The sequence below is a fragment of the Paenibacillus sp. J22R232 genome, from assembly GCF_056269165.1.
In genome coordinates this window covers 1-461,373 of sequence record NZ_JBWDNK010000005.1, presented here as the reverse complement: position 1 = coordinate 461,373, position 461,373 = coordinate 1, and the positions used below count along the sequence as shown (strand labels likewise).

Here is a 461,373-nt window from a genome sequence, read left to right as displayed (position 1 = left end):
GGAGGCTTGAACGCGTTGCGCGGCTTTCATGCGGTCAAAGGGTTCTTTGACCACGAATAAAGCGAGCAGCGAAGCAGCGAACAGCAAAGCGCCCGTCAAATAAAAAATAGGACGAAAGCCGATGCTGTCAGCAAGCAATCCGCCTATAAACGGACCGAGTATCGTGCCGGCAATGCCGCCGGATTGAATGGTTCCCATCGCAAAGCCCATTTTGGCTTTGGGTGTCGTTGCTGAGATGAGAGCGATGGAGGCCGGGTTGAAACCCGAAATCGTACCGTTCAACATGCGGAGCAGCAGCAAATGCCAAGGGTTCGTCGCAAAGCCCATCAGCACCATAACGATGGACATGCCGAAACCTGAGCGGAGCAGCATCATTTTGCGGCCGTACCGGTCAGCCATTTTGCCCCATATCGGTTGAAATATAAAGGAGGTAACGAAGTTGCCGGCAAAAATAATGCCAGCCCATATCCCGATCTCATGCGTATCGGACAAGCCTAGATCAAATTGCAGATAGAGGGACAGGAACGGAATGATCATCGTCATTCCAGCCATAACGAGAAACTGTCCGAACCACAACACGACCAGATTTTTTTTCCATTGTTCCATTTCCAAAGTATAGCACAGGTTGCGGAGTCATTTCTTCAAGCCGAAATCACCGCCGATATCAGGATTATTACATTTAGATTTCAAGGATGAAGCACCAATTAATTGGGAACTTGGACTCTTCAATTTTTGTCGAATTGTAGTAAAATTAGGACAAGATTCGACAATAAACGCAAATGGTCTTTTAGTCGCTAAAAAGCGTGTAGTTCTAAGCTATCAAGTGGAAATGCTTACAAAAGCTTATGGTAAAATATGCTTATTTAAATTTAGTGAAAATAGGTCTAAAGTCTTTGACAGGAAATCTATTCCTTGCTTTAATTAAGTCAAGTTTCAACAAGTTTGCGGCGCATTCTACTTTATTTGCAAATCTATGATTAGTTAGTTGGTGATGAATGATGTCAGGAGCCCGTAAGCGAATAGGAGATTTGCTAGTCGAGTCTGGCGTAATTACCCCAGAGCAGCTGCAGCAGGCATTGGTTCAGCAGCGGGAATTAAAGACAAGACTCGGGGATGTGCTCATTTCCAAAGGTTACATAACGCAGCAGCAGTTCATTGAAGCTCTTGAGTTTCAATTGGGCATTCCGCATGTGCAAATTTATCGTCAGAAGATTGATCCGAAAATTATTCAATTAATTTCCCAGAAGCTTGCAGACCAGCACTGCGTCATGCCGCTTCGCATGGAAGGCAATAGACTGATTCTTGCAATGGCCGATCCGCTGGATTATTTTGCGATTGACGAGATCAGAATTGCAACGGGACTTCGAATTGAACCGGTGATTGCTTCCAAGGATGAGCTTGTTCGTGCTATTAATCGTTTTTACGGATTGCAGGATACGATTGAGCAAATTAGCCAAAACCTGCAGCTAAAGGATATAGACGAAGACCATGCGATACAGGATGAAGATTCTCCAGTCGTAAAAACCGTTAACCAAATTATCGTGCAAGCTGTCCAATTTGGCGCAAGCGATATTCATATGGACCCGCAGGATGGCAGCTTTCGGATCAGATACCGGGTGGACGGCGTTATGCGGACGGAGCGGACATTGCCTCCGAATATGCATGGCATTATCGTAGCCCGCATCAAAATCATGGCTAACTTGAACGTTGCCGAGCGCCGCTTGCCGCAGGATGGTCGGGTAGAGCTGGATATCGATTTCCGCAAGGTTGACGTTCGGGTGTCCACGCTTCCGACCATTCATGGCGAGAAAGTCGTTATTCGGGTACTGGATCTAGGCAACTCACTCGCTGACATATCGAAGCTGGCCTTATCCGAGCGCAATGAGGCGGTCTTCCGCAAAAGCATTGAAATGGCCTACGGCGTCGTCCTCATTACCGGTCCTACCGGCAGCGGCAAATCTACGACATTGTATTCCGCGCTCGCGCATTTGAATAAGGAAGACGTCAATATCATAACCGTAGAGGATCCCGTTGAATATCAGCTGGAAGGCGTTAATCAGGTGCAGGTCAATCCGTTGACGGGCCTCACGTTCGCAAGAGGATTAAGGGCGATACTTCGGCAGGATCCGAATATCGTTATGCTTGGAGAAATCCGTGACTCGGAAACGGCAGAAATCTCAGTCAGAGCCGCTATGACGGGACATCTCGTACTGAGCACGCTGCATACGAATAATGCCGTCAATTCGATTACGAGATTAATCGATATGGGCGTAGAGCCGTTTCTCATTTCCTCAGCGGTCAACTGTATCGTTGCGCAGCGGTTAGTCAGACGTATTTGCGTGCATTGCAAACAGAAGTACACGCCGATTGATAAAGAGCTGGAGCTGATTGCCGAGCAAGGCATTCATGTCGAGCAGCTTTACCGAGGTGCCGGCTGCGGAGAATGCGGTCGTACGGGATATAAGGGTCGGTTAGCGATTCACGAGGTTTTGCTTATCGACAATGAGATGCGTGCATTAATTATCTCGAAGCGCTCCGACAATGAGTATTACGAGCATGCCTTAAAACAAGGCATGATTCCGATTATGGCTGACGGATTAAGCAAAGCCGTAGAAGGCCAGACGACAGTAACCGAGGTGTTCCGCGTTCTTGGACACGGGGAATAGACAAGCATTGTTCGGGAAGGAGGTTGCTGTTCATATGCAAGCGGAAGAATTACTTTATCTTGCGCATTCCAAGCAGGCGTCCGATATACACATTACAGTCAACTCACCTGTTATTTTCCGAATACACGGTGAGCTGGTGCCCTTAAACGATACGTTTCTTAAGCCAAAGGACACGCTGGAGCTCGCAAAGCAATTTATGACAGACGAGAGCTACGAGTCGCTGCAACTAAACGGTGATGTTGACTTTTCATACGGCGTTGCTGGCTTAGCAAGATTTCGGATTAATGCCTATAAGCAGCGCGGTAGCGTAGGCCTAGCCATTCGGATTGTACCGGGAAGAATCCCCTCGATGGAGGAGCTTAGACTTCCGCGTATAGCAGCGGAGTTCGCCAAAAAACCTCAGGGCTTGCTGCTCGTAACGGGGCCGACGGGGAGCGGGAAGTCAACGACGCTAGCATCGATTATCGATCATTTGAACCAAACGGAGAACGCTCATATTATTACGCTTGAGGACCCGATTGAATTTATTTATGACCACAAGAAATCGATGGTTAACCAAAGAGAAATTGGACTCGATACGCCATCCTTCTCCCAAGGCTTGCGTGCTGCACTGCGGCAGGACCCCGACATCGTACTGGTTGGCGAAATGAGAGATTTAGAGACGATTAGCACGGCGATCAGCGCGGCCGAGACGGGGCATCTCGTATTTGGCACTTTACATACAGCGGACGCGCCGCAAACGATCGACCGGATCATAGACGTCTTTCCGCCCGCCATGCAATCGCAAATTCGGATTCAGCTTGCGGCCGTTCTACTGGGTGTCATCTCTCAGAGGCTGCTGCCGAAGCCGAACGGCAACGGGCGGATTGGAGCATTCGAGGTGCTTGTCAATACGCCGGCCGTAGCCAACTTGATTCGAACGGAGAAAATTTATCAAATTCGCTCCGTTATGCAGACGGGAAAGGCGCAGGGCATGCAGACCATGGAGTTTGCGCTGCGCGAGCTGGTCCAGCAGGGATATATCCGAATGGAAGACGCCCGAGAGGCATTATTCGGATTCGGTGAGCTATAGGAATGACAATCGAGTTTTAATGGGGTTGGTATGATGCCGAAATATCGGTATAAAGCGGTAACTTCCAGCGGCAAGAAGTCTTTCGGCACCCAAGAAGCCAATACGATGCAGCGGGCGCGAGAAGCGCTGGTTGAAAAAGGCTTGTGGGTTACAGAGATTATGGATGCGAACGACACGACGCTGTACAAGGAAATCTCGCTTGGCGGTCCCCGGGTCAAAATGGATCATTTTACGGTGTTCTGCCGGCAATTGGCAACGATGTACCGTGCGGGAGTCAGCTTGGTCGAATCCGTGCAAATCCTTAGCGAGCAGACGCCAAGCAAAACATTGTCGAAGCTGCTGGTCATTATTGCCGAGGAAATGAGAGGAGGCAAGCAGTTCTCTGAATCGGCTGCGGAATATCCGACGGTATTCACATCGGTGTTCGTCAGCATGGTTCAAGCAGGCGAGGTTGCCGGGAACTTGGACACGATGCTGGACAGGCTGGCCGTTTTCTTCGAGAAAGAGCGCAACACGAGAGAAAAGGTTAAGTCTGCCATGGTTTATCCGGCAGTCATGCTTGTGATGATGGTGCTTGTCGTTATTTTTATGATGCTGTTCGTCATACCGCAGTACGTCATTAGCTTCGAAGGAATGGGCATTGAGCTTCCGCTGCCGACTCGAATTGTCATGGCAGTCAGTGAATTTATGCAAGGCTACTGGTACGTGGTCATTGCTACAATGTTCGTGCCCACTATCGTATGGAAGCTGATCAGACGTACGGCAGCAGGCAGGCAAAAGCTCGATTATTTGCTGTTGAAAATCCCGGTATTCGGCACGTTGTGGCATAAGCAGGCTATCGCTCGCTTCGCCCGTACGTTTAGCTCCTTGATTGCAGCGGCGATCCCGCTTATGCAAGGCCTATCCATCGTATCGAACGTAGTCGGCAACGAAGCGATTGGCAAGGTCATCTCGGATATCCGTGAGAAGGTACTGAGCGGGGAGTCGATGTCCGAGCCGCTGAAGCAGTCAAAGCTGTTCCCGCCGATGGTCGTGCAGATGATCGCGATTGGCGAACGTTCAGGGGCGACGGAGGACATGCTCGATAAAGTAGCGGATTTCTATGAAGCGGATGTCGATCAGATGGCCGACCGTTTGAAAGCGCTGCTGGAGCCGTTAATGATTGTGCTGCTAACCGGCGTAGTCGGCGTGATCGTCATGGCGGTAATGATGCCGACGTTCAAAATGATGCAAAGCTACTTGTAGCCTTGGATAGGTGCAAGATGGCAAATTGGTCTGAGCATAGGTGTACCCCATGCTCAGAGCAGCTCTACCTTTAATTGCTAGTCTTGTTATTCAAGAAACTAGTCATTATATGCGCGAAATGTTAGTAGGCAAGTGCGTAATTTCTTGTCCTATTAATATAGTTTTATTCGTGTTACCCGCACCAACAATAGTTTGTCAAATTGAGAGGAGAATGTTTATGTTGATGGCATTGAAACGGAATCAAAAGGGTCTAACGCTTATCGAGTTGCTTGCAGTACTAGTTATCGTGGGGATTATTGCGGCTATTGCTATTCCGGCTATTAGTGGAACGATTGAGAAATCAAAAACGAAAGCAGACACAGCAAGCGAACAAATGATTGAAGAAGCAGCATTGCGGTATTTTTTAGAAACTGATCCAGCTACAACAGCTACTGGGACCGCTGTTACTCAAGAGGCACTAGTTACAGCAGGATATTTGAATAAGGCTGTGACGTTTAATGATAAATTAACAAGAACAATTACAGGAACAAAAGGAGTCAGCGGTTGGACTGTTGTAGTGGCAAAAGCAGCAGCAGGGGCTTAATTTAGTTTGAAAAGGCAACCCGCCAGGGTTGCCTTTCTATAAATTCAAGCAAGGACGGGATCAATTGTCACCAATAACTATTATCATATTTGCGCTTCTAGGATTGCTCGTTAGCGGTTTTCTTAGTGCAATAGCCATTCAGTGGGACTCGCGCTTTCAATCTGTGGACCCGCCTATTTATGCACTGAATAAGCAAACCAAACAGCGTTTCTTCGGCTTATTGCCGCTAATTAGAAAAATCATGTCAGGCATTCATCAAAGGAGAATCAAACCATCGTTGGCATGGCGCTATGCCTTAGGGGAATTTATGACTACGGTTTTGTTTGCGCATGCAGCTTACACAATGGGATGGGAGCCTGAGCTGCTCGCCGTATTGTTTTTTATTTCCATTCTCGTCATCATCGTGCAAACCGATCTTACCGATATGATTATTCCAAATAAAGTGGTGGCGGTCGGCGTAATCGGAGCTATTGTGATTCGATTATACATTCACCCGCTTCCGTTGTTGAATTATGGTATCGCTGCGCTTGCCGGCAGCGGGGCTTTGCTGCTCATTGGCATCATTAGCAGTTGGATTTTGAAGAAGGAGACGATGGGTGGAGGGGATATTAAGCTTTATGTGTTTATCGGCTTAATACTCGGCGTGAAGCTTACCTTGCTCAGTCTGTTTCTCGCCAGTTTATTTGGATTAATCGGGGGAATCGCTTTACTTGCAACCGGGGCTCATTCAAAGGGCAAAACAATACCGTTCGGCCCATATATCGCCGCAGGAGCGTTAGCGGCCTATTATTGGGGGAACGGCTTAATCGATTGGTATTTATCATTTTTGTCGTATTAGCTAGGTCTCTGCGTGGTATAAACGACGGTAGTCGTCTTTTTGGTCGTATGGTTGGGAAGCAGCATGGTGAGCGTAATTTCGATACGGCCATCCTTCACGTTAAAGAGAATATCCTCAATCTTATCCGAAAAAGTATATGTTGAGGAGGGTGAGGCGGCATCGTTTCCGTTCGCATCTCTTGGGGTGTAGGTGACGGTGAGCGACTTCTCGGAGCCGTTATACCTGTAATCGACAGCTTCGTCATTCTCGGCGCTTAACAAGCGAAGACTGCTGGAGCTGCTGACCAGCGTCGCGGGAGCGTAGCCATTGCGAACCGTCTTGACTACTTGGGTTACAATATCGCGGGATTGCTGCAGCGTTTTTTCTCTGCTGGATACTTGTTGAAGACTCGTATTCGAATAGCTGAGCAGGTAGATTAGGAATCCCAAAATAATGGCTGTAAGAACCAGCACGCCGGTTACTTCGACCAGCGTCAGCCCTTTTTCGTTTTTTAGCCATTTACGCATCATTTTCACCCGCGATCCTCTTATTTAAATTCTACATAGGCTTCCAGTTCGAATTCTTTTTGTGTGGATAAATCGATGCATGTAACGGTTACGCGCCTGAAAATGGAGTCTAGATCAGACACGACGCTATTGGTCAGCGGAACGGCACCTAGCGTAGTTGCATGCGATTGAATCCGTAATTCATAGCGTCGATTGCTGGCATCCGGATAATAAATGATAGCCAACGAGCGGTCGCGAAGCTGTTGGAGCGGTATTGCTTGTCCATATACAGTCGTACTTGTCGTAGTGGATTTCAGTTTGCTCTTGATTTCTTCCATCACGTTCCTGGCAGCAACAACGGCATCATCGGTTTTCTCGTTCGATTTGGTATCGATAGAAGACTGCTGCAAAATGTATGTAATGCCCAGTACGGCAATGCCGAGCAGAACGATCGAGCCCATCACTTCGATCAAGGTTAATCCTTTCTGATTGCGCATCGGGCAGCTCCTTCATAGTTAAGTAGTCGGATTGATTTACTCATAGAATAATATGTTTAAGGAGGAAAAGGCAATGACAAAATCTCTGAAGTCCGAAAAGGGCGGAACGCTCATGCTTGTTTTTGGATTTATCGTCATGCTTTCGATCGTAGTTGCTCCGCTCGCTATGAGTACGAATATCGGTTTGCTTCAAGCCAAAACGAATGCGAACTCGGAGCAGTCGTTTACCGAGGCCCACTCAGGCATGACCGTATTCGCGAGAATGTATGAGGATATGAAAAAAGTAGATAGCGCTGCGAATATAGCCCCTAATATCGAGAGGCTCGTCCAAACCGTCAATGATATGGATGAACTGAACGTACAAGCAGTAATTGTTAAAAACAGCTCGGATAAACCGATTGCCGTAACATTTGAAGCCAAGCATGGCGTAGGAAATCAAGTAAGGTCGAGCAAGCTGAACTATAAGCTAGAGCCGGTTTATGTTCCGACAACACCGCCGACTGTCGTCATTCCGACGCCATCGCCGACACCGGGCCCAACACCTACGCCGACGGTTCCGGCACCGGGAACAGGCAATAAGGTCCTTCTTAAAAATAGCACGACCGTCCAAAACAATAAGCTGTTTGCGGCTTGCTACATTTTGCCGGCAACGGGTCAGGCCCTGCCATTGACGCATATTCTGAATACTTTTACGGATACGCAATTTCAAGGCTGGTTCGGCGATACGGCAAATTACTATTTAAACCAATCTGCTGCCGCGATTACGAACGCCTTCCAGAATGTATTCTCCGACAGTCGGTACAGCGATGTTGCGGCACTGAATAGTACGGTGACTTCTACGGAAATCTCCAAGTACCAGACGGGACCTGCGATCATTAACGCCGGAAACGTGAATATAAGCGGATCAACAAGCACGGTGATTACGAGCCCGGTAGTCATTAATAAAGACAGCAACGGCAACGCGGTCGTCGCGAACGGCAATTTATACTTTAAGGATATCGTTGATGCTCCCGTATTGTTTGACGGTGATGTGCGAGTAGGCGGAAATCTCGTTTTTCGAGAGCTTAAGAAGGACAAAACCATTACGTTCAATAAAAATGTGCAAGTTAAAGGCAACGTCGTTATCGGTGACGGGGGTACGGTAGGCACCATCGTTATCGAAGGCGATCTCATCGTAGGCGGAAATCTAACGGTCAAAAACTCGTTTGAAACGCTCATCGTGAAAGGCGATATCATTGTTGCGGGAGACGTGAATATCGACAGCACGGTTCTGAGATGGCATGTCAACGGAGGTACGGTAGTCAAAGGCAACATGACAGCTACCAACGGCATTACAAGCTTTGACGTGAAAAAGAGCGTGACGGTTAAGGGAAGCTTGAGATTGACCAATCCCGTATCTGAGAGCAGGGACGGCGTTACGGGTAAATTCGCGATCGGAGGATCGCTGCGGGTCAATGGCGCGTTGGAAATCAGAAATACGGTTTACGGCTTCACGATTGAAGGAAACGTCATCGTAAATCAGGATTTCACGTTTTTTAACGTGATCGAGAAAAACATGAAGGTAAAAGGCTCGATTTACGTGAAGGGGAATTTCTCGTTGAATAACACGGTTTACGATTTCAACGTAGATGGGAACGTCGTCGTAGACGGCAACTTTACGGTAGCCAGTACTTTGGAGAGAAATTTCGTTGTGGGGGGTTCCTTGGTTACTAAAGGGAGCATCGCCTTCCAGAATACGGTTAAGTCCAATGTGACAATGAAAATCGGTGAGAACCTTATAAGCAAGACCAACCTCACATTCAATCCATGGACGCTATACGGAAGTCTTGATATCGGCAACATGCTGCTCGTGTTCAAGGATGCCACATTTCACAATATGGACAGCGATTGGAAGAAAAACACGATGAAGGGTTTTTATGTCGGCGGGACAACCTCATTCAACGAACAATATGCGCAAAACTGGTACGCGAATGACCTGGACTCAGGAGGTCGGCAAGAAAGCATATGCATCAAATAAAAGTACAAGCTTAATTGCCGCGAAGGGGATGTACGATGAATCAATCCATATTAAGAAAGCTAGCAAACGGACATCAGACCTTAGGCATAGAAATTACGGACAGCCAAGTAAAAGTGTGCGAGGTACAGCAAAAGGGGAAAAAGGAGCTTCGGCTGTTGAACTACGCCTCGGCGCCCTTGCAGGCGGGCATCGTCGATGACGGCAAGGTCATCGATAAGGAGAAGCTGCAGGAAGCATTGAAATCCGTTTTGGAATCCAAAAGATTTAATACCAAATACGCTCATTTTGCGATTCCGAGCCAGATGGTCATGGTCAGAAGCTTGAAGCTTCCCGACATCATCCATGTGGAGCTGAAGAAGCTCGTGCAATTCGAAATGAAAAATAATCTAAGCATGGCGTTCGATGATCCCTCCTATGATTTCATCAAGCTGCCAAAAGCAGCGCCGGAGACGAATGAGATACCGCCTGAAGAAGACAACTTGCGCGATGTGCTTGTCGTCGCCGCATCAACAAGCATTTTGCAGGATTACGTCGATGTTTTCGAACAGTTGAAGTTAATAACCTGCAGCATTGAAATCAAATCATTTTCGCTGCTAAGGCTTGCAGAGTGGGGGCGTATTCAGTCCGAAGGCATCCATCTTCTGGTCCACGTAAATGAGCTAAGCGCTGACATTACGATTATAGAGGACGGTCAATTCAAGCTCATGCGCAATGTGGAGGTTTCATTCAAAACGGTCATAAGCGAGACTTCCGAGGAGAACAATGCATGGCTGAACAGCTTCTCGAGTCCAGAGCAAACCTATTTGAACGCCGTACAGGATCTAATAGGCGAGCTAGAGCGGCTAATGAATTTCTATTACTACAATTTAAATAAAGGCGAGCGAACTTTCAGCCAAATTTGGCTAACGGGTGACGTGCCTAATATCGAAAAGCTTACGGCCTTAATGGATGATGGCTTGACGCCTCCCGTATCCCAGCTGAAGTGGGACAGCTTGCCCGTCGCAGGCAATGCGGGAGCCTGGAGCGTTCCTTCATATGCCGTGCCGCTTGGCCTGGCATTAAGGGGGAAGGAAGCATGAAGTCGATTAACTTATTGCCCGCAAAGCAAAAAAACAGCTCGCGCAATCCGCAATTGCTTCCGCTCCTCTTATTGCTTGTTATTCTGTTGCTAGGCGCTCAGGTGTATTATGTTGCTTCATGGCACTCGGAAGCGGGCGGCGTAGAACAGGAAAGGCTTCGTCTGGAGCAGGAAATTAACCAGATCCGGACGAGCGGGGACTTGAAGGTTAAGGTGGACGCGTACGAACAGGCGGAGCAAGCATTGGCAGGCTTGGAACAATCCCGGACCGAATGGAAGCCATACCTAAAGGCGATTATCGGAAGCCTGCCATTGACCACCAAAATCGTAACGGTAAGCGTAGCGGACGAGCCCAAAATAAACATGGAGCTTGATTTCAAAACGGGTGAAGAAATCGTCGCTTACATGCAGAAGCTCGAAGAGCAAGAGGTACTGAAGGACGTGGTCTTGACCTCTTATTACAAAAAGGTAGACCTCGACACTTCATCGGTTGCTGTTCCGCCCGGCGCGAATGGCGGCACGACGATCAAAACGGTAAGAAAAGAAGTGTACAAGCTTACGCTGGACATTGCCATTACGAACGAGAAGGGAGCTGAATGAGGATGGAACTGAAATGGAAGTCTTCCAAGCAGCCCCTTACGCAAAGCCAGTTGCTCTATATAATCGGAATAGCTTTGTTTGCGGTTATAAACCTAGCAGGTTTGTTCCTATATGTACTTCCCGAGCTGGATACGCTCAAGCTGGCCAAAAAAGACGTCGTACAATTCGGCGCAACGCTTGAGACGGTACAAAATGAGTATTCAACCGAAAAAATACCGGATGATCAAATCGCTAAGCTAGCGACTCGCGTACCGCTTAAGAGAGTCGACTCCGCAAACCTTGTTTTTTTTCATCAAATCGCCGCGGCATCAGAAACGCCGCTTGCTTACGTCAAACAAGCAACAGGGAATGAAGGGGAGCAGGGTCAAGAGGGCGGCACCGTAAGCGGCAACGGAACGGTAACGACGAGCTTTGAGGTTGTGGTCGTCGGCCACTTGCCGAATCTACTGACGTATATTGACCAGCTGCACAATTTCCCGCGCCTGTTCGACTTGAAGAAGTGGAGCATAACCGATTTGACGAAGGAAGCGATTACGACAGAGTACCCGGATCTGTACACCAATCCCTTCATTAAAAAAGACCAACCGATTCTTTCGTTGCGAATGAACATCCAGTCCTATATTTTCTCGCAATTCGCAGACGCTTTTCATCAAGATAACGAGCAAGAGGAGGCGCCGGATAAAGCGGTATAGAACAAAGTATATAATATGCTGTAAGATGGCTTTGTTAGCGGCGCAAGCTTGCTGATAGATAAAGCCATCTTTTTTTCATCCGTCCTTCATGCAGGATGTGATTGATTGTCATACTATTGTCATAGTAACCTTGGTGACGGCGGTTGTTAGGTTTGATGAAAAAGGGCATAATGGTTAAATAGGAAAATACTTAGAAATGGGGAACGGGAATGTCTTATAACGACCGTTTCATACGGGCTTGCCAGAGAGAACATGTCGATCAAATACCTGTATGGTACATGCGTCAGGCAGGAAGATACGATCCGGATTATCGCAAAATCAAAGAAAAATATTCATTGCTCGAAATATGCAAGCAGCCGGAGCTGGCGGCCGAGGTTACGTTGATGCCGGTGCGCAAGCTAGGCGTGGACGCGGCCATTTTGTATTCCGATATTATGAACCCGGTAGCTTCGATCGGCATAGATTTCGATATTGTCGCGAACATTGGTCCGGTCATCGCGAATCCGATCCGTTCGGCGGCCGATATCGAGAGGCTTAAGCCAATCGACGTTGAAGGCGACTTGGGCCATGTCATTGAAACGATTCGCATATTGGATAAGGAGCTTGAGGTTCCGCTCATTACGTTCGCGGGAGCTCCGTTCACGATTGCTAGCTATTTAATAGAAGGAAGACCCTCCAAAAACTATTTGCGCACCAAAGAAATGATGTACAGCGAGCCAGAGCTATGGCATGCGCTTATGCGCAAGCTTGGCGATATGGTCATTACTTATTTGCGTGCGCATATGGCAGCTGGCGGCAAAGCGTTCCAAATATTCGACAGCTGGGTCGGCGCATTGACGCCAGCCGATTTCCGGAAGTTCGTATTGCCAACGATCGAGCGGATTTTCTCGGAGCTGTCGGATTTGCCGCAGCCGAAAATTTATTTCCCAGGCGTAAGCTCGGGCGAGCTGCTGCCTGAATTGCATAACGTTAAAGCTAACGTCATTGGGCTGGATTGGCGCGTTTCCATTGAAGAGGGCAGACGCAGGCTGGATAACGGCTTTGCCGTGCAAGGGAATCTGGATCCTACGATTCTGACGGCGCCTATCGGGGTAATTGAATCCTATGCGAAGGAAATTATAGACAGCGGAATAAACGAGCCTGGATTTATTTTTAATCTAGGACATGGCCTGTTCCCGGAAGCATCCATCGAGAAGCTTACGGAGCTGACCGCATTTGTGCATGCTTATTCTAGGAAGGCGATTGCGGCGCGCAGTCAAAAGGAGGCAAGTCATGTCTAAGCATGATGGCAAACGGATTGGCGTATTGGTCATGTCCTACGGCACACCGGAGTCGATGGATGACGTTGAAGCATATTACACGCATATCCGCAGAGGAAATGCGCCAACGCCTGAGCTGCTGGCTGAGCTCAAAGGACGATACGAAGCGATTGTAGGTGGCGTATTCCCGCTGCGCGAGAATACGAACGGACAGGTGGCCGGTCTGCAGGACAAGCTTGAGCAGCTGGCACCGGGGCAATTCAGCTGTTATCAAGGCTTGAAGCATGCGAAGCCTTACATTGAGGATGGCGTACAGCAGATGGCTAACGACGGCATCGCTGAAGCGGTCGGAATCGTATTGGCGCCGCATTTCTCTACCATGAGCGTAGGAAGCTACATCAAGCGCGCAGAAGAGAAGGCGAATGAGCTTGGCATCGCAATGACCTTCGTTAAGCAATATCATATGCATCCGAAGCTGCTCCTGGCGCTGACCGAACGCGTAGCAGACGGCGTAGCAAGACTAGCGCCTGCGGCAGGGGGAGCCGATAAGGTGAAGGTGCTGTTCAGCGCGCACAGCTTGCCGGTCAAGATTCGCGAGCTCGGCGATCCTTACGAGCAGCAGCTTCTTGAAACATCAGCAGCGGTTGCTAAAGCGGCAAACGTGAAGGACTGGCAGTTTACGTGGCAAAGCGCAGGGCGGACGCGCGAGCCGTGGCTTGGTCCCGATATTTTGGAAACCTTGCCCGTGCTGGCGGAAGAAGGCGTGAAAGCGGTGCTTGTAGCACCGGTTGGCTTTGTCTCGGATCATTTGGAGGTTTTGTACGATCTGGATATTGAAGCGCAGGCAGCCGCAAAGAAACTGGATGTTGCATTAGATCGAATCGCGATGCTCAATCGCGATCCACTATATATGGAAACGTTGGCGGAGTCGGTCGTCGAGGCACGAGCTAGCCTTGGGAAGGAATGAACGAGATGCGGAGAATCGGAAAGCCTGATCGAATTGTCATTATTGGCGGGGGGATCAGCGGACTGAGCTCCGCTTTTTATTTGCAGCGGGAAGCGGAGCGGCAGGGCAGGGAGCTTGAACTTACGATCGTAGACAGTGCTCCCGTTTTTGGCGGTAAAATAAATACGCTGCAGCGTGACGGTTTCGTCATCGAGAAAGGGCCGGATTCTTTTTTGGCCCGCAAGCTAGCCATTATTGATTTGGCAACGGAGCTAGGTCTGGAGAAAGAACTGACAACGACCAATCCCGGCGCGAAAAAAACATATATCCTGCATGAGCGGAAGCTGTTTCCGATGCCTGCGGGTCTTGTGCTTGGCATACCTACCGAAATTGCGCCATTCGTAAAAACCGGTTTGCTGTCTTGGGGAGGCAAGCTGCGCGCGCTTATGGACCTGGTGCTTCCGGTACGCAAGGAGGAGACGGATGAATCGCTGGGCGGGTTTCTGGAGAGGCGCGTCGGCAATCAGGTTATGCGCCGGATTGCGGAGCCGCTTCTAGCGGGCATTTATGCCGGAGATCTAAAGAAGCTTAGCCTTCAGGCAACCTTTCCGCAATTTGCGGCATCCGAGCGAAAGCATGGCAGCTTGATCCGCGGCATGCAGCATAACCGCAAGGCAACCGCGGCTGCTGGAGCTCTGCCGGCCGTTGCGAAGGGCGGAACCTTTTTGACCTTTAAGGGAGGCTTGTCCACGCTCGTCCAAGCGCTGGATCGGGCGCTGAGCAAAGCAGAGAGACGTCTCGGGACAAAAGTAACAGCCATCCATCGAAATGACGCTCGTCCTGCTGGCACAGAAGATAGCGGCAACGAGACGGATGAAGAAGCCAAATATGAAATCGTGCTCGACAGCGGCGAGAAGCTGCAAGCCGATCGCATTGTCATGACGGCACCGGCGTATAACGCTGCGGATTTGCTTGAACCGTTAGCGGATTGCAGCGAGCTGCGGGCTGTCAACTACGTATCCGTAGCCAACGTCGTCATGGCATTCGAGAAATCGACGTTCGGCCTTGATTTTGACGGCTCGGGCTTTGTCGTGCCTCGTTCCGAGGGCTTGCGGATTACCGCTTGCACGTGGACATCGAATAAGTGGCTGCATACGAGCCCGAATGATAAAGTACTGCTGCGCTGCTATGTGGGACGCTCCGGCGATGAGGACTGCGTCAAGCTGCCCGATGCCGAGTTGACCAAGGCGGTGCGCCGCGATATCGAGGAAACGATGGGTATCAAAGCGGAGCCGGATTTCGTGGAGATTACAAGACTGCCGAAATCGATGCCGCAATATCCGGTAGGACACGTAACCAATATGAAGCGGCTTCGGGAACGCTTCGGACAGGAGCTGCCAGGCGTATGGATAACCGGCGCAGCTTTTGACGGCGTAGGGCTTCCGGATTGCATCAGACAAGGCAAAGAAGCGGCACAAGCCATATTGAATCCTTAGAGCAATATTTGTTTCCCTCTAGCAGGCGGTTCGTTGCTATAATGGAAGAGTCTAACTATTCATAACTACATTCTATGATAGAGGAGCCATCTTCCATGCAAATATCACGTTCCGAATCGCATCAGCAGGACAAGCTTAAACGCAAGAAACGGCTTCGAAGAATCATGATACTTAACTTCACGCTGCTAGGCATCATAATAGTCGTGCTTGGCGCTTGGCTGGCAGCAGCGAATTCCGATAAAGTGAAAGACATATTCGGCAGCGGGAACAGCGAATCCGCTAACGGAGCGGAAACGAAGCCTGCGGATCAGAATGAGACAGTCGAAGGCGAAGGAGAGCCTGGCTCCATTGCTGATCCGCCTGACCCAAACATCGGCAATGGGCAGGAGAATGGACTGCCCGCTGAGGATGACGATGAGGCAATGGTCACGCCTGAAGATGGAGAGGCGATCGTTGCACCTGAAGACGATCCTGCTGCGGGAGAGCGAATCAGCCTTTCGTTCGTAGGGGATTTGCTCGTTGCGGATTATGTGAGCGCCATTACGGATAAGGAGGGTTATCCGTTCCTTTATCAGCCCTCCATGCTATATTTGAGCGAGCCCGACATCACGGCAGGCAACCTGGAATTCCCGGTTACGACAAGGGGAGTACCGGTAGAGGGCACTCCTTATGTTTTTAAGGGATCACCGGAGGTGCTGCCAGCGATGCGCGATGCCGGCTTTGACATTATGAGCTTGGCCAACAATCACGCACTCGACCAAGGCGTGGAAGGCATGCTCGACACGATCAAGCATTTGGATGAAGCAGGCATTTCGCATATGGGAGCCGGCAACAATGATACGGAGGCCTTTGCTCCTGTGATCAAAGAGGTTCGCGGCATCAAGGTTGCTTATATCGGATTAAGCCGCGTCGTACCGTTCAACTCGTGGAAGGCGGACCGAAACGTGCCGGGCGTAGCGGAGAGCTATGATACGCGCCGTGCGCTTGAGGCCATTGCCAAAGCGAAAAAGGAAGCGGATCTCGTCGTTGTCATGGTCCACTGGGGTAAGGAGCGCGTGACCGAGCTGGAGAAGCATCAGACCGACTTCGGCAAGCAATATATCGATGCCGGAGCGGATCTCGTCATCGGCAGCCACCCGCATGTGCTGCAGGGGTTTGAAAGGTATAAAGGAAAATGGATCGCATACAGTTTAGGAAACTTTATTTTCAGCTCTTATCCGAAGGAGAACGCGGGCGAGACAGGAGTTCTGGATGCCTTGTGCACGAAGGAAGGCGATTGCGAGATGACCTTCCATCCGATGTTTACGGTGAATGCCCAGCCGACTCCGCTGGAGGGCGAGCAAGCCAAAGCGGTGCTTGACCGCCTGACTTCGATTTCATTTGGGGTAAAACTGGCCGAAAACGGGAAGCTTCTATCTGAATAACGCTTTGGTTAGAGAGGATGATCGCAACATGCACAATCCGTGCGTAGCGCACAGAGGCTGGTCTAGCCGCGCGCCGGAAAATACGATGGCAGCCATCCGTCTTGCGCTTGCCGACCCAGACGTGGCATGGATCGAAATTGACGTTCATTTGTCAAAGGATCATGTTCCGGTTGTCATCCATGATTACACGCTGCGCAGAACAACGAACGGCAAGGGCGACGTGAAAAGCCTGACCGCCGAGCAGATAACGTCGCTGGACGCGGGAAATTGGTTCTCGCAGAAGTATCAAGGGGAGCCTGTCCCGACGCTGGCCCAAGTGCTGGAGGAAGCGGTTGGGCGCTGCAAGCTCAACATCGAGCTGAAAACCGATGGCATCCGTTACCCGCATATCGAACAAAAGGTGCTGGAATGTATCGAGGCTTACGGCGCGTTGAAGGAGGTCGTGATCACCTCCTTTCATGAAGGTACGCTGTACCGGATGAAACGGCTGTCGAGCCAAATCCGCACGGGCCTCATTATTGACGGCTGGCGCAATACGCTGCCGAAGGAACTGAAGGAGCTCGGAGCGGATTTCCTTTCGATCAGCTACACGAAGCTGAACAAGGAGCGCGTAGCGCTGATGAAGGAAGCAGGCATTCAGATTATGGCATGGACAATCAACGAGAAGCGCGCGATGCGCAAAATTGCCGCTCTCGATCCCGAGCTTATGATTTGTACGAATTATCCGGAACGCTGGCATGAGGTTCGCGTATAGAAGGTTGCCATACTTATCCGGCGGATAGAGCGGGGCAGCACAGCCCCAAAATGGCGAATCAGAGGCGAAAAGCAGGAGGTTGCCGGTTACATGGTTGGATGGATAGATGAATGGTGGCTTAGGCTGCTTGCCGGTTTGCTTACGAGCGGTTTTGCGGCTGCAGCGGCTTACCACGTACGGTCGCTGTCCTTGTCGGGGGCATGGTCGGCCGTCGTAATGGGGACGGGCTTCGTCACGCTTGGGGAGCCTGTATGGTTCGGCTTGTTAATCGCGTTTTTTATTTCTTCGAGTGCTTTGTCCCGTTACAAAAGGAAGCACCGCACCAAGGCGCTTGCTGAAGCCAAATACGAGAAGACCGGCCGCCGCGATGCCGGCCAGGTATGGGCGAACGGCGGAGCAGGCTTGCTGCTATGCGCCGCTCACGCGATTTGGCCGGATCAAGGGTGGCTGTTCGCGTATATCGGCGTGATGGCCGCTGTGAACGCCGATACGTGGGCCACCGAGATCGGCGCGCTGAGCAAGACGGTGCCGCGATCGGTGACGAGCGGCAAGCCGGTAACGGCCGGCACGAGCGGCGGCGTCACGCCGCTCGGCAGCGCAGCAGCGCTCGCAGGCGCCGTCTTCATCGGCGCCGTTGCCGCGCTGCTGCTGGCGGCCCCGCAGCCTGCAGAGGCTGCTGCGGGTACGCCAGGCGGCGCAGCGGCGGCATACATCGCCGCAGCGGCCGCCGCTGGCCTGGCCGGTGCCTTCGCCGACTCGCTGCTCGGCGCAACTGGCCAGGCCATGTTCCGCTGCCGGGTATGCGGCAGCGAGACCGAGCGCGCCGCGCATTGCGGCAGCGCGGCGGTGAAAGTGCGCGGCTTCGCCTGGCTGAACAACGACAGAGTGAACCTTCTGTCGTCGTTATTCGCAGGCGCGCTAGCATGGCTGATCGGTCATGCGCTGCTATGACCGGACCGTGAACAGCTCAGGGAGTACTCCCTGAGCTGTTTTTTTATTGCCAAGCCAGCTATCCCGCTCAAGATAATGGTACAAATATGAATATCCGTATGCTATAACCATTATAGAAGCTAGCGGAATCACGCATAAACGAACGAAGGAGGCAGCCAATGCCGCAACGGCCATACGTTTACGAGCTGGGTCAAGTCGCCTTTCAACTCGAGGAAAAACATGATTTTGGTTGGATAAAGAAACTAGGCAGCGTTTTCCAAGTATTTGATCAGCAGGACTCGGGCAATATCAGCTTCGGCATCGAGAAAGCAGGCAGGAAATATTTCGTGAAATACGCAGGCGCGAGACTCGCTTCCTACTGCGGAGATACGAAAGATGCGATCGCACGCCTGCGATCCGCCATCCCGTTATATGAGCAATTGAAGCATCCCTCCCTGATTGAGCTGGTAGATCGAATCGAGCTTGATGCGGGTTATGCGGCTGTTTTTCAATGGTTTGAAGGAGAATCGCTTCATCCGCATTGGTCGTTTCCTCCTCCTGCGAAGTATGTGGACCCAGCTTCCCCGTACTTTCGATTCAAGAAGCTGCCGACTGCAACAAGGCTGCTTGCACTGGATCGTATATTTGCCTTCCATGCTTATATGGAGCAGCAAGGCTTTGTGGCCGTTGATTTCTATGACGGCAGTCTGCTTTACGACTTCAGCAGAAATGAAATAAAAATTTGCGATATTGATCTTTATCAGAAAAAGCCATTCATCAATACGATGGGCAGATTATGGGGCTCCTCGCGCTTTATGTCGCCGGAGGAGTTTGTGAGGGGCTCTGCGATTGATGAAATATCCAACGTATTTACGATGGGGGCAGCTGCTTTCGCACTGCTAGGCGCCGAGCAGGATCGATCCTTCGCGAAGTGGGAGGCTGGCGAACGGCTCTATAACGTTGCCATGCAAGCGGTTAATCCCGTTAGGGAATGCAGATTCGCTTCAGTTCGCGCATTCAAGTCGGCTTGGGATGCGGCGCTTTAAAAAGCGGCTGAAGCGATCATCATAAGGGGGACTCATGCAGGATTATATTGGGAATTGCCAAAAGTGCGGCACGGATGTAAGGTGTTTGGACGGTTTTGTGAACGGAGTCGTTACAGCTGGTGGAGAGCTCTGCTGCTTTGGCTGCGCGGATCATTCATTCACGATAGATTGCACCGACATTCTGCTGCGTGAATATGAACTGCGTGATTTAGACGCGATTCACGCGCTCACCTGGCAGCCGGAGATTCATGAATGGCTGCCAGGCTGGAACGTTGACAAAGAGCAGCGGATGGATTGGTTATCCAATTATGAAATCAAGGAGAATAAAGCGTTTCTGCATGCGGTTGCCGCAGGCGGACAGATCGGGGAACTTCGTCTGCGTATGGTCATCGTTTTGAAAGAAACGGATGAAGTCATCGGCTGGTGCTGTACGGGCATGAAGGAGGAGCTTCCCGCGAAAGGGAGGGAAATCATGTTTGCGATTTCCAAGGATTATCGCGGGAAGGGCTACACGACGCAGGCTGCGCAAGGCTTAAGCGATTATTTATTTGCGAATACCGATACGTACGAGCTTCACGCGGCAGCTCTTCTAACCAATGAGCCATCGAACAGGGTCATTCAGAAAAGCGGCTTTGTTTTTTCAGGCACAATCACAATGGATGGCGAACTATACCATCATTATGTGTATGGCAAGTCCGACTGGCTGCGCCGAAGGCAAACAAACCTAGCGTAAAATGTATCCGCCGTCAGGAAATAGCGTGCTCCCTGTCGTATAGCGGGTAGTCGTGATTTTTATTTTGATTAACGAGCTGCTCCTCGAAATCTAAAATCAAAGTCCGCTTGATTGCCGCTATACACGTAAATGTCGACGTAAGCGCCAATTCCGTCAACTCTCCCGGGATTGCAATATTGCCAAAGCAGCCACTCCCGTTTGTTCTTCAAAGCGGGGGAGTTCACAATATCCCGAATCCAGATTTCATAGATTTCGAATCCGGTGGCCGTATATTGGTTGTAGGTATCATACGTCACATAGAGAATAGGTTGTTGATGATAGACTGCTTCAAGCTTGCCGATCATCGACTTAAGCTCTCGTTCAATAACCGCTGGATCATGGTTCAACGCAATTTCGAGATCGATGACCGGAGGCTTGAGAGATAGAATCGCACGCTAGCGGAGCAAGAAAATACCATTATGTATGAATTTACTAATAACGAGGACGGCTACGCTAGCCGAAAGGTTGCACGACATGAAAAAGACCGCCAATGTGCTTGGCGGTCTTTCTTGTGCAATGGTGTTCCTTATTTCGTTAATTGCTCCATCTGCCCGATGAGCTCTTCGAAAACGCTCATTGCCTGCTCGATCGGCTCCGGGGATGACATATCAACGCCAGCCTTCTTCAGGATATTGATCGAGAAGTCACTGCCGCCGCTTTTCAAGAAACCTAGGTAACGATCGACTGCAGGCTGTCCTTCTTCCAGTATTTGTTTGGAGAAACTTGTTGCCGCAGAGAAGCCCGTTGCGTATTTGTAGACGTAGAAGCTGTTGTAGAAATGGGGAATGCGCGCCCATTCCATCTCGATATCTTTATCGATAACCATGCCAGGACCGTAATATTGCACGTTAAGGTCGTAATAAATCTGGCTAAGATCCTGAGGTGTCAGCGATTCGCCCTGCTCAGAGCGCTCATGGATGATTTTCTCGAATTCGGCAAACATCGTTTGGCGGAATACGGTCGTGCGGAATTGATCGGCATAATACGTGAGCAGATACATTTTTTCCTTCGCATCTGTTGATTTGGCTAATAGATAGTCCATTAATAGCGCTTCATTTAGCGTTGAAGCAACCTCGGCCAAGAAAATAGTATATTGCGCGTCTCGGTAATTTTGATTCGTATCCGAGTAATGGGAGTGCAGGGCATGACCCATTTCATGCGTCAGCGTAAACATGCTGTTCAAGTTGTCCTTGTGATTGAGCAAGACATACGGATGCGTGCCGAAAGCTCCCCAGCTGTAAGCGCCGCTGCGTTTGCCTTCGTTCTCATATACGTCGATCCAACCGTTGTCGAAACCATCTTGCAGTACTTTTAGATAGTCCTCGCCAAGCGGCTTCAAGCTTTCGCTAACCGTCTTTTTCGCTTCCTCGAAAGTGATGTCCATCTTGAACTCGTCTACAAGCGGAGCGAACAGATCGTACATATGAAGCTCATCTAGCCCGAGCAGCTTCTTCCGAAGCTCCATATAGCGGTGCATAAGCGGAAGATGTTTATGGATCGTATCAATGAGATTCGTATAGACGGATTGCGGAATGTTGTCGCCGTATAGGGACATATCCAGTACGGAATCATACTTGCGCGCCTTCGCGTAAAATATATTTTTGGTGACATTTGAAGTCAAGGTAGTCGCTAGCGTGTTTTTTAGCTTGCCGTACGTATCATAAACCGCTTTGAACGCTTCGCGGCGAACGTCTTGGTTTTTGCTTTCGAGAAATTGTATGTAACTGCCATGGGTCAGCTCGACTTCGTTGCCTTCTTCATTCTTTACCTTGGGGAATTTCAAATCGGCATTGTTCAGCATGCTGAAGACCGTACCCGGAGCAGAGCTGATATTGCCAACCTGCGCAAGCAGCGCTTCTTCGTTTTTGGATAAAATATGAGCCTTCTGGCGACGCATCTCTTCAAGCGTATGGCGGAATTTGGCTACCGATTCATCCGAAATGATCGCTTCGAGCTTCTCGTCGGATAGGCTGAGCACCTCAGGCGTAATGAACGAAAGCGCTTCGCCTGATTCTACGCTGATTTTTTTGGACTTATCCGACAAGGATTGGAAGGCTGCTTCAGCCGTGTCCTCATGATGCTTCATATTTGCGTATACATAAAGCCTTTCTACGAGCATGGACAGCTCATCCTCCAGCTCAAAACACGCTTTGAGCTGAGCAACGTCGGCCAGCTTGCCTTGGAATTCCGGTATTTTTTTGATTAATGCTTTCGCTTCCGCATATTCCTTATCCCATGCCGCTTGGCTTTCGTAGATGTCCTCAAGCTTCCAGCGTGTCTCAGGTGCGGATTCAGATCGTTTAAGTACGTGATTCATCGAATTCCTCCTAGGTATGGTTAAGGTTGGTGTGGCATTCTCGGTAAGGGCAGCGGCATGCTTGGAGGCAGCGGCGCCCGGCACGAGGCTTAAAGCAAGCAGCAGGGGAAGCCATTTCATCCATTATTCACCTCTGGACACAGTTTGTTTCTACTATGTCCGTACGTGATGCTGAATATTCAGCTGCCTGCGTTCTAAGCTGAGTCCATCGTAAAAAATGCATAAACGATTAAAAAAAACGCAAACGCAATAAATGCGATGGAAACGAGTGCAAGTCCCCGGCGCAGGCCGGGGGGCAAGGAGTCGCGCTTCATAATCACGATTGCTCCGAGCGAGAAGGCTGCGATAATAAAAATGACTGAAGCTGTAGCATCCATTTGCGGACAGAACCTCCTGACACTAGACTGGCTGTAAAAGGCAGCGCAAAAATGGTACCTATGCGCAAATACGTTACGTTATGTTCGAATATAGGAAAGTATATCCTGAGGCTATACATCCTCTATATTTCTCGGAATGAAACGCGCCGCGCCATCAAAATAAGGCGACAGCCGTTTACGCTAACCATAGGGGATTATAAATCCTGCTGATTGTCGATGAAGCGCTGTTGTTAAACTTCCTTTAGCGCAACCATAATGGCTTCGAGCTCTTCTTCGCGTCCAACAAAGTCAGTGGCGCGGAAGCGGTTTTGTGCCCAATGCATCATTTCCGGACGACTGATGAACGTATGCGTATCTTCGCCCCACTGATCGGAAATTTCTCGAACGATCAGCGTTTTACCTTGTACCTCAACCGTCAGCATATTGTATTTGTCGGTTTTGTAAATTTCGTGTTTCTTGAACATGTGAGTTTCCACCCTTTTAGTAGTTAATTATGGTATTGTTATCATCATAGCCATTATGGCGGCGGTAATCAATATGGTACCGTTAGAAGAAGGCTGGCTGAGATGAGTTTTAGATGAGATGAGACGAGCAGAGGAGCGTGCAAGAATGGGCAAACAAGGCTATGAACAGGTCGGCGTCGCCATGACATGCCGAGGCTATGACGAGTATGTGCGGATGTTTGATCTGCAGCCTGCTGATTTGGAGCGGGGAGAGGTGCTTGACGTCGCGGCGGGAGGTTCTTCCTATACTGCGGATGCGAATGATAGAGGGTATCGCGCATTTGCGGTAGATCCGCGTTACGACAAGGGAATTGAAGAGTGGATCTCGGAGGCTGAGCAGGAGATCGAAACCTCGACGGCAAAGCTGGGTAAGCTGCAGGATCGGTTCGACTGGAGCTATTATGGCTCTATCCAGCAGCATAGGGCGGGCAGAATATCGTCAATCGATCGGTTTAAAGAAAGTGTTCTTGATAGCAAGAATAAGCTTCGGTATACGGCAGGCAAGCTTCCCGAACTTCCGTATTCAGATAATCGGTTTTCGTTGATTTTGTGCAGCCATTTCATGTTTTTGTATGCAGACCAATTCGGAACGGAATTTCACATAGAAGCAATGAAGGAGCTCATGCGCATTTGCAAGCCAGGCGGCCAAATACGGATATATCCGCTGCTGTCATTGAACTGGGAGCCTTATCCCGCGCTGGAGCAGCTTATGGATACGATAAAGGAAGACGGGGGAAGTGCTGGATTATACCCATCCCGCCTCCCTTTTATTCCCGGATCCAGTCAATATTTGAAGGTTTCTCTTTAATTGCTTTTTGATTTTTGTATCGCTATAATAATTTTACTCGCTGCTTCGAAGCGGCGGTCATATCTAGGAGGTTGTTTAATTGAAAGGAACAGTTAAATGGTTTAATGCGGAGAAAGGCTACGGCTTTATCCAAACAGAGGGCGGAGAAGACGTGTTCGTGCATTTCTCAGCCATTCAAAGCGACGGTTTCAAATCTTTGGATGAGGGGCAAGCGGTCGAGTTCGACATTACTGAGGGTAACCGCGGTGCGCAAGCGGCCAACGTCACGAAACTATAGGATCAATGTGCGAATAAAAGATGAACGGGAGCTCTCTGGCAAGCAGAGGGCTCTTTCTTATTTGCAGAGCCGTTCCAAACGGTTGCATTCCGTTGCTTTCATTGACCAAGGGCTGCTTGCGGTGATAAACTGTAGCTTGGAAACTTTGTCAGGGGAGCGAGCATAATGAAATTTAAATTGTTCAAGGACCGTAAAGGTAAGGCCGACCAGGCTAAAAATAACAAGTTCGTCAAGCTGGGGCGTGAAATATACGTGCAGGCGCGGAGAGGCGGACCGAACCCGGACGCAAACTTCGGACTGAAAACCGCAATCACGAATGCGCGCGCAGAGCAAATGCCGAATGACAATATCGAGCGCGCGATTAAAAAAGCTGCCGGCGCAGGCGAAGGCGTCGAATATGACGACATTATGTATGAGGGCTACGGACCAGGCGGCGTTGCCATTATGGTGAAATGCTTGACTGACAACCGGAATCGCACGGCTGCCGACGTTCGTTCGGCGTTCAACAAACGCGGAGGCAACATGGGCGAGAGCGGCTGCGTAGCTTATATGTTCGATCATAAGGGCTTGCTTGTCGTCGACCGTGAAGCGCATGATACGGACGAGGATTCGATGATGATGATCGCTTTGGACGCAGGCGCGGAGGATGTTGTCGTGAACGAAGACAGCTTTGAGATTCTAACGCATCCGCATGAGTTCGAGCAAGTGAAGAATGCGCTCGAGAAAGACGGTTTTACTTTCGTGAACGCAGGTGTAAGGTGGCTGCCGCAGAACATGATCAAGGTAGAAGGCGAGAATGCGGACAAGCTGCAGAAGATGATGGACGCTTTCGAGGATAACGATGATGTGCAGGACGTATATACGAATTTTGAATTCGCGGAATAAATGATTGCCCCAATCATCAGAAAGGGCTGCCAAGCACGTTGGTCATTCAACGTGCTTGGCAGCCCTTTTTGCATTGCTCATTAGGCTACCGTTCGGAGCGGCTGAAGTAATAACGGGCAAGGAAAGCGGCGGCCGCGACAATGGCGAAGCCGGCACCCATCTTGAAAAACGTTTCCCGGCCAAAATGCTCAAAGACATAACCGCCGAACATGCCGCTAATGACGCCGGCAAGGCCCGTCCATACAACGGCATAGACCGCTTGGCCGGATGCGCGGTACTCATCGGGAATAAGCCTCGAAAGATAGCGGAGAGCGGTCGAGAAATAGATGCCGAACGAAATGCTGTGCATGGCCTGCGTAGCGATGACCCAGCGCGGATCCTGAATATCGCTGAGCAGCCATAAACGTACCGCATACATGATGGACGCGATCATGAGAAGCGGAAGCTCCTTGAACTTATGGCCGTATTTGCCGAGAAAGAACAGGATAGGGATTTCGCTCAATGCAGATACGAGCCAAGCTAACCCGACAAGTGAATCGCTTGCCCCCATATGGCGCATCGTGACGGCGAGAAAGCCTTCATACATCCGATGGGGAATCGAGATGGTCAGAATAATGAGAAAGAACAGCAGAACGTCTCGCTGGCGAAGCAGCTTGAAAAATCCGGAAAAATCAATTTTCCGCGCGCTGCCCTGGTAATCTCTAATTCTGGTTGTTAGGGCCAGCGTGATTGCAATCGTGCAAAGGGCGAGCGGAAGCGTCCATGCCGAGCCGATTTCTTTCAGTATAAGTCCGAATGTATATGCGGTTACGGCAAAGCCGAGCGAGCCGAAGATCCGTACCAAAGCATAAGGGGTTCCCGTATATGTGGTGGATAGCAGCAATAAGCTGTCGCTTAATGGATTAATCGGCGTCTGGAAAAAGTAAAAGCCCATCATAACCAGACAAACAAGCGCGAAATTTTCAATGGGGAACAAAAGCGAAATCATGACAAGCTGTCCGAACAACAACAGCATAAGCAGTTTCTTTATGGTCCTGAACTTATCGCTCGCCATACCGAGAATGATATTGGCGAATATGGAAATGAACGGGCCCGTCGAGTATATAATGCCGATTTGCTGCTCTGAGAATCCTCTATCCAAGAAGTATAATGGGATAAAGGATACGACCATAGCTGCCGTGGAATATGCGGAAAAGCTGTAAATCCGTAATGAGAAAGTTTCTTTGCGTGCCGTAGAGGAGCGCTCTGTGCCGGCTATCTCAGTTGTGTCCATCTAATAAAGCTCACTCCGTCCCTGTCATAAACATATGGTTATCAGTATAGCACGGATTAGTATTCCGACCAATGTGATTTGAAGCTGGATTATTATGTGCTGAGATGATACATTTAGAGGTGGAGGTTCACAATGAGCGCTTTTCGTTTTGAATGGAATGAACGGCTTCGGATCCGTATTCCCGTGCTGGAGATGGAATGGGAGCAGTATGAAGTGAGTGAGCAGCGAGTAATTATTTCGCAATGGGAGCTAATCCGGGGAACGATTCCCGACAGGGTGATGGAGTTCGAGCATCACATCAACCGCAAGCAGCTAGAGCTCTTCGATGAAGAGAGCTTTGAGCGGTCCTGTATACTAAACTATGAAATTGCCGATTATGCAAGTAGGATTAACGATCTTCACATTTGGTATCGTATCGACCAGCAAGTGGAGTCGCGCCGGCATTCATGAACGTGATTTAGAGGAGAGGTGCATCATGAGATTGAGAACTTTATCTGGAAATCGGGTGCCCCAGAGTCCTCTGAAGCTCATGCACCGCGTGTATAAGTATGTGCTTCCCGAGGTAGGGCTTGAGCTTGCGAAGCTTCGCGAGCTTGCTGAGCGGATACCGGACCAAGAGCTGCGCACACAAGCGATAAGCAGCATGGACAGCAAGAAATTCCATTGCCAGGGCGGGGGCGTTTATGCAGCAGCGAACTTGGAGCATAGGCATGTGCTTATTCCATTGATCGTCGCACTCCAAACCATTAGCGACTACTTAGACAATCTATGCGATCGCAGCACTTCGCTGGATCCAGACGATTTTCGACTGCTGCATCAATCCATGCTCGATGCTGTCAATCCGGAAGCTACGCTTCAGGATTATTACGCGTTGCGCAGCGAAAACGACGATGCAGGCTACTTGCATCATCTGGTTCGGCTATGCCAAGCCCAGATCAATAGGCTGCCCTCTTACAGGAGCGTCCAAATGCATATAACCGAGCTGGTATCCCTGTACGTTGATTTGCAGGTGTACAAGCATATTCACAAGGATTTGCGGGAAGAACATTTGCTTGCCTGGTGGGAGCTGCACCGTGAGCAGTATCCCGACTTGCAATGGAATGAATTTGCTGCGGCAACAGGCTCTACGTTAGGCATGTTCATGCTGTTTCTAGCGGCGAGCGAGGAGCGATTATCCGAACATGAGGCTTCAGCTATCCGCAATATTTACTTCCCGCATGTTTGCGGGCTTCATATATTGCTTGATTACTTAATCGACCAAGAAGAGGACCTTGCAGGCGGAGATCTTAATTTTTGCAATTACTACGCGAATGAAAGTCTGCTTGTTGAGCGCATCGGCACTATCGTGAACCGCGCGCGTGAGGATGTGAAGCAGCTACCTGCTTCCCGTTTTCATCGTTTGATTATAGAAGGGCTTCTCGCCTTATATTTGTCAGACCCGAAGGTTCGCCATCAGGCGGATGTCAAAGATGTATCGAAGAAGCTAATGAAGAATAGTCCGCTAACGCGATTGTTTTTCCTAATAAACAGCATCTGGATTCGGAAGCAACAGGCTTAACTATAAATAAACAATGTGGAGGTATGAACCATGTCTGCAGTCAAATCAATCGCAGTACTGACAAGCGGAGGAGATTCGCAAGGAATGAACGCAGCCCTACGGGCTGTCGTAAGGAGCGCTTTGTTCCATGGGTTAGATGTATACGGTGTGCAACGCGGTTACCAAGGTCTTATTAACGATGATTTGCGCCAAATGGATTTGCGCAGTGTCGGAGACATCATCCAGCGCGGAGGAACCATTCTGCAAACGGCAAGATGCAAGGAGTTCATGACGGCTGAAGGCCAGCAGCGCGGGGCGGAGGTTCTTCGCGCCAGAGGAATCGACGGCTTGGTCGTTATCGGTGGAGACGGATCCTATCAAGGAGCGAACAAGCTAAGCAAGTTAGGTATCAAAACGATGGGTATTCCGGGCACGATCGACAACGATATTCCGTTTACCGATATTACGATCGGCTTCGATACGGCTGTAAGCATTGTCGTAGACGCGATTAACAAAATCCGTGACACGATGTCCTCGCACGAGCGTTCGTCAATCGTTGAGGTTATGGGCCGGCACTGCGGCGATATTGCGCTGCATGCCGGACTTGCCAGCGGTGCAGAGACCATTCTAGTGCCAGAGGTACCGTTTGAGCTTACCGAAGTAGCGGAACGCATGAAGAACAATTTCGCTAAAGGCAAACGCCACAGTATCATCGTAGTAGCGGAAGGCGCAGGAAAAGGCGAGGAAGTCGCGCACCAGATTACGGCTAACAGCGGTATCGAGCCGCGCGTAACCGTGCTTGGGCACATCCAGCGCGGGGGAACGCCAACCGCCATTGATCGCATATTGGCGAGCAAACTAGGCGACTTTGCGGTAAGGCAGCTAATGGCTGGCGATTCCGGCAAAGCCTGCGGCATTATTCGCGGCGAGCTGGTAACGACAGATATCGATACTGTCGTAAATACGAAGAAGCCGTTCGACATGAACATGTATGAGCTTGCTCTGCGTTTGTCCCAATAACGTTCTAAAGTTGCAAAAAAGTCCACCGTGCCGTTAAGGCTGCGGTGGACTTTTTCGTTTCTGCATGAGCGTCGATTACTTATAATCGACTTGGGGCGTGTATTTGTTTCCTGCATTCCAAAGCAGGTATTCGTTAATGTTAGTATCCTTGAGCGCTTTAATCTGGGCTTCAACCTCAGCCTTGCCGTATTTCATGTAATGGCCGTTGCCTAGCCAGATTGCCGTGAAATCCTGAATCCAAGGGCGGATAATCGGTTTCAGATCTTTAGTCGGATCCAGTTTCTTGTGGGTATCCGTCATTGCGCCTTTAATCGTCTCATAAGGACTGCGGTCAGGATCCTTTTGCTTGAACCAGCCGGTACTGTAATGGCTTGGATAGACCATAGGAGAGATGACGTGTACGTCGTTGGATATTTTCACAAAGTCTTGACCGATTCCTTCAGCGGCCGGTACCGATGCGGCATAGCCGAAAATATCGACCGATACGCGAACGCCAAGGGGTTCAAGCTGCTCGCGCGCGTATTTAACGAATCCAGCTACCGCGTCGACACGGCTTAGCTCAGATTTGGTATAGGTCAGCGACGAAGCTTTATTCTCAAAGCCTTCGGGGAAACGCACGTAGTCGAATTGAATTTCTTTGAATCCGAGCTTGGCTGCTTCCTTTGCCACTGCGATGTTGTAATCCCATACTTCCTTGCGGTATGGATTGACGAAGCTTTCGCCACGGCCGTTTTTCCATATCGTTCCGTCCTGGTGAAGGAAGGAGAGCTCGGGCTGTTTGCGGGCTAGCACCGTGTCTTTAAAAACGACGATTCTCGCAATCGGATAAATATTATGCTTCTTCAGCGTCTGCATTAACTCATTGATGTCTCGAATATATTTCTTCGAGGCGCCAACCTCCTGAAGCTCAGGCGTGGCAGTAGGATATGTAATGTACCCGTTGTCATCTTTAATATCGATAACCATGCTGTTTAGCTCCGTATCGTCAAGCAGCTTAAGCAGCGTCTCCATACGTGCTCCGCCGGCGCTATGCGCCGTCACATAAATGCCCTTGATAGGCGGCGTTTCCGGCTGAGGATCTTTTTTGACCGCGTTCACATTTGCGGAGCCGGCCGGGTTATCTCCCGTACCTGTTGGATTTGGTTGTATGATCGTGTGACCAGCCGCGGAATTTAAGTAGGCGATCGCAAGCTGCTTGGCTGCGGCGCTATGCTCTCCACTTCCAGTGAGCAAGCTGTACAGCAGCAGCAAGGTCGAAATGATGATGTCCATTTTGCTCTCTCCCCGTTAGCTATTCTGTATAAATTATAAAGCAGATAATGGGCCCCGGTCATTAACTTTTTGAAGTCTTATGAAATATTATGCCGTTTCATTGGTCTTAAGCTCTAATTTTACGCGTTATTTTTACTCTGAAAATAAACAAAAAGCCAGCCGAGGTAATCTCGACTGGCGCATACATAATCCGTGTGTCCCGCATTGTCATTGTAACAAAGCTTCTCTCTGCTGATTGCAAATACTGTGCTGCACAATTTCCATTGCGTCTGCGGGCTCAAGCAATGCGAGTCCGTCACGCAGCACAATGCTAATGTCCAATTCGCGTTTCGTAAGAAAAGGACTAAGCTCTGGGGCAAGCTTCTCTACAATTTGAGACAATTTGACCGTTTCCATATCCACCTGAGCCTCACCCTTTCATATCGAATGTTTAGGGGAAATCATATGGCAAGAAACCAAAGCTACGGGATACAAACATTATATCAGGATCATTTTCAAAAACATAGGGATACAGTGGAAAATCCATACTTGCGTATATGATTCAGTCTTTTGGCTTGGAAAAGTCGCCGATGACTCCAACTGTCTCCACGATGTTAATGAAAGCACGCGGGTCGATCGTCGTAATGGTTTTGCTAAGCTCGGCTAATTCATACTTCGTTCTGACAGTCATCAGCATATCTCGATCAACCGAGGAGTATGCCCCGCGCGTCTTTATTACCGTTATGCCGCGAGGGTGCGAGAGCAGCTTCGCAAGCAGCTCTTCGGTCTTTGTTGTTACGATGAAGGCTGTTAATTTAATATGCCTAACATGGATCAGATCTACTACCTTGCCGGCAGAAAAAATCGAAACGAGCGAATATAACGCCAAATCCCAATTTTTCGTAAAGACGACCAGAATGGCTATAACCGCTCCGTTTAAAATAAAAATGATCATGCCGACCGGCAAATCGCGTTTGCGGGTCACGATGGATGCGATGATGTCGAAGCCTCCGGAGGATCCGCCATATCGCAGGGCAAGACCGCTGCCGAAGCCGATAATAATGCCGCCAAATACAGATCCGAGCACGATATCATCGACAATTTGCATGACGGGAACGATTTGCAGGAAAAGGGTAGAGGCACCAACAGTGAAGACGCTCCACATAATAAAGTGTCTGCCAACGGCGAACCAGCCCCATAGGAGCACAGGCAAATTGAGGATAAAATAAAGCCAACCGATGTTCCCGCCGGTTAAATAACCGATCATCATGGAAATACCGGAAATGCCGCCGCTTAGCAGCTGGTGAGGGATAAGGAAAAGATTGAAGCCTAGCGCGATAAAGAAGGCCCCGAGTGTCATGACCGGTATCGTGATGAGGTAACGCAGGGAATGCGGATTCAATACAATCGCTCCAATGCAACCGACATATTATTTTGAACATATTGCCATCATTAGTATGCCTTTCTTTGGTTTACTGGTATTCACGATTGAATGTGTGCTATAATGATTTGGATATTCTTAAGTAGGCTGCAGATAAAAGGAGTTTGAGAAAAGTTTGAAAACATTTGCTGAATTTGGCTTGGAACCGAAAGTGTTGCAAGCAATTACCGAACTTGGATTCGAGGAATCTACCCCGATTCAAGACAAAGCGATCCCTATTGCTATGGCAGGGCAAGATCTTATTGGCCAAGCACAAACGGGTACAGGAAAGACAGCGGCATTCGGAATTCCGCTCATTAACAAAATTCCGACAAGCGAGGAACGCATTGTCGCATTAATAATGACGCCAACCCGTGAACTCGCTATTCAAGTGGCAGACGAGATCGGGAAGTTGACTCGATACAAAGGCCTTCGCTCGTTGCCGATTTATGGTGGTCAAGAAATTGGTCGTCAAATCCGTGCATTGAAGAAAAAGCCACAAATCATTATCGGTACACCTGGACGTTTGCTTGACCATATCAACCGCAAGACGATTCGTCTTGAAGACGTTCAAACGGTTATTTTGGATGAAGCGGATGAAATGCTTGACATGGGATTCATGGAAGATATCCAATCGATCCTGAAACAAGTGCCAGACGAGCGTCACACGATGTTGTTCTCAGCAACTATGCCGGCTAACATTCAGAAGCTTGCACAGCAATTTCTGAAAAACCCGGAGCATGTTTCGGTTATTCCGAAACAAATCACTGCTCCACTTATCGAGCAATCGTATATCGAAGTGCATGAACGTCAAAAGTTCGAAGCACTTAGCCGTTTGCTTGATATGGAATCCCCTGAGCTTGCAATCATCTTCGGACGTACAAAACGCCGGGTTGACGAGCTAAGCGAAGCGCTTCAAAAACGCGGCTACACAGCTGACGGTTTGCACGGCGACTTGTCGCAGAACCAACGCGATAGCGTAATGCGTAAATTCCGTGACGGCAGCATCGACGTCCTGGTAGCAACTGACGTTGCTGCGCGCGGCCTTGATGTATCAGGCGTTACTCACGTTATCAACTTTGACCTTCCGCAAGATCCGGAGAGCTACGTTCACCGTATCGGCCGTACAGGACGCGCAGGCAAAGAGGGTACAGCATGGTCATTCGTTACACCTCGTGAAACGGATCACCTTCACTTCATCGAGAAAGTTACGCGCCAGAAGATGAACCGCAAGCCGCTTCCAAGCATCGCAGAAGCGATTGAAGGCAAACAACGCGTAACAGCTGAGCGTCTTCTAGAAGTCGTTCAGAACGAAGAGTTCTCCGAATACAAAGCGATTTCGATTCAATTGCTTGAGCAATATGATTCCGTTCATTTGCTTTCGGCAGCAATCAAATTGCTGACAGGCGAGAAGAAAAACGTAGAAATCGAATTGACGCCGGAAGATCCGCTTCGCGCCAAAAAACGCAAGCCGGATATTCGTTCCAATGGACGTCCGTTCAACCGCAGCGGTTCGTCGTCATACGGCGGCAATCGCAGCAGCAGCACTGGCGGAAGCGGCGGCGGTGGATACCGCGGTCGCGATGACAGACGCAGCAGCGGAAGCAGCACTGGCGGAAGCTCGCGTGGCGGTTATGAATCACGTGGCGGAAGCAGCGGCGGTTATGCTGGCAAAAGACCAAGTGAAGGTCGCCCAGAGAACCGTCGTCCGAAAAGCTCTTCTGACGGTTACGTGAACAACTAATGTAGCTTCACCTTCATTTTTGAAAAAACCGAGGTTGTCCGTGATCCCTAACGGGCATCCGTTCGACCTCGGTTTTTTATTATTTTTGGACAAGCCGTGGCCTTCGCTGCTCATCAGGCGACCTCCGTATCGGCTTCATAACAGGATATTTAAGCAACGATCCTGCGCGGTCAGGTTTCTGCCGTTTTGACGTTAGCCTAGGGTGCCCGGAAGCGGGCGGTTTTGTTCATATATAAGCATTTATATGTTTTCACATATAAATGTGCTTATATATCTCCGCGAAACGACTGCTTTTGCCACAGAGGACGGCGACAGCCGTTTACGCTTGCCAGTGTATGGTAGTCTGTAGGAGTAATTTTACTTTTCTGGAGGCAGATCCGATGGAACCAAGAGGGCTAATGGGTGGATTTTACCGAATATCCGAATGGATTATGAGGTTATCGGTTATTAATGTGTTGTGGCTTGCCTGTTCCATTCCATTCGTGTTCTTTGCATGGGGATTGGTTTTGTCGCAGGATGTCAATCAAGTGTATTCTGCTCTTATTGCCATGGCGGTAGTTGCTCCATTTACTTTGTTTCCGGCTACGGCAGCTATGTTTGCCGTTGCGCGCAAATGGGTTATGGGTGAAACTGACGTGGGGCTGTTCAAAATGTTTTTCCGCGGATACAAAGAGAACTATAAACAAAGTATGCTTGGCGGCATCATTTACACGATATTGCTCGCAATAATGATTGTTGACTTTATCGTATATCGTGAACAGTTAAATTTGCTGTCATACATCTTTATCGCGTTTCTAGTCCTTTTAGTCGTATCCCTGTTTAACTTTTTCTCGATGCTTGTCCACTATCACATGAAAACGTTTCAATTGCTGAAGAACGCTGTGCTAATCACGATCGGCAAACCTTTTCGTTCGTTGTCGACCGCGATTATGAGCGGTGCGGTCATGTACTTCAGTACGAGATTCACGTTTCTCATTCCGTTTTTTATGGGCAGCATTATCGCTTACTTAGCATTCTGGAATTTCCATTTGATTTATCAGAAGCTGCAGGATCAAGCCGAGAAAGCAAGGCTTGCAGAGGAAGAAGAAGCGGAGAAAGCTGCTGAGCTTGACCGGATTGACCTGGTAAAGGACGATTCGAACGGCGCCAATAAATAACAGTGGCAAGAAGTTTACTTTTTCGTTTGATAAGTCTATAATAGCAATACCTCCTGCGATGCTCGTTACGGCTTTACGCTGTTTTGAACCAATGGCTGTTTCACGGGAGACCAATATCGAAACGTAGCTGACATGCCCCCGAAAGGGGATCTCAAAAGCGGTTCTGCGGTCACCCACCTGCGTAAGCGGGTTCAGAAACATGTGAGTCGGACGGCATAGGCGGGTTCCATCTTCAAAATAAGAGCATTCGCTGGTTAAATCCAGTGATAGCTCTTTTTTCATTGGACAAATCATGGTATCATATAGAGTAATGTACATAGATGCCGGAGGGGGAGATCGTTGTTGTTGAAGCGGACCTTGATCGGGCTGCTGCGCAGTCATGAACAGACTGGGGACAGAGCCAAGGATCCAATGCTCAAATCTCATTTCTACAAGCTTTCGAAGGACAAGGCTTGGGATGAAGTGATTTCGACTCTTAAGAAGATGCAAGGCTATAAGGTGCTGCACGAAGTGCAATCCGTTGGGGAAATTGTGCTTGAGAAGCGCACGGCGTTCGGAAGGACGATGGACATTACGGTTTCCGTCATTAGCGTGAATCCGCTGCAATCCGCTGTCGATATTTATTCAGCATCCCGTGGCTCGTTAGGGGATCTTGGTTCTAATTACAGAGTTATTCTGGATTTGTACCGTACACTTGATAAGAAGCTAGCCGCGTTCAAAGTGAATAGTTAATTAATAAACAAAGCGAGGAAGGGTAGCCTTCACTCGCTTTGTTTGCAATCATGTGTATGAAGCCTTTGTATGGTTCCTACAGAAGCGCTTTAACTGCATCAATTGCTTGCTCGTAATTCGGATGCTCCGTCATTTCAGGCAAGTATTCAACATATTGTATCGTATCGTTAGCATCGATAACGAAGATGGAGCGCTGGTCAAGTCCAAGCTCTTTAATGTATACGCCATAAGCTTCGCCGAAGCTATGCGCTTTGTAGTCAGATAGCAATACGACCTTATCGATTCCAGCAGCGCCGCACCAGCGTGCTTGCGCGAAAGGAAGATCTACGCTTACGGTCAAAACGACTACATTATCGCCGAGTGAACCGGCAGCTTCATTGAAACGACGGGTTTGCGCATCGCAAACGCCAGTGTCAATGGAAGGCACGACACTAATCAGCTTAACCTTGCCTGAATAGTCGTTAAGGGATACGTTCTCGACAAGCGATTTGTTTAGATTGAAATCAGGAGCTTTATCGCCCGCTTTAAGTTCTGGTCCTACTAATGTGATCGGATTGCCCTTGAAAGTAGCAGCTCCATTGCGTTCTTGTGTCATTGAAGTATTTCCTCCTCTATAATTATGGTCAATACTTGATTCATTATAATCGTTTTGAAACGACCTTGTCCAATTGTTGGATAGAAAAGGGATGATGCGATGATCTTCTTACGGTATGAGAGCTTTCGCTCGTATTAGAAGCTATATCCCGTTACTTCAACGCTTATAGCGTTAAATATTGCCTATTTTATCGTTGTGGTTTTGAATGGCAATCCTAATGCTGCTTAACATGCTTATCGTTTCGGAGCGTTCGCGACGGATGTCTCCTTTGATCCGTTCGGTCTGCAGGAGCCTTGGCGATACGTAACATCGATGTTTATGCATTCAGGCATAGAGCATCTGCTTTTCAACATGTTTGCCTTGCTCGTGTTTGCGCCGCCGCTTGAGCATCTGTTGAAGCATGTCAAATATCTCATTTTTTATTTGCTTTGCGGCATTGGAGGCAATGCGATGAGCGCGCTAGTCAATGTGTTGGAGAATGATCCCGAAGGGCATATTGGCGTAGGTGCCTCGGGAGCTATTTACGGCGTTTATGGAGCGTTTCTGTATATATCGTTGTTCCGTAAATCACAGCTCGACCAGAGCTCGCGCAAAACGGTTTACACCATTCTCATATTCGGCGTGATTTACTCGTTCCTTGTCCCAAGCATTGATTTGTGGGCACATGTCGGAGGTGCGCTTGCGGGCTTCCTGCTTTATAATGTGTTTGACCGCGTAAAGACACGAAGAAATCAGAGATATTCATGAAAACTACGTATGTACGGGAGAGAAACTAACCGGTATGGAACTTCGTCAGCTTCATTATTTCGTAAAGGTAGCAAAAAAAGAGCATGTAACGCAGGCGGCAGAAGAGCTGCATGTTGCTCAGTCGGCTGTTAGCCGGCAAATTCATCAGCTGGAAGAAGAGCTTGGCGTCAAACTATTCGTTCAAAAAGGAAGAAATCTGCAGCTCACGCCAGTCGGACAGCTTTTTCTTAAGCGAGCCGAGGTTATCCTGGCGGATTTGGAGCGTGCGGTTATTGAAATACATGAATTTCTAGACCCGGAAAAAGGCGAAATCAGACTCGGATTTCCGCATAGCTTAGGCATTTCGTTAATTCCGCAGGTTGTGGCATCGTTCCGCAAGCTGCATCCTAACGTAAAGTTCAGATTCAAGCAGGGGATGTATCCGTCGCTCATTCGCGACATGATCAAAGGCGAGATCGATTTGGCATTTATCTCTCCGTTTCCGAATGAGCATGAGTTCGTTTGCGGTGAGGTGTTGCTGACGGAAGAGCTGTATGCGATTCTGCCGCCAGGGCACCGGCTATCGGGCGAGCAGTCCATTGCGTTGAAGGAGCTTGAGCATGAGACGTTCGTGTTGTTCAGCGAGGGGTACTCGCTTAGGCCGATCGTGTGGGATGCTTGCCAGGAGGCGGGATTCACGCCCAAAATTGGATTCGAAGGCGAAGAGACGGACACGATTCGGGGATTGGTAGCAGCGGGAATGGGAGTAAGTCTATTGCCGGAGATGGCTCTGCACTATACTGGCCCTCTGCAGGCAACCAAGGTTCGCGTGACTGAACCCCAGGTTACGCGCACAATTGGCCTTATCCGCCGTTCTAATGAGAAGCTGCCGCTTGTCGCCAAGGTTTTTCATGGCTTCCTGCTTCGCTATTTCAATAACGCGAAAGAATAAATCACGGCGTAGGAAAAAAGAGCTTCTCCAACCGGTCATTGCTGACTGGGGAGAAGCTCTTATTTGTATAACGAAACGTTATTCCTGACGGCTGCCGCCTACAAAAATCAAAATGTACCTCACGAGCTCTAAAAGGGAAAGCAAGGCAGCTGCTACATAGGTTAAAGCTGCAGCGTTCAGCACTTTGGCGACGCCGCGCTCCTCGTCGTTCGTGATGAAGCCTTCGGCAACCATAATATCCCGGGCTCGGTTGCTTGCGTTAAACTCAACCGGAAGGGTAATCACTTGGAACGCAACGGCTACGGAGAAGAAAATGATGCCAAGTCCGATTAAGTTCAAGGCCGAGAACAATATTCCTGCAATAAAGAGAAAAGGCGCTACGCCTGAAGCGAAATTCACGACAGGGAAGATGCGATGCCTTAGTACGAGCATGGGGTAATGCTCGGCATGCTGAATGGCATGACCTACCTCGTGGCAAGCGACGGAAATGGCAGATATTGAATTTTCGTAATATACAGGCTCCGAGAGGCGGACTACACGGTGAATGGGATCGTAATGATCGGTGAGCGTTCCGCGCACGGGTTCGATCGGAACATCGTGTAAACCGTTTGAATCGAGCATGCGCCTTGCTGCTTGATAGCCTGTTAATCCGCTGTTAGCTTGGACGGATGTCCATTTCTTGAACGTCCCTTTAACCCGAAATTGAGCCCAAATCGTTAACACAAAAGCGAGTATGATAAGAATGTAGATGAAAGTCATTGAGTCATTCCTCCGTTTCAAGGATGAGATCGACGTTACATGAGGGAGCTTTTGTTAATAATAAGCATAAGTGCTTCGATGCAAGCTGCTGTTTGTGGCATGAGACGCGTATAAAGGTGGTTTGCCTGCCTTGGTTTGAGTTTCTTTAGCACCGGCTCCAATTCCTTCACTTCACGTTCCAACTGGCTTATATGATGCTGTAGATCAGTAAGCTTCTGCGATACTTGCTCTTCCGGTGTGATTTTGCTCCAGCCCTCGATTGCAGCCTTGATCTCATCTAATGTATATTTGTCCTTTTTCATCTGTTCAATACGTGCCAAACGAACTAAGGTTTCGTCAGAATAGAGGCGATAGTTTTTGGCTGAACGCTCCGCAGGCTCGATAAGCCCAATTGAAGTGTAATAATCGATGGTACGCGGACTGATTTGAGCAAGCTTCGAGAGCTCTCCGATACGATACATGTTAATTCCCCCATTCGCTGAAAATATATAAAAATAATTATCTTCTATTATAGTAACTTTCGCTAACGCCAACTTCTGGCATAAAGGCTACCGATATATCTCTAATGATAATAGGAAAGTAACCATACAGTCAAACGTGTTACATCATTATCCCATTTCGCCAAGCATAAGCATGCGGGCAAGCTAATCATGTGGTGTTTCTACTATATAACGTTTTAGCATACGTTATGAATCAGCAGCAAAACATATTAATGAAAGAAGCGGGAAGTCGCGTATAGGAAACGATGCCTAGAAAATGTCAAAATGCGAAGAATAAGCAGGCCTGATGGGTGATTTTAAGAGCAATTTGTTCTAAAACTTAACGTTCGTGTTAGATTTTATCCCGAACGTTTGATTTTTTTTATAAATTTAGTGAAAATGTATTGTCAAATTGAGCACTACTGACTATAATGACATTAAGTCTTTCCTCTCATGTAAGGAAACATAACACTTAGGGAGTGGTCGTAATGATTAAGAAAACGATGTTAGCTTTAGGGATCTTCACTTTATTGTTTCCAGTAATGGCGTTTGCAGAGGATCCTTCCGCAGCAACGTTGAACATGGGTCTGAACTCGCTTTGGGTTATGCTCGCATTCATTCTCGTTCTACTTATGCAAGGCGGATTCATTCTTCTAGAGACAGGTTCTACCCGCATGAAAAATGCTGGCCACGTTGCCGGCAAAACAATCTTCACGACTGGTCTTGCAGCACTTATTTATTGGGCTTTTGGTTACGGTATGGCTTTTGGCGGAGACAGCTCGGTTAGCGCATTGTTCGGCTGGGGAGATTTCTTCTTTAACCCTTCGGTAGCAGCAGGAGAAGGCGACAGCCTTCCATCAACAGTGTTCTTCTTATTCCAATTAGCATTTGCTGCGGTGTCGCTGTCCATTGCATGGGGCGGTTTCGCCGAGAGAGCAAAGCTTTCCTCTTACATTGTTTTCACAGTATTCTTTGTTGCAATCATTTATCCGGTCGTAGCTCACTGGATCTGGGGCGGCGGCTGGCTTGCTGAAGACGGAGCACAAGATTTCGCGGGCTCCACGGTTGTTCACTTAACGGGTGCGCTTGCTGCCTTTGCGGCAACGGTATTGCTAAAACCGCGTATCGGCAAATTCAATAAAGACGGCTCAGCTAACGAAATTTTGGGACATAACCAAGTGTTTACTGCACTTTCCGTATTGCTTCTATGGGTAGGTTGGTTTGGATTCAATGCAGGCAGCACAGTAGCTATCGGCGACGGTTTCTTCGGATATGTAGCTTTCAACACGATGCTTGGAGCAGGCGCAGGCGGCGTGGCAGCACTTCTTATTTCATGGGCAGTAACAGGCAAAGCAGATATTACGACAATGCTGAACGGTACGCTTGCCGGTCTAGTAGCAATCACGGCATCTTGTGCTTTCGTTGATCCATGGGCAGCGGTTGTTATCGGTCTAGTAGCTGGCGTGCTTGTATTCTACAGCGTGAAGTTTTTCGAGAAAATCAAAGTTGACGATCCAATCTACGCTTTGTCCGTTCACGGTGCAGCAGGCGTGTGGGGTACGCTTGCTAACGGTATCTTCGCAACACAAGCGCTTGCTGACAAAGTTGGCGTTGGTACTGGCGGTTTGATCGACACAGGAAGCTGGAAACAGCTTTGGGTACAATTCGAATCCGTTGTCGTAGTTGGCGCGTTCGTGCTTGCGGCTTCGTTCCTGGTACTCGGCGTAATGAAACTTATCATGGGCTTCCGTGTTACGGAAGAGCAAGAAATTATCGGTCTTGACCTTAGTGAGCATGGCGCTTATGGTTATCCTGAGCAAATGAAAAAAGCAGGTCAAAACATTCAAGGATAATCTTAACCATGATGGACTGACCGAAGGGAGAGGGCGTCGCATGAATGATCCAGTGCGATTGCAGCTGCTCAAGCAGATCGGGTCTTCCGATCATGTTGAAGGGCTGCGAAACCTGCGGGATCAGATACACGAGCATATGGAAGCTCTTCTCCCTACGCGTCCGGTCGAACAATTTAATGAACAATTAAATGAGGTGCACGATGCGGTAATCGAACGCTCGGTCATCCTCGCAGAAGCGGAAATGGCACGGTTGGGGAAGGGTTCTCCCCCCGTGCCTTACGCATATCTACTGTTCGGCAGCGGCGGTCGGAAAGAGCAAACTTTGTCAAGCGATCAAGACAGCGGTGTTGTCTATGTTGATCCGGTAGCTGATTCGGCAAACGTTAAAATGTATTTTAAAGAGCTATGCGAGATCGTCGTTCAGAATCTTCAACGGACCGGATATCCTCCTTGCGAGGGGAACGTTCTGAGCAGCAATTCTGAATGGTGCTTGTCGCTGTCGGAGTGGGGAGCCAAGCTTGACCAGTGGTTTGATGAGCCTGCGTGGGAAGCGGTTCGGTATTTGCTTATTATCGCGGACGGCCGCTGCGTCTATGGCGACAATAGGCTGCTAGACGAGCTGAAGGATTTGTTTTTCAGCGATATGCTGAATCATCCAATCATCTTGCAGCGGATGCTGGATAACACGCTGCGCCATAAAGTGCTTCTTGGTTTCTTTGGGCAGCTGCTAAAGGAGCAGTACGGCGAAGATGCAGGGAGTTTGGATATTAAGTACGGCGCCTATATTCCGATGGTTAACTCTATTAGGCTATTATCTATTCAAGTAGGCATTCGCGAGACTTCCACGATTGAGAGAATCAAAATGCTGGTAAAAGCCGGAAGGATGTCAGAAGCCGATGCTGCCATATACGAGCAGGCCTTCCGTATTTTACTGCGACTTCGCTTAATGACAACGGAACAGAATTCGGATGGCTTATATGCCAACAATGGCAAGCTGTCCAGTCGGAAGCTGACGAAGGAAATGACGGATGAGTTAAAGAGCAGTCTGCGGCTAGGCAAGAAACTGCAAAGAGCGGTTTTTAAGCAAACAATGGGCAGGCTTACGTAAGGCGGTGGAGAAATGAAAGAACAAAAAGGCGTCGGTCGTATGTGGAACCTATACAAAATGGGAGGATTTACGCCTGCCATCGCTTCTATGTTAGGCTCGCAAAATGCGCAGCAAATGGCGTTTATTCGAAACGTTAACAAAGAGCAGCGCAAGCAGTCCATGTTCGACATGCCGCTGAAGGAGCTCGAGGTCGTCGTATTTGATTTGGAGACAACGGGCTTTTACCCGAACAATGGGGATGAGATTATTTCATTCGGGGCCGTATTGCTGCGAGGAGGCGAGGTTGAGGAGAGCGAAACGTTCTATAGTCTTGTCAATCCAAAGCGTAAAATTCCGAAAGCTATCATTGAATTGACCGGCATTACGAATGAAATGGTAGAAGATGCTCCGGACTTAATGCAAGTGCTGCATGACTTCATGGAATTTGTCGGCAGAAGATTGCTTATTGCCCATGCTTCCGGACACGATAAGCAGTTTTTAAACGCAGCGCTTTGGAGAACCTCCAAGGTGAACTTGAACCATAGGGTGCTGGATACGATGATGGTTGCCAAGTGGCTGGAGCCGAACCTTGACGGGTACAGCCTGGATGACTTGTTAGACAGCTGCTGTATTCCGATCACGGAACGGCATCATGCGCTTCAGGACTCGATAATGACAGCAAAGCTTTGGCAAAATTATTTGGCACGAATCCTTGAGCGGAATATTACGACGCTTGGAGATCTGTATGCCTATTTAAGCAAGCACTAGCTCGAGCGGAATGAACTGTCCGTCTATGCGGCGGTATGGCTTAATCTCAGGCTTTTCGCTGCTTCGCAATGAAACAATCCAATAAGAAAGCTCAGACGCAGGCAGGAAGCCCTCAGAGTCGCTAGAAGACGGGATGGCATCTGTACGCGGATGGGAGTGGAACAAGCCGACAAGCGATTGTCGGTTTTTTTGCATGCTGTAATAAGCTGCCGTCCATTCGGACGGATCGAACGTGAAGGAGTGCGTTGGATCAATATGCGTATTGGTTATTGGAATGACGGTGTCGACAATGATGTTGCCGCCTGCTGCTTCTCTTGCGATATTGCTGCTGGCTAGAATGCCGCAAGCTTCAAGAGGCTTAGCATCCAAACAGATGCCCACGAGCTTCTCGTAAGCTAATTGCGTAATGAATTCTTTTGCATTGGGTGAATTCATGTCGATGCCTCCTTCTTCTTCATGAGTATGTGATTAGTATAGCGAAATCGGAGGAATTGCGCGAATCAGGCGGGAGGCTGCGTATGAATGATTGCGGAATAACCGATAATAGTGCGAGAAACCATGCAATAACATGCGCAAAATTGACGTTTTGATGGCTAATAGGCTTCGTGCCTTGAGCTTCCATAACGTGCATGTTACGATGAAGCCATAGGTTAGTATGAAAATGCGAGAGAAGGAAGGTACGACATGAAACGCGTCATTACGCTGTTTACCATTGCGCTGCTGTTTGCTGGATTAGCTGTGTTTCAATATAGAACGGGTGATAAGGAATCGGTTACGCTTGCGGCTCCTTCTTCGGATTTCAAGCCGAAAGCGGGATTCGAGGCAACATCGTTTAAGCTGCCGGGTTTGGACGAGCAATCCTATGAGGTTGGCGGAAAGCAAGGCAAGCTGATGTTCGTTAACTTCTGGGCTTCGTGGTGCGGCCCTTGCGAGCTGGAGGCCCCGGATCTGCAGCGGTTGCATGAGGAATACGGAGATGCCATGCAGCTGTATGGCGTCAATGCGACGAAATATGATAAAGAGCGGGCGGCAAGGGATTTCGTGAACGAGCATGAGTTTACGTTTCCGATTCTGATGGACCGTGTAGGGGATGTAACGAAGGAGTATAAGGTCGATACGTTCCCGACGACGTTTCTGATTGACGGAGACGGAGTCATAAGGGAGCGGATTAACGGCGTTATCCCTTATGAAGAATGGCAGCGACTGATCGAGAAGTGGATGTAAGCAAATCACCGCAACAAAAAAAGGCAGTTCCGAATTCGAATTCGGGACTGCCTTTTGCATTAATGATTAACGAGCCCGATCCTGAACAGCGGATCGACATTCGCGTTGTCGATTTTGACCATATTGAGAAGGGCATACCGGATGCTGTCGACGAGCGCTTCCCAGCTGGCTTCGATAACGTTGTTGGAAACGCCGACAGTGCTCCACGTATTGTCAAGCCCAGTAGACTCGATAAGCACACGTACTTTAGCTGCTGTGGCGTCCTTCTCGTCGATTACGCGTACTTTGTAATCAGAGAGGTGGATACTCTCAATCTTCGGATAAAACTGCACCAATGCCTTCCGGAGGGCGTTATCGAGCGCATTTACAGGTCCGTTGCCTTCGGCTGCGGTATAAACCTGCTGGCCGCCGACATTGATTTTGACGATCGCCTCGGAAATCATCTGGCCATTCGTTTTCTCTACAAGCATCTTGAACGATTCTACCTTGAATACCTCTTTGACCTCGCCGCCGAACGCCTCGCGAAGCAGCAATTCAAGCGAGGCGTCCGCGCCCTCGAATTGATAGCCCTGATGCTCAAGCTCCTTGATCTGGTCCATAATCTGCTTCGTCTTTTCGTTATTGGCGTTCACGTCAAGGCCTAGCTCCTGGGCTTTGGAAATAATGTTACTTTGTCCGGCAAGCTCGGATACAAGAATGCGCTGCTTGTTGCCAACGAGCTCAGGCTGGATATGCTCGTACGTTTTGGAATCCTTCATGATCGCGGATACGTGTATGCCGCCTTTGTGCGCGAATGCTGCATTGCCAACGTAAGCTTGGCCTACTGGCATATGGACATTCGCAATTTCGCTGACATAACGAGCCGTGCTCGTAAGCGTCCGGAGCTGATCATCCGACAGCACATCGTATTTCATCTTGATCTGCAAATTCGGGATAATCGAGCAAAGATTCGCGTTGCCGCAGCGTTCGCCGTAACCGTTTATCGTTCCCTGTACTTGGCGTGCGCCTGCTTGAACAGCGGCCAGGGAATTAGCGACTGCGAGCTCGCAGTCGTTATGCGTATGGATACCGATTGGCGTAACGAGTTCTTGTTTTACGCGGGAAACGATCTCGTGGATTTCACTTGGAAGCGTGCCGCCGTTCGTATCGCAAAGTACGAGCCAATTCGCGCCAGCTTCCTGTGCTTTCTTCAGTACCGCAATCGCATACTCGGAATTGTTCTTATAGCCGTCGAAGAAATGCTCGGAGTCGAACAATGCTTCCATGCCGTTCTGCTTCAGAAAAGCTACCGAATCGTAGATCATCGATAGGTTTTCCTCCAATGTGGTTTGCAGTGCGGTATGTACGTGGAAATCCCAGGATTTACCTACCAAAGTTGCGGCAGGAACGCCGGATTCGGCGATGCGAACCAGACTCGCGTCATGCTCAGCCAAGCTGTTCTTGCGGCGGGTGCTGCCGAATGCGGTAATTTTGGCATTCAGGTTGAATGCTTTGATCCGTTGGAAAAACTCAATGTCCTTGCTGTTGCTTCCTGGGTTGCCGCCTTCAATATAGTGAACGCCGAGCGCGTCGAGCTTCTGGGCGATTTTTAATTTGTCATCCGCTGACAGGCTAATCCCTTCACCTTGTGTACCGTCACGCAGCGTCGTATCAAATATGGAAATGTTTGTTGTCATTAACGGGACGCCTCCTTCATTAATAGCCTTTTCAAATCATAATTTACTATTATAACACTTGTCCGAACGAAAGTAGAGGGGGAAACGTAATTTTTGTACGCGAACTTCCCTGTCGTTGACTTGACCCTATTGGAATTGTATGCTTGTGGTGGGCAAGCTTATGTAGGTTTTTTGCAAGGAATAGGCGGTGAATATTAGACCCATGACGAATGTAAACGAGCATTATCCGGCCAAAGGCCGCGTTATAATACATTTAGATATGAATGCATTTTATTGCTCGGTGCATGAGGCCGAGGAGCCGGAGAAATACGCAGGCAGGCCGACAGCGGTGTCGGGGAGCGTTGAGCAGCGAAAGGGAATTCTAGTCACATGCTCGTATACGGCGCGAAGCAAAGGGATTAAGACGGGAATGACGGTAAGACAGGCACTACAACTTTGTCCTGAGCTTATATTAATAAAACCGGACTTTACCCTATACCGGAAATATTCGCAGGGCTTCATGGCTATCGCCAGGCAATTCACCCCGCTCGTGGAAGCCGTGTCCATCGATGAATGCTATATGGATATTACCGGCTCCAAAATGTTCGGCTCGCCGCTTGAAATTGCGGAAACGCTACAAAAGAGAATCATGTCAGAATGGTCGTTGCCATGCTCGATTGGACTTGCGCCCAATAAATTGCTTGCGAAGATGGCATCCGATATGAAAAAGCCGAATGGACTTACCGTGCTGCGGATCCGCGACGTGAAAAACGTGCTTTGGGACAAATCCTGCGATACGCTGTTTGGCATCGGCAAGAAAACGGCCGACAAGCTTACGAAGCTGAACATTCGGACGATCGGCCAGCTTGCCGCAAGCGACGAATTGATGCTGAACAAGCATTTTGGCGTCGTCGGATCATGGATGAAATCCGCTGCGCATGGGATAGACCACTCCGAGGTAAATCCTAACCGGGAACGGAACAAATCGATCGGACACACGACAACGCTGCCGAGCGACCTTACTGCCCGGGAGGACGTGTACCGCGTGCTGCTCAACCTGGCAGACCAAACGGGGCGCAGGCTGCGGCGGCAGAAGATGGTGGCGACAACCGTTCAGCTCACGATTCGCAAGCCGGATATGACGACGATAGCCCGCTCCCATACGATGGCTGCACCAACGCAAACGTCCGAGGATTTCTACAAGGAAGTCTGCCGGCTGTTTGATAAACACTGGAGGCTTGGAGATCCGATTCGGCTGCTTGGCGTTACGCTCCAAAACCTGTCGCTGCTTGACGATTCAGCGCTGCAGCTTGATCTGTTCAGCTACGAGCAGCAGCCCCGAAAAGAGGCGCTCACGAAGGCGATGGATACGCTTCGCGATAAATATGGAGAGGACGCCGTATTAACCGCGGGGATGCTTGGAGATGATCCTTCAACCTTAATTAGGAATAAACGAATTCGCGGTACATCCTTGCAAAAGGATGATAGTTTGTTATATATTGATGAATGAAGCTTGACTGATCAGAGACGAGATTATTCCGTATATATTTATTTTGGGAGGGAATTTCCATGGGTAAGTTTACTTGGGTAGAGAAAGATACGTGCATCGCTTGTGGAGCTTGCGGAGCTACTGCACCTGACATTTATGACTATGATGACGAAGGTCTTGCAGAGGTTATTTATAAAGCGGATGGTAACACAGGAAACACCGAGATTCCAGAGGATATGTTTGACGATTTGCAGGATGCGGCTGACGGCTGTCCAACGGATTCAATCAAAATCGCAGACGTACCTTTCAATTACTAGGCATTATCCAATAAAGAAGCTCTTTTTCGCTTTTATTTAAGCGAAGGAGAGCTTTTTTCATTTTTGCGGCATACATCATCCCGCGGGGATACAATCAAGCAGTCATTCTGCCGATATAGTGGATATGCCACATGTTGGGAGGATGGGGGATGGACTCTCCAGAAGACATATTTTATTTGAAGCAATTTGTAAAGCAGCACCCCGATAACCAGATGGGGTGGTATTTGCTCGGCAAGCAGTATTTGGCAGCAGGCAAAGAAGGAAAGGCGAATTATTGTTTCCTGCAGGCTGGGGAAGTATATGACGCTTTCGAGCATGAAAGTCATCCGTTGTCGGAAAGCCAGCTGCTGCTCGTCAAGGAATGGGGCCAACGCCAGCGAAAGAAAAGACTCCTTCGAAAAACGGGCACACTAGCAGCACTGCTTCTGCTGTTGGCGGTGCTGGCTCCGGCAAACGGCGCACAATATATTCCGAAGCCTCCCGAGCCTGTCGTAGCTGTTGACAGCACCAGGCCGCAAATGGGCGTAGTATTCATTCCACGGAAAGAACGAAACCCGATAGGCAGCGCTTGGAACAGCCTGGTTGCCGCTGGCAAGGATGCGCCACAGCTTACGTATGCCGCGAGATTGGAGGAAGATACGGGCTGGAGGCATTGGAAAGGCAATACAAGGCTGCTGATGGCCGTGGAGAAAGAAGATATAAATGGCAAGCTGGACGTGGATATGCTGGACAGTCTTACCTGCTCCTGCGAACCGACAGATGCCTCGGCCGCCGAAGCGAAGTATTCGGAATGGCAGGAGCAGCAGGAGACGCACTGGACGCTTGCAAGCGCGGTCTTCCATTATGAGCGAAAGTATAAGAAATGGCCGCAGCGGCTCGATGATCTTATTCAGCCATATCCAAACAACGTGATCGCCGGAGAGCGCGAAGGCATGAGAGCGATGTTCCCGGAAGTTCTAAGGAAGCTCAAGGCTGCTAAACCAGTCACCGGAGGCGGTAATTTGCCTGCGACCGCAGAAACAGGCAGCGAGCCGGCCCAAGATTCGAAGCCTAACGCGCAATCGATCGTCGGGAGCAATGGAATTCTCGATAAGCAATGGAGTGCGCCGCTTTCAATCGTTGTGGATAAATCTACGCACCGGCTTGCGATCGTTCAGGGGGATATCATCGTTCGCAGCTATAAGGTAGGACTTGGCGGCGAGGAAACACCGGAAGGCAGCTTCTATATTAGCGAGAAGGTACGGAATCCGAACGGGCGCGATGATGGGGATTTCGGGAGTCGAGGCATGACATTATCAGGTACGCTGTATGCGATCCATGGTACGGATGAGCCTGACAGCATCGGAAAAGACGAATCGCTTGGCTGTGTCCGAATGGGCAAGGAGGACGTTGAGGAGCTGTTCGATATGGTGCCGCTCGGAACGATCGTACAAATAAAAAACGGGACGCTTCCAAACAAGCTGCAGCAGCCGAAGGAACGCTTCGAGCTGGAGCCGAGTCAGAATGAAACCAATCCCGCGAAAGTTTATAAATGGTTGACGTAAGAGGCTTACGAAGTGAAAACTAGAAGCAGGGCAACCGCAACGATAACAACGCCAACGATAGAGCCGATCCAAACAAGCGCTTTTTTGTTTACCTCATCCTTGGGCTTTGCTTTCATCGTTGCGGGTTTTCTTTTGGGTGAACTCATCGACAATCAACCTCTCTATTTCGGAATGATAATGAATATGTTCTCATTGTAATCGTTTTCTAGACAAGCCGCAATATAACAGACGCTTGCACCTTGTGTGCAGGCTCTTTTCTTTTTGCTGCAAAAAAGATAAACTGTCATGTAGAACATACAACTGAGATCGGAGTGGGTAAGTTGCTTTATTCTTCAATTTTAAAGCCGATTTTTTTTCGGATGGACCCCGAGAAGGCCCATCATCTCGTAATTGACGGCTTGGCAGCCGGCGGAACAGTGCCAGGCTTGAACGGAATTATGCATGCAATGTATGGCGTAGCAGAGTCGCCTGAGCTTGCGACAGAGCTATTCGGACTTCGTTTCCCCCATCCTGTGGGGCTAGCTGCCGGGTTGGATAAAAACGGCAAAGCCGTTGACGGCTTCTCGAGCGTAGGCTTCGGCTTTGCGGAGGTAGGAACGGTAACGCCGAAGGGACAAGCCGGTAACGAGCAGCCCCGTTTATTTCGCCTTCCTTCGGATGAGGCGCTTATTAACCGAATGGGATTCAATAACGAAGGTACGGCCGCAATGGCGGAAAAGCTGTCCAAACGCAAAATAAACCGTATTCCGATCGCGGTCAACATCGGTAAAAACAAAATGACGCCGAATGAATTAGCCCATGAGGATTACCAGACCTGCATAAGGGATTTGTATACATATGGAGACTTCTTCGTCGTGAATATCAGCTCGCCTAATACGCCTGATTTGCGGGATTTGCAGCATGGCGAAGAGCTGAGAAATTTACTCAGCGCCGTAAAAAAGGAAATAAACACGCAAGCGGCGAAAATAGGTGCAAAAGCCAAACCGGTGCTTGTCAAAATTGCGCCCGATATGACGAACGAGCAGCTGGAGCTTACCGTTGCTACCATTATGGAGAGCGGCGTATCTGGAATTATTGCGACGAATACGACCTTGTCCCGGACAGGGCTACAGCATTCAGCCGCGAAGGAAGCAGGCGGCCTTAGCGGGAAGCCCCTTCGGGAGCGCTCTACAGAGGTAATTCGCGCCGTGTACCGTCAAACCGGCGGCCAGTTGCCGATCATCGGCTCAGGCGGCATTTTTACGGCGCAAGACGCATACGATAAAATCCGCGCTGGAGCTTCGCTGGTTGAGATCTATACGGCTTTGATCTACAAAGGGCCTGGCGTTCTCCGTGAATTGACGAACGGGTTGAAGGAATGTTTACGCAAGGATGGCTACCGCAATATTGCCGATGCAGTTGGAGCAGATCACGTTTAAGAACAGGAGGCGGCCGGATGGACGGTAGAGACTGGAATCTTTTTTTACAGCCTTATGAACAAGCGGTTGAAGAACTTAAAGTAAAGTTTAAGACGATGCGGGTTGAATTGAAGATAAGGGAAGCATATGCGCCTATAGAATTTGTCACCGGCCGGGTAAAGCGAATTTCGAGCATATTGGAGAAAGCGAAGCGGTTGAATGTTCCCTCTGACCAGCTGGACACAGGCATTGAGGATATTGCCGGCATTCGCATCATGTGCCAATTCGTGGACGACATCCATCGGGTTGCAGGATTGATCCGCACGCGAAAGGATCTTACGCTTGTATACGAGAAGGACTATATTACTAACTTCAAAGACAGCGGCTACCGGAGCTATCATATCATCGTAGAATATCCGGTACAGACCGCGCTTGGCTATAAGATCGTCCTGGCCGAGATTCAAATTCGCACGCTTGCGATGAACTTCTGGGCAACCATAGAGCACTCGTTGAATTATAAGTTTAAAGAGAGCCTGCCGGAGGATGTTAGGGATCGGCTTAAAAAAGCAGCTGAGGCTGCATCGCAGCTGGATACCGAAATGACCAGCATTCGCAAAGAAATACTGGATGCGCAGACGGAGTTCGAGGAGCAATCCAATGTCGTCTCCAAAGTGCTAAACGGCATTCAGGACTTATATTTCTATCACCGCGTCCGTGAAGCTGCGCAGTTCCAGATGAAATTCAACGAGAAGTTCGAGAAAGAGGATTACCATGAGCTGAACCAGCTGTCACTTGATATTCAAGCAGCGATTGGCAAAGCAAAGAAGGGCAATCAGGGCTAGTTGAAAAGCGAAGGGGCTGTCCGGCAGGGTTTATGTAACCTGCTGGACAGCCCCTTCGTGCATCGAATGCCGTAACTGGCAAAACTACTCGACAGATTTCTTAGGCTTGTACAAGCCGTCTATCGTCTCGCGAATCTCTTCGGCAGTTTTGCCTTGCTTGCTTAAAGCGATAACTTCTTCCATCTCTTTCTTGCAAATGCCGCAGCTCGTACTATGGTTGGTCCACGTGACGCTGCCTTCGTCGGCGGGATGCTCTGCCACATAGCAGCGCAGAAGCGAGTCATGCGGATTCTCTACCTCAACGCCTTCCGCGCATCCGCAGTAGCAGGAAATACCGCTCATAATATGAGCATGGTCATGAACGGCCTTGTACAGCTCGCTCGTATGCGGCGTATAATCGGAGAGGAATGCCGGCAGCTCGTCATAGGATGACGTCGTTTGCCAGGTTTCCGAGCCATGCTGGTGCTCAGCGCCCGCCTTATCGTCATCCGCGAGGCCGCATGCAGTGAGCAGGGTTATAAATGCGAAAGCGAGCAATAAAGCATACAGAATGCCTCGAACGCGGGAGTGTTGGTGCTCCTGCGCGATCTGTTCATCCGTCAAGCGCTGACGCTTCATCAATTGGCTTCAGCTCCTGAATATTTATTGAAGAAGGCTCTGAAATCATCTAAGCTGTAGCCGGTTGTGCCTTCCTCGGCCAGTCCGCCCTCGATCTTGTCAACTTGAACGCCGTCTTTAAAATAGGCCAGCGTTGGGGTGTATTCAACCTGGTATTTGTTAAAGTATGAAGGAAACTCTCTTAGATTGAACTGAGGTAAATCAATGCCAAGCTCGGTGACAAGCGGCATAAGCTGCGGCGTTGTTTTTTGGCAATGCGGGCAATCGGAAGCGAATAGGTACACAAAGAAATCTTCCTTGTCGGCAACCTTCTTGTCCAACACAGCCGGCAATATGATATTCTGGTAGTTAGGATCGTCAAGCTGCTTGCGTGTTGCAGGGTTGAGCTCCGAGACCGGTTTGTCGTATAATGCGTTAACCTTGCCGCTGTTGTTGAGGATGAAGATAAAGCCGAATAATAGGACGACGATTCCGATATACACATAGATCATTTTGACTTTTTGCTTCTTTTTCATGGGTGCGACTACCTCCGAAACGGATTTATAATGGACGAGCCTACGAATAGGGCATGTCCTTACTTAAATATATTATATAACAAAGCCATAACAGTATGTAAGAGGATGGGCAACGAAGAAAATTGGCAGGGGGAATACAGCATGATCGGCAATCTGCCGCGCAATTTCACGGAAAAGATGGAAAAAATGCTTGGAGTAGAATATGACAAATTTATGTCTTCCTACGACGCTCCAAGGGTATATGGGCTGAGAATCAATCGCTTAAAGCTCGATGTGAAGCGATGGAAAGAGCTTTCTCCGATGAGCGAGGGTACCCGCCAGATACCTTGGGCTGAGGATGGCCTCTATTATGCAGAAGGCGAACGGCCAGGCAAGCATCCTCATTATCATGCAGGCCTCTATTATATCCAGGAACCAAGCGCGATGGCGCCGGTTGAGCTGCTTGAGGTGCGGCCGGGACATCGCGTGCTCGATTTATGCGCGGCGCCTGGAGGCAAGTCGACTCAAATCGCAGGCAAGCTGCAAGGTTCCGGGGTACTAGTTACGAATGACAACGCACGAGAAAGAACGAAGGCTTTGGCGAAAAATATCGAGCTTGCAGGAGTTCGGAATGCCGTTGTGCTGAACGAGGAGCCTGAAGCGATTGCTGCTGTTTTTACGGAATGGTTTGACCGAATTCTCGTAGATGCCCCCTGCTCAGGCGAAGGCATGTTTCGAAAGGACGAGTCTATGATCGTGGAATGGGAGAAGCATTCGATTCAGCGTTGTTCGATCATGCAGCATGACATTCTGAAGCATGCCGCAGCAATGCTCGCGCCTGGAGGCAGAATGGTCTATTCGACCTGTACCTTCTCCCCGGAAGAAAATGAGCAGCAGATAGCCCGTTTTCTGCTGGAGCATCCCGACTTTTCTATTATTGCAGTCCCGCATAACGATGGCTGGGCGGCAGGTAGGGCCGATTTAACGGGAGGTGTCGGATCACTTGGCGAAGAGCGCGTGCAAAGCATTAATGGAACGGTTAGGCTATGGCCGCATCTGCTTGAAGGAGAAGGACATTACGTTGCCGTGCTTGGCCGAAGCGGACAAAGGGAAGAAGCGGCAGGCGGGGTTTACGCAGCAGCAGCAAGACCGCGCATAAATAGCGCGGCAATGGCTGCAAGCGCTAAAAGGGATGCATTAAGCGCTGGAGGCAGGCACCGCGAGAAGAAGCCGGATGCCAGAGAAGAGCGGCGTGCAGCAAAGCGTCAGACGAGGAATGACTGGTTAAACGTAGGGACCGAGCGGAACAAGCCGAAACGAGCAGACGCACAAGGGCGTGAAGGTGAAGCGGCACAAACACAAGCAGCAAGCCCGGTTGAGCTATGGTACCAATTTGCCGAGCAATTCGCCGTTGACGCCTTAAGCTGGTCCGGAGTGCCTGTAGCATTCGGATCTCGCGTTTATCTTCAGCCTGCGGAGCTGCCAGCCTTGGACGGCTTGCGGGTCGTTAGGGCAGGCTGGTATGTCGGAGAAGCAGCCAGAGGCCGGTTCGAGCCTTCGCATCCGCTTGCCATGGGGTTAACTCGGGATGAAGCTATACGTTCGGTTAGCTGGAGCGCTGGCGACGAACAGACGCTTCGTTTTCTTAAAGGAGAAACCTTGTTTGCTGGTGAGGTGGACATAAAGGTGCAAGCAGGTGCCGGGACCAAAGGCTATGTATTGGTTTGTGCAGACGGATTTCCGATCGGATGGGGCAAATATGCTGGGGGCATGATCAAAAACGAGCTGCCGGCAGGATGGAGATGGATGTAGAATGGGCAAACGAATACGGGTAGACAAGCTGCTTGCGCATATGGGCCTTGGAACGCGCAGCGAAATTAAACGTGCAGTAAAGATGGGCATGGTGGCAGTGGATGGCCGAATAATCAAGGACAGCGGCCTTATTGTAGATCCTGATGCTGCAGAGGTAGCGTACGATGGCACGCCAGTGGTATATCGGGATGTCGTTTATTTCATGCTCAATAAACCGCAAGGCGTCATATCCGCTACGGAGGATGGGCGTGAACGAACGGTAATTGACTTGCTGGAGCCGCAGGACCGTCTGCGTGATCCGTTTCCTGTCGGCAGGCTGGATAAGGATACGGTTGGACTGCTGCTGCTGACGAATGACGGGCAGCTGGCGCATGAGCTGCTGTCACCGCGCAAGCATGTCGAGAAAACGTACGAAGCGCTCGTGTTAGGCGAGGTTGGCGAGGATGACAAGCAAGCTTTCCTGGCAGGTGTTACACTAGATGACGGCTATGTGACAATGCCTGCTGAGCTGCGGATTGATCGCTATGAGCAGCGGGAGAACGGCATGCATTCCGGCATTTCGCTTACGATAATGGAAGGCAAGTTCCATCAAGTAAAAAGAATGTTTGAAGCCGTTGGCAAGCAGGTCGTTTATTTGAAAAGGGTATCCATGGGACCGCTGCTATTGGATGAATCTCTCCCGGAAGGCTCTTACCGAGAGCTGACCGAAGAGGAAGTGGATTTGCTGCGGACTCATAGGCGGCCGGGGCAGTAATTATTTCTGATTAAGCAAATGTTGGTTTTAAATAGAGAGCATGACCAAGGATAGATTGGAATGGGAATGGGAGTGGGAGAATGAGCTTGCAATATGATTTAATCGCTTTGGATGTAGATGGGACGCTGCTGAGAGATGACCATGTATTAACGGAGGTTATAAGGGAATCGGTTCAGGAGGCTGCCGGGAAGGGAGCTCAGATCGTCCTGTGTACGGGCAGGGGACCATCCGGCGCGCTTCCGATACTTAAGGAGCTTGGCTTAAACGGGACGGTTATTACCCATAATGGAGCTGCGACGATCAATGCGGACGACCATAGCATCGTACATCAGTTTGACATGGTACCGGAGCACTTGCTGAGCTATGTCGCTTATTGCAGAGATAACGGCATCCATTTCGATTTGAATACAGCGTTTGAAATGATGGTTGAAAGCATGACCCCCGATGCTGAGATCATGTACGGACATTATCAAGCAAAGCCTACCGTACAAGATTTCCGGCTTGGCTTGCCGAGCGGGCTCGTGAAATTCACGATGTTCGGTTCGAAGGAGAAGATGGATGCCGTACAGGCGGAATGGGCCGATTGGCCGAAGGTGCTGCATTTTATCCGAAGCGGGGACTTCTTTATTGACGTCCATCATCCGGAAGCGAATAAAGGACGGGCTTTGCAGCGGCTAGCTGAAATGAGGGGGATCGATCGCAGCCGCATTCTGGCCATAGGCAATTATTATAATGATATTACGATGCTTGAATTTGCAGGGATGGGCATTGCGATGGGAAACTCCCCCGATGAGGTTAAACGCGCAGCGAACGCGGTTACGCAATCCAATAGCGAAGACGGAGTAGCCAAGGCGCTTCGTGAATATGCATGGCGTTGAGGGGGAAAAACACTGGAAAAAACCGTCCGTGGCTGCAGCCTCGGACGGTTTTCTATTAATATATAAGAATTTATATGTTTTCACATATAAATGTGCTTATATATCTCCGCGAAACGACTGCTTTGCCACAGAGGACGGAGACAGCCGTTTACGCTTGTAGTCGGATGATAGCGCTTAGTAGAGGACAGATTTAGATATGATTACCAGAAGAATGAACAATACCAAAATTACGCCTAAAGACGTAAACCCTCCATGTACACCGGACATGCCAATTCCTCCTATTAATGAATTTCCGACTCCGAGCAGCCGCTTCTTCGTTCATTTTCTCGTCGTTCGGTATACAGTATCATATGTAAATTACCCCAGAAAGATTGGACATTTGTCTCGGGTGCCCGACATTTGGGCATATGCCCCGATGGTTCGCCAAGCCATTCAGTACGGGTATCCAGGGGATAATTGCAGGGGAAAGCAGCTGCCTATCCGATATCGAACAAATTGTCGCTCAAAGAAAAAGACCGATTCCAAAAGCGGAATCGATCTTCTATGTTTATTCGACTAGCGATTGCGACCGCCGCGGGGCTTATTCGCGGAGCTTCCGCCACGCGAGCTGCTGCGTCCTCCGGTAGGAGCACTACTGCGTCCTCCGGCAGGAGCACTGCTGCGTCCGCCAGCCGAAGCGTTGCCGCGGCTTCCGCCGCGCCCGCCCGATTGCGCTTTGCCGCGAGGCGCATTGCGCTCATTGGTAGCTTTCATATCCTTGCGTGTTGCTTCCCACGGACTATCTACTGAGGCCGCTGGGCGGCCTGCCGCATGCTCAGCGCCGCGTGGTGCGCCAAAACCGCCGCTGCGCGCGCCTCCGCGAGCGGAGCTTCCACGGTTCTCTGAACGCTGGCTGCTGCCGCGGTTAGACGAACGTTCACCGGTTTGTGCAGAAGCGCTGCGTCCGCCTGCGCGCTCGGAGCCGGCGTTATCGAAACGTTCTCCGCGGCGTGCTGCCCAGCCGGTCGTTTCGCCGGTTTGCTCAGCAGCTTCGGCACGAACCTCTGACGTTCTGCCCGTACGTTTGCCAGAAGCCGCTGCAGGACGGAAGGTCTCGCGCTGGCCTCTGCGCCCGCCAGGCTTAGCGCCCCGATCCGATGGGCCGGAACGGTCACGTCCGCGACGTCCGCCTTCGGCTTTATTGGCGCCGCCTCCGCGGGTGCCGCTTTTGCCAGCAGCGCTGCTGCGGCCTCTTTCCGGACGATCGCCGCTTTGCGCGCGGACGGAGGTCTCGTTGCCTTCGCCGTCAATGGAGCGGCGAGTAAGCTTGGCGTTGATGCTCTGCTCGATTAGCAGCAGATGATTCTTGTCATATGGCGTTGCTAAAGTAATAGCTGCTCCGTCTTGTCCTGCGCGGCCGGTTCTGCCGATACGGTGAATGTAGAGCTCGCCATCCTGAGGGACGTCATAGTTGTAAACGTGAGTTACGCCTTCAACGTCTAGGCCTCGTGCTGCGACATCGGTTGCAACGAGTACCTGCAAGCGGGCATCTCTGAACCGTTTCATGACTTGCTCGCGCTTCGCCTGCGTGAGATCGCCGTGCAGCTCATCGGATTCAATTCCAAGCTCCTGCAGTTCTTTGTTCAGCTTCTTGGCGCGAACCTTCGTCCGGCAGAAAATAACGGCAAGATACGGCTGATGGCGCTCAAGCAAATGAACCAGTGCCTGCTGCTTGCTTCTGTCTGTCGTCTCGTAGACGATTTGAGTAATGCTGTCCAACGTCACATTCGTGCTGCGTACGCGAATGTCAACCGGAGTTTTCATGTAGTCTGCTGCCAGCTTGCGGATCGCATCCGGCATCGTTGCGGAAAAGAGCATCGTTTGACGCGCTTTCGGCGTTTGGGTAATAATGCTTTCTACGTCTGGCAGGAAGCCCATGTGGAGCATTTGGTCTGCTTCATCTAATACGAGCATTTGCAGCTTGCCGAGGCTCACGGTTTCGCGTTTCATATGGTCGATAAGACGACCGGGCGTTGCGACCACGATATGCGGCGAACGTTGAAGCTTGCGAATTTGCGCGTCAACGTCCTGTCCGCCATAGGCTGCGAGTACGCTTACGCCAACGGCAGGCACGAGTTTTTTGAGCTCGCTCGTTATTTGAATGGCAAGCTCCCTTGTCGGTGTTAGAATAAGGGCTTGCACTTGTTCTTTTTCTATATTAATCCGTTGCAAAATAGGCAACGCAAACGCAATCGTTTTGCCAGTGCCCGTTTGTGCTTGCGCGATGACGTCCTGCCCGTTGAGCAGAAGCGGAATCGCTTGCTTTTGAACCGGTGTCGGCTCGGTAATTCCATCTTGTTGAAGCAGATCGCTCAGCTTGGGAATGATACCCAAAGCGTTAAATGCGTTAGACATTAATACATTTCCTCTTTTCGTAAACATCGTTTGATGTTAAGTATAACAGTTGTCTATATAATGTGCATCTTTACTTTGCATATGCTATGCTATAAGCCAACATTAAGAGCAGCAGAGGAATGGTAACGATGAATGGTACAGAACGCGCAGCGATAAAATCGGGCTTGCAGGTCGATATTGTTTTGAAGCAGGATCAGCGAACAGGAAAGCTTACTCGCGGCATCGTGAAGGATATTCTAACGAATGCTCCAAAGCATCCGCATGGCATTAAAGTGAGGCTGGCTGACGGCCAAGTAGGCCGGGTAAAAAACATCTTGCTTTAAAGGCATCTATCCATCAGCTAAGAAAGTGAATAGCGGCAAGGAGCGAATGGATATGGCATTCGGCATTAAACGGAGCGAGATGGAGGCATGGAAAGAAGCCGTCTCGCATGGAGAAATCGCATTTCTAACTCATTACTGGCTAGATCCCAGATTTCCGGGGATGAAGACGGTGACAAAGGTAGGCTGCTCCGATCTGGAGAAGCTTGCAAGCTGGTGCCGTTCCAATGGATTGAACCCAAAGTATATTCATGCTCGCGCGCAGTATCCGCATTTTGATTTGATGGGTGCGAAGCAGCAGGAAATATTGCGAAGCGCCAATCAACGAGAGCAGTTAGAGCGATTCGGGATGGTTGACGGCTAGGTGTGAATAGATTGGCAGCCAGCTGCTCAGCGAGCAGCTCTTTTTTTTGTCCGGACCTTATTTGCTTTCTAGCGTACCTATTTGTCTTATATGATGATGAATGAAAATGTCATGCTTATTCGGAATTTTGGAGGGGGAGTAGAAATGTCCGGAGAAAAAGAACGGCTGCTGTCTGCGTTTGGCAGGTGGAACGCCTTTATTGCCGATCTGGGAAAATATGACGAGCGCTATTGGAACCAGAGCATGGCAAGCGGCAAATGGTCTGTCCGTGAGGTCGTAGCCCATATTTTGAAATGGGACGATTACTTTTACGAAGGTGCAATCTCCAAGATAGGAGAGGGGGCTCCGCTTACCATTCGGCATCTGGATTACGATCAGTTCAATGCTGCCGCGAAGGAGTACGGATTAAAAACGCCGATAACCAAGCTCGTGTCCGAATCCATCGCTAACCGCCAAGGGATAATAAACACGATTGCTGCTTTCTCGGACGAGCAATACGGAGGCGTCTACATGGATGTCGACGGACAGCCGTTTGAGACGGTGCAGTACTTGAACGATTTCATAGGGCATGACAGCCATCACGTTGAACCGATCAAAAGGCTTTTGCAGACTCGAATCGAAGAAATGAGCCTGAACGGCTGGCCCGCGCTTCAAACGGTCGTGTATGACGGCTGGCTCCTGCGTTTCGCTGCTGGATATACGAAGAGATCCAACTCGGTTCATGCCTTGTACGGGCAAGCGCACATGCTGGACACGAAGATTGACGAATGCGAGCGGCGATACACGAAAGAAAAACTAAATACGGTATTCAAAATTACTCCGTTCGTTCAGCCTGCCAATCTCGACGAGGAGCTTGCAGCCCGGGGGTATGAGCGATTGGATCAGACGGTTGTCAAAACGGTGCATTTGTCTGAAGTAAGAAAGCCATCGCATGCGGATGTTTGGCTTGAGCATGAACCGTCCGGGAGCTGGATGGACGCCATAACGATTTTTAGCGGACTATCAGAGAATCAAAGAGCGATCACGCTTAAAATGCTTGAGCAGTCTCCGCTTGTAAAATGCTTTGCTTCGCTTCAGGTGAACGGCATACCGGTAGCGGCGGGCTATGCGGCCATTGAGGATGGCTGGATCGGATTGTACGATATTGTCACAGATGCCAACGAACGAAGCAAAGGCTACGGCGAGCAACTTGTGCTTCACCTGCTTCACTGGGGCATGGAGCAGGGCGCGACGGAGAGCTATCTCATGGTCGTCAAAAATAACGAAGCGGCTAACCGGCTCTATGACAAGATTGGATACATACCGCAGTACGAATACTGGTATAGGGTGAAGCGCCCTGATCCGCTTTAAAATCCGTCATCCGCTGAATGCCGCGAGGTGAGGATAGGGAAGCTTAACAACATAGAATGAACAGCATGAGAAAGAAGGATCATGGAGTGAAATTCAATCAAATGAAAACAACGCAGGCCCCAACGGCAGCCGTTATAACTAGCTCGGGGCTGCTTCTATTTGGCGTACTGCTGATTGCCGCGAATTTGCGTGCATCGATTACGGCAGTAGGGCCTATCGTGTCTGAAATTCAAGCCGCCTTCAGCCTGTCGAGCGCACTGACCGGGCTGCTCACGACGCTGCCACTGCTCGCATTCGCACTGATCTCCCCGCTTGCGCCGCGGTTCGCGAAACAGATTAAGATGGAGAATGCCTTGTTTCTTGCAATGGTCGTGCTGACTGGCGCGATCGTCATTCGCTCGCTTCCGTCGGTCATTGCTTTATTCGCAGGCACGCTGCTGCTGGGGATGGCGATCGCAGTCGCCAACGTGCTGCTGCCCAGTTTAATCAAACGAGATTTCGGATCCTCGGTCGGTATCATGACCGGTTTGTACTCCGTCATTATGAACTTGGGGGCGGCCTTGGCTTCCGGCTTCAGCATCCCTGTATCCGATCAGCTAGGCTTAGGCTGGCAAGGCATGCTGGCTTGCTGGGCGTTAGTAGCGCTTATTGCTACAGCGTCTTGGATCCCGCAGCTCCGCAAAGTACCGCGCAGGAGCGAGCTGAATGACGGCGGCAAGGCGAAAGGCAAAAGCATGCTAGGCTTGGGTTTAGCCTGGCAGGTTACGTTATTCATGGGACTGCAGTCCTTTTGCTTTTATGTCAACATTTCCTGGCTTCCGGAAATTTTGTTCGATCGAGGCATGAGCCATGCGGATGCGGGCTGGATGCTGTCGTTGCTGCAATTCGTAAGCTTGCCGGCGACATTCATCATTCCTGTCATTGCCGGACGACAATCGAGCCAGCGAGGCTTGGCCATCCTAACCGCTTGTTTGATGTTGTTCGGATACTTGGGCTTGCTTGTGGGCAGCACTGCACTTATTCCGATCTGTATGATTTTGCTTGGGATAGCAGGCGGATCGGGCTTCAGCTTGGCCGTTATGTTTTTCGTGCTCCGCACGAGCAATACGGCACAGTCAGCACAGCTCTCGGGGATGGCGCAGTCGATTGGTTATTTGCTTGCAGCCGCAGGTCCGCTTTTATTTGGTTTCATACATGATCTTACGCATAGCTGGACGGTATTGCTGGCAATGCTTGCAGCTGTCACTGTTATTTTCGGTATGATCGGTTTTGGAGCGGGAGCAAACAGGCTGCTGCCTGAACAGAGCTAAGCGTGACAGCGATGTCTTGACACCGAACCTCACGATCTTTATAATCGAAACTAACCATTTTTATGCATATGGAGCGTTGAAGAGGAACAGTAATTTCGTTGGCTAGGCTTAGAGAGCCGGTGTTGTAGGGTGAAAGCCGGACCTGCTGCGGAATGAAGCTCGCCTTGGAGCTGTGCGTATAATCCACCGGCGAATTGATCGATAGTCGGTAGGGAATAGCACCGTTTGGCCCGCGATAAGGGCGACAAGTGAGCGATAGGCAAAGCATGCCTGCCGCTAACTAGGGTGGTACCACGGGAGAACAACCTCTCGTCCCTAGCGATTATCGCTAGGGGCGGGAGGTTTTATGTTTTTATTCAGGTATCCGCAAACAGCATATACTTTTAGGAGGAAATCAACAAATGAGTCAAGAACAGCAATTTCACGGCTATAACCCGCTTGCCGTAGAGCCGAAATGGCAGCAATTCTGGGATAAGAACAAAACGTTTCAAACGACCGAGGATGCGGGCAAACCGAAATTTTACGCATTAGATATGTTTCCGTACCCATCGGGAGCAGGTCTGCACGTAGGTCATCCCGAGGGCTATACCGCCACAGATATCGTATCAAGGTACAAGCGGATGAAGGGTTATAACGTGCTTCACCCGATGGGCTGGGACGCTTTCGGACTACCGGCAGAGCAGCATGCTTTGGACACGGGACAGCATCCGCGCGACATTACGTTCAAAAATATTGATAACTTCCGCAGACAAATCAAATCGCTCGGCTTCTCGTACGACTGGGATCGCGAGATTAGCACGACGGATCCTGAATATTACAAATGGACGCAATGGATTTTTATTCAATTGTATAACCGGGGCCTTGCTTATGTAGCGGAGGTTTCCGTTAACTGGTGCGAGGCGCTTGGTACGGTTCTAGCGAATGAGGAGGTCATTAACGGCCTGAGCGAGCGGGGGAATCACCCGGTTGTCCGCAAGCCGATGCGTCAATGGATTCTCAGAATTACGGAATATGCCGACCGTCTATTGGATGACTTGGAAGAGCTGGACTGGTCGGAGAGCATAAAGGATATGCAGCGGAACTGGATTGGCAAATCGAAGGGCGCTGAGGTTACCTTCGAGATCGATGGACATGATGCAGCGCTTGTTGTATTCACTACGCGTCCTGACACGTTATTCGGCGCAACCTACTGCGTATTGGCTCCCGAGCATGAGCTTGTGGCAGTAATCGTAACCGAGGACCAACGGGCTGCCATTCAAGCCTATCAAGAGGCTGCGGCTCGCAAGAGCGATCTTGAGCGTACAGATTTGGCAAAAGATAAATCTGGCGTGTTCACTGGGGCATACGCGATTAATCCCGTTAATGGCGTGAAAACGCCTATCTGGATCGCTGATTACGTTCTGGCAGGTTATGGAACCGGAGCGATTATGGCTGTTCCCGGCCATGATGCCCGCGACTGGGAATTCGCGAAGCAGTTCGACCTTCCGATCGTAGAAGTCGTTCAAGGCGGCGATATTGCGAAAGAAGCTTATGCCGGCGACGGGGAGCATGTCAACTCGGAATTCCTTAATGGACTGAAGAACGAGGAAGCGATTGCGAAGATGATCGAGCATTTGGACGCATCGGGCAAAGGCAAGGGCAAAATTACGTACCGGCTTCGCGATTGGCTGTTCAGCCGTCAGCGTTATTGGGGCGAGCCGATTCCGATTATCCATTTGGAGGACGGTACCATGAAAACCGTTCCCGAGGACCAGCTGCCGCTCTTGCTTCCAGACGTGGATGCGATTACCCCTTCAGGCACGGGTGAATCCCCACTAGCCGTCGTAACGGATTGGGTCAATACGATTGATCCTGAAACGGGTATGAAGGCACGCCGCGAGACGAATACGATGCCGCAATGGGCGGGAAGCTGCTGGTACTACCTGCGCTTTATCGATCCGAAAAACAACGAGCAGCTTTGCTCGCCAGAGAAGCAGAAGGAATGGCTTCCTGTAGATCTATACATCGGCGGTGCCGAGCATGCCGTACTGCATCTCCTGTATGCCCGCTTCTGGCATAAGGTGCTCTACGATATTGGCGTCGTTGATACGAAAGAGCCTTTCCACAAGCTGGTCAACCAGGGGATGATCCTTGGCAACAATAATGAGAAAATGTCCAAGTCACGCGGCAATGTCATTAACCCGGATGATATCGTCAATGAATTCGGCGCAGACACTTTGCGGATGTATGAAATGTTCATGGGCCCGCTGGAGGCGACAAAGCCTTGGAATACGAACGGCGTTGAAGGAACCTATCGCTTCCTCAGCCGCGTATGGCGTCTGTTTGTGAATGAGGATGGCAGCTTGAATGCCAAAATCAGTGACGGCGATACGAGCGATGCGTTCAAACGCACATGGCACCGCTCCATCAAGAAAATCACAGAGGATTATGAGGCGCTTCGTTTCAATACCGTAATCAGCCAGCTGATGATTTTTGTCAATGAAGCGTACAAGACAGAATCTCTTCCGAAAGCGGCAATGGAGCAATTCGTTCAATTGCTATCCCCAATTGCTCCGCATATTGCCGAGGAGCTATGGGAAAAGCTGGGACGTACAGATTCGCTTACTTATGCAGCGTTTCCGGCCTTTGATGAAAGTTGGACCGTTGATCAAGAGGTTGAAATCGTCGTTCAGGTAAACGGTAAAATAGCCGACCGCGTGTCCATTGCTGCCGATATGGATGTTGCAGAAATGGAAAGCATGGCGAAGGAGCTCGAGAAGGTACAGGAGCTGATTGCCGGCAAAACGATACGCAAAGTGATCGCGGTAAAAGGGAAGCTTGTCAATATCGTAGCTAATTAATACAAATTGAAGAGGTGAACGGGTTATAGCTGAAGAACAGCTATTGTCCGTTCACCTCTTCGCCTATAAAGGCGGATGAAACCTTGGCAAGATCCTCTTGGTACTTTGCATGCGTCGTGCGGATCAGCTGGTTGAATACGCCGTCCGTCTCTCTCCGGAGCATGCTTAATGCCTTGGCGGTGATGCCTCCGGGTACGGCTACGCGTTCCTGCACTTCTGCGGGAGTCATGCCGCCATCGGTCAGCAGTAGCCCGGTGCCGAGCAGCATAGCGCTTGCGACCCGAAGCGCTTCATCGCGGCCGATGCCGGTTTCCTCGACAGCGGCTTCGACGAATTGCTCCAGCAGGAAGGAGATAAATGCTGGCCCGCAGCTCGAGAGATCGGAGACAACTCTCGTATAGCTCTCATCTATGCGAAGCGGCTGGCTGATATGGGAAAGCAGATCCTCAAGCCGCTCTTTGTCCGTTTCGTCCATCGTCTGGCCGTATATGCAGAGCGAAGCGCCGCTCCAGACGTGGTTCGTTATGCTTGGAATGATTTTTGCGATTTTGCAGTCGAGCTCTCCCTCCAAATGCGAGATGAGCACGGGGCTTGTGATCGAAACGACAATTTGATTCGGCCGCAGAACGGATTTGATATCATCCACAGCTTTTTTGAATTCCAGCGGTTTAATGCACAGAAATATAATATCGCTGCCCCAGGCCGCGCCAGCATTCGTATATTCGGCTCTCATGCCGGAATAACGGTCGGCTAATGCTTTCGCTTTCGCAAAGGTACGGTTGCTGACTGCGATTTGTGCTGGCGATAGCGCACCTGATGCTATCAGTGCTTCGATAAGCAGGCTGCCCATCGTGCCCGTTCCGATAAATCCGACATTCATGCTAAACCCTCCTATAGGTTGGCGCGCGTTTGATCAGCCGAGAGTAAGACGGTCGACGGCCAAGCGCGTGCAAATCCCGAGTTGCCAAAATCATGCAGGTCAATCTTTTCGGCTGCTCTCTTACCTTATTCCAAAGGACTTGTTTAATATGTCACTCATTTCCAAGTAAAAATAATGAGAAGAAAGGTGCTGTTATTAATGAAAACAGGTACATCACTGCTGAGCAATAAACGGCTGCTGCTCGCTTCCGTTCTAATCGTGACGGCAGTCATCCTCCTTTGTGCTTCCTTGATGGAACCGAAGCGGACGGCTGCCGGGGAATGGCTGCCGCTGAACGAGGAGGTCGCGAATGCGTTGACGGAACTGGATAACAAGGATGAACGGCAAATCGAGGCTGCGGCTGCTGCGGTATCTGGTCCAAACATAAAGGAGCCGGCTCCCGGTGGAAATGCTGCCGGCAAGGCTGAATCGACGGGGACAGCGGAAGCCTTAGCGGGATCAACGGATGAGGCAGAGCCTAAAGCGAAAAGCGATAATCTCACCCTTGGAGATCCGGCTCTTGATGGGGATGCGGATAAACTCGATATTAATCGTGCCAGTGCATCGGAGCTGGATGCGCTCAAAGGGATTGGACCAGCCAAAGCGGAGGCGATCGTGGCGGATCGCGAAACAAACGGTAAATTTACTTCTATTGAGGATCTGCTGCGGGTTAAAGGAATAGGCGAAAAACTATTACATGCAATGGAAGATAGCATTGTAGCTCGTCCATAATTGTGAGAGAATGGAAAGGTGCAGGTGTTTTCAACCAATGCTTGCCATTATTTCATCATTTATTAATTGATTAAAAGGAGTCGAGAAAATGTCAGAACAACGCAAGCTTTCTCTTGATACGCTATCCGTCCACGGGGGCCAGCAAATCGATCCGACTACGATGTCGCGTGCAGTGCCGATCTACCAAACGACATCCTACGGATTCAAAGATACGGACCATGCGGCGAATCTGTTCGCCTTACAGGAATTTGGAAATATTTATTCGAGAATCATGAACCCAACTTCGGATGTATTCGAGAAACGGGTAGCGGAGCTTGAGGGTGCACCCGCAGCACTCGCCGTTGCGTCTGGTCAATCGGCTATTACATATGCGATTCTTAATATCGCTGGGGCAGGAGATGAAATCGTTTCCGCGACGAGCCTGTATGGCGGCACGTACAACTTGTTCTCCATAACGCTCGCAAAGCTAGGCATCACGGTTCGCTTCGTTGATCCTTCCGATCCGGAAAACTTCCGCGGCGCGATCAATGAACGTACGAAAGCCGTTTACGCAGAAACCATCGGCAATCCAAAAGGTGATATCATTGATATTGAGGCAGTTGCGGCAATCGCCCATGAGAATGGCATTCCGTTTATCGTGGACAATACGTTCCCAAGCCCGTATTTGTGCAGGCCGATTGAGCATGGCGCAGATATCGTTGTCCACTCTGCCACGAAATTTATTGGCGGTCACGGTACTTCGATTGGCGGCATTATCGTGGACGGTGGCAAGTTCGATTGGAAAGCCAGCGGCAAGTTCCCAGGCTTGACCGAGCCTGATCCAAGCTACAACGGCGTGGTGTATACGGATGCGGTTGGTCCGGTTGCCTACATTATCAAGGCACGCGTACAACTATTGCGCGACATGGGTGCGGCGATCTCGCCTTTCAACTCCTTCCTTCTGCTTCAGGGACTTGAAACGCTTCATCTCCGGATGGAACGCCACAGCTCCAATGCGCAAAAAGTAGCTGAGTATTTGGAGAGCCATGAAGCTGTTGAATGGGTGAATTATCCTGGCCTTGAAAGCCACCCGAGCTATGCGCTCGCACAAAAGTATTTGCCTAAGGGCAAAGGCGCGATTATGACTTTCGGCATTAAAGGCGGCGTTGAAGCCGGCAAGAAGGTTATCAATTCGGTTGAGCTTTTCTCCCACTTGGCGAACGTAGGCGACTCGAAGTCGCTTATTATCCACCCGGCAAGCACGACTCATCTGCAATTGTCCGAGGAGCAGCAATCGAATGCAGGCGTTTCTCCGGGCATGATCCGTTTATCTATCGGTACGGAAGGCATTGAGGATATCTTAGCCGATCTTGGTCAAGCCATAGCGGCAAGCCAGAACATTTAATTACGACTGAGCGATGCATCTAGAGCATCAAATGCACCATGAGAAAGGAAGTAAGAAGAATGAATACCGAAACGCAGGATGCCGTCCGCAAAGATTGGGATACTTATTTTATGGATATCGCCTATATGGTTTCGACCCGCTCGCGTTGTCCGCGCAGACATGTTGGAGCTGTTCTTGTGCAAGGGAAGAAATTGCTCGGCACAGCGTATAACGGTGCGCCGATGGGCGTTCAGGATTGTCTGGAAGCAGGCTGCATGATTGCGGAAGAGGTGGAGATGAGGCTGGTGGATGGCAAGGAGCAGCTGTTCAAGAAGCAGCGCTGCATCCGCACGATTCACGCGGAGCAGAACCTGCTTCTGTTCACCGACAGGGCCGACCGTGAAGGCTCAACCGTTTACGTGACGGATCAGCCTTGCTGGACTTGTGCCAACATGCTGGCAAACAGCGGCGTGATCGAGGTCGTTTATCATCGCAGCTACCCGAAGGACAGCGAAAAGGTGATTAGTCTGATGAAGCAGAAGGGCATCCAATTTCGGTGTTTGGACCAATTCGAGCCTCCTGCCCAGGCGCATATGGATGTAACCTCATAAGGCAGCTCGATATATGCAAGTAACCATATGAGACAAAACATTTATGGATGCTACCTTATAAGACAGAAGCGTCTATATGGATGTAACCTCATAAGGCAGCTATATATGTGAATGTGAACACTTGAAGCAAAAAGCATATGTATGTGGATATTATCTGATAAGGCAAGAGGCAGAAGCGAATATATGAATTTGAACAATGAATCAAAGCATATATATATGCGGATATTACCTTATAAGGCAATAGCATATTGAAATGGGGAGGAACCTCTGATTGCATCATTAGATGCGTCGGAGGTTTCTTTTTTTTTGCAAATATAGGAAAGCAAATCCCTAGCGCGATTCACTGTCTGAATTTTTCGGAATGAAACGCGCCGTAATAGGACGCAATAGCCGTTTCACCTTGCCTGCGATTGATGCGGAAGGAGAAGGAGGGAGAATGCCGCGATGAACCGTCGGCCTTTGTTATGGTTTGCCATTTGCTATGTAGGAGGAAGCGCCGCGGCTGCAGGTCTGAGCAGCAGCGGCGTCGTGCTCGCGACCGGCGCGGCTGCGCTGCTCGCGCTCGCAGCCGTACTGTGCAGGCTGGCGAGCTGGCAGCTCGCGGCAGCATGCGCGCTTGCAGTGGGCGTTGCCGCGGGGCACCGGTTGTGGGCGGATGCCCGCAATGTGACCGAGCTGCCGGCCCTGCTCGCCGCCGCTGAGGCGGAAGGCCCGCGAGCCGCTTTTGCGGCGGAAGCGGCGGGCACGATCATGTCGGCGCCGGAGATAGACGGCGACCGCGTTATGTTCCGCGTGGCGGTGGACAGCGTCCGCCTCGCGAGCGATGGCGCCGCGCGTGCCGTGCGCGAGCGAGTGATTGTGCATATCCGGCTCGCAGAGCAGCCGGAGCAATTGATCGCCGCGGCATGGCAGCGCGGCGACCGCGTGCGCTTGGCCGGCGAGCTGACCCGCCCGGCCCGCGCCACCAACAGCGGCGGCTTCGATTACCGCCGCTACCTTAGCAGCCAGAGAATCCACTGGCTGCTTACCGTGCAGGGCACCGCTGCCGTCGAAGCGGCAGCGGGCCCAAGCTGGACCGCGGCCGCCTTGCTCGGCCGCGTTGACAGCGCCCGCGCCTACCTTGGCGGGCGAATGGAGGCGCTGTATCCGTCCGCGCAGTCCGGATACATGAAGGGTCTTGTCCTCGGCATCCGCGAGGACCTCGACCCCGAGCAGTTCCAGCAATTCTCGCGTCTTGGCTTGACGCATATATTGGCCATATCAGGCCTGCATGTCGCCGTATTTATATACGCGCTAAGCGGGCTGCTGCGCTTCGCGCGCGTAAACCGCGAGCGTGCGCTGCTGCTGCTTATGTTCGCGGTGCCCTTGTATGTGCTTCTTGCAGGAGCATCGCCATCTGTTATTCGCGCAGGCTTAATGTCTGTGCTTGGTCTGCTCGCGGCTCGCATGGGCAAGCTCAAGGATGGGTTGCATCTTCTGGCTGCTGCGGCATTGCTGATGCTCGCATATGATCCGTTCTTCCTTGAAAACGTAAGCTTTCAGCTTTCTTTTATCGTTACGATAGGTTTGATAATCGGTGTGCAGCCTGTACGCAGAGCGATGCCGCAGTGGCGCAGGGGCAAGCCGCTGCTTGACCTGTTTGCTGTCACGCTTGTCGCGCAGCTCGTTTCCTTTCCCGTTTCGATTTATTATTTCAATCAATTTCATCTTCTATCGATGCTGGCAAACTTTGTGCTGGTACCCTTCATCAGCTTTGTCGTCATGCCGCTCGGTGCTGCCGCGCTGCTGCTTGCGATTCCATGGGAGCAGGGCGGGAAGCTGCTCGCTTATGCTTCGCATTACGCAAACGACTGGACCTTTGCTTTTGTTGACAGGCTGGCAAGCGTTGATTCCCTTCGCACCATTTGGGCAACGCCGCCGCTGTGGTGGGTTGCAGCCTGGCTTCTCTTGCTCGGCATCCTTTTTCGGTTGATCGGGCAAGGTGTACAGACGTATAATGACCGGGCTATCGAAGGGGCGGAACGCTCAGAGACGACAATTCCGCTCGGACCAGAATTTGATTATTCGTTTGGCGCTGAAGCGGACCGAAGGTCGCGCAAAGGCTTATACAGCCTGCTGCTGTTTTTGTCCGCTTTGCTTTTTTATGCCTATCAGCCTCAAATCCTTAACCGGCAAGCAGCGGTAAGCTTTATCGACGTTGGCCAAGGCGACGCGATTCATATTCGTACGCCGACCGGCAAGCACATTCTAATCGATGGCGGAGGAACGCTTTCATTCGCGAAGCCTGGAGAGGAATGGCGCAAACGGGGCGATCCTTTCGAGGTAGGCCGCAAGGTGCTTGTCCCGCTGCTTATGAAGCGAGGCGTGCAGGAGATAGAGCTGCTTGTCGTCTCGCACTTGGACAGTGACCATATACGGGGACTGAAGGCTGTCTTGGAAGCCATACCGGTTCGGCGGATCTGGTGGAACGGTACCGTCAAAGAAGCCGATGACGCCAAGGAGCTTCTAAGATTAGCCGTTTCTTTGCAAATTCCCTTGTATCGGGCAGATGCAGGGATACGGCAGCAGCTTGATTTCGCGACAGAGCTGAACGTGTTATGGCCGCCTGCTATCGAAAGTCCGCAGCAACGCGTGCCGAATCAAAAGGAACAGAATGAAAGCAGCGTCGTCCTGGCCGTTAAACTCTATCATTCGACCTTTTTGTTCTCGGGAGACATTAACGCAGTGACGGAGCGAGCCGTCATTCGGAATGATCAACGCCGCCTTGCGGGGGAAAGCAAGCATTCGCCTGTTTCGATTATGAAGGTTGCGCACCATGGCAGCCGCTTCTCAACGAGCGAGGAGTGGATGGCCTACTGGAGGCCGACGGGAGCCGTAGCTTCTGTAGGAGCAACGAACACCTATGGGCATCCGAATCCGGAAGTGCTTGCGAAGCTTGCCAAATGGAAAACGCAAATTTGGCGTACGGACAAGGACGGCGAGGTTCGATTTCGCATTCAGGCTACAGGTCTGTTCTCGTATAAGAAGGAATAATCAGCATTGGTATTATTCGTGAGGTTGCGCTGACGATACGTTCAGGTATACATTATTGAATATTGGTTGTGCTATAGTTATGAGATTTGAATGCGCCGATAGATTTGCCGAATGGCTGCGTACCAGAGCAATCCATGGCAATCTATATACGGAGTACTAGAAATTTGGTATCCTTTAATGTGGAGTTTATACGGATGCTTCAGAATGGGAAGCATGTGGGGAATTGCAATCATAATCCGTTAAATACGCAGGTTAAAAAATCCCATTCGATAATATAAATGATACTGGCAATTGTTACTAAAAAAAATATAGTCAAATTTCTTACTAATCTGCAACTTTTACCGCAACCAGTTCGTCAGAATGGTTGCAAGAGAGGGGGATCCTTCGTGGTGGAGCCAGAGCTCATAAGAGCCGCTCAGTCGGGAGATCGCGACGCATTAATTACTCTTTTGCGAGAGATTGAAACGCATGTTTATCGGACAGCCTATTATATATTAAATAATGAACAGGATGCGCTCGATGCTGCGCAGGAAGCGCTCATCCGCATTTATACCAAAATAGGCTCGTACGAGGAAAAAGCGCAATTCAAGACATGGATTCAACGTATTGTAACAAACATTTGCATTGATAAGTTCCGGAGAAATAAACCGACCGTCTCCATAGATGAGCACGACATGGTGTTCCACGAAAAACAGAACGTGGAGGACGAGGTAATGTCTGCTTATGCTGTCAAAGACATTCAAGCCGCCATTGATAAGCTTCCTGAGCATCATCGCGCGGTCGTCGTCCTTCGATATTTGCAGGATTTCTCTTACAATGAAATTGCAGATTCGCTTGATTTGCCGCTCAATACGGTGAAATCTTATTTATTCAGAGCTAGGCAACAGCTGCAGACGTTACTCCATGATTATCAGAAAGGTGGTGTCCGGGGATGAATTGTCAAGAGGTGATGGAACTAATGCAAAGACAGCTAGACGACGATCTCAGTCATTCTGAGCTCGACGTCTTGATGAGCCATACGAGACAGTGTCCGGACTGTGCAGCCATGTTCGAGCGGTTACAGCTACTATCCGCCGAGCTTACCAGTTTGCCCAAAGTAATGCCGAGCTATAGCCTAGTTGACGCCATCATGCCGCAGCTGGAACAAATGGAGCGGATTGGCCAATCAGAGGAATCCGTTCCTGCTGTTTCCGAGGTGGCGGAATTGACGCCGCGCCGCGCCAAACGTGTACGGAAGTGGCCGTCCATTCGCGTAATGAGCGGCGTAATCGCGGCAGGGATCGTGGCCGGGTTGTTTCTAGTGACGTACAATACGGATATGGCGCCGGATTTCAAAGCTAATATGTTTACGGCAAGCTCCTCGGAGGATTCGGCAGCCAATACGGCGCAAACTGTGCCCGAGAGCATGGCCTTCAAAGCCCCTAAGGCGGATGATGATGCCGGAGAGGTCAGTACAGAAGCATTGGGTGCTCGAAAACACTCCGATGAAATGGAAACCGATTCGCTAAATAGCGAAGAGGGTGCCAGCGATGTTCTGCCTACTACTGTCGATGGAGGTAGCCCTAGCGGTGAAGGTTCATCGGGAAGTGTCGGTTCAGTAGATAAAGGCATTGCTGCAGGAGGCGACGCGGATACGTCCAATGGTTCTGCGGGTGACAAGGTGAAAGGCGATTTCGGCAGCATGGCTATGCCTGCCAGTATTTCGCCCGACGGGAAATATGGCGTGCAAGCAGTCAATTTCAAAATCGACGTCATTGCACAAGCTGATCAGAGCATTGTTTTTACAACGCCTCGAAAAAACGGAGAGCTGCTGAATTTGGCATGGTCCGCTGACAGCGCGCTGCTCACGTATGAGGTTCACGTCGAAAACGGGGCAATCGAGAAATATGAGATTGATCTTGCCACGCTTACCGAGAAGAAAGCCGCGCATTAGGCTTCAGGCAATCGTAAGTTTTATGAGGAATATGCACACATTCTTCCGCTAATGCGTATAGTATCAGCATAGAGAGTGTCTGCGACGAAGCCATAACGTCGTATGACCATCCGCAGGGCGGCACCATGGGCCTGCCTGCGAATGTTTATATAGATGTTCGGCAAAGGGATGAAGCCTATAAACGGCTCATCCCTTTGTTGCCGTTTAAATGTGTAGACTGGTGACGAGGTGAAGGCATGGATGCGAAGGAAGCTTTGAAAGAAATAAAGGGCGGTCGTTTTCGTCCGATTTACGTGCTGTATGGGAAGGACCGTTACCGGTTGCAGCAATTTATTAATGCGCTGACCGAAGCAATGTTTTCTGCGGACGAGCGCGAGCTTGGCATGGTCAAATTCGATACGGCAGAAACATCGATCGAGGAAGCCGTGCTTGAAGCCGAAACCTCCCCGTTTTTCGTTCAGCGCAAGCTGATCTTGATTCGTGATGCTACGCTGCTATGTGCCGGAGGAAAAGAAGGCGGCAAGCTTGAGCACCGTCCCGAAAAACTGATTCAATACATGGAGTATCCGTCTGAGACTTCGATTATCGTTTTTTCGGTGAACGCAGAGAAGCTGGATGAGCGCCGCAAGCTTGTCAAGACGTTAAAGGATCGCAACGCTTTGGTGCCATTCCCAGAGCTCGATGCCGCACAGCTTAAGCAATGGATGATCAAGCGTGCAGCAGACCAAAAAAGAACGCTCTCCCCTGACGCAGCCGAGCTGCTGCTCTCGCGAGCCGGCGCCAATATGCAGCAGTTATCGCAAGAGGTGGACAAGCTCTGCTTGCACGCAGGCTCAGGCGGTACAATCGATGTGGAAACGGCAGCGCTAATGACTGCCGCAACCGTCGAGGAGGATGTATTTGCTCTTATCGATGCGATAGCGGAGCTTCGAATCGATAAAGCGATCCGGCTATATAGAGAACTGCTTGTGCGGCGCGAGGAGCCGATCAAAATTGCGGCATTGATTGCCAGGCAGCTGCGAATTATGCTTCAAATCAAGGAGCTGGAACAGCATCAATATTCTCCGCAGCAAATGGCGGGCCAATTAGGGCTGCATCCTTACGCGGTTAAGCTTGCAGCGGAGAAAAGCCGGAAGTTTCAGGTTCCGAGGTTAGGCAGGCTGCTAGCATCGCTTGCCGACCTTGATTATCAGATGAAAACAGGAGCAATTGACAAAACGCTCGGACTAGAGCTGTATTTGCTTTCGCTCAGTATGGAGAAAGGCGCATAGCGCCTTTTTTTGTGTGTTTGTTTAACGGAACAAAAAAAGCCTCACCGCCTATTGTAGGCAGTGAAGCTTTTTGGCGCCGAGCGAGGTAGGTTCATCCAGAGGATAAATTAGCCTCGCAGGCAGTTATCCTGCTTAGGCTTGAGCCGAAAGGGCATTAAGTCTTTTAGCAAGACGAGATTTTTTGCGGGAAGCCGCATTTTTATGAATCAGGCCTTTAGTTGCTGCTTTGTCCAATTTTTTCGTTGCAGCGATAAGAGCTGCTTTAGCAGCGTCTACATCAGTGCCAGCGATAGCTTGGTCAGCAGATTTAACGGCCGAACGAAGTGCGGATTTTTGGGATGCATTCAAAGCACGACGCTTTTCACTTGTTTTAACGCGTTTAATCGCGGATTTAATATTTGGCATGGAATTCACCTCCTAAACTGTTTACAACGGCTTACAGACATAATAAACCTAGACAACACAACTTAAAATATATTATCATGCCAATGCCCAAAAAGCAATAGCATCGGAAGCTTCAACGAATACAAGCACGCTAAGCTCCTTGGCAGGTCGTGAAGTATGAAATTAAGGCATCTGCAAACAATAGCTTTAGAACTTGCGCTTGAAGGGAGAATGAGCAGTGGAGAAAGAGCTTGATTTGCAGAAATACAATGTCAGAACGGATTTGGCGTTAGAGGCGAAAGAGATGGCGGAAGCGCCGAGAGGTGGCCCAATTCCGGGCATTCAGTCCGAAACGACAGAGGATGACGGCATTACGATTACGCAGCTGCATGTTCAGAACGAGCAAGGCTCGGCAGCGATCGGAAAGATGCAAGGCCATTACGTGACGCTTGAGGTGCCGGGCTTGCGCAACGGAGATACAGGATTACAGGATCGGGTTGCCACCCAGTTCGCTAAGCATTTTGAAGCTTTCCTTGAGAGGCTTTCCATTAGCAAAACCGCGCGCGTGCTTATTGTCGGTCTCGGCAACTGGAATGTGACGCCTGACGCGCTCGGACCGATCGTCGTAGAGAACGTGATGGTAACTCGTCATTATTTCGAGCTTATGCCCGATCAGGTTGCCCCAGGGTATCGTCCCGTCAGCGCAGTCGCGCCGGGGGTGCTGGGCATTACCGGAATCGAATCCAGCGAAATCGTGCACGGAATCGTGGAGAAAACGAAGCCGGATCTCATTATTGCGATTGATGCATTAGCCTCCAAAGCCGTTGAACGCGTCAATACAACCATCCAAATTGCGGACACGGGCATTCATCCGGGATCGGGCATCGGCAATAAGCGAAAAGGGCTGACGAAGGAAATTCTAGGGGTGCCGGTCATTGCGATAGGCGTGCCAACGGTCGTGTACGCGTCGACGATCGTCAATAACACGCTCGAGATGATGAGCAGCCACTTCAACAAGCAAAATGCGAACTCGGATCATATTATGGGTCTCGTCAACCAGATGGAGGAAAATGAGCGTCTCCAGCTAGTGAGGGAAGTTCTGAGTCCGCTTGGCCATGACCTTCTTGTTACGCCAAAAGAAATCGATGAATTTATCGAGGATATAGCCAATATTATCGCCAGCGGCCTCAATGCTTCGCTGCATGAAGCCGTTGATTCGAGCAATGTGGCTGCTTATACGCATTAATCTGCAAAGCATAAAGCTGTTCCAGCAGGCATTGGCCTCGGGGCAGCTTTTTTACGTGCGTGCATCGCAATATCCGATTCTATCAATTCCGGAACGTTCATATGAAATGCGGTTCTATGAAGACAATGACTCTCATAGATTAGTAGTAACCTAAGAAGCGGAGGTTATACAGCCTATGAAACGGAAGATCATGCTGCTTGATATTGGGAGAGAGAGCAGGCGAATGAGGCAATTGCTGGTGACGGGACGCACGTTTGCATTGCTCTCTTTTTGCTCGATGGTATTTTTTGTTCTGCTTGGCGTAGCGGGAATGGCGCACCAGCAAACAACGGCTTCACCGGTTAATTCAATGAAAGGATTCGCTGCGGCAGTATCCAGCGGGTTTTTTGGGGATATGCTAGAGATGGAAATGCCTGCTTTCCAAAGCGGGTTGGAAACGGAATCGTTCTCGACGAAACAGATCAGCGTGCTGCTCATGCGCGCTTTGACGGACATCAACCCATCCGATCCGATGAGCTTGCTTGCCGGCGAACTGCCGGGACTTAGCGCGAACGACGCGATTCTTATCCGTAAGGGAATCGGAACGGATACGGCGGTTGGGCCGGAGGACAATACACCGATTGACTATGATCCATTAAATGGCCTTCATGCGGATAACGGCACGGATGTTTCAGGTACAGATACGGATGGAGACGCGGACAATGAACCGGATAAGCTGCCCATACCTACGGACAAGCCGGCGGAACCTACCGATAACGGGGTAGATCAACCGACGACTGGGGGTGCCAAGGTAGCGTTCATCTATCATTCTCATAACCGTGAATCATGGTACCCCGAGCTGACCGATAAATCGAAGGATCCGAATTCCAGCACCAAAAATATTACGCTGGTCGGCAAGCGCCTAGCGGAAAAGCTGGAGGCGAAAGGGGTAGGCGCGCAGCATTCCGATACGGATTACCCAACTGCCATTAAAGATTACAGATGGGAGTTATCCTACAAATATTCGATGAAAACGGTAAAGGAAGCGATCGCGAGCAGCAAGGATCTGAAGTTTTTCTTTGACCTTCACCGCGATTCGCAAAAAAGAAAGTATACGACGATTGATATTGGCGGCAAAAGCTATGCGCAGGTGTATTTCATTATCGGGCATAAAAATCCGAATTGGCAGAAGAATGAAGCTTTTGCAACCAAAATCCATGACGCTCTAGATAAAAAATATCCGGGCATCTCCCGCGGGATTTGGGGCAAAACGGCTGCATCCGGCAATGCGGAATACAATCAATCGCTTGCGGAGGATAATGTTCTGATTGAAGTGGGAGGCGTTGACAACACGCTTCAGGAATCTTACCGTACCGCGGATGCGCTTGCGGAGATTATTGCGGATATTTACTGGAAGGACGAGAAGGCAAGTGCGGCAGCCAAAGGCAAAGCCAGCTAGTCCGAGCTTGCTTCGAAAGAGGCGTGAAAGAAGGGAGTAAAAAGCGCATGAGAAGAAATGGAATGAAATGGACGCTGCTCGGCGGCGCCTTGGCGATTATTATCCTGTACGGAATCGACGTATCCTCTCGCGGCATTGAACGGATATATGGACCAATTGAAGGCGCAGGGGAATACGCCGAGCTGCAAGAACCTCAGCAGGCGGAGACGCCGGATGATGGTTTTGAAACGGAGCAGCAGCGGAAAATCGCCAAGCTCGAGAAGGAACTGGAAGAGCTGAAGAAAATGGCGGAAGGCGGGAGTGCGGATGACGCTTCTGCTAATGAAGATGAAGGCATGCTTGACGTTAACGAGAGATTGCCCGGACTGCCTGCCGAGAACGATCAGCCTGCGGTGAACCGCATCGCCGACTCAACCTCAGGATTGCTGCAAAATATGTCAAGCGAAGGCATCCGTATGGTCGTTTCGATTTTTGACGGATTGACGAAATGATAATGAACATTGCTGGTATTCCCCTTAACTGATATAATAGGAGGAATGATTAGCATTATTGGAAATTGTGGGGGTTAGGCATGACTGACGTACGTGACCGACAAAAGAGGATTAGGAATTTTTCCATTATCGCGCATATAGACCACGGAAAATCTACGCTTGCAGACCGTATTTTAGAATTTACAGGCGCATTGTCATCACGCGAGATGCAAGAGCAAGTGCTTGACCAAATGGATCTGGAGCGGGAACGCGGAATTACGATCAAGCTGCAAGCCGTGCGACTAGCCTATACGGCTGATGACGGCATCGAGTATATACTCAATTTGATAGATACGCCTGGACACGTCGATTTTACATACGAGGTTTCTCGGAGCCTAGCCGCTTGCGAAGGCGCGCTGCTCGTTGTCGATGCCGCTCAGGGCATAGAAGCCCAGACGTTAGCGAACGTATATTTGGCGTTAGACAACAACCTGGAGATCGTTCCGGTAATCAACAAAATCGATTTGCCGAGCGCGGAGCCTGAACGGGTTAAGCAGGAAATCGAGGATGTCATCGGTCTTGATGCAAGCGATGCAGTACTTGCATCCGCGAAAGCCGGAATCGGCATTAAGGAAATATTGGAGCAGGTGGTTTCGAAGATGCCATCGCCGACCGGAGATCCCGATAAGCCGCTCCAAGCGCTTATTTTCGACTCCCATTACGATCCCTATAAAGGCGTAATCGTCTACGTTAGAGTAATGGACGGAAGCATCCGTGCGGGCTCAAAGATTCGCTTCATGGCAACCGGAGCTGAATTCGAGGTTATCGAAGTAGGTGCCTTTATGCCTCGCATGTCAATCGTGAAAGAGCTTGCCGTTGGCGACGTAGGCTTTATCGTAGCAGGGATCAAGAACGTGAAGGATACGCGGGTAGGTGATACCGTCACTGAAGCGAAGCGCCCTGCTCCTGAGCGTCTGCCTGGCTATCGCCAGATCAACCCGATGGTATTCTGCGGATTGTACCCCATTGAAACGCAGGACTACAATGACTTGCGCGATGCGCTGGAGAAGCTGGAGCTTAACGACGCTTCGCTTAGGTATGAGCCGGAATCCTCGACAGCGCTTGGCTTTGGCTACCGCTGCGGTTTTCTAGGGCTGCTTCACATGGAAATCATTCAAGAGCGGATTGAACGGGAATTCAACATCCCGCTTATTACGACCGCGCCAAGCGTAATTTACAAGATTACGCTGACTAGCGGCGAAACGATGGAGATCGATAACCCTTCGAATTATCCGGAAGCAGGCAAGCTTGATTACGTGGAAGAGCCGTTTGTCAAAGCAGCCATTATCGTGCCGAACGATTATGTCGGAGCGATTATGGACCTATGCCAGAACAAACGCGGCGAATTCGTCAACATGGAATATTTGGACACGAATCGCGTAACGCTTACCTACAACGTTCCATTGTCAGAGATCGTGTACGATTTCTTCGATCAGCTGAAATCAAGCACGAAAGGGTATGCTTCGTTCGACTATGAGATCAGTGGTTACCGCAGATCCAACTTGGTCAAAATGGATATCATGCTAAACAATGAACAGGTTGATGCACTCTCAGTCATCGTTCACCGTGACCGAGCTTACCAGCGCGGAAAGGTTATCTGCGAGAAGCTGAAAGAGCTCATTCCGCGCCAAATGTTCGAGGTTCCTATTCAGGCCTCTATCGGCAATAAAGTTATTTCGCGTGAAACGGTTAAAGCTATGCGCAAAAACGTTCTAGCCAAATGTTACGGCGGTGACATCAGCCGTAAACGGAAGCTGCTTGAAAAGCAGAAGGAAGGCAAGAAGCGGATGAAGCAGGTAGGCAGTGTAGAGGTACCGCAGGAAGCGTTCATGGCGGTGCTCAAAATCGGCGAGGATTAAGACGTACGAGGATGAGGGAGGGCGCAGCTCTCCCTCTTTTCTATTTCAATAAATAGCGATTGATTATTTCAATGCGAAACGCGAGCTATGCCGGGGGTAAGCAGATGGACGGCAGACGTTGGCGTTTGAAGGAGAAAATGACCATGACAATGATGCAGGCACCGCGCGCTTTATATATACACATTCCTTTCTGTACGAACAAGTGCCATTACTGTGACTTTACGTCCTATGTGTTGAAGGGACAGCCGGTGGATCAATACCTTGACGCGCTGGAGATGGAAATGGAACGCACAGTTGCAGAATGGCCGCCAATTCAAATCGATACCGTGTTTGTAGGAGGCGGAACGCCTACCGTGCTTACACCGCCTCAAATGGAACGTTTCTTAAAGTCAGTGCACAAGTATTTCCCGCTGGCACCAGATGCGGAATTTACGATGGAAGCTAATCCGGGGACAACGGATATCGATAAACTGACCGCTATGAAGGAAGGGGGAGTGAACCGAATCAGCTTCGGCGTGCAGTCTTTCGATAATGGTTTGCTTGAGCGAATTGGACGTATTCACAATGTAGATGATGTTTACCGCAGCATAGAGAATGCGCGCAAAGTAGGTTTCAGCAACCTGTCGATTGATTTGATGTTCGGTTTGCCTGGCCAAACGGTCGAGCTGCTGAGAGACAGCGTGAACAGGGCAATGGAGCTCGGGCTGCCTCACTATTCGATCTATAGCTTAAAGGTGGAGGAGAACACGTTGTTCCACAAGCTATATGAGCGCAATGAACTGCCTTTGCCGCCTGAAGAGGAAGAGTTCAATATGTTCATTCTGCTTATGGAGATGTTGAAAACGAACGGTTATGCGCATTATGAGATCAGCAATTTCGCGAAACCTGGCTATGAAAGCCGCCATAACTCAACCTACTGGCGCAATGAGCCGTATTACGGCTTGGGAGCCGGGGCACACGGTTACGTCAACCGGATGCGCCATGTGAATCTTAAAGGCATTACGCCGTATATCGAGGCCGCAGCAGCGAAGCTGCCGCGTCTTGAGCAGTTCGAGGTGCCGGAAGCGGAAGCGATGGAGGATCTGATGATGGTTGGGCTGCGTCTGCTGGAGGGCGTTCCCGCAACCCGTTTCTCGAAGCAATTCGCTGGCCATACGCTTGAAGAGAAGTTTGGCTCTGTCATTCATAAGCTGCTGGAGGATGGATTGCTGGAAGCGGTGAAAACGGAGGATGACATGATCTATCGTTTGACCGACAAAGGCGTCCTGCTGGGCAACGAAGTTTTTGGAGCTTTTATCGGATATTCCGTATAAAATACGCTTGAGATAAAATACGTTTTGTTGTATATTTATTCATATTGATTTTGAACATGCACCGGGTGGAGGCGAAGGCACAATGCAGGCAGTACAGGTTGTATGCAGAAAAGCGACTACGGACGATATTGAAACCTTGTTTCAGCTTATTAAAGGTTATGCCGAGAAAGGCATTATGCTGCCTCGCACTCGGGAAGCGCTCGAATATATGATCGATACATTCGTTGTAGCGGAGATCGGGGAAGAAGTCGTCGGCTGCGGCTCTTTAACAAGACTAGGAAAAGATTTGGTAGAGATACGTTCACTAGGAATGTCGGAGGGCTATAAAGGCGTGGGCATCGGCAGCAAGCTGGTAGATGCGTTAATCGAGCAAGCTAGGGAACAGCAAATTCCAAAAATAATGGCTTTGACATACGCTGTAGCCTTCTTTGAGAAAAATGGCTTTACGGTCGTTGAGAAGGAGATCTTCCCGGAGAAGGTATGGAAGGATTGCGTCAATTGCCCGAAACAGCTTGCGTGCGATGAAATTGCGGTACTAAAAATGCTAACCTAATAGCGCAAGGCGCTGCGACGGTTTGCACATAAACGAAACCACTAAGCCGTTGCTCACTGGCTAGAGCGATGGCTTAGTGTTTTTTTGGGCCATGCCGGCATGATGATCCACGAAGCTAAAGTTGGCGGGTCTACCGAGTTTAATAGTAAAATGACGCGATTTGGTATATAGTCTTTATAGGTGTTTATTGTAATATAGAGGAGAAATAACGATGAGTGAAAAGAAGGATCAAGTGACAACGGTGGAAGACAAGCTTCAGCATGTGACAACGGTATTGCTTAAGAAGTGGGCGGGCTTCAGCGGGTTTTACGGCTTTAAGGCGATGTCGTTGGACGAATTATTCGCACTGCTTAACACAAACGGCTGGAAAGTGATTATAGATGACACGGCTGCTCCGAATCGGACCGTAGAGCTGTACCAAGGCGAGACTCGGGTCAGGAAAGAGAAGTTTGCCGTAGACGAAGCAGGCAGAGTTCATAAAGTATAACGAATTTGGGCACACAAAAATGCCGAACCGACTTGACAATCGACAAGCTGGTTTGGTATTTTTGTAGTATTGATTAGCACTCGATTGTATTGAGTGCTAACGATGGGAAACCGTAATAACGGAATTGACATTTATATAGGGGGTATTCGAATGCTGACGGAACGACAACGGATGATTTTGCATGCGATCGTGGATGATTATATTCGCTCGGCTGAACCAGTCGGCTCACGCAGCATTTCGAAGCGCGGAGACGTTGGATTCAGTCCAGCTACCATACGCAATGAAATGGCGGATCTTGAGGAGCTGGGCTTTCTGGAGCAGCCGCACACGTCAGCCGGACGTGTCCCATCAACTAAAGGCTACCGTTATTATGTGGACCATTTAGTAAAGCTAAGCGAAGTGGATGAAAACGACATTGGCATGGTTCGTTCGTTCGTAACGGATAAAATGAACCAGATGGAACAGGTCATACAGCAAACGGCGATGATTTTGTCGAATTTAACCAACTACACATCCATTTTGCTAGGACCGGAAATGTTCAGTACGTCGCTTAAGCATTTCGGATTGGTACCGCTGGATCAAACCTCGGCAGTGGCAATCATCGTGACGAATACGGGGCATGTTGAGAATCGTACGATCTCTATCCCAGAAGGCCTTAAGATGGACGACATGGAGAAGGTCGTGAACATTTTGAACACAAGGCTGGTTGGCGTTCCGCTGATCCGTCTTAGGTCGAAGCTTTACACAGAAGTTGGGCAAGAGCTTGAGAGGCATGTTGAGCATTATGAGCAGCTGCTTCAGGTGCTGGACCATGCGCTCCAAAACGAAGATGAGCACCGGATCTTCCTTGGCGGAACGACAAACATGCTAACCCAGCCGGAATTCAAGGATGTAGACAAAGTTAAAACGATTTTGGATTTGCTTGATGAGACGCCAGCCATAATGAAAATGTTTACCGGCCTTCCATCAGGTATACAAGTACGTATCGGGACAGAAAATGACCATAAGGCAATTAGCGATTGCAGTCTAATTACGGCAACCTATGCCATTGATGGCCAGTCGCTGGGAACGATCGGCATTCTAGGACCCACACGAATGGAATACGGCAAAGTCATCAGTCTGCTGGATATCATCTCCAAGGATATGGCGGTTCTGCTTGGCCGTTGGTATAAATAGATTTTATGCCGAAGCTTTTGATGCCGCGTTTACTTCGTAACTTTTAAGGAGGTGATTGCATGAGTACGAAAGAGCAACATAATGAAGCGGCCGAGGCTGCGGAAGAAACCGTATCTGCTGAGCAATCGGAGCAGGTTACCGAGGAATCTGAGGTTGAGGTTCTCGAAGGAGACTTGCGTTATGCTGAGCTGGTGAAGCAAGCAGAAGAAAATCAGCAGCGTTTCTTGCGCGCACAAGCGGACTTTGATAATTTCCGCCGCCGCACATTGAAGGAAAAAGAAGAACTCGGTCAGTATGCGTCGATGAAGCTAATCGGCCAGCTGCTTCCGGTTGTAGATAATTTTGAACGCGCGGTTGCCGCCGCTTCCGTCAATGGCGATTTTGAATCGCTTGCGAAGGGCGTGGATATGATATTCCGCCAGCTGGAGCAGACGCTCGAGCAAGAAGGCCTTAAGGCGATGAACGTTGTCGGCGAGCCGTTCAACCCTGAATTCCATCAGGCTATTATGCAGGTTGAATCTGATGAGCATGAGGAAGGCATCGTGGTTGAAGAAGTACAGAAGGGATACATTTTGAAAGACAAGGTGCTACGCCCTGCGATGGTTAAAGTAAGCAGCTAAACAGCTATAATGATTAACAAACATATTGAGATCCACCAAAATACAATTCGATGTAGGAGGAACTATAGCTATGAGTAAAGTAATTGGTATTGACCTTGGTACAACAAACTCTTGCGTAGCAGTAATGGAAGGCGGCGAAGCCGTTGTTATTCCTAACCCGGAGGGCAACCGCACGACGCCTTCCGTAGTAGGCTTCAAAAAGGATGGCGAGCGCGTTGTCGGTGAAACGGCAAAACGTCAAGCAATCACAAACCCTGACCGCACAATCAGCTCCATCAAACGCCATATCGGTACGAATCACAAAGAAAAAATCGACGATAAAGACTATACGCCCCAAGAAATTTCTGCAATTATTTTGCAAAAATTGAAAGCGGACGCGGAAGCATACTTAGGCCAAACGGTTACACAAGCGGTTATTACCGTGCCGGCTTACTTCAATGACAGCCAGCGCCAAGCAACAAAAGACGCGGGTAAAATTGCGGGCCTTGAAGTATTGCGTATCGTCAATGAGCCAACGGCTGCTGCGCTTGCATACGGACTTGAGAAAACAGAAGACCAAACGATTCTTGTCTATGACCTTGGGGGCGGTACGTTCGACGTATCTATCCTTGAGCTGGGCGACGGATTCTTCGAAGTTAAAGCGACAAGCGGCGACAACAAACTCGGCGGCGACGATTTCGACCAAGTGATCATCGATCACCTCGTTGCTGAATTCAAGAAAGACCAAGGCATTGACCTCTCCAAAGATAAAGCGGCAGTTCAACGTTTGAAAGATGCAGCGGAAAAAGCGAAAAAAGAGCTTTCCGGCGTACTGACTTCAGCTATCTCGCTTCCGTTTATTACAATGGTAGACGGCGTTCCACAGCATTTGGAGCTCAGCCTTACCCGTGCGAAGTTTGAAGAGCTTGCGGCTTCACTCGTTGAGCGCACGCTTGGACCAACTCGCCAAGCGCTTAGCGATGCCGGCATGTCTTCAAGCGACATCGATAAAGTCGTTCTTGTCGGCGGATCGACTCGTATTCCTGCCGTGCAAGAAGCAGTTAAAAAATTGATCGGCAAAGAGCCGCATAAAGGCGTTAACCCGGATGAGGTTGTCGCGCTTGGCGCAGCTGTTCAAGCCGGCGTGCTGACAGGCGATGTGAAGGACGTTGTTCTTCTTGACGTAACGCCATTGTCGCTAGGTATCGAAACTGCAGGCGGCGTGTTCACGAAGATGATCGACCGCAACACGACGATTCCGACAAGCAAATCCCAAGTGTATTCCACTTATGCGGATAATCAGCCTGGCGTAGAAATCCACGTTTTGCAAGGCGAGCGCTCCATGGCTGCCGGCAACAAAACGCTTGGCCGATTTACGCTGAACGATATTCCTCTAGCACCGCGCGGCGTGCCGCAAATCGAAGTTACGTTCGATATCGATGCCAACGGTATCGTTAACGTATCGGCGCTTGATAAAGGTACAGGCAAGAGCCAAAAAATTACGATTACTTCTTCAAGCGGCCTAAGCGAAGACGAAATCAACCAAATGATGAAAGACGCTGAGCTGAATGCGGAAGAAGACCGCAAGCGCCGTGATCTTGTAGAAGCTAAAAACAACGCTGACCAATTGATCTATTCCGTTGACAAAACGATTAAAGACCTTGGCGATAAAGTTGATGCTGGTGAAATCGACAAAGCGAACGCTGCTAAAGAAAAATTGACAGCTGCGCTTGCAACGGATGATCTGGAGCAAATCAACAAAGCGGCTGAAGAGCTTACGGAAATCGTTCAACAGCTTTCTGTTAAGCTGTATGAGCAAGCTGCGCAAGCAGGCGAAGGCGCAGAGCCTGATGCTGGTCCTGCAAAAGGTAAAGATAATGTCGTGGATGCCGATTACGAAGTGGTTGACGACAATAAATAACGAGTAGCGAGCGAGAGGTCAAAGACAGGCGCTACCTGGCTTTGACCTCCTTTCGCGCGTTTTTGCGCAAGGAATCATAGGATATATAGCGGAGGTGAGAACAGGTGGCAAGCAAGCGCGATTATTATGAAGTACTCGGCCTCGGCAAGGATGCTTCGGCTGACGAAATCAAAAAGTCATACCGCAAGCTCGCGCGGGAGTTTCATCCCGACGTGAACAAAGCGGCCGATGCGGAGACGAAGTTCAAGGAAGTGAAGGAAGCGTATGACGTCTTAAGCGACGATGGCAAACGCTCAACGTATGACCGGTTCGGCCATGTAGATCCGAACCAAGGCATGGGGGGCGGAGGCGGCGGTGATTTCGGCGGCGGCTTTGGCGATATTTTCGACATGTTTTTTGGCGGGGGCGGCGGACGTCGTGATCCGAATGCACCGCAGCGCGGCAACGATTTGCAGTATACGATGACTGTTGAGTTCAAGGAGGCCGTGTTCGGCAAGGAAACGGAAATTACGATTCCCCGAACCGAAACCTGTGATACTTGTCACGGTGACGGCGCGAAGCCTGGCACGAAGCCTGAAACCTGTTCAGTATGCAAAGGCAGCGGCCAGCAAGAAGTGGTACAAAACACGCCGTTTGGCCGTATGGTCAACCGCCGTGCATGTACGAATTGCAGCGGCACCGGCCGCGTGATTAAGGACAAATGTTCGACTTGCCACGGTGCGGGTAAAGTGAAACGCCAGCGCAAAATCAATATCCGCATTCCTGCGGGCGTAGACGACGGAGCTCAAATCCGGATGACGGGAGAAGGCGAAGGCGGTTTGCGCGGCGGACCTGCCGGGGATTTATATATTGTCATTCGCGTGAAATCGCATGAATTCTTCGAACGGGAAGGCGACGATATTTATTGCGAGGTGCCGCTGACTTTCGTTCAGGCTGCGCTTGGCGACGAAATCGAAATTCCGACGTTGACGGAGAAGGTTAAGCTTAAGGTGCCGGCTGGTACGCAGACCGGAACGTATTTCAGGCTCAAAGGCAAAGGCGTACCGAAATTGCGCGGGTATGGTCAAGGCGATCAGCATGTGAAGGTTACCATTGTAACCCCAACAAGCTTGACTGACGATCAGAAGGATTTGCTGCGTCAATTCGGCGGTTTGAGCGGCGATTCGGCAGCGACCGACCAAGAACATCATGAATCCATATTCGATAAGATGAAAAAGGCGTTCCGGGGTGAATAACCCGGTCCGTCTTTTTTTTCTTTGCCGCCTTGTATAGTTCAGGGTGGACAAACATATTCTATTCGGGTAGGAAAACCATACATCTACAAGACCGGAGGGAATCAACGATGACGGAACATAACAGCCTGGAGAAAGAAAATTTCGGAAATTTGCCGGTTGGTAAAAACGAAGATGTAGAGTTTTCTGAGGAGCTCGCGGACGAAGCAGATCGTAAAGCTGCCGAGCGCGCTGCTGAAGCTGACGCACGCAATGAGCAGGCATAATGAGCGAAATTGAAATTCAAGCGACCTTCGATGGCGAAGGAGCGGCTCAAGAGGCATGGAGAAAGCTGCAGGCGCTGCGCGTAGTCGAGGTTAGCGGTTTGCCTGCAAGCGGACTGCTGACGGCAACGGTAGATGAATCAGTCGCTGAGCGAGCGCTTCATCTCATAAGTCAAATAGGCGGCAATACCCATACAAGAACGAACTAATGGCAAAAAGACTGCAGGCAGCCAGCCCGCAGTCTTTTTGCCGTTGCTGCCGTATTTACAAATCGGCAGCTTCTTGCAGATCTTGTTTCTTATTCCGCAGAGACCTTACCAATGTATCTCGCAGCTCTGCAAATCTGGCATGGTTCCGGACAAACGTAAAAGGTTCGGATCGCTTGTTAAGCGGATTGGGCATATCAAGCTCTATGCGTCCCGGCGATCCTTGCATCGTAATTATCCTTGTTCCAAGCAGCAAGGCTTCATCCACATCATGAGTGATAAAAATAATTGTTTTTCCGCTGTTGATCCAGATTTTCTGGATGAGATATTGAAGCGATTCGCGAGTAATGGCATCGAGCGATGCAAACGGCTCATCCATCAAGATGATACGCGGGTCTGTTGCCAACGCCCTTGCTATCGCAGTGCGCTGTTTCATGCCACCTGAGAGCTGGAATGGAAGCAGGGATGAATAGGCGGATAAACCTACCTTTTCGACGATGGAGGCGGCAGTCGCTTTCCGTTGAAGGCGTGATTGATTCAGCATTTTCAATCCGAATTCAACATTGCCTTGAACCGAGAGCCATGGGAATAGGTTGGCATGCTGGAAGACGACGCCGACCTCATGATGAGGCTTTTCATGTCGTCTGCTGAAAATGCTGATCTCGCCTCGAGTAGGCTTCTCATAACCGGCCGCTACTTTGAGCAAAGAAGTTTTGCCGCAGCCTGATGGACCAAGAATGCAAACGAATTCACCTTCTTGAATAGAGAGGTTGATGCTGCCAAGCACCTCGGTTATAGAGGCGCGCTTAGCATAGGCGAGATGAATGCCGCTCATGGAGATAGCGGTCTTTGCGAAAGGCAGGGGCTCAGTCATTTTGAAATGCCTCCTATTCGTGGATTAGAGATACCTATTTCTTTAGCGACTCATTCCAAATGCCCAGTTGGTAGGCATGCGCGTCAGGAGCGCTAGGAATTGTTTTTTGATCGACTAGAAATTGCCCCGTTTGCTGCAGAACGTCAGCGAATCCGCTATCGCTGCTATCCTCTCCCAAATATTTGGCATCCTGCTGCTCGGTTGAGTTTAACCACACGAGTTCATGCAGCTGAGCAAGCGTGTCAGATTCGGGCTGACTGAGCAGCGGAGCGACGGCTTTGGCGGCATCCTCGGGATTGGCACGGTAAAGCGCGACCGCTTCGTCGAGTACGGAGACGTATTCCTTAACGAATTGCGGATATTGTTCAGCGAATTTGCGTCCAACTATGCCAACGTCCGCTGTAATGATGCCTTGCTCCGACAATGTTTTGGCCGAAACTAAGATCTTGCCGTCTTCTGCAACTAGCTTTGCGAGCGAGGGCTGCCATACGAATGCGCCATCGATATCCTTCCGCTGCCAAGCGGCTACAATGTCTGGAGGCTGTAAGTCTAATATGCTGACGGAAGCTGGATCAACGCCTTCTTGTTTAAGAGCGGACAATAAGCTGAAGTGCGTAGTCGATCCGAAAGGAACCGCGATTTTTTTCCCTGCTAAGTCCTTTACGCTATTAATGTTGGCACTATTTTGAACAGCGAGCGCTTCGTTGTCGCCGATAATGTCATGAAGGAAATAAACCGAATAAGGCAAATTATTTGCTAGGCCGATTGCTACAGGAACCGAACCGGCAAGGCCTAGATCGATGCCTCCTGCAGCAAAAGCAGTATTAACATCGCGCCCCGAATCGAAAGGCACCCAGGTGATCTTTACGCCCGGGAACTTTTTCTCGGCAAGGCCAAGCGCTTTGACAAGCAGCTCGGCATTCGGGATAATCTGAAAGCCAATTCGAACCTCTTTGGGCTGAGTGCTCGCTGCTGGCTTATCGGTTGCGGCAGCTTCAGTTGGTGCTGTAGCTATCTCGTTTGCTGGTTTGTTCGAACTACAAGCTGCCAAAATGCAGAATAGGGAAAGCGTTAATAAAACCGATAAATAATGGGTTACTGATGCTGATTTTTTCATTTGTCTACACTCCTGTTCTAATTTCATTCTTTACCGCTCCAGGGAACTAGCTTTCGCTCCAGCCAGCGGATTGACGAATCGATCAATAAAGCGATAAGCCCCATCATAATAATGCCTGCGAATATAATATCGCTTCTCAAAAACTTGCTTGCGTCGAGCACCATCCAGCCAATCCCCGACATGGCGGCGACCATTTCGGCAGCTACCAGCGTCGTGTAGCTCACACCGACGGCCGTTCGAATCCCTGTGAATATTTCAGGCAGCGCGGAGGGGAGAAGCACATATAGAAACAGCTTGCGCCGATTCGAGCCTAATGACTTCGCAGCATGTATGCGGTCGATCGAAATTCTTCTTACTCCTGCTACAACGGCGATGTAGAGCGGGGCGAACGCAGCCAGATAAAGCAGTGCGATCTTAGACGTGTCGCCTATGCCAAGCCATAGAACAAGCATCGTATAATAAGCGAGCGGAGGAAGCGGGCGGTAAAACTCGATAAACGGATCGATCAGTGAACGAATCGTTAAGGATGAGCCGCTAATAAGTCCAAGCGGTATGGCCGTTACCAACGCTAATGCAAAGGCGCTGCCCAGTCGGAGAAGGCTATCGCCAATATGGCTTGCCAGCGTACTTCCCTTATAGCCTTCTTGCCAAATCTGGATGAAAGCAAGCCAAACCTTACCCGGTGATGGGACAAATAAAGGGTTAACCCATTGCAATCTCGTAATGAGCCACCAGGCGAATAACACAGTAATGACGGCGAGGACAGATATGGATAACGGGTATGTTTTGTTTTTGGACCAAGCGACTAGCACCGGTCGTTTAACGGCTTTTACCTGGTTGGTAATGATAAGCGATCATCTCCCCGCTAGGCCCTTCGCCCTTTGATGTATGCCTAGCTTGGCGAAGCTTTGGGAATAGAAGCTCTGCAACGCGGTATGCCTCTTCCAGATGCGGATAACCGGATAAGATAAACGTTTCGATGCCAAGCGATTGATACTCCTTGATTCGCTCTGCAATCGCAGCAGGGTCTCCGACAAGCGCAGTGCCTGCGCCACCTCTTGCAAGACCGATGCCAGCCCATAGATTAGGCGAGATTTCCAGCTGTGATCGATCTCCCTGATGAAGATCCGCCATACGCTTCTGTCCATGCGAGTCCATACGTGCGTATACTTGCTGGGCTTTCGCGATCGTAGCATCGTCCAAGTGGCTAATTAACCGATTAGCTGCTACCCAGGCTTCTTCATTCGTTTCCCTTACAATGATGTGAAGACGAATACCGAACTTAACGATTCTCCCTTGCTGCTTCGCCCGCTCGCGAACGAGATCAAGCTTCTGCTTTACCTGCTCGGGAGGCTCTCCCCAGGATAGGTAGCAGTCGGCATGCCTCGCTGCGACCTCTATCGCAGCAGGAGAGGAGCCGCCGAAATAAACAGGCGGGTAAGGTTTTTGCACAGGCGGGAAAAAATTGATTGCTTCAGTCACCTTGATTTGCGTCCCTTCAAAGCTAAATGGCTCAGTCTGTGCCAAAACACTACGCCACACGGACATGAATTCATCCGTCAGCTCATACCGTTCGCCATGATTGAGATACAGTCCGTCAGCCTCGAGCTCTGCAGGATCACCGCCAGCGACGACATTAATGAGCAGCCTGCCCTCCGAGCTGCGATCGAAGGTAGCAGCCATTCTCGCAGCAAGGGTAGGAGACATGAGGCCGGGCCTCACGGCGACCAGAAATTTAATGTTTCTGGTTACGGGTATGAGCGATGATGCGGTGACCCAGGGGTCTTCACAGCCTCTCCCCGTCGGGAGCAACACGCCATCGAAACCAAGGTCATCCGCAGCCATTGCAACTTGCCGGTAATACACTGGCGTCATATTTCTAGCGCCAAGGCCGGATCCGATGTATCGTCCATCCCCGTATGTTGGGATAAACCAAAACAATTCCAATGCGCTCATCCTCTTTCTTTAGCTTAATTATTAATAACATCGGATAAGTCGGAATAAATGTAATAAAAAAAGCATAATGACTCTTTTGGAAGAGTAGCCATTATGCGTCGCCAGAGGTCTGGTAGACATCGGATGAATAATTATTCACTATGTGCACATGATAGCAGGATTTACCATTAATAGTCAATCGTTTTATTTCATGCTAGTCCAAAATTATTTGAGAAGCAGGGCTAGCATTTTGTCAGGCGTTAACGTCGTAATTTCGTGGATACCAGGAATGTTATGAAGAATAAGCCCTTCCATCATGGAAACATAGATAAGGGCCAGCTCCATGCTGTCGCCTGCTTTTATTACGCCAGCGGCCTGCCCTTCTGCAATCATTGCAGCCATCGGGCGCAGATTATCAACAAATCTGGCGCTGACTGCTGCAGTCACTTCGGCTGGCACAGCCTCTGATGTTCTCGCATATTGAAGAATGACGGTAATTGCCCAGCCGTTTCGGTAGGTTAGCCAGTTCTCCGTATACCAGAACAGCTTGTCATAAGGAACAGCTTCCATGCGGAGAGCCTCCTCTACGAAAATGCGGTATTCGCGTTGCCCGCTTTCCACCAATGCTTGGAAGATGTCCTCCTTCGAGCTGAAGTATTTGTAGACATTCCCTACGCTTATAGCAGCTGCAGCCGCGATGTCGGAAATTTTAGTAGCCGGCAGTCCGCGTCTTGCAATGACATGCATGGCTGCCTCTAATATTTGGCGATGCCTCTCTTCTCGCAGCTTACGGTCCTTTTCCGCATTTCTAGGTGACATTTGCGCAGTAGCCCTCCCGATATTGATATGCTTTAATCCTCTATTCATAAAAACCCATAATTGCCCAACAGATCTTTATCATTGTAGCACAATTCATTTATGAGGTTGCATACGCCAAATTTTGTGTAAAACCACACTCTGGTGTACAATAGATGTTAGGTTTTTATAGCGAAACGATTGTCTGGCCAATTGCGGCTGCAGGCGGCCGTTTACGATTGTTACTGGAGGATATTACATATGAAATGGCATGAAATTACAATCTCAACGACAGAAGAAGCGCAAGAGATGATATCTAACTTTTTGCATGAGCTCGGTGCTGGCGGCGTATCTATTGAAGAGTCGGGAACGCTCAGCAAGCAGCGTGATACTTCGCTTGGACAATGGTACGAGCTTCCGCTTAACGATATTCCAGAGGGTCAAGCGATTATAAAGGGTTATTTTAATCAAGACACGGATATGGAAGAGCTTATCGCATCCATTCGCCCGCGGGTAGAGGAGCTTCGCGAATTCGATATCGATCCAGGTACGGTAGAATATTCGGCGCTCGTTATTGATGAAGAAGATTGGGCTACCGCATGGAAGCAATACTTCAAGCCGCTCCGCATTTCGGAGACGCTTACGATTAAGCCGACATGGGAAGTGTACGAAGCAGGCCCGAACGAGCGGATTATCGAGCTGGATCCGGGAATGGCTTTCGGTACGGGAACGCATCCGACGACGGCACTATGCTTGCAGACGCTTGAGACGGTTATCCGCGGCGGCGAAGAAATGATCGATGTCGGAACAGGCTCAGGCATTCTTGCGATCGGAGCGTGCCGCTTAGGCGTGAAAAGCGTTCTCGCGCTGGATCTTGATCCTGTTGCCGTGACAAGCGCAACCGAGAATGTAAGGCTTAATGAGCTGTCGGAGCAAGTCGAAGTCAGATTAAGCGATTTGCTAGGCGTCATCAAAGATGGCCAATCAGGCGAAGCTAACGGATCTTCGCCGCTGGCTACTGCAGTTAAGGTGCCCGTGGATTTGGTCGTTGCCAATATACTGGCAGAGATTATATTGCTCTTTGTAGACGACGTATATGAAGCACTTAAACCAAACGGTATATATATCGCTTCTGGCGTATACAAAAACAAAGAAACCGATGTGGAAGAAGGCCTGATCCGTTCTGGATTTGAAATCGTCGAGAAACGCCGCGATGAAGATTGGATTGCATTCATAGCGAGAAAGCCGCAGGTGACTTAATGGACTTGCAGAGCTTTTTACGTTTCCCGCTTGAAGATTTGCCATTTATCGTCTTGGCTTTAATTATTGCCTTTACCGTGCATGAGTTCGCTCATGCTTACAGTGCGTATAAATTTGGCGATGATACAGCTTACAATGCCGGTCGGGTCACGCTAAACCCGCGGGTCCACTTGGATGTGCTTGGCACTTTGCTGATACTTATAGCCGGTTTTGGCTGGGCGAAGCCTGTTCCCGTCAATCCAAGCAAATTCAGCAGTCCGCGGTTGATGAGCATTATAGTTACGGCAGTTGGTCCGCTGAGCAACTTGTTGATGGGTACGATAGGCATATTCATCTACGTTGCAATATTGACTTCGGGAATTTTGGATGGGGCATCCGTTGGGGTTGATGCTGCTGTTCATCGCTTTTTTGATTATTTCATTTGGTATAATTTCCTATTGTTCATTTTCAATTTAATACCGCTTCCTCCGCTTGATGGATACCGGATTATTGCTGATCTGCTGCCGTTGAAGATCCGTTACAAGATGGATCAAAACGTGCAGTGGGGAATGTTTATATTTCTTCTAATCGTCTTTATACCACCTCTGCGAAAAGTCACGCTTGATCCTATTTTGGGCTTGGGCGCAGATATGATGAATAATACGTTTGCATGGGTCTATCAAATCTTTATATAAGTTGTTTTGGGCAGAAGTAGATGAAAAAAGGCGTAGTTGGCAACGGTTTCTGATAGATTTCAAATGGGCATGCATGGTATTATGAAGGATGGAATTTGTTTAAGGGTGGTTGGAAAAGGACGATGCAACGATATTTTATAGCGGCGGACCAGTTTGGCGAGTCCGAAATTCGGTTGGTAGGCGAGGATGCGCATCATGCGGTTCGTGTCATGCGGTCGAAGCCTGGCGATCAGTTTATCGTTAGTGACGGACAGTCGCGCACGGCTTTAGTGGCTGTACTTGAAGCTGCTCCAACGCTGATTACGGCTGAAATCGTGGAGCTGCTGAGCGCGGATAGTGAGCCGAGTTGGGCGATAACGATCGCGCAAAGCTTGCCTAAAGGCGACAAGATGGAGCTGGTCATTCAAAAAGGTACGGAGATTGGCGCTTATGCCTTTGTTCCCTTTCAATCAGAGCGCATGATTGTACAGTATGACGCCAAGAAAGAAGCAAAGCGGATTGATCGTTGGAGCAAAATCGCAAAGGAAGCGGCTGAGCAAGCGCATCGCAGCCGTATACCTGCAATTGAAGCGCTCCATAGCTGGCGTGAGCTGGTCAAGTCGATAGCCGATTATGATCTGGCGTTGTTTTGCTACGAGCGAGAGGGTCATTTGGCTCATGGACGAGGCGTACGCTCTGCCGTAAGTGAATGGCGTGCCAGCGAAGCTGCTGTGCGCAGTCCAAGGGTACTGCTTATTGTCGGCTCGGAAGGCGGCTTTACCGATCGCGAAGCGGCAGAGGCCGAAGCAGCAGGAGCCGTCTTGGTTGGGCTTGGCAGAAGAATACTGAGAACGGAAACAGCGGGCATCGTAGGATTAACCTGCTTATTATATGAATCAGGAGAAATGGGAGGAGCGTAACAACTATGCCAACAGTCGCATTCTATACGCTAGGCTGCAAAGTGAACTTCTATGACACAGAAGCGATCTGGCAGTTATTTAAAAACGAAGGTTACGAGCAGGTCGATTTCGAAGCGACCGCAGATGTGTATTTAATTAATACGTGTACGGTAACGAATACGGGAGACAAGAAAAGCCGTCAAATTATTAGACGGGCTGTACGCCGCAATCCGGATGCTGTCATCGCGGTAACGGGCTGTTACGCTCAGACTTCTCCTGCGGAAATTATGGCAATCGAAGGCGTGGATCTCGTCATTGGCACGCAGGACCGCGAGAAAATCATGAGCTTCGTCGATCAAATACAAGGCGACCGCAAACCGGTTAATGCCGTGCGCAACATTATGAAAACCCGTGACTTTGAAGAGCTGGACGTGCCGGATTTCTCGGAGCGTACTCGGGCATTCCTGAAAATCCAAGAAGGCTGCAACAATTTCTGCACGTTCTGCATCATTCCTTGGTCACGCGGACTATCCCGCAGCCGCGCGCCGCAAAGCGTGCTGGAGCAAGCGAAGCAGCTTGTGGCTTCTGGCTATAAAGAAATCGTATTAACCGGTATTCATACCGGAGGCTACGGCGATGATATGGAAAACTACAATTTGACCAGCTTGCTCTGGGATTTGGACAAGGTGGAGGGGCTTGAGCGCATTCGCATCAGCTCGATTGAAGCAAGCCAAATCGATGATGCCATGATCGACGTGTTGAACCGCTCCAGCAAAATGTGCCGCCATTTGCATATTCCACTCCAAGCAGGCGAAGACTCCGTATTGAAGCGCATGCGCCGCAAGTACACGACGGCAGAATTTGCCGCTAAGATCAAACGGCTGCATGAAGCGATGCCTGGCGTTGCGATTACGACCGATGTGATCGTAGGCTTCCCTGGCGAGACGGAAGAAATGTTCGAGGACGGCTTGCGGTTCATGGAAGAGATGAAATTTGCCGAAATGCACGTCTTTCCTTACTCGAAGCGCACGGGAACACCGGCAGCGAGAATGGATGAGCAGGTCGATGACGAAATAAAAAACGAGCGCGTGCACAAGCTGATCGATTTATCCGAAAAGATGCAGCTTGCATATGCAAAGCAATACGTAGGCCAAGTGCTTGACGTCATTCCGGAGCGTGATTACAAAGGCGCGCCTGGAACGGGCTTGGTTATGGGCTATACCGACAATTATATCCAAGTCGTGTTCGACGGTACGGAACAATTGATCGGTAAGCTATGCCGTGTCAAAATTACCGAAGCTGGTGTCAATGAATGCCGCGCGAAGCTGGTCAGAGTGATGGACGATAAACCGCAAGAAGCCATCGAAACAGAGCTGCACAGCTTTGTGTTGGAACGTCCAGAAGCGATAAGAGCGTAAACGCAGCTCGAATAATAGCGGGGATTCCTTTGTTCAACGCTTCCTTCCGAGGAAACGATGGAGGAATCCTTTGCTGCATCTATTACTTCATTTAGGCTGCAAGGGGGAAACGGAGATGAAAGAAATTTCAGCAGGCGGTGTCGTATATCGCCGCAACGAGGAAGGCAAGCTGCAAATTCAGCTCATTCAGGACCGATATGGAAAGGTTTCGCTGCCCAAGGGGAAGATGGAAGCGGGGGAAACCATAGAAGAAACCGCTTTGCGAGAAATCGTGGAAGAAACGGGCCTCGAAGGGGTGATTATCGCTCCGATTGACCAAATTAAATACCAGTATGAGCATGATAAGCATGGGAAAGTGGATAAAGAGGTCCATTATTATTTGGTCGAAGCTGTGGGAGGCTCTCTGCAAGCACAGGTTGAGGAAATACGTGGCGTTGATTGGTTTGAACCTAAAGAAGCCTGGAAGCGGCAAAAGCAGTCCGGCTACGACAACAATCACCGCATCGTGGCCGGGGCTTTTCATTTGCTAGGTTTGCAAACGGATTAGGGATGCTTGGACAGTGGCTCAAGCTTCCTGAATATACCAAGATAACAAAACGGGAGTGCAATTAAGGAGCTCAAAACGTTGAATATCGTCTGCGTGTGCGCAATCTGAGAGGCATTGGATGAAGAAATCCACGCCGAGAAGGTTTCGAGCTCGCCGATAAAAGGCATAAACAGCAATGCGCCACCTGCATTGAGCACGACATGCGACCATGCGACGTATTGCCCGGCCTTGGTGCCTCCAACGGAAGCAAGCAAAGCCGTTGCGCAGGTTCCGATATTTGCGCCAAGCACAACCGCGATGCCCAGCTCGATTGGCATGGCGCCAAGTGTCACGAAGCCCATAATAATGCCGATTACGGCTGCGCTGCTATGTACCGCAGCCGTTAGAATAGCGCCAGCAGCAAGGCCCCACCAAAGGCTGTCATCCGCCTTGTCGAGAAACCATGTGAAAAAGGTGCTTTCTTGTACAGCAGGTCCAACACCTTGCATCATGGCCATTCCGGTCAACAACAGTGCAAAGCCGCATAGGACAACGGATGAGAAGCGAAGCGAGGTAAGCCAGCTTGCGCTGCGTATAGCGGGAAACCATTTTAATTCACCCAATATGGCAGTTGTCAGCCACATCACAATAGACGCGATTAGCAAGGGAAGGGCGAGCTTATTCAAGTTAAGGCCGATGAGCTCGGTCGTAATGCATGTACCGATGTTCGTACCGAGAATGATGCCAAGCGTACGCGGGAAGGTTAACAGGCCGGCATTGACCATGCCTATCGCGATAACCGTCACGGCGGTGCTGCTTTGCAGGAATGCTGTCGTTACGGTACCGATTGCAAGCCCGTGTATAGGCGTTGCTGTGGACCGTTCGAGAATTCGTGTCAAATAAGGACCGGCCATTCTGTGAAGCGCAAGCTCCATCAGCTTCATGCCGCTCATAAATACGGAGAAGCCAAGCAGCATGGGAATAAGAATCGTCTGAACCATTAGCGAGCTCCTTCAAGTTGATTTCGATTTCGTATTAGAACCGTATGTATACATATGCTGCAAAAAAGACAAGCATGACAAGCAAGTCCACTTGAGGGGAAGCGAGAGAAACGTGAGCAATCCAAAAATATATTTGCAAAAAGCTAGAAAAAAAAGAGTGGAGCAAGGCCATCCTTGGGTATACGCAACGGAGATAGACCGCCTGGAGGGCGAGGCGAAGCCCGGTGATCTGGTTGATGTGGTCAACCATCAGGGACGCTACCTTGCAACCGGGTACTGGAATCCCAAGTCGCAAATAACGGTTAGAGTGGTTGCCTATGAGCCAATCGCGGAAATGGATGCCGAATTTTTCCGCAACCGCCTCCGTCAATGCCAGGAGCATCGTCGCCGCTTTGTTGCGGATGCCGATTGCCGTCTCGTTTACGGCGAGGCCGATTTCTTGCCTGGCCTTGTGGTCGATCGCTTTAATAACGTGTTGGTGCTCCAACTATTGACACTCGGAATGGATGCCAGGAAAGAAGCGCTAATCGAGGCGCTCGTTGACGTATTCCAGCCGATTGGCATCTATGAGCGCAGCGATGTCGGGGTCCGCTTGCTTGAGGGACTGGAGGAGCGTACGGGAACGCTATATGGGAGCTGTCCATCCATCCTCGAAATTGAGGAGAACGGCTTAAAGTTGGAGGTTGATATCGTCGAAGGCCAGAAAACAGGCTATTTTTTCGATCAGCGCGAGAACAGAGCGGCAATCGCTCCGTTGATGAAAGGCTGGGGCGGCCGCAGCGGCATTCGCCTCGTTGACGAACAGGATGGAGAATCGGTGAAATCGGTGCCGGTTAACGCGAATGGCAAACTCGTTACCTTTCCTTATTGGGATGGAGCTTCCGTGCTGGAGTGCTTCGCACATACGGGAAGCTTCACGCTTCATGCCTGCAAATATGGAGCCAAGAAGGTGACCTGTCTGGATGTCTCCGAGCATGCAATCGAAACGGCTAAGAGGAATGTCGAGCGCAATGGGTTCACGGAGCGCGTTGAATTCGTAGTTGCCGATGCCTTTGAGTATTTACGGGCTCAAGTAAAAGGGCTCGATGACCGGAAGCAGCGGGGCCTTGGCGGTGTCGATACTTCCAAGAAGCTTGAAGGGGCGGCAGGACGGACATGGGATGTCGTCATTCTCGATCCGCCAGCGTTCGCCAAAACCAAAAGCGCGGTGCCTGGCGCATGCCGTGGCTACAAAGATATTAATCTGCAAGGGCTGAAGCTTGTGAATGAAGGCGGATATCTCGTTACGGCAAGCTGCTCGTACCACATGCGCCCTGAGCTGTTTCTGGAGACGATTCAGGAAGCGGCGATAGACGCCGGCAAGCTATTGAGGCTCGTTGAATGGCGTGCGGCAGGAAAAGACCATCCGCAGCTGCTCGGCGTTAACGAAGGCCATTACTTGAAATTCGCGATATTTGAGGTTAGAAGCAAATAATTGCATGTTATCGAATAGACGGGAGAGCTGCGCATGACACTTCGCTTTGTCATAGGGCGTTCGGGAACCGGCAAAACTTCTTATTGCTTGAACGAAATAAGAGAGCAGCTTCGCGCTGAGCCAGACGGACCGCCGCTGATTATGCTCGTACCGGAGCAAGCTACATTCCAGACCGAATATGCATTGCTGCAAAACAGAGATTTAAACGGCACGATACGGGCGCAGGCGCTGAGCTTCAGGCGCTTGGCGTTCCGTGTCATGCAGGAAACGGGGGGGACAGCACTCGTTCCGATTGGCGATACAGGCAAGCATATGCTGCTTTATAAAATCGTGCATCGGCTGGGCCAGCAGCTGGAGCTGTTTCAAAGCGGCGCCGAGCAGCCTGGGTTTATCGACCGGCTTGCCGAGCTGCTTACCGAGTGGAAAAGGTATGGGATTGATTCCGAACGGCTGCAGGACAAGCAGCAAGCTGCGGAAGCAGGAATGGAGCATTCCATCTTATTAAAGCGGAAGCTGCATGATTTGCAGTTGATTTACAGCCATATGGAACAGGAACTCGCGGGCATGTATATCGACGCCGAGGATTATTTGCGTTATCTGCAAAATGGCTTCGCCAATGCGTCAGCCATGAAAGGCGCACATTTTTGGATCGATGGCTTTTACGGCTTTACTCCCACCGAGTTCGAAGCACTAGGAGCTTTAATAGCTTCCTCTGCACAGGTGACCGTTACGCTTACGTTGAATCGGACATATGAGCCTGGCGAGGAACCGCATGAATTGGAACTGTTTCACCCTACTGCCGATACGTATCAAAAACTGATCGCTCTGGCCGCAAACTGCGAGGTGGAGGTAGAGGAGCCAATTAAGCTGGGCGAGAGTCCTCCCGTTCGGTTCCAAGACAGCCCGATGCTGGCTCATTTAGAGAAACATTACAGCGAGCGAATTCCGATGCTGATTCAAAGCCCTTCGATGCTGGATTGCGAGGATGCCCGCTGCGGGATCTCATTGCATGCAGCCGCGAGCCGCAGAGCTGAAGTAGAAGCAGTCGCGCGCGACATTGTCCGCAGGGCCAGGCAGGAAAATATCCGTTGGCGCGATATTGCCGTCATGGTGCGTAATGCCGAGGATTACACCGACTATATCGGATTAGTGTTTGCCGATTACGGGATTCCTTATTTTGTCGATCAAAAGGAGAAAGCGCTGCATCACCCGCTTGTCGAATTTATCCGATCGGCGCTTGAGACGGTCTTGTTCGGCTGGCGCTATGATGCCGTATTTCGCTGCGTAAAAACCGAAATGCTGTTTCCGCTTGATGACAGCTTGCCTAGGGAATGGTTTGACATGCTGGAAAACTATGCGCTGGCAGCAGGCATTGATGGCTGGAAATGGCTTGACGATAAGCGCTGGCATCCGTTAGTACCGGTTTCGCTCGATGACGACGCGGAAATCGAAACCAAAATCAGCGAAAAAGCACAGCGGGAATATGACATCGTGCTGGCTGCGAAAGAAGCAGTCGTACCGCCACTGCGGCGTTTTGGAGAATTGCTGCAAAAAGCAGCCAACGTTCGGGAGATGTGCGAAGCCTTATATCGGCTGCTGGATCAATCTGATGCGGCTGACCGCCTGGAGCGCTGGGCGCTGCAAGATACTCAGTCCGGGAAAGTGCAGCGTTCCAGAAGTCATAGACTGCTGTGGGATGGCGTGATGCAGCTGCTCGATCAATTGGTTGAGCTTGCGGGAGACCAATCCATGTCGCCTGAGCTGTTTGCGGGAATGGTCGAAGCGGGCTTGGACAGCCTGAAGCTAGCTGCAGTGCCTCCAGCGCTCGATCAAGTGCTTATCGGCAGCATGGACCGGACAAGGTCTGGGCACATACAGGTTTGTTATGTGCTCGGAGCAAATGACGGAATCATGCCGATGAGAGTAAAAGAAGACGGCATACTTACGGAGGCGGAACGGGAGCGGCTTGCTGAAGACGGGCTGGCTATGGCGCCTGGTGTGAGGCGCCGGCTGCTGGATGAGCGCTTCATGATCTACAATGCTTTGACAACGCCAAGCCGTCATTTGTGGCTGAGCTGGGCACAGGCAGATGAGGAGGGGAAGAGCCTGCTGCCTTCAGAGATTATCCGTCATGTGAAGCAGCTGTTTCCCGGCATGCCCATAGAAGGCATTGCCGCGGAACCCTCGCCGGGCTTGCCGGAAACGGAACAACGGAAATTCGTTTCTCAGCCCCAGCGCACTTTGTCTTATTTGATAGGAGCCATTCGCAGATGGCAGCAGGGAGCGGATATCGCTCCATTCTGGTGGGATTTATACAACTGGTATGCCATCAGGCCCGAATGGCAGCATAAGCTGCAGCTGCTTACCGGCTCGCTTACCTATGTGAATGAAGCCAGAATCCTTTCCAAGGACACGGCAAGGGATCTTTACGGCATGCGATTGCAGGTCAGCGTGTCGCGGATGGAGCGATTCGTTTCTTGCCCCTTCCAGCATTTTGCGATCCATGGCTTGAAGCTAAGAGAAAGAAAGCTTTACCGGCTGGATGCGCCAGATGTCGGGCAGCTGTTCCATGCGGCGCTCAGCAAGCTTGCCACTAATCTAGGCGGGGGCTGGGGCAGGGCGTCTGAGGCAGAGTTGAAGTCTGTCGTGTCGGACACCGTGGACGAGCTGGCTCCGAGGCTGCAATCGCAAATTCTGCTTAGCAGCAGCCGCTTTAAATATATCGCCAGAAAGCTGAAGGAAATCGTTGGCCAGGCTGCTTTGATGCTTGGCGAACATGCGCGAAGGGCACAGTTTCATCCGGTTGGAACGGAAGTGGATTTTGGTCCTGAAGGGACGCTGCCGGCTCTCCGTATTCCGCTTGATACGGGCGGGGAGATGGAGATAATCGGAAGGATTGACCGAGTCGATGCAGCGGAGACCGCAGAAGGGCTGCTCCTTCGGGTACTTGATTACAAGTCCAGCTCGACAAGCTTGAGGCTCGAGGATGTGGCATTCGGGCTTTCGCTGCAGATGCTGACCTATCTCGATGTACTCGTCACGCATGCAGCTTCATGGCTAGGACAGCCTGCTACGCCAGCGGGTGTATTGTATTTTCACGTTCATAATCCGTTGCTGGCGCTCACGAATCATGTAACTCCAAGCGAAGCGAACGACCGGTTGCTGAAGCGATACAAAATGAGGGGGCTCGTGACTGCTGATCCTGATACGGTAAGGCTTATGGATGATGAGCTTGACACTGGTTATTCAGAGCTGCTCCCTGTTGCCTTGAAGCGCGATGGAAGTTTCTATAGCAGTTCATCCGTGGTGACGAATGAGCAATGGGATGTGCTTAGGCATTCTGTTCGGAACACGATTAGCCGGATCGGAAGCGCGATTCAATCGGGTGAAGTGTCTATCGAGCCCTATCGAATGGGGACAAAAACGCCATGTCAATATTGCGACTACAAAGCAGTATGCCAATTCGACACCCAGTTTGAGGGCAACGAATACAAGAAGCTGGGCAAGCCCTCGAAGGAAGAGATTTGGCAGCAGCTTGAGGGGGAGAAATAATGATGCATACAGCCATGGATTCTCCTAAGCCGGCAGGCAGTACGTGGACCGATGACCAATGGGATGCAGTCGTGACCAGCGGTTCGAATATCCTTGTGGCTGCTGCGGCAGGCTCGGGGAAAACAGCCGTGCTCGTCGAAAGGATCATTCGCAAAATTTCAGCGTTTACCGATGTAGATCGACTGCTTGTCGCTACCTTCACGAAAGCCGCAGCGGCAGAGATGAAGGACCGGATAAGACTAGCTTTAGAGCAAGAGCTGGAGAGGCAGCCGGATTCGGAGCATTTGCGCCGCCAGCTCGCATTGATGAACAGGGCGTCCATTACGACGCTGCACTCCTTTTGCATGGATGTGATTCGCCGCTATTATCCCTTAATTGGTCTGGACCCTGGCTTTCGCATCGCGAACGAGACGGAAAGCGAGCTGATGCGCCTAGACGTACTCGATCAACTATTCGAAGAAAAGTACGAGGGTGCCGGCGATGACGGAGCTTTCCTCAAGCTGGCGGACCGCTACGGCGGTGAGCGAGGGGACGAGCCGTTGTATCGGCTGGTCCAGCAATTATTCGATTTTGCGCAAAGCCATCCGTGGCCGGAGCACTGGCTCCGCAAGACAGCCGAGGCGTTCGCCGTTTCTGATATTGAGGATCTTCAGCGGAGCGTATGGGTAGCCAGCTTGAAAAGCGATATTCAGCTGGCGCTTGAAGGCGCAGCCTCTCTCTTGCACCAGGCACTTGAGCTGACGCGACAGCCAGCGGGCCCTGCGCCGTATGCCGTGACGTTTGACGAGGATTTGCAGCTTGTTGCAAGCCTAACGGCCGCTGTGCATCAGACGAGCTGGGAATCATGGATAGAGCCCTTCCAGCTTGTGCAATTCGGCAAGCTGAAAGCGATGCGCGGCGATGAGTATGACAAATCGCTGCAGGAACAAGCGAAGGAGCTTCGGGATCAAGCCAAAAAGCTGATCAGCTCCCTTGCGGACGAGCTTTTTGGCCGAACGCCCGAGCAGTTCGTGGAAGAGCTGCGGGAGCTGGCACCGCTGATGGACGCGCTGTCCGAGCTTGTCATTGCTTTTGGTCAGCGCTATGAAACAGCCAAACGGGCGAAAGGCATGCTGGATTTTGGAGATCTTGAGCACTATTGCCTTCGGATTCTAAGAGATCCAGCTTCAACGCCGGATCATATGCTGCCGTCAATCGCGGCGGTTGAATTCCAGCAGCAGTTCGATGAGATATTGCTGGATGAATATCAGGATACGAACATGGTGCAGGAAGCGATCGTATCGTTGATTGAGCGGCCAGGAGCCGGCAACCGGTTCATGGTCGGCGACGTCAAGCAAAGTATTTACGGATTCCGGCTGGCAGAGCCAAAGCTCTTTCTGCAAAAGTATAAGTCATACGTTTCCCTTCAAGCCTCGCGAGCTGAATTAGAACCAGATCATTCGATTGGGCTGCGCATTGATCTGGCTAGAAATTTCCGAAGCCGTTCCGAAGTTGTCGATGGCGTAAATGCCGTATTCCGGGCCATCATGCGGGAGAACGTTGCCGAGATGGATTATGATGCGCGGGCCGAGCTGGTTTGCGGAGCGTCATATCCCGTTCCCGTTCCAATGGAGCGGTTCAAGGTTGAATTTGCCGTGTTGAACAAAGCGGAATCAGCCGAAGAGGAGCCGTCGTACAGCGACAAAGCTGATGCATCGGATCTTGCTGATGAAGGGGATCAGGAGGAAAACGCATTATCCAGCGAGTCGGTGCTGGAGCTCAAGACTGCTCAAATAGAGGCCCGTTGGATGGGACAGAAGCTCAAATCGTTGATTGACGGCGGTTTTCAAATCTATGACGGAAAACGTCGCGAGAACAGGCCGATGCAGTGGAGAGATGTCGTCATTCTGCTGCGCGCAACGCAAGCATGGGCGCCGATTATCATCGAGGAACTGCAGGAGATGGGAATTCCGGCCTATGCCGAGCTGAGCAGCGGATATTTCGAAGCGACAGAGGTAGTGACGATGCTGTCTATGCTGCGAGTCATCGATAATCCGTACCAGGATATTCCGCTTGCGGCAGCGCTCCGTTCACCTTTATTCGATTTGGATGCGGAGGAGCTAGCGCGCATTCGCATCTTGTCTCCAAAGTCGACCTATTACGATGCCGTTCTACACGCTGCTGGTGACCTGAAGCTTTTCGAGGAGACCCGCAGAAAGCTATCCCTGTTTCTAGACGGCCTCGACCGTTGGCGCGCTGAAGCGCGGCAGGGATCGCTTGCGGATTTGTTGTGGGAAATCTATCGCGAGACGGGCTATTATGACTTCGTAGGCGGATTGCCGGGAGGAACGCAGCGGCAAGCCAATTTGCGTGCCCTTCATGACCGTGCCAGACAGTATGAAGCAACTTCTTTCCGCGGATTGTTCCGGTTTCTGCGCTTTATTGAACGGATGCGCGATAGCGGCGGGGATCTAGGCACGGCCAGATCGCTTGGCGAGCAAGAGGACGTCGTGCGCATTATGTCCATTCACAAAAGCAAAGGACTGGAATTTCCGATCGTATTCGTTGCTGGATTAGGCAAGCAATTCAATCAGCAAGACGTTCGCAGTGCGTTCCTGAAGCATAAGGAGCTAGGTTTCGGACCCCGCTTTGTCGATCCTTCGCTTCGAATCAGCTATCCGACGCTGCCATATTTGGCGATACGCCGGGCGATGCGCAAAGAGATGCTGGCGGAGGAAATGCGCATCCTGTACGTTGCCTTGACTCGTCCAAAAGAGAAGCTTTACCTTGTTGCAACGGTGGCAGATGCAGAAGCAAAGCTTAAAAGATGGCTAGCTTCCGTTGACGACAACGGTTTTATGCCTGACTTTAAGGTAGCCTCCGCGCGCTCGTTTATCGATTGGCTCGGTCCGTTGGCTGCGAGGCAGCTGGAGGACAGGCAGCCTGAAGCTGCAAACGCCCCTCAGTGGCGTGCCGGCATAGTTTCTGCGTCCGGGTTAGGCTTGGAGGCTGCGGCCGCGGCAGAAGGCTTAGACCTACTGGATCAAGCAAAGGACGAACGGCTTCAAGCGATCACATCGCTATCCTTGCTTGAGGAAGCTCAAGCTGACGATGAGCTTCGGGCTAGATTGGAGTGGCAGTATCCTCATCAAGAAGCTGCAGGACTTGCTGCCAAAACATCAGTTACCGAAATGAAAAGGCTTTATGCGGAGCTACTGGAAGACGCGGTTCCGCTCGAAGACCTGTACCAATCGTCGCAAGAGCCATCCAACAGCTTGACTCCCGGCGATGGACAGGCCACTTCTACATTCCGATTGAGACGTCCGTCGTTTATGGAGGAAAAGTCGTTAACCGCTGCGGAAAAGGGCTCGGTTAACCATTTGATCATGCAGCATGTTTCCTTGGCTCAACCTCCTGATGAGCAGATGCTGAGGCACACGCTTGAGGAAATGATTGAACGCCGGATTATGACGCCGAAGCAATCCGAGGCGATCGATATATCCGCGGTAGCTGCCTTTTTCCAAAGCGAGCTGGGCCAGCGTCTCCTCCGTGCTGGCTGGGTAAGGAGAGAGGTACCGTTTAGCTGCATGTTCCCTGCAAGCCGCGTTTATCCAAAGACGGAGGAATGGCTTGCGGAGGAGTCGATTTTGATTCAAGGTGTCATTGACTGCTTGTTCGAAGACGAGCTAGGCGTCGTATTGCTTGACTATAAGACGGATCGTATCGTGAATCGGCAGTGGACCGAAACGGCAGAACGTCATCGCTTTCAGCTTGAGCTGTATGCAGAGGCGATCGAAGCCGTACTTGGAAGACCCGTGGATGAGTGCCATGTTTTTTTCTTCGACGGGGGCCAATCGGTTCAGCTTGGAAATAGGAAAGAAGCTTAAAGGAGGAAGGGAAGTTGGAACCACAGAAATCCGGCAAGCGTTCGCTCGCCTTGCCTATCACGCTTATTATTCTCGTATTTAGTTTAATTGGCAACGTGTTTTTGTACTCGCAATTTTTACAGCATAAGCAACAAATAAAACATGATACAGGCCAAAGAATTTATAATGCGGCGGTATCGTCGCAGCAATATGCATCGGAAATGGTACCGCTTCTTGATGCGCTGCTTCAAAGCAAAACCTTGGATGACCGTCTGGGCTTGCTATACAACATAGGCAAGCTGTCGGCCAAAGGCGGCGGCTTGACCGAATTAGCGGCAGAGGCAGCAGCTATTTCCGATGATTCGGCTGTATGGGATACCGGGATACCCGCCACGTATGTTTCCGATGCGGAAGCAGGTCTGCTCGCTGCAGGCCGGTATGAAGGCGCTCTGAACGATAGCGATGCTTCCTATGTGACTGAGCTCAAAAGCTCATACGTTGCATTGAACGGCGTGCTAGGCAAGTTTAACGCGAATATAGGCGAAACCCGAATCGCCGTTATCCGTTTGGCAAGCGGGCTTGATTGGATGGAGCTTGCGAAGCAGTCCATGGAAACGATGGCTGGGCAAGCAGCTCGTCAAGTGAAGTAGAAACAATCTGTTTACGATCCGTAAACGTAGTAGCCAAATGCCTACCTGTGAATATGATGTATGAACAGGAGGCTGACACAATGGAACATACATTAGTAGATTTTGAGCAAATGAAGCAATGGTGCTTGGAGCACAAGCATCGTTACGTTCTCGCTCAGACGCATGACGGATGGTGCGCAGACGGATTTCTGGAACATATGGATGACGAGGTTTTGTGCATTGCCGTTCCATGCGGCTCGAATGAGTGGGATAACCGCGCGTTTCTCCCTTATCCGCCGCTTGGATATCCGATTTATCCTTATCCGTATTACCCGCGGAGACGCTTTATCAGGCAAATATTCCCTCTAGGCGCTCTTCTTGGCTTGTCATTATTACCGTATTATTAATCATTACGTCCAACAAGGCGGGAGGTATGCTTTCTTCCTCCTCCTTGTTTCATTTGGATTGGACGAGCACTCAAAATTTCGGTATGATAGAAGAAGGCTAGCGAACAGGGGGTGAACCACATGGACTGTATTTTTTGCAAAATAATTGAAGGCGCCATTCCGTCGAAGAAGGTTTTCGAAAATGACAGAGTTGTCGCTTTTCACGACATACAGCCAGCTGCTCCCGTACATATTCTTATCATTCCGAAGAAACACATTGCTACGATGAATGATGTGACCGATGAAGACGCGGAGGTCGTTGCCGAGCTGTTTGCCGTAGCCCGCCAGATCGCCAAAGAGCAAGGCATCGCGGAGTCTGGCTATCGCCTAGTCAACAATGTAAATGCCGATGGAGGGCAGCTTGTTTACCATTTGCACATCCATCTATTAGGAGGAACGAAGCTTTCTCCGGTATTGGCAGATATCTAAAGTTGACACTGCCTTTTGGTATGACATATAATGAAATTTGATAAACCGTGTTATAGCTCTGGACGGTCTGTTTCGGAGGGAGGGAAAACTGGTGTCTGAAACTAAAGTTCGCAAAAACGAAACTATTGATGCTGCGCTTCGCCGCTTTAAACGTTCCATCGCTAAAGATGGAGTTCTAGCTGAGGTGAAAAAACGCAAGCATTATGAAAAGCCAAGTGTGAAGCGCAAGAAGAAGTCTGAGGCTGCGCGCAAGAGAAAGTTTTAGGAGGATCCTTCCATAATGAACCTGAGCGAAAGATTGACCGACGATATGAAGCAAGCCATGAAGAATCAGGACAAGTTTAAACTTTCCGTCATTCGTATGATGCGCGCGTCAGTGAAAAACTTGGAAATCGATCTCAAGCGTCCTTTGGACGATAACGAAGTGCTTGATATATTGAGTCGCGAAATCAAACAACGTAAAGATTCCCTCCAAGAATTTAAAAAAGCCAGCCGTGATGATTTAGTAGCGGGTCTTGTGGTCGAAATTGAAATTATTAGTCAATACCTTCCCGAACAGCTGACTGAAGAAGAGATTCAAGAGATAGTAACGCAGACCATCCATGAACTCGGTGCTTCTTCCAAAGCCGATATGGGAAAAGTTATGAGTGCCCTTTTGCCCAAAACAAAAGGACGCGCTGACGGTAAACTAGTAAATCAGCTCGTACAGCAACATCTCAACTAACTGAACATACGGACTCACAAAACACTCCCGCAAGGGGGTGTTTTTTTGTGCAAAGAAAGCGATAATGGAAGTACCCCCAGGCTTCGATATGAAACCTTTTGGTTGTCTACGCGTAGTAGGGAGCACAATACTTGAAAAGGGAGGAACCTTCTTGCATACTCATCGAAGGCGAAGAGGCTTACCCGCCACTCCTGTTGCGATTTTGGCAGCGATCCTTTTGGCTACGCTTGCAGCGTTGTTTTTCACGCCGGCAATGAAAGCGTCAGCCGCTGACGAAATTGGCCCGGCAATCTACGTCATTCCCGTCAAGCAATCCGTCGAATCTGGACTTCAGTCGTTTCTGGAACGGGCATACAAAGAAGCGGAAGAGGCTAAAGCCGAGCATGTCATTCTCGTTATTAATACACTGGGCGGCAAAGTCGTAAATGCAGAAGAAATCGGACATTTTATTCGTGGGAACAAGATCCCTACCACCGCATTCGTTGAAGGAAAAGCGGTATCGGCCGGTACGTATATTGCGCTGAATGCGGATAATATCGTCATGCAGCCCGGAAGCACCATAGGTGCTGCTGCCGTAGTAGACGGCTCGGGTGACTTGGTCGATAATCCCAAAACCGTATCCTTCTGGACCTCCGAAATGAGCGAGTCTGCCGGACTGCAGGGACGTGATAAGAGCATAGCAGCTGCTATGGTTGATCCGAATGTCGTTCTTAAGCTGCAGGACAAGATCGGTAGAAATAAGGAGCAGGGCGAAATTCTTACCCTGTCTGCAACGGAAGCCGAGAAGCTAGGATATTCAGAGCACACGGCGGCTAACGTTGATGAAGTAGCGCAATGGCTTGGCTTGGACGGACGTACACAGATCGAAGTCGCTCCCACGCTGGCAGAGAATGCTGCTAGATGGCTCATAAATCCCGTTGTCATGACGGTATTGCTCATACTGGGGATAGCGGGAATCGTTATCGAGATGCTCGTTCCAGGCTTCGGCGCGCCGGGCATCGTAGGATTATTGTCATTTGGATTGTATTTCTTCGGGCATTACGTTGCGGGCTTTGCAGGCATGGAATCCGTTGTTCTGTTTGTCATCGGAATCGCCTTGCTGGTCATCGAGGTATTCGTGCCAAGCTTCGGAATACTGGGCATTCTAGGCAGCGCCGCGCTCATTGCCGGTGTCGTAACAGCGGCATCAGACCCCATGACGGCATTTATCTCCATCGTCATCGCGCTAGTCGCAGCCGTGATTCTCATTGTGATCTTTGTTCGTATGAATAAATCCAGGGGCATTTGGAACAAATTTATTTTGCGCGACAAACTTACAACAGAGGATGGTTTCATTTCAGCTGACCGAAAGGAATCGCTGCTAGGTCTTCAAGGCTTGACCATTACGCCGTTAAGGCCAGCTGGTACCGTGCTGATCGGCGAAGCGCGGATCGATGTTGTCACTTCTGGGGAGTTTATTGATTCGAATCGATCCGTGACGGTTATCAAAGCAGAGGGTACTTGGGTTGTAGTCAAAGAAATAACCAAATAACGAAATCAACTGGAGGTTAGAGACAATGGATCCTATCGTATCATTTTTGATTTTGGCTGTCGTTGTTATTATCGTGTTGTCCGTATTCTTAAGCTTCTTCCCGATCATGCTGTGGATTTCGGCTTTGGCATCGGGCGTTCGAGTCGGTATCATTACACTTGTGGCGATGCGTTTGCGCCGGGTCGTACCAAGCAGAATCGTCAACCCATTGATCAAGGCGACAAAAGCGGGTCTAGGACTTAATATTAATCAGCTGGAGAGCCATTTCCTCGCTGGTGGTAACGTAGACCGCGTCGTAAATGCATTGATCGCGGCGCAGCGCGCGAACATTCCGCTCATATTCGAACGTGCTGCAGCTATTGATTTGGCTGGCCGGGATGTGCTGCAGGCTGTACAGATGAGCGTTAATCCCCGTGTAATCGAAACGCCAATCGTCGCTGCCGTTGCGAAGGACGGTATTGAAGTGAAGGTTAAGGCTCGCGTTACCGTCCGCGCTAACATTGACCGACTAGTCGGCGGGGCAGGAGAAGAGACCATCATCGCCCGCGTAGGGGAAGGGATTGTTACAACCGTAGGTTCAGCCAATTCCCATAAAGACGTGCTCGAGAATCCGGATATGATCTCAAGGACGGTGCTTGGCAAAGGGCTAGATGCGGGAACGGCTTTCGAAATATTATCGATCGATATCGCGGATGTCGACGTAGGCAAAAACATCGGCGCGCATCTTCAAACCGAGCAAGCGGAAGCGGATAAGAAAATCGCGCAAGCTAAAGCGGAAGAACGCCGTGCGATGGCAGTTGCCCAAGAGCAAGAAATGAAAGCGAAGGTTGTCGAGATGGAAGCGCGCGTCGTAGAATCCGAATCTCAGGTTCCGCTTGCCATGGCTGAAGCGCTTAGAAGCGGTAAGATCGGCGTGATGGACTATTTGAACCTGAAAAACGTTGAGGCAGATACTCAAATGCGCAGCTCGATCGGTAAACAGGAAGGCCCAGCCGACCCGAAAGACGGCCGTTAAAGCGAAGCCTTAACAGCTAGCATCATAAGGCGCGAATGTGTCGCGGAGGTGAAGGCGTATGAAGATTATCGAGTTTTTGATGAACAATATATTTATCGTTGTCATTATTTTCGGAGCTTTGGCTTCACTATTCGGCAAAGCAGGCTCAAAGAAAAAGCCCGGCCGAATGCCTGACTTTGGGGGCGGCGGATTACCGCGTACTCCGAATTCAGGCGTACCCGGCAATGAGCAGGAAGAAAGGCCCTTGCCAGTCCCGGCAGCAGGACAGAGCGTTTATCGTACCCAGCCGCAGAATGCGCGCGAGGAATACGAAGCGCCTGCTTACATGGCTCGGGAGACAGAGGTGCTTAATCAGAAGCCTCAGATCGCGCTTTCGCAGAGAACGCTGCAGCAGGCGGCAAATGCCAGGGATAAAGCGGCAAGAGCGGCAGGGCGCGACTCAGACCGCCAGAATGCTTTGACAGCACGTACTCGCGCGGATGATTTGCGCAGGGCGGTTGTTTGGGCGGAGATATTAGGCCCGCCCCGCTCAAAGCGGCCATTCCGAAAATAACAATCAAACCGTCGAGGCTAATAGCTTCGACGGTTTTTTTTATTTTGCAGCCATAATTGCCGAGTCGTTCGCATATTTTGGTACAGTACACGAAAAACGCCATTCCTTTGTTCAATTCAATTCGGATAAAAGCTGCGAAGCAGGTTTGCATCACAACCCTTAGGCATCGCTTACGAAGCAAGTTTGTTCCACAAACTTTTGAGGAGGCAACGATTCATACATGCGCCGTATAAAAAAGAAATTTCGCAAAGTAACCGCAGAGCTGCTCGATATGCCGCATGATGTTGTTTTTGACTTGCCTCGCCTTACCATGATCGGAGATTGCCAATTGTATATCGAGAACCATCGAGGCGTCGTTCACTTTTCCAGCGAACGCCTTCGTCTAGCCTTAAGCAAGGGCGAGCTTGAAGTGACAGGCAGCTCACTAGTTATTCGGACGATATGGACCGAAGAAGTGTTCGTAGAGGGTCAAATTACGAATATTCAGCTAATACCTTAATATAAATTTCCGGCTAGCCGTGTATAGGCAGCCATATGCAATGGAGGGGAATGCGTTGAGCGGACAAGGGGCGGATTGGTTAAAGGGCATGGTCACCGTTCATATCAGGGGAGGACAAGCAGAGGAGCTCGTCAACCGCGCGCTTGCTGGAGGGCTTCAGCTGTCTACCATACGCTGGACAAGCAGCGGCCTGCTTGAATTTGAGCTTTCGGTCAGCGATTTCTTCAGGCTTCGTCCCTATTTGAAAGAAACAGGCTGCAGAGCCCATGTGACGAAGCGCAAGGGGCTACCGTTTCTACTGGTAAAGGCGGAGCGGAGGAAGCTTTTTGCAGGGGGCATCGTGTTGTTTTTTGCGATTATATTTATGCTCTCCTCCTTGGTGTGGAGCATCGAGGTGCAGGGGAACGTCAAGCTGACGGAAGATCAGATTAGACTCGCGGCGAAGGAAGAAGGCCTGTACCCGCTGCAATGGTCATTCCGCCTTACCGATGCCGACGTGCTCTCCAAACAGCTCGTACGCAAGCTGCCCGGCTCTACATGGGTAGGGGTTGAAAAAAAGGGAACAAAGGTCATCATCCAGGTAGTCGAATCGACGATCCCGAAGCAATCGGCATTAAATACGCCAAGGCACTTGGTTGCATCTGCCGATGCGGTCGTTACCGAGATAATTGCGGAGGCTGGACGTCCGGTCGTACGTAAAAATATGCGCGTGAAAAAGGATCAAATTCTGATTTCTGGAACCATTGGCGGTGAAGAGTACTCGCGCACGGTCGTTGCCAAAGGAAATGTTCGCGGTCTTGTTTGGTACGAGTTCGAGATTGCCTCGCCGCTCGTGCAGCAGGTAAAGGTGTATACTGGCGAGAAAAAGACGAAGTGGTTCGCCGTAATCGGTTCAAGGGCGCTTCAAGTGAGCGGGTACGGCAAGGATGCTTATGAGGCCTCAGAAGCCATTCTAAGCGAGCAAAAGGTATCTTGGCGCAATTGGACGCTGCCGCTCGGTAGAATGAAGGAGACGATCATGGAGACGCGGCTGGAGGAAAGAACGCTTACAGAGGAGGAAGCGAAGAGCGCGGGCATATTGCAGGCGAAAGCTGATGTTCTGATCAAAGCGGGCAGCGATGCGGTCATTCGAGATGAAATTGTTTTGCATGAAAAGGCGGACAATGGTAAAGTTTATATGAAAGTTCTTTTTGAGGTCGAGCAATCTATCGTTAAAGAAATGCCATTAGTCCAGATGCAGGGAGAATGAGGATTGTTGCAAATTGAAACGAAAGTAGTCAAAATACCGCTCGGTAACGCGGCGGAAGGACTTGCCGTATTCGGACCGCAGGACAATTATTTGCGCCTAGTACAAGCGCAGGTCGAATCTTCGATTTCATCGCGCGAGGCGGAAATTGTTATTTCGGGTCCATTGGAAGAAGTAGATTCGCTAGAACAGCTGTTCAACGTGCTGTTGCAGCTCGTTCGCGGCGGTTATATGCCTTCGGAGAGAGACGTTGCATACGCTTTGGAGCTTGCACGAACGATGCAGGCGGAAGAATTGCTCGATTTGTTCAAGAAAGAAATTACGACGACTTTTCGCGGGAAACCGATTCGTGTGAAAACGATTGGCCAGCGCCATTATGTGAAGACGATCCGCAAGAAAGATATCGTATTTGGAATAGGCCCGGCAGGGACAGGCAAAACCTACTTAGCTGTCGTGCTTGCAGTCGCGGCGCTCAAGGAAGGCTCGGTTAAACGAATCGTTTTGACGAGACCTGCGGTTGAAGCAGGGGAAAATCTTGGCTTCCTGCCTGGGGACCTGCAAGAAAAGGTCGATCCTTATTTGCGGCCGCTATACGATGCGCTGCACGATGTGCTTGGGCCAGACCAGACGGTCAAAGCATTGGAGAGGGGCATGATCGAAATCGCTCCGCTAGCCTATATGCGCGGCAGAACGCTTGACGACGCGTTCATCATATTGGACGAGGCTCAGAATACGACGCCTGAGCAAATGAAGATGTTCCTGACTAGGCTTGGTTTCGGCTCCAAAATGGTTATTACAGGCGACGTTACGCAAATCGATTTGCCGCGAGGCAAAAATTCGGGTCTGATCGAAGCGCAGCGTATTCTAAAAAATATTGAGGAAATCGGAATAATCCTTTTCTCTGAGCAGGATGTTGTCCGCCACTCACTGGTCCAAAAAATCATTGTTGCCTATAACTGGGATGCTGAAAACAAAGCCTAGAAAGGGATGTCCGCTGCATGAACCAGAACCAGACCGGAAAACAGGAAAACTTGCGGCCGTCCAAAACGGCGGGTTGGAAGCAGAGTGCAGCCGTTCGCTGGGTGCTGATGTTAATGTTTGTGCTGCTTTTCTATTTCAGCTTAGCTTCGCACCTCGTACCTGAAACGTATGACATCGAAGAGGGCGCCGTTAGTGAGAAGGATATTAAGGCGCCCTTCCAAATAAAAGACGAAAAGGCGACGCGGCAAGCGGAAGAGGATGCAGCTGAGAAAGTCGATGTCATCTATTCTATCGTACCGCTCCGTAACGAATTGCTGGTCGATCAAATTTTCGTGCGTATCGAGCAATTGAATTTGGACGATCAAGTAACGCTCCAAAACAAGATCGATATTTATAGGAACGAGATCCCAGGCCGCTATTCCGATTATATTGATACCTTCATTAAGCTCAATAAAGGCAGAGGCACGTATAACGACACGCTTCTTGAGGAGATGTCTCTGGTCGCGAAGGAGCAGCAATACACGATACCGGAAGAAACCTTCTACAAAATGCCCAACCTTACAGCAGAAACCTTAACCGAGATGCGCGACGTAGCTCGGGATATTGTGCGTAAGCTGATGGGTGAACAGTTAAGGGAGGCCGAAACGGCCCGGACACAAGTTGCGGAGCTTGTGAATGCAAGCTCGTTATCCAGCCGGTCGAGCAGGGAAATCGTCCAGGAGCTGGCTAGGTTCTCGATAATGCCGAATAAGTTTCTTGATAAGGCTGCAACGGATGAAGCCAAGGTACTGGCCAAGCAGAACACGCCTCCTGTCGTTATCAAAGAGGGCGAGCTTATCGTCAAGCGCGGTCAGACTATCACGCCTGAGTTGTATAAGCTGCTAGTAGATTCTTCCTTGCTTCAGGATAAGAAAAATTACTGGCCGCAGCTTGGCCTGTTAATTATGTCGCTTATGTTTATCGTCGTACTGTATGCATTTTTGCATCAATCCGGAAGCATTAACGGAATAAAGCCAAAATACAACAATGCTTCGCTGCTGATGTTGTGGCTTATATTCCTCATTAATATTATCACGATACAGATTATATCGTTGACTCAAACGGACGCTGCGCCATACGCAGGTTATCTGGCACCCGCAGCGCTTGGCACGATGCTAATCACGCTTCTGCTGGATATGCACCTTGCGATGATCAGCTCTATATTATTTGCGATAATGGGAAGCATTATATTAAACACGGGACAGCATCAAATATTCGACTTTCAATACGGCTTTGTCATTATCGTCGTCTCGTTTGCCGCAATATTCTCCATTCACCGGGCGAGTCAGCGATCTACGATTCTAAAGGCGGGCATCATGGTTAGCTTGTTTGGCTCACTCTCTGTGCTCACGATTCTGCTGCTGTCTGAGCAGCTTGAGCGAGGTCCGTTTATTTACTCCGTTGCTTTCGCTTTTGCCAGCGGATTGATAACGGCGGTGCTTGTCATCGGCTTAATGCCTTTCTTTGAGATTACATTCGGGATATTGTCCGCTCTCAAGCTTGTCGAGCTGTCCAATCCGAATCACCCGCTGCTGCGAAAGCTGCTTACGGAGACGCCTGGCACTTATCACCACAGCGTGATGGTCGGCAACTTGTCAGAGGCCGCGGCAGAAGCGATTGGCGCAGACGGCCTGCTATGCCGAGTCGGTTCGTTCTACCATGATATTGGCAAGACCAAACGGCCGAATTATTTTATCGAGAATCAGTCCAATATTGAAAACCCGCATGATACGATTGATCCGAAGCTCAGCAAATCCATCATCGTTGCTCATGCAAGGGATGGAGTCGACATGCTTAAGGGCCATAACATTCCTAAGCCGATTAGGGATATTGCGGAGCAGCACCATGGGACAACCTCGCTTAAGTTTTTCTATTACAAAGCAATTAAGCAAGCAGAGGAGCAAGGCGTCGAACCGGCTTTCAGCGAGGACGAGTTCCGTTATCCCGGTCCTAAAGCGCAGTCAAAAGAAGCGGCTGTCGTCGGGATTGCGGATTGCGTAGAAGCAGCGGTACGGAGCCTGCGCAACCCTACGGTTGAGCAGGTAGAAGCGATGATCCACAAAATCATCAAAAGCCGGCTCGATGACAATCAATATAACGAATGTGATTTGACGCTGAAGGAATTGGATAAAATCGCACAATCCTTGAAAGAGAGCGTAATTGGCATATTCCATTCACGGATCGAGTATCCGGAAGATGTAAAAACAAAGGAGCGTTTGACATGAGCTTACAACTCGAATGGAGCAATGATCAGGACAAGCAGGAAATACCTGATGCTTGGATTTCCAAATTAGAGCAACTTCTTCAGCTGGCCGGGGAGTCGGAAGGCATTGCAGGCGGTGAGGTTTCTTTAACCTTTACGAGTGACGAGGAAATCCACGAGCTTAACCGTGAATATCGCGGTATCGACCGGCCAACGGACGTTTTGTCGTTTGCTATGCAAGAAGACGGCGTGGATGAGCTGGACATCATATTTGAGGTTGAGCACGAAGAGGATGCCGACCCGATCTCGGGCATGCTGGGAGATATCATTATCAGCGTCGATACCGCTCTTGCTCAAAGCGAGGAATACGGGCATTCCCTGGAGCGTGAGATTGGATTTCTTTTCGTCCATGGGTTCCTCCACCTAATCGGATACGATCATCAGGATGATGAGACTGAAGCGGAGATGACTGCAAAACAGGAAGCCATCCTGCAAAAGGCCGGCTTGACGCGTTAATGAGTAAGTTCATGGCAAGCTTAGCAGTTGCATTCTCGGGTATCGGCTTCGCGCTGCGTACGCAAAGCCATATGCGGTTTCATGCGTTCGCAGCTCTGGTGGCTTGCACGTTAGGGTTGATCGTTTCACTGAAACCGTTGGAATGGGCTATTATTCTGCTCGTTATCGCAATCGTGATCAGCGCGGAAATGATCAATACGGCTGTCGAGCAAGCGGTTAATTTGGCTAGTCCGAGCATTCATCCGGTAGCGAAGGCAGCGAAGGATGTGGCGGCTGGAGCCGTTTTGTTCGCCGCAGCAATTTCAGTAATTATCGGGCTGCTCATCCTTGGGCCGCCCTTATGGCGTTTACTGGCCGGATAACATAAGGAGACAAGAACGGAGAGGATCAAATTGGTTTATGAAGGATTATCGGAGTCCTATACCGCTTTGCTGGAGGCGGCGAAAGAAGCGATGGAACGCGCATACGTGCCATACTCCAATTTCCGCGTAGGCGCAGCGCTTCTAGATGATGAAGGGAAAATTCATCATGGCTGCAATATCGAGAATGCCGCATACAGCCCAACCAATTGCGCTGAGCGTACCGCCATGTTCCGGGCCGTTTCGGACGGAAAGCGGCCTGGCCAGTTCCAAGCCATTGCCGTAATTGGCAACACGGAAGGCCCGATTGCACCGTGCGGCGTCTGCCGTCAAGTTTTAGTCGAGTTTTGTGCGCCGGATATGCCAGTTATAATGGGCAATTTAAAAGGCGATTGGACGATTTCGACAGTAGCAGGCATATTGCCGGGTGCCTTTACGCCGGCTTCATTAGATAACGGGGAGCGTTAAACAAACTTATGAATCGTACAACATCAAATGACCGTGACAGCAAGAAATTCCGATCGGGCTTCGTAGCCATTATCGGTCGTCCGAATGTAGGCAAATCTACGCTTATGAACCATCTCATCGGACAGAAAATCGCGATTATGTCAGATAAGCCGCAAACGACGCGCAATAAAATACACGGTGTGTATACAACGAACGACACCCAAATCGTATTTTTGGATACGCCTGGCATTCATAAACCGCAATCCAAGCTGGGCAATTACATGATGCAGACTGCAGAAAGCGCGCTTAGAGAAGTGGAAGCTGCCTTATTTCTAATTGACGCATCCGAGGGGCTCGGCGGCGGTGACCGATTTATTATCGAGCAGCTTAAAAAAGTGAAGACTCCTGTTTTTCTTGTCATGAACAAAATTGACAAGGTAGAGCCGGAGCAGCTTTTGCCGATGATTACGCAATATAACGACCTGCATGAATTTGCCGAAATCATACCGATTTCCGCTCTGAAGGGCAATAACGTAGACACGCTGCTCGAGCAGCTATCCCGTTATTTGCCGGAAGGACCACAGTACTATCCTGCGGATCAAATAACGGATCACCCGGAGCAGTTCGTATGCTCGGAGCTTATCCGCGAGAAGATTTTGCATATGACCAGGGAAGAAATTCCCCACTCTATTGCCGTTACCATCGAAGACATGCGTGTCAAAGAGAATGGCGTCGTGTATATCGGAGCTGTTATTTTTGTCGAGCGTGATTCGCAAAAAGGCATTATTATCGGCAAAAAAGGTGAGCTCCTGAAAGAGGTTGGAAAGCAGGCGCGTAAAGATATAGAAGCACTGCTAGGATCACGCATCTATCTGGAGCTTTGGGTCAAGGTGAAAAAAGATTGGCGCAATCAGGAACGCGTGCTGAAGGATTTAGGTTATCGACACGATTAAACAAATATGACGTAATTTGTTAAGGATAGATAGGCACGGTTTATCGCATCCTATTACCGTCTGAAGCAGCATTTCAGGGGACGGAAAGGGATGAATACGTATGCGGAATTTTTCGTGGAAGTATTTTACGTTAACCGGGGATGTCGAATCTTTCATGCTCTACAAGGAAGTGAATCAATTTGGAGCCGACGGCGGCTCCGATGCGTTGGCAAGCGAGGATGACGAGCTTACTGCCTTGGATGCAGAGGAAATATAGAGCGAGTCACCACTTGGAATTATTGTATGAACTGTTTATGAATAGAGGCACCAAGAGGATCGCCTAGCAGTGGCTCATACAGCCTGAGAGGCTGATCTTTAAACGCTAAACACAAGCTCGCAGCCATGGGACTGCGAGCTTGCGTTTCTGCTTTCAGGGGAGAGTCTGCATTATGCTGCATCGTGTTGAGGGAATTGTTATTCGAAGCATGGATTACGGTGAAGGCAACAAAATCGTGACGCTGCTCACGAAAACCAATGGAAAAGCTGGAGTTTTGATTCGTGGCGCCAAAAAGATAAAAAGCAAGCATTCCTCGCTCGCGCAACCTTTTACATATGGAGAGTTCGTTTATTTTAAAGGCAGCGGCCTAGGCACGCTGAATCATGGTGAGATTATTGAATCTCACCATGTTTTGCGTGAGAAGCTTGATTTGGCTGCGTATTCATCTTACGCAGCGGAGCTTACAGACCGGTCGCTGCAGGATGATGAAGCGACCGGATTCCATTTCGAGCAGTTAAAAGCGTGCTTCACGGCGCTTCAAGACGGGAAAGACGCACAAATCGTAACGCATCTATACGAGATGCGCATATTGGATTTGTCCGGTTATGCGCCAGAGATGGACGAATGCGTAGGCTGCGGAAACGTCGTAGGTCCTTTCTCATTATCTCCGTATGCCGGGGGGATATTATGCACCAGGTGCAAAGGAAAGGATCCTCATGCCGTACCGCTAGGAGAGGGCGCTTACAAGCTTTTGCGATTATTTCGAAGAATGGACATGAGACGGCTAGGATCCATTCAGGTTAAACCGGAAACCAAAGCCGAGCTTAAGCTATGCATGCGTAAGCTCATGGATACACATCTTGGCCTCCAATTGAAATCCAGAAATTTCCTAGACCAGCTTGATAAGCTGCTATAAGCCAAGTAATGCCCGACTGGATGCAACTGGTGTTTTCTACGCCTAGAGGCGTAGAAAGCACTCCTTCTTTTGCATGTTTACAGGAATATGGGGCTTGCATTATGATGGGTTAGGTTGTTTTTGAATCGTAATGTAATGGAGGGATTTACCTGATGTCTACAGGACAAAATAGACTGGGATTTGTTGTAGCCGGGCTTCTGCTGGGCATACTCGTCGCATCGATTGACAATACGATCGTATCGACGGCAATGGCGACCATCGTATCCGACCTTGGCGGTTTGGACAAATACGTATGGGTCACCTCTGCGTATCTGGTTACCGAAATGGCGGGAATGCCTATTTTCGGCAAGCTGTCGGATATGTACGGAAGGAAACGTTTTTTCGTATTGGGCATTTCATTGTTTCTTCTAGGTTCGGTGCTGTGCGGAACGGCGGAATCGATTACGCAGCTAACGATTTACCGCGCTATACAGGGCATCGGCGGCGGAGCGATGATGCCTATCGCTTTTGCGATCGTGTTTGACATTTTCCCCGCAGAAAAACGCGGAAAGATGGGCGGCTTGTTCGGTGCCGTATTCGGTACCTCCAGTTTGTTCGGACCGCTGGCAGGCGCTTATTTGACCGAATATATCAACTGGCGTTGGATTTTTTACATCAATGTTCCAATCGGTTTGGTTGCTCTGGCTTTTATCGTTATTTATTACAAAGAATCACTAACGCATTCGAAGCAAAAAATCGATTGGTGGGGAGCTGCAACGCTCGTAGGCTCCATCGTTTGTCTCATGTTCGCGCTTGAGCTCGGAGGCGCAGAGTTTGCGTGGGATTCCGTGCAAATCATAGGCTTGTTTGCTGGCTTTGCTGTGCTGCTTGGCATATTCTTGTTTGTGGAAACGAAGGCATCTGAGCCGATTATTTCATTCCAAATGTTCAAGCAGCGTTTGTTCGCATCCAGCACGGGCGCCGGCTTGTTCTATGGAGCAGCATTCATTACGGCTGCGCTTTACATTCCGATGTTCGTGCAGGGCGTATTCGGAGGTACGGCAGTGAGTGCGGGACTTACCCTGCTTCCCATGACGCTGGGGTCCGTATTTGCCGCGCAGCTAGGCGGGTTTCTTGCTAATAAAATGCCGTATCGAAACGTAATGATGATATCTGCTGTAATCTTTATTGCGGGCATTTTCTTGTTATCGACGATCACGCCGGACACGACCCGTTTTATGCTATCCCTTTATATGTTCTTAACCGGCTTCGGGATCGGCTTCTCCTTCTCCGTTCTTGGCATGTCGTCCATTCATGGCTTCGATATGCGTCAACGTGGAAGTGCTACCTCGACGATGTCTTTTGTCCGTTCGCTAGGCATGACGGTAGGCATCACGATTTTTGGGATTATTCAGCGCAATCATTTCACGAGCGGGATGACTGAAGCATTTGCTGGCGGAGAAGGCCCAGGCCAAATGACAGAGAATGCGCGCGAGCTGCTGTCACCGGAGAAGAGAGCTGAAATTCCATCGCCCGTAATGGACAAAATCGTAGCAGCATTGTCTGATTCGGTATCGGCTACTTTCCTTTGGTCGCTTGTTCCAGCCGTTCTGGCGCTCGTATGTGTCCTCTTTATGGGCCGTGCGGGCATGAAGGACATTATTGGCAAGCAAGCTGGCAGCAATCCGTTGAAGGAAGGCGCTCCTACGCATTAGGCTTTAGCTACAGAAGCCTGAGTACGTTTGACATTTGCCAGAAAGAAGCATAAAATAATGCAATATGAATATTGGGCAGTGATGGAGAGAGTAATCGTTAGATGTCGACAAGCTTAGCGAGCCGGGAAAAGTGAAAGCCCGGATGGACATTGCGATGAAAAGGCACTCTGGAGCCGTATCGAACAAAGAGGGTTTGCCCATAAGGGGCTAACCAAGTAGGGTGGAACCGCGGGATTACAACTCTCGTCCCTACGTCTGGCAGCAGACGTAGGGACGGGAGTTTTTTGCGTGTCTGCGCTGCTGTCCTCAAGCAAGGTTAGCTTTTTTAATTAAAAACAGACGAAGAAGGAGAGGGTCAGTCATGAATTTTCAGAAAATGATTTTGACATTGCAGCAATTCTGGGCCGAACAAAACTGTATATTAGTGCAGCCTTATGATGTAGAGAAGGGTGCGGGAACGATGAATCCCATGACATTCCTGCGTTCCATCGGTCCCGAGCCTTGGAATGTTGCTTACGTGGAGCCGTCCCGCCGTCCGGCAGACGGTCGTTACGGGGAGAATCCGAATCGCTTGTACCAGCATCATCAATTTCAAGTTATTTTGAAGCCTTCTCCAGACAATATCCAGGAGCTTTATCTGGAGAGTCTGAAGCAGCTTGGCATTGACGCGAATGATCATGATATTCGCTTTGTCGAGGATAACTGGGAATCTCCGACGCTTGGTGCTTGGGGCTTAGGCTGGGAAGTCTGGCTTGATGGCATGGAAATTACGCAGTTCACGTATTTCCAACAGGTTGGCGGCATTGACGCGAATCCGGTTGCCGTCGAGATTACTTACGGCATGGAGCGGCTTGCTTCCTATATCCAAGAAAAAGAAAATGTGTTCGATCTGGAATGGGTGGAAGGCGTTACGTACGGAGACGTCTTTAAGCAGCCGGAATACGAACACTCCAAATATACGTTCGAGACTTCGGATACGGCCATGTTATTTTCCTTGTTCAATATGTACGAGGAAGAAGCGAAAAAAACGATGGAGCATAATCTCGTATTCCCGGCTTACGATTACGTGTTGAAATGCTCGCATACCTTCAATCTGCTCGATGCTCGCGGAGCGATCAGCGTAACGGAAAGAACGGGCTACATCACAAGGGTCAGAAATCTGGCGCGTGCCTGCGCATCGACCTATTACGAGGAAAGAGAACGTCTAGGATTCCCGTTGCTGAAGAAAGGAGTGGAGCAGCATGGCTAAAGATTTGTTGCTTGAGATCGGACTAGAGGAAGTACCAGCCCGCTTTGTGCGCGGAGCGATGAATCAGCTTAAGGACAAGACTGTGAAATGGCTTGCGGATTCCCGTATTGAGCATGGTGCAGTTCAGGTATATGCTACGCCTCGCCGCATTGCTGTGCACATTCAGGAAGTAGCCGAGAAGCAGACCGACATGAACGAGGAAGCGAAGGGGCCGTCCCGCAAAATTGCCCAGGATGAACAAGGCAATTGGAGTAAAGCGGCGCTTGGTTTCGCGCGCAGCCAAGGCGTTCCGCCTGAGCAGCTGTATTTCCAGGAGCTTGCGGGAGTCGAATACGTTTATGCGACGAAAAGCAGCATCGGCACACAAACGGCAGCCGTACTGCCTGAAGGTTTGCTGTCATTGATCACGTCGATGTCCTTTCCGAAGAACATGCGCTGGGGAAGCCACGAGCTTAAGTTTGTAAGACCGATTCGCTGGCTCGTCGCGCTGTTCGGTCAAGATGTCATTCCATTCGAGATTACAGGCGTGCAAACCGGCAACGTTACGCGCGGCCATCGTTTTCTTGGCGAGGAAACAACCGTGGAAGAGCCCACGCTATATGTGGAACGCTTGCGTGCCCAGCATGTTATCGTTGACGTGAGCGAGCGGGAAACGCTGATCGTAGATCAAATCAACCAGCTTGCCAAGGATAAGAGCTGGGAGATTGCAATCAAGGAAGACCTTCTAGAGGAAGTGCTGTTCTTGGTTGAGTATCCGAACGTGCTATTCGGCGGCTTCGATCCAGCGTTCCTGAACATCCCGCAAGAGGTGTTGATTACATCAATGCGCGAGCATCAGCGGTACTTCCCTGTATTCAACGGAGAAGGCGAGCTGCAGCCGTTTTTTGTAACGGTTCGCAATGGTGACCTGAAATCGATTGAGCTCGTAGCCAAGGGGAACGAGAAGGTGCTTCGGGCAAGGCTGTCCGATGCGAAGTTTTTCTACGAGGAGGATCATAAGCTGACGATTGAGCATGCTCTGTCCAAGCTTGAGAATATCGTCTATCATGAGGAGCTGGGCTCGGTTGCCGATAAAGTGAGGCGCATCCGCGCTACGGCCGATCTTTTAAGCAAGCATTTGGAGATGGCTGATCAGGAAGCGCAAGACATTAGCCGTGCGGCAGATATTTGCAAATTCGATCTCGTTTCGCAAATGGTCTATGAATTCCCTGAGCTGCAGGGCATTATGGGCGAAGATTACGCACGGAAAGCAGGAGAGCGACAAGCCGTGGCGAAAGCCATTAATGAGCATTACCAACCGCGTTTTGCCGGCGATCTGGCTCCGTCGGAATTGACGGGCGCTATCGTCAGCCTAGCTGACAAGATAGATACGATTGTCGGCTGCTTCTCCATCGGAATTATTCCGACCGGCTCGCAGGATCCATATGCGCTTCGCAGGCAAGCAGCAGGTATCGTTCAGATTATATTGTCACATGGCTTGAAGCTGCATCTAAACGATCTATATGCTGCTGCTTTATCCGTTCACGAGAGCCGCGGCTTGAAACGCCCAGCGGAAGATATAAGCAAAGACTTGTCGGATTTCTTCGCGCTGCGCGTCAAAAACGTGCTCTCCGAGCAAGGGGTTCGTTATGATGTTATTGACGCGGTCATGGCCGCGGGCTTTGTAGATTTGAAGTCAACGATTGAGCGTGCAAGCGTCGTTCAAGCATTGGCTGCGAGCGAGGACCGCAATGATTTCAAGCTGACTGTCGAGCAATTCAACCGTGTGAGCAACCTAGGATCCAAAGCGGCGTCGAAAACCGTGGACTCCGCGTTGTTCAGCGAACAGGTGGAAAAGGACTTGCACGAGAAATGGCTGCAGCTGCGCCCGGCGTTTACGGAAGCCGTCGCATTAGGCGATATTTCCAAAGCCGTTCATACCCTGTCAGCACTGAAGCCTTATATTCATTCGTATTTCGAGAATGTAATGGTAATGGCACCTGATGAGGCCGTTCGCGCTAACCGTTTGTCTACCCTTGCAGGCATTGCCGAAGATATTGCCGTCGTCGCGGATTTCTCTAAGCTGGTTTGGTAATTGATGTAGTTAGGAGGATGAAGGATCATGTCACGTTTAAATCCCGAAGTAATCGTCTATGTCGTATCCGATGCGGCTGGTGATACGGGCGAGCTTGTCGTGCGTGCGGCAATCGCTCAATTTCACCCGCTTCATACGGAAATTCGCCGAGCTCCGTTTATTACAGAGGAACAAGGCTTGCAGCGCATTATTATGCAGGCTAAGGAAGTCGATGCAATCGTGATCTACACGCTAGTCATTCCGGATCTCCGCGACTGCATGAAAAAACTTGCCGATGAGCATGGCGTAAAGGCTATTGATTTATTGGGATCATTCATAGAAACACTTGAACTGCGCACCGGCCGCAAATCTCGTCAAGAACCGGGACTCAACCATGTGCTTGATGCGGACTATTTCCGTAAGGTAGAGGCGGTCGAGTTCGCAGTTAAATATGATGACGCGAGGGATACTTCAGGCGTACTTAAGGCAGATATCGTATTGGTAGGCGTATCCCGAACGTCCAAAACGCCTTTGTCGATGTATCTTGCCCATCAAAAATACAAGGTTGCCAACGTGCCGCTCGTGCCGGAGCTCAAGCCGCCGGATGAGCTGTTCAAAATTCCGAAGCGGAAAGTAATCGGGCTAACGATCGGCGTTCCCTATCTGAATACGATTAGGAAGGAACGGCTTAAAGCATTGGGTCTGCCAAATAATGCATCCTATGCGACGCCGGACCGTATTGAAAAAGAGCTTCTTTATGCCGATAATATTATGAAGCAGCTCGGATGCGTCATCATTGACGTCTCGCACCGGGCTGTCGAAGAAACCGCCAGCTTGATTATGGAATATGTACGGATGCCGTAACAGCAGGCGGCAGGATTTTTTGCAGTCATGCCGTATATAATAGTATAGGACAAGAATACGAAACTGAGCGGTGATCACCTATTCGGATAGAGAAGCCTACTATTGTGGTTGACGCAGATGCATGCCCGGTAAAAACAGAAATAGGCGAAACGGCCAGAGCTTTCTCCGTTCCGGTGCTGATGGTTGCTTCCCATGACCACAGGCTTGAGCCGCAGCAAGGCGTAGATATCGTACAGGTCGACCGGAGCAATCAATCCGTCGATCTGTATATCGTTAACCATATTGCGCGTGGGGATATCGTGGTTACGCAGGATTTCGGCTTGGCATGCATCGCTATCGGCAAAGGAGCAATCGTATTGTCTCCGCGAGGGGAAGAGTATACGAACGACAACATCGATTATTTGATGGAGCGAAGGCATGAGCTTGCTAAACGCCGCCGAACCGGCGGCAAAACAAGAGGGCCTAAAGCAATGAATAACGATGATCGTGATCGATTTCAACAAAAGTTGACAAAAGTTTTGCGAAATGAGCAGGAGAACCATGACGTATAGCGAATATTATTTACGTGTTACTAGGATGAAGGTGATGAACGATGACATACGGTAATAAAATACCGGAGGAGATCATTGATGCGGTTCGCAAGCATTATGACATCGTAGAGACGGTCGGGAAATACGTTCATCTCACGAAGCACGGCAAATATATGAAGGGGTTATGTCCGTTCCATTCGGAGAAGACTCCCTCGTTTACAGTTACGCCGGAGCTCCAAATTTACCATTGCTATGGCTGCGGGAAAGGCGGAAACGTCATCCGCTTTTATGAGGAAATGGAAGGCTATTCATTTCCCGAGGCCGTTCGCATGCTAGCGCTCGATGCGGGAATGCCCATAACATGGGGCTCACCCGAAGGAAGCAAAGCCTCTCCGCATGATGCGGACCGAGCCAAAATTATTGAGGCGCATGAGCTTACCATTAAGCTTTATCACCATGTGCTCAATAATACGAAGCAGGGTCAAGCCGCCAAACAGTATTTGCGGGAGCGGAACCTTAGCGATAAGCTGATCGATCAGTTTATGCTCGGTTACGCGCCTGAGGAATGGGACTTGCTTGCTCGGTTTTTGACGAATCGGGGTTTCGACTTAGCACTGATGGAAAAAGGCGGGTTGCTCTCGGCTAAAGCTGACGGGAGTGGATATGTGGACCGGTTTCGCAATCGCATTATGTTTCCGATTTGGGATCGAGACGGCAAAGCTACCGCGTTTGCGGGTCGCATTATAGGCGAAGGACAGCCGAAATACTTGAATACCTCGGAAACGATGCTGTTTACGAAAAGCAGAACACTCTATAACCTGCACAATGCGCGGCCGGCAATTCGCAAGAGCAAGCAGGTCGTATTGTTTGAAGGTTACATGGATGTCATCAAGTCATGGAGTGCCGGTGTCAAAAACGGCATTGCGACAATGGGAACGGCTTTGACCGATGAACATTGCGCCATTCTGAAGCGTCAAGCCGAGGAGGTTATCGTCTGCTACGACGGTGACGATGCCGGACAAGCAGCGGCGCACAAATCAATTCCGATGCTGGAAGGCGCGGGATTGAAAGTGTCGGTGGCGATGCTTCCGAAAGGCAAGGATCCCGACGATTATATAAGTGAATACGGCCCTGAAGCATTCCTGCGGGATACGATGGACCAGCCGGTATCGGTAACAAAATTTAAGCTTATATATTCAAGGAAAAACCATATACTGCTAAAAGAAGAAGGTAGAAAGAACTATCTGCTTGAAGCGGTACAAATTGTTGCGGAGCTTGATTCATCAACGGAACGCGAGGTCTACTTAAAGGAAATATCCCGCGAGTTCGATATCTCTCTTGACGCCTTGAAGCAGGACTGTCACCAAATCAGACTAGAGCTGCAAAAAAAGAAACCGCAAGGGGATAATAACGACAATTCGTGGAATAATGGTAGGAATGAAAAGCCCCGAAAGTCTGGACCGCCTACTCTAATGCCCGCTTATACGCATGCAGAACGAAGGTTGCTGCATGTCATGATGCGGGATCGGGAGGTTGCACAAGCGGTTCATGAACGATTAGGCGATGCGTTTAATGTAGAGGATCACGCAGCTCTTGCTGCTTATTTATACGCTTATTTTGCTCAAGGCTACGATCCGGATGCGAGTCGTTTTATCGCAACACTGCTTGACGATCGGTTGGAGCGCACGGCAGCATCGATTCTGATGATGGACAGTGACTTTCCATTCGACGATACGACGATGAACGCTTATATTCAAGACATCCTAAAGGTTCCGCAGTACCTGGATATTGATCGTAAGAAAGAAGAAATGGTGCGTGCTGAGCGTACCGGAGATTTTTTGGCAGCAGCACAAATAGCAAGTGAGATTATAACCCTAGAGAGACAGCTTAAAGGGCGACAGGAAGATCGTTTCTAGGGGGGAGGGAGTCGGAATATGGCGAATGATCAACATACTGAACTAGATACCGAACAAAAACTGGATCATGTAAAGGATCAGTTGATTGAACAAGGCAAGAAGAGGTCATCTTTGACGTATAAAGAAATTATGGATAAGTTGGCTCCGTTCGATCAGGATCCTGAACAAATTGATGAATTTTTCGAACAGCTCGATGATTTTGGGATTGAGGTACTGAACGAAAACGATGAAGAAAATCCACTCGCTGCCCAAGGGGAAGAGCAAGAGCGCGAGCAGGATGACTTTAATTTCGATGATGATCTTGCATTGCCGCCAGGCATTAAAATTAATGATCCTGTACGGATGTACCTAAAAGAAATCGGTCGGGTTCCGCTTCTTTCTGCGGATGACGAGGTCGAGCTGGCGCAGCGTATCGAGAATGGCGACGAAGAGGCTAAACGTAGACTGGCTGAAGCAAACCTTCGGTTGGTCGTCAGTATCGCGAAGCGGTACGTAGGGCGTGGAATGTTGTTCCTCGATTTGATCCAAGAGGGCAATATGGGCTTAATCAAAGCTGTTGAGAAGTTTGACCACCAAAAGGGCTTCAAATTTAGTACGTATGCTACATGGTGGATTCGTCAGGCCATTACTCGCGCGATAGCTGACCAAGCACGTACAATTCGGATTCCGGTTCATATGGTGGAAACCATCAATAAATTGATTCGGGTATCCCGTCAATTGCTGCAGGAGCTTGGGCGTGAACCGACGCCAGAGGAAATTGCTGCCGAGATGGAGCTAAGTACGGAAAAAGTTCGGGAAATCATGAAAATAGCGCAAGAGCCAGTATCGCTTGAAACGCCGATCGGGGAAGAAGACGATTCCCATCTGGGAGACTTCATTGAGGATCAAGAAGCGCTTGCTCCTGCTGATGCAGCGGCTTATGAGCTTCTGAAGGAACAGCTTGAGGATGTGCTGGACACCTTGACCGAGCGTGAGGAGAACGTGCTGCGTCTCCGTTTTGGACTTGATGACGGCCGTACGAGAACACTTGAAGAAGTAGGCAAGGTTTTTGGTGTAACTCGCGAGCGTATCCGCCAAATTGAAGCCAAAGCACTGCGCAAGCTTCGCCATCCAAGCCGCAGCAAGCGGTTGAAGGATTTTCTTGAATAAATACGATATGTTTGGGATATTGACCTTTCTGCTCTTGCAGCGAGGTCTTTTTTCTAAAGAGCGGGCCTCATACAGCATCTAACTAGATTTAGGCCAATTAATCAATCAATCGGGACCGAAAGGACAGCGAAATACGATGAATGAGGATCGTCGGCAAATTATCGTGAAAGAAATTGATCATTGGAGACGCAGCAAGCTGCTTCCGGATCAATACTGTGACTTTCTGCTGAATTTATATGCTGATCAAGAAACGATCCATACGAACAAAGAACAGCAAAATACAGTAGGAAAAGCAATTGCTGCTGTGCAAAAAGCGACGGGAATGCAATGGATCCTTACATTTGGAACTTTTACCTTAATTTCCTTTGTTGTGCTTTATTTTAACGAATTTCATCCGCTATTGCAAATGGCTGTCGTAGCGCTTGGAACGGTTGTTTTTTTACGCATCGGACAACGTCTGAGAGGGCGTAACGAAGCAGCCGGATTGTCAATCACCAGCACGGGCATGCTGCTCCTTCTAGGCGGAGGGTTATACATGCTGAACGTTCATGGACTAGACCATTGGGGCTGGAGAACAGGCCTACTGGCATTCAGCGCGATCTTTTGGATTACATACGGAATTGCGGCACGTATACCGGCATTGCATTTTAGCGGCTGGCTTGCGGTTATCCTTGTATACGCTTGGCTCCTATCGGAGTTTACGGCGGATTCCAAGTGGTATGAAATTCAGCTGTACTGGCTGCCGATCGCTTCTTTGTTTGGTTGGGGCAGTTGGTTTGTGCACCGCTGGTCAAAAGCCGTATCGGCTGTGCTCTTTGCGACATGCTCGCTAGTTTGGTTCATGCCGGAGCTATATGCCGTGATGTTCGCTGACGAGTTGGCTTGGCTGCAGCTGCAGCTAATTATTAAAATCGCGATTGGCGGCGGCTTATTATTTTTAATGCGAAAACGATGGATGGTGTGGGTTGTATAATGTTGAAATTATCAAAACGTCTGCAGAAGATTGCGGATTATGTATCAATTGGAAATCGAGTAGCTGATATCGGCTCGGATCATGCCATGCTTCCCGTTTACCTGCTTCAGGCGAATGTGTCGCCGACAGCCATTGCCGGAGAGCTTAACCGCGGTCCCTACGAGGCAGCTAGAAAGCAAGGAGCTGATGCAGGCCTAACGGCACGTCTGACAGTTCGCCAAGGAGATGGGCTCAGCGTGCTGCTTCCAAACGAAGCGGATACGGTTACGATTGCCGGCATGGGCGGAAGCTTGATGAGTGATATTCTTGAAGCGGGTCATGCCGAAGGAAAGCTTGAAGGAGTAACGGAGCTTGTGCTGCAGCCGAATGTAGGCGAGGAGCTCGTGCGCAAATGGCTGTTGAAGCATAACTGGTTTCTTAAATCGGAAAGCATTATCGAAGAGGATGGGAAGATATATGAAGTTCTGCATGCCGCTCGCATGGATGATGCAGAGACAAGAAACCATGAACTGTATCATTCGGGCAACAAACGGATGAAGCTTGGAGCGGAACAATGGTTTCTAGTACAGCTTCAAATGGGGCCATACTTGCTGCGTCAGCCTCAGCAGGTTTTGTACAAGAAGTGGCAGCACGAATTCAACAAGCTGGAGCGGATTTGTGGTCAGCTGGCGACCTCTGAGCTGCCCGAATCGGCCATCAAGCGGGAGCATTTTCTGGCTGAAATGAATGTGATTAAGGAGGTTTTGCAATGTTTGCGAACGGACAATCCGTCATCCAGCTAATGGAGCAGCTAGCACCGAAGCATTATGCGGTTGAGAATGACAAAATCGGCCTGCAGCTGGGCACATTGAATAAACCGATTACAAAAGTTTTGGTTGCATTGGACGTAACGGATGCAGTCGTCGAGGAAGCCATAGAGACAGGAGCAGAGCTAATCATCGCACATCATGCGATCATTTATCGTCCACTAGCCAAGCTGGATACTTCAACGGCAGCGGGCAAAATGTACGAGAAGCTTATCAAAAATGATATTGCAGTCTATATTTCACATACCAATCTGGATGTTGCGGACGGCGGGATCAATGATTGGATAGCTGACCTTGTCGGCATCATGCCGGAAGGAAGACAATCCTTGGAAGAAGTCCATACGGATAAACTATACAAGCTAGTTGTGTTTGTTCCCGAAAGCCATCATGAGCAGGTATTAGAAGCGATTTGGCGCTCAGGAGCAGGCAAGATTGGCAGCTACAGCAATTGCAGCTTTAACATGAAGGGCACGGGTACCTTTGTCCCAGGGCCGGGTACAGAGCCTTACATCGGGTCACAGGGCAAGCTTGAACGAACGGAAGAAATTAGAATCGAGACGATTGTTCCATACAGCGTACACCGCAAGACGGTACAGGCGATGCTGAAAGCTCATCCCTATGAAGAGGTTGCCTATGATTTATATCCGGTTGATTTGAAGGGAAGATCCTTTGGACTCGGACGCGCAGGCAAGCTTGCGGAACCCTTGACGCTTGGAGAACTTGCTGAGCGAGCAAAAGTGGTATTCGATGTTCCAGCCGTACGCGTAGTCGGAGAGCTTGACCGCGTGATCCGGAAGGCGGCGGTGCTTGGAGGCTCTGGCTCGAGATATGTAAGGCATGCTATTTTCGCCGGGGCTGACGTATTGATGACGGGAGATATCGATTATCATACGGCGCATGATGCGCTTGCAGCGGGCATATCGATCATTGATCCCGGCCACAATATCGAAAAGATCATGAAGCACAAGGTAGCGGAGTGGCTGAATGAACAGCTTGCAGACAGCAAATCTAAAACCAAGGCTATTGCTTCAACCTTGCATACAGAGCCCTTCACTTTCATATAAAATTGCCGTGTATCCATGAGAAGCGGGTGACGATTTGAATTAGGTAATCGTTTGAGGGTTGAGCTTTTGCCCGATTGCTTGTATACTTAACGATGCCACGGAAAGTTTGACAGACAATCGCTGGCGGCCTTGTTGCCGCGAGAGGAAAGTCCGGGCTCCGCAGGGCAGGATGCTGGATAACGTCCAGTCAGCGCGAGCTGAAGGATAGTGCCACAGAAATGGACCGCCGATGGCCGGCTTTATGCCGGTACAGGTAAGGGTGGAACCGTGGTGTAAGAGACCACGAGGAGCATAGGTGACTATGTTCCTGGTAAACCCCATCTGGAGCAAGACCGAGAGGACGCCGCAGCCCCTAAGCTGCAGCCTTAGCCTGAGGCGCGTCCGGGTTGGTTGCTGGAGCCGTATAGCAATGTGCGGCCTAGATAGATGATTGTCGCTTCATCGTGGGAGGGTCGTTCCCGTTTGGACCACTAGAAGTACAGAACCCGGCTTACGGCAAACTTTCCGCACGACTTTATAACACTAACAAAGAGCACCCATCGCATGCGACGGGTGCTTTATTGTGCCTATTTTTTATTTTCCAGGTTGCGATGCAATTCGTTCAAGCCGCCTTTTTACTTGGTCGGGATAAGTTTGCAAGGCTCCGCCGAACTTTGAAGCTGCTTGGAGCGCCCTAACGATATCGATCTCACCGTACCCGAAATAATCGTCCTTGCCTTTAGCTCCTAAGTCACTTGCCGAAGTCCTCATGAGCTCCATCACTTCCACGTTAGACAATTCCGGATTCACAGAGCGAATGAGACCAGCCAATGCAGCCACGTGCGGACTTGCCATGGATGTTCCAGACAACGCGGCATATTGGCTGCCAGGATAGGTGCTTGCGATGCTGTCGCCTGGAGCAGCCACGTCGATGTAGTCGCCATAATTGGAGAAAGAAGCTTTTTCCTTATTGCTATCCGTTGCCGCGACAGCGAATACTTCCGGATAAGCCGCAGGGTAGCCTGGACGATCCGTGTTGTCATTGCCGCTTGCCGCTATCATGACGACATCATGCTCATAGGCATATTTGATGGCATCGTGCAGGAAATCGGCTTGCGCGTAGTTGCCGAGGCTCATATTAATCACTTTTGCGCCGTGGTCAACTGCCCAAATAATACCCTGCGCAACCGAATAGGTTGAGCCCGCTCCGCTGCTGTCGAGCACTTTAACCGGCATGATTTTGTTGTGCCAGGATATTCCCGCCACGCCTTCGCTATTATTAACGGTAGCGCCAATAATTCCCGATACATGCGTGCCGTGACCGACGTCATCATCCGGTTCTGCAGTTTCATCAACGATGTTGATGCCTTTTGTGATTTTTCCTTTCAAATCAGGGTGGTTGCTCTGCACGCCAGTGTCGAGAACCGCAATAACGACCTCATCTTTGCCCTTGGATATATTCCAGCCTTTCTCTGTTTCAATGGAAGGCAAGTTCCATTGATACTCGGAGTATAAGGCATCGTTGGGTACGATGGAGGTGCTCTCATTGGTCATATACAAATAATGCGGCTCCGTATATTCGGTATTCCATGTCTGCTTGAAATATTGAACGAGCTGGTCAGTTTCAATATTTCTCGATCGGAAGATGAAGGTATCGCCAACCTGCTTCATGGATTCCGCGTTTATGTCTCTTTTGACACGTTCGAGCTCGTCCGGCGTCAATGGCTTCGTGAAATGGACAACAACATCGCGGATATGATAATGACTGGCATTCCCGTTATCCTCGCCGCTGCGCACGGTCGTATCCGTGGTTGAATTCGGTTTAACGGATTCAATCTTGTAATTTCCTTCAGCCGGGTAGGGGATTAACCGCAAGTTGCGCATCTGGTGCTGCTCGACGGATTTCAGAATATCCTGCTTGATGACGCCTACTACGCCAATTCCGACATGCTTCGCGTCAGGAACACCAAGCACCATATAACGGCTGCCGTCCTTTGCGGTTAAGGCATCCGATTCATATTTGGCCCCTTTGCTAACCTGGGCTTTTGCATCCTTCACGTAGGTTTCTATTTGACGATTATCCGTTTTGGGCATGGTACCGCGATCAACGCTTCGTTTTCCCGAGATCCAGCTGATGTAATTCATATGCATATGCTCATGCATCATATGCTGTATTTGCTCGCTGGCAGCTGCTTTGGAGCCCATAGACGCTTGCATTAGCTTCTGAAAATCTTTTGAGCACTCCGATGCGCAGAGCATTGCCGTAGCTTTCACGTCGGATTGTACCGAGGCCATCTTAAGCGTATGCTCCCGTTTGGCCGAGAAGCTTGAGGTTTGTGGTTCTTTTTTGATTTCTTTAGGCGCGAATAAAGGGGTCGTAGGTATAAGCAGAGCTGCCAAGGCTAGAATGGTTAAAGCGCCAATCCATTTTCTACGCATTTCGGAAACCTCCATTGTTCGTTCTGAATTAGAGCAGATTCTAATCCTTAGGTTCGGGTTCCGAGGCGGAAAATATGCGAATGAAACCGTTAATCGCCAGTACCATCTCAATGTAATTTGTGGTACGATAATAATGATTGTAGTTTTTACGCGTGTTTGGATTATGAAAGGGGAACTACCTATATGCCAACTGCTAACGTCAAAGCGCTAACGGAATCAACTCGAACGAAGCTTAAGGATGCGGTTAATCAATTAGAGCCGTTTCTGAATAACAACGCTTTGCTCCAATTAACCGGTGAAGATAATGGGGAAGAAGCTCAAAATTTCTACAAAGGCCTTTTATCCGATTTGAGACATTTATTGGTATTTTCTGAAGTCTCGGTTGAAAAGCTGGGAGTATTGCTCAGACGTCCCAATTTCGATACTGATTATGCGGAACGCGTGCTGTATGAAGTTTACCATCAATGCGTAAGCGCGTTTTTCTATCCGAAGAACGAGTGCTACTCCGAGGATGGCCGTTACGCCTATACGGGCCAGGATGCCATCCGGTTCCGCTTCAAGCCTACTCGCGAATCACGCGGCATCGTACTTAGCGTATCCAAAGTATTCGAGGAGCTGCGTGACGAATTGTCATATTACGAAAACGATTATATGACGCAGCGCCGCATGCAAGGACAAAAATAAGGCAGAATGAATCACCTCCACTCAGGGAAACTTGATAGTGGAGGTGATTTTTTATGCCGAAAGGCGTGTCATGTAGTGTAGCGAATTGCAGCTTCTGGAAGGAAGGCAACAACTGCGGAGCGAGTGCAATCAATATTGAAATCGATCAGCATGCAGGCGCCCATTTCAACGAAGAATTTGCTGGAGACGAGCTTGGCTTATTCCATCAAGATGAAGCCGAGCAATCCAAGTCCACGTGCTGCTTGACTTTCAAACCTAAGGAGTGATGATCGATGGGCAATTATGAAGACGATTATAAAAAATTGTTGGATGATCGAGATCGGTCGGCACGAACAAGCCTTCCTGTTATGGGGACGGATCGCTTGCTTGATGTAAATGAAGAAATGGCTGCGGATTTTGCAGTGGGGAATCCAGTCATGAACACGGAGCGGAGAGAAGATCGGCATGTGGAGAGAGCGGAACGGGCAGATACGAGATCGGGCGGATATGCGCTTGGATGGGTATCGCTGGTTTTTGCGATTGCGTCATGGTTTATTTGGCCGGTATTGATGGGAGCTACGGCGACGGTGCTGGGCTTCATGGCTTACCGGCAAGGCGCTCGCGGTCTCGGAGGTTGGTCTATGGCAATCGGACTAATAGCATTGGCATTGAATTTAATCATCGTTCCGCTTTATTACGCGATAACCTAACGGATCATAACAAAAGAAGCTCCGCCCTTTTCCATGGGCCGGAGCTTCTTTTTATTTGAGCGCTTGCTCGCGGTGCTTCTGCACCTCCACGTTAAGCGCTAGCATTTGCCTGTCAAGGAGATGAATCATATCGGCTGAGCCTTTTAATTGCTCTTGAATATGTGGCGGAATTTGTTCATTGAATTTATAATAGATCTTGTGCTCAAGGCTTGCCCAGAAATCCATCGCTATTGTGCGGATTTGAATTTCTACGAGTACGTTTTCTGTACGGTCCGTCAAAAAAACAGGAATTTCAATGAGTAAATGGATGCTTTGATAGCCGTTAGGCTTCGGGTTGATGACATAGTCCTTCAACTCGACAACGCGAACGTCGCTTTGCTTGCTTATCATATCAACGATCTGATAAATATCGGTCGAGAAGGAGCATATCACGCGTACGCCGGCGATATCCCGAATATGCTCTTTCGCGTCTTCCAGCGTGATCGGCAGGCCTTTGCGCTGCAGCTTCTGCATGACGCTCTCCGGAGCTTTAATTCGGGTTTTCATATGTTCGATCGGGTTGTAGTCGTGAATAAATTGAAATTCTTCATTCAGAATATTAAGCTTCGTTTCTACGGCATCAAGCGCAAATTTATAAGTAAGAAAAAAATGAGCCCATTGCTTCAGTTGGTTGGTTTTCATTTGCAAGTTCACTCCTGATATTACTAATATGTATAGGTTTAGGTAGAGTTATGGACGGCACGTTCCGTGCATGATTGGAAACGTTGTATTATAATAATGGGCGATATGATAATCGAAGTCAAATTTTTAGAGACAGCCATGGTCAATGAACAGGAGTGCTAACGATGATTATAGATATACAAAGCGTTTCATGGGATCGCAGCAGCGAACGGATATTGAAGGAGATTCATTGGCAAGTGAAAACTGGCGAGCATTGGTGCCTGCTCGGACTTAACGGCTCGGGCAAGACGACACTTCTAAATATGATCAACGGATATATTTGGCCAACGGAGGGAAGGATGTCGGTTCTTGGCAAGACATTCGGCGAATTTGATTTGCGCGAGCTTAGAAAAAGCATTGGCTGGGTGAGCACTTCTCTGCAGCAGAAATTATATGGCAGCGAAACCGCGTTAAAAATCGTGCTTAGCGGGAAATTCGCTACGATTGGCCTGTACGATCATACGGATGCCGAGGATCAGGAAAAAGCAGAAGAATTGATGGGCTCGTTGGGCTGCACGGCTTTGATGAACCGTACTTACGATACGCTCTCTCAAGGGGAGAGGCAGCGCGTATTAATCGCAAGGGCGCTGATGGCTTCGCCAAAGCTGCTCATTCTAGACGAGCCGTGTACCGGTCTAGATGTATTTGCGAGGGAACAATTGCTGCATATGATTGCTAGCGTAGCCAAAGAGGAACATTCGCCAACGATCATTTATGTGACTCACCATGTAGAAGAGATATTGCCTTGTTTCACAAAAACGCTGCTGATCAAGGAAGGACAAGTGTTTGCGGCTAACGATACATCCGAGGTGCTGACGTCAGGCTTAATGAGCGAGTTTTTCTCCGTGCCAGTCGAGATTGAACGCCGGGAAGGCCGTAGCTGGCTAACCGTGAAGGGTGCTCTATGGAATTAGAGCCGCATGTTCCTGAACAGCCCGGGCTGCATCAATATGCCGAAACGCCGATAAGCAGGCGGAGAAGAACGTATGCCTGGATAAAGTCGAGATTTGCTGCGCGGAACGAACGCAACGGGTACAGCTCGCGTGTCGCTGCGGGAAGCGTTGTTTTTTTTGCCTCGCTGGCTATGCTCGCAGCAGTGCTTGGCATGCCGACAGGTTTTGGTACAGCTATCGATATTCTTGCTTTCCTATCGGTTAATATTATCGTAATGAGCCTGGCTGTCGAGTTGGTTTCATTTCTTTTAGCCATCATGTACGTACCATTGCCTCGCAAGCTGACGGCGGCATTCCTTTACGCAGCCGTGGAAACTTATTTGATTTTATATTTCGCGGAGCTCGGCATCATCATGTCTATTCTATTTTCCGTTATTTTTACTTTGATCGGCTTAGGGATGGGGTATTTGCTGGCGCTGCTCATGCATCTGAACATACGACCAAGCAGCAAAGCAGCGATTGGCCTGTTATTCGCCGCCTCCGTCGTTATTGCCTATGAAGCCGTAGATTGGACGGGGGCAGCAGCAACCCCTCAGCGCGAGTTTGCCGAGGCAAGCGGCATTGTCCTGCCGGATGCGGCAAACCCTGCTGAGACAGGCGCATATGCGGTTCAAGCCTTCACATATGGCAGCGGCTACGATAAGCATAGGAAAATATTCGGCGAGAATGTAGATATCCAATCGAATCAAGTCGATGCAACTGCTTACATTACCAAATGGTCAAAGCTGAAAACATGGTTTTGGGGATTCGATGAGCAGGAGCTTCCGCTTAACGGGCGTGTCTGGATGCCAAAAGGCGATGGCCCATTCCCGCTAACGCTTATCGTTCATGGGAATCACCTCATGGAGGATTTCTCGGATGGCGGTTACGGCTATCTAGGCGAGCTCCTTGCAAGCAAAGGCATCATAGCGGTATCCGTAGATGAGAATTTTTTGAATTATTCCGTTTGGTCAGGAATCCCGAACAATGACATGAAGGTACGGGCATGGGTACTGCTCAAGCATTTGCAGCAAATCAAGTCGTTTCATGAATCGGAGGGAAATCCGCTTTCAGATCAAGTTGATTTTGATCAGGTTGCAATGATTGGCCATTCGAGAGGCGGCCAAGCTGTGGCCATGGCTGCTGATGCCGATAAGTGGTTCAGCAAGGATCAAACCCTTGGTAGCTTAAGCGATATTACGATTCAGTCCGTTGTTGCCATCGCCCCGACAGATAAGCAGGTAGACGATAAATCGGCGAGATTGTCGGGCGTCAACTATTTGACGCTGCAAGGCGCTAGAGACGCTGACGTAAACAACTTTTATGGTGACCGCCAGTATGGGCGTACAACCTTTTCGTACGATTCGGATCGGTTTAAGGCGGCATTATATATAGCTGATGCGAATCATAGCCAGTTTAATTCAGCATGGGGAAGAATGGATGAACGACCGCCGGGTGGGTTGTTTTTGAATCGCAAAGAGCTGCTGCAAGCGGATGAGCAGCGTCTTATTTCCAAGGTGTACGTATCAGCGTTTCTTCAGGCGACGCTGCTGGGAGAGTCCAGCTACAAGCCTCTTTTTGCCGATTATCGCTACGGGCTGGAATGGCTGCCAGAAACATCGTACATTAACCGGTATGAAGCGTCGGGCTTTGAGGCTATAACGCGTTATGACGACGGCAAAGGGAAAACGGTGCTGAAAAACGGCGGGAAGGCTGCCGTTTCGGGCATGACAGATTGGAGCATAGCAGCTGCTGAGGATCGAGACGGCAATAACAAAGGTACGAAAGGCATGGAGCTGGAATGGGATGAGGCTGGCGCACAATATGAGCTTGAGCTCCCCATGGAAACAAGCTTGCAAGACGAGGATACGACCGGTACAAAGCTTGTTTTCTCGATGGCAAACTTGGAGCGTGATTTCTTGGCTGATGAGAAAGCGGAAGCTGCAGACGCGGAGCGCTCTAACGAAATCGGGCTTCCGCCGCTTCCAGCTGTTGAAATTGAAGTAACGACGACCGAGGGTGAGCGTGCAGAGGTAGAGATAGCGGACCTTATGCCCGTTGTACCGCCAGTGTACACCTCGTTCATGACGTACTCTTGGCTTGAAGATCGAATGAAAAACAAGAAATACAAGGAGTCAACGGAGCCTGTATTTCAAACGTTCACCTTGCCGCTGGAACAGTTCAGCTATGATAATACGTCTATAGACGTGAATGAAATTAAATCGATTACGTTCCGCTTCTTGGACGGTCCCGGCAAGATCATGCTGGATGATATCGGATTTATGCCTTAAGCTGTTTGGAGACAAAGCGGGATGCCTGGTAGTAGGCATCCCGCTTTTCCAACCCCTATAGGGTGTTGTCTTCTTTGAAAACAAAACCTCTTGCCGCATACAGAAACGGCGTTGAGCAGATCGATACGATAAATTTGATGACATAGGTCGACAGGAAAATCGAAAGCCATAGCTTGCTGTCATAGCCAGGAGCTCCCGCGAAGGCAATCGTGCAAAAAATAAACGTATCCACCAACTGGCTTACCGCCGTGCTGCCGTTGTTGCGAATCCATAGTTGGTTTGGGGCAGGACAAACTCGCTTAAGAAACGAATAAATCCTTACATCCAGAAACTGGCTTACGAAATAGGCGCAAAGGCTGGCGAGTGCGATACGCGGCATTAGACCGAATAAGGTTTCAAGCGCGCCTTGCACTTCGAGTGGGAATGGTTCGTTTAACGGATGAAAGAGGAGAGCCATCTGCATAATAACGGTCGTGGCAACCAGCGTGAAGAAACCGAACCAAACCGCTTTTTTGGCAGCTTTCTCACCGTACTTCTCGTTCAACAAGTCTGAAGCCAAATAAATGGTGCCATACATCGTATTGCCAAGCGTGATGGCAATGACGATGCCAAAGGCATGGATATCAACGGTTTTGACGACCTGGATATTGGCAAGCACGGTTGCCATGCCGATCCAAGCATAGATGCCTATTCGTCCGAAGAACCGATAGGAAAGAAGAAATAGCGAAAAATGCACGAGCATAAAAATCGCGCCAAACCACAAGTTAAACATACTGCTTGTTACCTCCTAGTTTTGATAACGCGGGAGTTTGCGAACCGCGGATTGCATCAAGGCGAGTCTGGTTGCTTCCATTTCTGCCTTTGTCATTATAAACGGTACTATCAGCCTCGGCAATAGTTTTCGCCGCATTTCATTGATCGGCAGAAGATGGTAAAATGGATGATACCGTTTTGAAGGCGAACTAATTATCCAAATGCATAACTAATCCGTAAGGAGTGATTTCGTGACGAATGTTAATAAGGAACGAACGATAGAGCAGCAGCGCGTCGATCAAGTAACGGAAGTGATTCGAACTCGAATTGAGGATTTTCAAGCACAGGTAGGCGGCATGCGTGACGATATCGTGGACATACGGCGTAATTTTTGGGATGACGTAACGTTGAATTTCGAGGATGCGGCGGAATCTGCTGAATCGCACGCAAGCATGAAGCAGCAAGCGGAGGTGCTCTCGGAGCGGGAGCGCAGCCATCGCCATATTGAAGAACAGCTGAAAACTTTGTTGAAGCTCGAGCACTCCCCCTATTTCGGAAGGATTGACCTAGCGGAGGAGGGGCAGGAAAAGGCCGATCCCATCTATTTAGGAGTGGGCTCTCTTCTTGATGACAGCGGCTATGAGTATCTCATCTATGACTGGCGCGCACCCGTCTCCAGCCTTTATTACGACTCGGGTCCAGGACCGGTTGCGTACGAAACGCCAAGCGGGAAGATCAAGGGCGAGATGACACTCAAGCGCCAATTCATCATTCGTGACGGGCAAATACGCAGCATGTTCGATACAGGAGTCACGATTGGCGATGAGCTGCTGCAGGAGGTGCTCGGCAAGCAGTCTGATGCTCAAATGAAAAGCATCGTGGCTACGATCCAACGCGAGCAAAACCAAATTATCCGCAATGAGCGGGCTAGGCTGCTGATTGTTCAAGGTGCGGCTGGTAGCGGCAAAACGTCTGCCGCGCTGCAGCGTGTCGCCTATTTGCTCTATCGCTACCGAGGCATTCTGCAAGCCGATCAAATCGTTTTGTTCTCGCCAAACCCCATGTTCAACAGCTACGTCGCAACCGTTCTGCCCGAACTAGGCGAGCAAAATATGCAGCAAACGACGTACCAGCAATATTTGGAGCATAGGCTGGGCAAAACGTTTGCACTCGAAGATCCGTTTTCCCAAATGGAGTATACCCTAGCAGAAACAAGCGATCCGGGCTATGAGGCAAGAATCGACGGCATTACGTATAAATCGGGCGTTTCCTTCATGCATTTGATTGACAGCTATGCTGCTGGTCTTAGTGAAGCTGGTCTCTCTTTCAAATCGATCAACTTTAAGGGACGTTCCCTAATCAGCGAAGCGGCGATTGAAGAGCAATTTTATAAGCTGGACCGGACGGTATCTATCGGCAATCGAATGCGGTTAACCGCGGAGTGGATGCTGAAGGAGCTGACGAGGCTCAGCCGCGAGGAACGCGAGCAGGATTGGGTGCATGAGGAGATCGAGCTGCTCGATCAGGAAGCGTACGCGAAGGCGTTCGATGAATTGCAGCGGAAAAACCGGTTTGCCGGCAATTCTTTTGATGATTTTGATGCGGAGCGGGACTTTTTGGCAGCGATGGTCGTGCAGGAGAAATTCAAAAAGCTGAGAAAACGCGTGAAGCGATTGCTCTTCTTGGATGTTCCAATGATCTATAAGCGGTTGTTCGAATCCGATACCGCAGCATTTAAGCAAGCGTTTGAAGGTTCGCACGAGCTGCCGGAAAACTGGGCGGATATTAGCGAGCAAACGCTGGCTAAGCTTAACGGCGGCGAAATTTTGTATGAGGATGCGACGCCTTACTTATATTTAAAAGAAAAGCTGGAGGGTTTTCATACGAATACGCTTGTGAAGCACTTGTTCATTGACGAGGCTCAGGATTATTCGCCTTTCCAATATCATTATCTCAAGCGCATTTTCCCGAATTGCAAAATGACCGTTTTAGGGGATCTCAATCAGTCGATATTCGCCCATGCAGTATCAGGCAACGGCTTTGATCCGTTAGCCGATCTGTTCAGCGAGGAAGAAACCGAAAAAATCATTTTGGCACGGAGCTATCGTTCTACCCGGCCGATCGTTGCATTCACAAGTAAGATGATCGAAGGCGGAGACCTTATCGAGCCGTTCAATCGTGATGGAGAAGAACCGACGATTACTAAGGTGGAAGCCGAGGCGCAAATCGCGAGCGAGGTTTACAGCCGTGTCAACAAGCTGGTGGAGACGGGCTATTCATCAATAGCCGTTATTTGCAAAACAGCGGAAGAGGGCAAACGCATGCACACCGCATTGCTCCCTTATTTGCCTAGCGCAAGGTTAATCGAGAAGGAAACCGTCACGTTCGAAAAAGGTATAATCGTCATACCTTCTTATCTGGCAAAAGGCGTTGAATTTGATGCTGTAATCATCGGGAACGCCAATCAAGAGCATTATGGGCGCGAAAGCGAACGGAAATTGTTCTACACCGCTTGTACAAGGGCGATGCATGAGCTGCATCTCTTGTACACAGATGAGCTTACAAGCTTTATCCGGTAGTTTTATTTTCTAACCTCTAACCAAATTTCTTGCACGTCCACTTGAAGCTCCGAAGCGATCAGCTCTGCTGTGAGTCTTTGGGGCTTTAATATTTTGCCATTGCGCAGCTTGGATATCGTTTGAATGGAAATGCCCGTTACCGTCGACAAATGGCCGGCTGTCATATCCCGTTTTGCCATCCATATGCGAAGCTTCAATGAAGCGTCAATCTTATCGTCGACTGGCTTCAAATCCCATATTACAAACGCGAACTCATGCGCTTCGCCGAATCCGTCAACAATCGGGGCGAAAGTGACCGAGAGCTCCAATTCGATTCCGCTAAGCTTGCTAGTCTTGAGCGTTAAGCTTCTTTCTTTCTTAAGCAGATAGGTTTCCTGAATGATTTTCATGATTTTCACATGCTCGGAATCAGCTATGAATTGCATAAGCGTTTCATTTTGCATTTTTTGATCGGGTTCAAATAATAGCGGCGCTAAGCTATCTCTCAAAAATCGGATATGCTGCTGGCGGTCTACGATACCGCTGATCAATATTTTATTTTTCTCCGCTTGCTGCTCGATCCATTTGTAGGGGGTCAAATCTTCGAAAATGACAAAGGAACGGGTACAGTGGTCCTCTGAGCAAGCCGGCAAAGGCTGCTGGTCAATGCGCACGGAAATTTGCTGTTTAAGCTTCGTTTGCAACAGTACTTCGCTTTTTAAAACCTGAACGGTTGTATCGATATTGTATTTTTGTAAGAGATATTGTCCCTTTTTGGACTGAAGCTCCGTCAGCGTATAGCCTGAAAGTCTTAGAAATGCCTGATTGGCATCCACGACCCGGACCCCATGCTCATTTTGACCCAAAATAAGCATGGGCTGATGCAGCAATTGAAAAACTTGACTGTAAATCGACAAAAACAAACACTCCTCATATTTCCATTCTTTTACCTAATTATCAATTAAAAGTATAAAATAGACGATAGCAACAAACAAGTACGTGAATTTGACATTTCCGTGCATGTTTCAGATTCGGTATTTTGGTTTAATTAATTAAACTCGGTAGCTTAATGTATACCTACACGGTGCATATGGCGTTTAGATTGGTCTAAACCGCCTGTAATAAACGTACAGCAGGCTTTATTCTAATTCAGTTTCCCGATAATATGATAGCAGATAATACATGCATTCAGAAATTATCATAGAGGCAGCACTCAGGGGGACTGAACATGAACCATTGCAGCATAGAAAACTGTTTGAAGCCAATTAAAGCGAAAGATTTGTGTGCGATGCATCACCAGCGGTTACTTAGGCACGGAGATCCGAATACAGTCAGGCCTCGCAGAGTAAAGCAGGTCTCCAACTGCAAATGGGTAAATTGCACCAAAGCGTCAATAACGAAGGGATTCTGCGCGAAGCACTATTATATCCAGCGTGTTATGGGGTCGAGTCAGAGTAATGTTACTTAAACTGACATGACTTAAATTAAACTGTCGAATTCTATGAAAACGACTGTGTTTTTTTCACCAAACCATGTATAATGTGGATAAAGTATAGCAAGCTCTGCTGATTCTGACTCGTCATTGATCATCCAACAGGGGGTGAAACCAAAGAATGGTTCAAACGGCACCTAACGGGCTTTCGCACAAGGACTTATATTTGTTTAATCAAGGCACTTCCTACCACAGCTACCGTTTTATGGGTGCTCACCCCGTTCGAGTGGACGGTACAGACGGCGTTCGTTTTACAGTCTGGGCTCCACAAGCTGCAAATGTCCGAGTGATCGGCGGTTTCAACGAATGGTCAGGTATCAAACACGCGATGGAAAGAATCGATGATACAGGCATTTTTTCTTTGTTCATCGCTGACATCGGAGAAGGCGAATTGTACAAATACGAAATCGTTACGCCGGATGGCAGCATGATCAGGAAAGCAGATCCATTCGCTTTCTTCGCGGAGCGCCGTCCTGGAACAGCCTCTATTGTGACAAGCTTAAGCGGCTACAAGTGGAAGGACTCCAAGTGGAGCAAGAAGAAACAGAAGCTTCCCGCCTACACCAACCCGCTGCTAATCTATGAAGTTCACGCCGGATCATGGAAAATCAAAGGAAAAGAAGATTTTTTTACGTATGAAGAATTGGCAGATGATCTTATTCCGTATGTCGCTGAAATGGGCTATACGCATATCGAATTGATGCCGATCGCCGAGCATCCTTTGGATCAATCATGGGGCTACCAGATTACGGGCTTTTACGCCGTGACGAGCCGCTATGGCACCCCAAAGCAGCTGATGCGCTTCGTCGACAAATGCCATCAAGCCGGAATTGGCGTCATACTGGATTGGGTTCCCGGCCACTTCTGCAAAGACGACCACGGTTTGCGCCTGTTTGACGGTACGCCCATCTTTGAAGGGGCGGATGCCAAACGAGCCGAGAAACCGCTCTGGGGGACGCTTGCTTTCGATTTCGGCAAGGAAGAGGTCGTCAGCTTCCTCATTTCGAATGCGATGTACTGGATGGAAATGTACCATATTGACGGTTTGCGTGTAGACGCTGTTGCCAGCATGATTAATCTGCACATGGACAAACCGCCCGAAATGCATACTTACAACTACTTAGGCGGTCCAGACAATCTGGATGCTCTCCGCTTCATCAAGAAGCTCAATGAAACCGTGTTTCATTATTACCCCGATACGCTTATGCTTGCTGAGGATTCTTCCGCATGGCCTGCCGTTACGTCACCGACCTACAAAGGCGGCCTCGGATTCAATTTTAAATGGAATATGGGCTGGATGAACGACATGCTGCGCTATATGGAGCTTGATCCGTCCGAACGCTCAAGCCACCACCATCTCATCACATTTTCGCTCCTTTATGCTTTTTCTGAAAATTACGTTCTACCCCTCTCGCACGACGAGGTTGTGCATGGAAAACGTTCACTATTGAACAAAATGCCTGGAAGCTACGAAGAGAAATTCGCCCAATTGAGGCTTTTTTACGGTTTTTGGATGACCCATCCAGGCAAGAAGCTTTTATTTATGGGCAGCGAATGGGGCCAGTATGACGAATGGAAGGACGGCGACATGCTGGACTGGATGCTGCTGGAATACGATATGCATAAAAGCATGCACCATTACGTCAAAACGCTAAACCGCCTGTACGTCGACCAAGCCTCGCTTTGGGAGCGGGACAGCGAACATGACAGCTTCGAATGGATTGACGTTCATAATGCGGAGCAATCCGTCATATCCTTTATCCGCCGCGGCAATTCGAACTTTACAGTCGTACTTGCCAATTTCTCTAGGAATGACTACGGGGAATTTCGTATCGGTGTTCCAGAGCCAGGCACTTATCGCTCTTTAATGAATAGCAACGACAAGCAATTTGGCGGAACGGAATCACTTGTACAGAAGAGCTACAATAGCGAACGGGTCTCTTGGCACGGTCACGAACAAAGCATTACGCTTCATTTACCCCCCTTGGCATTCCTGTTCATCACCTTAGATTCGGGGAACACACATTGAGAGGGAGTTGGTGTCCATGGGCCGTAAAGAAATGATCGCTATGCTGCTCGCAGGCGGAGAAGGTAAAAGATTAGGTGTGCTTACGAAGGATTTGGCGAAGCCAGCTGTCTATTTTGGCGGGAAATACAGAATTATCGATTTCACCCTGAGCAACTGCGCTCATTCAGGAATTGATACCGTAGGCGTGCTTACCCAATATCAACCGCTTGAGCTTAACCGTTACTTGGGGATCGGAAGCCCTTGGGGACTGGATAGAAGGGATGGTGGCATGACGATATTGCCGCCGTTCATGAAGCAAAAAGGCGGCGTATGGTACAAAGGAACCGCTAATGCCATTTATCAAAATATGTCCTTCATTGAACCTTATAATCCGGAGTATGTCCTTATTATTTCTGGCGATCACATTTACAAAATGGACTATGAATTAATGCTTCAGCATCATAAGCGCTCCGGCGCCGATGTGACCATTGCTGGTATCGAGGTCGACTGGAAGGAAGCTAGCCGCTTTGGCGTCATGCATATCGATGACGAGGACCGCATCACGGCGTTTGAAGAAAAACCGAAAAATCCAACGAGCAATATCGCCTCCATGGGCGTTTATATTTTTACTTGGTCCGAACTGCAAAAGTATTTGATCTATGATGAAGCAAGCCGTACTTCTAGCCATGATTTCGGCAAGGATCTCATCCCTGCGATGATGCGTGACGGCAAACGGCTGCATTCCTATCCGTTCAAAGGATATTGGAAGGATGTCGGCACAATCGAGAGCCTATGGGAAGCGAATATGGATCTCCTGGCTGATGAGCCTCCTTTGGAGCTCGCGGATGATGAATGGAGAATATACTCCGTAAACCCGAATCAGCCTGCACAGCATATCGGAGCGCACGCCGAGGTTTCCGCTTCTTTAATTACGGAAGGGTGCTTGATTGAAGGCAGCGTGGATCGATCCGTATTGTTCTACGGGGTTAAGGCTGGCAAAGATACGGTTATTTCGGAATCCGTCGTCATGCCGAACGTGCGAATCGGTGAAGGGGCACGCATATATCGGGCTATTATAGGCGAAGGTGCGGTCATACAAGCTGGCGTAACTATCGGAAGCCCTGATGACGATGCCATTACGGTTATCGCTGTGGATCAATTTGTAACCAACGACCATTTGCTGCAGGAGGTGGAGCACTCATGAAACATAAAGTCATGGGCGTCATTAATTTAATCCATGAGACGGATGAGCTGGAGCGCTTGACGCAAGGCCGCTGCCTCGCAACCGTTCCATTTGGCGCTAGGTACCGCCTCATCGATTTCGTACTGTCAAGCATGGTCAATTCCGGCATTTCGAAAGTAGCCGTCTTCGCGCATACCAAATACCGTTCGCTTATGGACCACCTCGGATCGGGCAAGCATTGGGATTTGCAGCATCGTCAAAGCGGCTTATTCGTTCTGCCGCCTGCTACGGACGATATTCAAGAAATTAGCCGCGGCGATTTGTATCATTTCTATCAGCAGCGTGATTATTTCAACCGCGCATCGCTAGACTATGTCGTTATTACTCGCAGTCATATGGTTTGCAATATCGACTTCGAGAAGGTTATTCAGTTCCATCTGGAGCGCGAAGCTGACATCACGGTTGTCTGCAAGCAGCAGCAAGATCTGCTCACCGGCAAAGCCAGAAAGGTGAAAATGGACGACGAAGGCCGCATAACGGCAATCCAGGATCACTATGGCCGCATGTCAAGCGACATCAACTCCATGGAGATGTATGTCATGAGGAAGGATCTGCTTATGGAGCTGGTTGAAACCTCGCTGGCACAAGGGCAGGATCATCTCGTTCGGCATGCCATTTTCTCGAGATTGGATCAATTGAAGGTATACGGATATATGTACGAGGGTTACTTAGGCGTTGTCAATACGATTGGCAGCTATTATCGCAACAATATGAATTTGCTAGATCCGGACGTCTGGAAGGAGCTTTTCTATCAACCGGGGCCTATTTTTACGAAGGTCAAAGATGAGCCTCCTGCACGTTACTTAGGAAGCTCCAAAGTAACGAATTCATTGATCGCAAACGGCTGCCGGATTGAAGGCACTGTCGTCAACAGCATTCTGTTCCGAGGCGTACATGTTCAGAAGGGTGCTGTCGTAAGCAACAGCATCGTCATGCAAAACGGCATTATTGGCGAGGACAGCTTTTTGCAGCACAGCATTTTGGACAAGGACGTTCGAGTTGAGGCCGAGAGGGATATACGAGGAGCGGCAAGCTCGCCGTTTTTGGCTGGGAAACGAAAAATCATATAAATGCATTCATGGCCGCGATTGATGCTATACACCGCGATAGGAACCAGATCGCTGTTTCTGATTGGGTTGATGCATTGCTGATGCGGCGTCCATAAGAAAGGAGAATCCTATGAACATTTTGTTCGCAACCTCTGAAGCGGTACCGCTTGCGAAGACAGGCGGACTTGCCGATGTTGCAGGGGCGCTCCCTAAGGCGCTGAACAAGCGGGGCGTTGATACCAGAGTCGTATTACCGAAATATGATGAGATTCCGGCTGCGCTTATTGGGCAGTTTGAGCAGGTCGCTCATTTTACGGTTTCGTTCAGCTGGCGCAATCAATATTGCGGCTTGCTAAGGGCAGAGTTTGACGACGTGACCTATTATTTAATCGATAACGAGCATTATTTCAAACGCAAAGGTTTGTATGGCTATGGCGACGACGCGGAAAGATTCGTGTTTTTCTGCTTCGCGGTGATGGAGGCTGTGCGGTATATGGATTTCCATCCGGATATCGTGCATTGCCATGATTGGCAGACGGGTCTAATCCCTTTTTTGCTCAAAACGAGATATTATTACGATCCGGCTTGGGCATATACGAAGTCGGTATTCACCATTCATAACTTGAAGTATCAAGGTTTGTTCGGCATTGACCTGCTCATGGATTTGCTTGGCGTCGGATATGACATGTTTCAAGCCGATAGTTTGGAATTCCATGGCGCAGGAAGCTGCATGAAGGGCGGACTCGTATATGCCGACAAGCTGACAACGGTCAGCAGCACGTATGCGGAAGAAATTCAAACCGAATATTTCGGCGAGAAGATGGACTCGCTGCTGAGATACCGTTCTCAGGATTTGATTGGCATCGTGAACGGCATCGATGATGAGCTGTTCGATCCAATGAACGACAGCGCGTTGGAGGTGCCTTACCGCAATTCGCTAAGCCGGAAACGAAAGAACAAAGTCGAGCTCCAGCAGGAGCTGGGACTGCCGCTTTCGGAGGATATTCCGCTTGTCGGCATCGTATCCCGCTTAGTCGAGCAGAAGGGATTCGATCTAATTGCAGCAACGTTTGAAGAGCTGCTGCAAGAGGACGTGCAGTTTGTGCTGCTTGGAGCAGGCGACGCAAACTACGAGCAGTTTTTTAATCACATGGCCTACCGCTATCCAGACAAATTCAAAGTATGGATTGGCTACGACGATCGACTTGCCCGCAGGATTTACGCAGGCTCGGATATATTCGCTATGCCATCACAATTCGAGCCTTGCGGTTTAAGTCAGCTTCTAGCGCTGCGCTACCGTTCCGTGCCGGTTGTTCGCGAGACAGGCGGACTAAAGGACACGGTACAAGCCTACAACGAATATACTGGCGAAGGAAACGGCTTCAGCTTTGCGAATTACAACGCGCATGATTATATGCACACCATGCGCAGAGCGCTTGCTCTGTATCGCAATGAGGAAGTCTGGAAGCAAATCGTGAGTAACGGCAGTAATGAAGATTACAGCTGGAATCGCTCCGCCAAAGCCTATATATCCGTTTACTCACAACTCTTAGCGCATCGAAAGGAGAAAGAATCATGGCCCGTCATCTTGTAATCGGCAACGGAAAGATGCTCCTTAATTTGGATCAGCACTGTTACATTCGAGATATATATTATCCATTTGTTGGACAGTTAAATCACGTAGGCGGTCAATATTGCCGTTTAGGCATTTGGGTTGAGGGTGCTTTTAGCTGGCTGGATGAGCCGGAGTGGAAGTTTGATTTGGATTATATCGATGATTCGCTCGTAACGAATATTACTGCTAAGCATGAGGGATTAGGCATTGAGCTTCATATGAATGACGGGATTCATCAGCGGGAATGCATCTATATCAAGCGTGTCGTGATCCGCAACCAAACCGACGTCACGAAAGAGGTTCGCTTGTTTTTCCATCAGGACTTGATGATTGACGGCTCGGAGGTCGGGGATACGGCCGTGTATTATCCGGAAAACCATACGCTGTATCATTACAAGCGGAACAATTACTTTATGTTCAATGGTTTCTCGGACGAAGGCGGCATGACACAGTATTCTACCGGCATCAAAAGATTTCACTCTGCGGAAGGTACGTGGCGCGACGCCGAAGATGGCGTATTGATGGGCAATTCAATCGCGCAAGGCTCGGTTGACAGCACGATCAGCTTCCGCACCGTCGTCCCGCCGCATAACGAAAAATCGATTTATTATTGGATGTCTATCGGCCAAAACCTCGTAGAGGTGAAGGAGCTGAACCAATATGTGCAGGATAACCATCCTGAGAAGCTGCTTAGCCGCATGGTGGTTTACTGGAAGCATTGGCTGCGCAGAGCCGAATCGGATCTTGGGGATTTGCCGCATGACGTCGTGAAAATGTTCAAGCAAAGCTTGCTTCTCGTCCGTACGCAAGTGGATGAGCGCGGAGCTATATTAGCTGCGAACGATACGGACATCCTGCAGTATAACCGTGACCATTATAGCTATATGTGGCCTCGTGACGGCGCGCTAATCGCGGATGCGATGTCGATGGCAGGTTATCAGAGTGTGATTGCGCCGTTTTTCCATTTCTGTGCGCAAGCCTTATCGCCCGATGGCTATTTGTACCATAAGTACAATCCAGACGGAACCGTAGGATCCAGCTGGCATCCTTATATCGTGCAGGGAAGCAGGCGTTTGCCGATTCAAGAGGATGAAACGGCGCTTGTCCTGTTCGCTTTGTGGAAGGATTATTCAAGGAACCAAGTCATCGAGCTCCCGCAATCCTTATACAGCAACCTGATACGAAAAGCTGCCGCTTTCTTAAGCTCTTATATCGAGCCTTCGCTGTCGCTGCCGAAGCCGAGCTACGATTTGTGGGAAGAGCGGTACGGGATATGGACATACACCGTGGCATCCGTTTATGGCGGACTGATGGCGGCTTCATATTTCACGGACCTGTTCGGTGATTATGAACGGAGCGATCATTACAAGGGCACGGCTGAAATGATCAAGCAAGGAATGATCACCCATTTGTGGGATGAGGAAACGGGTAGATTCGCTCGCGGTTTGATCCAGAAGGATAATCGCTGGGTGAAGGATATGACGCTGGAGAGCAGCTTATTCGGCGTGCTAGAGTTCGGCGTGCTGCCGGTTGATGATTATCGCGTCGTGCAGACGATGCTCGCAATCAAGGAAGGACTGCAGGTCAAAACGCATATCGGCGGTATTGCCAGATATACGAATGATTATTATTTCCAGCAATCCGGGGAAATCGATAAGGTGCCCGGGAATCCATGGATTATATGTACGCTTTGGGTTGCTAACTTTGAGATTGATTCCGCGAAGTCACTTGAAGAGCTTGAAGGACCGCGCCAAACGTTGCAATGGGTGTCTGATCACGCTCTGCAAAGCGGCATGCTGCCTGAACAGTTAAATCCGTACGACGGATCGCCGCTATCCGTAGCACCGCTTACCTGGTCTCATGCAACGGTTGTTCACAGCGTAAGCAAATATGCGGAGAAGTACAAACAGCTCAGGCTGGAAAAGGAATTGAGCAAAGACAGTTAACATGGTCGAACGAATCAACAACATAAGAGCCCGCATGCTGTTTTATGGAGCATGCGGGCTCTTTTTGCTATGCCAAGCGGGAAAGGAAGTTGCCGCGTGAATGAAAAAAACGATATTACTTATAATACATAACGAAATAAACGGTCGTTAAAATAAAATATTTTTCATAAATAGTTATTGATTTGAGAAATTTTTTTTCATATAATTGAAAAGCTTGCTCAGCATATTTTTCAAGACACCTAGGAGGGCACACAAATGTTATTACTAATCGTATTGGCTGCCATCATTGTGCTTCTGCTGCTCATCACGGTAGCCAAGCTGAATCCGTTCGTTTCACTCATCGTAACCGCGATTGGCGTGGGAATTGCAACCGGAATGCCGCTATTTACGACAGAAGCAGGCGGGACAGGCATTATTGATTCAATCAAGACAGGTATGGGCAACACGCTTGGTTTCCTAGCCATCGTACTCGCTCTTGGCACGATGCTTGGAAAAATGATGGCTGAATCCGGCGGCGCTGAGAAAATCGCTCAAACGCTAATTAAACGGTTTGGTGAAAAAAACGTCCATTGGGCGATGATGTTCGTTGCGTTTATCGTGGGCATACCGGTTTTTTTCCAAGTCGGCTTCGTTCTGCTAATTCCGCTTGTGTTCACAATCGCGCGGCAGACTGGCGTGTCTCTGGTCAAGATCGGCGTTCCGCTTGTAGCCGGGCTGTCGGTCGTGCATGGACTAGTGCCTCCCCATCCGGCCGCGATGGCGGCAGTGGGCATATTTAATGCAGATGTAGGCATTACGATTCTATATGCGATTATCGTAGGTTTGCCTACGGCCATCATTGCTGGCCCGCTGTATGGGCAATGGATCGGCAATCGGATCCACAAAACGGTGCCTAAGGAAATCGGTGACCAACTTGCCGAAACCGATTCAACGAAAACGTTGCCGGGTTTTTTCAATACGGTTTTGACCGTTCTCGTGCCTGTAATCCTCATGCTCACAGCCTCCATTGCCGAGCTGTTTCTAGAGAAAGAAAGCACTTTATACCAAGCTTTGCGATTTATTGGAGATCCGGTGACGGCGCTCTTAATTGCAACGGTATATTCTTTTTTCAGTTTAGGGTTTTTCAGAGGCCTGAGCAGGGAGACTGTACTAAAATTCTCAAACGACTGTCTGGCACCAACGGCAACCATATTGCTTGTCATTGGCGCGGGCGGGGCTTTCAACCGAGTGCTGCTTGATTCCGGTATCGGAGAATATATTGCGGATTTGGCAACTTCATCCCATGTGTCGCCGATTTTATTAGGCTGGGGAATCGCTGCCTTAATCAGGGTCGCTACAGGATCAGCAACGGTATCCATGATGACAGCTGCGGGTATAGTTGCTCCTATTGCTGCGGTAGTGCCTGGAGCGAATTTGGAGCTGCTTGTGCTTGCTACAGGAGCAGGCTCGCTTATTCTGTCTCACGTCAATGATTCGGGCTTCTGGATGATCAAGGAATATTTCGGTATGACGGTCAAAGAAACGCTTTTAACCTGGACCGCGCTTGAAACGATCATATCCGTCACCGCGCTTATTCTCATTCTTGCGGTGGACATGGTTGTCTAAACAAATGAAAAAAAAGGTGAACTGCCGGTTGTGAAACCAGCAGCTCACCTTTCTTCCGTACAAATCGGCTAGGCTTAAATACGGGTATCGGAGATCGCTTCCCTTACTTTTTCTAACGAAACGTTAGCTCGATCCTTGTTGGCGATCATGACATTGACATAGAGCGCATCGATTAAGCTTAACTGACCAATTCTGGATGCTAAAGCCTCAGAGCGGTATTCCGTTTCATCCGAGCTCGTATGAAGCGAAACGTTTGCGTGCTGGCTAATCGGTGATTTCGGAAAGCCCGTTATCGCAATCGTCTTGGCACCATTCTCGCCAGCAGTCTTCAATATGCGAATCGTGTCTTTGTTGGTGCCGGAATGGGAGATGACGACTGCGACATCATCCTTGGTCAGCTGCGCGGCGGACATTAACTGGAAGTGGGCATCGGTAAAGGCAAAGGCTTGTTTGCCTGACCGGATGAATTTGTGGAAAGCATCCATCGCAATAACGCCTGAGCCGCCTATGCCGTAGAAGTGAACCCGGTTAGCGCGGGCGATCCAAGCAACGGCTTTGGCAAAGTGATCGCCATCCAGGATTTGAAACGTATTTTCCAACGTTCTTATATTTGATTTGAATACTTTTTCCGCGATCGTTTTTTCATTGTCATTTTCATTGATTTCTTCATAGATTTGCTGCATAGGCGTCATAATTTCGGAAGCTAGCGCTATCTTCATCGCTTGATAGCCTTTATAGCCGATATGTTTGCAGAAGCGAAAGACGGTTGCTTCCGCGACATTCAAATCGTCTGCGATCTCGTTAATCGTGCTATGGATAATTTTTTCTGGATTTTCTAAAATATAATTTGCTATTTTTTTTTCCTTTTCGCTGAATCTCGCATAATATGAACGGATTTTTCCAAGCATGTTCTGAACCATGATAGTTGATTCCCCTCGTGTATCAGCATATTTCATGAGAAGTATAACATAAACGGAAGATCGATCCTATCTGAAGGACGAATACGCTAGACGGATTTTATCATGATAAAAACATTTCAGGAGATGAGTAAAGATGGAGCTAGGGATTATCGGGCTAGGTAAAATGGGGTTCAATTTGATGTTGAACGTATTGGAGCATAAGCATCAAGCTATCGTATTTGACGTCAATGCAGAAGCGGTAAGCAAAGCTGCTGCCGAAGGGGCGAAAGGCGCGCAATCGATCGGAGAGCTGATTCAAGAGCTAAAAGCACCGCGTGCGGTTTGGATGATGGTACCGGCAGGCGAGCTAACGGAGGCGGTTATTGAGCAAGCAAGCGAGTCGCTAGAAGCAGGGGATATCCTGATTGACGGAGGCAATTCCAACTATAAGGACACAGTTCGAAGAGCCGAGAAGCTCTTGGAGAAAGGGATTCACTATCTGGACGTAGGGACAAGCGGAGGGACTTCTGGCGCCAGGGACGGCGCATGTACGATGATCGGAGGAAACAAGGAGGCATTCGATTCCATCGAACAGCTTTTCATGGATATTTGCGTGGAGAACGGATACTTGCATGCGGGTGAAAGCGGAAGCGGGCATTATTTGAAAATGGTGCACAACGGCGTTGAATACGGAATGATGCAAGCAATCGCGGAAGGGTTTGAGCTGCTGGAGAAAAGCGCCTACGATTTCGATTTCGAGAAGGTCGCAAGAGTGTGGAACAACGGTTCCGTCATCCGCTCTTGGCTGATGGAGCTGACGGAGAATGCATTCGCCAAGGATGCGCGCTTGGATGGACTGAAAGGGATTATGCACTCTTCCGGCGAAGGCAAGTGGACATTGGAAACGGCCTTGGATTTGCAAACCGCGACACCCGTCATTGCCTTATCCCTTCTAATGAGATACCGTTCGCTTGAAGAGAATACGTTCTCCGGGAAGGTCGTGGCAGCGCTCCGCAACGAGTTCGGCGGACATAGCGTGGTAAGCTCGTAAGGCAGCGCATTGAATAAACGAGGCAAGAGCGTTATTGTTATATTTATACAAGGGTAATCCTATTTCGAGCTAATGCATAAGGGGGTATGGAAATGGCTACTAAATATGTGATTGGCGTAGATATTGGCACGACGAGCACGAAGTCGGTCCTGTTTACAGCAGCAGGTTCAATCGTTGCTAGCCACGGGATTGAATATCCGCTGCATTCACCGTCGCCTGCGATCGCAGAGCAGGATCCGGAGGAGATTTTTAACGCTGTGTTGGGAACGATCGGACAAGCCGTTGCCAAAAGCAATGTGCAGCCTGAAGATATTTTATGCGTGTCCTTCAGCTCTGCCATGCATAGCGTCATCGCGGTCGATCATGATGGGCTGCCTATTACAAGCTGCATCACATGGGCGGATAATCGCAGCATGGAGTGGACCAATAAAATTAAAAACGAATGGAACGGCCATGAAATTTATTTGCGTACAGGAACCCCTATTCATCCGATGTCGCCGTTATCAAAGCTTACATGGCTGCGCCATGATCATAAAGAGCTGTTTGACCGCGCATATAAATTTATTTCAATAAAAGAATATGTATTCTTTAAGCTGTTTGGCAGGTATGTGATCGATTACTCGATCGCGTCCGCAACGGGTCTGTTTAATCTGGTCAACCTACAGTGGGATGAGGAAGCGTTAAGCGTGGCAGGGGTAACACCTGATCGCTTGTCTGAGCTTGTCCCGACCACCTACAAGCTGGAAGGCTTGTCTGAAGTCTACGCGAAGCAAATGAACCTGCCGGCTTCCATGCCGTTCGTAGTCGGAGCTAGCGACGGCGTGCTCTCGAACCTTGGCGTCAACGCGATTGAACCGGGCGTTGTCGCGGTTACGATTGGGACAAGCGGAGCAATCCGCGCGGTAACGGACAAGCCGGTAACGGACCCGAAAGGGAGAATTTTTTGCTACGCGTTGACGGAGAAGCTCTGGGTAATTGGCGGGCCTGTCAATAACGGCGGAATGATCTTTCGATGGGTGCGGGATCAAATTGGCACCGAGGAAGTCAATATTGCCAAGCAGCAGGGCATCGACCCTTATGAGCTGCTGACGGAGCTCGCGGCAAAGGTCAAACCAGGCTCGGACGGACTTATTTTCCACCCCTATTTGTCGGGAGAGAGAGCGCCTCTATGGGATGCGAATGCGCGCGGGTCTTATTTCGGATTGGGCTTGCATCATAAGAAGGAGCATCTCATTCGTGCGGCTCTGGAAGGCGTCATTTTTAATTTATACAGCGTGCTGATGGCACTCGAAGAGCTGACTGGAAAGCCTACGAAAATACAGGCGACAGGCGGATTTGCCAGATCGGAGCTATGGCGTCAGATGATGGCGGATATATTCGACCAAGAGCTTCACGTACCCGAGAGCATCGAGAGCTCATGCCTAGGCGCAGTCATCCTCGGGTTATACAGCTTAGGGGAAATCGACTCCTTATCGGCCGTGGAAGATATGGTCGGAGGATCGCATTTTCATTTGCCGAATAAGAAAAACGCCGAAATCTACGCGGAGCTCATGCGCATTTATATACGGGTTTCAAGGCTTCTGACAGAGGAATACGCGAGCATTGCCGCTTTCCAACAAAAATACGTATAGCCCAAACAGCCGAGCAGCTCGGCTGTTTTTTTTGTGCGGAAATACGTATGGCTATATCCCGTATTTTTTGGCATAGGCACTGAGAGTGAGCATGGGCCAAATATAATTGTTGCTCGGATAATGGACATATACGCTGCCGGGAAGAGCGGCGCCAGTTGGATAGCTATAAGCACCGTCACGCTTTGCCAGCAAATGCAGGAGAGCTTCCATCCCTTTTTCCATGGCAGGCGTAGGTTTATCGTACACGGCGATTAAAGAGTCAAGCGCCCATGCGGTTTGCGAAGGCGTGCTGGCATGAAGAGGCACATAATGCTTTACTTTATCGCTTGAGCAGGATTCACCCCAACCGCCATCCGAATTCTGTATGCTTAGGAGCCATTTCAACGCTTTTCGGATAGCGGGGTGGTCAGGCGATACGCCAACGGCCATCATGCCCTGAATGGCTGCTCCGGTGCCATGGATATAGGCGATTCCCCATCTGCCGTACCAGCTGCCGTCTCGTCTTTGCTGCGAAAGCACCCACCTCACGCTGTCGCCCAGCCACTGCTGGCTGATCGTCATTTCAAGCTCATTACCTAGAAAACTTAGCATGCGGCACGTTAAGTCAACGGTTGAAGGATCGGTCGAAATATCGGAGGAGCCTTCAAAGGTGAAAAAGCTCGCAGGAAGCTGTTTTCCTTTCCGTTCAAACGCAGGCCAGCCGCCGTCCTCATTCCGCATAGCGAGTGTCCAATTCAACCCTCTTTGCCAATTGGCAATTAATCCGTTCTCTTCCGTCGCGTACGGACGTACCGCCCGAAGCGAAGCAACGCTATCGTCGACGTCGGGGTATAGGGTATTCACATCGGAAAAACCCCAGCCTCCGGCAGGCGTATGAGGCATGCGCTTAGCCCAGTCACCGGTACGGAATTGCTGTTTCTCCAGCAGGTAAGCTCCGGCTCGTTCCATGGCTGGATGGTGGGGAGGCAGTCCCGCTTCTCTTAACGCGTAGCTGAGCATGGCAGTATCCCATATTTCAGAAGACGCAACCTGCAGATGAGGCCTGCCCCTGCATATTAACGAAAGGATCCCTCCCAGCAGCCGGTTGACGGCTGGGGATTGGGGGGAATAGCCGAGTGCAACCAAAGCTAAAATCATGAGAATCGTCGCGGTGGAAAAGGTGAGCAGCGTGCCGTTCGGCTCGATCCGATCGAACATGAATTTTTCTGCATCCCCGAGCGCTTTCTCGGAATGGTGCTCTAGCAAGCTGGATAAAGGCAAGCTGGAGATAAAGCCGCTGAGTGCAGATATCCAGGTTGAATCATTCTTGAAGGCGCGCGAGCTCCCGACATACAAGGCGGAGAGGTTAGGCATCGTCATGGAACGGAGCACGAATTGTTTATTGGCCATGATTAATATGGGAACGAGATGTACACGCGCGTGTCCGGACAAGGAGAATAAGTCAAGGCCTATCCCGGAATCCGAGAAAAAGGCTTCCAGCGGAATCCGCAACAGGCGCGGCCACTCTGCCTGCCCAGTAGCAGACAGCATCACCTGCGTCAGCAGGCTGCGGGCTTCAGCCAAGCCGCCGCGTTGGAGAATGAATTGCTTAGCATGCACCATCCGCGGATCGTCTTCGTAATAATACCCTGCGTAGAGCAAGGCGAAATAGGCTTCGGCCGTCGCGTCCAAATTGCCTCCGGATTCATCGGGATACACTTTCCAAGACCCGTTAGCCTCTTGCTTGGAAGCAATTCGAGCTGCCAGCATTCGGATAAGATGCTCATCTGCCCTGCCGAGCAACCGCAATGCGATAATCAAGTAGCTGTCTGTCATGGTTCCTGAATCGAAGCACATCCGCCAGGCTCCGTCTTGCGACTGCTGGCCTAGCAGATCTGCCGCCATTCGATCTATCTGTTCCCGAATTCGGTTCGAATCCATATGGCACGCTCACCCTTTGCAACCTTAGTTGCCCTATGTATATGCGGGAGAAGGCGGCGAAAGTCGAAGACGGAAGCGTTGTTTAGGGCACTTATGGAAGCAAAATTCAGTCAGAGCCTGATAGCAGCTTCTGAAGCAGCATCGTAACGGCCAAAGAAAGAGGAGCCTCTTTATGCCGGATAATAGAGAATTGCCGTTCAAATCTTGCGTTCTGAATGGGAAGCTCCATTAACTCTCCTGTTTCCAACTCTTTGCGCACTACCCAGCGGGAGAGCAGCGCGATGCCTAAGCCAGCCAGTACAGCCTCCTTGACGCTTTGGCTGCTATTAAAGATGTAGGATCGTTTCTGTGCGAGCTTGTTCTCTGCGAAAAATCGATCGCTAAAGTCGCGGGTCCCAGATCCGCTTTCCCTGAGCACCCATATTTGGTCGTGAAGCTGCCCGGCATCCGCGATTCGAAGAGCAGCAAGCGGGTGTGACGATGGGGCAACGATAATCATTTCATCTCTCATAAATGGCGTAATCACGAGATCCGAGGCAGATGCCTGACCCTCGATAAGCCCAATATCCAGCTCATTTGACCTAACGGCTTGCACGATTTCCTCCGTATTCCCAATCGTTGCCTGCATAATGACGAGCGGATATTTGGCTGCAAATTCAGCTATGCATTTGGGAAGCACGTATTCACCAATCGTAAAGCTGGCTCCAATCTGAAGCAGGCCGGTAACTTCGTTTTGCAATAAATGAATATCCTGTTTGGCTTCTTCATACAAGAGTAGGATTTTCTTGGCTTTTTGATACAATATATCGCCAGCTTCCGTCAGCCGTACATACTTCGGAGACCGGTGCAGGAGCCTCGCGCCCAGCTCGTTCTCCAGATTGCGGATATGCTGGCTTACGCCAGGCTGCGATAGGTTCAACAGCTCGGCTGCCCTTGAGAAATGGCGCTGTTCCGTAACAGCCACGAAGACGCGCAGCGACTCTGCTATCATAATAATCCCTCATTTTTGGATATGGATTTTGTGAATATATAGTAAGAATAACGGATTGTTTATTATATTTCCATTTCTATCATAACAATTTGTAATGATTAAGATCGATTATATGTATTTCACTTCCTGATCTGCGAGCTTTATAGTGAAAACAAATAGATCGTAAAAATGAATTTTCATCCAGAGGTGCGTGTAATGAACATGAGAAGCATGACGGCTTTCCGGTCAAACAAACGAATGGATTTCTTAGCAGGAATAGCGTTGACAGCTCTCATTGCTATTGTCGCCAAGTATATGGTCCAGCTGCCGTTATTGAATGTAATGGGGCAGCTGGTTGTAGCTATCGTGATTGGAATGGCACTGCGAGCATGGGGGCATATACCTTACGCAGCGAGCAGCGGCATTGCTTTTTCGAGCAAAAGGCTGCTTCGCTTAGGTATTGTTCTGCTGGGCATGCGTTTGAATATGCTTGATATCGTGCAAGCCGGTCCGAAGGTATTCGCCATGGCGGCTATTCATATTGTTTTTACGATCATTGTCGTATACGGATTGAGCAAATGGATGGGAATCAGCAGAAACCTCGGGCTTCTGACGGCCTGCGGAACAGCTATCTGCGGAGCGGCAGCCGTTGTCGCTATATCGCCACAGCTGAAAGCCAGCCATAATGAGACTGCCATCAGCGCAGCGACAGTAGCCATATTAGGCACGATGTTTTCGATCGCCTATACGGCTCTCTATCCCGTATTGCACTTAAGTGCAGCCGGATACGGCATCTTCGCGGGAGCAACGCTCCATGAAATCGCCCATGCAGTCGCTGCTGCAGCGCCAGGAGGGCAAATAGCCGTCGATATGTCAGTAATGGTGAAGATGACAAGAGTCGCGATGCTCGTCCCAGTGGCGATTGCGATCGGCATATGGAACGCCCGGAGAGCGGGCAACAACGAGAAGACGGATTTAAAAAGTTTTCCGATTCCTTGGTTCATAATCGGTTTTCTTGCAATGAGCGGAATAAATACGTTAGGCATCATTCCTTCAGCTATAACGGAACATTTGATTACAACCGCTTATATGCTATTGGCGATGGCCATGGCAGGCTTAGGCTTGGGGGTTGATTTCGTCTTGTTCAGAACATTAGGCAAAAAGCCTTTTTTCGCGGGGCTGATCGGCTCGATCCTGTTAACCGGACTTGGCTTGCTGCTCGTCCATCTGTTCCATTTGGCTTAGAAAAAAGAAAGATAGGGGCTGATCGGCCCCTATCCGCAAGATTAATTATGATCGTATCCGCGATTGCGTTCCTGCAAGCTAGTATGGGCAGCCTACGGGAGGAACCGGTCTCGGCCGCGGATATTGACGAATATGCTTGATCCGGGATTCGCCGGTCATCTCCATGCCGTTGCCGATTTGAATGCTTGCGGAGGAGCCAGCGGCTATGACCTGGATGTTCCCAACCGTAATGTTCGGAGAACAATTAACACGTACGACGGACACGACTTCTCCATTATCGTAATCAGGATCAACGAGAACGGGCAGCGGAAGGTAGAATAGCGTATAGGATTCAAAAAAGATGTCTCCTGCCGTCGTATGGTCTTCTTGCCTTTGGAGTGCCAGCGCTCGAAGCATTGCATGCGTCTCTGCACGGTCGCCGAATTGAATCGTACCCGCTTGCGCTACGCTTATGATACAGATTGAGCCAACGTTTGCCGTTCGGATCGGATAGGTATGTTCATCCTGGACATTCATAGGCGACTCATCTCCTTCAGGATTCGCCCATCGTCCCGCCTGCGTCCTCGGGGAGCGGGAAGGGGGCGAGCGGACCGACGACTACGGATTCTGGCGGGGTATCAAACATGGAGTATAATGTAACGCTGTCGGTATCCCCTACCTGCAGCATGGATGCGCTGGATACGCCAAGAATTTCAATTTGACCGACGCATAAATGATGATTGACCACTGTGAAGTGAAGCATTATGCCATTCCTCCAGATGATGGAGATCCAGTCTGCAGCTGTCTCATATAAGCGTATAGAGCTGCATCGGCATCCCTTCTCGTTTTGGTAAGGACGTCTGCGGCAGCAGCGGGATGATCTTCGGCCGCTTGCTTCGCATCCGAGCCTTTTTCCTTTTGCTGCATGTAGAAATGAATACGCGTAGGTACCTGTTTTCGAACATCTTCTATGATGATTTTTCGGTGGTAGGGGTCCAGAGGTATGCCGAATTGATTCTCATAGGCAAGCAGCGTTTGCGGAGCTCCTGCATCCAAATAACGGGTCATTTCATTGAAAACCTCGTTATATACCGGGCCTGGATCAGGAATTGTTGGTCCGGCAGACGGAAAAACCTCCGGCTTGGATACGGCAAGCTGCTCGATGCTGCCTGGAAAGGTCTCATCGCCCATCCCAGGAGCAGTCATGCCGATGTTCAATGTGCCATCCAGCTTATCGACCTTCAGTTGGTCGAAGTGGTATTCAATGCTCTCGATGTTGTACGTAGGCCGAGCTTCGAGCTGCTTGATCTGTTCACACAAATCAAGCACCTTGGCGCTGAGCGCCTCGAGCTGCTCTTGCTGCTCTTTAAGCTTATTTTGCACCTCAAGTGACCACATTTGCCAAGGAGACAATGGGTTTGGCTGCTGCATGCGACTGCTCCTCCTTTACGTGATAGGCTGGATGCTGCTTGCTAGGATGGATTGGGCAGCGGAACAAAAGAGAGCGGGTTATCCGCGCCTAGCTCCGGTGCAGGTCCTGTGAATCCTCCTGTATTATAGAGCTGCGATAGCGAACGGATCGATCCTGCGCTGCCGACCTGCAGCACGGAGCTGTTCGAAACACTGTCAACGCGAAGCTGATGAATCGTAATTTGCTGATGAATAGTGAGACTCATAGTGCATTCACTTCATTGCTCGTATTGTCTTGAACATCAGGATCGATCGAATTCGTTGCGCTCACAGCGTTGTTGGAGTTTGTTAGGCTGCCGGTAAGGAACGACCCTGATCCGGCATAGGTCTTGGAGCTGCTTGTAGGAGACACTTCCAAGGAATCGCCGAATTGAACGATGGAGCCGGACCCTATGCTTACAATTTTGACAAAACCGACTACTGCTGGCATGAGCATCCTCCTTTTTCGTGGGATAGTTGATTTTGTATGATTCGTGTTACATCTTATGCGGCATTCGCCCAGAGGTTCCCTTCTTGCATGTATCCAAGGCAACAAAGGAAGCATATACTGGCAGAAGTGCTGGAAGGCGGGTGTTTGCTTGTGGCATCCAAATGGGATGATATGGAACGGTGGATGGAGAGGCAGCAGCTGCCGAAAGGGTTCGAGCTGCTTCGAGAGCCGGATTGGGTGGAGCAATATGTGCGCAAAATGATGACTAAAGCGCTGCCTGAAGCGGCAGGGGCCATGATCGGCGGAGGATCAGCAACCTTTTCCGAGACGCGGCATTTTGTTCATGTCAAAATAAATTTGCCTGACGGCTTTGATAAAGAGCAGCTGCGATTGTTCGTGCGTGAGGACCGATTGCGGCTAGAGGGATTGCCAGGGGGCAAAGTCGAGACGATTAAGCTGCCTAAGCTTGTGAAGCCTCGATTGTGCAAGACGCAGCTGCAGGACGCAGTGCTGAAGGTAAAGCTGCAGAAACGGCCGACAAACCGCAGCTATCATGAAGCGATTGTTCGCTGGTAACGGAGATGGTGCGCCAATCGGGGCATGCATCGTTAGATGTGTGCTCTATTTGTCACGAAATCGACAGGGTTTACGGTTGGCTAATGGCATCTCTATCCCTTATAATGTCTAATGAACATGTACATATTAGCAAAAAGGGAGTGTGCTCGGTGTCACTAGTCGATGTAAGCAGTGTTTCTGCTTCGTTATTCATACTCGGAATCGTTTTTTTAATGCTTATTTTCGGATTGCTAAGCTTCGGAATTCTTCGCATGTTCCAGCAAAAATTTCGGACAGGCTGGTTCAGCTTTGCTGGAGCTATCGTTAGCTTCGTCGTCTTTATGTTCATACTAAACAAATGGTATCTATAGTCGGCCTATAGGTTATCGCGACCGGAGGTAAAAGCTTGACCTGGACATTGATATGGTTTGTCGTTAATTTATTTTTCGTTGTTTCCGTTGTAACCTACATGTTTATGCATCGCTCCTACACGGAGGCGAAGCGGCAGTCGAATGACGCCCTGCGCATTAGAAAGCTCAACATGAGGCGAATGCTGGTAGGCATTCTAAGCATCGTATTGTTCGTGGCCATGTCTGCGAGCTTTATGATTAATATGAGATTGAATGGATAAGTAAAGGCTCTCATTGACGAGAGCTTTTTTTTTCGTCATTATGGAGGTATACCATTTTTAGTCCGGAGGTTCGACATATGCATACAATGGAAGACATTATACGACGCATGTCTAGTCAAGGATTGAGAATCACGGACCAACGAAAAACGTTGGCTAAGCTATTTTCGGAGACCCAAGGTTACTTGGCTCCTAAAGAAGTTTACGAGTATATGGGCAAATCGTATACAGGCCTCAGTTTTGATACCGTGTACCGCAATCTTCGCGTGATGGAAGAGCTGGGCGTGCTGGAACAGGTTATATTCGAGGATGGCGGCAAGTTTAAGCTTCATTGCAGAGAGAACGACCATCATCACCATATGATATGCCTGCAATGCGGCAAAACGTATCCGATTACGTTCTGCCCTATGGAACAAACGAACGTACCGGATGACTTTCAAGTCGTGAAGCATAAATTCGAAGTATTCGGCTACTGCAAAGCATGCGTGCAGGAAGAGTCCGCAGCAAGCGGAGTGTAATGCCGGATAAACGAGTAATGCGTAGAGTAACGCAGGCTCCGATCCACTTCTACCGCAAGGTAATCTCGCCGCTTACGCCACCGTCATGCCGCTTCTACCCTACATGCTCCATGTATGCGCTAGAGGCGATTGAGAAGCATGGTGCCGCGAGAGGATCGTGGCTTGCCGTGAAGAGAATCGCGCGCTGCCATCCCTTTCATGCCGGGGGTTATGATCCGGTACCGCCAGTGCCGGGCACCAAGATAGATGCACCTTGACAGAAGGGGATCTGTTTCGGTATATTTTGAGTTATAAAGGGTTACAATGTTAGCAATATTTCTCTATATATCCGAGGAACGGATAAGTATAATAGTACGACCTTAACAGAGAGCCGGGAACGATGCTGGAAGCCGGCAAGGAACGCTATTAGAAAATGGTCCGGGAGGATTCGTTCTCAAGCCGCAGCGCATGTGCTGGGTAAGGGGGCGACGCGAAGCTGGCGTTAACGGCGATAGCCGCCTGCGAGGCGGCACACGAAGCTTTCTGGAATGGTCGGAATAACGGCTAATTCTGGATTGAAATTTGGGTGGTACCGCGTGAGTTACAACTCTCGTCCCATATGGACGGGAGTTTTTTGCGTTTTTTTATCGTTATATTGAAATGAGGAGGCAGTCTGATGACGAAGAAAAATACGTTTTATATTACGACGCCGATCTATTATCCGAGCGACAAGCTTCATATCGGGCATGCCTACACTACGGTAGCCGGCGATGCCATGGCACGCTACAAGCGCTTGCGCGGCTTTGACGTGTGGTATTTGACGGGAACGGATGAGCACGGCCAGAAGATCGAGCGAAAAGCGAAGGAAAAGGACCAGACTCCGCAGCAGTTTGTTGACGATATTGTCGTGGGGATCAAGGAACTTTGGGCAAAGCTCGAAATTTCCAATGATGATTTCATCCGTACGACAGAGGACCGCCATAAGGTGATTGTCGAGAAAATCTTCGCGCAGCTGCTCGCGCAGGATGATATTTACAAGGGGACATACGAAGGCTGGTACTGTACGCCATGCGAATCCTTTTTCTTGGAGCGCCAGCTTGAGAACGGAAATTGTCCGGACTGCGGCCGTCCTGTCGAGCTCGTGAAAGAGGAGAGCTATTTCTTCCGCATGAGCAACTATGCCGACCGTCTCCTGCAATATTATGAAGATAATCCTGGCTTCATACAGCCGGAATCACGCAAGAACGAAATGATCAACAATTTCATTAAACCAGGTCTTGAGGATTTGGCCGTTTCGCGGACGACGTTTGATTGGGGCGTAAAGGTTCCGGGCGATGCGAAGCACGTCATCTACGTGTGGATTGATGCGTTGTCCAACTATATTACGGCTCTAGGCTATGGAGACGAAGGAAAGGATCAGAAATTCCGCGACTTCTGGCCAGCCGACGTTCATCTGGTTGGGAAGGAAATCGTACGTTTCCATACGATTTATTGGCCGATCATGCTGATGGCGCTGGATCTTCCGCTTCCGAAGAAGGTTTTTGCGCATGGCTGGCTGCTGATGAAGGATGGCAAAATGTCCAAGTCAAAGGGCAATGTCGTAGATCCGGTCATGCTGATCGACCGGTACGGGCTGGATGCGCTTCGTTACTATCTCCTACGTGAAGTGCCGTTTGGCGCTGATGGGACATTTACGCCGGAAAATTTCGTTGAGCGGATCAATTTCGACTTGGCTAACGATTTGGGCAACTTGTTGAACCGAACAATCGCGATGATTGACAAATACTTCGATGGCGAAATCCCTGCTTTCGCAGGCACGGTAACGGATTTTGATGAATCGCTGCAGAAATTGTCCACGGAAACAGTCGGCCTGGTAGAAGCTGCGCTTGAGAATATGGAATTCTCGGTAGCGTTAGCTTCGCTTTGGCAGCTTGTTAGCCGGACAAACAAATATATCGACGAAACGCAGCCTTGGGCGCTTGCAAAGGATGAAGCCAAAAAAGGCGAGCTGGCGTCCGTCATGCATCATCTCGCGGAATCGCTTCGCATTGTATCGATTCTGCTTCAGCCGTTCTTGACCCATTCCCCTAGGGAAATGTGGAAGCAGCTTGGGCTTGAGCCTGGTGAGCTTACGGCTTGGGAGAGCACGAAGCAGTTCGGAGCATTGCCTGGCGGTACGAAAGTGAGCAAAGGCTCGCCATTGTTCCCGCGGCTTGATACGCTGGAAGAAGCGGCCTTTATAGCAGCTGAAATGGGCGGCGGAGCAGAGCAGGCGCAAGCAGCCGGGCAGGAGAGCGAAGCAGCAGCTGCAGCAGACTCCTCGAATGAGGCGAAAGCAGTGCCAACGGGCAGCAAGGAAGAAATTGCAATCGATGACTTTGCTAAGGTAGAGCTCCGCGTAGCGCAGGTTATTGCGGCAGAGCCCGTCCATAAAGCAGATAAGCTTCTGAAGCTGCAGCTTGACCTTGGCTATGAGCAGAGACAGGTTGTTTCTGGCATTGCCAAATTTTATACGCCGGAGCAGATGGTGGGACGCAAGGTCATATGCGTGACGAACCTGAAGCCGGTTAAGCTGCGCGGGGAATGGTCACAGGGCATGATTCTTGCTGCTTCATATGGCGATCAGCTGACGCTGTCAACGGTGCCGGATGAGATGCCAAATGGTGCGGTAGTGAAATAAAAGCATGCGATTTGCCGTAAGCAAGAAGCGGTGTTCTGGCTGTCGAGAGACAGCCAGGGCGCCTTTTTTTATTTCTAATAGTGGGATGTTGTTCATAGACTTTTAGCTGCATGAATTGGCAAAAATAAATAACCATACCGAAACGCATCAATCTTCAGCCTATCTCGTTATTCCGTCAGACGGGGTTGACAGTCTCCTAAAAGGCGTCGTATAATACAAAACGTAATAATAACGATTACGAAGAAGAACGGAAATGGAGAGATACTAAAATGAATCATTCATCAAAAAAGGTTCGCAAGGCGGCGCTGGGCTTCCTTTTGACAGCCATGCTGCTGTTCGCGGCAGCCTGCGGTAATAATACGGAAGATACTTCGCCTGCTGCGGGTGCTACCAATGCTGCGAATACCTCGAATGGAAACTCGGGTACGGATGAAGCGGCAAAGCCGATAAGCGTAGTAACAAGCTTTTATCCCCTATATTTTCTTGCATCGGAAATAGGCGGAAGCCATGTTGCTGCCGTTAATCTAGTAGCAGCCGGTGTCGAGCCGCATGATTGGACGCCGAAAAGCCGCGATTTGGACACAGCGTCCGATGCTCAGCTTTTTCTATATCACGGAGCCGGCCTTGAAGGATGGGTTGACGGTTTTCTAAAGGGATTGTCTAAAGACAGCACAGTCGTGACCAAGGAAATCAGCACAGGCATCACTTTGCTGGACGGCTCGGAAGCGGAACATGAGGATGAGCACGAGCATGAACATGAGGAAGAGCATGCAGATGAGGAAGCGCATGATCACGGAGGATTGGATCCGCATACGTGGGTAAGCCCGAAATCGGCGCTAAAGCTAGCCGAGAATGTAAAGAACAGCCTAATAGAAGTCGATAGCGCCAACCAAGCCGACTATGAAGCAAATTATAAAGCGCTCATTGCTAAGCTTGAAGCGATTGATGGCGATTATACCGCCAAGCTTGCGCAAACGGCTAATAAAAATATCGTAACCTCGCATCAGGCATTCGGATATTTGGCACGGGATTATGGGCTCAAGCAGGTTTCCATTATGGGTTTAAGCCCCGATGCGGAGCCGCGCGCGCAGGATTTGCTGGAAATTGCGAAGTTCGTAAAAGCAAACGGCGTCAAATATATCTTTTTTGAAGAGCTCGTATCCGATCAGTTAGCACAGACGCTGGCTAGCGAGGCTGACGTGGAGACGATGGTGCTCAATCCGCTTGAAGGCTTGACGAACGACCAAGAAAAGAGCGGGGAAAACTACTTAACGCTTATGGAACGAAACTTGCAAAATCTTGTGCAAGCATTACAATAGAACAAAAGGCAATCCTACGGAGCTGATTCAGCTCCGTATTGCTGTGAGGAGAGAAATAATGGCGCAAGCAAATCGAATGACAAATACAGGCGCTAATTGCCACCAAGAGGTTATTTCATTGGAAGGCGTTTCCTTTTCGTTCCAGCAGCAGTCTGTTATTTCGGATCTCAGCTTCGCGGTGAAGGAACGCGACTTTATCGGATTGATTGGAACGAACGGCGCCGGCAAAACCACATTGCTGCGGATGATTGTCGGCTTGCTGAAGCCTACGAGCGGAACCATTCGTTTATTCGGAGAAAAGGTTGACCGCTTCAAGCAGTGGGAGCGCATTGGCTACGTGCCTCAGAAAAATTCATTAAATCCGTTGTTTCCGGCGACGGTTCGCGAGGTTGTGCTATCAGGCCTGTTCGGCCGGAGCAAGCTGTTCAAGCGAATGAACAAAGAGGATTACAAGAAATGCGAAGATGCCTTGCATGCGATGGGCATCGATGATTTGCAGGACAAGCGTATCGGTCAGCTGTCCGGCGGCCAGCAGCAGCGCGTATTTTTGGCGAGGGCGCTCATCAACAATCCTTCGCTGCTCATATTGGATGAGCCAACGGTAGGCATCGATACCGAGACGCAGGAAAGCTTCTTTCATATGATCAAGCATATGCACCAGCATCATAACATTACGTTTTTGATGGTATCGCATGATCTGGATATGATTCGTTCTTATCTCGGGCAGGAACCGGCCGCGTCGAACGGAAAGCTTAAATTTCATATTAAGCATTCGCATGAAACGCAGGATTGCGTCGAGAATGACCTGGCGCATAGCTTAAAAGGCCTTAGAGAGCAAATGGAGAGCAGGAAAGAGGTTGTTTTGATTGGAGATCGTAACTAGCGAGTTTTTTCAAAGGGCCCTTATTGGCGGGTTGCTCATTGGGGTAACTGCTCCGCTGATGGGCTTATTTCTTGTGCTTCGCAGGCTGTCCATGATTGGGGATACGTTGTCCCACGTCTCGATAGCTGGCGTAGCGCTAGGGTTTTTAATCGGGGTATACCCGATCGCGGTCGGATTAATATTCGCGATTGCCGCTTCCTTTGCCATAGAAAAGCTTCGCAAAGCATATAAATCTTATGCGGAGCTGTCCATCGCAATCATTATGAGCGGCGGAGTTGCGCTGGCCTCATTGCTGTTCACGATGGGGAAGGGCTTCAACAACAATGTGAACAGCTATCTATTCGGCAGCATCTATACCTTGAACAGCACAGACCTATATGTGATTGGCGGCGTTACGGTCGTCGTACTCATTGCGATTTGGTTTCAGGTGAAGGAGCTTTTTTTGATTACCTTCGATGAGGATGCGGCTGCGGTCAGCGGCTTGCCCGTGAAATTCTATAATGTTATGATTAGCGTGCTTACTGCGCTTGTTATTAGCGTTTCGATCAAAATCGTTGGCGCGCTTCTCGTATCGGCATTGCTTACGATTCCTGCTGCTTGCAGCCTGATTATTGCAAAAAGCTTTCGTCAAAGCGTTATTACCGTAGTCATCATTGGCGAGCTGGCGGTTGTAGCGGGCTTGCTGATCGCAGGAATATGGAACCTGGCGCCAGGCGGAACGATCGTTTTGCTGCTGATCGCAGTATTGCTTTTATTGCTCGTATTTCGGCGCGGAGTACGCGCAGGCAGTTAAATGTCGATAGGGGGAAAAGGGGTTGTCGGACATTAACATATGGCTGGCCTTCGGTGCCGGCTTTGCGTCGTTTATTTCACCTTGCTGCTTGCCGCTTTACCCCTCGTATCTTTCCTACATAACGGGTATTTCGGTCGCGGATTTAAAGGAGAATTCAAACGCGAAGCAAAAACGCATGCGAACGATGTCGCATACGTTGTTTTTTATTTTAGGTTTTTGTACCGTTTATTATGCGTTAGGCTACGGTACGAATGTCTTTGCTGAATTCTTCAGCGAATATAGACAGCTTATCCGGCAATTATCCGCAATTCTGATCATACTGATGGGTTTGTTCCTGATCGGCCTCTTCCAGCCTCAGCTGCTGTTAAAGGAAAGAAGGATGAATCTCATTCCTAAGAAAGCCAATTATGTCAGCTCATTTATTTTTGGAATCGGGTTTTCCGCGGGCTGGACGCCATGCATGGGACCGGCATTGACTGCGATCCTAGGGCTTGCTGCAACAGAGCCAGGTACATGGTTTCAACTAACGACTGCCTATGCGCTAGGCTTTGCTATCCCTTTTTTCGTTCTTGCTTTTTTCTTAGGCACGGCGAGATGGATATTGAAATACTCCGCTATAGTTATGAAAATCGGCGGGGCTGTCATGATTTTAATGGGACTGTTGCTGTTCACGGATCAAATGACCAAAATTACCATTTGGCTTAACATGATTACGCCGGAATGGCTGGCATTTTAATCGGCATTCGAATTCATCGCTTCATTAAGTGAAGTACTCAATTTTCGCCTCAGGGAAATGCTCGAAAATGCGCTCCGATAAGTACATGCGGAGCGCATTTGCTTGTTCATCAGGGTATACGTATTTTCCTTGTCCCCATCGGCCCCATTTGTATTTGCGTTTTTCGATATCCATTTCGAGCTTCGTTCGTGGGTAGCGCTTCTCGATCACCGCCTTAGCCGTTTTTGTGAATCGATGCTGAATCAGCTCAAAGGTCAAATCCTTGGTAACATCGGAGGGAAGCTGTGCAGCAAGAGCAGCTATTAGCTCGCCGTAGCCTTCTTCCCAGCCTTCATGCCAAATGATCGGAGCAATGATGAAGCCCATCGGATAGCCGGCTCTAGCTACCTTTGCGGCGGCCTCAATGCGCTGTTCGAAGCTTGAGGTAGCTGGTTCGAAGTTTTTAATGACATATTTGGCATTCACGCTGAAACGAATCCTTGTATGCCCGTTATGATTGGCGTCAAGAAGCGAGTCGACATGATGGAATTTAGTTACGAACCGAAGGCGTCCATGCTCTTGCGTGCCCATGAAGTCAACGAGCTCCCTAAGGCTGCCTGTGATCGGCTCAAGACCGATGGGATCGGAAGTACATGCGGCTTCAAAGCGGGTTATTTCCGGCTTTCGTTCATCGATATAACCTTGTGCGGCATTCAAAATATCGTCCATATTGACGTAGACCCTTATATATGGCTTGGCGCCTAAGGTTGTCTGCAAGTAGCAATAATGGCAGTGAGCCATGCAGCCGGTAGCAATCGGAATGGCATATTCAGCTGATGGCTTCGAGGTATCGAATTTTAACGTTTTGCGAATACCGACGACAAGCGTTCTTTTAGCTATTTTGTATTGTTCGAGCTCGGTATCACCAGGCAAATTCGTAATGCGATTATGGGAAGTAGTCATTCTATAAGGAATGCCTTCTTTCTTCACCCATTCAAATATGCGCTGCCCCTTCGGATAATCCAACGCGGATGGTTCAAAATATACAAGCTCGGGAACGAAGGAAAGGGTGGAGCGGTTCGTTCTGGGGCGTTCAATCACAGTTGTGCTCATCGTCATTCCTCCATAGGTTGATTCAATAATGAGTCATCTTATTGTGTGACGGAAGTTCGCTGCTGAATCTGGTAAGTTTCAGCGTGAATTATGATTTGCGGGAGTTTTGATCAGGAGTACGGGTTGCAGTGCAAGCAGCGGACAGTGTATGATACTAAGAGTAACGCCTACGAAGTAAGGTGAAGAAGTATGGTTAGGGGGTTCTTCAGTGCCGACACCGAGCATGGAAGACTACTTGGAAAGAATTTATAAGCTCATTGATGAAAAGGGGTACGCGCGTGTCTCGGATATTGCGGAAGGACTAGAGGTTCATCCGTCCTCTGTAACCAAAATGATCCAGAAGCTGGACAAGGATAACTATCTGATTTACGAGAAGTATCGCGGTCTTGTATTGACCAACAAGGGGAAGAAAATGGGCAAGCGGCTCGTTGATCGCCATCAGCTGCTGGAATCCTTCCTTACCACGATTGGCGTACAGGATGAGAATATTTATCAGGATGTTGAAGGCATTGAGCATCATCTGAGCTGGGATTCCATTACATGTATTGAAACTTTAGTTGAATATTTCCGAAGGGATTCACAAAGAATGGACGAGCTTCGTGCCGTTCGTGCGGAGATGGACAGCGAGTAATACATAATGATACAGAAAAGGTCTGGAGCTAAGATGCTCCAGACCTTTTTGTGTCATGTTATTTCAATGATACTTGGGTAAATTATCATCATCTTTGCCGCCTTCGATAACGCGGAACGGCATCGTTTTGGAACGCGGCTTCTTTGGTTTGGTTTTAGCTGCGGTTGCCCTGCTAGGCGTGACATGGGTTCGGCTTCGCTGGGATCCGCCAGTTCGCAAGAATGAAGGCGGATATTTATAAAGCAAGAAAATGCCGCCTAGTATCACGATCGGGATAATAAAACTCATTAGATTTGTAACCATGCTGTTAGCGAGTCCAATGACTAGCAGAGCGAGTAACGTGATCGACCATACATTCCATTTCCCGGATGATCTGCTCATGCTCAATACCGCCTTTCTAGTTCTTAGCTTCCTTTATTTCATTTGCTTGTCGAGCTCGAGCATCCGATTGAAAGATGCGATGGAAACGGCAACCTGCTCATCGCGAGGTTCTTTCGTTGTAAGCAGTTGAAGCCAAAGCCCAGGATATCCTAAGTAGCGAAGTACAGGGATTTCACGCAGTGCGTTCGTCCAGCGAAGTACCTCGTAGGATAAGCCGAGCACTAACGGCAGCAGCAGGATGCGGATATAAACGCGTTCCCAGATCGTATCCCAAGTGAAGATCGGAAGGGAATAGACGACGACGCCAACGATTACCGTAAATACGATAAAGCTTGAGCCGCAGCGATAGTGCAGCCTGCTGTACTTTTGCACGTTGCGAATGGATAGCTCTTCGCCGGCTTCGTATGCGCTGATTACTTTATGCTCAGCACCGTGATATTGAAACAGACGCTTGATTAACGGTGTCATCGATATGAAATACAAATAAGCGAGCAGTAAGATGATTTTGATAAGACCCTCTAACAGGTTATGACCAACTTTGTTCTCAAATACCCCTGAGAAAAGCAATTCTTCAAGCGCAGCCGGAGCGGCGGTAAAAATGAGCTTGCCGAAGATGAAGGAAAGCACGCCGGCGACGGCAACGCCTACGATCATGCTGAGGCTCCAGCCTTGTTTCTTCTCTTCTTTAACGATTGGCGCTTGCTCTTGAACTTGTTGCTGTTTTTCTTCGCCGGCTTCATCCTCTGCATAGGCCTCCATGGAGAAGTTCAAATGCTGAGAGCCTTTGGCGCTTGATTCCAGTATGCCGACCACGCCTCTAACGAGCGGAATTTTCTTCAGAGCTTGAATCCAGCTCTTAGTGGTACGGGGCACTTCATAAAATACGATTTCATCATTCTTGCGCCGAACAGCCGTTACGTTAACGTGTTTGCCTGCAAACATCACGCCTTCAATAACCGCTTGTCCGCCATAAATGCTTCGGGAGTCTTGCGGCAAGAGCTTGTCACCATCCTTGAGTAGAATATCGTCTGCGCTTTTGCGACGAATGTACCTTTAACTTTGTAAGTCTATTGTACTTGATCTAATAGCCAAATGCCAACGTCGGCAAAATGTAAGGTGAGCCATAAAAGGCCAACGGACCGTGGTTACGGATCTGCAATATTTCACATACTAATCCGAGTAAGGCAATAAATAGGATTGGGGGCTTTCATGATGGCGGGTAACAATAGGAGAAACGGTTACGACAAGCAGCAGCATCATACGAATCCATGGCTCTATCCGGTTCAGATTGGTTTTTTCGCAGGGCTGATATGGGGAATCATACGCTGGATGTTTTATGAGATGAAATTCACGAAAGTGCTTCCCGGCTTTGCGGCAGATCCGTTTTTTAAAGAATCGTTTTTAAAGACAGCGTGGGGCGAGGTTGTGGGGATCGGATTTTTCGTACTGTTCTCGATCGCAGCCGCATTGCTGTACAAAGCGGCATTGGGCAAGCTGCGCGGACCATGGCCCGGCGTTGTGTATGGCGCAGTATGGTGGGCGGTATTATTCGTTGCTGTAGGGCCGCTGCTCCAAATCACGGACGGCATCCGGAAAGAAGGCTGGAATACGCTTTATACGGAGCTATGCGTGTTTCTGCTTTGGGGCCTGTTTATCGGTTATTCCATTGCCTTCGAGTTCACTGACGAGGCATCGCGCGAGCCAATTAAAGCCCAGTAACGAGTTCTGCTTCTCAAGCAGCGGACATTTGTGGTAAAATGGCTAATGATCTTTGAACCTATGATGAATTCGGTTGCTTGGGAGGTGCATTCATGCACGAAATCGTTATTTTGAACGGGCCGAACTTGAACATGCTCGGCATACGCGAACCGGAAGTATACGGATCGGAAACGTTAGCAGACATTGAATCGCTCTTGAAGAATAAAGCCGAGATGCTTGGCGTCTCCGTCGCGTTCTTCCAAACGAATCATGAGGGCGAGATGATTGATCGCATACATAGTGCTTTCGGCAAGGCAGACGGCATTGTTATTAATCCCGGTGCTTGGACGCATTACAGCTATGCTTTGCGCGATGCTCTTAGCTCTATTGGAATTCCCATCATCGAGGTACATATGTCAAACATTCACAAACGGGAATCATTCCGCCACGTATCCGTGGTGGCTGCGATTGCGGTCGGCCAAATAGCGGGCTTCGGCTCACAGAGCTATGAGCTCGGGTTGACAGCGCTTGTCAGCCACTTGGACAAAAGGCAAGAAGCTAAGAAAGGGTGAAACGGTTATGCCAAACGAGCGAGTAAAACGACTTCGTAAACTGATGGAAGAGCATCGCTTCGAAGCGATTCTTATTGGAAGCGAATATAACCGTCGTTATATTAGCGGGTTCACAGGTTCGTCCGGTATGGTGCTCGTTACGCTTGATAAGAGCTACCTGCTAACGGATTTCCGCTATCGTACGCAAGCGCCGCAGCAAGCAGTCGGTTTTCAGATCGTTGAGCATGGAGCGAATCCGCTAGCTGAGGTAAGAGACATTCTGCTCGAGGAGAAACTTTCGAAGCTCGCTTTCGAGCAGGATCACGTCGTATACAGCGAATTCACGGCTTGGACGAAAACGCTTGGCGGCATCGTGCTGGAGCCTGCTTCCGGTTTAGTTGAACAGCTTCGCTACATTAAGGATGAAGCTGAGCTGCAGATAATGCAGGAGGCTGCTGACTTAGCGGATAGCACCTTCAGCCATATATTGAAGCTCATTAGACCTGGAGTCAGGGAGACGGATATCGCACTGGAGATGGAAGTGTACATGCGCAGCCATGGCGCCACTTCATCCTCATTCGATACCATCGTCGCTTCCGGCGAGCGTTCAGCATTGCCGCATGGGGTAGCCAGTGAGCGCATTATCGGCAATAATGAATTTGTGAAGCTTGATTTTGGCGCTTATTATAACGGTTATTGCTCCGATTTGACCCGTACGGTGGTAGTTGGCACGCCAACCGAGAAGCATCTGGAGATTTACAATATCGTTCTTGAGGCGCAATTGCATGCTCTTGAGCATATCAAGCCTGGCATGACAGGTCGTGAAGCAGACGCGCTAACACGCGATATCATAACCAAATACGGTTACGGCGATCTGTTCGGACATGGGACAGGGCATGGACTCGGCATGGAAATTCATGAAGCGCCGAGACTGTCCAAGCTTAGCGAAACGATTTTAACCCCCGGCATGACGGTTACGGTTGAACCCGGCATATACGTACCAGGCTTCGGCGGCGTACGCATTGAGGATGACATCGTTATTACGGAAACCGGTATTAAAATATTAACCTCATCCCCGAAGGATTTGATCACTCTGGGGTAAGGACCATTCATTCAGGAGGGAATCAGCAATGATTTCAGTAAACGATTTTAAAACAGGCTTGACCGTGCAAGTAGACACCGATATTTTTACCGTTCTGGACTTTCAGCACGTTAAGCCAGGCAAAGGCGCGGCATTCGTGCGTTCCAAGCTGAAAAACCTTCGCAACGGTAACGTTGTTGAGAAAACCTTCCGTGCAGGCGAGAGCATTGGCCGCGCGATCATCGAAAACCGCGAAGTTCAATACTTGTACAACTCGGGTTCGGAGTACACATTCATGGATAATGAAACGTTTGACCAGTTCAACCTGGACAAGAAGCAGCTCGAGTGGGAGCTTAACTTCCTGAAAGAGAACATGAACGTAAACATTTCCAGCTACCAAGGCGAAATTCTAGGCATTCAAATGCAAAACAGCGTTGATCTGAAAGTTATTGAAACAGAGCCGGGCGTAAAAGGAAATACGGCACAAGGCGCTACGAAGACTGCTAAGGTCGAAACTGGCCTTAATGTTCAAGTTCCGCTTTTCATTAACGAAGGTGACGTTCTGCTTATCGATACTCGCGAGGGCAAATACATCTCACGCGCTTAGTTCGTTGCACTTGAAACCGTCCGATTGCATTCGGACGGTTTTTTTGTAGGTGGATATACCCATTGCACGGATCATTGTGTTATAATATTGACTTGTATGTATATGTCAGGGTTGGGAGTGAATCAGCTTTGTCGTTGATCGTGATGAAGTTTGGCGGCAGCTCCGTAGGAACGCCGGAGCGGATGCAGCGTGTAGCAAAACGTATAATTGAAAGGCAGCAGGAGGGCAACGATATCGTTGTCGTCGTTTCTGCCATGGGAGATACGACTGACGATTTAATCGATCAGTCGAAGCAGCTTCATTCAAACCCGCCGGCGCGGGAGATGGATATGCTGTTGTCAGTCGGCGAACAAATATCAATCGCATTGCTTTCGATGACTGTCCATCAGCTGGGTGCTAAAGCGGTATCCTTTACAGGATGGCAAGCAGGCATTCGTACAGAAGCCGTGCATGGCAAGGCAAAGATGACGAGCATCCATCCGGATCGCGTGTTCAAGGCACTTGAGCAAGGGAATGTCGCGATTATTGCCGGTTTTCAAGGGATGACGGAAGATGGAGAAATTACTACGCTTGGACGGGGAGGATCTGACACAACCGCGGTTGCCATGGCAGCTGCGATGAAAGCGGATGTCTGCGAGATCTATACCGATGTTGACGGGATTTACTCGACCGATCCACGCGTTGTCAAAAATGCGCGCAAGCTTAATGAGATTTCATATGACGAGATGCTCGAACTGGCCAATTTGGGAGCAGCTGTGCTGCATCCCCGCGCAGTCGAATATGCGAAGCATAATAACGTGAAGCTTGTTGTGCGTTCCAGCTTTACCCAAAACGAAGGAACAAGTGTGAAGGAGGAAGCGGTCATGGAGCAAGGCGTGGTCGTTCGCGGCATTGCGTTTGACAAAAATGTAGCAAGAATTAGCATTATGGGTGTTGAAGACGTGCCTGGCGTGCTTGCCAATGTATTTGGCGCATTAGCGAGCAATGCTATCGATGTTGATATCATTGTTCAAAGCGGCGTTCAGGACGGCAAAGCCGATTTCTCGTTCACCGTCTCCGGGGATGACAAGGATAAAGCCATCTCGGTCATAGAAGGGATTCGCAGTACGGTTCCTTTCCGTGAAACGACTTCGGAATCTGATTTGGTTAAGGTTTCGATCGTAGGAGCGGGCATGGTCAGCAATCCAGGCGTTGCTGCCAAAATGTTCGCAACGATATCATCGTTAGGCGTAAGCATTAAGATGGTAAGCACATCCGAAATCAAGTGCTCATGCGTTATTTCCGCCGAGCCGCTAACCGAAGTCGTTCGCGCGCTTCATACGGCATACGGTCTTGATACGGCTGAGCAAGCATTCGTAGGCGGTCCGCAGGATCGACGCTAATATCTATTCAATCCAATAAAAAAGGCATGCTCCGTTAAGGGGGCATGCCTTTTTTCATTGTTCATCCGTTTCTCGTTAATTGATCGCCGTTCAGCCTTGGCACGTCCTGAAAGATATCGATGGCCGAGCATGCTTCGATATCTTTTTTCATGCCAAGCTTCAGCAGCTTTTTGCCTGTCATGCCATTTAGAATCGTTTCCTTTACGGAATCAGATTGATTTCGGTATACGGCTAGCATCGCAGCGCCGAAATCATCCATTTCTACGGATACCGGGCAATGAGCATGCAGTCTATCCAGCACAAGTCCTGCGCATAAACCATCCTCTATCGCGAATTCATCATGACTGCCGGCACATAATATGACCACGTCTCTTCGCAGCTCGACCGCCGCTCTTGCACAAGCGCCCGCATTCAACAATGAGGCGGTCAGCACATGGTCAGCTCTCATTGATTTATGAATGGCTCTCGTTCCATTCGTTGTCGTTAATATGATTCTTTTGCCGGCAACGTTTCTCTCCGTGTACTCCTCCGGCGAATTTCCTAAATCAAATCCGACGATTTTTCGGCAAAAGCGCTCGCCTCCGAGCAAGTCTCCAGGACGCTGCAGCGCCCTTGCTTCCATAACGGTTTCTGCCGGAATGATGCAAGAAGCTCCGGCAGCCAAAGCCGTTACGATGGTGCTTGTAGCACGCAAAACATCGATGATGACAGCCGTCTTATGGTGGAACCTTGCGGAGCTGGCTTCATTTACACTGGAAATGACCTGCACTTGCATGTTGGTATACCGCCCTTCATAAGCTCAATGCTCTATGATATGCGTTTGCTCTTAGGCAGGTGTCCGGTATGAAAGACAGACAAGCCCGCATATAGATAAGTATTCATTTGCCTAAAAAAGGAGGTCACTTCCAATGTTCAACAAAATCGTGTTGACGATGGCTTCGCTGCGGCTCACTTCAGGTACGATCGAAATCTGTGCCGCGCTTCTGATGCTGAGATTGAATCAAATTGACAAGGCGCTTGTCGTCAACTCTTCATTAGCGCTTGTAGGCCCGCTCATTCTGATTGCCACGACGACAGTAGGGCTCGTCGGAATGTCTGATAAGCTGTCTCCTTCCAAGTTTCTTTGGGTAGGTGCAGGCGTAATCTGCCTGATGATTGGTATTTTGAAAAAATAATAGATTCAACTCTAGCAAATCGGATTGGAACAGACATATTTTCGCAAGGAGCGCATACAAATAGGAACTACGAAGGACAAACACCCGGGAGTGATAATCACATGCTGGCACGCGTAGCACATTTATTGCCGCTGGAATTGAAGTCGCTGCTGGAGCGCCTTCCAGAACCGATGCAGGAACAGCTGGAGGAAATACGGATACGTGAGGGACGGCCGCTAGAAATCGGCTTTCGCGGCCAATCTCGATTCATGATGAACGACGGTTCGCTTCGTCAGGCTGCCGACGGGGCATACAAGCCCTCTGCAGATACTTGCCGCAAGCTGCTGGAGCGCATAACGAATTATTCCTTATATGCCATGGAAGAGGAGCTGAAGCGAGGCTTTATAACGGTTTCTGGCGGGCACCGGATTGGACTGGCTGGTAGAACGATTTTGGACGGAGGCAGCGTACGCGGCATTCGAGATATCGGCGCATTCAATATAAGGGTAGCCAGGGAAGTCATAGGGGCAAGCGCACACCTGATGCCTAAATTGATCGACCGTACGCGCAAAACACTTCACTCTACATTGATTCTCGCTCCTCCTCAGCAGGGGAAAACAACCTTGGTGAGAGACATTGCCAGATCAGTCAGCTACGGACTATGGCCAACCATAGAGGCGAGCGGTTGGCAGGGCAGGAAGGTAGGCATCGTAGACGAGCGCTCCGAGATTGCGGCCTGCATTCGCGGCATTCCGACCTTTGACGTCGGACCTCGAACGGATGTGATGGATGCTTGTCCCAAGGCGGAAGGCATGATGATGCTTGTTAGGTCGATGTCGCCGGAGGTACTGATCATTGACGAAATCGGCAGGCCGGAAGATGGCGAGGCGATACGGGAAGCAAGCCATGCTGGTATTAGCGTTGTTGCAACGGCGCATGCATACGACTTGCGGGATGCGAGAGGCAGGCCCGTGCTGCTGAAGCTGCTTGAAGAAGGTGCTTTTACTTACGTCGTAGAGCTAAAGCGTACGGAGCAGGGTGTCATGCACCGCGTGGTACCGGTAGAAGCGATATCGGACAGCCCTGCTCCTCGGGAAACGGCAGCCGTGCCGCGTTCTTTGCCAGGTGCCGTACACGCGTGGATGGGCAGACGGCGAGCTGATGATCCATGATCAAGCTGATCGGTGCGGCGCTCATCCTATTTGCAGGAACGATAATTGGCTTCCAGCAGGCTGCTAGGTTTGCAGACAGGCCGAGGCAGCTCAGACAGCTTGCGCATGCCCTGCAGCGCCTGGAAACGGAAATCGGTTATGGGCATACGCCGCTGCCAGAAGCGCTGGAGAGAACGGCTTCAGCAACCCCGGAGCCGCTTGCCGCGATCTTCCGGAGAGCTGCTGCAGGAGTGTGGGAGACAGAGAGCTTCAGCTTCCGAGATAGCTGGGAGCAAGCGATCAAACAGCATTGGGATATGACCGCGATGAAAAAGAACGAGCAGTCCGTTCTGATTCGTCTAGGCTCCACGCTCGGAATTAGCGATAAGGAAGATCAATTGAAGCATATACATCTTGCTTTATTGCAACTGAAGTCCGAAGAAGACGCAGCAAGGGAAGACCAAGGCCGTTACGAGAAAATGTGGAAGAGTCTCGGGCTTTTGATCGCTGTGCTGGTCGTCATTTTGATGGTGTAGTGGGGTGCCGCATAGATGGACATGGATGTGAGCGCCATTTTCCAAATTGCTGGAATCGGAATCATTATTGCCATGATTCATTCCGTTCTGAAGCAAATGGGGAAGGAAGACATGGCGCACTGGGTTACCGTTATAGGTTTTGTCGTCGTGTTGTTTATGGTCGTTCGGCTTCTGAATGAATTGTTCCAGGAAATCAAGTCGATATTTCTGTTCCAGTAGGCGTCTTGTTGGGAGACGTTCATGCAAGCAGGTGAGCAAAGTGGAAATGATTCAAATCGTCGGTCTCGGCCTGATGGCTACGGTGCTTATTCTTGTCGTGCGGGAGCAAAAGCCGATGTTCGCTTTTCTGCTCGCAGCGTTCACGGGATTATTCATTTTCCTGTATTTGATCGGTAAAATCGAAATCGTCATTTCCGTGCTCGAGGATCTGGCTAATCGTTCAGGCATTCCTTCCATTTACTTGAAGACGATATTGAAAATAATCGGTATCGCCTATATTGCCGAATTCGGCGCACAGATCGTAAGGGACGCTGGACAAGAAAGCATAGCATCCAAAATCGAATTTGCAGGCAAGGTGTTCATTCTCGTCATGGCAGTTCCTATTATAAGCGTAATCGTTGAGACCGTAATCGGACTGCTGCCGGATGGGAGTTGACGCCGATGATTAACCTTTCTCCAACGCGGGAGAGAGCCAAGCTGTTGTTATTCGTTTTGATTGCAGCTTTTCTGTATTCGTTTGTGCCCTCAATCGGCTATGCCATGAATGGCGAGCAAAACGCGCCTGCGCAGAGTGCTCAGGCCGAGGCAGACGAGCTCTCGAAAGAGCTGACGAGCGAACAGCTGGGCGGACTGGATACAGAGGCCGTTGAATCATACTGGAACAAGCTCTCAAGCGAGTATGGCGGTTATTTTCCCGACCAGCATATTCCAAGCTTCATGGAAATGATTCTGCCGGGCGGCGATGGCTTAAAGCTGACGGATATGCTTCAGGGACTTTTGAAATATTTATGGCATGAAGTGCTGTACAACGGGAAGCTTCTGGTGACGATCGTGATGCTGACGGTGTTCAGCATGGTGCTGGAGACGCTGCAAAATGCTTTCGAACGCAATGCTGTCAGCAAAGTCGCATATTCCATTACGTACATGGTGCTGATCATCATAGCAGTCAATAGCTTCCATGTTGCAATGGGCTACGCCAAAGGGGCAATCGAAAGCATGATTCAATTCATGCTGGCCATGGTACCGCTGCTGTTGACGCTGCTGGCTTCCATGGGAAACGTTGTGACGGTATCCGTCCTGCATCCTCTCATTATTTTTATGATCCATGCGGTCGGGACGCTTATTTATACGCTGGTGTTTCCGCTGCTCTTTTTCTCGGCGGTGCTCCATATCACAAGCGCGCTTTCTGAGAAATTCAAGGTAACGCAGCTGGCCAATCTACTAAGAAATATCGGGGTCGGCATTTTGGGTGTACTGCTTACCGCGTTTCTTGGAGTCATCTCGGTACAAGGCGTTACGGGTGCGGTAACCGATGGAGTCACGCTCAGAACCGCCAAATTCGTAACCGGCAACTTCGTACCCGTGGTGGGGCGCATGTTCTCGGACGCGGCTGATACGGTCATATCGGCATCCATGCTCGCCAAAAACGCGATAGGGTTGGCTGGCGTAATCATATTGCTTTTCATCAGCGCGTTCCCTGCAATCAAAATATTGACGCTGGCGCTTATTTACAATATTGCTGCTGCGGTTATGCAGCCGCTGGGAGACTCGCCAATCGTGACCTGCCTGGAAACGATCGGCAAGACGATGATTTATGTTTTCGCAGCGCTCGCCGCTGTCAGTCTCATGTTTTTTCTTGCCGTTACGATTATTTTGACTGCAGGCAATGCTTCGTTGATGGTGAGGTAAGGAAGGGGACGGGGAACTTGGTTGCTTGGTTAAGCGATTGGCTGAGGGATATTATCGCAGTCATCCTGCTCGCGGTATTCGTAGAACTGCTGCTTCCAAACAGAGCGATGCAGCGTTATGCCAGGCTGGTTGTCGGCTTATTCATCCTTCTAACCATCCTCTCTCCGATTCTCAAGCTTATTCAAAGCGATATAGGAGCAAAGCTGGATGAAGGCATGGAGAACTGGAGTCGATTGGCTGCTGCGGACAGCACGCGGATGACAGGGCTTAGCCAAATCAAACAAGATGCGGAGGCCATGAGCGCGAAGCGCAATCTGGAAGCCGCTAAATTGACCGAAAGAACGCTGGAAGCCTCCATTCGCAATGAATTGATCGAACGTTCGGATGCGGCTGTAGCCGACGTGGATGCGATATTAAAGTGGGTGAATGCATCTGGTCAGCAAACGCCTTATCTCAGTCAAGTAACGGTCACGCTCAAAGCGCCGGAAAAGAGCAGCGGCAACGTGAAGGAAGGTGCATCCGTTGAAAAAGTACAGCCTGTCATTGTTGACGTGGAGGTGGAGCCTATGGAGCCTGTGAGCCCATATTCAAGCGAGCCGCAGGCGAGGGATGGTCAAAGTCAGGCAGAGGTGGAAGGCAACTGGTCCAGAGCAGATCCCGCGGTAACCGCAGAGCTCAGCAGCCTGATTGCAAAAGGCTGGGGTCTTAATCAGGAGCAGATCGTGGTCAGACAGCCGGCCGAAAAGCCGCTGCAGAAATAAAGTCGCAGATTGGAGAGGAGGCAAGGCGCGGTGGCCAAATGGCTGGAAGGCATAGAATCGGCGGTTGGCGGCGGTCCAAGCGGCCCGAAGCGAATTCGGACGCTGCGAATTTTGCTAATCGTCGGAGGGATTGGCGCGGCGCTGATGATCGTGAATTCATTTCTGACCTATAAGGAAGTTGATCCATCTGCACAGGATCCGAATCCGCCGCCGCAAACCGAGACGGTTTGGAATAATGCGGATGCGTCAGCCGGATCGATGTTTACCGCTATCGAGCATCCGCTCGAGATTAGGCTAAAGGAAATTTTAGAGAAAATTGTCGGCGTAGGTACCGTTGACGTGCTGGTAACGGTTGATTCCACGGAAGAGATCGAAATCGTTCGTAATACGCAGGAATCACAGCAAGTAACGGACGAGAATGATCCAAACGGCGGAAAAAGGCATATCACTTCTATTACGAAAGACGGTCAGGTCGTCTTATACGAGGTATCGGGCGACCAGAAGCCTATCGTGACCAAAACGATTAACCCGCGCATACGCGGTATTCTCATAGTGGCAAAGGGTGCCGAAAACGCTACGGTAAGGCGACTTATCGTGAATGCGGTCGAGAAGGGCGTGAGCGTTCCGGTTAATCGAATATCAGTCGTGCCAAGCAAGCAATAAAAAATTCGAATCATTGGGGAGGGTGTTCACATGAACACAAAAAGACAAACGGTATGGCTCGTATCAATGCTCAGCTTAATGGTGGTATTATCCGCGTATTACTTATTTACGCAGGATGTCGACAAGCCGGATGTGCTGACGGATGGCTCGCAAACGGAGCAAGCAGCGGGCAATGCTACGGAAGCGACGGCAAATAGTGGCGGATTGGTAGTGAATGAAGTAGAACAGCCAGTGGATGAGAGCATTCTGAGCGAGGCTGACAAAGAAACGTTAAGCCAAATCGATGCGCAAGGTCTTGCAGCAGGGGGATTGTTCAGCGAGCTGCTTGCAAAGCGCGAGCTTAAAAACACGGAGATCGACAATCGGATCATGGCTGCCATAAGCGATTCGCAGAAGAAGCCTGAGGAAGCGTCAGCTGCACTAGCCGAGCTAGAGATGCTGGAGGAAAAAACCTCGAAGCTAACGGGCATTGAATCCGAGCTGCTTAAGCAATACGAGAATGTGGTCATAGACGAGCAAAGCGATAAACTCAACGTTGTGGTCTCCAGCGAAAAGCTTGAGAAAAAACAAGCGGCGGACATTATTAAATTGGTGATGAGCACGATGGAAGTCGGTGCAGATCAAGTATCCGTCAGATATATTCCTTAAGCAGCAGATCGCTGCAAAACGCGGAAAAGGCTTTGTCGTTCCAGCTTGCGGGCTGGTAACGCCAGAGCCTTTTTTTGCACAAGAAAGCGGATAAGAACAAAAAATGATTCGTGTTCAGGCTTGTTTATGATATAATGTTAAACGTTATGTGAAAGAATTAGTTATATTGGCATGGGATCGTTAACGGTTCCAGGCTATGAAAGCAATCTAGCTATCGCAAATTTAAGGAGTGAAAATATTCATGTTCAAATTGAGCGAGATCAAAGAGTTGATCAAATTGGTTGATCAAACTTCCGTTCATGAGCTGGAAATTGAAAACGAAGGGACTCGCCTGCTCATCCGCAAGCCAGGGAAAACGGAAGTGGTGAATGTGCAAGCGGCTCCAATTACGCATACATACGCGCCTGCGCCTTTACAACCCCAACAAGCGGCTCCTGCTGCACAGCCTCAAGCTGTACAGGAAGCAGCGCCCGTCCGCCCTTCAACGGACCATTTGCACCAAATCGTATCCCCAATGGTCGGCACATTCTACAGCTCTCCGACTCCGGAAGCATCGGCTTTCGTTAAAGTCGGCGACCGAGTAAACGACAAAAGCGTCGTATGCATTCTTGAAGCCATGAAGCTGATGAATGAGCTTGAGGCTGAGGTTCGCGGAGAAATCGTTGAGGTTCTCGTCTCTAATGGCCAGCTTGTCGAGTACGGCCAGCCGCTGTTCCTCGTAAAGCCTGAATAACGCCAAATGTTAACGAGCGAACAGGAAAACTGTTGTTGAAAGGGGTTCCTACGTGAAATTTCACAAAATATTAATTGCCAACCGCGGCGAGATCGCGGTTCGTATTATTCGCGCTTGCCGCGAGCTTGGTATTAGCACGGTAGCTGTATATTCGGAAGCGGATCGTGATTCCTTGCATGTGAAGCTGGCAGATGAGGCTTATTGCATCGGCCCCACCGCATCAAAGGACAGCTACCTGAATATGACGAATATTATGAGCGTAGCGACTATTACAGAATGCGACGCCATTCATCCCGGTTATGGCTTTTTAGCAGAAAATGCGAATTTCGCGGAAATCTGCGAGTCATGCAATATTACTTTTATCGGACCATCCGCTGATGCTATTAATAGAATGGGCGACAAAGCGGTAGCGAAGCTGACTATGAAATCAGCAGATGTACCGATTATTCCCGGTTCTGACGGTCTGGTCGAGGATATGGAAGAAGCAGTACGCGTTGCCCGCGAGATCGGGTACCCGGTTATTATCAAGGCGACAGCAGGCGGCGGCGGCAAAGGAATTCGAATTGCTGACGACGAGACCATGCTGGTCGCACAAATCTCGACTGCCCAACAAGAGGCGCAAAAGGCTTTCGGAAATGCCGGCGTATATCTGGAGAAGTACTTGACTGGCATGAAGCATGTCGAAATCCAAATCATGGCAGACAAGCATGGGAACGCCGTGCATTTGTTCGAGCGCGATTGTTCCGTTCAACGCAGACGCCAGAAGCTGCTTGAAGAAGCACCTTGCTCCGTATTGACGCCTGAGCTTCGCGAGCGCATGGGACAGGCAGCAGTTCGTGCTGCTCTGGCCGTCAACTATTCGGGCGCAGGCACTTTGGAGTTCCTGCTTGGACCGGATGAGAATTTTTATTTCATGGAAATGAATACGCGTATCCAGGTTGAGCATCCCGTTACTGAAATGATCACAAACGTTGATCTCATTAAAGAAATGATCTCCGTAGCTGAAGGGAATGAGCTTTCTTTCGCGCAAAGCGACTTGAAGATCAATGGCTGGTCCATTGAGTGCCGAGTTAACGCGGAGGATTCCGAGAAAAACTTTATGCCATCCGCTGGACTGATTCCGTTTTATCTGCCTCCGGGCGGAGCGGGCGTTCGCGTGGATAGCGCCGTTTATCCGGGCTACACCATCTCGCCGCATTACGATTCGATGATTGCGAAGCTGATCGTTTGGGGCGCTACACGCGAAGAAGCGATTGCGAGAATGAAACGGGCTTTGTCCGAGTTTGCCATCGAAGGCATTCGGACGACGATTCCTTTCCATTTGAAGCTCTTGAATCATTCGAAATTCGTGAGCGGAGACTTCGACATTAAGTTCTTGGAAGAGCATGATATCAACGCTCCGGAATGAGGTTGCGACAAAAATGTGAACAAGTAGTATAGTTTGTCATATTTCTTGCCGAATGTTATAGTATATTAACAAGATGCGGTTCATTACTTGGCCTCGCGCCGGGTACGCGCAACTTTAAGGAGGTGTACAGCTATCATGAGTACGATCGCTGCGGAGTACGAGAAAACGGACATTGGCACGATTCAAATTGCACCTGAAGTCATCGAGGTTATCGCTGGTTTAGCAACGGTTGAAGTGGATGGCGTCGCAGGAATGAGCGGCGGTTTTGCAGGAGGCATCGTTGAGCTTCTAGGCCGCAAAAACTTGTCCAAAGGTGTAAAGGTTGAAGTGGGTCAGCGTGAAGCTGCGGTAGATGTTTCGATTATCGTGGAGTATGGCAACCGCATACCAGAAATCGCTTCGGAAATTCAACGTAATGTCAAACGCTCAATCGAGATGATGACGGGACTGCACGTTGTTGAAGTGAACGTACATATTCACGATGTACATTTCAAGACACCTGACAAACCTGATGAAGAAGAAAGCCTACACAGAGTTAAATAGATAAAGCTTGATTAATTTAATCCCGTACAACCCCCTCGTGAATGGGCATGCCGCTCGGCGCAAGGGGGTTTTCATTCGGCTTGGCAGGAGGAGGCGCTACGCTTGATTAAGGTCGTGGACAAGCTGCTTTTGTTTTTGTACAGCATCGTAATAGGCTGTTTATCTGTCGTTTTGGTCTCAATCGGATTTAATTGGCTGTCCCGAGGATTATTGCATGATTGGATAGATGAGCTTTATCGTCTCGATTCGCTGAAGATCACGTTAATTGTTGCGGGCGTCATTTTGTTTATCCTAAGCTTGAGGTTTTTTATCGTATCGCTTCACCGTGGATCGGCAACTGCTCCGTCCATCGATCAAAGAACTGACTTTGGCGATATACGCATTTCTCTTGAAACGATCGAAAATCTGGCACTTAAGGCAGCATCGCGCCAGCGCGGCGTCAAAGATCTTCGCGCGCGCATTCGTGCTACAGATGCAGGACTTGACATTGTCATTCGTGCCGTTGTTGATGGGGAAAGCTCCATACCCGTGCTGACAGAGGAAATTCAACGCTCAGTGAAAGAGCATGTAGAGGATATTGCTGGCATTCCTGTGACTAACGTTGCTGTTTATGTGGCCAATATCATTCAGTCAGGCACATTCAAGAGTCGCGTGGAATAGAGGTGAGTTTGCTGATGTGGAGGGAATTTTGGGCCATCTACGGGAAACGCGCAGCTGGTGCTGCCATAGGGTTGTTTTTCGGGTTGCTTTATTTGTTTGTCGGTTTTTGGGACATGCTTTTTGTAGGGCTTCTTGTCTCAATTGGTTATTGGATCGGCGTTCAGAAGGAAACAAGCAACGGAGCTATCTTTCCATGGCAGCGGCTTTGGTATTCGTTGCTGGAAAGATTTAGGCCGTTTAAATGATCCTGTGGTCTCCTCCGTACTCCGGATTTCGGAAAGCCGCTTATTTCGGGGCAGGGAGGAGATCATAGGTTTTTTTTGGGATATAGGAATGTACATCCTTAGGTTATACATTCTCAATATTTCTCGGAGTGGAACGAGCCTCGCCGCCAATGGACGGAGATAGCCGTTTCACCTTGACGTATAGGAAAGAATATGAGTTTGCTCATCCTTTCTCTATGCGTTTCGCCGAAACGATGGCGTCTATAGAAAGGACGCCGTCAGAGGACGGCTTCAGCCGTTTACGTTTGGGATAGGACAATTCAAGAATAATAACATTTCGGCATAGAGCTGCCGTGGAGGTAACATGAAACGTAGATTAGCACGAGAAATAGCAGTTTCAAGCTTATATCAAATGGAAATGAATGAGGTTTCGGCTTCTGATGCAGTCGATATGCTGATGGAAGAGCTTCGCCATGACAATGAAATCGAAGCAGATCCGGCGGAAGCAAGCAGCACGGATGAATTTTCGCGCGAGCTTGTTTCAGGCGTAATGGAACATAGACAAGCTATCGACGGCATGCTCCAGCAGTATTTGACAGGCTGGCAGATCGATCGGTTGTCGAGGGTTGACCGCCAGGTTCTGCGATTGGCTTGTTATGAAATGGTTTTCCGCGATGATGTACCGCCGAAGGCTACAATCAATGAAGCCATTGAGCTTGCGAAGCATTTTGGCACAGAAGAATCAGGGAAGTTCGTAAACGGCGTTCTCGGTAAGCTGCTTATGGAGATTGAAGAGCTGAAGGCTTAGTTCAAAGGAAAGACAACTATTCATCGATGTTAAAGGAGACTGGAGCAATGAGCGCACAAATTATTGAAGGAAAGAAAATTTCTGATTTAATCCGTGAAGAAATGATTACGGAATCTGCAGCCTTGAAAGAAAAGGGAGTCATTCCGGGACTTGCAGTCGTACTTGTTGGCGAGGACCCAGCCTCTAAGGTGTATGTTGGTTCTAAGGAAAAAGCTTGCCAGCAGCTAGGTTTTTATTCAGAGGTGCACCGTTTAGCCGGAGATACGAGTGAAGAGGAATTGCTCTCTGTTATTGACCGTTTAAACAATCAAGCATCGATTAATGGCATACTCGTGCAATTGCCGCTACCTAAGCATATTAACGAGAAGGCTGTTATTGATGCTATTCGTGTTGAGAAGGACGTTGACGGCTTTCATCCCGAGAGCGTGGGCAATCTCGTTATCGGAGATGATAGCCTGCTGCCATGTACGCCTGCAGGCGTCATAGAGTTGATCAAACGCAGCGGCGTTGACATCTCAGGGAAGCATGCTGTCGTTATCGGCCGTAGCAACATTGTAGGGAAACCGGTAGCCATGCTGCTGCTCCGCGAGAACGCCACGGTGACTATTTGCCATTCTCGTACAGCTAACATGGAGGAAATCGCGAAGCAAGCGGATATTCTTGTCGTTGCCATTGGAAAAGCAAAAGCAATTGGCCGCAATTTTGTAAAACCTGGCGCAATCGTTATCGATGTAGGCATCAATAGACTGCCTGACGGTAAGCTTGCAGGGGATGTGGACTTCGAGGATTGCCTGGATACTGCCGGCTATATTACTCCGGTACCTGGCGGCGTTGGTCCCATGACGATAACTTTGCTTATGAAAAATACGATTACGGCAGCAAAAAGGGCAAACGGAATCAAGGAGTGATTGCAGAAATGGCAGATCAGCCTCGGATCTATTCCATTAAAGAGCTCAATCGTTACATTAAAATGAAAATGGAATCGGATCTTCTGCTCGGCGATGTATGGCTGCGGGGCGAAATTTCTAATTTCACGCATCATTCAAGCGGACATATGTATTTCACGCTTAAAGACAAAGACAGCCGAATCAAATCGATAATGTTTGCTTCACAGAATCAGCGACTGCCGTTCATTCCCAAAGAAGGCACGAAAGTCATTGCTCGAGGCAATATTTCGGTGTATGAGCGGGATGGCAATTATCAATTTTACGTGAATGCGATGCAGCCAGACGGAATTGGCAGTTTGTACCTCGCGTTTGAGCAGCTCAAAAGCAAGCTAAGCGAAGAAGGACTTTTTGCGCAATCCCGAAAAAGGCCCATTCCAAAGTTTCCACGCGCAATCGGAGTAATAACATCCCCGACTGGAGCTGCAGTCAGAGATATTATTATAACGCTGACGCGTCGGTATCCTTTAATTCCGATTTATATCTACCCGGTTCTCGTGCAAGGCGCTCAAGCAGCTCCTGCCATTGTAAAAGCGATAGATGCAATGAATCGTTTTGGCGAAGCGGACGTATTAATTGTAGGCCGCGGCGGCGGATCGCTGGAAGAGCTGTGGGCGTTCAATGAAGAATCCGTTGCACGGAGTATTGCAGGATCAGTGATTCCCGTTATTAGCGCTGTTGGCCATGAGACTGATTTTACGATTGCGGATTTCGCCGCGGATTTGCGGGCAGCAACACCAACGGCTGCCGCAGAGCTGGCAGTGCCTAGCATCGCAGAGCTGCAGCAGCAGCTCATGAGACAGCAGCAGAGGCTGGTACAAAGCATGCGCTACCGCGTACAAGTCGATAAGGAGAAGCTGCAGCGCTTACGGCGCTCTCCTTTTTTCTTGTATCCGCGTAAATATTTGCTCGATCAGGCAGAACGCTTGGATCGTTTGAAGGAGCAGCTGGAGCAGCGCACGAACCGCATAGTCGAACGCGGGCATAAGCGGTTGGCCAGGATTCAAACGACGATAGCAGCGCATCATCCCGGCGAACGTGCAGCGTTCGCTGCGAGTCGACTGCAATCCGCTCAGAAACAGCTTGAGCACGCGATGAGCACAGCCGTCAAACAGAACAAACAGAGGCTGTTGAGCAGCATAAAACAACTGGATGCGTTAAGCCCTTTAAAGGTGATGTCCAGAGGTTACGGCCTAGTGTACGACAAACATGAAGTGAAATTAATCAAATCGATCCGCGACGTTAAACTTGGCGATATCGTCAAGGTAAGGCTGGCGGATGGTCAGCTGGATTGTCACGTAGACGCATGGAGAGGAGATGGGATGGATGGCAGCAGCGAATCAAAGTGAGCTTACGTTTGAGCAAGCGATGGAGCGTTTGGATTCTATTGTCTCTAAGCTTGAGAACGGAGATGTTTCGCTTGAAACGGCAATAGAGCTGTTTCAGGAAGGCATGAAGCTCTCTCAGCTTTGCGGCGGCAAGCTGGAGCAGGTCGAGAAGAAGATCGAGCTGTTGATCGAGACAGATCAAGGGTTCCAGAAAAAACCGTTTACAGAAGTAAACGAGGACAAAGGGGAATAAGCTTGAACGAGAGGGTCGCAATAAAAGCGTATTTATCGCAATGCGCGGAGCTCATTGAAGCTTCGCTTAAACAATCGCTGCCTGCCGAATGGGATGTTCCTGCACGGTTACGGGAAGCGATGCTTTATTCTTTGGAAGCAGGCGGCAAACGCCTTAGACCTGCACTCGTTCTCTCTGCAGCCGAAGCGGTATTAGGCCAAGAAGGTTCTAAAAATGCAGCATTGCCTGTTGCGTGCGCGGTTGAATTCATTCATACGTATTCGCTCGTGCATGATGATTTGCCCGCAATGGACAATGACGACTACCGCAGAGGCAAGCTGACAAACCATAAGGTATTCGGTGAAGCAATGGCAATTTTAGCAGGAGACGCTCTGCTAACACATGCCTTTCATCTTATCCCGCAAGCTGCCCGTAATGGAGGCGTCAGCGCCGAAATAGCACTTGCGATCGTCGAGGATTTGGCTAAACTAGCCGGTGCTCCAGGCATGGTTGGCGGTCAGGTTGCGGATATGCAAGGCGAACAAGGGATTACTTCCATCAGCGAGCTGGAATATATTCATCTTCACAAAACGAGCGATTTGATTGCGTTTTCTGTTATGGCAGGAGGACGGATCGGTGGCGCAACGGAAAAGCAGCTTGCGCTTCTAGCCCGTTACGGACGCAATATCGGTCTGGCTTTCCAGATTCAGGATGATATCCTTGATTTGATCGGCGACGAAACGAAGCTCGGCAAGAAAACGAATAGCGACGTTGAGCAGAACAAGGTTACTTATCCGTTCCTTATCGGAATAGAAGAAAGCAAAGCTCAGGTTGAACGGCTAACCCAAGAAGCGAAGTCAGCCGTACTCGAAGCGGAGTTTGCCGCACCGGAGAGGCTGCTTGAAATCGCGGATTATCTCGTTGGACGCGATCATTGAGAATGCCATGCTTTTTCCATTTCGGTTGGGAAATAAATCGCAGTATGCTATAATAGGTAAAATGTAGATGTTCATGGGACGGCTAGAATACGCGTCCGCGAAAGCGAGGAAAGTAACGTGCTGCTTGACCAGATTAACGGACCTCAAGATTTGAAAGCTTTGACAACCGCTCAACTAGAGCAACTGGCCGCTGAAATCCGTCAGTTCCTTATTGAGAAGCTTTCCGTTACGGGTGGTCATCTCGCTCCGAATTTGGGAGTTGTAGAGCTGACCCTAGCCATGCATTATTTATTCAATAGTCCAGAAGATAAATTTATTTATGATGTCGGCCATCAATCATACGTTCACAAAATATTAACCGGCCGAATGGATCGGTTTGATACTTTACGGAAATATAAAGGTTTATGCGGCTTCGTGAAACGTGCCGAAAGCGAGCATGACGTATGGGAAGCCGGTCACAGCAGTACGTCGCTGTCCGCCGCGATGGGGATGGCGCTGGCTCGTGATCTGAAGGGCGAGACTAATCGCGTTGTAGCCGTTATTGGTGATGGCGCGCTTACTGGCGGCATGGCTTTGGAAGCACTCAATCATATCGGTCACGAGAAAAAAGATTTAATCGTTATTTTGAATGATAACGAAATGTCCATTGCGCCAAATGTGGGAGCATTGCATCATTATTTGGGAAAGATCCGGACGGATCGCCATTATCATAAAGCCAAGGACGAGCTACAGCAGCTGTTAAACAAAGTACCGGCAATCGGCGGGAAATTGGCTAAGACTGCTGAAAGGTTCAAAGACAGCTTGAAGTATTTGCTCGTAAGCGGAATTTTGTTTGAGCAATTCGGATTCACGTATCTTGGTCCGGTAGACGGGCATGATATTGAACAATTGATCGATATTATGAAGCAAGCCGATTCCATGCCTGGCCCAGTGCTTGTGCATGTATTGACGGTCAAAGGCAAGGGTTACTCGCCTGCCGAGGCTGATTCATTCAAATGGCATGGAATAACGCCATACAAAATTGAATCGGGTCAGGTCGTGAAGGCAGTTGGACCTCCCGTATATACGGATGTATTCGGGCAAATGCTCATTGAGCTTGCGGAGAAGGATGAACGAATCGTTGCGGTAACGCCAGCCATGCCTGGCGGATCGGGATTGCTTCCCTTTGCTGCGAGGTTCCCCAATCGAATGATCGATGTCGGGATTGCGGAGCAGCATGCGGCTACGATGTCGGCAGCGCTTGCCATTGAAGGCATGAAACCGGTATTTGCAGTATATTCTACGTTTTTGCAGCGCGCTTATGACCAAGTTGTGCATGATATTTGCCGGCAGAATCTTAATGTTATATTCGCAATCGATCGGGCTGGCTTCGTAGGTCCTGATGGAGAAACGCATCATGGCGTATATGATATTTCATTTTTGCGGCATATACCTAACTTGGTGATTATGATGCCTAAGGACGAGAATGAACTGCGACAAATGCTTAAGACAGCCGTTGATTATGATGATGGTCCGATCGCAGTGCGATATCCCCGGATCGCAGGTCTTGGCGTAGAGATGGATCCCAATCCGCAGGCATTGCCTATCGGGAAGTGGGAGACGGTACGCGAAGGCGATTCAAGCGTCATAATGGCGATTGGGCCTATGCTTCAGGTTGCTGAGGAAGCTGCTGAGCTTCTGAAGCGTGACGGCATAAACGTTCAAATCGTAAACGCAAGGTTTATCAAGCCGCTGGATGAGCAAATGCTTCTCCAGTTCGCAGCAGAAGGCAAGCAAATGATCGTACTGGAAGAGAATGCCGAGCTTGGCGGATTCGGAAGCTCGGTTCTTGAATTCTATTCATTAAGAGGCATTTACGGCCTGGCTATTCGTATCATTGGCGTGCCTGACCTGTTTGTCGAGCACGGCACGATCAAAGAACAAAGAATAGAAATCGGACTAACGGCTGAACGCGTCGCTTCCGATTTGAAAAACATGCAGCCACGGCGAATGAAGCGAGTTACTGGCCAACAGTAGCTTCGAGGGAGACAGATGACTACAACACCTAAAGAACGGATTGACGTACTCCTGGTTGAACGCGGATTCTACGAGAGCAGAGAAAAAGCGAAAGCAGCTTTGATGGCAGGACTCGTGCTCGTTAACGACGAGCCTGTTGACAAAAGCGGCATGAAAGTACCTCGAGCCGCCGATATCAAAGTGAAGGGCGCTTTGCATCCGTATGTGAGCCGCGGCGGCCTTAAACTTGAGAAAGCCATTCGGGCCTTCAATATAGACCTTCAAGGTCGCGTCATGCTTGATATTGGAGCGTCGACAGGGGGCTTTACGGATTGTGCCTTGCAAAACGGCGCATCCTATGTGTATGCGATTGACGTCGGATATAATCAATTGGATTATTCGCTGCGGCAGGACGAACGCGTCCATGTCATGGAACGGACCAATTTCAGATACACGCAGCCTGCCGATTTAACAGGGCCTTTGCCTACCTTTGCTACGATGGATGTTTCCTTTATATCTTTGAAGCATATTTTGCCGGCTTTATCGACGCTGCTATCGGTTGGGTCCGGAATCGTTGCACTCATCAAACCGCAATTCGAGGCAGGTCGCGAGAAGGTTGGGAAGTCGGGAGTCGTTCGCGATGCCGTTGTACATCGCGATGTGCTGCGTGCTGTTCTAACGATGGCTTCGGAGCTCGGTTATTCTCTGCAGGATATTACCTTTTCACCTATTACGGGAGGGGAAGGGAACATTGAATTTTTGGCTTATTGGCATTGGCTGGCAGAACCAAGCGCTGAGTTCCCGAACGATGAAGCACTAGCAGCTTTAGTCAAGCAAGCGAATGAAACGTTTACAACGAACAAATAAGGGCAACATTGTCATAATCAAGAGGTGTCGAGCAGCGTGGTAGCTGCCGGCATCTTTTTTACTTTACAGGCGGGGGCTGTATTTGATAAACTGTGTAAAAGCAAACAAATGTTCGGTGGACGACAAATACAGGAATAATCGCACCGCATAGCGAAGGATTAAAGGAGACTGTCCTTTAATGAACGGAGGATGCGAGTGGGAGCGTATGGCGATTGGATGATCATGCTGATAGCAGGCTGCTTGTTTATATTCTGGCTGTTTCGAATGTTTCACCGATGGCTGCATGAGCCTGCGAGCGTGAATCGGCTCAAGCTGGGGAAAGGCGGCGTGCTTGCAGCGGATGATGAGAATATCATTTTGCTGGAGCAGTCAGGGTACGAAGTAAGCTCAGGAAAGCATTTAATTCCGGTACCCATTAAAGTGAATGGCGTTCCACTTGGAAAGGGCAGCCGGATTTATATTGACTACATCGCAGTGAAGAATAATTGCAGCTATGTCGTGAAGACGGCACGTGACCGGATGCCCATAGATTGGTCACCGAGCGGCGTAAGGGATAAATTGCTCGTATATGCTCTACTTCTTCCTGAATGTGATGGCATATTATACGTTGACGCGAAGGAAAAGCTTATTCGGAAAATTACGTTTCACATCTCAGATTATTAATTCACGGAGGTTTTTTCATGAAAGGAATTCGACAATTCCGAATCAAGGAAATTATTACGAAACGCGCAATCGAGACGCAGGAAGAACTAGTGGAGGCGCTGCGTGACTCAGGCATGCAGGTTACACAGGCCACCGTGTCTCGCGATATGAAAGAATTAATGCTTATTAAGGTTCCTGCTAGTGAAGGAAAGTACAAGTACTCCATCCCACAGGAGCATCAGAAGCAGAACCCAATCCATAAGCTAAAGCGGGCATTGCTGGACCATTTCGTACATATTGACTTTACGGATAATCTGGTGGTTATGAAATGCTTGCCCGGCTCTGCGAACGCGATTGGCGCACTGGTCGACAACATGGAGTGGTCAGAAGTTATGGGCACTATCTGCGGAGATGATACTATTCTGATGATTTGCAGAACCAAGACGCAGAGCGGAGAAGTCGTTGAACGAATACTTGAGCTATTGAACTAAGGAGGAAGAACCATGCTGCGTGAGTTGTCTATTCGGAATTTAGCGGTAATTGAAGAAGTGAACGTTACTTTTCATCATGGCTTTCATGTGTTGACAGGAGAAACAGGAGCAGGCAAATCGATATTGATCGATGCCTTAAGCTTGTTGGTCGGCGGTAGAGGCTCCGCAGACATGGTGCGTTACGGTTGTGACAAAGCAGAGATGGAAGCCTTATTTGATCTTCCAAACATACATCCCGTGTGGCAGGTGCTGAACAGGCTTGGCGTACATGCTGTTCATGAAGAGATGCTTGTCATTAGGCGCGAGCTGTCCGCGCAAGGCAAGAGCAGCAGCCGTGTGAATGGGCAGCTCGTTACAATGACGATGCTGAGGGAAATCGGGGAATGTCTCGTAAATATTCATGGGCAGCATGAGCATCAATCCTTGCTGCGCTCGGAGCAGCATTTGGAATGGTTGGATTTGTTTGCAGGCGATCTGCTGATCGAGCGCAAACAAAATTACCGAACCGTATTTAGCGGATTGCAGCAGGTTAGGACCTCGCTCCGCGATCTGGAAAATTCAACAAGACACAATGTGCAAATGCTTGATTTATACCGGTTTCAGATTGAGGAAATTACGGCTGCACAGCTCAAGCTGGATGAGGATGAATCACTAACCGAGCTAAGGCGCAAGCTAATGTATGCGGGGAAAAGAATGGATGCGGTTTCTGACGCTTACGATTTGTTGTATGGAGGCAAAGGTCTTGACATGGTTAGCAAGGCAGTGGCAAAGCTAATTGATATTCAAACTTATGATCCCGCCAAATTGAATCCTTTGCTTGAACAGCTGCAATCTGCTTTCTATCAGGCTGAGGATGCCGCATTCCAATTACGGGATTATCGGGATGGCATTGAATCCGATCCGGATCAGCTATCTCAGGTCGAGGATCGCTTAGATTTGATCAACGGATTGAAGCGTAAATATGGAGAAACCATTTCTGACATTCTTGCGTATTTGGACCGGACAATTATAGACCGAGATAAAATTGAAAACCGCGATCAGCTGCTTGAAGAGCTGCGTGCAGAGGAAGCGAAGCTGTATGACCAAGCATTGGTGTTGGCGCAGGAGCTGTCTCAGCTGAGAGAGCATGCAGCCGCCAAGCTGTCTGAGGCTATCGAGAACGAGCTAGGACAGCTTCAGATGCCATCGGCAAGGTTTCGTGTCCAAATCGACGCAACCGTGTCTGGCAGTGGCGATACGAAGCAAATACGGCTGCATACGAACGGAATGGATGAGGCGATCTTTATGCTCTCCACTAACCCTGGTGAACCATTAAAGCAGCTAAGCAAGATAGCATCCGGTGGAGAAATGTCGCGTATCATGCTTGCGCTGAAAAGTATTTTTGCAGAGATCGACCAAGTTCCGGTCCTTATCTTCGATGAAGTGGATACCGGCGTAAGCGGACGGGCTGCACAAGCGATCGCGGAGAAGATGTCCCAGCTTGCCCTTAAGTGCCAAGTGTTCTCGATCACGCATCTCCCGCAGGTAGCATGTATGGCCGATCACCATTACGAAATACGAAAGCAGGTCATTGGGGCGCGAACTTCGACTTCGGTCATGGAGCTGCTTGAACAGGTTCGGATCGATGAATTGGCCCGTATGCTTGGCGGGGTGGAAGTGACGGAAAAAACAAGGCATCATGCACAGGAAATGCTTGATTTGGCGGTTAGACAGAAGGGGGCGTAATGGAAACCAATTAGGGAATGTTTTTGCGGACATAAAAGATGCGGGTGAGGGTAACTTAAAGGTACGCCATTGGCGACTTAACCTTTTTCGTCATGCGATGGAATTACAGGGAGCGTGAAATCATTGAACTCCAATCAAAGGAAGCGATGGTTTGGCCTAGTTCTCGTTTTCTTCATTTGCGTGATCGGAAGCTCCACTCCGTTTCAACATTTTGCCGCTATCCCGAATGAACTTCGTTTATTCTCCGGGCAACTGAAACGATTACAGTACGGAGTGCCCGTTCATGCAGAAGTAACGGTCGACCCACAGATGCTTCAGATTAACGGATCCACCAGTCATTCTTTATCCGTAAATTTGAACGAACCACTGTCCCTTCAATCGAGTCAAAGCGGTCAAACCAAAATGAAAGTGAAATTATTTGGTAAAATTCCATTCAAGACAGTAAAAGTTAACGTGGTGCCTGATTTAAGAGTAATACCAGGTGGCCAGACCATTGGCGTTAAAGTAAAGTCATCGGGCATTCTGGTTGTGGGTCATCATCAGGTTGCTGGGGCAGACGGCTTGAAGCAATCGCCTGGAGAAGCAGCTGGACTAAGACTAGGTGATTTAATTGTTAAGATTAATGGCGCCAATATCAATCAGGTACAGCGTGTCGCGGTTTTAAGCGAAAGAGCAGGCAACGAAAAGAAACCGCTGGAAGTAACCTTCAAGCGTGACGGACAAATCAATCACACGTTGTTAAGCCCTGTATTTGATGCGGAGGATAAAGCTTGGCGTCTTGGTCTTTACATCCGTGATTCCGCGGCGGGAGTCGGTACGTTAACTTTTTATGCGCCAGACCAAGGTGTATACGGTGCTCTTGGACATGTGATTACCGATATGGACACGCAAACTCCTATAGATGTAGGGGAAGGTCAGATTTTACAGTCCAGCGTTACGTCTATTAACAAAAGCCAAAATGGCGAGCCGGGAGAAAAAAGAGCGCATTTCGTAAAAGAAAGCAAAATATTGGGCAATGTTGAGCGCAATACGCCTTTCGGAATATTTGGCAAAATGAATGAGGTTCCTACGCATAGCTATAGCGAGAAATCTATTCCTGTTGCTTTTGCCGAAGATGTGAAGGAAGGGCCGGCACAAATTTTGACTGTTGTGAATGGACAGAAGGTTGAACGTTTCGATATTGAGATCGCGCATGTATCGAAGCAATCTGGCCCGGCTACAAAAGGGATGGTCATAAAAATTACGGATAAACGTTTGCTAAGCAAAACAGGAGGCATCGTTCAAGGAATGTCCGGAAGTCCAATCATTCAGGACGGCAAGCTTGTGGGTGCGGTAACACATGTGTTCGTGAATGATCCCTCATCCGGCTATGGCTGTTTTATTGAATGGATGCTTCAGGATGCTGGCGTACTGCTTAAATCAGCAAATGGTCATATTGCCAACGCGGCTTGAAAATTGCTCTGTGAAAAACGTTTGCTTTAGCTCACCTGCAGCTAAATCAGACGTTTTTCTTTTTTATGGAGCATAACTAAAAAACGCGCAGTATTAGAAAAGAGCAATGAATTTTGTCGAACGATAACGAAAGGTATCGGTACATGTAATAAATTTTTTATTATATCGAATTGACGTAAAAAAATAAAGAAAAATAATTTTCGACAGAAGGAATTCAACTTCACATGTCGAAAACTTTAAGCAGACAACTAGTGAGCGTAATCATCAATATCATTTAGAGGAGGACCACAACTTGCATAAGATCGAAGTATTATTGGCAGATGACAATCGGGAATTTACTAACCTGTTATCGGAATACATATCAGAACAAAGTGATATGAGTGTAAGCGGAGTCGCGTACAATGGAGAAGAGGTTCTAAGACATTTGGAGGAAACAAGAAAGATTCCTGATGTCCTTATCCTTGATATTATTATGCCTCATTTAGACGGACTGGGCGTGCTTGAGCGCTTGAAAGAAATTAATCTATCCCCGATGCCAAAAATCATCATGCTGACGGCTTTCGGCCAAGAAAATATTACGCAAAAAGCGGTACAGTTAGGTGCTTCTTATTATATTCTAAAACCGTTCGATATGGATATCTTGGCGAACCGGATTCGCCAGCTTGTCGGTAACCCTACCTATTCCTCAACGGGAAGCTTTACGACAAGCTCATCCTCGTTGAAATCCAATGTCGTTCCAATTGCGAAGGGTAAAAACCTGGATGCGAACATAACAAGCATTATTCATGAAATCGGAGTTCCTGCTCACATTAAAGGCTATCAATATTTGCGCGAAGCGATTACGATGGTGTACAACAACATTGAAATTCTGGGGGCGATTACGAAAACGCTGTATCCCGCCATTGCCGAGAAATTCAAAACAACGCCATCCCGCGTAGAGCGCGCCATTCGCCACGCAATCGAAGTTGCTTGGACGCGCGGCAACATTGACAGCATCAGCCACCTGTTTGGTTACACGATTAATATTAGCAAGTCGAAGCCAACGAATTCAGAATTCATTGCGATGGTAGCGGATAAGCTGCGGATTGAGCATAAGGTTAGCTGAGCGTAAGAGGAGGCTTTTGTTAGGGGTTTCTTGAAACGAAGCTTACGAATGCAATATGAACGATCACGACCGAGGCAGCCATTGTCTCGGTTTTTTCTATTGCCGAAGACAAAAAAACGTAACAATCCGCAAACAAAAAAAGGCTCTCGCGAGATGCCTCAATTGTAAACGACTCTTCGGTTAATGTAGACATTGCTTCCATATTTCTTGATTAATCCGTTTGATTCTGCTTTGATAAAACTATGAATTTCTTTCAAGCGCTGCGTTTGAGGCTGGATGGTTTCTTTTACTTTCCCGTCTACGGTAACGTCGAACACGATTTTCATATGTGCACCTCTTCTTCTTAAGATAGACTAAGCTTAAAGCACTTGTATTTGGCTATCATAAAAAGAAATGATTAGAATTGTAATTTTATTCGAAGATCATCATCGCAATGTTAAGGATAAGAATGGAGGCGAACCTATGAGGGCTGTGTATGCAGGGAGCTTCGATCCGATTACGTTAGGACATGTTTCTGTAATCGAACGGGCTTTTCATTTGTTTAGCGAGGTTCATGTTATTGTAGCGAACAACCGCTCCAAGAAGCATCATTTTACGATTGATCAGCGAACGGAGCTCGTTTCACTTTCCATACCCCAAGATGCGAAGCTCAAAATCATTCCTTTTGAGGGAATTGTAGCAGACTATATTAACAAGCATGACATTCATGTTGTCATCAGGGGCATTCGCAATGCGACGGATTTGGAATACGAGCTTCAGCTGGAACAATATATTCGAAATACGACGATGGCTGATACGATTTATTTATCTCCCTATACGCATTACATGCAAACGAGCAGCTCGCTCGTCAGGATGTTTCTGATGTCTGATAAGACGGAGCTCGCCGCTTCCTATATGGTGCCCAAAGCGTACATGCAGATGCTTGATTACGTGGAATAGAAGCTAGATGACGCTATACCAATAAAAAACCGCCGAATCAGAAGCTGCGAGAGCCCGATTTGGCGGTTGAGAAACGCAATAGGAGTTGTGGTTAAGTTAGTTTTGCGGTTTTGGCGGGCGCGGGCGTTTTTGCTTGAAGCGGGGTGCAACGTAATTGCGCTTGCGGTCACGGAAAAAAGTCCAGCCAGCAATAAAGCCTGCACCGGCAGCAAACATAACGAAGCCTAGCAAAAATTTCAGCCACTCGAAATCAGGCGTAATGGTTGAGTCTCCAAATTCAGAGAAGTAAAGGAACAATGAATCTTTCATTTTTAAAAATCCGAAGCAAGCAAGCAATCCAGGAATAACTAACATGAGGATGGCAATAAAACGGGCCGTTATTAATTTCATAAATAGAGTTTCTCCTTATCGGTCAAAATATACAGTTAGCATTATCATACCTTTTTAAGCGCAGTGTGTCTATTTCGTAAACCAACGATGCCTCTGGCGGCAAAAACAGGTACAATAGGGAAGAATGACATGTTACAATGCGAAGGGGTGTGCCGCAATGCATAAGCACTACCCGCTGAGTTGGTACGCAATGATGGAGGGATTGATTAGATGGCTATTCAGGTAGACGTGGCTGTGCTCGGAGGCGGACCTGGTGGATATACGGCAGCGATACGGGCTGCGCAATTAGGCAAGTCGGTAGCAATAATTGAAATGGACAAGCTTGGTGGAACCTGTTTGCATAAAGGCTGCATACCCAGTAAATCGTTGCTGAGAAGCGCAGAGGTATATTCAACCTTGCTAGATGCCAGTACATATGGAATAGACGTAGCCGAAGGAGCCGTATCTTTAGCGTTCGATAAGGTGCAGACTCGCAAGACGCAAACCGTTGACCAATTATTCCGCGGTTTGCAAAGCTTAATGAAAAAAAACGGGATACAAATCATACAAGGCAAAGGGAGGGTCATTGGCCCTTCGATCTTCTCACCGCGGAGCGGATCGCTGGCCGTTGAGCTGCCTGATGGCGAAATGGAGTCGGTTGTTTCCACGAATCTGATTATCGCTACCGGATCCCGTCCGCGTATATTGCCTGGCTTGGAGCCAGATGGCGAATATATTATGAGCAGTGATGAAGCGCTTGTCATGGACAAGCTTCCAAGCTCCATAATCATCGTTGGCGGTGGCGTGATCGGCGTTGAATGGGCATCCATGCTTCAGGATTTCGGCGTACAGGTGACGTTGGTAGAGGCGGGTTCGCGCTTGCTGCCGGGCGAGGATACAGAGGTGTCAGCCGAGCTGACAAAATTGTTTGCCAAACGAGGCATTCGAATCTTAACGGGCGTTCAGCTTCAAACGGATCAATATAAAGGGGAAAACGGCGAAGTGTCCATAGTAGCCGCAACGCCGGATGGCGATGTCGTACTGACAGCAGAGAAACTTCTCGTCTCTATTGGCCGTCAAGCGAACGTCGAAGGCATCGGGCTTGAAAATACGGATATTCGTACGGTCAACGGTGTTATTGAAGTGAATGGCTTCGGACAGACGAGCGAGCCGCATATTTATGCGATTGGCGATGTGATCGGCGGTGTTCAGCTTGCGCATGCAGCGGCTCACGAGGGTCTGCTTGCCGCTGAGCATATAAACGGGGAGAAGCCTACAGCATTGGAAGCCCATCTTATTCCAAGATGCATCTATTCTCGTCCCGAGATCGCGTCGTATGGTTTAACCGAGGACGGCGCACGATCAAAGGGCCATGATATTATAACCGGTAAAATTCCGTTCCAGGCGATTGGCAAAGCACTCGTTCTTGGCGAAAAGGATGGTTTCGTCAAAGTCATTGCCGATCGGAAAACAAACGACATCGTCGGTGTCCATATGATTGGCGCTCACGCGACGGATCTTATTTCCGAGGCTGCTCTCGCCAGCGTCCTTAATGCTACGCCATGGGAAGTCGGTCAAATGATCCATCCGCATCCTACGCTTTCAGAGGCACTTGGAGAGGCGATGCTTGCCGTAGACGGCAATGCGATTTCGTTCTAATCATGGTGGTTTTCTTTTTGAATCAATTGGAGTTATAATATATATGATCTAGTCTTAGTACCAGGTTATAATCGTACTAAAAAAAGGAGGAACACCTTGTGACCCAATCTGCTTCTACTGGGCAAAATGTTCGTCATTCGGAATTAGGGCTTAGCGATGAGCAAGCAATTGATATGTACGCTACAATGGTGACCGCTCGCAAGTTTGATGAGCGCATGCTGCTGCTGCAGCGCGCCGGTAAAATTAACTTTCACGTTTCGGGCGTTGGCCAAGAGGTGGCACAGGTTGCCGCTGCCTTCGCGCTTGACCGGGAAAATGATTATTATTTGCCCTACTACCGTGATTATGGCTTTGTGCTGTCTGTCGGCATGACGCTGCGTGATTTGCTGTTATCGGTATTTGCGAAAGCAGAGGATCCCAATAGCGGCGGACGCCAAATGCCAGGCCACTTCGGCTCCAAGAAGCTGCGTATTGTAACGGGCTCAAGTCCAGTTACGACGCAGGTCCCCCATGCAGTAGGCATAGCAATGGCTGCCAAGATGAAAAAGAAAGAGCTCGTCACGTTCGTCACGTTCGGGGAAGGTTCCAGCAATCAAGGCGATTTCCATGAAGGGTGCAACTTTGCTGGCGTGCACAAGCTGCCGGTCATTCTCATGTGCGAGAATAACCAATATGCCATTTCGGTGCCGCTACATAAGCAATTGGCCGGAAAAGTCGCTGATCGGGCGATTGGCTATGGCTTCCCTGGCTTCCAAGTGGATGGGAATGACGCGCTTGAAGTATTCCGCGTCGTAAAAGAAGCGCGTGAAAGAGCCATTGCAGGTGATGGCCCTACGCTGATCGAGGCTATGATGTACCGAATTTCGCCGCATTCCACTTCCGATAACGATCTGGCTTACCGATCCAAAGAAGAGGTTGATCTGCATCGCGAGAAAGACGGCATACCTAAATATAAGCAATATTTGATTGATTGCGGCATTTGGAATGAAGAGCTGGAAGCGGAGCTTCTGGCTAAAATTCGTAAGCTGCTTGACGAGGCAACGGAATACGGCGACAAAGCGCCGTTCCCTACGCCGGAATCTACATTGCTGCATGTATTTGCAGGCGATGCTGAGCAAGGAGGCCATTCATAATGCCGGTTATCGAATATATTGATGCGATTCGCCAAGCGATGAAAGAAGAGATGGAGCGAGACGAGGACGTGTTCGTGCTCGGCGAGGATGTTGGCCTTAAAGGCGGCGTGTTTACGACGACAAAGGGGCTGCAGGAGCAATTCGGCGAGCAGCGCGTAATGGATACGCCGCTAGCCGAGTCGGCGATTGCTGGAGTTGCCATTGGTGCTGCGATGTACGGAATGAAGCCGATAGCCGAGATGCAGTATTCGGATTTCATGTTCCCGGCAACGAACCAAATTATTAGCGAAGCGGCGAAAATTAGGTATCGTTCCAATAATGACTGGACCTGTCCGATCGTTATCCGCGCACCGATCGGCGGCGGCATCTTTGGCGGCTTGTACCATTCGCAATGCCCGGAATCGGTATTTATCGGAACGCCGGGCCTGAAGATCGTCGCTCCTTACCGTGCTTACGATGCAAAGGGCTTGCTGAAGGCTGCCGTTCGCGATCCGGATCCGGTTCTTTTCTTTGAGAATAAAAAATGCTATAAGCTGATTTTGGGCGAGGTTCCGGATGAGGATTATATCGTCCCAATCGGGAAAGCGAACGTACTGCGCGAAGGCGAAGACATTACTGTTATTAGCTACAGCATGCCTCTTCATTTCGTAGAGCAGGCAGCGGCAGAGCTTGCAGGCGAAGGCATAAGTGCTCACATTCTTGATCTGCGGACGCTGCAGCCGCTGGACAAAGAAGGCATTCTAGAAGCGGTTCGCAAAACGGGCAAGGTGCTCATTATCCATGAGGATAACAAAACGGGCGGAGTCGGCGCCGAGGTGTCCGCCATCATTGCGGAGGAGCTGCTTTATGAGCTGGATGCACCAATTATGCGGCTCTGCGGACCGGACGTCCCGGCAATGCCCATTAATCCTCCGGGCGAGAAGTTTTTTCTGCTTAACAAAGAAAAGGTCAAAGAAGCAATGCGGCAGCTAGCTCTTTATTAATAGAGAAGATAAATATGCTGTTTGGATACAGCGCTTGATTGTCACCGCGAAACGTATGCTGCGCCGCCGAAGGACGGCGGAAGCTGTTGACGCTTGGGCCAGTAGGGAGATGTGAAGGATGAAAACTATGACGGAAATCGTCGTGCCGCAGTTAGCGGAATCGCTCGTTTCGGCTACAATTGACAAATGGCTGAAGCAGCCAGGGGATTGGGTCGATGTATATGAGCCTGTCTGTGAGATCATAACGGACAAAGTAAATGCGGAATTGCCATCTACCGTAGCCGGGAAGCTTGTTCAAATTTTGGTTGGAAAAGGCGAGACCGTTCCGGTCGGAACGCCCATCTGTATCATTGAAACGGAAGGAACGGCGGATGTTGCCGCGCAAGCAGCGCCGGGAGGACATTCAGCGCCTGCGGAGCGCGCTTCGGCTATTGAGCCTCCTGCGATCGAATCGGAAGACGCGCCTATGCGCAATCGGTTCTCGCCAGCCGTGCAGCAGCTTGCTGCTGAGCATGCCATCCGTTTGGCTGACATACAAGGTACGGGTCTTGGCGGTCGTATTACTCGGAAGGACGTACTGGCATACGTAGCTTCCGGCGCGGGCAAGCCGAATCAGTCAGCCAATGGCTCTGCAGTGGCATCTGCCCCTCATACCGTTGACGCTGCTGCGCAAGTGCGATCCTCGGGTCTCCATTTGACAGAGACGCCGAAGTTTCCGAAAATCGAAGTCGAGGGCTCATCCAATGCGGGCCGCGGAGACAATTTCATCGACGTTACGCCGATTAGAAATACGATTGCACGGAATATGCGGCAAAGCGTAAGCGAAATTCCGCATGCGTGGACGATGATTGAGGTTGACGTTACCAACCTTGTATTGCTTCGAAACAAGCTGAAGGATGACTTCATGAAACGTGAAGGCATCAATCTCACATATTTGGCATTCCTATTAAAAGCTGTAGTGAATGCCATTAAAGATGTTCCGATCATGAACTCGATGTGGGCAGTCGATAAAATTATCGTGAAACGCGATATAAACATCGCGCTTGCCGTCGGTACGGAGGATTCCGTTCTAACGCCGGTCATCAAAAATGCCGATCATAAAAACGTTGCGGGATTGGCCAAAGAAATAGAAGAGTTGGCTCGCAAGACCAGAGAAGGCAAGCTGACGTTGTCTGACATGCAGGGCGGTACGTTTACGGTTAACAATACGGGCTCATTCGGTTCGATATTGTCTTATCCGATCATCAATTATCCGCAGGCTGCCATTCTAACGTTCGAATCCATCGTAAAGCGTCCTGTCGTCATCAATGATATGATCGCGGTACGCTCAATGGCTAATCTTTGTTTATCTTTGGATCACCGCATACTTGATGGCGTCATTTGCGGACGCTTCCTACAGCGCGTGAAGGACAACTTGGAGAGCTTCAATCTAGAAAGCAAATTGTATTAGAAAAGGGGATCACCATGATGGCTGAAGCGGATAACGCAATAAGCTTGAGACGGCTGGACGCCCACTATATCGGCATGCTCGATTACGCGCAGGCGTGGGAGCTGCAGAAAGCATACGTGAAGCAAATCGATCAGGGGGAGCGCGAGGAGTCGCTGCTCCTTCTTCAGCATCCGCCAACGTATACGATGGGCTCAGACAAACATCCGGAGCATTTGCTCCTTGACGAGGACCAGCTGGCGGAACGAGGGATTACGCTGTTTCAGATCGACCGCGGCGGCGACATAACCTATCATGGTCCTGGGCAAATTGTAGGTTACCCCTTATTGTATTTGGATGCTGAGGGTCTGAATCTACATGGATATCTGCGGAGCTTGGAGCAGGTCATTATTAATTGGCTAAGCGAGTATGGTATAGAAGCGGGAAGAAAACCGGAATATACAGGAGTATGGGTCGGGCATTCGAAAATCGCGGCAATCGGCGTGAAATTCAACAAGGCTCGGAATCGGCGGGGTTTTGTCACGAGCCATGGCTTTGCGCTGAACATTAAATCCGGAATTGCCGAGGAAGGCTTCAGCGGTATCGTTCCATGCGGCATTCAGCAATTCGGCGTGACCTCATTCAATGATTTGACGGGCTTAGAGCTGACGGTCGAGGAAGCGGCCATGCAACTGCTCCCTCATTTCGCCAAAGAGTTCAAATACGATTTAAGCTTAATAGAGGAATAGCGAGCCAAGGCCGGCCACCAATGTGGATAAAAGAAGTGCGGTTACGACTAAAATGGCAACGATTCGAATCAAACGTTGTCTGCGCATGTGAAAACCCCTTTCTTATTCATTGTTTCAATGGTTTGTGCAAGCTTGTCATATTCTCTATTGTATACGAAACTAATGAACGGAGGAAACGTTAATGATCGCAAAAGATCGTTTAGTGAAAGAATTTATGGAGTTAGTGCAAGTCGACAGCGAGACTAAACATGAGCAGGAAATAAGCCGCGTGCTCAAACAAAAGTTTGAAGCGCTCGGCTTGCAGGTCAGCGAGGATGACGCGGCAGCAAAAACCGGTCATGGTGCTGGCAACATGTTCGTGATCTGGGAAGCGGAAGGAATTGCCGCTGCTGCACCGACCATCTTTTTCACATGCCATATGGATACCGTTACGCCGGGTGTTGGCATTAAACCTCAGCTAGATGAAGATGGCTACATACGGAGCGACGGCACGACGATTCTAGGCGCGGATGACAAAGCAGGCATCGCGGCGATATTCGAAGCGGTTCGCGTCGTTCAGGAACAGTCGCTGCCGCATGGCAGAATCCAGTTTGTCATTACGGTTGGAGAGGAATCCGGTCTTTTGGGCGCGCGTTCACTCGATGCATCGAAGCTTGAGGCGAAATTCGGATACGCGCTGGATTCCAACGGTGCGATTGGAGATATTGCGGTAGGCGCGCCAACGCAAGCGAAAGTAACGATTAAAATGTATGGACGCTCGGCACACGCTGGCGTGAATCCGGAGGACGGAATCAGCGCAATACAGGTTGCGGCAAAAGCGATCGCAAGAATGCCGCTTGGCCGTATCGACAACGAAACAACAGCCAACATAGGCCGTTTCGAGGGCGGAGGCGCAACCAATATCGTTTGCGATTATGTGAAGCTGGATGCCGAAGCAAGAAGCATCGTTCAACATAAATTGGATAACCAGATTGAAGCCATGCGCAAAGCAGTAGAGAGCGCGGCGGTAGAGTTCGGAGCACGGGGAGAGCTGGAGAGTGAAATCATATATCCGGCTTATCAATACGATGATGAGGATCCCGTCGTGCAGCTCGCCAAAAAAGCGATCGTTGCAATTGGCCGTACGCCGCGCACATTCCACTCTGGCGGGGGCAGCGACGCGAATATATTTAACGGCTTAGGTATCCCGACGGTCAATTTGGCTGTTGGTTATGAGCATATACACACGACCAAGGAGCAAATCAAGGTTGAGGATCTGATGAAAACGACTGAGCTTGTCGTTGAAATCATAAAACAAGCTGCCGAAGCAGGATAAGCGCTGCAGCCCAATCTTGTGAATGCGGAGACTTTGCCTATCGGCATTCTGCTGGCCAACATGACAGAAAGCCCTTCAATCCTGCTAGCTCAGTCTACGCTGAACCGTGCGGATGGAGGGTTTTTGTCTGCCTATGAGCGGCTTTGATTAGTTTGTTTTCTCCAGGGGAGCACGCCGTACGCTAATTACGCCTGTATATTCAGACATAGGCGTACGGGATAATGCGGATGCTGAAAGCTTGCGCAGTTGATGTCTTATTTCCCAACCTTTACCCACTAAACGTAAATGATTCAACGCAATATATTGTTTCATGATATTCGCCCCTGTCGTTTTGATATAATGATAGTTATGCAGCGGCAGGACAAGTTATGCGCAGTCAACAAACACTATTAAGGGAGAGATTTCAATTGGAAGAGCAACAACCGGCAATGCTATGGCGTGAGGAAACGATTCGTACGGAACCTATCTTTGAAGGGAAAATGATAACGCTGCAGGTAGATACAGTCACGCTGGCTGACGGCAGGACAGCGACCAGAGAAATCGTTAAGCATCCGGGAGCCGCAGCTGTAATGGCTTTGCTGGATGGAAAGCTCTTAGTCGTTGAACAGTTCCGGAAACCGCTTGAGAAGTTTCAGATTGAAATACCGGCAGGCAAGCTGGATCCAGGAGAAGATCCATTAACTGCAGCAGCCCGGGAGCTTGAAGAAGAGACCGGATACCGTTCCGACGATCTTAAACTTTTAAGCGCATTTTATACTTCGCCAGGCTTTGCCGATGAGAAGCTATATATTTATTTCACAGACAAGGTAGAGCTAGGCGTGCAAAACCCAGACGATGACGAGGATCTCAGAGTTGAGGCAATCACTATTGAGCAAGCGGAAGCTTATATTCATGAAGGTCGGATTAGCGATGCCAAAACCATATTAGCCGTTTATGCTTGGAAGCTGTACATACTGACGGGTCGGCTGTAGCCGACCCTCTTTTCTATCTATATACCCGTCATACCTCGCTATTACGCTTCATACACTACATTAATAAGACAACCCCTTGAATTTCTACTCATTTTTTCATTTTTAGTTGATGAATGCTGCTAGCTTGTAATGAAAATGTTCCTTCCATAAAGGCAGGGCTGCAATCGTGAAGGGATTGGTGACCATAATCAAAAATCAACTTTCATTGTATGTATTCGTCTCTGTTTTGTTTGTCGTTGGCGTTATTTTTGGCGCGCTGATGGTCAATGCTTTGACCCTTGAGCAGCAGCAGGATCTTGCTCAGGACGTCAATCAATACGTAAAGCTGATGAACGGCGGAATCAGCGCGGGTGCTACCGATTCATTCTGGGAACGATTTTTTTTCCACGGCAAATGGCTGCTTTTATTGTGGCTCCTAGGCATTACGGTCGTAGGCATACCTGGTGTGCTAGCGCTTAATTTTCTGAAAGGCGCATTGGTCGGGTTTTCAGTCGGAACGCTAATTAACCAATATGCATGGAAAGGCGTATTGTTTTCACTTGTATCGATCGCTCCTCAAAATGTTATTGCCGTTCCGGCGATGGTCATCACAAGTGCGGCCGCTCTATCATTCTCTTTGTACGTCATTAAAAATAGATTGCTTGGCCAAAAAGGAGAACTAGCGCCTCAGTTGGCTGCTTTTACGTCTACGGCTGTGCTTATGCTGTTTCTGTTTGCGGGGGCAGCCCTATTCGAGGCATATGTTTCACCTGCATTAATCAGCTGGGTTTCCCCGCTTCTCTCGCCCGATAACGCCACAATCTGACACCAAAATGTTTGACTTTATTGCGTGCTAGCACCTATAATGAGAGGTAACGTTTCCTGAAATAGGCGCAGTCATGTGGTAGGGGGGAAATCATGGAAGCCCGGATTGATAAGATTAAACAACAGTTGCAGTCGCAGGGCTACAAGTTAACCCCGCAGCGGGAAGCAACGGTACGAGTATTGCTAGAGAACGAGGATGACCATCTGAGCGCTGAAGATGTATTTATGCTAGTAAAGGACAAAGCACCAGAAATTGGGCTTGCAACGGTTTATCGGACCTTGGAATTACTTAGCGAAATGCATGTTGTCGAAAAGTTGAATTTCGGCGATGGAGTAGCGCGTTACGATTTGCGTACGGACAGCAACAAGCATCATCACCATCACCTTATATGCGTGCAATGTGGATCAATGGATGAGATTAAGGAAGATTGGCTTTTGCCTCTCGAAGAACGGCTTGAGCTGGAATACGGATTTTTTGTTATCGACCATAGGTTGGATTTTCAAGGCGTATGCCGTCGGTGCAAAGAGAAAAACGATAATGCAACAAACCCAAATGAAAAACAAACGTAAACGGCTTGGCTGCCCAGCATAACTGGACGGCAAAGCCGTTTTGGCATTTATTTCGCCTCAAAGATCCTTTCAAGCTGCAGCAATCCGGAGCCTTGTGCTCTCGTGCTGAATCCGTTCAGCCTTGCTGCGCGGTTTTTAAGCTTTTTCTTCACCAATGACGGAGTCACTCCCGGTTTTCCGGCTAGAAGCAGCGCAGCTCCGCCAGCAACATGCGGAGAGGCCATGCTTGTGCCGGAAAGCTTCTTATACGAACCATCTATCCAAGTGGATAAAATATTGTCGCCAGGGGCGGTTATTCCGATTCCGGTGCCTCTGCTACTGAAGGCGGCGATCTTGTTGCCTTTGGTCGAAGCGGCGACTGCAATGGTCTCGGAGAAAGAAGCAGGCTCGTCGATTTTGCCCGATGACTTACCGCTGTTGCCTGCCGATGCCACAACTACAATACCACGCTTCGCCGCTTTTTTAATGGCTGTATGCAGAGTAGCGCTGCTGTCCGATCCCAAGACGCCGAAACTCATATTGATAACATCCATTTTGTTATCGATACACCAATAGATCCCCTCAATGATATCGGATACAAAGCCTTCTCCGTCTTTATTTAATGCTTTGACCGCATACAAATTCACTTCAGGCGCCGTGCCGATCACCTTACCGCCTTTACTGACGGCAGCGACGATTCCTGCAACATGCGTGCCATGGCCGTTGTCATCCGCATACGAGCCTCCATTAATCGTGTTCACGCCGCCTGCAACCTTCAAATCCGGATGATTGGCAATACCCGTGTCGAGTACGGCTACTTTTATTGATTTTCCGCGCGTCGTCTCCCATGCTTGAGGAGCTTGGATCCGGCGTATATTCCACTCAACGAGAGCTGGCGAGGTGGCTGGCGTAAGGAGAGGGATCGAGGAAAACCGGGCGCTTGCTTTCTGCTCGGGTACGCCATGTGCCCGGATTTTCATATCTTTTTCGACCAACGCAATCAAAGGGTTTCTGGTTAATGCTTGGACAGATGCGTCCTTTCGGAAGTGGCAGCCGATAATTCGGCTATGAGGAACGGTTTTGAATGGATCGATGCCGATTTCTTTGAGATGCTTCAGGCAGCGTCTATAGGACTTCGCTGATCGAAGCGTGATTAATTTGCGGAAGGAATCCTTTGAGGCATTGCATGGTGAGCAGCTTTTAAATAGGCTTTTTATTCTGGACAAAGGACCTAACCCTCCTCATGTGAGCATTCGCATTTTTCTAGTTTATGGAAGGAAAGGACTATCCGTATGGGTACTTGTCATTCGAACACATATTTTTTGAAATAAAACAAAACATAGAAGCGACACGAAGAGTTCTGTAAAGATTGGAACGAGCTCTTTCTCGAAATGGACGATCATTCGCACGCGATCTCTCATACAACATAGAAAGCAATGTTTTTTCGGCTTGATGCTCGATAGCAAAAGGAGGAAAATAGGATGATAGTAGGCGTACCGAAGGAAATCAAGCAAAGTGAGTACCGTGTTGCTCTGACTCCGGCAGGTGTGACGGTGCTTGCATCGGCGGGTCATAAAGTGATCATCGAGACAGGCGCGGGAAGCGGGAGCGGATTCGAGGACACCGATTATTTGCGCGAGGGAGCCGAAATAGTCCAAACCGCTGCTGAGGTATGGTCGCGTGCAGCAATGGTCATGAAGGTCAAGGAGCCGCTTGCCGAGGAGTTTGTATATTTTCGTGAAGGGCTGCTGCTGTTTACTTATTTGCATTTAGCGGCAGCGCCTGAGTTGACCAAAGCACTTGTCGAAAAAGGAGTTACAGGCATCGCTTACGAGACGATCCAGCTAGGAAACGGCAGCCTGCCGCTCTTAACGCCGATGAGCGAGGTTGCAGGAAGAATGTCGGTACAGGTCGGCGCTCAGTTTCTTGAAGCGTTTAACGGCGGAAGAGGCGTGTTATTGGGAGGTGTGCCAGGCGTGCCTCCAGCGGAGGTCGTTATTATAGGCGGCGGCATCGTCGGAACGAATGCGGCGAAAATTGCGCTTGGCATGGGCGCGCACGTTGTCATATTGGAGCGAAGCGCCGATCGCATGCGTTATTTGGATGATATCTTTGGAGGCCGTGTGCGTACCGTGATGTCTGATCCATACCACATCGCTGAAGCTGTGGCTAAAGCGGATCTTCTGATTGGCGCGGTTCTTATTCCAGGTGCGCGTGCTCCGCATCTTGTCACGGAGCAAATGGTGCAGGGGATGAAAAAAGGGGCTGTCATTGTTGACGTGGCTGTGGATCAGGGTGGCTCCATTGCAACGGTTGACCGACCGACAACCCATAAGGACCCGATTTATGTGAAGCATGGCGTTGTGCATTACGCCGTTGCCAATATTCCTGGCGCAGTACCCCGCACCTCTACGTTCGCGCTAACCAATGTGACGATTACGTATGCGCTGGAGTTGGCGAACAAAGGGATGGAGGCTGTACGCCATAGCATTCCTTTGCAAAAAGGAGTAAATACGCATGCAGGAAACGTGACGTATGAGCCTGTTGCAATTGCGGCAAATTTACCTTACGTACCGCTTGAGAAATGGATGGACAGCGTTCCATACGAGCGTTTGAGCGATTAATGGCATATTCGGGCCAGCTTCCTCATATGGTGATACGGACGAGCAAACGTATCGGTATATAAAGGAGGCTGGTTTGCATGGTCTTTTCGATTCGCAATTGGACGAGCCGCGTCTTTTTTATTGTCATATTTACGCTGCTGTTTTTAATCGTAACCGGAGGTTACCGCTGGCTTGCAGACGCCATATCTCCCGTCCATCCTTATCGGGAACCAAAAGGAGCGGCATTAAAGGTTTTTGTAACCGATCCCGATTCGCCTGACAGCAAGGCTGCGGCTGACCGGCTGCGCTGGTTTTATTGGTACGGGGAATGACGCAGTACGCTGGCTGCAAAGATTAGATTATCCTTTCAAGCAGGATTAATAGAGTCGAATGTTGAATGTTTTTGTAGAAAAGCATGCTATGCCAAGTGTCCGATGCGAAAGGAAGTCCGATGAAAGATCATTTAAATCGATATATTCACTATCTGCGTTCGGAGCGGAGATTGTCCGACAATACGCTGTCTTCTTACGAGCGCGATTTGAATCAATTCATTTACTTTATGCTTGAAAATAGTCTAGTCGAAATTTCTGAAGTGCAGCGGCATCATATTTCAAGGTATATGCTCCATCTGAAGGAACAAGGAAGAAAAGCCGCTACGCTGTCGAGACATATCGTGTCGGTGCGTGCCTTTTTTCATTTTTTGGCAACGCAAAGCCTTATTGTGAATAATCCTTCCATTTATTTAGAGTCTCCTAAGCAGGAAAAGAAGACGCCAATCATTTTGAGCGTTGATTTGACGAGTACGCTGCTTGAAACGCCGAATAGCGAAAGCGCCGCAGGCAAGAGAGATAAGGCGATGCTTGAGCTTATTTATGCAACGGGGATCCGAGTTTCCGAGCTGGTAGCTCTTAATGTGGAGCATGTCAATTTACAGCTGGCTTATATTCAATGCATGGGAACGGGGCATAAGGAGCGTATTGTTCCTTTCGGGCGATTAGCCGGCGAAGCCATATCTGCTTACCTTGAACAGGGCAGGGAAGAGCTCGCGACGGAACGGGAATCAGAATCCGCTTTGTTCCTAAACCATTTAGGCACGCGATTGACAAGACAAGGATTTTGGAAGACGATAAAGAAGCACGCCAAGGAAGCGGGCATTGCGCAGGACATTACTCCGCATACGCTGAGGCACTCTGTCGCGGCACATTTGCTGGACAACGGGGCAGACGTTCGGGCAGTTCAGGAGCTGCTCGGCCACGCCGACATCTCGACGACGCTCAAGTATACGCAAGCTTCCAAGCAGCGAATAAAGGATACGTATAACCAGTCTCATCCCCGTGCATAATCGAACGCTGCTTCATGAATCAACATAGAGGAGGATGCCATACATATGAAATTTGATCGTATAGCCGTAATTGTATTGGATAGCGTAGGGATTGGCGAGTTGCCGGATGCAGCAGATTTCGGAGATGTCGGCTCGCATACGCTCGGCCATATTGCAGAGTCGGTTCCAGCCCTAAAGCTGCCTCATCTCAGGGAATGGGGGCTAGACCGGATCGCACCCATTCACGACTGGAAACCGGGAGGCGACGCCGCTGCGGCGTATTTTGGCAAAATGGCGGAGGTTTCGGTAGGCAAGGATACGATGACGGGTCATTGGGAGCTTATGGGACTGGAAATGACCGTGCCTTTTCAAACGTTCCCTGAAGGTTTCCCTCCTGAATTGCTCGGACCGTTCGAGGAAAGGACAGGCAGGAAGGTAATCGGCAACAAGCCTGCCAGCGGAACGGACATATTGGACGAGCTTGGCGCTGAGCAAATGGAAACAGGAGCATGGATCGTGTATACGTCAGCGGATAGTGTTTTTCAGATTGCCGCGCATGAAGAGATTATTCCGCTAGATGAGCTTTATCGCGCATGCGAGATCGCCAGAGAGCTAACCATGGATGCCCGCTTTACGGTCGGTCGCGTAATCGCAAGGCCTTATATCGGCGAGCCTGGGTCATTCAAACGTACGCCGAACCGCCATGATTACGCGGTTAAGCCTCCTCAGCCAACCGTACTGGACGCATTGAAAAATGCGGGGTATGACGCTATAGCCATTGGCAAAATCAACGATATTTTTGATGGCGAAGGGATTACCTCCTCTACCCCTACCAAAAGCAATGCCGATGGGATAGCAAAGACGATTGACCAGCTAAAACAGCCGTTCAAAGGCTTGCTGTTCACCAATCTCGTCGATTTCGATTCGCTTTATGGACATCGCCGCGATCCAGGCGGGTATGCAGGAGCGTTGGAGGAATTCGATAAGGCGGTGCCCGAACTGACAGCACAGCTGGGAGAGCGGGATCTGCTGATCATAACAGCCGACCACGGCAATGACCCTACCCACCCAGGTACCGACCATACGCGTGAGTATGTGCCGATTCTATTGTACAGCCCAGCTTTTCAAAAACCAGGCGAGCTGCCCGTACGCTCAACCTTCTCGGATCTGGGCGCCACGATAGCGGCTAATTTCAATGTTCAAGCACCGCCTAATGGCACGAGCTTCCTTTCCTTGCTGGAAAGCGAATAAATGATTTGCGTTTTGATAAATAGGGTAATAAAGACGGGTATTCGTCAATTTGGGAGGAAAAAAGATGACAACGATTACTGCAGCAGGGCTTGCAGCCGCGCATATTAAAGAAGCAGCTGCCTATATTCAGGGGAAAACAGAGCAGCGTCCGGAAATCGGGCTTATCATGGGTTCGGGCCTAGGCGTTCTCGGCGACCATTTGGAAAATGCCGTAACGATTCAGTACCATGACATTCCGCACTTTCCGATCTCAACGGTTGAAGGCCATGCGGGGGAGCTGTTAATTGGAACGCTTTCCGGCAGATCCGTCATTCTAATGCGCGGACGATTCCACATGTACGAAGGCTACGGTCCGGAGCTTACCGCATTTCCGGTGCGTGTGATGAAGGCGCTCGGGGTGAAATCTCTGCTGGTGACGAATGCTGCCGGTGGAGTAAATACGGACTATGAAGCGGGCAACTTAATGCTTATCTCGGATCACATTAACTTCACAGGCAAAAACCCGCTCATCGGACCCAATGACAACGAGCTAGGCGTTCGATTCCCGGATATGTCGGAAGCGTACAGCAAGCGCTTGAGAGCCGAAGCCCGCGGAATTGCAGCTGCCCAGGGCTTCACGCTTCGTGAAGGCGTATATGCCGGTTTGCTTGGTCCTACGTATGAAACGCCGGCTGAAATAAGAATGCTGAGAGTTCTTGGCGCCGATGCTGTCGGAATGTCGACTGTTGCGGAAGTTATTGCTGCGCGTCATTCGGGAATCGAAGTCGTCGGAATATCCTGCATTAGCAATATGGCAGCAGGTATTTTGGATCAACCCTTGTCGCATGCGGAAGTTATGGAAACAACAGAACGGGTCAAGTCCCAATTTTTGGGTCTGGTTAACGCGTTAATTGCTGTCATGTAATGTTTTTTGTAACACAATTGTAACAATTTCGTCGACTCAATCTGACAGTGTTTTTTTTGCGATTCGTCGTATAATGTCCATGATCAAAGAAAGATGGAGTGGACTATGGATATGGACAAGCAATTACTCACACAGATGGAGCAGTTGCGCAAGAAAATGATCGAAGCGGCTCTATTGAATGAAAGCCTTCAGCATTTGGACGTTCTTGTGCTAAGCCAATCACTTGATGAGATCATCGTCCAGGTGCAGAGGGAACGACGCGCTTTATAGCTTTTTAATAATGGAATGGCGATTGGAGAGAAGGATATGCGGTCGGTAGATATCATACAGAAGAAACGAGACGGTGGCGAGCTGACCGCTTCAGAGCTTACATTTTTGATTGACGGATATTCCCGCGGCGATATTCCAGATTACCAGATGTCTGCATGGGCAATGGCTGTTTTTTTTCGTGGCATGACCGCGAAGGAAACGGCAGCTTTGACGCTGGCGATGGCTAATTCTGGGGATCAGGTCGATCTTGGCCCGATTAGCGGAATCAAAGTCGATAAGCATAGCACAGGCGGAGTTGGTGACAAAACAACGTTGATCCTGGGGCCGTTGGTTGCCTCGGTAGGCGTCCCTGTTGCCAAAATGTCTGGTCGCGGCTTGGGTCATACTGGCGGAACGATAGATAAGCTTGAATCGATCGAAGGCTTCCGCACGGAGCTCTCGCGCGAGAAGTTTATGTCGCAGGTCAATGATATTGGCTTATCGGTTATTGGTCAAAGCGGCAATCTCGCTCCTGCCGACAAAAAACTGTATGCGTTAAGGGATGTTACGGCGACCGTGGAGTCGATTCCGCTTATCGCTAGCTCAGTCATGAGCAAGAAAATCGCTGCTGGTGCAGACGCGATTGTGCTTGACGTCAAGACGGGCAGCGGAGCATTCATGAAAACCTTGGAGGATTCCGAGAAGCTCGCAAGCGCAATGGTAGATATCGGTACGGAGGTAGGCCGGAACACGGCTGCCGTCATAAGCGATATGGATCAGCCGCTCGGTTTTGCCATTGGTAATGCTTTGGAGGTGCAGGAATCGGTTGAGACACTCAAAGGCAATGGTCCGGAGGATCTTACGGAATTATGCCTGACACTCGGTGCCCATATGGTCGTGCTCGGCGGAAAGTCCGATTCGGTGCACGCTGCAAAGGAGCTTCTCCGCGAGCAAATCAGGAATGGAGCAGCATTGGAGAAATTCAAATCGTTCATCGCAGCCCAGGGCGGCGATGCTTCTATAGCAGATGATCCGGCGCAGCTGCCGCAAGCTCCCGTTATCGTAGAGGTTACATCTGAGCATTCTGGCTTCGTGAGCGCGATCGAAGCGGAGCAGCTGGGGCTCGCAGCGATGATTCTTGGAGCTGGACGGGCAACGAAGGATGCGGAGATTGATTACGCAGTCGGCGTAACGCTTCGCAAAAAGGTCGGCGATTCTGTAGATGCCGGGGATACGCTGGCGCTGCTGCATGTACGTGAAGCAAATGAAACGGCTAAGGAAGTCGCGGTCAAGGTGAGAGCAGCCTATACGATTTCAGAGACAAAGCCCGAGCCGCGCGCGTTGTTGTTATCCGTCATTACGTCACAAGGCGTACAGAGATACTAGCAATAAAACAATAAGCTCTGAATTAAAATCCGTTCTCCCTAGTGGAGAGCGGATTTTTTGCTATTTAAATCATTCTATCGATTTGGAATAATTTCCAGCCTACAAGTCAACACTGAGAAGAGAAAGCTAAGCGATTTGTGTCGCAATCGCCGCATGCTGCACGATTATTATGCGAATGCTCACGAAACAAGCTCACAGCATAACACTTTTCAGGAGGAGATCCAGTTGAAAAACCGTTCTATGAAGCTATGTATACTTATTCTTGCATTCGCCCTTGCGATGCCTGCTGCAGCCTTTGCTGCAGTCGAGCCTACGCCTGCGCCAGGTCCGGCGCCTTCCAATCAAGCCCCAAGCGCTAGCTTAGCGCAGTCCGCAAGGTCTGCCATTTTGATGGATGCGGATAGCGGTACAGTCATTTACGAGAAAAACAGCCATGACAAGCTGCCGCCAGCAAGCATTACAAAGGTCATGACCCTGCTTCTGATCATGGAAGCGCTGGATGACGGAAAGATCAAACTTTCGGACAAAGTGCAGACTAGCGAATACGCCGCTTCGATGGGAGGCTCGCAAATCTTCCTTGAACCGGGAGAAGAAATGACCGTTGACGATATGATTAAAGGGATAGCGCTAGCCTCAGGCAATGACGCGTCCGTCGCAATGGCAGAGAAGCTGGCAGGTACGGAGCAGCAGTTTGTCGCTATGATGAATGAGCGGGCACAGCAGCTTGGCATGAACGACACTCAATTTTCGAATCCGAACGGATTGCCCGTTGCTAACCATTTCTCATCGGCGCATGATATTGCGGTTATGTCACGGGAGCTCCTGAAGCATTCCGAGGTGACCAAATATACGGGGCTTTATCAGGACTATTTGCGGAAAACATCAGAGAAGCCTTTCTGGTTAGTTAATACGAATAAGCTTGTCCGTTTCTATAGCGGGGCAGACGGCTTGAAAACGGGTTTTACCAGCGAAGCGAAATATTGTTTATCGGCGACGGCCAAGCGGGACGGCATGCGCGTTATCGCTGTGGTCATGGGCGAGCCGGACACTAAAACCCGAAATGCCGAAGTATCCCAAATGTTCGATTATTCGTTTGCCCAATATATGAACCACTCAATAATAAAAGAAGGCGAGTCGATGGGGACGCTGCAGATTGAAAAGGGCACCGCACCGGAGCTTCCGCTCGTTGCGAAGCACACGTATAGCGTGCTTCTGAAAAAAGGCAGCCAAACGAAGGATATCCGTTACGAGCTGAAAATCGATGGGCCAATAAAAGCTCCCGTACAGATTGGACAACCGATCGGCAAGCTGGTCGTCTATCAAGGAAGCCAGGTTCTCAAAGAATTTGACGTGGATGCGCCATTGTCAGTGGAACGCGCCGGCTGGTGGAAATTGCTGAAGCGCTCTTTCTCCGGATTGTTTACGTAAACGGAATGAAGAAATAGGCATATGGGAATTCGCATGCAGAAAGGCGCTCGGATTTTGTCAGCTGTTAGCGGTATGCTTCTAGTTTTGTCGGCATGCAGGAAAAGCCTCTCCATTTAGAGAATTGCTAGTTCTATCTCGGCATGTGCAGCTCTTCTGATTCTGACTCACCGCAGGTCAGTCGGCGATGCACGGTGAAATGTAAGGAAGGGATACAAGGTTTGGTTTATTCTTTCTTATGTTTGAAAAAACCTAGAGGAGATGAACAGCATAATGAGTCTGCAAGCTGAATTGGAGCAATACCGCAATGTGCTGATCGTAAGGCTTCGAGGCGAGCTGGATCACCATACAGCCGATGTCGTGCGCTATAAGATGGAAGAGGCCATTCTGCGCGGCAGCAGCGAGCATGTCATTCTCAGCTTGAAGGAGCTGCAGTTTATGGACAGCTCCGGCCTTGGCGTTATTCTGGGAAGATACAAGCAGGTGAAGAGCAAGGGCGGGAAAATGGTCGTTTGCGACGTAAATCCGAATGTCCACCGCTTGTTCGAAATGTCAGGCTTATTCAAAATTTTAACGATTCATGATAATGAGCGAAATGCAATTTCCAGTTTGGAGGTGGTGTCATGAACGGATCCAATGAAATGACGCTTTCCTTCAGCGCCCGATCGGAGAACGAAGCTTTCGCGCGTATTGCGGTTGCTGCATTCGTCTCACAGCTCGATCCGACGCTCGAGGAGTTGAACGACTTGAAGACCGCGGTCTCCGAGGCTGTTACGAATGCGATTATTCACGGCTACGAGAATGATCCAACCTGCGAGGTCACGATCGAGGCAAGAATCGAAGGCGATTCTGTTTCGCTTACCGTCTCTGACAGCGGCCGCGGCATTGAGGATTTGGAGCTTGCGCGCCAGCCGCTATATACATCGAAGCCCGAGCTTGAGCGCTCTGGAATGGGCTTTACGATCATGGAAAATTTCATGGACCGATTTGAAGTATCGAGCCGCATCGATGGCGGAACGCGAGTAGCCATGTTGAAACGAATCGAATCGAAAAAAGCGCTTTACAATTAGCGTATAGGGGTTGAACCTCATGGATGTCAATCTAAAACAGACGGCCCAGCCATACCTGGATGACGCGGAAGTAAAGCGGCTTATTGCGTTAAGTCAAAGCGGGGATACGCTTGCAAGGGATACACTCGTACAGTGCAATATCCGGCTTGTTTGGTCAGTCGTGCAGCGGTTCATCAATCGTGGTTATGAGCCCGAGGATTTGTTCCAGATCGGCTGTATCGGATTGCTGAAGTCGGTAGATAAATTCGATTTGTCCTATGACGTGAAGTTTTCCACCTATGCAGTGCCCATGATCATTGGGGAGATCCAACGCTTTTTACGGGACGACGGTACGTTAAAGGTAAGCAGATCGCTTAAGGAAACGGCCAATAAGGTGCGTAAAATGAAGGATGAGCTCTCCAAAACGTTGGGCCGCTTGCCGACGATCAGCGAGGTGGCAGAACGCCTTGGCATAACGCCAGAGGAAGTCGTTTTCGCCCAAGAAGCGAACAAGCCGCCGACATCGATCCACGAAACGGTATTTGAGAATGATGGCGATCCCATCACCTTGATGGACCAGATCGCGGATGAGTCTCAGGACCGGTGGTTCGATAAGCTGGCGCTCGTGGAAGCCATAGAGGGCCTCAGCGAACGCGAGCGATTAATCGTATACCTGCGCTATTACCGTGACAAAACGCAATCCGAGGTTGCCAGCAGGCTGGGGATTTCACAAGTTCAGGTATCCCGGCTCGAGAAAAAAATATTGCAGTCAATCAGAGACCAGATCGCCTTATAGGCGATTTGGTCTTTTCTATTTTTTACCTCGTTTTGCATGAGTATCCGAATCGACCTTATCTCATACTAAAAGGGAAACATCCACCAAAGTTTATGCAGAAGGGAAGATGACAGATGGCAATACCTAACCATTCGGTCCTCTATCTGCGTCTAAAAAAACGAATTTACACGAAACCGAACCAACGGGTCACATTAGGCCAAGCGGCAAGGCTGCTGGCTAAGGATGACGCGCTTGAAGAGAAATTAAAGGCGCTCGTGCTGTACGAGCACAAAAAGGCAGACGGCAACCGAGTCGTCATCGATTTGCTTCAGATCGTCAAAGCCATTCGCGAGCGAGAGCCCGGTCTGACGGTAGAAGCTTACGGAGACCCTCAAGTGTTGGTGATGATTGCAGAGAAGCCTGTCAAACCGCGAATTCCTGTGCTTATATTTGCTTGGCTACTATTGTTTTTTGGAGCGGGCCTTGCCATTATGAATTTCCATACGGACGTCAGCATGAAGGAGGTTCATATTCGCATCGTTGAGCTCATAACCGGAAAGCGCACCGAGCATCCGCTTTGGTTCCAAATCCCATACTCGCTTGGTATAGGGCTAGGGATGGTTTTGTTCTTCAACCACCTTTTCCGCAAAAGATTCAATGAGGAGCCAAATCCGCTTGAGGTTGAGCTTTACATGTATCAAGAAAACGTGAATGCCTATGTCATTGCCGATGAGATGCGAAAAAAATCCGATTACGATCAGACGAATGGCAATCAGCATGATTAGCATCGGCTCCACGATCTTCGTCGTTCTGCTCGGCTTAGCGGGAGGTCTTGCGGTTGGAAGCGGGTTGGTTGCCCTTTTGATTGTACTGGATCTTATTCCAAGGCTTGCACAGGTTGCGAATGCTTACCGTATGTCCATCTGGTTCGAGACGGCAGTTATTTGCGGCTCCCTCTACTGGACGTTCGCTGATTTCATGAACTGGAAGCTTTCCATGCCTTCCGGCATTTTTTTGAGCGGGGCGGGATTAATTGACGGCATGTTCGTCGGCATGCTGGCCGCAGCTTTGACTGAGGTCATGAATGTGCTTCCGATTCTCGCCAAACGAATGAATTTATCTTCCTATATGGTCGCGCTCGTAATGGCTATGGTGCTTGGGAAAACGTTGGGCTCATTGTTCGATTGGCTTGTGTTTCAGTGGTAATTCATAATAAACGAGGTGAAGGTACATGAAGGATAACGAACATAACGAGCATAATGATTCTCATGAACATCAAGGCAAAGATCGGAACTGGGTTCCGGTCATGATGGACATTCCGGAGGAACAGCAGCGGGAAGAATCTCGAGGAAGGCAGGGTGGGTCCGGTAATGCTGCTTTCACAAACAAAAATAAAAAGACAGAAGGTTCAGTCGCGGACTCGAAAGGCAAGGAAGAAGTTGTTCCGATTCCAACTGATTTAGACGAGGTCTTGTCGCGTCTGGAAAACGAGATCGGTTATAAAACGAGCTTTGACGTGGTCGTCAGGGAGATGACCTTCGGGGATCGTCGCACAGCTATGCTGTGCATGAACGGCTTAGTCAAAGATACGCTGCTTACCGAGGTACTCAAACGTTTAACGTTTTTGCAGCCAGAGGATTTGTCTGTACATGCCTTTCATTCCTTTCTAGATCTATATGTACCAGCTGCTCAGGCCACAAAAGAGGATAATTGGAACAGTATGCTGACAGGCGTACTCTCCGGCGGTACTGCTTTGTTCATTGACGGCGAATCGAGCGTCGTTATGATTGACGCGAAAGCATTTCCTGCGCGCGGGCCGGAGGAGCCTTCGCTAGAGAAGGTTGTCCGGGGCAGCAGGGACGGATTCGTGGAAACGCTAATGGTCAATGTATCCCTTGTTAGAAGGCGGCTCCGTGATCCTCAGCTGCGTTATGAGATCGTTAGAGTAGGAGAGAGGACGCAAACGGATGTATGCATAGCTTACATTGACGACATTGTGGATAAAGAACTGCTGAAATCGATTAAAGACAAGATTTCGATGGTAAAGATTGACGGTCTACCGCTTGCAGATAAGCAGCTGGAGGAGTCAACCGTAAAGCGGGGTTGGAATCCCTTCCCGCTCGTACGGTATTCGGAGAGGCCGGATACGGTTGCCGCGCATTTATTGGAAGGCTACGTGGCCGTATTCGTGGATACCTCGCCAAGCGTCATGACTCTGCCGACAACCTATTCGGATTTAATGCAGCATGCTGAAGAGAATCGACAAACTCCGTTTATCGGCACGTATTTGCGCTGGGTCAGATTTATCGGGATATTCGCCTCTTTATTCATGCTGCCGCTTTGGCTGCTGTTCGTCATGCATCCGGAACTGAAGCCGCCGGCGCTTGAGTTTTTAGGACCCAATAAAACGGCGAAGCTGCCGCTTGTCGTACAGTTTCTGTTAGCTGAAATCGGAGTTGATTTGCTAAGGATGGCATCGGTACATACCCCAACGTCTCTGGCGACGGCCATGTCACTCGTAGCCGCCATTCTGATTGGCGATATCGCCGTGCAGACGGGTATCTTCGTAAATGAAGTAATCCTCTATATGGCGGTTGCGGCAATCGGTATGTTTGCAACGCCAAGCTATGAGCTTGGTCTAGCGAACCGTATCGTACGGCTGGTGCTCATCGTATCGGTGGCCGCCTTCAGCGTTCCTGGCTTCGTTATAGCTACGACAGCCATAATCATCCTGCTCACGATGGAGCGTTCCTTCAATCGTCCGTACATGTGGCCATTTATTCCGTTTGATCTAAGAGCGATGTGGAGTATTATCGTTCGGCAGCCTGTTTTGTACAACCGCACGCGTCCCAACAATCTGAGACCGCAGCAGCGAGACAAAATGCCGAAGACGGAGTGAATTCACAAAATGCAAATGAAATGTGGATTTATCCATTTCGCATGGCGGGTAGATTGCGTTATACTTGTGCTATTGATGCAAATTCTATCCGTTCTATCTGCAAGCAGATAGAAGAAAGCTGAGGGGAAATTATGTACCTGCATGGAACTAGTAAAATTAACACTCAAGGACATTTGGAAATTGGCGGCTGCGACGTAGCTGATTTGGCTGCACAGTTCGGTACGCCACTTTATATTGTGGACGAGGCTCTCGTTCGTCAGCGCGCAAGTGAATACGTCGAGGCGTTCAAAGCTTCCGGCCTGAGATTCCAAGTCGCTTACGCAAGCAAAGCGTTCAGCGTAATGGCAATGTGCGCAATCGCAGAGCAAGAAGGACTGTCGCTTGACGTTGTATCTGACGGAGAGCTTTATACGGCAATGCAAGCTGGTTTCCCGGCTGAGCGCATTCATTTCCACGGAAATAACAAAACGCCTGAGGAAATCAATATGGCGCTGGATGCGGGAATTGGCTGCTTTGTGGTTGACAATTTCATGGAGCTGCAGCTGTTGAACGCGCTCGCTGGCGACAAAGGCAAAAAAGTCAACATCTTGCTTCGCATTACGCCAGGCGTGGAAGCCCATACGCATGATTATATTTCTACAGGCCAACAGGATTCCAAATTCGGCTTCGATCTAGGCAATGGCGCAGCGAAACAAGCGATTCAAGAAGCGCTTGCATTGCCTAACCTTATCATTCTAGGCGTCCATTCCCATATCGGTTCGCAAATCTTCGAGGTTGAAGGTTTCCGTATGGCTGTGGACAAGGTAGCTGATTTCGCGGTTGCAATCCGCAATGAGCTTGACCTTACGTTTAAAGTAATCAATCTTGGCGGAGGTTTCGGCATTCGTTACGTAGAAGGCGATACTCCGCTTCCGATCAGCGAATACGTAGCTGCGATTACAGGCGCGATTATTACGAATTTCACGAATGCGGAATTCCCGTTGCCTGAAATTTGGGTAGAGCCGGGCCGCAGCATGGTTGGCGATGCTGGAACAACCCTATACACAGTCGGCACAAGCAAAAACATTCCGGGCGTTCGTAAATACATCGCAGTAGACGGCGGTATGACGGACAACCCCCGCCCAGCTCTATACCAATCCAAATACGAAGCTGTGCTTGCGAATCGCGCGAACGATGCGGTTGAAGAAACGGTTTCAATTGCGGGCAAATGCTGTGAGAGCGGCGATATGCTAATCTGGGATTTGGAATTGCCGAAAGCTGAAAACGGAGATCTGCTTGCTGTTTTCTGTACGGGTGCTTATAATTATGCAATGGCGAGCAACTATAACCGCATTCGTCGTCCGGCTGTTGTTTTCGTTAAAGACGGCCAGGCAGACCTTGCCGTTAAACGGGAATCGCTAGAAAATATCGTATGTAATGACGTCATTCCGGCAAGACTTCAAAAATCACCGCTTGCGAAATAAGGGCGAAATTGGTAACGTAGTCTTATCTGGATAAAAGAAAGGTAGATGCAGCAATGGCAAAACAAGCAAAAATCACACTAGCAAACGGCGGAGAGGTTCTTATCGATCTATTCGATCAAGACGCGCCGAACACTGTAGCAAACTTCGAGAAGCTTGCTAACGACGGTTTCTACAACGGACTAACGTTCCACCGTGTTATTCCGGGCTTCGTCGCTCAAGGCGGTTGCCCGAACGGAACAGGGACAGGCGGACCTGGCTACCAAATCGATTGCGAGATCAATCCGAATAAACACGAGCGCGGTTCGCTTGCTATGGCCCATGCAGGCCGTAACACAGGCGGCAGCCAATTTTATATCGGCTATGCGCCACAGCCGCATTTGGATGGTGGACATACTGTTTTCGGTAAGGTTTCTAAAGGCATGGAGTTTGTTGATGCGTTCAAAGGCGGAGACAAAATGGAAAAGGTTGAAGTTGAATCAATTTAGTGTTAATATACTAACTATAATTATGTAAGTGCAGCTTTCCTTCGGGGTCAGGTGAAATTCCTAACCGGCGGTGATCGGGCAAGCATAGCGGGATCGGACAACCGAACCTCTATGCTGTCCGTCAGTCCGTGACCCGGGCTAACGGTTTGTCAGTAGTCCTTATGGACGGTGGCAGCGAATTAGAACGGTGGACCTGGTGTAAATCCGGGACCGACAGTATAGTCTGGATGGGAGAAGGGGATGCTTCGACAGCTATAGCAATCCGTTTATTTGCATGTGTGCTTTATTTCACATGTGAACTAGGCTTGTTTCTTTAGCGTATTTTACAAACCGAAATTGCAGAATATGCAAATTGGATTAGTCGGGACATAAAGCCGACAACGCCGATCGGTTTTGTCGTAGTTACCTATTGTTATCTTTCATCACCCCTTCGGATTGATTGCCGATAGGGGTGTTTTTTGTTGTTGGACATTTTAAATGATGAGTATTATATGGGGCTTGCGCTCGATATGGCAGCCAAAGCTTCCGGTCAGACGGGCATTAATCCTGTCGTCGGCTGCGTAGTCGTAAAGGATGGGCGAATAATCGGAATCGGAACGCATCTTAAGCGGGGTACCGGGCATGCGGAGGTTCATGCTTTGCAAATGGCTGGTGCCGAGGCTGAAGGAGCGACGGTTTACGTTACGCTTGAACCATGCAGCCATTTTGGCAAAACGCCTCCATGCTGTGAACGTATTATCGCAGCGAAGGCAGCGCGAGTTGTCGTTGCCAGCGGCGATCCCAATCCTGAGGTGTCCGGTAAGGGCATCGCAAGGCTGCGGGAAGAAGGCATTGCGGTTACAGTAGGCGTGCTCGAACAACGCTCTCAGCAATTAAATGAAAAATTCAACAAATACATTACGTCTAGAATGCCGTTCGTCACGTTAAAAACGGCAAGCACGCTTGATGGCAAGATCGCCTCCAGCACAGGTGACAGCCGCTGGGTAACCGGCGCGACTGCCCGCGAGCAGGTTCACACGCTCCGTCATCAGCATGAGGCGATTATGGTAGGCATTGGAACGGTTCTTGCTGACGATCCGCTGCTGAATACGCGAGCTGCTGTTCCAGCGCTTGATCCGGTAAGAATCATCGTTGATTCAAAGCTTCGATTGCCGTTGACTGCCCGCGTGGTCGTTGACCGCACGGTGCGGACAATCGTACTGACCTCCAGCCAGGCTAACGAGGAACGGCGGCGAGATCTGGAAGCGGCAGGCATCGAGATCATAATCTGCGGAACTGGGGAAAAGGTCGATCTGGTTGACGGCATGGCGAAGCTTGGCGCACTTGAGATTGGTTCGATCCTGCTGGAAGGCGGCGGTCAGTTGAATGGAGCGATGCTCGAAGCGGGTCTTATCGATAAAATCATTCTTTATTATGCTACCAAAATTATCGGCGGGCTGCATGCTCCTGGCACGTTCACGTTCGCAGGGTATGAGAAAATGGCGGATGCCGTACAGCTCGAACGTGTCAGCGTTGAAATGGCTGGCGAGGACATCTGCGTGTCCGGTTACCCGGTCTATTAACCTGACGAACAAGTCATAATCATGCTTACGAAGTAGGTATGCTATCGTTGCAGCAAGCAAACCTAAGTGAATGCTTACGAAGTAGGTTTGCTTCCAGCAAACCTAAGTGAATGCTTACGGAGTAGGTTTGCTTTGAGCAAACCTAAGTGAATGCTTACGAAGTAGGTTTGCTTCCAGCAAACCTAAGTTAATGCTTACGGAGTAGGTTTGCTTCCAGCAAACCTTTAAGGAGGAAGCCCATGTTTACCGGATTAGTGGAAGAAGTGGGGAAAATGAAAGGAATCGCGAAGCAGGGCGAAGCGATGCGTATCGTCGTTGGCGCAGACCGCGTCACCGACGGCGTTATGCTCGGAGATAGCATTTCAGTCAATGGCGTATGCTTGACGGTTACGGCATTTGATCGATTTTCATTTTCGGCTGATGTGATGCCTGAGACGTACCGGAAGTCGAATCTTCAAGAGCTGCGGGCAGGAGAGCGAGTAAATTTAGAGCGTGCCATGCTGGCAGGCGGGCGTTTCGGAGGGCATATTGTTCAAGGGCATGTGGATAGCACGGGGAAAATCATGAAACGCCATTCGGATGCTAATGCAGTCGTATATCACATTCATCTGAATGACGCAGACATGCTGCGCTATGTTATTCCAAAAGGCTCCATAACCATCGATGGCATAAGCCTTACCGTGGTGGATACAACCGCGCACTCCTTTGCCGTTTCCATTATACCGCATACGCTTGGAGAAACAGCTTTGCAGCATAAGCATGCCGGAGACACGGTCAACATTGAATGCGACGTAATCGGGAAATACGTTGACCATCTGCTTAATTTTAAAAAGTCCGAGAACATAAGAGCAGAGTCCAAGCTGAGTACCTCTTTCCTGATGGAAAATGGTTTCTTATAGGACTAGGCCATAAGCCAACAGGCGAGCACAGCTTTGAACATGTATATACAAGCATAATAGTCACAAAGGAGGGAATTCCGAATGGAGCATATAGAGAACAATCCATTTGATAAAATCGAAGATGCGCTGGAGGATCTTAAGCAAGGCAAGCCGATTATTGTCGTTGATGACGAGGATCGCGAGAATGAAGGCGATCTAATCGCTTTGGCGGACCGTACGACACCAGAGGTTATTAATTTCATGATTACGGAGGCTAGAGGCCTTGTATGCGTTCCGATTACCCAAGAGCGTGCAGAGCAGCTGGATTTGCCGCCAATGGTTACGCATAACACGGATTACCATGGCACGGCTTTCACTGTATCCGTCGATTATGTAGGAACGACGACAGGAATCTCGGCCTATGAACGATCACAAACGGTGAAGGCGCTCATCGATCCGTCGACCAAAGCTTCTGATTTCCGCAGGCCTGGCCATATTTTTCCTTTGATTGCGAAATCGGGAGGCGTGCTTCGCCGTGCAGGGCATACTGAGGCAGCGATCGATCTTGCCATTATGTGCGGCTCTGAGCCGGCAGGCGCGATTTGCGAAATTATCAACGAAGACGGAACGATGGCTCGGCTGCCTGATTTGCTGGTTTTCAAAGAAAAACACAATCTAAAGCTCATTACGATTCAAGAGCTGATCCAATACCGCAACGCGAAGGAAAAGCTGGTCGAGCGTGCAGTCGACGTAAAGCTTCCTACCGATTTCGGAACGTTCCGCGCAATCGCCTATACGAATTTCGTTGACAACAAAGAGCATATCGCACTTGTCAAAGGTGAGATCGATGCGGAGGTTCCGCTGCTGGTGAGAGTACATTCCGAATGCTTGACCGGGGATGTATTCCATTCGCACCGTTGTGACTGCGGACCGCAGCTGGAGGCTGCGCTTCGGCAGATCGAGGAAGCGGGCAGCGGCGTTCTTTTATATATGCGCCAAGAGGGAAGAGGGATTGGCCTTATCAATAAGCTGAAGGCTTACGAGCTTCAGGAGCAGGGCCTTGATACGGTAGATGCAAATTTAAAGCTTGGCTTTCCGGCCGATTTGCGCGATTATGGAATAGGCGCGCAAATTCTGAAGGATCTTGGCGTCCGTCAGATGCGTTTGATGACCAACAACCCGCGCAAGATCAAAGGACTTGAGGGCTATGGCCTCGAGGTAATAGAACGCGTGCCGATTCAGATGGAAACGAAGGAAGACAACAAAAGCTACCTGAGAACGAAGAAATCCAAGTTGGGACATTTGCTCAGCTTTGAAGATATTGACTACATTATTTAATTTAATGACTACATCATTTAAAATAACGAGAGGAAGATGACAAATGACACGAATTTATGAGGGACATTTAGTATCGGAAGGTTTAAAATACGGAGTAGTAGTAGGACGTTTCAACGAGTTTATTTCGAGCAAGCTGCTTGGAGGCGCACTTGATGCATTCAAACGCCATGGCGCACAGGATTCCGATGTTGAAGTTGCTTGGGTTCCGGGCGCGTTCGAGATTCCGCTAATCGCTCAAAAAATGGCCGAAAGCGGCAAATACGATGCAGTCATTACGCTAGGTGCGGTTATTCGCGGTTCAACTCCGCATTTCGATTTTGTTTGCAACGAGGCGGCTAAAGGCGTTGCTGCGATTGCGCTAAAAACAGGAGTGCCTACCATTTTTGGCGTGCTTACGGTGGATTCGATTGAGCAAGCGATCGAGCGCGCTGGAACGAAAGCAGGCAACAAAGGGTATGAAGCAGCTGCCAGTGCAATTGAAATGGCGAATTTAACAAAGCAATTGCAAGGCTAAGCAGCGAAGATAAGGCTGGGCAGGAGGAAATGTAAGTGTCGGTGCTTTATAAGCTGGATTCTTTTGAGGGGCCGCTTGATCTATTGCTTCACTTGATCGACAAAGCCGAGATCGATATCCATGAAGTATCTATCAGCGAGATAACGATTCAATATATGGATTACTTGCATGCGATGAAGGAGCTGGAGCTAGAGGTTACGAGTGAGTTTCTAGTGATGGCGGCTACTCTCTTGGCGATAAAAAGCAAGCAGCTTCTTCCGAAGCCCCCCGTATTTGAGGATGATTACGAGGATTGGCCTGATGACGGGCTTGATCCGAGAGACGAGCTCATTCAGAAGCTCGTGGAATACCGAAAGTTCAAGCAAATAGCCGAGCAGCTGCGCGAGAAGGAAGTCGAGCGCAGCCTCGTCTATTCGCGCGAGCCGGAGGATATGTCGCCTTTTATGAAGGAAGAAAAGGTGAATCCGGTAGAAGGCGTCCACCTTTCCGATTTAATTTCGGCTTTTCAGAAGGCTCTGCGCCGGGCAGCGAGGCGTAATGTCGTATCAACGATCCAACGGGACGAGATATCGGTGAAGGATCGAATCCGCGATATTGTTGATGTGCTGAAGCAGTTCGAAACGGTTCGTTTTTCTCGGCTCATTCGAGAAAATATGGACAGGCATGAAATCGTAGTTACTTTTCTCGCGATTCTGGAGCTGATGAAGATGAAGCATATTCGTTGCTTTCAACACCAGCTCTTCGACGACATCGTTATTCATTGGAGAGGAGAGTCGTCACAAATTGGATTATCAGAAGTTGAAGACGATTATTGAGGGTCTGCTTTTTATGGCAGGGGATGAAGGCTTGACCAAACGGCAGCTCGCGGATATTTTGGAGCTGGATGCTGATCTTGCGTCGGATCTCGTCTATGATTTGCAGCGAGATCTGGAACGCGAGGGCCGCGGCATTCAGATTGCAGAGGTTGCGGCATCCTATCGGTTAACCACGCATTTGGAGCATGCGCCTTACTTTGAGCGAATGGCCTATACGCCGACTCGTTCACAGCTCTCGCAGGCTGCGCTCGAGACGCTCTCGATCGTAGCTTACCGTCAGCCCATTACGCGAATTTCAATTGAAGAAATTCGCGGTGTAAAGAGCGACCGTGCGATACAGTCGCTCGTCTCCAAGGATTTAATCGAAGAAGTCGGACGAGCGGAGCAAATCGGACGACCGATCTTATATGGAACAACGAAATCATTTCTGGATTATTTCGGACTACCCTCAATCAAGGAGCTGCCGGAGCCTGGCAACGTCGATATCGACGATGCGTTAGAGGAACAAACGCAGCTGTTATTCGAGCGTTTGGATGGCAAGCAAATGACAATCGAAGAAATTAAAGAATGAGATTTGGCCGCCGGGTCATACTATATTCAACCCATATTAGGGAAACGGAGGAAGCATCATGATGCTCAGTTACCCTTACGGTTGGATGACGGCGGCCAGTCTCTTTTTTTTGCTCATTTTAATAATGGTACTTAGCTCTCAAGTTGTCATTAAAGGGCATTTGCGGAGATTTGGGCATAATGATGACGCTGAAGTGAACATAAAAGCACTTTTTGGAATCATCCGTTATACCTTGAAAGTACCGATTATACAATTTACCGGAACATCGGTCCAACTAAAGGAAGAAGTCTCGAAAACGAGCGCAGGCATCAATACGTGGAAAGAGTTTAATGAGGATATCGACGCGGATAAGGTTGTATCCGCGATCGATAAGTTTAAGCATCTGCTGCAAATGACGCGCAATCTGACGGGCTGGGCCAGAAAAACATTGACGAAGGTTCGCCTTTTGGAGTGGAATTGGAATACCTCGGTCGGCACGGGCGATGCCATGTGGACAGCGATGTCAACGGGATTGGTTTGGTCCGTCAAAACTTCGATTATCGGGTTGATATCCCAGATGGTAAAGCTGAAAACAGAGCCTAAAATGAATGTGCAGCCGATTTATCAACGAACCGCTTTCACTACGGAATGGTCATGCATAGCCCAAATCCGCTTCGGTTATGCTATTCTTGCCGGACTTCAGCTTTTGGTTCGGATGAGGAAGATGAAAGGAGGCGTCAAAGCATGGCAGAACATCCTATTCAAGGCTTAATGCAAACCGCAATGGAAAATATTAAAGAAATGGTTGACGTCAATACGATTGTTGGCGACCCTGTTCAAACGCCGGACGGAAGCATTATTATGCCGATCTCAAAGGTAGGCTTCGGATTTGTAGCAGGAGGCAGCGACATCAGGCTTGATGACGTCGATCATAAGAACCAATCCGATGCGCAGCATGCATCAGTTGCAATGCCATTCGGCGGCGGAAGCGGGGGCGGCGTATCCATCACGCCTATCGCCTTTCTCGTAGTTGGCACGCATGGCGTGAAAATCGTACCGCTCGATAATCAAACGCATTTGCTGGAGCGCGTTATCGATTCAGCTCCGCATGTGTTTGATAAGCTGCAATCGATGATGAAACAGCCGTCCAGCACAGCTGCATATGTTGATCCGTCACCAACCGTTATTAGCGGACATGTGGACGCTAACGATCACCTCTTATGACATAACTGCCCGAGAGGGCAGTTTTTCATTTTTTGTTGGCTGTTTTTCGTCTAGAGCGTAATGTACAAGCATATACTGAAAGGGTCACAGGCTATATCTACTATCGCAAGGAGAGGGGCAAGAACGCAAATGTATGTCGGCAAAATGCGAAAAATCGTTGCGCTTGGGCTTATGCTGGCTTTACTGATTGGGACAAGCGGTCTCGAGAGGGCGATCGCAAGTCCGAGTCCGCTCTACACGAATGCCAAGGGCTCGGCATTGATTGACGTAGAAAGCGGCCGTTTGATCTACAGCAGCAACGGCGACACCTCGATGCGTATTGCAAGCTTAACTAAAATCATGACAGCTATCGTAGCTATCGATAACGGCAAGCTGACCGACATGGTGAAAACCAGCAAGCGTGCGGTTGGCAAGGAAGGCTCTTCAATCTATCTTCAGCTAGGCGAGGAGATGACTCTCCTTCATATGCTATACGGGCTCATGCTTAGATCCGGAAATGACGCAGCTACGGCTATTGCGGAGCATGTAGGGGGCTCGGAGGAAGGCTTCGTGCATCTGATGAATGAAAAAGCAACTTTTCTTGGCTTGACGCATACGCAATTCAAAAATCCGCATGGCTTGGACGAGGAGGGGCATTATTCGTCTGCGAACGATTTGGCCAAGCTAACCGCATATGCATTGAAAAATGACGTATTTGCCGAAATTGTAAGCACGCGCGTCAAAAAGGTGCCAAACCCTCATGAAAAATGGGAGTACAGCTATACGAATAAAAACAAAATGCTGACGATGTATGAAGGTGCGGACGGTGTGAAAACCGGCTACACTAAAAAATCGCTCCGATGCCTTGTAAGCTCGGCAACGAGAGAGGGCCAACAGCTAGCTGCGGTAACGATTAATGACGGGGATGATTGGTCTGATCATCGGAAGATGCTTGATTGGGGCTTCAAGCATTATCCGCTTCAAGAAATAGTGGTGAAAGGCCAGCAAATAGCCGGTTACCCGTACACGATCGGACAATCCTTCATGTATCCGGTTGCCGATGGCGAAACGGATGACATCCAATCCCGCTTAGTGCTTCACAACGTTGATTCCATACGGTCGACCTTTGGCGAGAGAGGATTGCTTGAATGGTATATGGGCAATCGGCTTATCGGCTCAGTTCCCGTGTATGATACGGCAAGCCCTAATCTCGATCAGCCTTCGAAATCACCAAAAGCGCTACAATCCTTAGCGGAGTTTCGAAAAGCAGAGCATCAAGGCAGAAATGACAAGATGATGGGTTCTTTATTAAAAGTGCTGGATGCATTATTCGTACGTTGAAATCAGCTTGGCGAGGGAGACGCCGGTTGATACTGACATGCAGTTGCGTAGCTTGGGGAGGCGACCACAATGGTAAACTGGATTTGGCTGTTTTTTATCGTAGCAAGCGTCATTGTTGCAGCGGTAACAGGGAAAATGGATGCGGTGACGCAGGCTGCCTTCGAAGGCGCCAAATCGGGCGTCACCGTAAGCTTTGGGTTAATCAGCATAATGGTGTTTTGGCTTGGCATGATGCGAATAGCGGAAGATGCCGGTCTGCTGCAGACGCTAGCCAGAATGCTAGGGCCGCTAGTAAGAAAGCTGTTTCCTGACGTACCGCGCAATCATCCGGCAATTGGATATATCATGAGCAATCTAAGCGCCAACTTATTCGGTTTGGGTAACGCAGCAACGCCAATGGGAATTAAAGCCATGCAGGAGCTGCAGAAGCTGAATCCTAACCCAGACACGGCAACGCCAGCGATGTGTACGCTTTTGGCTTTAAATACTTCCAGTATTACGATTATTCCGACCACTCTGATTGCTATCCGAATGAATTACGGATCCGCTAACCCGGCGGAAATCATCGGAACGACGTTAGCCGCTACTTTTGTGGCTACCTCGGCTGCCATACTCGCGGACCGTTGGTATAGACGGAAATCACCGCCTACGATGGCGCCGCCGGCACCGAAGCAAGCGGGTTTGAAATCAAGCCCGCAAGGAGTTGGGGGTGAGACCGTTGTATAGTGTACTTTCAAGCTTGTCTGCATGGATGATTCCGGCTATTATCGTATTTATTCCGCTGTATGCGGCTTTAAGGCGCAAAGTTCCCGTATATGAGACGTTTGTCGAAGGCGCAAAGGATGGCTTCGGGACAGCCATCAATATCATTCCCCATCTTGTCGGTATGATGGTTGCCATCAGCATGTTCCGCTCTTCCGGAGCGCTAGAGCTCATGTTGTCGGCGGTCAGACCCTTGTTTGATTGGGCGGGAATACCGAGTGAGGTGCTGCCTCTTGGCATATTGCGTCCATTGACAGGGGCTGGCTCTTTGGCATTTACGACCGATTTGATCCAAACCTTCGGTCCTGACTCCATGATTGGCAGAATCGCTTCTACGATTCAAGGAAGCACGGACACTACATTATATGTACTCACCGTTTATTTTGGGGCAGTGGGCATTCGGAAATCACGGTATGCTCTGAAAGTGGGTTTGTTTTCTGATTTAGTCGGTTTTTTTGCCGCTATTTTAATTTGCTTATACATATTCGGCTAGTGAAGCTTGTACTTTCTTCGTCATATCGTTATGATGGAGATTGAGGTGAAAGCATTGGAACGTTTACAGAAAATATTAGCCGCTGCGGGAATCGCTTCTCGTCGCAAATGCGAAGAAATGATTTTGGCAGGGATGGTCGAGCTCAATGGCGAGAAGGTTACTACGCTTGGCGTCAAAGCAGACCCAGCCGTCGACGTGATTACCGTTAACGGGAAGACGATACGGAGCGAGAAAAAGCTCTATCTCATGCTCAACAAGTCCAAAGGGGTTATCACGAGCGCCAAGGATCCGCAGGGCCGCAAAGTGGTTTCCGATTTTTTGCCAGGAATCAAAGAGAGAGTTTATCCGGTCGGGCGATTGGATTATGATACGGAGGGTCTCCTTCTTCTAACGAATGATGGAGAGTTTGCTAATTTGCTTACGCATCCAAGTCATCACGTACCCAAAACCTATCGTGCAACTGTCAAAGGCGTACCTCACGGAACTGCGCTAGAGCAGCTTCAGAAGGGCATCAAGCTGGAAGACGGCATGACGGCTCCGGCAGAAGTGGAATACCACGACGTTGATACGGATGGAAACGAGGCAACCATAACGATTACGATATTCGAAGGACGCAATCGCCAGGTTCGGCGCATGTTCGAAGCAATCGGGCACAAGGTAACCAGGCTGAAGCGGATCCGCTTTGGCGAGCTGGGGCTTGAAAATCTTGGCCGTGGAAAGTATCGTCATTTAACGCCAGTGGAAATCAAGGAACTGCTTGATATTGCCAATAGCAAGACACATAAAGTTCATAAAAAGTAATCGACGGCGGCAGTAATTGCCGTCGACTTTTCGTTATAATGGTAATATTCGTGACTGCATAGAGAGAAGCTGGTGGTGAATTCAATTATGGGAAAATCGCGCAAAACGGTGCAGATAGTTATCCTGATTGCCGTCTTGATCATAGGTGGGTATGCAATCGGATCTACTTTATTTGCTGCTGATGATAAAGGCCCTTTGAAGGAGGGAGACAAGCCGCCTGCGTTTGAGCTTGTCGATTTGGACGGCACCGCGAGAAAGTTGTCCGATTATGAGGGAAAAGCTGTCGTGGTCAACTTTTGGGGAACGTTCTGTCCGCCCTGCGTCAAGGAAATGCCTGAGTTTGAGAGACAGTATGCAAAGTGGAAGGAACAAGGATTGGTTATTCTTGCCATTAATTTAAGTGAGGATACGTTGACAGTCAATAACTTCGTGCGACGATTCGAGCTGAATTATCCGATCTTGCGTGACGTTAACCGGAAGACGGAGCGCAGCTACGGATTAAAGTCTTATCCGACTACCTTCTTCATTCATCCCGATGGGACTTTAATGGAAATAAAAGTAGGCGGGATGACTGAGGCGGAGATTGACGACCGAATTGAGAGATTGCTTAAGCTTTAGGAGGTTGTATCGTGTTAGTGGTTGAAAACACAAAGTGCGAGTGCGGGCATCAGAATGCAATCGGAACCGTGCTTTGCGAGAGCTGCGGCAAGCCGCTCGAGAACAATGTCGAATCTGACATGCCTTTGGAAATGCGTTATGACGGCGTGGCCCGACGTTCGCAGAAGAGCAATCCGAATTACATCGATAAGATATGGAATTTCTTCTCATCGGTCAAAATCGCGATTTATTTGATCGTCATTACGTTTTTGACCGCCATGCTGGGAACGATCTATCCGCAGGAAAATACCTTTATCAACAACTTCGATCCTTCTGTATATTACGAGGAGACCTACGGATTTCCAGGCAAGCTTTATTACTTGTCAGGATTGTCGCATACGTATGAAACCTGGTGGTTTATCGGTTTGTTGGTCATGATCGGAACATCTCTGGTTATTTGCAGCCTTGACCGCGTATTGCCGCTTTACAGGGCGCTGAGCAAGCAGCAAATCCGAAAGCATCTACAGTTTATACATCGGCAGAAAACGGTGTACAAGCAGACCATTGAAGGTGACGAAGAGAAATGGGTGCAGGATTTCGGTGCGCAGCTTAAACGAAAAGGATATCGGATACACCGTGACGGATCAGCGCTGCTTGCAGAAAAAAATCGCTTTAGCCGCTGGGGACCTTACATTAACCACATTGGGCTAATTTTGTTTTTATTGGCCATTCTGGCAAGAAGCATTCCAAGCTGGCAAATGGACAGCTACATAACGATTCCCGATGGCGATACCATTCAAATCGCGGATACGAATTATTTTGTGAAAAACGAAAAATTCACAGTGGAGTACTACACGGATGAGGAGCTTCCGGACAAGCTGAAAGGCACCGCGCGAGCAAAACTTTTTGAGACGAAGGCGGTTCTATATGAGTGCGTTAGCAATTGCACGGATCAGTCAAAGCAGCCTGAGCTTAAAGAAGTGGAGCGGCATAACATTATCGTGAATGAACCGCTCAAGTACAAGGGTTTAAAGCTGTATCAATTCGACTTTGATACGACTCCGCGCCTAAATGCCGTACATCCTATTCTGGTAGACAAACAAACAGGCGAGAAATACGGGCCGTTTGACCTTCCAATGAAGGATTCTGAGCTGCAGCATAAGCTTGGACCGTACACCCTTGATTTATTTGCTAATTACATGGAATTCGCCATTGGTGATAACGGGGAACCAACAACATTGTCCCGTGATCCGATTGCCCCGGCTTTCGTCTTTACGGTGAAGGGTCCCGGCCTGGATCCTGCAGGGGAGCCATACATGTATTTCCCCATGCAGAAGGATAAGGTGAAATTCTCGCAGGATGTCATCAACCACGCGATTGCCGACAAGATCGAGATTCGCGTCGACGGGATGGAAAACGTGGATTTCTCAGAAGCTTCGACTTATCTGAACGTGCGGATGGATCGTGCATTGCCTTATGTGTGGGTAGGAGCAGCCTTCTCCATGATCGGATTGCTGATGGGCTCTTATTGGCAGCACCGGAGGATTTGGCTCAGAATTGATGACGGGGAGCTTTCATTAGGGGCCCATACGAACAAAAACTGGTACGGTATGCGCTCAGATGTTGCGGGAGCGCTTCATAAAATAGGGATAACCGTAGATCCGAAGTCGCTTGATAACGGAGGGAACAACGCGTGAGTTTAGTTGATTTTAGCAGCGACGCATTCATTGTCGCATTTTTTCTTTATTGCTTTGCATTTATGTTTTATGTCATTGCGATTGCGGGCAAGAAATGGAGCAACCGTGATCCCATCCAGCACGAGAAGCGCTGGGGGCGCATCGCGTTTATTACTTCAAGTCTCGGTTTGGCGTCGCATTTGACTTTCTTCTTCACTAGATGGGCAGGTAGCGGACAAATTCCTACGAGCAATATGTATGAATTCATGACTTTCCTAGGCATGGCTATCATGATTGCTTTCACAATCGTTTTTGCTATATACAGAAAGCCGCTGCTGGGGATGTTTTCCTTGCCGCTTACCGTTATTATCGTTGCATATGCGTCTGTATTTCCGCAGGAGGTACAGCCTTTAATACCGGCGCTTAATAACTATTGGCTCAAGGTGCATGTTACGACAGCCGCCCTTGGCGAAGCCTTTTTTGCAGTAGGCTTTGCAGCGGGTATGATGTACTTGCTGCGTGTCGTTGATTTCAAAGGCAAAACGAAGGAAGCAAAGCGTTCGCAGTTTTGGGTTGAATTCTCGCTTTATTCCATTATTTTGATTGTTGGCTTCATTGTTGCTGTCTTTGCGTTCCGTGGCGCTGGCTACGAGGCGCAATTCATTCAGGAGAAGTCAAGCATAGACGGCAAAGGAACCGAATCAACGATTACGGAAACGGTCGACTATACGCTGCCGCCTATTGTTAAACCGTATAACAGCGATATCGTGAAGGCAGATTCCTTCTTAGGATTGGACAAGCCAATTTTTGAAGCACCGTACTGGATGAACGGCGTCAATTCCGGACGGAAGCTTAATACGGTTGTATGGTCCATTATTGCAGGCAGCTTGCTTTATGGATTGCTTCGCTTAGTATTCCGCAAACCGTTAGGCGCGGTTATTCATCCTATGATGGAGGGCGTTGATCCCGAAGATCTGGATGAAATCAGCTATCGCTCCATCGCGATCGGCTTTCCAATCTTTACGCTCGGTGCATTAATATTTGCGATGATCTGGGCGAATATCGCTTGGGGGCGTTTCTGGGGATGGGATCCGAAGGAAGTTTGGGCGCTCATTACCTGGCTTTACTACAGTGCTTACTTGCACTTCCGTCTATCGCGCGGGTGGCAAGGCAAGCCTTCGGCTTGGCTCGCAGTAATCGGCTTCGTAGTCGTATTGTTCACGCTGGTCGGGGTTAACCTCGTTATTGCAGGCTTGCATTCCTATTCCGGTGTTTAGTATTTAGTTTGAGAGGAGTTTTGCCCGATGTCCGATTATTCAAGCCGTATATTGGTCGTAGACGATGAAGAACGCATTCGTCGTCTGCTCAAGATGTATTTAGAGAAAGAAGGCTATACAATCGACGAGGCGGAAGACGGCGAGACAGCGCTTAGACTTGCGTCGAATACGGATTATGCGCTCATCCTGTTAGATGTAATGCTGCCGGGAATAGACGGCGTTGAGGTATGTTCGCGTCTTCGCCAAGTGAAAGCAACTCCAGTCATTATGCTTACAGCGAAAGGCGAGGAGATGAACCGCGTTCAAGGCTTCGAGGTTGGCGCTGACGATTATGTCGTCAAGCCCTTCAGCCCGCGCGAAGTCATCTATCGCGTGAAAGCAATATTAAGGCGTTCGTCAGCTACTGCTTTTCTGACGAAGGAAATCAATTCAAGCAACAATATCGTGTTTCCTCATCTCATTATTGAGCATGACGCGCACCGCGTCACGGCAGGCGGCCAGGAAGTAAGCCTAACGCCAAAAGAATATGAGCTGCTGCATTATTTGGCCGTATCGCCCGATAAAGTGTTTTCCCGAGAAGAATTGCTCAAGGATGTTTGGAATTACGAATTTTTTGGCGACCTGCGCACAGTGGACACGCATGTAAAGCGTCTGAGAGAGAAGCTGAACAAAGTTTCCCCGGATGCTGCAGCGATGATCACAACCGTGTGGGGCGTCGGCTATAAGCTAGAGGTACCGAAATAAATGAGCTTGTGGCAGCGTTCGGCGGGCAAGCTTTGGCGCAGCGTGGTTGGCAAGCTTTGGGCGACAATTATGCTGCTTGTTGCTGTCGTTTTATTAATTGTTGGTGTGTTTCTTCTGCAGTATGTGGACATTTGGGTTGAAGGCAAAACGCAGCATCAAGTAAAGGTGCTTTTTGTATTAACAGCGATCATCGGCTTTTTGTTATCTACTTTTTTCGCTTTCTTTCTATCCAAAAAAATTCAACAGCCGCTGCTGCAGCTAAAAGAAGCGGCTGTGTCCATCTCTCAAGGAAACTATTCTACTCGGGTGAATATTCGCTCCAGCGACGAGATCGGGGAGCTGGCTCAAACGTTTAACCATATGACGGAGCAGCTCGATAAGCTAATCCATGATTTAAACCATGAGAAAAATCATCTGGCCAGCATTTTGCGAAGCATGGGTGATTCCGTAATTACCTTCGATGCAGACGGGAAAGTCATTCTGACGAACCCAAGCGGGCATTTGCTTATCAATCAATGGTCTGGCGTTGAGAAAGCATGGCAGGAGGATTTGTTTGAAAGCTCCTCCTCCTTCTCGGAAGTGCCGCTGCCGCTGCGCGATCTATTTCAGAGCGTGATGGAAGAGGGCCGTGATGCGACGGACACTGTTCATGTCATGAGCAGCGTATGGTCGGCCGTGATGGCGCCGCTTCAATCCAAAGGCGTTATTAGGGGAGCGGTCGCGGTCATACGGAACGTGACGGAGGAGCATAAGCTTGAGAAGCTAAGAAGAGATTTCGTGGCGAATATCTCCCATGAGATCAGGACGCCGCTATCCATGCTGCAAGGCTACAGCGAAGCGCTTTTAGACGATATCGTGGTCTCAGATGAGGATCGCAAGGAGCTTGTCCAGGTTATATATGACGAATCGCTGCGTATGGGGAGATTGGTCAATGATTTTCTGGACATCGCACGCATGGAAGCTGGCCATGTGGATATGAACTTCCAAGAGCTTGATCTTAGGCATGTCCTTAAACGCGTTCATCGGAAATTCCAGGTTTATGCGAAGGAAAGAGAAGTGAAGCTTCATGCGGAGATGCCCCTAGAGCCATTAATGGTCAAAGAAGCGGATGAGGATCGGTTGGAGCAGGTTTTGACCAACCTGCTTGATAATGCCCTCAGGCATACGCCATCAGGCAAATCCATTACGATTGCTGGACAGCTTGAAAGAGTCAATGCCAGTGAGTACGTTCAGCTTAGCGTTAGAGATGAAGGGCAGGGTATCCCCTCTGAGGATTTGCCTTACATCTTTGAACGCTTCTATAAGGCAGACAAGGCGCGCAAACGGGGAACGGCTAGCGGAGGAACAGGTTTGGGCCTTGCCATCGTCAAAACCTTCATTGATCTGCATCATGGCCGCATCGTCGTCGACAGCAGTGCAGGAAAGGGTACCTCCTTTACGTTACTGCTTCCTGTCGAAGCGCATCAGTCGTTGTCATAGCGTCCCTCAGGGGGCGCTTTTTTTGTAGAATGCAGCAGATAATTCTTGTTGCTCGTGAAACAAAAACAGCCAATCAGTCCGTCTGATTGGCTGTTTCTTGTCATTTTATTTAGAAAAGAGTAATTTCTTTCGCGGTGTTAAGCTCAGGCATGCTCGTAAGCTGCTCAAGAACCTCTTTAGGCGTTGCTTTATCCACTCGAAGCACCATGATTGCAGAACCGCCAACCAGCTGACGACCAACCTGCATCGTCGCAATGTTAACGTCATTGTTGCCAAGCAAGGTACCGACACGGCCGATAATACCAGGCTTATCGTTGTGTGAGATAAGGATAAGATTACCTTCAGGCGTAACGTCGACCGGGAATTTGTCGATTTGCACGATACGCGGACCATAGCCGGTGAGCAGCGTGCCGGAAACGACGCGTTCTTCCTTCTTCGTGCGAAGGGATACCGTTAAAAGGTTCGTGAAATCCTTGGACGCATGTGATTTCTGGATCACGATATTAACATCGCGAACCTTCGCCAGATGCAGGGAGTTAACGACATTAACCTGCTCCGAGCCAAGGTGGTGGGCAAGCACGCCGCGTACGATGTGGCGTGTAAGCGGCTGAGTGTCAACCTCGGCAAGCTCACCGGCATAACCGACTACGATTTCGATTACAGCACCTTCCGTTGCCTGAGCGATAAAGTTGCCAAGCTTCTCGCCAAGGGTAAAGTATGGCTGAAGAATGCTTTGCAAATTAGCCGGGATCGGAGGCATGTTAACCGCATTGATAAACGGTTCGCTGCGTAAAATGTGAAGAACCTGCTCCGAAACGTCGATTGCTACGTTTTCTTGCGCTTCAACCGTAGACGCGCCAAGATGCGGCGTTACGATGATTTTGGGATGAGTCAGGAACGGATGGTCATCAGCTGGAGGCTCAACCTCGAACACGTCGAATGCTGCACCAGCAACGATGCCTGCATCGACAGCGTCGACCAATGCAATTTCATCAATGATGCCGCCGCGTGCGCAGTTGATGATGCGCATGCCAGGCTTCATAACCTCGAATTGCGCTTTTCCAATCATGTGGCGAGTTTCCGGCGTAAGCGGTGTATGTACGGTCATGAAATCAGCATTACGTACGATATCATCTACGCTTGCAAGCTTAACGCCGATTTTCTCAGCTCTTTCTTCCGTCATAAACGGATCGTAACCCATGATTTCCATGCCGAAGGCTTTAGCGCGCTTTGCTACTTCGCTGCCGATACGACCCATTCCAAGCACACCCAGCGTTTTGCCGCGAAGCTCTACGCCAAGGAAGGATTTGCGATCCCATGTACCGTTAACGGTTTTCATGTAAGCCTGAGGAATATGACGGGCAACCGCCATCATCATGGCAAAAGTATGCTCGCAAGTTGTAATCGTGTTGCCATCAGGCGCATTGATTACGATAATACCGCGTTGCGTGGCTGCATCAAGGTCGATATTATCGACACCTACGCCAGCACGGCCAACTACTTTAAGCTGTTTGCCAGCTTCCATGATTTTGGCAGTAACGCGTGTTTGGCTGCGAACGAGCAACGCATCGTATTCGCCGATAATGGCAACCAATTCGTCTTCGCTTAATCCAGGTTTTTTGTCGACTGCGACATCTGACGCATCAACAAGCTGCTGAATGCCCAAATCGCTAATTGGATCGGAAACTAACACTTTAAACATGTGAAGTATGCCTCCTAAATTGGTGCTAAGCTCCAAGGCTTCGCTTAATATGAACAGAAAAACCCTCAACCCGGCACCGTTGTGCAGCAGCGGGACGAGAGTTTGATCATCGATCTCAGACTTTTCTATTTTAATGCAACGGGGTGGACAAAAGCAATCCTCAAACTTGCTGAAATGTGAAAATTTCGTTATGATTCTAGCATCATAAGCTACAAAATACGACAGGGGAGGTCTTTATTCATGAGGAATTGGCAGGATGTGACAGCGCAATTCATGCTTGATTTGTTGGAAAACGGACAAGTAGCGGCGAATCAACTTATAGATGTCAGAGAAGAGTTTGAATGGGATTATTACCATTTGGAGACCTCTGTTTTAATACCGATGAATACGATCCCGAATCGTTTAGATGAACTGATTGATACAATGCCCATCTACATCGTTTGCGCACACGGAGTACGAAGCGCAGCGGTTTGTGAATACTTAGAAAAACAAGGCTACAGCAGCCTCCACAACGTTACCGGCGGGATGGCGGCTATAGCCTCGCTGCAAGGATTTCAATACGATTAATCGATACCTTTCATATTCCAGTTAATTGGTATCGGAAGTGAAGAACGGAAGCTGCGGCAGCAATTCCTGCTGATAAAAACGTAATTTGCTTTCGGTAAAGTCACCTGTGCGAACGGCTTCGGTATTGATGAGAAGATCAACGACCGCGGACACGGTATGCACCTTCATTTTGGCTGGTTGCCCAGAATCAATGAATTCATCTACTCGGCTCGTCAAGTCCTGAGGGTAGTAGATTGTCAGCTTTTTGCGAGTCATGAGCTGGTCGGCCATCAGCTTGTTTTTTACCGTGATCGTGAGATCCTTCCATTGCGTCAGTTGAAGCAGGGATGGTGATTTGTAATCAGCCGGAATATCTAGATCGACGGTAGCCGCCCATTTCAGCATGGCTGCGTAATAAGCTTGCTGAGCGCTAAGCGCGAATTGGGAAGCGGATACGTAATTTTTTTCCTGCTCGATATTTTTCTTAAGCTCGTTGAATGCTAAGGTTTTGGAACTCGTAGCCGCTTTGGTAGATGCATCCTTGAATAGCTTAAGGCTTCTGATATAGCTGACCTGAGCTTGCCCCAGCAACGGTGACCTTTGCATATCAACCGAGCTTGCGTCCTTCGCTTTCTCATCGGCTAGGCTAGATAAGTCTTTGAACATGGAAGTTGCATCACTGGTTTTTCCTTGCGACAGCTTATTCATTGCCGCGAACCATTCGTTTTGAAATTCACGGTAAGGCAAAAATACAGTATGATAGAAAGAGACCAGATCTTGCTGCTGGTAAGGGCTTACAGTTGATGCCGCGTTTTTTGCGCCTAGTTCTTCCTTTTCATATTTGGCTTCTGTTTTCTCGCTGCCAATCTGAATGCCGTAGAAAAAGGCGCCTACCGCGCAAACGAGCATGAATACAAATCCAACACTAAATAACATTGCCGTTGTGGTTAATCTTTTTTCCATCTCTCTCTATCTCCTTCTATGTAAAAAAATTAGGCTGTCGATTTGTCCTATCAGTATAGGTGAAAAGGTAATAAAAGAAAATAAGAACGTTCCAGACAGGCGGTTAGCTATGAAAAAATTTGATATTCGCAACATTCGCGTTCGAAAGGTGTCCGTTGACGATCTGGATGACCGTATGCTCCTCATTAATTTATATGCTACACAAGCATTTACTTTTATTATCGGTTTAGTGTGGGTTTTATTTCAGCACCAAAATTTGTTTCACATGTTCACGCCACCGAAGGAGCTTTCCTTTGTCTACTGGGGGGCAGGTCTCGCGGCGGCGGTTATCCTTGTCGACTTGCTAATTTCAAGGTTTGTGCCGGAGGAAGCAGCCGATGACGGCGGTGTAAACGACCGCATTTTTCGAACCAGACCCGTCTGGCATATTGCCGTTATTTCCCTTGTTGTTGCGATTTGCGAGGAACTACTTTTTCGGGGAGCGATACAACATGCCATAGGTCCCTATTGGACGAGCATAATTTTTGCTACTATTCATGTAAGGTATTTGAAGCATTGGATTCCTACCGGGCTCGTTTTCTCGATCAGCTATGGATTAGGATGGATTTATATGCAATCCGGTTCGATTCTTGCTCCGATTATCGCTCATTTCTTAATTGATTTCATAATGGGGTTGATCATACGTTTCAGGAGGGAGTCATGAGCAGGAAAGAAAAGTTTGGAAGTTCGAGGGGAAACAGGCAGCAGGACAAGGCGGCAAATTCGCCAAGCATCGGAACGGATTCCAATCAAGGAGAAGCTCTGCCGCCTAGGCGAAAAAAACATCCTTCGAGTAATTATAAAGTAACGAAATGGTATTATAATCTTCTTTTTGTATTATTCGTCAGCCTGGTTGCCGGCTTATTCTGGTACGGTACTAAGTTTACGGATTAAGCTTGATGCTTGAAGGATCAATAAATCCATACCCTTTGTTCTCGAGGCTTGTGAGCAGTTCATCGAGCCCTTCAGCTGTCCACTTCAGCTCGTGCATAAGAATGTTTGCTCCGGGATGAAGCTGGTCCATTACATTTTTAATGACAACCTCGGGCTTATCTTTAGCAGACTTATCCCAATCAAGGGAACCATTGGACCACGTCATGTATAGCATGCCGTGGTTTTTTGCTATTTCCTTGACGAGGTCGCTTCCTGAGCCGTATGGAGGACGGAAAAATAAAGGCTTGCTGCCGATCTGTGCTTGAACCGCTGTCTGAACATCATTTAGCTGTTTCTCGATGACATCTTGTTTTTCGTTCTTCAGGTTAATGTGATCCCAAGAATGATTGCCGACCGTTTGACCGCGGTCATGAATCAAGGTCAACAAATCAGGGTTTTGCTTTACGCGATAACCATTTACAAAAAATATGGCCTTGGCCTTGTGTTTGTCCAGAGTATCTAGAAGGCTTGTAAGGACATCTAGGTCCTTCGGACCATCATCGAATGTCAGCAGTACGACTTTGTCCGGCGTATCTGCCTCAATCGGAACAAAACGATAGGCTTCATTCATCGCATAAAGAATGTCAGGTTTCAAACCTTCCACGGATTCCGAAGACACAGGTGCCTGGTCCGGGATTGCTGTCGGAGAGCTCGCAGCAGGTGCAGGAGAACCAGCAGAAGGGGATGGTAAAGGGGAAGGGAAATCCGTCTCGGAGGCTTCGCTGGTTACGGCGAGTTTCTCGTTAGTCTGGCCTGCAGAACATGATGCAGAGAATATGCAGACAAGTATAAGACATATGATTAAATAGCTATGCTTCATATAAGTAAACCTCCAAGGCGTTGTTGTTTTCATGCGGAATCGACCTCATTGTATCATATTTGCCCAAATCGAGGATTAGGATGATTTCCTTATTTTAATCAGAATGACGGCTTAGTGATGCGGTCAAACTAATCCATGAAGACGAATGCCGAATAAGGAAGAGGTGTACACGATTATGAAATTAAGTGGATTTTTGGTTGGTGGATTAATTGGCGCGGCAGCAACCGTATATGTCTCCCGCAAGCAGCCGGGCGCAGTCGCTTGGGCGGCTCATGCGGTATCAGACGTTTGCTCCTCAGTTGCACGCAAGTCCGTTTCCAAGTTCATGAGCAAATCGATAAGGGAAGAGGCTTCAGCATTCTCCCCAAAGCATTCAGACGATACCGCCGTAAAATCAGAAGCCGCTTGGGAACAGATTGAAACGATCGTAAACAGTGATCCGTCATTAAAACGCGAAGCTGAAAAGATCAAAGCGGAATCGTCGGCAATAGCCCATTAATATTGCAGTGATAACAAGGAATCGTTTGAACGCCAAGCAGAAATGCAATGCGTCCAAACGATTCTTTTTTTCGTTCATTATTAGTGCATTCGACGAAAAGAAATGATAAAGTAGATACATAGCACGATTTGGTCAAAATTGATCACATCTAACTAAAAAAATCATACGTTATTACAACAGATGCTGCAGAGGAGGATCCTGTCATGAAAATCGAACGACTGAGCCAGGATAAGATACGGATTTTCCTGACGTTCGACGACCTGCTGGAACGGGGGATCCAGAAGGACGACATGTGGCGCGAAATTCCAAAAGTACACGAACTATTCAGTGAAATGATGGATCAAGCATATAGTGAACTTGGATTCGACGCCAGCGGCCCATTAGCGGTCGAAGTGTTTGCCCTCCCCGCGCAAGGTATGGTAGTGATTGTCACCCGTGGCAAAATGAATAGTCATGCAGGCGATCGGGCAACCGAAGATGACGACACGGACGACGAAATATACGAAATGGAAGTGACGCTTGAACAAAGCGATATCGTGATGTACGCTTTCCGCGAATTCGAGGATGTCATCTCCGTTTGCAAGCAGTTGCAAAGCTCTGCCCTTACAGATGACGGACGGCTTTATTCTTATAATGGCAAGTATATATTGGCATTAGAGCCTGCCTTGATCGATGTATCCAGGCATAACGCAGTGATCGCATTGCTTGCTGAATACGGAGAGGCAACCTCTGTCACCTACGCGATGCTGGAGGAATACGGAAAAGTGATTATGCCCGAGAAAGCAGTAGGGGAAATATGTAATCATTTTAAATTTTAGCAAGTTGTTTACTGAAAGAGCATCTGCAGGCTGATTCTTGTCTGCATGGTGCTCTTCTTCTTTGTAATTGTCCTATTAATGGAATACCGCGAGGGAAAGGCGTTCATATTAGATGTAGACAAAGGCGGTGAATGGAATGAGTAATAATAAAGCAAACGATGTGTTGCATTCTACTCAAATCGTAATTGAACAGGCGCTTCGCAGGCTTGGCTATGATCAGGATATGATTGACCTATTGAAGGAGCCGCTTAGGCTGCTTACCGTGCGGATCCCAGTGCGGATGGACGATGGAACAACAAAGGTGTTTACAGGTTACCGTTCGCAGCATAACGATGCGGTCGGACCGACCAAAGGTGGCGTTCGGTTTCATCCAGACGTTAGTGAAAACGAGGTTAAAGCATTGTCCATTTGGATGAGCTTGAAATGCGGGATCGCGGATTTGCCTTATGGCGGAGGCAAAGGAGGCGTCATTTGCGATCCTCGCAACATGTCATTCAGGGAAATTGAACGCTTGAGCCGGGGATATGTCCGTGCGGTGAGTCAAATCGTCGGCCCGAACAAAGATATTCCAGCGCCGGACGTCATGACCAATTCGCAGATTATGGCTTGGATGATGGACGAGTACAGCCGGATTCGGGAATTTGATTCTCCTGGCTTCATTACGGGAAAACCATTGGTGCTTGGCGGTTCCAAGGGGCGCGAGACAGCGACAGCGCGCGGGGTTGTTATCATGATTCAAGAGGCGCTGCGCATTAAGCAGATCGAAATGAAGGATGCGCGAATCGTTATCCAAGGGTTCGGGAATGCCGGAAGCTACCTTGCCAAATTCATGCATGAGGCGGGTGCGCGCGTGATAGGTATTTCCGATGTGAACGGGGCGTTGTATAATGAAGAAGGGCTGGATATTGAATATCTGCTCGATCGAAGGGATTCCTTCGGCAACGTGACCAATTTATTCAGCCAAACGATCACGAATGAACAATTACTAGAGCTTGATTGCGATGTGCTTGTGCCAGCAGCCATTGAAAATCAAATTACGGATCAAAACGCATCTCTTATTCGAGCTTCTATTGTCGTGGAGGCTGCGAATGGTCCAACAACACTTGAGGCAACAAAAATATTGTCCGACAGAGGCGTGCTTCTCATTCCGGATGTTCTTGCAAGCAGCGGTGGGGTTATCGTATCCTACTTCGAATGGGTTCAGAACAATCAAGGGTATTATTGGGATGAGCAAGAAGTGGATGACAAGCTGATGCTCATGATGATACGCGGGTTTAATCAAGTGTATGAAATACACCGCACCCGGAAGGTTGATATGCGGCTCGCAGCTTATATGGCGGGAGTCCGCAAATTGGCCGAAGCGGTTCGCTTTCGAGGCTGGGTGTAAGAAAGTAGGGACCAAATGCTGTTTCTCTCCGTATTGACCGCAGCGGTAGCGCCAGGCGTATCGCTGCTCACTTATTTATATTTGAGGGACCGTTACGAAGCCGAGCCCATACACATGGTTGCAAGGATGTTCGTGCTCGGCATTCTCGTCGTGGTCCCGATTATGGTTATCCAACGCGGCCTCCAGCTATGGTTAGGCGACCATCCACTCGTGTTCGCATTTGGAGAGTCGGCAGGAGTAGAGGAATTGGTAAAATGGTTCGTATTATACCATGTCATATACAATCATACGGAATTTGATGAACCGTACGATGGCATCGTGTATGCATCTTCGATATCACTGGGCTTCGCAACGCTCGAGAATGTGCTGTATGCGATATATTCGCCTGCGACCTTTGGCACGCTTCTCGTCAGGGCGCTGCTGCCTGTATCCGGCCACGCTTTGTTTGGGGTCATGATGGGCTACTACTTAGGCAAAGCAAAATTCGCCCCGACGAATAAAAGAAATTATTTCTTGGCGATTTCGTTGCTGCTGCCCATTCTTCTGCACGGGACGTATGATTGGATCATGATTACCGTCCGAACGAATTGGATGTGGTTCATTATTCCGTTTATGATTGGGTTATGGGTATGGGGGCTTCGTAAAATGAATCATGCCAACTCACGCTCTCCGTTTCGATTTTTGGTCCGGGAAGATGAGATTAAACTATAGCTGATCCGTCTATACTGACATTATATAGCAATGCCTATGCGAAAGGCATTCGAATAATGGCCGAGGAGGAGCTTATGGAGGCTGCCAGAATTAAGGTGACAATCCGGTGCAATATGTGCGGAGAAAAGTTTGTCCTGCGCGGACGGCGGGACAAGGGCATGATTGATACCGGCTTTAAGCAATGCATTTGCAACAACGCCAATGATCTTGAAATTGAAGAGCATAGCGTTTTTTAAAATATAGGAATGTATATCCTTAAGCTATACGTTCTCTATATTTCTCGGAATGAAACGCGCCTTGCCGCCACATGACGGCGATAGCCGTTTCACCATAGGAAACAAAAGGATGCTGTTACAATTATATAAATGGATGCATAAAGCTCCCTTGGGCAAACCAAACTAAAACCAGGTTTTGCACAAGAAAGGAGCTTTTGTATTATGTACCATCGACTTAGCTCAATCCTCTTTCCCTTTATGTCCTTGCTGTTCATCGGCGCAATTTATTGGGGCTACCAAGAGCATCAGGAGAAAAACTCGATATTGATCAAAGCGGAAAATCAATATCAACGCGCCTTTCATGATTTAACTTTCCATGTGGAGCAGCTTCACCAGCAGCTTGGCACGACACTGGCAGTGAATTCGACCTCGCAAAGCTATCACCGAAAAGGGCTGGTCAACGTATGGCGTTTAACGAGCCAGGCCCAGAATGAAATCAATCAGCTTCCGCTCACGCTGCTTCCCTTCAATGAAGCGGAGGATTTCTTATCGCGCATCGCCAATTTCGCATACAAAACGGCAGTTCGCGATTTAACGAAGCAGCCGCTCACGCAAGACGAGTTTAAAACAATGAAGACGCTATATGCGAACTCGGAGCAAATATCCAAGGATTTAATCGGCATGCAGAAGGAAGTGCTGGCTAATAATTTGCGTTGGATGGATGTAGAGATCGCCCTTGCTTCGGAGAAGGAAAACAACGATAACACAATCGTGGACGGCTTTAAGACGGTTGATAAAAAAGTAAGCGAATATCCTGAGATCAACTGGGGTCCATCCGTAAGCAGCATGTATCAAAAACGGACGATCAAAATGCTGGGCGGCAATTTGGTTACGGCTGAACAGGTGAAGAAGCTGGCAGCTAAATTTACGAACAAGCCAAACGCGGATATCCGTGTTGTCGAGAATGCGAAAGGGACCGAGTACGCATCTTATTCCGCAACAGTGAACGAGAGCAAGGACCAAAAGCTGCAAATGGATTTTACGCGAAAAGGCGGACAGCTCATCTGGTTTATGAATTCACGCGATATTGGCGAGAAAAAGATCGATCTAGAGAAGGCCAAAGCGTCTGCCGATTCATTTTTGGATAAGCACGGCTTTTCAGATATGAAAGCTGTAAGTTACGATGCGCATAGCAATATGGGAGCATTCACGTACGTTAGCGTGCAAAGCGGAGTTCTTATTTATCCGGATAAGCTGACGGTAAAGGTCGCATTGGATAATGGCCAAACGGTTGGGCTGCAAGCGAATGACTACGTTTATGAGCATCACAAACGCAAGCTGCCTAGTCCGATTATATCGAAGGCAGAGGCAAGGAAGGCGCTTAACCCGGAGATGAAGGTTCAATCAGAGCTGTTGGCCTTGATTGTCAATGATTTGGGCGAAGAGGTTTTGTGTTACGAATATAGCGGAAGAATCAACGGCTCGTTGTACCGTATCTATATCAATTCCGAGACAGGCCTAGAAGAATCGATCGAGGAAATGTCTCCTTATGATTCCAAGGCAGCTTCTGACAAATAACGATATGGCTCCCCTCAATTCGACGTGCTATAATGGCAAGTATAATGGGGGGGAGCCAATTTGTTGCCTAAAATGAACCAAATGCTGCATTTTCAGATTGCTTCTTCAGACGAAGAGGAAGCTTCTATTGAATACAAATCTCGTATTGCGGATGATCAGGAGGATGGATTCTTGATCGAGGTTCCGATTAGCGAAAAAACAGGCCGGTACAAGAGGCTTTTTCTTGGTGACGAGCTATCCGTTTATTTCGTAACCGAGGATGGAATCAAAAACTTTTTCGATTCCCATGTGCTCGGATTTGTAGAGGATGGCGTCAAGCTCATCAAAATCCGCAAGCCGGAGCTTGATCGGATCACGAAGGTGCAGCGCCGCAGTTTTTTACGCGTGCCTGCAGAGCTTGAAATAGCGGTCAAAACACAAGGCAATTTGAGGTTCGTATGCGAGACGGACGATGTTGGCGGCGGCGGAATCTCATTTATATGCGATGGGAAATGGCAGCTTGCTTCCGAACAGCTACTGGATTGCTGGCTTCTGGTTCCATTTAAGAACGGAAGCATTGATCATGCTTTTTTCAAAGGGGAAGTCGTACGCGTGGTCGATTTGGAATCCGGCAGAAAACAAGCGATGATCAAATATGCGAGCATTAATGATTCAGAACGGCAGAAGGTTATCCGCTTTTGTTTTGAGAAACAGCTGGAATTCCGAAACCGGTGAATAAATAGTGTAAGATATGGAAAACTAGCCGGAACAGGAGGCTGGTTTCCAAATGCTGAAAAAATGGTTTTCTCGCAAAAAGAATACCGATACGATGATTAAGTTAACGGATGAGGTTAGCGCAATATTACGTAAAATCATTATTACGCTTGTTATTTTATTGGTATGTTCGCAAGCAGCACTGCAAAATCATGCTGTTCGGCAATGGTTAACGGGCGTAGATCAGCGGGAAGGAGTCCGCTTGAACTAACGCTCCGCTTTTGCATCTCCGGATATAGTGTGGTATAATTTTCACGTTCGCAGGCAAAGCCTGCTTTTTTCTTGAGAGGTTTGCGTCGCATTCTTACATGCATTCGGCCAGCCGTCTCTACTAAAAGGGGGTTGACCTTAGGTGGTGCATCACGAAGGTGACAATGACCGTATGATCATAGCGATTGACGGGCCGGCAGGCGCGGGCAAGAGCTCGGTTGCACGGAAAGTCGCCGAACAGCTTGGATATGTGTATATTGACACGGGCTCTATGTACCGGGCTGTAACACTCATGGCACAGCGGGCAGGAGTAACGGTTGAGCAAACAGCCAAGCTAGCGGATTTAGTGAAATCTTTGGAGATTGCGCTAGAGCCAGGCGAGCAAGGTCAGTCCGTATTTGTGAATGGCGAAGACGTAACCGCATTGATTCGCACGCGCGAGGTAACGCTTCAGGTTTCTCACATCGCCGCGAATGAAACCGTACGTGACGTTCTTGGCATCATGCAGCGCAAGCTGGCTGAGCGCAAAGGCGTTGTAATGGACGGCAGAGATATCGGTTCTCACGTATTGCCGCAAGCGGAACTGAAGATTTTCTTAACCGCATCCGTTAAGGAACGGGCACTTCGCCGTTACCGTGAAATAGTGGACTCCCAAAGCATCACGCTTGCACAGCTGGAATCCGAGATCGCCGAGCGAGACCGCTTGGACGAGCAACGCGAGATTTCGCCGCTTATCTGTGCGTCGGACGCGATTGTACTCGACAGCACCGCCATGACAATTGATGAAGTCATTCACGCAATTGTGAAATTAAGCCGAACCAAATTGGCGGAGGCGAAGTAAACTATGTTATATCTTATTTTCCGGTTTCTATTGCGTGTCATTTACACGCTCCTTTTCCGATTGGAAGCCAGAGGAACGGAGAATATTCCGACTTCAGGACCGGTCGTGCTTGCCTCGAATCACTTGAGCAACTTTGATCCTCCTACAGTGGGAGTCAAGGTAAAGCGAAAAGTATATTTCATGGCGAAAGAGGAATTGTTCAAGGTTCCGGTGTTCGGACCTCTTATTCGTGCGTTTGGCGCATTCCCAGTGAAACGCGGGGGTGTGAGCAAGGATGCTATCAAATCTGCGATTTCTCTGCTAAAAGAAGGCAATGTAATGGGGATTTTCCCAGAAGGATCACGCAACAATCAATCCGGAGCGGCCAAGAAAGGCGCAGCCATGATTGCCGTGCGCAGCGGAGCTGCGGTTGTACCTGTGGCTATTGTCGGAAAGTATAAACCTTTTAGCAAAATTATCGTATGTTACGGCAAGCCTGTTGATCTTACCGCACTTATTGAAGAATCATCACCAGATATGCTTGAACAAGTAACAGATGCCATTATGGCTCGCATTCGCGAGTTAGCTGCAAACAATCGTTAATGTATGTTTTAAATGCTGCACTCGCTCTAGGCGCTTGCGGATTTAAATAAAGTTGGGGTATGAACTGAGGAGGTTATTTCAATGTCAGAAGAAACTAATGTGCAAGAATCCGTGGCGGAAGAAGTAAGCCAAGACGCTTTGGATAATTTCGTGTCTTTGAAAAAAGGCGATTCCGTTAAAGGTACAATCGTCAAAATCGAAGATAACCAAGCTTATGTAAGCCTTGGATATAAATATGACGGTGTTATTCCGATTCGTGAGCTTTCTGCTGTGCAGATTGAGAACGCTACGGACGCTGTTCAAATCGGTCAAGAGGTAGAGCTTAAAGTAGTTAGCATTGACGATGAGAAAGAAAAGCTTGTTCTTTCGAAACGCCAAGTTGACGGCGAGAAAGCTTGGGATGTTCTTGAGCAACGCTTTGAAAGCGGCGAAGTATTCGAAGTTGCCGTTGCAGACGTAGTGAAGGGCGGACTTGTAGCAGATGTCGGCGTTCGCGGATTTATTCCTGCTTCTATGGTTGAGCGTCACTTTGTTGAAGATTTCTCCGATTACAAAGGCCGCACGCTTCGCGTGAAGGTTAAAGAAATCGACCGCGAGAACAACAAGGTTATTCTTTCCCAGAAAGAAGTGCTTGACGGCGAATTCGAGCAAAGCAAAAAGCAAGTTATTGCCGCGCTTGAAGTTGGTCAAGAGCTTGACGGTACGGTTCAACGCCTTACACCGTTCGGCGCTTTCGTAGATATCGGCGGCATCGATGGACTTGTACACGTTTCCGAGCTTTCATGGCAGCATGTTGCACATCCGAAGGATGTTGTAGCTGAAGGCCAAGCGGTTCGCGTTAAAGTACTTAAAGTTGATCCGGCTGCAGGCAAAATCAGCCTCAGCTTGAAAGCTGCGCAACCAGGTCCTTGGGATACAGCAGGCGCTCAATTCGCGATCGGCGATATCGTTACAGGTACAGTCCGTCGCCTAGTACCATTCGGCGCTTTCGTTGAAATCGCTCCAGGCGTGGAAGGTCTTGTTCACATCTCGCAAATCGCACATCGTCATATCGCTACGCCTAACGAAGTTCTTCAAGAAGGCCAAGAAGTTCAAGCGAAAGTTCTTGACTTCAATCCTTCCGAAAAACGCGTTAGCCTTAGCATCAAAGAAACAGAAGAAGCACCAGAGCAAGCGGCTCCTAGCGCTAGACCTGATCGTGCTCCTCGTTCGCCAAAAATCGAGAAAATCGACAATCCAAACGTTAGCCTGAGCAACGAGAGCATGAGCTACTCACTTGCAGAACGTTTCGGCGACAAGCTAAAAAACCTTAAATAATTTTACATTTATGCTAAAGGAGCTATTCCTGCGAAACATCGCAGGAATAGCTCCTTTTTTTTGGTGCATAATAGGGTTTACGAGAGGTGATATAAGGTGAATCCTGGTTTTATGACGATATGGATCGTATTGATCATGATCATACTCATGGCAACGGGCTGGAAGGCCTATGTAGCTCCCGATATTAGCCGTCGAATGATGGTTGCAACTGTTATTGCTATGGTCATTGCGCTTGTATCGTCTTTATGGTTTTTACCTCTTCACATGTTCGGTATTGATATTCATGTGGGTGTCTGCGTACTGCTGGTTTTGGCCGCAATGTCACTATACAGCAGCACAGAGAGCTGGGGATACGTAACTTATTTACTCGTATGTATGCTGATGCTTGCAGTAATCTGGGGATTCGTTCGTAAAATGTACAACTATGATCCTGTTTTTTATTGGATAAACCCTAATTGGGATGCTCCCTTGCTTGCAGGTTTGTTTTGCGGGGCTTTTGCGTCTAAAGCGAAGCAACAATTTGCTATGATCGCAGGTGGAGCCGTTCTTGGTGAAATCTTTAATGCTTTACTGCAAGCTGGTAGGTATATGGGCTATATCGGAGAGCTCAGATGGTGGGATAGCTTCTGGATTGCGATTGCAGCGGCAAGGATTTTCAGCATATTGCTAAAAACACTTCGTGTTGCTAGCACGAAATTGCATGAAATGTTATGGCAAATTAGAGGAGGGCGCTCATCATAATGCAGCACTATCTCATTCAGAATAAGTTTTTAGTTGGTGTGCTGTTAGGGATCGCTTTTGGGATTATTTCGCGTTTGCTTATGCTTAGAACGGATTATCGACAGTATCCGACATACCCGCATGGTCGCATCATTCACATTTCTTTAGGCGTAATTGCTGCAGCTCTCGGTGCTGTGGCTGTACCCGCATTATTCAATAAAGACTATACGGCGATTACGTTTCTCTCGCTTGCCGCACAGCAATTCAGAGACGTTCGCAAAATGGAAAGAGAAACGCTGACCAAAATCGACAGCATGGAGCTGGTCAGCAGAGGCTCGACCTATATCGAAGGGATTGCGATGGTGTTCGAGGGCCGGAACTATTTAGTGATTATGACTGCTTTGCTAACGAGTTTATTCGCGATTATGTTAAATGTTTGGGTAGGCATCGTTGCAGGCTTGCTTTCCTTGCTATTGGTAGAGAAGCTGAAATCGGGAAAAGCAATGTCGCATATTGCTGCCGTACATACTGCCGTAGTGAAGGTCGACGGTCCTGATCTGTTCGTAGACGACATCTATATCATGAATGTTGGCTTGAAGGCCAATCAGGACATTATCGCGGAACGCGGCATGGGCTTTATCCTTACGCCGTACAATTCAAACGGAAAAGTGACGATAAGCAATCTCGGACAGCGCCAAGCTATCCTTTATGATATGGCAACGATATTAGGCGTATATCGTGACGATGGCGAGCCGGCGCTGATTCCGATGGCCAAGCTGGATATGAAGGATGGGCGATTGGCCGTGTTTATTTTGCCGCAGGAAATGGATGCGGAGAAAGGCAAGAAGGTCATAATGAGAGTGCCTATATTGGAGTCTGCCGTGCGCATGCCTACAGAAGCTTCTGTCAACAAAAAGGAGGCCGGTGAAAATGGCTAAAATCGTCGCAATAGTGGCCCTCCATTTCGGGGCAGTCGGGGGCGGGGCTCCCATTTTTATTGAAGAAACGGAAGACAAGCTGGAGGAAACAGCATTTCTGCTCGAGAAGATATTGGATGCCAGCGCACATGATTTGAAGAATGGCACAATTATATTGGTCAACCACAAGTAATATGAAAAGTTAGCCAAGAACGCACTTTTTTGCTATGATGGTTAACGTGAGTATTTTTGAAGGAGTGGAAAACAAACTATGGCAAGACCCGTTATCGCTATCGTCGGTCGTCCGAATGTGGGTAAATCCACCATTTTCAATCGGGTCATCGGCGACCGTCTAGCAATTGTTGAGGATAAACCGGGAGTCACTCGTGACAGGCTGTACGGCACCGGAGAGTGGAATGGCAAACCGTTTAGCATTATTGATACCGGCGGTATTGAAATTGACGGCGAAGATGAAATCATGAAATCTGTACGTATGCAGGCTGAGCTTGCCATTGAAGAAGCAGATGTGATTATCTTTATGGCCGATGCCAAATCCGGCTTAACGCATGCAGATGATGAAGTCGCACAAATGCTTTTCCGTTCAGGAAAACCTGTAGTGCTTGCAGTGAATAAAGTGGACAACCATGGCCGAATGGACGAGGTTTATGAGTTTTATGGTTTAGGTTTCGGTGAACCGATCGCGATCTCAGGCTCGCATGGACTCGGAATCGGCGATTTGCTGGACGCTGCGGTTGCGCTGCTGCCGGAGCAAACGGATGACGGCTACGATGAGGATGTTATTCGTGTTGCGTTAATCGGACGTCCTAACGTAGGTAAATCTTCGCTCGTGAATGCGCTGCTTGGCGAAGACCGGGTAATTGTCAGCGACGTTGCGGGTACTACGCGAGATGCAATCGATACGCCGTTCGAGCGCGATGGCCAACGCTATGTGCTTATAGACACGGCTGGTATGCGCAAGCGCGGCAAGGTGTATGAATCCACCGAGAAATATAGCGTCATGCGCGCGATGAAAGCCATTGAACGCGCTGACGTCGTTCTCGTGCTGATCAACGGAGAAGAAGGCATTATCGAGCAGGACAAGCATATCGCAGGTTATGCCCATGAAGCGGGGAAAGCATCGATATTCGTCGTTAACAAGTGGGATGTCGTTGACAAGGACGAGAAGACCATGCAGTTGTTCTCGCAAAGCATCCGGGATCATTTCTTGTTCATGTCATATGCTCCGATCGCTTATCTTTCTGCACTGACTAAACAGCGCTTACAAAAGCTTCTGCCGGTTGTTAAGCATGTTTCTGAACAGCATGCGATGCGCATTCAAACGCATCTGCTTAACGATGTCATTTCGGATGCAGTGGCGATCAATCCGCCTCCGTCCGACAAAGGAAAGCGCCTGCGCATTAACTATGTGACGCAAGTTGCGATTAAACCTCCTACGATTGTTGTTTTCGTCAATGATCCGGAGATCATGCATTTCTCGTACGAGCGCTATTTGGAAAACAAAATTCGTGCAGCATTTAATTTTGAGGGGACGCCAATACGAATATTCTCGCGTCGTAAGTCCGAAGAAGATTAGGGGAGAAGTAGCTTGTTATATGGAGTAATTGCGGTTGCTTTAAGCTATTTATTAGGTTCGGTTTCATTTAGCATCGTTATAGCAAAATGGGTTAAAGGCATTGATATCCGTCAGCACGGCAGCGGCAACGCCGGCGCTACCAACACATTGCGGGTGCTTGGCAAAGGGCCGGGCATACTCGTATTTGTGCTTGATATCGCGAAAGGCGTGGCGGCTGTTTGGATTGGCCATGCGCTCGGAGAGAATGACTGGATTCCCGTTCTGTGCGGATTAGCGGCCATTGTTGGTCATAACTGGCCGATTTGGTTCCGATTCAAAGGCGGCAAGGGCATCGCGACAACGGTTGGCGTTATTGCGACGCTTGCATTCGTGCCTGCGCTGTGTGCGGGAGCTGTTGCGATTGCTACCATTGCTTTAACCCGTTATGTTTCTTTAGGCTCTCTCCTGTTTGCCGCATTAACGCCATTATTCATATCCATTTTTTATTTTTCAGTGCCGTTGTTATGTGCAAGTCTTCTGATCTGTATCTTTGCTTTCGTCCGCCATCGGTCGAATATCGTAAAGCTGCTTCAAGGAACGGAGAACAAGCTAGGTGCTAAGAAAGGATAGTGAGCGTGGCATGAACAACCAGCAAGGGACAACATCAAGGTTCGCGGCGGTGCTTGTAGCCGGCAGTTGGGGTACCGCACTAGCATCCGTGCTTGCTTGCAACGGCTATCAAGTGAAGTTGTGGACAAGAAGCGCGGAACAAGCGGAAGATATCAATCAAAACCACATGAACAGCAAATTTTTGCCGGGAGTAAAGCTTCCTGCGCTTATTGAAGCTACTACGGACATGGGATTTGCACTTAAGCATGCAGAGCTGGCTTTGTTCGTTGCACCTTCCGGTGCGATGCGCGAGGTGGCGAAGCAGGCGGCCGTGCATTTGTCGGAAGATACGCTCGTCGTGCATGCAACGAAGGGGTTCGAGACGAATTCGTTGAAGAGAATGACGACCGTTCTCTCGGAAGAACTCGGACGCTCGCAGGAGCAGCTTGTCGTGCTCTCCGGTCCCAGCCATGCAGAAGAAGTGATTCTGAAGCAGCCAACGACTGTCGTTGTTGCGTCTGCCAGCATGGCGTCAGCAGAGAAAGCACAGGATGCGCTAATGAATACGGACTTCCGCGTGTACACGAATCCGGACGTTGTCGGCGTAGAGGTTGCCGGTGCGATCAAGAACATTATTGCACTGGGGGCAGGCCTGACAGACGGCCTGCAATTCGGCGATAATGCGAAAGCAGCTCTTCTGACGCGCGGATTAGCCGAAATTAGCAGGCTAGGCACGGCAATGGGTGCAAGCCCGCTCACATTTGCCGGTCTTGCGGGCGTAGGCGATCTGGTGGTTACCTGCACAAGCAAACACAGCCGAAACTGGCGCGCGGGCTTCATGCTTGCTGACGGCACGCCGCTAGAAGACGTGCTTAGCAAGATGGGCATGGTCGTAGAAGGCGTGAAAACGACGCGGGCCGCTTATGATTTGGCTAAGGAGTACGATGTAGAAATGCCAATCACTTTTCAGCTATATGAGGTATTATTCGCGAATAAATCGCCTCGGACAGCGGTTGAACATCTAATGGGCAGACTTCGCACGCATGAAATCGAGGATCTGGGCTAGGGACCAGCGCCTACACCAAACATAACGCCTTCTCATATGATGCATGGAGCAAGACACTTGCGCATCCTGGAGGTGTAAGGTATGGCGAAGGATTTCTCCAAAGATATTCTCAGTTCAATCAACAAAAAAACCGGCAAGACAATTTCCGAGAGCTCAGTCAAAAAGCTGGCCAGCGGTGTAACATCAGAAACGATGCAGGACGAAGCTGAGCTTCGCAAGCTGATTAAGCAGGTGTCGGAAATGGCAAAGGTCAAAGTTGCCGAATCGACAGTCAATGATATCGTAAAAGCCGTAAAGGCTAGCGGAATGAGCTCAAGCAACATGGAAACGCTCATGAAAATGATGATGAAGAAGTAAAGTGCTGCGGCAAAAGCGATAGGCGTTCCGAACCGCGCGTTCGGTGCAGCGTCCTGTCAGCTTTTGTCCTTTTTTTTGAAAATATAGGAAAGTATATGCTTAGGCTACATATTCTCTACATTTCTAGGAATGAAACGCGCTGCGCCGCAAAAGGACGGCGCTAGCTGTTTTGCCTTGACGTATAGGAAAGGATATGAGTTTGCTCATCCGTTCTCTATACGTTCCGCCGAAACGATGGCGTCAATTGAAAGGACGCCGTTAGGCGTTTCTACTTATGCAATGTTATAATGGATGGGAATTCATTACGATATAGATTAGGAGACTGGAAATACTATGGATGCTATGACAAAAATGTGGGTTTCGCTTTTCGGCATTGGAATGATGGCGATTGCGGCCCTTTTAATTACGTTTGCTCGACTGAAAACGAAGGGCGCTCTTAAATTTGTCCTATCGTTAGTTGCTTTTTTCATTTTGCTCATTGGATTTATATGCGGTTTAATATCGATCATTTAGTACTTATACATATGGATTAGGAGATTACTAACGAAAAGGGAGAATTTCACATACAATGATTGAATTAAAGGGTAGAACCAAAACAGCTGTCGTTGAAGCGGAAGCAGGGCTCTCACTGCTTGATCTTGCGATGAAGCATAATGTTGATTGGAGTTTCTCCTGCGCGCGCGGAACCTGTGCTCGCTGCCGATGCCTGGTTACAGAAGGCGCAGACCAGCTGGAAGGCATCACGGACGAAGAATGGGATCGCCTTGAGCCGGAGGAATTCGAAGAAGGCTACCGGTTAGGCTGCCAAGCCATCATTAAAACCGCAGATGCGAATATATCCGCTGCGAATAAACCATATTTTTGATGAGTACGACGTGGAAGGAAGTGCCAGCGATGACACAGGACGTTAACATTCACCATGCGCTGGCTGCCATTAGGCAAGCAACCGATTCAACCGCCGAAAGCTGGGTAATCGGTGGGAGTGCAAGTCTCATGCTTCGCGGTCTGCCTCTTGCGGCGCAGCCCCGCGATCTAGATCTGTATTGCGATGATCAAGATGTAGCGTCCATTCATAATGCGCTAAAGCCGTACGCAGTGGATAAGCCTGCCTTGAGCGTGACAGGCATGTACCGTTCGGTGTTAAGCCACTACCGAATCCAAGGCGTCCAGGTTGAGCTTGTTGGGGGCTTCCGAGTAGAAGCTTCCGGCAGCGTCTATGAGACAAAAGTGCGGGAGACGCTGCTTCCGCTATCGGATTGGATCGATATACGCGGGTTGGAGTTAGCCTTGCCGGTTGTGCCGTTAGCGCATGAGCTATGGTTTAATTTTTTGCGCGATCGGATGGACCGGGTTGAACTCATTGCAAAAGCTTGCTCAGCAGCTCCAGGGAAGCATGCACGCGCTCTCGAAGCTATTGAGCAGAGCAATTCGTTTACGGAAGAGGCTAAGCACAGTCTTCGACGTTTGCTAGCCAATCGAGAGGCCGGTGAGTAGCTGATGGATGGAGAGGTTACCTTTTGGCCGGCAGGAAAGACCGTGAAGGTGAGGCGTGGTACAACGCTCCTAGACGCCGCCAGACGCGCCAACGTGCCGATTCGAACGCGATGCGGGGGAAAGGCTGCTTGCTTCATGTGCAAGGTTTCCGTGCGCCCTGGGAGCGAGCTTGCTCCCATTGCAGACATTGAAAGACGGAAGCTTTCCGGCTTAGACGGCGATGACTACAGACTTTCCTGTCAAGCTCGCGTAGCGGGCAAAGTAGAGGTAGATGTGCCGCTTGACCCGCTGCGCGCGGCAGTGGCACGCCAGCTTGCGCGACAAGCGGAGGAAAACGACGATTTGTGGTAAAAGATTTGTTACACAAACCTTTGCTTACGCTTACGAAGTAGGTTTGTTACACAAACCTTTGCTTACGCTTACGAAGTAGGTTTGTTACACAAACCTTTGCTTATGCTTACGAAGTAGGTTTGTTACACAAACCTTTGCTTATGCTTACGAAGTAGGTTTGTTACACAAACCTTTGCTTATGCTTACGAAGTAGGTTTGTTACACAAACCTTTAGGAGGTAAAATAGTGAATTATAAAAAATGCTTGGCGATGCTGGCCGGCTCAATTGTCATGTTGGTTGCCCTATCTGGGTGCATGTACCCGAAGGACCAGCTGAAGCAAAACCAGGTCGCCCCTAAAGAAGCGGTGCGCAACGTACAAGCGGCAATTGACCAGTACAAGGATGAAACAGGTATGCTTCCGATCAAGAACAGTACGGCAGAAACGCCAAAGTACGAGAAGTTTTACGTTGATTTCGGCAAGCTTGGCCGGACAGGCTATCTGACCGATATTCCTTCGGCTGCATTCGAGAACGGAGGCAGCTTCAGCTTTCTTCTGATTGACGAGGAGACGAAGCCAAGGGTGAAGCTGCTCGATATTGTCGCTTTTCAGAATATCAATGATATCCAAGCCTGGGTAACGTCGTACATTCAAACGAACAGCGTGCTTCCAAAAGGCGAACAAACCTATCCTGGTTTTTACCAAATCAATTACAAGGAAATGAATAAGTCTGCACCGACGATCCGAAGCGTATTCTCAGGCCAGACGCTTCAAGCGCTCGTCGATGAGAATGGCGTCGTGTATACGGATTACGGCATTGACATCATGCAGTTTATCCAAAAAAACGATAAAAAAGAGTTCGGAGCGGATGTTGACCTGCGTACGCTGCTTGTTGACGGATCAGATTTCGTCCCAGTCAAAGCTCCGATCTACCATATGGTCAATAACGAGCCTCAGGCTGTAAAACCATAAAGATGTCCTAGACATGGACAGTACGCATAGAATCCTCTCCTTGGCGCAAGTCAAGGAGGGGATTTTTTTGCCATGCGGGGTCATAGATTTTTAGTTTTGCTCATATAACTCAGTCTTGGAAGGGAAGCCCGCAGATGAACAAAAAAAGTTTTCGTAGAAGGAATCGTCATAATCGGAAAGCCCGCACATATGATGATACTAGTCCAAAAGCATGTACGAGTTGCGTCGCTGGCCTGCCCTATTGACCGGTGGATGGCGGCGAACCGGAAAAATCAATTGGGAGGGGATATTCAGTGGAGAAAGTGGACATTTTCAAGGACATAGCCGAAAGAACCGGCGGGGATATTTACCTCGGGGTTGTAGGGGCGGTCCGGACGGGCAAATCAACGTTTATTAAACGGTTTATGGAAACGGTCGTGCTTCCGAACATTGCGAATGAATCAGACCGTGTTAGAGCCGTGGACGAACTTCCTCAGAGCGCCGCAGGCAAAACGATTATGACAACAGAGCCTAAATTTGTTCCGAATCAAGCGGTACAGCTCAGGGTTACCGATGGACTTGAGGTAAACGTGAGACTGGTCGATTGTGTTGGATATGCGGTTGAAGGCGCGAAGGGCTATGAGGATGAGAACGGTCCAAGAATGATTACGACTCCTTGGTTCGATGAGCCGATTCCTTTCCAAGAAGCAGCAGAGATTGGCACGCGCAAAGTTATTCAAGAGCATTCCACACTCGGTGTTGTTGTCACGACAGACGGCTCAATCGCAGAAATACCGCGCAGCTCCTATGTTGTTGCAGAAGAACGCGTCATCAACGAGCTGAAGGAGGTCGGCAAGCCGTTCGTGCTTGTCATTAACTCGACTCGGCCTAAGAGTGACGAAGCGCTGCAGCTCCGCAACGAGCTTCAAGCCAAATACGATATTCCGGTCATGACGCTCAGCGTAGCGACAATGGGCGAAGAAGAGGTTATCTCGGTTCTTAGAGAAGTACTCTACGAATTCCCTGTCCATGAGGTGAACGTGAACCTGCCGAGCTGGGTCATGGTGCTGAATGACAATCACTGGCTCCGCAGCAACTATGAAAGCTCTGTACGCGATACGGTGAAGGATATCCGCAGACTGCGTGACGTTGATCGAGTCGTTTCGCAGTTCATGGAGTATGATTTCATTGCCAGAGCTGGTCTTAGCGGCATGAACATGGGGCAGGGCGTCGCGGAAATCGACTTGTACGCACCGGATGAGCTCTATGATCGGATCCTGATGGAGGTCGTTGGCGTTGAAATTCGCGGCAAAGACCACTTGCTGCAGCTGATGCAGGAGTTCTCTCATGCCAAAAGAGAGTATGACCGCTTTGCGGAAGCGCTTGAAATGGTCAAGACAACCGGATACGGCATAGCGGCGCCGACACTTGCGGAAATGGCACTCGATGAGCCGGAGCTAATTCGCCAAGGCTCGCGCTTTGGGGTTAGGCTGAAGGCCACAGCACCGTCCATCCATATGATTCGTGTCGACGTGGAGTCGGAATTCGCTCCAATCATCGGTACGGAGAAACAAAGCGAAGAGCTGGTCAGATACTTAATGCAGGATTTCGAGAACGATCCGATCAAAATTTGGGAGTCTGATATTTTCGGACGCTCCCTGCATTCCATTGTGCGCGAAGGCATCCAAGGCAAAATTGCCATGATGCCGGATAATGCTCGATACAAGCTGCAGGAGACACTCGGACGAATTATCAACGAGGGTTCGGGCGGATTGATTGCAATCATCCTGTAGGAAGAAATAACGTTCATACAAATGAGCCGCTGCCGATTAGGGAGCGGCTCATTTGTTTTGCAGGAATTCGAGTTCGGCACTTGAAATTGGCAAACGGCTGTATTACTATAGGTTTGTTCGGTCAAAAGGTATATTTTTGAAGTTTTCCGTTAATAAGAGGGATAAGATGAGCGTTTACACGCATGCTTTCCATGTGATTCGATGAGTACTTTGGAGGAGGTGAAACAATGAACAAAACAGATTTGATTACAAAGGTAGCTGAATTGACTGATCTTTCGAAGAAGGATGCAACAAAAGCGGTTGATGCTGTTTTTGATGCAATTTCTGACGCGCTTCAAAGCGGAGATAAGGTACAATTGGTTGGATTTGGGAACTTTGAGGTTCGCGAGCGCCAAGCGCGCAAAGGCCGCAACCCGCAAACCGGAGACCCGATCGATATCGCAGCAAGCAAAACGCCTGCGTTCAAGCCAGGGAAATCACTTAAGGACCTTGTATCCAATTAAGCATACTTAGATTATGTTAGGCGCAGCCAACCGAAGCAATCCTTATGGTTGAGACGATAGCGCGCGTCGATTTCGAGCAGAAGATGCCTGAGCGGGTAACCGTTCAGGCGTTTTTTGTTAGCTGCCAAAGCCGAATGGATTGCGCAAACGTCCTCCATACACTATAATTCACATGGATAGCTTGGAAATTCGGATGCGGAGGGATAACGATGGAGCCTACACATGGCGAGTATATAGTCGTAAAAGCAAAGGATCAAGGCGTGCAAGTCATCGGTTTGACACGCGGATTGGACACAAAATTTCATCATACGGAAAAGCTGGACAAGAACGAAATTTTAATCTGCCAGTTCACTGATCATACGTCAGCCATTAAAATTCGCGGCAAAGCAGTCGTCATGACGAAATACGGTACGATGGAAACGGACCAGTAAGACAAACAAGCAGGGCAGGCGATGCCTGCTTTTTTTTTGCCTGCGCGCGCTCCGAATATTCAACCCGCACCGCTCGTACAATGTGATAAGGGACTTGTCACAGCAAAAAGCCTTGCAGACCGTTTAGGATGGATGCAAGCAATGGGAGGTGCACATTGAAGACCGGAAAACCATTACTGGCGGCAATTGCGGCTGCGCTGGCTGTTACTTTAATATTCACGTGGCTGCCTCACGCATCGTGGCAGCAAGGAGATGAACGCGGGGATATGGCCGTATTTCGCGTATCGACTGCGGCGAGGCTTACCAATAGCAATTTAGTTGATGTGCTCGTTGCCGTAAAGCTTAACGAACGGCTGGAGAAAGCGGAATGGAGCAATGGGATTTTGTCCTTGGATATGCGCGTAGATTCGATCGGCGGCAGGCCCTCGCTCTGGTTCGAGGACGTGGAGAAGCTTGTACGAGTCTCTTTCCTGCAGCTTGAAAACGTGAAGCGGGTACTTATTCGTATGGTGGAGAAACAGCAGGACGACGCGGTCTTGCTCGCGGCCGTAGATGTTAGGAAAACAGACGAATGGCTCATCGGCGAAATGCAGCATCTCTCGTCAGCTGATCCCATGCATGACGAGCAGTGGCGGAAGCGGCTTCGTGTGAGCTTCACATCGGCTTGGGAGAAACGATTCGGACCAGTAGCTGGGTATTCTGTTAAGCCTTCCTTCATTTTGCAATCGGAATAAGGCTGTCTGTTGCAATTTGTTGAACAAGAAAGCTATATCGTATGCTCTTTAGAAAAAGTTGTGCTATAATAGTTTAGATTATTGAGCGGCGATTTGCGCTTCTCTGTTCGGAGGCTTCCCCAATGAAAACATACCGTGTACCTGAATTAGCTAAAAAGTATGTAGAATATGACATGATCCAAGAGCATGCTGTTCTTCCTGATTTAGCGAATGCGAGGCTGCGTTTGCTGTATGCATTCCTACACCAGCAGAAGTCGTTACAGACACACAGTGAGCTCTACACGCTCGTCGTATCTCTCGTGCAGCTAGGAATGGATACGCATGATTTGATCGACACGCGGCAAGATCAGCGTTCTGAGAAGGAAATGCGAGCAAGGCAGCTTAAAGTGCTGGCTGGGGACTATTTTAGCGCCAGCTTCTACCAGCTGCTTGCCCAATCTGGCCAAATTGACATGATTGCCAAGATTAGCAGCGCTGTAAGTGAAGTAAACCGGCTGAAGGTTAACCTTTACGTGAGAATGAGGCAGCACAAGCTGACTGCCGATGAATATTTAAGCTTATCCGTTCCCATAAAAAGCACCCTCTTCCACATTTTCGCGGATTTGTTGGATGGGACTCTTTTGCGTGCCTGGCCAGAAATTCTGAACGGGCTAAGCTTATGCGAGGCACTGGTGGATGAATTGGCAAGAAGCGAGAGCGCAGATCGGTTCGACCGAAGCTGGTCTTATTGGCATGTCATGCAGGCCGCTACAGACGATGAGCGGCAACAATTATCCAAGCATGCAAATGATTACGCATGTATTCAAAGTTTGGCGGAAAAATATAAGGTACGCAGCCAGCTTAACGCAAAGCTGAAGGCTTCGGCAAACAAGGTTCTAGCAGATGCCGGAATGTTGGAATCAGACGAGTTGAAAGGCGAACTTACAGCCATCGTCAATCGTCTGCTGCTCGAGGAAACCGATTTTACGCCCGCACTCAACGAGACGAGGTGAACAGCTCGAATGGATACAAACTCCAAGAGCCATGTGCATGGCGTGTTCGAACGCATTGCACCCAAATATGATTTAATGAATGATTTGATCAGCTTTCGCAGGCATAAGGCTTGGCGCAAGCTGACGATGAAGAAGATGGATGTTCAAGCAGGACAGACCGCATTGGATTTGTGCTGCGGCACTTGTGATTGGACGATTGCACTAGCTGATGCGAGCCGCACAGGGAAGATTGTCGGATTGGATTTCAGCCAGAACATGCTTGATGTGGGAGCCCAGAAAATCGATAAGCTCGGACTGAACAAGCAGATTACGCTCGTTCAAGGAAACGCAATGAGCCTCCCTTTCGAGGATCATTCCTTCGATTTCGTAACCATTGGTTTCGGTCTTAGGAACGTGCCTGATTATTTGCAGGTACTCAAGGAAATGCAGCGAGTCGTTAAGCCTGGCGGTAAAGTCGTGTGCCTCGAAGTGTCCAAGCCGACATGGCAGCCATTCAAGGCAATGTATAACCTGTATTTCGAGAGGCTGCTTCCAATCATTGGTAAAGTGGTTGCCAAGAGCTTTCAGGAGTACAAATGGCTTCCGGAATCGCTGAAATTGTTTCCCGGTCGCCAGCAGCTTGCCGAGATGTTTGAAGATGCGGGATTATCACAGGTTAAGGCATATCCTCTGACCGGCGGGGTAGCCGCGCTGCATATGGGGACAAAGGAGAAGAAATAGCAATGATTCGCAAATTACGCATTATTCTAGAGATGATTAAGTTTGAGCATACCGTTTTTGCATTGCCTTTTGCGTTCATGGGCGCAATACTCGGTACCGTCATGATGGAGCAGCGTTTGCCGTCATGGTCCGAGATCGGTTGGATTACGCTAGCCATGTTCGGCGCTAGGAGCGCTGCCATGAGCTTAAACCGCTTGATCGACAAAGCAATCGATTTGAGAAATCCGCGAACTGAGAAACGAGCGCTTCCGGCAGGCTTGCTTAAGTCGGCGGAAGTTTTATTGTTTATCATCGTTTCCTTTGTTTTATTATTTGTCGCTACGGCGAATTTGGCTCCGATTGCACTTAAATTGATGCCGATCGCGGTAGCGCTGCTCGTCCTGTATTCGTACACTAAACGCTTTACCTGGCTTTGCCATCTTGTCCTAGGCTTTACGATCGGACTTTCACCGCTCGGCGGCTGGGTAGCCGTGACGGGCCAATTCGATCCAGCCGCATGGATTCTATATATTACGGTTGCATTATGGATAGCTGGGTTCGATATTATCTACGCTACTCAAGATTTCGAATACGACCGCGGCGAAGGCTTGCATTCCATTCCCGCCAGGTTCGGAATAGCCGGTGCTTTATGGATCGCACGCGGATTGCATGTCGTGACAGCGATTGGATTCATAACCTTGTTCTGGTTAACCGACCTCAGCTGGATGTATTTGCTCGGCACGCTTATCTCGATTTCGCTGCTTTTCTATCAGCACTATCTCGTACGTCCCAACGATTTGTCGCGGGTTCAAACGGCCTTTTTTGGCATGAACGGCACGCTAAGCGTCGTATTGTTTTTATTCGTTATCGCTGATCTTCTGGTTATTCACCAATGGTAGCAGAGACAGCGCATGCTGCCAAAGCAGACTGGAAGAAACGATGGGTTGTCGGCATTACCGGCGCTAGCGGATCGATCTACGGCATTAGGCTAATTGAAGTATTGCTTCAAAAAGGATTTGAAGTTCATCTTGTTGTAACCGAGGCCGGATGGAGAGTGCTCAAAGAGGAACTTGGCTTCGAGGCCACTCGCAGGATGGCAGCGCTCGAGCAGCGCTTTGGCGAAGCGATCGCTGCACGCAGGCTCGTGTTTCATCCGAACGCGGATATAGGCGCAAGTATTGCCAGCGGTTCTTTCCGCGTACAAGGAATGGTTATCGTGCCGTGCTCGATGGGGACTCTTTCGTCCATATCGCACGGCATTTCCGATGATTTGATGACCAGAGCCGCGGATGTCATGCTGAAGGAGAATCGCAGCCTGCTGATCGTACCGAGAGAGACTCCACTGCATGCTATCCATTTGGAAAATATGCTGACGCTCTCGCGTTTAGGCGTAAGAATCATTCCGGCGATGCCGGCGTTTTACTATAAGCCTCAAAGCATGGAAGAAATGATTGACTTTTTAGTTGGAAAAGTACTTGATAATATGACAATCGATCATGATTTGTACAGAAGATGGGGAGATGAACAGAATGGGCATGAATCGCCCGATCACCATCGGAAGAATTGATTACGCAAATGCCTGGCCGCTATTCCACCAGCTGGAGGATAGGGTGGAATGGAATCGTTACGAGGTCATAAAACGCGTGCCTTCTGAGTTAAATCGGCTGCTTCAAGCAGGCGAGTTGGATGTATCCGCAATTTCGTCCTTCTCATACGGACAAAACGCTGACGACTATATGCTGCTGCCTCACCTATCCGTCGGTTCCATTGGGAAAGTGAACTCAATCCTTCTTTTTCTGAAGGAGCCCCTTGAGCGCAAGAGACCCGAACGGATCGCGTTGACGGCAACTTCGGCGACCTCCGTCAATCTTTTGAAAATATTGATGACGCTGCGCTTCGAATGCGAGCCCGAGTACGTAACGGCAGAGCCCGTGCTTGATAAAATGCTTGAGACCTCTGACGCTGCGCTAATAATCGGCGACCAAGCTATTCAAGCCTCTTGGAAAAACCATGGCTTACATGTCATCGATCTGGGACAATTATGGAACGAGTGGACGGGTCTCGGCATGACGTACGCGGTAGTCGCAGCACGCAAAGAGGCAGTTGCCGCAGCACCGGATGCGGTACAAGCCGTATATCATGCGATAAAAACGAGTAAACAGCAAAATAAGATGCATCTCCGTCCGCTAATAGAGCAAGCTTGCAGCCAGCTTGGGGGAGACTCAGACTATTGGAATATGTATTTTCATTCACTCCAATATGATTTCGACAGCAAGCTGCAAGAAGGGCTTAAGTTATATTTCGATTATTCCAAGCAGCTCGGCCTACTTGCGAAAAAAGTGGAACTGACTTTTTTTGAAGACCAATCTGCCCAAAAGGTGAAAGAATGAAACTATTAGATTTGTATGCAAAGATGAAAGGCGATCTCAATCAAATCGAGCAAGAGCTGGAGCGCAGCGTGACGGATGACCATGTGCTGCTCAGCGAGGCTTCGCTGCATTTGCTTAAGGCGGGCGGGAAACGAATCAGGCCGATTTTTGTCCTGCTTTCCGGCAAATTCGGCGATTATCGCTTAGATGTGATGAAACGTGTCGCTGTCCCGCTTGAGCTCATACACATGGCTTCGCTTGTTCATGATGATGTCATTGATGATGCGCAAACGCGCCGCGGCCAATTAACGGTCAAATCCAAATGGGATAACCGGATAGCGATGTATACGGGCGATTTCATTCATGGCAAAGCCTTAACGATCGCGGCGCAGCTGCCCAACCCGCAAATCCATCTCATTCTCTCCAGCGCCTTGGTCCAAATGTGTGTCGGGGAAATGGAGCAAATTCGAGATTTTTTCAATACGGAGCAGACGATTCGGAATTATTTGCTGCGTATTAGACGGAAAACCGCATTGCTTATTGCCATTAGCTGCCAGCTTGGGGCGGTTGCATCGAATACGGACCGTTCCGTCTCGAACAGCCTTTACCGGTATGGCTACAACGTAGGAATGGCATTCCAAATTCGCGATGATCTGCTTGACCTTTACGGTACGGAGAAACAAATTGGCAAGCCGCCCGGTTCAGATATGCGCCAAGGAAACATTACGCTGCCCGTGCTGCTTGCCCTTAAGGACCCCGCAATCCGAGATTCGCTGCTTAGCGAAATTGCTTCAATCCGTGAGCTTGGCGGCAAAAGAGATACGAGCCGAGCCATCGAAATGATCCGGAAAAGCGACGGGGGAGAGCAAGCCGACCAGCTCGCCAACCGATATGTAAAAAAAGCTCTGCAGGCATTAGAGGGATTACCTAACCTGACAGCGAAGAAGAACTTGATCGATATTGCACATTTTGTCGGCAAACGAAATTATTAATTCTGTTCAGTCGAAAGGAATGGTTGTAGATGGAAAGAACTTTTCTGATGGTTAAACCAGATGGCGTACAACGCGGCTTGATCGGCGAGATCGTTTCAAGGTTTGAGAGAAAGGGACTGCAGCTGTCAGCAGCCAAATTTATGGTTTTGAGCGAGGAGCTTGCGGAGAAGCATTACGAGGAGCATAAGGGCAAGGTCTTTTATGAGCCGCTTCTTACATTTATTACCTCAGGCCCTGTATTTGCAATGGTCTGGCAAGGGGATAACGCCATTGCCCTTTCACGGGCCCTTATTGGCAAAACAGATGCGATTGACGCGTCTCCGGGAACGATTCGTTCCGACTTTGCCGTACATACGAACTTCAATTTGATCCATGGTTCCGATTCGGCAGCGAATGCGGAAAAAGAGATCGGCATTTATTTCTCCCCATCCGAGCTCATTGATTACGAACATACAATTCAACGTTGGATTTAATATCCCCGACTACTGCAATGGAGGAACCTATGCTTGAAGACCAAGATTTTGCACAATTTATCGTTCGAATAAAGCAAAAGACCGCCATTGATCTGTCCCAATACAAGGAAGCCCAAATGAAGCGCAGGCTAACGACGTTAAGGCAGAAGCACGGTTTTCAAACCTTTGAAGACTATTATAAAGCGATTGAGCAGAATAAAAGCATGCTGAACGAGTTTTTGGATCGGATGACGATTAACGTGTCTGAGTTTTGGAGAAACCCTTCCCGGTGGGAAGTGCTTCAAAAACGTTTCTTCCCTGAGATGCTTGGTTCTGCCAACCGGCTGAAAATTTGGAGCGCAGCTTGCTCAACAGGCGAAGAGCCTTATACAATCGCGATGATTTTATCGGAGCTCGGCGCTTTGCAGCGATCCTCGCTGCTCGCAACCGACCTTGATTCAGGCGTGCTGCAGAAAGCGATTGACGGCAGCTACCTGGAACGGTCGCTCCGCGACGTGCCTGCCGCATGCCGCCAGAAATATTTCAAGCAAGCCGACGGTGCCTTTCTGATTTCGGACTCATTGAAGCAATTTATCCAATTCAAACAGCAGAATCTGCTGCATGATACGTTTGATACTTCATTTGATTTAATTGTGTGCCGCAACGTCATGATCTATTTCACAGAGGATGCGAAGCATTTGCTGTATCAGAAATTTGCTAATGCGCTCAAGCCGGGCGGGCTGTTATTCGTTGGCAGCACGGAACAGATTTTTTCGCCTGCTCAGTATGGCTTTGAGACTGCGGACACGTTCTTTTACCGCAAGATGTAACCTTCATGTATACCGTTTTCCAACTTCTCCTATACTAAGCATAGGTAGATGACTTGGAGGATGAAGCAACCGATGGACAAACGCAAGGTTATAGCCGCTTATAGGCGAGGTTTTATCTCCATTCAAGAATGCGCGCAAATTATCGGGGTAGACAGCGGTCAGATGACCAGGCTCGTAAATGATCCGCTGCTTATGAAGGATGGAATGCCGCTGCTTGATAAAAAAACGGTCAACAGCTAATAAGCAAGCTTCAATCGAAGCTGGCGGAATGTCTTCTTACAAAGACATGTTCGCCAGCTTCTTTTTATCTAGAGACACCAGTGTTTCCGGCGTTCGAATTCTTGTCAAACCGGAAGCGCTGTACTATAATGAGCAAAGATGTTTAGTGCAGTAAAGCATAGCAGGCGCTTATAGGCTTGCTTTGAAGGAGGAGCTTTGGTTGAGTTTAAGGTATTTGACAGCGGGGGAGACACACGGTCCCCAACTAACGGCGATTATCGAAGGATTGCCCAGCAACCTAACGATTGATTTCGAGGAGCTTAATTTTCAATTGCACCGTCGTCAGAAGGGCCATGGCCGCGGACGCAGGATGCAGATCGAGAAAGATACAGCTAACATTGTCGGCGGCGTGCGCCACGGCAGAACGACAGGAGCGCCAGTAGCTCTGATCGTAGCGAACAACGACTGGAAGCATTGGACTTCCGTGATGAATATTGAGCCAATTGAAGGCGGCGACGAAGAGAAGCGCCGCGTTAACCGTCCGCGTCCTGGACATGCGGATCTGAACGGCGGCTTGAAATATGACCTGAAGGATCTTCGCAACGTATTGGAACGCTCCAGCGCAAGAGAAACGGCTGCACGAGTGGCAGTCGGCGCGGTTGCACGCCAATTCCTAGCGGAATTCGGCATTAAAGTGGCCGGACAAGTTATCCGTATCGGTGAAATCGAAGCTCCTGCGAACCAGCTTCCTGTCGACGAGCTGATTCGGTTGACGGAGGAATCAGCTGTCCGCGTAGTAGACAAGGAAACCGAAAAAAGGATGACCGACTACATTGATCAGATCAAAGCAGAAGGCGATTCCATCGGCGGAATCGTGGAATGCATCATCGAAGGCGTGCCTATCGGCCTCGGAAGCCATGTGCAGTGGGACCGCAAGCTGGATGGACGAATTGCGCAGGCAGTCGTATCCATTAACGCGTTCAAAGGCTGCGAAATCGGCATTGGCTTTGAAGCAGCGAAGCTTCGCGGCTCACAGGTCCATGACGAAATCATGTATGAAGCAGAGCGGGGCTACCACCGTGCAACGAACCGCCTTGGCGGGTTCGAGGGCGGAATGACTAATGGCGAGCAAATCGTTGTGCGAGGCGTGATGAAGCCTATCCCTACGCTGTACAAGCCGCTACGAAGCGTGGATATCGATACAAAAGAACCGTTTACAGCTCAGGTTGAGCGCTCAGACAGCTGCGCGGTGCCTGCGGCAAGCGTAGTGATGGAGCATGTCGTCGCTTGGGAAGTGGCAAAAGCGTTCCTTGAGAAGTTCGGAGGCGATTCCATCGAGGAAATCCGCACCAACCTGAACAACTATTTGGAACAGCTGGGTCGGTACTAATATGCGTGAGCTAACGGTCGACCTTGGAGAACGCTCTTATCCGATTTATATTGGTGAAGGACTCCTGAAAGAGGCTTCCACCTACTTCATAAAGCATGGCATCAGCAAGAAATCCCCGCTGCTCATTATAACGGATAGCCGCGTAGCCGAATATCATCTGCAATCATTTGAATCAGAGCTGGCGGAAGCAGGGTTTCAGACGGCAAGCGTTATCGTGCCGTCAGGCGAAAGCTCCAAATCGCTATCGATGCTGGAGTCTCTCGTCACGAAGGCGCTGGAATGCGGACTTGATCGCAAATCTGCAATCGTTGCGCTGGGCGGCGGCGTTGTCGGTGACTTGGCGGGTTTTGTAGCCGCATCCTATATGCGCGGCATTAAATTCGTACAGGTTCCTACGACAATTCTTGCGCATGACAGCAGCGTAGGCGGCAAAGTTGCGGTTAATCATCCGCTTGCCAAAAATATTATTGGCGCATTCCATCAGCCGGAGCTGGTGCTGTACGATCTTAATACGCTTCAAACGCTTCCTCCGAGAGAGGTGAGCGCGGGGTTGTCCGAAGTTGTGAAGCATGGCCTGATCTGGGATGCTGAGTTCGCGGTTTGGTGCGAGGAGAACGCAGAGAAGCTGCTAGCACTTGATGCGGAAGCGCTTGGATATGCCTTATACAAAGGCTGCAGCGTGAAAGCGGCAGTGGTATCAAAGGATGAACGCGAGAACGATTTGCGTGCAATATTGAACCTAGGCCATACGATTGGGCATGCGTTAGAAGCGGTTGCCGGTTATGGCGAGCTGCTTCACGGCGAAGCGATTTCCATTGGCATGGTAGGTTCTGCAAGGCTAGGATTGCGTTACGGGGCTCCTGAGGACGTATATACCGTAACCAAACGTGTGCTTGCTAAATCAGGGTTGCCCGTACGCCTGCCCGAGCATTTCGACGTCGACAAAATCATGGATGCCATGATGCATGACAAAAAGTTTTCCGAGGGAACGATGGTGTTCGTCGTGCCAACCGAAATCGGCAAGGTCGAGATCAAATCGGATGTGCCTGTGCAATGGGTACGTGAAATTGTAGAGCAATTAAAGCTGGAGGTGCAGCCGTAATGAGCGTAAGAGGAATCCGTGGTGCAATTACCGTTGATGCGAACGAGGAGCAGCCCATTCTCAATGCGACAATCGAGATGTTGAACGGGATTGTTGCCGATAATGAAATCGTGCCGGATGATATTTGCAGCGTGTTCGTGACGGTTACGAATGATTTGGACGAGACTTTTCCCGCAAGAGCGATCCGTCAGATGAAAGGCTGGGAGCTAGTGCCGCTTATGTGCGCGCTGGAGGTTCCGGTTAAAGGAAGCTTGGAGCGCTGCATTCGCCTGATGGTTCTGATCAATACGGATAAAACGCAGGCCGAAATCCGCCATGTTTATTTAAACGGAGCGCAGGCATTGCGTCCTGATCTTTCCAAGGCCTAATATCATTCATGCTTATAAACGCAAGAAATCCCTTTGTTGACGCACAGCTGTTCGTTGTTGTATATTTAGTAACGTAAGTGAGAGTAGCAGAGCCGTTTTATGAACTGAGTTGAGATGAGTCGAGACTAGTTGAGAGTAGCAGAGTGAAGCACGCAGTGAAATGGGAACAAACGAAAGAGCTGAACGATCGATTGCGCATTGGCGTATTCGGTTGTAAAAGTGCTGTTTCATCCTATCCACAGCTGTGTCTTTTCCGCTTACACACTTCCGTCATCATCTAAACCAACGCTCCTGCTCTGGCAGGAGCTTTTTTTGTACGCATTGATAGATTTTTTGATCGCAAAGGGAGGATGTTTCGAAAATGACAAATGAGCTGCAGCACGTTACCCGCCTTGCCAGTCAATACAACTTAATTCCAATCGTTCGCTACATGATGGCAGATACGGAAACGCCAATTCGGTTGTTTCAGCATTTTGCGAAGGAGGATCATGCCTTTCTCCTAGAGAGCATAGAGGGCGGCGCGAAATGGGCGAGACATTCGTTCATCGGAACGGATCCGTTCATGATGCTGTATGGCAAGAACGGTGAGATGGTACTCGAGCGCGGCGGCGAGAAGCATGTGCTGAGCGATAAGCCAATCGAGCTGCTGAAGGCTCATTTGCGCTCCTTCCGCAGTCCCTCGCTTCCGGAGCTGCCGCCTTTCACCGGTGGGGCAATAGGATTCTTCGGATATGACTTGCTGCAATACTACGAGAAGCTTCCGGCGCATCGAATCGATGATCTTAATATGAATGACATGCAGTTTATGTTCTGTGACCAGGTTATCGTATTCGATCATTTCAAGCAGCAGCTGCAAATCGTCGGCAACGTACATATTGCAGACGGAGCAACGGATACTGAAATTGCATTAAGCTACGAAGCAGCGATTGCGAAGATTGATGCAACGATCGAACGGCTGCAGCAGCCGGTAACGATTCCCGTCACGACCGGCAGCTCCATCACCGCTGATTATGAGCTGGGGGACATCCAGTCGAATGTGACGAAAGAGCAGTTCATCTCGAATATTGAGCAGGCGAAGCAGTATATTCGCGCGGGAGATATTTTCCAAGTCGTATTATCGCAGCGTTTTAATATCGATACGGACATCGACCCTTTGCATGTGTACCGAGTTCTTCGCACGATGAACCCTTCCCCCTATATGTATTATTTGAAAATGGGCGAAGAAGTCATTGTCGGGACGTCGCCGGAGGCGCTTGTCAAGGTTAACGGAGACCGAGTTGAAACGAGGCCAATCGCGGGTACGAGACCTCGCGGGAAGACGCCGGAGGAGGATAAGGCATTCGAGCTGGAGCTGCTGGCTGACGAGAAGGAACGTGCGGAGCATCTGATGCTCGTAGACCTAGGCCGCAACGATATCGGACGCGTATCCGAATTCGGAACAGTGAAATGCGACTCTTTCATGGAAATCGAGCGGTATTCCCACGTGATGCACATCGTTTCCAACGTTTCCGGCAAGCTGCACAAGGACAAGGACTTCTTCGATGCATTCGTTTCCTGCTTGCCCGCCGGTACCGTTTCGGGCGCGCCTAAGCTGAGAGCGATGGAAATTATAGCGGAGCTGGAGAACGAGGCACGCGGTGCTTATGCAGGCGCCATTGGCTATTTGGGCTTTGGCGGCTCAATGGACACTTGTATCACCATCCGTACCATTATTTTCAAACACGGCAAAGCTTACGTGCAGGCCGGAGCCGGCATCGTTTGGGATTCTGTTCCGGAGAGCGAGTATATGGAAACCGTGAACAAGGCAAAAGGCATGCTAAAAGCCATTCGAACGGCAGAAGCGATTTTTGCCCAGCCGAAAAGCCAGCAAGACAGCTACAACTCCATTAATTCGGACTATTACGTTAAGGCTGGAGAGGGGCTTGGCCAATGATGCAGGCAACGGAAGCCATTACGATGCAGTCAGCCCTTAGTCAATTGATTATCGGAAACAGCCTAACGCGTGGGCAAGCAAACGCGGTTATGAATATTATCATGAATGGCGATGCTACGGATGCGCAAATCGCTGGCGTAGTAACGGCGATGCGGATGAAGGGTGAAACGAAGGACGAAATAACGGGATTCGCAGAAGCGATGCGCGCGCATTCGAGCCACCTCCTAACCGAACAGGAGGGCTTGCTCGATACTTGCGGCACAGGCGGATCAGGCATCCATAAGTTTAACATATCGACGGCATCGTCCATCATAGCTGCTGCTGCCGGAATCCGCGTTGCCAAGCATGGCAACCGTGCTATGTCCGGCAAGACCGGAAGCGCGGACGTATTGGAAGCGCTCGGTGTCCAGATTACGATTACGCCGGAGCAAGCAGCACAATGCTTGAATGATATCGGTATTTGCTTTATGTTCGCTCAGCTATACCATCCGTCGCTGCGCCACGCATCAGCTCCACGCAAAGAGCTGGGCATTCGGACGATTTTCAACATGCTCGGGCCCCTTACGAATCCGGCAGGCGCAGACAGGCAGCTTCTAGGCCTCTACGACCGAGCTCGCACGTCTACGGTAGCCGAGGTGCTCGGCGAACTAGGCTTGAAGCGGGCAATGGTTGTGAGCAGCCACGATGGTCTGGACGAGATCAGCATCTCCGCGCCAACGCAAATATCGGAGCTGCTGGATGGCAAGGTGAGAACGTTCGATATTACGCCGGAAGAGCTGGGGCTGACGCGGTGGCCGATTGCCGAGGTGCTCGGGGGTGAGCCGGAAGTGAACGCAGCACTTATCCGTGCGATATTCGCAGGCGAGCAGCAGGGCGCATACAGGGATATCGTCCTGGCGAACGCCGGTGCCTGCATCTATGTGGGCGGTTTGGCAGATTCGCTTCAAAGCGGCGTTACGATAGCGGCAAAAGTGATTGATTCAGGAGAGGCAAAGCGCAAGCTTGAAAGCCTTATTCAAACGACAGGAGAGTTGGCGCATGTTTCTCGATAAAATTGTAGCAACGAAACGGAGAGAAGTGGAAGAACTCGCTTCACGGTTTGATCTGTCTGAGATCGAACGGCAGATTTCCGCTCTTGAGCCATGCCGAGGCTTCGAACACGCGGTATCAGCTGCGGGACGCAAACGGAGCATGGGCCTGATTGCAGAGGTAAAGAAGGCTTCGCCTTCCAAAGGGCTAATCCGGGCCGATTTCGAGCCGGCTACGCTTGCGTCAGCCTATGAATCTGCAGGCGCGGACTGTATTTCAGTATTGACTGACCGTGATTACTTCCAAGGGTCGAATGCTTTTCTACAAGCGGTCAAACAAACGGTGAAGGTGCCGCTACTACGGAAAGATTTCACGATTGATTACCGACAAATATACGAAGCTCGCCTAATCGGGGCAGATGCGATACTGCTTATTGCAGCGATCATGACACCTGCTCAGCTCGGCGAGTTCCATGACTTGGCGAAATCGATTGGTCTTGACGTACTGGTCGAGGTTCACAATCAAGAGGAGCTCGAAGGCGTGCTGGAGCTGGATAAAGCTACGTTAATTGGGATCAACAACCGTGATTTGAAATCGTTCGTGACAGATCTCAAAACGACGGAGTCGCTCATCGGATTCATGCCCCAGAACGTGACGGTGATTAGCGAAAGCGGAATTGCGGGTAAGCCGGATATGGATTATTTGCACGGGATCGGCGCGCATGGCGTACTGATCGGCGAATATTTCATGCGGCACGAGGATGTCAAACAATCCGTGCAAGACTTAATGGGCGCGGTGGAAGCGGGATGAAGCCGGCACCTCGCATTAAAATATGCGGATTAATGGACACAAAGACGATTATGGAAATGGACGGCTTGCCTATCCATGAGATTGGCTTCATATTTGCACCAAGCAAAAGACAGGTTTCGGGAGCAGCGGCAGCTGAGCTGATCGCTGCTGCCAAACAGCTGAAAGCTGCTGGCGGTGAGCGTCCATTGACGGTTGGGGTGTTTGTAAATGAAGCTTTTGCAAACCTTGCTGCTATTCAAGCGGAAGTAAAGCTTGATATTATACAGCTGCATGGCAGTGAATCGGCAGAATACTGCAGAGCTGTGCGCGAGGAGCTAGATGCAAAAGTGTGGAAAGTATTTTCCATGAAGAAGGATTCGGAAGGGCGACTGCCTCAATCCGCCAGCGAGAGAATCTCGCCATATCATGGGTCAGTTGACGCTGTGTTGATTGATGCTCCTGGCGGCGGTACCGGACAAACCTTTGATTGGGACGCGATCAATGATTATAAGCAGGCAGCTAGCGAGCTAGGTATTACGCTCTATGTAGCAGGCGGCCTACATGAAGGCAACATAGAGGAACTGCTTGGCGCGTATGCTCCCGGCGGAATTGATGTATCAAGCGGGGTAGAGACGAGCGGACGCAAGGATATCGAAAAAATCCGATTATTTGTAAGAAGGGTGATGGAAGCATGACACAGGTACCAGATGAGAACGGACGGTTCGGAAAGTTTGGCGGCAGATATGTACCAGAGACGTTAATGAACGCATTGCTTGAGCTTGAAGAGGCGTACCTTCACTATTCGAAAGATCAGGCATTCAAAGACGAGATTCATTATTTATTGCATAAATACTCGGGGCGTCCGACCTCGCTATACTATGCTGAGCGCCTGTCCGAGCATCTTGGAGGGGCGAAAATTTACTTAAAGCGCGAGGACCTGAACCATACAGGCGCGCATAAAATCAACAATACGATCGGTCAAGGCGTGCTCGCAAAACGTATGGGCAAAACGAAAATCATTGCCGAAACAGGCGCAGGTCAGCATGGCGTCGCATCTGCAACGATCGCTGCGCTGCTTGGGCTCGAGTGCAAAGTGTTCATGGGCGAAGAGGATATGAAGCGCCAGCAGCTGAACGTATTCCGTATGCAGCTGCTTGGTTCTGAAGTCGTTCCCGTTCTATCCGGTACGAGAACGCTGAAGGATGCCTGCAATGAAACGTTGCGCTACTGGGTCAGCCATGTTGATGATACGTATTATATTTTAGGGTCCGTTACAGGCCCGCATCCATATCCGATGATGGTAAGGGATTTCCAACGCATTATCGGGGACGAAGCGCGCAAGCAAATCCTAACCGAAGAGGGCAGATTGCCTGATTATGTCGTTGCAGCGGTAGGCGGAGGCAGCAATGCCATGGGTATTTTCTATCCGTTTGTCAATGATGACAGCGTCAAGCTGCTTGGCGTGGAAGCTGCCGGCAGAGGCGTGGATACAATCGAGCATGCGGCTACGATGACGAAAGGACGCCATGGTATCTTCCAGGGCTCCATGAGTTATGTGCTGCAGGATGAGCATGGCCAAGTACAGCCCGCGCATTCGATCTCCGCGGGTCTTGATTATCCCGGCATCGGACCTGAGCATGCTTACTTGAAGGATTCGGGACGTGCGGAATATGTGCCGGTAACGGATGCCGAAGCGCTTGAAGCATTGCAGCTGCTTTCCCGCACGGAAGGTATCATTCCGGCTCTGGAGTCGGCTCATGCGATTGCCCAGACGATCAAGCTTGCTCCGACACTGGATAAGGACAAAGTCATCGTAGTCAGCCTGTCTGGCCGCGGAGACAAGGACGTGGAAGCGATTATGGGTTATTTGGGGGTAGAAAAACATGAATCTCATTGATACGGCGTTCGCACGATTGAAATCAGAACGCAAAACGGCGCTAATCCCTTTTCTAACGATGGGTGATCCTGATCTAGCTACCTCGGTTGCTATTATCCAGACGCTTGAAAAATCCGGCGCAGACATGATCGAGCTCGGAGTTCCCTATTCCGATCCGCTCGCGGATGGCCCCGTTATCCAACGGGCGTCCGAGCGCGCGCTTCTCAACAATAACATTTCGCTTAGGGATTGCATCGAGATTGCTGAGCAGGCCCGGGAAGCAGGCGTACAGATTCCGTTCATTCTATTCACTTATTATAATCCTGTTTTCCAATTCGGACTGGAAGCGTTCTTCGAGCTCGTGAAAAGCAAAGGCATCAGCGGTCTAATTATTCCCGATTTGCCTATTGAAGAAGACGAAGAGGTTCGCCAGCTTGCCGAAGCAGCAAACGTACATCTTATTCCTTTGGTTGCTCCTACCTCAAAGGATCGCGTTACCCGCATTTCGCGCAAAGCGAAAGGGTTTGTCTATTGCGTTTCCTCGCTTGGCGTTACAGGCGTTCGTGCCGACTTCCACACCGGAATCGATGAGTTTCTTGGTCTGGTTCGCGAAGCGACGGATTTGCCGATCGCAGTCGGCTTCGGTATCTCGAGCCGCGAACAGGTAGCTCGCTTTGAGAAGCAATGCGACGGTGTCATTGTCGGCAGCGCGATCGTTCGGCAAATCGAAGAGGCTATTCCGCTTCTGAACGACGCAAGCAGACGCGAGGAAGGCTTGAAGCAGATTGGTGAATTCGTAGCCTCGCTAAAAGGGTAAAGAATACCTGCTGTTGGATCCTGCATGTGATCAATCCGTGAAATAGTTAGCATGAAAAGCTCTTTTGTCGAAAGACAAGAGGGCTTTTTGCTGCTTATTAGGAAATAAGAAGAGTTCGAGCAACCTTCAGCGAGATAAGCTCGTCTGATGGATAGGTTTCTTTGCTTGAAGAAAAATATTCGAAGGAGGATAATTTATTGGAAGAGTGCCTATTTGTTGCCGGAGATAATTAGTGAGCAATAATCGTTTGAATCGCTTTGGTAAGTAGTTCCTGACTTGGTTTTGCGGGCAGTCCTTTTTCCGAATTTCTACATAGATTACTATTATTTATATTTTAAATCGCAAATCCAACGCTCTAAATGCGAATCAAAGATATTCGTCGGGGATGGATCCGCAATTTTGTGTTAAAAAAACTTTAAAACGTTACACAGATATGAGACAATGGACAACGAGTATGTCTATTAGACAATGATAAAGAGGTGAACGGCTCATGCAGCCCAAAAGTAATATCGTCCACCTTCCCGTCTATCAGCCAGGAAAGCCGGTTGAAGATGTCAAGAGGGAGCTAGGGTTAACAGAAGTAATAAAGCTTGCGTCTAACGAGAATCCGTTTGGCTGCTCCGAGCAGGCGAAATCAGCAGTGATCGAGGAATTATCGAATTTCAATATATATCCGGACGGTGCAAGCGTGGAGCTAACGGCAGCACTGGCTAAAGAGCTGCAAGTAGAACCGAATCAAATTATTTTTGGAACAGGCTCCAGTGAAATTATACTTATGATTAACAGAGCGTTTATCTCCCCTGGAGATGAAACGATTATGGCGGATGAAACATTTCCGCAATACAAACATAACGCGGAGATTGAGAATGCCCGCATCGTAGAGGTTCCGCTTAAAGAGGGCAAGCATGACCTGCCTGCGATGGCAGCTCAAATCAATGACCGTACCAAAATCATCTGGATCTGTAATCCGAATAATCCTACCGGAACGATCGTTACTCTGCAGGAGCTAACTGCCTTCATGCAGCAAGTGCCTGCACATGTGTTAGTTGTGCTGGACGAAGCGTACGGAGAGTATATCGATGATCCGGAGTTCCCGGACGGCATTCAACTATTGAAAAAGCATCGTAATCTGATTGTACTGCGTACTTTCTCCAAAATTTACGGATTAGCTGCGCTTCGTATCGGATTTGGCGTGGGACATCCAGATGTGATTCGTTTCACGAACCAAGTACGCGAGCCGTTTAACACTTCGCGCGCAGCGCAGGCGGCGGCAAAAGCTGCTCTTGCGGACAAAGCATTTATTGCGTATTGCCGCGATCAGAACAAACAGGGACTTACCTATTTATCGGAGCAATTTGACCGACTTGGATTATCTTACTTCCCGGCATACGGGAATTTTATGATGGTAGATGTGAAACGTTCTTCTCCCGAGGTATTTGACGGCTTGCTTCGCAGAGGCATAATTTCGAGACCGCGATGGGCTTATTATCCGAATCATATTCGGATTACCGTAGGAACGCGCGAGCAGAACGAGAAATTCGTCGCAGCTCTAGAACAGGTTTTAGAAGAATCGGCGGTGCAGGGATAAAGTTATGACAACAGTTGCGATTTTTGGTGTAGGGCTGATCGGCGGTTCGATCGCCCTTTGTTTGAAAGGCAAGCCAGGCATTACCGTAATCGGCCATTCGAACCGGCCTTCTCAGGTTGAGAAATACTTGCAGCGAGGCGTCGTCGATTATGCGACGACCTCGATGCAGGAGGCTGCAGAGCAGGCTGACTTTATTTTTGTATGCGTACCGGTTGGGAATTTAGAGGAATATATCGAGAAGCTGGCTGCTTTCCAGCTTAAGCCGGGCTGCATCATTACGGATGCAGGCAGCACGAAAGCCTCAGTTGCGGCATGTGCGAAATCGCTAGATTTCGGACAAGCTTACTTTATAGGCGGTCACCCTATGGCTGGCTCTGAGCGAACGGGGGTTGAGGCGGCATCCTCGCATCTATATGAGAATGCTTTCTACGTGCTTACTCCTGACGAGGAGACGCCAGAGACAGTTGTGGAACGTCTGGTGGATCTGCTTTCTCACACGAAGGCAAATATCGTTCGCGTGAATGCCAAGGAGCATGATGAAATTGCCGGAGCAATCAGCCATTTGCCGCATATTATCGCTGTGTCGCTTGTCAATCAGATTCGCGGCTACAACGAGCAAAATGATCTATATGAATCGCTTGCTGCCGGTGGTTTCCGAGACATAACGAGAATTGCATCAGGAGATCCAACGCTATGGCGCGATATTCTTATTAATAATCGTCATGTCGTCCTTAAGCTCCTTCATGATTGGAGCAACGAGACGAATAAATTCGTGCAAATGCTCGAGAACGCCGATGGCGATGCCATTGCGGGTGCATTCGAAACAGCGGGCAACTTCCGCAGCAAGATGCCAGAACGCCGTAAAGGCATGATTCATTCCGCTTTTGACTGTTACGTGGACATTCCCGACCACCCAGGCATTATTGGTAAAATTACGAGCGAGTTAGGAAATAGCCTCATAAACCTTAGCAATATCCATATTATCGAAAGCAGGGAAGATGTGCCGGGCATACTGAGGCTATCCTTCCGAAGCCAAGAATATTTGGACCAGGCCGTGATCCTGCTCACAGCGAAAGGCTACGACGTTCACCTGTAAAGGGTGAGCGTTTTTTTATATTCAAACGCTTTCAAAATAATTGATATAAAAATGAAAGCGCTTATTGACAAAGTGGAAGCGTATACATATAATAAAGGTACAGTATGGTTTCTCTCCACTCCTATCCTAAACCTGTAGCTTTCATAATGAAAGCGGACCACTCCTTGGAGTGGTTTTTTTTTTAGAAGTATAATACCTCGTTTTTTCCATAACCTGATTTTACATAATTAATTTCTTGTATTTCTCCCCATCTAAAGTGAATTTCTGTTGTTTTATTTGGAATGACCTTCTCAATAATCAGTTCTGTCATAATTCGTTTGTCAGTAGAATCAAGACCCAACTCAAATGCAATTGCAAGCTCACTTAGAAGCTCATCAAAATTACCATACTTATTGTTCGTTTTTGGGATTGGTATATTTTCTAATTTTTTATTGATTTCAATTTGTTTTTTCTCATATCTTTTCATAAGATCGCTAAAATATTGTTCACTCAATTTTTGGTGTATGTAGAAATCATCAAATATATTTTGAATTGCAAGTTCTAAGTTTCTAGACTCAGTTTGTAGGTGTTGGATGACACTAAGTGAGTTGTCAGTTTCATCGATTATTTTACTTGATATTTGTTCTTTACTGTAACGACCGTTACTTATATCAACTATTCTTTTCAAAATCGCATCATTAAGAGATGGAAGATCTATGACAGGACTTTTGCAATTTCCATGAGTATTTTTAGAACTGCAAACATATCTTCTTGTTTTCTTACTGCTAGTTTGCCTAGAATGCATTTTACTTCCACAAATTGGACACCGAAGGATAGAAGATAAGAGTTGTCTATCTTTACCCCGCCATACGTTTTCTTTACCGAATAGCGTTCGTTGTATATACATAAAATCTTCTGTGTTAACTAGTATTGGGAAATTCGAAAGTGGATACAAAACGCCTTTCCATTTTTGCATGGCTGTATAAGAGATGTTATTTAACATATAACGAACTCTTCTAGGGCTCCATTTGACTCCAGTTTGGGTCAGAATAGATTCTGAATTTAACCAATTTGAAATTATATAAGTTCCTTTTCCTTCTTTAGCTAATCTGAAAGCTTGTTTGACAGCTTCTGCTTTAAAACCATCTTCATAAAAAACTCCGTCTGTCTTTTTAATTCCAAAAGGAGCAGGACCACCATTCCAGCGGCCTTTTTTTGCATTTGTTTCTTTACTATCATTGGTAATATCACTCAGATTATCGCTAAAGTATTCATTTAAATTTACAAGGATGTTTGCAACCATTCTTCCTGTTGGTGAACTAAAGTCTAATAATTCAGCAGTTGAACATATGTCTACATTTAATTTTGAAAGCGATTCGTGTATAAGAATAAAGTCCTTTTTTCTTCTAGTTATTCGAGATAGGTTGAAGGCAACAAATTTTCTTACACGCTTATGGCTATTAATATATTCAAATGCATTCATTAATCCTGGTCGTTTAAGGTAACTAATTCTAAAGCCTGAATAATCAATATCCTTAAAAATACCTACGAGTTTCCAATTATTCATGTCACAAAAGCTTTGAATTTTTGCCATTTGTGTTTGCTCTGAAATATCCTCTTTATCCTCACGCTCATCACTCTGTCTTATATATCCAATTGCCTCTATAATTTCATCATTATTATCGTTTTGATCCCATTTGTTTTTATCCGCTATCATTCATATACCACCTGTCCGTTTATCTAAATTTCTTTCGTAATTCTACTACTTTCCCTAAAATAGATACTTCGTTAATATTCACAACAATTGGCTTTGTTTTTTTATTTGATGGAATTAACACACAGATTCTGTCTTGGTAGTACACTCGAAATAGTTTTGCAGAAGCACCTTTAACGGATACTAAAGTAATATCATTGTAGTTAATCTCATTGCTAGAGGAACAGATGGCTATATCACCAATGTTTATTGAGTCTTCTAGCATTGATTCTGAATCTACTATCAATCCAAAGACATCTCCGTCAGTCATGTAGGCTTTATCCACAAATTGAATATCGATGATTCGATTTGTTCTTATATTATTTGAAATATTTTCATACACAGGTATCTCTATAAACTGATTTTTCTCAAGTTGTGAAGTTAAGGCCCTTTCTAGATTGTTTAATTGAATGAACTTCAGTCTTATTTCTGCAGGAGCTTTTTCCAAAAAGGAGGCTGTGAGCAGTTCCTCGATATCTCCATTTGTAACTTTTGCTAAAGCTCTTGTAAGATCATCAGTAGCTGGTCTGTCTGTTTTACCATTTTGTAATTGGCTTATGTAACCTTTACTGATGTTGAATCCGTATTTAGTTAATTCAGTAGAAATGTCATGAAGAGTAAGCCCTGATTTCGAAATGTAACTTTTAAGTAATTGATAATATGACATTTATTTCACTCCTATATCATCTAAATATTCTAGTAAAGGTTTCACTAAAAAGTCAATATTTAATATTTTAACTATTGACTGAAACGTTAACATAATTTACTATAAACAAATTGGCTGGGTAAATAAGGAAGAATTCCGTAGTCGTTCATAAAATGCACAAAAGAGCAGCCAGTTTGGATGCTCCTTAAATTAATTTATTAAATTTGCATCTAGAGGAGAAGGTGATGTGCGTGGAAATTAATGATTTAGTGAGGTTAATTGCAATAATGACAAATAGAGAGATGGACAGTCTAATTAAAATTCTGAAATTGGATCCACAAATGAACTTACTTGTAGAGTTCTTAGAAAGGATTCAAAGGAATTAGTCTTTAACAATAAACTCAACAGTTTTAAGAACATGTTCAATTTGCTCTTTATTCATTTTTTCTAATAGTTTATACAATTGAATCTTCTTCTCTTCTGTCATATTGATATTTTCTAATTTTTTCATATCCTGACCATTTCTAATATCTGAATGTCCTGTTAAATAATCAGTTGAAACATTAAAAATCTCTGCTAGTTGTTTAATATTATCAATACTAGGCTGACGTTTACCTGCTTCATAGTTTGCATACGTTGGTCGAGCAACGCCTATTTTTTTAGCAACTATTTCTTGAGTCCATTCTTTTCTAAGTCTTTCGTGTTCTATCCGCATACCTATTATTTCTTTAATCGTTATCACCTCAATACAATTATAACGTTTCTAATTGAAACATATACTGATTCATTTCAATAAGAAACAAAGTATTTGACAAGTTTCATTTCGAAACATATAATGAACACATTGTTAGTTTCGTTATGAAACATTTTAGGGGTGGTGCGCTAATGAGAGAAGTAAATCGTAACTGGTTAATTGAGCTCAGAGGTCTTGAATCGCAAGAAATCGTTGCTGATCGTGCAGGTGTAAGTAGGAGTAATTATACAAACATCGAGAATGGTCTGCGCTCTCCGAGTGTTGACACAGCTAAAAAAATTGCTGTTGCATTACATTTTGATTGGACCCGTTTTTTTGACTAAAAATGTTTCATTTTGAAACAATTGAAGTGCAAGGCAAAAAATAAATTAAATATTAATCAAAAATGATGATCGATTACCAGTCGACCATCATCACGAGGAGAAAGAAATAAAATTGTAACCTAGACAACTACAATTTTACACTTTTCCCCGTATGCATCGCAATGGGTTTTATATAATTCCCCAGATTTTATCTTTTTTTCTTTTTCGTTATTTCAATATCGAAACTGAGAGGTGAACTTAATTGAAAACTTTAGAAAACTATGAAGACGAATTTTTAAAGATTGTTGCAAAAGCACTGAAGAATTATGCCCTTATTAAACAAAATCAATTGATTGATACTAAGAAATTCTCAGAGAACAAAACTATGATCATTAATAATTAGTTTTTTTAGTAAATTGCAACGCGGAGGAATCATTATTTGAAGAAAATAAAAACATACTCAGCCTGGTCTATCTATGAAGCCACAAAGAAAAGTGAAAATGCTGGTTATCGTTTTGCAGCTTTTCTACCTGATAACGGCCCAGATGTATTAGGTGACCCAGAATGGCAAGCAAATAACATGCAAGAAATCATAGATTTCATTAATAGTTACTAATTTGGAGGAGATACAGTTGAATATTCAGCGCATGGTTACTGACTTTGGTAACTCGATTGGCCAACACATGATTGATGGCCATTATTTTGAGATGCCTTCATCTATTAAAGCTATATCAGAAAAAGATGTTCAAGGGATGTTTGCAAATTCCATTCCTACTGAATCGCTTGAGAACCATCTCATCATCAAGTTAGGTGAACGGTATTACATGGCTGGCAAACGAGCTCAAGCGGAACTTCTAGGTAATGCTCATATCTATACACTTCATGATAAAACAAATTCCGAGACCGTTTGGATTACCTGGCTTGCAGGGATAGCTCTATACCACGCATTGAAGCTACCTGAAATGGATCAAGATGAGATAGATATTGAGTACTTTGGCACGTTATTACCGGTTTGGTTGGTTAAAAAAGCAAATAGCTTTAAGGAAAAATTATCTGCCATGGCAACTCGTTTTCAAGTCGAAACTACTTTTGAACTCATTACACCAGGATTTGAGCGTCAATTGACTATAAACGTACAACACGCAGAATGCCGTATTGAAGGTGAAAATGCACGTCATGCGTTAAAACTCGATTTAGAAGGGAACAGCAGAGAGGAAGCAAAACGATTTAAGGAAGCCTATACCGTCATTGATGATATTGGGGGACAAAGTCAAGACTTATGTAAGCTGCAGCCAGATTTGAATGGAGCACAGAAAGCAGATGATTTTGTTTCATCGACGGATCAAAGCTACTTGGCCGTACTTGAAAAACTCAGAACGGACAAGCTGATGAATTATTTCAAAGATGTACGTGCATTAGAGCGGTTTATATTAACACATATTGAATCTCGTAATTTCATCTATACAGATACCATTTTGCATGAGGAACATTCCCTTACTGCGGATATTGAACCCGTTCTGCATGAATTTGCAGGAGTAGCCATGCAAAAAGCACTTCAGAGCTTTAGCTTTATGCAAGGTGACCTGGTTTATTATGTGCATATTGGTGGGGTTAATCAGGCATTACGTGAGTACATGATGACGTATCTGTGTAAGCAGCTCGGTGAGGCCGTTGCGAAGAAATATCATATCTTCCCTGAAGATTCAAGGAAGTTAAACATCTATGCATCAGAAATCGTAGCTAAAAACTACCTGAAGCGTAAAGTTGAAGCAGGCGTAAGGATCGCTCATTCGCAATGAAGCGCCGCCGTATACAATTCAATGTCAGCGCATTGAAATTCTCAGACGAAGTACATGATTTCCTGGACCGATTGTCCACGAATCGGGAACTATCAGAATGGATGGCTAATCAAGTTGAACAGGAGTTAAGACGTAATGGTACGTCGACGGGATTGTGCTCCTGCAGTCATGTTATGAATGAATTAAATGAAATAAAGCAGCTATTAGTAAGTGGACGATCGGGTTCTTTCGGTTTTGTACCGGTCTTGGATGAAAAGGATCCAGTAATGAAACAGATTAGCAGCCATTCCATTAATCAACGGTTATCTGAAAAGGACTTAGAGTATAGCTTTTAGGTATTTGATCTGATGAAGGGATGGATGATTGCATGGAAGGACTAAATCACATTATTGAGCAAAAGCGAGCTTTCATGTTAGTGATTGCATCCCAACATGCAAATAATTTGATACATCCTGACGTTGTAAAAGCAAGTCAAGAACTGGATGAGCTTATTAATTTAGCGATGCAAGATAAACGATGAAGGAGTGAGCAAATGAACAGTGCCGTATTTCCTTATCAAAATGAACTTGAGCAATTAAAAGAAGGTGAGCAAATCGTTCTTTATCTGGGTGACAAAGCCTTTATTGTGCAATTGGGTACGGAGGATGAGCTGGAGCAGATTCATAAAGGATTTGTTGTCATGACTTAGCCGAAACGCTCCACTTGGAGCGTCGTGAGGACAGTAGCCTTTCCTCACCTGATGATGGCTGGCTAGATTGGAGGCAGTAAGGGATGGGAGTTGCGAAGTTAAAGACATGTTCCGAAACAGATCAAATCGAGGGTATTACCTACGACAAATATCATCGCATGATTTATCACCCCGATTTTCATAGTAATCATGGTAAAAAGTTCTCTAGCGAGGAACTGGAGTACTTAAGTATGTTTTATGGAATTGATAAAAATCGTACCTTAGCTTTTGGTTTAGGCCGAACGGAGTCGGTGATCCGGTCCAAATATGAGTACTTGAAGAGAAAAGGCCTAATTAAATACTATCGAGATCGTTATCTAAGAAAATATGAAGCATTTAATGGTTAGCCGAAACGTCCATTCAGACGTCGTGAGAAGATAACCACTCTCACTTGATAATGGTAGGTTAAATTTTAAAACGAATGGAGGAGTCATTTATGAAGAAATATGCAGATTGGAATTGTGATTTGGGTGAGTTTTTAAAGATTGGCGATGAGGTTGATGAAGAGTTTACTGATTACTTTCTGAATGTGTTACCTCCAGCATACTTCTCTTCTTCTCTCATTCAAATAGGTGAGCCGCATAACCATGTTGGAGGACGTCCCACTTTTGCAACGATAGCTAAACAAGATCGCAAGTGGTTTTTTAAGGGTTATTGTCATCAAGGTCAAACCGATCATGTTGGTTAATCGAGCGGCAGAACGGTCTGTAACAGAACAAATTCATCATTTAAAAAAGGATCAACTGGAGCTGTTAGCCTCATTTGAAACAGAAAAAAAACTCATACGGCGGACAGAATTGCTGGCCAAGCAATTGGCCAGCAGTGTTTCGTATTCAATAGCCCACAAATCCATTCAAGATAGGAGAAGAGAAACTCATGAAAATCTGTTATAGAGAGATCAAATTTCGTCGTGAGAGCCTGGCACTCATAAACAAAGTGAATGAGATCATTAATGAGTATATCTCTAGAGGCTACTCCCTATCATTGAGACAAGTGTATTACCAGCTCGTTGCCCGTGATGTCATTCCCAACACGGAACGCAGCTATAAGAACTTAGGAGCTCTTGTGTCTGATGCACGAATTTCTGGACTAATCGATTGGGACGCAATCGAAGATCGGACACGAAACCTCAAAGGTAATAGTCATTGGAATTCACCTGGCGATATTATGTACTCCGCAGCGAGGAGCTTTGCTTATGATAAATGGGCAGATCAAGACTATCATGTGGAAGTTTGGGTGGAGAAGGACGCACTGGTAGGAGTGGTTGGCGCGATCTGTGACCAATTAGATATTTCATATTTTTCATGCCGTGGATATGTGAGTCAAACAGAAATGTGGGTGGCAGCTCAACGGCTCGTTCGAAAGTACGATGAAGGAAAAGAGACCGTGCTAATCCATTTAGGTGATCATGATCCAAGCGGCATTGATATGAGCCGTGATATCGAAGCGCGGTTAAATACATTTGAATCTTTTCCGCTTGTTAGACGAGTAGCCCTTAACATGGATCAAATTGAGCAGTATTTGCCGCCACCCAATCCAACAAAATTGACTGACACAAGGGCTACCCATTACATCAGTGAGTTTGGTTACGAGTGTTGGGAACTGGATGCGCTTGATCCACAGGTCATGGAGCAAATTATTGAAACCAATGTATCCGAGTTTTTGGATATAAAGCGTTTTGATGCAGCTGCTGCTCGTGAGAAGGAAGCGAAGGCGACACTTCGGAAGGTAGCCGATCATTGGGAAGATATCAAGAAACGGTATGCATGACCAAAAATATGAAGACTCAATGGCGAAAGAACGAGAGGTGAGAGTGTGGCTGCTATTTCAAAGGACCAGGCTAAGAAAATGGTTGAAGACTTTGCCAATGTGTATCGAACAAAGAGAGATGTTGAAGCGTACCTTCTAGGACTATTATCAGCTGCGACCAGTTATGGTAAAACACCGGCAGAGACGCTTAAAACGATTAGAAACGTACTGGAGGCTTATGACGGTCAGAAGGCTAGATAAGTCAAAAAACGTAAGGTGGGAAAACGAAATGGGGAAATTTTTGCTTGGCTGGAGAATGATCATCGAGCTCGGGCACGGTAGAGACGATATGTGGGTAGAATGCTCCCAGGAATGGGACAACGTTCTACATGATGCGCAGTCCGAATTTGACAAAACATATTTGATTGGCCCTCTAGCATATGCGCCTCCGAAAGCGATTCAGATTGACGCCCTTTATTCTGAAGGGGTACCGGAGACGATTCGTTATTGGGAAAGTAAAGAAGCGGTCAGAAAATAAGATGAAAGATTGGTTTAACGAATGAGCCGAAACGCCTGCATGTAACCAGGCGTCGTGAGGACATAGGTGACCTCGCCTGAAGATGGCAGCCTAACGAAAGGAGTGAAAGAACATGGTTTGTATGCAATGCGATCATTTGTGCCATCCGATTAACGAGGATCAGTATCATTGCAAGGCATGTAATCAGCTCTATGAGCAAACCTCTCTATTCTTGGACGATGTTCTGGAAGTTTCTGTTAAGCGAAAGGAGAGAATGACAATGCGTAGAAAAATATCGGTGACTGAACAAAACATCTCATCCATCCCTGTATCTTGGCTTACCGTTCGATATGGCCAGTTGAAAAAACAATTACGGACAACTATTACGCCAGAATTAGTGCAGGAAAGTACATTAATTGCAACGTATATGGCCGAATCTGGGAAGGGACTTGATGATTATTACGAGAACGTGGAACAAATGGAGCTCGGTATTCATCAAACGAAGAAACAGGAATATGTCCCCTTAGTTGAAGAGCTGCTGGTTCAATATTTTTTAAGTGTAAAGCGTAAACGCAGATTAGAGCTCGATCTAGAGACCATGAGTGCGCAGCATGCGCTACCAGCGGTTACTGCATCGTACAGCGGTATGAGTGGCGGCGGTGAATCTAATAGTCCTATTGAGGCGGAGTATATACGGAAAGAACAGCGCATGGCCAACAAGCAGTTTGAGATTTCACAACTTGATGTAGAAATTGAAAACATGGATCGTGCGCTGTCACGGCTCAGCCAGGAGCAGAACGATCTCATACAGAGGCGTTATTTAGTAAGAGACCAGCCTTATGACTATGAGTTAATCGACAACATGCATTATAACCGTCAAAAATATTATCAACTCAAACATAGTGCACTATCCAAAATCGCATCCGCTCTTAACATCATTTGAGAGATCTTTTGAAAGGAGCAAGGTTATGCTGAACGAGAAACCATATGCCATTCACTCTAAACCCACTCATACACCTATTAAGTTCAGCTATCGCTTTCTTCAATCGCTTTTTGGTATCGAGAAGTCCTATGATACAGGTGAAACCTTCCACATTCGTAGCGGACGCAGCAGGCTTATGAATCACCTTACGAGAGCGGACCTGCAGCTCGCAATGACGCTGCAAGTAGGGATTCAGACTGCAGGCATATCTACGTATATTAACCGGCACATTATATACGTTAAGCTGACAGAACTTTTTGAAACACCGGTTAATAAAGATCAGTTTTATGCCTCATACCAAAAATTTCTCCTTCATAAACTCATCCTGGAGACGAAAGAAAAGCATACCGGTACACTTTCTATCTCGTTGCCCTCTTATTTAGAGCCGAATGGCCAATTAGGGCGATTTGTTTTATTTCCTTCATTAGTTACAACGAAAGTCTTTGGTTCGCTTCCCATAGCCAATCAGAAGCTCTATTTGTATGCATGTGGCCAACAGGGGGAAGAAAGGCGTAAGGTTCTTCAGCTTAACTTTTCAAAACTTGGTGAGCTCATTCATCGAGAGGACAATAGTCATATTCGTAAAGTATTGGAACAACTTGGATCAACTAAAATTAAAGATGGACAATCCTTGTTTTCAATTGCGCGCGTAGAGCGAAACGTATTTGGGGAGCCTAAAGCGGTTTTTCAGGTGAATCCGGTGCTAATGCCGAGACACTTGAAGGGCATGCATTATCGCTCTATTTTCCCTGCCAAAAAAAGCTATCGTCGTTTAATGGCGCAGTTAAAGGGATATCTAAAAGCGATGGGGTGCGATTCCTTCTTCGAATGGAACAATGGGGATGGGTTGCTGCAGCTAGCATCGATGCTTAAAGACAAAAGCGAATCTGTTAAAAAGTATGTGATGGCACGAATCAAAGAATCGTTTGATACAGAGGGCGAAAACCCGGAAAAAGCTCTTAATCGTATCCAAGTGGAACTACAAGATAAAGGAGCAGCTGCCTTACTCGCTATAGCAAAAGATACAGGTATTCTGCGCTTTGTAAAGGACAGCAGCCGCCATGATTTTGTCCATAAGCTGCAGGGATTTATCAAGCCAGGCTTCCGAAAGCTATGCCGACGTGCTCTACTTACACTCAATGAAAATCACACCATACCAGGAGCATTTACTACGCTTGATTACAAAAGGTCGACCTTGGTTGTAGAAGAGCTTGAAAAGGTAATCGACATTGAAGTGTTCCGGAGAATTGCGTTAACCAAACGTCTAGATCCCATTGCTTTTAGAGACATGATTACCGATGCCAGCTACCGATTACGTCAGGGCCAATCCCTAGAGGTTATTATGAAATGGATCGCTTGGGAAATGGACAAGCTACCAACGTGGCAGCCTATTCCCGATCCGCCTCAAGATTTTTGTTTAGCCGGTTTCCTTAAAACCATTCAAGCTTAACCCTCTGCCTAAAAGACCAGGCAAAGGGCTCTTTCTCGTTACGTTTTCCCCTCGCTTTTAAACGATTACCACTAACCCATTCATCATTTTCTCTATTTTCTTACCACTCTCTTTGTTAAAAGATATTCTCATTTCTATTTTTCTAGATGTGCAAGCCATGCAAGGTGCTTACATGCCAAAGTTCGAATAAAAACAGACATAAAAATCATTTTAAGTACCGTGAAATCGGTCATGTATAAAAATGTTAATTGAAGACTGTAAAATAATCGACTTTTCGGCTTTTATTTGTTCATTTTTTCCTAGAGTCGGCTTGCATTCGGTAAATAACGAAGAAGTATGCTTTTTTTCGGTAGATAAGGGGGGGGATGGCTTATGGTTATTAAGATATGTGATACCGTAATCGATTGATCTTTTAGTCGTTAAAATACATAAACGTAATCGTCAAAGCGTCTTTACAACGGCTAATCTAATTAGAAAATAAGCACGATTCAAATTTGCTTCATATATCGACAATAGAGCCCGTAAACGTTCTTTATTATTTTCACTTTTTTAAATCATTGTAATTATATAGGAATAATGGTTCAATGTGCATATATGGTGCTAAGTGGTAAAATATTTGGAGGACAAAGGCGGCACAAACAGCTTTTCGAACGCGCAGGTTCTATCACGCAAAGAGAATAGAGACAAATGGAATAAATAGAGGAGATGAAATATATGAGTGGACAGGTTACTACAATTAATTGGAATAATGATCAAATTTGGAGAGGTTGCACATTAGCTGCTATTGCTCACGCTATTAAGGTTGCTCATTTTTCCGAACTAGCAAACGAACACTCTTGGGACGGAATAAGCTATAGTGTCCAAGATAGTGCTGGTGCAAGGGGCACTGTTACTTTTAGTTCTGAATACGTTGTTGCTGCTTTCCGAAACGAAAATAGTGAACGAGTAGTGAGAAATAGGTTTAATGAAGCAATTGATTATTTTAATGGAGCACCAATTGAAGTTATTGCGCTTGCAGAAAGTGAGACTCTTCAGTATTTAATAGATGAGATCGATGGTATCGATAAACCACATATTACTGCAGCTTTTTGGGAAATAGCCGGTAAATCGTATTCGTTGGATTCTTTAGAAGAACTTTATGATAATGGTGGATTTTTACTCGAAAATCAATTAATGAATTTTGAAGAATCACTTGAGTCATGGAAAGAATACTATGAAATGTCCAGTGAGCAATGTGAGTTGTTAATATCGATATACAATAGAAAAGTTGCTAATCCGAATCAACCGATTCTTTTAACAAAAGCTGAACTCAAAAAGATAGGTGATGCTGATGAAGAGGGGTTAGCAGAGAGCGAGATTTCATTTAAAGAAATTGGAGTAGATTGGGAATAAATTGTAATTAGTTTTTTATTCGGCTTCGAATCTCAGCCATCCTCCATCAAATAGACAAATGAAAAAGCTACGCAGCCAGCGCGCATCGGTATTCAATCGGTGCGCACTGTATTAAATTGTATTTTAAAAGACATTAAAGATGATTTACTATGCCTTATCTGAATTACACTTTTAAAGGAAAGATGATTCTGGATTGAGATGAGTATGGAATTTGGGTCACCCCATGAATAGACATATAACACCACGCCCGTGGGAGAAATAAGGAGAAAATTACGATGTACTTAAAATATTTTGAGTTAGACTTACCATATGTCATTAATAATGAAAAGATACAACAAATTGCGGATGACAAAAATATTGATTATTATGATGCAAGTAGTTCTGACTATGAAATAAATTGGTCTGAGAAGAGACGTTTATTTACTTTAGAGACTCGTTGTGTTAGTGCAATGTATGAACGCTTGTTTATTAAATTTAAAACAGATAATATTAGAAAGTTACTCGTTGAATGTGTTGAATATATTACCAATGATAGAATTTTAAATTATTCTGGAGTTGCAACAGTACAAGTGAAGTTTGATTTGAAAGATTTTACTTCAGCAAGTGATATTGAGAAAAAGGAAACTACACTAAAATTGCTTATGGAAGGGATAACAAGAATAGCAGAGAACAAAAACTGGGAGATTACAACATTCAGAGAGGTATCAAATATAATTGAGGAATCTGCTTTTTTAAATGAATGGATTTGGAATAAAACTGTGAAGAGCCCTAATAAGTTGTACAAAGCAAAAGTAATTTGCCATCACAATGTAGGAAACATGGATATTTTTATATCTATTATGCAACAGGATGGTAAAAGTATACTTTTGGAAAAAGTTATAACAGAGCTTCCACACGAATTTGCATACGCTAAGCATTTAGGTGAACTTAAGTGGATCTCTAATACTGAAGTTGCTTTATTAAATAAAAAAGGTGATGGGATGGTAGCAGTAACCTTAAATAATATTATTTCAACGTAAGACATAATTAACTTCTTACATCCAGCTTTTCGAAAAAATGTTGAATGCAACTTATCACATTTTTGAAAAATCATTTTTTTTTTGCATACGAATTGAAATGCAAACGAAAATGCATGAATAACGAGATATACTAAAAAAGCAGAAAGTGAAAAACTGAAGGCCGTCAGACTTGAGCTGGCGGCTTTTTCCTGTTAATGGAGGTGACAGTAGATTGCACGATTTGATTTATGTTTTAGAAGTGAAGGATACATCGCCTCCGGCTTACCGGCTGCATGTATGCAAGGATCAGTACGAAATGGATAGTAAGCTCTTGAAAATGAAAGTATCTCTCATTTGCTAAAACTATTTAATTGACTATTCATCAACTGTGCCGGCGTGCTGGTACGAAGCGGTCGCCAATGGGCTTAACAATGGTAGAGATCTTGTTGCAAGAGATGTAAAGGAACTTAGAAGAGTATATGATGACATTCCGAATTCTAAGTTACAGCAACTTATAGCGTTGAACAAAAAAATGTATCCAGAGATGAGGAATAAAAAATGAATGAGATATTTGTAAAGTCTTTATACGAGTCAATTGTAAAAGAGAATCTTGAACTCTACAGAAACTTGTATGAAACAACAATTGTTACTTCAAAGACTGATCCATATTGGAAAGAGTCACTTAGTCTGTATAATAGTCTCAATTTGCAAAATAAAGATATTCTTATGAAAGTTATTGAACAGACAATGATTGATACTATATCAACCCTATTAGGAGTAATTGATGGAAGTGTAACACTAACCGGCTTTTCTGCTGAACCAACATTACTTTTAGATTCTGAATCCACAGAAAAGGAGCTACAGGATACATTTTTGGCATTTATTGAAGAAAAAGATAGTGATTTATGATTTGAGATGATATTTTTAGCATAAGAAAATAAACGATCATGCATGAATAAAGAAAATGATAAAAGAGTGGAAAAATGAGTAATGGAAAGCCGCCAGACATTCTCTGGCGGCTTTTACCTGTTAATGGAGGTGACAGTAGATTGCACGACTTAATTTGTAAATTAAGAATAAAGAATATACCGTCATCAGCGACACAGAGGAAGTTTGCACAAGAAGTGGTTGAGCGGTTGAATGTCTAGCAATGGATGCAGAGCTAAATCATGAGTACACAAGGCGCTGGGCAACGCAAGGATTACTGGGGTTTGGTCAGAGAGCAAGGGGATAGTCATTTAAAGCGCACGTATAATTGACAAAATACGGACGATCAACCCAACTTTCAGTTTCTGTAAGTGATAGCAATAAATTATGTCGTCCATAAAAATCATATTTTTTGCATACGATTTGCTTACTATGACATAAGAAAATCAGGTTATATTAAAAGAGTAGAAAATTGAGAAAAATAAAAGCCGTCAGACATATGCTGGCGGCTTTTACCTGTTGATGGAGGTGACAGTAGATTGCACGTCTTGATTTATGGCTTAGAAGTGAAGGACATTCCACCACCGGCTTACCGGCTGCATGTATGCAATGACCAGAAAGAAATGGAAAGTATGCTCTTGAAAATGACGGTATCTCTCATTGTCATGCCAGAAGCACTTGCGCCAGGAATGATGGAGCGATTGCGTGTATTTGCATCCGAGATTACGATTGCGGTTGTGGTTGCAGAGAATAACCATGAGAACGCAAGGCGCTGGACGTCACAAGGCATAGCCTGGGTTTGGCCAGCGACCAATTGGGAAAGACATTTAAAACTCACATTTGATACACCAGAACCGGAGGGCGTTCATGCAATCGGAATGGAGCCTGCAGCTGGGCAAGCAAATGATCAACCCACCTTGCTTATTGCGGTGGCAGGAGCGTTTGATGGGGCAGGGAGCACGCATCTGTCCTTTGCCATTGCTACTTATTTAGCCAAGCAAGGTAATGGCAAAGTGGCACTCTGGGAAGCCGGACGAAATCCATGCTTCGAGTACCTGGCGTTCAATCATACCGGCGTGATGAATACGAAGCCGAGGTTTGAAATGGACAAGGTGACCTGTTTCAAAGGCACGGCAGATATGGATTGGGTTGAATCGTACGCTGAACAGTTTCGTTATTTGATCGTGGATCTGGGGAATATCAACACAAGTGAGCATGCCAATCACTTCTTTCGTGTGAATATACCGGTCTTGGTCGGATCCGGCAGCAGCTGGCGGCAACGGGAGCTCGCTCAGCTGTGTCGAAAACATATCCATAAACCACAAGAGAAGTGGAGAATTGTATTACCAATGGCATCAGAAGATGCAAGCGATGAAATGGCAGAGGCACTGGCAGGGCGTCAAGTCATGGCTTTGCCCGTTTGTGATCCGTATCATTTATCCGATGAAGCCGAGCAGGTAATCGAGCGTATCCTGAATATCGCTGTCCGGAAACAAAATCGTTTTTTTGGTCGTTTAATGAGGCGTTAGGAGGCGAAGGAGTGAGTTACTATTTACGGTATCAACCCATCGTAGATTTGACACAGGAACTTGCAGTGATTGGCTATGAGTCCTTTGTGAGTGGATCCAGAGGAGAGTCACCGGCAGTACTATTTCGTCGTTACGCCAGTCAAATTGTCCGTTTTGATAAGGAGCTCATGCAACGTGCCATGAGCGAAGCTTTGCCCCTGCTAGAGCGTCATCAACTGCTATTTTTGAACGTACACCCCAAAACGCTATTAGCTGGCTTGCAGTTGCCTGAAAGGCATACGGATCAATTGGTTTTTGAGATTATGGAGAGTACGATTTATAGTGCGCGGATCAAGAGACAGCTGCAGCAGCTGGCCATGCAAGGATTTGCCTTTGCTTATGATGATTTTGGTAAGCGCAATGCGAATCTGGACCGGTTCATTCATACCGCCTTTCAGCCTTCCTGGATCAAACTAGACAAGGCCTTTATTGCAGCCTATGCCGCGCCTCACGTACCGCTCATCATTCGTTACACGTTAGAGCTCTGCGAGCTGCTAGGGACGCAGCTGATTGTGGAGGGTGTCGAATCAAAGGAGCAGTTGGAAGTGCTACAGTCCTGTGGTGTCCGTTACGCACAAGGCTACTACCTAGGCTTACCGCAATGCGTCATCAACGGGAAACAAACGGGATCTAAGCTGCCACTACAGATTGTAAAATAAGCGATTTGCTCGTATAAGGGTGAATCGTTTTTTTTATGCAAAAAAATGGAGAGAGGAGGTGAATACAATGAACAAAGCAGGACATGTGGCATTAGGTGTGGCTGCCGGATCCGTGCTGCTTTCATTCTTGCCACAAACAGGCGGACATAGCGCTTCACCGGTCATCTACCTGATAGCCGTAGCGGTGGGGAGCCTGGCACCGGATCTGGATCACAAGACGAGCACGGCCAGCAATCTCATTCAGCTCTCCACTCAAAATCGAAGATTAGCACAATCACTTGGCTTATTATTTCTTCTCCTTGCAGCTGCGCTCTGGGGGTTACCTAGACTTGGATTAGAGCTAGATGCAGGTTGGGCGCGAAGTGCTCCGCTATGGGCTGCTGCTGGCGCTATGGGCTTTTTACTGGCTAAGCTGCGCAGCCTGGTCTTACTTGGCGTAGGGGCCTTATTACTTGCGGCATACGCGATGTATGATTGGCACTGGTTCACAGCTCTCGCAGGAGGGGCGCTGCTCATTTTGCCCATGGTTAAGCATCGAGGGATTATCCATACACCAGAGTTTGCGCTCGCGCTTAGTGTCGGCGCTTATGCCTACGCGCAGCAAAGTGAGCTCTGGATGGTACAAGCCATGAGTATGGGGCTGATCGTGGGCTGGTGGGCGCATTTAATAGGTGATCTCTTTGGCCGTGAAGGAATTCGTTCCTTATTCAGTAAACGACTCCATATTGCTTTGCGACTTTTTGATAACGGGGGAGCCGGTGAGCGTTTAGTATCGGGATTGTGCTGGGGAATTAGCGTCATATGCTGGATGCTCTTTCTCATGCAGGTCGAATGGCAAATGGAGGCCTTACTCTCTTCCATCCTATGAACTCCTATAAAACTCCTATAAAAACGAGGAGCTTTTTGACTGAAAACCAAGAACACGAACAAAATTCCTATAAAAATCCTACAAACGAAAGGTGTTTTTAACCGTGAAAATAAAAAAATGGCTGGTTTCGCTGCCACTAATGCTGATGATTTGGATGCTGCCGGTAATGGCCTATGCAGCGGATGATAACCCCATCACTAAAATTAAGCAGTATTTTAAATTTGACTGGAAGATTCTTGATGGGCTAGGTTTTGCGTTCTACATCATTATGGTGCCGGTCACCCTAATGATCATTTTCTTACTTGTGTACAGCCTTTTTGATATTATTCGATTTGGTATTCGCGTAAAACGAGGAAAAGCCAGTATGGGTGACAAGAAGTTTTGGATCGAGAGCGGTGTTGTTTTTCTCATTATCTTTTTCTTCTTCTCTGGCCTTTTCCTCGACTTCTTGGAGCAAGTGTACACATGGACGAGCAGTCAAGATATTAGCTCGACATCGTAATGAAGGTCATTGCAGCTGAAACGTCGGGATCCTACATCAAGAAAATGAAAAAAATGTATGCCATCGATGTAAGCCAGCTTGGGGTGCTGGAATGGGTGCTCGTTATTGCAGGGACGTTTGCGACACTGATTTCAACCATCGCCTTTGTGTATTGGCTCTATAAAATCATCCATTTTTTATGGATGGTTAAGCTGGCTAAGGCCAATCTGAATGATTCGAAGTTTTGGAAGAGAATGAGCGTAGCGCTCATTCTCATTATGCTATTTATGACCTCTGGGCTCTTTGCTATTTTAGAGGGCATATTTAATGTTTTACGGAAAACGGGGTGGACGATGTGAACCAAGGCTTATCCTATACCTATCTGGCTGCTGCAGTGGAAGAGCCGAAAGAGGAGGACAGCAAGTGGTTTATTCCGGATTGGGTGAACGATCTGGGTGGACAATTACGCGATATCACCCAGACGTTCGGGGATCTCATGAGCGGAAAACTCATTAAAGATGCAGTGGATGGTGTTGTCATCGGATGGACAGATGAATTTCTGGCACCGCTCTATGGCACCTTTGCGAAGAGTTACTTGTTTACGCCTCATATTGCGGAAATCAAAGCGGTATTTGTCGGTTGGTCCATTGTTTCTTTGATTAGCCTTGTTGCGCTGCTGGTCGGCATTGGGATGCTAGCCATTCAAATCATAAAGGGTAAAAAAGAGATGGGGCAATTGCTCAAAGTGTTCTTATGGAGCTTCATCGCTGCGGGCATTAGCTTAACCGTCATGAATTTTATTAATGTCGGTTTGAACTGGATGACGCAATTATCGCTCGCCGGAATTATTGGGACGTCCGACATTACCTATCAAAATCTAACCGGAGAAGAGATCTTAAAGTCTTTGGTCATCGGTATCGATAGCGTTTCTAATCCTGCTTATGCAGGCATGTCCCTTGGACAGCTCATGGCCGAGTCGGAAGGTGGCATTTTTGTCCTCATCTTTGATGTCATGGGCATTATCGTCCCTTCCTTTTTGCTATCCATGATGAAGAGCGCCATTGTCATTGTCATGGCCATTTTTGCAGGGCTATGGATTGCATATACGGCTTACTCAGGTAAATTGGAAACGCTCGTCGGATTCCTCAATATTTACACACGAACGTTGTTTGCAGGCTACATCATGGGTGTGTATTGGGCGGTATTTGTTAAAACGCAAACGGACTATGGGGCGGATATTGGATTTATGTCAGAGGTTGGCATACACCCCGCGATTGCTGCGCCAGTCACAGCCTTTGGATTGTTTGTGCTCTTATTCTTTATTTGGTTGCGTCCAGCCTGGAGAGCTGCAAAGATGCCTGTTCATCTAAATGGTGGCCAAGCTATCGAAGCGTTAGGCACGCTTGGAAATCGATCTTCGATGGCGCTCAATGCCATGGGGAAACGCTTTGGTAATGAAGCCTTGCAACGAAAGGGCCTAAGCTGGTCACAATCCAGTAATCGTGTAGCCGATGTGGGAAGGCGTATGCAAGAGCGAAACGTGCAGAAAGCGCTGATGAAATCGATGCTTACCGGTGGCGGATCAGAAGCACTGCAAGGCGTGAAATATGAAGCGCCTGCCGTGTGGGAGCATCGTACCGGCAGCGTCGTTATGCAAGAAGCTGGCCAAGTGGTTACGCACCAGAGGCTAAATCTACTTGATATCCCTGCACATGAGCTGGAACATAAGCTGAAGCCGGAAGGCTTTGAGACAGGGGCCGTCATCGTAATCGATCAAGAAAATCGCGAGGCCATGGCGACCATGGTCGACCGTTTGACGGAAACTTACGGCAAAGGTGTAATGTATCATGCAGGCACTGGTGAGATGCTCGTTGAGAAGAACGTTAGATCCGTGTTGCGTGACTTGCAGGAGTCGAACATAAAATCAATGGTTAATCACGGCTACACCAAGAATGGTGTCTTTGTAGATACTGAAAAGCAAGATATCCGGCGCTTTACAAAGACACCGGAGAGCAGGGAGACACTGGATGCCCTGCAGGAACAATTACCCATCTATACCAAAACCAATCTAAACGGAAGTGAGGCCATATCGGCTTACAATCAGCTGATGACGAAAGAGAAGCAATACCCGTGGGTGAAGCAATTGAAACTCGAGGATGGTCAGTTATGGATTCCGGAGTTAGACATGCCGGAAATTGTACCGTTGCTGCAGAACCTGCGCACGGAAAGCACTTCTTACGTGCGGTTTGATCTGCCAAAAGGATCTAACTACCTGACCGATCTAGACCGCCACATGAAGTCGCAGGGCGACGAGGAAATGCTTGCAGGCTTGGAGACAAACATAACGGACAATTATATTATGGTCCGCGAATCTCAAGCGAAGCGCCTGGAGGAAGCCCATAAACAATATCGGGAAACCAAAATTCCGTATTGGCGGACTATGTCAGGCAAGATCATGGTCATTATGGATGGAATGCCGGTGGATCACGGGCAACAGCCATTAAACGGGATGGACATGGGCAGTTTCGAACAGCTGCAGGCAGACATGCTGCGAAAACATGAGGGTAACCACAAAAAGAAAGGAGGGAAATAGGTGGGGGAAGAGCTTAGCCAGCAAGAGAAAGAGCATGAGCTATTAAGTGCTTATTTTATGGGAGATATACGTGAGGATATTCAGTATCTAGGCCTCACCTTTACCGATATCGCTTGGATCATTGGGAATACGCTCTTTGGAGGCGGATTCCTTTTTTTATTGCCTCTGCCGTTTTGGATTAAGATTCCTGGGCTCTTCCTGATCTTTGTCCTCTCCATATTCGGCCGTTTATTTTCATGGTCCTATCGCCGCCGCCGCCGTTTTCGGTATATGCGGCAGAAAGCGACAGGCCTCGGTGAAGAAACGGAGCAGCTGCTTGGTGCGGAGAGTGACGGTTGGTTTTATCGCAGTGGAAAGATGCTGCACATGGTGATATCCATCCATGCACATCCCTGGCATACAGCCGTATTTAATCAAAAGAAACAGCGAATCTACGGATACGAACAATTTTTACGGGCTTGTGCGAGTGAAGGGTTTGAAGCTTCTTTATCTGCGGAGCAAATCGCGGATTATCAACATGAACTATGGGCGGCAAAAGCGGGTAAGCCCGTAGCCTCCGAAGGCATGGCGGAGCTCAAATGTAACCGCATTACGATGTGGCGAAATATGGCTGAGAATGGGGAGGCCAAGCGCAGCGTATATGTGCTTCGATTGTCGGTGATGGAATACCAAATCGACTCCCGTGAGCGTGATGATGAGTCGGAGGAAATGACCAAAGAAGAACGCAATCGCTATCGCATGGTGACGGAGCTTCGTGAAAAGCTGCAACGTGTACTGGATCCGCTGACAGCATCCGGACACGAGGTAACGATCCTATCCGGTTTCAGCGTTCCTGAGCTTATTGGGCGCTGGTGGGATCCGGTTAGCTGGGATAACTGGATGGCAGCGCAAGGGGACTGGGAGCAAGAGGATAACGTGGTGGTTTCGTTAGCGAAAGGTGAGATCGATAAGGAAGACCATGCAGAAAAAGCAACAGATGAAGAAAGAGAAGAAGCAGAAGAAACAGAATCATCCGATATGGACCTACTCCCGCGTAAACGTGTTTTAGCGGCTATAGCTGCCTTTCTCATCGCTGCTGCTGGGAAAGTGGGTTCAGGGCTACGGTGGACAAGCCGTACGTGTTACCACCTCCTAAAGCGTTTGATTCAAAGGAAACCTAGCGTGGAAGTCACGGACGAAAGCCAGCAAATTACCGATGTGAGCGCTGCGGATGAAACACATGACGAGGAGCTGCCACAGCTATTTTCTCTTGAAGGGATCTTGTTCCTTACTTCACCTACACCTACGGGAAAATCATTTTTAGCTGCGAATATGGCCGTTGCTCATAGTGGGGAGCGCGTGACGATATCGGTTGTGGATTTGTCCCCTGATCGTGGCACCCATACCTATCTCAATCCGCTGCGAATCACGAGTGATGAGCCTTGTTGGGAGGCTTGGACGTCACGCAACGCTCCTGGTCTTACCTTGTGGCTGCCGAGTGTGGAAGAGCGTCCAGGTGTTGAAGAAACGATTCGTTTGCTGCGCAGGCTTGCAGAGCAGGGGCCAGTCTTGATCGATTTACCCTATTCACATCCTGGGCGTTCGGAGCTGCTGGCGATTGGACATGCCATTGCCATTGTGGATGCGGATTATCATCACTGGCTGCAGTGGGAACAAGCAGCTGCGAGCTGGGAGGGCAGTATTTGGCTCAATCAATGCGAGGATGCGATGACCAGTCATATGGCTTCGCTGATAAAAGAAAAATGGGGATTACGTGCCGCGCTAACCTTTCCTTATTTTTCTGAAGCAAGCCGTTGGCTTTTTCAGGGTCGGCCCTTTGTGTTAGATCCTAAAGTCGTTTCTCATTTTATCCAGGTAGAGGAGGAGGAGTCCACGCATGTTAACCGAAACAAAGCGGCTAGTTAAAAATTGGCGCAAGGACAAATCAGAAACCGTTGTGAATGTCATCGATGGTAAAGACGATAAAAGTGGTCACTTTGTGCGCATTCTGATGATTAAAGGCTATCCGCCTGTGCTGCTCACCGGATACCTGGATAAACTGGACGAATTGGTGCAAAAAGAAGGCGCAACACTGCGAAAAACCATTCGATATGCGACTAGTGATGTGACATGGAACATGTCCTTGAAGAACAAACTGAACCGGTTAACGGCTTCCATTGAAAAGCAGAAAGAAGATGATCCGGCACGTAAAGCGGAGGTGCAAGCCAAAGAAACCATTTTATCCTTGCGGGATGCGAAGCAGCAAGACAATCGGAAGTTACTTGATGTGCTTACCTATTTAACGATTACTGCGCCAAAGCGGCATCAACTTCACGCCGTGGAAGTCAAGCTGAAACTGTGGTTCGATGAACTGGATTGTGAGCTGGATAATCTGGAATACGAGCAGCTGGAGGCTTTGCGTCAGACCAGTCCGATCTTTGACCCCTATACACCTAATAGTGAGTTTTTTAATAAAAAGCATTATGGCCATGTCACCACAGACACGGCAGCTGCGCGAACGTATCCCATGACACGAGGCGGATCCAGTGACGGACAAGGTCCTTATTTTGGACGCCGAACGGAAGACGGATCCTTTACGTTTATTAACATTTGCGATCCCAATGATCCAAGAGCTCAAAATATTACGGTGTTCGGGAAGACCGGTCAGGGAAAGTCGTATTTTCTGAAAGCATTGGTCGTGTCCTTACTTGAGGAAGGGATTCACGTTTTTGTTTTTGATCTGGACGGTGAATGGCGCGACCTCTGTGAGTATGTAGGCGGCGTGTATATCGATCACACTGCTGACCAAGGCCGCTATTATGAACCGCTAACCATCATGCCTGCGCTGCCTGAAATCGATTCGGATTGTATAAACTTTAACCGCTCAAGAAGAGCCAAAGCCATTGATAATGGCGTTCGCGCCTTATCCTTGCTCGCAGATGGACTCACGAAATCGGAGCTCTTTGAGGCAGGTGAAGCGATCAAACGGGTACTGGAAAAAGCCGGCATACAAAAAGAAAAAACGGAGACCTGGGATCCGCCATATTCGGGTGAGCGTCCTACCATCCACCGTGTATTTGAGGAAATTCAGTTGGAATCGAAGAGTGGAAATCCAGCCGCAACAAGCTTGTATGATGGTGTAAAGATCTACTTTATCGGGATCTATGACGGTATTTTTCAAATTGAGGAGCCGATCACTTTTCAGAGTACGAGGTTTACGGTCTATAAGGTCGGCAACGGGCAAACAGACAGCGATGATAAAGATGAGCTGGCCAAGCAAGCACAGCTTAAAATGTCGATGGCCATCGATGTGGTGAATTCCAATATTCAATGGCTTAAATTCGAGGGGGTTCACTTTTCCGCTGTTCTCGTCGACGAAGGCCAACGGCAAACCAAAAATCCAGAAATGCGACGTGAGATCTTCTCCTGGTATACGGCTATCCGGAAATGGAACGGCATGATGATCCTAGGCTCCAATACACCAGCGATCATGCTCGATACAGCAGAGGGCGAGGGCATGTGGGAAAACACCAGTGTTCGCGTCTATTTTTACATGGAGCAGTCCGCCATTCGCAAGCTTGCTGAGCACTCGAATGTGCCGATGGAGATCCAGGAGCGCATATCCCAAAACGAAGACACGAATCAATACATCCTGGAGTATCACAAAAAATACGATGAGCTGGTTATGGTCGTACCGCCAGAAGAGAGCGCCTTGTATAAAACGCGCGGTCTCAAACAGGCAGGGTAGGTGGAGGGATGCAAGGAACGATCTCCAAAACCGTACAGACTATTAAACAAGCACAGACGGCGTACAAGCTCATTGTCTTTCTGGGCTCACCGGCTTATGTGGCCATCCTTATTTTTGTCGTACTGATCGCGCTCATTATCCTGCTCACCATGCTTCCCTTCCTCCTATTTGCAGAGGAGGGGAGCTTGAACTACGAAGGCGCAGTAGGAAGTTCATGGGGACCCATTCAGCTTGATGCGGATGGGAGTAACTATCAATGGCCCGTGCCGTCCATTACTAGAATTACTTCCTATTTTGGCATACGTAATATTGGGGATGGCGCAGAGGCACATGGCGGTATTGATATAGCAGACGGTGCAGCAAACACTGAGCTGCAGCCGATCTATGCAATCGCTGCTGGAACCGTGACGATAGCGGGGACGCTGAGCACCTATGGACAAGCCATCTATATTGATCACGGTGGGGGATTAACCAGCATTTATGGACACCTCGATACAAGGATGGATGTAAAGCCAGGGAGCGTAGTCAACAAAGGGCAGCGGATCGGACGAATTGGTGCAGGCAAGGTGGGGCGCTCAACAGGACCCCATTTGCACTTTGAAGTGCGCGTAAACAATAAGCGTGTGAATCCGCTAGATTATGTGCAGCCAGTCATCCAGGTCTCCAATGAAATCTCCTATCGAGCGCTAAATCTGGAACTCGCTAATCGCTACTTAGTGAGTAAAAAATCTGCGCTTGCTGATCGCTCGATATTAGGTGCGATTGATCAAGCAGGAAAGGCGCAAAACGTAGACCCCATGCTCTTACTTGCGATCACAGGCCAAGAACAATCCTTTGTACCGATCACCAAAAAGTATGCGGATTTGATCGTCAAAAATCCGTGGAATGTGTACGGCTGCTGGTGTAGTGGTAAAGGGTCCACCTTGAGCACGGAGCAATCCGCATTGATCGCTGCTAAGACCATTGTGAAGCTCTCGCAAGATCGACCAAGCAATCGGAATGCGATTGAATGGCTTAGCGCAAAAGATAATCCAAGAGGCTATTACGCAGCGCATGGTGGTTGGTGGATTGGCGTTTCTAAATTTTACAATGTGCTGCTCAATTTAAAGGAGTGATTGTTCATGTATACCATCGTGCTGCTCATCGGCTTAGCCCTGTGGTTTTTACACCGGCAAGGAAACAACTTCGTTATCCCCAAATGGCTATGGACCGTGTTGGGTTTATTTCTGATCTTTATGATCGTGAAAAATCTGAATGATGTCTTTGATTTTGCGAGTCACGAAGCCTCGGAGTGGTGGCCACTCGTAAAAGAGAATGCATACAAATCGAGTGAGCAGCTGCGCGGCTTTGTAAAAACCATGATGAAAGGAGATGGATGAAGAGATGGAGGGTGGTGGGAAAGGGAAATCAGGTGAAAAAGAAAGCTTTGCGCAGTATTTAACGCGGATATGCGGTATTACCCTGGTGGTTTGTATTGGACTTCAATTTCTAGATGTACCGGAGGTCATTTCGCTATTTGCCCTGCAGCTTATCCGTTATGTGGCTTTGTTGTTTGGTGTGTTTGTTGTACTTCCTGCAGCGCTGCAGTACCTATGGCGCAACCGCTTAAAGGGCTTGAGCAAATTCCGAGAATGGCGGCAACAAGAGCGACCGATCAGGATGGCAGTGAGCGCATCGAATGAGCAGTCAGAAGCGCCAGCTGTAGGGGGTTATCCGGTTTCGACGCACCCTGTTATGATCGCTCCGACTGGCGTCAAAACTACAGGACTACTAAGCGCTCCTTATGATCTGTTGCCGGTCAATCCGAAGCCGCATTCCACGTCCAATTTACAAGTGGAAGGGGCTGGCCAGCTGATCTCGGACGCGCTGCAGCTGGCCGGTATTCCACTAGAGGGCGAAATCGATATTTTAGCGGTGGAGAGCGGACCGACTCTGCAAACGATCTCCTTTCAATTACCGCCAAAAGTGCAGCTCTCTAAATTGATTAGCAAGAAAGAAGACATTGCCAATCATATTGGCCATCATATGGGGTTTGATGTGACCTCGGCACCTCAGTTTCGCAGCGCAGCTGCTTTTGTGGTGCCGCAAGCAGACCGCGCTTTTGTTTATATGCGGGATATGGCGGAAGAGCTACAGGCATTCGCAAGCAAAGCTGCTTTGCCCGTGATTTTTGGTTCGGATATTCTTGGCAAGCCCATGATTCGTGATTTGACTCGCATGCCGCATCTGCTTGTAGCCGGTGCAACCGGTTCGGGGAAGTCCGTTTTCATTAATACGATCATTAATTCTCTCGTAATGACGCGATCACCAAACGAATTGCAATTGCTGCTGATCGATCCGAAGCAGGTTGAGTTTACAGTTTACAGAGGGCTGCCGCATTTGCTGGGATCGCCGGTGTCGGATATGCGAAAAGCGATGCTTGCTTTGAATAAAGTCATTGTCGAAATGGAACAACGATATGAAAAATTTGCAGAAGCAGGCGTACGAAATTTAGGAGCCTACAACAGCAAGAACAAGCAGGAAAAGCTTCCCTACATTGTCGTTATTATTGATGAGTATGCGGATCTGATGTTGGTTGCCGGTGAAGAAGTGGAGGACGGTGTACAACGAATAACCCAAATGGCCCGTGCAGCCGGTATTCATTTAATTTTGGGGACACAGCGGCCGAGCGTGAATGTGGTAACAGGCGTCATTAAAGCGAACCTACCTTCGCGAGTAGCTTTCCAGCTGCAAAGCGCAGTTGATTATCGGACTGTCCTGGATCGAGGAGCTCCACCCTTATTAGGATTCGGGGATGGTGTATGTATGCTGCAGGGGGCTTCTCTTCAACGCTTTCAATCCGCAGCCACGAGCGCGAATGATAACGAAGCGACAGCGTTAATAGAAGCTTTGAAAGATTACTGGTCCACGAATAGTAGTAAACAGCATGACTGGTCCGCGCAAGCGGAGGAAGAGGAACCTAGTCCGCCTTCAGATGATGCGAATCCACCATGGGAGGATGATGACCAAGAAACGGGTGGAGAGGATTCGGAAACAGAGGAAGCAGCGCAGCAGAGTACCACCGGTAACAACCGGCTGAGTGAATATGAACAGGTGCTTGCTGTTGTTCAAGAACATGGGGGATTCTCCATGGAGGTCGTGCAGCGTAAGCTGAAAATTAGCTATGCAGCAGCCACAAGGCATATTGAACGGATGCTCAGTGATGGTGTCATTGGTCCTTTCGATACGGCTAAAAAGATGAGGCCGCTCATTCTTGATGCTGGCGCACAGCAAGAACATGAGCAAGCTATGGTCCTCCAGAAAATGAAACGTTATATCTGCGAACATCGATCCGCTAAAAGCTCTGAGCTCCGAGAAGTGTTTTCCATTCGAAAAGAAAAGGTGCTGGATTATATGCAGCAGCTTGTTGATGAAGGATTTTTAAATCCACCCGAAAACACGAGAGCTGGTTATACATTAGCCTGGTCAGAAGAGCAAATGCAGGCGTTCCACGATGATGAATAAATGGGTTATAAGAGTCGGATTTATTGGTTCCCGATCATTGGTTCCCACTAAAATGTAGGGTATGAGATTAGCTGAGAGTCCCCATTCTATATGGGTTTTAAGTCTTTCCGAATTGGGAACCAATGACGGGAACCAATGATGGGAACCAATGACCGGAACCAATAGAGAAATGTGATTAATGAAAGGTGGTTTTAAAATGAATGCTGCTAAATTACCAACGAGTAAAGACGTAGATATGGCAGTGATGCATTCGGCGGAGGCTTGTAAAGCTAAATCTCATAAACTTGTGCTTAGCGAAATCAATCGTAATATCATTGATGAAGTGCTTGAGATTTATGAGCTCAAGACTGTTTTTACAGAACAGGGAGTCTCGATGCCGAATAAAATTCTAATGTATGGTCCTCCAGGATCGGGAAAAACCATAACGGCGTATTATTTAGCGCACATGCTAGGGCTGCCGCTTATTCTCGTGCGCCTGGACACTATCATAGGGAGCTACCTGGGAGAGACGGCAGGGAATATACGTAAGATATTTGATTATGCGATCAAAACGCCTTGTGTCTTCTTTTTGGACGAGTTTGATGCCATTGCGCGAAATCGAACGGGTAACAGAGATGTGCAAGAAATGTCTCGTGTGGTCAATACGCTGCTGCAATGCCTGGACGAGTTTCAGGCCGATAGTATTTTACTGGCAGCAACAAATTTAGACGAGGAACTGGATACAGCAGTTTGGCGGCGATTTGATACAAAGATGAAGTATGAAGCGCCAACGGCTTCCGAACGACGGATTTATACACAAAAGCTATTCGACAATTATGAGAAAAGCCAGCTGATTGATGATATCGCACATGTGTTTGCGACATGTAGCTTTGCTGAGATGGAGCAGATCTATATGAAGGCAAAGCGTAAGTCGATTTTGAGAGCAACAGCTATTACGCTTCAGCACATCGAAGAGGCCAAAGAAGAGTACATGGGGGACCGGCTGTAAGGCTCAATTTCTTTGAGTGCTGCTTGGTTTTGTGGTATCGTTAAGACATGAATGATTTCATAAGGGAGGCGATCTCGTTTGGAGAAGAAGTCCAATGAATCGTTGAAAGACCGCTTAGCGGTTGCCAATCAGAAGGTTGACGCGCTGCTGCCGGATATCTGGTCGCAGGCTGAAGAAAACTTAAAGAAGCTTGAAGAAGATTATTATAACAATCCAATAAATAAGGGGATAAGAGACTAAGGTGCATCAACCTATAGTCTCTTTTTATTTGTCCATATGAATCATAATCGCGGGGATGTTTATTTAGTGTTATATCCATTTGATGATGGCGATAAGGAAAAGCTCAGACCAGGTATTATTTTAGATACAAAAGATAATCGCTCCATTGTTATAAAAGTGACCTCGCACGAAGAGCGCGGGAGCGATAATCGGGACCTTGCTTTAGTATACTGGCAATCAGCTGGACTGCAGAAGCCATCGGTAGCTCGTTGTGCGATGTATGTGCCGCTTGATCATCAAAAAATTGATAAGTATCTAGGTACATTGCATCCAGAGGATTTAATTAATGTGTTGGCACATTTTTATTAATAATTCAACTTTTGCAGCTTGAATTATCGAAAAAACCCTTGATATACAAGGGTGAATCGGCTATTCACCGCTGGATTGATCTTTCAAATCGTGTGATGGATTGTAATCATACTTAAAGAGTGTTGAGGTTTGTGGGATAACATCACCCTACTAAACACCCAATATTTTATAAATGGTTCATAGTCTATTAAATAACCGGTAATTCGTCCATGCCTTATATAAGTAGCTCACGTACACTGAACCATCTTTATAGGGAGGTGTCGTTATTGAGTTGTCCAGATAAAAAAAAATCGTGCAGGAAGAAAACCAAAATTATTTGCCATCCAAAAGGAAAAAAAAAGAAACGACGTCTTCTAGTTATTAATAAAACACTGCGTGTAAAGTGTCCCCCACTTCAAGGTCAGCAATTACTTCAAGGAATTGGGGAAGCAATTACAGTAGTTGGACCTCAAGGACTCGCGGGAGCTCTGGGTCCCCAAGGACTTATGGGACTTGTAGGAGCAATAGGCTTACTTGGCCCTCAAGGATTGGCAGGACTTGCAGGAGAACTTGGCGCAGCTGGATTGGCAGGACCAGCAGGACCAGCAGGAGCAACAGGAGCAACAGGAGGAGTGGGACCCGTAGGACCAGGAGGAGTATTGGGCTATGCAGATTTTTTTGCCTTGATGCCTCCTGATAATGCAGCTACTGTTGCTCCCGGCACGGACGTAAGTTTTCCGCAAGATGGTCCAATCAGTGGGGCTGGAATTGCCCGTATAAATGCGAGCTCTTTTAACTTGGCTACAATTGGCACTTATCAGGTTTTGTTTCAGGTAGGCGTAAACGAACCGGGTCAACTCATTTTAACACTCAACGGCGCTGACCTGGCTTATACGGTGGTCGGGCGTGCAACAGGAACTTCTCAAATAGTAGGAATGGCTCTTGTGCAAACAACGGTCATTAATTCAGTACTCACAGTACGAAATCCAGCTGGCAATGCCGCGGCACTCACGATCACTCCATTAGCTGGAGGAACAAGACCAGTTTCCGCGCACCTTGTTATTACGCATATTGCATAGAAGGAAAGAAATGCAGTTACGCTAGCGGTGAACGAACAAAAATGGAGCAGTTTGCTACGGCAGCTGCTCCTTTCTTCTGAAGTTTCTCCAATTGGTTTGTGAAAATTACGGATATTTGAGATAAATAAGGAGTTGTAACTGTTGAAGAAAAAGATATTCTATTAGAATTAAGCAAAGTGGTTTAATTGGTGAATTTGCCATTATTGCAACTTGATCCCCTTAAAGAAAAGGATTCCTCATTAATTCAGCTGAAGAGACAGCCCGGCTATCTTTCTCTACCTCTGTACTTTCATCCACAATTTGTTTTTGATAATGATCGGTTTGAATAATTGATGTAGGAGAATAAATGATTTCATCTTGCATTACAATCGTGAATTTCCCTTTTCCGGGTATAGAAACTTGACATACAGAATTATCTTTGTTCATGTTTAACAACAGTTTCATTAAATCATCTATTTTTTTAACTTCGATCATATAAATCACCATCCATTGTGTGATTATAACCCATTTTCCATAACTCTTTCTCCATTGTCATCCTACGGATTTACTCCTATTGCGAATGGACGCGCTCCCACTGGAATGGACGCAATCACCGTATTGGATACACCATTAATCACAGAAACGGTATTATCATCCTGATTTGTTACATAAATAAGATTGGTTAATGGATTGGCTCCTACTCCGTTTGGATTATTCCCGACTGGAACGGTAGCGATCACAGTATTTGTTAATCCTCCAATTACAGAAACATTATCAGTATCTCGATTTGGTACGTAAATAGCGTTCGTTGACGTATTAATTCCTACTTCAGCTGGAGTAGTACCGACCGGAACGGTAGCAATCACCGTATTGGTTAATCCATCAATCACAGATACACTGTTACCCGTGAAATTTGATACATAAATAAGATTAGTTAATGAATTAATACCTACTCTAAATGGATTAACTCCAACTGGAATTTGGGTAATCACGGCATTCGTTGCTCCATTAATTACCGTAACGACATCAAAATTAAAATTTGCTACATAAATACGATTGGTTAATGGATTGACACCTACTCCTGTTGGAAGGGACAAACCTCCTACAGGAATAATGGTAGCGATCACTGTATTGGTCAATCCGTCAATTACGGAAACTGTGCTATCATTGAAATTTGCTACATATATGGCATTGGTAGCAGTATTAACGCTGATTGAACTTGCACCATCACCAGTAGGAACGGTTGCAATCACCGTATTGGTTATTCCATCAATGACGGTAACATCACCACTATTCAAATTCCCTACATATATTCGGTTAGTTAATGGATGGACGCCTACTCCCGCAGGATTTACTCCAACAGGAATGGTAGCAATTACAGTATTCGTTACACCATCAATTACAGAAACATTATTACTATTAAAATTGGCTACATAAATACGATTGACTGATATAGGTTCTGCAGGGCCTGTAGGCCCTATAGGCCCTATAGGCCCTGTAAGCCCTGTAGGCCCTGTTGTTCCTGCAGGTCCGGTTGACCCAGTTGGTCCTGCTAATCCAGCTGCACCTAGCACTCCTGCAAGCCCTGCCAATCCTTGAGGGCCAAGTGAGCCTATTGCTCCTACAAGTCCCATAAGTCCTCGGGGACCCAGAGCTCCCGCGAGTCCTTGAGGTCCAGCTTCTGCAATTGCTTGCGCAATTCCTTGAAGTAATTGCTGGCCTCGAGGTGGGGGACACTTTACTCGCACTATTTTCTTAATAACTAAAAGACGTCGTTTCTTTTTTTTTCCTTTTGGATGGCAAATAATTATGGTTTTCCTTTTGCACGATTTTTTTTTATCCGCACAACTCAATAACGACACCTCCCTATAAATATGGTTCAGTGTACGTGAGCTACTTATATAAGGCATGGACGAACAGCCAGTTATTAAATAGACTAAAAACCATTTTTAAAATATTGGGTGTTTAGTAGGGTGATGTTATCCCACAAACCTCAACACTCTTTAAGTATGATTACATCATCTAAATCATAATCCAGAGGATTTAATTAATGTACTGGCACATTTTTATAAATAAGAAAGAAGGCCGATCCCGTTGAGGATCGGCCTTCTTCATAAAATTAACGGAAAAGAGCTGATTTTATGCAAGTTGTTGATGCTAATCATGAAGTTCTCGCCAAGTTTTTAAGAATCAATGAGAATCTCGTAAAAGTATGGAGTGATCGTAGTATGACGGTGGAGCATGATGATATCCATGATTATAAAGTCAGTCGTAGAAAGCTTAATTACGGTCTTTTGATTGGAACGATGGATGGCTATAACATTTACAAAAACTAATGGGGAGGAGTGGCTGAGGTGAGAACCATGGGGCAGTTATTATTCATAGTGGTCAATGGTCAAAAGGGCTTAATCGATTACTGCAGTAGCTATTGATGCTATAGAGTTGACGAAGTATTATCGGCGAGTTAAAGAATGAAGACTTGTAGTAGAAGAATTTAGAAAAAAAATGAAAAGCGCTTGGATAGTTAATCCGAGCGCTTCTCAGCTTAAGAGTACTTGTTAATCAATTTACTAAAAGTGGATTTGCTAGGTCAACAGTTGTGTAACCATAAAATTCATCATTGGGTATAGCATGAATCTCTAATTTTAGTATATTTGTCACATCGATATTTACTTTTTGCGGCGCAAGCCCTTGAAAAATAACTCCTTGCCAAAGCTCATTACCGTCACCAATTATTTTTACTTCTTGTTGCTTAAAAGAATCACTATTAGTATCTATACCTAATAAAAATGAAAAGGTTTTGTAAGATGCATTAAGGTTGTACTTAGCGATTGCAGGATCACCATAGCTTGTTATTGCTATCCCTTTGTATCCTACCCCATTCATACTTAAATCGGAACGAACTTTTATGTTTGCATAAGTACCATCAAATGAATATGCCGACAAATCAGATAAATATTTAAATTGCTTTCCTTTAAGCTGTTCATTCCCTAAATGAACGGATTGGTTTTTCCCATCCCACTCTATTGGCATACCAATCATGTCTGAAATTAATCGTACTGGAAGGTATGTTGTTCCTTTATAGACAAATGATGCAGGAACGCTCTCCCCGTTATTATTAAATTTGTTATTTAGTGGTGTGGTCTCAGTTCCATTAACAACAAACTTTAAAGGAATAATATTCACGTTAATATTTGTAGCTGCATAAGAAATTCCCGTGAAAAATATGGCCCCTAACAGAAAACCAGATGTTAAGTATTTGATTTTGCTAACTTTATTCAAAGATATCTCCCCTTACTAGTGTTGTTTACCATTTTTCTAAATCTTCATTTTTTTTATATCGAAATATGTAGCATAAACATCTCCTTTGTGTGACATAATTCGATATTTATACAAAAATATCCTTCTTTATTTTCAGTCTTCAAGTTTTTATTTTGCTTGTCGTTTAAAAAGAATAAAATAATCAATACATAGCGACAGTCTAGGACAACTTTTTATCGTCCTTGGCGGTCGCTTTTTCATTTTCTAGGGTCAGGCTAAAAATATCTCCATGCTAAAAAAAGCGATCAGTAAATTAGGATGGTGATCGCTATGACTTGGGTATGATCGGTTAATAAAATGTGGATAACCTTGAAAAATCATCATACTTTTTGCTTACGATTTGCGTACGAATGCGATAAAAAACCTTGCTATGCTTGTGTTAGAGAAAAGAGGTAGCACGATATGAAAAAGGAGGGTGGCGGTTAATATCTGGCCAATCAAGAAGCAGTAAGTAGCGCTCAATGATCGCATGAACGACATGATAGTTGTTGTTTTAACAGCGATCATGAGATGCAACAAGATTTTCGGTAGGTGATAGGAGCTGACGATAGTGAATGAGATTGCTATGAGCGATGTAGCGAAACGACTACAGATGGCGGAGAGCAGCTTGCGTCGTTGGCTCCCGCTGTTAGAACAATCGGGTTACGTTTTTGAGCGGAAAGAGAATAACCGCAGACAGCTCACGGAGCAGGATATTGTCGCGCTCTCGGAGCTGAAAAAATTAAGCCAGGTCATGACGCTGCAGGAGGCTTGCCAGCGAGTGGTTCAGCTTATCCCACAAGGGCAAAACGCTGATCGAGGGCAAGAGGAACAGAAGTTTGAACGATTATTGGCTCAATTACCAGAGGCCATCTACTGGCAAGGGGTAGAAGAACCGCTTGCGCAGCTGCGCTCACAATGGTTAAAAGTGAAATCTTCCTAATGGAGAGGAGAACGAGATGAAGTTAAGTCTGAAGAAAATAAACCGGCTGCTGCTCTATCTATTCGGGATGACGGCCGCGCTCGTATTGCTTTATTTCTTAGATACCAGATGGACAGTCATGGTGGATACGCAGAATGTGGTTGTGGCGTCCAAGCAATTACTGCCGCACGAGCCGATTACGGAGGATGATTTGATGATCGTTCGCATCAAAGAGGATTACGTGATCACAGGCGCGATACCGGCAGAGGAAGCGCATGTATTAGTCGGCCAAGAAGCGCTTCAGCTCATTGAAGCAGGCGACCAAATGACGGTTAATCGTGTGGACAAGACCTCGCTACTTAGTGTACCAGGGGCAACCGTCGTGGAATTACCGGAAGATTGGATTTTATCCGTACCAGGCAGTTTGCGCAGACTAGACCGCATTACGATTTTTGCGGTTCCTAGGGATGAAGATAAGGTAAATCCGGAAACGGGCGTATCCGAACCTCTATTATCCCAAGCAGAGAAAGTGGCGGAGGAGATTGTGGTTGCTTACTACAAGGATGCCGGATCAAATGAAGTGAAGAATGCAGAGGAAAACGCTAATCCCAATGTACGGGTAGATGCAACCGTTCGAGGCCGTAAGCTGGAGCTCCAACTGACGCCGGATCAATTGAAATTACTATCCGAGAAGGCAGCGAGCGGTTATCAATTTATAGTGGGGTACGGATCATGAACATTGGATTCCTTGGAAACGATCAAGAACTCAGTCGGCAATTACGCCAAATTCCGCAAGCGGAAGCGGTTTTCACCTTGCAAGAAACGACTCAAATGGATCTGATAAAAGAAACCTTCAAGTCATGTGATCTTGTGCTCCTATCGGATCGGTTGATTCAGCCGCATGAGCTTGAAGGCATAGCAGAGGTATTGGCAGACAAGAAGCTGCTTTATCTGCTTAGCAATAAAGCAGATGCCGGTGTGACAGAGGAAACGGTGCTGGTATGTCAGCGGCTAGCTATCGGAGTGAATCGGCCGAAGCGAACCGTCGCACAAATCGTCGAATTGATTTATCAGCGCTATATGGGAGTCTCACCGACAGTGAAAACGGGTGGGCAAGTGATTACGCTAGTTGGATCCAAATCGCAGTCCGGACTGACCGCCAGTACGTTCGCTCTGGCAGATGAAATCGGTAAACGGATGGATAGGAAAGTAGCGGTCATTGGTCTGGATGCTTTCTCGCCTGGTGACTCCTTTATGACGTATGCAGGCAGCTACTTAAATAATCTGTACACCCAGATTAAAGATGGTGGCATTTTGACACCAAATGAGCTTGTGGCACATATGCATCAAGCCAAAAACTTCGCGTATTTGGCAGGTAATGCGGATCCGACGAAACGCTATCGGTACACGTCAGAATCGGTAGCCCATGTGGTCGCATGTGCGAGAGAAGCTTTTGACGTCGTGCTCCTCGATGCAGGATCCAATCCAGACAATAATCTTTGCCTACAAGCTTTGCTTCATGCGGACTTACGCATTCTCGTAACGACTCAGCACCCAGCAGCACTCGTCAACTGGAAGCGATATGAATCCTTAATTCAAATGGTTTCGCAAGATCAACAGCTATCTTTTATGCTGCTCATTAATAAATGGTCTAAGCAATGGGGGGATACCAAGGAAATTGGACGTAGCCTGGAATTACCGCTTATTGGGTGGCTGCCTGACCTAAAGGATGATGGCATGTTATGCGAAATGGAGCGCCGGTTACTCACGACGGTTGATCATCCAAAATATGCAGATCAGCTGCAGCGTATGGTTGATTTATTACAATCCCGTTTTAGCTGGCCAGCTCGTAACGAAACCGCGAAACGTCCATGGTTTGGAAGGAGAGCAGCGCAATGAGTCAATGGCGTGATCATGATTTTCATGTGTCAGAACTGGAATCTGAAATAAAAACGGGCGTTCACCAGTCTATTGATCAAGTCCCAAGCACTCCGACCATGAGCGAAGATTTCAAATCACTATGCAATCAGATCCAAAAAGCCTTTCGCGATAAAAATGAAAAGCGTTCGGATAAAGATATGAAGAAATGGCAGCTGCTGCAGCATGAGGCAGTTATCGGGAAGCCGGAGGCCGTACAGTTATTTAAAGGTGAAATCGAAGAGTATGTCCGGTTGAATCAGCTGCAGCACATCAAGCAGCCCAGCCATTATCACTCTCTCGTGGAAGCGATATTCCAGCAAACCTTTGGTCTAGGACCCATATCTGTATGGAAGACCCATCCGAAGTATCCCATTTCTCAATCAGCTCGCATCATGGGCCGTAAGATATTTTTTGATATCCCTGGTGAACCGGCACTTCAGCCATTTGGCTATGAGTCGGAGGAGGAGGTTATCGAGAATATCATAGAAAAAATCCGGATGAAGGATGAGTTTTCACATGTGAACAAATACAATCCAAAACTCGAGCTCGATCTGGAGGATGGGACACGGGTGACGATTATGATTCCGCCGCTCGTTCGTCGCCCTACCATTATTTTTCGGAATTACACCATGCGCGCTCCGGTATTAGAAGACTTTGTTACATCAGGGAGCATCCCTGCAGAAGCTCTTCTATTGCTAAGGGGATTCGCTCAATCCCTGCTTAATCTCATCGTTTCAGGTGAGGTAAGATCCGGTAAAAGCACATTGATTAAGGCCCTTTATGCGGAAAGACGCAAAGAGGGCAAGGTAGCTGTAACCATCGAACGCGGTCACTCGGAGTTAAAATTGAGTGAAATTCACGAAGATGATCAATTGGTTGAGTTTGTCGTCAAGAAAGATGAAGATTACGACCAGGTATTTGATCTTGTTCTGCGCTCCGATTACGTTTTTGCCATCGTCGGTGAGACACGTAGTATCGAGACGGAAATTTTCCTTATCGCGTGTGAAAAGGGAAAAGGCGGTTCCATGACGAGCTACCACACGGAAAAAATCGCAAATATTGCAGGCCAATTGGCACGTAATGTGCTCCAGCGGTTTCCGAATCGCCAATATAGCGAGGAACTGATTCGCGTAGCGGAGAACGTGCATCTCGCACTGGTGATGAAAGAGCGAGAAGATGGATCCAAAATGCTGCTGAGGATCGCGGAAATTAGGCTAGATTCGTATACCTTTGAGGTAAGCTGCCACGATATCATGCGCTGGGAACCGGAGCAAAACAGTTGGACGTATTGTGATGATCTCTCGCCGGATATCAGGCGAAAAATGAAGGAAACCGCGCCGAATTATGCAGAAGCTGCTTTTTCAACCCTTACACGGTTAGCCAGTCAAAAACCAATGATTGGACCCAATGTGGAATACGCATTGAGTAGCCGTGAGGAGGGTAGTGCATGATTGCACAGTTAAACATATCGGTTGAAACGCTGTTAAAAGCCGTCCTCATGTTAGCTTACGCAGGCTGCACATTCGGATTCGTTGGTGGGATGCAATCGGTGTTGTTTCGATCATGGAGCGTACCCACTTATCTGGATACGCCGCATGTGAAACATAAAGCCGAAGAAGAGAAAACGTTCGGTCATCTCGAATTATTGCTGCGATCAACCAGCAAGACCTTCCACCGAAACACCATCAGCCAATTTTTTACGATAAGTCTCGTGTTGTTCGTGATTGTCTATGTGGTGTTACTGCTTGGTTTTAGTGGGGGAGAGTTTTTAAGCTGGTGGAACAAACGAGCATTTGGTTTTGCTGGCTTGACCTCTTTGCTGCCGTATGGCTTACGCCGAGTAAAGCTCTATAACCTCCGACGTGAAAATAGTTATGCCTTAATCGAAGCGTCGGAGCTGCTCCTGCTTAAATATCGGAGCCCAAGCAATCAAGGGGATTTATATCATGCGCTGTATGACACCACGAATGAGCTGCAGGGGACCATGAAGCGAGCATTTAGCAGCTTAGTGACCATCCTGCAGCTGCAGGGGAAAATGGCGATCCGTGAAGGCGTAGCGTTATTTACCTACCAAATCGGGAACAGCTGGGCCAAACAGCTCGGTGTGTTGTTCACAAAAGCAGCGAAGGAAAACAGAGATATTAGCCGAGCACTTGAAAAGGTGCATACGGATATGCAGGAATCAAAGCGGATCGTAGAAGCTGAAAAATCAGAATATATGGACTCGATCATTATGGGGTACTTTCCACTCGTTCTCGTCCCCGCATCGATTTTTGGGATTAATCAAATGTTTGAAGGTGCCATTTTTCGTGTCTTGTTTGACGATCCAAAAACGCTGCAAGCTTTAATGTTATGTATCGTTTTTGTAGTGGTTGGCTTAGTGACCTCGCTCATTTTGTCCAAGCCTAAAATTGAGGTGTAGCCGATGCTTATCCATGTTGGAAAAATAAGTATATATATTGTGATGTTGGTTTCCCTATTGTTCTTTATACGAGAAGTGCTCTACGTGCGGCGCAGGAGCCCACCCCATTTACTGCAGCAGCTTGCATCGTTTGTACGTGGTCAGAGGGGACGCATGACAGACCTCTATCACGATGAGGAGCTAGACGCTGCCTTCACATTCGCGGGATTTTTAAAGAGCGGCTCTGCCTGGCAGTACAAGTTTTATCGTGATGTATTTTTTCTAGCAGCCGTTATACTCTTACATTTATTTTTCTTGCTTTATCAGGAGTATCCGCTGAAAGGCATGATGATTACAGGATTGCTCTATATGTTGACGCTAACCGGTACTTCGTTTGCGCCAGGACGCATGTTCTTGGTGATGGCCGGTAAGGAGAGACAGAAACAAAAGGGTGATGAAGTTATTGATTTGTATATGCTCATCTTCAACGACTATCAAGCGGAGAGCAATGAGCATTACCAAAGCGTGTATGCCAAGCTAACCGAATTCAGGGTGTTCACAAAAGCACTTCGCACCGATCTAGACCGGCTTTTACTCGATTTGCCCGTCATTGGTTCGAAAGCATTCAAAGATTTCGGCCAGCGGGTGGGAACGAAAGAGGCAAAAACACTGGCAGACTTGCTTGAAAAAATCAATGAATCAAACCCCGAAATGGCTGTGGATCTGCTCGATAAAAACTATGATACCTTTCTTGATTTCCGGAGACAGCGGCGAAAGCAGCGCTTGAAGGTAAACGGATATATCGGGCATACCGTGGTCTTTATGGCCATCATATCAGTTATTTATTTCGTCAACGTGGCTACGAATGCGTACAAAAATATTCTGCTTGATGCACTGAACTAAAATACAAAGCCCCTGAAGGGCCAAAGGAGAGTTTCCACATGCAAAACGCAATCGCAACAGTTATCTTACTTGCCGCAACCATTATCTTGATTAGTTTAACGGTATTCGCAGATGATGGTACATTTGGCGACGCAAAGACGCAAAAAGAACGTTCCCATGCGATTACAAACAGCGTAACCATTCCAACACAGCTGCCATAAGAAGGAGGGTTGCCAGCATGTCTACACGGACATGCTGGCATTTTCATGAAAACGGTCATTGCGTTTGTCATCTTGTCGCCATTCTTCCTTTATTTCATCTTTCAGCCTGGTATTGAGCGGACGGTACAGTACAAAGATCAAGTGTTACAAAAAAAAGCATTCGAAGCAGCGCACTTAGCGGCGTTGGAAGGGCGGTTAACGCCAGAAATCAAAACAAAAATCCTTGATCAACTGGCAGCGGTATACTTTGACCGCGATAAGATTCAGTTAACCGGTACAACGACCACAGCAGCTCGCGGGGAGCAGATTGAAATTACCTTACAGTATCCGCAAGGCATCACCCAAATTTTCAATTTGTTCGGTAGTGATGAGGCGAGAGATTACTATTATCCAGTTGCAATCATGAGTGAGCATATTGAGGAACGATCATGAAATGGGTGATCATGCTCCTGTTGTTGTCGCCAATCTTTTTTATCTATAGCGCCTGGAATCAGGATGAGTATCTGCAGACAAAATTGAAAGCTAACCTGAAGGAAGGGATGGATCTGGCCACGCACGATGCCTCCCTTCAGATTGTGGAAGATGAGCTGGAGATCGGAAACATTCGTTTTGATCCCGTAGAGGCGGAAAGGGTGCTGAGGCAATCGATGCAGACGTCCTTTAAATTAGATGGGCTGCTGCAGCCGATGCCAGGAGGAATATGGCGTGATCCCTTTGAGCTTGTGTGGTTTGAACGTGTAGAAACGGGGACCTTCCCGCAGGTTTATCACAGTGGGCCGCCTTATTACTACTCGGATACGCTAAAAGGTCCTGCCATTATCGCCATCGTTAAAGTGAAGCATCCGCGCTATTATGGCGTTTCTGATGATATCGCGTACGTGGTAGGAAGCAGCCATGAGTATGTTAGTTAATAGATAGATTCGAAATAGCCAAATGGATGCAAGGATTAGGAGGGTTAAAGTTGGAGGAACAAACAAGAAAGTGGCTTACAGCCCATATACCTGAGCACGAGCTACATCCTTCAATTGACAGAGGCGTGATTATATTTGTTCCAATCCGTTTTGAAAGTGCGGCTACCACGTATTTGAAAAAGCTCGGTTATCGACACGAATACCGAGCTAATTACAGCTGGATTGCCTATTTAAAATGAAATCCTAACGGGCAGGCGAGGAAGGAGAGAATGATCATGAATTTCGGAATTGAAGTGAAGGATAGCATGTATGTAGTCGCCGGTGGGACATGTACAGGTTGTAAGAAGGATTTTAAACATTTATATAAACTAACCAAGTATGCGGAATCCGTTCCGCGCTGCGCAAGATGTATGGAACTTTTGAAAAAGTAATCAAAATCTGCTCTGAAATTTTATGCTTTACTAATCGGAAGGGAGAACCAATTTGGATATGACTTTAACGCAAAGACTTTTAGAAAAGAGAGAAAGAGAAATCGGGAAAGCAATAAGTGTCGAAGAAGCACGAGCTCTCATGCAGCTTGAACGGGAGATTGAGGCTGCTGAGGATAATGAAGTTGAAGATACATGGCAAGATGGTGATGTGCCAGATGATTAGATTGATGTTCTCACTAATGAATTGACGTAGTTGAGTATGTATTGCCTATAAGATCTGAAATAGCTATAATAAAAAATAATCAAATAAGTAAAAAGCGGAAGCACCGCCTACCGACCCGTCTGGGTTTGTTGGCGGTGCTTTTTTTTGTTTTTGAGATCAAATACAATAAAAAAGAGTAAAGGAGAAGATCCTTATGTCTGAGCGTTTCAATGGCTTACAGATAGGACAGAGAATCGAAATCTACATGGAGGATGGAAAAATTAGAGAGGGGACGTTCTGCAGATGGATGGGAGTTGAAGGTGCAAAATTTCTTATTGTAAATCAAGATGAACACATTAAAGATGGCAAGCGAGTATCTGGTTCATGGATCATGAGTGAAAAATTGATTAAACTTATTTACCAGTTATAGATCTTTCATGATGAAAAAGTAAGAGGTGCGATTATGAAGTATAAAGGTTTCCGAGAGTTAATTGCGCCGGTTCATTTTTATACGGCCGCTCTCGATCAAGAAATTATATTAGCGTTCCAGGACGGTGAACTCATCGGATCCGGACGCATTGAGGAAATCACGGATGAAACGATAAAAATACGCGAAGAGCAATATGTTCGCGCTAATTGTAACTTTGTATACGCGAAATAAAAAGCGCTAGGACTAAGAGTTTGGACTGAGGATTTACTTCCCACATCTTGAGAGTTGGCTTTATAGCATACACATTCTAAAGAGTAAGAGACCAGTTGCGTAACAACAAGGGGGCAGTTTGCTATGGCTGCTGCTCCTTTTTTTTTATTAAGCTCCCTTGGCAGGATCGTCACAAGTCCGAAAGGGCAGATGCGAAGTAGTAATGAAGTCAAAGTATCGAAGGATTAGGTGTTATGCTGTTAAACTGAAGAGTCAAGAAAAATATTTTAATCTTATCAAAGAACTGAAACTAAATAGAGGAATATGTTGTCTATATTATAGTATGTGTAAGGTCGAAAGAAAGGAGGCTTTCAATGTCAAATCATTCAAGGTTATGGATGAAGGGAATTATCATAATTGAAATAATCATATGCGTTTTATTGATATTAAGTAATAAGATAACACCACCGGGACAGATTATTTTTGTGGGTCTTTTTCCAGAATACTGGTTATTCCCTGCCCTAATTGTGTTATTTTTTCTTGCTCCATTCTTTACACCAGCTATATTCAAAGCTAAACGTGTACGGTCGAAACTATTACTTGCTTGTATCCCACTTGTAGTTGCTGTTGCGGCATATAATTTTTGCGAAATGGTTAATGAAGGTGAATTACATCCAATAAACATTAAAGAAGAAAATCTTGAGCTAATTGCAACTGTGAAATTTAATTATCCAACAATTAGATATAGTTCGCTAGTTATAATGGAAAAGACTGGACCACTGACTTATAAGATAATAAATACTCATGAATTTAAGATTGGCTATAGTATAAAAAAACAACTATTAGATAATCGATACGTGATCAAACACGACCCTCTTAGAATAGTCTTTAGTGATGGTAATGAATTTCTCATTCAAAAATTACCTGATCCACTAAATCCGTAATGAAAAATAGAAATGTTTTCAGTCACAAATAAATAAGTCGAGCCGACATAATTGAATGAACACCGTTTTTGTTAAAAATGTTCAATCAAAAAAGAAGGCGAGGCATAAATATGGATCAAATGGTATTTGCAGTTCAAGTTTGGTTAAACGATCATTATTCGAATTATCCGGATTATCCAGGAGTTGAAGAGACTGGTAAGACTGGATGGCCTACAATGGGAGCCTTAATTACGGCTTTGCAGATTGAGCTTGGTATTGACCCTCCTAATGGAACGTTTGGTCCTCTAACAACAAGTTTATGTCCAACGCTTTCGGTAATATCGAGTTCTAGCAATATTATTCAAATTCTTCAAGGAGCACTTTATTGCAAAGGATATAACCCGACTGGATTCACTGGCACATATGGACCAGGTACGAAAAGTGCAATACAAAGTTTTCAACTTGATGCAGGCCTCACGATTGCAGATGGTGTGACTACTCCAATGATTTTCAAGGCACTACTTAATATGGATGCGTTTAAATTAATAGGGGATCCTAAGATACGGACCATCCAACAAAATCTTAATCGTGATTATAATCATGTAATTGGTCTTATACCAACTGACGGTAGGTATGATCGAAATACTAATAAAGCACTGATATATGCCCTGCAGGTCGAAGAAGGCATAGCTTCACCTAATGGTACATTCGGGCCACAAACAATTTCACTCTTACCTACACTTTCTTATGGCAGCACTAATCAAAAGTTTGTACTTATATTGCAATATGCCTTATATGTAAACGGTAGGGATCCAAATGGGTTTGATGGTTCATTTGGTCCAGGTTGCCGAACAGCAGTGAGGCAATTTCAAGAGTTCACAAAACTCACAGTTGATGGAAGTGTTGGTAAATCAACATGGTCATCGCTTATGGTTTCCTATGGCGATAGAGATAGACCAGGAACGGCTTGTGATTGCGTGACGGAGATTACACCTGAGCGAGCTCAAACACTTCTAACTAATGGCTATACAACTGTTGGTAGGTATATCGTTGGTGGTGACTGGAAACGACTCAAAATGAATGAACTTCAGGTGATCTTATCTAGTGGTTTGAAAATCTTTCCGATATATCAAACTGTAGGCAACCATCTTGGTTATTTCATCCCATATCAAGGTGCAAAAGATGCTGCAGATGCAATAAAAGCTGCAAAATCATACGGATTTAAGGCTGGTACAACGATTTATTTTGCTGTTGATTTTGATGCTCTTGACGGCGACGTTACGACTAATATTCTCCCATATTTTAAAGCGCTTCATAGTACAATGTCGGCGTCTGGGTCGAACTATCGTATTGGTGTTTATGGTCCTCGTAATATATGCAGTAGAGTGTCCAAAGCAGGGTATGCTGTTACTAGTTTTGTTAGTGACATGTCCAGTGGGTTTTCGGGTAATTTAGGATATCCTCTTCCAGAGAACTGGGCATTTGACCAAATTACAACTATTACAATAGGTGCTGGTGTAGGACAAATCGAAATTGATAAGAATATTGCCTCGGGAAGAGATCTAGCATCTAACTCAGTTGATTCAGCTGTGAATGAACCGACTAGTCCCACGGTGCAGAATAACATTTTCTTTAACCAACTCGATTCGGTCTACAATTATGCCTTGTTATATACTGATAATGATGTATATCTAGCCAATCAACTAACGATGCAGTTTTTTCGACATCAAGAATACGGACAGATCATATGGGCTCCTTCTGCAGGAATAGTAAACATAGAGTTTATTAATTTTATAAAACTGCAATTTGGCGTCGAAGAGATTCAAATTGAAACTTTTTATGATACAAAAACAGGACAAAAAATGGATGTTCCTCATTTCTTCGCAACAATGAACTCTGTTACTTTTCTTACAGATGGTTCCGTAATTCCTGAGTTTGCTGGATGGGCGGGGGATTTAATGACGCTTATTGCAGATGCCATACGCGCAATGGAGAATAACAATGGAAGTACCTTCTATCAAGCATGCAACAATCTTATTGCTGGCCCGAAAAACGTTAGTTCATTTAATATTGAAGATATGTTGGCTGACGTGGATTCTGTAAACATCGGAACATATCTGAATAATAACCCTAGTCTCTCAGTGAATGTTGCAGTTCGAAATTATTACAATTCTACGGGTCAAGCACAGACGCGCTTCACAGAATTCGCTGTCAATGATGCTGGAGGAATGGATCAATTATATGATAAATCAATATTTCTTCTGACTGGAAGCGATACCGGTCTTAATGCACTCCGGTTACTCTTTCAACAAGTTTTCAATGTACCGAATTATACGGTTTCACAGGCACAGGATGCATCATTAGCATTTTGGACATATGTTAACAATAAAATCGTTGAAGAAACATATGACAACTGATTAGAATTTCAAATTCAGGCAGTTTAGGTCTCTTGTACCTACACTGCCTTTTTTAATTGCAGTTTAGAATCAATCAAGTAATAGGAATTCATTGAGAGAATTGCTTAAAGGATCAGCAATTGGTTGTATGGATGAGACCTCAACAATAGAGATCAATAGGTTAGGGACAATTTTAATTATGCCAAAAAGAAAGGGTGAATAGGATGACTCAACTTAGTAGGGTTGCCTTTATAGCCAAGCTCGCCCCGATCGTGCAGAGGGTAAGGAAAGAGGGGTCACCATTGCTCCCGTCGGTTAGACTTGCCCAGAATATTTTAGAAACCGGCTGCGTTATTCATGATTGGTATAATCTCGGCGGGATCAAAGTTGGAAGTGGCACGCCAAACGAATTTTGGAAAGGTCGCAGCATTAAAAAGGGCACTTGGGAAGAGTACGGTGGAAACGAAATCAATACATCTGCTCATTTCCGTGTCTATGATAGCCTGTATGACTTCTACAAGGATCAAGACTTGCTGTTACAACTCCCACGTTATGATCGAGTACGAGCAGTAAATACTCCGGAGGATCAAGCGGAGATGCTTTACAAGTGCGGTTACGCTACGGATTCAGGTTATGCAGATAAACTGGTTGTGCTGATCAACGCCAATAATTTGTCTAAATATGATGTTTTGGAGGAGGAGGAAGATATTTTGGATTTAACTAATTATCAATGGAGTGCTCTCGAAAATTGTTTGGAAGAGCTACTTGAAGAGGAAAAAATATCAGATAAATCCTGGTTGGATAAGGTTAAGAATAAGAAGCTTACCTTATCTGAATTAGCCTGGTTAAACATGATGGCTATATCTCGTAAATAATATAATGTAAGCCCATTGGCCAATGTGGCCGGTGGGCTTTACCAAAAATGACTGGGGTGTCAGTATGTAAACTCCGGACAATAAATATGCTGCTTATAATTAAGGGATTCATATGTATCTCCCACCAGTAGAATCCTTTTGATTAAAAAGGTAAACTGAGTATTGGGATTGATTTACTAAATTAGAAAATCAGTCGATATAAATCTCTTCTGGCAGGTGGGATTAGTAAATGTTCGTTGCTGAAAATTTAGCTGGTCAGCGCTTTTATTCATTTGAAGAAAAAGAGGATTCAATACGTACACGTTCTAAACAAAATGAACTATGCTGTCCAGATTGTGGAACAATAGTTCGATTTCGATCTGGGACAAAAAGGCCCCACTTTTATCACTTCAAAAAAGATTGCGATAACCCAAATCCATACAACGAACCTGAGTCACCAACTCACCGAGCAGGGAAACTATTGATTTATACTTGGTTAAAACAATACTATCCGGATTGCCAGATTGAACTTGAATATTCCGTAACAGCTACAAATCAACGTTCTGATGTCATGATGATTTATCCTGATGGTCGAATGTATGCGTTTGAGTTTCAATGCTCTAAAATAACCGGTGAGATATGGAAGGAACGACACGAACTATATGGACTTGCTGGCGTGCATGATATATGGATTCTTAGCTCTGACATTCTTAGACTTAACAATAACTCACTTAAAATTATAGGATTAGAATCTGCTATTTATAACGCTACGGAAAGGTTACAATATTTGAACCCTGAGAGTGAACAGTTTTCAATTGTTCTTAATGGATCCATTTTCTTTAATGAGTTATCAGGATCAAATCGACTTGAGGATTTAATTAGTAATGTATGGATACAAGATAATTGTTTATGGTTTAAAGCAATTGATGAGTTACTTATGCAGCAAGAACGAAAGCGTGTGGCTTTGGAACAGATTAGATTAGAACGAGAACGTGAAATAATAAGAAAACGGGATGCAGAAGCAGAAAGAGAATATCTTGAAGAACAAAAAAAATCTAAGAAATTGCAGGACTATTATATAGAGATCTTTAGTGACAGGCATACATTTGCAAATCGTTTTACTCAAAATGAAAAAACACTGTTTGATACACTAATTAAGCGTTACAAATTAACACCTATAAATTTTCCTGGCATATTTCATCTTGATGTGAGATATAGCGATTTAATTGTGACTCCACCTCAGCTTTGGCAACTTTGGATTTTTGACCAAATTATGAATCGTCGTAGATATTCTGAACTAAAGAGAAAAGAAGCACATCGTATATGGCTTGATGATACTAAAGAAAAATTCATGAATTTACGAAGACAAGGCTACCTACGTATAAACAACAATGTTTCAGAAGGATCTAATTATATTTTCACAATGTATGATTTTATCAATAAACTAAATGAGATCGGTGTTTTGCGTAATCTGGGTTCCACAACAAAAAAATATCATGAGATTCTTGTTAATAAGATTCCAATAATAGAAGGGCACAAAAAAAATACATTATTGAAAATGCATTTTGAAGGGTATATTCACGAGGTTGCAGCAAGTGAAGCACAATATTTCATATCACTTATGCGACAAATTGTATTTGATTGTAGTGTCCGAAAGGGAGTAGAGATTCCGTCAACTCCTCTTTCTAAGAGAAATATTGTAGAAAAATCATTAACAGCCTTTGTTGATGAATATACCTCACTGGCTAAAGAATCAAAAAACCTTGATTCCAAAACTAGATCGGCCTGTCACGACATTATTAGGCACATACTCATAAATAATTGGATTGATCAAAGTAGACTGAATTATTTAAAACAGACTATTGAAAAGATTCGACACGACGATTAATCTCTGTCTAATAATGTTCAACTGTACAAAAAAAGTCCTACCCGTAAGGTAGGACGTGTATGGTTTAAATGGTGTTGATTACGTAACTAGCTGGCAATGAAGTAAAAGGGATATATGCAAACCAGCGACCGCCTTCGAACTTGTGGTATGCTCCGTTCGGGTCTTTATAACCCCATACTCGAATGTATGCCATATCGGAGGCTTCTGAGCCACCTTCTCCTCTTGTATAGCCAAACACTTCACCGATTTCACCTGTTAACGTTGCATGACCAGGATAAAATACTAATTTCATATTCGTTGTAACGTTGAAAACGCTCGTTGACGCTTCGTTAGAACATACAACCGTGCTTCGTGGTGTATAAACTGCACCGACCGTCGGCAAGTAGCAATAATTATCACCGTATACTTTACAATTGTAATAGTTCAAGCGGTAAATGTTCACATACTCATTCCCGTTTGTACCCATTTTCGTTAATTCATACATGTAATCAGTTGAAAGGTAATTATATTTCAACGTTTTCCATCCTGCATTGTAAGTTCTTAATTGGCCGTTTCCAGCATAGATTAGTTGACCTTTGCGCATATAAACTGAAAATGCTCCAGTAGGGTCTGCGCAATACCCGTCCGCTCCACCGTAAACATAAACCCAATAATGAGCCATTGAAATTCCACCTTTTTATTTTTTTTGTGTTTGGAATGTTGTGTTGCTTAAATCTGCTTTTCTTAAATGAGAATATTATGTGTGCTTAAAGTTGAATACTGCGGCGGAACTGCCGTTAGGCAATGCTATTCCTGTTTGCAAATAAGCAGCTTGACCCGAAGGTGCGGCTTTTTTCCAAGTTTGGTTTGCAGAATCATAATAATAGTTAAAACGGCAATAGCTATAGTACGCCGAATTCGGATGTGCTTCTGTCCAAGCGTTCTCAACCGCTACTTTCGTTGTACTTAACGAAGTAAATAAAGTGGTTCCGGATCCGTTTACCACTTGAGCGGCGCGACGAATGCCATGAATCGAATGCGATACGCCTCCAATATTCAAATTCCCTTGGTCTGGAACCCTGCCGAGATATTCGAACTTTTGGTATAAATCGTCAACGTAACCTACTCGCCAACCTGTACCGGTTAACACACGAACCGAGTTTAGTAACGAAGAATCGTCCGTAACCGGAATGTCACCGACGTTACCACTCACACAATATTCATGCGGTTGTATTTCATTATTAAGGTTTTCGAGTATGAACGCATTACCGTTTGCGATATAAAAAAAAGTTGCCATTTAAATTTCCCCTTTCAATTTTTCAAGGGATGCTTTCGCCCCTCACTTACATATGTCGCGGGAAATTTTTTGTTTGTGACTCGATAAGAATTTTAGTATGATAAATTATGTAAAAGACTTAAAGGGGGTATGTTTTCATGACCATGAAATTAAAACGCAACATAGTCATTATTACTTTAGCCGTACTCGTTATTGGCGGATTAGCCTTTAAAACCTTTATACTGGACGAATTTTCAAGCAAGCCCGATGTGACTTTGTCTTTTAATGATGCAAGTAAGCGGCTAGAACGAATTATATCGTGGAACGGAACGTATATAACCCGCATAGATAGCCATGCTCTTGAACCTGTCGTATATGAAGCGTTAGCACACACGGTAAATGATTCCGGAGCAGCAAATGATATTTTATATGTAGCAGAATTAGTGAAGGAATTTAATGAAGGCGGGAGCTTGGAGAATTTACGCGAAGCTTTAATGATAGTGAACCAAATGAGAGACCGAGATGTATAAAGTAGAGCCCCGTTAAGCCAATGCGGGGTTTTTGTTTTATTACGAGTGAGAAGAAAACGGGCTTTTATTACAACAATTCCTCCAATGACTATGTATTCTTCAGTTAACGAGTGATTTCAACTATTTTTTAACTCATATTAAATAAGCAATATCGATAAAAACCGTGGTCATTAAATATATGACCAGGGTTTTTTTCTATTGACCAGACCTTCCAAAGATGATAAATTTTCCTATATGTCACGAACAGGTGTTCCCATCCGACATAAATAGATAGAACACAAAACGGAGGGATGCTCACAAAATGATGATGAAACGCTCTATTGATCTCAGCCATATTAACGAATTGGCCTACAGTTACGCACAAGATAAGGATCAGTGGGCATTCAGTCAATTGTACAGTGAATTAAGACCGCTCATTCACGCGCGCGCAGAGAGGGCATATCAACGTGCTCAAAGAACAGGGGTATGTATTCCTATTGAAGACTTCTTTTCCTTTTTCAATCAGGGACTATTTCAGGCGACTAATGAATATGACGTTAAACTGGGGGATTTTATACCACGTTTATACACAAACTTAAGATTAAGAGAAGCAGATGTGTGGCGGTGTTATGAGACGCGAGGGAAAATTGATAACGATCGTAAATATGAGAAGGCACGTCTTCTTTCTATATCATTAGATAAGCCTATAAATGAGGTATCCGACGAGAAGAATGCAACACTACTCGAATTTGAACAAAGCCCCTCAGCAGAAGAATGCTTTCTAGAAGGAGAACAGACGAAGACCCTCATCTTGGAATTTTCACAGCTGAATCAGAGATATGCCTCTATAGTTCAGCTCTTGGATCGAGGATATCAATTACAGGAGATTGCTTCAATAATGGGTGAGAGCTCATACAATTCCAAAATGCGAAAGCTAGTTCAGCGTACGAAGATCAAATTTGGGGAATATCTAAATAGCAGAATCATATAAAGGAGGAGTGCGCATGGAACAGCAGATATTCGAAATTGCAACTAAACAGGGAATTTGGGCTATACTATTCATTTCTCTTTTCTACTACCAGTTAAAAGAGAGCCGACGTAGAGAACAAGAAAGTATAGACAGGGAAGGAAAGGTTTTAAATTTTATTTCAGAAATTACAAAGCAGTTTGAAGGACTTGTCAAACAATATGAGCGGTTATCAGAGGATGTTCAGGTCATTAAGCAAAAAATAAGCAATCATTCTAGTACGGACATTGGAACTAAGTAATCTAATCTAAACTTAGCGCTTCCCCAACTCTTGTTTATTTAATAAGAGGTGGCTTATATATGAGGAGGCCATCTATGTGGCCTCCTCAATTTTGATTTATATGAAGAAATGTCGAATTAGAAGAGCTAAAAAATAATGCCAGTGATCAACTGTACTATTCCTAAAGCCATTATGTACTCGAGAATGATGAGGATACAAATCTTAAGTTATTGTGGAAAGACATATATTATTTTGATATAATGTAGACAGGAACACATGTTCCCGCACTTCTTACAATTGCAGAATTGAGGTGATCGGTTATGTTAATGTGTGATGAACTTAAAAGGCAAGAGCTCATAAGAGAATTCGAATCAGTAGATGGTGATAGTGAAATCGAAGATGCTGCTAAATTATACGAAAATGGATGGAGTAATCTTGAAATAGCTCAATCAAAAGATTATCCGATACATGCTGTGATAGAAGTCTTGAAATCTTATATATCCGTTGAACCTGAAGATATTACAGAAGATTATTAAGCCATTTATCAGGGGTTAAAGAGAAATATATATGAACAAGCCATCCTTTAAAGGATGGCTTGTTGTAGGTTTTCTAAAGATGTTGGATTAATTTCTTACAATGAATGTAAAAATGAAGTATTCAATCAACTGTTAACCAATGAAGTTTGGTTCCACCATGATATCCATAGTACTTATTCTGATACTGATTCATAGCAGCATTGAACTGACCAAGGACAAGAACAGCATCACTGTTTTGCGGTAATAACTCATCATCTAATAGCTCAAGATAATGGGTGCTCGGATCCGAGTTTAATAATGTTTTTACATCTTCCAGAAGTCTATTAATTAATTTTATCTTTAAGGGGTTAAGTACTCCATCTTGTTTCTTTTTTGATAACTCACGCATTTCATGCAAAGCAGCATTTAGCATTGGAGAAAGCATATCAAACTTATCTGTAAATTCTCTAGTTGGTAAGTTATTTGTATTTTTCTTTTTAGTCATTTTGATGCTCCTTTCTAAAAAATTATCTCAATAATTTCTTCGGTGGACCCGTACGAATATTAGTCTTTTGATTATTAATTGCCCAATACCAAGCACCACCGTTAATAACGATATTGTCTGCTCTTAGTTTTTCCAAACAATTGAGATATTGGGAAAGTACTATTAAGACGTCACTGTTTGTAGGGAGGCTTTCTTCATCAAAAATTTCGAAATCTTGAAATGGTTTGTAATCATCTGTCAGCAAAATATTCGCTTGGGTTAGAATTGGATTTATAATGTTAAGCTTAAACTTATTGATAGCATCATCTGGTTTTTTCTTAGAAAGGACACCTACTTCTTCAAATAAGCCTTGGAGTTGCGCCTGTACCTTTTCAAAAGACCCTACATTAAAGTTCATTTTTTCCACTCCTGTAATTTTGTTAGGATGGGCAACTGCGCCTAAATTCTAAATACTTCTTTTTTATTACTTCAATTGGATTCCGTTGTTTGCTTTCATATACGGATACCATCATTTTCAAGTCTTCATCTGTCAATGCAATTATACATTTACGTTGACCGGACCAAAGATCAATCGTATTTCGAAATATTGCTCTAGGTAGTGGATTTCTTGTTATTAGAATGCCAAATCCTCCAAACGAGTCCGTTAAATATCTATTTAATTGGTTAACATGGTCTCTTTCAACCTTAGCAACATTTTTTAATTCCATCACGATCTGTCTACAATGATAGTCGTCATATATGTCTTTTAAGAAATCAAATGTTTGGTTATTATAAAAAATCAAATCCCGTATTAGTACTCCCGTATCAGTTCTACTTTGTGACTCAGCAAAATCTAAATGAGGATAGAGTAAGGATGCCATTAACTGACAAACGTGGTCTTCATATTTTCTATCCGCATTGTCGGTTTTTCCAGAAGGTAATTTGCTAATGCTATCAAATTTTCTCTTAGCCGAGACAATAGGTATTTGCTTGAATAATGGATCGTTTCTGCAATCATCAGCAGTCTTCTCTTTCATCTTAATGTAGTTTTGAACTACATCATAGTTTCTACGGTTATATTCAAGAATTTCAACTCTGGATGGAAGAGTCTTAGAATCTTGCTGAAATATTTCATTTACAAAGTATCCATCGAAGTAATTTTCGTAGTTTATCCAAGGTAAGTATCGTAACCAACGCTTAGGAACAAGCAATAAAGGTTTTTTAGTCTCTGGATTTAATGGTAGAAACACTTCTTCTTCTATAAACATATTTTTTTTGTAATCATACAAGTCGTGGATCTTTACCTTTTCTAATGGTATACGATGTTTTTCGCATTGTTGGATTGTGAAGTCGACCAAATATGATTTTAGAAAATTGCAAGCAATATCACTCACTCGATCTTTGGAGATCTGGTCTACGTAAAGTTGAATTTCTTCAAAATGGGTGAACCCGTTTTGTGAAAGCTGAGGAACGGATTGGAAGAGTGACAATATCGATGCTGCTGTCTTTTGTCCAATCCTTAACCCGTTTTTATTTGCAGAAGTACCTAAACCAACCTCCGAGCATTCCGATGCACGAACTAAAATTTCGAATGCATCTTTTTCATTTCCTTTTTTATTCATGAGATAACCCAAATGATTAAATGAATTACTAATGGCAGTGTGTAAAGAATTGTCTTGCATCGAAGGGGATTTCCACAAAAGAAAGGGATCCAAGTATAAAGGGATGTCTTCATTGAGAAAAGGAATTGCGAAATCCACTTCTTCTTGTGTAAATGGAAGGTTATGAAAATCGTTGAGCCTTGGTCTAATTAACATAATTAGTTCTCCTCTTAAATTGTTGCGTTTGACTACAAATCCATTACCTTCCTATTATAGAACTATTGATTCACATTTGAATGAAAAATCTATAAATTTGAAAAATTAATTACAACCAATTAATTCACTTTGGCCAAATCACATGCGTACGAGGTGTATTTTTAAAACAGAGAACAATCCCTAGCAGAATGAAAGAAGCAGCTACTGCAGTTCTGGATTTAGCTATAAAAGAAGGAGTAGGAGATTAACTTATGCTGAATAGAACTTATGATTATTTGGTTATAGAACCATTAACGAATCCAATAAAGGAAACACATAATAATTGGATATCTAAAGAAATTTGGTTTTATAAGAAGAAAGAAATGATTAGACATCATGGCTTTTATTCGAACGATAGTATTGTATATTTTCTTCTACAGCAGAATGGAAGACTAGAGGATCAAACAAGTACTGTTTATGCAATTAAGGTTTCAAAAAAATATAGCAATAGAACGCATAAATTATCAAATTTAGATATCGCTGTAGTTCACGAACTTTTATTCTTTTATCGATCTATAGGCAGAATTGAAAAAATTATGAAAAAACAAAGGAGTAGATCGTTTACAAACGAGGTATTAGAAGAAATGCAGATAATGGCTTCAAGATTTCATAAAATGGATTCTGAATTAGTGGAAAAGGTAATGCCTCAAAGATTTTTAAACAATGTCATATTTTATATTGCAAATTCAATTTCAGACCGTAGATTTTTTAAAATTAACGAGTTGGTAAATAAATTTTTATTTGAAAATGGAGTCGCCACAGATTTCGAGAAAGAGATGAAAATAATATATGAAAGAGAAAAACCAATAACAGGTTTGTTTGATGTTACTAATCGAACGTTTATGCTACGTCTAAGCTCAAGGGATTGTTTTATGCGTTCTACTGGAAAATGCTCTCTTAATCTATCTGAAACTGCTTATAGAGAAATAGCGGGTATTGAAGAATCTAATGGAAAGAGTCCGATGGATGAAGATTCTGTGCATTACTGTATTCGTTTTCGTAATCATATTTTACAAAAAGGAATAGAGAATATTTCTCCATCTGATATCTATGAACATTCTGGTTGTGGTCATTCTTCATTTGGAAATGGGCAACATCGTGCGTGTATTGCAAAAAGAAGTAACTATTTGTTACATGCGACTATATATCCTCAAGGTAATAATTTATGTCGTATCTGTAGTATGCGCAGAGCAGGGGATCCGGTAGATGGGATAGAGTTTCTTGATAACGAAATGGACGGAAATAGAGAAATGTAGGTTAATTTCGTTATAGTACTTTATCCTTTCAAGCCGATTCGATTTCGATCGAATCGGCTTTCGTAATTTTGAAGATAATAGTGAATTTTACTGTACTAAGCAAAGCTACGTGATGAAGTGATTTTTAATTTTCTCAGTTTCTCTAAAATAAAGCATATGGTTTTAGTAGAAGATTAAGTTGAAAAATAAATAAGTTCCCAGAAGATACCTTCTAGGAACTTATTATGATATAATCAATTCATAAACAAGCATCGAGGAGTGGTCATAAGTGCCTAAAAAGAGTTCCCAGAAGGTTGCGGCGATCTATCAGGAGAATGAAGACCAACTGACTGTATGGAAAGAGCGCTTCATTGAAAAGGAAATTCGCGGTGACCGGTCTTTAAATATTGAAAAAAAAATAGACAAGCAGCTGCAACGATTTATTGATTTCTTCAGAAACTTATACGGTCATGATCGGATTAGTATGGTGACCAAACGGGATGTTAAGGCGTGGCTTGATCATCTGTATAAGGACGGTAAAGGAATTGGTGAACCGATGGCAGCAGCTACGGTGAACAACCATCGGGCACATCTTTCACTCTTCATGACCTGGCTAAATCAACAGAGGCCTCATCTCTTGCCAGAGGATCCTACGAAGGGGAGAGGCATTCGGGATATCCAGCTCCCTGCACCAGATGTAAAGGCGTTGACTGAACCACAATTACGTTCTCTGATTAACTTATTGGATCGCTTGGAGAGGTTTTATACGGTAAAAGGACGCGCCTGGAGAGATCAGCAGGCTCCACTACGAAAAAATGCGCGGCCCAAGCGTGACCGAGCGATCATTTACTTATTTTTGAGTAGTGGGATAAGACGTGAAATGCTTATGAATCTCAACCTTGCGCAGATTGAACCCAATGATCCGGATCAGCTCCGTGCTGCACGTGTTTTTAAGATCCATCGAATAAAGGGAAAAGGCAGGACAGAATCAAGGAAGGTTATAAGTGATAAAGATACTCGTGAGGCACTGGCCGACTATTTAGAGTTTGAGTGGACCTTGGATGCCGGTGAAGACGAACAAATACTTTTTTTAAGAGCTGGGACAGCTAGCTCCGGTCCTGGTCGGTTAAGCGACCGACAGATAAATAAAATGATACATCGAATTGGTGAATGGCACGATGCGGAGCAGCAAGATCCAGAGCGGAAAATTAGTCCGCTTTTTCCACACGGGTTTCGGCATACGTACGCTGTTTATCTGGCCATTAAGACCGGCGGGAATAAGTTGGTTTTGCAACGTGAGCTTGGCCACACAAATGATCGCTATCTGGAGACGTACACTAATTTTCCGGATGAGGTATTAGAGGATTATCAACAAGATAAATAGAAAGTAAGATAGCAGGAGCGACAAAATATGACAATTATTAAACATAGAGTTGTTTCATAGGAGGGATCTCTAGTCATGGGACGAGGCCGGAGAAGTCATAATACGAAGAAACATTATAAGATCTGGCAGAACCTAGAAGATGCAACCGGATTAGGATTTTTACTTTATTATGTTTTTAAAGGATTCAGATTACTCTTTAAACTGATTTTTAAGTAATTGTAGGTAGATTCATATTTTAAAGGAGGAAGGCTTAATGAACCTTGCGTACAAGGGACTGAATAGTCGCGGGAGGATTGAATGGATTGATAAGGATTATTACGATGAATCCAAACCGTACGAAGGATTTGAATTGGAAGAATGGCAAATCCCACGGTATCGAGAGCTGGTCGAGACAGCCGAGATGTGCATGGGACGAAAGCTTTCAAAATCGGAGGCTCGTACTATGAATTGGTTATCTGGCGGCGAATCAGATACATGTAAGCATATAGTCAGATTCAGATTTATTAAAGAGGCAAACGAAAATTCTTAGTGTCGTAGTATCATGGTACAACACAATGAATATAGCAATACATAAAATCAGAACATAGATTATGGAGGTCTTAACATGGCGAACAATAATGCTTTAAAACCAGCTGACTTTAAAAGGAGTTATGGTGGTGTATTTGCTCCAGTTGGTTATTGGGAAAACGCGGATGGTGAGTTGAAAGAGATTACCGAGATGGATCTAACGTATAAATCACGTACTATTAAACATATTTTTACAGCCTTACCTTCAAAAGATGATACAGGTTTAATTGTATTCTCCGGAAGATATGCGGATTCTATTGCAAAGAAACTTAAAGAGTTCGGATGCGACGTGCATTTAATTGGAAATGAATTTATGGTATCGATAGATTGAGACGCTTGATTCTTGATACTTATGGGAGAACTAGTTTGATACATAAAGCGAGATATAGCTAGAAATAAAATCATACTTTTTGCATACGATTTGCTGTCTTTTTTAGACGAAAAAATTGATATCTTTAAAGAGTAGAGATTTGTAGGTGGAACTAACCCATATTCGGTAATTTAAACGGGAGGGAGTGCAGAGGATATAAGAAATGGGGATTAACGATAATATCACCGATTACTAAATAGAAAATAGGAGTGAATCCAATGAAGAAAATGAAGTTTACTATACTAACAATGCTCGTTACGCTACTGTTTACAGTGCAATCAGTAGCGGCTGCAGCTGCTTTTACGGATACAAAAACACACTGGGCAAAATCGGATATTGATTCGGCGGTGAGTCAAGGCTGGATTAATGGGTACAGCGCAACGAGTTTTAAACCGAACGATAATATAACTCGTGCAGAGTTTACAAAGTCGTTGGTCGCTGCGATGAAATATAAGCTAGAGGATCTTGACACGCCTTTTACGGACGATACAGGTTGGTTTCGTGCATCGATCTCAACCGGCCTGAAACAATCCATTATCAAGGTAGCTGAGTACAAAGATTCGCAATTTGAACCAAACCGGAAAATTACTCGTGATGAAATTGCACGTATGACCGTACGCGCGCTTGGCAAAGACGCAGAAGGAGTAAAGTCGGGATATCTTGCTATTGCTAAACAAAATGGAATCTTGAAGGGCTATCCGGATGGTTCTATGGGCGGCGATAAGAACGCAACACGGGCTGAAGCCGTTGTTATGATCTCCAATACTTTGAAAGCTAAAAATCCACAAGTTAAGCCGGTAGCATACCCAAAAACCGATAAAGAGTTGGATGTTTTAATTCATTCTTTACCGAGCTTTAAAGGCCATACAACGATTAGTCGTGGAGCTGTAGGTATTAACCTCAAAGGATCAGTTGTATTTGAAGACCATACAGTCTGGATTGAGTATAAAGCTGAACTAAAAAGAACTACAGTCGGTACGTTTGATTCAACAAAAGAAACGAAAGCCTTAATAAAAGATATTTTAAAACAATATTATCCCATCTCATATGAAAAAGCGTATGCAGCATATATCAAGGTAGATGGATTAAAAGCTACTGATTCGGGAAGTGAAATTGAGACAAAATATGATGGGAGAACTTTTGTTGTATATAAAGGTAGCGATAATACAGGTGTTGCAATTTGGATAGGAGCGTGAATAATTTGAATTATTGTATAGGAAAGCAGCTGCGCTCGCAGTTGCTTTTTTTATTACTTTTTGTCGTAGTTGTTACTTCAATTCCTTTTTATCCTCAAACAGTGGGAGCAGCAAGCTGCGCAAGTCCACCTTCTTTTGGAACAAAGGCCGAGGCAATGATAAAAGTTTACAAGATCCCCAAAATGAGTTCAAACTGCAAGGTCCTTAACGAAAAATATTTGCTGAATCAATCAAATATAGGCGAATCTATTGTTGTCTATGGTAATCCAACGGATGTTTCTGGAAATGAGACAGATAAAAAAACAGGACAATTTCGATATCTTGGATGGGATGCAAGCGGTAGTGTTTATCGAAACTGGAAATTCCCACCTGATTCTAGTGTAACCGGCAGTGTAGCTAAGAACTGGGTTAAAGCTCCCTGGGACACAACGGAAGGGAAAAAGCGTGATATAAGAGAGTCTACTTTATTTTCACGGAACCCTGAAGCCCCATCATGGCTTTCTCGTATGGTCGACCCGTATAACAAGCCTTCTTCTTCTACAAACTTTTTAACAAGCTATAACGCACTTAAAGGAGCTAGCTGGACGGCGGACACTTTGTTGGACTACGCTATTATTCAACAGAAGCCAACAGATTTTACACCTGGCTTAGTACAAATGTGGAGTCAGTGGACCGATGGATCTTGGTGGTATGAAATGTTTACAATCAAACCAATGGTCACGCTCAATCCCAATGTGGTCGTAGAAACCATTGATCTCGAAGTCACTAAGGTTGTGCACCCCGATGCTGTTTATGTTGGCCAGGCAGCAGCCATCAATGTGACCGTCAAAAATAAAGGCAATAAAAATAGTGGCTCCTTCCTTGTGGGCCTTTTTGGCATTTCACCGGAACCAACGAAGCCCATAACCAACCTTGCACCTGGTGCGGAGACTACGGTAACCTTCAGCACGAGCTTTGCAACCAGCGGGCTAAAGAAGTTATCAGCCAAGGCTGATTATAATGGCCAAATCACGGAAACGGATAAGACCAATAACGTCAAAGTCTTTCAAATTATGGTGAACAAAGCAAATGAGCCAACATCCCCGATAGCAATTATTAGTCATAAAGAGGGGGATCATCGGACAGAGCCCGAAATAGCAATCAAACCGAGTGTCGATCCCAAGCTGGATGACACTCTTTCTTATTCGCCAGGCAAAGAAGCCATTACCGTACGGGAATGGAAGGTTAAAACGCCTGCAGGAACGACGCTGCAGAAGAAGCCGGTTGCAAAAGATTTTGCGATAGAAGGAAAATACCTTGTTGAGCTACGCGTAACCAATAGCGCGAAAAAGGTATCTGAATGGGCAGAGCTTACGATTAACGTTGGTGATCGCGCTACCCCAGCGCCTAGTGCAGAGCCTACACCAACACCAAGACCGGAACTGAAGGCGGCTATCCGCTTTGAGCCCGCTAAAATCTTAGCTGGCGAAACTTCATCCTTACTCAACAGCTCAGACGGTTTTGATACCCATCAATGGACTTTTTCTTCTAACCTAGATCCACTCTTTACGGATAAAAGTAAATACGAATACTATGATCAAACCTTTTCGCAACTAGGTACGTACCGTGCTGTAATTAGGGTAAGTGATAGCAGTGGATCGGCAACGGCTGAAGCTACATTAACCGTCATTGATCCTAAGCCGGTTGCGGTTGTTTCTGGTGCTTCAAAGGTTATAGAGGGAAGACCGTTTCCATTTCCATATCACTTGAATAATTCGTATTCCCCTTTAGCGGATCGCGGCGTTACTATTGACCATAGCAAATCAGAAAAAAGGTACAAAAAAGTGGATGGATCGGGTTACACGTTAGATTTTCCAACAGCCAATAATCTAGCACTAGGAGAATATTTGTTAGAGGGAAAGGTTTATGACACAACGGGCAGGGTAAGTGATTGGGCCGACCTTCTCGTCGAAGTCGTTCCTGATCTACCTCCAACCATTGAGATCGTGGCTCCAGAAGAAGCTTATCGGAGCAATGGTTTTATGCTCTACATGGAAGCTGAAAGCCCTGATTATGACAAGCTGGAGCACTTAAAGCTCGAAGAGCGATATGATGCAAACGGGAATGGAAATTTTGACGAGGAAGCCTGGAACATCATCTATGACGGTACGTATAAAACCACGCATTCTCTAAACTATCTGACCGTGGGAAAAAGGCAATATCGAGCTACCGTGACTGAGGATTATGGGAAGTCTGGCATATCTGGCATAGCAACAACGGATATTCTGAACTATGCCCCTTCTGTAAACTTCAATGCTTTTGGTATCACGCAGCAACCTGGACAGGGAGAAGATAGCGGTCCACCCGTAACGAATTACTCCGCACAATCGATTTTCCGCTCCTGGGTAGCTAAGCGGCCATATTCGGGGGGGAATGCTGACAAAGTAGCTTGGAAAGCGGATAGCTCCTCCATAAGTACCAAGGTCGGGCAGCCAGTTAACTTTAACCTTCAATATCCGAATGCTGGAATGGGTCTTAATAATAGAAACAAATACGCTCTCCCAGCGGATCTTGTTGTTAAGCCTAAATGGTCCATACAACCACTTATCAATGATACCTATGTTAACGACTATCAACTAGCTTCTAGACATATTTTCAATAACAATCGCATTTATTCTTATTTACGGAATTACCTTGATACCACATGTAATTGTTACGTTAATCAATATTCAGAAAGAGATGCCATTACAGGTGTTCAATTAAGCCCACCATTTACACTCAATGGAGGCACATGGGACACCGAATTACAAGAAGATGAAAAATTCTATAAGAGAGAGTTAATCGATAAATCATATGTAAGAATAACAAGTTACGCTGACAGAGGGCAAACGAAGGAGGTTCATACGTTTAACCTAACAGGTGTAGATAGTAGAGGAATATCCCTAACATCGTTTAAGTTAACACCTGATTTTAAATCAGCGATCATTAGTGTTGTTCATAATGATTTTAACTATGGTAGAGTTCAGACCAACTACTACAAATACAGTTTTGAAAATCGTGCTGTGGAATGGATTGCTACGGGCCCCGAATACAGTACTTATGCGGGTGGTGGTTACTCTTTTACTCCGGAGATTTTCTTCGCACCTGATGGAACTATCTATATCGCGGGAACGGTAGTTACAAAGATTTCACCAAACGGCGTTAGAATTGATTCTCCAATTGTAGACGGTTATTCTTCAGGTTCACCCGTAACGCTAAGTGATGATGGCCTGTATGTTTATCGTGTTAATGTTTCATCCATTAGCGGGGACGATATGAGATCTACACTTACTACTTACAGGGCCAACGATTTAAGTGTCGTAAGTAAGTACGCAATTGATGATTATTTCAGTAGATACGGCGAAGCGCTTTACGGAAACTTTAGTCCCGTAGTAAGGCCAGACGGTAATGTTGTACTAACGAATCGGTATACGCTTTATCTTTTATCGAAGACTGGAACGTTACTATTAAAATCGTTCTTATTTCCAAACGGAGAGTCTAATAACTATTCATACCAGCCAGGGTTGCTACCTAATGGTGATGTTTTCGCTGTAAAAAAACATCGGACAGGTGCTATTGGCTACGGAATCTTAAATATCACACAACAAAAGGATATTGTTCTAGTAGCTAATCAAGCGGGTGATGATTGGGGAGCTGGTGCTGGCGGTGTTACTGTAACACCCATTCTACCTAATGGTTCCGTATTCCTAATAGACACCAGGAATTGGCCTCATGTTGTCGTTCCTTTTGTTTCGCAATCTGGAAACGCGAGCTTACAAGATATTGATGCGAATACGGTAGGCATTTTCGATGATAATTGGGGCGGATTGCTGTACGATGCTGGAAGCGTAATGAAAAATTATGCGCTCGAATTTAATGTCAGCGTGAACGATATTAAAAACGATAAAATGATCGGAGCAGGCTTTCACATTCAAAACGAAAAAAACATGTATGCGGTAGAGTGGGGCAAAGATACGCTTACGTTATACAAGTCGGTAAATGGCGTGAAAACGAGTTTACAAACGGCAGCTGTACCACGCTCAACATTTTCAACGTATCCTTTTAAGGTTGAAGCTGCCAACGGCACATTAAAAGTGTTTATTAACCAGTCAAAAGTGCTGGAGGTTGTGGATAGCACGTATACAAAAGGTGCCGCTGGGATTATGTCACTTGGCCAATCATCTGCTTCTTTTTCGAATGTGAAAAAGAATAACTACGGAGATATGTATACGGAGGAAAAGTATGAGGCGGTGCTCGTTAACGATGCGATACTCTATGACAAAATCTTCTCGGATATCGAGGATGATCCTAAGTCGATAGAAGAGTGGAGTTACGCGCATAATCCCCATATATTCGAGAATTCAGAAGGGCTCAGTATGTTTAACGGGAAAACGTACGGGGCTGCGATTCATTCCTTAGAGAAGCCAGGCGTTTATGAGATTACGTATCGGGCACAAGATCATCCAGGCTTATCCGCATATAGCAAATGGTCAGAGCCCACTACAAAACAGCTTTACGTTCATCGTAGACCAATTGCGTTACCCGATGTACGATTCACTGGCCTGGTCTACGTAGAGGGGGAAGCACTTGATTATGAGACATTTGATGTCTCGTATGATCCCGATATTCCGCAGCGGCTGCTGGATAAAGTATTCCGGACGCGCTGGGCAGACGAAACCATTTGGACGGCTGGTAAACGGAATTTCTATAGTCGGCCAGGTGTGGAGCTAATTGTACAGGAACAAGTGAAAGATCTGCATGGAGCATGGTCCTATTGGGCGGAACAGTCCATTTATAAACCGGCGTTACCTGTGGTTAATCAGACGAAGCCGGTCATGACCATTACGTACCCAGGGGGAACAACAGCCTCAGCACCAACCGTACTCGCCAAGGATCCTACGATTACTTGGACATACGTGGACCAGGAGAACGACCCCCAAGAGCAGTATCGGTTATCGTTGAACTATGTTGATAACAACGAAATTGCCCTGTACATCGATTACGCCGGTGCAGAAAAAAGTTTTAAGCTCATCGAGGGGCTCATACAACCTGGAAGAGTCGTTAAGGTGCAAGGTCAGGTCTACTCAAAAGGGGCCTGGTCAAATCTAAGTAATATTCGTTATTTTGTTTTGGATCTGCCTCCAGAGACACATTTATTGTCGTATAACGGCATCGATGCAGCAAATCCGATCTATACCATGATTAACCGGCCGCAACTGCGTGTCTTTACAGTAGATCCAGAAAATCATTCAATAAGTGCGATTGATTATGAAGTATTTCGCGTGTCGGACGGTGCTAAGGTAGTCGATACCGAAACGGCTGTATCGGCAACAAGTTACACGCCGCCGGTGCTGGCTGACGGTTTATATTACTGGAGAGCTAGGGCGAACGACGGCTTCCTATGGGGTCCTTATTCGACGAATGGTTATTTCTTCGTGGATACGGTTAAGCCCGCGGATGTGAATGAGCAGCTAGAGGTGGAGCCCACAGCGGTTAACGTGACGTTTAATGCCTTCAGCGATCCAGCGCCATCCTCTGGCCATGCATCGCGCACATTTTATTTGCAGAAAGTGAATACAGATGGCAGCGTAACAAATGTGGACTTAAATAAAGATGGTACGGCAGAATACAGTATTCCGATTTCCCTGCAGGCTAGGTCGTATCGAGTGACTGGCCTCGTTGCTGGCCAGGAATACCGGCTAACGGTGCTGGACTATGATGTAGCCGGTAATGAAGGTTATTTTGCTTATATTCATTTTAGTACCAACCGATCCCCGACAGCCGACTTTAACTGGTCACCAAAGCCGGTCTATGAGGGAGATACGGTTACGATCTCATCCAACGTCAATGATGAGGATGGAGATCCGCTATCCGTAGCTTACGAGCTCACAAGTCCAACTGGAGTAAAGCGTAGCTTCAGTTATACGCTCTTGCGCAGCGGAACGGTTTACCCTAAAACGGGTCCTGTGCTGCAGCTCCTGGAGGTCGGTAACTGGCATGTGAAGCAGACCGTGTCAGATGGCATTGCGGATCCCATTGTCGTGACCAAAACGATAGCTGTATTGCCACTTGGGATTACGGGTCAAGTCCTTCATACGGCGGATTGGGAAGCGAACCGAGTGAGATGGAATAGTGTGAAACCCAAAGAGGTTCGAAGTCCATCCACATTCTGGGCCGGTGAACGTTTCGATCTGAAGGCCAGAACAACCGATACAGGCACGAGCACAACAAAGGCAACCAAGGTCGACGTAGCAGCTGCACGAATTGGTAGCACAAGCCTAGGATCCACCGATCAAAAAGCTTGGATTGGATTTATTGGTGCGAAGCAAGCGCAGGTGAAATTAGAGTCGCTGAAGGATGGAGATTATATCTTTACGTTTAAAGCCACCTATTCAAACGGTGTAGTGAAAGAAACGGAAGTCACCATTCAAATTAAAGATAGCTGGACGTCGTTTTTTGAATTTCATAAGGGTTGGTAAGCAGAAAGAGGCGATGTAGCGTTTGCTGCATCGCCTCTTTCTTTCTAATTTATTTCCTGATTAAGTGTTCCTCGAGTTCCCTATGCGAACTTCTTGCCAGCTACACGGACCGAGCGAATATATACGAAACCATTCAAGCTATCCGTATCGAGTATGTGTGCAGCAACTACAGTTCATCCATTGTCGGCTACGTACCAGGTGCAGCTTAGCTAATCTAATTACAAAATCGTCAGACTTCGTAAAATTATACTTACACAAATAATAAAACAGCGTTAGCCATGGACATGAAAATAATGTCCGAGACTAACGCTGAATTATTAAAAGTCGATAAGTTTTTGATATGGTCTTAGCTTTATACGATCCGCATGTAGTGTACCAGTTTCCTAACACTATGCGTTCCTTAAAATGAAAAGTCCTTGATTAAGCTGCAACAAACATAAAAAAGCTTTGTTTATAAAACCAATGTTTTTTTTATGATAACTAATTAATTAGCCGATATCAAAAAGAAAGTATAATGCGTTAAGACATTATCTTTAAAAAATAATCTAACAAACGGGTAGACATCTTCCGTTATTATTGAAATCTCTTTATTTCCATCATCTTGAGTTCTAACATATCCAGATGGTCCCCAAGTTTGTTGCTCTGCATCGGGATTATATTTACCATAAAAAACACCATTGGTATTACTTTTCCAATCCTCATTTTGAGGGAAGAGCGACATTACCTCTTCAAATGTATGACCCACTCCAATTCCTCGTGGTCCCGGATGTTTCCCAAAAACATCGACTACTGCTGGTGTTTTTTTTTCAGAGCGAGCATCAAAGTAGATATATTTAACCAGATCATTGGAAAAATACGTTTCACCGCCAAGGTCATTTACCTCTTTTTTAAGTCCGAGCTCTACCATTTGCTCTTTGGTCCAATCCGAGCGTATTAAATCAAAATCAAATATTTCTTGTTTAGTCATAGCTTCTGGAGCTGGGACATTTGTTTCAGATGGCTCCGGTGTACTTGTTTCAGAAACGATTGTACTTTCAATAGGAGATGGTAAAATGTCCGACGGAGTGGGACTAGATTCCGAGGATGAATTAGAACTGCATGCACTTAAAACAATTGACAAAAGAAATAGAATAATAATACTTTTCCTCATTGTATACCTCCAAGTTAGATTACAATTCGTTAGCTCATTTAAAAGTTAAAGGTTAAGGTCGACTACTTAATACACGTAGACAGTCCTTAACCATTAACGGAAGACGAATCAATAAGTTACGGTATTAGGGAAATAACCATAAGTGTTAGAGGTAGCATTCGGATTTGTGTCCGGCCTATAAAATTTAGCAGGAGCCCACGCATAAGGATACGTGATGCTTAAATTACGTGTAATTCTTGCCATCCATTGAATATTTGTTCCAGTTGGGACTACATTTTGAAAATCAAATTTATAGTCGAACGTTGTGCCAATTCTTGTCATAGCACCTCCTTGAATCCAACTGGTAGTTCCAACTTTTCTATAGAACAATGTTACTGCCGATGGTACTTCAGTATGAGTATTGCCGGCACCGCTAAATACGACTGTAATTTGAGCAATTTTGCTACTAAGAAATTTTGCTTGACTAAAAACATCTAGGTTCCTCCCATAGTTCCAAGACGCAGTATCCCTGTACAATGTTTCAGTTCGGTAGGCTTTTCGTGCGCTTACTGAGTTATGTGTATAAGCACCAAAATGTAAATGTGGGCTACCTTCAGCCCCAACATCACCACCTGTTCCAACACGATCTCCTTCTGCATAATTTCCATTCGCGTATGTTGTAGTTGCTACAACCATATGTTCATAATGACAATAAACACCAGGCGCCGTTTCAAGTGAAACGGTATTATATGTGTCGTTTAGGTTTGTTAAATAACCATCAGCTACTGCTACTATGATTTTTGAGGTACTAATACTTAGATCTACGCCTACATGGGGTGAAGTTCCTGTGACATTCCGTGGTTCACTCCATTTACTGGTAACTGTGGGCCAAATCTGATTGCCACTTGAATTTTCGATCGGACTTGACCAGCGTGTTGTAGCATCAATAGCTCCTGTGAATACTTCGGAGTAGGCGGTGTAGGCTGCATTCACGGTTGGAATTACGGAAAAAGTTAAGCCAAACACTAAAAGTAACGGAATAACTTTGCGATTAAATTTTCTCATCATAATCACCTCACCTTAAAGAATATGTCCAGGTAGACATTTTTTTTGTTTCATCTATTTCCTCTTGAACAACAAGGAGTAGACTATTTTCATCTGTCCAAGAGAATTCCAAATAACGTGCGGAAGAGTTTAAAGCAGAAGGCAGTGAGTCAACGTCAATTATGTTGTTAGTATTCAAATCGACCACTTTTATATAGCGTGCCTCTGGCTTGTTGTCTGGAACAAAGATAAAGGCAAAATACGAGTTATCCAAACTAAAGCCTTTATTACTTGCACGTAGTCTAGTTGTTCCATTCAATTTAGTTGAAGTAATTTCTTGAAGCGTACCAGAATTATCAATTCTAGCAATATGAATTTCGCCACTACTTAGGGCTGTAGCGTAAGCAATAAGACCGTCTTGAACCGCATAAATATAAGGTGCTTCACCAATCAAGTCTAGTTCAGATTCAGTACCATTTAGGTTAACTACAACTTGCTTCATACCTGAACTTGTAATCTTTTTGCAAAGTACACTTTCGGAAGTCAACCATCCATCTACTAAGTAGTTGGTACCTTCCGCATCTGCAATTATAGTTTCAATACCAGTAGTGATGTCATAAACAAAAAGAGCGGAACCACCGTTCTTAACATTATTTTTATTAGAGTTATAAACCAATGTTTTGCTGTCGGGGCTAGACATAATGTTTTCATTCCATACCACAAGATTTTCACCAAACAAGTTTGTAGATTCTTCTGCTAATGCGTCAAAAGTTTTTCCATTATATGTACTCGGCAGCACCTGCTCTAGCTGGTTATTTGAACTGTTCACGAGCCACAGCCCATTATCCGTAGAAATCAGCGACTTCTGCCCATCCGGCGTGATTGAAAATTCAACAGGGATATCATCCATGTTTTTAGGAATAACTATTGTTTTTCCATCAGCTTGAAATTTCTGTAACTTAATTTCAACATCACCATGACCAGTTTTTATAGATGTTTTAAATTCTTGTGCTTTTGATTGCTCTTTAGATAGCATCCCATTCAATGTTCTAACAGTTAGTGCTTCTTCAACCATCGCTTGTTGCAACTCTTCCCAGTTTTCTTTGAGAAAACGACCATCTTGTAGCATATTATCTACAGCTCTGGCATTAGGATCTGCTTCAATTTCTTTTCGTGCTTGTATTGACAATGGCACTGAAGAAACATCGACAAGAACCTCTTTTATCTTTGCATAGTCACGATCCTGTAAGCGGTTAAGCAGAATAGGATTGTCCGTATCAACTGGCAGCATCTTGTAGTACTCGTTCCCGATAAGTTCAAGGTTGCCAACCGTTTCATCTATTGCGGAATTGTTATTCAGATTTGAAGCATAAGCAACAGAAAAAACAGTTCCTAGCAATACTACACCTGTAATTGCTGCTGTTATTTTTTTTTGCATGGTTTTCTTCATTCCTCTCGTAAATAATCATTCAGGGTTTTTGGGCTGGAACTAGTTATTCATTCACTCTCCAATCAGTTCAAAATATAAGTAAAAAACCCTGAAAATGGATGTTTAATTCAAAATAAAGTTTATCCTTTATTACCATTTTACGGAATAGTTCTGATATACTATTTGCATGTCGAACGTTGACTTATTTCGTAAAGAATGACAGAACCTACAGCTGAAACTGACAAGTTTTTGTCATTAAGATTTTTGTACAATTAGAGCCGTACAATCGATAGTCCGAGTTTGTCCAGTTAGGTTTCTCCCTCAATTGGAAAAAGACATGATCGCAAAATACTACCATGATTGCAAAATTAGACTTATGGATTTTTTTGCACCAAGAAATTTTATGAAGCTAATACGTTATTCTTCTTAAACATACTGGGAAGCCCGATGCATCCGGACACTAGAGGTCGATTAGCTCCAGTCGTCAATCTCTGGCCTCATAAAAGGTGTCGTCAAGAAAATACCTTCGCATTTGATCCATACAACGATTTTAGAGGACCTAATTTCGTCTATAACTCAGATTGCTCATAAATCCATTGTGAGCTTATACAGTACAGGCTTTATTCCTCAAAGCAAATTCCGATATAAAACTTTTTTAAAAAGGGGAAACAAAAATGGCCAGGCGTAGAAGAGAAAAGGAAGAATTAGATCCATTACAGGCACTAGTTCTGTTACTAATGTTAGTGGCCGGATGGGGAGTCTACTCGTATACATCATCAATCGTAGCTGGAGGAATTGCAGCAGGTGTTATTTTAGGTGGTTATGCCTTTATTATCTCCTCGATTAATCATAAACGGACAGAGCGATTAAAGAGATCAGGCATAGCAGAAATTGACAAGATGGAGGGAAGGCAGTTTGAGAAATATCTAGGTCATCTTTTTAAAGCCCACGGTTACAGGGTGAAAGTAACGCAAGCTGCCGGTGATTTTGGTGCCGATTTAATCATTTCAAAGGCAGGAAAGAAAATTGTTGTTCAAGCGAAGCGATATAACAAAAATGTTGGTTTAAAGGCTGTGCAAGAGGTACATACAGCATTAAACCATTACGGAGCATCCGAGGCATGGGTGGTTACCAACAGTGATTATACAGGGCAGGCATACACCTTGGCTAAATCGAATGAGGTTCGTTTAATCATGAGGCAGCAGCTCATTGAATTGATTTTGACTATGAACCCTGGAATGCCGCTTTCACATTCTAATCAGATCCAGGAACCAACTGTAGCCGAAAGGGAAGTCGCGGTGAGCACGGAGTCTATGGAACCTGACGATCTGGACTGCCCTCAATGTGGTTATTTATTAGTGAAGCGAATAGGTAAACGAGGAGAGTTTTATGGATGCTCCAATTTCCCGAAATGTCGCCATACTTTGGATTTGGTTTAAAATGAAAAAGCCTGCAGTCATGTTGGCTGCAGGCTTTCATTTACTTAAAGATATTTCTCCTGATTGTCCTTGATATATGCCCGCGTTTTATCAAGTATATCGGCAATTTGCCCTGATTCATATTCCAGCCAATCTGATGCCATATTGGGATCCATACTGCCCTGAGTAACATTACCGATTACACGATCCAATTCGTTAGTTGCTGCATCGAGCTCTTTTACTAGAAATTCGTGTTCGGTTTCTTTAATTTCTAATGGCGATGTACCACAAGTCACACAGGAATAATCTAAAAGGATGTCGATGGGGATCTCATTTTGATTGCTACAGCTTGTGCATGTGACCATTAATGTTTCTTGATTCAGCATCTAAACACCTTCCAAATCATCGATCTCATATTCCACGATGTGCCTAAAACTGCCATTACTCATGATCTTTTCAAAAATCCATTCGACTTCCACACTTCTATCTCTAATACGACGGATTCTGCCGACTTTTATTGCCCCTCTTACTCGTACAAAGTCGCCTTCTCTCATCCATTGCCACTCCCAAATCCAATAAGCTTTGGCTGCCGTAAGATACCGGAGTCGCTAAATTCCAAAGCCGTGACCCTGCAGGGGAATGGTACGCTGAGCCATCTAACGTCTGACTTCTTCATGCTGGTGGATAGGGTAGGGAAAGGACATTCTCCAGGATGTTGCGCCATAAATTGTTTTAGCACCTTTTTGGAAGACGCATCTATGCCCGATACATGGCCAACATATCGATCCTCAAATCGTAATACTAGGCTAGATACATATCCTGCTTTAAGTTTTATTCCAACCGCTTCAGCAACGATCCGGACTTCTTTTCTTTTTTTATACCAGTATCGATGCTTTTTAGCTTCAACATAAGGGCTGTCTAGCTTTTTGGATATGATACCTTCCCACTCACGAGTATTAACCCAATCCCACAATGCTGGGCCATCATATACCAGGTCAGTGACAAATAACCTCGGCTGCTTTGTTGGAAGCTTAGCTGTAAGTCGCTCATACCGTTCCCTGAAGGGGAGCGGCCGAATATCTTGTCCATCATCATAAAGCATGTCGAAAGCAACAAAGATCAGATTGTCATCATATTTCTTCCGGCTAACTCCAATAAGAACGCGCTGAAAGTTTGGCCGTGTACCGTCAAAGTAAGCAATTTCTCCATCAAGAACACAGGCACCGATTCGGAGCGGACGCATAAGTTCAACAATCTCAGGAAATCGATCGTTACGTGGTTCAACGCGCTTCGAAAATATTTCTACACCGCCTTTACCATCGAGCCTAACCAAAGTGCGTACACCATCCCACTTGATTTGATAGCCCCAATCGGGGCCGGTCGGGATATCGGGCGATGTGACCGGAGCCATTGGTACGCCTGGAAGCTCCATTAAAACTGTCATGATACGTTATCCTTTGTTTTAGCTGTGCTCTTCCTTCTTTTAGGAGGAGAGGCTTCTGGTAAGGGTTTTGTTGCATCCAAGCTTGCTTGTAAAGCTGCCATAAGATCAACTACATTTGATCGTCCAGAAGCAGCAGGCGTAGTGACAATATCGACGCTCTCACCAGCGACCTTCTGATCAATTAGTTCAAGCAAGGCAATACGGTAATCGTCCGTATATTTGCTAGGCTCAAATTTTTCACTGAGCTGCTCTACAAGAGCCATTGCCATTCCAAGTTCTTTATCATTAACTAAAGTTTGCTGTGGGAGGTTCGGAACTTGAGAGAGGGCGCGTATCTCATCCGGATAATACATGGTCTCCATACAAATACAATTGTCGACCACTCGGATAGCCGCTAAACTGCTTTTGCTGCGGATTGATATTTTAGCTATGCCAATCTTGCCTGTCTGTTTGATTGCCTCCAACAGCAGTCTATAGGCTCCAGCACCTGCCATATCGGGGGAAAGGTAATAAGCCTTTTGGAAATAGAGCGGATCTATGTCCTGAAGATCAACAAAATCCAAAATTTTGATTGTTTTAGCTGCATCGTCTTTAATGCTTTCTATCTCATCCTCTTTGATTACGACAAATTTATCTTTTTCATACTCAAACCCCTTAACAATTTCATCAGGTCCGATCTCTCTGTCGCAATGCCGGCATGTTTTCATGTAGTTGATCGGCATGCCACAGTCTTTGTGAAGGCTCCGAAAGTGAATGTCTTTGTCTTCTGTTGCGGTATACATTTTTACCGGTACATGTACCAGGCCAAAACTGATTGCGCCTTTCCACACTGTATGCACAGAGATCACATCCATTTTTTTCATTTAGATTGCTCTAGAATGAGAAAAATATTCAGTTGATTCATCATACTTTTTGCTGACTAATTGCTAACTAATTAGCCAGGCATGGATGCTACTCTTAGTTAGACCAACTAATACGTAGGGGGAATGATTGTGGCGAAAGACAGGACAGTTGAATTTCACTTTGATGCTCTTGAAATAACATTTCGTATCGAAAGTGTGTTCGTAGACACGGACAACGAGGATGTTGTGTTCTCGACAGCAAGAAAGAAGCTAAAGGATAAAACAGGTGGACGTCGAGGAGCTTGCAAGAAGGCTAGGGAATAGGTATTACATGGATATTACATTCGAGGAATAAAGTTTATTTCTCTGTCAGAAATGTGAATTGTATCCGTTTTGCAGAAGAGGCTAGAAAGTAAGAAGAGGAGGAGAATCATTTGCGGGCTAAGTTAACCATTGTGCTGGATTTAGAGGATCAATCGAAAGAAGAGGCGAATTGGCATGTGGATCAAATAGCTTTAGAAAACACAATACGAGATCGGTTAAGTGTCTCGAATGTAACGGTGCATGATATTAGTATTGTGGCTTCTGAAAAAATGCGTTAGAGGCCTTACATTTGCTGCTAATGGGATTGCGTGCCGGTGGCCGCAAGTAAAGGCTGAAGATGGGGTATGATATTCCAAATTGATTTTATAAATGGAGATGTACATGGTTACTTGCAGCACCTTGGGTAAGGAATCCGTTGATTGTTTGCGTTAAAAAGCAATTAATTATATTAAAATGAGATGGAGGTGTGAGATGCAAGAATACTTTAAAAAAATTTTTTGAAGAAAAGGAATTAGAGGCACGTACTTTTTCGATTACACATAAAGGATATGTACATATGGTCGAAAGTGATTTCTTAATTAATGTGATTCTTACTTCCACACCAGAGGATGAGCAAAAAAAAATATTAGATATCATTGTTGCTATTGATTATAAGAACGGGGATATAAATCATTTTCTCGAACATTTGGCCAAGGGCTATGTCGTGAATAATTATTAATTAGGTGTGTCGTGTTTTCTAAATTTCTGCCGGATCGCTTAATGAGGCTGCAAGTTAATACGGTAGCCTCATTCTTTTGAAATGAAAAGGAGAAGGGTTATGAGAGTTACGGGAGCAATCCTGTAAATTTTTAAAAAAGAGAACACTTGTTCCGATCTGTGTTGTAGAATTTATTTATTAGAAGCAATTACACCAGGAGGAATAAGATGATATATAACCAAAGCTGTATTGAAGGCGCAAAGGAACATTTAGCAGATAATTCAGTAGATGTATTAATTGCTGATCCACCTTATAATTTGCGATTTGGTGGGACTACGCAAACAAAATCAAAACAGCCAAGATTTGATATTTTAGAAAATGATAAATTATCACCGGCAGATTACAAGCACTTTTCAATGCAATGGATCTTTCAAGCATATCGAGTTTTGAAGCCTGGACGTCATATTTATGTTTGTATTGATTGGCGTATGTATGCAGATATGGTTATGTGGCTTCGAAATGCAGGCTTTATTATTAAGAATTGTATCGTTTGGGATAAAGAACATATGGGAATTGCTGGCAGTATCGTTATCGACATGAATTCATTATTTTTGCAGTAAAAGGCGACAAGCGTATAAGAAAAATATCAACTAGAAAACAACCTGATATTTGGCGAGTTCCACGTATCCATGGGAACAAAACAATACATCCTACGGAGAAACCGGTTAAATTACTAAGAGAAATGATTGAGAACAGTAGCGAGCCAAATGAATTAATGGTTGATTTTTTTGCAGGAAGCGGAGTAGCTGAGGTGGCTGCCATTATGACATATCGGTCTTGGCTGGCTTTTGAGATTGATCACCATTGGTTTGAGATTGCTATAGATCGAATAGAGAGTACAAAATTGTTAATAAATCTGGACCTATAAACTAGTTGGATGACTACGCTCCGCTGGAACCTGCGGCTAAGCTGTACAGCACTTATGCCGAGCTCAGCTGCAAGATTATGCATGCTTATATCCTGATAGCGATTCTGATGAATGAAGGCCTTGGCCTGTTCAATAAGTGGATCAGTAAGTTCATCCACCAGATTGACGGGGGAGGATTCCGTCTGGCGGCAAAATTGCCAAATATCGTTCAGTATATGATTTTGCCAATACAAATTCTGATCCTCGGTATATCCCGATTGCTGCTTTAGGCTATTCAAGTTGTCGGCCAGACGATTCCGGTGCTGAATGACCATCTTGTATACGTATTCGGACAGCTGCTGCTGGACCGTTTGTTCACGTGCATTCAAGCCGAATTCATCGTTTGAAACCGAGTCAAGTGAAAATCCGATAAAATGAAACGATAACGCATGAATCACGCTGCGATGAAAGGGAAAGCCCGGCGGACAGACGACCACATCTCCCATTCGAGCTGTTCCCTCTATTTCCGCTATTCGATACGAGAAGCTCCCGCTCTCCACGGCAAACATCACCCATAGATCATAGGTATTTTACACTTAATTGAAACTCGGACTTGCTATCCCAGAAGATATGGTGAGAAAGAATTGGATAAAGGCTGGAGCTGAGCACTGTCATTTTTATCCACCTCCATGATGAAATAAAGTATATGGTTATATGATAGCGTAGTGCATGTTAAATAAATAGCCTCCATATTAAGATAAAGTCAAATCGACGTAGTGGAGGTTTAGCCAGATGAAAATCGAGCATATAAAATCTGATATTACCGTAATTGGCGGTGGGCTTGCCGGTGTTTGCGCCGCCGTCACTGCTGCCCGTCTTGGGCGAAACCGGCATCATGGGTGAAATGTTCACCGAGAACCAGTACCGAAACCCCGAAGGGAATCCTTATTTATGGGATCTTGTTGTTCTGGAGACCGTTCGCGCAGAAGAAAATATTCGCTTATTCCTTAACACGGATGTGCATGAGGTGAAAGCGGAAGGACCGGAGCTTGACCGGGTCATTCAAAGCGTAACAGGATGGATGATGGGCTCAGAGAGTAAAATTCGTTTCGAGAGCAGCATGTAAATCGATTGTACCGGCGATGGCCTTGTTGGTTTCCTTGCCGGAGCGAAATACAGAATAGGCCGCGAAGCCAAGGATGAGTACAACGATGATTGGGCGCCGGAGGTGGCGGATGACATTACGCTTGGCAGCACGCTGCTGTTTTATACGAAGGATGCAGGCATGCCGGTCAAATATATCCCGCCAAGCTTTGACAAGGATATAACGCAAACGACGATTCCGATGAAGCGAGTAATCCGAAGCGGAGACTCTGGATGTCACTATTGGTGGATTGAATGGGGCGGAGACTCTGGATGTCACTATTGGTGGATTGAATGGGGCGGAGAGCTGGATACGGTCCATGACAACGAGCGGATACGTGACGAGCTGTGGTCGGTTATTTACGGGATTTGGAACTATATTAAAAATTCAGGCCAATTCGATGCGGAAAATATGACGTTGGAATGGGTAGGATCCATTCCCGGCAAACGAGAGTATCGGCGTTTTCTCGGGGATTATATGCTGAACCAGAACGATATTATGGCGCAGGAGCCATTCGAGGACCGTATTGCCTTCGGGGGCTGGTCCATCGATATTCATCCACCGCAAGGCATGTACTCGGAAGAGAGCGGCTCGAAGCATCAATACTCGGACGGTGTCTATCACATCCCGTTCAGAAGCTTGTATTCAAGTAATGTTCGCAATATGTTGTTTGCTGGCCGGGACATTAGCGCGACACATGTTGCTTTCGGCACGACAAGAGTGATGGCAACCTGTGCTGTAATCGGGGAAGCGGCAGGCAGCGGCGCTGCGCTTTCCGTACAGAAAGGGATTACGCCGCGTGTGCTTCACCGCGATTATATGAAGGAATTGCAGCAGGTTATGCTACGGCAGGATGCATCAATCATTGGTGTGGCCGGCAATGATCCGGATGATCTGGCAAAAACCGCCCGCATTTCCGCATCCAGCACGTTGGAGCGAATTGCAATTGAAAATGCCACAAGCGTGCATTCATTGGATTGCGATATCGGTATATTGTTCCCGGTTAATCCCGTGCTGCCATCGGTTGAACTGCTTGTAGATGTTAAGCAGTTCGCAACGCTTGAGGTGGAGCTATGGCACACGGGCAAGGAAGAGAATTACGTACCTAAGCAATGGGTGAAATCAGCTTCGAAGTCCGTTGCCGCGGGCAACAAGCAGTGGGTTAAGCTGGATTTGGATTGGCAGCCGGAGTCAGCCTGCAATGCTTTTGTTATCGTCAAAGCGAATGAGGCTATAACGCTGCACGGATCGGATGAGTCGTTAACCGGTGTGGTTTGCTTTGAGAAGGGGCCTAAGCCGGTAGTCGTATCCGCATTGCTGGAAGATCAGCATACCGACCAGCCGATCGTGCAGTGGAGCATGCGCAAATGGAATCGCCGGTCGGTATGCTTGCGGGTAACGCCCAATACGGAGTCCTATGCGGCGAGTCAAGTTAGCGATGCTATATACGGCCTTATGCTGGCCCGCATATGTGGGCATCCAACCCGCTATCCGCTAATTCCGAGGAATGGGTTCAATTAGCTTGGGATAACGAGCAGGAGATTGGTGAAATTCATCTAACCTTTAACGATGACGTAAATGAGGATTTAATCAACCTGCATCATCATCGAACGCCATTTGCAGTTATTCCCGAGGTCGTGCAAAGCTATCGCATTCAAGCTTACATCGCTGGGGAATGGGTTACGATCATAACGGAGCAGGATAATCACAAACGAAAAAAAGTGCATTACCTCATTGAAGCGATTACTACTAACCAAATAAAATTATGCATAGAGGCAACGAATGGATGTCCTCGTGCAGAGGTTTTCGAGATCAGAGTCTATGGTTGAATCGGTTAAATAAAGATATGGGAGAGTGATAGGTTATGAATAATCAGCTGAGGCTGGATCCACTTTTTAATGATCATATGGTTATCCAACGGAATAAAAGTTTTTTAGTCTGGGGGACAGGGACAGATGGAGATAAAGTGACTGTGACTTGTCGCGGTGTAAGCGGCTTTGCTGAGATACATGATGGTCAATGGAGTGTAACTTTTCCGGCTATGGGGGTTGGGGAAGCTTGTGAGCTGATCGTGGAAACGGCTGAAAGCACCATTATGCTGGTGGATGTTGTTTTTGGAGATGTGTGGCTAGCAGGCGGACAGTCCAATATGGAGTGGTCTTTGAGTAATAGTGATCAAGCTGAACAGGCTATAGCTGCAGCGAACGTACCTTTACTGCGTTTTTATGAGGTGCCAAAGCTAGCTATTGAGCAAGAGGGCATTCAATTGACAAGCATGTGGAAAACATGCACGCCAGAAACGGCAGGGGATATATCTGCGGTCGCTTATTATTATGCGAGAGCGCTGATTGATTCAGAGCAAGTGCCGATTGGGATTATCGCTTGCAATTGGGGGGGAACCTCTGCTTCTTGTTGGGTGGCGGAAGAAGTTTTGGAGGCAGATGCAGAGCTTTCTATTTATACCAAGGAGTTTACTGAACAAATGGAAGGCTTTGATTGGCAGGAATTTGAGCAGGTAAGCAGAAAGTATGACGAGGATGTTGACCATTATAATCGAAAGAACGAAGCGGGATATAAGGGGGAAGAGCTGGGGCAGTATCCTTGGCCGCCTCCATTAAGCCCTCATTCCTTTATGCGTCCCTGTGGATTATATGAAACGATGCTGCGGAAGGTGTTCGCTTTTGCGATAAAAGGTGTGATTTATTATCAAGGCGAAGCTGATGTCGATCGATCAGATTTGTATAGTAAATTACTAGAGATCTTGATTTTAGATTGGCGCAGACAATGGAATGATCCCGAGCTTCCGTTTCTATTCGTGCAGCTGCCTATTTTTGATCATAATAACCCTATGGGGGAACAATGGCCGCTGCTTAGAGAGGCGCAGCAGCAAACAGCCAATCGGGTTCCATTCACTGCAATGGCTGTGGTCTTGGAGTGTGGAGAGCCGGAAGATATTCATCCTCTGGATAAGAAGCCGGTCGGTGAGCGTTTAGCTTTACTGGCATTAGATAAAGTATATGGCAGAGCGGTTAAGAGCTCAGGGCCTGTTTATCGTGAGATCAGAATAGAGGATGGCCATGCTGTTCTACATTTTGATCATGCAGAAACAGGACTGTTGATTCGTGAAGGGAATCGATTAGTCGGCTTTGAGGCAGCTGGTGAGAGTGGTGAGTTCCTGCCTGTAGAGGCGGAAATTCATGGGAGTACGGTAAGGGTCAGAAGTGATAAAGTCCGCATACCCCGGTTCGTACGATATGGCTGGTCCAATGTCACCTATGCAAACCTGATGAGTGCTGAAGGTCTGCCTGCTGCTCCGTTTCGGACAATATGATAAGTTAAGATCGTTGTCAGTTAATAAAATCAAGGAAGAGGCTTCCTCAACTCATTGTATAAATGAGCTCGGAAGCCTCTTTTTTATGATGTGATATGCTTTTGAATTTCGGTAACCAGCCTTTGGCTGATGTCCAGCATGCCGAACGGAGAAGGATGAACGAGATCGGCGGAGAGACCTAGATAGCCGGGCAGCAAATGGGTGCCGTCGAGATGGATGACTCGAGGCATATGCAGTGAGGCTACTTTATCGCGAACGATATTTCGGAAGATTGCCGCTTTCTGTGGCGATACCAGATCATTGTAATTGGTAAACATATCGATGCAGAAGATCCAGCGGTTCGGATGTGCATGCGCCACTGTCTCGATAAAATAATCGATACGTTCGGCGAATGTCTCGGGAGACCATATACCGATCACATTAATGCCCATCTCAAGTGTTGCTATTTCCCAATCATCACGAGAGGCGATATAATCCGCCATCTCCGGCTCCATATGAGCGCTGCCGGCAAAGCCCAAATTGATGAGATCCATCTTCAGCAATCGGGCGGTATTCATTGCGTAAGTTTCGGAAGGCGCGACAGAACCACCGCCGTGCGTAATCGAGGAGCCGTATGATAACATTCTCCGAGAAGGAGCTTGGTCCGGTCTTGGTGGTGAAGTGTCTCCATCTAAGCTGATGAACAGAGCTCCGCAGTCATAGGGCAGTAGGATGCGGATTAAGCTCGGGTCGTAGGGAATATTGAAGCGCTGCGTTAACTGCCTGAGCTCAGATAGCTGTGGAGAAGCATGCACAACAATTTCGGAATCTGATAGCCCGATATGCTGCGGACACAAATCATACGATCCTTGAAAACCGCCATGGTACACCTCGGCAACGCCGTGCAGCGAGATAGCGGAGTTAGGCAGTTTCCGCAGTACGGCTCGTGCTTTCTCACTGTGCAGATTAAACCGTATTTCCACACCGCAACCATTGAAAGCGGTCCGTTGTGCGTTTTCATTTAAGGCTGATCTTAGAACCTCTGGTACTCTGCTAAGCTTCATTCCCTTGTCGCCTTCTGTTGCTACTAATGCTTGTACGTTATACAGCTCGAACTTCTTCATCAACATCAGCTTACCGCCTCCTTGAGTCATCCCTTTTGGATAGACATTAACGCTGAGAATCTTACTTTGTCAAGCTAGTGAAATTAAGACCTTAGGAACAGAAAATAGGAGCATAGATACACCTCATTTATATTCAAACGATCATTTTTAACTAATTTTGTGATACATGATGCAGAGATTTATTGATTATGCGAAATTCGTAAACGCGTTATGCTATTAACATAAAGTAGAAGGAGGTGATCAACATGAGTAATGTATCTACTCAAGAACAAGTATCGAACTTGAAAGGCAGCATTGCTGCTGAGCGGAGATTTCGTCTTTGGAAGGACATATGGCGGAGCCGGGCTTTGTATTTGATGTTGTTGCCAGGTTTGATCTGGTATGTGATTTATAAATATGTGCCTATGTATGGGTTAATCATTGCATTCAAGGATTATGACATTGTGGGTGGACTTTGGAACAGTCCCTGGAGTGATCCATGGAACAAATATTTCCTGCAATTTTTCAATTCTCCTTATTTTACCGAAATCTTGGGGAATACCCTTTTGATCAGTATATATAAGTTGATCTTTGGAACATTACCTCCCATTTTTCTAGCTATTTTGTTCAACGAGTGTAGAAGTCGATGGCTCAAAAAATGGGTGCAAACGATTAGCTATATGCCTCACTTCCTGTCATGGGTCATCATTTACGGAATCGTAATTGCTCTTTTATCTGAGACATCGGGCATTGTGAATCATTTGCTTGTCAATTCTGGCTTCAAAGCGATCCCGTTCATTACCTCAACGGATTGGTTTCGCAGCTTGTTGGTTGGAAGTGATATCTGGCAAAACATTGGATGGGGAGCCATTATCTACATGGCGGCGATGGCCTCGATAGACAACACGCTCTATGAAGCCTGTCGGGTGGATGGGGGAGGACGCTTACGAATGATCTGGCATATTACACTGCCCGGTATTCAGACGACCATCGTGCTCCTGCTCATCTTAAAGATCGGTCACATTATGGAAGGGAGCTTCGATCAAATCTATATCATGTATAATACGCAGGTGTATAAAGTAGCTGATATTATCGACACATGGGTGTATCGAACAGGGCTCCAACAGATGAATTTCAGCTTGGCATCCGCCGTTGGTTTATTCAAATCGTTGATTGGCATGATCCTTATCATGATAGCGAATAGAGTAGCTAAAATATGGGGGGGATCGATATGGTAAGAGGCCGTTCTGATCGAATATTCGATCTATTCATTTATGTCGTTCTAGTATTGGTGGCGATATCTGCTATTCTTCCTCTTCTCTATGTACTGTCTATCTCGCTTACGCCGTATTCAGAAGTATTAAAGAATGGTGGATTTATTCTCTTTCCGAAGTCTATTACTTTCGATGCCTACAAGGAGTTGTTCACCGACTCGGTCATTCCTAAGGCATTCTGGGTAACCGTGTTTGTAACGGTAGTGGGCTCGTTCATTAACATGGTGCTGACGATCCTGATGGCTTATCCGTTAAGCCGCAGAAAGCTCCGCGGCCGTACGTTTTTTCTAATGATAGTCGTATTCACGATGTTGTTCAGCGGCGGACTTATTCCTACTTATCTAGTTGTTCGAGATACTGGACTGATGAATACCGTTTGGTCGATGATCGTGCCTAGCGCAATCTGGACCTTCAACCTGTTGATCATGAAAAGCTTCTTCGAGAGCTTGCCCGAGGAGCTGCACGATTCCGCGCGGATAGACGGTGCGGGAGAAACGACGGCGTTAATAAAGCTGGTGCTTCCTTTGTCGATACCCTCTATCATGACGGTGAGTCTTTTCTATATGGTGGGGCACTGGAATGATTTCTTCTCCGCGGTTCTGTATATTACGAACAAGGAGCTATATCCGCTTCAGGTTATTGTTCGCAATCTATTGCTCGAGAGCTCGAATTTGAGTCAGCAGACTGACGTGACTCTACCGACTGTAACGCTGCAGATGGCAGCTGTTATATCGGCAAGCCTGCCTATTATCCTTGTGTACCCGTTCGTCCAGAAACATTTTACAAAAGGGATGTTGATCGGTGCAATCAAGGGTTGATTGATAGGAAGCCATTTTTAATACTAAACAATGAAAGAGGTAATCGGAAAATGAAAAAGCAAAAATGGACTTTAAGCGCTTTCGTCAGCATCTTATCTTTATCGCTTGTGTTAGGGGGATGTGCACAAAACGAAAGTGGCAATAATAGTACGCCGACTGCATCCCAGGATCCGACCAAAACCTCGGAAGCTCCGAAAGCACCGACAAAGCTCGAAATAACGAAAGTTGGTTGGGGAACCAAGCTGCCGGATGCAGGCAATGACTTTATCAAGCAAGCGCTAGACGAGAAACTGAACGTCGATATTACACTCACTTCACCAGCGTCGCCGGATGATTTCAAAAGCCAGCTGAATACTAGAATAGCTGCCGGCGATTACCCAGACATTATGGAGCTTGACAGTCGCGCCACGCTGCAGATGCTGGCGGAAAAAGGAGCGCTGCTTGATCTTACGCCTTACCTTGATCGATTAGGGGAAGTAAAGACGATGGTCGGGGATGATAGTTTTAAGAAAGGCGTTTTTGACGGCAAAACGTTTGCGATCGCTAAAACACAGGCCTTGATGACAACCTCTTATTATATTCGAAAAGACTGGCTTGAGAAGCTTAAACTTGAAGTGCCAACGACAACGGAAGAGCTTCTGAAAGTGGCTAAAGCATTTACGGAAGAGGACCCGGACGGAAACGGCAAGAAGGATACATTCGGTATTTCCGGGCTTGGTTGGCAAACATTCGCTCCAGTCTTTGGTTCATTAGGCGTTCCATCTCTGGATATGGCTACTGGCGTTTATATCAAGGATGGGAAATCGATCACTTCTCCGCAGGACCCAAATATGAAAGCAGCGCTTGCTGAGGTTAAGAAGTTTTTTGATGCCGGTGTTGTAGATCCGGAAATATTCAGCAATAAAGGTACGGCTGCTTCAGACAAAGGGATAAAAGGCCAGGTTGGCATTGTATTCATTGATTGGGGTGCATTTATCCGTAAAGAAGGGGCCGAGAATGTTAAAGCAGCCAATCCAAATGCAGAGTGGATGATGGTTCCGACGATTAAAGGTCCTGCTGGTCAAATCGAAGGCCCTTACGACGTAGGCTCAACATCCGGGCTGATCGCGTTGTCGAGGACGCTCGGAAAGGATGAGGAAAAGCTACAAAAAATATTCGACCTTCTCAATTATGTTTCTTCGCCAGAAGGTTCTCAATTAGTGCAGTACGGCATTAAGGATAAGCATTTTACGACTGAAGGCAGTAAGGTGAAGATATCAGAGCTTGGAGCTGCAGAAGCAGGCTATATTTGGTTGTATCAATTAACAGGCCGTCCTGAATCTGAATATCTTGCAACAAAATTTGACTACGCAGCCCCTATCATTGATCAAGCCTCCAAGCTGAACAGGCTGAACCTGTATAACGGCTTCATAGATCTGCCAAGCGACTTTAATGCCGCTGACGCATACCGCTATATTGGCGATTTGTCTATGGAGATTGTATATGGGAAAAAACCAATTGACAGCTTTGACAGCTTGGCTGGTGATTTGAACAGCAAGTTTAATTATCAAGTGTTTATGGATCAGGCTAGCAAGCAGATGAAGGAGCTCGGCTTCATTCAATAATAAATGATCTATTATTGCACCCTGCTTGGCGAATAAACCTCTCTATCAACGTAGTCGCTTCCAGCTTCAAATGACTTCGAGAGAGGTTTATCGCGCTGTATGTGGAAAGGAGGAAATGATGATTTACCAAAACGTAGAGCTGCATAACGTTGCTGAGGTTGTCAGCATACCGGGCAAAGCTGGTGTGCTGCTGCAGCGTTTACCCAAGGAGGTGCTCGTACAGGTAAGAGAAGCAGCACAAGCCGAATATAAGCAATCGGCATGCTGTGAAATTCGTTTCGTCAACGACTGGAAACCAGTCAAAGTAACCTTGTCTAGCTACAGTGATTCTACACGTGCATATTTATATTTCGGAGACTTCGCGGCTGGCAGCTACCTCATTGGGAAGGAGCCGACGACTTTGGAGCTCTCTGTTCCGTCACCGGCTTTTTTACCATTGGAGCGGGTCGGACGCGCAGCTGGTACTTTTGCACCGCAGGTGTGGAGACTGCTCTTTCAAGGCGGAGAAATACACCTTATCCATGTGGAAGGTGATCGTATACGCCCACCTCGCAAGGATGAGCTGCCGTCACTGCGTTACCTTGCCTACGGCACTTCTATTACCCAAGGGATTGCTGCTAGTCATCCAGCGCTAGCTTATGTGAAACAAGTCGGCTGGCGATTGCATGCCGATGTGATCAATCTCGGCGCTTCAGGAGCTGCCTACTGTGAGCCGGCGATTGCCGACTACATAGCGGACTGTGATGATTGGGATATCGCTTCGTTATGCGTCTCGGCTAATATGCTGAACCAAGGCGTATCCGCAGCCCACTTTGAAGAGCGTGCAGGTGATTTCGTACGTAGGATAACAGCTCGACATCCAAGTAAACCGATCGTTTGCATTGGACTTTTTCCTATATTCTATGACCTTGGTCTATGCTGGCCAGCTCGTAATCCGGCAGCGACTGCGGATGAATATCGGGCTATACTTCAGTCCATTACGGAAGATTCTGTGCTGTCGAATGTTCATTATATAGATGGACGAGAGCTGCTTAAGTCTACTTACGGGCTTTCTCATGATCTACTCCACCCCGGTGACCATGGCATGATTGAAATCGGAGAGAATTTGGCAACGTTTATGAAGGTGCTTCTCTAGTAACAAGTAAAGTCTGGTCCCATTTGCCTTAGTTAATGCCTTGAGACTTTTTAAATAACAGGAGGGTTTGTAATGAGTATGTTGAAAGCGCTTACCAATCGTCTCTTTATTGGTGTCGGTCTTATGATGCTGTTGTTTGTCTTGTCTGCACCATCCGCTAGTGCTGCAGTAACGGAGCCATACAAATGGAACAATGTCGCTATAGGCGGAGGAGGTTTCGTTACGGGGATGGCCATCCATCCGACGGAGCCGGATCTCGTATATATCCGAACCGACGTTGGGGGGGCTCACCGCTGGGATCCGGTCAATCACAAGTGGATCCCGCTCATGGATTGGTTGACAGAGCCAGATGCTAACTTATACGGGATTGACAGCATCGCTCTTGATCCGTCGGACCCGGATGTGGTCTATGTGGCGGCCGGCACATTCGAATGGCCGAAGTGGGATATTCTTAAATCTACGGATAGGGGAGCTACCTGGACAAAAACCGGATTCTCTAAAAAGCAATTTGCTAATGGGCCGGGCAGGGATTTGGGAGAACGGCTCGCGGTCGATCCAAACGATGGGAATATTATTTTCATGGGATCACGATATGACGGGCTGTGGAAAAGCACGACCGCTGCCAGCCCAAATTCATGGGAGCGGGTTGACGCCTTTCCAGCCATCGGCAATGCTCCATATGGATTAAACTTTGTCGTGTTTGATAAGAACACAGGAACGCCTGGGAATGCCACACAGTCCATCTATGTCGGCGTGAGGGGCAGCGGCGTGTATCAAAGCACGAACGGGGGGCAGACATGGGCTCTGATGAGCGGAAGTCCGCTGAACCCGAATCGGGCAGTTGTCGCTTCCGATGGTTCATTGTACGTGAGCTACAGTGGGAATGTTTCTTCAGGCACTCCTTCGGGCGTTTCCAAGTTTGCTGGTGGAGCTTGGGCGAATATAACTCCGCCAAGTGCGGCCCTGTACAATGGCATTACTGTTCATCCGACCAACCCGAACATTGTGATGGCCGCTGTTCAGAATACGCCGACCGGTTGGATTTATCGTTCTACGGACGGGGGGGCAAATTGGGACAGGGTGATGACCGTCGCTCATCCGAATGTTCCTTGGTGGGATTCATTTGCCAACTTTACAGCAAGCCTGACGATCGATCCGGTTAACCCCAATCGGGTATGGTATACCGACTTCGTAGGCACATGGAAAACGGATGATATAACGGCGAGTCCATCCCATTGGTACACATACGAACAGGGTCATGAGGAACTTGTGACGTTCGCGCTGCGCAGCACACCAATCGGCGCTCCGCTGTTAAGCGGACATGCCGATATGGATGGCATGCGCCATACGTCATTGACCACTTTTCCGAGCGTTAATTTCTCAAACCCGGACTTGGGCGATACGACCTCGATCGATTTCCAAGAAAGTAATCCGAATTTCATTGCTCGAGTAGGCGGCACTCGCTGGTATGGAACGGGTGGAGGAGGATATTCCACCAACAACGGCCAAAACTGGACTGCATTCGTCAATCCACCGGGTGAGTATGGACGTGTTGCGGTGTCGGCCGCGAGCGAGACGATCGTCTGGTTGCCGCAGAATGGCGCGCCATTCTATTCAACTGATCGGGGACAAACCTGGAATCCCTCTATTGGCGCGCCAGCAAACTCAATCCACACCTTCTGGACTTGGTATCAGCCACTGGCATCTGACAGGGTAAACAACGACACGTTTTACCTCCTAGATCGATCGACAGGTCAGTTTCATCGCAGCACAGACGGCGGTGTCACGTGGCCGATCGCATCCACCTTCTCGGACACGGAAGATATCACGTACTACAGCGTAAAGGCGGCTCCAGGGATGGCTGGCGAAGTGTGGGTCAGTCTTGATTCAGAGGGGCTCATGCGATCCAGCGATTCCGGAGACAATTGGGAGAAGCTACCCAACGTGCAGCGAGCGAAGCTGTTTGCATTCGGGAAAAATCGGCTTGGATACAGCCATCCGACGGTTTTCGTCTATGGTACGGTGAATAATATTGCGGGGATCTTCCGTTCTGACGATTTCGGTGCCAGCTGGGTAAAGATTGACGTACCCGACCCAACTGCAAGCAATTTAGCGAATACGATGGAAGGTGACCGTCAGGTTTGGGGCCGTGTTTACATCGGAACTGGCGGCTCAGGCGTGTTCTATGGCGAAACCTTGATGAGTGAAGGGATTGATACTGAACCACCGACGGCGCCGACGAATTTATCATCTCCGTCGCAAACCGCCACTACCTTACTCTTATCATGGACAGCATCCATGGATAACACCGGAGTAGCGGGATATGAGGTTTACAGGGGCAGCACTTTAATTGGCAGCACCACTTCAAGTACGACGTTTACAGCTACGGGTCTATCGCCAAGCACAGCGTATACGTTTACCGTAAAAGCGAAAGACGGAGCGAACAACAAATCCGCGGCCAGCAATACGCTTAATATTATAACAGCGGCTCCTCTATCGCCTCCGACTAATTTGTCATTGCAGTCGGCTGCGGGAACTAGCATTAGCTTGAGCTGGAGCCCGCCTGCCAATCTTACCAACGTTGCTGGATATAATATTTACAGCGGATCTAGGTTTATGGGAACGACAACAGCGGGAACGACATTTACCGTCACGGGACTTCTTCCAGGTACATCGTATACGTTTACCGTCAAATCGAGGGATACCGCAGGCAGTACGTCTGCGCTCAGCAGCGCGTTAGTGGCGACAACCCTATCGGGTCCGGGAACGCTTGCCTTCAGCGACAATTTCGAGGACGGCATCGCTGACGGATGGACCACACAGAATGGAACCTGGGCCGTTGCAGCAGCGGGCAACTCTAAGGTTTATAAACAATCGACCTGGCAGGCGGCTATGGCTTACAGCACAGTAGATGCCAGCACCTCTGACAATTACAGCGTGGAAGCGAGCATCAAAATGACATCGTCTGATTCCGATCCTGCTATTGGCATCGTGGCGAGGTACGTTGATCCGAGCAATCACTACTCTTTCCGTTACAGGGCAGGTAAACTTCAAATTGTCAAATATGTAGGCGGCACCTACTCTCTCTTGGCTGAAAAGAGTTTTGCCATGCCCATGAATGTTTCCTACACGTTCACAGCCTTATTAAATCATAAAACCCTTGATTTTTATGTTGATGGGGTTAAGGAATTAACGGTTCAGGACACGAGTCACACCGCGGGGAAAATGGGCTTATTTTCTTATAAAGTAAGAGGGGATTTCGACGAAGTAAAAGTCATTCATGATCGCGACTTCGCGTCTCCGATCATACCGAGTAATCTAACAGCGCTTGCGAAGAGTGAGAGGACAGTCGATTTGTCATGGAGCGCTTCATCGGATAATGTAGGCGTAGCCGAGTATGAAGTATACAACGGCACGACTTTGGCTGGAACAGTAGCATCAACAACCTATACCGTAACCGGTCTCACTGGAGGTACCACCTATACCTTCACCATTAAGGCCAAGGATGCGGCGGGGAACGTATCTCTAGCAAGTAATCCACTTCATGTCACGACAGACCCTTACTTGATTAAACCGAATAAAACACTAGCCACAGTCACCATTGACGGCATGTTAAATGAAGCTGTATGGACGATGACGAAGACGCTGAGCAAGACCACTTATGGCACTCCAAATCATACTGCGGATTATGGCGTGTTATGGGATAACGAATATTTGTATGTTGGAGTGAAGGTGAACGACAGCCAGCTTCATAATGATTCTGCTGCTGTATATTTGGATGATTCAGTTGAAATTTACATCGACGCTAATCACAATAAAGGCACAACTTACGACAGCTATGATCGGCAGTTTATTAAGGGCTGGAATGACAGCACACTGTTTGAACAAAACGGTCTGTCCACAGGCGTAAATCATGCATGGGCTGCAATTCCAGATGGGTACAGTGTGGAATTAGCGATTCCATGGAGCTCGCTTGGCATTGTTCCGACTGCGGGCATGTCCATTGGCTTCGATGTGGCGGTCAATAATGATGACAACGGCGGTGACCGTGACGGACAGCTGATGTGGGCCGGAACGGGCAGCAACGGGACAGACACCTCCATGTTCGGGGATTTGGAGTTATCATCTGTAACCATAGGGGATACACAAGCGCCAACGATTCCTACCAATCTGACAGTGCAATCACATACCGATCGGACAGCGACATTGTCTTGGACGGCATCGACAGATAATGTCGGCGTTAAGGAATACGAGATCTATAACGGTAACACGTTAGCTGGAACGGCAACATCAACAATCTATACGGTTACCGGGTTGATGCCAAGCACATCCTACACGTTCACGGTGAAGGCAAAGGATGTGGAAAACAATACTTCTGAGGCGAGTAACGCGGTTACCGTCACGATGGACGTATCTTACACACAACTCCAAGTTAAGAAAACATTAGATACCGTTACGGTTGACGGATCGTTGGACGAAGCAGTTTGGGTCATGGAGAAGCAGGTAAACAAAGCCGTGATCGGTACCCCGAATAATACCGCCGAGTTTGGTGTGCTGTGGGATAACGATTATTTATATGTGGGGGTCAAAGTAAATGACGATGACCTGTACAATAACTCCATTAGCACATTCTTAGACGATTCCGTCGAAATCTATGTAGACGGCAACAACAATAAGGGAACCTTCTATGACAGCTACGACCGGCAGTATATCAAGGGCTGGAACGACAACGATTTATTCGAAGTGAGAGGTCTCAAGGATGGCGTACTGCATGCATGGTCCACGATCCCGGGCGGGTACAGTGTGGAGATGGCGCTTCCATGGAGCTCGCTTGGTATTACGCCTTCTGCTGGCATGACCATCGGCTTTGATGTGGCAAATAACGATGAAGACGACGGTTTTGACAGGAGCAGTCAGCTGTTATGGTCGGGAACGGTCGACAACTGGAGTAACACGTCTGCGTTCGGGGAGATGCAGTTATCTTCCGAAACGACGACAGATCTAGCCACTAAGGTTCAGCTCAAAGACAGCAACGGAAATCCACTCAGCGGCGGTATTGTTTCGTACTATGACGGTGGATGGAAAGACTTTGGCATAACCGATCATACGGGTACAGTAAAAAAAGTTTTGGCGAATAAGAGCTACACCTTCTCCATGAGTTACGAAGGTACGAGCATGCAGAAGGTGCAAAACACCGTAACTGATGCTTTAGTTATCTTTCAGACGGTTAATGTCAATATGCAGCTAAAGGATAGTCAAGGGAATCCGTTAGACAGCGGCAATGTGAGCTACTATGCTGGAAGCTGGCGGACTGTTGGAGATACAAGCGGTGGAGAAATCAGCAAGGAATTGTTGCCGGGCTCGTATACGTTCAGCATGACTTATGAAGGAACAATAACGCAGAAGCTGCAAAATATCGAGACAGATGCCGTAGTTGTCTTCCAGGCGGTTAATGTCAAGGTGCAGCTAAAGGATAGCCAAGGGAACCATTTAGACAACGGCAATGTGAGCTATTATGCTGGAAGCTGGCGGACCATAGGAAATACAAGCGAAGGAGAAATCAGCAAGGAATTGCTGCCGGGCTCGTATACGTTCAGCATGATTTATGAAGGAACAATAACGCAGAAGCTGCAAAATATCGAGACAGATGCCGTAGTTGTCTTCCAGATCTGAGAACGAGAAGAGCCGAATAGGTACGAGAACTGTTATAATGATTGACTAAATAAAGAGGCTCTCTGAGCTTATCTCACAGATAAGCCCGGAGAGTCTCTGTTTTATGAAAAAGATTACTAGCTTCGTACTCATTGATATAAAAACTAATTTTGTGTTATTCACTTCAGAATTATGACCATTGTATTGCCTAGATCGCTCATATAAAATGTAGTTGTCACAGCATTTTCCAATCACTTAACAGAGATTGGAGAGAATGGTGGCCATTATGAGAATCGAGGGGCGATACAAGATGATCTCCATACGGCGGTGGCTGCCCTCCAAAATAAAATATAAGCTTTTTTTCGCTATTTTGTTATTCGTATTTGTTCCTCTATTTATTTTTCAAATTCGCAATTATAGTCAAATCGAAGAGATCCTCCGTCAGAAAGTGAATTGGCAAACAGAACTACAAATTGAGCAAGTGAAGGAGAAATTCAACTTATTACATACGAATCTGTTAACGCATGCTTTAGAGATTGAGAATGATCCGCGATTTTATACTTGGCTCACTCAAGGCGATGGCAGCCTAGCAGATTTGGATACAAGAAGAATAGAAATAGAAAATGAATTGGCGCATATTAACAGCCGGAGTTCGCCGAACAGCGTTTTTGTATACTATTCGCTAGTCGACAAACAAGGTCAGGTCTTTACTTCGTACACGCCTCTTAAGCAGTTGCGGGCAAATGATGTATTAAGTAATCAGGGATTAACCCAGATGGCCGAGAGTGGGCAATCGCTTATTTGGTTAGAAGAAGAAATGGGGGATATTGGTGTTTCCTCCCATAACGAGCGGCAGCTATCGCTATTGTCCGTATTGCAGCAAGGGAATGAAGAGCCCTTTGGTTATCTGCAGGTTAGCTTCGATTATGACAGTTGGTTGAAATCAATCATTCGGGATTTTCCCGTGTTCCAAAATTATTTCTTAATAGACGCAGATGGGCAGATTCTCTCTCGTACGCGCAACAGTGCGAGCTTGGCTGCTGAATGGATTGAACGGTTTCATAAACCTTCCAATAGCGCGCAGGAGTACTTCGATCGCAAATCCAATATGCTGTTGAACGTTCAATATTTATCCGTTATGGACTGGAAATTGGTCAGCCAGTTCCCGTTTGATTCATATATCGGAGATATTAGTGGGATGAAACAGCAGTATTTGAAAACGTATACAATTTTCATCGGGCTTTTTGTTTTCATTACATTTGTCATATTATCGAGCTTGACTCGACCGCTTCAATTGCTTCAAAGGAAAATGGATAAAATTGTGAGCAGTAATTTTCGCGACCGATTAAATGTGAAGCGAATGGACGGGGAGGTACTGGCTTTGGCTCAAAGCTTCAATCGGATGACGGATGATATTTATGAGCTATTTACCAAGCTCAAATTGGAAGAGAAGCAAAAAGAAGCGATGCACTTTCAAATGCTGCTCTCCCAAATGAATCCTCACTTTTTACTTAACACACTAAATATGGTGAAATGGCAAGCCGTCTTAAGTAAGCAGGATGATATTGCTGAAATCTGTCTGAGTCTGGGCAAGCTTCTGGAAACGAGCCTGAATACGAATGTTGATCTGATATTTGCTAAAGATGAGCTTGAGCTCGTTCGTGCTTATGTCTATATCACTCAAAAAAGATGGCAATATCCATTTGAAGTTATCTATCTCGTAGATCGCTCGCTAGATTATGTGCTTGTCCCCAAGCTGAGTCTTCAGCTGCTTGTAGAGAATTCCATTCATCATGGCTTCTCAAAGCTGAAGGATAAAGGTCGAATTGTTATACGAATGACGGAATTAGGGCAGAAGCTTGTCATAGAAGTTGAGGATAATGGCATCGGTCTGAAGCAAGCGGAACAGATGAGTATTCTCCGCAATCGTAAGCGAAATGGGATCGGATTGACTAATTTGCGTGAACGTCTGCGGCTCTTATACAAAGGGGAAGCATCCTTCACCCTTGAAGAGCTGCCCCAGGGAACGTTAGCCCGTGCGACTATTCCGCTACTTGTCTCGAATCCGTTCTTGGAAGGGGAGAATCAACTTGTGGAAAGTAATTCTGGTTGAAGATGAGGTTTTTGTGAGGGATGCGATCAAACAGCTGATCTCTTGGCATTCATTAGGTTTCACTCTGGTAGGCGAAGCAGGAGACGGCTTAGAGGCTCTTGAGCTAATAGAGCTGCATAAACCAGATCTTGTCATATCGGATATAATCATGCCTGAGTTGGATGGAGTGATGCTTCTACAAACAGTACGTCAACAGGGTCTCGAAACCAGGTTTATTATGCTGACGTGCATGAGTGACTTTGAATATGCGCGGAAAGCTTTGGAATATGGTGCGTCTGGATATATTTTGAAGCTGTCAATGGATATTCGTACCCTTGAAGAATCGCTCAACAAGGTGAAGCAGGAGCTGGAGAAATCAGCAGTGCAGTCCCGGGACAAGCTGTTTCTGAACATGCCTACAATTATTGATCGAATTTGGAGAGTGATAAGTGCAGTACCAGCAGCTCAGAACCATATGGAATTAGATGTAATTGATGCAGATCTGAGTAACAAAGGAATTCAAATAAGCGCGATATGCTCCGTGCTGCATGGGTCAGACCACCTGCCTTCTGTATTTATAAATTGGATAGAGAGCTCAGGAGAGGCTCAAATCTATACGGATATCGGTATTTCAACGATCATTACTTGGTCGCGAAATTCGATGCCAATCGATCTGTTGGAACAGGATTTTTCTAATCGTTATGCCTATAGGAATGCCAGCAGTCTGAAGCAAATTCCAGCGTTATGGTCATCCCTCCTTACGGAGCTTAGCGACTATTGGTATGGCGATCAGGCTTTGGCTCATAGCGGCGAAGAAAGGAATGAGAATGGGGAGATTCTATGGGAAACAGAACGGCGGCTGATCACAGCTATGGAACAGGATGTTCCTGAAGAAACGAATAAAGAAATTCGAATGGTATGGGATGAGATGAAGCGGCGCCGGCTTCCCGTGCATAGAGTTAAGCGAATGGCTGCTCATATTGTAAGTCAATATTGCCGTGTAACGACTACGACCTTAAATCCGAATCCGATGATAGAATCGCATATTGAATCAGCCATCTCGCATGAACAGCTATTATCCGATTTGTTAAACGAGATTGTGCAGGATATGAAAGGTAGGAGCTACAAGTCTATTCCCGTAACGGACCATCCGGAAATTAATAAGATCTTGTCCTATATACATGAACATTACGCTGAAAACCAGAACGGCCTGAAAGTTATGGCAGATTATGTGAATATGGATGAAAACTATTTATGCGGTTTATTTCGAAAGAAAACGGGAGAAACACTTATTCAATACCTTCAGCATGTTCGGATCAAGCAAGCGATTCGCTACTTGGAATCGACTAATCTAACTGTTAATGAGATTAGTCAGTTGGTAGGTTTTGGGAATGATCATTATTTTATCAAAGTGTTCAAAAAGCTGTTGCTTATGACACCAAATGAATATCGTAAATCAAAAGCTTTCCGATAGTTATAGCATTGGTCATGCTCCTAATACGGAATACACGGTTTAAATATATGTTTGTTTACTAGGAGGTTATTGGATGAAATCAAGAATTGCTTATTTAGTAGAGCCCAATCAATTTGAGATTAGAGAGACAGAGACTGTTTATGGTGATGATGAACTGCTCGTAAAGGTGGAGGCTTGTGGATTATGCACATGGGAATTAAATCACTTTCATGGCAGGATCGGCAAGACACCAATGAGCCTGGGGCATGAATGGGTTGGGACCGTTGTGGAAATGGGAACAAATACGAGTGGCTTTATGATTGGTGATGTCGTCACAGGACTCCCGAATCAATTAACTGGTTTTTCGGACTATATTGCCGTTAAAGGAGCTGCCTCCTTTAAAGTAGGTCCACATATAAACCCTGTCCATGCGCTCGGAGAACCATTGAAATGTGTGATTACTGTCATACGTGGTGCTGCACCGGAAGCGGGTGATTTTGGAATTATAATGGGTGCGGGACCGATGGGCTTATGGGCTATTCAAGCTTTGTCTGGTAAATTACTAGCTGGTTTAATAGCCGTAGATATTGATGACGAGAAGCTCGCGCTTGCCAAACGTTACGGGGCTACACATACCATTAATGCGAAGCGTGAGCAAGTGCCGGAACGGATTAATGAAATTACAAATGGTCATTTAGCGGACTTTGTCATTGAAGGAACTGGCAGCGTATCCGTTATTAACGATTGCATCCAGTTGTTAAAGTATGGGCGAGGACGCTTGGTATTAATGAGTGCTTATAAGTCTGCTGGGAGTATTGATATGGAGACAGTTATTAATAAATCCATTGAGATTCGAGCTACCCACCCTGGATATTCTTTGAATGAGGTGGACGATCAACGACGTGCTGTTTCATTGCTTAATAATGGTGTATTTCAAATGGATCAAATTATAAGCCATGTGTTCGAGCTGGCTGACATTCAAAAAGCCTTCGAAAGTCTTGAAAAACGACCACCTGGATATTTAAAAGGAATTGTTGTTCCGAATAAATACGGGAGTTCATATTCTGGATTTCACGGTTAGGAGCAAATAATGGAGTCTTCGTAATGCTTGAGGGTAACTAGATGCATTTTGTAAAATGGTTCTAACTAGGGCCCATGCTATTATGATGGGCTTTTATAAACCAGGCTTTAAACGATAGCTGTAAGCGCATTGGAAAACAACATAATGCAAGAGAGGCGGCAATGTTAATGGACAAAATTAACATAGGTATGGTTGGGTACAAGTTTATGGGTAAAGCACACAGCAACGCATATCGAGCACTCCCGATGTTCTTTCCGAAGTCGGCGGTGAAACCGGTATTGAAGGTGATCTGTGGACGCGATCCGAGAGGAGTCGAGCAAGCTCGTGAGCAGTTTGGATGGGAGAGCTCCGAGACGGATTGGAGACAGCTCGTTCAGCGTGATGATATCGATCTCATCGATATTAACGCGCCAAGCGATGCACATAAGGAGATTGCGCTTGCGGCTGCAGCGGCAGGAAAGCACTTGTTCAGCGAGAAGCCGCTGGCCATGACGCTGGAGGACGCGCGCGAGATGCTCGAAGCTGCGGAGAAGGCGGGCGTTAAGCATATGGTCGGCTTCAATTATCGATTCTCACCAGCGGTTCAGCTTACAAAGAAGCTTATTGAAGAAGGCAGAATTGGTCAAATCTATCACTTCCGCGCCAATTTCCTGCAGGACTGGATTATCAATCCGAGCTTTCCGCTGGTATGGCGACTACAGAAGGATATTGCGGGTTCAGGCGCGCACGGCGATCTGGGAGCACACTTAATCGACATGGCTCGGTTTCTCGTCGGTGAGTTCAAAGAAGTGATCGGGATGAGCGAGACGTTCATCAAGGAACGTCCGCTGGCATCGGCAGGGACGGGCCTCAGCGCCAAAGGCGGCGTGGAAGAAACGCTCGGTGAAGTCACGGTTGATGACACGACGCTGTTCATCGCTGTACGAATGGCTTCGAAATTAATGGAAGCAAGGGCAGCATCAAGTTCGATTTCGAACGTATGAACGAGCTGCAGGTGTATTTCACGGAGGATGCAGAGGATGTTCAGGGCTTCCGCCGCGTACTGGCAACCGATCCAGCGCATGCCTATATGGATGCTTGGTGGCCGGCAGGACATTCGATCGGCTTCGAGCATACGTTCACACATGAGGTGCTTGAATTCATGCAGGCAATCGCTGAGGACCGTCAGCCAGTTCCAAATTTCCATGACGGCGTGAAATGCCAAGAGGTGCTCGAGGCGGTAGATCTGTCGATTGCAGAGCGTCGTTGGGTATCGATTGACGAGCTGTTATTAACACTCTAGAAAGGAATGTGAAAAAGATGAAAAATGGAACATGCTGGGTAGATGAGGAAGGGAATTTCATTCAGGCGCATGGCGGGGTTATCATTCAGGTTGAAGATACTTATTATTGGTATGGAGAAAACAAAGATGCAGAAACGCAGGGCAATCGTGTTCCCTTCCTAGGCTTTTCCTGTTACTCCTCCAAAGATATGCGTAGCTGGCATAATCAAGGCGTCGTATTGCGAGCTGTGGAAGATGACCACGAGCATGAGCTGAGCACGAATAAGGTAGGGGAACGGCCCAAAGTGGTTTATAACCAAAAAACTAAAAAATTCGTCATGTGGTTTCATTTGGATGACGCATCATACCATTATGCTCGAATCGGAGTAGCGGTCGCGGACGCTCCGGCAGGGCCGTTCGAATATCAAGGCAGTTTACAGCCGAGCAGCAAACACAAGGATAGCAGGGATATGACCTTGTATCAAGATGAAGACAATAACGTCTATCTAATCTGCAGCACGGATTGGAATGCTACCACGCTGATTTGCCAGTTGAACGATGACTATACAGGGTTGACTGGCGAATCCAAACTCACGTTTATTGAGCAGTTCCGTGAAGCGCCGGTTGTAATCAAGGAAAACGGAGTTTATTACATGTTTGGTTCCGGCTGCACAGGGTGGAATCCGAATGCGATGTTATATGGCTCCGCCAAGGAAGTGATGGGATCGTGGCTGCTCATAGACAACCCATGCAAGGGGCCGGATTATCGCAAGACCTTCCATGGTCAGACGTCGAACGCCTTCAAGTTAAACGAGCAATGGTATATTATGCTGGATCATTGGGACAAGGACGATTTGAGAATGTCGGGGTACAGTTTCCTTCCGATCCGATTTATCGGTAACGAGGTTGAAATCCCTTGGAAAGACGAGTTCTTGGGGGTATAACAAGTCTCATATTTATAAAACAAGCTGATCTTTGGGTAACATGAGGTCAGCTTTTTTTGCTTTTAAGGGATTGTGTTGAGATATAAGTTTATACAAACCTTGCGGATGTATACAGTGAATATTTATTATTTTAATAGCCTCTCGGAATTAAAAATCCGGAAAAGGGGGGTCAAGTGGAGAACTTGAGGTACTGAGCTGGAAAAACTGGATAATGAAAACCAGTTTCATAAATGAGCAGACTCCACCAATTTTCATTCTTGTATTTTTAAAAAGTATTAGCTGACAGCTGGATAAAATAAGTTCTTAGCAAGATCCCAGTGTTCTTTCTGGTCCAGATACCAAGCATCGAGATGCTGACAGGTCATGATGCCATAAAGGCGCATGTCCCACATCATGGTCGAGCGATGTCTGCCGGATTCGAGCTTGTAATCAATCTTCTCGCGCTTGTTGGAACGTTCAATGGAAGTGCGACGCTTGTAAATGTTCTTCCATGTATCCGAACCGCGCACCGTGTTTGTGAAAAGACGGAGATTGCCATGAGCATGGGTGTGGTACGTTCTCCCGTATTTGGCGTTGGAACAACCGCTGGACGGGGAATATCTCCACTTCATACGGCCTTTGGATTTCTCAAATCCGTTGGGTTTCATCTTATTCCCATTCGGGCAAATGGGAATGCCTTCTGGCGAAATGACAATGTCGCCGCTGGTCTCCATATTTTTCTGGGAGCGCTTATTTAGATCAATAAAGGGTTCGATGTGCTGGTGATGAAGCAGCCTGTAGATGGCTTCAGCATCATGGGCGGCATCGAGAAGTATTTAATCGACCGCGCCCAAGGTGAATCGTTGCTTAAATTCGACCGTGCTGATTAACAAATTGATGGAATCATGTCTGGAAGCAGGATGAAGTCTCGGGTATAGAGGTAGATCGTATGGACTGGATCGTCTACACTTAGTTGGACAGAAAAAATAAGGGCTTGTAGAATAAACCTATCATCATGAAGGAGCGGAACTCTACAATGGATTGGCTACAGTAAGTTGAACAGATAAATAGAGGGCGAGTATGAAAATATGCTTTTAAAACCTACAGGTTCAGGACAGGACTCTCCACTCCTATCTATACTTTTGCACTCTTATTGAGTGCAGGCCACCCTTTGGGTGGCTTTTTTGTATACGTGACCGATCAGACGTGTCGAACTTGCGGGAACATGCTTACGAACAGCTGCACTATTGGAATCGTTTTATTAGAGTAAATTGTGCGCTCTCTACATGGGTGAAATCTCATTTGGGATGGTAATTGTGCCTCAACTGCCTCGAAGTCAACTATAACAGGTAATCAAATTCTTCATAAGAACGCACTTTTTTTAAACATGCTTTAAAAAGCTAAAGCCAGTAGACCTTTTAAACGGAATGGCGAAAAAGAAGATAGTTATGGAAGGCCATCTATTAATACAATTGTTTAACAATTAAAACGGTAAGAGGCTTTATTTTTCTAAAGCATATTTAAAATAATAGCCTTCTTATGAAAAGTAAGAATGCCTGTTATAGTTGATCCCGAAGCAAGTGAAGTTCACTTACAATCCTAATGAGAAGAGGGTTTGCAGATGTAGGCATACAACATCGGAAAGAATAGTATGGAAAGTAGATGCTTTTACGCTTATGGTATGCCCGGTTTGATATAGAGGCAAACGTCGCTTTGACGCAGTAAGCATACTCATTACAAAACCGTGCGAATTGTTTATCGAAGCTTCGCTTCATCTGCTATTGGATGTGAATTCCTCGGATGCTGTATATGGCAGACGATGTATTAGAAATATTATATTGGGTATATTTTGTGGATTCTTTGTATCCAGATGGTTTGAATACTTTAGTAAACTTGCCGTACAATCCGGGTTTGGCTGCAGGGGATACGGCCGTGATGTTGGCAAGTGATCGATTGAGTAATGAAGTGAGGGCGGGTGAGTTAGGACAATACAAGTTGGAATAAGCGAAGTTAATTAATTTATTTCCATTTCATTCTTTATCATTAATACGAAAGTTCTATGTGACGTCAGGGTATTTGCATTACTGAGTAACGATGAATCAGCAGTTTGATATTAATACGATTTTGGATGGATTCACTAGTTAAATGGAACCCACCCATATAAAAGAGCTTGCCTCATTACCCTTCAATGAAATGAGGCTCAACGAGTTGCGGTAAAGAAGGAGATTCCCATTCTGTTTTCCATCGATTTATTTCATTAAATACGCTTGAGAATGATTGTCCCTTTTCTGTAATTGAGTATTCGACTGTCACTGGAACAGTGGGAAATACTTGGCGTTTAATCATTTGATGTTGTTCTAAATTCCGTAATGTATCTGTTAATCCTTTCGTATTTACGTTACCTAAATTTCTTCGCAATTGATTAAAACGTTGAGGTTCCTTTAGAAGCTCTGTTATGACTAGAAAAGTCCATTTTCCCGAAAGAAATTGCAACACTTCGGAAATCGATTCGATACAAGGCATATCAAAATTCGAACATTTCAATTTCATCAACCTACTTTCTTTTTTAGCATTAGACTAAAAAGTAAACTTTAAATTAATTATACTAAATAGCGATTTAAATGTCACTACGGGAGCTCCTTGGTCCCGGATGGACATTATCTTTATCAGCGTTGGCCAATTCAAAACGCGCCTGATGATGCTGCCAAGACGTTGACCACCATAAGAAGGAATTAAGCCGCCGTACAGACCGACAGGATTTACAGCTTCCCAATGCCTAATGGGAGATGATTGAACATTTTATTCCATTTACGGATTAACGATAACGTTCAACAATGGAGAAATTATTATGGATGTATCTTGTGCTAAATCGTTTGAAGGCATTCCCGTGTCCATTCTTGACACTACAAATATTGTTCGAATGAATATGCCCAATATTTGGTCTCTACACAGAAACAAATGTATTTGGGTGCGTTAAGCGGGCGAATGAAGCCTCTCGTGCCACCGTTTAGAGATATGCGACAGTTAGCGTCCGCGAAAGTGATCTACATGCTTAACTTAACTCGATGTACCGCAGTTTGACGATTGATCAAGCGTAGAAGGAATTGAGAAATGTAGATAGGTATCATATAGCATTTGAAATGTTAAACAGGACTTGAGGACTCATCATTCCTCGATCCATTAAAGAAGGAGTGGAGAAATAGTGAGTGATCGTATAACAAAAGCGAATATGTTGTTGTTAATTATTGTTTGTTTTGCCCAGTTCATCGAGGTTATGAATGGTTCAACAGTAACCGTCGCATTGCCTTCCATCCAAACGGCGCTTCACATGCAGGCGAACGATTTGCAATGGATTGTCACTTCTTACGTGCTGACGTTCGCATGTTTTCTGATGATAGGAGGACGAGCAAGCGACTTACTTGGAAGAAAACGTGTTTTAATGATTGGTTTGGCAATTTTCGCGGTATCTTCACTGGCCGGCGCCTTGGCGACTGATAAGATCTGGCTGATTGCCAGTAGGGCGATCCAAGGAATCGGGGCGGCCCTTTCCATTCCTGCGGCGATGTCGCTTATCAGCAACAATTTCCCGGTCGGACCGCAGCGTAACAAAGCATTTGGAATTTTCGGTGCCTTAGGGTCAGCGGGAGCGGCGGGCGGATCGATCGTCGGCGGATTACTAACGGATTCTGTGGGCTGGAGATCGTTGTTTTACCTGAACGTTCCGCTTGGCATCTTGCTAATCATTGGATTAATTTTCGTGAAAGTAAATCCTACCGTAAAGAGCGAAAAAAAGTCCATCGACTGGTTTGGACTGATTTCTGTACTGGCTGGTATTTTCGTTCTGGTCTATGGCATCTCCATGCCTGATGTCGACGGGAGTTGGTCGGCTGCGAAGATTACTCTGTTGATAATCGGCGTAATATTAGTAGGCGTGTTCATATTGGTCGAAAAATATGCCAAGAATCCGTTAATGCCACTTCGTTTGTTCAAGTTTCGCTCGCTCGTCACGTCCAATATCATAGGTTTTTTGATGTATTCTTATTTGACCGGATTTATGTATTTCTCGACTCTGTATTTCCACGAGCTAGGTTATTCGTCTTTAGCTACCGGCATGGCTTTCTTACCACTTGGTTTTGCATCAATCGTTGTAACACAAATCACGCCGTTCTTTATGCGTAAGTTCGGGGCGAAAAGACTGCTGATCGTCACGCAGTTGATCAACGCAATTGGAATGTTTTGGTTAAGTAATATGGGTATGGATAAAAGCTATGTCTCGTTTATTCTCCCAGCCTTTATCGTGCTAGGTTTGTCGGTCGGCGCGTCCTTTACAGCCGTTATCGCCGGTTCCATGCAGGATGTAAAACCTGAAGAGCACGGAATTGCCGGCGGTATCGTGAACACGTTCCTACAACTCGGGGGAAGCTTGGGCTTATCCATTTTGGCGACAATCGCGACGACTGTTACTGCATCGGCTGTAAATGAATCTGCGAATCAGGCTATGTTATCAGGCTTCCATACAGCATTAATCGTAAGTGGATATTTTGCGATCGCTGCCTTGTTTCTTGCATTCATGAACGGCGGCAAAAGAGAGATTGCCGGGGCTGTTCCTCAAGAGATGCATGTTTAAAACGTAGAAGGGAGAAGCTATGCACGTGGCACTTATTTGCATACGCAATACAAACGAGCGTTAGGAGCTGAAGATTAAGTAGTTGTTTTCCTAGACAGGCAGTCCGGTTTGTTCGAGCACTGGGATATGGACGATCTGCCTGACGAGCTCAAAGAAAGGTTAACGCTCCCTTTGCAACGATTTATTTATCAAATTTAAATAGAGGTGGTCACTAAAATGGATAATGAAAGTATTCATCATATGATTATTTTTAGCCTTCAACATGAGGCAGGTTCTGAAGCTGCGGAAGCCTTTATGCGCGATGCGGAGCATCAACTGACTAAGATCCCAGGCGTGAAGCAGTTCCGCGCTTTCCGGCTGAAACCAAATAACCATATGGATTACGGAATTTCTATGGTTTTCGACAGCCAGGAGGACTATGCGGCATATGCTTCGCATCCGTTGCATGACGATTTTGAGAATCTTCGTTGGAAACGGGAAGCGACGCGTGCCATGGTAATCGATTACGATTATTAAAGATAGCTTGGCGATTACAATGGCCCCCCGTTGCCGACAATGTCATTAAGTTAAGGTGTTGACCGAATATAAAAAAAAGAGACGGTTAAGGTTATCAAATAAATAACCTTAACCAGCTCTTTTTTTTGAGTAAAAATGAAAAAGTATCTGAAAAAAAATGAAGGTGTGTATCGTAGCACTAGAAAAAACGAAGAGATTGCGTCAAAAATGAGCATGTAAATTTGCTTAAACACTACCATTCCTCATATGAGAAATGGCAGCCGTATGAAGACTGAACTCGTATCTTCTGCATGAAACAAGCCATAGGCCGCGTAGGTGCAGTAAAAGGCTTAATTGTCTATTCAAATCGTGGTGTTCAATATGCCAGCAAGAAGTACAACGTCTCCTTGAAAAACACGATTTCGTATGCAGCATGAGTCACAAAGGTAAATTGCTACGATAACGCCCCAACCCCAATGGAATCCTTTTGGGGGGAAACTTAAAATGAAATGGCTTAATGATCATAAATTTAAGACTAGAGCAGAAGCTAAAAAGGCAGTATTCGAGTATATTGAGCTGTTTTTTACCAAAACGTCTTTTGGGCGGGCGCTCGCGTGCCCGACCGTTGAATAATAACGGGAATCATCGGACTTAGCGACCATACCTTCAAGTTCAAATTGTTTATATTCATTACAGACTTTCTACGATGCTTTAATAAATCGAAAACAATGTAAATGTATGCTACCGGATTTGATCTAGCTGCAATCTCTATCGGGAAATCGAAATTTCGTGGAAGAGATGGGTTTGTTCTTACGTCAGTCTCAACCGGATTCAACTATGAGCTATCTTCTCGAACAATTTGCTGGCGTTATTATGGATCTTGAATCTCCGAAGCCTTATTCTGGAATGCCAAAGCAGATCTTTAACCGGCGTAGAGCAAATTCCGGAGAACCGTATTTCGTTTTAACAGGAAATGCGAGAATCCCTTATAAGTTTTAATTTTCCCCTTCCGGAGAAGCAGCTATACTTCTAACTAAAGGGATAACCGGCCCGCAGCCAGCACGGAAATGTATTAACGATTACAATTCCCACCATATATTTAGTGGAATATACGCTATTATTGATCGTTGTATAAATCCGGATAAACCGAATCAAGAATGGAACCGATGGTACTTTAGAATAGAATAATGTATGATGTGTTTCAATTGATGTGATAGTCGAGGTTTTAGAAGAGGAACGTAGGAGCAAGGTAGTGGAGAGATGAAAATAGAGGGAAGGTCTTGTGGTCCGTAAATCATCATAAAGGATATTTCGTGGGAGCCTGTTGCAACAAGAGGGGCACAAGTGGGCTGTACATCTATCCTGAGTTTGAATTAGTTTCTATTGTCAAATGGAAATCCGGGGGTCTGTATTGCACTGAGCAACATTTGGTAAGATTTGGTATCTCTATGTATTCGTCTCCTCTTATAATTCCATCTGGTGCGTTCTCCATTAAACATTTGGAGCAATCTGTTGGTTAAAGGCTAAAGGAATGAAAATTAATTTAATTAATAAAGAAGAAGTCTATTTCTCAAAATCATGGAATTCTCATTCTATATATTTTTATGACTCTGCTGGAAACATAGTAGAATTTATTGCAAGGCACAACATCAAGAATAAATCAGGTCATGAATTCTCCAGTTAAGACTCTCCTACCTGAAGATCTTGAGTTCAAAATAATCCCTGGATCACCTGGTCATATGAAATTGGGCCTCGGTAAGCAATCTATAAACGAAAAGCGAGTATCTCGTTAGAAAGTTGATACTAATTACGACTTGATGGAAGCCGGGCACAACGATCGATTGCCTTTGTTTGTTAAAGTAACGAGCAGGAAAGCCCCGAATGTTTTAATATAATTGAATCCAACTAACTTCTGTCCGAATTACTTTGATTTAACCACCAATAGCGTCTATGGGGGAACATATAGTTGGTGATCTGAGCTATCGAAAGCTCCTTCTTGGTTTATTAAAGATTAGCTGGAGTAAATATCCTTTTTATGGTACATCACTTGGAGGAGAAGAACTATGTCTTATAAAGTAGAGGTTATTTTAGAAGCGTACCCTGATTTTTCAAAATTTTTACAAAACATGATCAAAGAATTCAATAATAAGCATTCCATTCATCATTATTACAAAAGAAGAGAAGGGTCTGTTCAACCAATCAACATTATGGTTAAGGATAACAATCATAATTGGATTGGCGGAATAACAGCAGAAGTATACTGGAATTGGCTTGAAATCAATTATATTTGGTTTCATGAAGACTATCGTGGAGAAGGATTAGGTTCAACATTACTTAAAAATGCTGAAGAAATCGCGATGAAGAAAGGTGCAGTGAAAGCGAAATTAACGACTTTTGAATTTCAAGCTCGGTCGTTTTATGAATTAAAAGGCTACATAGTTGTAGGTGAGATTAAAGATTATCCTCCTGGCAGTTCGTTTTATACGATGGTGAAGGTGCTCTAAGAAACATCCATCGAACTAGCTACGAACCGAACTATAGTCTATTGAAGACGCATATGTCCATGGATCTGACGCCACCACACCTACTGCTCCATTTCTTCTAAAGCTAAAGGGTGAGGAAGCTGGCTGGTTTTTTTAGTCAGGGCTCTTACAGCTTCATATGAATCGTTAAGGAAATCCATAGGAGATTTTTTGTTATGTAAGTATTCGGAAACAGAATAATCAGTAACTCCTACTTTTGAGTATAACTCTTGAAACAAAAGGAAAATTTTTCCCATTATAAAAAATGAAAAATGAACAAAATCCCATTCATTTAAGAAACAGTTTGGAGGGCACCATGTTATACATCCTTCTATCGGATCAACACGAACAACCATTATATCAACAACTATATATTCAGATCCGTGATCAAATTAGAAACGGGAACCTCACAAACGGTATGCGTTTACCATCTGTTCGTACATTGCAAGTACAACTCAATATCAGCAAAACTCCCATAGAAACGGCCTATCAAATGCTGACAGCGGAAGGTTATGTGGTCAGCAAACCCCGATCCGGTTTGTTCGTGGTTACCCCGTACAAGCATGTAATCGCAAGTATTCCAGATACGGAAGTATATGACTTGCCAAGAAAAATCACCTCAAATCCGCACATCCCAACTTCTGTTAAACACGCCGATTTTATAGATTTCGATCCTACGGCACTAGATCATGATGCGTTCCCCATACGAACATGGAATAAAATGCTGAAGGAAGCGCTAGAGAGCCATTCAAGCATGATTGGGAAATACGGTAATCCTCAAGGAGAGCAGGGGCTTCGTGCTGTGCTCGCCGACTATCTGCGGAATTCAAGAGGGGTGTACTGCTCGCCCGAACAAATCGTTATTGGGGTAGGGATGGCATACAGCATAGGAATCTTGACCAAACTGCTGAAGGATACTCGCAGTGTCGCATTCGAGGAACCAGGATATAATTTGGTTCGAGATCAATTCCTATTGAACGGCTGCGAGGTTTTACCGATTTCGGTAAATGATAAAGGAGTATCATTGGCTGCTTTAGAAGAAAGCAAGGCACAAATCGTATACGTCACCCCATCCCATCAATTTCCGACAGGGAGCATTATGCCCTATCCCGAGCGAGAACGCCTGTTAGAGTGGGCGATCGCGAGAAACGCTTACATTATCGAAGACGACTATGACGGAGAATTCCGTTACCTGGGTAAACCGATTCCTTCCTTACAAAGTCTGGATACCCATGGAAGAGTAATCTACATTGGCACGTTCTCCAAAGTGCTAACGCCAGCGTTGCGTATGAATTATATGGTTCTCCCTCCGAAGTTAATTGAGCAATTGTCAAACATGCCTCACGAGGTGTTGTATGCACCTTCGCGAGTAGAGCAGTGGGCTATGCAGTCTTTCATTGAACAAGACAATTGGTATCGGCATATACGTAAAGTACGAAACTTATACCGCAAAAGGCATCACCATTTGATAGGATTAATTCAGAATCATCTGGGTAAAAATGTCGAGATAACGGGACAAAACGCGGGGCTTCACATACAGATGGCGGTTAAAAAGTGCAAAACGACTAAAGAATTGATAGATTCGGCAGCAGAAGCGGGAGTGAAGGTCTATGACTTTCAAAAAATGTGGATGAATCAGCATCCCGTGCATTACCCCAAATTGTATTTGGGATTTGCAGGATTAAGTCTGGCAGACATGGAAACCGGAATTCGATTATTACAAAAGGTATGGTTCATGGAATAATGGTGCTGCACAAGGTCGAGACAATTATTTTCCTGGTTTCGATTATAGTTATAGGGAGGACTTGTTTAATATATTTGATGAATTGTAATATGAAGTGCGAAACCTAGAAAAACAAAGCCTCACGAAGGCTTCGTGTGAAATGGAAGTTATCACACCATCATTATGTACAAGTGAAACCAATATGAGCTACTCCCATCTTACCATAATTGAACGAGGACAATTAGAAGTGCTGCATCGATTGGGCTGGTCATACCGAAGGATTGAGCATGAGCTAGGTCGACATCCTTCTACTATCGCAAGAGAACTGTTACGTAGCGGCAATATGAAGAGCGAGGTTTATGCTGCTAAATCTGCCCAAGAAGCGTCCCTGGAAGCTTGCGCCGCTACCTTCATTAAATGAAAGATGCGACTATACCTAGCACTGAAAATGCATGCCTGATTGAACGGCTCGTTCGATGGAGGTGTCTTCGGTGTCGTGCTAGCCAATATCCACGTGGCACCTGCCCAACGGGAACAACTGATCGTGGTAAGAGTTTCTTGTTAAGCAGTCTAGAAGCTGTGCATAACGTGAATGTCTACTTTGCCGATCCCTATTCTACTTGGCAGAGAGGCCCTAACGAGAACTCAAACGGTCTCCTTCAGAAATTCTTTCCCAAAGGGAATAATTCCGATTCCGTCACCGATGACCAACTCGCCGATGCCATTCGATTGATCAACAACCGCCCTCGTAAATGTCTCGGGTGGAAATCGGCTCACGAAGTCTTCTTGGAAGAATTGTCGCACTTAGCTAGACAATTCGTCATTTAAATAAAATTAATCCTAAATTGGAATACGCAGTTTAAGATTTGAATGTAGACCCTTAAATATCATAGGTGGAATTCTTCCGATGTTTGGGTTTCGATGAAAGCTTTACACCTTTTCCGCTTGCAAGAAACACCCCTATCAGAATGAAAGCGAGTCCTGCGATCATACTCCAACCGATGTGTTCGTTTAACATCAAGGCCCCCCAAACCAGAGAGCATAAAGGCAATAGATAAGTGACCATGGTCGCGAATACGGGACCGCCATTTTGAACAATCCAGTAGAAGAGTATGTATGCTACCCCAGATCCGAAGATCCCTAGTCCGATCAGAACAGTCATATTCTGCGGCACGGCAATCTTCGAATACGAAATGGTTTCAAAAGATAGTGCGAAACCGCCGCTTCCTAACATTGAGAATAATAGGGTGCCGAAAGTTGCTTGGTAGGTGGATATTACTTTTAGAAGACGCTTTGAAAAATGAGATCCGAGCCCATAGAAAAGTGAAGCAATAATCATCGCGATAAATCCGCGTGCATCCACGGAAATGATAGAAGCAGGATTAAGGCCGAGTAGAACAATCAGGCCGATAATGGCAGCGCTTATCCCAATCCATTGCATTCGGAAAGAAACCGTTCCAAAGAATAAAACCCCCACAACTAGTGACCAAAGAGGAGTCGTAGCATTCAGTATGGAAGCCATGCTGCTTGTTAGCCTCATCTCACTGAAACCGATGATCGCCCATGGTATGCAAGTATTAACAAGAGCCATAACGCATACGGATACCCATGGCGTATTCTTGAACTGAAACGGTTTTCGCATCACGACCATAACGAGCGTGATGACGGCTAGCCCAAGAACAGATCGCAGAAATACGACTGTCCAGGGTCCGAAATCTTGAATGAGCACTTTGATGAAATAATAGGACCCTCCCCAAATGAGGCTGAGCAATAGTAAAACAAGAAAAAGCGATCGGTGCAATATGGTCATCCCTGCTTCCAGATAGATAGAAAATTCACGAAGAAAAGGTAGTAAACAAATCTTTTAATTCATGAAGCATAACTTTCTGATATTCGTTGCTAGCATGATAGAGCTCGCCGATCTCCCGATATATTTGGTTCAGTTTCCCCTTATAATCGGCTTTTTGTTTATCAGGATTGTTCTTTTTAAACCGATCCATCACGGCCTGAATATAGGCTGGACGCGCTCCCCATCTGCCTAGAACCTCTCCGGACACATTCAAGATAACCGCGATCGGCTGTGCTCGCCCGCCATCCGTGAGAAAGAGATCCATGGTCTCCATATGCTCCTCCATGAGCAACACTTCAGTCGAAATGCGGCTCTGCTCCATCACTCGAAACAGTAAAGGAACATTCCAGATTACGTCCGGGCACCAATCCGTGCATATAATCAAACAGTGCAGGTCGGAGCGATTGTTTAATGCGGTAAAGAATACTTTCTGTTCTTCTTGCGTCCATGTGAAATTCTCGTAAACGGAGATCAACTTTTCTTTGGTATTCGGGATATTACTGATTTCCATTGTCCGAATCTGCATGTCATCCATGAACTGTTGAGGTGAAATCCCTTGACCGATTATGTGTGTTAAGTTTAATCGTGCTTCCATTTCTTCACGCATCCTTTTGATTATTTTTGGGATACAGTGAATATAAAACAAAACTGACCATCTATAAATGGTCAGTTTTGTTAATATTTTAAAAGACAGAATGTACGAGCAGGATGACTGAGTGTTGTTCTTGCCACGTTTAAATCATGGTAGGGCTCTAAAGGGAAGATTCTAACACGGGGCGTATAGTTCGACACAATGCCTGGTTGGATCTGTTTACTGCTCCTCCAAAAGACTATATGCACAGCTCAAATGTCGCGTGTGCAGATAGTTCTTGTCATTCGCTTCGAAACTTCGCGCTAAATGGAACCCATCCAAATAAGGCCTTCTTATTGGGTTGGTGATTGGACAGGAGGATCCGCTTCGGTTTTCCATCGATTTATTCCTGTAAATACTTCGGTAATGGCTTGTCCTCTTTCAGTTATTGAATATTCTACATAAGTTCATAATGTTCTGTAAGAGGAGACACCCTATATATTAAGTAACTTTATTTTTATAAAGCATGTTTAAAAAAATAGCGTTCTTATGGGATAGGTGAAGACCTGCTATAGTTGACTTTGAGGAGATTCAATTTAATTAAGTCCTTAAATGAAGGAAGATGTTCAATTATGCAGGCGCAGATAAACAACACCGTTTGGCTAGTTACAGGTACTTCAAGTGGTGTCGGGAAGTTTTGGCAGAAACTGTTCTGAATCATGGGCATTGTGTCGTGATGACTACCCGGAATACCGAATCTCAAAAGGCGCTTGCGAATCATTTTCTAGATACAGCTCATTTGGCTACTGTTGATGTTACCGACCCTAAGGATGTTCTTAAAGTCGTTGAAGAAGCGGAGAGAGAATTCGGTAAAATCGATGTTCTTGTAAACAATGCAGGTATTGGTTATAGTTCAGCTCAATCTAACACCATGCTACCTCTAAGATCGGTTGCCTCTTTTATAGTACCTCTTTCACACGGTATTAAACATAAGCGGCTGTTTCGCGGTCATTGCGTTGATCCTCTCGATTCCGCTCGAGATGCATGTTTAAGTGACAGAGAATAGAGTATAACCTAATTCGATTTCGGATGGGTTCACTCGCAACAACAATACTCTTGAAGTAAAAGGGGAGAATAAGAGAATGAAAGTAGAAGTTTGGACAGATATGATATGTCCGTTTTGTTATATAGGCAAACGTCGTTTTGAAGCAGGTCTAGAGAAGCTTGCTCATCCAGAGACTGTAGAAATCGTTTATCGAAGCTTTGAACTAAATCCACATATCCAGGTGAACCCCTTGGATGATATTACTGGCATGGCTGCTGCTAGACAGGGATCGACTCGTGAACACATGAAAGCATTACAGGATGATATTTCAAAGCGTGCTGAACAGGATGGACTCAAATTCAACTACGATACAGCCAAGCCCACCAATACATTAAACGCTCATCGCCTGCTACAGTTTGCTATGCAATTTGGAAAAGCGGATGATGTGATAGAAAGGTTGTACCAGGCATATTTCACGGATTCTTTGTACTTGGATGACCTGAGTATCTTAGTTGACATTGCCATACAAGCAGGTCTGGACGGTGACGATGCAGCAGAGATGTTGGCAAGCGATCGATTTCATGATGAGGTAAGGGCCGATGAGTTGGCTGCAAGACGAGCAGGGATACGTGGCGTTCCTTATTTCGTCATCAACGACAAATATGGCATCTCTGGAGCTCAGCCAGCGGAAGTATTCGTAGAAGCGTTACAGCAAGCATGGAAGGAAGAGAACCCGTATATTCCATTTAAATCAACTTCTGTTGATCCTAAAGCTTCACTTTGTGAAGATGGGACATGCGAAGTATGAATTTGTATTAAATAGATTTTATCTAAGATTCCTAAATTATGGAGGAACATAATGATGCAAAAAAATAATAACGAAATAACGATACAGACACCTATGTATTCAGGATTTGGTCCTAGAACGACAGCAAAGGAGGCTTTACAAGGAAGAGATTTAAGTGGGAAAGTCGCCATTGTGACGGGGGGATACTCGGGTTTAGGTTTGGAGACAACACGCATTCTCGCAGAAGCAGGGGCTACCGTTATTGTACCCGCGCGTACATCAGGGAAGGCTATGGCTGCGGTCTCCGCTATTCCTGGAGTTGAAATAGAATCATTGGATCTTATAGATCCCTTCTCAATTGATGCTTTTGCCCAACGTTTTCTTGATTCCAATCGTCCATTGCATATTCTTATCGATAGTGCTGGGATTATGGCTTCGGACCTTTCACGTGATAATCGTGGATATGAATCTCAGTTTGCTACAAACCATTTGGGCCATTTCCAATTAGCAGCTAGACTTTGGCCAGCTTTAGTCAAAGCGGAGGGGGCTAGGGTAGTATCTGTTTCCTCACGAGGCCATGCGATTAGTGGTATTGACTTCAACGATCCTAATTTTAAAAATCGTGAATACGACAAATGGATTGCGTATGGACAATCCAAGACAGCCAATGCATTATTTGCTGTTGAGTTGGATAAGCGAGGTAAAAAATATGGAGTTCGTGCATTTTCCTTGCATCCAGGGTCTATTGTAACTGATTTGTCACGTCATTTGTCAGATGATGAAATGCGTGCGATGGGGGCGCTGGACGAACAAGGGCAACGAACTTTTAGTGAGTATAACGATGAGTTGAAGACAGTATCAGAAGGTGCAGCTACAATTGTTTGGTCAGCTGTGAACAAACAGTTAGAAGGCAAGGGAGGAGTCTATTGCGAGAATGTGGATATTGCAGAGGCCGTTCCTGCCGATAAACCTTTAGGACCAGGAGTTAAGCCTTGGGCGGTTAATCCTGAATATGCGGAGCAACTCTGGCAACTTAGTGAAAATCTGACTGGCGTTAAGTTTACTGTATAAGTAGTTATTGAGCAAGTTGTAATTGAGTTTCTGTCATACTCTTTGATTGAAAAACTAGTAGAGCGCTAACCCAAATGGTGATCGCTCTATTTTCACTATTGCGGATCAGCAGCTTGTGTTTATTTGTACGCTTAACTATAGAATGGTAAGACCATAATTAAAATTGCTCAGAACGAGTAAGATGATAAATGGAAGAAGCGTTTTGTTACGGCACGAAGATTATTTAATGGGTGAGCCGAAACTTTATTTGCTTGTCTAAGCGATAAGGAACACATACCTCTATATGCAAGTAAACCCTTTGGAGATCCAAAGGGTTTACTGTGTTCATTTTCATTTATTTAGTCACTGTGGATTACTTACTGGTTACAGTCTGTCCAGTTACAGGGTCTGTATTCGGATCCCAGTTCTTAAGAGGATCCATACGGAATCGTGTTAGTTCAGTGCTGCTAATTTTCCAGGTGCCATTCTCTTTTCTATACATTTCGCGGTATTGACCATACCCGTTATGTCCCGGATACGCATCCTTCGCGTCAGGGAAAGTCAACAAATCCTCCATGGCCCAAATACTCTTAGCGTTATCCATGTCGATCATATCAATCTCAGGCATATGCCCGTGGTGAACCGTAGGTGCTTTGCCCACAAGATCTCCAATCATTTTTCCATAAGCTTGCCCGCCCCCTGCAGAAAAATCCTGGCCTTGGGAAATAAGTGTGGCATCCGATGTAAAAAGATCCCCAAATTCCGTCCATTTTTTCTCATCGATAAAACGGAAAAAACGGGCTTTTAATTTTTTTATCTCTTCGATGTCCTCCAATCGTTGGGATTTTTGTTCAAGCTGAATAAGTCTATTGATTAGAATTTCTTGTTCATTATTTTTTGTGTTGGTCATATTATGTCAATCTCCTTCTAATTTTTGATAGAAACAAAAAGCACGATACTTTTGATTCAAAAGCTGATCATCTAAGTAAATGATGCTTCAGTCGCTTCGAGGTAACTATAGCAGGTATTCTAAATTTTCATAAGAAGGCTATTTTTATTAATATGCTTTATAAAAATAAAGCTATACGTCTAGCCTGAATAAATGAAGTGAAAATTGCTTAAATTGAAGATAGGCTATAACTTTTTTTAAAAAAACATATAAAAATCCATTCTCATGCGAAGACATTTGAAGACATTTGGGCGATGGCGATTTTCTAGATTTTCTACAATGATGGAGTGACAGGGGGGCTTAACGGGTATGCTCCATATATGGAACGTACAAGCGGTCAGCGGCGAAGATTAAGCAAGCCATCAATGCGGTCGGCATGTTCTGGTTAAGTAATATGGACATGGGTAAAAGCTGCTGGTCGTTTATTCTACCGGCCTTTATCTTCTTATGTTGTCGATCGGTGCATCCTATACCGCCGTTATCGTCGGTAATGAATGCTGATACCGTTCCTTTAGATATACATGATTAAAGGGAATTGAGGTTAAGTCATGTCGGTTGGCCCCGCGTAAATCCTAAAGGACACAAATTCATATGAATTGATCAGGAATTAGTTCTAAATTGTATGAAGTAGACATCTTAGACATCTGATATTAGCTGCCTGCTTCTTTTTTTATGAAGAATATTTAAAACGGAAGATGGGCAACGATTTCGATTGTCAGGAGAATAACATAGGTATGATGCTTTACTTTTATAAAGCATATATAAAAAAATTGCCTTCTTATGTATAAAATGAATACCTGCTATAGTTATCTCGAGGCGATTGAGGCATCACACACGCTGAAATCTTAAGGCGTGTGGAACAGGATAGTCTGAAATTAACTAGGGTATAGCCAAGCGTTTGATTCCTTGATGAAGTGAGGCTAATGAGCTGGTAGAGCGACGAGTAGGGAGCGTTGTGTTCCTCGACATATAAGTCAATATGTCATCTCCAGAGTTCAATTTTTATAGATCAAAATCAATTTTAATTAGAGAGCGGGAGTAAAAATGGATACAACAGTAAGAAAATTAGAGATGCTAGACACCTTCAATTACCGACATGCAACAAAAGAATTCGATCCAGAGAAAAAAATACCCGAAGATGATTTCCAATTTATTTTGGAGGCTGGTCGGTTATCTCCAAGTTCGGGGGGGAATGAGCCATGGAGATTTGTTGTTGTACAGAGTCCAGAATTTAGAAATGAATTAGCTCCACACGTGTCTGGTGCAGTGCGACAGCTTCCTACATCAAGTCATTTCGTTTTGATTTTGGCTAGGAAAGGTCTGACTTATGATTCTCCATATTTAGTCGAACAACAAACTCAAAAAATGCAAATGCCTTTGGAAGTTTTCAATAAAATGAGACCTGCTTACGAACAGTTTTATCATGATCTGCATTTAGATTCTGAAAGAGCTCTGGTGGACTGGTCATCCAAATCAACTTACATTGCACTTGGCAATATGATGACGGCAGCAGCGCATATCGGCGTAGATTCATGCCCGATTGAAGGCTTCGAATTAGATGCCGTGAATGACCTTCTTCAGAAGAGAGGGCTTCTGGGGGATGATGAATTTAGCTTGAGCGTCATGGTGGCATTTGGTCATCGTGTACGCGAAGCGCGTCCTAAGAAAAGACTCCCGATGAATGAAATCGTAAAATTTGTGTGACGTAACGTAGAACTAGATCGCGTTCTTCAAAAATTTCTCAAACTCATGTATATCAAGGATGACTCCCTTTCTGCTATGGCAGCAGGGGAGTTATTCGTTTTTTCATACAGAAATCGAGTAGCATAGCAGGTTAGTCAACTGTCAAACCTCTGAGTATTTCCCCCCTGAGAAGAAGCTTGTTTATTTGTGCGTTTTCGTTCCGCAGAATGGTCAGTCGTTTTTCGATGCGTTCGGTATCGTTGATCTGGCGATGATGCCCTTACTGCAATTTACATTGACGTCGCTCAAATGTATATCAGTCTTAGAGATGAAGTGATCCAATTGCATTTCTAAGCTAATTGTTCCGGAGGGGACTTTCAGTATGCCAAATCAAAGCTTGTTAAGAAGAATAACTGAATTTATTAATGGCCATTCTTACCGAGAATGGTTATTTTGCAATCTTGCTGTCTTATTCCTTATCTCTATATCACAAACTTAGGTCTGTGATATAGTTATCAAAAATAGTCCTTTTAGAGAGGAATTGTCGCCATCATGCATAAGGTAATCAAGCCTAAAGTGCTTTACTTCGGAACCTCTGTGGTGCTTATCAGTACATTAAATGAAGACGGTACACCCAATTTGGCACCTATGTCCTCTGCCTGGTGGCTCAATCAATCTTGAATGCTCGGGTTGAGCAGCAAGTCGCAGACTGTCCAAAACTTAATCCGTGAGCAGGAGTGTGTACTTAATCTCCCGTCAATCGATTTGATTCCTGCGATTAATCGTCTAACACTGTTAACAGGTAGAAATCCAGTGCCTGAATCGAAATTACTGAGAGGCTATCAGTATCAGGCTGATAAATTTGGAATTGCAGAGTTAACCGAACTTCCGTCACAATGTGTACGAGCGCCACGTGTCAAAGAATGCCCTGTACATCTGGAAGCCACATTAGTGAAGCTGTATCCATTCGAAGAACCGAGTTCCCTTGTCTCCATTGAAGTACGAATAGATAGAGTTCATATCGAAGATGACCTTCTAAAAGATTCTAATTCAAATCATGTTGATCCTTCCAAATGGCATCCAATAATTATGAATTTTTGTGAATATTTTGATCTAACCGAGCAATTATCCGTATCAAAATTAGCACCGGTGTTCGGATTGGATCGGTGAAATACAAAGAAGAATGAAGTAACGCCCTTTGGATATTCAGAGGGCGTTACTATATTCTTTTTACATGTTTGTCGCGGCATTACTTGCCAGACAATCTCAGGCATATATCCGTGGTGAACCGTAGGCGCTTTACCCACTAGATCCCCAATCATTTTCCCGTAAGCAGCCCCGCCATCTTTGGAATAATCCACGCCTTCCGAAATAATTTTAGCATCAGGTGTAAAAATATCTCCAAATTCCGTCCACTTTTTCTCCTTGCCAGTAACAGGCTCTATATTCGGATCCCAGTTTTTAAGAGGATCTATCTGGAATCGCGTCCTGGGCATATGTCCATGGTGGACCGTAGGTGCTTTACCCCAAACCTCCGATCATTTTCCCATAAGCTTGACCTCCCCCAGCAGAAAAATCTTGGCCCTGAGAAATAAGTGTGGCATCAGTCGTGAAAGGATTCCCAAATCCCCCACAATTTTTTAATCGACAAAACGGAGATATCGAGTTTTCAGTTTTTCGATCTCCTCGATATCTTCTGATTGTCGGAACTTTTGTTCTAGTTGAGTAATTCTAATTATTAAATTTTCTTGTCATAATTTTTCGTGTTGGTCTTAATATGTCAATCCCTTTCTAATTTTAGTGTGGAAACGATAACCAGATACTTTGAGTCATAAGCTGGTTCATTGATGATCAAATGCAACAACGCCAAGATAGTTTTTAGAGGAACCTACGGATTGTGCGGCCTCTGTTAGGGCAGACTTCAAATATTTGTTTCCTTCCTTACCTTTAGAAGACTTCCTTTGCCTGCGCTCTCATTATGTCTGGGTATAACTGCTGCCCAAGAACACAAGTGAGCCGCAGTTGGAAACTGCTCTTTAATGTTTGTTCCAATTTCAGAGCGCGAATTTAGATTTGCAATCATCGGGATAGGCGGCATCGGCAGCATTCATGTTCAAAACCAATGCAGCCCTTTCCGTCCAAGGTTTTTTGAGGTGAACGGCTTTTGCCAAAATCCATCCTGCATTTTATAAAGAAAAGCATGATCTACTAATATCTCAAGGATCCATTTACTTTGATGATTATCGGAGATGCAACGCTGCCATTAGGAAGTGGATATCGTTGTTATTCCAACACCGATCCCCTTGCATGCGCCTATGAGTATCAATGCGATGGAGCAAGGCTCTCTCTTTCTGTTAGAGAAGCCGCCTGCCGTTGCAGATTCTACTATCGAAGTGCAGAGAAGAACGGGAAATCTGTGTCAGGTGAATGTTTAAAGTCTATCCTGTGAGTTGTTCCTCTATGCCATGAAACAGCTACAAGAATGTGCGATCGAACCGAAATTTTCATTGACGAGATCGATGATATATAATTTGGATTTGATTCAAACATTTTGAAAGCTCACTTGCGGAGGCATAATTAAAATTTCTGCGCCTATTTTATACAAAGACTGAAAGAGAATTGTACATGTTTCTCCCAAAGGAAAAAAGGGAGCATAACTTTACTTTTCTAAAGCATATATTAAAAATTAGCCTCCTTATGAAAAAAATATATATCTGCTATAGTTGTCTCCGAGCCATTTGAATTAAAACTAAGGGTTTTTAAGGATTTATTCTTTTAAACAGTAATTAATCAGAAGGAGGGATACGTTTAATCCAAACAATCATGCATTCGTGAGGGGATACTGAGTCAACCAGTCACTTTTAAATTTGTAAAAGAGAGAAGGAATACTCGTGGCACAAATTCGAGTTCACAATACAAACGAGCGAATTGAAGCTGAGGATCAAGTGGTTGATTTTCTGGAAAAGCAGGAAATTCTGTATGAGCACTGGGATGCTGACAAGCTCTCGGAAGAACTTAAAGAAAAATATGCGCTGAGCGACGAAGAGAAGCAGCAAATTCTCGCGACCTACGATTCCGAGATTAAAGATCTGGCCGTTCGACGCGGCTACAAGATCTGGGACGTTATCACCTTGTCCGAGGCGACACCTAACTTGGATGAGCTTCTGCAAAAATTCGAAGCAGTACACACGCATTCTGAAGATGAAATTCGCGCCATCACAGCGGGCAAAGGAATCTTTATTATCAAAGGCACGGACGATACAGGTTACTTCGACGTCGAGCTTGAGGCAGGCGACGTCATCTCCGTACCGGAATTGAAACCACATTTCTTCACGCTCATGGACAACCGCAAAATCGTAGCAGTTCGCCTCTTCATCGAGACGGAAGGCTGGGTAGCTTCTCCTTACAACGATCCTGAGTTTGTGAAGACTAATGCCTAATTACAGCACAATTCATTCAGTAGCCTCTTACGTGGCCAGCTAAATGGATATAATAAATGATTTGAAATTTCACCACTGATCAGTAAAAGAGATTAACCGGGATAATAGGAGAGTTAATAATGAGTACATTTGTTTTGGTACATGGATCGTGGCACGGAGCATGGTGTTGGGAAAGAATCGTTCCCATTCTGGAAGAAGCAGGACATCGGGTAATTGTCATTGACTTACCTGCACACGGCAAGGACCATACGCCTCTTACCGAAGTTAACTTGAAAAGTTATACAGACTGTCTAAGTGCAGTTTTGGATAAAGAATCCGAGAAGGTCATTCTGGTTGGACACAGCATGGCAGGGGTAGTCATAACCCAAACCGCTGAGTATTTCCCTGAAAAAATTGAGAAGCTAGTTTATTTATGTGCTTATCTTCCGGTAAATGGTCAGACCTTGCTTCAAATTTCTCAAAATGAGAAAAAAGAAAAAGAATCTCCTTCCATTGTTATCATAAGTGAGGATCAAACGTTCATGGATATTAAAGACGAACTGATAAAGGATTCTTTCTATGGCGATTGCTCCGAAGAAGACGTAATTAAAGCAAAAGAAAAACTTTGTCTCGAGCCGCTGGCACCATTTTTTACCCCAGTGAATCTCACGGACGCAAGATTTGGCATGATACCTCGTGTCTATATAGAGACTTTAAAGGATAAAGCTATTTCTATTAGCTTACAAAGAGATATGTATACCGTGTCTCCGTGCAATCAGGTTATTACCATGGACTCAGACCACTCGCCATTCTTTTCACACACGGAGGAATTGTGTTCTCATTTAATTCAGTTAACATTTTAGACGAGCCGGTGAACAGCTTGGCGCAAATAGATAATTGAAAATTTCTTAGTGAAAGTTTGACTGGTGTGAAATTTCCCAAATAAGTAGTAATCGAAATCTGCACTCGCAACTAAGCCTGTCTAATGTTCATTGAATCGATGGTAAACAAGTAGAGCGCTAACCAAAATGGTGAGCGCTCTACTTGTTTATTTCTGGCATGAAACTTTACTTTTCTAAAGCATGTTTAAAAAAATACACTCCTTATAGTAAAATTGAATACCTGATATAGTTAAAGCCGAGGAAATTAGGGCCGCCTTAGTCATTATACTCTGGAATATTGGTAGGGAGTTAGGAGCTACTTTAAAAATTGAAAGGGAGGACGTACCATATGATAAACTGCAATTGTCCGGTTTGCCTGACTGGTGTTGTTGAGCCGGTTGGATACATAGAATTAAAAGAGGGACCGTTGGAATTCTGTTTTGGGCGATATCCATTGACGAATAAAGTAGCTATTCTAATCGGGCTATGTAGTCGGGGTAATTGCCAATATATTGGGTTGGAAACAGCTTCAGAATCCCTTGTTAATGCCAAAAGTCTTATAGGATCTGATTTGAAGATAAGAAAATAGATAGATCTAAGTATGAACTTATTGTCTGTGCCAAAGTAGGAAAGACAAGAAAACTTTATGTATGATGAAGTTCGTTTGCATTTAAGAAACAGAACCTCGTAGAAAAAATTCAATTATAGAAGGTGTAAGTGTTCATACATCATTACTGCCGGAGACGGATCATATGATTAGTGAACTAAATGGCGAAAGATATATTTTCAATGTTTTATTTAAAAGCAACCTAATGGAGAACGAATTCCTGCATTGAACTTTTTGAAGACCATTCATACCGAGAATGGTCTATTTTTTTAATTTATTCAAGTAAACAAGATACTAAGCAAGTATACATGCAGAAGTTATAGGCTATTGAACAAGCTCTGATATTTACCATATGGTTATGCCTCTCCCTGAAGGCATAGGTGCAAATAACCATGAAGTTGGCGATACAGGAGGCAGGGATCCGCCTTGAAGAAACAGATGTGATTAGCGCTCATGCTACCAGCACGAAAGTCGGGGATCGCATCGAAACACTTGCTATAAAAAAACTACTTGGAGCAAGTGCAGCTCATATACCGATAACTAAAAATAAATCGATGACTGGTCATTCAATGGGTGCCTCAAGCGTATTGGAAGCAATAGCCTTGATTAAGTCGCTTCAGAACAATATCATTCCACCGACAATAAACCACGATCATCAAGATTCGGAATGCGATTTGGATTATGTGCCTAATCGAGCAAGAGAAATAAAACTTAAAATTGGTCTATCTAACTCTTTCGGGTTTGGGGGACATAATGCAGTGATCGCCCTACAATCCTACATGTAATCATTAAAAAGGTTTGACGAGTAAAATCCAAGCCCTAAGCTGATTTCTTGTATCTAACTTAAACTTTAAATTAATGCAAGGTGCATAACTTTACTTTTCTAAAGCATATATTAAAAATTAGCCTCCTTATGAAAAAAATAAATACCTGCTATAGTTGTCACCGAGGCAATTGAATTTTCAATTACTATCCTGACGGAGAAGAGGTTGTTCATATATGCAGGCATAGAATCAAAATCTACCTCTTTTTAGTAGGAATCATAGATGATCAACAATTAAATATAAGACTGTGCTGTAATTTGGTTATCGATCCTAGCAACAGTGGCTGAAGTCGCGATAGTCGCAAGAATGCATAATCAAGCCCCCAGCAAGAACGTTTTCTCGATTCGCTGGAAACTCTTCGCAAGTAATGGATTTGGCAACCGGAGGGAGATCCGGTTAACACTGATAGGTAACAATGGAGACCATTGAAGCTATACATCGGCTACTTCGAAAGTCGAACTTGAAGCCGGCGACGTCATACCCATACCGGCATAAAACCGTATTTTTTCACGTTGATGGATAATAGCAAAGAACAAAATCCGACAGAGTTATGGCCTTGCGGGGCCATTTAGATGGTTGCAGCCAAAGATATGAAATTTTAAAGGTGATCCATACAAAGGATTTGCCGGGATAATTGGAGAGATAGTAATGAGTACATTTGTTTTGGTACATGGATCGTGGCACGGAGCATGGTGTTGGGAAAGAATAGTTCCCATGCTAGAAGAAGCAGGACATCGGGCAATTGCCGTTGACTTGCCTGGGCATGACATAGATCATACGCCGCTTACCGAAGTTAACTTGAAAAGTTATACGGACTGTCTAAGTGCAGTTTTGGATAAAGAATCCGAGAAAGTCATTCTTATTGGACACAGCATGGCTGGGGTAGTCATAAGCCAGACCGCTGAGTACTTCCCTGAGAAAATCGAGAAGCTTGTTTATCTGTGCGCGTTCCTTCCGGATAATGGTCAGTCATTGTTCGATGCGTTCGGTATCGTTGATCTTGGCGATGACGCTCCTACTGCAGTTTACATTGACGAGGCTCAAACGTACATTGGTCTAAATGATGAAGCGATCTATTCCCATTTCTATGCCGATTGTTCCGAAGAGGACTTTCAGTATGCTAAATCAAAGCTTGTTAAAGAGCCGCTGATCCCATCGGTTACGCCTGTCCAGGTAACAGAGGAAAGATTCGGTTCAGTACCTCGCGTATACATCGAAGGGCTAAGAGATAAAGCCATTCCAATCAAACTGCAAAGAGCCATGTATGCCAAAATGCCTTGCGAACAAGTCATTACCATGGACACAGACCATTCTTCATTTTATTCGCACCCAGAAGAATTGTCAGTTAATCTACTGAGTCTAGCTTAATTGTTGATGGCAGCTAAAAGAAATATAAAATGAGATTAAAGGAGAATGAAAAATGAGTAAACCAGTTGTTAATTATACTAAGGATCTTGTATGGTTCGACACAATGCCAGGTGAGCAGATGGCAGTGCGTCTTCACAGCAATCAAGTTGGCGGAGCACTATCTATCGTTGAAGCACGTGTACCGTCTCTAATGGGACCGCCGAAGCATTTCCATAACGAACGCGAAGAAACGTTTGAAATTCTTGAAGGCACTTTCCGTTTTCAAGTTGGCGATGAAGAATTTGATGCTACTCCTGGAACGAGTGTCTTGGTTCCCCGCGGCGTACCTCACGCTTGGGCTAACTTAGGAGCTAATATGGGGCGGATTCTGTTCATCTTCACGCCGGGCGGAATCGAAGACTTCTTCCCTGAAATCGGTCGTCATTCGCTAGAGGAAATTGTTAAAATCGCTTCGGAAAATGACACAGTGATTATTGGGCCTCCAATGGTTGTTTAATAATCAAGCTGTTATCTAGAACCTTACGAAGCAAAACTTAGGCGCGGAAAATGTCAGTGAGACTTATGCTGGCATTTTTCGTCGTTAATTAATTGAAAAAAAATTCAATAAACATATTATTAGCATTTAAACATGCCATTACGCAATTCATTAGTCATGGTTATAGATACAGTGGAATACGTTTAGTAAAGATGAAACAACAATCGGGAGGTTTGCTTATGGCAGTATCCTACTTGGATTTCAATTCTCCAAACGTACAATATTTCTACGATCTGAAGAACAATCGTACATTCACAAAGGATGCGAACAATTTTATTAACGCCTTGGGAATTCAGCAACTCAATACTCTGGGCAACGTATCTCTGCTCGACATCTACTTATCTAAAGCGAATGTAATCGAGCCTCATATTCATCAGAACGCCTCTGAGCTGGTCTATTGTATTCGAGGTGCAGCAGTCGTGTCGATTCTGAATCCATTTACCAAAACCGTGCTTAACTACAATATAACACCTGGTCAGGTAACTAATATTCCCCAGGGGTGGTTCCATTGGGAGATGGCTACGGAAGACGACACGCATTTGCTCGCCATCTTCGACGCACCAGTACCGGAATTCATCGCGGTTTCTGACTTCCTTAGGCTGGCCCCGAGAAATATGCTCGCCCACACGTATTGTCTAGATCAGGCGTTGGTGACACAGGCGTTAGCACCAATCAAGAGTACGACTACGATTGGTCCACCGGCCAATTGCGTGAATCAACATTTGCCGAGAACTGATAGTTACCCACCGCAGGTGGAGCAACATATGCAAGTCAATTATCCGGTATATGGGGCGCGGAAATCTTCATACCCCGGTATCGGCAACGGATATAATCAACAGGGATAGACATGAAAATATTTCCAAAAGGGCATTTTCTATGAATGAAAAGAGAGCGTTAATACAATTTTTCATAATATGTATAAGCCATGGGAGATACAATTATCTAGGTAAACCTACTGGTTCGTTTATGGAGCAAAAGTCGCTATAAATGTTATAAGCGAATTAAACGGCGAGAGATATGTTGATCATGATGTATTAAAAGCAACATAATGGAGAAGTTCCTACTAATAATTGAATTTACTAATGGCCATTCTTACCGAGAATGGTCTTTTTGTGTCGGACTGAATTCTTGAAATAAAATAAAACAAGTAACCCCCTTGGATATCCAAAGGGTTTACTAGTTCTTTCATCTAATTTGTCACTGGATTATTTGCCAGTTACAGGATCCGTATTCGGATCCCAGTTCTTAAGAGGGTCCATGCGGAATCTTGTTAGTTCCGTGGAGCTGATTTTCCAGACACCGTTTACTTTTTTATATGTTTCGTGATATTGTCCGTACCCGTGATGTCCAGGATATGCATCTTTGGCATCAGGAAAGGTCAACAAATCCTCCATTGCCCAAATACCCTTGGCATGATCCTTGTCGATTATTTCGATCTCAGGCATGTATCCGTGATGAACCGTAGGCGCTTTACCCACTAAGTCTCCAATCATCTTCCCGTAAGCTTGCCCACCACCTTTGGAATAATCCACGCCTTCCGAAATAATTTTGGCATCAGCCGTAAAGATGTCTCCAAATTCTGTCCATTTTTTCTCATCAACAAAACGGAAATATCGGGCTTTTAATTGTTTAATTTGTTCAATATCATCCAAGCGTTGATAGGTTGCCGTTTCGAGTCCAGTAATATTCACTGCTTCCGTCTGAGCTTTCTGATGTGCTTGATTATTTTGTTTCGCGCATCCCGTAATCATGACTGCCAGAATGGCTACACCCAAAATCAAAAGCTTTTTTTTCTTCAACATATGGTGGTCACGTCCTTTTTTGTTGTTTGTTATTTATGTTTCCTTGCGGGGGTTACTTGCCAGTAACAGGGTACTCGGATCCCAGTTCTTAAGAGAATCCATCCTGAAGCGCGTTAGTACTGTGGAACTGATTTTCCAGGCGCCATTCACTCTTCTATACGTTTCACGGTTTTGTTCTAGGTGAGTAGGTCTAGTTTTAGATTTTCCTGCTCAGTATTTGTCGAGTTGGTCATAATATGTCAATCCCCTTCTAATTTTAGTATAGAAATCATTACCATGATACTTTGAGTCACGAGCTGAACATTGATGAATAGATGCAAGAATCTGGATGTTCTTTTTTGGCTACATGCGAATAACCTCTTCTCTTCAGACTGGGTAAGTGAGACTTCAATGGCCTGGAAAAAACTATAACAGGTATTCTTATTCTTTATAAGAAGGCTATTTTTATAAATATGGTTTAAAAAAATAAAGTCGTACGCCTAGCTATAATTAAGCAACTTTCAAGCTAAACATAGACCGCTTCTAGGGCAGAAGTTATACGTGGAAAAGTTCTTTTTGAAGAATGAAGATCTTTTCTTGAAGACAAAATGTCCGATTAATGAAAGTCACGCGAAAGGTTTAGCCGAGTGGAGAGGATAAATAAAAACTATTAAGAAGCAAGCAAACGATGATAAGGCTTTAACAGTAGCATGACCGTTCGACCTGGGATCTAGTACGTGACCGATATTTCAGTTCGAAAGTCTGATTGCTAAATAGAATTACTTGACAGAAATTCTATCCCGACAAAATTTGTATATTACGACTTAGGAGCATTACTAGCAACAGTTTATTTTTATAAAGCATATTAAAAAAAATAGCCTTCTTATGAAAAAGATAAATACCTGCTATAGTTGTCTCCGAGGCAATTGAAGCTTCACTTACAATCCTAATGAGAGTGGTAATTCACGTATGAAGGCTTCTAAAATAAAGCCAAGTTGTGATGGGAAAACACTACTGTGCACAGTATTTGGATAATTGGCGAGTGAGTAGGTAACCGCGGTATTATGGAAGGTTTTAAATAGAATGGGAATTGCTTATGACTAGTTTTGTCATGAAAACAAAGGATGTGACGATATGTCCTATAATGAAGGCAACATCGCAATCGGTTTGGCGAGAGCAAAGTTTTCTGTTGCAGAAAGTAAAAACATCCATACAGGCCGGAAACGGGCTACATTAAGCTCGGTCAAGAAGGTCCGAATTATGGCTAATAGGCCTGCTTGGGATAACGCTTCAGATATTACTGATTCCATCGGTATAGAATTCGATGTTGTTTAGGAAATCATTGTTGGTCCTAAGACTAAGGAACGGTAATGAACTAACTTTGTATCCCGGCGAATATGAGATAGTAATTGAAGAATTGTAATTGGAAATAACTTAATGGCAATTGGAAACAATTTGTATCCTGTATTAAATGAGAAGGGTTCTCCTATTTGAGCAGCTATGTCTCGCCTGTTAATAGTATTCCGATGTCTTTTCAATAATGAAGCGAGAATCTAAATATCATACATCGAGCTTTACAAAAGGTTTAGATGAGGGGGATATAATTATGGATTCATCATATACCAGATCATTTCAAGGTGTTCCCATATCCATTCTTGACACTACCAATATTGTTCTTGGTGGTAATGCGAATGAAACGTTTAGGAACAGCTTGGATTTGGCACAAAAAGCAGAAGACTGGGGATATTACCGATTTTGGTTAACTGAGCATCATAACATTCCCGCAATGGCGAGCGCAGCTACATCCGTTGTGATGGGATTTATTGCAGCAGGGACTAAACGAATTCGTGTTGGTTCGGGAGGCATTATGCTATCTAATCATGCTCCCTTAGTGATCGCAGAGCAGTTCGGAACCTTGGAATCCATGTATCCTGGTCGAATTGATCTGGGCCTAGGTCGAGCCCCTGGCAGTGACTCGGCCGCGTCAGATGCTCTTCGGAGAGTTCATACAAACGGTGAAGACTTCCCTGAACTGCTGCGAGAATTGAGAGGGTATTTTCAAGATGATGCCTTGGCTAAAGTACGAGCATACCCGGGGACAGGACTTGCAGTTCCGATTTGGCTTCTAGGTTCAAGTGATTTTAGCGCTAGGCTTGCAGCAGAATTAGGTTTGCCATTTTCTTTTGCTAACCATGTTGCTGCCGATTTCACTATACCAGCTGTTCGTTTGTATCGACAATTATTCAAGCCATCAAGTGTCTTGAGCAAACCTCATGTTATGGTCGGGATGAATGTGACAGTCGCTGATTCGAATGAACGTGCACATTATTTGGCCTCTACACAGAAACAAATGTATTTGGCTGTGTTAAGTGGGCGAATGACGCCTCTCATGCCACCGGTTGAAGATATGCGTCAGGTAGCCACCGAGGTGGAAATTTTTATGCTTGAGCGTAATTCGATGTATCGCAGCTTAACGATCGGAGATCCGGATCATTTGAAAACTAGCATGCAGAAACTAATTCGTGATACGCAAGCTGACGAAATCATTATGACGACTCAAATTTTCCATCATAAAGATCGGCTGCGCAATTTTGAAATTATTGCTGAATTACTAGATTAAATCAGTCTAAGATCGTTAAAGATCGGAAGCTGTGGAAAAGCAGCATTTCTCTTGAGCACTATAGAACGAAAGTATTTCTCGGTTCTCAAGTCATATATAGATAAAAATAGGAGTGGAATAAAAGTGAGTGATAAAATTTCGAAATCGAATATGTTTTTGCTAATTATCGTTTGTTTGGCTCAGTTTATCGAGGTCATGAATAGTTCAACGGTCGTTGTAGCGCTCCCCTCCATTCAAACGGCACTTCATATGCAGTCGAACGATTTGCAATAGATTGTAACTTCTTATGTACTGACGTTCGCTTGTTTTTTGATGATAGGAGGACGAGCAAGTGATTTACTTGGAAGAAAACGCGTATTAATGATTGGTTTGACCATCTTCGCGCTAGCTTCTCTGGCAGGCGCCTTGGCAACAAATTCGGTTTGGTTGATTGCCAGCAGGGCGATCCAAGGTATCGGGGCGGCTCTTTCCATCCCCGCGGCGATGTCACTCATTAGTAACAATTTCCCAGTCGGTCCACAGCGCAACAAAGCATTTGGGATTTTTGGAGCTTTAGGTTCAGGGGGAGCGGCGGCAGGATCAATAGTAGGCGGTATACTAACAGATTCCGCGGGCTGGAGATCGTTGTTTTATCTGAACGTGCCGCTTGGCATCTTGCTCATTATCGGATTATTATTCGTGAAAGTAAGTCCTTCTGTTAAAGTCGTTAAACAAAACATAGACTGGTTTGGATTGATTTCCGTATTGGCGGGTATTTTCATTCTGGTATATGGCATCTCCATGCCGGATGTCGACGGCAGTTGGTCGGCAGCGAAGATCGCCATGTTGATTGTTGGGATATTGGTTTTGGTCTTATTTGTACTGATAGAAAAATCCGCCAAAAACCCGCTTATGCCGCTTCGTCTCTTCAAGATTCGTTCGCTCGTAACGTCCAATATTATCGGGTTTTTGATGTTTTCTTATGTGACGGGCTTCATGTATTTCTCGACGTTGTATTTCAACGAGCTTGGTTATTCGTCTTTAGCTACCGGCTTGGCCTTCTTGCCGCTGGGTTTGACATCGATCGTCGTAACGCAAATCACGCCGTTCTTCATGCGTAAATTCGGTGCAAAAAGAGTCCTAATCGTAACGCAGATCATCAACGCGCTCGGCATGTTCTGGTTAAGCAATATGGATATGGATAAAAGTTACGCGTTGTTTATTCTTCCGGCCTTTATCGTGCTCGGATTATCGATTGGCGCGTCCTTTACGGCAGTTATCGTCGGTTCCGTTCAAGATGTTAAATCCGAAGAACATGGAATTGCCGGCGGAATCGTGAATACGTTCCTGCAATTGGGAGGGAGCTTGGGATTATCCATTCTGGCGACCGTCGCGACTACGGTTACCGCTTCGGCGCATATTGAATCGGCAAACACGGCCTTGTTGTTGGGTTTCCACGCTGCATTAATCGTAAGCGGCTGTTTCGCAATCATTGCGCTAATTCTTGCTTTCATGAGCGGGGGTAAGAGTAAGAATACTGCTTCCGTTCCTTTAGAAATGCATGGTTAAAGCTTGATAAAGATATACTTTAACGTATTCTGAAGAGGTTTTTGATGCAGCAATGACAGGTAAGGTTGCTTCTCCAATTACCCCTTAAGCGCCTTATATCGAGGAATTTTATGGAATTAGTTGAAGCCTTAATAATACAGCAACACAATAGAAAAAGGGAGCTACAAATATGATAGTGGAGATGTGGTCGGATATCATTTGTCCCTCTTGTTATATCGTTAAGCGCCGTTTTGAAGCCGGATTACAGGCGTTCGCTCATCGTGATCAAATTAAAATAGTCTATCGAAGATTCCAATTGTATCCAACATTTCCGGTGTATCCCAATAAGCATCTCCTCGAAATAGCTGCCGCCAGACACAGCACTTATGTGGAGATGATGGCTAGGAAAAGTCGCGTAGTTGCCGAAACGGTAAAACAAGAAGGACTACTTTTTAACTACGAGAATGTAAAGTACACTAACACCTTAGACGCACACCGCCTTGTCCATTTTGCCAAACAATTCGGTAAAGAAGGAGCGGTGCTAGACTTGTTATTTAAAGCTTATTTCACAGATTGCATGCACATCGGGGAACATGAAACGCTTGTGTCTCTCGCCGAAAAAGCGGGACTGGAGCGCCAAAAAACGGTGGATATGCTACTCGATATCAAACGCTATAAGAATGCGGTACGGTTAGAACAGCTTGTGGCTGAAAGATTAGGTGTGAGAGCTGTTCCTTTCTTCTTGATCAACGACTGCCATGCCATCTCCGGTGCCCATCCTGTTGACACGTTTATCCAAGCACTTGAAGCGTCTTGGGAAGAAGAAGAAAGGGCATCTCAAGAAGACGAAAGTTATTTACAGTGACGAATTTGTTAAGCTACAAGACCTTGTCTGACACAATGAACTTGTGTTGCCGCTTTACATTATCATATGTATCAACCTGTTATTTTAGCAAACACAGGAGAGTTTGGAGGTTCTACAGTTCAAGCTCCATTTACAAAGCATGCTCGCCAAATAGTGCAAGTTCACGGTAACAATCAAATTGCTGTTGGTGTATTTGAAGTAGATGCTGCTATTTTTAAATCGGCGTCTCCTGCTCCAAGCCACCCTGAAGTTAAAACACCACCTGCTGGCTATAGAGGTAGATCTTGAACTTAGCGTGAGACTTACAATGGTTATTGAATTGACGATTTGTAGTCAAAAGGTATTAATACCGAAATTTTCAAAACCGAAAAGTCATGCTGTGTCTAGGAAAATCATCACTGATAACATCAGTGTACCGAAGAATTTGGTCACCTAGATATGATAGCCACCATGATCTACAAAATTAACAAAAGATGCTACTCCTGAACAATTGAAGAAAGCGGGTCTAGACGCACATTATGTTGCCCACGACAGCGCTTTGTTCTGTGAGAACGCAAACGGAGTTCCATGGACGATTTCCTGTATTCAAGCTAGGTAATCCAATTGCGGATCTGTATGAGGAGCAGCGGAGGAGAAAGCGCGCGCTACTTATCATGGCTGATCGACCTGATGGATGACGTTGATTTACAGGACAGATTGATGTTTTTTCGGGAGCGTGAGATCGTGCATTCACTTCTGTTTCGGGAAGCGGTGGAGATTCTCAAAGAAAAGGGGTTGAGAAAATCATTTAATAGAGGGAACCCCACTGCAGGGAGCTGCGGGAGGTTTTTATGATAAACATCAAATGACATGATTTATTAGCTATTCTAATATAGAGACATATGATTTGAAAGCTAATGTCATCAGCATAAATGGCATCAATCATATGCATTTGTATCACTCTAAAATCTACAGTTTCAGGACAGGACTCTCCACTCCTATCTATACTTTTGCACTCTATATGGGTGCAAGCCACCTTTTCAGGTGGCTTTTTTTATTGAAAATAATAGACTAGCCTGTAAAAGGTTAAGTTATAAAGAGTAAAGCGATCGGTTAATCACTTGTTGGACATCGTGACTTCCGTCATTTTAGATTCTTTTGGGAGGCACCATAACGATGAAATTAATCATAAACGATCTAAAAAGCTAGAAGCAGAAGAAGTTGGAAAAGATGAAGATAGAAAATAGCTAAGTATCTTACGTGGTGATAAAGTGAGTAAACTTCATATTTAACATAAACATACATTAAGGGCGGTGTATGTTTATTACTACTATTTGAGTGAAGGTGCGGAGAGTCGGATCGTGAGATCGTGCTTTTACTGCTCAATCAAAAGGAAAGCAGTGGGGTCCTTAAGTAAAAACGGTCTGATAAGATATTTACCTCACTAAAGCGATGTTTAACTATTTTAGTGAGGTTTTTTTTAGTTTCACCTTGTTAATAAATAATCATCTTATTTAATGAAAAACTAGGTATCATTTATAGAATTTTGGAACTATTCATTATCTAAATAGCCATATTTCTTTGTTAAATTTTCTTTTGCTAAAATAAATTGTTCTTCATTTATTATTTCATTTTTTAACAATTGCAGCAAAGAATGAAAAAGCTTTTCATGGTATGTTAGTTTGAAATTCTCTTCAGTATAATCATCATTAATTTCATCAATAAGATTAAAAAACTTATGTTTCAAAAGAGTATAGAAATTATTTTTAGTCAATGATTCTAATTCATCTAATGTAAAGCCAATTATGAAAGTATTTCTAGAAAGTGAAAGCTTTCTTCTCTTTCCTTCTGCGTATTGCCAAGGGCTTCCGTTATGACCTCTGCTAAATGTTTTAAATGATGAAAAGATACCAAGATTCGCTCTTTTATAACGTAATAGTTCATTTAAATCTGCTACTTCTCTAACTCCTATGGATTTGTTATGATTCTTTGATTCTCCAATAATTCTCATACCAACATAATTTTGAATAAATATAGGAGCGAAACCATCATAAAACTCAAGTATATGGTCAATTTGATTATCACCTTGATTAGTATTAGGAGAAACTTCAGCTACGTTATTGAAACGTTCATATACAAATGTCATTAAAGTCTCTAATGTATCTCCTTTTTCCTTTTTCGTACCAGTAAGCATTGCTTCTCGACAAAGGTTAATTAACAGCATATAATGTTCAATTTCATTATCACGTATTGGAAGCCAAATATAATGGTCGGGAGCATTATTTATAAATTTATGTTGGGAAATATAGTTATCCTCCATTAAGAGTGCACCTGAACTTCTTTTTTTACAAATACTATTTTTATATCGTCTTTGCCGAGTGAAAATCCACATTCGGGACAGATACATTGAGTACTTGTAAGAAGATTTTTCATTTCTTTTGGAGTATCTGCTTCGAAAGCATGAATCATATCTTTGTCTGTATTATTGCAGAATATAATATATCTCACACCTAACAATGAATCATAAGCTAAATCCATTAAAATGTCTTTAACGATTTTATTTGTGATATTTGATCTTATAGCTATTAATTGAGAAGAAACTATATCGTCAGGTCGAAGAATTGTTAGCTCATAATCAAGCTTCCTCAGCGACTCCAAGGGAAGGTTGAAATTCTTGTTTATAATCAATAAGTTTTTGTAAAACACGATCAACAACCTCCTTTTCTGTTGTCGCAGTATTATATTTTTTTAATGAAAAGTATTCAGTCTCAATATTTATTATATAGGGATGACTCTTGTCAAGACCATTAATATCTTTAGTCTTATCTGTTATTCCAAGTGAAACAATATTACCGTTTTCCCACATTAATTTAATTAATTCTCTAGACTCCGCAAACTTAAACGATTTGTTTTTTGAGAATGCCTTGAATTCAGTAACTCCTTTTCCGGATTCTTGCAGAAATACTTCAAACGTATGTTCCTTAGGTATTGCTTTATGTATAGAAAGGAGCTCATTTTCAAACAAATTAGATAATCCTCTATTGAGTCGCAGAATAATATCCTGACGATTTAATTTTGGATCAATAGTAAGGAACTCTTTTACTATTGTATCTAAGTGATTATTTTCAAAAGAAGTCACTTTCTCTGTAATTATCGGATTATTATGATGAAAGTATTCATTAGTTATTTTGTAAAGCGCTCCAACAACCCATTCAGGATAAAGGGAGTCGAAGTCAAATAAATTATTTTTAAAAGTAAACATAAAAATTTTAGCTAATTTATCAAGTTGATGATTTTCTTTAACTTCACCATAAATAGAAGCTAAATTGGTAGTTGGATGCATCATTAAAACAATTTGTTTTAGCTTATAATCGATGATTACATATGCGAGAAATATATCGTTTTTAAATTCTAATTCTCCAATATTATTTTTAATTTGCAATTGTGATGGGGCAGCAAATGTGATAATTAATTGCTCCTTACTAATAATATGAGAAAGATCTACTATTTTGATATTGTGAAAGTCAGAGTTGTTTATATCATATAGACTAACCAATTCATTTTGAAGCTTAATTATAATAGGTTCAATTTTATTTTGAGTGAAGACATTTGTGTCTTTTGGTTCGTAAACAAATAAGGTGTTATTACCATCAAGATGGACATGTGATAACCATTTCATAAATTCATGTATGGGTATCTGTTCCATCATAAGCATATTAAAGACATTTTGCCTGGTCATATCTAATGACCTGCCCCGAGGCACATTATATTGTGTTCTAAGTTTATCCAAATGATGTGTATCAGCCTTTTGAAGCACGAAATCTATATTTTGCTTTTGTATATCTGTTAGAAGTGAGAATGTTTCAACCATGAGTACCCCCCAGATTAAATAGAAATTATTTATTTTAAAATGATCTATGAGAAATAATTAGTTTTGCTTTTTGTTTGTTGTATTTCTATATGCTTCAATCGCTGCTTTGGCAACAGCACGTGCAATATTTAGTTCTTCTCTGGTGTACTTATCATTTCCTCCAAAGAAAGCACGTCCGACAGTTGTCTCTTGATTTAATTCTTGTTCACATTCTCCCTTATTATGCTTTTTTTTTTTTGTTACATTTATTATTTGATAATTCAAATCAGCAGATTGTATATCTGACCTACCATATAGGTAGTCAATAGATACGTTGAAGAAATTTGCTAGGAAATTTACTGCTTTCTGATCAGGTTCCGTATTGCCAACTTCATAATTTCCATACCCCTGACGAGTTATACCAAGGAGACGTGCCATTTCTTTTTGAGTTTTTTCAGCACCTATACGTAGATTTCGAAGGCGGTTAGGTAACATGTTTAGAGCCCCCATAATTAAATTAGATTAATTATATGCAATATATAGTTTCCTGCATATGGATGCAATGAATAATTGCTTAATATTTTTCAGGCAATGAAAGATAGCCTTTTTTAAAAAATTAATTACCTTAGTCTGATTTATTTGTGGGATTATATTTTTCAACAGAATTGTTTTTTTTCTTGTATATATGGTGCTAATCACTATAACACTTGGCTGCGGGCGTAAAGCATAAAACAACCTTCACCTACACGAAGTCGGTGAGAGGACTCAGCTCTCCGGCGTCTGTGCCAACCAGCATGACGCAAAGCAGCAATCAGAAAGCGGATGTAATCACTGAGAGCACGGAATATGACGACTACGTTAAAAAGTTGCAGGCCACCGACGTTAAGTGCTTGATGACGACGTATGTGTATGATACGACGAAGAAATGGCTGATCAGCGAGCGGACGCCTGCCGATGCAGGCACTTATCTAACGCCTAAACACTCAACACGCAGGGGACGATAACGGACCTTACTGTACGCAAAAACGATGCAACCGGGGAGATCCTCCAGCAGAAAAGCTATGGTGGCATCGACGTGTACGACAACGTGACGACAAAGCAAATAGCTAACGGTATGAAGACGGTACTAACGACGAAGAACTACTCTAGTTCTTTTGCGTATGCCTACCCGACGCGGAAAAGTATGACGGTAAAGGATGTGGACGGTGTAGCTAGCACAATTGCAGTGCAAATGGAGTACAACCTGGCGTAGGCTTGCCGTCCGTGTTCATTGATGGGAAAACCAATTCAAGTGACGCAGTTGACGGATCGGATGAGTTCATTACCTATCGTCTTGATAGAGTTATTGATAATATAACAGATGCTGTTCAGGAGAGCATATATTCTATTGTTCAGATGATGAATAAGCTTATGATAATGCGTACCCTTCTCAATATCTAATCTTATTGTGTGAGATATACATATCAAAGCTGCTTGTTACTCTCATGGGTATCAAGCGGCTTTTTGCATCATAACATCATCCCTTTAAGGGGTTCAGCCAAAATCACTTCAGAGTTATAATACAAGCCAACCATTAACGGAGGTGCGAGCAGCTCGAAGGTGTTGTATGTCTCAACGGAACTACCATCTGTATCGATGGGGTAACTTACGGGGAAACGCCAGCTTGGTATAATCTATCTTTTGGCATCCAGACATTAAATATGAGCTAATCACAACTATATGAGAAATGGAAGAAGTCCATGAATGACGCCAATTTGATCTACCCGCGATTCACTCAGTCCACTCTTTTGGATTTTTTCAATCAGGAGTACGAGCAGCTTGAAACAGTCATCGATGAAAGCCAGGTCATCATCACACACGTCTGCCCCGATTGGTCTGCGGTTGAGTGTAAACACCTCATCGATCCAGTAACAAGCTTTTATTACTTTGATGGATCGAGCCTCCTTGCCCGAGCCAAGGTCAAGGTCTGGTGTTTCGGGCATATTCATACCCAAGTCGACTATTTCCACAGCGATGGCTGTCGTTTAATTAACAATGCCTTAGGCTATCCCGACGAGAGGACAGGAATCAAGATTCGTACCATCCAGTTGTGAGAAGGTAGGTAAACGCATGAACGTCATCCACAGTATCATTGAGCAGCGGTCACAAATCATGTCATCACCACCCATCATGGGGTATCCATCTTGAGCTTTATAGAGCTACAAGCTCCCCACGGTAAAGAAGTATGCCACAGGCGCGGATAACTCAGTATGAGAAATGAAGGTAATTAATCAATGCATACGGTCACCCTAAGATGGAGTAGCCGCATTTTTTTTATTTGCTCCATGGCTCTTGTGTCTTTATGTGGGGATTTTGTCGATTACTGTTTACAAAAAGCAGGAAAAAAGACTCCTATTGGTGAATATTTACAAGGCGGTAGAACTAATTCAGAAGTCACGCTTTGAAGTGATAAGCAACCAGAATAGTATTGGAGGATTCAAAGGTATTGAACAACTTCGTTGATAAGCTCACAGGCAAAGACAAACTGTTAGAAGAAGTAACTCATCTCAGTAGTAGACTGGATAAAGCCAATTATGAGAATTCCACTATAGCGTCAAAGCTTAATAAAGTTAGTGATGATTTCGCCGCGGCAAAGAAAGCCATCGAGAAAATGCAGCACTTAAATTCCGAGATGTTGGCAAAATATAAATCTCTTGAACAAAGCTTCTTCAGGAAGGATTCCGAGTATAAGAAGCTACAGGAAGAACACTCTGACCTGTCGGATAGTCATGGAGACCTCTCCACCGAACTGATTGTGACTCGAAATAATGCTAATACCCTGAAGCAAAAGCTTCTTAAGATCGAAAGTGAGCATTCTTCTTATAACTCAAGATTTGGTGAAATCTTAGAGGTTCCTCAGACTGATAATCCAGTGGCGAACACGGATTGGGACGGCAGCTTCTTTGAAATTGCTGAGAAAATAAAGGGTAACCCGTTTAACGAAAATCAGGTTGAAGCGATCCGCTATAGTATGGAAAAACATCTTCAAATTATTGCAGGTGCTGGTTCCGGTAAGACTGAAACGATCTGTGCTAAGGTTGCTTATCTCATTCAGATGAAGAATGTTAATCCCAATCGGATCTGTATGATGACATTTACTCGTAAGGCTAAAGAAGAGATGGAAGGACGAGTCAATCTCTTCCTCGGGGTAGAAAATTCAAAGGTTAATGTCAGCACCTTTCATGGCACATTCATGAGTTTGTTCAATCAGTTGAAGAGGCAGAATCCTGCTTATTCATCAATTGGGATTCAAGGTGGAAACGCTGATGAAGGTGAGTATGAGTATAAAACAGAGCTACGTAAGTTGATTAACAAATACAGACTGTTCAAGTTTGATAAGGAAAATGAAAAAACGATTTTTGAACGTATAAGTTTTTGGATTAACATGGGGTTCACAGTTGACCAAATGACCGATTATATCCGGAAGCATTTCGACAGTGTAATCGATGATAAGGAGGATGATTCTGTTAGCGTTAGGTTCAAATTAATGTTTAATGAGTTGAATCAGATAAGAAAGGATAACGAAATTGTTGTATATGATGACTTCCTAATTAACTTATACGATGCATTGCTTCAGTATCCAGCTGCAAGAGAGATAGTTCAAAACAGATACGACTATATCTTCATTGACGAGTTCCAAGATATTAATCCATTACAGATGGAAACGGTCAAGCTCATGTGTCCTCCAACAAGTGCTTCGAAATTAATTATAGTGGGCGACGATGACCAGTCGATCTATGCTTTTAGGGGGTCAGATCCTAGATATATTAAGGATTTCCCGAAAACCTACAACACTCATGAGATAAGATTGATGAGGAACTATCGCTCAAAGCGGAAGATTGTAGATGCTGGTAACTGGGTTATCTCTGAGAACAAGCATGATCGCATTCCCAAGTCGATGGATGCATTCCATAAAGATGCTGGCGAAGCGATCATCGTGGGCTGTCCTGATCTCAAAGAAGAAGCTCTCTGGATTCTTTCGAGATCCCAGGAGATCGGTAAGCTAGAACCCTTTGTATTGGAGGGTAAAGTCGATCCCATCAACTATACAATTTCGACAGTTTTGTATAGATCGAAAAGACAGCTTCAAAGTATGTTCCTAGCCTTAGATGTTAAAGGGGTTCCATATGTCATTGAGAAAATGGATGATGTTATGGGTATCTTTTCTATTTATGATTTTAATAATGCGTTTGGCATGTGGCAAGAAGTAATGTCCTCAAGGGGTAACATGCTCCAAATGTGGAGGTCAATTTTAACTAATGCACTGGGTCATTACTTCGTCAGCAAGAATGACATAGATAAATGGTATGGGTTTCTAGATATCGCTTCGTTATCCGAATTGATTCGTGAAGCATGTGCATTGGCGATTGAAAAGTCAAGAAACAAGGATACGCTCCCATTACAAAAGTATCTAACCCTTCTTACTTACCTGAAGCAGGATAAGCCGGTTAACATGAAAGAAGTGGCGGAGCATTTCTTATCTTTTCCGAGAGTTAAGGAAAAAGTGACTGATGAGGATAAGGACTGGATTCTAAAAGAACTTGAAAAATATAATACTTGGACTGAGCTGCTTGGTTTCCATGAGAGAATGAACCGGCGTAAAGATGAAATGAAGGCAAATTTGAAGCTATACCATGACAAGAAGTACAACGCATTGTATTTCTTGACGATTCACGGGAGCAAGGGGTTAGCTTTTGAGAATGTGTTTGTCATTGGCTGTTACGATGGTGGATTACCTTCGAGCCACGCTATAGCTCTAAAGGAAGTGGATGTTCAGTTGTGTAGAGAAAAAGCAGAACCGGCTACTACTGAGGAAGAAGAACGGCGGCTAATGTATGTCGCAGTTACCAGAGCTAAAAAGAAACTGTATGTTACGTTCCCCAAGACAATGCAAAATAAGCCATGCGGAAGGTCGAAATTCTTAAAGGAACTGAACTTACCGATTATTGATTCTGATAAGGTCAGTCCGGTTGGCGCTGTAGCAGCGCTTTAAGGGGGCATTACATTATGAGTAATAGTAACGAGGAGAAGGCTGCTTTAATTTCTGACGTATTTAAAAGCCTTTTTGGTAAAAGCGATTCATTGTTTAATCTAAAGCGGCAGTATAAATTCACCCCACTTAAGAAAAGGGGCGATATTGCTTATGAGGTTCAACAGCAATTATTTGATTTCGAGAAAGAAGGACATAAGGTTCTCCTAACATCACAAAATCAACGTGGGGAAACCGTATTGGTAACCCGGTTGTATTACGGTGATGGTATGGATGAGCGGGACATTACTTTAAGGGTCAGGGTTATCACCCGGAAAGGGGTAATTGTCCCTGATTCGAAAATTTTCTTAATTGTCTATCCGGACAACAATCATATGCAGATTGCAGATATCCGTATCGAAGGTGATCGAGTTAATCGCGGCTATGGCTCATCGGTCATGCAAGCAATAATGAAACTGGTCGATGAACTCGGTATTAAATACATCACCGGATGGATCTCGGGGGTAGACTGGGATCACATTGAACGATCGGAACATTTTTACCGGAAGTTCGGCTTTGATTGTGATCTCGATCATGAAGCTCAAAGCGGTAAGATTATTTGGGTCAACCACGCTCTTGGGGCTACCCGGGAAGCTTTTGAAAGGCTAAAGGCTGAACAAGAGTCATTAGTTGATGAAGAAAGGTTGTTCGGTCCATGAGGGTAATAAATAATATTTCTACTACTCATTATAATGAGCTAAACGGACTTAGTAAGAATGCTGATGTGTTATACATCATAAGCCCCTTTTTAACGGAGTCTTTCGATGATATTTTCAGTGAGATTTTTACTCCCGCAGCGGTAAAGGGAATTGTTTTAATTACAACATTGAAAGATAACGATCCAGACTTATTTAAGAAGGCTCGTTCTCTCCGATCTTTAATTACTAACTGCTCTGCTAGAAATATTAATTTTCGTGTGCATATTGATAATGGACTTCACGGGAAGATTTATATTGCTTCTATTAGTGGCTCTCCTGTCAACGGCATAATTTCTTCCGCTAATTTCACGGGGCGAGGATTAAAGAAAAATCATGAATGGGGTGTAGTCATTGATGACTCAGTTGAGTTACAGAAAATCATTGATGACATTCTTAGTTTGAGTAGTCTTGCTATTGATCCAATTGAGCTAGACAGTATCCTGACAAAAATAGAAGATTACGCCCTCAATAGGGGTATTCCCGGCACACCAAATATTGATTTAAAGATTAACAATTTGATCAGGAGAAGTGGTTTTAAGCCAGGACTCCGGTATTTTATAAAACCTGTTGGTTATTCGAAACGTCCGTTTGAAATCACGAGGAGACTCTCTCGAGATACTGAGAAGATGCATTTTTCTGTGGAGCCCAAAAGCGTTCGAATTGGAGATATATTAATTTGTTATGGGGTCGGAACGACGATGTTGTTAGGCTATTTTGAAGTTACAAGTGCGTACTATATTTGGGACAGCACCAGTAGATGGAAGTGGGAGCTAACTGCCAAGAATCTTTGTCCAGATTATAGTGACTCATGGGTTCAGTTTAATAATACCATATCCAGTATTCGGAAATCCTTTGATCCAGACGCTGTTATCAATACAAATGGCGGGAAAACACTCGGTGCATTGCAACGTGGGGTTGATAGGATTAGGCTTACAGAGGACTTTGCAAAGCATGTTATTGAAATCATTGATAACTCTATATAAGGACGGTGTGCGCTGTTGAAAGCATGGGCTAATATCGACACCCCGTTAAAAACCTACACAGTTCACTTGGATTTAACCAATCGGTTCGCCAATACGCGGCGAAATTGGAGGAGACTAGGAACGGATAAAGTTGTACAACAAATGGAGTTGGTCGCTCTGAAGAAGTTGAAAGCCTACTATGTTGATTTTTATGAACTTGATATGGCCAGAATGATGTAAATAGGTGAGGTACCAATTTGCTGTTTTGTTCGTGATCGCGGCACGGATTTACTGCCGATGGAAGGCCCTGCGGAAACGATGCAGCAGGCGGAGGATTGGTTGAATACACTACGCATCCAGTTTGGTTAAGGGCAGAAGGTAGCAGCTAGTACGAAGCTTTTCATATGTTGTCCTAAAGAAAAAAAGATAAAAGCTGTGAAGTTATTCTCAGATGTTTCATTTAAAGCGACCGTTTAAGCGCCAGGATCTAGGGCGTTATTTTGGGTGGTTTCAGAAACTGCACTCGTAGACACCGGTGTCTATCATTATACCCTTTACGATCGTAATGCGAAGGGAGATATAACCGGGATCACTGTAAGAAAAAACAATGCTTCAGCCAACTATAAACTTTATCCCTGGACCTGGGGGAATAGCTAGAATACCCGGAATAATAACAGGCATTATTAAAGCAGTCACTTAATTCAATTAATAAATGAGGTGAGTAATTTGTATCCGATCCATGAGAATAGGCTTTGGGGTTACATTGACGTCAAAGGAAACATAGTCGTGCCTCTACAATATGACAATGCTTTTTATGGTACTGGAGGATTGTATAGAGTTGAAAAAGATGGTAAACAAGGTTTTTTATCAATTGATAGTAAGAACATCCCGATAAAATATGATGTTGTACAAGCGTTTAGCGAAGGATTTAGTGCAATTAAGAGAGATGAACTTTGGGGAGTTATTAACCAGCAGGATGAAATTATTGTGCGGCCGATGTATCAAAATATTAGACATTATTCGGAGGGGTTGGTGGTTGCAAAGACAACCAACGGTGTCATTCAGTTCCTAGATACAGAAGGTCATGTGCAGTTGCAGTTTACCGATGTGGTTGTAGGAAACTTTTCACACGGCTTAGCGTTTTTTACGGACAAAAAGAAAAAACATAATGGCTACATTAACAAAGACGGAGAGGTAGTTATCACATCTATATTATTTAGATCAGGATACGAGTTTGCTGAAGGACTGGCTCCTGCCGCGCATTACTCTTCGGGAAAAATGTGTTTAATTGACACCCATGGTGAAATTATCATTGAGCCTATTTATGATTCGCTTGGATTCTTTTCAGAGGGTGTGTGTTCCTTTGTTCGGGATGGAAAGATGGGATGTATAAATAAAACGGGGGATATCGTAATTCCGCCGATTTTTGACCATGTTTCAAAATTTCATGAAGGGACAGCCTATGTCGTAATGAAAGATCGGTATGGCATCATTAACAAACAGGGTGAATATATTATTGAACCCAAATATAGAAGTATCGATTACGAATCTATAGGACAGAGGTTATTTAGATTTCAGATGGGAAAAAATCATATTTATGTGGATCGGCATACGGGAGATGAGATTTATCAATTCCAGTATTTATAAAGTCTATTCTTAGTTACTTATGTCCCAATAAAAGATCGTAAAAGCTTGGCGGTGATTTGATAAGTCACCGTCATTTTTAATGAGAAGATCGTTTTATAAACTAGGATACGTATGAAGGTAGTATCAGTAATCAGCTTAGCTTGAATCAGTACACTTATGTGTATAATAATCCGTTAATATATGTCGATCCATCAGGACATTATTGTGTATCTAAGGATGGCAATTGGGCACACGGAGGTTCCTGCGCTACAGCATCATCCAGGGATTTAGGAGGAGACTGGGATAACCCATTTGCACCTATTTTAGAGAAAGGGAAGTTTGTAGGTATTCTTGGTGCTATGGGTGAAGCGTCTTACTTTGGCAAACCACTTGGCAACATGAATTATTGGAAAGCAGCAGCAGAAGTTGCACAACGGCAAGCAATAGCTCAAGGGAGTCAGCAACAGGCACATCAAAATATGATGAACATGACTTCTTTTATGAATGATGTCACAGGTGTAACAGCGATGAGAACTATTTTCTCATCACAAAATCCAATTGAATCGTGGATTGCAATGGCCTCATTGATTGGACCAATGGGAGCACCAAGAGGTGGTAATAATACTCTCAAATCTTTTAATGACATTGCATCCAATCCGACAAATCTATGGGGAAAGTCAGCAGATGATGTCGCAGAAATACTAGGAAGTGGGTGGACAAAAGGAGTTTACGGATCAAATGGTTTAGGATGGAAGTTTATTAAAGGTGACCAATCAGCTTTTTATCATGCTGGTGGGGGAGTTCACGTAGGATCATATTATGGCTTTTCGAGTGGTTCGTTTGGAAAAAATAAAGTAGTAGATTCATCATATGTACCAATTAATGGAGACAAGGCAACCATTTATTATTTAGAGAAATGAGGTAGGTGTTGAAGTGGTTCATAAGATAACAGTTTCAGAAAGAATGGATTTATATATAGATACTCTTCAGAAATGTGGTATATATTTATTAAGTTCAGATACAATTACCATTGGGTACAGCATTTTTGAAGAGTTTGATGTTGGAGCGACCTCATTTCTCCATATTAATAATTTGATTGTTCTAAAAGATGCCGGTCTAATTAATGACCTTATTATGAATAAGAGTATTGAGCTCCGTAATAAATTCATGGAGCTACGAGGTAGTGAAAAATGGAATATAGAGTCTGTGAAAAATTCATCTGAATGGTTAGAAATTTTAGAGCTATCTGATGAAATAAAAAAAATACTGAAAAGATAATTTGTGGAGTATTACACAGATTCAGCCACATGCGAGTGTAACAACTCCATGTGGTTTTCTTTTTTTCTTGATAGCCCCCACCCAGTGCCGAATGAATGGGGCGGCATTCCCTGATAGAACTTAACCCTCATCATCCCTGGCTGATATTCCTCTAATATGCCTGTACGCACAGAGATGCTTGAATTTTATTACCTAAATAGCGCTATTCCGTTCCATTTATTAGGTTGATTATGGTCAGATACCACCATGATTAACCTGTTTTTAGTTATCCTCGCTTACTTGCGTTTTTTCTAATATGAGCCGCAACTGTATAATGCCCTGTCCCGATATAGAGGGTGAAAGGTTATAATCGCATATTCAAGGTAGGATAACACGACAATTCATAGTTTGGGCGGCAAACTCGAAGCATTTTGATTCTGTTTGCAACTGAACTGACCTGGATAGGCTACAGTAAGTTGAACATATAAATAGAGGACTAGGTATGAAAATATACATTTAAAACCTACAGGTTCAGGACAGGACTCTCCACTCCTATCTATACTTTTGCACTCTTTTTGAGTGCAGGCCACCCTTTGGGTGGCTTTTTTGTATATGAGACCGTTCAGCCATGTTGGACTTGCGGAACATGCTTGCGTACAGTGGCAGTATAGAAATAGTTTATTAGTATTTGCAAACTTCTGCTAAGAAAATTTAATGCAGCAATCCATTAACACTAAGATGAACAACAAAAAGTATAAATAAGTCATTCCTCGTATCTAAGCTTCCCACATATCCCATTACAATTATTAGGGATTTCTCGTTAATAGGGTAATGCCTCACTTCAATTAGAAGATGTACAATCAGATTCATATCTTTTCAAACATATGTTATTTAGTATAGTAAATTAGATACCCACTTATGGAAACTATCGCCAAATTGAGTCTTTTGTATTACAATATAATAGATATTTAGACCTATTTTTATTACACATAATTCATCGAAAAAGTATTAGTCTGAGAGGGAAGATTAAAATGGCGAAGCTAAAAAATGACGTAGTATTGAAAGCACTTGATTGGGCGTATGATAAATCCCTAAATGGTCTTCCGGGCACTGATACTGCTGAAGAAATGGCGGAGAATTATTTGCGAAAAGCTAAGTCAATTGAAGAAGCAGCAAATTCACTAATCGGATGGCAAGTATCTAAATCTGCAACTTCTGGGTTCTTGACAGGGCTGGGGGGTCTAGTGACTCTGCCTGTAGCTATTCCTGCCAATCTTGCAAGTGTTTTATATGTTCAAATGAGGATGATTGCTGCTATTGCTCATTTGGGTGGTTACGACCTTAGAGACGATAGGGTCAAGACATTTGTGTACATGTGCTTATGTGGTAATGGAGTAAAGGATATCATTAAAGATGTAGGGATCGTATTAGGGCAAAAAATAACGAGAGTAGCCATTGAAAGAATATCTGGAACTGTAATTACTAAAATTAATCAAAAAGTTGGATTTCGACTGCTGACTAAGTTTGGAAGCAAGGGTGTAGTTAATCTTGGTAAGATGGTTCCAGTAGCTGGTGGGCTTATTGGTGGAACATTCGATGGGGTATCCACTGCAACTATTGGCAGAATAGCTAAGAAAATGTTTATTCAGAATGGAAAAGAAGGATTATCGGTTCCGTTAAATGCTTAACATTGAGAGAACTATTTAACCGCGGCTACGGATCAATCTTAATGGCAGCGATCCTGAAATTTGTTAATCAAATGCAAATCCAATGTATCACAGGCATGATAGCAGGGGTTGATTGGAGTTACATTGACCGATCGGCTCACTTTTATTGGAAGTTCGGATTCGATGTCGAGCTAAATGAGGGGTATTGAAAGATCCTTTGGTTGAATGTGGAGCCTGGAGCTAATAGGGAAGAGATTAAGTTGTTAAAAGCCGATTAATCTGAAATCAACAAGTAGTCACTGAAATCCTACTTTAAAGGAAGTTCATGGAGGGATATTGTGTTATCAGAGCAGAACTACATAAAAATCCTGAGTTATTTCAATGATCGACTATGGGATGGTAAGATTTCAGATACCAACTGGCAATATTATGGTCTAGTTTTGGATTGGTATTATAATAATTCTGTACTGAGTGTTGAATACTTGGATATTGCTGACTTCTTCGACCAGAATGGTGGTCTTAGTATAGTAGAAGACCAGCATTTAGTCGAGCAATACAGTGGATTGCCGAACAACAAGTGGTTACATGTACTACAAAATATATTGAACATCCTTAAGTTCTCCTCTATAAATAAAGAACAAAGTAACAAAGTTATTGAACTCATCACAAAAGTATTATTGAGAGACAACGTAAAGGTTAGAAATCCAGAAGTGGGAGACATTGTTTTAGTTCCTAACGACATTTTGGATTATGGTTCTTACTGTAATATTGTGCGGGTTAGGGAAGGGGTTTTAAGAAAAGAGTTGAAGCCTCATTTTCAAAATGAGGATAAACACCAAAAGCGTATGAGATATGAGTTTGAAAATATGCAGAAGCTTAACGGTTGCCCACAAATTCTAAATGTGTATGAATACGATTCGGATAACCATTCGTATTTGATGGAACCAGGGGATATAAACCTCTTTAAATACTTAGAAGAAGAGTTCGCTCTCTCTGTTGAAGATAAACTGAAAATCATATTGGATATTCTGAACGGTATGGCATTTGCTCATGAACAAGGTATCATCCATCGTGATCTTCATTTAGGTAATATATTAAAGATTAAGAATGATTTTGTAATCTGTGACTTTGGGTTAAGTAAGGACTTATCTGTTGAACGCAGCATTAAGTCGTCGATGACGGAGAAGAACAATCATCTTTTTGTTGATCCTGCGGCAGGTACAGACTTTACCAAATTGGATCTGAAAAGTGATATATACTCTATTGGTAGAATTATTGATTACATCTACACCTTAAATTCAGAAGATCCTAATCATATGTTTAAGATTGTAGTTGAACGGTGTATGGCTAGGGATAAGTCATTAAGATATGACTCGGTTAGAGAGATAATTAAGGATGTAGGCTTCGTTATAAATAGTGTGAATAATGAAGAAAATAAGCAACATTCAATAAACAATGTTTTGAATGCTAAGTATGATGCTCAAGTACATGAATATGTCATGGCACTAGTGGATGCCGATAAGATCAGTAAGTTTGTAGTTGAACATCGATTATTTAAATTCGGACAATTAATCCTGTGCTTCGGGGTTATTTATCAAATAAGGATTCTACAATCATTATCAGAAAACTATGTTAATGCAACCGGTTATGGTGGATGGGGTAATTACGATATTTTTGCGAATATTGCCTATCATATATGTACCACTTCGAAAGAGCTAGAAGTAAAGCAAATAGCTAGAGGTATTCTAATAGAATGCGCAAATATTAGATACTATGCGAACGATTTACTTGAAAGGTTGCCTGACTAGTAGCGGAGCCTATTGTGGAAAACTAATGTTTAGAAGGTAAATATGAGCTATCTTGATATCTCAGTTTCTATTGGAAGTAAAAGCCTGACTCAGAATCCCTGGCTGTATTGAATTTGGCATAGGCGCCGTGACGATTGGTGTGCGTATCTTTGCTCGCTCACAATGACGGCAAGCGCAGACCTGACGCAAATGACGGACGACTTTCACTTCCTTTGGAATGTCTGCACTCTCATTACGCGTCTCAGTGCTCATTTCTTGGAGTCCACCGCCACAGCATGAGCAGACTAGCTCAGACTCCGGCAAGGCGTAGATGATTGTCTCTATGGGGAACTGATCCAGCTTGGCTTCCCGATTGCCAGCGCTTTTTTACAACTGTACGTGACGGTCTCGAAATCTGGCTCCTGAGGAGTGGACGCGGCAAACACTTCGGCTTCGTTAAACAGATTCATCTCCCAGTTGGTCGGGATCTGTCTTCTCGCTGGAAGCGCCGAAGCGCTTCTGCTGTGCTAAACGGAACTATTCTTCATACCATTTGAGTTTTGCTGACAGCTCAGAAACCTGTTGCTGGAGGGATGTGATGGTTGGGATTCCATTTGATTTTCATAACGTATGATTTCGATACCACGGAAAGGAGTACCTGCTGCTAGATAGGACGATTTGCGTAAAATATGAATGGTTAAATGACCACTTCTGCTTGCACTCTCGGATGTGCCTGACGCTGACTAAGAGATATCCATCGAGCAGCCAGCGAAGCTCGCGGTTTGTGATCGCAACAGGATCTCCGTTTGCCTGTGGCCAATGGAATGTGCCGCGTTCGAGTCTGCGGTAGTACAACCAGAAACCGTTATGCTCCCAGTACAACATTTTAAGTTTGTTACTTTCGCGGTTGCAGAAAACGAACAGCGACGGAGAGAATGTATTCAATCCGAGTCCTTCCTGAACGAGTGCGGCGAGGCCGTCGATGGATTTGCGTAAATCTGTTTTGCCACAAGCTAAATAGACGTGTTTTGACGTGATTTCGTTTAACATACCGAATCGCTCTCCAGTACTCGAACGACTGACTTGCGGAGCAAGGTGGGCACAAATCCAGCATCGACTGAGTCTGTAAAATATTATGTGTAAACTCCAAACTCTATTAAAATAGAGATAATAGAAAGGTTGGGGATCACATATGGGATTATGGACCAAGGAACAGTTACGTCAGTTTATCAAGGAGAACAAACTGGTAACTGCATAAGATGCACAAAATGCTCTAAAAGATCTGTTTGCTGAAACGATTTAAGAGATGTTGGAAGCAGAAATGGATACACATTTAGGTTACGACAAGCACGATGTGAAGAGCAAACAAACGACAAACAGCCGAAACGGAAAGAGCCGTAAAACGGTTACCAGTGAATATGGGGATCAGGAGATTGTTATTCCTCGTGACCGTCATGGAGAGTTTGAACCCTTAGTCGTGAAGAAGCACCAGTCGAATGTGACTGGCATTGAGGACCCAATCGTAGCTCTCTACGCCAAAGGTGTTTGCACGCGAGATATTCAGGACCACTTGGACAACGTTTACGGGATTGACGTATCCCCAACTTTCATTTCAAATGTGACCAACAAGATCGTCCCCCTCATTAAAGAGTGGCAGAGCCGGCCACTACAGAGCGTGTACGCGGTCGTCTTTTTGGATGCCATCCATATCAAAGTGAAGCAAGATGGAGCCATCGTGAACAAAACAGCATATATGGTAATTGGCATCGATTTAGACGGCAACAAGGATGTCCTCGGCATGTGGATCGGCGAGAACGAGTCCGCCAAATTCTGGCTGAGCGTGCTGAATGAGTTGAAAAACCGCGGAGTTTAAGATATCCTCATCACCTGTGTTGACAACCTGACGGGCTTCTCTCAGGCTATATCCGCCTGCTACCCACAGACCGAGATTCAGAAGTGTGTTATACATTAAATTAGCAACTCTACTCGATATGTCTCTTACAAGGATCTCAAGAAAGTGACTGCCGACCTTTTTCAAGTATCCTCCTGAGATTCGCAAGCTTATCTACACAACAAACATCATCGAGAGCTACCATCGTCAGCTTCGCAAAGTGACGAAAGGAAAAAGTATCTTTCCCTCCGATGAGGCCCTTCTCAAGATGCTGTATCTGTCTACAATGGATGCGAGCTTCACATTTCATTCGAATCTCTTCTCTGCTCATAGTCATAGAAAAATCCTCCTCTGAATGGCTATTGAGGAGGATTATCTCATAACTTGTTTGATTCGAAGGTGGGGAGAGTTTGATGCTTACCTTATTTTTCATAGTGTGCGCGCCTCAAAGTTGTCTTCCTATCATGTTTTTTGGCTTTTGTTATAACTTTATTTGAGTTATTTTAAGAAAGTACTCAACTCTTTTCATTCTTCAAATAATGAAGTTTGTTGAACTTCTTGGTCTTTTGATTCTTGAGTGATTTTTTTCGACGAATTTATTTCTAAAAGACACTTAATAGTCTGAATGGGTTCGTCATATAATAAAAAATTATCAATTTTTGGAGGGTTTATCAGTATGACTCCATTATCAATTTGCTTCGCTTCTTCCCGAAGCTCCATAAGTAACCTGCCAAGGGCATTTGTTCCAAACAAATTATTATCTTCATCAGGGATGGCCCCCCAAAAGGCATCTTTATGAGATTCTTCTACGATCGGCAATTCTCTTGTCTTTTTCAGTTCTTCCGAGAACCTGAGCCAGTTTTGATACAATTTAACACGAAGGCACCAACGCATTATTTTTATTCTTGATTCATCCCAGTCAGGTCTCGACTGTTTGCGATGAGGTTTACTTTTCATTTTTGCAGTCATTGGGCTGTTTTGCCTGATAATTTCTCTTTGTACTTGAGGCAAATGTGGAAATCGACATGCCTGATATAACGCCTCAGAGGTTAAAATTCTTACTTCGTTGATTGTAATATGGAAACCAGGAGCCATGTTGGACAATGCACCATATGACTCCTTGGTTTTTTTAAAAACAATTGAACTCTCCCTGAAGTATAATTTTTTTTCATGATTGGCCACTGTCAATCCTCCAAATGTTTATCAATTCACCCTCCTTGGAAAAAGAGGATGCCATTGGTTCAGATGTTCCTGAGTGGAGTCTCCCCACCATAATACTAAGGGGCTGTTATTAGCGACGTTGCGATACGTTACAAATAAAGAACCGAATCCCAAGCTTAAAAAGTAGGAATACCCCATCGGTTTAAAACTTGTATTCCCCGCAAAGGTATAGAGAAATGCACCATGCTTTAAGAATTCTTGCTCAACAACCTCACGAGCTTCTGCTGAAGAAAATAACGACTCTTTTGTAAAATGGCCTGCAGGCCGAAAAAGGGGGAATTGATTTTGCCCTTCCTTCTCCTCCCGCTGCTCTTCAATAAATTCTCTAAAACTCTTCACATGTTCATCGTCATCTTCTGGTTCACTCGGCCATAAACATTGAAAATCCCGCTTTTCCCAAGGTTTATTTGAAAGCTCATGCGCCCGCCAAAACTTAAAGGTCACGTTCTTGTCTTTAAAAAGACTATTGAGCTTTTTACTCAGATACTTAATATTACCATCAAACAATACTAAGAACACAAAATGTAACGTTGTATTTTCTATTTGATTTGATTCTGCCCAACTTTCTATATCACGTAGTAAGGTATTTCCCGTGAATAAGCAATCGTCAACATAGATATAAGTTGTCGGCTGTGATCCGCAGTCAGACAAGTTGATATTAAATTTCTCTTGCATTACTTGGTCTAATAGTTCTAGCAGGTCATTCTGACTTTCACCTTTCCGCTGAATATTCATGAAGCTCAGAGCAGAATGGTTTTTTTTGAAATCCCCGACAAGTTTCTCCTTCTTGAGGACTGTCTCCATAAAGGTTGCAGCGCTCATTCTGGACACATATTGTTTCTTTAAGATTTGATCCATCTCTTTTAAAATAGTAAGCCGAGAGGATTTGCTGAACTGTTTAATCCATTTCTTTACGTGGTCTTCACTCATTACTTTCCCATTTTTGTAGTCTTTAGTCGTTTTCACTATGCTATCAATTAGTTCTTTGGCTTCTTCTTTTTCCTTGTCAGTCATGCATCTTAACCTCCAAAATTAGGTAATTAGATTTATTTTCGACACAAAAAATAAAAATCCTTCTTTCATTTATGATCTAGAAAGAATTCGAAATTAGGAGGAAAGAACTTATGATAAATATGGCTTAAAAACATTAGAAATAGATAGAGGGACAAAACTCTCTCAGCACTGCTCTTTGAAAATCTAATACAAGTTTGTCTGGAACATTCCCCCGTGAAGCCTCTAAAGAAAGCCAGAATGCCAGCACGACATGACCATATTGTCCTGCCGTCCGTTTAAGACGTAGGACAAGCTGAGAGCAATTCCATGTAATTGGTGGTTTCAATTATGGCGATGACCTGCGGAGAGATTATGATACTTCCGTCCATCCACAGTTTATCGCAATGGTGGCGGTCTGCAGAGTTCCTGGAGGAAGCTTAGCTAACTCTTATAGACAGCCCACCACTTTACGATAAAATTTTTCTATATTTACCCAAAAAAGCCACTGAGTGATAACGAAAGCGGTCAACCTCGGCATCGGGTTGGCGGCGGAAGGCGAATGGGTGCTGCTTCTGGATGCTGAAGCGCAAGGGGATTTAATGGATTCGCTTGGCTTTCTAGAACCGGACAACCTCCCAGTATCACTAGAGACAATTCTGCAAAAGTTTATGGCAGTGGAAAGCTTCGACCCACAGGAGGGTAATTTGCAGCATCGCGAAGGAATTGACCTGATTTAGGGCAATGGTCGAACTGACTGCCGGTGAAGTGACGTTCCACTATAGGAAGAGCCGGAAAAAAATACTGTGAGGGTTTTAACTTTTAAATTTGATTCAAATAATACGCTATCCTTAGCTTTTCATTAAAGGGAGGGGTAAAGTAGAAAAAAATACTTTTCCCAAAGAAGCAAGATACTTGACGAGGATTATTTTGTTGATTAACAAACAGGAATTAATGATTAATCATACTTGGTTTTAAAGCCGATATAGGCTGTATGACCTATAAGGAATATTAAGAACGGTGGGACAATATATTGTTTGATTACATCATTAAAACTTTTAACAACTACATGAACGAAAAGCGGTTAATCAAACTGGAATCTAAGTTTCAACCAGTTGCTGAAAAAATAGCGGAACTGATCTTGCGAGTGGATGCATTTAAAGACGTGGAATTTCACAGTGCCTTAGAGCGAATGGACAACCTCAAAAAGCAATTTGAATTATTGCAATTCACGTTTTTACAGGCAGACAATTTGCTTCAATTTCCGGACCAAAAGCTCCAAGCCATAATAAGAAAAAGATATCATGCTCTTATGAGTCACCCGTATTATGAAAAGATCAATAGCTTTTATCTACAAGTAAAAAATAAAACTTTAGCGAAGTATGAAATATTGAATAAGTTTTACTACGACATGCATATGGAGATTCAAAAGCACCATGAAGAAATGGCACGTTTTAATACTAAGTTATTAGAGCTCAAACAAAAATATATTTCAGACTCCTCTATCCAAAAATTGATTGCTGAGTTCGCAGGGACATTAGCATTTTACAGTAAAGCAGATGTAAGCGAGATAGCCGATGAATTATACGTACCGTTTAAATCTGTCATCTATAATATAGGAGACAGGCGTGCCGAATGGAACCGTGAGTTTCTAACGTTTGAGATGGAGAGGATGCAAGACTTTTTATCGAATATTGACGGAAGGTCTTTGGATGAGCAACAGCGTCTAGCCGTTCTAACTGAAGAAGACAACAACTTGGTTCTTGCCGGGGCAGGAAGCGGTAAGACGCTAACGATTGCCGGTAAAGTGAAGTATTTGGTGGAAAAGAGAGCTGTAGCTCCAGAAAACATCCTGCTCTTGTCCTTTACCAAAAAAACGGTAGCAGAAATGAAAGAGCGTATTAATGACAAATTGGGCTTGAAAGTCGATGTTCGAACTTTTCACAGTTTAGGCATGAGCATTATACGCGATAAGCCTGGTCAAGTGCCTAACGTAATAGATCCTGAGAATAATCATATTGTCGAAGAGTATTTGACCAAATATGTCTTCCGCGATCAAATGCTGATTCAAAGCATTGTATACTTTTTTGGTATGTATTTAAATGTACCAGATGAAGAGGAAGATTCGGCAAAGCTTGGCGATATCATCGAACAAACCAAGCCCCAAGATCTGATCACGCTCAAAGGCAAAATACAGCAGTTTCAGCAAAATAAAATAACCATACAAGGTGAGAAAACAAAAAGCATCGAAGAGACAATGATTGCCAATTTTTTATTTTTAAATGGTATTCAATACGAATACGAGCGTGACTACGAACACACTACCAATGAAAATGGTTATCGACAGTACAAGCCCGATTTTTATTTAAGTGAGTATGGGATATACCTAGAACACTTTGGCATTACCGAAGATTATAAAACTCCATGGTTATCTGAAATCGAAGAGCTTAAATATGTCGATGGAATTAGTTGGAAGCGTGAGACTCATGAAAAGTACCAAACGACGCTAGTCGAGACGTACTCGTATTACCAAAAACAAGGGATTCTTTTTTCCGAACTAGAATACAAACTGATAGCGCATGGTGTTGTTTTTAAGAAAGTCGAAGCGGAGATAATCTTCAAAGCTATAAGCAACCAGGAAATTTCCCCATACTACAGCGAATTCAAGAAGTTATGCGCAACATTCATCAATTTGTTCAAATCAAATGGTTATAGCAAGGAAGTATTTTCACAATTAGTGTTTGCATCTGATGCGAAGTATGCCAAAAATATGTATCATCTGCAACGAAATCGGCTATTTTTTTCTATTGCAGAACAGATTTACACCTATTATCAGACCAAATTGCAGGCTGATAACCAAATCGATTTTAACGATATGATAAATAAAGCCACATCGCATGCACTAGAGCCTGAAGTATCGTTTCACTACCGGTACATCATCGTGGACGAATACCAAGATATATCCCAAAGTCGCTTTAAGTTAGTTAAGGCAATCAAAGACAAATCGACCGCTACTCTTTTATGTGTTGGCGACGATTGGCAATCCATTTACCGCTTTGCTGGAAGCGATCTGGATTTGTTCACAAACTTTATTTCTTATGTGGGAACAACAGAACTACTCCGAATTGAGAAGACGTATCGGAATTCCCAACAGCTCATTGATGTGGCTGGTACATTTGTAATGAAAAATAAACGTCAATTTCAAAAGCAGCTGCGTTCAGAGAAGTCTGCTACTATGCCGATTAAACTTATCAAGTATGAAGTTAAGATTATCGCACTCCGTTACACCATCACGTCGATCATAGCTCAGCATGGTTATGAGCAAGAAATAATGCTGCTGGGTAGAAACAACCGGGATATAAATACTCTGTTTGAAGGTCAAAACGAATTCCAGTATGATGAGAAGTCCGGAAAAGTAGTGTTTTTACCCGATCGTAAAATTAAACTGTTTTATTTAACAGTACATAAATCGAAAGGGATGGAAGCTGATCAAGTCATATTGATAAATGCTGAGAATAAGACGTCTGGGTTTCCAAATAAAATTTCGGATGATCCACTGCTTCAATGGGTGCTGACCAATTCAGAGGAGATACGGTTTGCGGAGGAGCGGCGTCTGTTCTACGTTGCGCTTACCCGTACGAAAAATAATACGTTCATTCTGACGCCTAATAGACGAAAGCAGACGTCCTTTTTTATTCGAGAACTAGAAGACGAATATAAGGATCGGATCCAAATTGACGCTACGAATGTAGAGGAAGATTTAATTGAGCATCCAGAGTGCCCCAAATGTGGCACAGGAAAATTACTGCAGCGAGATAATTCAAAGACCAAAAAGCCTTTTGTAAGCTGCACGAATTTCCCAGGTTGTGATTGGAGTTATTATGATATTCGGATATTGGAGAATCCAATGAAGTGCGCTTGTGATGGTTATTTAGTAGAGCGATATTCCTCACGGACCAAATCAAATTATTTAAGCTGCACAAATTTCAAGCTTTGCAAACATACAAAAATCATTCAACCTAAGAAAATAGGAAGAGGTGAATAAGTTGGCTGTACAATTTTCATTTATCAAGAGAGCATTAAACAATTCTATAAAAGAATTTTTAAATAGAGACAAATATCTTTTAGAGAAGAATGTTAGTGAAAGGGCAATATCTCATAAAATAGCTTCTTACTTAGAAGATGAATTCGGTTCCTTTTATGATGTTGATTGTGAGTTTAATAGAAATGCTTCAAATGAAGCCGAATTAAAAAAAATTTTTGTGATACAAAACGAAATAAAAGAACTACCTGGAATTAAGAGTAATCCAAGAATTCGTGAAATAGATGGAGAAGAGTTTTATGAGTTCTCGGTGTATCCAGACATAATAGTCCATAAGCGTGGAAGATCAAATAGAAACATACTTATTATCGAAATAAAAAAATCAAACAGCTCAATTACAAACGACTATGATTACTGCAAATTAAAGGCATACACAGACTCTAAATATAATGATCTAAAATATCAGTATGGTGCCTTTTTATTTTTTAATATGGTTACTATGAGTTGCTCGAATATTGAATGGTTTAAAAATGGAAAGACTCTTATATTGTGAGAGTCTTTCATAGCACTTCTGTATCATCGAATTATTGAAAATATTTTTAGAACCCAAATATGTCGTGAACCCTGCTGTAGCAAAAGTTCTCCTATTTTATGTGTAATGATATTAGATTCGGATTTTATGTAGATGTACTAACAACCGCATATAACAAAAAAAGACTTCAGATACCAAAAATTGCACTTACTTTATATATTTCGACATAAAACAACATAATTCTTTCAGGTGATTTGATATATTGAACTCATACTAAGTTAAACTATTAAGGAGTGAATAAGTTGCACATATCAAAAGTGTCTTTAAGGAATTTTCGTAACTTTAAAAACAGCACATTTCATTTTACAGATGGAGTAAATACACTAATTGGTGAGAATGGTTCAGGTAAAACAAATGTGTTTCATGCAATTCGGTTATTACTAGATGACGACTTGCCTAGATCTATAAAATTATTAGAAAGCGATTTTAATCGCAATATACCTTTCGGGTGGAAAGGGCATTGGATAGTAGTAAATCTGGAATTTTCTAATCTCGATCTAAGTGAAGGAGTTCAAGTTATATCACATGGTATTAGTCATATGGATGCTTCCTCTAAAGGAACATATTGCATGTATTTTCGACCCAAAAAAGGGATTCGTCAAAAGCTTTATGATATAACTGTTAATGGACATAATAGAACTGAATTAAATAAACTGCTAGCTAGTATTTCTATCGATGATTATGAAACAGTAATAGCATGCAGAGGCACAGCAGACTTATGTGATGAGTCGCAGTACATTAAATATGTGGGAGATTTCGATAATATAGTTTTTCCTGATCCAGCTATTGAAGCAATGGAAGAGTTAGGTGTAATGGCAAATAAATTTTCATTATATAATGAAGTTAGTTGCACATATATTAAAGCATTAAGAGATGCAGTGTACGAATTAAAGAATGTCAGGAATAATCCGCTACTTAATCTGATGCGCGGATTGAGCGAAAATATTGAAGGCACAGTTATACTAGGTCAAGTGGATACATTAAATACAACAATTAGTTCTTTAAATGAAGTTCAAGAAATGAAAGAACGTATTATAAATACCCTTCAAAGCACAGTCGGAATTACATACGCCCCTACTATAGACATAAAATCGCAATTACCTTCAGATCTTGAAAGGCTACTGCAATCATTAACACTTTGGGTGGGTGACTCTGATGATGACGGATACCAAGGACAGGTCTCTGAGTTAAGTCTAGGGGGAGCCAATCTAATTTATATATCACTTAAATTACTAGAATATGAATTGAAGCGATCAACAGAAAAAGTTGCTCATTATCTTCTGATTGAGGAACCAGAAGCACATATTCATACCCATATTCAGAAAACACTTTTTGATAAGTCAACTTATCATAATACACAAGTAATTATTTCAACACACTCTACTCATATTTCTTCTGCAAATAAAATTAGTTCTGTTAATATTCTTGCTAAACGCAAACACGAAGCTCTCGTATTTCAACCAAGTAATGGTATAGAACCAGAGGAATGTAAAAAGATAGAAAGGTATTTAGATGCAGTAAGATCAACAGTACTATTTGCCAAAGGAGTTATTTTAGTTGAAGGGGACGCAGAATTAATTCTAATACCAGCAATGTTCAAGAAGGTATTCAATATTAACTTGGATGAAATAGGTGTGAGTTTAATCAGTGTAAGTAGCACTGTTTTCACTCATATTGCGAATCTATTTCATGATCAAAGGATACAGAGAAAATGCGCAATAATTACTGATTTAGATAACTCAGTTATTGAGCTACCTAAAGATATTGCACTTGATAATAAAATGCAAAAGAAATGTAGAGCATCACAAGTAGCAGGGAAAAGAAGATATGATACACTCAATGATTCTTTTCAAAGTAATCAGTGGGTTAACCCTTTTTACGCAAATTATACATTCGAAGTTGATTTTATTATTAACGGTAATTCATGGGAAGTCATAAATTGCCTTGCACAGATATACGATCGGGAAAATGAAATAAAAGATTCAACAAAAATATTAGAAGAAGAACGAGTTGATACATCTGGAGTTGAAATTCTAAGATTGGCAAAGAAAGTGGGAAAAGGTTGGTTTGCATTATTATTAGCAGAGAAAGTTATACATAAAACATATATTCCAAATTATATTCTCGAAGCAGTTGCATTTACTTGTAGTCATCTCACTAATAAGCATTTCGAAAAAATGGCTGACTATCGCATTAGCCAGGGGATTTTGGAAGAGGGGGATTTAGAATATAATACTATGAATAAACTAAGAGAACTATTATTAGAACAGTTTCCTAATAAGAATGAATACATCCAAGAGTACGTTAAAGCATACAAAGAGACTTTGCCCAATGATCAGTTAACATTACTTTTAATGAAACTGGAGTTGTCACATGTTACATGAACTAAATGAAGAACAAATGGAAGTACTTACAGCAGAGGGAAACCTACTCATCACTGCTTGTCCTGGGAGTGGTAAAACAAGAACACTTACAAAAAAAATAGGGTATGAAATGTCGAAAATTGCGCCAAAAAAATTCTTAATTGCATTAACTTTTACAAATAGGGCAGCAGAAGAAATACAAAAGCGAATTGACGTAATGAATATTTCTACAGATCAATTATGGTCGGGAACAATTCATGCTTTTTGTTTGGAATGGATATTGAAGCCATATGCAGGATACAATGATTTAATCAGAAATGGTTTTACAGTATTAGACGAATTCAGACAAGAGTCGATGATGAATCAGCTTAAATCAGACTATGGCTTCAGAACGTTTGAACCTGTTAACACAAAATTCAATTTAAATGGTGAAGTGATTAATGACTCACAAGGTAAAAATGAAATTATTCAACGTTATCATGTTTACTTAAAATCAAATAAATTAATTGATTTCGATATGATTTTATATATTGCATATAAAATTATTACTGAAAGGCCTAATATAGCTAAAACATTATCAAAAATATTCTGGAAGATCTTTGTAGATGAATACCAAGATACATCAGAATTACAGTACAATATCATAGGTACTATTATTAATGCATCGAATGGTGTAACTAATGTGTTGTTCGTTGGAGATCCGGATCAATCTATATTTGATACTCTTGGGGGCGTAGCAAAGACTATAGATGAAATATCAGTAATAATAGGTGGTTACCCTATTAAGCATTTTTGTTTATCTGGAAATTATAGATCATCAAAACGTATTATTGATCTCTATAAAAATTTTCAACTCACTGATTTGGATATTGAAGCGATTGGTAAGAATTCTCAAGTGAAAGGTAGTATTACTTTTAACAATACAATCGAAATTGAGCATTTAGCAGAACATATTGCTGAGTTAATTAAAAGAAGCATCAATAAGGGAATTTCTATGAATGAAATTTGTATCATTGCTCCTCAATGGATGTTATTAGTACCGATGGCTAGAAGACTCAAAGCGCTTTTGCCTGAAATTGATTTTGATGCGCCAGGGTTATCACCTTTACCAAGGAGAGCAGAGAATTTTTGGTTTAAAACGGCAAGACTATATCTAACTGAACCTTCACCTGATTTGTTTATTGCTAGAATACGGTGGGCAAATGAAGTAATAAGAGAATTAGAGCTTTTTACAGGTAATAATCTAAATATGCAGCCAAGAGATTTATTAAAAATAATTAACTCGTTTCATTCAACAAATATAAACGGTATTGAATATCTAAATGAATGTTTTAGAGATTTTCTTATGAAGCTGGAAATTATAATCAAAGAACACCAATTACTTGAGGAACATTATGTATCTTTTTTTGCAGGTGTAAAACAAAGAGTTCAAAAAGAATTATCGCAAGTTACTATGAGAACATCAAGTTTTAAATTGATGTTTAAACAACATAAAGGCATCGTTGTAAACACCTGCCAAGGAGTTAAAGGTGAAGAATTTGAAACTGTTATTGCGTTTGGTTTATTACAGGGAATGGTTCCCCATAGTTCATTGTTAAAACCAGGAATTGATCCTATAATTGCTACTGCATCGTCAAATAAACTACTGTATGTGATATGTTCTAGAGCTAAACAAAACCTTCATTTGATATCTGAACAAGGTAGACAATGGTATAATGTAGTAAATAAACAGTTGTGTGATATAAATTTTCCCTATGACGAGTATTAGAAGTTAATGCTTAAACTATAAAGCTTCGGAACTCGAGAAGCGTCTTTTATTTGAATTCTTTATAAAGTGACCTTGCCTTGAAAATGTAGACACGTAGAACCCCTCAGTGACACCACTTAGTCTAATCTTTACATCTCTTCCCCGACCAGGAGTGGCGGGATATAATCGTTGGAGGAATGCGTTCTCCGACGGTTGTAAAAGAGCACGATGTACTCAAATACAGCTTTCTTAGCCTCAGCTCGTGTCTTAAATGTGTAAACATTAAGCCATTCCATTAAAAAGATTCCATTGGAGAGTTGTCATAGCAGTTACCTTTGCGACTCATGCTGCAGATAAACTCGTGCTTCTTCAGGAGCTTCTGGTAGCCCTTGCTGGCGTATTGGACGCCACGATCAGAATGTACAATAAAATAAGTCCTTTGGATGCACCGGTGCGGCCAATGGCTTGCTTCAGAGCCGCGCAGACAAGCTCTGTTTTCATACGACTATCCATCGCCCAGCCAACGAGTTTTCGGCCATGCAAATCGAGTACGCCAGCGAGATACAGCCATCCTTCAGCTGTTGCAATATACGTAATGTCACTCAGCCATTTCTCATTGGGTTTGCTCGTTGTAAAGTCCTGGTTCACAATGTTATCTGCAACCGGTAGATTGTGACTTGAATTCGTTGTTGCTTTATATTTCTTTACTACTTTCGATCGGATTCCGTTTGCTCGCATTAATCGTGCTACGCGGCCGCGACTCTCCTTCTTATCTGGTGGTAGGTTCTTGGTAATCTGCGGTGCTCCATAGATTCTACGACTATTCGAGTGAATGTCTTTTATCGTATCAAGCAGCTCATGATTTGCTTTGCTGCGGTTGCTTTCAGGTCGCTTAATATGAGCATAATAGCCGCTTCTTGAGACGCTAAGGGCCTGGCACATCTTCGCAATCCGAAATTCGAAGCGGTGTTCAAAGATAAACTTGAACCTCATTATTTCTGATTTTTCGCGAAGTAGGCCGCCTCCTTTTTTAGGATATAATTCTCTTCTTTCAAATCCGCCAACTGCTTGCGAAGCTTACGTTATTTCATCATCTTCAGCTTTAAGATGACCGCTGCCTGGAAACGAACTTTCTCCATCGCGCTTATAAAATTTCACCCAGTCTCGGACTGTAGTGTAATGTACATCCAATTCCTTAGCCGCATCCGCTACCGTTGATTCCTCAGCTAGGATTCGTAAAACAACCTGCTCTTTAAATGCCTTATCAAATTTCTTCCGCTGTCCCATAGTAAATCCCTCCACGTATATTATAGAGGTTTTCTATGTGTCTATCTATTCGGGGCAGGGTCACTCTTACGCTATTTAAGTTTTATTACCTCTTATTAAACTCGTATTAGTTTTTTTGGTATGAATGATGATATGCCCATTTCCGTTAATAGTTCATTTTTTTGGAATATTATTATTTTCGTTGCATTAATCTTTGTTGCATGGATTGGATTGGCGCTATGGACAAAGAGGAAATTCTAATTGCAGATGAGAAGTCTCTATATGTTACTGCTCCCATCTTAATTGGGGCCTTTTATTATGTTGGCAACATTAGATACCAAATGGCAAGATAATCATCTATCCACTAGTTTCGCTTTCGCCTAGACTAGGGAGGTATTTCGAAGAGGTGGGAAACAGCATGGTTCAAGTCAAAGCCGATTTCTCCTGCACTGTGGATTATCCCTTAATTAAAACGAAGTTCGATGTATACAACTGAACGTACGTTTCGTTCGAACATTGGATCATGTTTAATAGGACGGGAACATGTTCATAACTTGTTCCCACTGTTCATCGTTAATTTTGTACCGTCTTTGAAACATGCTCGTTACTCCATTCGTTTTTACATAAATCACACCATATTAATCTTTAATTTCGAGACAAGTACTAGGAAACATTAACGTATTTATCCTTTTTGGCAGTCCCTTTGGGAAAAGGGTTTTATACGCTTCTTTACTCAATTGCCTGTAGATACTATCAATCCTGTTGACCCTGCTCCTTCACGAATCTAAACAGGGTGGTGTTGCGTTTGGCATGGGTCACTCAGTCGATTTTGTGCTCAATTAGGAACTTGAAAAAATTCATACAAAAATACCTCTGATTTAGGGTAATCCATATGCAAACGAGACGTTTTTGTGAAGCCTCAGGATCCGTTTCCTTAAGCACGCTTAAGACGCGATTGGGCAGAATGAGCAAGGAAGCGGCGAGTGTTATATTTCCGCCACTAGATGAGCATTAGCCGTACGGAAAGCCGGTAAAACAGATCTCTGTATATTTTGCTTGCTTCCGCCGATTGAAACCTAGATCTTATATAAGAAGGCGATGTCGTCCAGGTGCTTACCGATATGGATCGACAGCGAGGCGTGACCAGTTGTCTCAAACTTATCCCAATACTCTGATTGGTTGGCGTCACGCTCCTTATTCACATTGACTATAAATCAAAATGCTGATAATTCTAGCTCCACAGGTAAGACCTCTCCTTTCCTGGCGTATACTTTGATTTTTTTAACTTTGCCATCGCTCTTGTACTCAAGAAAACCTTGAGCATTTTCTTCAATTAATTTAAGAGTTGGAAGCGGCTCAGTTATAACGTATTTATCCTTCACTTTTGAATAATGAACGATTAGCAGTAATTCAGTGCCCCAATAACCGTGCACAATCAAATGATTTGGCCGTAGATTGATTTCATTTATACTCTTTGTACGATGAATAAATTGTAATGCCAGAGTATTCATAAAGTAGTTTGCATATCCATCGACAGGAGCATCCGAGTTACCTTCTAGAAAAAAATCCATTTTCTTCATTACAAGTTCGGGTACTAACTTTATATTTATTAACATTGTTTTATTATGATCGGTATAAGTTATGAGGGGATCTGATAGATCTAAGACTTTGGGTTGTGAGAGTTCAAAGGTTTGAAAATAAGTTCGTATGATTGAATCAGTAGGTTCTTTATATAATTTGAGCCTTTCGTTGACAGTAGGACTTACCACAGCAAGCAAAAACGGGAATAGTAATAGTAGGGAAAAAAGTCTTTCAATTGACAACCATTTACTAGTCATAAATAACATAATAATTGATAATAGCAAGAAACCCCATGGTATGATGACGAAAAGCGGGTAACTTAATACTAATATTAAACCTGAAAAGACGCTTAGAGATATTAAATAGGCTACAAACCATATTATTAATCCTACAAATAATATAACTAAACTTGCACGTCTATAATTCATTTGAAAAGCCCCCTATTAATAGATTTTTGGCGTAACTTATTAATCGACATTTTTCCAAATTATATTAATAATAGTTCAAATATGCTAGTTGACTGTCGTATTGACAATAACTTTGATTAGTTAAATCTAGTACTTAAGAAGAAAGTAATTAACTGTATACCAAGCAAATTTGTAACATATTTAGCATGTGTCTGAAAACTCATCACTGAGTCAATTTAAAATGGCAGCTACGTAAATAAATGCAGGAATGACTTGGGAAACTTGTCGTAACGACTAGCAACTCGGCGAAAGTGTTTGATTTTATGAAAAAGCACTCAACTAGGTGGCGTTCTTTATATCAATACCTATCGACTTTCTGTGATTTTGAGTATTTACTTTAGGTGGGATGGTGTAGGATGTCATGGTTAGCCTTAATCCAATTCCAGTTTGATTCTGAGCCGTTGGCTTTGTCGCCAAAAATATGGCTTCCAGTAATATCAAACTCTTGAAGCATATCAATCATTGGAACAAAATCATAGACAATCGAGTTGATTCCCTAATCCATCGACTCAAGTATGAAGTTTGGATGCCTTTCCGCGACGACTAATACTGATGTGCTGATTTACTTCGTGTCCTTTTGCATTTTTTTAGCACGAGGACTGTATTGATGAACTTTGACCAATGTAGAATTGATGCTCAAGTTTTCAACATCAGGATTTACGTGAAGGGCCTGAAAGATGGCGATAGGTAAACCGGTATCTCTCCATTTGCAAAAGCGCCTGTAGACCGTTTTCCATGAGCCATAGCGTTCTTCCGGTAAGTCTCGCCAAGCCGCACCACTTCGAGTGATCCAAAGAATAGTATTAAACATCTTGCGAATACTTTAATTTTACAGACGTACTGTTTGATAGGTCGGGACATGTCCTTATATTGTTACCACTGTGCATTGTTTATTTCGTACCGTCATTAAATCATGCTCGATGCTCCATTCGTTTTTCTCAAATCATATCACATTACTCTTTAGTTTTCAGACACGCCCTAGTTTTAACAATCAATTCTCATGAAAAATCTTACCTAGTAATTAAGAGTGTTAATCTACTGTTTCTATTGAGACCGTGGGGTTAATGAACAAAAACACTTCCAAATATTTTTTGGTAATTGGAAAGTAATTGGTAATATATCAATAAACTACAGAGAGCACCGATGAGCGGATTGTCCCTCGTTTTTCGCTAAGAACGTTGTTTAATGGTGAGTGTCAAATAGGACCCACCTAGTAGTCAGGTAGAAGCCGTGTATGATGGATGAGTATTAAGGCATGCGACAGGTATCTGGTAATGACGAGGACCAGGGCATATACGGTTTAAGCGTTTCCGAAGCTCTTAGTTCCGGGAGCTGCGGTAATTGCACGAAGAGGTACTTGAGGTACCGGAACGGATGCAGTCCGTTTTCTTTTGCTGTTTTAATCACGCTGTATACGGCTGCACTGGCCTTTGCGCCCCGAAGGGCATTGGCAAAGAGCCAGTTCTTTCGTCCGATCACAAATGGTTTGATCGACCTCTCACTCCGGTTATTGTCCAGTTCCAGCCTTCCGTCTTTCAGAAATGCCTATAGCTTATCCCTTTGGTTTAGGCTATAGGCAACCGCCTGACCCAGCAGACTTCTAGGCATCGTCCAAGATTTCTGCTGACGCAGCCACACGTGGTAAGCTTCCAGTTCGGGACGGCTTCGTTCTGCTCGGGCCTTATGACGTTCTTCCGACGTCGCCTCTTTCAGCTCCCTCTCCAGTGCAAAGAGCTGGTTGCAATACGCCAGTCCTTGCGCAGTCACCGTTTCGGGATTACTTTTGGTCTCCGGCGCGGCTTTCAGCGCTTCTCATACTTGCGCCTCGCATGCGCCCAACATCCGACCAGTGTCACATCTTTGACCTATGGTATCCCGGATAGGCATCCACGTGGAGATACCCCTTGAACCCCGTTAAGAAATCTCGCGGATGTTCACCACCGCGTGTCCGCTTGTAGTCATAGATCACGCTAGGCGGTACGCCGCGACCGGTCCGATACAACCACAGATAGGTGGTTGCCTCGGCCGATTTCCCTGGCTCCCGCAATACTTGCAAGGTGGTCTCATCCGCATGCAGCGCTTCCTGCTGCAGGAGATATTTCTTCATTTCTGCAATCACTGGCATCAGCCACTGCTCCGCGCCGTACATGGTCCAATTAGCCATCGTTTGCCGAGATAGCGTATAGCCCATACGGGCAAACTGTTGCTCCTCCCGGTATAGCGGCTGGCTATCCATGATCGGGATGTGTCTTCTCGCTGGAAGCGCCGAAGCGCTTCTGCTGGGCCAGACGAAACTGTTCCTCGTACCGTTTGAGTTTGGCCGAGAGTTCGGTATTTTGTTGCTCCAGCTTTTCGTTTTGCTGCTGAATTTGTTCCATAGTGAGGGATTCCGTTTCATTTTTCATCTGTTTTTCTTTCGACAAGCGAAGGGGATTTCCTGCCTAAAGGAGAAAGGTTGTTCATATAGCGACTTCGGGCGATATCGCCAGGTGGGCATGCCTTTGCTGAGGTGACAAGCCATCCAGTAGCCAACGTAATTCTCGCTGCGTCAAGCTCAGTGGGGAACTGCCGCCGGAAGGCCACTGAAAGGTTCCGCGTTCCAAACGACGATAGTAAAGCCAAAAGCCAGCGTGGTCCCCATGCAAGATTTTGAGCTTATCCCGTCTGCGATTACAAAAGACAAACCATGCGGTGGAGAAGGGACTCAGCGCAAACTGTTCCTGAACAATGGCCGACAAACCGTCAATGGATTTACGCATGTCTGTGGAGCCACAGGCCAAATAGACCTGTGAAGATGAAGCGAAATTCAGCATAGGAATTTGAGCGCAGCGACCACATCGCGAAGCAACTGCGGTTCAAAGCCTGGAAGGACAGCAATTCGTGCAGAGCCAACCTGCACCCATAAAGGCTCTTGCTGCGAATGTTGGATGGCTACCGTTCGGAAGGTCGTAGACGTTTCCGTTGGTTTTGCTTTTGGAGATTTATACAGCCAAAATTTCAACTGATTCACTTTCAGATTTTCTTGGGCGCACCAGCTCTTCATGGTTTGCCCGCTTTTCTGGTAGGCTGCAATGTGCCTTTCCCATATTTTCTGTCCTGTCTCTTTCATGAATGGTCCATCCTCTCAATCTATGATGGACTTAATGTGACAGTCATTACTTCCTGTGAATAGGTGGGCTAGATTTGACGCTTACGTTTAATGGACATGTGCGAACAAGAAGACCTTTTACGCACGAGCCCCTAATAGTCTCCGTGGGTTCACTTCACGAAATTTATAAGGTTTCATCCATACTGGCAATTTTTTCGTAAGATCTCTTTTCTCGAGTAAAGGTACTTGCATCGCCAGACCTTTAAGGTACCTCATTCATTGTTTTTACGCTGAATGCTATTTCTGACCTTAAAGTGTTTTTTGCCCACCCGGTCTAAGACTTTTGCCGCTTGAAGTTCTTCGTAATAATCACAAATAAGCACACCTCTGCTGCCAGCGCTGTGTATTACTTACGCAACTGGAAAGCGTTGAAATCATGGAAGCTGCTTGAGCTTCATAACGTAGGCTTGTTTGATTGTCCCCTCTTACTTTAAAGGGTGCTGTTATCAGTCGTCCCTTTTTTGCAACTGCACGGCGTTGGTGATCAGTCCCATAGACAGAGTTGGCAACTACGGCGTTCTGCTTTAGGTGATGTCGAAGGCCAAAGTTATGATCGTGTTTCTGTAGTCGCTCGCCGTCCATTTCTAGCAATATGCTTGTCTAAGAGCGCCAAGGTTATAGATAGGTATCGTTGAAATGCTCGAACTAATTCTAGGAATTAATCGACGTCTCCTATCCAAGGATAGAGCTTTAATACTCTTTTTTAAGTTTGGATCGATCTAGTATACAAGAGAGATAATATGCTGATTCAATACGCATAGAGTACCGGACGTCACCCCGTATAAACTGTACTATGCGTACAAACCGTCGATCTGTGAACCTCGTACGTTTCAAGCTCGTTTACTCTTTGAGTTTGTTCTTGTTGGAGATATGTCTAGCAGGTGAACAAGTTATTCACGTTCAGTACTGAGCTTAATAGTAAGAAGGTTTTAGTTCTCCAAATGCGAATTGCTTAGTCCATCAAACATTTTGTGGTTCCATTCTTAAGTCGAATATCAATTGGACTTAATTCTTGTGGGTTTATGTTATTGCGCCATAATTAGACTTAATTCGACATTTAGAAGAAGCGGCAATATTAATCATTCTAAATTGCTTTCATTTATTTAAAGGATAATTTTACAAATTAAAATCCCGTTCTATATTAATTTAATATCTCTTTAAAAGTATTCAATCTTTATCAAAATCGTTACAAATTTAAGTTAATGTATAAGTATAATTATTCGACATAATTTTTGTTTTATTTTAATATATTTTTATTTTTATATATTACAGATATCGACAGCATTCTACATAAAAATTGTGTATGATTGTTTTTATATTGGAGATTTTACAATTAAAACTAAGGCGGGATGAATTTGAGGAAGTTTTTTTTAGTCTCATTAGTTGCAACAATTATTTTTACTTCACTTAACTTCTCTACGTGGGCAAGTGCGTCGGAAGCTTTGGGAGAAAATCTACAACGTTACATAATAAAGTTTAAAGAAGAAAGTAGTAATTCAGGATTAACTTCTAGGCAGGCTGGTAGCGATTTTCAAATTTATGAGGTGGATTCAGAATTAGAAGAAGATACAGGATTATATGCCTTTCAAGAAATGACACATGAGGAAGCAATACTACTGGAAAAAGAACCCAATATTGAATATATTGAAATCGACAGTAAGGTACAACTTTTGACTAATTCTAATGTTGGAAGTCAATTTATCGATCATAATCTCAATGAAAGCTACGATAATGATTTCGATGGTGCTAATCGTGATGACAATATAAGTAATATGCTAGAAAATGAAGTGGTGAATGAGGATGGGATTGGTGATAACGTTGATGAAGATGAACCAGCTAATCCGGATAATAACGAGAATGATATTGAGAATGATGATGTTATTAATCAGATTAATGAAGAGGAGCTTCAGGAAAATCATTCAGTGACATCGAGTGTCTATTCAAGTTGGGCAAATAACGTTCTAGGCATTGATCAGTTGCATGCTGAGGGTATTCAAGGACAGGGAATAAAAATAGCATTAGTCGATACTGGTGTAAATGAAAATGACGATTTGATCTTAGCGGGGAGTCATAATGTAATTGGTGAAAGTAATTTGGATGATAACGGTCATGGCACAATTATTGCTAATTTAATTTCATCAACATCAACGGCTTTTAGTGGTGTGTCTCCGGATTCGGAAATTTATTCTATAAAAGCATTAGATAAGAATGGAATAGGCTACTATAGTGATGTGATTAAATCTATTGATTGGTCTATCGATAACGAGATGGATGTAATAAACTTAAGCTTCGGTGGTAGTGAATATAGTAAAGCATTAAAAGAAGCAGTTATGAGGGCGTGGGAACATGGAATTATTGTAGTTGCTGCGACAGGTAACTCAGGTCAAGAGTCCGTATTATACCCAGCGCGCTTTAGTACAGTTTTGTCTGTTGGATCGGCTAGTGAACAATATATGAGATCTATTTTCTCTAACTATGGTGACAAAGTTGATTTAGTCGCGCCTGGGGAAAATATCATACTAAATGACGGCACTCCACAAGTAATTTGGGGAACGTCGCTCTCTGCCGCATATGTAACAGGTAGTATTGGTTTAGTGTGGTCTTCACATAAAGAATGGAGTTCTAATGATACTATTTTATCATTGGTAAATTCTGCCGATCCTATTGGTAGTCAAAACGAGTTTGGGTACGGATTGTTAAATCCATTAAATGCAATTAAAGAAGTTTTTAATAAAAATGTTGTTTACGATTTTAGTGAAGACATTAAGCTAATTGAAGATGATGGTACAGTAACAATACAAGCAACTAATGTAACGGCATCCTCTTCTATTACTTCTCCAAATCAAAATGTACAAGTTAACTTTAATTTTGATGATGAAGCACATCCAGTAAAGATACAAGTTATTAGAGTAAGCCCTAATTACAGTGTTGTTCGTGAATCAACATTAGGATCTAAGAAAAATGGGACGTACACATTTAATGAATCGACTCCTGGAATGTATTTAGTAAAGGTAATCCCAACAGATAAGCCTTTATATAGTGGTTCAATATATATAGAAGTTTTACAAAATGGGAATGTCAACTTGAGTAAAGAGAATTTAAAAGGGGACGCTTTTTACTCTGATACTTATGCGGAGGATGAAATACTGAAACTGAAATATTCTTATTCATCTGGTGCAAGTACAAAGGAACTAAAACTATACCTGAATGGTGTGTATCAGCGAAATTTATCAGTTAGTAGTAATTCAACGTTAATAGAATTCCCTAATACAAGTACTGTTAAAAACATAAGACTCGATGTATATGCGGACAGATTAGTTAATGATGAGTATGTCACATATTTATATGGATCTAAAACAATAACTCTTTATAAATTAGTAAGCGTGAAAGGAACAGCGGTTTCGTATCTGCCAATGGATGCGGTGCCAACTAGTCCATTTCATGAAGATAATCTCCCTTCAGGTCAACCTTATACATGGTTATCAAGTTATCACGAAACTGGGAACTATAGGCAAATGCATGAAGTGTCAATTGAAGGGAAAACCAACGGGACGCAATTTATAGACACAAGAATGAATCGTGATTATTTGGTCAAAAATTCATATTATTGTGATGCGCCTAATGGTAACCCGGGACATCTAATATATGAAAATGTAGGGCAAGTTGCTGATGGAACCACGAGGCAATCCTTTTTAAGTAAAGTAGAAAGTATTGTTAGTGCTCCTGTTCCGGATATTTGGGCTTCAAGTGCCCCTGTACCTTCATTCATGAGAGTTGACTGGACTCATAAGAATCCTACTATACCTACTATTTATTCAAGTATGGAAGTCGCGTTAGAAGCTAACGGTAAGTCTGAAGTGAAATTTTTGAACACACAGGAGAGTAATAGTTGGTTTCCATATCATTATTTATACAAAAACAACTACTTAGTGGGCGGTAAAGACAACCATGCGCCAGTAGATCCAAAGAAATGGATGGCGTCTGCGGATCATATGGTTGTAGATATAATGGAACAGACAGTAGGTGCGCAGTTTGCATCAGATGCTTGGTTTTACGGGTTATTAGCTGATTGCACCGGTGATAGATTGAAAGAAGCAAACGCTGCTGCCTATAATTCACTAATGGGCTCATTTAACAAGATGTCCAAAACCCCAGCCTTAAAAGATCTTAGTAAACTTTATAAAAACCGAGTTTTACCATTTATGACTCCGAAAGGTTTTAAACGTGGCAAGGCTAAGCCTTACGGCCCTCCAATTAGTGAGTTAATGATATGCGACTATAATGGTTGTCCAAATACCAATTATCTCCTAGTCTCATTTAAGTCACCAGTAAATGTCCATGTTTATGATTCTCAAAATAATCATTCTGGCTACACTGATGAGGGGCGAGTTGAATTAAATCTTGATGATGTTTTCTTGTACGAGTTTGAAGGGCATAAATATGTGATTTTACCTAATGATTCGGAATATCGTATTGAATTCGAAGGATATGATACAGGTTTAGTTACAATTGATACTCTTTTGTATACTGGAGATCAACAAACAGAACATAATCAATATTACAAAATACCAGTAACTAAAGTGAGTAAAGGTACTGTGTTGTTAGAGAACGAAAAACCAATTGTACGATACGATGTTAATGGTAGTGGACACTATAGAATTCTTGAAAGTGATATGAGCCATTCAAGCCAAACAGATGAGGTCGAAGATTCATCAGCTCCTAGTAGCTACTTAGTAATTGAAGGACAAGAATATAAAGAAAACTATTATAATACTGATTTGAGCATTGAGATCAAAGCGAACGACGACTTATCAGGTACGGAATTAACCGAGTTTAGGTTTTCACAGAATGATATATGGTTACCCTATAAAGAACCTATTAAATTAAGCAATCATCAACATTATACTTTATTTTACAAATCAACCGATGCAAATGGTAATGTTGAGACGGAGAAGTCACATCAGTTTGTGATAGATAAACAGCTTCCTACCAAGCCAATTAATTTTGGGGTTTTGCCACATGTAACTGGAAAAGGTCTAGAATCTGTAACTCTGACATGGGATGCTTCTAGTGATGTTGGTAGTTATATTGATCATTACGAGATATACCAAGATTCCTTACTTGTTGGTACAACAGCAAATTTAAGCTATAAAGTGGAAAATCTATCTGTACAAACAGCTTATGATTTTAGAATAAAAGCTGTAGATGCAGCAGGGAATAGTTCTGAATTTAGCGATTCTATAATTGTACAAACGAAAAAAAAATTAGTAGCGGCTTCTGGTGATCAAAGCTTTCTACTCGTAGAAGATAATGATGGTACTGTCTTTAGTTGGGGAAATAACTCATCTGGACAACTTGGAGACGGCACTACATTTCACCATTCGACTTCAATACCAATAAATAATTTTAATGGTGTTATTGCTTTAGCATCGGGTTTATCGCATACAATAGCGCTAAAGCAAGATGGCAGCGTATGGGCGTGGGGTTCAAATGTTTTTGGACAACTAGGGGGGAACGATGGTTCCCTCTCAACGCCTCAAGCTGTGAGTGGCTTGAGCGGCATCGTAGCGGTAGCAACGAGCGAGGCTCATTCGTTGGCGCTCAAAGGGGACGGGACAGTCTGGGCATGGGGACAGAATTATGGCAGTACCCCAGTACAGGTAAGTGGCTTAACGGGCGTGACCAGTTTGGCAGCATTAGGCAGCATGAACGCTGCCGTGAAAAGTGATGGCACGGTATGGACGTGGTCCAGTGGCGGAACGCCATCACAAAAGTCGGGAATTAGCGGCGTGAAGGAAGTAGGACTCGGGTACAACCATCACCTTGCCCTGAAGCATGATGGCACGGTGTGGAATATTGCCGGTTCGATCACTGCCGTGAGTGGACTCAGCGACGTGAAGAGCATGTCGGTGGGCTACAGTCATAGCGTGGTGCTGAAGCATGATGGCACGGTGTGGACCTATAATGGTTCTGTGGTTACGCAAGTGAATGGCCTTAATGAGGTCACTGCAGTGGCTGTGGGAACTGGACATGCACTGGCATTGAAGCAAGATGGCAGCGTATGGGCATGGGGAGCCAATTCCCGCGGGCAGGTAGGAGACGGGACAACGACGGACCGCTCGACACCGGTAGTGGTGCAGCAAAATGTGGCGCCACAGGTGGCGGTGACGAGTCCGAGTGGGACGTTGAGTAGTCCGACGGTTGTGAATATTACCAAACCGACGATTACATGGACGGTTACCGACGGAGCCTTAACCACCTTTACAGACTACCAGGTACAGGTGCTGGATGAGTCGGGCGTAGTGGTAGTGGATTCGGGTGTAGTCGCCCAGTCGACAACAGGGACTGTTCAAACGTGGACGACAGGAACAACTCTACCAACCTTTAAAAAATTACAAGTGCGCGTAAAAGTAAGTGACGGTTATGAATGGTCGTCGTGGTCTGAAGCGAAATGGCTGATCATCCAGAGCCAGCCGTCCGGCCAGGTGCTGGGTGTTGGTGGGATGCACAGTGTATGGTTAGGTACAGATGGTCGAGTGCGGACCTGGGGATCGAATGACCAGGGGCAACTGGGTACGGGACTTGTCGGAGCGCATCAATCCAGCTGGATTACAGTACCCGGTTTGGAGGGTGTAACGGCGGTTTCGGTGAATTCCATCGGCAGCCATACGCTGGCGCTGAAGCAAG

The 461,373-nt window shown here is 46.4% G+C and carries 452 protein-coding genes, 3 other RNA genes, 11 pseudogenes, 1 riboswitch and 2 other annotated features (1 of these 469 only partly in view); of the genes and pseudogenes, 372 read left to right on the top strand and 94 right to left on the bottom strand.

All coding sequences use genetic code 11. From position 1 onward, the window contains the following. Positions 1–606: the start of an MFS transporter gene (locus AC0YN3_RS18755; RefSeq protein ID WP_475776471.1), read on the bottom strand. The gene continues 615 nt to the left of window position 1, outside the view; the window shows 606 of its 1,221 coding nt (coding positions 1–606); it begins with the start codon at positions 604–606; the stop codon falls past the left edge of the window. 392 nt (positions 607–998) lie between these two features. Here AC0YN3_RS18755 and AC0YN3_RS18750 point away from each other — a divergent pair, with 392 nt between their 5' ends. The 5 genes from AC0YN3_RS18750 (at position 999) to AC0YN3_RS18730 (ending at position 6,404) form a co-directional block, all read left to right on the top strand. Continuing rightward, positions 999–2,666 (top strand): GspE/PulE family protein, encoded by a 1,668-nt coding sequence (locus AC0YN3_RS18750; protein WP_475776546.1) that lies wholly within the window; start codon positions 999–1,001, stop codon positions 2,664–2,666. Between the two features lie 34 nt (positions 2,667–2,700). After that, positions 2,701–3,738, top strand: coding sequence for a type IV pilus twitching motility protein PilT (locus AC0YN3_RS18745; protein ID WP_475776470.1), 1,038 nt, complete (start codon positions 2,701–2,703; stop codon positions 3,736–3,738). Positions 3,739–3,768: 30 nt separating this feature from the next. Next, positions 3,769–4,983 (top strand): type II secretion system F family protein, encoded by a 1,215-nt coding sequence (locus AC0YN3_RS18740; RefSeq protein WP_475776469.1) that lies wholly within the window; start codon positions 3,769–3,771, stop codon positions 4,981–4,983. A 217-nt stretch (positions 4,984–5,200) separates the two neighbouring features. Continuing rightward, entirely contained in the window at positions 5,201–5,566 is a 366-nt protein-coding gene (locus AC0YN3_RS18735) for a prepilin-type N-terminal cleavage/methylation domain-containing protein (RefSeq protein ID WP_475776468.1), read from the top strand. A gap of 64 nt (positions 5,567–5,630) precedes the next feature. Beyond that, positions 5,631–6,404 (top strand): prepilin peptidase, encoded by a 774-nt coding sequence (locus AC0YN3_RS18730; protein WP_475776467.1) that lies wholly within the window; start codon positions 5,631–5,633, stop codon positions 6,402–6,404. Here the strand turns inward: AC0YN3_RS18730 and AC0YN3_RS18725 are convergent. Continuing rightward, positions 6,401–6,919, bottom strand: coding sequence for a PulJ/GspJ family protein (locus tag AC0YN3_RS18725; protein ID WP_475776466.1), 519 nt, complete (start codon positions 6,917–6,919; stop codon positions 6,401–6,403). The two genes, AC0YN3_RS18730 and AC0YN3_RS18725, sit on opposite strands and share 4 nt — an antisense overlap. Positions 6,920–6,930: 11 nt before the next feature. Continuing rightward, positions 6,931–7,386, bottom strand: coding sequence for a type IV pilus modification PilV family protein (locus AC0YN3_RS18720; RefSeq protein WP_475776465.1), 456 nt, complete (start codon positions 7,384–7,386; stop codon positions 6,931–6,933). A 73-nt stretch (positions 7,387–7,459) separates the two neighbouring features. On the opposite strand from AC0YN3_RS18720, the gene AC0YN3_RS18715 reads away from it, so the two are divergent. The 12 genes from AC0YN3_RS18715 (at position 7,460) to AC0YN3_RS18660 (ending at position 20,361) form a co-directional block, all read left to right on the top strand. After that, a complete protein-coding gene (locus tag AC0YN3_RS18715) occupies positions 7,460–9,403 on the top strand; it encodes a hypothetical protein (RefSeq protein ID WP_475776464.1) in 1,944 nt (647 codons plus the stop codon). Positions 9,404–9,438: 35 nt separating this feature from the next. Next, positions 9,439–10,482, top strand: a complete 1,044-nt coding sequence (gene pilM / locus AC0YN3_RS18710; RefSeq protein WP_475776463.1) for a type IV pilus biogenesis protein PilM — start codon at positions 9,439–9,441, stop codon at positions 10,480–10,482. Beyond that, a complete protein-coding gene (locus tag AC0YN3_RS18705) occupies positions 10,479–11,081 on the top strand; it encodes a hypothetical protein (protein ID WP_475776462.1) in 603 nt (200 codons plus the stop codon). The genes pilM and AC0YN3_RS18705 overlap by 4 nt, the downstream gene beginning before the upstream one ends. Positions 11,082–11,083: 2 nt before the next feature. Then, complete coding sequence (locus AC0YN3_RS18700) at positions 11,084–11,773, top strand: hypothetical protein (RefSeq protein ID WP_475776461.1); 690 nt, start codon at positions 11,084–11,086, stop codon at positions 11,771–11,773. 209 nt (positions 11,774–11,982) lie between these two features. Then, positions 11,983–13,053 (top strand): uroporphyrinogen decarboxylase, encoded by a 1,071-nt coding sequence (gene hemE / locus AC0YN3_RS18695; RefSeq protein ID WP_475776460.1) that lies wholly within the window; start codon positions 11,983–11,985, stop codon positions 13,051–13,053. Beyond that, positions 13,046–13,999: a ferrochelatase gene (hemH, locus tag AC0YN3_RS18690; RefSeq protein ID WP_475776459.1), complete on the top strand. Its 954-nt coding sequence runs from the start codon at positions 13,046–13,048 to the stop codon at positions 13,997–13,999. Before hemE ends, hemH begins: the two co-directional genes overlap by 8 nt. 5 nt (positions 14,000–14,004) lie before the next feature. Further along, a complete protein-coding gene (gene hemG / locus AC0YN3_RS18685) occupies positions 14,005–15,474 on the top strand; it encodes a protoporphyrinogen oxidase (protein ID WP_475776458.1) in 1,470 nt (489 codons plus the stop codon). A 95-nt stretch (positions 15,475–15,569) separates the two neighbouring features. After that, positions 15,570–16,898: a CapA family protein gene (locus AC0YN3_RS18680; RefSeq protein WP_475776457.1), complete on the top strand. Its 1,329-nt coding sequence runs from the start codon at positions 15,570–15,572 to the stop codon at positions 16,896–16,898. A 28-nt stretch (positions 16,899–16,926) separates the two neighbouring features. Continuing rightward, a complete protein-coding gene (locus tag AC0YN3_RS18675; protein WP_475776456.1) occupies positions 16,927–17,652 on the top strand; it encodes a glycerophosphodiester phosphodiesterase in 726 nt (241 codons plus the stop codon). A gap of 90 nt (positions 17,653–17,742) precedes the next feature. After that, on the top strand, positions 17,743–18,603 hold the full coding sequence (locus tag AC0YN3_RS18670) for a DUF92 domain-containing protein (protein ID WP_475776455.1): 861 nt from the start codon (positions 17,743–17,745) through the stop codon (positions 18,601–18,603). Between the two features lie 158 nt (positions 18,604–18,761). Further along, a complete protein-coding gene (locus AC0YN3_RS18665; RefSeq protein WP_475776454.1) occupies positions 18,762–19,628 on the top strand; it encodes a serine/threonine protein kinase in 867 nt (288 codons plus the stop codon). A 34-nt stretch (positions 19,629–19,662) separates the two neighbouring features. Continuing rightward, complete coding sequence (locus AC0YN3_RS18660; protein WP_475776453.1) at positions 19,663–20,361, top strand: GNAT family N-acetyltransferase; 699 nt, start codon at positions 19,663–19,665, stop codon at positions 20,359–20,361. 68 nt (positions 20,362–20,429) lie between these two features. Here the strand turns inward: AC0YN3_RS18660 and AC0YN3_RS18655 are convergent, their stop codons facing one another. The 4 genes from AC0YN3_RS18655 to AC0YN3_RS18640 all read right to left on the bottom strand — a co-directional run bounded on the left by AC0YN3_RS18655 (position 20,430) and on the right by AC0YN3_RS18640 (position 23,558). Next, entirely contained in the window at positions 20,430–20,765 is a 336-nt protein-coding gene (locus tag AC0YN3_RS18655) for a GH25 family lysozyme (RefSeq protein ID WP_475776545.1), read from the bottom strand. Between the two features lie 161 nt (positions 20,766–20,926). Further along, on the bottom strand, positions 20,927–22,717 hold the full coding sequence (gene pepF / locus AC0YN3_RS18650; protein WP_475776544.1) for an oligoendopeptidase F: 1,791 nt from the start codon (positions 22,715–22,717) through the stop codon (positions 20,927–20,929). Positions 22,718–22,911: 194 nt separating this feature from the next. Further along, a complete protein-coding gene (locus AC0YN3_RS18645) occupies positions 22,912–23,094 on the bottom strand; it encodes a hypothetical protein (RefSeq protein WP_475776452.1) in 183 nt (60 codons plus the stop codon). A 230-nt stretch (positions 23,095–23,324) separates the two neighbouring features. Beyond that, positions 23,325–23,558: a hypothetical protein gene (locus AC0YN3_RS18640; RefSeq protein ID WP_475776451.1), complete on the bottom strand. Its 234-nt coding sequence runs from the start codon at positions 23,556–23,558 to the stop codon at positions 23,325–23,327. A gap of 145 nt (positions 23,559–23,703) precedes the next feature. On the opposite strand from AC0YN3_RS18640, the gene AC0YN3_RS18635 reads away from it, so the two are divergent. The 3 genes from AC0YN3_RS18635 to AC0YN3_RS18625 all read left to right on the top strand — a co-directional run bounded on the left by AC0YN3_RS18635 (position 23,704) and on the right by AC0YN3_RS18625 (position 25,567). Then, a complete protein-coding gene (locus AC0YN3_RS18635) occupies positions 23,704–24,405 on the top strand; it encodes a class I SAM-dependent methyltransferase (protein WP_475776450.1) in 702 nt (233 codons plus the stop codon). A 79-nt stretch (positions 24,406–24,484) separates the two neighbouring features. Beyond that, positions 24,485–24,682: a cold shock domain-containing protein gene (locus AC0YN3_RS18630; RefSeq protein WP_053376915.1), complete on the top strand. Its 198-nt coding sequence runs from the start codon at positions 24,485–24,487 to the stop codon at positions 24,680–24,682. A 165-nt stretch (positions 24,683–24,847) separates the two neighbouring features. Next, entirely contained in the window at positions 24,848–25,567 is a 720-nt protein-coding gene (locus AC0YN3_RS18625) for a YebC/PmpR family DNA-binding transcriptional regulator (RefSeq protein ID WP_475776449.1), read from the top strand. 85 nt (positions 25,568–25,652) lie between these two features. On the opposite strand, the gene AC0YN3_RS18620 is transcribed toward AC0YN3_RS18625, so the two are convergent. Continuing rightward, entirely contained in the window at positions 25,653–26,840 is a 1,188-nt protein-coding gene (locus AC0YN3_RS18620) for an MFS transporter (RefSeq protein ID WP_475776448.1), read from the bottom strand. A 132-nt stretch (positions 26,841–26,972) separates the two neighbouring features. Between AC0YN3_RS18620 and AC0YN3_RS18615 the strand changes: the two genes are divergently transcribed. The 3 genes from AC0YN3_RS18615 to pfkA are packed head-to-tail and all read left to right on the top strand — an operon-like array spanning position 26,973 to position 29,397. Beyond that, on the top strand, positions 26,973–27,290 hold the full coding sequence (locus tag AC0YN3_RS18615; protein WP_475776447.1) for a hypothetical protein: 318 nt from the start codon (positions 26,973–26,975) through the stop codon (positions 27,288–27,290). A gap of 25 nt (positions 27,291–27,315) precedes the next feature. Beyond that, entirely contained in the window at positions 27,316–28,398 is a 1,083-nt protein-coding gene (locus AC0YN3_RS18610) for a tetraprenyl-beta-curcumene synthase family protein (protein WP_475776446.1), read from the top strand. Positions 28,399–28,428: 30 nt separating this feature from the next. Continuing rightward, positions 28,429–29,397, top strand: a complete 969-nt coding sequence (gene pfkA, locus AC0YN3_RS18605) for a 6-phosphofructokinase (RefSeq protein WP_183559962.1) — start codon at positions 28,429–28,431, stop codon at positions 29,395–29,397. Positions 29,398–29,472: 75 nt separating this feature from the next. Here the strand turns inward: pfkA and AC0YN3_RS18600 are convergent, their stop codons facing one another. The 3 genes from AC0YN3_RS18600 to AC0YN3_RS18590 all read right to left on the bottom strand — a co-directional run bounded on the left by AC0YN3_RS18600 (position 29,473) and on the right by AC0YN3_RS18590 (position 32,008). Continuing rightward, positions 29,473–30,669, bottom strand: coding sequence for a putative glycoside hydrolase (locus AC0YN3_RS18600; protein WP_475776445.1), 1,197 nt, complete (start codon positions 30,667–30,669; stop codon positions 29,473–29,475). A 207-nt stretch (positions 30,670–30,876) separates the two neighbouring features. Further along, positions 30,877–31,065 (bottom strand): hypothetical protein, encoded by a 189-nt coding sequence (locus AC0YN3_RS18595; protein WP_082360949.1) that lies wholly within the window; start codon positions 31,063–31,065, stop codon positions 30,877–30,879. 145 nt (positions 31,066–31,210) lie between these two features. Next, positions 31,211–32,008, bottom strand: a complete 798-nt coding sequence (locus tag AC0YN3_RS18590) for a YitT family protein (RefSeq protein ID WP_475776543.1) — start codon at positions 32,006–32,008, stop codon at positions 31,211–31,213. A 196-nt stretch (positions 32,009–32,204) separates the two neighbouring features. On the opposite strand from AC0YN3_RS18590, the gene cshA reads away from it, so the two are divergent. From cshA to AC0YN3_RS18570, 4 genes are all read left to right on the top strand, one after another. After that, positions 32,205–33,812 (top strand): degradosome RNA helicase CshA, encoded by a 1,608-nt coding sequence (cshA, locus tag AC0YN3_RS18585; protein WP_475776444.1) that lies wholly within the window; start codon positions 32,205–32,207, stop codon positions 33,810–33,812. A 380-nt stretch (positions 33,813–34,192) separates the two neighbouring features. Next, positions 34,193–34,969 (top strand): YesL family protein, encoded by a 777-nt coding sequence (locus AC0YN3_RS18580; RefSeq protein ID WP_475776443.1) that lies wholly within the window; start codon positions 34,193–34,195, stop codon positions 34,967–34,969. 47 nt (positions 34,970–35,016) lie between these two features. Beyond that, positions 35,017–35,199: non-coding RNA, 6S RNA (gene ssrS / locus AC0YN3_RS18575), on the top strand. Between the two features lie 112 nt (positions 35,200–35,311). Continuing rightward, entirely contained in the window at positions 35,312–35,701 is a 390-nt protein-coding gene (locus tag AC0YN3_RS18570) for a DUF1499 domain-containing protein (RefSeq protein WP_183560498.1), read from the top strand. Between the two features lie 76 nt (positions 35,702–35,777). On the opposite strand, the gene tpx is transcribed toward AC0YN3_RS18570, so the two are convergent. Further along, on the bottom strand, positions 35,778–36,296 hold the full coding sequence (gene tpx / locus AC0YN3_RS18565; RefSeq protein WP_441942282.1) for a thiol peroxidase: 519 nt from the start codon (positions 36,294–36,296) through the stop codon (positions 35,778–35,780). 282 nt (positions 36,297–36,578) lie between these two features. Here tpx and AC0YN3_RS18560 point away from each other — a divergent pair, with 282 nt between their 5' ends. Together AC0YN3_RS18560 and gltC are read left to right on the top strand one after the other, a co-directional pair. Continuing rightward, on the top strand, positions 36,579–37,043 hold the full coding sequence (locus AC0YN3_RS18560; RefSeq protein WP_475776542.1) for a rhomboid family intramembrane serine protease: 465 nt from the start codon (positions 36,579–36,581) through the stop codon (positions 37,041–37,043). 34 nt (positions 37,044–37,077) lie between these two features. After that, the gene (gltC, locus tag AC0YN3_RS18555) at positions 37,078–37,974 is read left to right on the top strand and encodes a glutamate biosynthesis transcriptional regulator GltC (protein WP_475776442.1); all 897 of its coding nucleotides are present in this window, start codon (positions 37,078–37,080) and stop codon (positions 37,972–37,974) included. Positions 37,975–38,052: 78 nt separating this feature from the next. Here the strand turns inward: gltC and AC0YN3_RS18550 are convergent, their stop codons facing one another. Further along, positions 38,053–38,733 (bottom strand): zinc metallopeptidase, encoded by a 681-nt coding sequence (locus tag AC0YN3_RS18550; RefSeq protein WP_441942279.1) that lies wholly within the window; start codon positions 38,731–38,733, stop codon positions 38,053–38,055. Positions 38,734–38,768: 35 nt separating this feature from the next. Beyond that, positions 38,769–39,194 carry a MerR family transcriptional regulator gene (locus AC0YN3_RS18545; RefSeq protein WP_183559944.1) on the bottom strand — a complete coding sequence of 142 codons (426 nt, stop codon included), beginning with the start codon at positions 39,192–39,194 and terminating at the stop codon, positions 38,769–38,771. Positions 39,195–39,700: 506 nt separating this feature from the next. On the opposite strand from AC0YN3_RS18545, the gene AC0YN3_RS18540 reads away from it, so the two are divergent. From AC0YN3_RS18540 to AC0YN3_RS18530, 3 genes are read left to right on the top strand one after another with little or no spacing between them, the layout of a single operon-like run. Next, on the top strand, positions 39,701–41,065 hold the full coding sequence (locus AC0YN3_RS18540) for an ammonium transporter (protein WP_475776441.1): 1,365 nt from the start codon (positions 39,701–39,703) through the stop codon (positions 41,063–41,065). A 40-nt stretch (positions 41,066–41,105) separates the two neighbouring features. After that, on the top strand, positions 41,106–42,173 hold the full coding sequence (locus tag AC0YN3_RS18535; RefSeq protein WP_475776440.1) for a DUF294 nucleotidyltransferase-like domain-containing protein: 1,068 nt from the start codon (positions 41,106–41,108) through the stop codon (positions 42,171–42,173). A gap of 12 nt (positions 42,174–42,185) precedes the next feature. After that, complete coding sequence (locus tag AC0YN3_RS18530) at positions 42,186–42,920, top strand: exonuclease domain-containing protein (RefSeq protein ID WP_475776439.1); 735 nt, start codon at positions 42,186–42,188, stop codon at positions 42,918–42,920. On the opposite strand, the gene AC0YN3_RS18525 is transcribed toward AC0YN3_RS18530, so the two are convergent. Continuing rightward, complete coding sequence (locus tag AC0YN3_RS18525; RefSeq protein ID WP_475776438.1) at positions 42,906–43,355, bottom strand: M67 family metallopeptidase; 450 nt, start codon at positions 43,353–43,355, stop codon at positions 42,906–42,908. The genes AC0YN3_RS18530 and AC0YN3_RS18525 overlap by 15 nt on opposite strands. 249 nt (positions 43,356–43,604) lie before the next feature. Here AC0YN3_RS18525 and AC0YN3_RS18520 point away from each other — a divergent pair, with 249 nt between their 5' ends. After that, positions 43,605–44,144: a TlpA family protein disulfide reductase gene (locus AC0YN3_RS18520; RefSeq protein ID WP_475776437.1), complete on the top strand. Its 540-nt coding sequence runs from the start codon at positions 43,605–43,607 to the stop codon at positions 44,142–44,144. Positions 44,145–44,203: 59 nt separating this feature from the next. On the opposite strand, the gene cimA is transcribed toward AC0YN3_RS18520, so the two are convergent. Then, on the bottom strand, positions 44,204–45,820 hold the full coding sequence (cimA, locus tag AC0YN3_RS18515; RefSeq protein WP_475776436.1) for a citramalate synthase: 1,617 nt from the start codon (positions 45,818–45,820) through the stop codon (positions 44,204–44,206). Between the two features lie 202 nt (positions 45,821–46,022). Between cimA and AC0YN3_RS18510 the strand changes: the two genes are divergently transcribed. The 3 genes from AC0YN3_RS18510 to AC0YN3_RS18500 all read left to right on the top strand — a co-directional run bounded on the left by AC0YN3_RS18510 (position 46,023) and on the right by AC0YN3_RS18500 (position 49,149). Further along, positions 46,023–47,309: a DNA polymerase IV gene (locus AC0YN3_RS18510; protein WP_475776435.1), complete on the top strand. Its 1,287-nt coding sequence runs from the start codon at positions 46,023–46,025 to the stop codon at positions 47,307–47,309. Positions 47,310–47,368: 59 nt separating this feature from the next. Further along, positions 47,369–47,605 (top strand): ferredoxin, encoded by a 237-nt coding sequence (locus AC0YN3_RS18505; protein WP_183559929.1) that lies wholly within the window; start codon positions 47,369–47,371, stop codon positions 47,603–47,605. A gap of 149 nt (positions 47,606–47,754) precedes the next feature. Continuing rightward, complete coding sequence (locus AC0YN3_RS18500) at positions 47,755–49,149, top strand: L,D-transpeptidase (protein WP_475776434.1); 1,395 nt, start codon at positions 47,755–47,757, stop codon at positions 49,147–49,149. Positions 49,150–49,154: 5 nt separating this feature from the next. Here the strand turns inward: AC0YN3_RS18500 and AC0YN3_RS18495 are convergent, their stop codons facing one another. Continuing rightward, a complete protein-coding gene (locus tag AC0YN3_RS18495; RefSeq protein WP_475776433.1) occupies positions 49,155–49,295 on the bottom strand; it encodes a hypothetical protein in 141 nt (46 codons plus the stop codon). 174 nt (positions 49,296–49,469) lie between these two features. On the opposite strand from AC0YN3_RS18495, the gene AC0YN3_RS18490 reads away from it, so the two are divergent. Together AC0YN3_RS18490 and yjbM are read left to right on the top strand one after the other, a co-directional pair. Next, entirely contained in the window at positions 49,470–50,567 is a 1,098-nt protein-coding gene (locus AC0YN3_RS18490; protein WP_475776432.1) for a quinone-dependent dihydroorotate dehydrogenase, read from the top strand. A 17-nt stretch (positions 50,568–50,584) separates the two neighbouring features. Next, the gene (yjbM, locus tag AC0YN3_RS18485; RefSeq protein WP_475776431.1) at positions 50,585–51,388 is read left to right on the top strand and encodes a GTP diphosphokinase; all 804 of its coding nucleotides are present in this window, start codon (positions 50,585–50,587) and stop codon (positions 51,386–51,388) included. An 84-nt stretch (positions 51,389–51,472) separates the two neighbouring features. On the opposite strand, the gene AC0YN3_RS18480 is transcribed toward yjbM, so the two are convergent. Next, positions 51,473–52,006: a PCYCGC motif-containing (lipo)protein gene (locus AC0YN3_RS18480; protein WP_475776541.1), complete on the bottom strand. Its 534-nt coding sequence runs from the start codon at positions 52,004–52,006 to the stop codon at positions 51,473–51,475. Next, on the bottom strand, positions 52,006–52,521 hold the full coding sequence (locus AC0YN3_RS18475) for a thioredoxin family protein (protein ID WP_475776430.1): 516 nt from the start codon (positions 52,519–52,521) through the stop codon (positions 52,006–52,008). Before AC0YN3_RS18475 ends, AC0YN3_RS18480 begins: the two co-directional genes overlap by 1 nt. A 105-nt stretch (positions 52,522–52,626) precedes the next feature. Here AC0YN3_RS18475 and AC0YN3_RS18470 point away from each other — a divergent pair, with 105 nt between their 5' ends. The 3 genes from AC0YN3_RS18470 (at position 52,627) to AC0YN3_RS18460 (ending at position 55,944) form a co-directional block, all read left to right on the top strand. Then, on the top strand, positions 52,627–54,312 hold the full coding sequence (locus AC0YN3_RS18470; RefSeq protein WP_475776429.1) for an RsmB/NOP family class I SAM-dependent RNA methyltransferase: 1,686 nt from the start codon (positions 52,627–52,629) through the stop codon (positions 54,310–54,312). 1 nt (position 54,313) lies between these two features. After that, on the top strand, positions 54,314–55,066 hold the full coding sequence (locus tag AC0YN3_RS18465; protein WP_475776428.1) for a pseudouridine synthase: 753 nt from the start codon (positions 54,314–54,316) through the stop codon (positions 55,064–55,066). A gap of 80 nt (positions 55,067–55,146) precedes the next feature. After that, entirely contained in the window at positions 55,147–55,944 is a 798-nt protein-coding gene (locus AC0YN3_RS18460) for a Cof-type HAD-IIB family hydrolase (RefSeq protein ID WP_475776427.1), read from the top strand. Between the two features lie 555 nt (positions 55,945–56,499). On the opposite strand, the gene AC0YN3_RS18455 is transcribed toward AC0YN3_RS18460, so the two are convergent. Next, entirely contained in the window at positions 56,500–58,338 is a 1,839-nt protein-coding gene (locus tag AC0YN3_RS18455) for a DEAD/DEAH box helicase (protein ID WP_475776426.1), read from the bottom strand. A gap of 128 nt (positions 58,339–58,466) precedes the next feature. Between AC0YN3_RS18455 and AC0YN3_RS18450 the strand changes: the two genes are divergently transcribed. From AC0YN3_RS18450 to leuS, 5 genes are all read left to right on the top strand, one after another. After that, the gene (locus AC0YN3_RS18450) at positions 58,467–58,661 is read left to right on the top strand and encodes a YwbE family protein (RefSeq protein WP_475776425.1); all 195 of its coding nucleotides are present in this window, start codon (positions 58,467–58,469) and stop codon (positions 58,659–58,661) included. A 52-nt stretch (positions 58,662–58,713) separates the two neighbouring features. Further along, complete coding sequence (locus tag AC0YN3_RS18445; RefSeq protein ID WP_475776424.1) at positions 58,714–59,022, top strand: hypothetical protein; 309 nt, start codon at positions 58,714–58,716, stop codon at positions 59,020–59,022. 144 nt (positions 59,023–59,166) lie between these two features. Beyond that, on the top strand, positions 59,167–60,372 hold the full coding sequence (locus AC0YN3_RS18440; protein ID WP_475776423.1) for a GNAT family N-acetyltransferase: 1,206 nt from the start codon (positions 59,167–59,169) through the stop codon (positions 60,370–60,372). 101 nt (positions 60,373–60,473) lie between these two features. Continuing rightward, the gene (locus AC0YN3_RS18435) at positions 60,474–61,682 is read left to right on the top strand and encodes a CynX/NimT family MFS transporter (RefSeq protein ID WP_475776540.1); all 1,209 of its coding nucleotides are present in this window, start codon (positions 60,474–60,476) and stop codon (positions 61,680–61,682) included. Positions 61,683–61,749: 67 nt separating this feature from the next. After that, positions 61,750–62,002: a binding site (T-box leader), on the top strand. Positions 62,003–62,083: 81 nt separating this feature from the next. Further along, a complete protein-coding gene (gene leuS, locus AC0YN3_RS18430; RefSeq protein ID WP_475776422.1) occupies positions 62,084–64,522 on the top strand; it encodes a leucine--tRNA ligase in 2,439 nt (812 codons plus the stop codon). A gap of 40 nt (positions 64,523–64,562) precedes the next feature. Here the strand turns inward: leuS and comER are convergent, their stop codons facing one another. Beyond that, on the bottom strand, positions 64,563–65,402 hold the full coding sequence (gene comER / locus AC0YN3_RS18425) for a late competence protein ComER (RefSeq protein WP_475776421.1): 840 nt from the start codon (positions 65,400–65,402) through the stop codon (positions 64,563–64,565). Positions 65,403–65,600: 198 nt separating this feature from the next. On the opposite strand from comER, the gene AC0YN3_RS18420 reads away from it, so the two are divergent. From AC0YN3_RS18420 to holA, 7 genes are all read left to right on the top strand, one after another. After that, the gene (locus AC0YN3_RS18420; protein WP_475776420.1) at positions 65,601–66,173 is read left to right on the top strand and encodes a ComEA family DNA-binding protein; all 573 of its coding nucleotides are present in this window, start codon (positions 65,601–65,603) and stop codon (positions 66,171–66,173) included. Between the two features lie 88 nt (positions 66,174–66,261). Continuing rightward, the gene (locus AC0YN3_RS18415) at positions 66,262–67,557 is read left to right on the top strand and encodes a homocysteine synthase (protein ID WP_475776419.1); all 1,296 of its coding nucleotides are present in this window, start codon (positions 66,262–66,264) and stop codon (positions 67,555–67,557) included. A 59-nt stretch (positions 67,558–67,616) separates the two neighbouring features. Next, positions 67,617–68,147 (top strand): deoxycytidylate deaminase, encoded by a 531-nt coding sequence (locus AC0YN3_RS18410; RefSeq protein WP_475776418.1) that lies wholly within the window; start codon positions 67,617–67,619, stop codon positions 68,145–68,147. Between the two features lie 444 nt (positions 68,148–68,591). Beyond that, on the top strand, positions 68,592–71,180 hold the full coding sequence (locus AC0YN3_RS18405) for a DNA internalization-related competence protein ComEC/Rec2 (protein WP_475776417.1): 2,589 nt from the start codon (positions 68,592–68,594) through the stop codon (positions 71,178–71,180). 386 nt (positions 71,181–71,566) lie between these two features. After that, on the top strand, positions 71,567–72,115 hold the full coding sequence (locus AC0YN3_RS18400) for an RNA polymerase sigma factor (RefSeq protein ID WP_053376850.1): 549 nt from the start codon (positions 71,567–71,569) through the stop codon (positions 72,113–72,115). After that, positions 72,112–73,113, top strand: coding sequence for an anti-sigma factor family protein (locus tag AC0YN3_RS18395; RefSeq protein WP_475776416.1), 1,002 nt, complete (start codon positions 72,112–72,114; stop codon positions 73,111–73,113). The genes AC0YN3_RS18400 and AC0YN3_RS18395 overlap by 4 nt, the downstream gene beginning before the upstream one ends. 236 nt (positions 73,114–73,349) lie before the next feature. Beyond that, positions 73,350–74,384 carry a DNA polymerase III subunit delta gene (gene holA, locus AC0YN3_RS18390; protein WP_475776415.1) on the top strand — a complete coding sequence of 345 codons (1,035 nt, stop codon included), beginning with the start codon at positions 73,350–73,352 and terminating at the stop codon, positions 74,382–74,384. A gap of 132 nt (positions 74,385–74,516) precedes the next feature. Here the strand turns inward: holA and rpsT are convergent, their stop codons facing one another. Continuing rightward, a complete protein-coding gene (gene rpsT / locus AC0YN3_RS18385; RefSeq protein WP_053376847.1) occupies positions 74,517–74,789 on the bottom strand; it encodes a 30S ribosomal protein S20 in 273 nt (90 codons plus the stop codon). A 283-nt stretch (positions 74,790–75,072) separates the two neighbouring features. Between rpsT and gpr the strand changes: the two genes are divergently transcribed. From gpr to AC0YN3_RS18320, 13 genes are all read left to right on the top strand, one after another. Next, positions 75,073–76,014, top strand: coding sequence for a GPR endopeptidase (gene gpr, locus AC0YN3_RS18380; protein ID WP_475776539.1), 942 nt, complete (start codon positions 75,073–75,075; stop codon positions 76,012–76,014). Between the two features lie 175 nt (positions 76,015–76,189). Further along, a complete protein-coding gene (gene spoIIP / locus AC0YN3_RS18375) occupies positions 76,190–77,452 on the top strand; it encodes a stage II sporulation protein P (protein ID WP_475776414.1) in 1,263 nt (420 codons plus the stop codon). Positions 77,453–77,499: 47 nt separating this feature from the next. Continuing rightward, positions 77,500–77,943: a hypothetical protein gene (locus AC0YN3_RS18370; protein WP_475776413.1), complete on the top strand. Its 444-nt coding sequence runs from the start codon at positions 77,500–77,502 to the stop codon at positions 77,941–77,943. Between the two features lie 80 nt (positions 77,944–78,023). After that, a complete protein-coding gene (gene lepA / locus AC0YN3_RS18365) occupies positions 78,024–79,841 on the top strand; it encodes a translation elongation factor 4 (RefSeq protein ID WP_475776412.1) in 1,818 nt (605 codons plus the stop codon). A gap of 143 nt (positions 79,842–79,984) precedes the next feature. Continuing rightward, positions 79,985–81,154, top strand: coding sequence for a radical SAM family heme chaperone HemW (gene hemW, locus AC0YN3_RS18360; protein WP_475776411.1), 1,170 nt, complete (start codon positions 79,985–79,987; stop codon positions 81,152–81,154). Between the two features lie 82 nt (positions 81,155–81,236). After that, positions 81,237–81,707 (top strand): N-acetyltransferase, encoded by a 471-nt coding sequence (locus AC0YN3_RS18355; protein ID WP_475776410.1) that lies wholly within the window; start codon positions 81,237–81,239, stop codon positions 81,705–81,707. Positions 81,708–81,918: 211 nt separating this feature from the next. Beyond that, a complete protein-coding gene (locus AC0YN3_RS18350) occupies positions 81,919–82,194 on the top strand; it encodes a hypothetical protein (protein WP_183559859.1) in 276 nt (91 codons plus the stop codon). Between the two features lie 150 nt (positions 82,195–82,344). Then, positions 82,345–83,370 (top strand): heat-inducible transcriptional repressor HrcA, encoded by a 1,026-nt coding sequence (gene hrcA, locus AC0YN3_RS18345; RefSeq protein ID WP_475776409.1) that lies wholly within the window; start codon positions 82,345–82,347, stop codon positions 83,368–83,370. A 59-nt stretch (positions 83,371–83,429) separates the two neighbouring features. Then, positions 83,430–83,990 (top strand): nucleotide exchange factor GrpE, encoded by a 561-nt coding sequence (grpE, locus tag AC0YN3_RS18340; RefSeq protein ID WP_475776408.1) that lies wholly within the window; start codon positions 83,430–83,432, stop codon positions 83,988–83,990. A 70-nt stretch (positions 83,991–84,060) separates the two neighbouring features. Continuing rightward, the gene (dnaK, locus tag AC0YN3_RS18335) at positions 84,061–85,890 is read left to right on the top strand and encodes a molecular chaperone DnaK (RefSeq protein ID WP_475776407.1); all 1,830 of its coding nucleotides are present in this window, start codon (positions 84,061–84,063) and stop codon (positions 85,888–85,890) included. Positions 85,891–85,994: 104 nt separating this feature from the next. Next, on the top strand, positions 85,995–87,125 hold the full coding sequence (gene dnaJ / locus AC0YN3_RS18330; protein WP_475776406.1) for a molecular chaperone DnaJ: 1,131 nt from the start codon (positions 85,995–85,997) through the stop codon (positions 87,123–87,125). Between the two features lie 107 nt (positions 87,126–87,232). Next, positions 87,233–87,388 (top strand): YfhD family protein, encoded by a 156-nt coding sequence (locus AC0YN3_RS18325; protein ID WP_475776405.1) that lies wholly within the window; start codon positions 87,233–87,235, stop codon positions 87,386–87,388. Then, on the top strand, positions 87,388–87,594 hold the full coding sequence (locus AC0YN3_RS18320) for a hypothetical protein (RefSeq protein WP_475776404.1): 207 nt from the start codon (positions 87,388–87,390) through the stop codon (positions 87,592–87,594). The genes AC0YN3_RS18325 and AC0YN3_RS18320 overlap by 1 nt, the downstream gene beginning before the upstream one ends. A 55-nt stretch (positions 87,595–87,649) precedes the next feature. Here AC0YN3_RS18320 and AC0YN3_RS18315 read toward each other — a convergent pair whose 3' ends face one another. From AC0YN3_RS18315 to AC0YN3_RS18295, 5 genes are all read right to left on the bottom strand, one after another. After that, a complete protein-coding gene (locus tag AC0YN3_RS18315; protein ID WP_475776403.1) occupies positions 87,650–88,465 on the bottom strand; it encodes an ABC transporter ATP-binding protein in 816 nt (271 codons plus the stop codon). Between the two features lie 34 nt (positions 88,466–88,499). Continuing rightward, entirely contained in the window at positions 88,500–89,582 is a 1,083-nt protein-coding gene (locus tag AC0YN3_RS18310; RefSeq protein ID WP_475776402.1) for a taurine ABC transporter substrate-binding protein, read from the bottom strand. 23 nt (positions 89,583–89,605) lie between these two features. Then, on the bottom strand, positions 89,606–90,394 hold the full coding sequence (locus AC0YN3_RS18305; protein ID WP_475776401.1) for an ABC transporter permease subunit: 789 nt from the start codon (positions 90,392–90,394) through the stop codon (positions 89,606–89,608). A 7-nt stretch (positions 90,395–90,401) separates the two neighbouring features. Continuing rightward, a complete protein-coding gene (ssuD, locus tag AC0YN3_RS18300; protein ID WP_475776538.1) occupies positions 90,402–91,529 on the bottom strand; it encodes an FMNH2-dependent alkanesulfonate monooxygenase in 1,128 nt (375 codons plus the stop codon). Positions 91,530–91,742: 213 nt separating this feature from the next. Further along, a complete protein-coding gene (locus tag AC0YN3_RS18295; protein ID WP_475776400.1) occupies positions 91,743–92,336 on the bottom strand; it encodes a TetR/AcrR family transcriptional regulator in 594 nt (197 codons plus the stop codon). 237 nt (positions 92,337–92,573) lie between these two features. Between AC0YN3_RS18295 and prmA the strand changes: the two genes are divergently transcribed. The 5 genes from prmA (at position 92,574) to AC0YN3_RS18270 (ending at position 97,089) form a co-directional block, all read left to right on the top strand. Continuing rightward, complete coding sequence (gene prmA / locus AC0YN3_RS18290) at positions 92,574–93,572, top strand: 50S ribosomal protein L11 methyltransferase (RefSeq protein ID WP_475776399.1); 999 nt, start codon at positions 92,574–92,576, stop codon at positions 93,570–93,572. Further along, a complete protein-coding gene (locus tag AC0YN3_RS18285) occupies positions 93,572–94,246 on the top strand; it encodes a site-2 protease family protein (RefSeq protein ID WP_475776398.1) in 675 nt (224 codons plus the stop codon). The genes prmA and AC0YN3_RS18285 overlap by 1 nt, the downstream gene beginning before the upstream one ends. 122 nt (positions 94,247–94,368) lie before the next feature. Further along, complete coding sequence (locus AC0YN3_RS18280) at positions 94,369–95,145, top strand: RsmE family RNA methyltransferase (protein WP_475776397.1); 777 nt, start codon at positions 94,369–94,371, stop codon at positions 95,143–95,145. 5 nt (positions 95,146–95,150) lie between these two features. Next, a complete protein-coding gene (mtaB, locus tag AC0YN3_RS18275) occupies positions 95,151–96,542 on the top strand; it encodes a tRNA (N(6)-L-threonylcarbamoyladenosine(37)-C(2))-methylthiotransferase MtaB (RefSeq protein WP_475776396.1) in 1,392 nt (463 codons plus the stop codon). Between the two features lie 115 nt (positions 96,543–96,657). Next, positions 96,658–97,089, top strand: a complete 432-nt coding sequence (locus AC0YN3_RS18270) for an NUDIX hydrolase (RefSeq protein ID WP_475776395.1) — start codon at positions 96,658–96,660, stop codon at positions 97,087–97,089. Here AC0YN3_RS18270 and AC0YN3_RS18265 read toward each other — a convergent pair. Further along, positions 97,086–98,069, bottom strand: a complete 984-nt coding sequence (locus tag AC0YN3_RS18265; RefSeq protein WP_475776394.1) for a Na/Pi cotransporter family protein — start codon at positions 98,067–98,069, stop codon at positions 97,086–97,088. The two genes, AC0YN3_RS18270 and AC0YN3_RS18265, sit on opposite strands and share 4 nt — an antisense overlap. A gap of 112 nt (positions 98,070–98,181) precedes the next feature. On the opposite strand from AC0YN3_RS18265, the gene AC0YN3_RS18260 reads away from it, so the two are divergent. The 32 genes from AC0YN3_RS18260 (at position 98,182) to rnpB (ending at position 133,488) form a co-directional block, all read left to right on the top strand. Further along, on the top strand, positions 98,182–99,543 hold the full coding sequence (locus tag AC0YN3_RS18260; protein ID WP_475776393.1) for a class I SAM-dependent rRNA methyltransferase: 1,362 nt from the start codon (positions 98,182–98,184) through the stop codon (positions 99,541–99,543). Between the two features lie 33 nt (positions 99,544–99,576). Continuing rightward, on the top strand, positions 99,577–103,095 hold the full coding sequence (gene addB / locus AC0YN3_RS18255; RefSeq protein WP_475776392.1) for a helicase-exonuclease AddAB subunit AddB: 3,519 nt from the start codon (positions 99,577–99,579) through the stop codon (positions 103,093–103,095). Beyond that, complete coding sequence (gene addA / locus AC0YN3_RS18250; RefSeq protein WP_475776391.1) at positions 103,095–106,961, top strand: helicase-exonuclease AddAB subunit AddA; 3,867 nt, start codon at positions 103,095–103,097, stop codon at positions 106,959–106,961. Before addB ends, addA begins: the two co-directional genes overlap by 1 nt. Before the next feature lie 14 nt (positions 106,962–106,975). Next, complete coding sequence (locus AC0YN3_RS18245) at positions 106,976–107,590, top strand: hypothetical protein (protein WP_475776390.1); 615 nt, start codon at positions 106,976–106,978, stop codon at positions 107,588–107,590. 80 nt (positions 107,591–107,670) lie between these two features. Continuing rightward, positions 107,671–107,976, top strand: coding sequence for a hypothetical protein (locus AC0YN3_RS18240; RefSeq protein ID WP_475776389.1), 306 nt, complete (start codon positions 107,671–107,673; stop codon positions 107,974–107,976). A gap of 120 nt (positions 107,977–108,096) precedes the next feature. Beyond that, the gene (locus tag AC0YN3_RS18235; RefSeq protein ID WP_475776388.1) at positions 108,097–108,444 is read left to right on the top strand and encodes a histidine triad nucleotide-binding protein; all 348 of its coding nucleotides are present in this window, start codon (positions 108,097–108,099) and stop codon (positions 108,442–108,444) included. Between the two features lie 91 nt (positions 108,445–108,535). Continuing rightward, on the top strand, positions 108,536–108,709 hold the full coding sequence (gene rpsU, locus AC0YN3_RS18230) for a 30S ribosomal protein S21 (protein ID WP_005547957.1): 174 nt from the start codon (positions 108,536–108,538) through the stop codon (positions 108,707–108,709). Positions 108,710–108,724: 15 nt separating this feature from the next. Beyond that, a complete protein-coding gene (locus AC0YN3_RS18225) occupies positions 108,725–109,168 on the top strand; it encodes a GatB/YqeY domain-containing protein (protein WP_076266886.1) in 444 nt (147 codons plus the stop codon). A 151-nt stretch (positions 109,169–109,319) separates the two neighbouring features. Then, positions 109,320–110,699, top strand: a complete 1,380-nt coding sequence (locus tag AC0YN3_RS18220; RefSeq protein ID WP_475776387.1) for an NfeD family protein — start codon at positions 109,320–109,322, stop codon at positions 110,697–110,699. A 25-nt stretch (positions 110,700–110,724) separates the two neighbouring features. Next, positions 110,725–111,714: a flotillin-like protein FloA gene (floA, locus tag AC0YN3_RS18215; protein ID WP_475776386.1), complete on the top strand. Its 990-nt coding sequence runs from the start codon at positions 110,725–110,727 to the stop codon at positions 111,712–111,714. 58 nt (positions 111,715–111,772) lie between these two features. Beyond that, positions 111,773–112,267, top strand: a complete 495-nt coding sequence (locus AC0YN3_RS18210) for a hypothetical protein (protein WP_475776385.1) — start codon at positions 111,773–111,775, stop codon at positions 112,265–112,267. Positions 112,268–112,487: 220 nt separating this feature from the next. Beyond that, positions 112,488–112,766, top strand: coding sequence for a sporulation protein YqfC (gene yqfC, locus AC0YN3_RS18205; RefSeq protein ID WP_183559816.1), 279 nt, complete (start codon positions 112,488–112,490; stop codon positions 112,764–112,766). Between the two features lie 55 nt (positions 112,767–112,821). Continuing rightward, on the top strand, positions 112,822–114,015 hold the full coding sequence (gene yqfD / locus AC0YN3_RS18200) for a sporulation protein YqfD (RefSeq protein ID WP_475776384.1): 1,194 nt from the start codon (positions 112,822–112,824) through the stop codon (positions 114,013–114,015). A gap of 6 nt (positions 114,016–114,021) precedes the next feature. Further along, positions 114,022–114,993, top strand: a complete 972-nt coding sequence (locus AC0YN3_RS18195) for a PhoH family protein (RefSeq protein ID WP_183560488.1) — start codon at positions 114,022–114,024, stop codon at positions 114,991–114,993. Positions 114,994–115,010: 17 nt separating this feature from the next. After that, the gene (locus tag AC0YN3_RS18190; RefSeq protein WP_475776383.1) at positions 115,011–117,257 is read left to right on the top strand and encodes an HD family phosphohydrolase; all 2,247 of its coding nucleotides are present in this window, start codon (positions 115,011–115,013) and stop codon (positions 117,255–117,257) included. Continuing rightward, on the top strand, positions 117,254–117,751 hold the full coding sequence (ybeY, locus tag AC0YN3_RS18185; protein ID WP_475776382.1) for an rRNA maturation RNase YbeY: 498 nt from the start codon (positions 117,254–117,256) through the stop codon (positions 117,749–117,751). The genes AC0YN3_RS18190 and ybeY overlap by 4 nt, the downstream gene beginning before the upstream one ends. 11 nt (positions 117,752–117,762) lie before the next feature. Further along, positions 117,763–118,113, top strand: coding sequence for a diacylglycerol kinase family protein (locus tag AC0YN3_RS18180; protein ID WP_475776381.1), 351 nt, complete (start codon positions 117,763–117,765; stop codon positions 118,111–118,113). A 30-nt stretch (positions 118,114–118,143) separates the two neighbouring features. Next, positions 118,144–118,578 carry a cytidine deaminase gene (locus AC0YN3_RS18175; RefSeq protein WP_475776380.1) on the top strand — a complete coding sequence of 145 codons (435 nt, stop codon included), beginning with the start codon at positions 118,144–118,146 and terminating at the stop codon, positions 118,576–118,578. Between the two features lie 8 nt (positions 118,579–118,586). Continuing rightward, positions 118,587–119,510 carry a GTPase Era gene (gene era / locus AC0YN3_RS18170; protein WP_475776379.1) on the top strand — a complete coding sequence of 308 codons (924 nt, stop codon included), beginning with the start codon at positions 118,587–118,589 and terminating at the stop codon, positions 119,508–119,510. Positions 119,511–119,610: 100 nt separating this feature from the next. After that, positions 119,611–119,766, top strand: coding sequence for a YqzL family protein (locus AC0YN3_RS18165; RefSeq protein WP_475776378.1), 156 nt, complete (start codon positions 119,611–119,613; stop codon positions 119,764–119,766). Between the two features lie 172 nt (positions 119,767–119,938). Beyond that, entirely contained in the window at positions 119,939–120,682 is a 744-nt protein-coding gene (gene recO / locus AC0YN3_RS18160) for a DNA repair protein RecO (RefSeq protein ID WP_475776377.1), read from the top strand. Between the two features lie 152 nt (positions 120,683–120,834). Next, entirely contained in the window at positions 120,835–122,376 is a 1,542-nt protein-coding gene (locus tag AC0YN3_RS18155) for an MDR family MFS transporter (protein WP_475776376.1), read from the top strand. A gap of 361 nt (positions 122,377–122,737) precedes the next feature. Beyond that, on the top strand, positions 122,738–123,625 hold the full coding sequence (glyQ, locus tag AC0YN3_RS18150) for a glycine--tRNA ligase subunit alpha (protein ID WP_475776375.1): 888 nt from the start codon (positions 122,738–122,740) through the stop codon (positions 123,623–123,625). Continuing rightward, positions 123,618–125,699, top strand: a complete 2,082-nt coding sequence (glyS, locus tag AC0YN3_RS18145) for a glycine--tRNA ligase subunit beta (RefSeq protein WP_475776374.1) — start codon at positions 123,618–123,620, stop codon at positions 125,697–125,699. Before glyQ ends, glyS begins: the two co-directional genes overlap by 8 nt. Before the next feature lie 27 nt (positions 125,700–125,726). Next, complete coding sequence (locus tag AC0YN3_RS18140) at positions 125,727–126,542, top strand: pyruvate, water dikinase regulatory protein (RefSeq protein ID WP_475776373.1); 816 nt, start codon at positions 125,727–125,729, stop codon at positions 126,540–126,542. A gap of 101 nt (positions 126,543–126,643) precedes the next feature. Beyond that, on the top strand, positions 126,644–127,093 hold the full coding sequence (locus AC0YN3_RS18135) for a YaiI/YqxD family protein (protein ID WP_475776537.1): 450 nt from the start codon (positions 126,644–126,646) through the stop codon (positions 127,091–127,093). Positions 127,094–127,134: 41 nt separating this feature from the next. Continuing rightward, positions 127,135–128,988 (top strand): DNA primase, encoded by a 1,854-nt coding sequence (gene dnaG / locus AC0YN3_RS18130; RefSeq protein WP_475776372.1) that lies wholly within the window; start codon positions 127,135–127,137, stop codon positions 128,986–128,988. A gap of 18 nt (positions 128,989–129,006) precedes the next feature. Continuing rightward, entirely contained in the window at positions 129,007–130,137 is a 1,131-nt protein-coding gene (rpoD, locus tag AC0YN3_RS18125; protein ID WP_053376806.1) for an RNA polymerase sigma factor RpoD, read from the top strand. A 136-nt stretch (positions 130,138–130,273) separates the two neighbouring features. Then, entirely contained in the window at positions 130,274–131,110 is an 837-nt protein-coding gene (locus tag AC0YN3_RS18120) for a hypothetical protein (protein WP_475776371.1), read from the top strand. Then, positions 131,110–131,892: a tRNA (adenine(22)-N(1))-methyltransferase gene (locus AC0YN3_RS18115; protein WP_475776370.1), complete on the top strand. Its 783-nt coding sequence runs from the start codon at positions 131,110–131,112 to the stop codon at positions 131,890–131,892. The genes AC0YN3_RS18120 and AC0YN3_RS18115 overlap by 1 nt, the downstream gene beginning before the upstream one ends. Continuing rightward, a complete protein-coding gene (locus AC0YN3_RS18110; RefSeq protein ID WP_475776369.1) occupies positions 131,859–132,980 on the top strand; it encodes a Nif3-like dinuclear metal center hexameric protein in 1,122 nt (373 codons plus the stop codon). Before AC0YN3_RS18115 ends, AC0YN3_RS18110 begins: the two co-directional genes overlap by 34 nt. A gap of 101 nt (positions 132,981–133,081) precedes the next feature. Next, positions 133,082–133,488, top strand: an RNA gene (rnpB, locus tag AC0YN3_RS18105) — RNase P RNA component class A. Between the two features lie 65 nt (positions 133,489–133,553). Here the strand turns inward: rnpB and AC0YN3_RS18100 are convergent. After that, positions 133,554–135,398 carry a S8 family peptidase gene (locus tag AC0YN3_RS18100; protein WP_475776368.1) on the bottom strand — a complete coding sequence of 615 codons (1,845 nt, stop codon included), beginning with the start codon at positions 135,396–135,398 and terminating at the stop codon, positions 133,554–133,556. Between the two features lie 183 nt (positions 135,399–135,581). Here AC0YN3_RS18100 and AC0YN3_RS18095 point away from each other — a divergent pair, with 183 nt between their 5' ends. Genes AC0YN3_RS18095 through AC0YN3_RS18085 form a run of 3 tightly spaced genes read left to right on the top strand, consistent with a single transcriptional unit; the run spans position 135,582 to position 136,771 of the window. Beyond that, the gene (locus AC0YN3_RS18095) at positions 135,582–136,082 is read left to right on the top strand and encodes a YpuI family protein (protein ID WP_475776367.1); all 501 of its coding nucleotides are present in this window, start codon (positions 135,582–135,584) and stop codon (positions 136,080–136,082) included. Between the two features lie 53 nt (positions 136,083–136,135). Next, positions 136,136–136,348, top strand: coding sequence for a DUF1540 domain-containing protein (locus AC0YN3_RS18090; protein ID WP_475776366.1), 213 nt, complete (start codon positions 136,136–136,138; stop codon positions 136,346–136,348). A gap of 6 nt (positions 136,349–136,354) precedes the next feature. Next, positions 136,355–136,771 carry a DUF4190 domain-containing protein gene (locus AC0YN3_RS18085; RefSeq protein ID WP_475776365.1) on the top strand — a complete coding sequence of 139 codons (417 nt, stop codon included), beginning with the start codon at positions 136,355–136,357 and terminating at the stop codon, positions 136,769–136,771. Positions 136,772–136,822: 51 nt separating this feature from the next. On the opposite strand, the gene AC0YN3_RS18080 is transcribed toward AC0YN3_RS18085, so the two are convergent. Continuing rightward, the gene (locus AC0YN3_RS18080) at positions 136,823–137,452 is read right to left on the bottom strand and encodes a GTP pyrophosphokinase (RefSeq protein WP_183559768.1); all 630 of its coding nucleotides are present in this window, start codon (positions 137,450–137,452) and stop codon (positions 136,823–136,825) included. Between the two features lie 164 nt (positions 137,453–137,616). Between AC0YN3_RS18080 and AC0YN3_RS18075 the strand changes: the two genes are divergently transcribed. Then, the gene (locus tag AC0YN3_RS18075; RefSeq protein ID WP_475776364.1) at positions 137,617–138,405 is read left to right on the top strand and encodes an ABC transporter ATP-binding protein; all 789 of its coding nucleotides are present in this window, start codon (positions 137,617–137,619) and stop codon (positions 138,403–138,405) included. Beyond that, the gene (locus tag AC0YN3_RS18070) at positions 138,396–140,714 is read left to right on the top strand and encodes an alpha/beta hydrolase family protein (RefSeq protein ID WP_475776363.1); all 2,319 of its coding nucleotides are present in this window, start codon (positions 138,396–138,398) and stop codon (positions 140,712–140,714) included. The genes AC0YN3_RS18075 and AC0YN3_RS18070 overlap by 10 nt, the downstream gene beginning before the upstream one ends. 55 nt (positions 140,715–140,769) lie before the next feature. Here the strand turns inward: AC0YN3_RS18070 and AC0YN3_RS18065 are convergent, their stop codons facing one another. Beyond that, positions 140,770–141,486 carry a queuosine precursor transporter gene (locus tag AC0YN3_RS18065; protein ID WP_475776362.1) on the bottom strand — a complete coding sequence of 239 codons (717 nt, stop codon included), beginning with the start codon at positions 141,484–141,486 and terminating at the stop codon, positions 140,770–140,772. A gap of 232 nt (positions 141,487–141,718) precedes the next feature. On the opposite strand from AC0YN3_RS18065, the gene helD reads away from it, so the two are divergent. After that, positions 141,719–144,046 (top strand): RNA polymerase recycling motor HelD, encoded by a 2,328-nt coding sequence (helD, locus tag AC0YN3_RS18060; RefSeq protein ID WP_475776361.1) that lies wholly within the window; start codon positions 141,719–141,721, stop codon positions 144,044–144,046. Positions 144,047–144,048: 2 nt separating this feature from the next. On the opposite strand, the gene AC0YN3_RS18055 is transcribed toward helD, so the two are convergent. Continuing rightward, a complete protein-coding gene (locus AC0YN3_RS18055) occupies positions 144,049–144,942 on the bottom strand; it encodes a helix-turn-helix domain-containing protein (RefSeq protein WP_475776360.1) in 894 nt (297 codons plus the stop codon). A 696-nt stretch (positions 144,943–145,638) separates the two neighbouring features. On the opposite strand from AC0YN3_RS18055, the gene glgB reads away from it, so the two are divergent. The 6 genes from glgB (at position 145,639) to AC0YN3_RS18025 (ending at position 154,983) form a co-directional block, all read left to right on the top strand. Further along, positions 145,639–147,546, top strand: a complete 1,908-nt coding sequence (gene glgB, locus AC0YN3_RS18050) for a 1,4-alpha-glucan branching protein GlgB (protein WP_475776359.1) — start codon at positions 145,639–145,641, stop codon at positions 147,544–147,546. Positions 147,547–147,562: 16 nt separating this feature from the next. After that, positions 147,563–148,729 (top strand): glucose-1-phosphate adenylyltransferase, encoded by a 1,167-nt coding sequence (locus tag AC0YN3_RS18045; RefSeq protein WP_475776358.1) that lies wholly within the window; start codon positions 147,563–147,565, stop codon positions 148,727–148,729. Beyond that, the gene (gene glgD / locus AC0YN3_RS18040; protein ID WP_475776357.1) at positions 148,726–149,838 is read left to right on the top strand and encodes a glucose-1-phosphate adenylyltransferase subunit GlgD; all 1,113 of its coding nucleotides are present in this window, start codon (positions 148,726–148,728) and stop codon (positions 149,836–149,838) included. Before AC0YN3_RS18045 ends, glgD begins: the two co-directional genes overlap by 4 nt. A 109-nt stretch (positions 149,839–149,947) precedes the next feature. Beyond that, positions 149,948–151,411 carry a glycogen synthase GlgA gene (gene glgA, locus AC0YN3_RS18035; RefSeq protein WP_475776356.1) on the top strand — a complete coding sequence of 488 codons (1,464 nt, stop codon included), beginning with the start codon at positions 149,948–149,950 and terminating at the stop codon, positions 151,409–151,411. Beyond that, positions 151,393–153,378 carry a glycoside hydrolase family 15 protein gene (locus AC0YN3_RS18030; protein WP_475776355.1) on the top strand — a complete coding sequence of 662 codons (1,986 nt, stop codon included), beginning with the start codon at positions 151,393–151,395 and terminating at the stop codon, positions 153,376–153,378. The genes glgA and AC0YN3_RS18030 overlap by 19 nt, the downstream gene beginning before the upstream one ends. Positions 153,379–153,633: 255 nt before the next feature. Further along, positions 153,634–154,983: a GntP family permease gene (locus AC0YN3_RS18025; RefSeq protein ID WP_475776354.1), complete on the top strand. Its 1,350-nt coding sequence runs from the start codon at positions 153,634–153,636 to the stop codon at positions 154,981–154,983. A 74-nt stretch (positions 154,984–155,057) separates the two neighbouring features. On the opposite strand, the gene AC0YN3_RS18020 is transcribed toward AC0YN3_RS18025, so the two are convergent. Beyond that, positions 155,058–155,903, bottom strand: coding sequence for a MurR/RpiR family transcriptional regulator (locus tag AC0YN3_RS18020; RefSeq protein ID WP_475776353.1), 846 nt, complete (start codon positions 155,901–155,903; stop codon positions 155,058–155,060). 133 nt (positions 155,904–156,036) lie between these two features. On the opposite strand from AC0YN3_RS18020, the gene gnd reads away from it, so the two are divergent. Together gnd and gntK are read left to right on the top strand one after the other, a co-directional pair. After that, entirely contained in the window at positions 156,037–156,933 is an 897-nt protein-coding gene (gene gnd, locus AC0YN3_RS18015) for a phosphogluconate dehydrogenase (NAD(+)-dependent, decarboxylating) (RefSeq protein WP_475776352.1), read from the top strand. 92 nt (positions 156,934–157,025) lie between these two features. Beyond that, complete coding sequence (gene gntK / locus AC0YN3_RS18010; RefSeq protein WP_475776351.1) at positions 157,026–158,564, top strand: gluconokinase; 1,539 nt, start codon at positions 157,026–157,028, stop codon at positions 158,562–158,564. Between the two features lie 51 nt (positions 158,565–158,615). Here gntK and AC0YN3_RS18005 read toward each other — a convergent pair whose 3' ends face one another. Both AC0YN3_RS18005 and AC0YN3_RS18000 read right to left on the bottom strand, forming a co-directional pair. After that, positions 158,616–160,484 (bottom strand): squalene cyclase, encoded by a 1,869-nt coding sequence (locus tag AC0YN3_RS18005; RefSeq protein ID WP_475776350.1) that lies wholly within the window; start codon positions 160,482–160,484, stop codon positions 158,616–158,618. Positions 160,485–160,590: 106 nt separating this feature from the next. Then, entirely contained in the window at positions 160,591–161,475 is an 885-nt protein-coding gene (locus AC0YN3_RS18000) for a LysR substrate-binding domain-containing protein (RefSeq protein ID WP_475776349.1), read from the bottom strand. Between the two features lie 201 nt (positions 161,476–161,676). Here AC0YN3_RS18000 and AC0YN3_RS17995 point away from each other — a divergent pair, with 201 nt between their 5' ends. Continuing rightward, the gene (locus AC0YN3_RS17995) at positions 161,677–162,699 is read left to right on the top strand and encodes a YeiH family protein (RefSeq protein WP_475776536.1); all 1,023 of its coding nucleotides are present in this window, start codon (positions 161,677–161,679) and stop codon (positions 162,697–162,699) included. A gap of 78 nt (positions 162,700–162,777) precedes the next feature. On the opposite strand, the gene AC0YN3_RS17990 is transcribed toward AC0YN3_RS17995, so the two are convergent. From AC0YN3_RS17990 to AC0YN3_RS17970, 5 genes are read right to left on the bottom strand one after another with little or no spacing between them, the layout of a single operon-like run. Then, a complete protein-coding gene (locus AC0YN3_RS17990) occupies positions 162,778–163,215 on the bottom strand; it encodes a spore germination protein GerPE (protein WP_475776348.1) in 438 nt (145 codons plus the stop codon). 16 nt (positions 163,216–163,231) lie between these two features. After that, positions 163,232–163,441: a hypothetical protein gene (locus AC0YN3_RS17985; protein ID WP_475776347.1), complete on the bottom strand. Its 210-nt coding sequence runs from the start codon at positions 163,439–163,441 to the stop codon at positions 163,232–163,234. Next, positions 163,441–164,109, bottom strand: a complete 669-nt coding sequence (gene gerPC, locus AC0YN3_RS17980; protein WP_475776346.1) for a spore germination protein GerPC — start codon at positions 164,107–164,109, stop codon at positions 163,441–163,443. The genes AC0YN3_RS17985 and gerPC overlap by 1 nt, the downstream gene beginning before the upstream one ends. A gap of 41 nt (positions 164,110–164,150) precedes the next feature. Beyond that, positions 164,151–164,354 carry a spore germination protein GerPB gene (locus tag AC0YN3_RS17975; RefSeq protein WP_475776345.1) on the bottom strand — a complete coding sequence of 68 codons (204 nt, stop codon included), beginning with the start codon at positions 164,352–164,354 and terminating at the stop codon, positions 164,151–164,153. Continuing rightward, positions 164,351–164,578, bottom strand: coding sequence for a spore germination protein (locus tag AC0YN3_RS17970; RefSeq protein ID WP_441942177.1), 228 nt, complete (start codon positions 164,576–164,578; stop codon positions 164,351–164,353). The genes AC0YN3_RS17975 and AC0YN3_RS17970 overlap by 4 nt, the downstream gene beginning before the upstream one ends. Positions 164,579–164,665: 87 nt before the next feature. Between AC0YN3_RS17970 and AC0YN3_RS17965 the strand changes: the two genes are divergently transcribed. The 10 genes from AC0YN3_RS17965 (at position 164,666) to AC0YN3_RS17920 (ending at position 172,669) form a co-directional block, all read left to right on the top strand. Further along, positions 164,666–165,154: an Hsp20/alpha crystallin family protein gene (locus tag AC0YN3_RS17965; RefSeq protein ID WP_475776344.1), complete on the top strand. Its 489-nt coding sequence runs from the start codon at positions 164,666–164,668 to the stop codon at positions 165,152–165,154. Between the two features lie 149 nt (positions 165,155–165,303). Continuing rightward, the gene (locus AC0YN3_RS17960; protein WP_183571600.1) at positions 165,304–165,504 is read left to right on the top strand and encodes a hypothetical protein; all 201 of its coding nucleotides are present in this window, start codon (positions 165,304–165,306) and stop codon (positions 165,502–165,504) included. Positions 165,505–165,539: 35 nt separating this feature from the next. After that, complete coding sequence (locus AC0YN3_RS17955) at positions 165,540–165,764, top strand: hypothetical protein (protein ID WP_475776343.1); 225 nt, start codon at positions 165,540–165,542, stop codon at positions 165,762–165,764. 77 nt (positions 165,765–165,841) lie between these two features. Then, positions 165,842–166,279, top strand: coding sequence for a Fur family transcriptional regulator (locus AC0YN3_RS17950; RefSeq protein WP_138753383.1), 438 nt, complete (start codon positions 165,842–165,844; stop codon positions 166,277–166,279). A gap of 17 nt (positions 166,280–166,296) precedes the next feature. After that, positions 166,297–166,536: a membrane protein insertion efficiency factor YidD gene (yidD, locus tag AC0YN3_RS17945; RefSeq protein ID WP_475776342.1), complete on the top strand. Its 240-nt coding sequence runs from the start codon at positions 166,297–166,299 to the stop codon at positions 166,534–166,536. Positions 166,537–166,601: 65 nt separating this feature from the next. Continuing rightward, positions 166,602–166,879: a binding site (T-box leader), on the top strand. Between the two features lie 55 nt (positions 166,880–166,934). Beyond that, entirely contained in the window at positions 166,935–168,938 is a 2,004-nt protein-coding gene (gene metG, locus AC0YN3_RS17940; RefSeq protein WP_475776341.1) for a methionine--tRNA ligase, read from the top strand. Between the two features lie 269 nt (positions 168,939–169,207). Beyond that, on the top strand, positions 169,208–170,257 hold the full coding sequence (locus tag AC0YN3_RS17935; protein WP_475776340.1) for a metal ABC transporter solute-binding protein, Zn/Mn family: 1,050 nt from the start codon (positions 169,208–169,210) through the stop codon (positions 170,255–170,257). Between the two features lie 58 nt (positions 170,258–170,315). Beyond that, on the top strand, positions 170,316–171,140 hold the full coding sequence (locus AC0YN3_RS17930; RefSeq protein ID WP_475776339.1) for a metal ABC transporter ATP-binding protein: 825 nt from the start codon (positions 170,316–170,318) through the stop codon (positions 171,138–171,140). Continuing rightward, positions 171,124–171,933: a metal ABC transporter permease gene (locus AC0YN3_RS17925; RefSeq protein WP_475776338.1), complete on the top strand. Its 810-nt coding sequence runs from the start codon at positions 171,124–171,126 to the stop codon at positions 171,931–171,933. Before AC0YN3_RS17930 ends, AC0YN3_RS17925 begins: the two co-directional genes overlap by 17 nt. A 22-nt stretch (positions 171,934–171,955) precedes the next feature. After that, positions 171,956–172,669 (top strand): cytochrome c biogenesis CcdA family protein, encoded by a 714-nt coding sequence (locus AC0YN3_RS17920; protein ID WP_475776337.1) that lies wholly within the window; start codon positions 171,956–171,958, stop codon positions 172,667–172,669. A 24-nt stretch (positions 172,670–172,693) separates the two neighbouring features. Here the strand turns inward: AC0YN3_RS17920 and splB are convergent, their stop codons facing one another. After that, a complete protein-coding gene (splB, locus tag AC0YN3_RS17915) occupies positions 172,694–173,761 on the bottom strand; it encodes a spore photoproduct lyase (RefSeq protein ID WP_475776336.1) in 1,068 nt (355 codons plus the stop codon). 208 nt (positions 173,762–173,969) lie between these two features. Between splB and mntR the strand changes: the two genes are divergently transcribed. After that, positions 173,970–174,392: a transcriptional regulator MntR gene (gene mntR, locus AC0YN3_RS17910; protein WP_053376766.1), complete on the top strand. Its 423-nt coding sequence runs from the start codon at positions 173,970–173,972 to the stop codon at positions 174,390–174,392. A gap of 63 nt (positions 174,393–174,455) precedes the next feature. On the opposite strand, the gene AC0YN3_RS17905 is transcribed toward mntR, so the two are convergent. Beyond that, positions 174,456–174,773 carry a hypothetical protein gene (locus tag AC0YN3_RS17905; RefSeq protein ID WP_475776335.1) on the bottom strand — a complete coding sequence of 106 codons (318 nt, stop codon included), beginning with the start codon at positions 174,771–174,773 and terminating at the stop codon, positions 174,456–174,458. A 33-nt stretch (positions 174,774–174,806) separates the two neighbouring features. Further along, entirely contained in the window at positions 174,807–175,769 is a 963-nt protein-coding gene (locus AC0YN3_RS17900; RefSeq protein WP_475776334.1) for a DUF1385 domain-containing protein, read from the bottom strand. A gap of 213 nt (positions 175,770–175,982) precedes the next feature. Here AC0YN3_RS17900 and AC0YN3_RS17895 point away from each other — a divergent pair, with 213 nt between their 5' ends. From AC0YN3_RS17895 to AC0YN3_RS17875, 5 genes are all read left to right on the top strand, one after another. Next, positions 175,983–176,492: a YqhR family membrane protein gene (locus AC0YN3_RS17895; RefSeq protein ID WP_475776333.1), complete on the top strand. Its 510-nt coding sequence runs from the start codon at positions 175,983–175,985 to the stop codon at positions 176,490–176,492. 92 nt (positions 176,493–176,584) lie between these two features. Next, on the top strand, positions 176,585–177,043 hold the full coding sequence (aroQ, locus tag AC0YN3_RS17890; protein ID WP_475776332.1) for a type II 3-dehydroquinate dehydratase: 459 nt from the start codon (positions 176,585–176,587) through the stop codon (positions 177,041–177,043). A 7-nt stretch (positions 177,044–177,050) separates the two neighbouring features. Further along, positions 177,051–178,124, top strand: a complete 1,074-nt coding sequence (locus AC0YN3_RS17885) for a M24 family metallopeptidase (RefSeq protein ID WP_475776331.1) — start codon at positions 177,051–177,053, stop codon at positions 178,122–178,124. A 28-nt stretch (positions 178,125–178,152) separates the two neighbouring features. Further along, complete coding sequence (gene efp, locus AC0YN3_RS17880; RefSeq protein WP_441942164.1) at positions 178,153–178,710, top strand: elongation factor P; 558 nt, start codon at positions 178,153–178,155, stop codon at positions 178,708–178,710. 128 nt (positions 178,711–178,838) lie between these two features. Continuing rightward, a complete protein-coding gene (locus AC0YN3_RS17875) occupies positions 178,839–180,092 on the top strand; it encodes an aspartate kinase (protein ID WP_475776330.1) in 1,254 nt (417 codons plus the stop codon). Positions 180,093–180,153: 61 nt separating this feature from the next. Here the strand turns inward: AC0YN3_RS17875 and AC0YN3_RS17870 are convergent, their stop codons facing one another. Further along, positions 180,154–180,867, bottom strand: a complete 714-nt coding sequence (locus AC0YN3_RS17870) for a 2-phosphosulfolactate phosphatase (RefSeq protein ID WP_475776329.1) — start codon at positions 180,865–180,867, stop codon at positions 180,154–180,156. Between the two features lie 133 nt (positions 180,868–181,000). Between AC0YN3_RS17870 and AC0YN3_RS17865 the strand changes: the two genes are divergently transcribed. The 26 genes from AC0YN3_RS17865 (at position 181,001) to spo0A (ending at position 203,008) form a co-directional block, all read left to right on the top strand. Further along, on the top strand, positions 181,001–181,267 hold the full coding sequence (locus tag AC0YN3_RS17865; RefSeq protein ID WP_475776328.1) for a YqhV family protein: 267 nt from the start codon (positions 181,001–181,003) through the stop codon (positions 181,265–181,267). 101 nt (positions 181,268–181,368) lie between these two features. After that, positions 181,369–182,418 carry a stage III sporulation protein AA gene (spoIIIAA, locus tag AC0YN3_RS17860; protein ID WP_475776327.1) on the top strand — a complete coding sequence of 350 codons (1,050 nt, stop codon included), beginning with the start codon at positions 181,369–181,371 and terminating at the stop codon, positions 182,416–182,418. After that, positions 182,415–182,933 (top strand): stage III sporulation protein SpoIIIAB, encoded by a 519-nt coding sequence (gene spoIIIAB, locus AC0YN3_RS17855; protein WP_475776326.1) that lies wholly within the window; start codon positions 182,415–182,417, stop codon positions 182,931–182,933. Before spoIIIAA ends, spoIIIAB begins: the two co-directional genes overlap by 4 nt. 15 nt (positions 182,934–182,948) lie before the next feature. Continuing rightward, complete coding sequence (gene spoIIIAC, locus AC0YN3_RS17850) at positions 182,949–183,152, top strand: stage III sporulation protein AC (protein ID WP_183568097.1); 204 nt, start codon at positions 182,949–182,951, stop codon at positions 183,150–183,152. A gap of 40 nt (positions 183,153–183,192) precedes the next feature. After that, positions 183,193–183,588: a stage III sporulation protein AD gene (spoIIIAD, locus tag AC0YN3_RS17845; protein WP_475776325.1), complete on the top strand. Its 396-nt coding sequence runs from the start codon at positions 183,193–183,195 to the stop codon at positions 183,586–183,588. A gap of 5 nt (positions 183,589–183,593) precedes the next feature. After that, positions 183,594–184,841 (top strand): stage III sporulation protein AE, encoded by a 1,248-nt coding sequence (gene spoIIIAE, locus AC0YN3_RS17840; protein ID WP_475776324.1) that lies wholly within the window; start codon positions 183,594–183,596, stop codon positions 184,839–184,841. 17 nt (positions 184,842–184,858) lie between these two features. Next, positions 184,859–185,602, top strand: a complete 744-nt coding sequence (gene spoIIIAF, locus AC0YN3_RS17835; protein WP_475776323.1) for a stage III sporulation protein AF — start codon at positions 184,859–184,861, stop codon at positions 185,600–185,602. A gap of 30 nt (positions 185,603–185,632) precedes the next feature. After that, positions 185,633–186,265: a stage III sporulation protein AG gene (spoIIIAG, locus tag AC0YN3_RS17830; protein ID WP_475776322.1), complete on the top strand. Its 633-nt coding sequence runs from the start codon at positions 185,633–185,635 to the stop codon at positions 186,263–186,265. 30 nt (positions 186,266–186,295) lie between these two features. After that, positions 186,296–186,913, top strand: coding sequence for a SpoIIIAH-like family protein (locus AC0YN3_RS17825; protein ID WP_475776321.1), 618 nt, complete (start codon positions 186,296–186,298; stop codon positions 186,911–186,913). Between the two features lie 241 nt (positions 186,914–187,154). Beyond that, positions 187,155–187,646 (top strand): acetyl-CoA carboxylase biotin carboxyl carrier protein, encoded by a 492-nt coding sequence (gene accB / locus AC0YN3_RS17820; RefSeq protein ID WP_441942155.1) that lies wholly within the window; start codon positions 187,155–187,157, stop codon positions 187,644–187,646. Between the two features lie 52 nt (positions 187,647–187,698). Next, positions 187,699–189,054 (top strand): acetyl-CoA carboxylase biotin carboxylase subunit, encoded by a 1,356-nt coding sequence (gene accC / locus AC0YN3_RS17815; RefSeq protein ID WP_475776320.1) that lies wholly within the window; start codon positions 187,699–187,701, stop codon positions 189,052–189,054. Positions 189,055–189,189: 135 nt separating this feature from the next. Further along, the gene (locus AC0YN3_RS17810; RefSeq protein WP_183568074.1) at positions 189,190–189,597 is read left to right on the top strand and encodes an Asp23/Gls24 family envelope stress response protein; all 408 of its coding nucleotides are present in this window, start codon (positions 189,190–189,192) and stop codon (positions 189,595–189,597) included. Between the two features lie 102 nt (positions 189,598–189,699). Continuing rightward, on the top strand, positions 189,700–190,257 hold the full coding sequence (amaP, locus tag AC0YN3_RS17805; RefSeq protein WP_475776319.1) for an alkaline shock response membrane anchor protein AmaP: 558 nt from the start codon (positions 189,700–189,702) through the stop codon (positions 190,255–190,257). A 14-nt stretch (positions 190,258–190,271) separates the two neighbouring features. Then, positions 190,272–190,502, top strand: coding sequence for a DUF2273 domain-containing protein (locus tag AC0YN3_RS17800; protein WP_475776318.1), 231 nt, complete (start codon positions 190,272–190,274; stop codon positions 190,500–190,502). A gap of 343 nt (positions 190,503–190,845) precedes the next feature. Then, on the top strand, positions 190,846–191,289 hold the full coding sequence (gene nusB / locus AC0YN3_RS17795) for a transcription antitermination factor NusB (protein WP_475776317.1): 444 nt from the start codon (positions 190,846–190,848) through the stop codon (positions 191,287–191,289). Positions 191,290–191,336: 47 nt separating this feature from the next. Continuing rightward, the gene (folD, locus tag AC0YN3_RS17790) at positions 191,337–192,197 is read left to right on the top strand and encodes a bifunctional methylenetetrahydrofolate dehydrogenase/methenyltetrahydrofolate cyclohydrolase FolD (protein ID WP_475776316.1); all 861 of its coding nucleotides are present in this window, start codon (positions 191,337–191,339) and stop codon (positions 192,195–192,197) included. A gap of 8 nt (positions 192,198–192,205) precedes the next feature. Further along, the gene (xseA, locus tag AC0YN3_RS17785) at positions 192,206–193,582 is read left to right on the top strand and encodes an exodeoxyribonuclease VII large subunit (protein WP_475776315.1); all 1,377 of its coding nucleotides are present in this window, start codon (positions 192,206–192,208) and stop codon (positions 193,580–193,582) included. Continuing rightward, a complete protein-coding gene (gene xseB / locus AC0YN3_RS17780) occupies positions 193,560–193,814 on the top strand; it encodes an exodeoxyribonuclease VII small subunit (RefSeq protein WP_475776314.1) in 255 nt (84 codons plus the stop codon). Before xseA ends, xseB begins: the two co-directional genes overlap by 23 nt. Before the next feature lie 2 nt (positions 193,815–193,816). Continuing rightward, positions 193,817–194,731: a polyprenyl synthetase family protein gene (locus AC0YN3_RS17775; protein WP_475776313.1), complete on the top strand. Its 915-nt coding sequence runs from the start codon at positions 193,817–193,819 to the stop codon at positions 194,729–194,731. Between the two features lie 117 nt (positions 194,732–194,848). Then, positions 194,849–196,747: a 1-deoxy-D-xylulose-5-phosphate synthase gene (dxs, locus tag AC0YN3_RS17770; RefSeq protein ID WP_475776312.1), complete on the top strand. Its 1,899-nt coding sequence runs from the start codon at positions 194,849–194,851 to the stop codon at positions 196,745–196,747. A gap of 15 nt (positions 196,748–196,762) precedes the next feature. Further along, positions 196,763–197,593: a TlyA family RNA methyltransferase gene (locus AC0YN3_RS17765; RefSeq protein WP_475776311.1), complete on the top strand. Its 831-nt coding sequence runs from the start codon at positions 196,763–196,765 to the stop codon at positions 197,591–197,593. A gap of 195 nt (positions 197,594–197,788) precedes the next feature. Continuing rightward, positions 197,789–198,256 carry a hypothetical protein gene (locus AC0YN3_RS17760; protein ID WP_475776310.1) on the top strand — a complete coding sequence of 156 codons (468 nt, stop codon included), beginning with the start codon at positions 197,789–197,791 and terminating at the stop codon, positions 198,254–198,256. A gap of 17 nt (positions 198,257–198,273) precedes the next feature. Continuing rightward, entirely contained in the window at positions 198,274–198,726 is a 453-nt protein-coding gene (gene ahrC, locus AC0YN3_RS17755; protein ID WP_475776309.1) for a transcriptional regulator AhrC/ArgR, read from the top strand. Positions 198,727–198,738: 12 nt separating this feature from the next. Further along, entirely contained in the window at positions 198,739–200,451 is a 1,713-nt protein-coding gene (gene recN, locus AC0YN3_RS17750) for a DNA repair protein RecN (RefSeq protein ID WP_475776308.1), read from the top strand. Positions 200,452–200,574: 123 nt separating this feature from the next. Then, positions 200,575–201,903, top strand: coding sequence for a SpoIVB peptidase (gene spoIVB, locus AC0YN3_RS17745; RefSeq protein WP_475776307.1), 1,329 nt, complete (start codon positions 200,575–200,577; stop codon positions 201,901–201,903). A gap of 292 nt (positions 201,904–202,195) precedes the next feature. Then, complete coding sequence (gene spo0A, locus AC0YN3_RS17740; RefSeq protein WP_183568032.1) at positions 202,196–203,008, top strand: sporulation transcription factor Spo0A; 813 nt, start codon at positions 202,196–202,198, stop codon at positions 203,006–203,008. Between the two features lie 158 nt (positions 203,009–203,166). Here spo0A and AC0YN3_RS17735 read toward each other — a convergent pair whose 3' ends face one another. Continuing rightward, positions 203,167–203,334 (bottom strand): mechanosensitive ion channel protein MscL, encoded by a 168-nt coding sequence (locus tag AC0YN3_RS17735; RefSeq protein WP_183567958.1) that lies wholly within the window; start codon positions 203,332–203,334, stop codon positions 203,167–203,169. A gap of 136 nt (positions 203,335–203,470) precedes the next feature. On the opposite strand from AC0YN3_RS17735, the gene coaD reads away from it, so the two are divergent. Beyond that, on the top strand, positions 203,471–203,947 hold the full coding sequence (gene coaD / locus AC0YN3_RS17730) for a pantetheine-phosphate adenylyltransferase (RefSeq protein WP_475776306.1): 477 nt from the start codon (positions 203,471–203,473) through the stop codon (positions 203,945–203,947). Between the two features lie 96 nt (positions 203,948–204,043). On the opposite strand, the gene AC0YN3_RS17725 is transcribed toward coaD, so the two are convergent. Then, positions 204,044–204,337 carry a DUF2627 domain-containing protein gene (locus AC0YN3_RS17725; RefSeq protein ID WP_475776305.1) on the bottom strand — a complete coding sequence of 98 codons (294 nt, stop codon included), beginning with the start codon at positions 204,335–204,337 and terminating at the stop codon, positions 204,044–204,046. A 210-nt stretch (positions 204,338–204,547) separates the two neighbouring features. Between AC0YN3_RS17725 and lpdA the strand changes: the two genes are divergently transcribed. The 5 genes from lpdA to lipB all read left to right on the top strand — a co-directional run bounded on the left by lpdA (position 204,548) and on the right by lipB (position 210,266). After that, complete coding sequence (lpdA, locus tag AC0YN3_RS17720; RefSeq protein ID WP_475776304.1) at positions 204,548–205,975, top strand: dihydrolipoyl dehydrogenase; 1,428 nt, start codon at positions 204,548–204,550, stop codon at positions 205,973–205,975. A 98-nt stretch (positions 205,976–206,073) separates the two neighbouring features. Next, positions 206,074–207,108 (top strand): thiamine pyrophosphate-dependent dehydrogenase E1 component subunit alpha, encoded by a 1,035-nt coding sequence (locus tag AC0YN3_RS17715; protein ID WP_475776303.1) that lies wholly within the window; start codon positions 206,074–206,076, stop codon positions 207,106–207,108. Continuing rightward, the gene (locus AC0YN3_RS17710; protein WP_183567946.1) at positions 207,108–208,091 is read left to right on the top strand and encodes an alpha-ketoacid dehydrogenase subunit beta; all 984 of its coding nucleotides are present in this window, start codon (positions 207,108–207,110) and stop codon (positions 208,089–208,091) included. Before AC0YN3_RS17715 ends, AC0YN3_RS17710 begins: the two co-directional genes overlap by 1 nt. Before the next feature lie 118 nt (positions 208,092–208,209). Further along, complete coding sequence (locus tag AC0YN3_RS17705) at positions 208,210–209,541, top strand: dihydrolipoamide acetyltransferase family protein (RefSeq protein WP_475776302.1); 1,332 nt, start codon at positions 208,210–208,212, stop codon at positions 209,539–209,541. Between the two features lie 14 nt (positions 209,542–209,555). Next, positions 209,556–210,266, top strand: a complete 711-nt coding sequence (gene lipB / locus AC0YN3_RS17700; RefSeq protein ID WP_475776301.1) for a lipoyl(octanoyl) transferase LipB — start codon at positions 209,556–209,558, stop codon at positions 210,264–210,266. Here lipB and prli42 read toward each other — a convergent pair. Beyond that, positions 210,252–210,353 (bottom strand): stressosome-associated protein Prli42, encoded by a 102-nt coding sequence (prli42, locus tag AC0YN3_RS17695; protein WP_475776300.1) that lies wholly within the window; start codon positions 210,351–210,353, stop codon positions 210,252–210,254. The two genes, lipB and prli42, sit on opposite strands and share 15 nt — an antisense overlap. A gap of 94 nt (positions 210,354–210,447) precedes the next feature. On the opposite strand from prli42, the gene AC0YN3_RS17690 reads away from it, so the two are divergent. Then, complete coding sequence (locus tag AC0YN3_RS17690) at positions 210,448–211,581, top strand: M20/M25/M40 family metallo-hydrolase (protein ID WP_475776299.1); 1,134 nt, start codon at positions 210,448–210,450, stop codon at positions 211,579–211,581. A 147-nt stretch (positions 211,582–211,728) separates the two neighbouring features. Here the strand turns inward: AC0YN3_RS17690 and mciZ are convergent, their stop codons facing one another. Continuing rightward, complete coding sequence (gene mciZ, locus AC0YN3_RS17685) at positions 211,729–211,893, bottom strand: Z-ring formation inhibitor MciZ (protein WP_475776298.1); 165 nt, start codon at positions 211,891–211,893, stop codon at positions 211,729–211,731. A gap of 116 nt (positions 211,894–212,009) precedes the next feature. Here mciZ and AC0YN3_RS17680 point away from each other — a divergent pair, with 116 nt between their 5' ends. The 3 genes from AC0YN3_RS17680 (at position 212,010) to fur (ending at position 213,926) form a co-directional block, all read left to right on the top strand. After that, positions 212,010–212,552, top strand: a complete 543-nt coding sequence (locus AC0YN3_RS17680) for an NUDIX hydrolase (protein WP_475776535.1) — start codon at positions 212,010–212,012, stop codon at positions 212,550–212,552. A 163-nt stretch (positions 212,553–212,715) separates the two neighbouring features. Further along, positions 212,716–213,357 (top strand): stage II sporulation protein M, encoded by a 642-nt coding sequence (gene spoIIM, locus AC0YN3_RS17675; RefSeq protein WP_475776534.1) that lies wholly within the window; start codon positions 212,716–212,718, stop codon positions 213,355–213,357. Between the two features lie 92 nt (positions 213,358–213,449). Beyond that, positions 213,450–213,926: a ferric iron uptake transcriptional regulator gene (fur, locus tag AC0YN3_RS17670; protein ID WP_441942130.1), complete on the top strand. Its 477-nt coding sequence runs from the start codon at positions 213,450–213,452 to the stop codon at positions 213,924–213,926. A 47-nt stretch (positions 213,927–213,973) separates the two neighbouring features. Here the strand turns inward: fur and AC0YN3_RS17665 are convergent, their stop codons facing one another. After that, complete coding sequence (locus tag AC0YN3_RS17665; RefSeq protein ID WP_475776297.1) at positions 213,974–215,131, bottom strand: S8 family peptidase; 1,158 nt, start codon at positions 215,129–215,131, stop codon at positions 213,974–213,976. A gap of 255 nt (positions 215,132–215,386) precedes the next feature. Between AC0YN3_RS17665 and ald the strand changes: the two genes are divergently transcribed. The 33 genes from ald (at position 215,387) to AC0YN3_RS17500 (ending at position 245,745) form a co-directional block, all read left to right on the top strand. Next, a complete protein-coding gene (ald, locus tag AC0YN3_RS17660) occupies positions 215,387–216,529 on the top strand; it encodes an alanine dehydrogenase (RefSeq protein WP_475776296.1) in 1,143 nt (380 codons plus the stop codon). Positions 216,530–216,606: 77 nt separating this feature from the next. Further along, the gene (locus AC0YN3_RS17655; RefSeq protein ID WP_475776295.1) at positions 216,607–216,840 is read left to right on the top strand and encodes a YqzK family protein; all 234 of its coding nucleotides are present in this window, start codon (positions 216,607–216,609) and stop codon (positions 216,838–216,840) included. 119 nt (positions 216,841–216,959) lie between these two features. Beyond that, positions 216,960–217,850, top strand: coding sequence for a site-specific tyrosine recombinase XerD (gene xerD / locus AC0YN3_RS17650; RefSeq protein WP_475776294.1), 891 nt, complete (start codon positions 216,960–216,962; stop codon positions 217,848–217,850). 45 nt (positions 217,851–217,895) lie between these two features. Further along, on the top strand, positions 217,896–219,080 hold the full coding sequence (gene deoB / locus AC0YN3_RS17645) for a phosphopentomutase (protein ID WP_475776293.1): 1,185 nt from the start codon (positions 217,896–217,898) through the stop codon (positions 219,078–219,080). A gap of 64 nt (positions 219,081–219,144) precedes the next feature. Then, the gene (locus AC0YN3_RS17640; RefSeq protein WP_475776292.1) at positions 219,145–219,984 is read left to right on the top strand and encodes a purine-nucleoside phosphorylase; all 840 of its coding nucleotides are present in this window, start codon (positions 219,145–219,147) and stop codon (positions 219,982–219,984) included. A 111-nt stretch (positions 219,985–220,095) separates the two neighbouring features. After that, entirely contained in the window at positions 220,096–220,254 is a 159-nt protein-coding gene (locus tag AC0YN3_RS17635; protein WP_183567912.1) for an aspartyl-phosphate phosphatase Spo0E family protein, read from the top strand. Between the two features lie 36 nt (positions 220,255–220,290). Continuing rightward, entirely contained in the window at positions 220,291–221,619 is a 1,329-nt protein-coding gene (locus AC0YN3_RS17630) for a pyrimidine-nucleoside phosphorylase (protein WP_475776291.1), read from the top strand. A 240-nt stretch (positions 221,620–221,859) separates the two neighbouring features. Beyond that, the gene (locus tag AC0YN3_RS17625; protein WP_475776533.1) at positions 221,860–223,047 is read left to right on the top strand and encodes a D-alanyl-D-alanine carboxypeptidase family protein; all 1,188 of its coding nucleotides are present in this window, start codon (positions 221,860–221,862) and stop codon (positions 223,045–223,047) included. Positions 223,048–223,317: 270 nt separating this feature from the next. Continuing rightward, complete coding sequence (spoIIAA, locus tag AC0YN3_RS17620; RefSeq protein WP_139994590.1) at positions 223,318–223,671, top strand: anti-sigma F factor antagonist; 354 nt, start codon at positions 223,318–223,320, stop codon at positions 223,669–223,671. After that, positions 223,668–224,114, top strand: a complete 447-nt coding sequence (spoIIAB, locus tag AC0YN3_RS17615; protein ID WP_183567906.1) for an anti-sigma F factor — start codon at positions 223,668–223,670, stop codon at positions 224,112–224,114. The genes spoIIAA and spoIIAB overlap by 4 nt, the downstream gene beginning before the upstream one ends. A gap of 19 nt (positions 224,115–224,133) precedes the next feature. After that, positions 224,134–224,889, top strand: a complete 756-nt coding sequence (gene sigF / locus AC0YN3_RS17610; RefSeq protein WP_138753444.1) for an RNA polymerase sporulation sigma factor SigF — start codon at positions 224,134–224,136, stop codon at positions 224,887–224,889. Positions 224,890–225,002: 113 nt separating this feature from the next. After that, positions 225,003–225,653 carry a stage V sporulation protein AA gene (locus tag AC0YN3_RS17605; RefSeq protein ID WP_475776290.1) on the top strand — a complete coding sequence of 217 codons (651 nt, stop codon included), beginning with the start codon at positions 225,003–225,005 and terminating at the stop codon, positions 225,651–225,653. Further along, on the top strand, positions 225,634–226,074 hold the full coding sequence (locus tag AC0YN3_RS17600) for a stage V sporulation protein AB (RefSeq protein WP_475776289.1): 441 nt from the start codon (positions 225,634–225,636) through the stop codon (positions 226,072–226,074). Before AC0YN3_RS17605 ends, AC0YN3_RS17600 begins: the two co-directional genes overlap by 20 nt. Before the next feature lie 25 nt (positions 226,075–226,099). Next, on the top strand, positions 226,100–227,767 hold the full coding sequence (locus tag AC0YN3_RS17595) for a spore germination protein (protein WP_475776288.1): 1,668 nt from the start codon (positions 226,100–226,102) through the stop codon (positions 227,765–227,767). 131 nt (positions 227,768–227,898) lie between these two features. Further along, positions 227,899–229,230 (top strand): diaminopimelate decarboxylase, encoded by a 1,332-nt coding sequence (gene lysA, locus AC0YN3_RS17590; protein ID WP_183567891.1) that lies wholly within the window; start codon positions 227,899–227,901, stop codon positions 229,228–229,230. 53 nt (positions 229,231–229,283) lie between these two features. After that, positions 229,284–229,715 carry a peptidylprolyl isomerase gene (locus AC0YN3_RS17585; RefSeq protein ID WP_138753448.1) on the top strand — a complete coding sequence of 144 codons (432 nt, stop codon included), beginning with the start codon at positions 229,284–229,286 and terminating at the stop codon, positions 229,713–229,715. 33 nt (positions 229,716–229,748) lie between these two features. Beyond that, positions 229,749–229,958, top strand: a riboswitch (FMN riboswitch). 221 nt (positions 229,959–230,179) lie between these two features. After that, a complete protein-coding gene (gene ribD / locus AC0YN3_RS17580; protein WP_475776532.1) occupies positions 230,180–231,277 on the top strand; it encodes a bifunctional diaminohydroxyphosphoribosylaminopyrimidine deaminase/5-amino-6-(5-phosphoribosylamino)uracil reductase RibD in 1,098 nt (365 codons plus the stop codon). Positions 231,278–231,516: 239 nt separating this feature from the next. After that, positions 231,517–232,176 carry a riboflavin synthase gene (gene ribE / locus AC0YN3_RS17575; RefSeq protein ID WP_475776287.1) on the top strand — a complete coding sequence of 220 codons (660 nt, stop codon included), beginning with the start codon at positions 231,517–231,519 and terminating at the stop codon, positions 232,174–232,176. Positions 232,177–232,257: 81 nt separating this feature from the next. Further along, complete coding sequence (locus AC0YN3_RS17570) at positions 232,258–233,493, top strand: bifunctional 3,4-dihydroxy-2-butanone-4-phosphate synthase/GTP cyclohydrolase II (RefSeq protein ID WP_475776286.1); 1,236 nt, start codon at positions 232,258–232,260, stop codon at positions 233,491–233,493. A 43-nt stretch (positions 233,494–233,536) separates the two neighbouring features. Next, positions 233,537–234,007: a 6,7-dimethyl-8-ribityllumazine synthase gene (ribH, locus tag AC0YN3_RS17565; protein WP_138753451.1), complete on the top strand. Its 471-nt coding sequence runs from the start codon at positions 233,537–233,539 to the stop codon at positions 234,005–234,007. Between the two features lie 35 nt (positions 234,008–234,042). Further along, a complete protein-coding gene (locus AC0YN3_RS17560) occupies positions 234,043–234,822 on the top strand; it encodes a segregation and condensation protein A (RefSeq protein ID WP_441942116.1) in 780 nt (259 codons plus the stop codon). Then, positions 234,791–235,393, top strand: coding sequence for an SMC-Scp complex subunit ScpB (gene scpB, locus AC0YN3_RS17555; protein ID WP_183567877.1), 603 nt, complete (start codon positions 234,791–234,793; stop codon positions 235,391–235,393). Before AC0YN3_RS17560 ends, scpB begins: the two co-directional genes overlap by 32 nt. Before the next feature lie 58 nt (positions 235,394–235,451). Beyond that, a complete protein-coding gene (locus AC0YN3_RS17550) occupies positions 235,452–236,144 on the top strand; it encodes a DUF2953 domain-containing protein (RefSeq protein ID WP_475776285.1) in 693 nt (230 codons plus the stop codon). Further along, positions 236,117–236,596 carry a GerW family sporulation protein gene (gene ytfJ, locus AC0YN3_RS17545; RefSeq protein WP_475776284.1) on the top strand — a complete coding sequence of 160 codons (480 nt, stop codon included), beginning with the start codon at positions 236,117–236,119 and terminating at the stop codon, positions 236,594–236,596. The genes AC0YN3_RS17550 and ytfJ overlap by 28 nt, the downstream gene beginning before the upstream one ends. 129 nt (positions 236,597–236,725) lie before the next feature. Further along, positions 236,726–237,916, top strand: coding sequence for a D-alanyl-D-alanine carboxypeptidase family protein (locus AC0YN3_RS17540; RefSeq protein ID WP_475776283.1), 1,191 nt, complete (start codon positions 236,726–236,728; stop codon positions 237,914–237,916). Between the two features lie 69 nt (positions 237,917–237,985). Further along, positions 237,986–238,642: a nucleoside recognition domain-containing protein gene (locus AC0YN3_RS17535; protein WP_475776282.1), complete on the top strand. Its 657-nt coding sequence runs from the start codon at positions 237,986–237,988 to the stop codon at positions 238,640–238,642. Positions 238,643–238,667: 25 nt separating this feature from the next. Then, positions 238,668–239,171 (top strand): spore maturation protein, encoded by a 504-nt coding sequence (locus AC0YN3_RS17530; protein ID WP_183568153.1) that lies wholly within the window; start codon positions 238,668–238,670, stop codon positions 239,169–239,171. A 54-nt stretch (positions 239,172–239,225) separates the two neighbouring features. After that, complete coding sequence (locus AC0YN3_RS17525) at positions 239,226–239,972, top strand: pseudouridine synthase (RefSeq protein ID WP_441942111.1); 747 nt, start codon at positions 239,226–239,228, stop codon at positions 239,970–239,972. Positions 239,973–240,059: 87 nt separating this feature from the next. Then, on the top strand, positions 240,060–240,590 hold the full coding sequence (locus AC0YN3_RS17520) for a redoxin domain-containing protein (RefSeq protein WP_475776281.1): 531 nt from the start codon (positions 240,060–240,062) through the stop codon (positions 240,588–240,590). A 17-nt stretch (positions 240,591–240,607) separates the two neighbouring features. Further along, the gene (gene resB / locus AC0YN3_RS17515; RefSeq protein WP_475776531.1) at positions 240,608–242,266 is read left to right on the top strand and encodes a cytochrome c biogenesis protein ResB; all 1,659 of its coding nucleotides are present in this window, start codon (positions 240,608–240,610) and stop codon (positions 242,264–242,266) included. Continuing rightward, positions 242,263–243,522 (top strand): cytochrome c biogenesis protein CcsA, encoded by a 1,260-nt coding sequence (gene ccsA, locus AC0YN3_RS17510; RefSeq protein ID WP_475776280.1) that lies wholly within the window; start codon positions 242,263–242,265, stop codon positions 243,520–243,522. Before resB ends, ccsA begins: the two co-directional genes overlap by 4 nt. A gap of 27 nt (positions 243,523–243,549) precedes the next feature. Next, positions 243,550–244,266 carry a response regulator transcription factor gene (locus AC0YN3_RS17505; protein ID WP_138753462.1) on the top strand — a complete coding sequence of 239 codons (717 nt, stop codon included), beginning with the start codon at positions 243,550–243,552 and terminating at the stop codon, positions 244,264–244,266. Beyond that, entirely contained in the window at positions 244,267–245,745 is a 1,479-nt protein-coding gene (locus AC0YN3_RS17500) for a HAMP domain-containing sensor histidine kinase (RefSeq protein WP_475776279.1), read from the top strand. 109 nt (positions 245,746–245,854) lie between these two features. On the opposite strand, the gene serA is transcribed toward AC0YN3_RS17500, so the two are convergent. After that, a complete protein-coding gene (gene serA / locus AC0YN3_RS17495; protein ID WP_475776278.1) occupies positions 245,855–247,447 on the bottom strand; it encodes a phosphoglycerate dehydrogenase in 1,593 nt (530 codons plus the stop codon). A 240-nt stretch (positions 247,448–247,687) separates the two neighbouring features. On the opposite strand from serA, the gene AC0YN3_RS17490 reads away from it, so the two are divergent. Then, entirely contained in the window at positions 247,688–248,014 is a 327-nt protein-coding gene (locus tag AC0YN3_RS17490) for a rhodanese-like domain-containing protein (RefSeq protein ID WP_475776277.1), read from the top strand. Between the two features lie 21 nt (positions 248,015–248,035). On the opposite strand, the gene AC0YN3_RS17485 is transcribed toward AC0YN3_RS17490, so the two are convergent. Next, positions 248,036–248,956 (bottom strand): hypothetical protein, encoded by a 921-nt coding sequence (locus tag AC0YN3_RS17485; protein WP_475776276.1) that lies wholly within the window; start codon positions 248,954–248,956, stop codon positions 248,036–248,038. 109 nt (positions 248,957–249,065) lie between these two features. On the opposite strand from AC0YN3_RS17485, the gene AC0YN3_RS17480 reads away from it, so the two are divergent. Then, a complete protein-coding gene (locus AC0YN3_RS17480; RefSeq protein WP_475776275.1) occupies positions 249,066–249,659 on the top strand; it encodes a lysostaphin resistance A-like protein in 594 nt (197 codons plus the stop codon). After that, complete coding sequence (locus tag AC0YN3_RS17475) at positions 249,656–249,889, top strand: hypothetical protein (protein ID WP_475776274.1); 234 nt, start codon at positions 249,656–249,658, stop codon at positions 249,887–249,889. The genes AC0YN3_RS17480 and AC0YN3_RS17475 overlap by 4 nt, the downstream gene beginning before the upstream one ends. Here AC0YN3_RS17475 and AC0YN3_RS17470 read toward each other — a convergent pair. Then, complete coding sequence (locus AC0YN3_RS17470; protein ID WP_475776273.1) at positions 249,879–250,748, bottom strand: polysaccharide deacetylase family protein; 870 nt, start codon at positions 250,746–250,748, stop codon at positions 249,879–249,881. The genes AC0YN3_RS17475 and AC0YN3_RS17470 overlap by 11 nt on opposite strands. Before the next feature lie 175 nt (positions 250,749–250,923). On the opposite strand from AC0YN3_RS17470, the gene AC0YN3_RS17465 reads away from it, so the two are divergent. From AC0YN3_RS17465 to AC0YN3_RS17235, 47 genes are all read left to right on the top strand, one after another. Next, positions 250,924–251,247, top strand: a complete 324-nt coding sequence (locus AC0YN3_RS17465) for a hypothetical protein (protein ID WP_475776272.1) — start codon at positions 250,924–250,926, stop codon at positions 251,245–251,247. Positions 251,248–251,450: 203 nt separating this feature from the next. Beyond that, complete coding sequence (locus tag AC0YN3_RS17460) at positions 251,451–252,065, top strand: genetic competence negative regulator (protein ID WP_183567835.1); 615 nt, start codon at positions 251,451–251,453, stop codon at positions 252,063–252,065. 136 nt (positions 252,066–252,201) lie between these two features. Then, a complete protein-coding gene (locus tag AC0YN3_RS17455; RefSeq protein ID WP_475776271.1) occupies positions 252,202–253,452 on the top strand; it encodes a Glu/Leu/Phe/Val family dehydrogenase in 1,251 nt (416 codons plus the stop codon). A gap of 15 nt (positions 253,453–253,467) precedes the next feature. Continuing rightward, complete coding sequence (gene prsW / locus AC0YN3_RS17450) at positions 253,468–254,163, top strand: glutamic-type intramembrane protease PrsW (RefSeq protein ID WP_475776270.1); 696 nt, start codon at positions 253,468–253,470, stop codon at positions 254,161–254,163. 74 nt (positions 254,164–254,237) lie between these two features. Next, positions 254,238–254,399: a hypothetical protein gene (locus AC0YN3_RS17445; protein WP_475776269.1), complete on the top strand. Its 162-nt coding sequence runs from the start codon at positions 254,238–254,240 to the stop codon at positions 254,397–254,399. A 201-nt stretch (positions 254,400–254,600) separates the two neighbouring features. Then, positions 254,601–255,956, top strand: a complete 1,356-nt coding sequence (gene ypeB / locus AC0YN3_RS17440) for a germination protein YpeB (RefSeq protein WP_475776268.1) — start codon at positions 254,601–254,603, stop codon at positions 255,954–255,956. A gap of 60 nt (positions 255,957–256,016) precedes the next feature. Beyond that, positions 256,017–256,670, top strand: coding sequence for a flagellar brake protein (locus AC0YN3_RS17435; RefSeq protein WP_475776267.1), 654 nt, complete (start codon positions 256,017–256,019; stop codon positions 256,668–256,670). A gap of 52 nt (positions 256,671–256,722) precedes the next feature. Further along, entirely contained in the window at positions 256,723–256,920 is a 198-nt protein-coding gene (locus AC0YN3_RS17430) for a hypothetical protein (protein ID WP_475776266.1), read from the top strand. A gap of 171 nt (positions 256,921–257,091) precedes the next feature. After that, a complete protein-coding gene (gene cmk, locus AC0YN3_RS17425) occupies positions 257,092–257,760 on the top strand; it encodes a (d)CMP kinase (RefSeq protein WP_475776530.1) in 669 nt (222 codons plus the stop codon). A gap of 3 nt (positions 257,761–257,763) precedes the next feature. After that, a complete protein-coding gene (locus AC0YN3_RS17420) occupies positions 257,764–258,342 on the top strand; it encodes a lysophospholipid acyltransferase family protein (RefSeq protein ID WP_475776265.1) in 579 nt (192 codons plus the stop codon). Positions 258,343–258,423: 81 nt separating this feature from the next. Further along, positions 258,424–259,659, top strand: coding sequence for a 30S ribosomal protein S1 (gene rpsA, locus AC0YN3_RS17415; protein WP_183567814.1), 1,236 nt, complete (start codon positions 258,424–258,426; stop codon positions 259,657–259,659). Positions 259,660–259,770: 111 nt separating this feature from the next. Continuing rightward, complete coding sequence (locus AC0YN3_RS17410; protein ID WP_475776264.1) at positions 259,771–260,400, top strand: YphA family membrane protein; 630 nt, start codon at positions 259,771–259,773, stop codon at positions 260,398–260,400. After that, the gene (locus AC0YN3_RS17405; RefSeq protein WP_475776263.1) at positions 260,400–261,317 is read left to right on the top strand and encodes a YIEGIA family protein; all 918 of its coding nucleotides are present in this window, start codon (positions 260,400–260,402) and stop codon (positions 261,315–261,317) included. Before AC0YN3_RS17410 ends, AC0YN3_RS17405 begins: the two co-directional genes overlap by 1 nt. Further along, positions 261,310–261,489 carry a capping complex subunit for YIEGIA gene (locus tag AC0YN3_RS17400; RefSeq protein WP_475776262.1) on the top strand — a complete coding sequence of 60 codons (180 nt, stop codon included), beginning with the start codon at positions 261,310–261,312 and terminating at the stop codon, positions 261,487–261,489. The genes AC0YN3_RS17405 and AC0YN3_RS17400 overlap by 8 nt, the downstream gene beginning before the upstream one ends. A gap of 78 nt (positions 261,490–261,567) precedes the next feature. Beyond that, the gene (gene der / locus AC0YN3_RS17395; RefSeq protein WP_475776261.1) at positions 261,568–262,890 is read left to right on the top strand and encodes a ribosome biogenesis GTPase Der; all 1,323 of its coding nucleotides are present in this window, start codon (positions 261,568–261,570) and stop codon (positions 262,888–262,890) included. A 12-nt stretch (positions 262,891–262,902) separates the two neighbouring features. After that, complete coding sequence (plsY, locus tag AC0YN3_RS17390; protein WP_475776260.1) at positions 262,903–263,499, top strand: glycerol-3-phosphate 1-O-acyltransferase PlsY; 597 nt, start codon at positions 262,903–262,905, stop codon at positions 263,497–263,499. A 10-nt stretch (positions 263,500–263,509) separates the two neighbouring features. Then, the gene (locus tag AC0YN3_RS17385) at positions 263,510–264,544 is read left to right on the top strand and encodes an NAD(P)H-dependent glycerol-3-phosphate dehydrogenase (protein WP_475776259.1); all 1,035 of its coding nucleotides are present in this window, start codon (positions 263,510–263,512) and stop codon (positions 264,542–264,544) included. A gap of 81 nt (positions 264,545–264,625) precedes the next feature. After that, positions 264,626–264,901 carry a stage VI sporulation protein F gene (locus tag AC0YN3_RS17380; RefSeq protein ID WP_183567796.1) on the top strand — a complete coding sequence of 92 codons (276 nt, stop codon included), beginning with the start codon at positions 264,626–264,628 and terminating at the stop codon, positions 264,899–264,901. 333 nt (positions 264,902–265,234) lie between these two features. Next, complete coding sequence (locus AC0YN3_RS17375) at positions 265,235–265,414, top strand: DUF2768 family protein (RefSeq protein ID WP_475776258.1); 180 nt, start codon at positions 265,235–265,237, stop codon at positions 265,412–265,414. Between the two features lie 55 nt (positions 265,415–265,469). Beyond that, positions 265,470–265,766 (top strand): 2Fe-2S iron-sulfur cluster-binding protein, encoded by a 297-nt coding sequence (locus AC0YN3_RS17370; protein ID WP_475776257.1) that lies wholly within the window; start codon positions 265,470–265,472, stop codon positions 265,764–265,766. Positions 265,767–265,795: 29 nt separating this feature from the next. Further along, the gene (locus tag AC0YN3_RS17365; RefSeq protein WP_475776256.1) at positions 265,796–266,395 is read left to right on the top strand and encodes a nucleotidyltransferase family protein; all 600 of its coding nucleotides are present in this window, start codon (positions 265,796–265,798) and stop codon (positions 266,393–266,395) included. Positions 266,396–266,398: 3 nt separating this feature from the next. Continuing rightward, entirely contained in the window at positions 266,399–266,746 is a 348-nt protein-coding gene (locus AC0YN3_RS17360) for a 2Fe-2S iron-sulfur cluster-binding protein (RefSeq protein ID WP_475776255.1), read from the top strand. A 225-nt stretch (positions 266,747–266,971) separates the two neighbouring features. Continuing rightward, entirely contained in the window at positions 266,972–267,697 is a 726-nt protein-coding gene (locus tag AC0YN3_RS17355; protein WP_475776254.1) for a hypothetical protein, read from the top strand. Between the two features lie 293 nt (positions 267,698–267,990). Continuing rightward, positions 267,991–269,469, top strand: coding sequence for a stage IV sporulation protein A (spoIVA, locus tag AC0YN3_RS17350; protein WP_183567778.1), 1,479 nt, complete (start codon positions 267,991–267,993; stop codon positions 269,467–269,469). A 227-nt stretch (positions 269,470–269,696) separates the two neighbouring features. Further along, the gene (locus AC0YN3_RS17345; protein WP_076336385.1) at positions 269,697–269,972 is read left to right on the top strand and encodes an HU family DNA-binding protein; all 276 of its coding nucleotides are present in this window, start codon (positions 269,697–269,699) and stop codon (positions 269,970–269,972) included. A gap of 209 nt (positions 269,973–270,181) precedes the next feature. After that, complete coding sequence (mtrB, locus tag AC0YN3_RS17340; RefSeq protein ID WP_054024369.1) at positions 270,182–270,403, top strand: trp RNA-binding attenuation protein MtrB; 222 nt, start codon at positions 270,182–270,184, stop codon at positions 270,401–270,403. A 155-nt stretch (positions 270,404–270,558) separates the two neighbouring features. Then, a complete protein-coding gene (locus AC0YN3_RS17335; protein WP_475776253.1) occupies positions 270,559–271,137 on the top strand; it encodes a hypothetical protein in 579 nt (192 codons plus the stop codon). A 122-nt stretch (positions 271,138–271,259) separates the two neighbouring features. Beyond that, on the top strand, positions 271,260–272,129 hold the full coding sequence (locus AC0YN3_RS17330) for a heptaprenyl diphosphate synthase component 1 (RefSeq protein WP_475776252.1): 870 nt from the start codon (positions 271,260–271,262) through the stop codon (positions 272,127–272,129). A 9-nt stretch (positions 272,130–272,138) separates the two neighbouring features. After that, on the top strand, positions 272,139–272,849 hold the full coding sequence (locus tag AC0YN3_RS17325) for a demethylmenaquinone methyltransferase (protein ID WP_475776251.1): 711 nt from the start codon (positions 272,139–272,141) through the stop codon (positions 272,847–272,849). 2 nt (positions 272,850–272,851) lie between these two features. Then, on the top strand, positions 272,852–273,727 hold the full coding sequence (locus AC0YN3_RS17320; protein ID WP_475776250.1) for a UbiA-like polyprenyltransferase: 876 nt from the start codon (positions 272,852–272,854) through the stop codon (positions 273,725–273,727). Next, positions 273,721–274,395 (top strand): UbiX family flavin prenyltransferase, encoded by a 675-nt coding sequence (locus AC0YN3_RS17315; protein WP_475776249.1) that lies wholly within the window; start codon positions 273,721–273,723, stop codon positions 274,393–274,395. Before AC0YN3_RS17320 ends, AC0YN3_RS17315 begins: the two co-directional genes overlap by 7 nt. After that, positions 274,358–275,218: a menaquinone biosynthesis protein gene (locus AC0YN3_RS17310; protein WP_475776248.1), complete on the top strand. Its 861-nt coding sequence runs from the start codon at positions 274,358–274,360 to the stop codon at positions 275,216–275,218. The genes AC0YN3_RS17315 and AC0YN3_RS17310 overlap by 38 nt, the downstream gene beginning before the upstream one ends. Continuing rightward, positions 275,215–276,189: a polyprenyl synthetase family protein gene (locus tag AC0YN3_RS17305; protein ID WP_475776247.1), complete on the top strand. Its 975-nt coding sequence runs from the start codon at positions 275,215–275,217 to the stop codon at positions 276,187–276,189. Before AC0YN3_RS17310 ends, AC0YN3_RS17305 begins: the two co-directional genes overlap by 4 nt. Before the next feature lie 29 nt (positions 276,190–276,218). Then, a complete protein-coding gene (ndk, locus tag AC0YN3_RS17300) occupies positions 276,219–276,662 on the top strand; it encodes a nucleoside-diphosphate kinase (RefSeq protein ID WP_475776246.1) in 444 nt (147 codons plus the stop codon). Between the two features lie 29 nt (positions 276,663–276,691). Continuing rightward, on the top strand, positions 276,692–277,471 hold the full coding sequence (locus AC0YN3_RS17295; protein ID WP_475776245.1) for a CheR family methyltransferase: 780 nt from the start codon (positions 276,692–276,694) through the stop codon (positions 277,469–277,471). Between the two features lie 72 nt (positions 277,472–277,543). Continuing rightward, entirely contained in the window at positions 277,544–277,711 is a 168-nt protein-coding gene (locus AC0YN3_RS17290) for a hypothetical protein (RefSeq protein ID WP_183567750.1), read from the top strand. Positions 277,712–277,910: 199 nt separating this feature from the next. Beyond that, on the top strand, positions 277,911–279,080 hold the full coding sequence (aroC, locus tag AC0YN3_RS17285; RefSeq protein ID WP_475776244.1) for a chorismate synthase: 1,170 nt from the start codon (positions 277,911–277,913) through the stop codon (positions 279,078–279,080). A gap of 1 nt (position 279,081) precedes the next feature. After that, positions 279,082–280,182, top strand: a complete 1,101-nt coding sequence (gene aroB / locus AC0YN3_RS17280) for a 3-dehydroquinate synthase (RefSeq protein ID WP_475776243.1) — start codon at positions 279,082–279,084, stop codon at positions 280,180–280,182. After that, positions 280,182–280,550 carry a chorismate mutase gene (gene aroH, locus AC0YN3_RS17275; protein ID WP_183567740.1) on the top strand — a complete coding sequence of 123 codons (369 nt, stop codon included), beginning with the start codon at positions 280,182–280,184 and terminating at the stop codon, positions 280,548–280,550. The genes aroB and aroH overlap by 1 nt, the downstream gene beginning before the upstream one ends. Positions 280,551–280,911: 361 nt before the next feature. Then, positions 280,912–282,483 carry an anthranilate synthase component I gene (gene trpE / locus AC0YN3_RS17270; protein ID WP_475776242.1) on the top strand — a complete coding sequence of 524 codons (1,572 nt, stop codon included), beginning with the start codon at positions 280,912–280,914 and terminating at the stop codon, positions 282,481–282,483. Then, a complete protein-coding gene (gene trpD, locus AC0YN3_RS17265; protein WP_475776241.1) occupies positions 282,480–283,535 on the top strand; it encodes an anthranilate phosphoribosyltransferase in 1,056 nt (351 codons plus the stop codon). The genes trpE and trpD overlap by 4 nt, the downstream gene beginning before the upstream one ends. Then, complete coding sequence (gene trpC / locus AC0YN3_RS17260; protein WP_475776240.1) at positions 283,522–284,322, top strand: indole-3-glycerol phosphate synthase TrpC; 801 nt, start codon at positions 283,522–283,524, stop codon at positions 284,320–284,322. The genes trpD and trpC overlap by 14 nt, the downstream gene beginning before the upstream one ends. Further along, positions 284,319–284,996: a phosphoribosylanthranilate isomerase gene (locus AC0YN3_RS17255; protein WP_475776239.1), complete on the top strand. Its 678-nt coding sequence runs from the start codon at positions 284,319–284,321 to the stop codon at positions 284,994–284,996. The genes trpC and AC0YN3_RS17255 overlap by 4 nt, the downstream gene beginning before the upstream one ends. Further along, positions 284,993–286,198, top strand: a complete 1,206-nt coding sequence (gene trpB, locus AC0YN3_RS17250; RefSeq protein WP_475776238.1) for a tryptophan synthase subunit beta — start codon at positions 284,993–284,995, stop codon at positions 286,196–286,198. The genes AC0YN3_RS17255 and trpB overlap by 4 nt, the downstream gene beginning before the upstream one ends. Continuing rightward, positions 286,185–286,994 carry a tryptophan synthase subunit alpha gene (gene trpA / locus AC0YN3_RS17245; protein WP_475776237.1) on the top strand — a complete coding sequence of 270 codons (810 nt, stop codon included), beginning with the start codon at positions 286,185–286,187 and terminating at the stop codon, positions 286,992–286,994. The genes trpB and trpA overlap by 14 nt, the downstream gene beginning before the upstream one ends. 490 nt (positions 286,995–287,484) lie before the next feature. Beyond that, positions 287,485–288,582: a histidinol-phosphate transaminase gene (gene hisC / locus AC0YN3_RS17240; RefSeq protein WP_475776236.1), complete on the top strand. Its 1,098-nt coding sequence runs from the start codon at positions 287,485–287,487 to the stop codon at positions 288,580–288,582. Positions 288,583–288,586: 4 nt separating this feature from the next. Then, on the top strand, positions 288,587–289,678 hold the full coding sequence (locus AC0YN3_RS17235; protein WP_183567715.1) for a prephenate dehydrogenase: 1,092 nt from the start codon (positions 288,587–288,589) through the stop codon (positions 289,676–289,678). Between the two features lie 181 nt (positions 289,679–289,859). Here the strand turns inward: AC0YN3_RS17235 and AC0YN3_RS17230 are convergent, their stop codons facing one another. The 3 genes from AC0YN3_RS17230 to AC0YN3_RS17220 form a co-directional block, all read right to left on the bottom strand. Beyond that, on the bottom strand, positions 289,860–291,374 hold the full coding sequence (locus tag AC0YN3_RS17230) for a recombinase family protein (RefSeq protein WP_475776235.1): 1,515 nt from the start codon (positions 291,372–291,374) through the stop codon (positions 289,860–289,862). A gap of 19 nt (positions 291,375–291,393) precedes the next feature. Further along, positions 291,394–292,077 (bottom strand): LexA family transcriptional regulator, encoded by a 684-nt coding sequence (locus AC0YN3_RS17225; RefSeq protein ID WP_475776234.1) that lies wholly within the window; start codon positions 292,075–292,077, stop codon positions 291,394–291,396. Positions 292,078–292,438: 361 nt separating this feature from the next. After that, a complete protein-coding gene (locus AC0YN3_RS17220) occupies positions 292,439–292,771 on the bottom strand; it encodes a helix-turn-helix domain-containing protein (RefSeq protein ID WP_475776233.1) in 333 nt (110 codons plus the stop codon). A gap of 170 nt (positions 292,772–292,941) precedes the next feature. On the opposite strand from AC0YN3_RS17220, the gene AC0YN3_RS17215 reads away from it, so the two are divergent. The 31 genes from AC0YN3_RS17215 (at position 292,942) to AC0YN3_RS17065 (ending at position 319,687) form a co-directional block, all read left to right on the top strand. Continuing rightward, positions 292,942–293,133: a helix-turn-helix transcriptional regulator gene (locus tag AC0YN3_RS17215; RefSeq protein ID WP_475776232.1), complete on the top strand. Its 192-nt coding sequence runs from the start codon at positions 292,942–292,944 to the stop codon at positions 293,131–293,133. Between the two features lie 418 nt (positions 293,134–293,551). After that, complete coding sequence (locus tag AC0YN3_RS17210) at positions 293,552–293,728, top strand: hypothetical protein (RefSeq protein WP_475776231.1); 177 nt, start codon at positions 293,552–293,554, stop codon at positions 293,726–293,728. Between the two features lie 16 nt (positions 293,729–293,744). Continuing rightward, complete coding sequence (locus AC0YN3_RS17205) at positions 293,745–294,911, top strand: Alp7A family actin-like protein (protein ID WP_475776230.1); 1,167 nt, start codon at positions 293,745–293,747, stop codon at positions 294,909–294,911. Positions 294,912–295,278: 367 nt separating this feature from the next. Continuing rightward, on the top strand, positions 295,279–295,431 hold the full coding sequence (locus tag AC0YN3_RS17200; protein ID WP_475776229.1) for an aspartyl-phosphate phosphatase Spo0E family protein: 153 nt from the start codon (positions 295,279–295,281) through the stop codon (positions 295,429–295,431). Positions 295,432–295,443: 12 nt separating this feature from the next. Next, complete coding sequence (locus tag AC0YN3_RS17195) at positions 295,444–295,599, top strand: hypothetical protein (protein ID WP_475776228.1); 156 nt, start codon at positions 295,444–295,446, stop codon at positions 295,597–295,599. Then, positions 295,598–295,666, top strand: an RNA gene (locus AC0YN3_RS17190) — hammerhead ribozyme type II. The genes AC0YN3_RS17195 and AC0YN3_RS17190 overlap by 2 nt, the downstream gene beginning before the upstream one ends. 16 nt (positions 295,667–295,682) lie before the next feature. Further along, the gene (locus tag AC0YN3_RS17185) at positions 295,683–295,985 is read left to right on the top strand and encodes a DNA-entry nuclease (protein WP_475776227.1); all 303 of its coding nucleotides are present in this window, start codon (positions 295,683–295,685) and stop codon (positions 295,983–295,985) included. 89 nt (positions 295,986–296,074) lie between these two features. Then, a complete protein-coding gene (locus AC0YN3_RS17180; protein ID WP_475776226.1) occupies positions 296,075–296,326 on the top strand; it encodes a DUF1419 domain-containing protein in 252 nt (83 codons plus the stop codon). A 188-nt stretch (positions 296,327–296,514) separates the two neighbouring features. Continuing rightward, the gene (locus tag AC0YN3_RS17175; protein WP_475776225.1) at positions 296,515–297,408 is read left to right on the top strand and encodes a hypothetical protein; all 894 of its coding nucleotides are present in this window, start codon (positions 296,515–296,517) and stop codon (positions 297,406–297,408) included. Between the two features lie 45 nt (positions 297,409–297,453). Beyond that, positions 297,454–297,648: a hypothetical protein gene (locus AC0YN3_RS17170; RefSeq protein ID WP_475776224.1), complete on the top strand. Its 195-nt coding sequence runs from the start codon at positions 297,454–297,456 to the stop codon at positions 297,646–297,648. 28 nt (positions 297,649–297,676) lie between these two features. Further along, entirely contained in the window at positions 297,677–297,925 is a 249-nt protein-coding gene (locus AC0YN3_RS17165) for a hypothetical protein (protein ID WP_475776223.1), read from the top strand. Positions 297,926–298,184: 259 nt separating this feature from the next. Further along, positions 298,185–298,847, top strand: a complete 663-nt coding sequence (locus AC0YN3_RS17160) for an ArpU family phage packaging/lysis transcriptional regulator (protein ID WP_475776222.1) — start codon at positions 298,185–298,187, stop codon at positions 298,845–298,847. A 25-nt stretch (positions 298,848–298,872) separates the two neighbouring features. Next, positions 298,873–300,336, top strand: coding sequence for a hypothetical protein (locus AC0YN3_RS17155; RefSeq protein WP_475776221.1), 1,464 nt, complete (start codon positions 298,873–298,875; stop codon positions 300,334–300,336). A gap of 714 nt (positions 300,337–301,050) precedes the next feature. Then, on the top strand, positions 301,051–301,728 hold the full coding sequence (locus tag AC0YN3_RS17150) for a hypothetical protein (RefSeq protein WP_475776220.1): 678 nt from the start codon (positions 301,051–301,053) through the stop codon (positions 301,726–301,728). Positions 301,729–302,003: 275 nt separating this feature from the next. Beyond that, the gene (locus AC0YN3_RS17145; RefSeq protein ID WP_475776219.1) at positions 302,004–302,747 is read left to right on the top strand and encodes a hypothetical protein; all 744 of its coding nucleotides are present in this window, start codon (positions 302,004–302,006) and stop codon (positions 302,745–302,747) included. A gap of 537 nt (positions 302,748–303,284) precedes the next feature. Next, positions 303,285–303,635 carry a transposase gene (locus AC0YN3_RS17140; protein ID WP_475776218.1) on the top strand — a complete coding sequence of 117 codons (351 nt, stop codon included), beginning with the start codon at positions 303,285–303,287 and terminating at the stop codon, positions 303,633–303,635. 557 nt (positions 303,636–304,192) lie between these two features. Then, positions 304,193–305,182, top strand: a complete 990-nt coding sequence (locus AC0YN3_RS17135; protein WP_475776217.1) for a hypothetical protein — start codon at positions 304,193–304,195, stop codon at positions 305,180–305,182. Positions 305,183–305,193: 11 nt separating this feature from the next. Beyond that, positions 305,194–305,880, top strand: coding sequence for an EAL domain-containing protein (locus tag AC0YN3_RS17130; protein ID WP_475776216.1), 687 nt, complete (start codon positions 305,194–305,196; stop codon positions 305,878–305,880). 67 nt (positions 305,881–305,947) lie between these two features. Continuing rightward, a complete protein-coding gene (locus AC0YN3_RS17125) occupies positions 305,948–306,748 on the top strand; it encodes a metal-dependent hydrolase (protein WP_475776215.1) in 801 nt (266 codons plus the stop codon). Positions 306,749–306,851: 103 nt separating this feature from the next. Continuing rightward, on the top strand, positions 306,852–307,250 hold the full coding sequence (locus tag AC0YN3_RS17120) for a hypothetical protein (protein WP_475776214.1): 399 nt from the start codon (positions 306,852–306,854) through the stop codon (positions 307,248–307,250). A 44-nt stretch (positions 307,251–307,294) separates the two neighbouring features. Then, on the top strand, positions 307,295–307,588 hold the full coding sequence (locus tag AC0YN3_RS17115) for a hypothetical protein (protein ID WP_475776213.1): 294 nt from the start codon (positions 307,295–307,297) through the stop codon (positions 307,586–307,588). Next, the gene (locus AC0YN3_RS17110) at positions 307,585–309,822 is read left to right on the top strand and encodes an MFS transporter (RefSeq protein ID WP_475776212.1); all 2,238 of its coding nucleotides are present in this window, start codon (positions 307,585–307,587) and stop codon (positions 309,820–309,822) included. Before AC0YN3_RS17115 ends, AC0YN3_RS17110 begins: the two co-directional genes overlap by 4 nt. Continuing rightward, complete coding sequence (locus AC0YN3_RS17105) at positions 309,823–311,727, top strand: hypothetical protein (RefSeq protein WP_475776211.1); 1,905 nt, start codon at positions 309,823–309,825, stop codon at positions 311,725–311,727. After that, a complete protein-coding gene (locus AC0YN3_RS17100) occupies positions 311,699–313,549 on the top strand; it encodes a VirB4 family type IV secretion system protein (protein WP_475776210.1) in 1,851 nt (616 codons plus the stop codon). Before AC0YN3_RS17105 ends, AC0YN3_RS17100 begins: the two co-directional genes overlap by 29 nt. Positions 313,550–313,557: 8 nt before the next feature. Next, on the top strand, positions 313,558–314,664 hold the full coding sequence (locus AC0YN3_RS17095) for a M23 family metallopeptidase (RefSeq protein ID WP_475776209.1): 1,107 nt from the start codon (positions 313,558–313,560) through the stop codon (positions 314,662–314,664). Positions 314,665–314,670: 6 nt separating this feature from the next. Next, the gene (locus AC0YN3_RS17090; protein WP_475776208.1) at positions 314,671–314,928 is read left to right on the top strand and encodes a hypothetical protein; all 258 of its coding nucleotides are present in this window, start codon (positions 314,671–314,673) and stop codon (positions 314,926–314,928) included. A 4-nt stretch (positions 314,929–314,932) separates the two neighbouring features. Beyond that, positions 314,933–317,053, top strand: a complete 2,121-nt coding sequence (locus AC0YN3_RS17085) for an FtsK/SpoIIIE domain-containing protein (protein WP_475776207.1) — start codon at positions 314,933–314,935, stop codon at positions 317,051–317,053. Positions 317,054–317,249: 196 nt separating this feature from the next. After that, on the top strand, positions 317,250–318,041 hold the full coding sequence (locus AC0YN3_RS17080; RefSeq protein ID WP_475776206.1) for an AAA family ATPase: 792 nt from the start codon (positions 317,250–317,252) through the stop codon (positions 318,039–318,041). Positions 318,042–318,119: 78 nt separating this feature from the next. Further along, positions 318,120–318,281: a hypothetical protein gene (locus AC0YN3_RS17075; RefSeq protein ID WP_475776205.1), complete on the top strand. Its 162-nt coding sequence runs from the start codon at positions 318,120–318,122 to the stop codon at positions 318,279–318,281. Between the two features lie 36 nt (positions 318,282–318,317). Then, positions 318,318–318,629, top strand: coding sequence for a type II toxin-antitoxin system PemK/MazF family toxin (locus tag AC0YN3_RS17070; protein ID WP_475776204.1), 312 nt, complete (start codon positions 318,318–318,320; stop codon positions 318,627–318,629). A 266-nt stretch (positions 318,630–318,895) separates the two neighbouring features. Then, on the top strand, positions 318,896–319,687 hold the full coding sequence (locus AC0YN3_RS17065) for a collagen-like protein (protein ID WP_475776203.1): 792 nt from the start codon (positions 318,896–318,898) through the stop codon (positions 319,685–319,687). 219 nt (positions 319,688–319,906) lie between these two features. On the opposite strand, the gene AC0YN3_RS17060 is transcribed toward AC0YN3_RS17065, so the two are convergent. After that, positions 319,907–320,161 carry a hypothetical protein gene (locus tag AC0YN3_RS17060; RefSeq protein WP_475776202.1) on the bottom strand — a complete coding sequence of 85 codons (255 nt, stop codon included), beginning with the start codon at positions 320,159–320,161 and terminating at the stop codon, positions 319,907–319,909. A 62-nt stretch (positions 320,162–320,223) separates the two neighbouring features. Then, entirely contained in the window at positions 320,224–321,519 is a 1,296-nt protein-coding gene (locus AC0YN3_RS17055; RefSeq protein ID WP_475776201.1) for a beta-propeller fold lactonase family protein, read from the bottom strand. Positions 321,520–321,807: 288 nt separating this feature from the next. Between AC0YN3_RS17055 and AC0YN3_RS17050 the strand changes: the two genes are divergently transcribed. Continuing rightward, positions 321,808–322,002, top strand: coding sequence for a hypothetical protein (locus AC0YN3_RS17050; RefSeq protein ID WP_475776200.1), 195 nt, complete (start codon positions 321,808–321,810; stop codon positions 322,000–322,002). A gap of 226 nt (positions 322,003–322,228) precedes the next feature. Here the strand turns inward: AC0YN3_RS17050 and AC0YN3_RS17045 are convergent, their stop codons facing one another. Then, positions 322,229–322,948 carry an NPCBM/NEW2 domain-containing protein gene (locus AC0YN3_RS17045; RefSeq protein WP_475776199.1) on the bottom strand — a complete coding sequence of 240 codons (720 nt, stop codon included), beginning with the start codon at positions 322,946–322,948 and terminating at the stop codon, positions 322,229–322,231. A 589-nt stretch (positions 322,949–323,537) separates the two neighbouring features. Here AC0YN3_RS17045 and AC0YN3_RS17040 point away from each other — a divergent pair. The 17 genes from AC0YN3_RS17040 to AC0YN3_RS16960 all read left to right on the top strand — a co-directional run bounded on the left by AC0YN3_RS17040 (position 323,538) and on the right by AC0YN3_RS16960 (position 337,557). Beyond that, the gene (locus tag AC0YN3_RS17040; RefSeq protein ID WP_475776198.1) at positions 323,538–323,909 is read left to right on the top strand and encodes a hypothetical protein; all 372 of its coding nucleotides are present in this window, start codon (positions 323,538–323,540) and stop codon (positions 323,907–323,909) included. A 16-nt stretch (positions 323,910–323,925) separates the two neighbouring features. Next, positions 323,926–324,624, top strand: coding sequence for an SAF domain-containing protein (locus tag AC0YN3_RS17035; RefSeq protein WP_475776197.1), 699 nt, complete (start codon positions 323,926–323,928; stop codon positions 324,622–324,624). Further along, the gene (locus AC0YN3_RS17030; protein WP_475776196.1) at positions 324,621–325,787 is read left to right on the top strand and encodes a CpaE/TadZ family protein; all 1,167 of its coding nucleotides are present in this window, start codon (positions 324,621–324,623) and stop codon (positions 325,785–325,787) included. Before AC0YN3_RS17035 ends, AC0YN3_RS17030 begins: the two co-directional genes overlap by 4 nt. Next, complete coding sequence (locus AC0YN3_RS17025; protein ID WP_475776195.1) at positions 325,784–327,259, top strand: ATPase, T2SS/T4P/T4SS family; 1,476 nt, start codon at positions 325,784–325,786, stop codon at positions 327,257–327,259. The genes AC0YN3_RS17030 and AC0YN3_RS17025 overlap by 4 nt, the downstream gene beginning before the upstream one ends. Continuing rightward, positions 327,256–328,230 (top strand): hypothetical protein, encoded by a 975-nt coding sequence (locus AC0YN3_RS17020; RefSeq protein WP_475776194.1) that lies wholly within the window; start codon positions 327,256–327,258, stop codon positions 328,228–328,230. Before AC0YN3_RS17025 ends, AC0YN3_RS17020 begins: the two co-directional genes overlap by 4 nt. Positions 328,231–328,383: 153 nt before the next feature. Next, positions 328,384–329,112, top strand: a complete 729-nt coding sequence (locus AC0YN3_RS17015) for a hypothetical protein (protein ID WP_475776193.1) — start codon at positions 328,384–328,386, stop codon at positions 329,110–329,112. 38 nt (positions 329,113–329,150) lie between these two features. Beyond that, positions 329,151–329,312, top strand: a complete 162-nt coding sequence (locus tag AC0YN3_RS17010) for a hypothetical protein (protein WP_475776192.1) — start codon at positions 329,151–329,153, stop codon at positions 329,310–329,312. A 45-nt stretch (positions 329,313–329,357) separates the two neighbouring features. Next, entirely contained in the window at positions 329,358–329,744 is a 387-nt protein-coding gene (locus AC0YN3_RS17005) for a hypothetical protein (protein WP_475776191.1), read from the top strand. Continuing rightward, positions 329,741–330,223 (top strand): hypothetical protein, encoded by a 483-nt coding sequence (locus tag AC0YN3_RS17000; protein ID WP_475776190.1) that lies wholly within the window; start codon positions 329,741–329,743, stop codon positions 330,221–330,223. Before AC0YN3_RS17005 ends, AC0YN3_RS17000 begins: the two co-directional genes overlap by 4 nt. 50 nt (positions 330,224–330,273) lie before the next feature. Next, a complete protein-coding gene (locus AC0YN3_RS16995; protein ID WP_475776189.1) occupies positions 330,274–330,462 on the top strand; it encodes a hypothetical protein in 189 nt (62 codons plus the stop codon). A gap of 244 nt (positions 330,463–330,706) precedes the next feature. Next, a complete protein-coding gene (locus AC0YN3_RS16990; RefSeq protein WP_475776188.1) occupies positions 330,707–330,877 on the top strand; it encodes a hypothetical protein in 171 nt (56 codons plus the stop codon). 193 nt (positions 330,878–331,070) lie between these two features. Continuing rightward, positions 331,071–331,286 (top strand): hypothetical protein, encoded by a 216-nt coding sequence (locus AC0YN3_RS16985; RefSeq protein WP_475776187.1) that lies wholly within the window; start codon positions 331,071–331,073, stop codon positions 331,284–331,286. A 33-nt stretch (positions 331,287–331,319) separates the two neighbouring features. Continuing rightward, the gene (locus tag AC0YN3_RS16980) at positions 331,320–331,517 is read left to right on the top strand and encodes a hypothetical protein (RefSeq protein ID WP_475776186.1); all 198 of its coding nucleotides are present in this window, start codon (positions 331,320–331,322) and stop codon (positions 331,515–331,517) included. A gap of 353 nt (positions 331,518–331,870) precedes the next feature. Then, complete coding sequence (locus AC0YN3_RS16975; protein ID WP_475776185.1) at positions 331,871–332,440, top strand: hypothetical protein; 570 nt, start codon at positions 331,871–331,873, stop codon at positions 332,438–332,440. 110 nt (positions 332,441–332,550) lie between these two features. Further along, positions 332,551–334,836 carry a glycoside hydrolase domain-containing protein gene (locus AC0YN3_RS16970; protein ID WP_475776184.1) on the top strand — a complete coding sequence of 762 codons (2,286 nt, stop codon included), beginning with the start codon at positions 332,551–332,553 and terminating at the stop codon, positions 334,834–334,836. A gap of 203 nt (positions 334,837–335,039) precedes the next feature. After that, positions 335,040–335,690 carry a glycoside hydrolase family 73 protein gene (locus tag AC0YN3_RS16965; RefSeq protein ID WP_475776183.1) on the top strand — a complete coding sequence of 217 codons (651 nt, stop codon included), beginning with the start codon at positions 335,040–335,042 and terminating at the stop codon, positions 335,688–335,690. A 229-nt stretch (positions 335,691–335,919) separates the two neighbouring features. After that, complete coding sequence (locus AC0YN3_RS16960; protein ID WP_475776182.1) at positions 335,920–337,557, top strand: competence protein CoiA; 1,638 nt, start codon at positions 335,920–335,922, stop codon at positions 337,555–337,557. A 64-nt stretch (positions 337,558–337,621) separates the two neighbouring features. Here AC0YN3_RS16960 and AC0YN3_RS16955 read toward each other — a convergent pair whose 3' ends face one another. Both AC0YN3_RS16955 and AC0YN3_RS16950 read right to left on the bottom strand, forming a co-directional pair. After that, entirely contained in the window at positions 337,622–338,218 is a 597-nt protein-coding gene (locus AC0YN3_RS16955) for a hypothetical protein (protein ID WP_475776181.1), read from the bottom strand. 75 nt (positions 338,219–338,293) lie between these two features. Further along, positions 338,294–338,833: a hypothetical protein gene (locus AC0YN3_RS16950; protein ID WP_475776180.1), complete on the bottom strand. Its 540-nt coding sequence runs from the start codon at positions 338,831–338,833 to the stop codon at positions 338,294–338,296. Positions 338,834–338,970: 137 nt separating this feature from the next. Here AC0YN3_RS16950 and AC0YN3_RS16945 point away from each other — a divergent pair, with 137 nt between their 5' ends. From AC0YN3_RS16945 to AC0YN3_RS16930, 4 genes are all read left to right on the top strand, one after another. Continuing rightward, the gene (locus AC0YN3_RS16945) at positions 338,971–339,342 is read left to right on the top strand and encodes a hypothetical protein (RefSeq protein WP_475776179.1); all 372 of its coding nucleotides are present in this window, start codon (positions 338,971–338,973) and stop codon (positions 339,340–339,342) included. A gap of 301 nt (positions 339,343–339,643) precedes the next feature. Next, positions 339,644–340,312: a hypothetical protein gene (locus AC0YN3_RS16940; RefSeq protein WP_475776178.1), complete on the top strand. Its 669-nt coding sequence runs from the start codon at positions 339,644–339,646 to the stop codon at positions 340,310–340,312. Between the two features lie 13 nt (positions 340,313–340,325). Then, the gene (locus AC0YN3_RS16935; protein ID WP_475776177.1) at positions 340,326–340,589 is read left to right on the top strand and encodes a BhlA/UviB family holin-like peptide; all 264 of its coding nucleotides are present in this window, start codon (positions 340,326–340,328) and stop codon (positions 340,587–340,589) included. A 299-nt stretch (positions 340,590–340,888) separates the two neighbouring features. Beyond that, positions 340,889–341,104 carry a hypothetical protein gene (locus tag AC0YN3_RS16930; protein ID WP_475776176.1) on the top strand — a complete coding sequence of 72 codons (216 nt, stop codon included), beginning with the start codon at positions 340,889–340,891 and terminating at the stop codon, positions 341,102–341,104. A gap of 121 nt (positions 341,105–341,225) precedes the next feature. Here the strand turns inward: AC0YN3_RS16930 and AC0YN3_RS16925 are convergent, their stop codons facing one another. From AC0YN3_RS16925 to AC0YN3_RS16915, 3 genes are read right to left on the bottom strand one after another with little or no spacing between them, the layout of a single operon-like run. Further along, positions 341,226–341,588, bottom strand: coding sequence for a hypothetical protein (locus AC0YN3_RS16925; protein ID WP_475776175.1), 363 nt, complete (start codon positions 341,586–341,588; stop codon positions 341,226–341,228). Positions 341,589–341,610: 22 nt separating this feature from the next. After that, complete coding sequence (locus AC0YN3_RS16920) at positions 341,611–341,985, bottom strand: hypothetical protein (protein WP_475776174.1); 375 nt, start codon at positions 341,983–341,985, stop codon at positions 341,611–341,613. Positions 341,986–342,007: 22 nt separating this feature from the next. Beyond that, on the bottom strand, positions 342,008–343,384 hold the full coding sequence (locus tag AC0YN3_RS16915; RefSeq protein ID WP_475776173.1) for a hypothetical protein: 1,377 nt from the start codon (positions 343,382–343,384) through the stop codon (positions 342,008–342,010). 251 nt (positions 343,385–343,635) lie between these two features. On the opposite strand from AC0YN3_RS16915, the gene AC0YN3_RS16910 reads away from it, so the two are divergent. The 6 genes from AC0YN3_RS16910 (at position 343,636) to AC0YN3_RS16885 (ending at position 354,672) form a co-directional block, all read left to right on the top strand. Next, positions 343,636–344,679, top strand: coding sequence for a hypothetical protein (locus AC0YN3_RS16910; protein ID WP_475776172.1), 1,044 nt, complete (start codon positions 343,636–343,638; stop codon positions 344,677–344,679). Positions 344,680–344,947: 268 nt separating this feature from the next. Continuing rightward, entirely contained in the window at positions 344,948–346,042 is a 1,095-nt protein-coding gene (locus tag AC0YN3_RS16905; protein WP_475776171.1) for a tyrosine-type recombinase/integrase, read from the top strand. Positions 346,043–346,344: 302 nt separating this feature from the next. Beyond that, on the top strand, positions 346,345–346,488 hold the full coding sequence (locus AC0YN3_RS16900) for a hypothetical protein (RefSeq protein WP_475776170.1): 144 nt from the start codon (positions 346,345–346,347) through the stop codon (positions 346,486–346,488). Positions 346,489–346,646: 158 nt separating this feature from the next. Beyond that, on the top strand, positions 346,647–346,940 hold the full coding sequence (locus tag AC0YN3_RS16895) for a hypothetical protein (RefSeq protein ID WP_475776169.1): 294 nt from the start codon (positions 346,647–346,649) through the stop codon (positions 346,938–346,940). A gap of 257 nt (positions 346,941–347,197) precedes the next feature. Next, positions 347,198–348,175: an S-layer homology domain-containing protein gene (locus tag AC0YN3_RS16890; protein WP_475776168.1), complete on the top strand. Its 978-nt coding sequence runs from the start codon at positions 347,198–347,200 to the stop codon at positions 348,173–348,175. Continuing rightward, positions 348,172–354,672 carry an Athe_2463 domain-containing protein gene (locus AC0YN3_RS16885; protein WP_475776167.1) on the top strand — a complete coding sequence of 2,167 codons (6,501 nt, stop codon included), beginning with the start codon at positions 348,172–348,174 and terminating at the stop codon, positions 354,670–354,672. Before AC0YN3_RS16890 ends, AC0YN3_RS16885 begins: the two co-directional genes overlap by 4 nt. Positions 354,673–355,156: 484 nt before the next feature. Here the strand turns inward: AC0YN3_RS16885 and AC0YN3_RS16880 are convergent, their stop codons facing one another. The 3 genes from AC0YN3_RS16880 to AC0YN3_RS16870 all read right to left on the bottom strand — a co-directional run bounded on the left by AC0YN3_RS16880 (position 355,157) and on the right by AC0YN3_RS16870 (position 358,295). Beyond that, positions 355,157–355,822 (bottom strand): hypothetical protein, encoded by a 666-nt coding sequence (locus tag AC0YN3_RS16880; protein ID WP_475776166.1) that lies wholly within the window; start codon positions 355,820–355,822, stop codon positions 355,157–355,159. Between the two features lie 108 nt (positions 355,823–355,930). Further along, entirely contained in the window at positions 355,931–356,869 is a 939-nt protein-coding gene (locus AC0YN3_RS16875; protein WP_475776165.1) for a peptidoglycan DD-metalloendopeptidase family protein, read from the bottom strand. 7 nt (positions 356,870–356,876) lie between these two features. Then, positions 356,877–358,295, bottom strand: coding sequence for a TolB-like translocation protein (locus tag AC0YN3_RS16870; RefSeq protein WP_475776164.1), 1,419 nt, complete (start codon positions 358,293–358,295; stop codon positions 356,877–356,879). 653 nt (positions 358,296–358,948) lie between these two features. Between AC0YN3_RS16870 and AC0YN3_RS16865 the strand changes: the two genes are divergently transcribed. Then, positions 358,949–359,713 carry a restriction endonuclease gene (locus AC0YN3_RS16865; protein WP_475776163.1) on the top strand — a complete coding sequence of 255 codons (765 nt, stop codon included), beginning with the start codon at positions 358,949–358,951 and terminating at the stop codon, positions 359,711–359,713. 44 nt (positions 359,714–359,757) lie between these two features. Here AC0YN3_RS16865 and AC0YN3_RS16860 read toward each other — a convergent pair whose 3' ends face one another. From AC0YN3_RS16860 to ku, 4 genes are read right to left on the bottom strand one after another with little or no spacing between them, the layout of a single operon-like run. Then, positions 359,758–360,078, bottom strand: coding sequence for a hypothetical protein (locus tag AC0YN3_RS16860; protein WP_475776162.1), 321 nt, complete (start codon positions 360,076–360,078; stop codon positions 359,758–359,760). Next, the gene (locus AC0YN3_RS16855; RefSeq protein ID WP_475776161.1) at positions 360,079–360,246 is read right to left on the bottom strand and encodes a hypothetical protein; all 168 of its coding nucleotides are present in this window, start codon (positions 360,244–360,246) and stop codon (positions 360,079–360,081) included. Continuing rightward, positions 360,243–361,136 (bottom strand): ATP-dependent DNA ligase, encoded by an 894-nt coding sequence (locus AC0YN3_RS16850; RefSeq protein ID WP_475776160.1) that lies wholly within the window; start codon positions 361,134–361,136, stop codon positions 360,243–360,245. Before AC0YN3_RS16850 ends, AC0YN3_RS16855 begins: the two co-directional genes overlap by 4 nt. Further along, a complete protein-coding gene (ku, locus tag AC0YN3_RS16845; RefSeq protein WP_475776529.1) occupies positions 361,133–361,975 on the bottom strand; it encodes a non-homologous end joining protein Ku in 843 nt (280 codons plus the stop codon). The genes AC0YN3_RS16850 and ku overlap by 4 nt, the downstream gene beginning before the upstream one ends. 153 nt (positions 361,976–362,128) lie before the next feature. Between ku and AC0YN3_RS16840 the strand changes: the two genes are divergently transcribed. The 5 genes from AC0YN3_RS16840 (at position 362,129) to AC0YN3_RS16820 (ending at position 363,927) form a co-directional block, all read left to right on the top strand. Then, positions 362,129–362,302, top strand: coding sequence for a hypothetical protein (locus tag AC0YN3_RS16840; protein WP_475776159.1), 174 nt, complete (start codon positions 362,129–362,131; stop codon positions 362,300–362,302). 110 nt (positions 362,303–362,412) lie between these two features. Further along, positions 362,413–362,580: a hypothetical protein gene (locus AC0YN3_RS16835; RefSeq protein ID WP_475776158.1), complete on the top strand. Its 168-nt coding sequence runs from the start codon at positions 362,413–362,415 to the stop codon at positions 362,578–362,580. A gap of 188 nt (positions 362,581–362,768) precedes the next feature. Continuing rightward, positions 362,769–363,020 carry a hypothetical protein gene (locus AC0YN3_RS16830; RefSeq protein WP_475776157.1) on the top strand — a complete coding sequence of 84 codons (252 nt, stop codon included), beginning with the start codon at positions 362,769–362,771 and terminating at the stop codon, positions 363,018–363,020. A gap of 206 nt (positions 363,021–363,226) precedes the next feature. Next, entirely contained in the window at positions 363,227–363,619 is a 393-nt protein-coding gene (locus AC0YN3_RS16825; RefSeq protein WP_475776156.1) for a DNA methyltransferase, read from the top strand. Further along, complete coding sequence (locus tag AC0YN3_RS16820; RefSeq protein ID WP_475776528.1) at positions 363,604–363,927, top strand: DNA methyltransferase; 324 nt, start codon at positions 363,604–363,606, stop codon at positions 363,925–363,927. Before AC0YN3_RS16825 ends, AC0YN3_RS16820 begins: the two co-directional genes overlap by 16 nt. Here the strand turns inward: AC0YN3_RS16820 and AC0YN3_RS16815 are convergent. Next, on the bottom strand, positions 363,858–364,466 hold the full coding sequence (locus tag AC0YN3_RS16815) for a hypothetical protein (RefSeq protein ID WP_475776155.1): 609 nt from the start codon (positions 364,464–364,466) through the stop codon (positions 363,858–363,860). The genes AC0YN3_RS16820 and AC0YN3_RS16815 overlap by 70 nt on opposite strands. A 232-nt stretch (positions 364,467–364,698) precedes the next feature. Here AC0YN3_RS16815 and AC0YN3_RS16810 point away from each other — a divergent pair. Both AC0YN3_RS16810 and AC0YN3_RS16805 read left to right on the top strand, forming a co-directional pair. After that, positions 364,699–366,879 (top strand): annotated as a pseudogene (locus tag AC0YN3_RS16810) (FAD-dependent oxidoreductase). Positions 366,880–366,914: 35 nt separating this feature from the next. Next, entirely contained in the window at positions 366,915–368,381 is a 1,467-nt protein-coding gene (locus AC0YN3_RS16805) for a sialate O-acetylesterase (protein WP_475776154.1), read from the top strand. An 83-nt stretch (positions 368,382–368,464) separates the two neighbouring features. On the opposite strand, the gene AC0YN3_RS16800 is transcribed toward AC0YN3_RS16805, so the two are convergent. After that, positions 368,465–369,490, bottom strand: a complete 1,026-nt coding sequence (locus AC0YN3_RS16800) for an SGNH/GDSL hydrolase family protein (RefSeq protein ID WP_475776153.1) — start codon at positions 369,488–369,490, stop codon at positions 368,465–368,467. A gap of 350 nt (positions 369,491–369,840) precedes the next feature. On the opposite strand from AC0YN3_RS16800, the gene AC0YN3_RS16795 reads away from it, so the two are divergent. From AC0YN3_RS16795 to AC0YN3_RS16750, 10 genes and pseudogenes are all read left to right on the top strand, one after another. Beyond that, complete coding sequence (locus tag AC0YN3_RS16795; RefSeq protein ID WP_475776527.1) at positions 369,841–370,701, top strand: ABC transporter permease; 861 nt, start codon at positions 369,841–369,843, stop codon at positions 370,699–370,701. Further along, positions 370,695–371,555, top strand: a complete 861-nt coding sequence (locus AC0YN3_RS16790; RefSeq protein WP_475776152.1) for a carbohydrate ABC transporter permease — start codon at positions 370,695–370,697, stop codon at positions 371,553–371,555. Before AC0YN3_RS16795 ends, AC0YN3_RS16790 begins: the two co-directional genes overlap by 7 nt. Before the next feature lie 50 nt (positions 371,556–371,605). Continuing rightward, on the top strand, positions 371,606–373,159 hold the full coding sequence (locus AC0YN3_RS16785; protein WP_475776151.1) for an extracellular solute-binding protein: 1,554 nt from the start codon (positions 371,606–371,608) through the stop codon (positions 373,157–373,159). Positions 373,160–373,274: 115 nt separating this feature from the next. After that, a complete protein-coding gene (locus tag AC0YN3_RS16780) occupies positions 373,275–374,294 on the top strand; it encodes an SGNH/GDSL hydrolase family protein (protein ID WP_475776150.1) in 1,020 nt (339 codons plus the stop codon). A 72-nt stretch (positions 374,295–374,366) separates the two neighbouring features. Then, entirely contained in the window at positions 374,367–379,967 is a 5,601-nt protein-coding gene (locus AC0YN3_RS16775; protein WP_475776149.1) for a sugar-binding protein, read from the top strand. Positions 379,968–380,256: 289 nt separating this feature from the next. Next, positions 380,257–382,059 carry a sensor histidine kinase gene (locus tag AC0YN3_RS16770; RefSeq protein ID WP_475776148.1) on the top strand — a complete coding sequence of 601 codons (1,803 nt, stop codon included), beginning with the start codon at positions 380,257–380,259 and terminating at the stop codon, positions 382,057–382,059. Then, positions 382,037–383,512, top strand: a complete 1,476-nt coding sequence (locus AC0YN3_RS16765; protein WP_475776147.1) for a response regulator transcription factor — start codon at positions 382,037–382,039, stop codon at positions 383,510–383,512. The genes AC0YN3_RS16770 and AC0YN3_RS16765 overlap by 23 nt, the downstream gene beginning before the upstream one ends. Before the next feature lie 73 nt (positions 383,513–383,585). Next, positions 383,586–384,572, top strand: coding sequence for a zinc-dependent alcohol dehydrogenase (locus AC0YN3_RS16760; protein ID WP_475776146.1), 987 nt, complete (start codon positions 383,586–383,588; stop codon positions 384,570–384,572). Positions 384,573–384,739: 167 nt separating this feature from the next. Next, a pseudogene (locus AC0YN3_RS16755) lies at positions 384,740–385,854 on the top strand (Gfo/Idh/MocA family protein). A 17-nt stretch (positions 385,855–385,871) separates the two neighbouring features. Continuing rightward, complete coding sequence (locus AC0YN3_RS16750; protein ID WP_475776145.1) at positions 385,872–386,777, top strand: glycoside hydrolase family 43 protein; 906 nt, start codon at positions 385,872–385,874, stop codon at positions 386,775–386,777. A 275-nt stretch (positions 386,778–387,052) separates the two neighbouring features. Here the strand turns inward: AC0YN3_RS16750 and AC0YN3_RS16745 are convergent, their stop codons facing one another. Next, a complete protein-coding gene (locus AC0YN3_RS16745; RefSeq protein WP_475776144.1) occupies positions 387,053–387,490 on the bottom strand; it encodes a hypothetical protein in 438 nt (145 codons plus the stop codon). Between the two features lie 1,075 nt (positions 387,491–388,565). Here AC0YN3_RS16745 and AC0YN3_RS16740 point away from each other — a divergent pair. After that, complete coding sequence (locus AC0YN3_RS16740) at positions 388,566–388,760, top strand: hypothetical protein (protein ID WP_475776143.1); 195 nt, start codon at positions 388,566–388,568, stop codon at positions 388,758–388,760. Positions 388,761–388,934: 174 nt separating this feature from the next. Here AC0YN3_RS16740 and AC0YN3_RS16735 read toward each other — a convergent pair whose 3' ends face one another. Then, positions 388,935–389,306, bottom strand: a complete 372-nt coding sequence (locus AC0YN3_RS16735; RefSeq protein WP_246432029.1) for a winged helix-turn-helix transcriptional regulator — start codon at positions 389,304–389,306, stop codon at positions 388,935–388,937. A gap of 652 nt (positions 389,307–389,958) precedes the next feature. Between AC0YN3_RS16735 and AC0YN3_RS16730 the strand changes: the two genes are divergently transcribed. From AC0YN3_RS16730 to AC0YN3_RS16705, 6 genes and pseudogenes are all read left to right on the top strand, one after another. Beyond that, positions 389,959–391,383, top strand: coding sequence for an MFS transporter (locus AC0YN3_RS16730; RefSeq protein ID WP_475776142.1), 1,425 nt, complete (start codon positions 389,959–389,961; stop codon positions 391,381–391,383). Positions 391,384–391,599: 216 nt separating this feature from the next. Next, entirely contained in the window at positions 391,600–391,899 is a 300-nt protein-coding gene (locus AC0YN3_RS16725; protein WP_475776141.1) for a Dabb family protein, read from the top strand. Positions 391,900–392,382: 483 nt separating this feature from the next. After that, positions 392,383–392,511, top strand: coding sequence for a hypothetical protein (locus AC0YN3_RS16720; protein ID WP_475776140.1), 129 nt, complete (start codon positions 392,383–392,385; stop codon positions 392,509–392,511). A 1,430-nt stretch (positions 392,512–393,941) separates the two neighbouring features. After that, positions 393,942–394,382: a GNAT family N-acetyltransferase gene (locus AC0YN3_RS16715; protein WP_475776139.1), complete on the top strand. Its 441-nt coding sequence runs from the start codon at positions 393,942–393,944 to the stop codon at positions 394,380–394,382. A gap of 334 nt (positions 394,383–394,716) precedes the next feature. After that, positions 394,717–396,144: a MocR-like pyridoxine biosynthesis transcription factor PdxR gene (gene pdxR, locus AC0YN3_RS16710; RefSeq protein ID WP_475776138.1), complete on the top strand. Its 1,428-nt coding sequence runs from the start codon at positions 394,717–394,719 to the stop codon at positions 396,142–396,144. A gap of 181 nt (positions 396,145–396,325) precedes the next feature. Next, positions 396,326–396,951, top strand: a pseudogene (locus AC0YN3_RS16705) (IS30 family transposase). A gap of 52 nt (positions 396,952–397,003) precedes the next feature. Here the strand turns inward: AC0YN3_RS16705 and AC0YN3_RS16700 are convergent. Further along, a complete protein-coding gene (locus AC0YN3_RS16700) occupies positions 397,004–397,933 on the bottom strand; it encodes a DMT family transporter (protein ID WP_475776137.1) in 930 nt (309 codons plus the stop codon). Positions 397,934–397,958: 25 nt separating this feature from the next. Beyond that, positions 397,959–398,567 (bottom strand): thioredoxin family protein, encoded by a 609-nt coding sequence (locus AC0YN3_RS16695; RefSeq protein ID WP_475776136.1) that lies wholly within the window; start codon positions 398,565–398,567, stop codon positions 397,959–397,961. Between the two features lie 598 nt (positions 398,568–399,165). Between AC0YN3_RS16695 and AC0YN3_RS16690 the strand changes: the two genes are divergently transcribed. From AC0YN3_RS16690 to AC0YN3_RS16680, 3 genes are all read left to right on the top strand, one after another. Beyond that, complete coding sequence (locus tag AC0YN3_RS16690) at positions 399,166–399,609, top strand: SDR family NAD(P)-dependent oxidoreductase (RefSeq protein ID WP_475776135.1); 444 nt, start codon at positions 399,166–399,168, stop codon at positions 399,607–399,609. A 76-nt stretch (positions 399,610–399,685) separates the two neighbouring features. Beyond that, entirely contained in the window at positions 399,686–400,396 is a 711-nt protein-coding gene (locus tag AC0YN3_RS16685; RefSeq protein WP_475776134.1) for a DsbA family oxidoreductase, read from the top strand. Positions 400,397–400,450: 54 nt separating this feature from the next. Further along, positions 400,451–401,446 (top strand): oxidoreductase, encoded by a 996-nt coding sequence (locus AC0YN3_RS16680; RefSeq protein WP_475776526.1) that lies wholly within the window; start codon positions 400,451–400,453, stop codon positions 401,444–401,446. A gap of 352 nt (positions 401,447–401,798) precedes the next feature. On the opposite strand, the gene AC0YN3_RS16675 is transcribed toward AC0YN3_RS16680, so the two are convergent. Next, a complete protein-coding gene (locus tag AC0YN3_RS16675) occupies positions 401,799–402,335 on the bottom strand; it encodes a nuclear transport factor 2 family protein (RefSeq protein ID WP_475776133.1) in 537 nt (178 codons plus the stop codon). Positions 402,336–403,418: 1,083 nt separating this feature from the next. Between AC0YN3_RS16675 and AC0YN3_RS16670 the strand changes: the two genes are divergently transcribed. Next, complete coding sequence (locus tag AC0YN3_RS16670; protein ID WP_475776132.1) at positions 403,419–404,078, top strand: NAD(P)H-dependent oxidoreductase; 660 nt, start codon at positions 403,419–403,421, stop codon at positions 404,076–404,078. Between the two features lie 531 nt (positions 404,079–404,609). Next, positions 404,610–405,227: pseudogene (locus AC0YN3_RS16665) on the top strand (flavin reductase family protein). On the opposite strand, the gene AC0YN3_RS16660 reads toward AC0YN3_RS16665, so the two are convergent. Both AC0YN3_RS16660 and AC0YN3_RS16655 read right to left on the bottom strand, forming a co-directional pair. Then, entirely contained in the window at positions 405,113–405,553 is a 441-nt protein-coding gene (locus AC0YN3_RS16660; protein ID WP_475776550.1) for a nuclear transport factor 2 family protein, read from the bottom strand. The pseudogene AC0YN3_RS16665 and the gene AC0YN3_RS16660 overlap by 115 nt on opposite strands. 425 nt (positions 405,554–405,978) lie before the next feature. Then, positions 405,979–406,140, bottom strand: coding sequence for a transposase (locus AC0YN3_RS16655; RefSeq protein ID WP_475776525.1), 162 nt, complete (start codon positions 406,138–406,140; stop codon positions 405,979–405,981). A gap of 808 nt (positions 406,141–406,948) precedes the next feature. Between AC0YN3_RS16655 and AC0YN3_RS16650 the strand changes: the two genes are divergently transcribed. The 7 genes and pseudogenes from AC0YN3_RS16650 to AC0YN3_RS16620 form a co-directional block, all read left to right on the top strand. Next, complete coding sequence (locus AC0YN3_RS16650) at positions 406,949–407,497, top strand: 1,2-dihydroxy-3-keto-5-methylthiopentene dioxygenase (RefSeq protein WP_475776131.1); 549 nt, start codon at positions 406,949–406,951, stop codon at positions 407,495–407,497. Between the two features lie 119 nt (positions 407,498–407,616). Beyond that, positions 407,617–408,339: an alpha/beta fold hydrolase gene (locus tag AC0YN3_RS16645; protein ID WP_183570901.1), complete on the top strand. Its 723-nt coding sequence runs from the start codon at positions 407,617–407,619 to the stop codon at positions 408,337–408,339. A gap of 923 nt (positions 408,340–409,262) precedes the next feature. Continuing rightward, positions 409,263–409,749: pseudogene (locus AC0YN3_RS16640) on the top strand (beta-ketoacyl-[acyl-carrier-protein] synthase family protein); the annotation flags it as partial. A gap of 687 nt (positions 409,750–410,436) precedes the next feature. Further along, positions 410,437–411,156 (top strand): alpha/beta fold hydrolase, encoded by a 720-nt coding sequence (locus AC0YN3_RS16635; RefSeq protein WP_475776130.1) that lies wholly within the window; start codon positions 410,437–410,439, stop codon positions 411,154–411,156. Positions 411,157–411,208: 52 nt separating this feature from the next. Then, complete coding sequence (locus AC0YN3_RS16630) at positions 411,209–411,652, top strand: cupin domain-containing protein (RefSeq protein WP_475776129.1); 444 nt, start codon at positions 411,209–411,211, stop codon at positions 411,650–411,652. A 218-nt stretch (positions 411,653–411,870) separates the two neighbouring features. After that, positions 411,871–412,536, top strand: a complete 666-nt coding sequence (locus AC0YN3_RS16625) for a cupin domain-containing protein (RefSeq protein ID WP_183571644.1) — start codon at positions 411,871–411,873, stop codon at positions 412,534–412,536. Between the two features lie 123 nt (positions 412,537–412,659). Further along, a pseudogene (locus AC0YN3_RS16620) lies at positions 412,660–412,740 on the top strand (pyridine nucleotide-disulfide oxidoreductase); the annotation flags it as partial. A 156-nt stretch (positions 412,741–412,896) separates the two neighbouring features. Here AC0YN3_RS16620 and AC0YN3_RS16615 read toward each other — a convergent pair. Next, complete coding sequence (locus AC0YN3_RS16615) at positions 412,897–413,493, bottom strand: nuclear transport factor 2 family protein (RefSeq protein WP_475776128.1); 597 nt, start codon at positions 413,491–413,493, stop codon at positions 412,897–412,899. 1,113 nt (positions 413,494–414,606) lie between these two features. Between AC0YN3_RS16615 and AC0YN3_RS16610 the strand changes: the two genes are divergently transcribed. The 6 genes and pseudogenes from AC0YN3_RS16610 to AC0YN3_RS16585 all read left to right on the top strand — a co-directional run. Further along, complete coding sequence (locus tag AC0YN3_RS16610; RefSeq protein WP_475776127.1) at positions 414,607–414,807, top strand: hypothetical protein; 201 nt, start codon at positions 414,607–414,609, stop codon at positions 414,805–414,807. Between the two features lie 271 nt (positions 414,808–415,078). Then, the gene (locus AC0YN3_RS16605) at positions 415,079–416,092 is read left to right on the top strand and encodes an LLM class flavin-dependent oxidoreductase (protein ID WP_475776126.1); all 1,014 of its coding nucleotides are present in this window, start codon (positions 415,079–415,081) and stop codon (positions 416,090–416,092) included. Between the two features lie 123 nt (positions 416,093–416,215). Next, on the top strand, positions 416,216–416,365 hold the full coding sequence (locus tag AC0YN3_RS16600) for a hypothetical protein (protein WP_475776125.1): 150 nt from the start codon (positions 416,216–416,218) through the stop codon (positions 416,363–416,365). Beyond that, on the top strand, positions 416,366–417,640 hold the full coding sequence (locus tag AC0YN3_RS16595) for an MFS transporter (RefSeq protein WP_475776524.1): 1,275 nt from the start codon (positions 416,366–416,368) through the stop codon (positions 417,638–417,640). A gap of 169 nt (positions 417,641–417,809) precedes the next feature. Beyond that, positions 417,810–418,484: a DsbA family oxidoreductase gene (locus AC0YN3_RS16590; protein WP_475776124.1), complete on the top strand. Its 675-nt coding sequence runs from the start codon at positions 417,810–417,812 to the stop codon at positions 418,482–418,484. 414 nt (positions 418,485–418,898) lie between these two features. Further along, positions 418,899–419,318, top strand: a pseudogene (locus AC0YN3_RS16585) (manganese catalase family protein); the annotation flags it as partial. 697 nt (positions 419,319–420,015) lie between these two features. On the opposite strand, the gene AC0YN3_RS16580 reads toward AC0YN3_RS16585, so the two are convergent. From AC0YN3_RS16580 to AC0YN3_RS16570, 3 genes are all read right to left on the bottom strand, one after another. Beyond that, on the bottom strand, positions 420,016–420,783 hold the full coding sequence (locus AC0YN3_RS16580; RefSeq protein ID WP_475776123.1) for a hypothetical protein: 768 nt from the start codon (positions 420,781–420,783) through the stop codon (positions 420,016–420,018). A 315-nt stretch (positions 420,784–421,098) separates the two neighbouring features. Next, positions 421,099–422,334, bottom strand: coding sequence for a hypothetical protein (locus AC0YN3_RS16575; RefSeq protein WP_475776122.1), 1,236 nt, complete (start codon positions 422,332–422,334; stop codon positions 421,099–421,101). Positions 422,335–422,391: 57 nt separating this feature from the next. Beyond that, positions 422,392–422,808, bottom strand: coding sequence for a helix-turn-helix transcriptional regulator (locus AC0YN3_RS16570; protein WP_475776121.1), 417 nt, complete (start codon positions 422,806–422,808; stop codon positions 422,392–422,394). 299 nt (positions 422,809–423,107) lie between these two features. On the opposite strand from AC0YN3_RS16570, the gene AC0YN3_RS16565 reads away from it, so the two are divergent. From AC0YN3_RS16565 to AC0YN3_RS16520, 10 genes are all read left to right on the top strand, one after another. Continuing rightward, entirely contained in the window at positions 423,108–423,317 is a 210-nt protein-coding gene (locus AC0YN3_RS16565; RefSeq protein WP_475776120.1) for a hypothetical protein, read from the top strand. Between the two features lie 735 nt (positions 423,318–424,052). Further along, positions 424,053–424,406 (top strand): metallophosphoesterase family protein, encoded by a 354-nt coding sequence (locus AC0YN3_RS16560; protein WP_475776119.1) that lies wholly within the window; start codon positions 424,053–424,055, stop codon positions 424,404–424,406. Between the two features lie 392 nt (positions 424,407–424,798). Then, the gene (locus tag AC0YN3_RS16555; protein ID WP_475776118.1) at positions 424,799–427,345 is read left to right on the top strand and encodes an ATP-dependent helicase; all 2,547 of its coding nucleotides are present in this window, start codon (positions 424,799–424,801) and stop codon (positions 427,343–427,345) included. Between the two features lie 14 nt (positions 427,346–427,359). After that, positions 427,360–428,040, top strand: a complete 681-nt coding sequence (locus AC0YN3_RS16550; RefSeq protein WP_475776117.1) for a GNAT family N-acetyltransferase — start codon at positions 427,360–427,362, stop codon at positions 428,038–428,040. Continuing rightward, positions 428,037–429,062, top strand: a complete 1,026-nt coding sequence (locus tag AC0YN3_RS16545) for a restriction endonuclease PLD domain-containing protein (RefSeq protein ID WP_475776116.1) — start codon at positions 428,037–428,039, stop codon at positions 429,060–429,062. The genes AC0YN3_RS16550 and AC0YN3_RS16545 overlap by 4 nt, the downstream gene beginning before the upstream one ends. A 705-nt stretch (positions 429,063–429,767) precedes the next feature. Beyond that, the gene (locus AC0YN3_RS16540; RefSeq protein ID WP_475776115.1) at positions 429,768–430,688 is read left to right on the top strand and encodes a WG repeat-containing protein; all 921 of its coding nucleotides are present in this window, start codon (positions 429,768–429,770) and stop codon (positions 430,686–430,688) included. A gap of 140 nt (positions 430,689–430,828) precedes the next feature. Then, the gene (locus AC0YN3_RS16535; RefSeq protein WP_475776114.1) at positions 430,829–431,587 is read left to right on the top strand and encodes a hypothetical protein; all 759 of its coding nucleotides are present in this window, start codon (positions 430,829–430,831) and stop codon (positions 431,585–431,587) included. Positions 431,588–431,600: 13 nt separating this feature from the next. Continuing rightward, positions 431,601–431,945 (top strand): hypothetical protein, encoded by a 345-nt coding sequence (locus AC0YN3_RS16530; RefSeq protein ID WP_475776113.1) that lies wholly within the window; start codon positions 431,601–431,603, stop codon positions 431,943–431,945. A 1,010-nt stretch (positions 431,946–432,955) separates the two neighbouring features. Continuing rightward, positions 432,956–433,612: an EcsC family protein gene (locus AC0YN3_RS16525; RefSeq protein ID WP_475776112.1), complete on the top strand. Its 657-nt coding sequence runs from the start codon at positions 432,956–432,958 to the stop codon at positions 433,610–433,612. A 317-nt stretch (positions 433,613–433,929) separates the two neighbouring features. Continuing rightward, positions 433,930–435,399, top strand: coding sequence for a protein kinase domain-containing protein (locus AC0YN3_RS16520; protein WP_475776111.1), 1,470 nt, complete (start codon positions 433,930–433,932; stop codon positions 435,397–435,399). A gap of 87 nt (positions 435,400–435,486) precedes the next feature. Here AC0YN3_RS16520 and AC0YN3_RS16515 read toward each other — a convergent pair. Both AC0YN3_RS16515 and tnpB (AC0YN3_RS16510) read right to left on the bottom strand, forming a co-directional pair. Continuing rightward, a pseudogene (locus AC0YN3_RS16515) lies at positions 435,487–435,987 on the bottom strand (IS66 family transposase); the annotation flags it as partial. A 12-nt stretch (positions 435,988–435,999) separates the two neighbouring features. After that, on the bottom strand, positions 436,000–436,428 hold the full coding sequence (tnpB, locus tag AC0YN3_RS16510) for an IS66 family insertion sequence element accessory protein TnpB (protein ID WP_475776110.1): 429 nt from the start codon (positions 436,426–436,428) through the stop codon (positions 436,000–436,002). A 142-nt stretch (positions 436,429–436,570) separates the two neighbouring features. On the opposite strand from tnpB (AC0YN3_RS16510), the pseudogene AC0YN3_RS16505 reads away from it, so the two are divergent. Next, positions 436,571–437,567: pseudogene (locus AC0YN3_RS16505) on the top strand (IS256 family transposase); the annotation flags it as partial. Positions 437,568–437,794: 227 nt separating this feature from the next. Here AC0YN3_RS16505 and AC0YN3_RS16500 read toward each other — a convergent pair. Both AC0YN3_RS16500 and AC0YN3_RS16495 read right to left on the bottom strand, forming a co-directional pair. Beyond that, complete coding sequence (locus AC0YN3_RS16500; RefSeq protein ID WP_475776109.1) at positions 437,795–438,451, bottom strand: NADAR family protein; 657 nt, start codon at positions 438,449–438,451, stop codon at positions 437,795–437,797. Positions 438,452–438,472: 21 nt separating this feature from the next. Then, positions 438,473–439,504, bottom strand: coding sequence for a phosphoribosyltransferase-like protein (locus tag AC0YN3_RS16495; protein ID WP_475776108.1), 1,032 nt, complete (start codon positions 439,502–439,504; stop codon positions 438,473–438,475). 488 nt (positions 439,505–439,992) lie between these two features. Here AC0YN3_RS16495 and AC0YN3_RS16490 point away from each other — a divergent pair, with 488 nt between their 5' ends. The 5 genes from AC0YN3_RS16490 (at position 439,993) to AC0YN3_RS16470 (ending at position 448,245) form a co-directional block, all read left to right on the top strand. Then, a complete protein-coding gene (locus tag AC0YN3_RS16490; RefSeq protein WP_475776107.1) occupies positions 439,993–440,220 on the top strand; it encodes a ParA family protein in 228 nt (75 codons plus the stop codon). 293 nt (positions 440,221–440,513) lie between these two features. Next, entirely contained in the window at positions 440,514–443,525 is a 3,012-nt protein-coding gene (locus AC0YN3_RS16485; protein ID WP_475776106.1) for a UvrD-helicase domain-containing protein, read from the top strand. A gap of 1 nt (position 443,526) precedes the next feature. Then, positions 443,527–444,075, top strand: coding sequence for a hypothetical protein (locus AC0YN3_RS16480; RefSeq protein ID WP_475776105.1), 549 nt, complete (start codon positions 443,527–443,529; stop codon positions 444,073–444,075). Positions 444,076–444,356: 281 nt separating this feature from the next. Then, positions 444,357–446,498 (top strand): ATP-dependent nuclease, encoded by a 2,142-nt coding sequence (locus tag AC0YN3_RS16475; RefSeq protein WP_475776104.1) that lies wholly within the window; start codon positions 444,357–444,359, stop codon positions 446,496–446,498. After that, a complete protein-coding gene (locus tag AC0YN3_RS16470) occupies positions 446,488–448,245 on the top strand; it encodes a UvrD-helicase domain-containing protein (RefSeq protein ID WP_475776103.1) in 1,758 nt (585 codons plus the stop codon). Before AC0YN3_RS16475 ends, AC0YN3_RS16470 begins: the two co-directional genes overlap by 11 nt. Positions 448,246–448,373: 128 nt before the next feature. Here the strand turns inward: AC0YN3_RS16470 and AC0YN3_RS16465 are convergent. The 7 genes and pseudogenes from AC0YN3_RS16465 to tnpA all read right to left on the bottom strand — a co-directional run bounded on the left by AC0YN3_RS16465 (position 448,374) and on the right by tnpA (position 454,647). Further along, positions 448,374–449,511 (bottom strand): annotated as a pseudogene (locus AC0YN3_RS16465) (IS3 family transposase). 1,193 nt (positions 449,512–450,704) lie between these two features. After that, positions 450,705–451,499, bottom strand: coding sequence for a hypothetical protein (locus AC0YN3_RS16460; protein WP_475776102.1), 795 nt, complete (start codon positions 451,497–451,499; stop codon positions 450,705–450,707). Positions 451,500–452,100: 601 nt separating this feature from the next. Then, positions 452,101–452,349, bottom strand: a complete 249-nt coding sequence (locus AC0YN3_RS16455; protein ID WP_475776101.1) for a transposase — start codon at positions 452,347–452,349, stop codon at positions 452,101–452,103. A 437-nt stretch (positions 452,350–452,786) separates the two neighbouring features. After that, positions 452,787–453,774, bottom strand: a pseudogene (tnpC, locus tag AC0YN3_RS16450) (IS66 family transposase); the annotation flags it as partial. Further along, positions 453,767–453,916 carry an IS66 family transposase gene (locus AC0YN3_RS16445; protein ID WP_475776523.1) on the bottom strand — a complete coding sequence of 50 codons (150 nt, stop codon included), beginning with the start codon at positions 453,914–453,916 and terminating at the stop codon, positions 453,767–453,769. The gene AC0YN3_RS16445 and the pseudogene tnpC, both read right to left, overlap by 8 nt. 81 nt (positions 453,917–453,997) lie before the next feature. Then, positions 453,998–454,351, bottom strand: a complete 354-nt coding sequence (gene tnpB / locus AC0YN3_RS16440) for an IS66 family insertion sequence element accessory protein TnpB (protein ID WP_475776100.1) — start codon at positions 454,349–454,351, stop codon at positions 453,998–454,000. Continuing rightward, complete coding sequence (tnpA, locus tag AC0YN3_RS16435; protein WP_475776099.1) at positions 454,345–454,647, bottom strand: IS66 family insertion sequence element accessory protein TnpA; 303 nt, start codon at positions 454,645–454,647, stop codon at positions 454,345–454,347. The genes tnpB (AC0YN3_RS16440) and tnpA overlap by 7 nt, the downstream gene beginning before the upstream one ends. Before the next feature lie 1,394 nt (positions 454,648–456,041). Here tnpA and AC0YN3_RS16430 point away from each other — a divergent pair. Then, positions 456,042–461,373: S8 family serine peptidase (locus AC0YN3_RS16430; RefSeq protein ID WP_475776098.1), on the top strand; the 5,332-nt coding region annotated here is incomplete at its 3' end.

What these genes read in the sequence shown, in the direction of transcription:
- AC0YN3_RS17000 (WP_475776190.1), top strand. Translation starts at nt 329,741, where the DNA reads ATGAAATGGGTGATCATGCTCCTGTTGTTGTCGCCAATCTTTTTTATC.
- hemH (WP_475776459.1), top strand. Translation starts at nt 13,046, where the DNA reads ATGTCTAAGCATGATGGCAAACGGATTGGCGTATTGGTCATGTCCTAC.
- AC0YN3_RS18750 (WP_475776546.1), top strand. Translation starts at nt 999, where the DNA reads ATGTCAGGAGCCCGTAAGCGAATAGGAGATTTGCTAGTCGAGTCTGGC.
- AC0YN3_RS18410 (WP_475776418.1), top strand. Translation starts at nt 67,617, where the DNA reads ATGAATACCGAAACGCAGGATGCCGTCCGCAAAGATTGGGATACTTAT.
- AC0YN3_RS17690 (WP_475776299.1), top strand. Translation starts at nt 210,448, where the DNA reads ATGATCGCAAAAGATCGTTTAGTGAAAGAATTTATGGAGTTAGTGCAA.
- AC0YN3_RS17330 (WP_475776252.1), top strand. Translation starts at nt 271,260, where the DNA reads ATGAAAACATACCGTGTACCTGAATTAGCTAAAAAGTATGTAGAATAT.
- AC0YN3_RS18190 (WP_475776383.1), top strand. Translation starts at nt 115,011, where the DNA reads ATGAACCAGAACCAGACCGGAAAACAGGAAAACTTGCGGCCGTCCAAA.
- AC0YN3_RS17725 (WP_475776305.1), bottom strand. Translation starts at nt 204,337, where the DNA reads ATGAAATTAATAACGGCCCGTTTTATTGCCATCCTCATGTTAGTTATT.
- AC0YN3_RS17480 (WP_475776275.1), top strand. Translation starts at nt 249,066, where the DNA reads ATGAAAAAATTTGATATTCGCAACATTCGCGTTCGAAAGGTGTCCGTT.
- AC0YN3_RS17015 (WP_475776193.1), top strand. Translation starts at nt 328,384, where the DNA reads ATGACAGACCTCTATCACGATGAGGAGCTAGACGCTGCCTTCACATTC.
- AC0YN3_RS18530 (WP_475776439.1), top strand. Translation starts at nt 42,186, where the DNA reads ATGAAAGAACAAAAAGGCGTCGGTCGTATGTGGAACCTATACAAAATG.
- AC0YN3_RS17825 (WP_475776321.1), top strand. Translation starts at nt 186,296, where the DNA reads ATGAACACAAAAAGACAAACGGTATGGCTCGTATCAATGCTCAGCTTA.
- gntK (WP_475776351.1), top strand. Translation starts at nt 157,026, where the DNA reads ATGGCTACTAAATATGTGATTGGCGTAGATATTGGCACGACGAGCACG.
- AC0YN3_RS17235 (WP_183567715.1), top strand. Translation starts at nt 288,587, where the DNA reads ATGACAACAGTTGCGATTTTTGGTGTAGGGCTGATCGGCGGTTCGATC.
- AC0YN3_RS17765 (WP_475776311.1), top strand. Translation starts at nt 196,763, where the DNA reads ATGACTACAACACCTAAAGAACGGATTGACGTACTCCTGGTTGAACGC.
- glgA (WP_475776356.1), top strand. Translation starts at nt 149,948, where the DNA reads ATGAACATTTTGTTCGCAACCTCTGAAGCGGTACCGCTTGCGAAGACA.
- AC0YN3_RS16860 (WP_475776162.1), bottom strand. Translation starts at nt 360,078, where the DNA reads ATGCTGAATCAAGAAACATTAATGGTCACATGCACAAGCTGTAGCAAT.
- AC0YN3_RS18450 (WP_475776425.1), top strand. Translation starts at nt 58,467, where the DNA reads ATGAATGGTACAGAACGCGCAGCGATAAAATCGGGCTTGCAGGTCGAT.
- AC0YN3_RS16945 (WP_475776179.1), top strand. Translation starts at nt 338,971, where the DNA reads ATGACCATGAAATTAAAACGCAACATAGTCATTATTACTTTAGCCGTA.
- AC0YN3_RS16575 (WP_475776122.1), bottom strand. Translation starts at nt 422,334, where the DNA reads ATGGTTGAAACATTCTCACTTCTAACAGATATACAAAAGCAAAATATA.
- lepA (WP_475776412.1), top strand. Translation starts at nt 78,024, where the DNA reads ATGACTGACGTACGTGACCGACAAAAGAGGATTAGGAATTTTTCCATT.
- AC0YN3_RS16915 (WP_475776173.1), bottom strand. Translation starts at nt 343,384, where the DNA reads ATGTTAATTAGACCAAGGCTCAACGATTTTCATAACCTTCCATTTACA.
- AC0YN3_RS18615 (WP_475776447.1), top strand. Translation starts at nt 26,973, where the DNA reads ATGAGCGCTTTTCGTTTTGAATGGAATGAACGGCTTCGGATCCGTATT.
- AC0YN3_RS17455 (WP_475776271.1), top strand. Translation starts at nt 252,202, where the DNA reads ATGAGTAATAATAAAGCAAACGATGTGTTGCATTCTACTCAAATCGTA.
- AC0YN3_RS16725 (WP_475776141.1), top strand. Translation starts at nt 391,600, where the DNA reads ATGGATAATGAAAGTATTCATCATATGATTATTTTTAGCCTTCAACAT.
- yidD (WP_475776342.1), top strand. Translation starts at nt 166,297, where the DNA reads ATGCGTAGAGTAACGCAGGCTCCGATCCACTTCTACCGCAAGGTAATC.
- tnpB (WP_475776100.1), bottom strand. Translation starts at nt 454,351, where the DNA reads ATGCTGAATTTCGCTTCATCTTCACAGGTCTATTTGGCCTGTGGCTCC.
- gltC (WP_475776442.1), top strand. Translation starts at nt 37,078, where the DNA reads ATGGAACTTCGTCAGCTTCATTATTTCGTAAAGGTAGCAAAAAAAGAG.
- AC0YN3_RS18045 (WP_475776358.1), top strand. Translation starts at nt 147,563, where the DNA reads ATGGGCCGTAAAGAAATGATCGCTATGCTGCTCGCAGGCGGAGAAGGT.
- AC0YN3_RS18680 (WP_475776457.1), top strand. Translation starts at nt 15,570, where the DNA reads ATGCAAATATCACGTTCCGAATCGCATCAGCAGGACAAGCTTAAACGC.
- AC0YN3_RS17950 (WP_138753383.1), top strand. Translation starts at nt 165,842, where the DNA reads ATGCATACAATGGAAGACATTATACGACGCATGTCTAGTCAAGGATTG.
- trpE (WP_475776242.1), top strand. Translation starts at nt 280,912, where the DNA reads ATGACAAATGAGCTGCAGCACGTTACCCGCCTTGCCAGTCAATACAAC.
- pepF (WP_475776544.1), bottom strand. Translation starts at nt 22,717, where the DNA reads ATGAATCACGTACTTAAACGATCTGAATCCGCACCTGAGACACGCTGG.
- AC0YN3_RS18235 (WP_475776388.1), top strand. Translation starts at nt 108,097, where the DNA reads ATGGACTGTATTTTTTGCAAAATAATTGAAGGCGCCATTCCGTCGAAG.
- AC0YN3_RS18095 (WP_475776367.1), top strand. Translation starts at nt 135,582, where the DNA reads ATGCCAACTGCTAACGTCAAAGCGCTAACGGAATCAACTCGAACGAAG.
- AC0YN3_RS18120 (WP_475776371.1), top strand. Translation starts at nt 130,274, where the DNA reads ATGAATGAGGATCGTCGGCAAATTATCGTGAAAGAAATTGATCATTGG.
- AC0YN3_RS16880 (WP_475776166.1), bottom strand. Translation starts at nt 355,822, where the DNA reads ATGAGGAAAAGTATTATTATTCTATTTCTTTTGTCAATTGTTTTAAGT.
- AC0YN3_RS16590 (WP_475776124.1), top strand. Translation starts at nt 417,810, where the DNA reads ATGATAGTGGAGATGTGGTCGGATATCATTTGTCCCTCTTGTTATATC.
- pfkA (WP_183559962.1), top strand. Translation starts at nt 28,429, where the DNA reads ATGTCTGCAGTCAAATCAATCGCAGTACTGACAAGCGGAGGAGATTCG.
- AC0YN3_RS17895 (WP_475776333.1), top strand. Translation starts at nt 175,983, where the DNA reads ATGATGGCGGGTAACAATAGGAGAAACGGTTACGACAAGCAGCAGCAT.
- cmk (WP_475776530.1), top strand. Translation starts at nt 257,092, where the DNA reads ATGATCATAGCGATTGACGGGCCGGCAGGCGCGGGCAAGAGCTCGGTT.
- pilM (WP_475776463.1), top strand. Translation starts at nt 9,439, where the DNA reads ATGAATCAATCCATATTAAGAAAGCTAGCAAACGGACATCAGACCTTA.
- AC0YN3_RS18665 (WP_475776454.1), top strand. Translation starts at nt 18,762, where the DNA reads ATGCCGCAACGGCCATACGTTTACGAGCTGGGTCAAGTCGCCTTTCAA.
- AC0YN3_RS17200 (WP_475776229.1), top strand. Translation starts at nt 295,279, where the DNA reads ATGGAAGGACTAAATCACATTATTGAGCAAAAGCGAGCTTTCATGTTA.
- AC0YN3_RS17185 (WP_475776227.1), top strand. Translation starts at nt 295,683, where the DNA reads ATGGGAGTTGCGAAGTTAAAGACATGTTCCGAAACAGATCAAATCGAG.
- AC0YN3_RS17430 (WP_475776266.1), top strand. Translation starts at nt 256,723, where the DNA reads ATGCTGAAAAAATGGTTTTCTCGCAAAAAGAATACCGATACGATGATT.
- AC0YN3_RS16605 (WP_475776126.1), top strand. Translation starts at nt 415,079, where the DNA reads ATGGATTCATCATATACCAGATCATTTCAAGGTGTTCCCATATCCATT.
- hemE (WP_475776460.1), top strand. Translation starts at nt 11,983, where the DNA reads ATGTCTTATAACGACCGTTTCATACGGGCTTGCCAGAGAGAACATGTC.
- AC0YN3_RS17975 (WP_475776345.1), bottom strand. Translation starts at nt 164,354, where the DNA reads ATGAGTCTCACTATTCATCAGCAAATTACGATTCATCAGCTTCGCGTT.
- spoIIIAA (WP_475776327.1), top strand. Translation starts at nt 181,369, where the DNA reads ATGCTGGCACGCGTAGCACATTTATTGCCGCTGGAATTGAAGTCGCTG.
- AC0YN3_RS18440 (WP_475776423.1), top strand. Translation starts at nt 59,167, where the DNA reads ATGTCCGGAGAAAAAGAACGGCTGCTGTCTGCGTTTGGCAGGTGGAAC.
- accB (WP_441942155.1), top strand. Translation starts at nt 187,155, where the DNA reads ATGTTCAAATTGAGCGAGATCAAAGAGTTGATCAAATTGGTTGATCAA.
- yqfC (WP_183559816.1), top strand. Translation starts at nt 112,488, where the DNA reads ATGCGCCGTATAAAAAAGAAATTTCGCAAAGTAACCGCAGAGCTGCTC.
- AC0YN3_RS18590 (WP_475776543.1), bottom strand. Translation starts at nt 32,008, where the DNA reads ATGACACTCGGGGCCTTCTTTATCGCGCTAGGCTTCAATCTTTTCCTT.
- AC0YN3_RS16695 (WP_475776136.1), bottom strand. Translation starts at nt 398,567, where the DNA reads ATGGAAGCACGATTAAACTTAACACACATAATCGGTCAAGGGATTTCA.
- AC0YN3_RS17995 (WP_475776536.1), top strand. Translation starts at nt 161,677, where the DNA reads ATGAGAAGCATGACGGCTTTCCGGTCAAACAAACGAATGGATTTCTTA.
- hemG (WP_475776458.1), top strand. Translation starts at nt 14,005, where the DNA reads ATGCGGAGAATCGGAAAGCCTGATCGAATTGTCATTATTGGCGGGGGG.
- AC0YN3_RS17375 (WP_475776258.1), top strand. Translation starts at nt 265,235, where the DNA reads ATGGATGCTATGACAAAAATGTGGGTTTCGCTTTTCGGCATTGGAATG.
- AC0YN3_RS17705 (WP_475776302.1), top strand. Translation starts at nt 208,210, where the DNA reads ATGAAAACTATGACGGAAATCGTCGTGCCGCAGTTAGCGGAATCGCTC.
- comER (WP_475776421.1), bottom strand. Translation starts at nt 65,402, where the DNA reads ATGAATGTCGGATTTATCGGAACGGGCACGATGGGCAGCCTGCTTATC.
- AC0YN3_RS16720 (WP_475776140.1), top strand. Translation starts at nt 392,383, where the DNA reads ATGAAATGGCTTAATGATCATAAATTTAAGACTAGAGCAGAAGCTAAA.
- AC0YN3_RS17030 (WP_475776196.1), top strand. Translation starts at nt 324,621, where the DNA reads ATGAACATTGGATTCCTTGGAAACGATCAAGAACTCAGTCGGCAATTA.
- AC0YN3_RS16895 (WP_475776169.1), top strand. Translation starts at nt 346,647, where the DNA reads ATGGCGAACAATAATGCTTTAAAACCAGCTGACTTTAAAAGGAGTTAT.
- AC0YN3_RS16910 (WP_475776172.1), top strand. Translation starts at nt 343,636, where the DNA reads ATGCTGAATAGAACTTATGATTATTTGGTTATAGAACCATTAACGAAT.
- AC0YN3_RS16795 (WP_475776527.1), top strand. Translation starts at nt 369,841, where the DNA reads ATGTTGTTGCCAGGTTTGATCTGGTATGTGATTTATAAATATGTGCCT.
- AC0YN3_RS17070 (WP_475776204.1), top strand. Translation starts at nt 318,318, where the DNA reads ATGAATCATAATCGCGGGGATGTTTATTTAGTGTTATATCCATTTGAT.
- aroQ (WP_475776332.1), top strand. Translation starts at nt 176,585, where the DNA reads ATGCACGAAATCGTTATTTTGAACGGGCCGAACTTGAACATGCTCGGC.
- AC0YN3_RS18395 (WP_475776416.1), top strand. Translation starts at nt 72,112, where the DNA reads ATGAATTGTCAAGAGGTGATGGAACTAATGCAAAGACAGCTAGACGAC.
- AC0YN3_RS18020 (WP_475776353.1), bottom strand. Translation starts at nt 155,903, where the DNA reads ATGGTTCAGAACATGCTTGGAAAAATCCGTTCATATTATGCGAGATTC.
- efp (WP_441942164.1), top strand. Translation starts at nt 178,153, where the DNA reads ATGATTTCAGTAAACGATTTTAAAACAGGCTTGACCGTGCAAGTAGAC.
- xerD (WP_475776294.1), top strand. Translation starts at nt 216,960, where the DNA reads ATGAAAGATCATTTAAATCGATATATTCACTATCTGCGTTCGGAGCGG.
- leuS (WP_475776422.1), top strand. Translation starts at nt 62,084, where the DNA reads ATGAGTCAAGAACAGCAATTTCACGGCTATAACCCGCTTGCCGTAGAG.
- AC0YN3_RS18645 (WP_475776452.1), bottom strand. Translation starts at nt 23,094, where the DNA reads ATGGATGCTACAGCTTCAGTCATTTTTATTATCGCAGCCTTCTCGCTC.
- AC0YN3_RS17865 (WP_475776328.1), top strand. Translation starts at nt 181,001, where the DNA reads ATGTTCAACAAAATCGTGTTGACGATGGCTTCGCTGCGGCTCACTTCA.
- AC0YN3_RS17220 (WP_475776233.1), bottom strand. Translation starts at nt 292,771, where the DNA reads ATGCGGATAGAACACGAAAGACTTAGAAAAGAATGGACTCAAGAAATA.
- AC0YN3_RS17550 (WP_475776285.1), top strand. Translation starts at nt 235,452, where the DNA reads ATGATGCTCAGTTACCCTTACGGTTGGATGACGGCGGCCAGTCTCTTT.
- AC0YN3_RS16940 (WP_475776178.1), top strand. Translation starts at nt 339,644, where the DNA reads ATGATGATGAAACGCTCTATTGATCTCAGCCATATTAACGAATTGGCC.
- serA (WP_475776278.1), bottom strand. Translation starts at nt 247,447, where the DNA reads ATGTTTAAAGTGTTAGTTTCCGATCCAATTAGCGATTTGGGCATTCAG.
- AC0YN3_RS17290 (WP_183567750.1), top strand. Translation starts at nt 277,544, where the DNA reads ATGGACAAACGCAAGGTTATAGCCGCTTATAGGCGAGGTTTTATCTCC.
- AC0YN3_RS16715 (WP_475776139.1), top strand. Translation starts at nt 393,942, where the DNA reads ATGTCTTATAAAGTAGAGGTTATTTTAGAAGCGTACCCTGATTTTTCA.
- AC0YN3_RS17005 (WP_475776191.1), top strand. Translation starts at nt 329,358, where the DNA reads ATGAAAACGGTCATTGCGTTTGTCATCTTGTCGCCATTCTTCCTTTAT.
- trpA (WP_475776237.1), top strand. Translation starts at nt 286,185, where the DNA reads ATGAATCTCATTGATACGGCGTTCGCACGATTGAAATCAGAACGCAAA.
- AC0YN3_RS17710 (WP_183567946.1), top strand. Translation starts at nt 207,108, where the DNA reads ATGCCGGTTATCGAATATATTGATGCGATTCGCCAAGCGATGAAAGAA.
- AC0YN3_RS18620 (WP_475776448.1), bottom strand. Translation starts at nt 26,840, where the DNA reads ATGGACACAACTGAGATAGCCGGCACAGAGCGCTCCTCTACGGCACGC.
- addB (WP_475776392.1), top strand. Translation starts at nt 99,577, where the DNA reads ATGACACTTCGCTTTGTCATAGGGCGTTCGGGAACCGGCAAAACTTCT.
- AC0YN3_RS17025 (WP_475776195.1), top strand. Translation starts at nt 325,784, where the DNA reads ATGAGTCAATGGCGTGATCATGATTTTCATGTGTCAGAACTGGAATCT.
- AC0YN3_RS17885 (WP_475776331.1), top strand. Translation starts at nt 177,051, where the DNA reads ATGCCAAACGAGCGAGTAAAACGACTTCGTAAACTGATGGAAGAGCAT.
- lysA (WP_183567891.1), top strand. Translation starts at nt 227,899, where the DNA reads ATGTACCTGCATGGAACTAGTAAAATTAACACTCAAGGACATTTGGAA.
- AC0YN3_RS17090 (WP_475776208.1), top strand. Translation starts at nt 314,671, where the DNA reads ATGTATACCATCGTGCTGCTCATCGGCTTAGCCCTGTGGTTTTTACAC.
- AC0YN3_RS18720 (WP_475776465.1), bottom strand. Translation starts at nt 7,386, where the DNA reads ATGCGCAATCAGAAAGGATTAACCTTGATCGAAGTGATGGGCTCGATC.
- AC0YN3_RS17115 (WP_475776213.1), top strand. Translation starts at nt 307,295, where the DNA reads ATGAAAAAAATGTATGCCATCGATGTAAGCCAGCTTGGGGTGCTGGAA.
- fur (WP_441942130.1), top strand. Translation starts at nt 213,450, where the DNA reads ATGGAAGCCCGGATTGATAAGATTAAACAACAGTTGCAGTCGCAGGGC.
- ytfJ (WP_475776284.1), top strand. Translation starts at nt 236,117, where the DNA reads ATGGCAGAACATCCTATTCAAGGCTTAATGCAAACCGCAATGGAAAAT.
- spoIIAA (WP_139994590.1), top strand. Translation starts at nt 223,318, where the DNA reads ATGAGTCTGCAAGCTGAATTGGAGCAATACCGCAATGTGCTGATCGTA.
- AC0YN3_RS17370 (WP_475776257.1), top strand. Translation starts at nt 265,470, where the DNA reads ATGATTGAATTAAAGGGTAGAACCAAAACAGCTGTCGTTGAAGCGGAA.
- holA (WP_475776415.1), top strand. Translation starts at nt 73,350, where the DNA reads ATGGATGCGAAGGAAGCTTTGAAAGAAATAAAGGGCGGTCGTTTTCGT.
- AC0YN3_RS18140 (WP_475776373.1), top strand. Translation starts at nt 125,727, where the DNA reads ATGTCACGTTTAAATCCCGAAGTAATCGTCTATGTCGTATCCGATGCG.
- AC0YN3_RS16930 (WP_475776176.1), top strand. Translation starts at nt 340,889, where the DNA reads ATGTTAATGTGTGATGAACTTAAAAGGCAAGAGCTCATAAGAGAATTC.
- AC0YN3_RS17010 (WP_475776192.1), top strand. Translation starts at nt 329,151, where the DNA reads ATGCAAAACGCAATCGCAACAGTTATCTTACTTGCCGCAACCATTATC.
- AC0YN3_RS16965 (WP_475776183.1), top strand. Translation starts at nt 335,040, where the DNA reads ATGACTCAACTTAGTAGGGTTGCCTTTATAGCCAAGCTCGCCCCGATC.
- AC0YN3_RS18480 (WP_475776541.1), bottom strand. Translation starts at nt 52,006, where the DNA reads ATGAAGCGTCAGCGCTTGACGGATGAACAGATCGCGCAGGAGCACCAA.
- AC0YN3_RS18115 (WP_475776370.1), top strand. Translation starts at nt 131,110, where the DNA reads ATGTTGAAATTATCAAAACGTCTGCAGAAGATTGCGGATTATGTATCA.
- hemW (WP_475776411.1), top strand. Translation starts at nt 79,985, where the DNA reads ATGACAATGATGCAGGCACCGCGCGCTTTATATATACACATTCCTTTC.
- AC0YN3_RS17305 (WP_475776247.1), top strand. Translation starts at nt 275,215, where the DNA reads ATGAAACTATTAGATTTGTATGCAAAGATGAAAGGCGATCTCAATCAA.
- AC0YN3_RS18670 (WP_475776455.1), top strand. Translation starts at nt 17,743, where the DNA reads ATGGTTGGATGGATAGATGAATGGTGGCTTAGGCTGCTTGCCGGTTTG.
- ypeB (WP_475776268.1), top strand. Translation starts at nt 254,601, where the DNA reads ATGTACCATCGACTTAGCTCAATCCTCTTTCCCTTTATGTCCTTGCTG.
- AC0YN3_RS18520 (WP_475776437.1), top strand. Translation starts at nt 43,605, where the DNA reads ATGAAACGCGTCATTACGCTGTTTACCATTGCGCTGCTGTTTGCTGGA.
- AC0YN3_RS18415 (WP_475776419.1), top strand. Translation starts at nt 66,262, where the DNA reads ATGTCAGAACAACGCAAGCTTTCTCTTGATACGCTATCCGTCCACGGG.
- AC0YN3_RS16760 (WP_475776146.1), top strand. Translation starts at nt 383,586, where the DNA reads ATGAAATCAAGAATTGCTTATTTAGTAGAGCCCAATCAATTTGAGATT.
- AC0YN3_RS18295 (WP_475776400.1), bottom strand. Translation starts at nt 92,336, where the DNA reads ATGTCACCTAGAAATGCGGAAAAGGACCGTAAGCTGCGAGAAGAGAGG.
- AC0YN3_RS18460 (WP_475776427.1), top strand. Translation starts at nt 55,147, where the DNA reads ATGAGCTTGCAATATGATTTAATCGCTTTGGATGTAGATGGGACGCTG.
- AC0YN3_RS18600 (WP_475776445.1), bottom strand. Translation starts at nt 30,669, where the DNA reads ATGGACATCATCATTTCGACCTTGCTGCTGCTGTACAGCTTGCTCACT.
- AC0YN3_RS18280 (WP_475776397.1), top strand. Translation starts at nt 94,369, where the DNA reads ATGCAACGATATTTTATAGCGGCGGACCAGTTTGGCGAGTCCGAAATT.
- AC0YN3_RS16690 (WP_475776135.1), top strand. Translation starts at nt 399,166, where the DNA reads ATGTTCAATTATGCAGGCGCAGATAAACAACACCGTTTGGCTAGTTAC.
- AC0YN3_RS16745 (WP_475776144.1), bottom strand. Translation starts at nt 387,490, where the DNA reads ATGGAGACCAGCGGCGACATTGTCATTTCGCCAGAAGGCATTCCCATT.
- AC0YN3_RS16740 (WP_475776143.1), top strand. Translation starts at nt 388,566, where the DNA reads ATGGCAGACGATGTATTAGAAATATTATATTGGGTATATTTTGTGGAT.
- yjbM (WP_475776431.1), top strand. Translation starts at nt 50,585, where the DNA reads ATGGACGGTAGAGACTGGAATCTTTTTTTACAGCCTTATGAACAAGCG.
- AC0YN3_RS18005 (WP_475776350.1), bottom strand. Translation starts at nt 160,484, where the DNA reads ATGGATTCGAACCGAATTCGGGAACAGATAGATCGAATGGCGGCAGAT.
- AC0YN3_RS18180 (WP_475776381.1), top strand. Translation starts at nt 117,763, where the DNA reads ATGGCAAGCTTAGCAGTTGCATTCTCGGGTATCGGCTTCGCGCTGCGT.
- AC0YN3_RS18065 (WP_475776362.1), bottom strand. Translation starts at nt 141,486, where the DNA reads ATGTTTAACTTGTGGTTTGGCGCGATTTTTATGCTCGTGCATTTTTCG.
- AC0YN3_RS17145 (WP_475776219.1), top strand. Translation starts at nt 302,004, where the DNA reads ATGTACTTAAAATATTTTGAGTTAGACTTACCATATGTCATTAATAAT.
- AC0YN3_RS17965 (WP_475776344.1), top strand. Translation starts at nt 164,666, where the DNA reads ATGTATCCAAGGCAACAAAGGAAGCATATACTGGCAGAAGTGCTGGAA.
- AC0YN3_RS17475 (WP_475776274.1), top strand. Translation starts at nt 249,656, where the DNA reads ATGAGCAGGAAAGAAAAGTTTGGAAGTTCGAGGGGAAACAGGCAGCAG.
- AC0YN3_RS18405 (WP_475776417.1), top strand. Translation starts at nt 68,592, where the DNA reads ATGAACCGTCGGCCTTTGTTATGGTTTGCCATTTGCTATGTAGGAGGA.
- AC0YN3_RS18420 (WP_475776420.1), top strand. Translation starts at nt 65,601, where the DNA reads ATGAAAACAGGTACATCACTGCTGAGCAATAAACGGCTGCTGCTCGCT.
- AC0YN3_RS17225 (WP_475776234.1), bottom strand. Translation starts at nt 292,077, where the DNA reads ATGTCATATTATCAATTACTTAAAAGTTACATTTCGAAATCAGGGCTT.
- AC0YN3_RS16920 (WP_475776174.1), bottom strand. Translation starts at nt 341,985, where the DNA reads ATGAACTTTAATGTAGGGTCTTTTGAAAAGGTACAGGCGCAACTCCAA.
- AC0YN3_RS17295 (WP_475776245.1), top strand. Translation starts at nt 276,692, where the DNA reads ATGCTTGAAGACCAAGATTTTGCACAATTTATCGTTCGAATAAAGCAA.
- AC0YN3_RS17600 (WP_475776289.1), top strand. Translation starts at nt 225,634, where the DNA reads ATGGCAATCAGCATGATTAGCATCGGCTCCACGATCTTCGTCGTTCTG.
- ald (WP_475776296.1), top strand. Translation starts at nt 215,387, where the DNA reads ATGATAGTAGGCGTACCGAAGGAAATCAAGCAAAGTGAGTACCGTGTT.
- AC0YN3_RS16890 (WP_475776168.1), top strand. Translation starts at nt 347,198, where the DNA reads ATGAAGAAAATGAAGTTTACTATACTAACAATGCTCGTTACGCTACTG.
- gerPC (WP_475776346.1), bottom strand. Translation starts at nt 164,109, where the DNA reads ATGCAGCAGCCAAACCCATTGTCTCCTTGGCAAATGTGGTCACTTGAG.
- AC0YN3_RS18090 (WP_475776366.1), top strand. Translation starts at nt 136,136, where the DNA reads ATGCCGAAAGGCGTGTCATGTAGTGTAGCGAATTGCAGCTTCTGGAAG.
- AC0YN3_RS17595 (WP_475776288.1), top strand. Translation starts at nt 226,100, where the DNA reads ATGAAGGATAACGAACATAACGAGCATAATGATTCTCATGAACATCAA.
- AC0YN3_RS17125 (WP_475776215.1), top strand. Translation starts at nt 305,948, where the DNA reads ATGAACAAAGCAGGACATGTGGCATTAGGTGTGGCTGCCGGATCCGTG.
- tpx (WP_441942282.1), bottom strand. Translation starts at nt 36,296, where the DNA reads ATGACACAAGAACGCAATGGAGCTGCTACTTTCAAGGGCAATCCGATC.
- AC0YN3_RS16615 (WP_475776128.1), bottom strand. Translation starts at nt 413,493, where the DNA reads ATGTTGAAGAAAAAAAAGCTTTTGATTTTGGGTGTAGCCATTCTGGCA.
- AC0YN3_RS17540 (WP_475776283.1), top strand. Translation starts at nt 236,726, where the DNA reads ATGTATGTCGGCAAAATGCGAAAAATCGTTGCGCTTGGGCTTATGCTG.
- AC0YN3_RS18580 (WP_475776443.1), top strand. Translation starts at nt 34,193, where the DNA reads ATGGAACCAAGAGGGCTAATGGGTGGATTTTACCGAATATCCGAATGG.
- AC0YN3_RS17150 (WP_475776220.1), top strand. Translation starts at nt 301,051, where the DNA reads ATGAGTGGACAGGTTACTACAATTAATTGGAATAATGATCAAATTTGG.
- glgB (WP_475776359.1), top strand. Translation starts at nt 145,639, where the DNA reads ATGGTTCAAACGGCACCTAACGGGCTTTCGCACAAGGACTTATATTTG.
- ribE (WP_475776287.1), top strand. Translation starts at nt 231,517, where the DNA reads ATGTTTACCGGATTAGTGGAAGAAGTGGGGAAAATGAAAGGAATCGCG.
- AC0YN3_RS17320 (WP_475776250.1), top strand. Translation starts at nt 272,852, where the DNA reads ATGATTCGCAAATTACGCATTATTCTAGAGATGATTAAGTTTGAGCAT.
- AC0YN3_RS18610 (WP_475776446.1), top strand. Translation starts at nt 27,316, where the DNA reads ATGAGATTGAGAACTTTATCTGGAAATCGGGTGCCCCAGAGTCCTCTG.
- AC0YN3_RS18635 (WP_475776450.1), top strand. Translation starts at nt 23,704, where the DNA reads ATGGGCAAACAAGGCTATGAACAGGTCGGCGTCGCCATGACATGCCGA.
- AC0YN3_RS16680 (WP_475776526.1), top strand. Translation starts at nt 400,451, where the DNA reads ATGCAAAAAAATAATAACGAAATAACGATACAGACACCTATGTATTCA.
- AC0YN3_RS16675 (WP_475776133.1), bottom strand. Translation starts at nt 402,335, where the DNA reads ATGACCAACACAAAAAATAATGAACAAGAAATTCTAATCAATAGACTT.
- AC0YN3_RS16875 (WP_475776165.1), bottom strand. Translation starts at nt 356,869, where the DNA reads ATGATGAGAAAATTTAATCGCAAAGTTATTCCGTTACTTTTAGTGTTT.
- AC0YN3_RS18315 (WP_475776403.1), bottom strand. Translation starts at nt 88,465, where the DNA reads ATGACTGAGCCCCTGCCTTTCGCAAAGACCGCTATCTCCATGAGCGGC.
- AC0YN3_RS18640 (WP_475776451.1), bottom strand. Translation starts at nt 23,558, where the DNA reads ATGTTCAAGAAACACGAAATTTACAAAACCGACAAATACAATATGCTG.
- AC0YN3_RS17310 (WP_475776248.1), top strand. Translation starts at nt 274,358, where the DNA reads ATGGGCATGAATCGCCCGATCACCATCGGAAGAATTGATTACGCAAAT.
- AC0YN3_RS17445 (WP_475776269.1), top strand. Translation starts at nt 254,238, where the DNA reads ATGGAGGCTGCCAGAATTAAGGTGACAATCCGGTGCAATATGTGCGGA.
- AC0YN3_RS18075 (WP_475776364.1), top strand. Translation starts at nt 137,617, where the DNA reads ATGATTATAGATATACAAAGCGTTTCATGGGATCGCAGCAGCGAACGG.
- prsW (WP_475776270.1), top strand. Translation starts at nt 253,468, where the DNA reads ATGCTGTTTCTCTCCGTATTGACCGCAGCGGTAGCGCCAGGCGTATCG.
- AC0YN3_RS18715 (WP_475776464.1), top strand. Translation starts at nt 7,460, where the DNA reads ATGACAAAATCTCTGAAGTCCGAAAAGGGCGGAACGCTCATGCTTGTT.
- AC0YN3_RS16570 (WP_475776121.1), bottom strand. Translation starts at nt 422,808, where the DNA reads ATGTTACCTAACCGCCTTCGAAATCTACGTATAGGTGCTGAAAAAACT.
- AC0YN3_RS17195 (WP_475776228.1), top strand. Translation starts at nt 295,444, where the DNA reads ATGAACAGTGCCGTATTTCCTTATCAAAATGAACTTGAGCAATTAAAA.
- AC0YN3_RS17990 (WP_475776348.1), bottom strand. Translation starts at nt 163,215, where the DNA reads ATGAATGTCCAGGATGAACATACCTATCCGATCCGAACGGCAAACGTT.
- dnaK (WP_475776407.1), top strand. Translation starts at nt 84,061, where the DNA reads ATGAGTAAAGTAATTGGTATTGACCTTGGTACAACAAACTCTTGCGTA.
- AC0YN3_RS18325 (WP_475776405.1), top strand. Translation starts at nt 87,233, where the DNA reads ATGACGGAACATAACAGCCTGGAGAAAGAAAATTTCGGAAATTTGCCG.
- AC0YN3_RS17485 (WP_475776276.1), bottom strand. Translation starts at nt 248,956, where the DNA reads ATGGAAAAAAGATTAACCACAACGGCAATGTTATTTAGTGTTGGATTT.
- AC0YN3_RS17180 (WP_475776226.1), top strand. Translation starts at nt 296,075, where the DNA reads ATGAAGAAATATGCAGATTGGAATTGTGATTTGGGTGAGTTTTTAAAG.
- AC0YN3_RS18000 (WP_475776349.1), bottom strand. Translation starts at nt 161,475, where the DNA reads ATGATAGCAGAGTCGCTGCGCGTCTTCGTGGCTGTTACGGAACAGCGC.
- AC0YN3_RS17530 (WP_183568153.1), top strand. Translation starts at nt 238,668, where the DNA reads ATGATTCCGGCTATTATCGTATTTATTCCGCTGTATGCGGCTTTAAGG.
- grpE (WP_475776408.1), top strand. Translation starts at nt 83,430, where the DNA reads ATGAGTACGAAAGAGCAACATAATGAAGCGGCCGAGGCTGCGGAAGAA.
- AC0YN3_RS17490 (WP_475776277.1), top strand. Translation starts at nt 247,688, where the DNA reads ATGAGGAATTGGCAGGATGTGACAGCGCAATTCATGCTTGATTTGTTG.
- sigF (WP_138753444.1), top strand. Translation starts at nt 224,134, where the DNA reads ATGGATGTCAATCTAAAACAGACGGCCCAGCCATACCTGGATGACGCG.
- AC0YN3_RS16550 (WP_475776117.1), top strand. Translation starts at nt 427,360, where the DNA reads ATGAGTAATAGTAACGAGGAGAAGGCTGCTTTAATTTCTGACGTATTT.
- AC0YN3_RS18350 (WP_183559859.1), top strand. Translation starts at nt 81,919, where the DNA reads ATGAGTGAAAAGAAGGATCAAGTGACAACGGTGGAAGACAAGCTTCAG.
- pdxR (WP_475776138.1), top strand. Translation starts at nt 394,717, where the DNA reads ATGTTATACATCCTTCTATCGGATCAACACGAACAACCATTATATCAA.
- recN (WP_475776308.1), top strand. Translation starts at nt 198,739, where the DNA reads ATGCTGCGTGAGTTGTCTATTCGGAATTTAGCGGTAATTGAAGAAGTG.
- lpdA (WP_475776304.1), top strand. Translation starts at nt 204,548, where the DNA reads ATGGCTATTCAGGTAGACGTGGCTGTGCTCGGAGGCGGACCTGGTGGA.
- AC0YN3_RS16865 (WP_475776163.1), top strand. Translation starts at nt 358,949, where the DNA reads ATGGCCAGGCGTAGAAGAGAAAAGGAAGAATTAGATCCATTACAGGCA.
- ribH (WP_138753451.1), top strand. Translation starts at nt 233,537, where the DNA reads ATGACACGAATTTATGAGGGACATTTAGTATCGGAAGGTTTAAAATAC.
- AC0YN3_RS16670 (WP_475776132.1), top strand. Translation starts at nt 403,419, where the DNA reads ATGGATACAACAGTAAGAAAATTAGAGATGCTAGACACCTTCAATTAC.
- AC0YN3_RS18355 (WP_475776410.1), top strand. Translation starts at nt 81,237, where the DNA reads ATGCAGGCAGTACAGGTTGTATGCAGAAAAGCGACTACGGACGATATT.
- AC0YN3_RS18545 (WP_183559944.1), bottom strand. Translation starts at nt 39,194, where the DNA reads ATGTATCGTATCGGAGAGCTCTCGAAGCTTGCTCAAATCAGTCCGCGT.
- AC0YN3_RS16935 (WP_475776177.1), top strand. Translation starts at nt 340,326, where the DNA reads ATGGAACAGCAGATATTCGAAATTGCAACTAAACAGGGAATTTGGGCT.
- AC0YN3_RS18100 (WP_475776368.1), bottom strand. Translation starts at nt 135,398, where the DNA reads ATGCGTAGAAAATGGATTGGCGCTTTAACCATTCTAGCCTTGGCAGCT.
- prli42 (WP_475776300.1), bottom strand. Translation starts at nt 210,353, where the DNA reads ATGCGCAGACAACGTTTGATTCGAATCGTTGCCATTTTAGTCGTAACC.
- AC0YN3_RS16625 (WP_183571644.1), top strand. Translation starts at nt 411,871, where the DNA reads ATGGCAGTATCCTACTTGGATTTCAATTCTCCAAACGTACAATATTTC.
- deoB (WP_475776293.1), top strand. Translation starts at nt 217,896, where the DNA reads ATGAAATTTGATCGTATAGCCGTAATTGTATTGGATAGCGTAGGGATT.
- AC0YN3_RS17585 (WP_138753448.1), top strand. Translation starts at nt 229,284, where the DNA reads ATGGCAAAACAAGCAAAAATCACACTAGCAAACGGCGGAGAGGTTCTT.
- AC0YN3_RS17800 (WP_475776318.1), top strand. Translation starts at nt 190,272, where the DNA reads ATGTGGAGGGAATTTTGGGCCATCTACGGGAAACGCGCAGCTGGTGCT.
- AC0YN3_RS17570 (WP_475776286.1), top strand. Translation starts at nt 232,258, where the DNA reads ATGGAGCATATAGAGAACAATCCATTTGATAAAATCGAAGATGCGCTG.
- AC0YN3_RS16470 (WP_475776103.1), top strand. Translation starts at nt 446,488, where the DNA reads ATGTTACATGAACTAAATGAAGAACAAATGGAAGTACTTACAGCAGAG.
- AC0YN3_RS16735 (WP_246432029.1), bottom strand. Translation starts at nt 389,306, where the DNA reads ATGAAATTGAAATGTTCGAATTTTGATATGCCTTGTATCGAATCGATT.
- AC0YN3_RS17420 (WP_475776265.1), top strand. Translation starts at nt 257,764, where the DNA reads ATGTTATATCTTATTTTCCGGTTTCTATTGCGTGTCATTTACACGCTC.
- AC0YN3_RS17365 (WP_475776256.1), top strand. Translation starts at nt 265,796, where the DNA reads ATGACACAGGACGTTAACATTCACCATGCGCTGGCTGCCATTAGGCAA.
- dnaG (WP_475776372.1), top strand. Translation starts at nt 127,135, where the DNA reads ATGACATACGGTAATAAAATACCGGAGGAGATCATTGATGCGGTTCGC.
- AC0YN3_RS17735 (WP_183567958.1), bottom strand. Translation starts at nt 203,334, where the DNA reads ATGAAAATCGTGTTCGACGTTACCGTAGACGGGAAAGTAAAAGAAACC.
- gnd (WP_475776352.1), top strand. Translation starts at nt 156,037, where the DNA reads ATGGAGCTAGGGATTATCGGGCTAGGTAAAATGGGGTTCAATTTGATG.
- AC0YN3_RS17535 (WP_475776282.1), top strand. Translation starts at nt 237,986, where the DNA reads ATGGTAAACTGGATTTGGCTGTTTTTTATCGTAGCAAGCGTCATTGTT.
- AC0YN3_RS18470 (WP_475776429.1), top strand. Translation starts at nt 52,627, where the DNA reads ATGGGCAACGAAGAAAATTGGCAGGGGGAATACAGCATGATCGGCAAT.
- AC0YN3_RS18505 (WP_183559929.1), top strand. Translation starts at nt 47,369, where the DNA reads ATGGGTAAGTTTACTTGGGTAGAGAAAGATACGTGCATCGCTTGTGGA.
- AC0YN3_RS16980 (WP_475776186.1), top strand. Translation starts at nt 331,320, where the DNA reads ATGAAGTATAAAGGTTTCCGAGAGTTAATTGCGCCGGTTCATTTTTAT.
- AC0YN3_RS18540 (WP_475776441.1), top strand. Translation starts at nt 39,701, where the DNA reads ATGATTAAGAAAACGATGTTAGCTTTAGGGATCTTCACTTTATTGTTT.
- AC0YN3_RS18270 (WP_475776395.1), top strand. Translation starts at nt 96,658, where the DNA reads ATGAAAGAAATTTCAGCAGGCGGTGTCGTATATCGCCGCAACGAGGAA.
- spoIIP (WP_475776414.1), top strand. Translation starts at nt 76,190, where the DNA reads ATGAAACGGAAGATCATGCTGCTTGATATTGGGAGAGAGAGCAGGCGA.
- AC0YN3_RS17035 (WP_475776197.1), top strand. Translation starts at nt 323,926, where the DNA reads ATGAAGTTAAGTCTGAAGAAAATAAACCGGCTGCTGCTCTATCTATTC.
- AC0YN3_RS16770 (WP_475776148.1), top strand. Translation starts at nt 380,257, where the DNA reads ATGATCTCCATACGGCGGTGGCTGCCCTCCAAAATAAAATATAAGCTT.
- recO (WP_475776377.1), top strand. Translation starts at nt 119,939, where the DNA reads ATGCTGCATCGTGTTGAGGGAATTGTTATTCGAAGCATGGATTACGGT.
- AC0YN3_RS16660 (WP_475776550.1), bottom strand. Translation starts at nt 405,553, where the DNA reads ATGCCCAGGACGCGATTCCAGATAGATCCTCTTAAAAACTGGGATCCG.
- aroB (WP_475776243.1), top strand. Translation starts at nt 279,082, where the DNA reads ATGCGTGAGCTAACGGTCGACCTTGGAGAACGCTCTTATCCGATTTAT.
- hisC (WP_475776236.1), top strand. Translation starts at nt 287,485, where the DNA reads ATGCAGCCCAAAAGTAATATCGTCCACCTTCCCGTCTATCAGCCAGGA.
- AC0YN3_RS18475 (WP_475776430.1), bottom strand. Translation starts at nt 52,521, where the DNA reads ATGAAAAAGAAGCAAAAAGTCAAAATGATCTATGTGTATATCGGAATC.
- AC0YN3_RS17215 (WP_475776232.1), top strand. Translation starts at nt 292,942, where the DNA reads ATGAGAGAAGTAAATCGTAACTGGTTAATTGAGCTCAGAGGTCTTGAA.
- hrcA (WP_475776409.1), top strand. Translation starts at nt 82,345, where the DNA reads ATGCTGACGGAACGACAACGGATGATTTTGCATGCGATCGTGGATGAT.
- mciZ (WP_475776298.1), bottom strand. Translation starts at nt 211,893, where the DNA reads ATGAAACAATATATTGCGTTGAATCATTTACGTTTAGTGGGTAAAGGT.
- AC0YN3_RS17905 (WP_475776335.1), bottom strand. Translation starts at nt 174,773, where the DNA reads ATGAGCAGATCATCCGGGAAATGGAATGTATGGTCGATCACGTTACTC.
- AC0YN3_RS17810 (WP_183568074.1), top strand. Translation starts at nt 189,190, where the DNA reads ATGAGTACGATCGCTGCGGAGTACGAGAAAACGGACATTGGCACGATT.
- AC0YN3_RS16580 (WP_475776123.1), bottom strand. Translation starts at nt 420,783, where the DNA reads ATGGAGGATAACTATATTTCCCAACATAAATTTATAAATAATGCTCCC.
- AC0YN3_RS17630 (WP_475776291.1), top strand. Translation starts at nt 220,291, where the DNA reads ATGCGGTCGGTAGATATCATACAGAAGAAACGAGACGGTGGCGAGCTG.
- AC0YN3_RS16805 (WP_475776154.1), top strand. Translation starts at nt 366,915, where the DNA reads ATGAATAATCAGCTGAGGCTGGATCCACTTTTTAATGATCATATGGTT.
- splB (WP_475776336.1), bottom strand. Translation starts at nt 173,761, where the DNA reads ATGAGCACAACTGTGATTGAACGCCCCAGAACGAACCGCTCCACCCTT.
- AC0YN3_RS18745 (WP_475776470.1), top strand. Translation starts at nt 2,701, where the DNA reads ATGCAAGCGGAAGAATTACTTTATCTTGCGCATTCCAAGCAGGCGTCC.
- AC0YN3_RS17080 (WP_475776206.1), top strand. Translation starts at nt 317,250, where the DNA reads ATGAATGCTGCTAAATTACCAACGAGTAAAGACGTAGATATGGCAGTG.
- AC0YN3_RS17985 (WP_475776347.1), bottom strand. Translation starts at nt 163,441, where the DNA reads ATGCTTCACTTCACAGTGGTCAATCATCATTTATGCGTCGGTCAAATT.
- AC0YN3_RS17465 (WP_475776272.1), top strand. Translation starts at nt 250,924, where the DNA reads ATGAAATTAAGTGGATTTTTGGTTGGTGGATTAATTGGCGCGGCAGCA.
- AC0YN3_RS18595 (WP_082360949.1), bottom strand. Translation starts at nt 31,065, where the DNA reads ATGGAAACGGTCAAATTGTCTCAAATTGTAGAGAAGCTTGCCCCAGAG.
- AC0YN3_RS16780 (WP_475776150.1), top strand. Translation starts at nt 373,275, where the DNA reads ATGATGATTTACCAAAACGTAGAGCTGCATAACGTTGCTGAGGTTGTC.
- spoIIAB (WP_183567906.1), top strand. Translation starts at nt 223,668, where the DNA reads ATGAACGGATCCAATGAAATGACGCTTTCCTTCAGCGCCCGATCGGAG.
- AC0YN3_RS18210 (WP_475776385.1), top strand. Translation starts at nt 111,773, where the DNA reads ATGAAGATTATCGAGTTTTTGATGAACAATATATTTATCGTTGTCATT.
- AC0YN3_RS17500 (WP_475776279.1), top strand. Translation starts at nt 244,267, where the DNA reads ATGAGCTTGTGGCAGCGTTCGGCGGGCAAGCTTTGGCGCAGCGTGGTT.
- AC0YN3_RS18550 (WP_441942279.1), bottom strand. Translation starts at nt 38,733, where the DNA reads ATGACTTTCATCTACATTCTTATCATACTCGCTTTTGTGTTAACGATT.
- AC0YN3_RS16635 (WP_475776130.1), top strand. Translation starts at nt 410,437, where the DNA reads ATGAGTACATTTGTTTTGGTACATGGATCGTGGCACGGAGCATGGTGT.
- tnpB (WP_475776110.1), bottom strand. Translation starts at nt 436,428, where the DNA reads ATGTTAAACGAAATCACGTCAAAACACGTCTATTTAGCTTGTGGCAAA.
- AC0YN3_RS17970 (WP_441942177.1), bottom strand. Translation starts at nt 164,578, where the DNA reads ATGCCAGCAGTAGTCGGTTTTGTCAAAATTGTAAGCATAGGGTCCGGC.
- AC0YN3_RS18285 (WP_475776398.1), top strand. Translation starts at nt 93,572, where the DNA reads ATGGACTTGCAGAGCTTTTTACGTTTCCCGCTTGAAGATTTGCCATTT.
- AC0YN3_RS16545 (WP_475776116.1), top strand. Translation starts at nt 428,037, where the DNA reads ATGAGGGTAATAAATAATATTTCTACTACTCATTATAATGAGCTAAAC.
- AC0YN3_RS17405 (WP_475776263.1), top strand. Translation starts at nt 260,400, where the DNA reads ATGCAGCACTATCTCATTCAGAATAAGTTTTTAGTTGGTGTGCTGTTA.
- AC0YN3_RS18070 (WP_475776363.1), top strand. Translation starts at nt 138,396, where the DNA reads ATGGAATTAGAGCCGCATGTTCCTGAACAGCCCGGGCTGCATCAATAT.
- AC0YN3_RS16975 (WP_475776185.1), top strand. Translation starts at nt 331,871, where the DNA reads ATGTCAAATCATTCAAGGTTATGGATGAAGGGAATTATCATAATTGAA.
- AC0YN3_RS17930 (WP_475776339.1), top strand. Translation starts at nt 170,316, where the DNA reads ATGGCGCAAGCAAATCGAATGACAAATACAGGCGCTAATTGCCACCAA.
- AC0YN3_RS17520 (WP_475776281.1), top strand. Translation starts at nt 240,060, where the DNA reads ATGGGAAAATCGCGCAAAACGGTGCAGATAGTTATCCTGATTGCCGTC.
- AC0YN3_RS17380 (WP_183567796.1), top strand. Translation starts at nt 264,626, where the DNA reads ATGGCGAAGGATTTCTCCAAAGATATTCTCAGTTCAATCAACAAAAAA.
- AC0YN3_RS18030 (WP_475776355.1), top strand. Translation starts at nt 151,393, where the DNA reads ATGGCCCGTCATCTTGTAATCGGCAACGGAAAGATGCTCCTTAATTTG.
- AC0YN3_RS18675 (WP_475776456.1), top strand. Translation starts at nt 16,927, where the DNA reads ATGCACAATCCGTGCGTAGCGCACAGAGGCTGGTCTAGCCGCGCGCCG.
- AC0YN3_RS18320 (WP_475776404.1), top strand. Translation starts at nt 87,388, where the DNA reads ATGAGCGAAATTGAAATTCAAGCGACCTTCGATGGCGAAGGAGCGGCT.
- AC0YN3_RS17140 (WP_475776218.1), top strand. Translation starts at nt 303,285, where the DNA reads ATGAATGAGATATTTGTAAAGTCTTTATACGAGTCAATTGTAAAAGAG.
- AC0YN3_RS18500 (WP_475776434.1), top strand. Translation starts at nt 47,755, where the DNA reads ATGGACTCTCCAGAAGACATATTTTATTTGAAGCAATTTGTAAAGCAG.
- AC0YN3_RS17640 (WP_475776292.1), top strand. Translation starts at nt 219,145, where the DNA reads ATGACAACGATTACTGCAGCAGGGCTTGCAGCCGCGCATATTAAAGAA.
- AC0YN3_RS18525 (WP_475776438.1), bottom strand. Translation starts at nt 43,355, where the DNA reads ATGAATTCACCCAATGCAAAAGAATTCATTACGCAATTAGCTTACGAG.
- AC0YN3_RS17410 (WP_475776264.1), top strand. Translation starts at nt 259,771, where the DNA reads ATGACGATATGGATCGTATTGATCATGATCATACTCATGGCAACGGGC.
- AC0YN3_RS18660 (WP_475776453.1), top strand. Translation starts at nt 19,663, where the DNA reads ATGCAGGATTATATTGGGAATTGCCAAAAGTGCGGCACGGATGTAAGG.
- lipB (WP_475776301.1), top strand. Translation starts at nt 209,556, where the DNA reads ATGATGGCTGAAGCGGATAACGCAATAAGCTTGAGACGGCTGGACGCC.
- AC0YN3_RS17360 (WP_475776255.1), top strand. Translation starts at nt 266,399, where the DNA reads ATGGATGGAGAGGTTACCTTTTGGCCGGCAGGAAAGACCGTGAAGGTG.
- AC0YN3_RS17385 (WP_475776259.1), top strand. Translation starts at nt 263,510, where the DNA reads ATGAACAACCAGCAAGGGACAACATCAAGGTTCGCGGCGGTGCTTGTA.
- AC0YN3_RS18225 (WP_076266886.1), top strand. Translation starts at nt 108,725, where the DNA reads ATGAACCTGAGCGAAAGATTGACCGACGATATGAAGCAAGCCATGAAG.
- AC0YN3_RS17230 (WP_475776235.1), bottom strand. Translation starts at nt 291,374, where the DNA reads ATGATAGCGGATAAAAACAAATGGGATCAAAACGATAATAATGATGAA.
- AC0YN3_RS17160 (WP_475776222.1), top strand. Translation starts at nt 298,185, where the DNA reads ATGCGTAGAAAAATATCGGTGACTGAACAAAACATCTCATCCATCCCT.
- AC0YN3_RS16800 (WP_475776153.1), bottom strand. Translation starts at nt 369,490, where the DNA reads ATGTTGATGAAGAAGTTCGAGCTGTATAACGTACAAGCATTAGTAGCA.
- AC0YN3_RS18735 (WP_475776468.1), top strand. Translation starts at nt 5,201, where the DNA reads ATGTTGATGGCATTGAAACGGAATCAAAAGGGTCTAACGCTTATCGAG.
- cimA (WP_475776436.1), bottom strand. Translation starts at nt 45,820, where the DNA reads ATGACAACAAACATTTCCATATTTGATACGACGCTGCGTGACGGTACA.
- rpoD (WP_053376806.1), top strand. Translation starts at nt 129,007, where the DNA reads ATGGCGAATGATCAACATACTGAACTAGATACCGAACAAAAACTGGAT.
- folD (WP_475776316.1), top strand. Translation starts at nt 191,337, where the DNA reads ATGAGCGCACAAATTATTGAAGGAAAGAAAATTTCTGATTTAATCCGT.
- spoIIIAE (WP_475776324.1), top strand. Translation starts at nt 183,594, where the DNA reads ATGATTAACCTTTCTCCAACGCGGGAGAGAGCCAAGCTGTTGTTATTC.
- AC0YN3_RS16950 (WP_475776180.1), bottom strand. Translation starts at nt 338,833, where the DNA reads ATGGCAACTTTTTTTTATATCGCAAACGGTAATGCGTTCATACTCGAA.
- AC0YN3_RS18705 (WP_475776462.1), top strand. Translation starts at nt 10,479, where the DNA reads ATGAAGTCGATTAACTTATTGCCCGCAAAGCAAAAAAACAGCTCGCGC.
- xseB (WP_475776314.1), top strand. Translation starts at nt 193,560, where the DNA reads ATGGCAGCAGCGAATCAAAGTGAGCTTACGTTTGAGCAAGCGATGGAG.
- AC0YN3_RS16630 (WP_475776129.1), top strand. Translation starts at nt 411,209, where the DNA reads ATGAGTAAACCAGTTGTTAATTATACTAAGGATCTTGTATGGTTCGAC.
- glyS (WP_475776374.1), top strand. Translation starts at nt 123,618, where the DNA reads ATGGCTAAAGATTTGTTGCTTGAGATCGGACTAGAGGAAGTACCAGCC.
- AC0YN3_RS18700 (WP_475776461.1), top strand. Translation starts at nt 11,084, where the DNA reads ATGGAACTGAAATGGAAGTCTTCCAAGCAGCCCCTTACGCAAAGCCAG.
- AC0YN3_RS18110 (WP_475776369.1), top strand. Translation starts at nt 131,859, where the DNA reads ATGTTTGCGAACGGACAATCCGTCATCCAGCTAATGGAGCAGCTAGCA.
- AC0YN3_RS16685 (WP_475776134.1), top strand. Translation starts at nt 399,686, where the DNA reads ATGAAAGTAGAAGTTTGGACAGATATGATATGTCCGTTTTGTTATATA.
- AC0YN3_RS16775 (WP_475776149.1), top strand. Translation starts at nt 374,367, where the DNA reads ATGAGTATGTTGAAAGCGCTTACCAATCGTCTCTTTATTGGTGTCGGT.
- mtaB (WP_475776396.1), top strand. Translation starts at nt 95,151, where the DNA reads ATGCCAACAGTCGCATTCTATACGCTAGGCTGCAAAGTGAACTTCTAT.
- prmA (WP_475776399.1), top strand. Translation starts at nt 92,574, where the DNA reads ATGAAATGGCATGAAATTACAATCTCAACGACAGAAGAAGCGCAAGAG.
- xseA (WP_475776315.1), top strand. Translation starts at nt 192,206, where the DNA reads ATGGCAGATCAGCCTCGGATCTATTCCATTAAAGAGCTCAATCGTTAC.
- AC0YN3_RS18495 (WP_475776433.1), bottom strand. Translation starts at nt 49,295, where the DNA reads ATGAGTTCACCCAAAAGAAAACCCGCAACGATGAAAGCAAAGCCCAAG.
- AC0YN3_RS17870 (WP_475776329.1), bottom strand. Translation starts at nt 180,867, where the DNA reads ATGCAAGTGCAGGTCATTTCCAGTGTAAATGAAGCCAGCTCCGCAAGG.
- AC0YN3_RS18455 (WP_475776426.1), bottom strand. Translation starts at nt 58,338, where the DNA reads ATGTCTAACGCATTTAACGCTTTGGGTATCATTCCCAAGCTGAGCGAT.
- addA (WP_475776391.1), top strand. Translation starts at nt 103,095, where the DNA reads ATGATGCATACAGCCATGGATTCTCCTAAGCCGGCAGGCAGTACGTGG.
- ndk (WP_475776246.1), top strand. Translation starts at nt 276,219, where the DNA reads ATGGAAAGAACTTTTCTGATGGTTAAACCAGATGGCGTACAACGCGGC.
- AC0YN3_RS18165 (WP_475776378.1), top strand. Translation starts at nt 119,611, where the DNA reads ATGCGGAATTTTTCGTGGAAGTATTTTACGTTAACCGGGGATGTCGAA.
- AC0YN3_RS16610 (WP_475776127.1), top strand. Translation starts at nt 414,607, where the DNA reads ATGTCCTATAATGAAGGCAACATCGCAATCGGTTTGGCGAGAGCAAAG.
- AC0YN3_RS18265 (WP_475776394.1), bottom strand. Translation starts at nt 98,069, where the DNA reads ATGGTTCAGACGATTCTTATTCCCATGCTGCTTGGCTTCTCCGTATTT.
- trpB (WP_475776238.1), top strand. Translation starts at nt 284,993, where the DNA reads ATGACACAGGTACCAGATGAGAACGGACGGTTCGGAAAGTTTGGCGGC.
- era (WP_475776379.1), top strand. Translation starts at nt 118,587, where the DNA reads ATGAATCGTACAACATCAAATGACCGTGACAGCAAGAAATTCCGATCG.
- AC0YN3_RS17085 (WP_475776207.1), top strand. Translation starts at nt 314,933, where the DNA reads ATGGAGGGTGGTGGGAAAGGGAAATCAGGTGAAAAAGAAAGCTTTGCG.
- rpsA (WP_183567814.1), top strand. Translation starts at nt 258,424, where the DNA reads ATGTCAGAAGAAACTAATGTGCAAGAATCCGTGGCGGAAGAAGTAAGC.
- glyQ (WP_475776375.1), top strand. Translation starts at nt 122,738, where the DNA reads ATGAATTTTCAGAAAATGATTTTGACATTGCAGCAATTCTGGGCCGAA.
- AC0YN3_RS16750 (WP_475776145.1), top strand. Translation starts at nt 385,872, where the DNA reads ATGAAAAATGGAACATGCTGGGTAGATGAGGAAGGGAATTTCATTCAG.
- AC0YN3_RS16645 (WP_183570901.1), top strand. Translation starts at nt 407,617, where the DNA reads ATGAGTACATTTGTTTTGGTACATGGATCGTGGCACGGAGCATGGTGT.
- rpsT (WP_053376847.1), bottom strand. Translation starts at nt 74,789, where the DNA reads ATGCCAAATATTAAATCCGCGATTAAACGCGTTAAAACAAGTGAAAAG.
- ahrC (WP_475776309.1), top strand. Translation starts at nt 198,274, where the DNA reads ATGAAAGGAATTCGACAATTCCGAATCAAGGAAATTATTACGAAACGC.
- AC0YN3_RS16700 (WP_475776137.1), bottom strand. Translation starts at nt 397,933, where the DNA reads ATGACCATATTGCACCGATCGCTTTTTCTTGTTTTACTATTGCTCAGC.
- AC0YN3_RS17100 (WP_475776210.1), top strand. Translation starts at nt 311,699, where the DNA reads ATGTTAACCGAAACAAAGCGGCTAGTTAAAAATTGGCGCAAGGACAAA.
- AC0YN3_RS18155 (WP_475776376.1), top strand. Translation starts at nt 120,835, where the DNA reads ATGTCTACAGGACAAAATAGACTGGGATTTGTTGTAGCCGGGCTTCTG.
- AC0YN3_RS18310 (WP_475776402.1), bottom strand. Translation starts at nt 89,582, where the DNA reads ATGAAAAAATCAGCATCAGTAACCCATTATTTATCGGTTTTATTAACG.
- trpD (WP_475776241.1), top strand. Translation starts at nt 282,480, where the DNA reads ATGATGCAGGCAACGGAAGCCATTACGATGCAGTCAGCCCTTAGTCAA.
- AC0YN3_RS17470 (WP_475776273.1), bottom strand. Translation starts at nt 250,748, where the DNA reads ATGAAGCATAGCTATTTAATCATATGTCTTATACTTGTCTGCATATTC.
- AC0YN3_RS18370 (WP_475776413.1), top strand. Translation starts at nt 77,500, where the DNA reads ATGAGAAGAAATGGAATGAAATGGACGCTGCTCGGCGGCGCCTTGGCG.
- AC0YN3_RS17175 (WP_475776225.1), top strand. Translation starts at nt 296,515, where the DNA reads ATGAAAATCTGTTATAGAGAGATCAAATTTCGTCGTGAGAGCCTGGCA.
- AC0YN3_RS16455 (WP_475776101.1), bottom strand. Translation starts at nt 452,349, where the DNA reads ATGTTTAATACTATTCTTTGGATCACTCGAAGTGGTGCGGCTTGGCGA.
- AC0YN3_RS17315 (WP_475776249.1), top strand. Translation starts at nt 273,721, where the DNA reads ATGGTAGCAGAGACAGCGCATGCTGCCAAAGCAGACTGGAAGAAACGA.
- AC0YN3_RS18240 (WP_475776389.1), top strand. Translation starts at nt 107,671, where the DNA reads ATGGAACATACATTAGTAGATTTTGAGCAAATGAAGCAATGGTGCTTG.
- floA (WP_475776386.1), top strand. Translation starts at nt 110,725, where the DNA reads ATGGATCCTATCGTATCATTTTTGATTTTGGCTGTCGTTGTTATTATC.
- AC0YN3_RS18510 (WP_475776435.1), top strand. Translation starts at nt 46,023, where the DNA reads ATGACGAATGTAAACGAGCATTATCCGGCCAAAGGCCGCGTTATAATA.
- AC0YN3_RS16925 (WP_475776175.1), bottom strand. Translation starts at nt 341,588, where the DNA reads ATGACTAAAAAGAAAAATACAAATAACTTACCAACTAGAGAATTTACA.
- AC0YN3_RS16960 (WP_475776182.1), top strand. Translation starts at nt 335,920, where the DNA reads ATGTTCGTTGCTGAAAATTTAGCTGGTCAGCGCTTTTATTCATTTGAA.
- AC0YN3_RS16785 (WP_475776151.1), top strand. Translation starts at nt 371,606, where the DNA reads ATGAAAAAGCAAAAATGGACTTTAAGCGCTTTCGTCAGCATCTTATCT.
- AC0YN3_RS17400 (WP_475776262.1), top strand. Translation starts at nt 261,310, where the DNA reads ATGGCTAAAATCGTCGCAATAGTGGCCCTCCATTTCGGGGCAGTCGGG.
- AC0YN3_RS16525 (WP_475776112.1), top strand. Translation starts at nt 432,956, where the DNA reads ATGGCGAAGCTAAAAAATGACGTAGTATTGAAAGCACTTGATTGGGCG.
- AC0YN3_RS17165 (WP_475776223.1), top strand. Translation starts at nt 297,677, where the DNA reads ATGGGGAAATTTTTGCTTGGCTGGAGAATGATCATCGAGCTCGGGCAC.
- AC0YN3_RS17655 (WP_475776295.1), top strand. Translation starts at nt 216,607, where the DNA reads ATGGTCTTTTCGATTCGCAATTGGACGAGCCGCGTCTTTTTTATTGTC.
- AC0YN3_RS17060 (WP_475776202.1), bottom strand. Translation starts at nt 320,161, where the DNA reads ATGATCGAAGTTAAAAAAATAGATGATTTAATGAAACTGTTGTTAAAC.
- AC0YN3_RS16955 (WP_475776181.1), bottom strand. Translation starts at nt 338,218, where the DNA reads ATGGCTCATTATTGGGTTTATGTTTACGGTGGAGCGGACGGGTATTGC.
- AC0YN3_RS16445 (WP_475776523.1), bottom strand. Translation starts at nt 453,916, where the DNA reads ATGGAACAAATTCAGCAGCAAAACGAAAAGCTGGAGCAACAAAATACC.
- AC0YN3_RS18625 (WP_475776449.1), top strand. Translation starts at nt 24,848, where the DNA reads ATGAAATTTAAATTGTTCAAGGACCGTAAAGGTAAGGCCGACCAGGCT.
- AC0YN3_RS18025 (WP_475776354.1), top strand. Translation starts at nt 153,634, where the DNA reads ATGTTATTACTAATCGTATTGGCTGCCATCATTGTGCTTCTGCTGCTC.
- mtrB (WP_054024369.1), top strand. Translation starts at nt 270,182, where the DNA reads ATGGAGCCTACACATGGCGAGTATATAGTCGTAAAAGCAAAGGATCAA.
- AC0YN3_RS16655 (WP_475776525.1), bottom strand. Translation starts at nt 406,140, where the DNA reads ATGATTGCAAATCTAAATTCGCGCTCTGAAATTGGAACAAACATTAAA.
- AC0YN3_RS16855 (WP_475776161.1), bottom strand. Translation starts at nt 360,246, where the DNA reads ATGAGAGAAGGCGACTTTGTACGAGTAAGAGGGGCAATAAAAGTCGGC.
- AC0YN3_RS16460 (WP_475776102.1), bottom strand. Translation starts at nt 451,499, where the DNA reads ATGAATTATAGACGTGCAAGTTTAGTTATATTATTTGTAGGATTAATA.
- AC0YN3_RS17680 (WP_475776535.1), top strand. Translation starts at nt 212,010, where the DNA reads ATGCTATGGCGTGAGGAAACGATTCGTACGGAACCTATCTTTGAAGGG.
- AC0YN3_RS16870 (WP_475776164.1), bottom strand. Translation starts at nt 358,295, where the DNA reads ATGAAGAAAACCATGCAAAAAAAAATAACAGCAGCAATTACAGGTGTA.
- AC0YN3_RS16565 (WP_475776120.1), top strand. Translation starts at nt 423,108, where the DNA reads ATGACGCAAAGCAGCAATCAGAAAGCGGATGTAATCACTGAGAGCACG.
- nusB (WP_475776317.1), top strand. Translation starts at nt 190,846, where the DNA reads ATGAAACGTAGATTAGCACGAGAAATAGCAGTTTCAAGCTTATATCAA.
- ybeY (WP_475776382.1), top strand. Translation starts at nt 117,254, where the DNA reads ATGAGCTTACAACTCGAATGGAGCAATGATCAGGACAAGCAGGAAATA.
- AC0YN3_RS17155 (WP_475776221.1), top strand. Translation starts at nt 298,873, where the DNA reads ATGCTGAACGAGAAACCATATGCCATTCACTCTAAACCCACTCATACA.
- AC0YN3_RS16850 (WP_475776160.1), bottom strand. Translation starts at nt 361,136, where the DNA reads ATGACAGTTTTAATGGAGCTTCCAGGCGTACCAATGGCTCCGGTCACA.
- spoIIIAB (WP_475776326.1), top strand. Translation starts at nt 182,415, where the DNA reads ATGATCAAGCTGATCGGTGCGGCGCTCATCCTATTTGCAGGAACGATA.
- der (WP_475776261.1), top strand. Translation starts at nt 261,568, where the DNA reads ATGGCAAGACCCGTTATCGCTATCGTCGGTCGTCCGAATGTGGGTAAA.
- AC0YN3_RS17345 (WP_076336385.1), top strand. Translation starts at nt 269,697, where the DNA reads ATGAACAAAACAGATTTGATTACAAAGGTAGCTGAATTGACTGATCTT.
- AC0YN3_RS16825 (WP_475776156.1), top strand. Translation starts at nt 363,227, where the DNA reads ATGATATATAACCAAAGCTGTATTGAAGGCGCAAAGGAACATTTAGCA.
- AC0YN3_RS17935 (WP_475776340.1), top strand. Translation starts at nt 169,208, where the DNA reads ATGAATCATTCATCAAAAAAGGTTCGCAAGGCGGCGCTGGGCTTCCTT.
- AC0YN3_RS16495 (WP_475776108.1), bottom strand. Translation starts at nt 439,504, where the DNA reads ATGACTGACAAGGAAAAAGAAGAAGCCAAAGAACTAATTGATAGCATA.
- AC0YN3_RS17635 (WP_183567912.1), top strand. Translation starts at nt 220,096, where the DNA reads ATGGACAAGCAATTACTCACACAGATGGAGCAGTTGCGCAAGAAAATG.
- AC0YN3_RS17095 (WP_475776209.1), top strand. Translation starts at nt 313,558, where the DNA reads ATGCAAGGAACGATCTCCAAAACCGTACAGACTATTAAACAAGCACAG.
- AC0YN3_RS17325 (WP_475776251.1), top strand. Translation starts at nt 272,139, where the DNA reads ATGGATACAAACTCCAAGAGCCATGTGCATGGCGTGTTCGAACGCATT.
- aroH (WP_183567740.1), top strand. Translation starts at nt 280,182, where the DNA reads ATGAGCGTAAGAGGAATCCGTGGTGCAATTACCGTTGATGCGAACGAG.
- AC0YN3_RS18465 (WP_475776428.1), top strand. Translation starts at nt 54,314, where the DNA reads ATGGGCAAACGAATACGGGTAGACAAGCTGCTTGCGCATATGGGCCTT.
- AC0YN3_RS17460 (WP_183567835.1), top strand. Translation starts at nt 251,451, where the DNA reads ATGAAAATCGAACGACTGAGCCAGGATAAGATACGGATTTTCCTGACG.
- AC0YN3_RS18740 (WP_475776469.1), top strand. Translation starts at nt 3,769, where the DNA reads ATGATGCCGAAATATCGGTATAAAGCGGTAACTTCCAGCGGCAAGAAG.
- AC0YN3_RS16970 (WP_475776184.1), top strand. Translation starts at nt 332,551, where the DNA reads ATGGATCAAATGGTATTTGCAGTTCAAGTTTGGTTAAACGATCATTAT.
- metG (WP_475776341.1), top strand. Translation starts at nt 166,935, where the DNA reads ATGACGAAGAAAAATACGTTTTATATTACGACGCCGATCTATTATCCG.
- AC0YN3_RS18085 (WP_475776365.1), top strand. Translation starts at nt 136,355, where the DNA reads ATGGGCAATTATGAAGACGATTATAAAAAATTGTTGGATGATCGAGAT.
- AC0YN3_RS17625 (WP_475776533.1), top strand. Translation starts at nt 221,860, where the DNA reads ATGAAGCTATGTATACTTATTCTTGCATTCGCCCTTGCGATGCCTGCT.
- spoIIIAC (WP_183568097.1), top strand. Translation starts at nt 182,949, where the DNA reads ATGGACATGGATGTGAGCGCCATTTTCCAAATTGCTGGAATCGGAATC.
- tnpA (WP_475776099.1), bottom strand. Translation starts at nt 454,647, where the DNA reads ATGAAAGAGACAGGACAGAAAATATGGGAAAGGCACATTGCAGCCTAC.
- AC0YN3_RS18535 (WP_475776440.1), top strand. Translation starts at nt 41,106, where the DNA reads ATGAATGATCCAGTGCGATTGCAGCTGCTCAAGCAGATCGGGTCTTCC.
- glgD (WP_475776357.1), top strand. Translation starts at nt 148,726, where the DNA reads ATGAAACATAAAGTCATGGGCGTCATTAATTTAATCCATGAGACGGAT.
- coaD (WP_475776306.1), top strand. Translation starts at nt 203,471, where the DNA reads ATGAGGGCTGTGTATGCAGGGAGCTTCGATCCGATTACGTTAGGACAT.
- AC0YN3_RS17255 (WP_475776239.1), top strand. Translation starts at nt 284,319, where the DNA reads ATGAAGCCGGCACCTCGCATTAAAATATGCGGATTAATGGACACAAAG.
- AC0YN3_RS16560 (WP_475776119.1), top strand. Translation starts at nt 424,053, where the DNA reads ATGAATGACGCCAATTTGATCTACCCGCGATTCACTCAGTCCACTCTT.
- AC0YN3_RS17020 (WP_475776194.1), top strand. Translation starts at nt 327,256, where the DNA reads ATGATTGCACAGTTAAACATATCGGTTGAAACGCTGTTAAAAGCCGTC.
- AC0YN3_RS16790 (WP_475776152.1), top strand. Translation starts at nt 370,695, where the DNA reads ATGGTAAGAGGCCGTTCTGATCGAATATTCGATCTATTCATTTATGTC.
- AC0YN3_RS17605 (WP_475776290.1), top strand. Translation starts at nt 225,003, where the DNA reads ATGGCAATACCTAACCATTCGGTCCTCTATCTGCGTCTAAAAAAACGA.
- trpC (WP_475776240.1), top strand. Translation starts at nt 283,522, where the DNA reads ATGTTTCTCGATAAAATTGTAGCAACGAAACGGAGAGAAGTGGAAGAA.
- AC0YN3_RS18435 (WP_475776540.1), top strand. Translation starts at nt 60,474, where the DNA reads ATGAAAACAACGCAGGCCCCAACGGCAGCCGTTATAACTAGCTCGGGG.
- gpr (WP_475776539.1), top strand. Translation starts at nt 75,073, where the DNA reads ATGGCGGAAGCGCCGAGAGGTGGCCCAATTCCGGGCATTCAGTCCGAA.
- AC0YN3_RS18445 (WP_475776424.1), top strand. Translation starts at nt 58,714, where the DNA reads ATGGCATTCGGCATTAAACGGAGCGAGATGGAGGCATGGAAAGAAGCC.
- AC0YN3_RS16985 (WP_475776187.1), top strand. Translation starts at nt 331,071, where the DNA reads ATGTCTGAGCGTTTCAATGGCTTACAGATAGGACAGAGAATCGAAATC.
- AC0YN3_RS18080 (WP_183559768.1), bottom strand. Translation starts at nt 137,452, where the DNA reads ATGAAAACCAACCAACTGAAGCAATGGGCTCATTTTTTTCTTACTTAT.
- AC0YN3_RS17505 (WP_138753462.1), top strand. Translation starts at nt 243,550, where the DNA reads ATGTCCGATTATTCAAGCCGTATATTGGTCGTAGACGATGAAGAACGC.
- AC0YN3_RS17050 (WP_475776200.1), top strand. Translation starts at nt 321,808, where the DNA reads ATGCAAGTTGTTGATGCTAATCATGAAGTTCTCGCCAAGTTTTTAAGA.